Source organism: Pseudarthrobacter sp. NIBRBAC000502772 (assembly GCF_006517235.1).
Classification (GTDB): domain Bacteria; phylum Actinomycetota; class Actinomycetes; order Actinomycetales; family Micrococcaceae; genus Arthrobacter.
In genome coordinates, this window is sequence record NZ_CP041188.1 from 2674715 (window position 1) to 3136087 (window position 461373).

The 461373-nt window shown below is 65.0% G+C and carries 416 protein-coding genes, 1 tRNA gene and 15 pseudogenes (1 of these 432 running past the window's edge); 212 read left to right on the forward strand and 220 right to left on the reverse strand.

Annotation, left to right across the window (positions count from 1 at the left end):
• Window positions 1-217: 217 nt before the first annotated feature.
• The 13 genes from NIBR502772_RS22425 to NIBR502772_RS12355 all read right to left on the reverse strand — a co-directional run bounded on the left by NIBR502772_RS22425 (window position 218) and on the right by NIBR502772_RS12355 (window position 12834).
• A complete protein-coding gene (locus tag NIBR502772_RS22425; protein WP_168223537.1) occupies window positions 218-370 on the reverse strand; it encodes a hypothetical protein in 153 nt (50 codons plus the stop codon).
• Window positions 371-757: 387 nt separating this feature from the next.
• On the reverse strand, window positions 758-1450 hold the full coding sequence (locus NIBR502772_RS12300; RefSeq protein WP_141140408.1) for a GntR family transcriptional regulator: 693 nt from the start codon (window positions 1448-1450) through the stop codon (window positions 758-760).
• Window positions 1451-1572: 122 nt separating this feature from the next.
• Window positions 1573-2706 (reverse strand): N-methyl-L-tryptophan oxidase, encoded by a 1134-nt coding sequence (gene solA / locus NIBR502772_RS12305; protein ID WP_141140409.1) that lies wholly within the window; start codon window positions 2704-2706, stop codon window positions 1573-1575.
• 2 nt (window positions 2707-2708) lie between these two features.
• Entirely contained in the window at window positions 2709-3476 is a 768-nt protein-coding gene (locus NIBR502772_RS12310) for an amino acid ABC transporter ATP-binding protein (RefSeq protein ID WP_141140410.1), read from the reverse strand.
• A complete protein-coding gene (locus tag NIBR502772_RS12315) occupies window positions 3473-4369 on the reverse strand; it encodes an amino acid ABC transporter permease (RefSeq protein WP_141140411.1) in 897 nt (298 codons plus the stop codon). The genes NIBR502772_RS12310 and NIBR502772_RS12315 overlap by 4 nt, the downstream gene beginning before the upstream one ends.
• 45 nt (window positions 4370-4414) lie before the next feature.
• Window positions 4415-5332: an ABC transporter substrate-binding protein gene (locus NIBR502772_RS12320; RefSeq protein ID WP_141140412.1), complete on the reverse strand. Its 918-nt coding sequence runs from the start codon at window positions 5330-5332 to the stop codon at window positions 4415-4417.
• 179 nt (window positions 5333-5511) lie between these two features.
• Window positions 5512-6204: a GntR family transcriptional regulator gene (locus tag NIBR502772_RS12325; protein ID WP_141140413.1), complete on the reverse strand. Its 693-nt coding sequence runs from the start codon at window positions 6202-6204 to the stop codon at window positions 5512-5514.
• Between the two features lie 40 nt (window positions 6205-6244).
• Complete coding sequence (locus NIBR502772_RS12330; RefSeq protein ID WP_141140414.1) at window positions 6245-7699, reverse strand: NAD-dependent succinate-semialdehyde dehydrogenase; 1455 nt, start codon at window positions 7697-7699, stop codon at window positions 6245-6247.
• A gap of 32 nt (window positions 7700-7731) precedes the next feature.
• Window positions 7732-8985 (reverse strand): aspartate aminotransferase family protein, encoded by a 1254-nt coding sequence (locus tag NIBR502772_RS12335; protein ID WP_141140415.1) that lies wholly within the window; start codon window positions 8983-8985, stop codon window positions 7732-7734.
• A gap of 77 nt (window positions 8986-9062) precedes the next feature.
• Complete coding sequence (gene solA, locus NIBR502772_RS12340) at window positions 9063-10196, reverse strand: N-methyl-L-tryptophan oxidase (RefSeq protein WP_141140416.1); 1134 nt, start codon at window positions 10194-10196, stop codon at window positions 9063-9065.
• A 2-nt stretch (window positions 10197-10198) separates the two neighbouring features.
• Complete coding sequence (locus tag NIBR502772_RS12345; RefSeq protein ID WP_141140417.1) at window positions 10199-10966, reverse strand: amino acid ABC transporter ATP-binding protein; 768 nt, start codon at window positions 10964-10966, stop codon at window positions 10199-10201.
• Entirely contained in the window at window positions 10963-11859 is an 897-nt protein-coding gene (locus tag NIBR502772_RS12350; protein WP_141140418.1) for an amino acid ABC transporter permease, read from the reverse strand. The genes NIBR502772_RS12345 and NIBR502772_RS12350 overlap by 4 nt, the downstream gene beginning before the upstream one ends.
• Window positions 11860-11907: 48 nt before the next feature.
• Window positions 11908-12834, reverse strand: coding sequence for an ABC transporter substrate-binding protein (locus NIBR502772_RS12355; protein WP_141140419.1), 927 nt, complete (start codon window positions 12832-12834; stop codon window positions 11908-11910).
• A gap of 359 nt (window positions 12835-13193) precedes the next feature.
• Here NIBR502772_RS12355 and NIBR502772_RS12360 point away from each other — a divergent pair, with 359 nt between their 5' ends.
• From NIBR502772_RS12360 to NIBR502772_RS12395, 8 genes are all read left to right on the forward strand, one after another.
• Complete coding sequence (locus tag NIBR502772_RS12360; RefSeq protein ID WP_141140420.1) at window positions 13194-13865, forward strand: haloacid dehalogenase type II; 672 nt, start codon at window positions 13194-13196, stop codon at window positions 13863-13865.
• Between the two features lie 26 nt (window positions 13866-13891).
• Window positions 13892-15169 carry an FAD-binding oxidoreductase gene (locus NIBR502772_RS12365; protein ID WP_141140421.1) on the forward strand — a complete coding sequence of 426 codons (1278 nt, stop codon included), beginning with the start codon at window positions 13892-13894 and terminating at the stop codon, window positions 15167-15169.
• 89 nt (window positions 15170-15258) lie between these two features.
• Window positions 15259-16737 (forward strand): aldehyde dehydrogenase family protein, encoded by a 1479-nt coding sequence (locus NIBR502772_RS12370; protein WP_246848492.1) that lies wholly within the window; start codon window positions 15259-15261, stop codon window positions 16735-16737.
• Entirely contained in the window at window positions 16734-17843 is a 1110-nt protein-coding gene (locus NIBR502772_RS12375; protein ID WP_141140423.1) for a tartrate dehydrogenase, read from the forward strand. Before NIBR502772_RS12370 ends, NIBR502772_RS12375 begins: the two co-directional genes overlap by 4 nt.
• Entirely contained in the window at window positions 17840-18820 is a 981-nt protein-coding gene (locus NIBR502772_RS12380) for a D-2-hydroxyacid dehydrogenase (protein ID WP_141140424.1), read from the forward strand. Before NIBR502772_RS12375 ends, NIBR502772_RS12380 begins: the two co-directional genes overlap by 4 nt.
• 25 nt (window positions 18821-18845) lie before the next feature.
• Entirely contained in the window at window positions 18846-20306 is a 1461-nt protein-coding gene (locus NIBR502772_RS12385) for a CoA-acylating methylmalonate-semialdehyde dehydrogenase (RefSeq protein WP_141140425.1), read from the forward strand.
• Window positions 20307-20416: 110 nt separating this feature from the next.
• Entirely contained in the window at window positions 20417-21808 is a 1392-nt protein-coding gene (locus NIBR502772_RS12390; protein ID WP_246848493.1) for an aspartate ammonia-lyase, read from the forward strand.
• Between the two features lie 30 nt (window positions 21809-21838).
• The gene (locus NIBR502772_RS12395; RefSeq protein ID WP_141140427.1) at window positions 21839-22879 is read left to right on the forward strand and encodes an NAD(P)-dependent alcohol dehydrogenase; all 1041 of its coding nucleotides are present in this window, start codon (window positions 21839-21841) and stop codon (window positions 22877-22879) included.
• Between the two features lie 49 nt (window positions 22880-22928).
• Here the strand turns inward: NIBR502772_RS12395 and NIBR502772_RS12400 are convergent, their stop codons facing one another.
• Both NIBR502772_RS12400 and NIBR502772_RS12405 read right to left on the reverse strand, forming a co-directional pair.
• Window positions 22929-25088 (reverse strand): glycogen debranching N-terminal domain-containing protein, encoded by a 2160-nt coding sequence (locus NIBR502772_RS12400; RefSeq protein WP_141142052.1) that lies wholly within the window; start codon window positions 25086-25088, stop codon window positions 22929-22931.
• Between the two features lie 422 nt (window positions 25089-25510).
• Window positions 25511-25702 carry a hypothetical protein gene (locus NIBR502772_RS12405; RefSeq protein ID WP_141140428.1) on the reverse strand — a complete coding sequence of 64 codons (192 nt, stop codon included), beginning with the start codon at window positions 25700-25702 and terminating at the stop codon, window positions 25511-25513.
• Window positions 25703-25831: 129 nt separating this feature from the next.
• Here NIBR502772_RS12405 and NIBR502772_RS12410 point away from each other — a divergent pair, with 129 nt between their 5' ends.
• A complete protein-coding gene (locus NIBR502772_RS12410; protein WP_246848494.1) occupies window positions 25832-26059 on the forward strand; it encodes a cupin domain-containing protein in 228 nt (75 codons plus the stop codon).
• Window positions 26060-26450: 391 nt separating this feature from the next.
• Here NIBR502772_RS12410 and NIBR502772_RS12415 read toward each other — a convergent pair whose 3' ends face one another.
• The 7 genes from NIBR502772_RS12415 to NIBR502772_RS12445 form a co-directional block, all read right to left on the reverse strand.
• Window positions 26451-28115 (reverse strand): ABC transporter ATP-binding protein, encoded by a 1665-nt coding sequence (locus NIBR502772_RS12415; protein ID WP_246848495.1) that lies wholly within the window; start codon window positions 28113-28115, stop codon window positions 26451-26453.
• Window positions 28112-28942 carry an ABC transporter permease gene (locus NIBR502772_RS12420; protein ID WP_246848496.1) on the reverse strand — a complete coding sequence of 277 codons (831 nt, stop codon included), beginning with the start codon at window positions 28940-28942 and terminating at the stop codon, window positions 28112-28114. Before NIBR502772_RS12420 ends, NIBR502772_RS12415 begins: the two co-directional genes overlap by 4 nt.
• A complete protein-coding gene (locus NIBR502772_RS12425) occupies window positions 28935-29876 on the reverse strand; it encodes an ABC transporter permease (protein ID WP_141140430.1) in 942 nt (313 codons plus the stop codon). The genes NIBR502772_RS12420 and NIBR502772_RS12425 overlap by 8 nt, the downstream gene beginning before the upstream one ends.
• A 25-nt stretch (window positions 29877-29901) precedes the next feature.
• Window positions 29902-31458, reverse strand: coding sequence for an ABC transporter substrate-binding protein (locus NIBR502772_RS12430; protein WP_141140431.1), 1557 nt, complete (start codon window positions 31456-31458; stop codon window positions 29902-29904).
• A gap of 231 nt (window positions 31459-31689) precedes the next feature.
• Window positions 31690-32034, reverse strand: coding sequence for a hypothetical protein (locus NIBR502772_RS22630; protein ID WP_210412290.1), 345 nt, complete (start codon window positions 32032-32034; stop codon window positions 31690-31692).
• 564 nt (window positions 32035-32598) lie between these two features.
• On the reverse strand, window positions 32599-32937 hold the full coding sequence (locus NIBR502772_RS12440; protein WP_141140432.1) for a hypothetical protein: 339 nt from the start codon (window positions 32935-32937) through the stop codon (window positions 32599-32601).
• A gap of 1 nt (window position 32938) precedes the next feature.
• Window positions 32939-33406: an Hsp20/alpha crystallin family protein gene (locus NIBR502772_RS12445; protein ID WP_141140433.1), complete on the reverse strand. Its 468-nt coding sequence runs from the start codon at window positions 33404-33406 to the stop codon at window positions 32939-32941.
• A 354-nt stretch (window positions 33407-33760) separates the two neighbouring features.
• On the opposite strand from NIBR502772_RS12445, the gene NIBR502772_RS12450 reads away from it, so the two are divergent.
• Window positions 33761-34744, forward strand: coding sequence for a GAF and ANTAR domain-containing protein (locus NIBR502772_RS12450; RefSeq protein ID WP_168223538.1), 984 nt, complete (start codon window positions 33761-33763; stop codon window positions 34742-34744).
• A gap of 179 nt (window positions 34745-34923) precedes the next feature.
• Here the strand turns inward: NIBR502772_RS12450 and NIBR502772_RS12455 are convergent.
• Window positions 34924-35173, reverse strand: a pseudogene (locus NIBR502772_RS12455) (ATP-binding cassette domain-containing protein); the annotation flags it as partial.
• A 272-nt stretch (window positions 35174-35445) separates the two neighbouring features.
• Here NIBR502772_RS12455 and NIBR502772_RS12460 point away from each other — a divergent pair.
• From NIBR502772_RS12460 to NIBR502772_RS12475, 4 genes are all read left to right on the forward strand, one after another.
• Window positions 35446-36468 carry a hypothetical protein gene (locus tag NIBR502772_RS12460; protein ID WP_141140435.1) on the forward strand — a complete coding sequence of 341 codons (1023 nt, stop codon included), beginning with the start codon at window positions 35446-35448 and terminating at the stop codon, window positions 36466-36468.
• Window positions 36469-36522: 54 nt separating this feature from the next.
• Entirely contained in the window at window positions 36523-36792 is a 270-nt protein-coding gene (locus NIBR502772_RS12465; protein ID WP_141140436.1) for an SHOCT domain-containing protein, read from the forward strand.
• Window positions 36793-36885: 93 nt separating this feature from the next.
• Window positions 36886-37515: a hypothetical protein gene (locus tag NIBR502772_RS12470; RefSeq protein WP_141140437.1), complete on the forward strand. Its 630-nt coding sequence runs from the start codon at window positions 36886-36888 to the stop codon at window positions 37513-37515.
• Window positions 37512-40661, forward strand: a complete 3150-nt coding sequence (locus NIBR502772_RS12475) for a beta-phosphoglucomutase family hydrolase (RefSeq protein WP_141140438.1) — start codon at window positions 37512-37514, stop codon at window positions 40659-40661. Before NIBR502772_RS12470 ends, NIBR502772_RS12475 begins: the two co-directional genes overlap by 4 nt.
• A 27-nt stretch (window positions 40662-40688) precedes the next feature.
• Here the strand turns inward: NIBR502772_RS12475 and NIBR502772_RS12480 are convergent, their stop codons facing one another.
• Window positions 40689-41138 (reverse strand): universal stress protein, encoded by a 450-nt coding sequence (locus NIBR502772_RS12480; protein WP_141140439.1) that lies wholly within the window; start codon window positions 41136-41138, stop codon window positions 40689-40691.
• 230 nt (window positions 41139-41368) lie between these two features.
• Between NIBR502772_RS12480 and NIBR502772_RS12485 the strand changes: the two genes are divergently transcribed.
• From NIBR502772_RS12485 to NIBR502772_RS12495, 3 genes and pseudogenes are all read left to right on the forward strand, one after another.
• Window positions 41369-43927 (forward strand): cation-transporting P-type ATPase, encoded by a 2559-nt coding sequence (locus NIBR502772_RS12485; RefSeq protein ID WP_141142054.1) that lies wholly within the window; start codon window positions 41369-41371, stop codon window positions 43925-43927.
• Between the two features lie 71 nt (window positions 43928-43998).
• Window positions 43999-46398, forward strand: a complete 2400-nt coding sequence (gene ppsA / locus NIBR502772_RS12490; protein WP_141140440.1) for a phosphoenolpyruvate synthase — start codon at window positions 43999-44001, stop codon at window positions 46396-46398.
• Window positions 46395-47419, forward strand: a pseudogene (locus NIBR502772_RS12495) (6-phosphofructokinase). Before ppsA ends, NIBR502772_RS12495 begins: the two are co-directional and overlap by 4 nt.
• A 44-nt stretch (window positions 47420-47463) precedes the next feature.
• Here NIBR502772_RS12495 and NIBR502772_RS12500 read toward each other — a convergent pair.
• On the reverse strand, window positions 47464-47862 hold the full coding sequence (locus NIBR502772_RS12500; RefSeq protein ID WP_141140441.1) for an Hsp20/alpha crystallin family protein: 399 nt from the start codon (window positions 47860-47862) through the stop codon (window positions 47464-47466).
• A 169-nt stretch (window positions 47863-48031) separates the two neighbouring features.
• Here NIBR502772_RS12500 and NIBR502772_RS12505 point away from each other — a divergent pair, with 169 nt between their 5' ends.
• Window positions 48032-48496 carry a pyridoxamine 5'-phosphate oxidase family protein gene (locus NIBR502772_RS12505; protein WP_141140442.1) on the forward strand — a complete coding sequence of 155 codons (465 nt, stop codon included), beginning with the start codon at window positions 48032-48034 and terminating at the stop codon, window positions 48494-48496.
• Here NIBR502772_RS12505 and NIBR502772_RS12510 read toward each other — a convergent pair.
• From NIBR502772_RS12510 to NIBR502772_RS12545, 8 genes are all read right to left on the reverse strand, one after another.
• Window positions 48493-50874, reverse strand: a complete 2382-nt coding sequence (locus NIBR502772_RS12510; RefSeq protein WP_246848498.1) for an HAD-IC family P-type ATPase — start codon at window positions 50872-50874, stop codon at window positions 48493-48495. The genes NIBR502772_RS12505 and NIBR502772_RS12510 overlap by 4 nt on opposite strands.
• Before the next feature lie 81 nt (window positions 50875-50955).
• Entirely contained in the window at window positions 50956-51489 is a 534-nt protein-coding gene (locus tag NIBR502772_RS12515; RefSeq protein WP_141140444.1) for a flavodoxin domain-containing protein, read from the reverse strand.
• Window positions 51486-51944, reverse strand: a complete 459-nt coding sequence (locus NIBR502772_RS12520; RefSeq protein WP_141140445.1) for a flavodoxin domain-containing protein — start codon at window positions 51942-51944, stop codon at window positions 51486-51488. The genes NIBR502772_RS12515 and NIBR502772_RS12520 overlap by 4 nt, the downstream gene beginning before the upstream one ends.
• Complete coding sequence (locus NIBR502772_RS12525) at window positions 51941-52996, reverse strand: zinc-dependent alcohol dehydrogenase family protein (RefSeq protein ID WP_141140446.1); 1056 nt, start codon at window positions 52994-52996, stop codon at window positions 51941-51943. Before NIBR502772_RS12525 ends, NIBR502772_RS12520 begins: the two co-directional genes overlap by 4 nt.
• A gap of 123 nt (window positions 52997-53119) precedes the next feature.
• Entirely contained in the window at window positions 53120-53995 is an 876-nt protein-coding gene (locus NIBR502772_RS12530) for a universal stress protein (protein WP_141140447.1), read from the reverse strand.
• Entirely contained in the window at window positions 53992-54495 is a 504-nt protein-coding gene (locus NIBR502772_RS12535) for a universal stress protein (RefSeq protein ID WP_141142055.1), read from the reverse strand. The genes NIBR502772_RS12530 and NIBR502772_RS12535 overlap by 4 nt, the downstream gene beginning before the upstream one ends.
• Window positions 54479-54949: a universal stress protein gene (locus tag NIBR502772_RS12540; RefSeq protein WP_141140448.1), complete on the reverse strand. Its 471-nt coding sequence runs from the start codon at window positions 54947-54949 to the stop codon at window positions 54479-54481. The genes NIBR502772_RS12535 and NIBR502772_RS12540 overlap by 17 nt, the downstream gene beginning before the upstream one ends.
• A gap of 32 nt (window positions 54950-54981) precedes the next feature.
• Entirely contained in the window at window positions 54982-55566 is a 585-nt protein-coding gene (locus NIBR502772_RS12545) for an alcohol dehydrogenase catalytic domain-containing protein (protein ID WP_371706664.1), read from the reverse strand.
• A gap of 47 nt (window positions 55567-55613) precedes the next feature.
• Here NIBR502772_RS12545 and NIBR502772_RS12550 point away from each other — a divergent pair.
• Window positions 55614-55834: pseudogene (locus NIBR502772_RS12550) on the forward strand (MBL fold metallo-hydrolase); the annotation flags it as partial.
• A 50-nt stretch (window positions 55835-55884) separates the two neighbouring features.
• On the opposite strand, the gene NIBR502772_RS12555 reads toward NIBR502772_RS12550, so the two are convergent.
• Complete coding sequence (locus NIBR502772_RS12555) at window positions 55885-56526, reverse strand: NADPH-dependent F420 reductase (protein ID WP_141140450.1); 642 nt, start codon at window positions 56524-56526, stop codon at window positions 55885-55887.
• 408 nt (window positions 56527-56934) lie between these two features.
• On the opposite strand from NIBR502772_RS12555, the gene NIBR502772_RS12560 reads away from it, so the two are divergent.
• The gene (locus NIBR502772_RS12560; RefSeq protein WP_246848499.1) at window positions 56935-57180 is read left to right on the forward strand and encodes a hypothetical protein; all 246 of its coding nucleotides are present in this window, start codon (window positions 56935-56937) and stop codon (window positions 57178-57180) included.
• Between the two features lie 215 nt (window positions 57181-57395).
• On the opposite strand, the gene NIBR502772_RS12565 is transcribed toward NIBR502772_RS12560, so the two are convergent.
• From NIBR502772_RS12565 to NIBR502772_RS12595, 7 genes are all read right to left on the reverse strand, one after another.
• Window positions 57396-57998: a TetR/AcrR family transcriptional regulator gene (locus NIBR502772_RS12565; protein WP_141140451.1), complete on the reverse strand. Its 603-nt coding sequence runs from the start codon at window positions 57996-57998 to the stop codon at window positions 57396-57398.
• Between the two features lie 83 nt (window positions 57999-58081).
• Window positions 58082-58888: a strictosidine synthase gene (locus NIBR502772_RS12570; RefSeq protein WP_141140452.1), complete on the reverse strand. Its 807-nt coding sequence runs from the start codon at window positions 58886-58888 to the stop codon at window positions 58082-58084.
• 28 nt (window positions 58889-58916) lie between these two features.
• Complete coding sequence (locus NIBR502772_RS12575; RefSeq protein ID WP_141140453.1) at window positions 58917-59783, reverse strand: alpha/beta fold hydrolase; 867 nt, start codon at window positions 59781-59783, stop codon at window positions 58917-58919.
• A 49-nt stretch (window positions 59784-59832) separates the two neighbouring features.
• The gene (locus NIBR502772_RS12580; protein WP_141140454.1) at window positions 59833-60831 is read right to left on the reverse strand and encodes an NADP-dependent oxidoreductase; all 999 of its coding nucleotides are present in this window, start codon (window positions 60829-60831) and stop codon (window positions 59833-59835) included.
• Window positions 60832-60956: 125 nt separating this feature from the next.
• Complete coding sequence (locus tag NIBR502772_RS12585) at window positions 60957-61670, reverse strand: SDR family oxidoreductase (RefSeq protein WP_141140455.1); 714 nt, start codon at window positions 61668-61670, stop codon at window positions 60957-60959.
• A gap of 58 nt (window positions 61671-61728) precedes the next feature.
• The gene (locus tag NIBR502772_RS12590; RefSeq protein ID WP_141140456.1) at window positions 61729-62805 is read right to left on the reverse strand and encodes an alkene reductase; all 1077 of its coding nucleotides are present in this window, start codon (window positions 62803-62805) and stop codon (window positions 61729-61731) included.
• Between the two features lie 350 nt (window positions 62806-63155).
• Entirely contained in the window at window positions 63156-64172 is a 1017-nt protein-coding gene (locus NIBR502772_RS12595) for a LacI family DNA-binding transcriptional regulator (protein WP_141140457.1), read from the reverse strand.
• 254 nt (window positions 64173-64426) lie between these two features.
• On the opposite strand from NIBR502772_RS12595, the gene NIBR502772_RS12600 reads away from it, so the two are divergent.
• The 5 genes from NIBR502772_RS12600 (at window position 64427) to NIBR502772_RS12620 (ending at window position 70955) form a co-directional block, all read left to right on the forward strand.
• Window positions 64427-65755 (forward strand): extracellular solute-binding protein, encoded by a 1329-nt coding sequence (locus NIBR502772_RS12600; protein ID WP_246848500.1) that lies wholly within the window; start codon window positions 64427-64429, stop codon window positions 65753-65755.
• A gap of 77 nt (window positions 65756-65832) precedes the next feature.
• Window positions 65833-66801: a carbohydrate ABC transporter permease gene (locus NIBR502772_RS12605; RefSeq protein WP_246848501.1), complete on the forward strand. Its 969-nt coding sequence runs from the start codon at window positions 65833-65835 to the stop codon at window positions 66799-66801.
• On the forward strand, window positions 66801-67685 hold the full coding sequence (locus NIBR502772_RS12610; protein ID WP_141140459.1) for a carbohydrate ABC transporter permease: 885 nt from the start codon (window positions 66801-66803) through the stop codon (window positions 67683-67685). Before NIBR502772_RS12605 ends, NIBR502772_RS12610 begins: the two co-directional genes overlap by 1 nt.
• Window positions 67686-67740: 55 nt before the next feature.
• Window positions 67741-68709, forward strand: coding sequence for a glycosyl hydrolase family 32 (locus NIBR502772_RS12615; RefSeq protein ID WP_141140460.1), 969 nt, complete (start codon window positions 67741-67743; stop codon window positions 68707-68709).
• Window positions 68710-68717: 8 nt separating this feature from the next.
• The gene (locus NIBR502772_RS12620) at window positions 68718-70955 is read left to right on the forward strand and encodes an alpha-galactosidase (protein ID WP_141140461.1); all 2238 of its coding nucleotides are present in this window, start codon (window positions 68718-68720) and stop codon (window positions 70953-70955) included.
• A 9-nt stretch (window positions 70956-70964) separates the two neighbouring features.
• On the opposite strand, the gene NIBR502772_RS22430 is transcribed toward NIBR502772_RS12620, so the two are convergent.
• Entirely contained in the window at window positions 70965-71111 is a 147-nt protein-coding gene (locus NIBR502772_RS22430) for a hypothetical protein (RefSeq protein ID WP_168223539.1), read from the reverse strand.
• Between the two features lie 240 nt (window positions 71112-71351).
• Between NIBR502772_RS22430 and ppk2 the strand changes: the two genes are divergently transcribed.
• Window positions 71352-72287, forward strand: coding sequence for a polyphosphate kinase 2 (gene ppk2, locus NIBR502772_RS12625; RefSeq protein WP_141140462.1), 936 nt, complete (start codon window positions 71352-71354; stop codon window positions 72285-72287).
• Window positions 72288-73075: 788 nt separating this feature from the next.
• On the opposite strand, the gene NIBR502772_RS12630 is transcribed toward ppk2, so the two are convergent.
• From NIBR502772_RS12630 to NIBR502772_RS12690, 13 genes are all read right to left on the reverse strand, one after another.
• The gene (locus tag NIBR502772_RS12630) at window positions 73076-74296 is read right to left on the reverse strand and encodes a nitrate/nitrite transporter (protein WP_141140463.1); all 1221 of its coding nucleotides are present in this window, start codon (window positions 74294-74296) and stop codon (window positions 73076-73078) included.
• Between the two features lie 16 nt (window positions 74297-74312).
• Window positions 74313-75113, reverse strand: a complete 801-nt coding sequence (narI, locus tag NIBR502772_RS12635) for a respiratory nitrate reductase subunit gamma (protein WP_141140464.1) — start codon at window positions 75111-75113, stop codon at window positions 74313-74315.
• Between the two features lie 2 nt (window positions 75114-75115).
• Window positions 75116-75736, reverse strand: a complete 621-nt coding sequence (narJ, locus tag NIBR502772_RS12640; protein ID WP_141140465.1) for a nitrate reductase molybdenum cofactor assembly chaperone — start codon at window positions 75734-75736, stop codon at window positions 75116-75118.
• Complete coding sequence (gene narH, locus NIBR502772_RS12645) at window positions 75733-77445, reverse strand: nitrate reductase subunit beta (RefSeq protein WP_141140466.1); 1713 nt, start codon at window positions 77443-77445, stop codon at window positions 75733-75735. Before narH ends, narJ begins: the two co-directional genes overlap by 4 nt.
• Complete coding sequence (locus tag NIBR502772_RS12650) at window positions 77445-81155, reverse strand: nitrate reductase subunit alpha (protein ID WP_141140467.1); 3711 nt, start codon at window positions 81153-81155, stop codon at window positions 77445-77447. Before NIBR502772_RS12650 ends, narH begins: the two co-directional genes overlap by 1 nt.
• Before the next feature lie 253 nt (window positions 81156-81408).
• A complete protein-coding gene (locus NIBR502772_RS12655; protein ID WP_141140468.1) occupies window positions 81409-81834 on the reverse strand; it encodes a pyridoxamine 5'-phosphate oxidase family protein in 426 nt (141 codons plus the stop codon).
• A gap of 467 nt (window positions 81835-82301) precedes the next feature.
• A complete protein-coding gene (locus NIBR502772_RS12660) occupies window positions 82302-83321 on the reverse strand; it encodes a beta-ketoacyl-ACP synthase III (protein WP_246848502.1) in 1020 nt (339 codons plus the stop codon).
• Between the two features lie 43 nt (window positions 83322-83364).
• Window positions 83365-83640, reverse strand: a complete 276-nt coding sequence (locus NIBR502772_RS23110; protein ID WP_141140469.1) for an ion channel — start codon at window positions 83638-83640, stop codon at window positions 83365-83367.
• Between the two features lie 21 nt (window positions 83641-83661).
• Window positions 83662-83901: a hypothetical protein gene (locus NIBR502772_RS12670; RefSeq protein ID WP_141140470.1), complete on the reverse strand. Its 240-nt coding sequence runs from the start codon at window positions 83899-83901 to the stop codon at window positions 83662-83664.
• A gap of 54 nt (window positions 83902-83955) precedes the next feature.
• The gene (gene ctaD, locus NIBR502772_RS12675; protein WP_141140471.1) at window positions 83956-85695 is read right to left on the reverse strand and encodes a cytochrome c oxidase subunit I; all 1740 of its coding nucleotides are present in this window, start codon (window positions 85693-85695) and stop codon (window positions 83956-83958) included.
• Window positions 85692-86411, reverse strand: coding sequence for a bifunctional 2-polyprenyl-6-hydroxyphenol methylase/3-demethylubiquinol 3-O-methyltransferase UbiG (locus NIBR502772_RS12680; protein ID WP_168223540.1), 720 nt, complete (start codon window positions 86409-86411; stop codon window positions 85692-85694). Before NIBR502772_RS12680 ends, ctaD (NIBR502772_RS12675) begins: the two co-directional genes overlap by 4 nt.
• Window positions 86412-86687: 276 nt before the next feature.
• Complete coding sequence (locus NIBR502772_RS12685) at window positions 86688-88409, reverse strand: SulP family inorganic anion transporter (RefSeq protein WP_246848503.1); 1722 nt, start codon at window positions 88407-88409, stop codon at window positions 86688-86690.
• On the reverse strand, window positions 88406-88786 hold the full coding sequence (locus tag NIBR502772_RS12690) for a metalloregulator ArsR/SmtB family transcription factor (RefSeq protein ID WP_141140472.1): 381 nt from the start codon (window positions 88784-88786) through the stop codon (window positions 88406-88408). Before NIBR502772_RS12690 ends, NIBR502772_RS12685 begins: the two co-directional genes overlap by 4 nt.
• A 797-nt stretch (window positions 88787-89583) precedes the next feature.
• On the opposite strand from NIBR502772_RS12690, the gene NIBR502772_RS12695 reads away from it, so the two are divergent.
• The 3 genes from NIBR502772_RS12695 to NIBR502772_RS12705 all read left to right on the forward strand — a co-directional run bounded on the left by NIBR502772_RS12695 (window position 89584) and on the right by NIBR502772_RS12705 (window position 93473).
• The gene (locus tag NIBR502772_RS12695) at window positions 89584-91443 is read left to right on the forward strand and encodes a phosphoenolpyruvate carboxykinase (GTP) (RefSeq protein WP_141140473.1); all 1860 of its coding nucleotides are present in this window, start codon (window positions 89584-89586) and stop codon (window positions 91441-91443) included.
• A gap of 196 nt (window positions 91444-91639) precedes the next feature.
• The gene (locus NIBR502772_RS12700) at window positions 91640-92860 is read left to right on the forward strand and encodes an NADP-dependent isocitrate dehydrogenase (RefSeq protein WP_141140474.1); all 1221 of its coding nucleotides are present in this window, start codon (window positions 91640-91642) and stop codon (window positions 92858-92860) included.
• Between the two features lie 217 nt (window positions 92861-93077).
• Complete coding sequence (locus tag NIBR502772_RS12705; protein ID WP_141140475.1) at window positions 93078-93473, forward strand: response regulator transcription factor; 396 nt, start codon at window positions 93078-93080, stop codon at window positions 93471-93473.
• A gap of 467 nt (window positions 93474-93940) precedes the next feature.
• Here NIBR502772_RS12705 and NIBR502772_RS12710 read toward each other — a convergent pair whose 3' ends face one another.
• From NIBR502772_RS12710 to NIBR502772_RS12740, 7 genes are all read right to left on the reverse strand, one after another.
• Window positions 93941-95296: an MFS transporter gene (locus NIBR502772_RS12710; protein WP_141140476.1), complete on the reverse strand. Its 1356-nt coding sequence runs from the start codon at window positions 95294-95296 to the stop codon at window positions 93941-93943.
• Window positions 95297-95414: 118 nt separating this feature from the next.
• Window positions 95415-96272: a LuxR C-terminal-related transcriptional regulator gene (locus NIBR502772_RS12715; RefSeq protein ID WP_141140477.1), complete on the reverse strand. Its 858-nt coding sequence runs from the start codon at window positions 96270-96272 to the stop codon at window positions 95415-95417.
• A gap of 55 nt (window positions 96273-96327) precedes the next feature.
• Entirely contained in the window at window positions 96328-97011 is a 684-nt protein-coding gene (locus NIBR502772_RS12720) for a TetR/AcrR family transcriptional regulator (protein WP_141140478.1), read from the reverse strand.
• On the reverse strand, window positions 96995-98194 hold the full coding sequence (locus NIBR502772_RS12725) for an acetyl-CoA C-acyltransferase (protein ID WP_141140479.1): 1200 nt from the start codon (window positions 98192-98194) through the stop codon (window positions 96995-96997). Before NIBR502772_RS12725 ends, NIBR502772_RS12720 begins: the two co-directional genes overlap by 17 nt.
• On the reverse strand, window positions 98191-99825 hold the full coding sequence (locus tag NIBR502772_RS12730) for an AMP-binding protein (RefSeq protein ID WP_141140480.1): 1635 nt from the start codon (window positions 99823-99825) through the stop codon (window positions 98191-98193). The genes NIBR502772_RS12725 and NIBR502772_RS12730 overlap by 4 nt, the downstream gene beginning before the upstream one ends.
• 9 nt (window positions 99826-99834) lie before the next feature.
• Window positions 99835-101016 (reverse strand): acyl-CoA dehydrogenase family protein, encoded by a 1182-nt coding sequence (locus NIBR502772_RS12735; RefSeq protein WP_141140481.1) that lies wholly within the window; start codon window positions 101014-101016, stop codon window positions 99835-99837.
• Between the two features lie 86 nt (window positions 101017-101102).
• Window positions 101103-102371: a 3-hydroxyacyl-CoA dehydrogenase family protein gene (locus tag NIBR502772_RS12740; RefSeq protein WP_141140482.1), complete on the reverse strand. Its 1269-nt coding sequence runs from the start codon at window positions 102369-102371 to the stop codon at window positions 101103-101105.
• A 278-nt stretch (window positions 102372-102649) separates the two neighbouring features.
• Here NIBR502772_RS12740 and NIBR502772_RS12745 point away from each other — a divergent pair, with 278 nt between their 5' ends.
• On the forward strand, window positions 102650-103030 hold the full coding sequence (locus NIBR502772_RS12745) for a DUF485 domain-containing protein (protein ID WP_141140483.1): 381 nt from the start codon (window positions 102650-102652) through the stop codon (window positions 103028-103030).
• 75 nt (window positions 103031-103105) lie between these two features.
• Here the strand turns inward: NIBR502772_RS12745 and NIBR502772_RS12750 are convergent, their stop codons facing one another.
• From NIBR502772_RS12750 to NIBR502772_RS22785, 3 genes and pseudogenes are all read right to left on the reverse strand, one after another.
• Complete coding sequence (locus tag NIBR502772_RS12750; RefSeq protein WP_141140484.1) at window positions 103106-103576, reverse strand: universal stress protein; 471 nt, start codon at window positions 103574-103576, stop codon at window positions 103106-103108.
• 182 nt (window positions 103577-103758) lie between these two features.
• Window positions 103759-104214 carry a DUF5129 domain-containing protein gene (locus tag NIBR502772_RS22780; RefSeq protein ID WP_246848504.1) on the reverse strand — a complete coding sequence of 152 codons (456 nt, stop codon included), beginning with the start codon at window positions 104212-104214 and terminating at the stop codon, window positions 103759-103761.
• A 73-nt stretch (window positions 104215-104287) separates the two neighbouring features.
• A pseudogene (locus NIBR502772_RS22785) lies at window positions 104288-104581 on the reverse strand (DUF5129 domain-containing protein); the annotation flags it as partial.
• Between the two features lie 693 nt (window positions 104582-105274).
• Here NIBR502772_RS22785 and NIBR502772_RS12760 point away from each other — a divergent pair.
• Entirely contained in the window at window positions 105275-105478 is a 204-nt protein-coding gene (locus NIBR502772_RS12760; RefSeq protein ID WP_104061341.1) for a hypothetical protein, read from the forward strand.
• 227 nt (window positions 105479-105705) lie between these two features.
• Here NIBR502772_RS12760 and NIBR502772_RS12765 read toward each other — a convergent pair whose 3' ends face one another.
• The 5 genes from NIBR502772_RS12765 to bioB form a co-directional block, all read right to left on the reverse strand.
• The gene (locus tag NIBR502772_RS12765) at window positions 105706-106956 is read right to left on the reverse strand and encodes a cytochrome P450 (protein ID WP_246848505.1); all 1251 of its coding nucleotides are present in this window, start codon (window positions 106954-106956) and stop codon (window positions 105706-105708) included.
• Window positions 106953-107630, reverse strand: coding sequence for a dethiobiotin synthase (bioD, locus tag NIBR502772_RS12770; RefSeq protein ID WP_141140485.1), 678 nt, complete (start codon window positions 107628-107630; stop codon window positions 106953-106955). The genes NIBR502772_RS12765 and bioD overlap by 4 nt, the downstream gene beginning before the upstream one ends.
• Window positions 107627-108814, reverse strand: coding sequence for an 8-amino-7-oxononanoate synthase (locus tag NIBR502772_RS12775; RefSeq protein ID WP_141142060.1), 1188 nt, complete (start codon window positions 108812-108814; stop codon window positions 107627-107629). The genes bioD and NIBR502772_RS12775 overlap by 4 nt, the downstream gene beginning before the upstream one ends.
• Window positions 108815-108822: 8 nt before the next feature.
• Window positions 108823-110199 (reverse strand): adenosylmethionine--8-amino-7-oxononanoate transaminase, encoded by a 1377-nt coding sequence (locus tag NIBR502772_RS12780; RefSeq protein WP_141140486.1) that lies wholly within the window; start codon window positions 110197-110199, stop codon window positions 108823-108825.
• Window positions 110200-110443: 244 nt separating this feature from the next.
• Complete coding sequence (gene bioB / locus NIBR502772_RS12790; RefSeq protein ID WP_246848507.1) at window positions 110444-111469, reverse strand: biotin synthase BioB; 1026 nt, start codon at window positions 111467-111469, stop codon at window positions 110444-110446.
• Window positions 111470-111780: 311 nt separating this feature from the next.
• On the opposite strand from bioB, the gene NIBR502772_RS12800 reads away from it, so the two are divergent.
• The 5 genes from NIBR502772_RS12800 (at window position 111781) to NIBR502772_RS12820 (ending at window position 114948) form a co-directional block, all read left to right on the forward strand.
• Window positions 111781-112533 (forward strand): cyclopropane-fatty-acyl-phospholipid synthase family protein, encoded by a 753-nt coding sequence (locus tag NIBR502772_RS12800; RefSeq protein WP_141140488.1) that lies wholly within the window; start codon window positions 111781-111783, stop codon window positions 112531-112533.
• A 168-nt stretch (window positions 112534-112701) separates the two neighbouring features.
• A complete protein-coding gene (locus NIBR502772_RS12805; RefSeq protein ID WP_141142062.1) occupies window positions 112702-113757 on the forward strand; it encodes a DNA polymerase IV in 1056 nt (351 codons plus the stop codon).
• Between the two features lie 188 nt (window positions 113758-113945).
• Window positions 113946-114143 carry a carboxypeptidase regulatory-like domain-containing protein gene (locus NIBR502772_RS23115; protein ID WP_168223542.1) on the forward strand — a complete coding sequence of 66 codons (198 nt, stop codon included), beginning with the start codon at window positions 113946-113948 and terminating at the stop codon, window positions 114141-114143.
• Between the two features lie 89 nt (window positions 114144-114232).
• A complete protein-coding gene (locus tag NIBR502772_RS12815) occupies window positions 114233-114613 on the forward strand; it encodes a YidH family protein (protein WP_141140490.1) in 381 nt (126 codons plus the stop codon).
• A complete protein-coding gene (locus NIBR502772_RS12820; protein ID WP_141140491.1) occupies window positions 114613-114948 on the forward strand; it encodes a DUF202 domain-containing protein in 336 nt (111 codons plus the stop codon). Before NIBR502772_RS12815 ends, NIBR502772_RS12820 begins: the two co-directional genes overlap by 1 nt.
• A 9-nt stretch (window positions 114949-114957) precedes the next feature.
• Here the strand turns inward: NIBR502772_RS12820 and NIBR502772_RS12825 are convergent, their stop codons facing one another.
• From NIBR502772_RS12825 to NIBR502772_RS12840, 4 genes are all read right to left on the reverse strand, one after another.
• Entirely contained in the window at window positions 114958-115641 is a 684-nt protein-coding gene (locus tag NIBR502772_RS12825; protein WP_246848508.1) for a cation:proton antiporter, read from the reverse strand.
• A gap of 337 nt (window positions 115642-115978) precedes the next feature.
• Window positions 115979-116197 carry a three-helix bundle dimerization domain-containing protein gene (locus NIBR502772_RS12830; RefSeq protein WP_141140492.1) on the reverse strand — a complete coding sequence of 73 codons (219 nt, stop codon included), beginning with the start codon at window positions 116195-116197 and terminating at the stop codon, window positions 115979-115981.
• Window positions 116198-116304: 107 nt separating this feature from the next.
• A complete protein-coding gene (gene ligD, locus NIBR502772_RS12835) occupies window positions 116305-117549 on the reverse strand; it encodes a non-homologous end-joining DNA ligase (protein ID WP_141140493.1) in 1245 nt (414 codons plus the stop codon).
• Window positions 117550-117855: 306 nt separating this feature from the next.
• Window positions 117856-118257 carry a RidA family protein gene (locus tag NIBR502772_RS12840; protein ID WP_141140494.1) on the reverse strand — a complete coding sequence of 134 codons (402 nt, stop codon included), beginning with the start codon at window positions 118255-118257 and terminating at the stop codon, window positions 117856-117858.
• A gap of 177 nt (window positions 118258-118434) precedes the next feature.
• Here NIBR502772_RS12840 and NIBR502772_RS12845 point away from each other — a divergent pair, with 177 nt between their 5' ends.
• A complete protein-coding gene (locus tag NIBR502772_RS12845; RefSeq protein WP_141140495.1) occupies window positions 118435-118758 on the forward strand; it encodes a hypothetical protein in 324 nt (107 codons plus the stop codon).
• 25 nt (window positions 118759-118783) lie between these two features.
• Here the strand turns inward: NIBR502772_RS12845 and NIBR502772_RS22440 are convergent, their stop codons facing one another.
• Entirely contained in the window at window positions 118784-119137 is a 354-nt protein-coding gene (locus NIBR502772_RS22440) for a hypothetical protein (RefSeq protein WP_168223543.1), read from the reverse strand.
• A 239-nt stretch (window positions 119138-119376) separates the two neighbouring features.
• Between NIBR502772_RS22440 and NIBR502772_RS12855 the strand changes: the two genes are divergently transcribed.
• Entirely contained in the window at window positions 119377-120012 is a 636-nt protein-coding gene (locus tag NIBR502772_RS12855; RefSeq protein ID WP_141140497.1) for a dihydrofolate reductase family protein, read from the forward strand.
• A gap of 22 nt (window positions 120013-120034) precedes the next feature.
• Here the strand turns inward: NIBR502772_RS12855 and NIBR502772_RS12860 are convergent, their stop codons facing one another.
• From NIBR502772_RS12860 to xylA, 9 genes are all read right to left on the reverse strand, one after another.
• Complete coding sequence (locus tag NIBR502772_RS12860) at window positions 120035-120871, reverse strand: HpcH/HpaI aldolase/citrate lyase family protein (RefSeq protein ID WP_210412293.1); 837 nt, start codon at window positions 120869-120871, stop codon at window positions 120035-120037.
• Window positions 120856-121641, reverse strand: coding sequence for a 2-oxo-hept-4-ene-1,7-dioate hydratase (hpaH, locus tag NIBR502772_RS12865; protein ID WP_141140498.1), 786 nt, complete (start codon window positions 121639-121641; stop codon window positions 120856-120858). Before hpaH ends, NIBR502772_RS12860 begins: the two co-directional genes overlap by 16 nt.
• 2 nt (window positions 121642-121643) lie before the next feature.
• Window positions 121644-122729 (reverse strand): 3,4-dihydroxyphenylacetate 2,3-dioxygenase, encoded by a 1086-nt coding sequence (gene hpaD, locus NIBR502772_RS12870; RefSeq protein WP_141140499.1) that lies wholly within the window; start codon window positions 122727-122729, stop codon window positions 121644-121646.
• Window positions 122730-122761: 32 nt separating this feature from the next.
• Window positions 122762-124276, reverse strand: coding sequence for a 5-carboxymethyl-2-hydroxymuconate semialdehyde dehydrogenase (gene hpaE, locus NIBR502772_RS12875; protein ID WP_141140500.1), 1515 nt, complete (start codon window positions 124274-124276; stop codon window positions 122762-122764).
• Window positions 124277-124335: 59 nt separating this feature from the next.
• Complete coding sequence (locus NIBR502772_RS12880) at window positions 124336-125016, reverse strand: GntR family transcriptional regulator (protein WP_141140501.1); 681 nt, start codon at window positions 125014-125016, stop codon at window positions 124336-124338.
• Window positions 125013-126527: a fumarylacetoacetate hydrolase family protein gene (locus NIBR502772_RS12885; RefSeq protein WP_141140502.1), complete on the reverse strand. Its 1515-nt coding sequence runs from the start codon at window positions 126525-126527 to the stop codon at window positions 125013-125015. Before NIBR502772_RS12885 ends, NIBR502772_RS12880 begins: the two co-directional genes overlap by 4 nt.
• Before the next feature lie 305 nt (window positions 126528-126832).
• Entirely contained in the window at window positions 126833-127138 is a 306-nt protein-coding gene (locus NIBR502772_RS12890; protein ID WP_246848509.1) for a DUF4440 domain-containing protein, read from the reverse strand.
• A 16-nt stretch (window positions 127139-127154) separates the two neighbouring features.
• A complete protein-coding gene (locus NIBR502772_RS12895) occupies window positions 127155-128777 on the reverse strand; it encodes an FGGY family carbohydrate kinase (protein WP_141140503.1) in 1623 nt (540 codons plus the stop codon).
• Window positions 128778-128796: 19 nt separating this feature from the next.
• Window positions 128797-129987: a xylose isomerase gene (gene xylA, locus NIBR502772_RS12900; RefSeq protein WP_141140504.1), complete on the reverse strand. Its 1191-nt coding sequence runs from the start codon at window positions 129985-129987 to the stop codon at window positions 128797-128799.
• A 230-nt stretch (window positions 129988-130217) separates the two neighbouring features.
• Here xylA and NIBR502772_RS12905 point away from each other — a divergent pair, with 230 nt between their 5' ends.
• From NIBR502772_RS12905 to NIBR502772_RS12935, 7 genes are all read left to right on the forward strand, one after another.
• Window positions 130218-131492, forward strand: a complete 1275-nt coding sequence (locus tag NIBR502772_RS12905) for an FAD-binding protein (RefSeq protein ID WP_246848510.1) — start codon at window positions 130218-130220, stop codon at window positions 131490-131492.
• Between the two features lie 11 nt (window positions 131493-131503).
• Window positions 131504-132724: an ROK family transcriptional regulator gene (locus tag NIBR502772_RS12910; protein ID WP_141140505.1), complete on the forward strand. Its 1221-nt coding sequence runs from the start codon at window positions 131504-131506 to the stop codon at window positions 132722-132724.
• A gap of 132 nt (window positions 132725-132856) precedes the next feature.
• A complete protein-coding gene (locus NIBR502772_RS12915) occupies window positions 132857-133870 on the forward strand; it encodes a LacI family DNA-binding transcriptional regulator (RefSeq protein WP_141140506.1) in 1014 nt (337 codons plus the stop codon).
• A gap of 107 nt (window positions 133871-133977) precedes the next feature.
• On the forward strand, window positions 133978-135702 hold the full coding sequence (gene araB / locus NIBR502772_RS12920) for a ribulokinase (RefSeq protein WP_141140507.1): 1725 nt from the start codon (window positions 133978-133980) through the stop codon (window positions 135700-135702).
• Window positions 135699-136403 carry an L-ribulose-5-phosphate 4-epimerase gene (locus NIBR502772_RS12925; protein WP_141140508.1) on the forward strand — a complete coding sequence of 235 codons (705 nt, stop codon included), beginning with the start codon at window positions 135699-135701 and terminating at the stop codon, window positions 136401-136403. Before araB ends, NIBR502772_RS12925 begins: the two co-directional genes overlap by 4 nt.
• 43 nt (window positions 136404-136446) lie before the next feature.
• On the forward strand, window positions 136447-137967 hold the full coding sequence (araA, locus tag NIBR502772_RS12930; protein WP_141140509.1) for an L-arabinose isomerase: 1521 nt from the start codon (window positions 136447-136449) through the stop codon (window positions 137965-137967).
• Window positions 137964-138866, forward strand: coding sequence for an aldose 1-epimerase family protein (locus tag NIBR502772_RS12935; protein ID WP_141140510.1), 903 nt, complete (start codon window positions 137964-137966; stop codon window positions 138864-138866). The genes araA and NIBR502772_RS12935 overlap by 4 nt, the downstream gene beginning before the upstream one ends.
• 277 nt (window positions 138867-139143) lie before the next feature.
• Here NIBR502772_RS12935 and NIBR502772_RS22445 read toward each other — a convergent pair.
• The 3 genes and pseudogenes from NIBR502772_RS22445 to NIBR502772_RS12950 all read right to left on the reverse strand — a co-directional run.
• Window positions 139144-139308: pseudogene (locus NIBR502772_RS22445) on the reverse strand (MFS transporter); the annotation flags it as partial.
• A gap of 187 nt (window positions 139309-139495) precedes the next feature.
• Entirely contained in the window at window positions 139496-139849 is a 354-nt protein-coding gene (locus NIBR502772_RS12945) for a hypothetical protein (RefSeq protein ID WP_141140511.1), read from the reverse strand.
• A gap of 100 nt (window positions 139850-139949) precedes the next feature.
• Window positions 139950-140261, reverse strand: coding sequence for a hypothetical protein (locus NIBR502772_RS12950; protein WP_210412295.1), 312 nt, complete (start codon window positions 140259-140261; stop codon window positions 139950-139952).
• Between NIBR502772_RS12950 and NIBR502772_RS22795 the strand changes: the two are divergent.
• A pseudogene (locus NIBR502772_RS22795) lies at window positions 140181-140360 on the forward strand (Zn-dependent hydrolase); the annotation flags it as partial. The gene NIBR502772_RS12950 and the pseudogene NIBR502772_RS22795 sit on opposite strands and share 81 nt — an antisense overlap.
• A 37-nt stretch (window positions 140361-140397) precedes the next feature.
• On the opposite strand, the gene NIBR502772_RS12960 reads toward NIBR502772_RS22795, so the two are convergent.
• From NIBR502772_RS12960 to NIBR502772_RS12985, 6 genes are all read right to left on the reverse strand, one after another.
• Window positions 140398-141258, reverse strand: coding sequence for a phosphogluconate dehydrogenase C-terminal domain-containing protein (locus tag NIBR502772_RS12960; RefSeq protein ID WP_141140512.1), 861 nt, complete (start codon window positions 141256-141258; stop codon window positions 140398-140400).
• Between the two features lies 1 nt (window position 141259).
• On the reverse strand, window positions 141260-142075 hold the full coding sequence (locus NIBR502772_RS12965) for a sugar phosphate isomerase/epimerase (protein WP_141140513.1): 816 nt from the start codon (window positions 142073-142075) through the stop codon (window positions 141260-141262).
• Window positions 142072-142875, reverse strand: coding sequence for a triose-phosphate isomerase family protein (locus NIBR502772_RS12970; protein WP_246848511.1), 804 nt, complete (start codon window positions 142873-142875; stop codon window positions 142072-142074). Before NIBR502772_RS12970 ends, NIBR502772_RS12965 begins: the two co-directional genes overlap by 4 nt.
• Window positions 142859-143329, reverse strand: a complete 471-nt coding sequence (locus NIBR502772_RS12975) for a ribose-5-phosphate isomerase (protein ID WP_141140515.1) — start codon at window positions 143327-143329, stop codon at window positions 142859-142861. The genes NIBR502772_RS12970 and NIBR502772_RS12975 overlap by 17 nt, the downstream gene beginning before the upstream one ends.
• The gene (locus NIBR502772_RS12980; RefSeq protein WP_141140516.1) at window positions 143326-145110 is read right to left on the reverse strand and encodes a dihydroxyacetone kinase family protein; all 1785 of its coding nucleotides are present in this window, start codon (window positions 145108-145110) and stop codon (window positions 143326-143328) included. The genes NIBR502772_RS12975 and NIBR502772_RS12980 overlap by 4 nt, the downstream gene beginning before the upstream one ends.
• Before the next feature lie 98 nt (window positions 145111-145208).
• Window positions 145209-146573 (reverse strand): MFS transporter, encoded by a 1365-nt coding sequence (locus tag NIBR502772_RS12985; protein ID WP_141140517.1) that lies wholly within the window; start codon window positions 146571-146573, stop codon window positions 145209-145211.
• 208 nt (window positions 146574-146781) lie between these two features.
• Between NIBR502772_RS12985 and NIBR502772_RS12990 the strand changes: the two genes are divergently transcribed.
• On the forward strand, window positions 146782-147525 hold the full coding sequence (locus tag NIBR502772_RS12990) for a FadR/GntR family transcriptional regulator (RefSeq protein WP_141140518.1): 744 nt from the start codon (window positions 146782-146784) through the stop codon (window positions 147523-147525).
• A 57-nt stretch (window positions 147526-147582) separates the two neighbouring features.
• On the opposite strand, the gene NIBR502772_RS12995 is transcribed toward NIBR502772_RS12990, so the two are convergent.
• Window positions 147583-148575 carry a LacI family DNA-binding transcriptional regulator gene (locus NIBR502772_RS12995; RefSeq protein ID WP_168223544.1) on the reverse strand — a complete coding sequence of 331 codons (993 nt, stop codon included), beginning with the start codon at window positions 148573-148575 and terminating at the stop codon, window positions 147583-147585.
• A 511-nt stretch (window positions 148576-149086) separates the two neighbouring features.
• On the opposite strand from NIBR502772_RS12995, the gene NIBR502772_RS13000 reads away from it, so the two are divergent.
• The 6 genes from NIBR502772_RS13000 to NIBR502772_RS13025 all read left to right on the forward strand — a co-directional run bounded on the left by NIBR502772_RS13000 (window position 149087) and on the right by NIBR502772_RS13025 (window position 156884).
• Window positions 149087-150235 carry an ABC transporter substrate-binding protein gene (locus NIBR502772_RS13000; RefSeq protein WP_168223545.1) on the forward strand — a complete coding sequence of 383 codons (1149 nt, stop codon included), beginning with the start codon at window positions 149087-149089 and terminating at the stop codon, window positions 150233-150235.
• Window positions 150236-150322: 87 nt separating this feature from the next.
• On the forward strand, window positions 150323-151288 hold the full coding sequence (locus NIBR502772_RS13005) for a carbohydrate ABC transporter permease (protein ID WP_246848512.1): 966 nt from the start codon (window positions 150323-150325) through the stop codon (window positions 151286-151288).
• Window positions 151288-152172 carry a carbohydrate ABC transporter permease gene (locus tag NIBR502772_RS13010; protein WP_141140521.1) on the forward strand — a complete coding sequence of 295 codons (885 nt, stop codon included), beginning with the start codon at window positions 151288-151290 and terminating at the stop codon, window positions 152170-152172. The genes NIBR502772_RS13005 and NIBR502772_RS13010 overlap by 1 nt, the downstream gene beginning before the upstream one ends.
• A gap of 45 nt (window positions 152173-152217) precedes the next feature.
• A complete protein-coding gene (locus tag NIBR502772_RS13015; protein WP_141140522.1) occupies window positions 152218-153972 on the forward strand; it encodes a DUF5605 domain-containing protein in 1755 nt (584 codons plus the stop codon).
• Window positions 153973-154147: 175 nt separating this feature from the next.
• Window positions 154148-156043: a hypothetical protein gene (locus NIBR502772_RS13020; RefSeq protein ID WP_141140523.1), complete on the forward strand. Its 1896-nt coding sequence runs from the start codon at window positions 154148-154150 to the stop codon at window positions 156041-156043.
• An 85-nt stretch (window positions 156044-156128) separates the two neighbouring features.
• Window positions 156129-156884, forward strand: a complete 756-nt coding sequence (locus tag NIBR502772_RS13025) for an SDR family NAD(P)-dependent oxidoreductase (protein ID WP_141140524.1) — start codon at window positions 156129-156131, stop codon at window positions 156882-156884.
• A gap of 25 nt (window positions 156885-156909) precedes the next feature.
• Here the strand turns inward: NIBR502772_RS13025 and NIBR502772_RS13030 are convergent, their stop codons facing one another.
• The gene (locus NIBR502772_RS13030) at window positions 156910-157548 is read right to left on the reverse strand and encodes a TetR/AcrR family transcriptional regulator (protein WP_141140525.1); all 639 of its coding nucleotides are present in this window, start codon (window positions 157546-157548) and stop codon (window positions 156910-156912) included.
• 184 nt (window positions 157549-157732) lie between these two features.
• Between NIBR502772_RS13030 and NIBR502772_RS13035 the strand changes: the two genes are divergently transcribed.
• The 9 genes from NIBR502772_RS13035 to NIBR502772_RS13075 all read left to right on the forward strand — a co-directional run bounded on the left by NIBR502772_RS13035 (window position 157733) and on the right by NIBR502772_RS13075 (window position 173444).
• The gene (locus tag NIBR502772_RS13035; RefSeq protein ID WP_246848513.1) at window positions 157733-159256 is read left to right on the forward strand and encodes an ABC transporter substrate-binding protein; all 1524 of its coding nucleotides are present in this window, start codon (window positions 157733-157735) and stop codon (window positions 159254-159256) included.
• A 75-nt stretch (window positions 159257-159331) separates the two neighbouring features.
• Window positions 159332-160273: an ABC transporter permease gene (locus NIBR502772_RS13040; protein ID WP_141140526.1), complete on the forward strand. Its 942-nt coding sequence runs from the start codon at window positions 159332-159334 to the stop codon at window positions 160271-160273.
• Window positions 160270-162147, forward strand: a complete 1878-nt coding sequence (locus NIBR502772_RS13045; RefSeq protein WP_141140527.1) for a dipeptide/oligopeptide/nickel ABC transporter permease/ATP-binding protein — start codon at window positions 160270-160272, stop codon at window positions 162145-162147. Before NIBR502772_RS13040 ends, NIBR502772_RS13045 begins: the two co-directional genes overlap by 4 nt.
• Entirely contained in the window at window positions 162144-163004 is an 861-nt protein-coding gene (locus tag NIBR502772_RS13050) for an ATP-binding cassette domain-containing protein (protein WP_141140528.1), read from the forward strand. The genes NIBR502772_RS13045 and NIBR502772_RS13050 overlap by 4 nt, the downstream gene beginning before the upstream one ends.
• Before the next feature lie 42 nt (window positions 163005-163046).
• Window positions 163047-164513 carry a GH1 family beta-glucosidase gene (locus NIBR502772_RS13055; RefSeq protein WP_141140529.1) on the forward strand — a complete coding sequence of 489 codons (1467 nt, stop codon included), beginning with the start codon at window positions 163047-163049 and terminating at the stop codon, window positions 164511-164513.
• A complete protein-coding gene (locus NIBR502772_RS13060) occupies window positions 164510-167077 on the forward strand; it encodes a beta-glucosidase (RefSeq protein WP_371706665.1) in 2568 nt (855 codons plus the stop codon). Before NIBR502772_RS13055 ends, NIBR502772_RS13060 begins: the two co-directional genes overlap by 4 nt.
• Complete coding sequence (locus NIBR502772_RS13065; protein ID WP_141140530.1) at window positions 167074-168627, forward strand: glycoside hydrolase family 43 protein; 1554 nt, start codon at window positions 167074-167076, stop codon at window positions 168625-168627. The genes NIBR502772_RS13060 and NIBR502772_RS13065 overlap by 4 nt, the downstream gene beginning before the upstream one ends.
• Before the next feature lie 88 nt (window positions 168628-168715).
• Window positions 168716-171625, forward strand: coding sequence for an alpha-L-rhamnosidase (locus NIBR502772_RS13070; RefSeq protein ID WP_246848514.1), 2910 nt, complete (start codon window positions 168716-168718; stop codon window positions 171623-171625).
• A gap of 46 nt (window positions 171626-171671) precedes the next feature.
• A complete protein-coding gene (locus NIBR502772_RS13075) occupies window positions 171672-173444 on the forward strand; it encodes a DUF5605 domain-containing protein (protein WP_246848515.1) in 1773 nt (590 codons plus the stop codon).
• A 138-nt stretch (window positions 173445-173582) separates the two neighbouring features.
• Here the strand turns inward: NIBR502772_RS13075 and NIBR502772_RS22800 are convergent, their stop codons facing one another.
• The 3 genes from NIBR502772_RS22800 to NIBR502772_RS13095 all read right to left on the reverse strand — a co-directional run bounded on the left by NIBR502772_RS22800 (window position 173583) and on the right by NIBR502772_RS13095 (window position 176210).
• On the reverse strand, window positions 173583-174131 hold the full coding sequence (locus tag NIBR502772_RS22800) for a VWA domain-containing protein (protein ID WP_246848516.1): 549 nt from the start codon (window positions 174129-174131) through the stop codon (window positions 173583-173585).
• A gap of 80 nt (window positions 174132-174211) precedes the next feature.
• Window positions 174212-175402, reverse strand: a complete 1191-nt coding sequence (gene rsgA, locus NIBR502772_RS13090) for a ribosome small subunit-dependent GTPase A (protein WP_141140531.1) — start codon at window positions 175400-175402, stop codon at window positions 174212-174214.
• A gap of 289 nt (window positions 175403-175691) precedes the next feature.
• Entirely contained in the window at window positions 175692-176210 is a 519-nt protein-coding gene (locus NIBR502772_RS13095) for a dihydrofolate reductase family protein (RefSeq protein WP_141142070.1), read from the reverse strand.
• Between NIBR502772_RS13095 and NIBR502772_RS22450 the strand changes: the two genes are divergently transcribed.
• Window positions 176209-176385, forward strand: coding sequence for a hypothetical protein (locus NIBR502772_RS22450; protein WP_168223546.1), 177 nt, complete (start codon window positions 176209-176211; stop codon window positions 176383-176385). The two genes, NIBR502772_RS13095 and NIBR502772_RS22450, sit on opposite strands and share 2 nt — an antisense overlap.
• Window positions 176386-176390: 5 nt before the next feature.
• On the opposite strand, the gene NIBR502772_RS13100 is transcribed toward NIBR502772_RS22450, so the two are convergent.
• Together NIBR502772_RS13100 and NIBR502772_RS13105 are read right to left on the reverse strand one after the other, a co-directional pair.
• Entirely contained in the window at window positions 176391-176975 is a 585-nt protein-coding gene (locus tag NIBR502772_RS13100) for a histidine phosphatase family protein (protein ID WP_141140532.1), read from the reverse strand.
• Between the two features lie 62 nt (window positions 176976-177037).
• Window positions 177038-177853, reverse strand: a complete 816-nt coding sequence (locus NIBR502772_RS13105; RefSeq protein ID WP_141140533.1) for an alpha/beta fold hydrolase — start codon at window positions 177851-177853, stop codon at window positions 177038-177040.
• Window positions 177854-178225: 372 nt separating this feature from the next.
• Between NIBR502772_RS13105 and NIBR502772_RS13110 the strand changes: the two genes are divergently transcribed.
• On the forward strand, window positions 178226-179161 hold the full coding sequence (locus NIBR502772_RS13110) for a 5'-3' exonuclease (RefSeq protein ID WP_210412296.1): 936 nt from the start codon (window positions 178226-178228) through the stop codon (window positions 179159-179161).
• Window positions 179162-179184: 23 nt separating this feature from the next.
• On the opposite strand, the gene NIBR502772_RS13115 is transcribed toward NIBR502772_RS13110, so the two are convergent.
• On the reverse strand, window positions 179185-180705 hold the full coding sequence (locus NIBR502772_RS13115; protein ID WP_141140535.1) for an HNH endonuclease signature motif containing protein: 1521 nt from the start codon (window positions 180703-180705) through the stop codon (window positions 179185-179187).
• A gap of 438 nt (window positions 180706-181143) precedes the next feature.
• Here NIBR502772_RS13115 and NIBR502772_RS13120 point away from each other — a divergent pair, with 438 nt between their 5' ends.
• Window positions 181144-181380, forward strand: a complete 237-nt coding sequence (locus NIBR502772_RS13120) for a hypothetical protein (protein WP_141140536.1) — start codon at window positions 181144-181146, stop codon at window positions 181378-181380.
• A gap of 40 nt (window positions 181381-181420) precedes the next feature.
• Here the strand turns inward: NIBR502772_RS13120 and NIBR502772_RS13125 are convergent, their stop codons facing one another.
• Window positions 181421-181999 (reverse strand): hypothetical protein, encoded by a 579-nt coding sequence (locus tag NIBR502772_RS13125; protein ID WP_141140537.1) that lies wholly within the window; start codon window positions 181997-181999, stop codon window positions 181421-181423.
• Window positions 182000-182162: 163 nt separating this feature from the next.
• Between NIBR502772_RS13125 and NIBR502772_RS13130 the strand changes: the two genes are divergently transcribed.
• The 3 genes from NIBR502772_RS13130 to NIBR502772_RS13140 all read left to right on the forward strand — a co-directional run bounded on the left by NIBR502772_RS13130 (window position 182163) and on the right by NIBR502772_RS13140 (window position 187568).
• Window positions 182163-184322, forward strand: coding sequence for an elongation factor G-like protein EF-G2 (locus NIBR502772_RS13130; RefSeq protein WP_141140538.1), 2160 nt, complete (start codon window positions 182163-182165; stop codon window positions 184320-184322).
• Window positions 184323-184360: 38 nt separating this feature from the next.
• The gene (locus NIBR502772_RS13135) at window positions 184361-185617 is read left to right on the forward strand and encodes an MFS transporter (protein WP_141140539.1); all 1257 of its coding nucleotides are present in this window, start codon (window positions 184361-184363) and stop codon (window positions 185615-185617) included.
• Window positions 185618-185714: 97 nt separating this feature from the next.
• The gene (locus NIBR502772_RS13140) at window positions 185715-187568 is read left to right on the forward strand and encodes a gamma-glutamyltransferase family protein (protein WP_141140540.1); all 1854 of its coding nucleotides are present in this window, start codon (window positions 185715-185717) and stop codon (window positions 187566-187568) included.
• A gap of 48 nt (window positions 187569-187616) precedes the next feature.
• Here the strand turns inward: NIBR502772_RS13140 and NIBR502772_RS13145 are convergent, their stop codons facing one another.
• Complete coding sequence (locus NIBR502772_RS13145; RefSeq protein ID WP_141140541.1) at window positions 187617-187877, reverse strand: hypothetical protein; 261 nt, start codon at window positions 187875-187877, stop codon at window positions 187617-187619.
• A 95-nt stretch (window positions 187878-187972) separates the two neighbouring features.
• Between NIBR502772_RS13145 and NIBR502772_RS13150 the strand changes: the two genes are divergently transcribed.
• Together NIBR502772_RS13150 and NIBR502772_RS22455 are read left to right on the forward strand one after the other, a co-directional pair.
• Complete coding sequence (locus NIBR502772_RS13150; protein WP_246848517.1) at window positions 187973-190768, forward strand: ATP-dependent RNA helicase; 2796 nt, start codon at window positions 187973-187975, stop codon at window positions 190766-190768.
• 154 nt (window positions 190769-190922) lie between these two features.
• On the forward strand, window positions 190923-191078 hold the full coding sequence (locus NIBR502772_RS22455) for a hypothetical protein (RefSeq protein WP_168223459.1): 156 nt from the start codon (window positions 190923-190925) through the stop codon (window positions 191076-191078).
• Between the two features lie 38 nt (window positions 191079-191116).
• Here NIBR502772_RS22455 and NIBR502772_RS13155 read toward each other — a convergent pair whose 3' ends face one another.
• Complete coding sequence (locus NIBR502772_RS13155; protein WP_141140543.1) at window positions 191117-191794, reverse strand: alpha/beta family hydrolase; 678 nt, start codon at window positions 191792-191794, stop codon at window positions 191117-191119.
• Window positions 191795-191873: 79 nt separating this feature from the next.
• Here NIBR502772_RS13155 and ligD (NIBR502772_RS13160) point away from each other — a divergent pair, with 79 nt between their 5' ends.
• Window positions 191874-192896 carry a non-homologous end-joining DNA ligase gene (ligD, locus tag NIBR502772_RS13160; RefSeq protein WP_141140544.1) on the forward strand — a complete coding sequence of 341 codons (1023 nt, stop codon included), beginning with the start codon at window positions 191874-191876 and terminating at the stop codon, window positions 192894-192896.
• Window positions 192897-192932: 36 nt separating this feature from the next.
• Here ligD (NIBR502772_RS13160) and NIBR502772_RS13165 read toward each other — a convergent pair whose 3' ends face one another.
• Window positions 192933-193553 carry an L-threonylcarbamoyladenylate synthase gene (locus tag NIBR502772_RS13165; protein ID WP_058932553.1) on the reverse strand — a complete coding sequence of 207 codons (621 nt, stop codon included), beginning with the start codon at window positions 193551-193553 and terminating at the stop codon, window positions 192933-192935.
• Window positions 193554-193693: 140 nt separating this feature from the next.
• Between NIBR502772_RS13165 and NIBR502772_RS13170 the strand changes: the two genes are divergently transcribed.
• The gene (locus NIBR502772_RS13170) at window positions 193694-194449 is read left to right on the forward strand and encodes a ZIP family metal transporter (RefSeq protein ID WP_141140545.1); all 756 of its coding nucleotides are present in this window, start codon (window positions 193694-193696) and stop codon (window positions 194447-194449) included.
• Window positions 194450-194469: 20 nt separating this feature from the next.
• Here the strand turns inward: NIBR502772_RS13170 and NIBR502772_RS13175 are convergent.
• Window positions 194470-195282 (reverse strand): annotated as a pseudogene (locus tag NIBR502772_RS13175) (amino acid transporter); the annotation flags it as partial.
• Window positions 195273-195512: a hypothetical protein gene (locus NIBR502772_RS22805; protein WP_246848518.1), complete on the reverse strand. Its 240-nt coding sequence runs from the start codon at window positions 195510-195512 to the stop codon at window positions 195273-195275. The gene NIBR502772_RS22805 and the pseudogene NIBR502772_RS13175, both read right to left, overlap by 10 nt.
• 186 nt (window positions 195513-195698) lie before the next feature.
• On the opposite strand from NIBR502772_RS22805, the gene NIBR502772_RS13180 reads away from it, so the two are divergent.
• From NIBR502772_RS13180 to NIBR502772_RS13210, 7 genes are all read left to right on the forward strand, one after another.
• Window positions 195699-197651, forward strand: a complete 1953-nt coding sequence (locus NIBR502772_RS13180) for a DUF4118 domain-containing protein (protein WP_246848519.1) — start codon at window positions 195699-195701, stop codon at window positions 197649-197651.
• Window positions 197648-198367 (forward strand): response regulator, encoded by a 720-nt coding sequence (locus NIBR502772_RS13185; RefSeq protein ID WP_141140547.1) that lies wholly within the window; start codon window positions 197648-197650, stop codon window positions 198365-198367. The genes NIBR502772_RS13180 and NIBR502772_RS13185 overlap by 4 nt, the downstream gene beginning before the upstream one ends.
• A gap of 111 nt (window positions 198368-198478) precedes the next feature.
• Complete coding sequence (locus NIBR502772_RS13190) at window positions 198479-198910, forward strand: VOC family protein (RefSeq protein ID WP_141140548.1); 432 nt, start codon at window positions 198479-198481, stop codon at window positions 198908-198910.
• Window positions 198911-199085: 175 nt separating this feature from the next.
• The gene (locus NIBR502772_RS13195; protein ID WP_141140549.1) at window positions 199086-199601 is read left to right on the forward strand and encodes an HAD domain-containing protein; all 516 of its coding nucleotides are present in this window, start codon (window positions 199086-199088) and stop codon (window positions 199599-199601) included.
• Window positions 199602-199748: 147 nt separating this feature from the next.
• Window positions 199749-200966 carry an inorganic phosphate transporter gene (locus NIBR502772_RS13200; protein WP_141140550.1) on the forward strand — a complete coding sequence of 406 codons (1218 nt, stop codon included), beginning with the start codon at window positions 199749-199751 and terminating at the stop codon, window positions 200964-200966.
• Window positions 200963-201184: a hypothetical protein gene (locus tag NIBR502772_RS13205; protein ID WP_141140551.1), complete on the forward strand. Its 222-nt coding sequence runs from the start codon at window positions 200963-200965 to the stop codon at window positions 201182-201184. The genes NIBR502772_RS13200 and NIBR502772_RS13205 overlap by 4 nt, the downstream gene beginning before the upstream one ends.
• Window positions 201185-201223: 39 nt before the next feature.
• On the forward strand, window positions 201224-201781 hold the full coding sequence (locus NIBR502772_RS13210) for a dihydrofolate reductase family protein (protein ID WP_141140552.1): 558 nt from the start codon (window positions 201224-201226) through the stop codon (window positions 201779-201781).
• A gap of 20 nt (window positions 201782-201801) precedes the next feature.
• On the opposite strand, the gene NIBR502772_RS13215 is transcribed toward NIBR502772_RS13210, so the two are convergent.
• Complete coding sequence (locus tag NIBR502772_RS13215; protein WP_141140553.1) at window positions 201802-202275, reverse strand: hotdog fold thioesterase; 474 nt, start codon at window positions 202273-202275, stop codon at window positions 201802-201804.
• A 193-nt stretch (window positions 202276-202468) separates the two neighbouring features.
• Between NIBR502772_RS13215 and polA the strand changes: the two genes are divergently transcribed.
• From polA to rpsA, 4 genes are all read left to right on the forward strand, one after another.
• The gene (gene polA, locus NIBR502772_RS13220; protein WP_246848800.1) at window positions 202469-205111 is read left to right on the forward strand and encodes a DNA polymerase I; all 2643 of its coding nucleotides are present in this window, start codon (window positions 202469-202471) and stop codon (window positions 205109-205111) included.
• 60 nt (window positions 205112-205171) lie between these two features.
• Entirely contained in the window at window positions 205172-205783 is a 612-nt protein-coding gene (locus NIBR502772_RS13225; protein WP_141140555.1) for a GyrI-like domain-containing protein, read from the forward strand.
• 97 nt (window positions 205784-205880) lie between these two features.
• Window positions 205881-207170 carry a GNAT family N-acetyltransferase gene (locus NIBR502772_RS13230; RefSeq protein ID WP_141142071.1) on the forward strand — a complete coding sequence of 430 codons (1290 nt, stop codon included), beginning with the start codon at window positions 205881-205883 and terminating at the stop codon, window positions 207168-207170.
• Between the two features lie 235 nt (window positions 207171-207405).
• On the forward strand, window positions 207406-208884 hold the full coding sequence (gene rpsA, locus NIBR502772_RS13235) for a 30S ribosomal protein S1 (RefSeq protein ID WP_056339708.1): 1479 nt from the start codon (window positions 207406-207408) through the stop codon (window positions 208882-208884).
• Window positions 208885-209021: 137 nt separating this feature from the next.
• Here the strand turns inward: rpsA and NIBR502772_RS13240 are convergent, their stop codons facing one another.
• Genes NIBR502772_RS13240 through NIBR502772_RS13250 form a run of 3 tightly spaced genes read right to left on the reverse strand, consistent with a single transcriptional unit; the run spans window position 209022 to window position 211656 of the window.
• The gene (locus NIBR502772_RS13240) at window positions 209022-210428 is read right to left on the reverse strand and encodes an FAD-binding oxidoreductase (protein WP_141140556.1); all 1407 of its coding nucleotides are present in this window, start codon (window positions 210426-210428) and stop codon (window positions 209022-209024) included.
• A gap of 9 nt (window positions 210429-210437) precedes the next feature.
• Window positions 210438-210983 (reverse strand): GNAT family N-acetyltransferase, encoded by a 546-nt coding sequence (locus tag NIBR502772_RS13245; protein WP_141140557.1) that lies wholly within the window; start codon window positions 210981-210983, stop codon window positions 210438-210440.
• A complete protein-coding gene (locus tag NIBR502772_RS13250; RefSeq protein WP_141140558.1) occupies window positions 210967-211656 on the reverse strand; it encodes a YigZ family protein in 690 nt (229 codons plus the stop codon). The genes NIBR502772_RS13245 and NIBR502772_RS13250 overlap by 17 nt, the downstream gene beginning before the upstream one ends.
• Before the next feature lie 89 nt (window positions 211657-211745).
• Here NIBR502772_RS13250 and coaE point away from each other — a divergent pair, with 89 nt between their 5' ends.
• From coaE to NIBR502772_RS13270, 4 genes are all read left to right on the forward strand, one after another.
• Window positions 211746-212960 carry a dephospho-CoA kinase gene (coaE, locus tag NIBR502772_RS13255; protein ID WP_141140559.1) on the forward strand — a complete coding sequence of 405 codons (1215 nt, stop codon included), beginning with the start codon at window positions 211746-211748 and terminating at the stop codon, window positions 212958-212960.
• Window positions 212961-213039: 79 nt separating this feature from the next.
• The gene (gene uvrB / locus NIBR502772_RS13260; RefSeq protein ID WP_141140560.1) at window positions 213040-215139 is read left to right on the forward strand and encodes an excinuclease ABC subunit UvrB; all 2100 of its coding nucleotides are present in this window, start codon (window positions 213040-213042) and stop codon (window positions 215137-215139) included.
• A 228-nt stretch (window positions 215140-215367) separates the two neighbouring features.
• Window positions 215368-216396 carry a TerC family protein gene (locus NIBR502772_RS13265; RefSeq protein WP_104061414.1) on the forward strand — a complete coding sequence of 343 codons (1029 nt, stop codon included), beginning with the start codon at window positions 215368-215370 and terminating at the stop codon, window positions 216394-216396.
• Window positions 216397-216513: 117 nt separating this feature from the next.
• Window positions 216514-217935: an MFS transporter gene (locus NIBR502772_RS13270; protein ID WP_141140561.1), complete on the forward strand. Its 1422-nt coding sequence runs from the start codon at window positions 216514-216516 to the stop codon at window positions 217933-217935.
• Here NIBR502772_RS13270 and NIBR502772_RS13275 read toward each other — a convergent pair.
• From NIBR502772_RS13275 to NIBR502772_RS13290, 4 genes are all read right to left on the reverse strand, one after another.
• Window positions 217921-219210: an alpha/beta fold hydrolase gene (locus tag NIBR502772_RS13275; protein ID WP_141142072.1), complete on the reverse strand. Its 1290-nt coding sequence runs from the start codon at window positions 219208-219210 to the stop codon at window positions 217921-217923. The genes NIBR502772_RS13270 and NIBR502772_RS13275 overlap by 15 nt on opposite strands.
• A gap of 79 nt (window positions 219211-219289) precedes the next feature.
• Complete coding sequence (locus tag NIBR502772_RS13280; protein WP_141140562.1) at window positions 219290-219790, reverse strand: GNAT family N-acetyltransferase; 501 nt, start codon at window positions 219788-219790, stop codon at window positions 219290-219292.
• 45 nt (window positions 219791-219835) lie between these two features.
• Window positions 219836-221206 (reverse strand): CoA transferase, encoded by a 1371-nt coding sequence (locus tag NIBR502772_RS13285; protein ID WP_141140563.1) that lies wholly within the window; start codon window positions 221204-221206, stop codon window positions 219836-219838.
• Between the two features lie 11 nt (window positions 221207-221217).
• The gene (locus NIBR502772_RS13290) at window positions 221218-223764 is read right to left on the reverse strand and encodes an RNA helicase (RefSeq protein ID WP_141140564.1); all 2547 of its coding nucleotides are present in this window, start codon (window positions 223762-223764) and stop codon (window positions 221218-221220) included.
• A gap of 97 nt (window positions 223765-223861) precedes the next feature.
• Between NIBR502772_RS13290 and NIBR502772_RS13295 the strand changes: the two genes are divergently transcribed.
• The 17 genes from NIBR502772_RS13295 to NIBR502772_RS13375 all read left to right on the forward strand — a co-directional run bounded on the left by NIBR502772_RS13295 (window position 223862) and on the right by NIBR502772_RS13375 (window position 243134).
• On the forward strand, window positions 223862-224647 hold the full coding sequence (locus tag NIBR502772_RS13295; RefSeq protein WP_141140565.1) for a trans-aconitate 2-methyltransferase: 786 nt from the start codon (window positions 223862-223864) through the stop codon (window positions 224645-224647).
• Window positions 224648-224791: 144 nt separating this feature from the next.
• Window positions 224792-226537, forward strand: coding sequence for an ABC transporter ATP-binding protein (locus tag NIBR502772_RS13300; RefSeq protein ID WP_141140566.1), 1746 nt, complete (start codon window positions 224792-224794; stop codon window positions 226535-226537).
• Window positions 226534-228345, forward strand: coding sequence for an ABC transporter ATP-binding protein (locus tag NIBR502772_RS13305; RefSeq protein WP_246848520.1), 1812 nt, complete (start codon window positions 226534-226536; stop codon window positions 228343-228345). Before NIBR502772_RS13300 ends, NIBR502772_RS13305 begins: the two co-directional genes overlap by 4 nt.
• A complete protein-coding gene (locus NIBR502772_RS13310) occupies window positions 228342-228722 on the forward strand; it encodes a GntR family transcriptional regulator (protein ID WP_141140567.1) in 381 nt (126 codons plus the stop codon). The genes NIBR502772_RS13305 and NIBR502772_RS13310 overlap by 4 nt, the downstream gene beginning before the upstream one ends.
• 48 nt (window positions 228723-228770) lie before the next feature.
• Window positions 228771-231698, forward strand: a complete 2928-nt coding sequence (gene uvrA, locus NIBR502772_RS13315) for an excinuclease ABC subunit UvrA (RefSeq protein WP_141140568.1) — start codon at window positions 228771-228773, stop codon at window positions 231696-231698.
• A 78-nt stretch (window positions 231699-231776) separates the two neighbouring features.
• The gene (locus NIBR502772_RS13320; RefSeq protein ID WP_141140569.1) at window positions 231777-232490 is read left to right on the forward strand and encodes an HAD hydrolase-like protein; all 714 of its coding nucleotides are present in this window, start codon (window positions 231777-231779) and stop codon (window positions 232488-232490) included.
• Window positions 232477-233145, forward strand: a complete 669-nt coding sequence (locus NIBR502772_RS13325; RefSeq protein WP_104061423.1) for a 1-acyl-sn-glycerol-3-phosphate acyltransferase — start codon at window positions 232477-232479, stop codon at window positions 233143-233145. Before NIBR502772_RS13320 ends, NIBR502772_RS13325 begins: the two co-directional genes overlap by 14 nt.
• A 12-nt stretch (window positions 233146-233157) precedes the next feature.
• A complete protein-coding gene (uvrC, locus tag NIBR502772_RS13330) occupies window positions 233158-235161 on the forward strand; it encodes an excinuclease ABC subunit UvrC (protein ID WP_141140570.1) in 2004 nt (667 codons plus the stop codon).
• Window positions 235162-235233: 72 nt separating this feature from the next.
• Window positions 235234-236157: an RNase adapter RapZ gene (gene rapZ / locus NIBR502772_RS13335; protein ID WP_058932525.1), complete on the forward strand. Its 924-nt coding sequence runs from the start codon at window positions 235234-235236 to the stop codon at window positions 236155-236157.
• Entirely contained in the window at window positions 236157-237176 is a 1020-nt protein-coding gene (gene yvcK, locus NIBR502772_RS13340) for a uridine diphosphate-N-acetylglucosamine-binding protein YvcK (RefSeq protein ID WP_141140571.1), read from the forward strand. Before rapZ ends, yvcK begins: the two co-directional genes overlap by 1 nt.
• Before the next feature lie 9 nt (window positions 237177-237185).
• The gene (gene whiA / locus NIBR502772_RS13345) at window positions 237186-238166 is read left to right on the forward strand and encodes a DNA-binding protein WhiA (RefSeq protein WP_056339766.1); all 981 of its coding nucleotides are present in this window, start codon (window positions 237186-237188) and stop codon (window positions 238164-238166) included.
• A 111-nt stretch (window positions 238167-238277) separates the two neighbouring features.
• A complete protein-coding gene (locus NIBR502772_RS13350; RefSeq protein WP_141140572.1) occupies window positions 238278-238904 on the forward strand; it encodes a superoxide dismutase in 627 nt (208 codons plus the stop codon).
• A gap of 264 nt (window positions 238905-239168) precedes the next feature.
• The gene (gene gap, locus NIBR502772_RS13355; RefSeq protein ID WP_056339772.1) at window positions 239169-240179 is read left to right on the forward strand and encodes a type I glyceraldehyde-3-phosphate dehydrogenase; all 1011 of its coding nucleotides are present in this window, start codon (window positions 239169-239171) and stop codon (window positions 240177-240179) included.
• 10 nt (window positions 240180-240189) lie between these two features.
• Window positions 240190-241416 carry a phosphoglycerate kinase gene (pgk, locus tag NIBR502772_RS13360; RefSeq protein WP_141140573.1) on the forward strand — a complete coding sequence of 409 codons (1227 nt, stop codon included), beginning with the start codon at window positions 240190-240192 and terminating at the stop codon, window positions 241414-241416.
• A gap of 87 nt (window positions 241417-241503) precedes the next feature.
• Window positions 241504-242319, forward strand: a complete 816-nt coding sequence (gene tpiA / locus NIBR502772_RS13365; protein WP_141140574.1) for a triose-phosphate isomerase — start codon at window positions 241504-241506, stop codon at window positions 242317-242319.
• 51 nt (window positions 242320-242370) lie between these two features.
• Window positions 242371-242628: a preprotein translocase subunit SecG gene (gene secG, locus NIBR502772_RS13370; RefSeq protein ID WP_058932520.1), complete on the forward strand. Its 258-nt coding sequence runs from the start codon at window positions 242371-242373 to the stop codon at window positions 242626-242628.
• A gap of 110 nt (window positions 242629-242738) precedes the next feature.
• Window positions 242739-243134: an RNA polymerase-binding protein RbpA gene (locus NIBR502772_RS13375; protein ID WP_141140575.1), complete on the forward strand. Its 396-nt coding sequence runs from the start codon at window positions 242739-242741 to the stop codon at window positions 243132-243134.
• Here the strand turns inward: NIBR502772_RS13375 and pgl are convergent.
• The 6 genes from pgl to tkt are packed head-to-tail and all read right to left on the reverse strand — an operon-like array spanning window position 243087 to window position 251317.
• A complete protein-coding gene (gene pgl, locus NIBR502772_RS13380) occupies window positions 243087-243857 on the reverse strand; it encodes a 6-phosphogluconolactonase (RefSeq protein ID WP_246848801.1) in 771 nt (256 codons plus the stop codon). The genes NIBR502772_RS13375 and pgl overlap by 48 nt on opposite strands.
• Before the next feature lie 37 nt (window positions 243858-243894).
• Entirely contained in the window at window positions 243895-244836 is a 942-nt protein-coding gene (locus NIBR502772_RS13385; RefSeq protein ID WP_141140577.1) for a glucose-6-phosphate dehydrogenase assembly protein OpcA, read from the reverse strand.
• Complete coding sequence (gene zwf, locus NIBR502772_RS13390; RefSeq protein ID WP_141140578.1) at window positions 244833-246404, reverse strand: glucose-6-phosphate dehydrogenase; 1572 nt, start codon at window positions 246402-246404, stop codon at window positions 244833-244835. The genes NIBR502772_RS13385 and zwf overlap by 4 nt, the downstream gene beginning before the upstream one ends.
• A gap of 15 nt (window positions 246405-246419) precedes the next feature.
• On the reverse strand, window positions 246420-248054 hold the full coding sequence (locus tag NIBR502772_RS13395) for a glucose-6-phosphate isomerase (RefSeq protein ID WP_141140579.1): 1635 nt from the start codon (window positions 248052-248054) through the stop codon (window positions 246420-246422).
• A gap of 6 nt (window positions 248055-248060) precedes the next feature.
• A complete protein-coding gene (gene tal, locus NIBR502772_RS13400; RefSeq protein ID WP_141140580.1) occupies window positions 248061-249176 on the reverse strand; it encodes a transaldolase in 1116 nt (371 codons plus the stop codon).
• Between the two features lie 23 nt (window positions 249177-249199).
• Window positions 249200-251317, reverse strand: coding sequence for a transketolase (gene tkt, locus NIBR502772_RS13405; protein ID WP_058932515.1), 2118 nt, complete (start codon window positions 251315-251317; stop codon window positions 249200-249202).
• A 510-nt stretch (window positions 251318-251827) separates the two neighbouring features.
• On the opposite strand from tkt, the gene NIBR502772_RS13410 reads away from it, so the two are divergent.
• Window positions 251828-252787 carry a heme o synthase gene (locus tag NIBR502772_RS13410; RefSeq protein WP_056339805.1) on the forward strand — a complete coding sequence of 320 codons (960 nt, stop codon included), beginning with the start codon at window positions 251828-251830 and terminating at the stop codon, window positions 252785-252787.
• 278 nt (window positions 252788-253065) lie between these two features.
• On the opposite strand, the gene NIBR502772_RS13415 is transcribed toward NIBR502772_RS13410, so the two are convergent.
• The 3 genes from NIBR502772_RS13415 to NIBR502772_RS13425 are packed head-to-tail and all read right to left on the reverse strand — an operon-like array spanning window position 253066 to window position 255753.
• Window positions 253066-254010, reverse strand: a complete 945-nt coding sequence (locus NIBR502772_RS13415; RefSeq protein ID WP_141140581.1) for a heme A synthase — start codon at window positions 254008-254010, stop codon at window positions 253066-253068.
• A gap of 7 nt (window positions 254011-254017) precedes the next feature.
• Window positions 254018-254788, reverse strand: coding sequence for an ABC transporter permease (locus NIBR502772_RS13420; protein ID WP_141140582.1), 771 nt, complete (start codon window positions 254786-254788; stop codon window positions 254018-254020).
• Window positions 254785-255753, reverse strand: a complete 969-nt coding sequence (locus NIBR502772_RS13425) for an ABC transporter ATP-binding protein (protein WP_141140583.1) — start codon at window positions 255751-255753, stop codon at window positions 254785-254787. Before NIBR502772_RS13425 ends, NIBR502772_RS13420 begins: the two co-directional genes overlap by 4 nt.
• A 106-nt stretch (window positions 255754-255859) precedes the next feature.
• Between NIBR502772_RS13425 and NIBR502772_RS13430 the strand changes: the two genes are divergently transcribed.
• The 6 genes from NIBR502772_RS13430 (at window position 255860) to NIBR502772_RS13455 (ending at window position 261077) form a co-directional block, all read left to right on the forward strand.
• The gene (locus tag NIBR502772_RS13430) at window positions 255860-256702 is read left to right on the forward strand and encodes a metalloregulator ArsR/SmtB family transcription factor (RefSeq protein WP_246848521.1); all 843 of its coding nucleotides are present in this window, start codon (window positions 255860-255862) and stop codon (window positions 256700-256702) included.
• Window positions 256702-258165 carry a Fe-S cluster assembly protein SufB gene (gene sufB, locus NIBR502772_RS13435; RefSeq protein ID WP_141140584.1) on the forward strand — a complete coding sequence of 488 codons (1464 nt, stop codon included), beginning with the start codon at window positions 256702-256704 and terminating at the stop codon, window positions 258163-258165. The genes NIBR502772_RS13430 and sufB overlap by 1 nt, the downstream gene beginning before the upstream one ends.
• Before the next feature lie 2 nt (window positions 258166-258167).
• A complete protein-coding gene (sufD, locus tag NIBR502772_RS13440; protein ID WP_141140585.1) occupies window positions 258168-259454 on the forward strand; it encodes a Fe-S cluster assembly protein SufD in 1287 nt (428 codons plus the stop codon).
• A 16-nt stretch (window positions 259455-259470) separates the two neighbouring features.
• Window positions 259471-259830, forward strand: coding sequence for a non-heme iron oxygenase ferredoxin subunit (locus NIBR502772_RS13445; protein WP_141140586.1), 360 nt, complete (start codon window positions 259471-259473; stop codon window positions 259828-259830).
• Window positions 259831-259943: 113 nt separating this feature from the next.
• Window positions 259944-260732 carry a Fe-S cluster assembly ATPase SufC gene (gene sufC / locus NIBR502772_RS13450; RefSeq protein WP_141140587.1) on the forward strand — a complete coding sequence of 263 codons (789 nt, stop codon included), beginning with the start codon at window positions 259944-259946 and terminating at the stop codon, window positions 260730-260732.
• A gap of 12 nt (window positions 260733-260744) precedes the next feature.
• Window positions 260745-261077 carry a metal-sulfur cluster assembly factor gene (locus NIBR502772_RS13455; RefSeq protein WP_056339832.1) on the forward strand — a complete coding sequence of 111 codons (333 nt, stop codon included), beginning with the start codon at window positions 260745-260747 and terminating at the stop codon, window positions 261075-261077.
• A 105-nt stretch (window positions 261078-261182) separates the two neighbouring features.
• Here the strand turns inward: NIBR502772_RS13455 and NIBR502772_RS13460 are convergent, their stop codons facing one another.
• Window positions 261183-262064, reverse strand: coding sequence for a neutral zinc metallopeptidase (locus NIBR502772_RS13460; RefSeq protein WP_141140588.1), 882 nt, complete (start codon window positions 262062-262064; stop codon window positions 261183-261185).
• 61 nt (window positions 262065-262125) lie between these two features.
• On the opposite strand from NIBR502772_RS13460, the gene NIBR502772_RS13465 reads away from it, so the two are divergent.
• Together NIBR502772_RS13465 and NIBR502772_RS13470 are read left to right on the forward strand one after the other, a co-directional pair.
• The gene (locus NIBR502772_RS13465; protein WP_141140589.1) at window positions 262126-263532 is read left to right on the forward strand and encodes a class I adenylate-forming enzyme family protein; all 1407 of its coding nucleotides are present in this window, start codon (window positions 262126-262128) and stop codon (window positions 263530-263532) included.
• Between the two features lie 16 nt (window positions 263533-263548).
• Window positions 263549-264750, forward strand: a pseudogene (locus NIBR502772_RS13470) (thiolase family protein).
• Between the two features lie 21 nt (window positions 264751-264771).
• On the opposite strand, the gene NIBR502772_RS13475 reads toward NIBR502772_RS13470, so the two are convergent.
• Genes NIBR502772_RS13475 through NIBR502772_RS13485 form a run of 3 tightly spaced genes read right to left on the reverse strand, consistent with a single transcriptional unit; the run spans window position 264772 to window position 266745 of the window.
• The gene (locus NIBR502772_RS13475) at window positions 264772-265395 is read right to left on the reverse strand and encodes an energy-coupling factor transporter transmembrane protein EcfT (protein WP_141140590.1); all 624 of its coding nucleotides are present in this window, start codon (window positions 265393-265395) and stop codon (window positions 264772-264774) included.
• Window positions 265392-266108, reverse strand: coding sequence for an energy-coupling factor ABC transporter ATP-binding protein (locus NIBR502772_RS13480; RefSeq protein WP_141140591.1), 717 nt, complete (start codon window positions 266106-266108; stop codon window positions 265392-265394). The genes NIBR502772_RS13475 and NIBR502772_RS13480 overlap by 4 nt, the downstream gene beginning before the upstream one ends.
• A 7-nt stretch (window positions 266109-266115) precedes the next feature.
• Window positions 266116-266745 carry a biotin transporter BioY gene (locus NIBR502772_RS13485; protein WP_141140592.1) on the reverse strand — a complete coding sequence of 210 codons (630 nt, stop codon included), beginning with the start codon at window positions 266743-266745 and terminating at the stop codon, window positions 266116-266118.
• Window positions 266746-267026: 281 nt separating this feature from the next.
• Here NIBR502772_RS13485 and NIBR502772_RS13490 point away from each other — a divergent pair, with 281 nt between their 5' ends.
• A complete protein-coding gene (locus NIBR502772_RS13490) occupies window positions 267027-268625 on the forward strand; it encodes an ABC-F family ATP-binding cassette domain-containing protein (RefSeq protein ID WP_104061449.1) in 1599 nt (532 codons plus the stop codon).
• A 134-nt stretch (window positions 268626-268759) separates the two neighbouring features.
• Here NIBR502772_RS13490 and NIBR502772_RS13495 read toward each other — a convergent pair whose 3' ends face one another.
• From NIBR502772_RS13495 to NIBR502772_RS13510, 4 genes are read right to left on the reverse strand one after another with little or no spacing between them, the layout of a single operon-like run.
• Window positions 268760-269239 (reverse strand): YbaK/EbsC family protein, encoded by a 480-nt coding sequence (locus NIBR502772_RS13495; protein ID WP_141140593.1) that lies wholly within the window; start codon window positions 269237-269239, stop codon window positions 268760-268762.
• Between the two features lie 3 nt (window positions 269240-269242).
• A complete protein-coding gene (locus tag NIBR502772_RS13500) occupies window positions 269243-270136 on the reverse strand; it encodes an SURF1 family protein (RefSeq protein WP_141140594.1) in 894 nt (297 codons plus the stop codon).
• Window positions 270137-270412: a hypothetical protein gene (locus NIBR502772_RS13505; protein WP_058932504.1), complete on the reverse strand. Its 276-nt coding sequence runs from the start codon at window positions 270410-270412 to the stop codon at window positions 270137-270139.
• On the reverse strand, window positions 270409-270843 hold the full coding sequence (locus NIBR502772_RS13510; RefSeq protein ID WP_210412297.1) for a DUF3099 domain-containing protein: 435 nt from the start codon (window positions 270841-270843) through the stop codon (window positions 270409-270411). The genes NIBR502772_RS13505 and NIBR502772_RS13510 overlap by 4 nt, the downstream gene beginning before the upstream one ends.
• A gap of 143 nt (window positions 270844-270986) precedes the next feature.
• Between NIBR502772_RS13510 and fabG the strand changes: the two genes are divergently transcribed.
• Window positions 270987-271712, forward strand: coding sequence for a 3-oxoacyl-ACP reductase FabG (fabG, locus tag NIBR502772_RS13515; RefSeq protein ID WP_104061453.1), 726 nt, complete (start codon window positions 270987-270989; stop codon window positions 271710-271712).
• A gap of 26 nt (window positions 271713-271738) precedes the next feature.
• Here fabG and NIBR502772_RS13520 read toward each other — a convergent pair whose 3' ends face one another.
• Window positions 271739-272116, reverse strand: coding sequence for a DUF5655 domain-containing protein (locus NIBR502772_RS13520; RefSeq protein ID WP_141140596.1), 378 nt, complete (start codon window positions 272114-272116; stop codon window positions 271739-271741).
• A gap of 147 nt (window positions 272117-272263) precedes the next feature.
• Between NIBR502772_RS13520 and NIBR502772_RS13525 the strand changes: the two genes are divergently transcribed.
• Together NIBR502772_RS13525 and NIBR502772_RS13530 are read left to right on the forward strand one after the other, a co-directional pair.
• On the forward strand, window positions 272264-273016 hold the full coding sequence (locus NIBR502772_RS13525) for an SDR family oxidoreductase (RefSeq protein WP_141140597.1): 753 nt from the start codon (window positions 272264-272266) through the stop codon (window positions 273014-273016).
• 160 nt (window positions 273017-273176) lie between these two features.
• A complete protein-coding gene (locus NIBR502772_RS13530; RefSeq protein WP_246848522.1) occupies window positions 273177-274022 on the forward strand; it encodes a VOC family protein in 846 nt (281 codons plus the stop codon).
• A gap of 71 nt (window positions 274023-274093) precedes the next feature.
• On the opposite strand, the gene serB is transcribed toward NIBR502772_RS13530, so the two are convergent.
• The gene (serB, locus tag NIBR502772_RS13535) at window positions 274094-274987 is read right to left on the reverse strand and encodes a phosphoserine phosphatase SerB (RefSeq protein WP_141140598.1); all 894 of its coding nucleotides are present in this window, start codon (window positions 274985-274987) and stop codon (window positions 274094-274096) included.
• 168 nt (window positions 274988-275155) lie between these two features.
• Between serB and NIBR502772_RS13540 the strand changes: the two genes are divergently transcribed.
• From NIBR502772_RS13540 to NIBR502772_RS13560, 5 genes are all read left to right on the forward strand, one after another.
• Window positions 275156-275941, forward strand: a complete 786-nt coding sequence (locus NIBR502772_RS13540) for an ABC transporter ATP-binding protein (protein WP_141140599.1) — start codon at window positions 275156-275158, stop codon at window positions 275939-275941.
• A gap of 18 nt (window positions 275942-275959) precedes the next feature.
• Window positions 275960-276745: a sulfite exporter TauE/SafE family protein gene (locus NIBR502772_RS13545; RefSeq protein ID WP_141140600.1), complete on the forward strand. Its 786-nt coding sequence runs from the start codon at window positions 275960-275962 to the stop codon at window positions 276743-276745.
• A 7-nt stretch (window positions 276746-276752) separates the two neighbouring features.
• Window positions 276753-277577, forward strand: coding sequence for an RNA methyltransferase (locus tag NIBR502772_RS13550; RefSeq protein WP_141140601.1), 825 nt, complete (start codon window positions 276753-276755; stop codon window positions 277575-277577).
• Between the two features lie 122 nt (window positions 277578-277699).
• Complete coding sequence (locus NIBR502772_RS13555) at window positions 277700-277957, forward strand: type B 50S ribosomal protein L31 (protein WP_056339888.1); 258 nt, start codon at window positions 277700-277702, stop codon at window positions 277955-277957.
• 114 nt (window positions 277958-278071) lie between these two features.
• Window positions 278072-279163: a biotin/lipoate A/B protein ligase family protein gene (locus NIBR502772_RS13560; RefSeq protein ID WP_141140602.1), complete on the forward strand. Its 1092-nt coding sequence runs from the start codon at window positions 278072-278074 to the stop codon at window positions 279161-279163.
• A gap of 17 nt (window positions 279164-279180) precedes the next feature.
• Here NIBR502772_RS13560 and pepN read toward each other — a convergent pair whose 3' ends face one another.
• Both pepN and NIBR502772_RS13570 read right to left on the reverse strand, forming a co-directional pair.
• A complete protein-coding gene (gene pepN, locus NIBR502772_RS13565; protein ID WP_141140603.1) occupies window positions 279181-281796 on the reverse strand; it encodes an aminopeptidase N in 2616 nt (871 codons plus the stop codon).
• Window positions 281797-281858: 62 nt separating this feature from the next.
• A complete protein-coding gene (locus tag NIBR502772_RS13570; protein WP_210412298.1) occupies window positions 281859-282932 on the reverse strand; it encodes a YeiH family protein in 1074 nt (357 codons plus the stop codon).
• A gap of 115 nt (window positions 282933-283047) precedes the next feature.
• Here NIBR502772_RS13570 and NIBR502772_RS13575 point away from each other — a divergent pair, with 115 nt between their 5' ends.
• From NIBR502772_RS13575 to NIBR502772_RS13585, 3 genes are all read left to right on the forward strand, one after another.
• A complete protein-coding gene (locus tag NIBR502772_RS13575) occupies window positions 283048-284604 on the forward strand; it encodes a circularly permuted type 2 ATP-grasp protein (protein ID WP_141140604.1) in 1557 nt (518 codons plus the stop codon).
• 75 nt (window positions 284605-284679) lie between these two features.
• Window positions 284680-285606 carry an alpha-E domain-containing protein gene (locus NIBR502772_RS13580; protein WP_056339904.1) on the forward strand — a complete coding sequence of 309 codons (927 nt, stop codon included), beginning with the start codon at window positions 284680-284682 and terminating at the stop codon, window positions 285604-285606.
• Entirely contained in the window at window positions 285603-286454 is an 852-nt protein-coding gene (locus tag NIBR502772_RS13585) for a transglutaminase family protein (protein WP_141140605.1), read from the forward strand. Before NIBR502772_RS13580 ends, NIBR502772_RS13585 begins: the two co-directional genes overlap by 4 nt.
• A gap of 44 nt (window positions 286455-286498) precedes the next feature.
• Here NIBR502772_RS13585 and NIBR502772_RS13590 read toward each other — a convergent pair whose 3' ends face one another.
• The 3 genes from NIBR502772_RS13590 to glgC form a co-directional block, all read right to left on the reverse strand.
• The gene (locus tag NIBR502772_RS13590; protein WP_141142077.1) at window positions 286499-287011 is read right to left on the reverse strand and encodes a pyridoxamine 5'-phosphate oxidase family protein; all 513 of its coding nucleotides are present in this window, start codon (window positions 287009-287011) and stop codon (window positions 286499-286501) included.
• A 75-nt stretch (window positions 287012-287086) separates the two neighbouring features.
• A complete protein-coding gene (locus tag NIBR502772_RS13595; protein WP_141140606.1) occupies window positions 287087-288538 on the reverse strand; it encodes an SDR family oxidoreductase in 1452 nt (483 codons plus the stop codon).
• Between the two features lie 83 nt (window positions 288539-288621).
• Window positions 288622-290031, reverse strand: a complete 1410-nt coding sequence (gene glgC / locus NIBR502772_RS13600) for a glucose-1-phosphate adenylyltransferase (protein WP_141140607.1) — start codon at window positions 290029-290031, stop codon at window positions 288622-288624.
• A gap of 101 nt (window positions 290032-290132) precedes the next feature.
• Here glgC and glgA point away from each other — a divergent pair, with 101 nt between their 5' ends.
• Entirely contained in the window at window positions 290133-291356 is a 1224-nt protein-coding gene (gene glgA, locus NIBR502772_RS13605) for a glycogen synthase (RefSeq protein ID WP_141140608.1), read from the forward strand.
• A 135-nt stretch (window positions 291357-291491) separates the two neighbouring features.
• Here glgA and NIBR502772_RS13610 read toward each other — a convergent pair whose 3' ends face one another.
• Window positions 291492-293654 (reverse strand): acyl-CoA dehydrogenase, encoded by a 2163-nt coding sequence (locus NIBR502772_RS13610; RefSeq protein ID WP_246848524.1) that lies wholly within the window; start codon window positions 293652-293654, stop codon window positions 291492-291494.
• 53 nt (window positions 293655-293707) lie between these two features.
• Window positions 293708-294400, reverse strand: coding sequence for a TetR/AcrR family transcriptional regulator (locus NIBR502772_RS13615; protein WP_371706668.1), 693 nt, complete (start codon window positions 294398-294400; stop codon window positions 293708-293710).
• A 61-nt stretch (window positions 294401-294461) separates the two neighbouring features.
• Between NIBR502772_RS13615 and NIBR502772_RS13620 the strand changes: the two genes are divergently transcribed.
• From NIBR502772_RS13620 to NIBR502772_RS13630, 3 genes are read left to right on the forward strand one after another with little or no spacing between them, the layout of a single operon-like run.
• Window positions 294462-295829, forward strand: a complete 1368-nt coding sequence (locus NIBR502772_RS13620) for an acetyl-CoA C-acetyltransferase (RefSeq protein ID WP_141140610.1) — start codon at window positions 294462-294464, stop codon at window positions 295827-295829.
• Window positions 295830-295838: 9 nt separating this feature from the next.
• Entirely contained in the window at window positions 295839-297179 is a 1341-nt protein-coding gene (locus NIBR502772_RS13625) for a 3-oxoacyl-ACP reductase (protein WP_141140611.1), read from the forward strand.
• Window positions 297176-298102: a MaoC/PaaZ C-terminal domain-containing protein gene (locus tag NIBR502772_RS13630; RefSeq protein WP_141140612.1), complete on the forward strand. Its 927-nt coding sequence runs from the start codon at window positions 297176-297178 to the stop codon at window positions 298100-298102. Before NIBR502772_RS13625 ends, NIBR502772_RS13630 begins: the two co-directional genes overlap by 4 nt.
• Here NIBR502772_RS13630 and NIBR502772_RS13635 read toward each other — a convergent pair.
• The 4 genes and pseudogenes from NIBR502772_RS13635 to NIBR502772_RS13650 form a co-directional block, all read right to left on the reverse strand.
• Complete coding sequence (locus NIBR502772_RS13635; RefSeq protein WP_141140613.1) at window positions 298099-299217, reverse strand: aromatic acid exporter family protein; 1119 nt, start codon at window positions 299215-299217, stop codon at window positions 298099-298101. The two genes, NIBR502772_RS13630 and NIBR502772_RS13635, sit on opposite strands and share 4 nt — an antisense overlap.
• Window positions 299218-299244: 27 nt before the next feature.
• Complete coding sequence (locus NIBR502772_RS13640) at window positions 299245-300354, reverse strand: serine hydrolase domain-containing protein (RefSeq protein ID WP_141140614.1); 1110 nt, start codon at window positions 300352-300354, stop codon at window positions 299245-299247.
• A gap of 38 nt (window positions 300355-300392) precedes the next feature.
• A pseudogene (locus NIBR502772_RS13645) lies at window positions 300393-301405 on the reverse strand (glutathione S-transferase C-terminal domain-containing protein).
• 10 nt (window positions 301406-301415) lie between these two features.
• Window positions 301416-302153: a M50 family metallopeptidase gene (locus NIBR502772_RS13650; RefSeq protein ID WP_141140615.1), complete on the reverse strand. Its 738-nt coding sequence runs from the start codon at window positions 302151-302153 to the stop codon at window positions 301416-301418.
• A gap of 124 nt (window positions 302154-302277) precedes the next feature.
• On the opposite strand from NIBR502772_RS13650, the gene NIBR502772_RS13655 reads away from it, so the two are divergent.
• Window positions 302278-302742, forward strand: a complete 465-nt coding sequence (locus NIBR502772_RS13655) for a GatB/YqeY domain-containing protein (RefSeq protein WP_141140616.1) — start codon at window positions 302278-302280, stop codon at window positions 302740-302742.
• Window positions 302743-302841: 99 nt separating this feature from the next.
• Here NIBR502772_RS13655 and NIBR502772_RS13660 read toward each other — a convergent pair whose 3' ends face one another.
• From NIBR502772_RS13660 to NIBR502772_RS13675, 3 genes are all read right to left on the reverse strand, one after another.
• On the reverse strand, window positions 302842-303144 hold the full coding sequence (locus NIBR502772_RS13660) for a DUF4193 domain-containing protein (RefSeq protein WP_056339942.1): 303 nt from the start codon (window positions 303142-303144) through the stop codon (window positions 302842-302844).
• Between the two features lie 203 nt (window positions 303145-303347).
• Window positions 303348-303962 (reverse strand): hypothetical protein, encoded by a 615-nt coding sequence (locus tag NIBR502772_RS13670; protein ID WP_246848525.1) that lies wholly within the window; start codon window positions 303960-303962, stop codon window positions 303348-303350.
• A 74-nt stretch (window positions 303963-304036) separates the two neighbouring features.
• A tRNA-Leu gene (locus tag NIBR502772_RS13675) sits at window positions 304037-304119 on the reverse strand.
• A 171-nt stretch (window positions 304120-304290) separates the two neighbouring features.
• On the opposite strand from NIBR502772_RS13675, the gene NIBR502772_RS13680 reads away from it, so the two are divergent.
• Both NIBR502772_RS13680 and NIBR502772_RS13685 read left to right on the forward strand, forming a co-directional pair.
• Entirely contained in the window at window positions 304291-305595 is a 1305-nt protein-coding gene (locus tag NIBR502772_RS13680) for a M20/M25/M40 family metallo-hydrolase (protein ID WP_141140617.1), read from the forward strand.
• Between the two features lie 12 nt (window positions 305596-305607).
• Entirely contained in the window at window positions 305608-306768 is a 1161-nt protein-coding gene (locus NIBR502772_RS13685; protein ID WP_141140618.1) for an acyl-CoA dehydrogenase family protein, read from the forward strand.
• A 50-nt stretch (window positions 306769-306818) separates the two neighbouring features.
• Here NIBR502772_RS13685 and NIBR502772_RS13690 read toward each other — a convergent pair whose 3' ends face one another.
• Window positions 306819-307052: a DUF5703 family protein gene (locus NIBR502772_RS13690; RefSeq protein ID WP_056339951.1), complete on the reverse strand. Its 234-nt coding sequence runs from the start codon at window positions 307050-307052 to the stop codon at window positions 306819-306821.
• Between the two features lie 39 nt (window positions 307053-307091).
• On the opposite strand from NIBR502772_RS13690, the gene NIBR502772_RS13695 reads away from it, so the two are divergent.
• Window positions 307092-307358, forward strand: a complete 267-nt coding sequence (locus NIBR502772_RS13695) for a hypothetical protein (RefSeq protein ID WP_056339953.1) — start codon at window positions 307092-307094, stop codon at window positions 307356-307358.
• A gap of 56 nt (window positions 307359-307414) precedes the next feature.
• Here the strand turns inward: NIBR502772_RS13695 and NIBR502772_RS13700 are convergent, their stop codons facing one another.
• Window positions 307415-308350, reverse strand: a complete 936-nt coding sequence (locus NIBR502772_RS13700; protein WP_141140619.1) for an aldo/keto reductase — start codon at window positions 308348-308350, stop codon at window positions 307415-307417.
• 50 nt (window positions 308351-308400) lie between these two features.
• On the opposite strand from NIBR502772_RS13700, the gene NIBR502772_RS13705 reads away from it, so the two are divergent.
• Both NIBR502772_RS13705 and mshC read left to right on the forward strand, forming a co-directional pair.
• The gene (locus NIBR502772_RS13705; protein WP_104061480.1) at window positions 308401-309234 is read left to right on the forward strand and encodes an undecaprenyl-diphosphate phosphatase; all 834 of its coding nucleotides are present in this window, start codon (window positions 308401-308403) and stop codon (window positions 309232-309234) included.
• Window positions 309235-309249: 15 nt separating this feature from the next.
• On the forward strand, window positions 309250-310527 hold the full coding sequence (mshC, locus tag NIBR502772_RS13710; RefSeq protein ID WP_141140620.1) for a cysteine--1-D-myo-inosityl 2-amino-2-deoxy-alpha-D-glucopyranoside ligase: 1278 nt from the start codon (window positions 309250-309252) through the stop codon (window positions 310525-310527).
• On the opposite strand, the gene NIBR502772_RS13715 is transcribed toward mshC, so the two are convergent.
• Window positions 310524-311429: a PAC2 family protein gene (locus NIBR502772_RS13715; protein ID WP_141140621.1), complete on the reverse strand. Its 906-nt coding sequence runs from the start codon at window positions 311427-311429 to the stop codon at window positions 310524-310526. The two genes, mshC and NIBR502772_RS13715, sit on opposite strands and share 4 nt — an antisense overlap.
• 198 nt (window positions 311430-311627) lie before the next feature.
• Here NIBR502772_RS13715 and NIBR502772_RS13720 point away from each other — a divergent pair, with 198 nt between their 5' ends.
• The 18 genes from NIBR502772_RS13720 to NIBR502772_RS13805 all read left to right on the forward strand — a co-directional run bounded on the left by NIBR502772_RS13720 (window position 311628) and on the right by NIBR502772_RS13805 (window position 332061).
• Window positions 311628-312317, forward strand: coding sequence for an HAD family phosphatase (locus NIBR502772_RS13720; RefSeq protein WP_246848803.1), 690 nt, complete (start codon window positions 311628-311630; stop codon window positions 312315-312317).
• Entirely contained in the window at window positions 312314-313480 is a 1167-nt protein-coding gene (locus NIBR502772_RS13725; protein WP_141140623.1) for a site-2 protease family protein, read from the forward strand. Before NIBR502772_RS13720 ends, NIBR502772_RS13725 begins: the two co-directional genes overlap by 4 nt.
• A gap of 113 nt (window positions 313481-313593) precedes the next feature.
• Window positions 313594-314655, forward strand: coding sequence for a tRNA (adenine-N1)-methyltransferase (locus NIBR502772_RS13730; protein ID WP_104061484.1), 1062 nt, complete (start codon window positions 313594-313596; stop codon window positions 314653-314655).
• A gap of 83 nt (window positions 314656-314738) precedes the next feature.
• The gene (arc, locus tag NIBR502772_RS13735; protein ID WP_141140624.1) at window positions 314739-316490 is read left to right on the forward strand and encodes a proteasome ATPase; all 1752 of its coding nucleotides are present in this window, start codon (window positions 314739-314741) and stop codon (window positions 316488-316490) included.
• Complete coding sequence (gene dop, locus NIBR502772_RS13740; RefSeq protein ID WP_371706669.1) at window positions 316487-318160, forward strand: depupylase/deamidase Dop; 1674 nt, start codon at window positions 316487-316489, stop codon at window positions 318158-318160. Before arc ends, dop begins: the two co-directional genes overlap by 4 nt.
• A gap of 84 nt (window positions 318161-318244) precedes the next feature.
• Window positions 318245-318448 carry a ubiquitin-like protein Pup gene (locus NIBR502772_RS13745; protein WP_056339984.1) on the forward strand — a complete coding sequence of 68 codons (204 nt, stop codon included), beginning with the start codon at window positions 318245-318247 and terminating at the stop codon, window positions 318446-318448.
• Between the two features lie 82 nt (window positions 318449-318530).
• On the forward strand, window positions 318531-319352 hold the full coding sequence (gene prcB, locus NIBR502772_RS13750) for a proteasome subunit beta (RefSeq protein ID WP_104061486.1): 822 nt from the start codon (window positions 318531-318533) through the stop codon (window positions 319350-319352).
• Between the two features lies 1 nt (window position 319353).
• On the forward strand, window positions 319354-320085 hold the full coding sequence (prcA, locus tag NIBR502772_RS13755; protein ID WP_141140625.1) for a proteasome subunit alpha: 732 nt from the start codon (window positions 319354-319356) through the stop codon (window positions 320083-320085).
• A gap of 1 nt (window position 320086) precedes the next feature.
• Window positions 320087-321451, forward strand: coding sequence for a Pup--protein ligase (pafA, locus tag NIBR502772_RS13760; RefSeq protein ID WP_141140626.1), 1365 nt, complete (start codon window positions 320087-320089; stop codon window positions 321449-321451).
• Window positions 321452-321561: 110 nt separating this feature from the next.
• On the forward strand, window positions 321562-322503 hold the full coding sequence (locus NIBR502772_RS13765; RefSeq protein WP_141140627.1) for an FKBP-type peptidyl-prolyl cis-trans isomerase: 942 nt from the start codon (window positions 321562-321564) through the stop codon (window positions 322501-322503).
• Between the two features lie 41 nt (window positions 322504-322544).
• Window positions 322545-322940, forward strand: a complete 396-nt coding sequence (locus NIBR502772_RS13770; protein WP_056340002.1) for an FKBP-type peptidyl-prolyl cis-trans isomerase — start codon at window positions 322545-322547, stop codon at window positions 322938-322940.
• 106 nt (window positions 322941-323046) lie between these two features.
• Window positions 323047-325032 (forward strand): YafY family protein, encoded by a 1986-nt coding sequence (locus tag NIBR502772_RS13775; protein WP_141140628.1) that lies wholly within the window; start codon window positions 323047-323049, stop codon window positions 325030-325032.
• Between the two features lie 10 nt (window positions 325033-325042).
• A complete protein-coding gene (locus tag NIBR502772_RS13780) occupies window positions 325043-325396 on the forward strand; it encodes a hypothetical protein (protein ID WP_141140629.1) in 354 nt (117 codons plus the stop codon).
• A gap of 32 nt (window positions 325397-325428) precedes the next feature.
• Complete coding sequence (tatA, locus tag NIBR502772_RS13785) at window positions 325429-325704, forward strand: Sec-independent protein translocase subunit TatA (RefSeq protein ID WP_056340008.1); 276 nt, start codon at window positions 325429-325431, stop codon at window positions 325702-325704.
• Between the two features lie 48 nt (window positions 325705-325752).
• On the forward strand, window positions 325753-326547 hold the full coding sequence (gene tatC, locus NIBR502772_RS13790; RefSeq protein ID WP_141140630.1) for a twin-arginine translocase subunit TatC: 795 nt from the start codon (window positions 325753-325755) through the stop codon (window positions 326545-326547).
• A 24-nt stretch (window positions 326548-326571) separates the two neighbouring features.
• Entirely contained in the window at window positions 326572-329481 is a 2910-nt protein-coding gene (locus NIBR502772_RS13795) for an RNA helicase (RefSeq protein ID WP_141140631.1), read from the forward strand.
• A gap of 63 nt (window positions 329482-329544) precedes the next feature.
• On the forward strand, window positions 329545-331200 hold the full coding sequence (locus tag NIBR502772_RS13800) for an amidohydrolase (RefSeq protein WP_141140632.1): 1656 nt from the start codon (window positions 329545-329547) through the stop codon (window positions 331198-331200).
• Window positions 331201-331317: 117 nt separating this feature from the next.
• On the forward strand, window positions 331318-332061 hold the full coding sequence (locus tag NIBR502772_RS13805) for a polyprenol monophosphomannose synthase (RefSeq protein ID WP_104061495.1): 744 nt from the start codon (window positions 331318-331320) through the stop codon (window positions 332059-332061).
• 140 nt (window positions 332062-332201) lie between these two features.
• On the opposite strand, the gene NIBR502772_RS13810 is transcribed toward NIBR502772_RS13805, so the two are convergent.
• From NIBR502772_RS13810 to NIBR502772_RS13825, 4 genes are all read right to left on the reverse strand, one after another.
• Window positions 332202-332549, reverse strand: a complete 348-nt coding sequence (locus NIBR502772_RS13810) for an RNA polymerase-binding protein RbpA (protein WP_003802221.1) — start codon at window positions 332547-332549, stop codon at window positions 332202-332204.
• A 248-nt stretch (window positions 332550-332797) separates the two neighbouring features.
• Window positions 332798-333745 (reverse strand): SPFH domain-containing protein, encoded by a 948-nt coding sequence (locus NIBR502772_RS13815; RefSeq protein ID WP_141140633.1) that lies wholly within the window; start codon window positions 333743-333745, stop codon window positions 332798-332800.
• 38 nt (window positions 333746-333783) lie between these two features.
• The gene (locus NIBR502772_RS13820; RefSeq protein ID WP_141140634.1) at window positions 333784-334242 is read right to left on the reverse strand and encodes an NfeD family protein; all 459 of its coding nucleotides are present in this window, start codon (window positions 334240-334242) and stop codon (window positions 333784-333786) included.
• Between the two features lie 102 nt (window positions 334243-334344).
• Entirely contained in the window at window positions 334345-335232 is an 888-nt protein-coding gene (locus NIBR502772_RS13825) for a methyltransferase domain-containing protein (RefSeq protein WP_141140635.1), read from the reverse strand.
• Window positions 335233-335331: 99 nt separating this feature from the next.
• Between NIBR502772_RS13825 and NIBR502772_RS13830 the strand changes: the two genes are divergently transcribed.
• A complete protein-coding gene (locus tag NIBR502772_RS13830) occupies window positions 335332-337329 on the forward strand; it encodes a S9 family peptidase (RefSeq protein WP_141140636.1) in 1998 nt (665 codons plus the stop codon).
• A 20-nt stretch (window positions 337330-337349) separates the two neighbouring features.
• Here NIBR502772_RS13830 and NIBR502772_RS13835 read toward each other — a convergent pair whose 3' ends face one another.
• Window positions 337350-338015, reverse strand: coding sequence for a peptide deformylase (locus tag NIBR502772_RS13835; RefSeq protein WP_141140637.1), 666 nt, complete (start codon window positions 338013-338015; stop codon window positions 337350-337352).
• A 59-nt stretch (window positions 338016-338074) separates the two neighbouring features.
• Between NIBR502772_RS13835 and NIBR502772_RS13840 the strand changes: the two genes are divergently transcribed.
• Window positions 338075-338494, forward strand: a complete 420-nt coding sequence (locus tag NIBR502772_RS13840) for a nuclear transport factor 2 family protein (protein ID WP_210412299.1) — start codon at window positions 338075-338077, stop codon at window positions 338492-338494.
• 22 nt (window positions 338495-338516) lie between these two features.
• Here the strand turns inward: NIBR502772_RS13840 and NIBR502772_RS13845 are convergent, their stop codons facing one another.
• The 5 genes from NIBR502772_RS13845 to NIBR502772_RS13865 form a co-directional block, all read right to left on the reverse strand.
• On the reverse strand, window positions 338517-339659 hold the full coding sequence (locus NIBR502772_RS13845) for an NAD(P)/FAD-dependent oxidoreductase (protein ID WP_141140638.1): 1143 nt from the start codon (window positions 339657-339659) through the stop codon (window positions 338517-338519).
• Window positions 339652-340311: a methyltransferase domain-containing protein gene (locus NIBR502772_RS13850; protein WP_246848804.1), complete on the reverse strand. Its 660-nt coding sequence runs from the start codon at window positions 340309-340311 to the stop codon at window positions 339652-339654. The genes NIBR502772_RS13845 and NIBR502772_RS13850 overlap by 8 nt, the downstream gene beginning before the upstream one ends.
• Before the next feature lie 45 nt (window positions 340312-340356).
• On the reverse strand, window positions 340357-341538 hold the full coding sequence (locus NIBR502772_RS13855) for a type III polyketide synthase (RefSeq protein ID WP_141140640.1): 1182 nt from the start codon (window positions 341536-341538) through the stop codon (window positions 340357-340359).
• Window positions 341539-341916: 378 nt separating this feature from the next.
• On the reverse strand, window positions 341917-342387 hold the full coding sequence (locus tag NIBR502772_RS13860) for a VOC family protein (protein ID WP_141140641.1): 471 nt from the start codon (window positions 342385-342387) through the stop codon (window positions 341917-341919).
• A 16-nt stretch (window positions 342388-342403) separates the two neighbouring features.
• Entirely contained in the window at window positions 342404-342799 is a 396-nt protein-coding gene (locus tag NIBR502772_RS13865) for a VOC family protein (protein WP_141140642.1), read from the reverse strand.
• A 114-nt stretch (window positions 342800-342913) separates the two neighbouring features.
• Between NIBR502772_RS13865 and NIBR502772_RS13870 the strand changes: the two genes are divergently transcribed.
• Together NIBR502772_RS13870 and NIBR502772_RS13875 are read left to right on the forward strand one after the other, a co-directional pair.
• Entirely contained in the window at window positions 342914-343309 is a 396-nt protein-coding gene (locus NIBR502772_RS13870; RefSeq protein ID WP_141140643.1) for a DUF3054 domain-containing protein, read from the forward strand.
• 120 nt (window positions 343310-343429) lie between these two features.
• Complete coding sequence (locus tag NIBR502772_RS13875; protein WP_056340053.1) at window positions 343430-343711, forward strand: Lrp/AsnC family transcriptional regulator; 282 nt, start codon at window positions 343430-343432, stop codon at window positions 343709-343711.
• A 70-nt stretch (window positions 343712-343781) separates the two neighbouring features.
• On the opposite strand, the gene trpD is transcribed toward NIBR502772_RS13875, so the two are convergent.
• Window positions 343782-344840 carry an anthranilate phosphoribosyltransferase gene (gene trpD / locus NIBR502772_RS13880; RefSeq protein ID WP_141140644.1) on the reverse strand — a complete coding sequence of 353 codons (1059 nt, stop codon included), beginning with the start codon at window positions 344838-344840 and terminating at the stop codon, window positions 343782-343784.
• 111 nt (window positions 344841-344951) lie between these two features.
• Here trpD and NIBR502772_RS13885 point away from each other — a divergent pair, with 111 nt between their 5' ends.
• The 4 genes from NIBR502772_RS13885 (at window position 344952) to NIBR502772_RS13900 (ending at window position 349325) form a co-directional block, all read left to right on the forward strand.
• Window positions 344952-345626 (forward strand): heme-copper oxidase subunit III, encoded by a 675-nt coding sequence (locus tag NIBR502772_RS13885; RefSeq protein ID WP_371706671.1) that lies wholly within the window; start codon window positions 344952-344954, stop codon window positions 345624-345626.
• Window positions 345627-345713: 87 nt separating this feature from the next.
• Entirely contained in the window at window positions 345714-346502 is a 789-nt protein-coding gene (locus NIBR502772_RS13890) for a c-type cytochrome (protein ID WP_141140645.1), read from the forward strand.
• Between the two features lie 101 nt (window positions 346503-346603).
• Window positions 346604-347674, forward strand: coding sequence for a ubiquinol-cytochrome c reductase iron-sulfur subunit (locus tag NIBR502772_RS13895; protein ID WP_141140646.1), 1071 nt, complete (start codon window positions 346604-346606; stop codon window positions 347672-347674).
• Complete coding sequence (locus NIBR502772_RS13900; protein WP_141140647.1) at window positions 347652-349325, forward strand: ubiquinol-cytochrome c reductase cytochrome b subunit; 1674 nt, start codon at window positions 347652-347654, stop codon at window positions 349323-349325. The genes NIBR502772_RS13895 and NIBR502772_RS13900 overlap by 23 nt, the downstream gene beginning before the upstream one ends.
• A 97-nt stretch (window positions 349326-349422) precedes the next feature.
• Here NIBR502772_RS13900 and NIBR502772_RS13905 read toward each other — a convergent pair whose 3' ends face one another.
• Complete coding sequence (locus tag NIBR502772_RS13905) at window positions 349423-350214, reverse strand: GntR family transcriptional regulator (protein WP_141140648.1); 792 nt, start codon at window positions 350212-350214, stop codon at window positions 349423-349425.
• 185 nt (window positions 350215-350399) lie between these two features.
• Here NIBR502772_RS13905 and NIBR502772_RS13910 point away from each other — a divergent pair, with 185 nt between their 5' ends.
• A complete protein-coding gene (locus tag NIBR502772_RS13910; protein WP_210412300.1) occupies window positions 350400-350693 on the forward strand; it encodes an HPr family phosphocarrier protein in 294 nt (97 codons plus the stop codon).
• A gap of 142 nt (window positions 350694-350835) precedes the next feature.
• Here NIBR502772_RS13910 and NIBR502772_RS13915 read toward each other — a convergent pair whose 3' ends face one another.
• The 5 genes from NIBR502772_RS13915 to NIBR502772_RS13935 all read right to left on the reverse strand — a co-directional run bounded on the left by NIBR502772_RS13915 (window position 350836) and on the right by NIBR502772_RS13935 (window position 356052).
• Window positions 350836-351237 (reverse strand): cytochrome c oxidase subunit 4, encoded by a 402-nt coding sequence (locus NIBR502772_RS13915; RefSeq protein WP_056340077.1) that lies wholly within the window; start codon window positions 351235-351237, stop codon window positions 350836-350838.
• Window positions 351234-352961 (reverse strand): cytochrome c oxidase subunit I, encoded by a 1728-nt coding sequence (ctaD, locus tag NIBR502772_RS13920; RefSeq protein WP_141140650.1) that lies wholly within the window; start codon window positions 352959-352961, stop codon window positions 351234-351236. The genes NIBR502772_RS13915 and ctaD (NIBR502772_RS13920) overlap by 4 nt, the downstream gene beginning before the upstream one ends.
• A 10-nt stretch (window positions 352962-352971) precedes the next feature.
• Entirely contained in the window at window positions 352972-353844 is an 873-nt protein-coding gene (coxB, locus tag NIBR502772_RS13925; RefSeq protein WP_141140651.1) for a cytochrome c oxidase subunit II, read from the reverse strand.
• A 188-nt stretch (window positions 353845-354032) separates the two neighbouring features.
• Entirely contained in the window at window positions 354033-354422 is a 390-nt protein-coding gene (locus tag NIBR502772_RS13930; protein WP_104060685.1) for an iron-sulfur cluster assembly accessory protein, read from the reverse strand.
• A 184-nt stretch (window positions 354423-354606) separates the two neighbouring features.
• On the reverse strand, window positions 354607-356052 hold the full coding sequence (locus NIBR502772_RS13935) for a dipeptidase (RefSeq protein ID WP_141140652.1): 1446 nt from the start codon (window positions 356050-356052) through the stop codon (window positions 354607-354609).
• A gap of 54 nt (window positions 356053-356106) precedes the next feature.
• Here NIBR502772_RS13935 and NIBR502772_RS13940 point away from each other — a divergent pair, with 54 nt between their 5' ends.
• The gene (locus tag NIBR502772_RS13940) at window positions 356107-356709 is read left to right on the forward strand and encodes a DUF3043 domain-containing protein (RefSeq protein ID WP_058932432.1); all 603 of its coding nucleotides are present in this window, start codon (window positions 356107-356109) and stop codon (window positions 356707-356709) included.
• Window positions 356710-356796: 87 nt separating this feature from the next.
• Here NIBR502772_RS13940 and NIBR502772_RS13945 read toward each other — a convergent pair whose 3' ends face one another.
• Window positions 356797-357870, reverse strand: coding sequence for a quinone-dependent dihydroorotate dehydrogenase (locus NIBR502772_RS13945; protein WP_141140653.1), 1074 nt, complete (start codon window positions 357868-357870; stop codon window positions 356797-356799).
• Between the two features lie 75 nt (window positions 357871-357945).
• Between NIBR502772_RS13945 and NIBR502772_RS13950 the strand changes: the two genes are divergently transcribed.
• Window positions 357946-358956, forward strand: a complete 1011-nt coding sequence (locus NIBR502772_RS13950) for an alpha/beta hydrolase (protein ID WP_141140654.1) — start codon at window positions 357946-357948, stop codon at window positions 358954-358956.
• Here the strand turns inward: NIBR502772_RS13950 and NIBR502772_RS13955 are convergent.
• The 3 genes from NIBR502772_RS13955 to leuA all read right to left on the reverse strand — a co-directional run bounded on the left by NIBR502772_RS13955 (window position 358911) and on the right by leuA (window position 362320).
• Window positions 358911-359741, reverse strand: coding sequence for an isoprenyl transferase (locus NIBR502772_RS13955; protein WP_141140655.1), 831 nt, complete (start codon window positions 359739-359741; stop codon window positions 358911-358913). The genes NIBR502772_RS13950 and NIBR502772_RS13955 overlap by 46 nt on opposite strands.
• Before the next feature lie 2 nt (window positions 359742-359743).
• Window positions 359744-360496: a DNA repair protein RecO gene (gene recO, locus NIBR502772_RS13960; protein WP_104060689.1), complete on the reverse strand. Its 753-nt coding sequence runs from the start codon at window positions 360494-360496 to the stop codon at window positions 359744-359746.
• Between the two features lie 84 nt (window positions 360497-360580).
• Entirely contained in the window at window positions 360581-362320 is a 1740-nt protein-coding gene (gene leuA / locus NIBR502772_RS13965; protein ID WP_141140656.1) for a 2-isopropylmalate synthase, read from the reverse strand.
• Window positions 362321-362575: 255 nt separating this feature from the next.
• Between leuA and NIBR502772_RS13970 the strand changes: the two genes are divergently transcribed.
• Entirely contained in the window at window positions 362576-364528 is a 1953-nt protein-coding gene (locus NIBR502772_RS13970) for a M13 family metallopeptidase (protein ID WP_141140657.1), read from the forward strand.
• A gap of 71 nt (window positions 364529-364599) precedes the next feature.
• Here the strand turns inward: NIBR502772_RS13970 and NIBR502772_RS13975 are convergent, their stop codons facing one another.
• From NIBR502772_RS13975 to NIBR502772_RS13995, 5 genes are all read right to left on the reverse strand, one after another.
• Window positions 364600-366171, reverse strand: coding sequence for an LCP family protein (locus NIBR502772_RS13975; protein ID WP_141140658.1), 1572 nt, complete (start codon window positions 366169-366171; stop codon window positions 364600-364602).
• 99 nt (window positions 366172-366270) lie between these two features.
• On the reverse strand, window positions 366271-367245 hold the full coding sequence (gene era, locus NIBR502772_RS13980) for a GTPase Era (RefSeq protein ID WP_141140659.1): 975 nt from the start codon (window positions 367243-367245) through the stop codon (window positions 366271-366273).
• Window positions 367229-368560, reverse strand: coding sequence for a hemolysin family protein (locus tag NIBR502772_RS13985; RefSeq protein WP_141140660.1), 1332 nt, complete (start codon window positions 368558-368560; stop codon window positions 367229-367231). Before NIBR502772_RS13985 ends, era begins: the two co-directional genes overlap by 17 nt.
• Window positions 368557-369030 (reverse strand): rRNA maturation RNase YbeY, encoded by a 474-nt coding sequence (gene ybeY, locus NIBR502772_RS13990; protein ID WP_141140661.1) that lies wholly within the window; start codon window positions 369028-369030, stop codon window positions 368557-368559. The genes NIBR502772_RS13985 and ybeY overlap by 4 nt, the downstream gene beginning before the upstream one ends.
• Window positions 369027-370112, reverse strand: coding sequence for a PhoH family protein (locus tag NIBR502772_RS13995; RefSeq protein WP_141140662.1), 1086 nt, complete (start codon window positions 370110-370112; stop codon window positions 369027-369029). Before NIBR502772_RS13995 ends, ybeY begins: the two co-directional genes overlap by 4 nt.
• A gap of 371 nt (window positions 370113-370483) precedes the next feature.
• Between NIBR502772_RS13995 and NIBR502772_RS14000 the strand changes: the two genes are divergently transcribed.
• Window positions 370484-371440 carry a GerMN domain-containing protein gene (locus tag NIBR502772_RS14000; RefSeq protein WP_371706672.1) on the forward strand — a complete coding sequence of 319 codons (957 nt, stop codon included), beginning with the start codon at window positions 370484-370486 and terminating at the stop codon, window positions 371438-371440.
• Between the two features lie 21 nt (window positions 371441-371461).
• Here the strand turns inward: NIBR502772_RS14000 and NIBR502772_RS14005 are convergent, their stop codons facing one another.
• The 3 genes from NIBR502772_RS14005 to hrcA all read right to left on the reverse strand — a co-directional run bounded on the left by NIBR502772_RS14005 (window position 371462) and on the right by hrcA (window position 374465).
• Window positions 371462-372244 carry a 16S rRNA (uracil(1498)-N(3))-methyltransferase gene (locus NIBR502772_RS14005; protein WP_141140664.1) on the reverse strand — a complete coding sequence of 261 codons (783 nt, stop codon included), beginning with the start codon at window positions 372242-372244 and terminating at the stop codon, window positions 371462-371464.
• A gap of 2 nt (window positions 372245-372246) precedes the next feature.
• Window positions 372247-373374, reverse strand: coding sequence for a molecular chaperone DnaJ (dnaJ, locus tag NIBR502772_RS14010; protein WP_104060697.1), 1128 nt, complete (start codon window positions 373372-373374; stop codon window positions 372247-372249).
• 77 nt (window positions 373375-373451) lie between these two features.
• Window positions 373452-374465, reverse strand: coding sequence for a heat-inducible transcriptional repressor HrcA (gene hrcA, locus NIBR502772_RS14015; RefSeq protein WP_104060698.1), 1014 nt, complete (start codon window positions 374463-374465; stop codon window positions 373452-373454).
• A 147-nt stretch (window positions 374466-374612) separates the two neighbouring features.
• Between hrcA and NIBR502772_RS14020 the strand changes: the two genes are divergently transcribed.
• Complete coding sequence (locus tag NIBR502772_RS14020; protein ID WP_141140665.1) at window positions 374613-375461, forward strand: DUF3097 domain-containing protein; 849 nt, start codon at window positions 374613-374615, stop codon at window positions 375459-375461.
• 128 nt (window positions 375462-375589) lie between these two features.
• The gene (locus tag NIBR502772_RS14025; protein ID WP_104060700.1) at window positions 375590-376009 is read left to right on the forward strand and encodes a DUF4870 domain-containing protein; all 420 of its coding nucleotides are present in this window, start codon (window positions 375590-375592) and stop codon (window positions 376007-376009) included.
• Window positions 376010-376024: 15 nt separating this feature from the next.
• Here NIBR502772_RS14025 and hemW read toward each other — a convergent pair whose 3' ends face one another.
• Together hemW and lepA are read right to left on the reverse strand one after the other, a co-directional pair.
• Window positions 376025-377254 (reverse strand): radical SAM family heme chaperone HemW, encoded by a 1230-nt coding sequence (gene hemW / locus NIBR502772_RS14030; RefSeq protein WP_141140666.1) that lies wholly within the window; start codon window positions 377252-377254, stop codon window positions 376025-376027.
• A 36-nt stretch (window positions 377255-377290) separates the two neighbouring features.
• Complete coding sequence (lepA, locus tag NIBR502772_RS14035) at window positions 377291-379144, reverse strand: translation elongation factor 4 (protein WP_210412301.1); 1854 nt, start codon at window positions 379142-379144, stop codon at window positions 377291-377293.
• A 162-nt stretch (window positions 379145-379306) separates the two neighbouring features.
• Here lepA and NIBR502772_RS14040 point away from each other — a divergent pair, with 162 nt between their 5' ends.
• Together NIBR502772_RS14040 and rpsT are read left to right on the forward strand one after the other, a co-directional pair.
• A complete protein-coding gene (locus tag NIBR502772_RS14040) occupies window positions 379307-379855 on the forward strand; it encodes a type II toxin-antitoxin system PemK/MazF family toxin (RefSeq protein ID WP_141140667.1) in 549 nt (182 codons plus the stop codon).
• A gap of 168 nt (window positions 379856-380023) precedes the next feature.
• Entirely contained in the window at window positions 380024-380284 is a 261-nt protein-coding gene (gene rpsT, locus NIBR502772_RS14045) for a 30S ribosomal protein S20 (protein WP_056340153.1), read from the forward strand.
• Window positions 380285-380404: 120 nt separating this feature from the next.
• Here rpsT and holA read toward each other — a convergent pair whose 3' ends face one another.
• From holA to NIBR502772_RS22810, 4 genes and pseudogenes are all read right to left on the reverse strand, one after another.
• Window positions 380405-381421, reverse strand: coding sequence for a DNA polymerase III subunit delta (holA, locus tag NIBR502772_RS14050; protein WP_141140668.1), 1017 nt, complete (start codon window positions 381419-381421; stop codon window positions 380405-380407).
• The gene (locus NIBR502772_RS14055) at window positions 381355-381891 is read right to left on the reverse strand and encodes a hypothetical protein (protein WP_141140669.1); all 537 of its coding nucleotides are present in this window, start codon (window positions 381889-381891) and stop codon (window positions 381355-381357) included. The genes holA and NIBR502772_RS14055 overlap by 67 nt, the downstream gene beginning before the upstream one ends.
• 61 nt (window positions 381892-381952) lie before the next feature.
• Window positions 381953-382203, reverse strand: a pseudogene (locus NIBR502772_RS14060) (DUF302 domain-containing protein); the annotation flags it as partial.
• A gap of 39 nt (window positions 382204-382242) precedes the next feature.
• Window positions 382243-382356 (reverse strand): annotated as a pseudogene (locus tag NIBR502772_RS22810) (cytoplasmic protein); the annotation flags it as partial.
• On the opposite strand from NIBR502772_RS22810, the gene NIBR502772_RS14070 reads away from it, so the two are divergent.
• The 6 genes from NIBR502772_RS14070 (at window position 382331) to NIBR502772_RS14095 (ending at window position 387600) form a co-directional block, all read left to right on the forward strand.
• Window positions 382331-383482, forward strand: coding sequence for a rhodanese-like domain-containing protein (locus NIBR502772_RS14070; RefSeq protein ID WP_246848526.1), 1152 nt, complete (start codon window positions 382331-382333; stop codon window positions 383480-383482). The pseudogene NIBR502772_RS22810 and the gene NIBR502772_RS14070 overlap by 26 nt on opposite strands.
• Before the next feature lie 145 nt (window positions 383483-383627).
• Window positions 383628-383861: an SHOCT domain-containing protein gene (locus NIBR502772_RS14075; protein WP_141140670.1), complete on the forward strand. Its 234-nt coding sequence runs from the start codon at window positions 383628-383630 to the stop codon at window positions 383859-383861.
• The gene (locus tag NIBR502772_RS14080) at window positions 383861-385324 is read left to right on the forward strand and encodes a multicopper oxidase family protein (protein ID WP_141140671.1); all 1464 of its coding nucleotides are present in this window, start codon (window positions 383861-383863) and stop codon (window positions 385322-385324) included. Before NIBR502772_RS14075 ends, NIBR502772_RS14080 begins: the two co-directional genes overlap by 1 nt.
• 262 nt (window positions 385325-385586) lie before the next feature.
• A complete protein-coding gene (locus NIBR502772_RS14085) occupies window positions 385587-385913 on the forward strand; it encodes a PLDc N-terminal domain-containing protein (protein WP_141140672.1) in 327 nt (108 codons plus the stop codon).
• Window positions 385910-386839 (forward strand): ABC transporter ATP-binding protein, encoded by a 930-nt coding sequence (locus NIBR502772_RS14090; protein WP_141140673.1) that lies wholly within the window; start codon window positions 385910-385912, stop codon window positions 386837-386839. Before NIBR502772_RS14085 ends, NIBR502772_RS14090 begins: the two co-directional genes overlap by 4 nt.
• Window positions 386836-387600 carry an ABC transporter permease gene (locus tag NIBR502772_RS14095; protein ID WP_141140674.1) on the forward strand — a complete coding sequence of 255 codons (765 nt, stop codon included), beginning with the start codon at window positions 386836-386838 and terminating at the stop codon, window positions 387598-387600. The genes NIBR502772_RS14090 and NIBR502772_RS14095 overlap by 4 nt, the downstream gene beginning before the upstream one ends.
• A gap of 57 nt (window positions 387601-387657) precedes the next feature.
• Here NIBR502772_RS14095 and NIBR502772_RS14100 read toward each other — a convergent pair whose 3' ends face one another.
• Both NIBR502772_RS14100 and NIBR502772_RS14105 read right to left on the reverse strand, forming a co-directional pair.
• Complete coding sequence (locus tag NIBR502772_RS14100; protein WP_141140675.1) at window positions 387658-387981, reverse strand: DUF1003 domain-containing protein; 324 nt, start codon at window positions 387979-387981, stop codon at window positions 387658-387660.
• A gap of 57 nt (window positions 387982-388038) precedes the next feature.
• Window positions 388039-388326 (reverse strand): DUF4175 domain-containing protein, encoded by a 288-nt coding sequence (locus tag NIBR502772_RS14105; RefSeq protein WP_141140676.1) that lies wholly within the window; start codon window positions 388324-388326, stop codon window positions 388039-388041.
• A 158-nt stretch (window positions 388327-388484) separates the two neighbouring features.
• Between NIBR502772_RS14105 and NIBR502772_RS14110 the strand changes: the two genes are divergently transcribed.
• From NIBR502772_RS14110 to NIBR502772_RS14125, 4 genes are all read left to right on the forward strand, one after another.
• Window positions 388485-388814, forward strand: a complete 330-nt coding sequence (locus NIBR502772_RS14110; RefSeq protein ID WP_141140677.1) for a DUF3040 domain-containing protein — start codon at window positions 388485-388487, stop codon at window positions 388812-388814.
• Window positions 388815-391532 carry an HAD-IC family P-type ATPase gene (locus tag NIBR502772_RS14115; protein WP_141140678.1) on the forward strand — a complete coding sequence of 906 codons (2718 nt, stop codon included), beginning with the start codon at window positions 388815-388817 and terminating at the stop codon, window positions 391530-391532.
• A gap of 9 nt (window positions 391533-391541) precedes the next feature.
• The gene (locus NIBR502772_RS14120; protein WP_141140679.1) at window positions 391542-391967 is read left to right on the forward strand and encodes a hypothetical protein; all 426 of its coding nucleotides are present in this window, start codon (window positions 391542-391544) and stop codon (window positions 391965-391967) included.
• Between the two features lie 150 nt (window positions 391968-392117).
• On the forward strand, window positions 392118-392510 hold the full coding sequence (locus NIBR502772_RS14125) for a GyrI-like domain-containing protein (RefSeq protein WP_246848527.1): 393 nt from the start codon (window positions 392118-392120) through the stop codon (window positions 392508-392510).
• A 74-nt stretch (window positions 392511-392584) separates the two neighbouring features.
• On the opposite strand, the gene NIBR502772_RS14130 is transcribed toward NIBR502772_RS14125, so the two are convergent.
• The 3 genes from NIBR502772_RS14130 to NIBR502772_RS22940 form a co-directional block, all read right to left on the reverse strand.
• Window positions 392585-394174 (reverse strand): multicopper oxidase family protein, encoded by a 1590-nt coding sequence (locus NIBR502772_RS14130; RefSeq protein ID WP_246848528.1) that lies wholly within the window; start codon window positions 394172-394174, stop codon window positions 392585-392587.
• 233 nt (window positions 394175-394407) lie between these two features.
• Window positions 394408-395046 (reverse strand): SDR family NAD(P)-dependent oxidoreductase, encoded by a 639-nt coding sequence (locus NIBR502772_RS14135; protein ID WP_256370756.1) that lies wholly within the window; start codon window positions 395044-395046, stop codon window positions 394408-394410.
• Window positions 394976-395164 (reverse strand): SDR family NAD(P)-dependent oxidoreductase, encoded by a 189-nt coding sequence (locus NIBR502772_RS22940; protein WP_256370782.1) that lies wholly within the window; start codon window positions 395162-395164, stop codon window positions 394976-394978. The genes NIBR502772_RS14135 and NIBR502772_RS22940 overlap by 71 nt, the downstream gene beginning before the upstream one ends.
• 227 nt (window positions 395165-395391) lie before the next feature.
• On the opposite strand from NIBR502772_RS22940, the gene NIBR502772_RS14140 reads away from it, so the two are divergent.
• The 7 genes and pseudogenes from NIBR502772_RS14140 (at window position 395392) to NIBR502772_RS14170 (ending at window position 401452) form a co-directional block, all read left to right on the forward strand.
• A complete protein-coding gene (locus NIBR502772_RS14140) occupies window positions 395392-395856 on the forward strand; it encodes a hypothetical protein (RefSeq protein ID WP_141142084.1) in 465 nt (154 codons plus the stop codon).
• On the forward strand, window positions 395853-397619 hold the full coding sequence (locus NIBR502772_RS14145) for a DUF5671 domain-containing protein (RefSeq protein WP_246848529.1): 1767 nt from the start codon (window positions 395853-395855) through the stop codon (window positions 397617-397619). The genes NIBR502772_RS14140 and NIBR502772_RS14145 overlap by 4 nt, the downstream gene beginning before the upstream one ends.
• Window positions 397619-398005, forward strand: coding sequence for a VOC family protein (locus NIBR502772_RS14150; protein WP_371706676.1), 387 nt, complete (start codon window positions 397619-397621; stop codon window positions 398003-398005). The genes NIBR502772_RS14145 and NIBR502772_RS14150 overlap by 1 nt, the downstream gene beginning before the upstream one ends.
• A gap of 60 nt (window positions 398006-398065) precedes the next feature.
• A complete protein-coding gene (locus NIBR502772_RS14155; protein ID WP_141140683.1) occupies window positions 398066-399559 on the forward strand; it encodes a DUF5129 domain-containing protein in 1494 nt (497 codons plus the stop codon).
• A gap of 79 nt (window positions 399560-399638) precedes the next feature.
• A pseudogene (locus tag NIBR502772_RS14160) lies at window positions 399639-400112 on the forward strand (universal stress protein).
• Window positions 400099-400965 carry a universal stress protein gene (locus tag NIBR502772_RS14165; RefSeq protein WP_141140684.1) on the forward strand — a complete coding sequence of 289 codons (867 nt, stop codon included), beginning with the start codon at window positions 400099-400101 and terminating at the stop codon, window positions 400963-400965. Before NIBR502772_RS14160 ends, NIBR502772_RS14165 begins: the two are co-directional and overlap by 14 nt.
• 10 nt (window positions 400966-400975) lie before the next feature.
• Window positions 400976-401452 (forward strand): pyridoxamine 5'-phosphate oxidase family protein, encoded by a 477-nt coding sequence (locus NIBR502772_RS14170; RefSeq protein ID WP_141140685.1) that lies wholly within the window; start codon window positions 400976-400978, stop codon window positions 401450-401452.
• A gap of 17 nt (window positions 401453-401469) precedes the next feature.
• On the opposite strand, the gene NIBR502772_RS23120 is transcribed toward NIBR502772_RS14170, so the two are convergent.
• Complete coding sequence (locus NIBR502772_RS23120; protein ID WP_371706677.1) at window positions 401470-401859, reverse strand: hypothetical protein; 390 nt, start codon at window positions 401857-401859, stop codon at window positions 401470-401472.
• Window positions 401856-402458 carry an HAD family hydrolase gene (locus NIBR502772_RS23125; protein WP_371706678.1) on the reverse strand — a complete coding sequence of 201 codons (603 nt, stop codon included), beginning with the start codon at window positions 402456-402458 and terminating at the stop codon, window positions 401856-401858. Before NIBR502772_RS23125 ends, NIBR502772_RS23120 begins: the two co-directional genes overlap by 4 nt.
• Before the next feature lie 105 nt (window positions 402459-402563).
• On the opposite strand from NIBR502772_RS23125, the gene NIBR502772_RS14180 reads away from it, so the two are divergent.
• The 5 genes and pseudogenes from NIBR502772_RS14180 (at window position 402564) to NIBR502772_RS22945 (ending at window position 406199) form a co-directional block, all read left to right on the forward strand.
• A complete protein-coding gene (locus tag NIBR502772_RS14180) occupies window positions 402564-402920 on the forward strand; it encodes a response regulator transcription factor (protein ID WP_141140686.1) in 357 nt (118 codons plus the stop codon).
• Between the two features lie 518 nt (window positions 402921-403438).
• Window positions 403439-403795 carry an SPW repeat protein gene (locus NIBR502772_RS14185; RefSeq protein WP_141140687.1) on the forward strand — a complete coding sequence of 119 codons (357 nt, stop codon included), beginning with the start codon at window positions 403439-403441 and terminating at the stop codon, window positions 403793-403795.
• Window positions 403796-404200: 405 nt separating this feature from the next.
• Complete coding sequence (locus tag NIBR502772_RS14190; protein ID WP_141140688.1) at window positions 404201-404947, forward strand: glucose 1-dehydrogenase; 747 nt, start codon at window positions 404201-404203, stop codon at window positions 404945-404947.
• Between the two features lie 64 nt (window positions 404948-405011).
• Window positions 405012-405467 carry a universal stress protein gene (locus NIBR502772_RS14195; protein WP_141140689.1) on the forward strand — a complete coding sequence of 152 codons (456 nt, stop codon included), beginning with the start codon at window positions 405012-405014 and terminating at the stop codon, window positions 405465-405467.
• 429 nt (window positions 405468-405896) lie between these two features.
• Window positions 405897-406199: pseudogene (locus NIBR502772_RS22945) on the forward strand (DUF4193 domain-containing protein).
• Between the two features lie 442 nt (window positions 406200-406641).
• On the opposite strand, the gene NIBR502772_RS14205 reads toward NIBR502772_RS22945, so the two are convergent.
• From NIBR502772_RS14205 to NIBR502772_RS14220, 4 genes and pseudogenes are all read right to left on the reverse strand, one after another.
• A complete protein-coding gene (locus tag NIBR502772_RS14205) occupies window positions 406642-407514 on the reverse strand; it encodes a universal stress protein (protein ID WP_141140690.1) in 873 nt (290 codons plus the stop codon).
• A 368-nt stretch (window positions 407515-407882) separates the two neighbouring features.
• Entirely contained in the window at window positions 407883-408092 is a 210-nt protein-coding gene (locus NIBR502772_RS14210; RefSeq protein WP_141140691.1) for a hypothetical protein, read from the reverse strand.
• 727 nt (window positions 408093-408819) lie between these two features.
• Window positions 408820-408921 (reverse strand): annotated as a pseudogene (locus NIBR502772_RS22820) (VOC family protein); the annotation flags it as partial.
• Between the two features lie 129 nt (window positions 408922-409050).
• Entirely contained in the window at window positions 409051-410028 is a 978-nt protein-coding gene (locus NIBR502772_RS14220) for a LysR family transcriptional regulator (RefSeq protein WP_168223548.1), read from the reverse strand.
• Between the two features lie 119 nt (window positions 410029-410147).
• Between NIBR502772_RS14220 and NIBR502772_RS14225 the strand changes: the two genes are divergently transcribed.
• From NIBR502772_RS14225 to NIBR502772_RS14265, 9 genes are read left to right on the forward strand one after another with little or no spacing between them, the layout of a single operon-like run.
• Window positions 410148-411026, forward strand: coding sequence for a xanthine dehydrogenase family protein subunit M (locus NIBR502772_RS14225; protein ID WP_141140693.1), 879 nt, complete (start codon window positions 410148-410150; stop codon window positions 411024-411026).
• Window positions 411027-411031: 5 nt separating this feature from the next.
• Window positions 411032-411583 (forward strand): (2Fe-2S)-binding protein, encoded by a 552-nt coding sequence (locus NIBR502772_RS14230; RefSeq protein WP_141140694.1) that lies wholly within the window; start codon window positions 411032-411034, stop codon window positions 411581-411583.
• A complete protein-coding gene (locus NIBR502772_RS14235) occupies window positions 411580-413973 on the forward strand; it encodes an aerobic carbon-monoxide dehydrogenase large subunit (RefSeq protein ID WP_141140695.1) in 2394 nt (797 codons plus the stop codon). Before NIBR502772_RS14230 ends, NIBR502772_RS14235 begins: the two co-directional genes overlap by 4 nt.
• Before the next feature lie 10 nt (window positions 413974-413983).
• Window positions 413984-414880, forward strand: a complete 897-nt coding sequence (locus tag NIBR502772_RS14240; RefSeq protein WP_246848531.1) for an XdhC family protein — start codon at window positions 413984-413986, stop codon at window positions 414878-414880.
• Entirely contained in the window at window positions 414864-415532 is a 669-nt protein-coding gene (locus NIBR502772_RS14245; RefSeq protein ID WP_141140697.1) for an NTP transferase domain-containing protein, read from the forward strand. The genes NIBR502772_RS14240 and NIBR502772_RS14245 overlap by 17 nt, the downstream gene beginning before the upstream one ends.
• A complete protein-coding gene (locus tag NIBR502772_RS14250) occupies window positions 415529-416452 on the forward strand; it encodes a MoxR family ATPase (protein WP_210412303.1) in 924 nt (307 codons plus the stop codon). Before NIBR502772_RS14245 ends, NIBR502772_RS14250 begins: the two co-directional genes overlap by 4 nt.
• The gene (locus tag NIBR502772_RS14255) at window positions 416445-417656 is read left to right on the forward strand and encodes a VWA domain-containing protein (protein WP_141140698.1); all 1212 of its coding nucleotides are present in this window, start codon (window positions 416445-416447) and stop codon (window positions 417654-417656) included. The genes NIBR502772_RS14250 and NIBR502772_RS14255 overlap by 8 nt, the downstream gene beginning before the upstream one ends.
• Window positions 417657-417691: 35 nt before the next feature.
• A complete protein-coding gene (locus tag NIBR502772_RS14260) occupies window positions 417692-418423 on the forward strand; it encodes an SRPBCC family protein (protein ID WP_141140699.1) in 732 nt (243 codons plus the stop codon).
• A gap of 24 nt (window positions 418424-418447) precedes the next feature.
• Window positions 418448-419614, forward strand: coding sequence for an XdhC/CoxI family protein (locus NIBR502772_RS14265; protein WP_141140700.1), 1167 nt, complete (start codon window positions 418448-418450; stop codon window positions 419612-419614).
• A 46-nt stretch (window positions 419615-419660) separates the two neighbouring features.
• Here NIBR502772_RS14265 and NIBR502772_RS22460 read toward each other — a convergent pair whose 3' ends face one another.
• Window positions 419661-419846, reverse strand: coding sequence for a hypothetical protein (locus NIBR502772_RS22460; RefSeq protein WP_168223549.1), 186 nt, complete (start codon window positions 419844-419846; stop codon window positions 419661-419663).
• Window positions 419839-420537 carry an ATP-dependent endonuclease gene (locus NIBR502772_RS14270; protein WP_168223550.1) on the reverse strand — a complete coding sequence of 233 codons (699 nt, stop codon included), beginning with the start codon at window positions 420535-420537 and terminating at the stop codon, window positions 419839-419841. The genes NIBR502772_RS22460 and NIBR502772_RS14270 overlap by 8 nt, the downstream gene beginning before the upstream one ends.
• 472 nt (window positions 420538-421009) lie before the next feature.
• On the opposite strand from NIBR502772_RS14270, the gene NIBR502772_RS14275 reads away from it, so the two are divergent.
• Window positions 421010-421393: a universal stress protein gene (locus NIBR502772_RS14275; protein WP_246848806.1), complete on the forward strand. Its 384-nt coding sequence runs from the start codon at window positions 421010-421012 to the stop codon at window positions 421391-421393.
• On the opposite strand, the pseudogene NIBR502772_RS14280 reads toward NIBR502772_RS14275, so the two are convergent.
• The 3 genes and pseudogenes from NIBR502772_RS14280 to NIBR502772_RS14290 form a co-directional block, all read right to left on the reverse strand.
• Window positions 421384-421587 (reverse strand): annotated as a pseudogene (locus NIBR502772_RS14280) (DNA polymerase III subunit delta); the annotation flags it as partial. The gene NIBR502772_RS14275 and the pseudogene NIBR502772_RS14280 overlap by 10 nt on opposite strands.
• Entirely contained in the window at window positions 421521-423533 is a 2013-nt protein-coding gene (locus NIBR502772_RS14285) for a ComEC/Rec2 family competence protein (RefSeq protein WP_141140702.1), read from the reverse strand. The pseudogene NIBR502772_RS14280 and the gene NIBR502772_RS14285, both read right to left, overlap by 67 nt.
• Window position 423534: 1 nt before the next feature.
• Window positions 423535-424425, reverse strand: a complete 891-nt coding sequence (locus NIBR502772_RS14290; protein WP_141140703.1) for a ComEA family DNA-binding protein — start codon at window positions 424423-424425, stop codon at window positions 423535-423537.
• 206 nt (window positions 424426-424631) lie between these two features.
• Here NIBR502772_RS14290 and NIBR502772_RS14295 point away from each other — a divergent pair, with 206 nt between their 5' ends.
• The gene (locus tag NIBR502772_RS14295; RefSeq protein ID WP_141140704.1) at window positions 424632-425054 is read left to right on the forward strand and encodes a nuclear transport factor 2 family protein; all 423 of its coding nucleotides are present in this window, start codon (window positions 424632-424634) and stop codon (window positions 425052-425054) included.
• A gap of 30 nt (window positions 425055-425084) precedes the next feature.
• Here NIBR502772_RS14295 and NIBR502772_RS14300 read toward each other — a convergent pair whose 3' ends face one another.
• Both NIBR502772_RS14300 and leuS read right to left on the reverse strand, forming a co-directional pair.
• Complete coding sequence (locus NIBR502772_RS14300; RefSeq protein WP_141140705.1) at window positions 425085-426104, reverse strand: DegV family protein; 1020 nt, start codon at window positions 426102-426104, stop codon at window positions 425085-425087.
• Between the two features lie 57 nt (window positions 426105-426161).
• Window positions 426162-428687 (reverse strand): leucine--tRNA ligase, encoded by a 2526-nt coding sequence (gene leuS, locus NIBR502772_RS14305; protein WP_141140706.1) that lies wholly within the window; start codon window positions 428685-428687, stop codon window positions 426162-426164.
• Window positions 428688-429261: 574 nt separating this feature from the next.
• On the opposite strand from leuS, the gene NIBR502772_RS14310 reads away from it, so the two are divergent.
• From NIBR502772_RS14310 to NIBR502772_RS14325, 4 genes are all read left to right on the forward strand, one after another.
• Window positions 429262-432408, forward strand: coding sequence for an efflux RND transporter permease subunit (locus tag NIBR502772_RS14310; RefSeq protein ID WP_246848532.1), 3147 nt, complete (start codon window positions 429262-429264; stop codon window positions 432406-432408).
• 92 nt (window positions 432409-432500) lie between these two features.
• Window positions 432501-432860: a hypothetical protein gene (locus NIBR502772_RS14315; protein WP_168223551.1), complete on the forward strand. Its 360-nt coding sequence runs from the start codon at window positions 432501-432503 to the stop codon at window positions 432858-432860.
• Window positions 432861-432912: 52 nt separating this feature from the next.
• Window positions 432913-436005, forward strand: coding sequence for an efflux RND transporter permease subunit (locus NIBR502772_RS14320; protein WP_246848533.1), 3093 nt, complete (start codon window positions 432913-432915; stop codon window positions 436003-436005).
• 33 nt (window positions 436006-436038) lie between these two features.
• Complete coding sequence (locus tag NIBR502772_RS14325) at window positions 436039-436941, forward strand: hypothetical protein (protein ID WP_141140709.1); 903 nt, start codon at window positions 436039-436041, stop codon at window positions 436939-436941.
• 116 nt (window positions 436942-437057) lie between these two features.
• Here the strand turns inward: NIBR502772_RS14325 and glpK are convergent, their stop codons facing one another.
• The 3 genes from glpK to NIBR502772_RS14340 form a co-directional block, all read right to left on the reverse strand.
• The gene (glpK, locus tag NIBR502772_RS14330) at window positions 437058-438572 is read right to left on the reverse strand and encodes a glycerol kinase GlpK (RefSeq protein ID WP_141140710.1); all 1515 of its coding nucleotides are present in this window, start codon (window positions 438570-438572) and stop codon (window positions 437058-437060) included.
• A gap of 44 nt (window positions 438573-438616) precedes the next feature.
• Window positions 438617-439369: an MIP/aquaporin family protein gene (locus NIBR502772_RS14335; protein ID WP_056340190.1), complete on the reverse strand. Its 753-nt coding sequence runs from the start codon at window positions 439367-439369 to the stop codon at window positions 438617-438619.
• Between the two features lie 94 nt (window positions 439370-439463).
• A complete protein-coding gene (locus tag NIBR502772_RS14340) occupies window positions 439464-441290 on the reverse strand; it encodes a glycerol-3-phosphate dehydrogenase/oxidase (RefSeq protein ID WP_141140711.1) in 1827 nt (608 codons plus the stop codon).
• Window positions 441291-441413: 123 nt separating this feature from the next.
• Here NIBR502772_RS14340 and NIBR502772_RS14345 point away from each other — a divergent pair, with 123 nt between their 5' ends.
• The 4 genes from NIBR502772_RS14345 to NIBR502772_RS14360 are packed head-to-tail and all read left to right on the forward strand — an operon-like array spanning window position 441414 to window position 445282.
• Complete coding sequence (locus tag NIBR502772_RS14345; protein ID WP_058932384.1) at window positions 441414-442388, forward strand: sugar-binding transcriptional regulator; 975 nt, start codon at window positions 441414-441416, stop codon at window positions 442386-442388.
• Between the two features lie 10 nt (window positions 442389-442398).
• Entirely contained in the window at window positions 442399-443268 is an 870-nt protein-coding gene (locus NIBR502772_RS14350) for an aldo/keto reductase (RefSeq protein ID WP_141140712.1), read from the forward strand.
• A gap of 11 nt (window positions 443269-443279) precedes the next feature.
• The gene (locus NIBR502772_RS14355; protein ID WP_141140713.1) at window positions 443280-444209 is read left to right on the forward strand and encodes an alpha/beta fold hydrolase; all 930 of its coding nucleotides are present in this window, start codon (window positions 443280-443282) and stop codon (window positions 444207-444209) included.
• A complete protein-coding gene (locus NIBR502772_RS14360; RefSeq protein ID WP_141140714.1) occupies window positions 444206-445282 on the forward strand; it encodes a glycosyltransferase family 1 protein in 1077 nt (358 codons plus the stop codon). Before NIBR502772_RS14355 ends, NIBR502772_RS14360 begins: the two co-directional genes overlap by 4 nt.
• Window positions 445283-445304: 22 nt before the next feature.
• Here NIBR502772_RS14360 and NIBR502772_RS14365 read toward each other — a convergent pair whose 3' ends face one another.
• From NIBR502772_RS14365 to pyrR, 13 genes are all read right to left on the reverse strand, one after another.
• Window positions 445305-447458 carry a primosomal protein N' gene (locus NIBR502772_RS14365; protein ID WP_141140715.1) on the reverse strand — a complete coding sequence of 718 codons (2154 nt, stop codon included), beginning with the start codon at window positions 447456-447458 and terminating at the stop codon, window positions 445305-445307.
• Between the two features lie 11 nt (window positions 447459-447469).
• Window positions 447470-448705: a methionine adenosyltransferase gene (metK, locus tag NIBR502772_RS14370; RefSeq protein ID WP_141140716.1), complete on the reverse strand. Its 1236-nt coding sequence runs from the start codon at window positions 448703-448705 to the stop codon at window positions 447470-447472.
• A gap of 78 nt (window positions 448706-448783) precedes the next feature.
• The gene (coaBC, locus tag NIBR502772_RS14375; RefSeq protein ID WP_141140717.1) at window positions 448784-450034 is read right to left on the reverse strand and encodes a bifunctional phosphopantothenoylcysteine decarboxylase/phosphopantothenate--cysteine ligase CoaBC; all 1251 of its coding nucleotides are present in this window, start codon (window positions 450032-450034) and stop codon (window positions 448784-448786) included.
• A 29-nt stretch (window positions 450035-450063) separates the two neighbouring features.
• Entirely contained in the window at window positions 450064-450324 is a 261-nt protein-coding gene (gene rpoZ / locus NIBR502772_RS14380) for a DNA-directed RNA polymerase subunit omega (protein WP_056340218.1), read from the reverse strand.
• Window positions 450325-450363: 39 nt separating this feature from the next.
• Complete coding sequence (gene gmk / locus NIBR502772_RS14385; RefSeq protein ID WP_141140718.1) at window positions 450364-450936, reverse strand: guanylate kinase; 573 nt, start codon at window positions 450934-450936, stop codon at window positions 450364-450366.
• Between the two features lie 48 nt (window positions 450937-450984).
• A complete protein-coding gene (gene mihF / locus NIBR502772_RS14390) occupies window positions 450985-451302 on the reverse strand; it encodes an integration host factor, actinobacterial type (RefSeq protein ID WP_168223552.1) in 318 nt (105 codons plus the stop codon).
• Between the two features lie 109 nt (window positions 451303-451411).
• Complete coding sequence (pyrF, locus tag NIBR502772_RS14395; RefSeq protein WP_141140719.1) at window positions 451412-452281, reverse strand: orotidine-5'-phosphate decarboxylase; 870 nt, start codon at window positions 452279-452281, stop codon at window positions 451412-451414.
• A complete protein-coding gene (gene carB / locus NIBR502772_RS14400) occupies window positions 452274-455618 on the reverse strand; it encodes a carbamoyl-phosphate synthase large subunit (RefSeq protein WP_141140720.1) in 3345 nt (1114 codons plus the stop codon). The genes pyrF and carB overlap by 8 nt, the downstream gene beginning before the upstream one ends.
• A complete protein-coding gene (gene carA / locus NIBR502772_RS14405; protein ID WP_246848807.1) occupies window positions 455618-456766 on the reverse strand; it encodes a glutamine-hydrolyzing carbamoyl-phosphate synthase small subunit in 1149 nt (382 codons plus the stop codon). The genes carB and carA overlap by 1 nt, the downstream gene beginning before the upstream one ends.
• Before the next feature lie 103 nt (window positions 456767-456869).
• On the reverse strand, window positions 456870-457400 hold the full coding sequence (locus tag NIBR502772_RS14410; RefSeq protein WP_141140721.1) for a hypothetical protein: 531 nt from the start codon (window positions 457398-457400) through the stop codon (window positions 456870-456872).
• Window positions 457400-458746 (reverse strand): dihydroorotase, encoded by a 1347-nt coding sequence (locus NIBR502772_RS14415; RefSeq protein WP_141140722.1) that lies wholly within the window; start codon window positions 458744-458746, stop codon window positions 457400-457402. Before NIBR502772_RS14415 ends, NIBR502772_RS14410 begins: the two co-directional genes overlap by 1 nt.
• On the reverse strand, window positions 458746-459765 hold the full coding sequence (locus NIBR502772_RS14420) for an aspartate carbamoyltransferase catalytic subunit (protein WP_141140723.1): 1020 nt from the start codon (window positions 459763-459765) through the stop codon (window positions 458746-458748). The genes NIBR502772_RS14415 and NIBR502772_RS14420 overlap by 1 nt, the downstream gene beginning before the upstream one ends.
• The gene (gene pyrR, locus NIBR502772_RS14425) at window positions 459762-460349 is read right to left on the reverse strand and encodes a bifunctional pyr operon transcriptional regulator/uracil phosphoribosyltransferase PyrR (RefSeq protein WP_056340241.1); all 588 of its coding nucleotides are present in this window, start codon (window positions 460347-460349) and stop codon (window positions 459762-459764) included. The genes NIBR502772_RS14420 and pyrR overlap by 4 nt, the downstream gene beginning before the upstream one ends.
• Window positions 460350-460449: 100 nt before the next feature.
• Here pyrR and NIBR502772_RS14430 point away from each other — a divergent pair, with 100 nt between their 5' ends.
• On the forward strand, window positions 460450-461373 hold the 5' portion of the coding sequence (locus NIBR502772_RS14430) for a PrsW family intramembrane metalloprotease (protein WP_141140724.1). 339 nt of this gene lie beyond the right edge of the window; 924 of the gene's 1263 nt are visible here — the first part of the coding sequence; its start codon is at window positions 460450-460452; its stop codon lies off the right edge, out of view.

The following is a 461373-nucleotide window of genomic DNA, read 5'->3' on the forward strand; positions in this document are numbered from 1 at the left end:
CGGGCACCACTGCCCGAAAACCGGATGGTGGTCAGCCGCTGGGGATCCGAGTGATGCAAGGTTCCTCATCAGGGGAGAGGTAATGCCTGCCTTGAGCGGCACACCCGCGCTCTGGATATTGAGTGCGACAGCTGGCGGGTTCCAAGGCTTGGGACTCGAATCTGCGTTGCACCCAACTTCGTAGAAGCAGTCCTAGTCACTGCCAGCCGTCGTCCCGCTAAGTCTTCGCCGCGATGCTGGTCCGACGGCGAACTAACATCCGGCGCAGTGCCGTGCTCGCTATGGAATCGGCTGTGTCCACGAAGTTGGTGACGACGGCGGCAGTGCCGGCAACGTTATCCATCGCCGGGATGACGGGGCGTAGTGTCATGGATTAGGCGGTCGATCCCATGGCGGACATCTGCGCGTGGGCGCTGTCTAGTCTGGAGAAAGGGCTGCAGCTGAGCGTGGAAAGGTTCGATGCAGACAAATACAAGATGGCCGTTGTCTCCACCGTGATGCCACGCTCTTGCCGCGGTGGCGAGGTCCGTGTCTCTTTAGGAAAGCTCGCAGTGGCGGACGATCGGCGACTCGGAACCGGAAGGAGCCAGCGGGCACAGTTGCCAGGGGGCTCCTTCCGGTCTCCGAGGCTAAGTACGATGACGGCGACGGGTTGCAGTTCGACGACGACAGAGCCTAATGGCTTTGCGGGAAGCGAGTCGCGGGCAGCCCCCGCGAAGTCCTCAAGTCCTGCTCTACGCCGACGCTAATGGGGATATTAGGCGGTGATTTCGTTCTCTTCCCTTGGCGCGGTCAGATCCTCGACGGCCTTCTGCATGTGTTGTTTGATGGCTTTGTGGAGTGCTTCCCTGTCGCCTGCCTGCAGCAGATCCAGTAGGTTCTGGTGTTCCTGCACGAGGACGTCTATGCGGGGGTAGGCGACTGCCAGGTTGAGTATGCACATCCTTGATTCAGCCGCGAGGGTCTCGTAGATACGGATCAGGCGTGTGTTGCCCGCCCCGGCCACGAAGGAGCTGTGGAACTGCATATCCAGCCGAGCAATCGCCTGCCAGTCCGAGACAGCGACCTGCTTCGTCATGTCGGTGATGATGGCCTTCAAGGAGTGGCAGGTGTCCTTAACCTGTTCCGGGTCTGCATCCAGCAGTGCGTCTGCTGCGGTTGATTCCACAGCCTTGCGGACTGCATAGATCTCCCTCACGTCGTCGTCTGAAAGTTCCAGGACGAACACTCCGCGGTTGCGATGGCTGACCAGGATCCCCTCCTGGGACAGCCGCTGCAACGCCTCACGGACAGGGCCCCTGGATGTGCGTAGCTGACTTGCCAGGACGGATTCATTGATCTGCTCTCCAGGACGGAAGATCCCCTGGACAATTTGTTCGCGCAACTGATCGGCGATCAGCTGCGCCGTTGGTCTTCCCTCCAGTACAAACAGCCCTTTTGATGCCGTCATTGCTATTCCCTCACTTCACTATTGGCCTATTGCATTTCTTAGACAGTATTGGATTCGTGAACCCTTGGAGACCACATAGGGCACCAGGCTTTGTCGGAGTCACCTTTCTTGGGTTGGTCTCGTTAAATGCTCTTGAAGCGTTGGGGGCGCGCAAACTCGAGGCCGTCGAAAGTGCGTTTGCCCAAGGCTTCGTTCGCGGCGATTTCGCCGTAGCCGGTGGCCATTTTGAAGCCTTGGCCGGAGAAGCCTGTGGCGTAGTAGATTTTGCTCTCTTCGTTCACGTGGCCGATTACAGGTTTCCCATCCGAGGTGAAGAGTTCCGGAAAGGCATCCGAGCGGACAATATTGGGGAAGAGCCCTGGGAAGAACTCGGTGACCGTCTCCATGGTTTCCGAGATTTCCGCGGATGTCAGGTCCCGGGGGACTGAATCCGCCCGCGGTGTGGGACCCCCCCTGCCGTCCAATGTGGCTTTTACAGTTGCGCCGTCGACGGCGGGTGCGCCGTACATGGAGCGGTCCCCGGAGATCCGGATGAAGATGGGGAACCGCTCCGGGGAAAACTCTGCTGGATCCCGGGCTACAAACCAGGTGAGATAAATCCGGTACGGCTCCGTGGCCTTCTGCAGGAAGTCGGGCATAAGTTTCCGTGACCAGCCGCCGGAAGCCACAATGACGCTTTCAAAGGTCCAGGACTTCTCGCCGCAGGTTATGACGACGCCGTCGTCCGGTTCCTGGATTCCGTCGATCGTGGTGTTGATGTGGATTGTTGCGCCGTTGGCCTGGGCTGCCGCAACTGCCGCCGTGACGGCGCGGTCGGTGCGGAGTGCGCCGCCGTGGGGGTCGTAGACGGCGATGTCGTCAGGCCGGAGGTTGTGCTGGGGATAGCGTTCTGCCATCTCTTCGCGGCTCAGGACCTCGTAGGGTGCACCATTGAGCCGGGCGGTTTCGAGCAGGCTGGGAATATAGGGTCCGTCAGTGGTTCCGATGGACAGTCCGCCGCAGCGGGTCAGGATGTTCTGGCCGGTTTCGGCTTCGAGTTGGGCCCACAGGCTGTGGGATCGCTGCAGGATGGGGTAGTAGTCGGGTGTTCCGCGGTAGAGCATGCGGAACAGGCGCGTATCTCCACCCGCTGCGCTGCGGGAGTGGCCAGGAGAAGCTGCTTCGAACCCGACCACGGAGTCGGACAGGCGGGAAGCTTGCCACAAGGCCATGCTTCCGATGCTTCCGAGCCCTACGACGGCGAGCTTTCCGTCCATCGTCAGAGCACCTTCTCCAGGAATGACTGTGTGCGGGGTTCCTTGGGATTGGAAAGGATCTCCCTCGCGTCGCCGCGTTCGACAACGTAGCCGTCATCCATGAAGATCAGGGAGTCGGCCACTTCGCGGGCGAAGCCCATTTCGTGGGTGACCACCACCATGGTCATGCCCCTCTTGGCCAGGTCCTGCATCACGGCCAGAACTTCGCCTACCTTTTCGGGGTCCAGAGCACTGGTGGGCTCATCAAACAGCATGATCTGGGGATCCATCGCCAGGGAACGGGCGATGGCCACTCGTTGTTGCTGCCCGCCCGACAACTGGGCAGGGTAGTAGTCCCCGAATCCGCTCAAGCCGACGCTGGCCAGCAGTTGGTGGGCTTCCTTGCCGGCTACCTGTTTGTCAGCATGTTTCACCAATACGGGGCCGGACATGATGTTCTCGTGGGCGGTCATGTTGGGGAACAGGTTGAACGACTGGAAGACCATGCCAACCCTGGTGCGCTGTTCGGCGAGTTTCTTAGGCGGCAGGGCGTGGTAGGCGTGCTCTGTTTCGTAGTATCCAAAGTCTTCACCGTTCACCTTGAGAATGCCGGAGTCGACTGTCTCAAGACCATTGATACAGCGGAGCACGGTGGATTTACCGGAGCCGCTGGGGCCGATGATGCAGCAGATCTCTCCGCTGGCGATCTCCAGGTCGATGTCTTTGAGGACTGTTTTGGGTCCGAAGGACTTTCGGATTCTCTGGGCAAGAATGGTGCCGTCGTTACTCATCTGGCAGCGCCTTCCGGGTCAGTCAGCACAACGGGTTTCACTTTCCGGGGAAGTCGGGAGGTTGTGCGGGAGTATTTTTGCTCGAGCTTGGATTGCGGGTAGCTCAGCAGGAGGGTCATTACGAGGTACCAGAGGCTGGCAACGAGCAGCAGCGGGATGGTCTCGTAGGTCCGGGCGTAGATGAGCTGGGCGCTTTGGAGCAGTTCGGCAACGCCCAGGACGCTGACCAGGGAGGTTTCCTTGAACATTCCGATGACCTGGTTGCCCGTCGCGGGGATGATCGAGGGCATCGCCTGGGGGATGATAACCTTGCGCATTTTCGTGGCGGCGCTCATGCCGAGGGAGTCTGCGGCCTCGATCTGGCCCTTGCCGACCGACGAGAATCCGCCGCGGATGATTTCGGCCATGTAGGCGGCTTCGTTGAGGGTCAAACCGATCAAGGCTGCTGTGATGGGTGCCATCAGGGCGTTCACGTCGATGGCGGTGCTGATGTCCGTGAACGGAATTCCGATGGAGAGGTTGGGGTACAGCGCCGCGACATTGAACCAAAAGATAAGTTGCACCAGGACCGGGGTGCCCCGGAAAATGGTGATGTAGACGCCCGCCGTGGCCGCAATTGGTTTGATGCTGGAAGCCCTCATGATGGCCAACGCCAGCCCCAGGAGTGTTCCCAGGGCCATGCTGGCGACCGTGAGGAAGAGCGTGAGCATCAGCCCGCGCAGGATGGTCTCATGGGTGAAGTACCTGGCCACTACGCCCCACTTGAAGTTGGGGTTGGTGGAAACCGAGATGAGAATGCCCAGGGCCAAAAGGCTGCAGAGGATCCAGGCGACATACTCGAAGGTGCTGCGCCGCCGAAGCCTTGGTTTCAGCGCGGAGTCAATCCCCGTCATGGTGTCCTCACCTCTTGGACGAATGGATTTCAGCACGGCGCCTCTCTAGTTCAGCTTGGCTTCGGTGATGGCTCCGGAGTCCAGACCCCAGGTCTCCAGGGACTCCTTGTATTCCGGGGTCTCCAGGACGGACTGGAGCGCTTTCTGGAAGGCCGGGGTCAGTGGCGAGCCCTTCTTCAGGCCGACGGCGGTCAGGTCGCTTGAGCCGACGTTGACCCGGCCGAGCAGGGTAAAGGAGCCCGGCTGCTGCTTCTCTGCCCACCCGAGCGAGGTCGTGTCGTAGAGGATGCCGTCGATCCGCTTGGAGTGCAGCTGGACCAGGGCGTCCTGGATGTTGGGCAAGGTCACGGCGTTGATCGCCGGCTGTCCCTTGGAGGTGCAGGTCTGCTCGTTCAGGGCCGGAAGGCGCAACAGCTGACCGGTCGAGCCCTGGGTGACGGCGATGTTCTTGCCGCACAGGGTTTCAACGGTGAGGTTCAGCGGGTTCCCGGCGGCCGCGGCCACAGAATTGCCAGCCCTGAAGTAGTCAATCATGTCCAGGACCTTGAGCCGCTCCTCGGTCTTGGACATGGTCGTGGCGGTGAAGTCGAACCGGCCACCGTCCAGGCCCGGGACGATCGTGTCGAACTTCGTGTCCACGAACTTCAGCTTCAGGTCAAGCTTCTTCGCAATGAGCCGGGCGACGTCCGGGTTCAGGCCGATCGGGGTGGTGTTGTCCTCCGCGAGGAACGTCGTCGGCGGGTAGTGCAGGTCCATCGCCACCGTGATTTCGCCCTTGTCCTTGTACGACTGCGGCAACAACTTGACGGCGGCTTCATCGGGCTGGACGCCCTCCGAGATGTCAGCCGTGTTCGATGTCTTGGATCCTTCACTACCTGAACCTTCGCCGGGACTGGTCCCACACGCGGTTAAGGCCAGTAAAACCGCTAACCCTGCAGCGGCAGCCCGAACCCTGGTTTTCATTTTCGTCGCTGTCTCCTTCCACACTTTCCGGCCGGGTGTCTTCACCTACAATGCAACCACCCTTGTCGGGGATCGTCGACAATTTACAGCGAAAACTTTGCGGGAATGATGCACAAAGGAAAGGCCAGATCGGATGGATCTGGCCTTTCCCTTTCGGAAGTGTTGCATGAGGAGGAACTTCAGCCGGTGACGTCGCTCCCTCTGCTGGATGCTGTGAGATCGTCCACGGCCGTTTCCAGGTGGCGTTTGATGGCTTTGTGGAGTGCTTCCTTGTCCCCGCTTTCGAGCAGATCCAGCAGGATCTGGTGTTCCTGCACCAGGACGTCTATCCGCGGGTAGGCGACGGCCAGGTTCAGGATGCACATCCTGGATTCGGCTGCGAGGGTTTCGTAGATCCGGATCAGCCGGGAGTTGCCCGCACCGGCCACGAAGGAGGTGTGGAATTCCATATCGAGCCGGGCAATCGCCTGCCAGTCCGAAACAGCAACCTGCTTGGCCATGTCACTGATGATGGCCTGCAGTTCGCGGCATGTGTCGTTGACCTGCTGCTGGCCGGCATCGAGCAGCGCGTCAGCGGCAGTTGATTCCACCGCCTGGCGGACTGCGTAGATCTCCCTGATGTCATCGGTAGCGAGTTCAAGGACGAAGACGCCCCTGTTACGGCGGCTGACCAGGATTCCCTCCTGGCACAGCCGCTGCAACGCCTCACGGACCGGGCCCCTGGATGTGTGTAGCTGGCTTGCCAGGACAGATTCATTGATCTGGTCTCCCGGACGGAACGTACCCTGAACGATTTGTTCACGCAGCTGATCAGCGATCAGCTGCGCCGTAGGCCTTCCCTCCAGTGCAAAGAGCCCTTCCGGTGCCGCCATGGATGTCCCCCTCATTTCCTTCATTGCTTACTGCTATTTCCTAGATGGCTATTGCGGTGTATTTGTACTCAAGGAATTCTTCGATGCCGATCTTGCCGCCTTCGCGGCCCAGCCCCGACTGCTTGATGCCGCCGAATGGTGCCGCGGGATTGGAGACAACGCCGGTGTTAATGCCGACCATGCCTACTTCGAGTTCTTGGGAGAAGCGAAGGGCCTTGCCCATGTTTTCGGTGAAGACGTAGCCGACCAGGCCCCATTCGGTGTCGTTGGCGAGTCGGAGTACTTCGTCTTCGCTGTCGAAGGGGGTGATGGCTGCTACGGGTCCGAAGATTTCGGTGTTCATCAGTTCGGAGTCGATGGAGACGTCGGTCAGGACGGTAGGCGTGTAGAAGTAGCCCGGACCTTCCGGGCGGGTTCCGCCGGTGAGGATGCGTGCGCCCTTGGAGACGGCGTCGGCCACGAGGCTTTCGACCTTGTCCAGGCCTTTCTGTTCGATCAGGGGCCCGACTTCGGTTCCGGCCAGGGCGCCGTTGCCTACCTGCAGTTCGGAGATCTTTTTGGCGAACTTTTCGCTGAATTCACCGACGACTGTCCGGTGTACGTAGAAGCGGTTGGCCGCGGTGCAGGCTTCGCCCATGTTCCGCATTTTGGCTTTCATGGCGCCGTCGACGGCCTTTTCGATGTCTGCGTCAGCCAGGACGATGAAGGGGGCGTTTCCGCCCAGTTCCATCGAGGAGCGCATGACATTGTCTGCAGCCTGGCGCAGGAGGATCTTGCCCACCTGGGTGGAGCCGGTGAAGCTGATCTTCCGGGCTATGCCGCTGCCGGTCCAGGTTTCCACGACGGCGGAGGCGCTGGAGGTGGTGACGACGTTCAGGACGCCGTCGGGAAGGCCAGCCTCCCGGAAGATTTGCACCAGGGCGAGGGAGGTCAGCGGTGTCAGCTCGGCAGGCTTGAAGACCATGGTGCAGCCGGCTGCGATGGCGGGCGCAATCTTGCGGGCGCCCATGGCCAGCGGGAAGTTCCACGGGGTGACCAGCACGCAGGGGCCGATCGGTTCCTTGGTGATCATGATCCGGGTGTTGCCGTCGACCGAGGTGGTGTTGTCTCCGCCGATGCGGACGGCTTCTTCGGAGAACCAGCGGAGCATTTCGGCGCCGTAGGCCACCTCGCCTCTTGCTTCTGCCAGGGGTTTGCCCATTTCGGCGGTCATGATTGCCGCCAGGTGGTCGGTGTTGGCAATCACAAGCTCAAAGGCGCGGCGCAGGATGTCGGCCCGTTCGCGGGGTGTGGACTTGCCCCACGCCGCCTGGGCCCGACCGGCAGCCTCGATGGCTGCGCGGGCTTCTTCCGGTCCGCCATCGGCCACATGGGCGATGATCTCATGGGTGGCCGGATTTTCCACCGGGAAAGTGGCGCCGCTGGCGGCCTTCTGCCAGGCGCCATCGATGAACAGTTCCGTGTGAAGACCTGAGGGGTCGAATGAGGAGCTCATGTCACGCTTTCAAAAGAATGGTAGGAGAGAAATTAGGAGGTGGCCGTCTTCAGGGCCTGGGTGAACCTGGTCAGACCGGCCTGAATCTCGTCGCTGCTGACGTTGAGCGCCGGGATGATGCGGACGACGTTGCCGTGCGGGCCGCAGGTGAGGAGAAGGAGTTCTTCCTTGATGGCTGCTTGCTGGACAGCCGCAGCGGTAGTGGCGTCAGGGGTGTTGTCCGGGGATGTGAATTCGACGCCCTGCATGAGGCCGCGGCCGCGGACGTTTCCGATTACCGAAAATTCAGTCTTGAGCCTGTCAAGCCCTGCCCGCAGTTCATCGCCCCGCAGCAGTGCATTCTCGACCAGGTTCTCGCGCTCAATAACACCCAGGGTTGCGACGCCGGCCGCGGCCGCTACGGCGTTTCCGCCGTAAGTGCCGCCCTGGGAACCCGCCCAGGCCTTGCCCATCAGCTCTGCTGATGCAGCAATTGCTGAAATCGGGAAGCCGCTGGCGAGGCCTTTGGCGGTGATGACGACGTCGGGTCGGATTCCGGCCCAGTCGTGGCCCCAGAACTTGCCGGTGCGGCCAACCCCGGCCTGAACCTCATCGAGGATAAGCACAATGCCGTGCCGGTCTGCTCGTTCGCGGAGTCCTTGGAGGAAGGCTACGGGCGTGGGGATGTAGCCGCCGTCGCCCAGGACGGGTTCGATGATGAACCCGGCCGTGTCGCTCGGGGCGCTGATGGTGAGCAGGAGGTGGTCGAGTTCCTTCAGGGCGAATTCGACGGCGGTGGCTTCGTCCCAGCCGTACCGGTACCAGTGCGGGAACGGGGCAACGTGTACTCCACCCATGATGGGGGAGAACCCTGAACGGAACTTCGTGCCGGCGGTGGTCAGGGACGCCGCGGCGACGGTCCGGCCGTGAAAGCCTCCCTGGAAGGAGATGATGTTGGGCCGGCCCGTGGCCATCCGGGCCAGGCGTACCGAAGCCTCCACCGCCTCGGAGCCGGACGTCGCGTAGAAAACGCTGTCCAGCCCCGAGGGCAGGAATTCTCCCAGTTTTTCCGTCAGCGCAAGCAAGGGCTTGTGCATCACGGTGGTGTACTGGGCATGGACAATCTTGCCCACCTGTTCGCGGGCCGCCGCTACGACGTCGGGGTGGCAGTGACCTGTGCTGGTAACACCGATTCCAGTGGTGAAATCGAGGTACTTTTTGCCGTCGGTCGCGTGGATCCAGCTGCCGAGGGCATGGTCGACGACGACTGGAGTGGCCTGCTTGAGGAGGGGACTAAGAGTTGCCATGGCTTCATACTTTCTTAGGGACTGTAGATTGTCAACAATATGCGATGCTGAGGGATTCGCGAAGAGGGGCGCTTCTTTTAATTCGTTTTGAAGCGTTGGGGGCGTGCGAAGTCGAGGCCATCGAACGTGCGTTTGCCCAGGGTTTCGTGTGCCGCGATTTCGCCGTAGCCGGTGGCCATTTTGAAGCCGGCGCCGGAGAAGCCGGTGGCGCAGTAGATCCTGCTCCTTTCGCTGAACCGTCCAAGGAGGGGGTTGCCGTCTTTGGTGTAGAGGTCGGGGAAGGCATCAGAGCGGATGATGTTGGGGAACAGTCCGGGGAAGAACTCGGTGACCGTCTCCATGGTTTCCGAGATTTCCGCGGATGTTAGTTCCCTGAGGACGGAATCCGGACCGGACGCCCGTTGCGATCTGCCATCCAGGGTTGCCTTGACGGTGACCCCATCCACCGCGGGGGCCCCGTACATGGAGTGGTCCCCGGAGATCCGGATGAAGATGGGGAACTTTTCCGGCGAGAAGTCTGCTGCGTCCCGGGCGACGAACCAGGAAAGATAGTTCCGGCGTGCTTCAGTTGCTGCCTTGAGGTAGTCGGGCATCAGCCGTTGGGACCAGCCGCCGGAGGAGACGATGACGTTCTCGAAGGTCCAGGCTTTGTTGCCGGAGGTGATGAGGACGCCGTCGGCGGTTTCGGTGATGCTGTCGATCGGGGTCTTGGTGTGGATCGTTGCCCCGTTGGCTTCCGCCGCGGCGACCGCCGCCGTGACGGCGCGGTCGGTGCGCAGGGCGCCCGCGTGCGGATCGTAGACGGCGATGTCGTCAGGGCGGAGGTTGTGTTGCGGGTACCGTTCGGCCATCTCTTCGCGGCTGAGGATTTCGTGTTCCGCGCCGTTGGTCCTGGTGGTTTCCAGGAGCTTGGGGATGTAGGGGCCGTCGGCGGTTCCGATGGAGAGTCCGCCGCAGCGGGTCAGGATGTTCTGGCCGGTTTCGGCCTCGAGCTCGGCCCAGAGATCCCGTGAGCGCTCCAGAATGGGGTAGAAGTCAGGCAATCCGCGGTAGAGCATGCGGAAGAGCCGGGTGTCCCCGCCCACGGCGCTGCGGGCATGGGCGGGTGCCTGGGCCTCGAATCCGACGACGGAATCGGACAGGCGGGAGGCCTGCCAGAGTGCCATGCTTCCGATGCTGCCCAGGCCGATGACTGCGAGCTTCCCGTCCATGGTTAGAGCACCTGTTCCAGGAAGGCCTGCGTCCGGCGTTCCTGGGGGTTGGAAAGGACTTCCCGGGCGTCGCCGCGTTCGACGACGTAGCCGTCGTCCATGAAGATCAGCGAGTCGGCCACTTCGCGGGCGAAGCCCATTTCGTGGGTGACCACCACCATGGTCATGCCCTTCTTGGCGAGGTCCTTCATGACGGCGAGGACTTCACCGACTTTTTCCGGGTCCAGGGCGGAGGTGGGTTCGTCGAAGAGCATGATCTCGGGGTCCATCGCGAGGGACCGGGCGATGGCGACGCGCTGCTGCTGCCCGCCGGAAAGCTGAACCGGGTAGTAGTCCCCGAACCCGGCCAGGCCGACGCTGGCGAGCAGTTCGTGGGCGCGTTTGGCTGACTCTTTCTTATCTGCTCGCTTGACCAGGACGGGGCCGGACATGATGTTTTCGTGGGCGGTCATGTTCGGAAAGAGGTTGAACGACTGGAAGACCATGCCGACCCTGGTGCGCTGTTCGGCGAGTTTCTTGGGCGGCAGCGCGTGGTAGGCGTTGTCGGTTTCGTAGTAGCCGAAGTCCTCGCCGTTGACTTTCAGGACCCCTGAGTCGACTGTTTCCAGGCCGTTGATGCAGCGCAGGATAGTGGATTTGCCGGAGCCGCTGGGGCCAATGATGCAGCAGATCTCTCCGCTGGCAATGTCCAGGTCGATGTCTTTGAGGACTGTTTTGGGTCCGAAGGACTTACGGATTCTCTGGGCAAGAATGGTGCCGTCGTTACTCATCGGGCGATACCTTCCGGGTCTGTCAGCACAACGGGTTTCGCCTTCCGGGGGAGGCGGGAGGTTGTGCGGGAGTATTTCTGCTCGAGCTTGGACTGCGGGTAGCTCAGCAGCAGGGTCATCACGAGGTACCAGAGGCTGGCAACGAGCAGCAGCGGGATGGTCTCGTAGGTCCGGGCGTAGATGAGCTGGGCGCTTTGGAGCAGTTCGGCAACGCCGAGCACGCTGACCAGGGAGGTTCCCTTGAACATTCCGATCACCTGGTTGCCGGTCGCCGGGATGATCGAGGGCATCGCCTGCGGGATGATGACCTTGCGCATCCTCGTGCCGGAGCTCATGCCCAGGGAGTCGGCGGCCTCGATCTGGCCCTTGCCGACCGAGGAGAACCCGCCGCGGATGATCTCGGCCATATAAGCGGCCTCGTTCAGGGTCAGGCCAACCAGGGCTGCGGTGATAGGTGCCATCAAGGCGTTCATGTCGATCGCGGTGCCGATGTCGGTGAACGGGATACCGATGAACAGGTCCGGGTAGAGCGCGGAGATGTTGAACCAGAAGATCAGCTGAACCAGCACCGGGGTGCCACGGAACAAGGTGATGTAGATACCCGCGGCGATGGAAACCGGCTTCACGTGCGAGGAGCGCATGATTGCCAGGCCCAGCCCCAGCAGCGTTCCCAGGGTCATGCTCGCGACGGTGAGGAAGATTGTGAGCATCAGCCCACGAAGGATGGATTCATGCGTGAAGTACTGGGCAACCACATCCCACTTGAAGTTGGGGTTGGTCAGGACGGAGACGAGGATCCCGATGCCTGCGAGAATGCTGAGGACCCATCCCGCGTACTCGGATCGAGTCCGAAGCCGAAGCCGTGGCTTCAGGGCTGCATCAATGCTAGCCATCGTTGCCTCTCTTCCTTTGTTAGTTGCTGTGACCATGGAGGGCCCCCGCTAGTTCAGCTTGGCGTCGGTGATGGCCCCGGACTCCAGACCCCAGTTCTCCAGGGACTCCTTGTACTCCGGGGTCTCAAGGACGGACTGGATCGCTGCCTGCAGGGCCGGGGTCAGCGGCGAGTCTTTCTTCAGGCCTACGGCGGTCACGTCGCTGTTGCCTACGTTGACCCGGCCAAGCAGGGTGAAGGAACCCGGCTGCTGCTTCTCTGCCCACCCGAGAGCGGTCGTGTCGTAGAGGATGCCGTCGATCCGCTTGGAGTGCAGCTGGGTCAGGGCGTCCTGGACGTTGGGCAGCGTCACGGCGTTGATCGCCGGCTGTCCCTTGGAGGTGCAGGTCTGCTCGCTCAGGGCCGGAAGGCGCTTGAGCTGGCCGGTCGAGCCCTGGGTGACGGCGATGTTCTTCCCGCACAGGGTCTCGACGGTGAGGTTCAGCGGGTTCCCGGCGGCCGCGGCCACGGAGGTGCCGGCCTGGAAGTAATCGATCATGTCCAGGACCTTGAGCCGCTCTTCGGTCTTGGCCATGGTCGTGGCGGTGAAGTCGAACCGGCCACCGTCCAGGCCCGGGACGATCGTATCGAACTTGGTGTCCACGAACTTCAGCTTCAGGTCAAGCTTCTTCGCAACGAGCCGGGCGATGTCCGGGTTGAGCCCGATCGCGGTGGTGTTGTCCTCCGCGAGGAAGGTCGTGGGCGGGTAGTGCAGGTCCATGGCGACCGTGAGCTCGCCCTTGTCCTTGTAGGACTGTGGCAGCAGTGCCACGGCAGCCGCGTCAGCCTGGACGCCCTCGGAGATGTCGGTGGTGTTGTTGGTCTTTGACTTTTCCTCGGATGCCGGAGTGCCGGTGGCCGCGCCGCCACAGGCGCTCAGTGCCAATACGATTGCGAGCCCTGCGGCTGCGGTCTGAACTTTGTTGATGGTCTTCATGGTGCTTCCCTTCGAAATGGTTTCAGCTGTTGTTGATTTGCTGAGATGGGGGCAGTCTTGGTGTTGCTTCCATGCGGTTGTGATCAGGATCTCTTTCCGCATCTACAGCAATGCAACAGCCCAAATCGCCGATTGTCAACAATTGACGATAAATAAATCGAGTATATTTCGGCCCCGATCTTGTTGCGAAAGAATCTCACTAAGAACTGTTGACAATCTACAATCAGCGGATCTAGAGTCGAGGAAAGCGGGAACAGGAGCTCTGATGAACCCTCAGGAACCCGCTGGCGCAGACCAAAGGAAGGCGGCAGGCCACAGATCCGGGCCTCCCGTTCAAGACCCAACGAAACGGACGAATCATGGCAGACTCCAACCGGCCGAAGTACATCTCTTTTGATATCTACGGCACTCTCATCAACTTCGACATTGATCCCACCACGCGTCGCCTGCTCGATGGCCGCATCTCAGAGGAGCAGTGGCCTACCTTCAAGAAGCAGTTCCGCGGTTACCGGTTCGACGAGGTCTGCGGCGACTACAAGCCCTACGAGGCGATCCTCCAGGATTCCTTTGACCGCGTGTGCAAGCGCTGGGGCATTGGGCCGACCGAAGGCGCCGGCGCAGCGTTCGCCGAGGCTGTGCGCGGCTGGGTTGCCCACGAGGACGTGCCGGCTCCGCTGAAGCTCATGGGTGACAACTACAAGCTGGTGGCTCTGTCCAACGCGGACACCAGTTTCCTGGACATCAGCATTCCCAAGCTCGGCGCGGACTTCCACGCCGTTTACACTGCTGAGCAGGCCCAGGCCTACAAGCCGCGCTACCAGGCGTTTGAGTACATGCTGGACACGCTGAACGCCAAGCCGGAGGACTTCCTGCACGTCTCCTCGCACACCCGCTACGACATGCATCCGATGCACGACATGGGCTTCCGGAACCTCTGGATGCTGGACCGTGGCTATGACCCCATTGGCGAGGGCTACGACCTCAACACTGTTAAGTCCCTGGACGAGATCAACAAGCACCTCGGTCTCTAACCGACTTCGAGGCGAAAGGTCAACCCGTGAAACTCATTCCTTACTGGCTGGACACAGCCGAAGCATCCGGAGACTACCGGCAGACTCCGGTACCGGAGAACGTCGATGTGGCAATCATCGGCGCCGGATTTACGGGGCTGTCCGCAGCCCTTGAATTTGCCAAGCAGGGCGCCAGCGTTGCCGTCTTCGAACGCCACACCGTCGGGTGGGGCGCGTCGGGCCGTAACGGGGGAATGGCGACGACCGGGTTGGCCATCAGCTTCAGCACCGCGGTCAAGCGCTACGGCGCCACCCGCGCGGTGGAGATGTTCCAGGAATACAACGACGCTATCGACACCATCGAGAAGCTGGTGCATGAGAACGGCATCGACTGCGATTACAACCGGCACGGAAAGCTCTCGCTGGCGTTCCATAAGTCCCACTACGAGGGCTTCCTGAAGTCGCAGGAGAAGCTGGCCACCCTGGCCAACCACCATGTCACTGTTATCCCGAAGTCCGAGATCCATAGTGAAATCGGCACGGACTTCTACCAGGGCGCGATGGTTGATCCGCTCGGGGCCGGTCTGCACGTGGGCAAGTTCGTGCACGGCTTGGCGGGAGTGGCTGTTGCCGCCGGCGCTGATATCTGCGAGAACGCTGCGGTGACCGAGCTGAAGAAGGTCTCCGGTACCGTGCACGACGTGCACACCACCCGGGGCATCACCCGGGCCAAGCAGGTCCTGGTCGCTACCAGCGGCTACACCGGCAACGTCACGCCGTGGCTGCAGCGCCGTGTGATCCCGGTTGGCAGCTTCATCATTGTCACTGACCCGCTGCCCGAAGACGTGGTCAACCGGATCCTGCCCAACCGGCGCCAGGCCTCGGACAGCAAGATGCTGACCTACTACTTCCGGATCACCCCGGACAACAGGCTCCTCTTCGGCGGCCGGGCCCGTTTTGCCCTGTCCAGCCCGGACTCGGACGTCAAAAGCGCCGAGATCCTGCGCAAGGCCATGCTCGAGCTCTTCCCGTACCTGTCCAACGCCAAGGTGGACTACATCTGGGGCGGCCTGGTGGACCTTTCGATGGACCAGATGGTCCACGCCGGCGTCCACGACGGACTCTACTACTCCCTCTGCTACAGCGGACACGGTGTCCAGATGGCAGCGCACATGGGTAAGCGGATGGCCCACTACATGGCCGGCGACAAGAGCGCCAATGTCTGGGAAGACCTGAAGAACCCGCCCGTCCCGGGCCACTTCGGTCCGCCCTGGTTCCTGCCCTTCATCGGCGCAGCGGCAAAAATCATCGACCGCGTCAAATAGGCAGGATAAGGGTTCACATGCTTTCATCAACGACCGCGGCTCAAGCGCGCCCGAAAACAGCTGAGGAAACAGGATATGGCCGGACAAACGTGGCCAACCTTCCCGGCGGTGCCTTTTTCGAAGGCCAGTGGCAAACCACCGACATGACCCTGGAAATACGGGATCCTGAAGATGGCATCCTGCTGGGCCGAGTATGCACCTCTACACCGCAGGACGTGCGGCGCGCGATCGCGCACATTCATCGCCACCTCCAGACTGACAACTGGCCTCTGCGTTCACGCCGCATGGCGCTGGAGAATGCTGTGCAGCTTCTGGGCGAACAGTCTGAGCGGTTCTCGAAGATCATTGCCGCGGAAAGCAGCAAAACGATCGTCGAGGCGGAGCGTGAGGTGCGGCGTTGCATGGAAACCCTCAGGCTTTCTGCCGCCGCTTCCAGCGAGCTCACGGGGGAGACGCTGGGTTTTGATGACAGCATGGCCGGCGGTAACAAGATCGGCTGGTACAGCCGTAAGCCGGTGGGGATCGTCGCGGCGATCACGCCGTTCAATGATCCCCTGAACCTCGTGGCACACAAGCTTGGTCCGGCCATCATCGGAGGCAACGGCGTCGTGCTTAAGCCTTCCGGCCGGACCCCGCTGTCCGGGCTGGCACTGGTCCAGCTCCTGGTCGAAGCGGGTGTCCCGTCGGGACGTCTCGCCGCGATCGTGGCCGGTCCGGGCGTTTCCGAAGCGCTGGTGACGGATCCGCAGGTGGACCTGATCTCCTTCACCGGCGGTCCCCAGACGGCGGACCGTATTGCCGCCGCGGCAGGTGCCAAGAAGATCATCTCCGAACTCGGCGGCAATAACGCCACGATTGTCTGCCCGGACGCTGACGCTGTCCAGGCAGCCGAGGCGATTGTGGCCGGAGCGTTCGGTGTGGCAGGGCAGAACTGCCTGTCCGTGCAGCGCGTCTACGTCCACATCTCGCTCTTCGAGCAAGTCCTCGAACGCGTCACCGCCGGCACCAAGGCACTCAGGACCGGGTCGAAGCTCGACCGGAACACCGACGTCGGGCCTCTCATTTCGGAGGACGAGGCCCGGCGGGTCGAGGAATGGGTGGAGGAGGCGAAGGCTGCGGGCGCCGCCGTACACGCCGGAGGCAAGCGCAGAAACGCCTACTACGAACCCACGGTCCTGGCCGACGTGCCCTCGGAATGCCGGGTGATCCGGGAGGAAGTGTTCGGGCCCGTAGTCAGCATCCTGCCGTTCATTGAAGCCCAGGACGCCATTTTTGCGGCGAACAGCTCCGATTACGGTCTCCAGGCAGGTATCTTCACACAATCCATCGACCTTGCCTTGGCCATCGCTGACCGGTTGCACGTAGGCGCCGTTGTCATCAATGAAACCAGCGACGTGCGGATCGATTCCATGCCATTTGGTGGTTTCAAGAAATCCGGTGTGGGCAGGGAAGGCGTCAAGCACGCCGTCCGTGAGATGACCGAACCCAAGAGCACCATCATCAAACTGGTGGAGCCAGCTACGCGGTGGCACCAGCTGACGGGCACCATGGAAGGGAGTGCATCATGAGCACCCACAAAATCGCGGTCATCGCAGGTGACGGGATCGGGAAGGAAGTAGTCCCGGCAGCGATCGAATGCCTTGAGCGGATTGCGCTGATCCATGCCCTCAACCTGGAGTTCACCTATTTCGACTGGGGATCCGACTATTATGGCCGCCACGGACGGATGATGCCCGTTGACGGCCTTGAGCAGCTCGCCAAGCACGACGCCATCTTCCTGGGCGCCGTCGGCTCACCGGAAGTTCCGGACACGGAATCGCTCTGGGGGTTGCTGATCCCCATCCGCCGGGAGTTTCAGCAGTACATCAACCTCCGGCCCGTTAAGACGCTCGACGGCGTGACCTCGCCCCTTGCGGCCGGGCACCCGGTCGATCTGCTCATCGTCCGGGAAAACAATGAAGGGGAGTATTCCGAAATCGGCGGCCGGATGTACCGTGGCCTGCCCGAGGAAAGTGCCATGCAGACCACGGTCTTTACCCGTTTGGGCGTCCTGCGGGCAGCCCACTATGCGGCGCGACTGGCCGCAACGAGGCGCGGGCAGCTTACCTCGGCCACCAAGAGCAACGGCATCGTACACACCATGCCCTTCTGGGACGAGGTCGTTGCCGAGACGGTGCGGGAATATCCGGGCGTCACCCTGACGAGCGAACTGGTGGATGCACTCGCCGCGCACCTTGTCCTGAAGCCCTGGACCTTGGACGTTATTGTCGCCTCCAACCTGTTCGGCGACATCCTCTCGGACCTCGGCAGTGCCGTGACAGGCTCCATCGGACTGGCTCCCAGCGCAAACCTGAACCCGGAGGGCGACTACCCGTCCCTCTTCGAACCCGTTCACGGCTCAGCGCCCGACATCGCCGGAAAGGGCCTGGCAAACCCGGTAGGGCAGATCTGGTCCGGCGCGATGATGCTGGAGCACCTCGGACACCCCGAGGCAGCGGACCACCTCCAGGCCGCCTTCGAGTCGGCCCTCCGGGAGGGACTCGGCACCCGCGACGTCGGAGGCACTTCGTCGACGTCCGAATTCACTGCCGCAGTCCTGGCCGCGATCGACGTCATCGACGAGATTGGCGCAAGCACGGCAAGCAGGCCGGCGGCAGCACCGGCGTCGTCATGACTGTCCCGGAACGCAAGCGGCCGGTCGTCGCAGTCCTCTACCGGGAGGCTCTGCCGCCCCGCCTGGAAGAGATCGAACAGCTGGCCGAAGTACGCCTGACCAAAGCCGACGGACTGGCTGAGGCCATGGACGGCGCGGACGTTCTGTACCAGTGGCATTCGTTTTCCCCCGCTTTGAGGGAGAACTGGGATGCAGCCAGGTCGCTGCAGTGGGTTCATGTCTCGGCAGCGGGTGTGAGCCAGTTGCTTTTCGATGAGCTGATCCGCAGCAACATCACCTACACGAACTCCCGCGGGGTGCTCAGCCGTGCCATTGCCGAGTTTGCACTTGGCTTTGTCCTGGACATGGCCAAGGACGCCCACGGGTCGTTCCGGCTGCAGCAGCAACAGCGCTGGCAACACCGGGTGACCCGGAAGATCCAGGGCCAACGGGCACTTGTAGTGGGTACAGGTTCCATCGGACGGGAGACCGCGCGTTTGTTCCGAGCCGTGGGTATGGAGGTGAGCGGGGCCGGGCGCACAGGTCGATCGCGTGACGACGACTTTGATGTGGTCTATTCCTCCGCGGACCTGGCCAAAGTGGTGCCGGACTTCGACTATGTTGTGCTCGCGGCACCATTGACGGCAGCTACGAAGGGCCTGGTGAACGCGGACGTCCTTTCGGCGATGAAGCCGTCAGCGCGCCTGATCAATGTGGGGCGGGGGGAACTCGTTGAGACAGATGCGCTGGCCGAAGCGTTGGCCTCCGGCTCCATCGCCGGCGCTGCCCTTGATGTTGTCCACCCGGAGCCGCTGCCTGAAGGGCACGCGCTCTGGAACATGGAGAACGTGATAATCACACCTCACATGAGCGGCGACACCGTAGATTATCTTGACGATCTGGGCAAGTTGTTCGTGGACAACCTCCGTCTGTTCATCGAGGGCCAGCCATTTCAAAACGTTGTGGACAAGTCCCTCGGATTCGTCTCAGTTTCCTGACTCTCCATCCTTAGAGGACCCCGTTATGCCCACGTCAACTAAAACAACTACGATCAAACACTTCATCAATGGCGTTGAAACCACGGGCGAGGGCAACAGTGTCCTGCACGTGCACAATCCGGCAACGGGCCAGGTGACCGGTGAATTGCGCCTTGCCGACGAAGCAGACCTGAATACCGCCGTCGCTGCTGCCAAGAAGGCAGCCGAGACCTGGGGCGATATCTCCGTGGCCAAGCGCACCAACGTGCTGTTCAAGTTCCGCGAACTCGTCGCAGCGCACGTGGACGAGTTGGCCGAGCTGATCACCGCCGAGCACGGCAAGGTCCTCTCCGATGCCAAGGGCGAGATCGGCCGCGGCCTTGAGGTCATCGAGTTCGCCTGCGGCATCCCGACCCTGCTCAAGGGCGATTACTCGGACCAGGTCTCCACCGGCATCGACGTCTTCTCCTTCCGCGAACCCCTGGGCGTGGTGGCCGGCATTACCCCGTTCAACTTCCCTGTGATGGTGCCGCTGTGGATGGCCCCGATGGCCATTGCCACCGGCAACGCCTTCATCCTCAAGCCCTCGCACCGGGTTCCCTCAGCCGCCATGTTGCTGGCGAGGCTGTGGAAGGACGCAGGACTGCCGGACGGTGTCTTCCAGGTCCTCCACGGCGACCGCGAAGTTGTGTCCGGCCTGCTCACGCACCCCGATGTGGACGGCATCTCCTTTGTGGGATCGACACCGGTGGCCCGCCATATCACCGAACTCGCTACCAAACATGGCAAGCGTGTCCAGGCCCTGGGCGGCGCGAAGAACCACGCGATCATCATGCCCGACGCCGACCTCGACAACGCAGCAGACCACCTCGCCGCCGCCGCCTTCGGCTCCGCCGGACAGCGCTGCATGGCCATCTCCGTGGCCATCGCGGTCGGTGACGCCGCCGACCTTTTGGTCAAGAAGGTCCAAGAGCGAGCCCTGGCCGTGAAGGTCAACAACGGCACCGAGCCCGACGCCGATATGGGCCCCGTGATCACGCCCGCCTCCAAGGAACGCATCGTAAAGATCGTCACCGAGGCGGAAGCCGCCGGTGCCGCGATGGTGGTGGACGGCCGCGACCTCGTGGTCCCGGGCCACGAGGAAGGGTTCTGGGTTGGCCCCACGGTCATCGACCACGTCAAGACCGAAATGACCGCCTACACCGAGGAAATCTTCGGACCGGTCCTCGTGGTGGTCCGCGTCCAGGACCTGGACGCAGGCATCGCCCTGATCAACGCCAACCCCTACGGCAACGGCACCGCCATCTTCACCTCCTCCGGCGCCAACGCCCGCAAGTTCCAGCGCTCCGTTGACGTCGGCATGATCGGCATCAACGTGCCGCTGCCCGTGCCGGTGGCCTACCACTCCTTCGGCGGCTGGAAGGCTTCACTGTTCGGCGACAAGCACATCTACGGCCCGGAAGGCGTCTCCTTCTACACCCGTGGCAAAGTAGTCACGTCCCGCTGACCCGAGCCCACCCACGCCTCGGGTGCCTCCTACAACTTCCCGTCGAGCTAATGGCCGAGACCAAACTTTCCGTCCCGGCAACCAGCGACAGCAGAACGGAAACTGACTTCATGGGAAGGCGGGAAATACCGTCCACGGCCTACTGGGGCATTAATACGCTGCGCGCAGTGGAGAACTTCCCCATTACGGGCACGGCCGTCTCCTCGCATCCTCACCTTGTCAGGGCGCTGGCCCAGGTCAAGCACGCCGCGGTCCTTGCCAACTTTGATCTGGGCCTCATCGATGCCTCGAAGAAGGACGCCATCGCGCGCGCCTGCGATGACATCGAACGTGGTCTGTTGCAGGAACAGTTCGTGGTGGACGTCATCCAGGGCGGAGCCGGGACCTCGACGAATATGAATGCCAACGAGGTCATCGCCAATCGTGCCTTGGAACACCTGGGGCTTCGCAAGGGCAAGTACTCGGTCATCCACCCCAATGCGGACGTGAATCTCGGTCAATCCACGAACGATGTATACCCGACTGCGATCAAGATTGCCACCATCCAGGGTGCCGTCGAGTTGCTGGCCGCCATGGGGCATCTGCGTAAAGCCTTGGCCCGGAAAGCCGTGGAGTTTGATGACGTAGTCAAGGTCGGCAGGACTCAATTGCAGGATGCCGTGCCCATGACCCTTGGCCAGGAGTTCAGCACTTACGCAGTCATGGTCGACGAGGACGAACGACGCATTCGCGAGGCCCTGGTCCACCTGCACGAGATCAACCTCGGCGCTACGGCCATAGGCACAGGAATCAATACGCACCCTGACTATGCGGCCGTGGCATGTGGCCACCTTCAGGGCATCACAGGGCTGCCTCTGGTGACTGCAGGGAACCTCGTTGAAGCCACGCAGGATTGCGGCGCTTTTGTCCTGTTTTCCGGTACCCTCAAACGTGTCGCAGTGAAACTGTCGAAAGTCTGCAACGACCTGCGGCTGCTCTCCTCCGGGCCAAGGGCAGGCTTCGCCGAAATCAACCTTCCTCCCCGTCAAGCCGGATCCAGCATCATGCCGGGCAAGGTCAATCCGGTCATCCCAGAGGTGGTCAACCAGGTGGCCTTCGAGGTTATAGGCAATGACCTGACCATCACCATGGCCGCAGAAGCGGGGCAGCTGCAGCTGAACGCCTTTGAACCCATCATCGCGCACACTTTGTTCTCGAGCCTCAATCATCTCGCGGCGGCATGCACAACGCTGGCTGACTACTGCATTGACGGGATAAGCGCGAACAAGGAGTTCCTTCGTTCGCAGGTTGAGGCCAGCATCGGCGTCGTCACCATCCTCAATCCGCTCATCGGCTATGCCGAAGCGACTTCCGTTGCCCGACAGGCCCTGGCCACGGGCCGCAGTATCACCTCCCTCGTGCTTGAGCGAGGCCTGTTGACGCCCGACGAACTCGAGGCGATCCTTCAGCCCGAACATTTGGCAAACCCGCAGGCCCGCAGTTCGGAGTTCCTGCCGCTCTAGCGAGGCCGCCGTGAAGTTAGGAACCCAGGAATGACCACTGTTGCCAAAGCCTATGTCGCCACCTCGGCCACAGAATTGCAGCCCGGGCTCATTGAACGACGTGAGCCTGGCGAGTTCGAAGTACGGATTTCCATTAAGTTCACGGGTGTCTGCCATTCAGACATTCACACTGCGAGAGGCGAGTGGGCAGGAGTCAACTACCCGATCGTCGTCGGGCATGAGATTGCCGGCATCGTTGAGGCGATCGGGCCGAAGGTAACGCGCCATGTCGTTGGAGACCGTGTGGGCGTGGGGTGTTTCGTGGACTCCTGCCGGGAATGCGATAACTGTTTGGCCGGGGAGGAACAGTACTGCCTGTCCGGAGCGGTGAGCACGTATAACTCGACAGGGCGCGATGGCCTGCCAACCGCTGGCGGATACAGCACAAGCATCGTGGTGGATGAGAATTATGTTCTGCGGCTTCCTGAGGGTATTTCGATGGAAGCTGCCGCGCCGCTGCTGTGCGCCGGGATCACGATGTATTCGCCGCTGCGCACGTGGGGTGCCGGTCCCGGGAAGAGAGTGGCAGTCATTGGCTTTGGCGGGTTGGGCCACATGGGGGTCAAATTCGCGGCGGCCTTAGGTGCTGATGTCAGTGTGCTGAGCCAATCACTCAAGAAGCAGGAGGATGCGCTCCGTCTGGGGGCGAGAACGTACTTCGCCATGTCCGATCCCGACGCCTTCGATGTTCTGCGGGGACACTTCGACCTGATCATTAACACGGTGTCAGCCGATCTTGACATCGACCGCTACCTTTCCCTGCTCGCTGTTGATGGTGCCTTGATCATGGTGGGACTACCGTCGGAGCCGTTGACTTTACGCGTCTGGTCGCTGGCAGGGTCCAGGCGCACTCTCGCCGGGTCGAAGCTGGGCGGTATTGCACAGACGCAGGAAATGCTCGAATTCTGTGCGGCCCGCGGGTTAAGTGCCGAGGTGGAGGTCATTCCCGCGGACAAGATCAATGACGCATTCGATCGGGTGATCGCCAGTGACGTGCGGTATCGCTTTGTCATCGATGCAAGCACGTTCTAAGCCTCGTGTTGCTCCGAAGGAAGAACGACGGCGTCGCTCACCGTTCAGACTACGGTTTCCGACGAAATCCCGCCTGCTCCACAAGCTCGGTCAGCCACGGGCGGTGCCCCTGATGGAAGACCATCCCGTCAGGGAGACCCTGAACCGTAGGTGTGGAATTGACGATGTCGATTGTTATTCGGCCGCCGGCCATGGGCGCATTGCTGATGTGAAGATCGCCGTAGGACTCGGGCAGCACCGGATCCATCCAGAATCCGCCGCGCGAAACATGGGTGTCGTACCGCATCATGCTGGTCACCAACTGGATCGGTGTGGTGGCTGCCCAGGCCTGGGGGGAACAGGCGGTCGGATAGGGCACGGGTGCCGGAAGCTGCCGACGGTCAAAACCGCAGAACAGTTCCGGCAGCCGTCCATCCGAGAACTCTGCCGCTTCCAGGAGAGCGGTAGCGATCCGTTGCGCCTCCTCGACAAACCCGTATCGCATGAGTCCTGCTGCGATGACCGCATTGTCATGCGGCCAGACCGAGCCGTTGTGATAGCTGGCCGGGTTGTAGGCTCCCATGTCACTGGCCAGCGTCCTGACTCCCCAGCCGCTGAACATTTCCGGGGACATCAGCCGCTCTGCCACCAGTGGGGCTTTGTCCTCATCAACCAAGCCGACCCACAAACAATGCCCCATATTGGAGGCGCATGAGTCAACCTGACGCTTCTTACCGTCGAGGGCGACGGCGTAGTAGCCGCGATCAGGCATCCAGAATTGCTCGTTGAACTGTTCTTTCAACCGTGCCGCCCGATCGGCCAGCTCTGTGCCCAAAGCCTGGTCACCGGCGTCGTACGCTATCCACGCGCGGGCCATGTAAGCGTCGTAAACATAAGCTTGAACCTCGCACAAGGCAATGGGAGGTTCAGCCAGACGGCCGTCGGCAAAGTTGATGCCGTCCCAGGAGTCCTTCCAGCCCTGATTGATCAGACCCCGCGGGTTGAGACGCTCGTACTCTACGAAGCCGTCACCATCCTTGTCGCCGTAGTCGCGAATCCATTCCAAGGCTCGGTCGGCATGGGGGAGTAGGTTGGCGATGGTGTCCTTCGCGAAACCCCAGCGGCTCACGGACCCCAAGACGATAACAAACAACGGGGTGGCGTCAACGCTGCCGTAGTAGATGGATTTTCCGCCAAGTGCGAGATCGCTGGAAACATCGAGACGGACCTCATGCAGAATTTTTCCGGGCTCCTCCTCGCTCAGGGGATCCACCGCCCGGCCTTGGCGGTCTGCCAGGGTCTGCAGCGTGCCGAGGGCCAGTGATGGATCCACCGGCATGGCCATCTCCGATGCCCACAGTGAGTCACGGCCGAACAATGTCATGAACCACGGGGCTCCGGCCGCAACGACAACGCGATCAGGATGTACGGGGTCCTCGATGCGCAGGGCGCCCAAATCGTCGTAGCTTCTGCGAAGAGTCCGTTCAACGGACTTGTTGCCGATTTGGACAACGGGAATTTTTGCTACCCATTCCTGTCGACGCCGGTCCCGGGGCGACAAGTCGTCACCGTCCGGGTGGACGAACGACATAGTGGGAGAACTTGCTGCCTCGTTGCTCGGAACTGCGGTGAGAACCGTACTCCACTGGCTGTGCGGCGCGATCAATGCACGATATTTGAGGGTGCCTTCCGTGACGTCGGCTCCAGGCGCCTGGACCAGGATGCCCTTTCGGATGTCATGCCATACCGCCCGGATGGTTAGCGAATCTCCCTCCGCATGGCGCGTCTGATCCCAGCGCCGCTGGATCCTGGCTTCCTTCACTTCAAAGAGGTCGGCGAAGTCCGCTTCGAGGCTCACGGCAATGTCACATTGGACGGGATCCGGCGAGTAGTTACGAATAGTGATCTGTTCCTGGATGCCAGCACCGACTTCCCGAAGCCGCTCCACGATGACCGGGCTGTCGGCGTACCCGTCCGAGCGCGGAACGCGCCCCACAAAGAGTGCCCGGTAGGGTTCCTTGGGTTGCGCTGTCAGCGGCTCAAGCGACTGCCCATTAATGGTCAGATTCCAGCGGGAGAGGATCCGGGTGTCCTGGAAGAATGCCCCGTGCGGATACTCAGGGTGAATGTCTCCATTCGGCAGCGAAATGCAGAAATTGGATCCCTCGACCAGCGTCACTGTTCCGGCCCCAAGGGGACCGGCCGCCGTGTCCGCGTTCCACCCAGCCAATTCAGTCTCCCTCGACCCATTGGTCCGAAACGCCGGCGACAGGGTTCGGTATCGTCGGAGGCCTCGGATTCCATCTACATTTTCGAAGCTACGCCGCTCGGGTGAAAGGCGCCAGAGCAAAAGGGCGCCATCGAGGCAGGGCGTTTGGGCAAACGCTCAACGAGACTTTGGGAAGGATCGACAAAAGCAATTGCCGGGAACGCCATCTCGTAACAGTTAGCCGAAAGCGTCCAACTGCAGATGGACAGACAAGAGGATGACACCCAGGGCAAGGATCCCGGTGCATATGCGGGACAAGGAGCTGTAGACGGCGCTGGTACTGGTCAGGAGCCCCCCTGCAATAAGTATGACCAGGCTAATCATCGCGCCTCCACGTTACGGATGCAGGAAATCTGCGGTGTGTCGTCGGTCCCCAGGACCTCTCAGGAGGCGTAGGCATCGTCAGTGAGTAACTCGTAGCCGTCTTCGATGTGGAACAGACGGCGATCACCGATACCGTCAATCACCCAGATCATTTGGCCATCTTCTGTTCGTTCGTCGATGGTGCCTTTGTGGCACTGCACGCCCTCACGGTGAAGGGTGACGATGTCACCACGCTGGAGTGAAGTCCACATGGATACCTGCCTGGCTGTACGACCACTTTGTCGCATCATGTGCCTTTCTTATCGAACGGGGGCCCTGAGATGGCTTTGTGGGGCGAAGAGGAAAAACTCTACTTACACTCTATCGTCGATTGTTGACAATTGATAGGCTGTCATTGTGCCCCTTTCAAGAGCACCAGGCCCGGCTATGACGAGATCTGCCAGATTCTGAGTGGAACCGCGACCATCACGGAGGCAGACGGAAGTAGTTTTGAAGTCGGTCCGGGCTCCTTGTTCGTGACGCCCGCCGGGTGGGAGGGTACCTGGCTCATCCATGACACGCTTCGCAAGATGTGGGTGGTGGCGGACCTTCCTGCCGCTGCCAGCTGACACGGAACACCCCTGACGCTTTTGCTGGAGGAATGCCATGAAGAAAAGACACCTGGCAGCGCAGCCCACTCCTGACCTCGCCGGAAGCTCGCGCACTGGTCACCATTGCCCGAAATCCGGGTGGTGGCTGGCCCGTGAAAACCCGGGCGACGCAAGGTTTATCACCAGAGGCGACGTGATGCCTGCCTCTGGCGGCGGACCGGCGCTCTGGATGATGAAGGCGGCGGCGGACATGCGGAACCCCGGACCGGCAACAGCGTTGCAAGCCACCTCTTTGGCTTAGCGGCACGCTGTCCTGTCGACACGCGTGGCAAGCTCCTGGCCGCTGACAGTCAGAGTTGGAATTGGCATTCTTCGATGTGGGCCCTTGGTTGCCGCAGCGAAGATGCCATCAGTTGCGGCGCATCAGTGTTGGAGTCTGGCCGGCCGTAGGTTTCTGCAGGTCTCCTGCGTCCAGGGCGGTCCACAGCCCCTGTGTCCGGCAGGGGATCGAGGCTTCAACCAGCGCCTGGCTATGTGGGTGCCGGGGCGCCGCGAAGAAGTCCTTGGTTTCCGCCACCTCGATCACGCGCCCCTCCAGCAGTACGGCCACACGGTCGCACATGTACCGCACCACGTCCATATCGTGCGAGATGACGATCAGGGAAAGGTTGCGTTCACGCTGGAGCCGCAGCAGCAGGTTCAGGATGGTTCGCTGGGTGAGGGCGTCGAGTGCCGAGGTGGCTTCGTCACAGATCAGCACCTGGGGTTCCAGCAGCAGGGCGCGGGCGATGGTGGCGCGCTGGAGCTGGCCGCCGGAGCACTGGCCGGGGCGCTTGTCCAGCAAGGCTGCATCCAGCTCCACCTCCTCCATCACTGCGGCGATCCGCTCGTCGCGCTGTTCCGGTGGAAGGGCATGGTGTGAGCGCCGCGGCGCCTGCAGGCTGGCGCGGAGGGTCATCCGCGGGTCAAAGGCGCCGTGCGGTTCCTGGAACACCAGCTGGACCGCGGTGTCCCGACGCGGACCAGCGGCGTCCAGCTGCCGGGTAATGGATCCTGTGCTGGCTGCTTCCAGGCCCACGATGGCTTTGGCCAGGGTGCTCTTGCCGGATCCAGATTGGCCCAGGACACCCAGGATCTCCCCGAGCTTAAGGGTCAGCGAGACGTCCTGCAGCGCGGCATGGCCCAGTTTCCGCCGCGATCCGAAGTGCTTGCCCACGCCGTCCAGCACCAGGATTTCGCGTTCCGTGGAGGGCGGACGCCGGCGGGACTCCGGCGCCAGTCGCGCGGCGGCCAGCAGATCCCGGGCGTAGGTCGTCTTGGGCCGGGTCAGGAGGTCGCCGGCCGGACCGGACTCCACGATACTGCCGGAGTTCATAACCAGGACCCGGTCCGCGAAGGCGGCAACGGATGCGATGTTGTGGGTGATGTAGAGAATGCCCAGGCCGCGTTCGCGGCGTTCCCGGTCCAGCAGTTGCAGGATCTGGCGTTCCAGCATTTTGTCCAGCGCCGACGTCGGCTCGTCTGCCAGCAGCATCCCGGGCTGCCCGGCCAGCGCCAGGGCTGTCATGGCGCGCTGAGCCATGCCGCCGGAGAGCTGGTGCGGATAAGCCCGGATCCCCCTGGCGGGATCGGCAAAGCCCACTTCCTCGAGCAGGTTCAGCGCTTTGCTGCGCGCCTTTGAGCCCCGCAGGCCGGCATGGAGGCGCAGCGGCTCCTTGAGGTGCTGCCCGATGGTCCGGTTCGGGTTAAACATCCGTTTGGGCTGCTGGAACAGCATCCCCAGCCGGCCCCCGCGCACGGAGTTGAGCTCGTGTTCGGTGGCCCGGGTAAGGTCCAGGTTTCCCAGCCTGATGGAACCGCCCGTGATTCCCAGGCTAGGGGGCAGCAGCCGGAGGCAGGACATCGCGGTCAGCGTCTTGCCGGAACCGGAACTGCCGACCAGCGCAACGAACTCACCGGGATCCAGGGACAGGGAGACACCTGAGAGCAGGGGCTTGCAGTAACCGCCTCCGTCGGGTTCCTTGTGGCTCACCTCCAGGCCGTCCATGACCAGGCCGTTATTCACAGAGCTCATTTTTCCGCCGCCTGGGGCATCAGCAGCGGCGCCGCTGCCATGTGGGCTGCCCGCTGGCCGATCAGGGTCACGCAGAGGGCAACCGTGAAAATGATCAGGCCCGGGGCGAGGATTCCCAGCGGTGCGCGGTCCGCGAAGGGTTGTGCAGCTGCCAGCATGGAACCCCAGTCCGATTGTGGCGGCTGGACGCCGAGGCCCAGGTAGGAGAGGGCGCCCACGCTAATGAGCAGGTGCCCGAACCGCAGCGTCGCCTGGCCCAGGATCGGTGCGGCGAGGTGGGGCAGGATGTGCCGGCAGATAATGAACGACGGCGGGCAGCCCACCACACGGGCTGCGTCCACGAAGCCCCGGGCCGAGACGTCGTAAGCCAGGGTGCGGGCCAACCTGGCAAAAGGCGTCCACCCGGTGACCGTGAGCGCGAGCAGCAGCGGCCCGAAGCCCGTGCCCAGTGCAGCCACGATGAACAGCGCCACCACCATTTCCGGCAGCGCCAGCAGGACGTCGTTGGTGCGCGTCAGGAATTCGTCCACCCAGCCGCGGCGCCGCGCGCTGAGGATGCCGATGGCCACGCCCAGAAGACAGGTCAACAGCGTGGCCAGCGCGGCCACGGACATGGAGAATTGGCCACCTTCGAGGATCCGGCTCAGGGTGTCCCGGCCCAGGTTGTCCGTGCCCAGCCAGTGTGCGGGCGAGGGCGGGGCCAGGCGCTCTGCCAGGTTCTGCACCGCAGGCGGGTAGGGCGAGATCCACGGGGCCAGAAGCACTGCCAGCACAATAAGGGCAAGCACGGCCGTGGCCAGGCTAGTGACAGTCAGGCGGCTACGCAAGGGATCCTCCAACCGTGGGGCTGAGGAAGCGGTGGACGAAGTCCGCCAGGGTGGTCACGCCGACAGCGAGTGCCACCACTACCACCACTCCACCCTGGGCCAGCGGGATATCGCTGTTTACTACGGCGTCGAAAAGCAGCCTGCCCATGCCGGGCACGGCGAAGATGACCTCCACAATGACCGATCCGCCCAGCAGGCCCGCGAACCACACGGCGAACAGGGTAGACAGCGGCACCAGTCCGTTCGGCACCACGTGGCGGAGTACGGCCTGGCCCTGGCTCAGTCCCCTGGCGCGGGCTGCCGTCACGTGCTCCGCGGCTGCGGCGTCGATGATGCCGGCCCGTACGGCCGAGGTGAAGAAGCTGATGGGCCGCAGGGCAAGGGTCAGAGCGGGCAGTACGGCAGATGACATGTCGTTCCAGCCTGCGGTGGGCAGCACGGACAGCTTCAAGGCAAAGACCAGCACCAAGACGGGAGCAACCCAGTATTCCGGCATGGCGATAAGGGCCTGGGTGACGGCGGTGATGGCCTTGTCAGCGGTGCTTCCCGGCCGCAGTCCGGCAATGATTCCCAGGGGGAGCGATACCGCCGCGGCCAGGACCAGCGCCATGGTGACCAAGCTGAGCGTGACGGAGAGCGCCGGGAGCACCTGCTCCGCCACCGGCGTGCGGCTCACGAAGGACAGTCCCATATCGCCGCTAAAGAAATCCCCGAGCCAACGGAAGTACTGGACGGCCAGGGGGTCGTTCAGGCCAAGGCTCTCGCTGAGCCCCTTCACCGCGGACCCATCCACGGCGTCTCCTGCCACCCGTGACCGGATGATTTTCCGCACCGGATCCCCTGGCGTGAAGTACGGGATCAGGAAGACCGCGAAAGAGGACACCACAACGGCGGCCACCAGGGTGGCCGTCCGTTTGGTGATGAACTGCAGCATATGTGGCGGGTTTCGGGGAGCTGGTCTAGGACGCGGCCTTGCCTGTCCTGGCCGTCAGGACGTAGCGGGACAGCGGGTCCTGGACGTAGGAGAGGACGCTGGTGCGGATCGCGTCGGTTGCCTGTTCGTTCACGAGCCAGGCGTTGACCGCCTTGTCCTGGAGGATCTGGCCCGCCTTGGCGTACAGCTTGTAGCGCTCGTTCGTATCAACGGTTTTGGTTGCTTCGGCGATGATCCGGTCGTACTCCGGGTCGCAGAAGTGGCTCAGGTTGTAGGTGCCTTTGCAGGTGTAATCGGCGGTGAGGAACCCGATAGGGTCGGCGATGTCAATCAGCCGGTTGCGCTGACTGAGCAGCATGTCGTAGTTTCCTGCCAGGACGTCCGGCTCCGCCGAAGCATATTCCTTGGATTGGATCGTGACGGGGATGCCGATGTTCTTGAGATTTTCCTGGACGACGGCGGCAACGTCACCGAATTCGGCGCGCTCCACGATGGCGATGATTTCCAAGGGGCGGTCGGCGGTGTACCCGGCGCTGGCGAGCAGCTCGCGGGCTTCCTCAAGGTTCTGCTGCTGCTTTTCCTGCTTTTCGCCCGCCCAGGGCTCGGAGGGCGCGAACGGTCCGGTGGCCGGGATGGCGGCACCTTCGTAGACGCTGGCAGCCAAAGCGTCGAGGTCCAGCGCGTCTCGGACCGCCTTGCGGACGTCAACTTTGTCCAGAGGTGCGCGGCCGTTGTTCATGTAGAGCGTGGCAGTGCGGGGCGAATCGGCACCCAGCACCGTGACGCCGTCGTCCGCTTTCAGCGCGGCGATGCTGGCGACGGGGATGGACAATGAGATGTCCGCTTCACCGGTCTGCACCTGCGCGGCGCGCGTGGCGCCGTTGGTGATGAAGCGGATCTCGGCGCCGGCGAGCTGCACGTCACCGCCCCAGTAGTTCTCGTTGCGGTCCAGGGTCAGGGACTGCTTTGCCTTCTCCGAGACGGGAGTGAACGGCCCGGTGCAGTGCCCGAACGGGTCCACGCCTTCATCCTTGTACGCAGCTGGTGCCAGGATGCCGGTGTTGACGCTGGCCAGCCGGTACGGCACCAGCGGGTTCTCCGCCGGCGTGCTGACCCGGACGGTCTGTGCGTCCACGGCGGTGACACTGCTGATCATGGTGCGGTTGAAGGCCCGGGCGGGGACCTTTGCGTCCAGGACGTGGTTAAGCGCCGCCACCACGGACTCGGCGGTGAGCACTCCACCGTCCTGGAACTTGACGCCCTGGCGGAGGCTGAAGTCCCATTCCAGGGGCGAGGTCTGCTTCCACTCGGTGGCCAGCGAGGGCAGGACCTTGCCTTCGGCCTGGTTGTAGGTGGTCAAGGTCTCCAGACAGCCGGACAGGGACAGGATGTAGGCGGCATCGGACTCAATGGCCCAGTTGGCTACTGGAGCCCGGAAGTTGTCCACCACAATCCGCTGGCTCGTGTCAGCCGGGGCGGTGGTCCCGGCGGACTGGGTCTGGGTGCCGCTGAAGCCGCAGCCGGTGAGGGTCAGGGCAGCCGCCGCAGCCAGGATGGCGCGGGGACGGAGGAACGAACGCACAGGAGACCGCCTTGCAAGGCTGCCGTGGGGATCGGCAGGAATAAAAGAAGGGACTACTTAGGGTAGCCTTCCCTTCCGGCAAAGCAGCAATTTGATGACGTGCGCGCCCAGTAAGGAGAAAGGTGAGCGCCCTCCTGACGGGCGCCGCCGTCGTACTTTCCTGCCCAGTTGTCGCCGCCGGACTTTCCCGGGCGTACCGGGGAGGAGCGCACGCTCGCAGCTCTCTGAAACTTACGTGAGGCCGAGCTGCTTGGTAGCGACCATGAGCGTTTCCTTGGCGGTCAGCGCGGAAATGGCTGCCACTGCCCGGAACGGCTCAGAGGGAATGTGCGTGACCAGGGGTGGCAGCAGACCAGGGCCGTAGACCGGCGTCCGGCTCGGTCTTGGCCTGACGATCTTCAGGACGAGGGCCTCCCGCAGGGCGGTCCTGGCGTAATCGCGGTGCCAACCGGTCAGCTCTACCAGCTCGTTCAGGATCCGGGACTTCCCTGCACGATCCGCACTCTTGTAGGCGAGGGCTTTCTTCTTTGTCACAGCCTGCCGCTGGATCATCGTGAGCTCCATGAAAACGGGCATAACCTGCATCCGCTGCCACGATGTCGAGCCACGCCGCTACGCGGAGGTTTTCTATGAGTCAACGCGGGCCCTGTTGGAGGGACGGGTCCCGGCGTAAACTTAAAGCGCCTGCAGGTAACCATCAGATGACGCCGGGTTGTTCAGGACATGAGAATGTCCGAGCCTTCTCTTAGCGAGATCGCGAAGGTACTTGCAGGTTCTGCGTTTTCTGACCGTTGTGCGGCCGCGTGATGCGCCGGAGCCTTCGAAAACGCCCGCCGCCACAGGGAAATCAGGCTCTTGCGCCGCCTAAAATCTGGGCGTAACACTGTGAATACGTTCTTCAAAAGAAGGGCGGGAACGAACAACAGGGGGACCCTGGAACACGCGGTGGGGTCTGATCTGATCCATGGTGGTCTGCCGGTGACGAGGCAGGAAGCGCCGGAATTCCCGCAAGTTCGGGAGATGATGTTCGTCATAACGGAATCAAACAGTCGAAGCCCCTTCAGCATTGCTGGTGGGGCTTCCCCTTTTCGGCTTCCGAGGCCTTGGCGCTCTGCCCCAGAGCCACGCCTTTGGCAGTCGTCAGGTTCTGTGTGGAAGGTCTGTGTGCGGTGAATGATGGGCTTGGCTGGCGTCTTTGGGTTGGACTGCTTCGAAGAACCTCTCGGTGCCGTGCGCGGCAAAGGCGCTGTGGGCGCGGTTGCGGATGAAGACGATGTCGTCCCCGCTGAGCTGTAACTGGCCGTGGGAGTCGTGGGGAAGCGGCCGGCCAGCGACCTCGCAAAGCTCTGCGGTGATCTTACGGGGCACGATGGTGTTTCCGGTGTGATCCATGAACCACTGTCGGGTTGCCGGATCCAGGGCAGACCAGAGGGATCTCATGTCGATCCCGGACTCGGTGTTTTCTTGAGGCGTTGTCATGTCACCAGCGGGTGATGGGAAGCTTTTTCGGTTCCGTGGGCTGGGCTTCGTCCGGCAGCGGGGCCCGGACTTCCAGTACCCCATTGGTGTAGCTGGCTTTGATGTCTTCTTCTTTCACGCCGTCAGGGAGGGGAATGTTGCGGCTAAAGGATCCGTAGCGGAATTCGGACCGGTAGCGGCCGTTGTCCTTGTGTTCTTCTTTTTCCTGGCGCTCGGCGCGGATCCGCAGGAACCCGTCTTCTATGGTCACTTCAACGTCTTTGTCAGGATCGACGCCTGGCATCTCGGCACGCACCACCAGCGTCTTGCCATCGACAAACTCTTCCACCCGGATGGGGGCCGGGCCGTCTGTGGAAGCGAACATGCGTTCCATGGAATCCAACAGCTCCGAGGGGGACGTTAGGACGGTACTAAATGGTGAGACCCGCCGCGAGGATGCGAAGGGTGACCATTTCAGCAGATCAGGCATGACGGGTCCTCCAGACTCTTGGCAGGAGTGGGCCGGTACAAGGCCCGGTGTCCTTTCAGTAGAAACCTGGATCACGAGGGGACAACAGGGCCATAAGGACTGTCTTCGGGTCCGGGGGGAGGATCCCATACTGGTGTGGGATGAAGCGTGAAGTAGGGGTTTTTTCTCCTGCCGTTGTCGTGGGCCCGGGCGTAATCTGGACATAAAGGCTGATCATAAGAATGGCTGTTATCCGCGGATGCAGGGTGACCTGCTCTCTCACGTTAATCGCGCAGACTTTATGCCCGAATGGTCTCTAAAGGTTTGAAGCCGTCGCCAAATGAGGCCCCCGATGGGGCCTGGAAGATCTGCATTATGGCTGGTCACTTCGAGCTCTTCACCGATCATCGGTCCCATGTCCGTTTCCGGCTGCTCGCGCCTGACGGGACGGTTTTAGCCGTTTCAGGTCCGTTTGATGACAAGAAAGCCGTGGCGGCAGCGATGGCCGCTGTCCGGGAATGTGCCGGTATGGGCCTGGTCGAAGACCGTAGCCTTACCGCAGATACTCGTGCCCCGGGCTCTGCGGCTCGTTCGTTTCAACACCAGAACCAGCGTCGGGGGGAGGCGGCTGAGACAACAGCCGTGGCAGCACCAGGCTCCTGGGGAATGGATGGCTTCACTTTGGAAAGCGAAGCCGTAGGGGAGGTTCTTGCTGACATGGCAGCCCAAGCGGTGACTACCCTCTCGCTTGCATGTTCTGGTGTGTCGTGCGGGTTCAGTGTTTCCCGTCCCAAGAAGACTCCGGTATTCGGAGGCAGCGGGCTGGTGCGGGTGCTGGATGAGCTGCAGGGAAGTCTTGGTGAGGGACCTGGTCTGGCGGCCAGTACCGGACAGGGCACAGTCCTTGTGCGTGATTTGGCTTGTGATGGCCGGTGGCCGCAGTTAGCCGGTCCTGCTGCGGAGCAGGGCCTCAGGTCCGTCCTCGCCGTGCCTGTGCCTGCTGGAGGCAGGGCCAGCACCGTACTCACCGTGTGCGTTGACCGCCCGGACGCGTTCGACGGTGGTGACATCCTTGCCGCTGAGGAGTTCGCGATGGAGGCATCGAGGATCCTCCGGCCGGCACTGCGGATCGCCGAGCTCAAGGACACTTTGCAGAACCTTCACGCAGCACTTGAACACCGAAGCGTCATCGATACGGCTCTGGGCGTGGTGATGGCCCAAAACCACTGCGATCACGACGCCGCGTTCAAAATCCTCATGCGTGCAGCCAGCATCAAAAATCTGAAGCTTCGGGACGTCGCGGCAACCGTACTCGCCTCGGTCTCCGGGGAGCCCCTCCGAGTGCACTTTGACCCCTGACCGCTCCCTCAACCCCTCGGGCACCCACCAGATGCTGCAAATGAAGGACCAAAGCCTCTGCGCGCCAGCCCACCCCGGGGTTGAAGTTTGAACTATGAAGCCGGGGCCGCAGCCGGACTTAGTCCACAGCATGGCCGGTTTTTGTCAAGGACGCTAATCAGCAAACCAAACACATCAAGTTCCAGGATCAGCAATTCGGGCTCGTTCATGATGGTCACGCCGAGCTGGACCTTCTGTTGCTCGCCGCCGGAGAGTTTGTCCAGCTGCAAAACCTGCTTTGTCCCCCAAGGCGACCCGCTCAAGGTACTCCTGGGACCAGCGCTTGGCGGCGTACCGGTCCAAACCTTTAAGCCGGCCGAAGTAGATCATGATGTCCAGGACCTTTTCCTTCTTGTAGAGGCCTCGTTCCTCCGGCAGGCAGCCAAGTTGCATTGTCCCGGGTCATGATCCCGGGCGCCGCCGTGCTCGATGCCTCCATGTGTGGTCATCAGCGCTGTTCCCTTCACTTGCTGATCTCTTCAACATGCGCCCGGTTCTGTCCGCAGATCAGAGCCGAAAGTCACGGATCCAGCGGGCACCCGACCCATGACGCGCAGCCGCAGCCAGACATAAAGTGGAAGAGACAATATCGTCGAGTGTCCCTGCCGGCGGCCGTCGCAGGGGCCGGACACGGGAGAAGCCATGCATCCAGGACTGCGTTCATGATGGTTGCGCTGACGGGGCCCCTGGGATCTCACGCCTCGGGAGACACCCCTCAGGTCCGATCTGCGGCGCAGGATGTCATCGAGTGGTTGCTTGAGGGCGATCCGGCCCTTCGGTGGCAGGTCCTTCAGGACTTGGCGGGTGCGGCCCCGGGCGAGGTGTTCGTTGAGCGGCATCGTGTGGCATCGGAAGGTTGGGGTGCCAGGCTGCTTGCGTCCCAGGACGATGAGGGCACGTGGGCGAAGGGCCTCTACCTTCCCAAATGGACGTCCACTACCTACACGCTCCTCCTCCTCCGCTGGCTGGGCCTTCCCGCTCGGGACCCGCGGGCCATCCGCGGGTGTCAGTGCCTGTGGGAAGGCGCCACGTACACCGACGGGGGACTGACGCTCGGGTACCGCGCCCCGGAAACATGCATCACAGGCATGCTCGTCCTGCTGGCCTCCCATTTCCTGTATACGGACCCGCGCGTAGACGAAGCGGTGGCATGGTTGCTGCGGGACCAGCTCCCCGACGGCGGCTGGAACTGCCGGGCCGTGAGGACGGGTTCCCGCCATTCCTCCTTCCACACGAGCGTCACCGTCCTTGAGGCATTGCTCGCCTACCGGGCATCTGGTGGGGGAATCGATGTCCGGGAAGCATCTGCACGGGGGCGGGAGTTCTTCCTCCTCCACCACCTCTACCGCTCCCACACGACCGGCGGGATAGCCAGGCAGGAGTTCACCCGCTTTCCGTTTCCCCCGCAATGGCATTTTGATGTCCTCCGGGGCCTGGAGTACTTCAGGGATGCTGGATCCCCGCCGGATCCCCGACTGTCAGAGGCGGTGGAAAGCATACTCGCAGCGCGGAGTCCGGACGGCAGATGGAAGCGCTATCCCCCCTACCCCGGCAGGCAATGGTTCACCCTTGAGCCGCCCGGGCCGAGCCGGATAACTACCCTTCGGTGCCTGCGTGTCCTGGGCTGGTCCTCCGGACAGGGCGCCGGGACCAAAGCCTCTGGCAACGCTGCGCAGCCCGGGTGAGAGTGATGTCAGGCCGGTGCGATGGCAGCCCCGGCCGGCGCCGGAGGACTTGCGATGATGTTCTGGAACGGAAACATGGGCGGCTGGGGCTACGCCCTGATGGTGATCAGTTTTGTGCTGTTCTGGGGCGCCGTCATCGCCGCGATCGTGCTTTTGGCCCGGTACCTCGGCTCCGGTAATCGGGGCCGAGGCGCCGGTGGAAGCTCCGGCACGGGATCCGGGTACGCGGAGGACCTGCTCGCCGAGAGGTTTGCCCGCGGCGAAATCGACGAAACGGAGTACACCGCCAGGCTGAACGTGCTCCGACGCGGCCCCCAACGATGAGGATCATCCGGCCAGAACCCGCAACTGCGGGCTGGCCTGGACGCAACTGCCCACGCCCCCGGCGCTTGCCGGTCCCTGTTTGGTAGCTGTGCCATGGACCTTCGCCTCGTTCCCCGGGTGCTGCTCCTCCGCGCCGCATCGCACCCGCGCGACCATTGGGACGCTGCCAGGATCAGCAAACACCAGCAGCATGCTTTGAGGGAACTTCGGAATGCAGCCTATGCAGGATCGGCGTTCTACCGCCGCCATCATGCCGGACTGCTTGGCGCCCCGCTGGATCAATTGCCACCGGTAACCAAAGCGGAGCTCATGGCGAACTTCAACGATGCCCTTACCGTCCGCGGGCCCACCCTTGAACATCTGGAGCACCATCTGCGGGCCTTGGCGCAGGGTATTGAAGGGCGGCAGGAGGACATCCTGCACTTGCCGGGCAGGAATGGCACTGTCAGCATCCACCCGAATGTGTTCCACCATGTACTGGACGAGGCAGCCTCCTCTGGGTGGCAGGTCATCCAGGAAGCCGATGGTCTGCGGATACTCCTTGCCGGAATTACCCCCGGGATCACCGCTGCAGGCGCCCGGGCAGCAGTGGCCGGCGCTCTGACGGACGCAGGCGTTGCCAAGATTCCGGTGAACAGTCGGGTGGTAGAGCACCTGGAGCGCACACCGCTGGGCAAGGCGCCTTTCGTGCGCGTCCGGGCGGCCAGCAGGGACAGGCCATGACCGAATCACCTACCGCTTCCGCGGCGTTGTCACCCTTCGATGCTGTGATCTTTGACTTGGACGGTGTGGTGACGGACACGGCCTCCGTGCATGAAGCAGCGTGGAAAGAGCTCTTCGACGGGGTGCTGGAAGATCCGCGGATTCCGTCGGACGCCGGGAGGGGCCCGTTCACGTCAGGTGATTACCTGGACTATGTGGACGGCAGGACCCGGGAAGACGGCGTAGCATCCTTCCTCGCGTCCCGAGACGTCGCCCTGCCCGCCGGCGGCCGTGCTGACGCTGCCGGAGCCTGGTCTGTCCACGGCCTGGCAAAACTTAAGGACAGGCTATTTAAGGAGAGGCTGGCGCGCGACGGCGTGAAGACGTTTCCCGGCACGGTCGCATTGATAGAGAGGCTCCGCTCGGCCCGGGTCCCGGTGGCTGTTGCCACCTCCAGCCGCAATGCGTCCCGCGTCCTGGCCGCGGCGGGGCTCTCGAAGTCTTTTGACCTGGTCATGAACGGCGTCATCGCGGCCGAGTTGGGACTCCCGGGTAAACCCGATCCCGCCGTGTTCCTTGAAATCGTGCACCGACTCGGTGTCTCACCCGCCCGGGCAGTGGTGATTGAAGATGCCATAGCCGGCGTGGAGGCAGCACGCCGGGGCGGCTTCGGCCTGGTTGTGGGCATCGACAGGGCAAACAGGCGAGCCGAGCTGGAGGCCGCGGGCGCCGACGTCGTACTGACTGATGTAGCACAACTCGACCTCGGCCGTGTCCTCACTGACCCCTGGCGCCTCATCTACGAAGGCTACGATCCTGCGCATGAAGGCCACCGGGAGGCACTGACAACCCTTGGAAACGGCTACGTGGCTGTCCGCGGCGCTGAGCCCGAGAGCAGCAGGAGCGACGTCCACTACCCCGGTACCTATCTTGCCGGGGTCTACAACCGGCTGTTGAGCACCGTCCAGGGCCAGGACGTCGAAGACGAGCACATGGTCAATGCTCCCAACTGGCTGGTGCTCGATGTCCGGCTGGACGGAACGGACTGGTGCTCAAGGGGCGGCCTGAAGATCCTTCGCGAACGGCGGATACTGGACATGCGCCGGGCCACCCTTGAACGGGAAGCAGTGCTGGAGGCTCCTGATGGCCGCCGGCTGGCACTGGGCCAGCGCCGATTCGTGTCAATGGCCCAGCCGCACCTGATGGCGCTCAACGTAACGTTGACCGCGTTGGGCTGGAGCGGGTCCGCCGAGATCCGCAGCGGAGTGGATACCGGCGTCACCAACGAGAACGTGCCCGAAGATGCCCTCCTGGCACATCACCACCTCCTCGGACTGGGGGTCACTGAGCCAGCAGGGCCGATTCCGGTAATCGAAGTGGAAACCAGCCAAAGCCATGTCAGGATCGCTACCGCTTTGCGCACGGACGTCACCGGTCCGGCCAGCCCGGGTGATCCGGGAGAGCAGGACGGCCACCATTACCGCTCCTGGGACCTTCAACTGGAAAATGCAAAGCCAGTGGTGGTTACCCGGACCGCAGCCGTGGTCACCTCCCGTGACCGGGCAATTTCCTCGCCCGCGCTGGCCGCGGCGAACGTCCTAAGGACCGCTTCGCCAAGCTTTGACAGCTTGCTCGCTGAGCACGAGGCTGCCTGGGGGAAACTGCTGAGCCTGTTCGCCATCGACATCGGCGGCAGCCCCCAGGTGCAGTTGATCCTGAACCTCCACGTTTTCCATCTGCTGCAGACGCTCAGCCCGCACACGGCAGAACTGGACGCCGGTGTACCCGCACGCGGACTGCACGGTGAGGGCTACCGCGGCCACATCTTCTGGGACGAATTGTTTGTCCTTCCGCTACTCACCTCCAGAATGCCGTCCGTCGCGCGCTCCGTCATCAACTACCGGTGGCGCAGGCTTCCGGCAGCCCGTGAAGCCGCTAAAGAGTCGGGGCTCAAGGGAGCGCTCTTTCCCTGGCAGAGCGGCAGCGACGGCAGGGAGGAAACGCCGCGTTGGCTCTTCAACCGTCGCTCCGGCCGGTGGTTACCGGACTATTCGCACCTCCAGCGGCATGCGGGCCTCACCGTCGCCTACAACGCCTGGCAATACTTCATGGCCACGCAGGACCGGGAATGGCTGCTGCGCCAGGGTGCCGAACTGATTGTGGAAGTAGCCCGGCTCGTCGCCTCCATGGCCGAATACGACCGGGAAACGGACCGTTTCCATCTCCGGGGAATCATGGGCCCGGACGAGTATCACACCGGCTATCCGGACAACCCCGGCGCAGGCCTGGACGACAACGCCTACACAAACGTCATGGCCGCCTGGGTATGTGCCCAGGCCTGCGAAATTCTCTCCCTGGTCCACGGGCACGACCTGGCGGACCTCACGGCACGCCTGGCGATGGAACAGGCGGAGATTGAGCGGTGGCGGCACGTCAGCACACGGATGTACGTGCCGTTCCACGAGGGCATCATCAGCCAGTTCGCCGGATACGAGCAACTGCAGGAACTGGACTGGGACCATTACCGGAACGCCTACCGGAACATCGAACGCCTGGACCTGATCCTCGAGGCCGAAGGAGACAGCCCCAACCGGTATCGCTTGGCCAAGCAGGCTGACGTCCTGATGCTTCTATACGTCCTTGGCGGCCAGGAACTGATGCTCTTCCTGGCCAGGCTTGGCTATGACGTGACCGCCGCGCAGCTGGAAGCCACCGTAGATTACTACTTGGCCCGGACTGCACACGGCTCCACCCTCAGCCGGGTGGCACATGCTTCCGTTCTCGCGGCAAAAGACCCCGACCGGGCCTGGAACACGTTCCGTGAAGCCCTCAGCGCCGATCTCGACGACACCCAGGGAGGCACCACACGGACAGGGATACACCTAGGCGCAATGGCTGGAACCATCGACGTCGTGCAGCGAAGTTTCGCAGGCCTGAGAATCACCTCTAATGCCCTCCTATTCGCGCCAAAAATGCCGAAAGGCATCAAGAGCGTTTCCTTCCACGTCCGGTACCGGGACCACCTGCTTGGGGTCGTCCTTGAGCACGGGAAACTGACCGTTTCAGCGGCACCAGGCGACGCCGGCCCCATCTGGCTGCAGGTCGGCCCGGAACGCCACCAGCTGGCGGCGGGTGACCAACGGCAGTTCCTGCTGGGCGCCGGCTAACCAAAACGGGTACGACGGCGGACCCGCCTAGGCCACGGATACTTCCGACCCGGGCGTGTGCACTACCAGGACCGGGCAGTGGGCATGGGCGACGCAGGCGCCGCTGACCGATCCAAGCAGCATCCCGGCGAAACCACCGTGCCCGCGGCGCCCGACCACCAGCAGCGACGCCTGCCGGCTTCCATCAACCAGCTCCGTTCGCGGAGATCCATGAACAAGCCTGAGCACAACATCCCGGGGGCGCTCGGGGCCAAAAGCTTCCCTGATTGCACGTTCCAGCTTCTCCTCTGCCTCGTGCGCGAAACCCTCCACTCCCATGGCAAGGTAGCCTTCATAGCCCGCCGGATACTCCCAGCACCCCCAGGCCTCCAGGCGCGCGCCCGTAGCGCGGGCGAGCCGTTGCCCCTGGCGGAGGGCTTCGATGGACGCCTCGGAGCCGTCCACACCGACAATGATCTTCTCTGTGGCCTTGGCCATGATTCGTTCCCCAAGCTGTACGTAGACGGGTTTGATGACAGCATCGCCCCTGAGGCTGCCGCAGAACAGAGTCCAAGGTCATGACGCCGGCGTGCCTCGCGGGGCCATGTTGCCCGGCATGACCTTTGGCCCTAGACGCCGCCGCCCGCCGGGTGTTCCCTGTCAACGAACCGAACGTCGGCAACACGGGAGCAGAAGTGGCACAACGGGCGGGTCCGCCCCGATCCGGGCTGGACGCAACAGGCCTGACTTCCCAACGCGCCGCTGAACTGCTGAAGGAATCAGGCCCTAACGTTCTTCCCGCAGCGAAGACCGTCGCGCAGTGGCGCAAGCTCCTTGGGGAATTGACCCATTTCTTCGCCGTCATGCTGTGGTGTGCGGCCGCGCTGGCGTTCATTGGAGGGATGCCGCAGCTTGGCATCGCCATCATCGTGGTGGTCCTCGTCAACGGGGTCTTCGCCCACATCCAGCAGGAACGTGCCCAGCACGCGGCGGCAAAACTGCGGGGACTGCTGCCCGCCGACGTCTCGGTCCGCCGCGACGGCCACATCCTCAGGGTCCATACCAGCGAGCTGGTGCCGGGAGACGCCGTGGTCCTGTCTGCGGGCGACCGTGTACCCGCCGATGTCGTCTTCGCCTCCGCCTCCGGCTGTGCCGTGGATGAGTCCATGCTGACAGGGGAAAGTGAAGCGGTATCGAAGACCAGCGGTGACAGCGCCTGGGGCGGAACATTCCTTGTTAACGGCGAAGCGGATGCTGTGGTGTCCCGCACCGGCGGAAACACCAGGCTTGCCGGAATCGCCGCGCTGACCAGCGGAACGGTATCTCCGCCGACACCGCTGGCACTGGAGCTGCACCGTATCGTCCGTCTCATCGCGGCCGTCGCAATGGCCGTGTCCGGGTTTTTCTTCCTTGTGTCCTTGCTGGTGGGCATCCCGTGGCGCGACGCGTTCCTCTTTGCCATCGGCGTTGCCGTGGCCCTCGTCCCCGAAGGCCTGCTGCCCACCGTCACCCTTTCACTGGCGATGGGGGCACAACGGATGGCGGCGCGCAATGCCCTGGTCCGCAACCTGGAAGCCGTGGAAACCCTGGGGTCCACCACCTTCATCTGCACCGACAAGACAGGAACCCTGACGCAGAACCGGATGAACGCCGTCGAGGTTTTCACCGCCGCCGGGCGGGTGAAAGTGAGGGGCGAAGGATATCGGCCGGAAGCCGACATCGAGGGAGCCGCGATCTCCGCAGCCATCAGGACGGCGCTCGCGGCACGGGCAGCCTCCCAGGGCAGGGCCGTCCTCCACGGAAGTGAGTGGACGGCTGTGGGGGATCCGATGGAGGCAGCCATCGATGTGCTGGCCCGACGCCTGTCCGGACCCCTTCCCGGAGATGCGAAACCCGCACGGCGCTTCGCCTTCGATCCAAGCCGGCGCCGCGAATCGGTCATTGTGGGTACGACCCTCTACGTCAAGGGCGCGCCCGAGTCTGTCCTCCCGCTCTGCGGAAAGTCCACAGGCTCGGCCGCGGAGGAAGTTGAAACAATGGCTTCACGGGGGCTGAGGGTCATAGCCGTCGCCGTCCGCGAACTGCCCGGCCCGCAGGAGGGCTGGCTGGAACGTCCGCCGGAAGAAGTCGAGACCGGTCTTGCACTGCTGGGGCTGATCGCCCTGCACGACCCGCCCAGGCCGGACGTGGGCGACGTGATCCGGACCGCCCGCGGGGCCGGCATCCGCGTGGGGATGATCACGGGCGACCACCCCGCAACCGCCGCAGCCATAGCCCGGGAAATCGGACTGATGGGATCACCCGAACTGGTCCTTGAGGGGGCGCTTCTACCCGAGGACGAACAGGTCCTCGGCGCCTTGCTTGACCGGGACGGCATCGTGGTCAGCCGGGTCTCCCCGGAACAGAAACTGCGCGTGGCCAAGGCCCTGCAGGGCCGTGGCCACGTTGTGGCAATGACGGGCGACGGCGTCAACGACGGCCCAGCGCTGCAAGAGGCCGACATCGGGGTAGCCATGGGGCGCAGCGGGACCGATGTTGCCCGCGAAGCTGCCGACCTCGTCCTCCTGGACGACCATTTCGCCACGATCGTGGCAGCAATCGAACAAGGCCGCGCCACGTATTCGAACATCCACCGGTTCCTCACCTATCACCTGACAGACAATGTTGCCGAACTGACGCCGTTCGTCATCTGGGCACTGTCCGGCGGGCAGTTTCCGCTTGCCCTGGGCGTCCTGCAGATCCTCGCCCTCGACATTGGAACCGATCTGCTTCCCGCCCTCGCGTTGGGCGGTGAAAAGCCAGGAAAGGGAGTTCTGAAGCGGCCACCGGAGAGGCGGCACCTGATGGACCGCCAACTGATGTTCCGGGTGTTTTGCGTGCTGGGGCCTGTGGAGGCGGTGATGGAGATGACGGCGTTCTCCGTGGTACTTTTCGGCGGCGGGTGGATGCGCGGGGATCCCCAGGACACCGGCCTGGTGATGGCGGCGTCCGGAGCCGCCTTTTCCGCGGTCGTCCTTGGCCAGCTCGCGAATGCCTTTGCCTGCCGCAGCGCCAGCCTGCCGCCGTGGATGCTCGGCTGGTTCACCAACCGCCTGCTGTCCTGGGCCGTCCTCGCGGAAGTCGGGGCCCTGGCCGCGTGCCTTTACGCGGTTCCTGTTTCCGCGGTGCTCGGGCACCTGCCGCCGCCGCCGGCAGGGTTCGTTGTCGCTGCCCTGGCGGTACCGGCCGTGTTCGCCGCCGACTGGGCCTACAAAAGGCTCCGGCGGAGCGGCAGCAGCGGCGCGTAGCACTTCACCTCCGCCAGCCCGCAGGACCAAAGCCTCTGCTTCGTCCCCGGTTCAGCCGGGAGGATCAAGCCATGAATGCACGGAAGGCGCCAGACGTTCACGTGGTGTGGTTTGAAGACGTAGGGATGGACGATGTACCCGCCGTGGGCGGCAAGAACGCCTCGCTGGGTGAACTGAGCCGCTCGCTGATCAGTTCGGGTGTCCGGGTGCCGGAGGGCTTTGCCACCACAGCCTCCGCCTACCGGGCCTTCGTTGGCGCCAACGGCATCGAACCGGGGATCAGTGCCACGATTGAGGCGTACCGGGCAGGCAGCACAACCCTGCGGGAAGCCGGCGAAGCCATCAGGGAGCTTTTCCTTGGCGGGGAGTTTCCGCCGGACATCGCCGCCGGCATCCGGGACTACTACAGGGATTTATCCGAGCGGTCGGGGCAGGCCAGGGCATCGGTGGCCGTCCGGAGCAGCGCCACCGCCGAAGACCTTCCGGATGCGAGTTTCGCAGGCCAGCAGGAAACCTTCCTGAACATTTCAGGCGAGCGGGAGGTGCTGGAGGCCTGCAGGCGGTGCTACGCCTCCCTGTTTACGGACCGGGCCATCAGCTACCGGGAAATCAAAGGTTTCGACCATCTGGAGGTGGCCCTGTCCATAGGCGTGCAGAGAATGGTGCGTTCGGATATCGGTGCCTCCGGGGTGATGTTTTCCATTGACACAGAGTCGGGCTTTCCCCGCAGCGTCCTGATCAGCGCGGCATGGGGACTGGGCGAAACGGTAGTGCAGGGGACCATCAATCCCGATAAGTACCAGGTATTCAAGCCATTGCTGTCCGACCCGCGGTTCGCCCCCATCATCGAAAAGACCATCGGCGCCAAAGAACGGAAGATGATCTACCGGCGCGGCAGCCACGCGCGCACCCGGACGATCGACACCACAGACCGGGAACGGCGCTCGCTGGTGCTCAGCGATTCCGAGATCCTGACGCTGGCGCGCTGGGCGGTGGCGGTGGAGGTGCATTACGGACGGCCCATGGACATGGAGTGGGCCAAGGACGGTTCCAGCGGCGAACTCTTTATGGTCCAGGCCCGGCCGGAGACGGTACAGGCCCGGCGAAGCGCTTCAGTCTTCCGCATTTACCACCTTCGTGGATCAGGCCCGCTGCTGGTATCCGGCGCGGCGATCGGGGAGTCGATAGCGCATGGTGCGGTCTGTGTTGTGCGGGACGCCCGGGACATTGGGCAGTTCCGGGACGGCGCCATCCTGGTAGCCCAGATGACCGACCCTGACTGGGTTCCCATCATGCAGCGCGCCGCCGGTATCGTCACGGACCACGGCGGCCCGACGAGCCACGCCGCGATTGTGAGCAGGGAACTGGGTGTCCCGGCCATAGTGGGGACGGGGAATGCCACGTCAGTCCTCGCCGAGGGAACGTCCATCACGCTTTCCTGCGCCGGGGGTGAGGATGGCCGCGTCTACGACGGCACGCTGGCTTTCGACATCGAAGAGGTTGACCTTGGCACCCTGCCCACGACGCGTACTTCTGTCATGGTCAACATCGCCAGCCCGTCGGCTGCCTTCCAATGGTGGCGCCTGCCTGCAGCCGGCGTGGGCCTTGCACGGATGGAATTCATCATCAGCAACCTCATCCGGATCCATCCCATGGCGCTCGTGCATCCCGAGCGCGTCACGCATCCTGGCGACGCTGAACGCATTAAGGAGCTCACCTCCGGACGGGGGGACCTGCAGGAGTACTTTGTTGATGCACTGGCCACCGGGGTTGCCAAGATTGCCGCACCCTATTATCCGTTGCCCGTGATCGTCAGGCTCAGCGATTTTAAGAGCAACGAGTACGGACACCTGATCGGTGGGCGCGCTTTCGAAGCAGCCGAAGAGAATCCCATGCTGGGATTCCGCGGAGCCTCACGCTACTACGACAAGCGCTACCGGGAAGGCTTTGCCTTGGAATGCCGGGCGCTGAAACGGGTGCGCGGGAAGCTGGGTTTCTCCAACGTCATCATCATGGTTCCTTTCTGCCGCACCACCCGCGAGGCTGACCTGGTGATCAATGAGTTGGCACGAAACGGGTTGGTCCGTGGCGAGGAAGGGCTGCAAGTTTACATGATGTGTGAGATTCCTTCGAATGTCATCCTTGCCTCGGAATTCGCACGCCGCTTCGATGGATTCTCCATCGGGTCCAATGACCTGACCCAGCTTGTCCTTGGGGTGGACCGCGACTCCGAACAGCTGGCCGAACTTTTTGATGAACGGGACGAGGCAGTGAAGTCGATGATCGCCGAGGTCATCGCCAAGGCGCATGCGGCCGGGATCAAGATCGGCATCTGCGGCCAGGGCCCAAGCAACCACCCGGATTTCGCGGCGTTCCTGGTGAAGGAGGGTATCGACTCCATTTCGCTCAACCCCGACACGTACCTCAAGACTGTTCCGGTGATCGCAGCGGCCGAGAATCAGGAAAGATGACCAGGCTTGGCCTCCTGACCAGCGGCGGAGACTGCCCGGGGCTGAATGCCGTGATCCGCGGTGCCGTGCTGAGCGGCGTGGTGTCCCATGGGTATGACTTCGTGGGTTTCCGGGACGGCTGGAAAGGGGTGCTGGAAGGGGACGTGGTTCCACTGCCCAGGTATGCCGTGCGGGGAATTGCCAGGTTTGGCGGGACCATACTTGGCACATCGCGGACCAACCCGCTGAATTCAGGCGGAGCGGGGCGGTGCGCGAAAGCCTGCGCCGCCTTGCCGTCGATGGGCTGATCGCCATCGGCGGAGAGGGAACCCTGGCGGCAGCGCAGGAGCTGGCCAAACAGGGAATCAATGTTATCGGAGTCCCCAAGACCATCGACAACGACCTCGACGCCACGGATGTCACATTCGGCTTCGACACCGCAGTCCAGACCGCAACGGAGGCCATCGACCGGCTGCGCACCACGGGGGAGTCGCACCACCGCTGCATGATCGCCGAAGTCATGGGCCGGAACGCCGGCTGGATAGCGCTGCATGCCGGGATGGCTTCCGGCGCCCACGCCATCCTCATCCCGGAACACACGGTCCCTTTGCGCCAGGTTGCCGCCTGGGTGGAGTCCGCCCATGGCCGCGGGAGGGCACCGCTCGTGGTTGTGGCCGAGGCATTTGTCCTGGAGGGCCAGGATGCACCGTTTTCACCCAGGGGCCTGGACACTTTTGGCAGGCCCAGGCTGGGCGGAATCAGCGTACTGCTGGAGCACCAACTGCAGGAGCTGACGGGAATCGAAACGAGGGCCACCATTCTGGGCCACATCCAACGGGGCGGTGCCCCCACCGCCTTTGACAGGGTCCTGGCCACGCGGCTGGGCTTTGCAGCCGTCGATTCAGCCGCAAACGGCCGCTGGGGGACTATGGTGTCGCTGCGCGGGACCACCATCGTCAACGTCGGCTTCGAAGCTGCGCTGGGCCGGCTCAAGACTGTTCCCGATGACCGCTACCAGGAGGCAGCAATCCTGTTCGGCTGATCCCGGGCCGGACCCAGCTGTCAACCCCGGGTTATCTCAATCTTTCATTCAGGTGGCTGCTGGGCGGCCGCCGGCACTGGCGTCCGGACCTCAAGCACACCGTCCTTATAGGAGGCGGTGATGTCGTCCTGTTGGACGCCGTCGGGAAGGGCCAGCCTCCGGACGAATGAACCATAGCGGAACTCTGAACGGTAGCTGTTCTTGTCCCTCTGCTCGGACTTTCCCCTGCGCTCGGCCTTGATTTCAAGGGCACCGTCCACAACGGTGACGCTGACATCTTTGTCCGGATCGATCCCCGGGAGTTCGGCCCGGACCACAAGGGTGTTGCCTTCAACCGATTCTTCGACGCGGATCCCCGACGCGGCGGTGTCCCCTTCGAAAAGCCTCTCAATCATCTCGACGGGGGAGCGCCGGGTGTCAAACCATTTCATCAAATCAGCCATGTCTGCCGCCTGGCTTGGATGGCTATCGGTGCATCATTGCCCGACTCCTTAAGGGTCGGGGACAGGGCACCGAGGACCCAGAGGCTTTGGTCCTGTCACCGCTGCCGGCAAGCCCCACGCATTGCCGGAGCGCGGCGACCCGGCGGGACAGGGGGCTAGGATCAGTTCCATGAGCAGCTCCGCTTCGGAATCCCCCACGGAAGTCCTCGTCCCGGCTGACTGCTGGAAGTATCTGGAGTCCTCCTACATAGGCCGGCTGGCCGTGATCAACGGTTCAGTCCCCGAGATCTTTCCTGTGAACTTCATGGTTATCGGAGGAAAGGTGGTCTTTCGAACTGCCGCTGGCACGAAACTTCGTGCCCTCCTCAGTGGCACCGCCGTGGCCTTTGAAGCGGATGGGATGAACGCCTACGCCACCGAAGTCTGGAGCGTTGTGGTCAAGGGAACGCCAGGGCCGTTTGAGGGAGATCCAGCGACCCTTCAGGAAACCGGTCCGGACCGCGGGCCCTGGCAGCCCGGAACCAAAGACCACCTCGTCCAAATCGTCCCCTGGGAGGTCTCCGGGCGCAGGTTTGCGGTTTCACCGCGCACACGCTGGTGGCCCCCGCAGGACTTTGCAGCAGACTGGCTCTAAGGAGGCGTCATCTTCACAGGCGGATCAGCGGGGTACCGCCTTGCATGGGCCCGGCTCAGCGCCACGACCGCAACGATGGCGACGGCGGCAGCGGCGAGGGCGGCAGCCGTGAGTTCAGGAGGTGGCCATTCGAGCATAAAGAACTCCTGCAGGACGGGGACGGTCATCAGCAGTACCAGGCCCAGGAACATGGCTGCGATGATGGCCAGGCGCAGGGCGCTGACGGGGCGGCTGACGGCTGCCAGGACAGACAGGCCTACGAGGGACAACGTCAGCACGGAGGCGGTGCGGCTGGCTCCGACGCTGAAGCCCGCCGCACCAACGGAATACACCTGGACAGCCATGACCGCCGCGGTGACGACGATTCCAGCTGGAACTGCCATCGCCAGGGACCGTCGGAGAAAACCGGGCCGGTAGCGGCGGCTGTTACTCATCAGGGCCAGGAAGAACGCGGGAATGCCGATGGTCAGCCCATCGGTGGCGGACAGCTGCCGGGGCAGGAAGGGAAAGTTCCACATCAGTGCTCCGAAGAGCACGGACAAGGCAACAGCGTAGGTTGTTTTGCTCAGGAACAGCACCGAGACCCGCTCAATATTGGCGATAACCTGGCGGCCTTCGGCCAGGACCGCGGGTAGCCTGTCAAAGCGCCCGTCCAACAGGACCAGGCGGGCCACGGCCTTGGTAGCGGGTGCCGCCGTGTCCATGGCGATGCCGATGTCTGCCTCCTTTAACGCCAACGCGTCATTGACGCCATCGCCCGTCATGGCCACGGTGTGCCCCATCCGCCGCAGTGCCAGCACCATGTCTTTCTTCTGTTGGGGCGTCACGCGGCCGAACACAGAAAAACCTTCGAGCGTTTCCTCCAACCGTTTCGCTTCCTGGGGCAGGTGACGCGCGTCGTAGCCATCGCCGACGTCGAGCCCCACCTCACGCGCTACAGCCGAAACCGTCCGGTGATCATCGCCGGAGAGGATCTTTACGCCCACGCCCTGCCGGCGGAAGTAGGACAACGTCTGTGCGGCATCGGGGCGGACCATTTCGCGGAAAGTCACCAGTGCGGCCGCAGCCAGACCCCCGGGCAACCGGACGTCGTCGTCGGGACTCCCTTCGGGCACGGTTTCCTGTGTGTGGGCCAGTACCAGCGTGCGGAGACCCGCTGACGCGAGGCGGCGGGCCTGTGCCAGGACCACATCGGTGCTTCCGTTACTCCCTGGCAACGCCATCTCAGGGGCACCCAGCACCCAGGTCCCCGCAGCGGCGTGGGGCGGAAGGAAACTGGCAGCACTCCACTTTCTGGCGGAGGAGAAAGGAACGACGGCGGTCGGGGCCCGGCTGCCATCGAAGCCGAAGGTGCCAGCCAGGCTGCGGGCCGTGGCGTTGGCGTGGGGGTCGGAGCCGAACCAGCCCAGGGCCTCCTCCCAGCCCGGCGGAGGTGGCCCGCCTACGGCATGCACGCCGTCGAAAACCACCTTGCCCTCAGTCAGCGTGCCGGTCTTGTCGATGCAGAGAACGTCCACCCGGGCAAGGCCCTCCACAGCGGCCAGTTCCTGCACCAGCACGTTGTGGCGGGCAAGGCGGACGCCCCCGACGGCGAACGCAACGCTGGTCATCAGCACGAGTCCCAGGGGGATCATCGCGATGGCCCCGGCCACCGCTCCGACGAGCGCCTCTACCCACGCCCCGGTACGGAAAGCGGCGTCCCAGCCGCCTTTGGCCTGCATCTGGCCGTTGGTGATGACGACCACCACGGGGAACAGCGCCCAGCTGATCCACCCAAGGACGCGGTTGATCCCGTTGCGGATCTCTGAATTGACGAGGGAGAAACGTTTGGCTTCCGCAGTGAGCAGGCTGGCATACGAGCTGGCCCCCACCGCGACCACCCTCGCCTTTCCCTGGCCGGCTGTGATCGTGGAGCCGGACAGCACCGTTGAGCCCGGGTCCTTGTTCACGGGCTCTGACTCACCCGTGAGGAGGGATTCGTCAACTTCCAGGCCATTGTCGTCGACGATGACGGCGTCGGCTACGACCTGGTCGCCGGCCTGGAGGACGGTTATATCGTCCAGGACCACATCCGCGACCGCGATCTCCTGCACCTGGCCGTCGCGGAGCACCCTGGCCTGCGGGGCATCCATGACTGCCAGCCGGTCAAGCAGCCGCTTGGCCCGGAACTCCTGGACCACGCCGATCACGGCGTTGCTGAGCGCCGCGAACCCAAAGAGCGCATCCTGCCACTGCCCGAGGACGAGCAACAGCAGGAAGCAACCACCAACAATGCCGTTAAAGAGAGTCAGCACGTTGGCCCGGACAATCTGCCAAAGGGTGCGGCTCGAGTTGTCGGGGACTCCGTTGGCCAAGCCGGCGAGCGTGCGCTCCTTCACCTCCTCCGTGGAGAGGCCGGATCCCGCGGGAGCGTCAGCCCCGGGCGGAAAAGGAGCCGCTGCCGTGCCCACCGGCCAGCCTCAAGGTGCAGGCGTGAGGGCCGCCCCGAGGGTCCTTCCCCATTCGCGCGCCCGGTCGAGTTCACCCGGCAAAAGCTTGTTGGTGTCATCAACGAGGAAACTTGCAGGCTCAGCGACGAGCTCAAGGCCGTGCTGCTTGAGTCGTTTCGCGATCCCCTTGGACGCCTGTCCCGTCAGCAGTTTGTTGCCCTCCAGCCGGGTATCGAAAGCGGCAGCTTTCCCGGTTGCCTTGTCCAGGGCATCAAACCATGCCCGCAAACCCTGTCCGCCGGCCGCCGCGTCCGGGACCAGTCCCTTCTCAGGGTGTTCGAGGGCGTCCTTGACCGCCAGTTCCCACATGGGCTTCCTGCTCATGCCATGGATATGGGTGGGCCCTCCGACTACCAGGAGATCGGTGGCCGTGGGATCGGTCCCGGCCGCCTCGTCGACGGACATCACCAAGGGTTCGGCCAGCCCTTGCAGTCCTTGTGCTATCGCGTCCGCGACGGCGTGCGTGTTGCCGTAGAGGGATTCGTAAACAATGGCTGCCTTCATGGCGTTGCCTTCCGATCGAGTGCCGACGCCAGGTTCCTGGCCCAGCCGGCTGCCTTTTCGAGTTCCCCGGCGCGCAGGGGCCCTTCGGTGCCCCGGACGTAGAACGGGGTGGGATTGGAAATGATGTGCGCGCCGCCATCGGTCAGCAGCTTGGTCATTTTCCGGGCGGCGTCGCCATGGATGAAGAAGCGGACGCGGGTGTCGAATGCTGCTGCTCTGATGCCCTTGAGCCGTCCGTCGCCCAATCGCGTCAAGAGCTGCGTGATTTTGGGCGTGGGCCGCCACCCGTTGATGGGGGAACCGACGATGAGGAAATCGCCAGCTGCCAGGGTTCCGGGGTTGAACTCCGAGACGGAAACTGCTGCCGCGCGGAGAGGTTTGAGGCCCTGCGAGATGGCCTCGGCAACCGCCTGGGTGTTCCCGTATGCGGAGTCGTAAACGACGTAGCCTTTCATGCCGCAATCACAACCTTAAGTGCGTTCGTCTCCGCGGCCCGGGCGAATGTGTCGTAGGCCTCCATGAACTGGTCAAAGCGGAAGCGGTGTGTGGCGAACTTTTCCGCCGGCAGTTTGTTCTGGGCCACGAGCTTCAGCAGCATCGGTGTGGTGTTGGCGTTCACCAGTCCCATGCTGATATTGATGTTCTGGATCCAGAGGTTCTCCACATGGAGTTCCACTGACTTGCCGTGCACGCCGACGTTGGCGACGTTCCCGCCGGGCCGGACCACCTCCGTGCACATGGTGAACGTTGCGGGAACGCCCACTGCCTCGATCGCCACGTCCACGCCCTGGCCGTCTGTCAGGGCCATCACCTGCTCCTTCCAGTCGGCGTCGTCCGAGCGGACAACGTCAGTGGCGCCGAACTCCCGGGCCTTCGCAAGGCGGTTCGCGTCCAAGTCCACGGCGATAACGGTGGCCGCTCCGTAAAGCCCTGCGGTGGCGATTGCGGCCAGCCCGACCGGGCCTGCCCCGACTACCGCTACTGTGTCGCCGGGTTTGACCCGGCCGTACTGGACGCCGATTTCGAAGCCCGTGGGGAGGATGTCCGACAGCATGACGGCCTGCTCGTCGCTGACGCCGTCGGGCAGCAGGTGCAGGGAGTTTTCGGCGTAGGGGACGCGCACGTACTCGGCTTGCGTGCCGTCGATCAGGTGTCCGAAGACCCAGCCGATGCCCGAAGCGCCCTCGTCACCCATGCAGTGCGAATAGAGGCCTACCTTGCAGTTGGCACAATGGCCACAGGATTTGATGCAGGAGATGATCACCCGGTCACCCGGTTTCAGGCTGGTCACTGACGCGCCAACCTCAGTGATGGTCCCCACCCCCTCGTGACCGAGGATCCGCCCCTCGGCCACGGCCGGCACATCGCCTTTGAGGATATGCAAATCCGTCCCGCAGATGGTGGTGGTGTCAACTTTGACGATGGCATCGGAGGGATTCCGGATCACCGGAACGGGCACTTCTGTCCAGGATTTTTTGCCTGGGCCCCCGTAAACCATTGCTTTCATGAGTGTTCCTGCCTGTTGTTGATCTTGGGCTCAAAGCGCACGGAATGCCGCTCCACGTCAACGATGCCGCCCGCTCGGCCCGGTGGTAAGGGACAAAGGTCCCGGACGTTCGACGGCGGCAGTTCAGGTCCTCACGATGCCTGGGGTCCCATCCGGCTGCGGCTGCCGGGAAATCAGGACGGGTCCCGTGGCGTGGTGAAGGACTGCATGGGCATTTGATCCGATAGTTCCTCTGAGGATTCCCCGGCCCTTGCTGCCGACGACGATGAGGGCGGCACCGCGGGCGGCGTTGAGGAGTGCCCGCGGGACGGAAGCATCCTGGGCCAGGTGCTGGTTGACAGTCACGTCCGGAGCCAGGGCTCGGGCGTCGTGAGCCGCCATCTGGAGGAGGCGACTGGCCGATTTTTGGCCGGCTCCGCCAGCGTTGGCCATGCCGTCGTGGGGCCGGATGACGTGGATGATCATCAGGTCCGCTCCCGTAGTACTGGCCATGGCACAGGCAATACGCAGGGCGCCCGCCGAGCCGGAAGAGTCAATTCCCACCACGATGCGCCCCTCCGCGCTCTGATCGAACCGGATGACCGCCACGGGACAGGACGCCGTTGCCGCGAGTTCCAGACTTACTGATCCCACCAGAAGTCCCATAAAGCCACCGATCCCGCGGCTGCCAAGAACCAGCATCCGCGCATCATCCGCGATCCGGCGGAGATGGCCTGCAGGAAGCCCGTAGAGGAGGCTGCCCTGGATCCTGACCCGCGGCGCCATGGACAGCGCCTGGGCTTTGGCTTCATTAAGGATGGCCTGCGCCTGATGTTGCAGCCCGCTGCCGGCTATGCCTTTGACGGGTCCAAGGTCGTTGGTCAGTAACGGCCAGAGCGAGCAATGGACCACGTGCAGCTCACAGTCCATGAGCGCTGCGTGCCGTGCTGCCCAACGTACAGCGAGGGCCGCCTCGGTTGACCCGTCGTAGCCGACAACTACTCTGTCAGGAGAGGTCATGGCTGGACCCGGTCTGGCCGCCGCCTTTCGCGAGGCTGTCCGGAAGTATCCGAGAGCCCTGGCGGCAAGTCGGTACCGTGCGCCACCAGGACCGGGCATTTGGCGTGCTCAGCGACCGTTGCGCTGACCGCACCGAGGAGGAGCCCTTCAAATCCTCCGTGGCCGCGACTGCCCAGAACAACGATTTGGGCATTCCTGCTTTCTTCGATCAGTACCTTCGCCGCCTGACCCTGTAGGGCGACCACTTCGAGTCCGGCAGGGGGTGCGCCGTCGAAGGCCTGGTCCACGGCCGCAGCACAGATCCGCCTGGCCTCATCTTCAGGGTTCCACACAACCGGCATGAAGGTACCGACTGCGATCTGGAATTGCCAGCAGGCCACCGCCCGGATGTGGGCCTTGAGCAGCGGTGCCAAGGCCCCGGCCCACCGCAGGGCGAGTATGGACGGAGCGCTTCCGTCCACGCCCACGACTATTGCAGGCAGCTCAGGTGTTGGTTCCATGGTCATTCTCGGTGTCCTGGCTGACCACCAGTACTGGGCAATGTGCGTGTGCTGCGCAGGCGGCGCTTACTGAGCCCATGAGCTGGCCGAGCAAGCCGCCATGGCCCCGCCGGCCGACTACAAGCATTTGGGCGTTCCGGCTTTCCTCCACAAGAACCTTCGACGGCGACCCCACCTTGACAACGGCCGTGAGGTGTTCCGGGCGTTCCGGGCCGAAGGCCCGGTCAATAGCCTGTTCCATGAGCCGCCGTGCGATGGCCTCAAGCTCAGCGGCGCTGTCAAAGTACCCCGGTGGCAAGTGCGCCGGAAGGTAGAAGTCGGAAAGGCCGAGGCACGTGATGACATGCAATGGGGCGGCCAGGGCGGACGCCAACCGACCGGCAAGGCGCAGGGCTGCCGGGGAGTATTCAGAACCGTCGATTCCCACAACTATGGTCCGCCCGCTATCCGCCATGGCAGTACTTTCCCTGGGATCCGGCGGCGCGCCTAGGGCCGAAGGTCACCGTTGGGGCCCAGGTCTTTCTGATAGTCCAAGGCCGGTATGTCGCTCGAATGGATGTCGGCGACGGCGAGGGTCCCGCCCCGGTCCAGGGCGCGCAGCGCAACCGGGACCAGTCCGCCCGCAGGAGCGAAGAGAATGGCTGCGTCCAGCAGAGCGGGTGGCTCGGCCTCAGCGGATCTGGCGAATTCCGCCCCAAGCCTGAGGGCCAGGCTCTGCGCAGCTGAAGATCGGGTCATCACGTAGACGCGTGCACCTTCGAACAAAGCCATCTGCGCCGTCAGATGGGCGGACCCGCCAAAACCGTAGATTCCGAGCCTTCCTCCGGGTGGAAGACCTGAGCACCTCAGCGCCCGATATCCTATGATTCCTGCGCACAGCAAGGGCGCGGCCTGCTCATCGGTGAACACATCCGGTATGGGGTAAGCGTAGTCCTGGTGCACAGTCATCAGTTCCGCGTAGCCGCCGTCGATATCCCAGCCGTTGAATGTTGGGGTAAGGCAGAGGTTCTCCGATCCGCGCTGGCAGAATTTGCAGGCGCCGCAGGTGCGGGCCAGCCAGGCTGCTCCCACGCGCTCGCCAAGGCGGAACCGGGAGCTGCCGGCACCCAGCCCGATGACTGGTGGCCGAATCCACCTACGGCAACCGGACCCACCCGGAGAGGAATCCGGAGGACGAATTAGGCGACATCCTCGTGAGGCAGCCAAGCGGGGCGGGGTTGTCCTGGTCGCTGCCTTCGCGGTGGGAAGGGCCGAGACCCTGATGCTGCATCTCGCGCGCCTCCGGCGGCGCGGGGCGATCCCGGACATCCCCATTTACCTCAACAGCCCCATGGCCATCCGGACCGCCGGGCGCGCCGAGGAACGCCTGCGGGGGACCGCCGGCACCTCCTAAGGAAATATCCTGAGCGCGGTGTCCCAGTTGAAATGCTGATGCTCGGGGCTGACCTGCAGGCCCATGACAACCAGCATGAAGGACTCGAGTTCGCGCGACCGCCGCAGCGGCCCGACGTCAATGGGGCGCAAACCTGCCGCGGCTGCCACGGCGCTGACCTTCTCCTTGGCCTGTTCCGAGTCGCCGGCAATAAAAACGTCCAAGTGCTGCCCACCGACTTTTCCGGCTTCCAAGGTGGTGGGGAACGTCGTGTTGAACGCCTTGACCACCTCTGCGCGTCCGTTCAGCAGGCGGGCCGTTTCTTCGGCGGCAGACACGCCGGGCTCCGTGGTCAACTGGTCGAAATTGGAAACGTCCACGGTGTTGCTGATGTCCACCACGACGCGTCCGTCGAGGGAGTCACCGATCTCCAGGATGGCGTCATGCACTTCCTTGTGCGGGATGGCGAGGAAAACAATTGCTCCTGTGACGGCGGCCCCGGTTACGCCTCCGGTGGCGCCCGGGCCGAGGCTCTCCACCAGGTCCCGCGTCCTGGAGCCATCACGACCCAGAATCTGTACCGGGTTGTTCCCTCGCAGCATGACAGTGGCCAGCGCGCGGGCCATGTGTCCGCTGCCGATGATGCTGATGTTGGTCATGATCTTCCTTCGCTGGAACGCCTGGAACTGCGTGTCCATCCAGTAGACAGCCTTCCGCGGGCCGGGCAACAGGGACGAAAGCCCCGGGAACCATGGCAGGGGCTTAAGGCACTGGCAGTTCAGCGCCTCAGCGGGACACTGGGTGAGTGGCAGTGCGAGGAGGCAGGCTTTGAAAGGGCGTGAGGTCCTGTCCGGGCTTGATGGTTCCGAAACCGGCCGTGGGGGCGCCGAGTGGTGCGGTCGCCGAGGCGCAGGGTTCGGTTCGGTGAGCTTCCAGGCCGCTGTCCTCTGCCAAAGTCCCGTCGCTGTCATCCCGGGCCGCAGTACGGCGAACCAGGCAGGCGTTGTGGTTGGCATCGACGGATCGACCCACTCGGCAGACTCGAGCTCGCGCCCCATGGGGTACTCGTGACCGCAGTGCATGTCGGCTATGTCGACACCCCTATGGCCTCCCACACGAACGACCCAAAAATGCGGCCAGCCGACCTGGTCGCCAGGGTCTTCGACGCCGTCCAAAACGATGCCTTCGAGGTCGTCGCCGACGAACTCAGCGCACACGCCAAGGCCGGCCTATCGGCCCCACACGAAGCCCTCTACCCTCAACTGTCGGGCAAACAGCCGGAAGAGTTGCCGAGGACGCCTGTGCACTCTTAGCCGGTGCCCTCTTAGCCTGTGCACTCTTAGTGGACCACTATGAGATCGCGACAAGGACCGGGGTCTCAGAAATCGAGTTCGGCGGTGCTGTCCTGAAAGGGCGCCGCGACCCGAACTTGATCGTGCCAAGTCGCTATGGCCAGAGGCCGGAGGTTTGTCTCGTCGACCGCAACCGTAGTGAGTGACTGCCGTCCAGATCGTGTTTGCCGGCCGCGTCAGCGGGGTATCAGCAGGCTGATTTGTGTCCTGATGTCCTGCACCAGTGCCTCAATGTCCAACCCAGCGTTCACACTTGCTGCCATGCTGACAAACATGATCGCCGAGACGATGCGCGCCGTCGTCGCGGCGTCACCCGCGTCGACCAGTTTTTCCCGGTCCAGTATGGCGGCAATGGCCTCCTCGGTCTGCGCAACGATGGTCAGAGCTGCGCTGTGGTGTGGCTCCGTGGGGTCGCCGAAGACCATTTCCCGCAGATAGAAGCGTCCGTTGTCGATCTGGGTTCGGTTGCACTCCACGATCGGCCGCACCACGGCCATCACCGCAGCCAGGGCATCCTGGATGGTTTCAGCATCCGCCTGGCCCCGCTCGAGAGCTTCGGCGTAGTGGGCGTTCTGAACGAGGAGGAGGAGTTCTCCCTTGGTTTTGGCGTAGAGGAAAAGGGTTCCGGTGCCGATGTCGGCTTTGTCGGCGATCTGCTGGGTGGTGACGTCCTCGACCCCGTATTCGGCGAACAGCTCAGTGGCTGCGGCGGTGATGCGGTCCAGCTTCTCCTGCTTGTTCCGCTCGCGCCGTCCGAGCGGCTGGGTTGTGACAGGCATGTGGTTTCCTCTGGGCGTAAACTGACTGGACTCAATAATGAGTATATCGAAGCTGCGGAGACCGTGCCCTCCGGTCGGCGGCGCTACTCTTCGTAGTGGGGGAGGATCCGGCCACCCTTGACATACGTCAGTGCTGCGTCAACCTCATAGGCATGGATGGCGGAGGCAACCGGGTTCAGCTGATGGGAGAGGTTGCGTAAAGCTGTGCTGCTAAAGAAGGCGTCACGGGCTGCCGAGTCAGCAAATCCCAGGATGATTGATGCGTGGAAGCGTTGGTCCGCCGGGTTGTCGTGGGCGACGTTGGGTGTATCCCACGTCTTCTTAATCCATGGCATGAATGACTGAGTGCGCAATTCCTTCAGCATCCCAGTGTCAGCCAGGGCAGGAACAAGTTCCTTCTTCACGAGCCGCCGGAATTCGTGCGGGCGGACACCGGGGCGGCGGCGGAGGTAAATGATCGCGCGAGCCCCGACAGTCTCTGCCGGGGAGGCGACGTCATACCAGTGTGAAGTGTTCGGCGGACCGGCGTAGAGAAGCGTGCGGCGGAATACGTTGACCTCGTCCTTATAGGCCAAGGCGGTCTGCTTGCGCCCCTTGAGCGGCGAAAGCGCGGATTGGAAGGTGACTTCCGCTATGCCGTCGATCTTCCGGTCCGCAGGGATGGTGGTTTCCACCCCTGTGGTTGCGGGCCATAGGCCGGGGTTGTGTTCGGCGAGGTGAATCTGCCGGTACTCCTCCAGCCCAGGTGTGGCGGCGATGATGCCCGAGTGCGGGCCTTTCCAGTAGTCCATGTCGGTTTGGCGGGACTGCTCGCTGCGCACCCAGAGCAGGACTGAGGACGTAAAGTGCTTTTCCAGCTGCGGTCCGGTAGTTGGTGGTGAGATGCCCATTGGTGCCTTTTTATCGCGAGCGTGGTGGTCAGGGGGCGAGGAATTCGACGACGGCGGGTGCGAACCGGGTGTGGTACTGGAAGATACCACCGTGGCCGGAGTCGGGGTAGATGATCAGTTCGGATCCCTTGATGCGGTGATGCAGGTCCTTGGAGAGCGCGGAGGGCACCATGCGGTCATTGTCGCCATTGGCGATGAGGGTGGTCTGAGTGAGAGTGGACAGGTTCGACGGGGCCGAGCGGCCGAACTTCTGGATTGCCTTTAGCTGCGTCTGAAATGCGCGGGGGCTGATTGGCTTGTCACGGTTCTCGGTTCGCTCCTGCAGGCGTTTGATGAACGCTTTCGCAGCGGGTTTGCCGGTGGCGTTGCGGTTGAAGAACAGGAATTCCTTGGGGTCGGACCTGGTCAGGGTTGCCCGGAAGATGTCCCAGTAGGTGGTGCCGACGACCTTATCGATGTCTTTGCCTCCTCGCGGACCGGTTCCGGTCAGCACGAGCTTGCGGACAAGATCGGGATGTTTGAAGGTCAGGTCTTGGGCGACCATGCCGCCCAGTGAGAAGGAGAACACATCAATCTTGTCGAATCCGAGGGCCTTGATGAAGGTGTAGGCGTCGTCGGCCATTGCTTCGATACTGTTGGGAACTTGTCCCGTGGAAGCGCCAACGCCGGGCTGGTCGAAGGTAATGACGTGGCGGTTCTTGGCAATGGGGTCGATGATACGGGGGTCCCAGTTATCAAGGGTGGCTGCCAGGTGCACGAAAAACACGACGGGGATGCCGCCCTTCGGCCCAAGCTCGCGATAGGCGTAGCTGACGCCTCCGGCGGTGACAGTGCTGGCAGGTGCCTTCGCGTACGAGGTGACGACTGGTTCGTTTGGGGCGTCGGTGTTGTCCATGACGGTTGTCCTCCTGGATTCTCTTGCGTGAATAGTGGGTATCGGCGGGTCAGCTGGTGACGGTGAGCACTGCTTTGCCCCGGAAGCCCCCTGCGGCCAGGGATTGCAGTGCCTCTGGAGCCTGGCCGAAGGTGAAGACCTTCCCTACGATGGGGCGCAGTGCGCCGGCGTCAACTAGGGCGCTGATCTGACGTAGTTGGTTGCCGCTGGCACGCATGAAGAGAAACTCATAGCTAACGCCGAGCTTCCTGGCTTGCCTCCGAATCTTGCTGCTGAGCCCGGTGATCGCCAGGCGCAGCACGGGGTTGAGGCCTGCTTTGCGGGCGAATGCCGGATCGGGCGGGCCGGCGATCCCAATCGCCTTCCCACCGGGCTTGAGGATGCGCAGTGATTTCTGCAGGTTTTGCCCTCCGAGGCTATCGAGCACCAGATCGTATCCGCTCAGGAGCTGCTCGAAGTCCTGGGTGCGGTAGTCGATGACGATGTCAGCGCCGAGGTCCCGCACGAACCCGGCGTTGGAGCTGCTGGCGGTGGTTGCAACGGTCGCGCCGAGATGCTTGGCGAGCTGGATGGCGATAGAACCGACTCCGCCTGCGCCGGCATGAATGAGAACTTTCTGCCCTGGCTGCACATTGCCCTGCTCGACGAGGGCCTGCCATGCGGTAAGAGCTACCAGTGGCAGCGAGCCGGCCTCCTCCATGGTGGCCGACACGGGCTTGAGCGCAAGGTCTTCCTCCGCGACGGCAATACGTTCGGCAAATGTGCCGATGCGGTCCTCGTTGGGACGGGCGTAGACCTCATCGCCGGGCTTGAACCCCTTCACTTTTTCCCCGACGCGCAGGACGGTGCCGGCTACGTCGTTGCCGAGGACCAACTGGAGCTTGTAGGGAAGGATCTGCTTGAACTCGCCCATGCGGATCTTCTCGTCCAGCTGGTTCAGGCCGGCAGCTTGCACCTGCACGAGCACGTCACGTTCGCCGACGGTGGGTTCAGCAACCTCGGCTTCGCGCAGCGGTTCCTTGTACTTGTTGATAACGAATGCCCGCATGCCGCGATGCTCCTTCTGATTAAAGTGACTATCATCAATTATGACTAAACTCAGTTAAGTGTCAAGCGATATGGAAAGTGCCGTGGTGATGGGTTGGACTCATCACCACGGCGCGGCCGCTGTTTCTAGGACTTGCTGGGCGCAAGTTGGGGGTAGAGCGCCTCGATGGGGGCGCTGAGTCCGGCCTTGAGCTGCACGGACGTTTCGTCGGCGAGGACCTCGTACTCGCCGGCTTCGACGGCATCCAATACCGTGGTGACCAGTTCAGCCGGGTCCATTTTGGGGTCGCTGGTGTGCGCAGCCATTGCTGTGTCGACCCACCCGACGTGGACGCCCACCACGTGTACCCCTTCGGGGGCGAGTTCCAGGCGTAGCGAGTTGGTGGCCGACCAGAGGGCGGCCTTGGTGGCGCTGTAAATGCCACCGACGGCGTACCAGCTCATTGCGGAGTGGATGTCGATGATTACGGATTTGGCCTTCGCTGACAGGATCGGCGCGAAGGCGCGGGCGAGGAATAGTGGGCCGAGGAAGTTTGTCTCGACATTGGTCCGGATTTCCTCGTCGGTGTGGGTAAGGATGCCGGGGGTTGCAACGGACGCTCCAGCGTTGTTAATCAACACCGTGACGTCACCCGCAGCCTCGACTGCGGCCCGTATTGAGGCCGGGTCTGTGATGTCGAGGGTAAGGGGGACGATGCGCTCGTCCTCCCAGGTGCGGGGGGTGCGGGCGGTGGCGTAAACCTTGCTGGCGCCGCGTGCGAGGGCGCCGTGGACGAAGTGGGTTCCGATGCCGCCGTTTGCGCCGGTGACGAGGACGACTGCTCCATTGAGTGAGTGCATTTCACGAACTTTCTTGTGTTGATTTCCATCCGCGCCGGTCGGTGAGGATGGTACGGGATTAGGCGTGGGCAAGGGCCGGGTAGTCGGTGTATCCGGCTGCCCCGCCGCCGTAGAGAGTGCTGGGATCCACCTCGTTCAGGGGGGCGTTTGAGCGCAGGCGCTCAACGATGTCGGGATTGGCCAGCGCATAACGGCCCAGTGGGGCAACGTCCGCAAGGCCGGCCGCGACGTCGTCGGCTATCTGCTCACGGTTGCGTCCGTAGCGGACCACGAGCACCGCCGTCGGCCATATATCCCTGAGGGAGCGGAGCAGTTCGTCGTCGCCTACATGGTGAAGGTGCAGGTACGCCAGGTTCAGGGTCGCGAGCTCGCCTACCAGGTGCCGGTACTGGGCGCGCACACTCTCGGTGTCGCCCTCGTTGATTCCACCTAATGGCATGGCGGGGGAGAGGCGGATGCCAACCCTGTCTGCGCCGATTTCATCGGCCAGGGCCTGGGCGAGTTCGATCACGAACCTCGACCGGTTTTCTATTGATCCGCCGTATGCGTCGGTGCGGTGGTTTGCGTTGGGGGAGAGGAACTGGTGCAGGAGATAACCGTTCGCCCCATGGATTTCAACTCCGTCGGCGCCGGCTGCAATGGCCGAAGCTGCCGCGTGGCGGAAGTCAGCCACGGTGGCGTGGATATCCTCCGGGCTCAGCTCTCGCGGTGTCGGCGTCTTCTGGGGTCCGGTCGGCGTGAAAATATCCTGGTCTGCGGAGATCGCCGAGGGCGCCACGGGCTGGCGGTGGTGAGGAGTGTTGTCCGGGTGGGACATGCGGCCCGCATGCATGAGTTGGATGAACATCGCCCCGCCGCGGGCGTGAACTGCTTCGGTGACGCTTCGCCAGCCCTCGACATGCTCGGGGGTGTAGATCCCCGGGGTGTTGGCATAGCCCTGTCCGTCGGCCGACGGCTGCGTGCCCTCGGTGATGATCAATCCCAATGAGGCGCGCTGCCCGTAGTACTCGGCCGCCAAGTCGCCCGGCGTGCCATCCGGGTTGGAGCGGCTTCGGGTCATGGGTGCCAGCGCCAGCCGATGGGATAGGTCAAGGCGGCCAAGAGTCAGTGGTTGCCACAGTGCGGAAAGGGTCATGGGTTAGTCCTTTTTCTTTCGATGTATCAGAGCATCACCGCCGTCCAGCCGACGTTCGGCTGCCGTGGACGCTAGGCCTCGCAGCTGCGTCTACGCGATGGTGACTACACTCATAACTGAGTGTACTCAGGATATATTCCCATGAGAATCAGGAGGGCAAAAGCGAGCGGTCAGAAGGCCTTGTTCTCTCCGTCTTGGATGTCGTGTGTCCAAAGCCCCTTATGGCCGCAGCGGATGGTGCCTACCGAGGGCGAAGTCCGGCATCGCCGCCCCGCGGCGGCGGACCTGGCGTCGGGCTGGGGCTCTGTGGGCGGAGAGGTGGCTGCGGGTAAGCTGCCTGGACTCAAGGGTCAGCAGCCACAAGACTTGCGAACGATGAGTTCGGTGGTGAGGAGTTCGATCCCGCCGCCCGGCTCTTCCGGTGACAGGGCTGCTGCAAGAACCCTCTCTGCGATCCGATCGATGGGCTGACGCACTGTGGTCAGCTGGGGCCAGCTGAATTCCGATTCAGATGTTCCATCGAACGAAACGACGGCAACATCATCCGGTATGGACAGGTTGGCTTCGTGAATGGCGCGCAGTGCGCCCACGGCCAGCAGGTCGGAGCTGGCGAAGATCGCTGTCGGCGGCTTAGGCAATGCCAGCAGCCGGCGGGTCGCTTCGTATCCGCCCTGGCGGGTGAAGTCGGTGAGTTCGGCCGGCCCCTCAGGTAGGCCTGCCTCGTTGAGGGCCTTCTTCCAGCCATTGTGTCGCGGGTCTACGCGTGAAGGGTCAATGTCCCTACCCACCAATATGCCGATATCCCGATGCCCGTGTCCGATCAGGTGCTGGACGCCAAGGGCGGCGCCCTGTTCAAAGTCCGTACTGATGATGGGTATGCCGTGCACGATGCTGGACTGGTCGATAAGCACACGGCGAATGCCTTGGACCTGCATGGCGGCGACTTCACTGGGTGACAGAACTGTCGCGAGGATGATCGCGTCAACCTGACGGGAAACGAGATTGACTGTGTTTTGCCGCTCGGTCTCCGCGTCGGTGCGGGAGTTTGCGGTCAGGAGTGCGTAACCGCGGGTGGCCGCCGCTTGTGCGATAGTGTCCGTCAGCTCGGCGAAGTACGGGTTGGTGCTGTCCGGGACGATGATCCCCAGAAGCCGGGCGGAGCCCATGGTCAGGGCGCGGGCAGTTGCGTTCGGCTGGTACTGAAGCACCTTGATGGCTTCCCGCACGCGCTCTGCTGTTGCCGCCGCAACCGGCTTGGGGCCGCCGTTGATCACATAACTGACGACGGCGGTACTGACGCCCGCGTAGCGGGCGACGTCAGTTCGCGTGACTTTCCCGGAACCCGCCTGTGTCTGCACACTTGCCATCGAGAACACCTTTCACCTCATTGTTGAACTCAGTCTACCCGGGTGGACTCCCGTGAATGCGCATATTTGCCCCTATTTTCGCACCTAACTCAACTCTTGCACGAATCAGTCTACCCGCGTAGACTCGCATTGTGCCGTTGAGAAGTGACCCTCCTCACGCCCCCGCCTGACGATATCCAGGCATCGAAACGCTTCCATAAGTTCCACATTTCCAAGAGGAATCAATGATGATGACCATTCCAAAGTCCCGTCGCATGGCAGGGATCATTGCGGCCGCAGCTGCCGTTTCCGTAGCAGCCCTATCACTGACTGGCTGCGGCGGGCCGGACACCGGCAACCCTGGCCCTTCCGTCCAGGCAGGTTCGGGCGAAGGCACCATAAACGTCTGGGCCGTAGACGGTCAGGCAGCCGAGAATGACGCGTTGAAGAAGATCATTTCCAACTTCGAAACGTCCCAGAACAAGATCAAAGTGAACCTCAAACTTTTCCCTTCGGACCAGTACACCAAGGCAGTCAACTCGGCGGCCCCCGGCGACCTGCCGGATGTGCTCGACTTCGATGGACCCACACTGGCCAGCTTCGTCTACAACGGCAAGATGGCACCCCTGAAGGACTCCGTCTCCGAGGAAACGCTGTCCAACCAAACGGACTCCATCAAGGCGCAGAACACTGTGGACGACGCCGTGTATGGCGTGGGCATGATGAACGCGGGCCTGGCCCTATGGGGCAACAAGAAACTCCTGGATTCTGCGGGTGTCGAGTATCCGACCACACCGGAAGGAGCCTGGACGGCTGAGGAGTTCAGCGGGGTCCTGGATAAGCTCGCGGCCGTCGTCCCAGGGGGAAAACCGTTGGACCTGTCCGAACAGTACGGCTTCGCTGGAGAGTGGGGAACGTGTTGTTCTGCCGGGCCGGTCATCTGGTCCGGTGGTGGCACGATGCTCAAGGACAACAAGGCGTCCGGAGCTTTGGACTCCGAGGCCAACGTCAAGTCACTGACGACGCTCGCGTCCTGGAAGAAGTACACCGATCCGAACGCTGACGGCCTGGCATTCCCGAACGGCCGGGTTGCGCTGAGCTGGGTGGGGCACTGGACCTACCCGACCTACAAAGCGCTTGGCAGCGATTTGGTGTCCATTCCCTTGCCCAACTTCGGGAAAGGAACCAAAACTGCCTCCGGTACCTTCGCATGGGGAATGGGCGCCACCACCAAGAACGGCGCCGCGTCCGGGAAGTTCCTGGACTTCCTGATGTCCGACGAAAGCGTACGCATCTACACTGACGCAAACGGGGCCCCGCCGGCGACCAAAACGGCACTGTCAGTTTCAAACCTTTACGGCCCCGGCAAGCAGTTGCAGCTGCTTGGCGACCAGCTGAGCAAGGCGTGCGGACCCGAAGAGCAGATCACCGAGACGTGTGTCAGCGTCACACGGCCCGTGACCGCCGGTTACCCCATCGTGACGGATCAGGTCGGCAAAGCAGAGGCCGCCATCTACTCAGGCAAAGACGCCAAGGAAGCCTTGAGCGCCGCAGCCCGCGCCATCGACCAGAACTTCGCCGACAACGACGGATACAAGAAATAGACCTCCGCAGCAGTCCGTGCCGCCCCAGTGAGGGGCGGCACGGACCGCCGGACTCGCTCCCAGCGAAAGCCTTCATCATGACCACTCAAACGCAAAAGATCCCGGCTCCCGCAGTGGCCCCGGCCAAGCGACAGTCATCGGCCATTCTTACCGGCCACCGGTTCGCGGGCCCGCTGTTCGCCAGCCCGGCACTGATCGGCCTTGCCATCTTCCTGGTGGCACCGTTCGTGCTCGCAGTCGTACTGTCCTTCTACCGGGTGCAGCTCAACAGCCCACGGCCCGCACGGTTCATAGGATTCGAACAGTACACACGCCTGTTCACCGATCCTGACCTGTCCGCAGCCTTCGGCCAGGCACTGCTTAACAACTTCACCTTCGCCCTGATTGTTGTTCCCGTACAAACGGTTCTGGCCTTGGGCCTGGCTGTACTGGTCAACCGCAAGCTGCGCGGGATGGTGGTTTTCAGGACGTTCATCTTCATGCCCTTGGTCTTCCCGCTGGCCCTTACCGCGGTGATCTGGCGGCTTATCTACTCCCGCGGAGACGAAGGCCTCCTGAACGCCCTCCTGGGGCTCTTCAGCGGGGGCGCCTTGTCGAGCCACGATTGGCTCGGCAGTCCGTCCACGGCACTTGGTTCCATCATTGTCATGTCGATCTGGCAAAGCGTGAGTTTCCAAATGATCATTGTCCTGGCCGCCCTGCAGAGCGTTCCCACCGAACTTTACGAAGCCGCAGCGCTGGACCGGGCCAACAAATGGCAGCAGTTCATCAACGTCACTGTTCCCGGCATCCGGAACACCCTGATCTTCGTTGCGCTCATAACGACCATCTTTTCGTTCAGGCTGTTCGACCAGGTCTACCTGCTGAGCCGCTCCGGCAGCGTTGACCGTGGTTCCACCGAGACCGTCATGACGCAAATCATCAACACAGGGTTCGACAACAACAACGTGGGCCAAGCCGCTGCCATGACTGTCATTTTCATGCTGATCATCACCATGATCGCCATCATCCAACGCGCCGCCGTGCGCCAGCGAGGAGGGGTCTGATGACGATGTCCAAGACCATGGAGCCGACCCGGCGATCCAGCAGCATGAAACGCACCCGTCGCTGGCAAACAGCACTCCATTACCTGATCCTGACCGTTGTCGCGCTGTTCTTCTTCCTGCCCGTCTACTACCTGATTGTTGGCAGCTTCCGGCCATCCTCGGAGGTCCTGAGCGGCCTGAGCGGCTTCGTCCCAACCAACCTGTCCTTCGACAACTACGCCGGCGTTTTCGACCACCTCAGTTCAGATGCCACCGGCCACTTCGGCCAATTCGCCCTGGTATCGATCATCGTCACCACAGCCGTGGTTGCCGGCAGCCTGATCGTGAATTCCATGGCGGCCTACTCGTTCGCGAGGATGAAATGGCGCGGCAAGAAGGTGCTGTTTCTGCTGGTGATCATCCTGACGATCATCCCGTTCGAAGCCGTCGCTCTTCCCTTGTACTACATGTTTTCGGGGCAGCGGGACACTGTCGTCATCCAGGCGATCCCGTTCATAGCCAACGCGTTCTCGATCTTCCTCTTCTACACGTTCTTCCTGGACGTCCCAGGCGAAATCGAAGAGGCTGCGAGGCTGGATGGGGCCGGGCCGTTCAGGACGTTCTTCCAAGTCATCGTCCCCATCACCAAGCCGGCATTCGCCACAGTGGCCATCCTGACCTTCCTGGGTCAGTGGGGATCGTACCTGTGGCCAGTCCTGATGGTCTCAGACCCAACCGTCCGGCCACTGCCGCTGGCGATCAGCATCTTCCAGAACCAGCAGCCTCCCGAATGGGGCCAGGTGCTTGCCTTCGGCACGATGTTTATCGTCCCGGTCCTGGCGGTTTTCTTGATCTTCCAGCGCTGGTTCGTCGCCAGTATCAGCAGCTCCGCTATCAAGGGCTGACGCTCTGCGCCGACCCGACCGGCTCACCTCAACGAAAAGAAGTAGGTGCATTACTTTGGCCTTCAGCCTCAAAGACTCATGGGTGTGGGACTTCTGGATCGCCGACGGTGGCGACACGTTCCATATGTACTACCTCCACGCCCCCAAGAGCCTGGGTGACCCGGCTCTGCGGCACCGCAATGCCCGGATCGGCCACGCCACCTCACAGGACCTCATCGTGTGGGAACCCCAAGGCGTGGTCCTGCAGCCTGACGATCCGGCGGCGTTCGACGCAACCTCTACCTGGACGGGCAGCGTGGTCCAAGGCCCGGACGGGGTGTGGCGGATGTTCTACACCGGCGCCCGCTTTTATGACACCCACAACATCGAGGCCATCGGTGTTGCGACGTCCCCGGACCTTTACACCTGGACCAAGCAACCCGCCGTCGTGCTTGAACCTGACCGCCGCTGGTACGAACGATACGGTGATAGCAGTTGGCCGGAAGAAGCATGGCGGGACCCGTGGGTCTTCGCCGATCCGGACGGCGATGGCTGGCACATGCTGATCACCGCCCGCGCGAATGAGGGTGAGGACGACAACCGCGGCGTCATCGGCCACGCAGTCTCACCCGACCTCTCTTCGTGGGAAGTCAGGCCACCCCTCAGCAAGCCAGGCTCCGGATTTGGGCACCTCGAGGTTCCCCAAACCGTAGTGCTGGACGGCAGGACCCTCCTTTTGTTCTCGTGCGGCGTGGATACGCTTTCGGCCAAGAAAGCCGCAGGGTTCGACGGCGGCGGCATCTGGAGCCTCGAAACCCACCATCTCAGTGGTCCCTTCGACGTCGCATCCGCCGCCGTAGTCACCACGGCACCGCTCTATAGCGGAAAACTCGTCCAGGACAGGTCCGGCCAATGGCTCATGATGGCCTGCCATGACGCCAACAGCGATGGCACGTTCGACGGCTTGGTGTCCGACCCCGTGCCGGTCCACTGGGATCCCGCAAGCGGCAACCTGACCACCGCTCCATCACCCAAGAACTCATGAGGACTTCCATGCCGACCGACAACCCAGGGGCCATCCTGCACCTGACAGCAGGTGGAGTGTCGGTCGTACTCGACGCCACGAACGGGCAATTGCCGGCAATTGTGCACTGGGGAGAGCAACTGCCCGTGCTGACTGCCGAAGAAGCCAGGACAATGGTGGGAGCCAGTACTCCTGTCACGGGCTCCAGCACCGTCGACGTGCCACCCCGGCCTGGCCTCTTGCCTGGACAGGACTCAGGCTGGATGGGGCGCCCAGGACTGCGTGGGTCCTTCGACGGTATTGGGTGGTCACCGAAATTCCGGGTCCACACTGTGGCCCTAAATGGCGCACCAGTGACGGGGTTCGCATCAGCCGGAGCAGGTCGGGTGCTGGTCAGCGCAATCGACGACGCACAGCGGCTGCGCCTTGACCTGACATTGGACCTGCTTCCCGGCGGGCTGATGCGCAGCCGGGCGAATCTGTCCAACCTGCACGACAAGACGTACGCGCTCGAGGATGTCTCCTTGGCCTTCCCGATTCCTGCTGAGGCAACTGAATTGCTCGATTTCGCGGGAAATCACAACTTTGAACGGGTTCCGCAGCGCGGAACCCTGCGCACAGGGACGCACCTCCGTGAGAACCGAAAGGGCCGGACCGGCTCTGACAGCGCCTTCATTCTGCATGCTGGAACTCCTGGATTCGGATTCGGCAACGGCGAGGTCTGGGCCGTCCACACGGCATGGAGCGGAAACCACCATCATTTCGCGGAACGCTTTTTCGGCGATCAGCTGCTCGGCGGCGGAGAACTGCTTCTTCCCGGCGAAGTCCGGTTGGGCCTCGGTGATACCTATCAGAGCCCCTGGGTTTACGCCTCCTACGGGACGGGCCTTGACGCCGTCGCCAGGCGTTTCCATGCCCATGTCCGGAGCCGCATTTCTCCGGTCTCCGCCGATCGCCCCGTGACTCTGAACGTTTGGGAAGCCGTCTACTTCGACCACGAAGAAGAAAAACTCATCGACCTGGCGGAACGTGCCGCTGCCTCCGGCGTTGAGCGCTACGTGCTCGACGACGGCTGGTTCGGTTCGCGCCGCGATGACACCTCAGGATTGGGTGACTGGGTTGTCTCTCCGGATGTGTGGCCAGCCGGACTACACCCGCTGGTGGACCGCGTCCACGAACTGGGGATGCAGTTCGGACTATGGTTCGAACCCGAGATGGTCAACCCGGACAGCGATGTGGCCCGCGCCCATCCGGAATGGATCATGGCGGCCCGCAAGGATTGGCCCGTTGAATCGCGCAGCCAGCAGGTCCTGAACCTCGGCATCCCTGAGGCGTACGCGCACGTCAAGAAGCAGATCCTCGCGCTCCTGGCCGAGTACAAGCTGGACTACATCAAATGGGACCACAACCGCGACCTCATCGAAGCCGGAAACCAGCTGGAGGGTGGACGTCCAGGCGTCCACCGGCAGACACTGGCGTTCTACGCGCTCCTGGAGGAGATCCGTTCGGAACATGCCGGACTGGAGATTGAGTCGTGCTCGTCCGGGGGAGCCCGAGTGGACCTCGGCGTTCTGGAGCACACAGACAGGGTATGGGTGTCGGACAACATCGACCCCCACGACCGGCAAACAATGCTCCGCTGGACAACGCAGCTACTGCCACCCGAATACATGGGATCACACATTGCATCAGGCCGTTCCCACACCACTGGTCGCCAACACGACCTGGCGTTCCGCGCAGGCACCGCCGTCTTCGGACACCTTGGTGTCGAATGGGACCTTGCCACCGCCAGCGACAAGGAACTCGACAGTCTGCGCCGGTGGATCTCCTTCTACAAACAAGAACGCCGGCTCCTGCTCACCGGGGACGTGATCCGCATGGACGGTCCCGATTCCAAGGTGATGGTGCACGGAGTCGTCAGTCCGGATCGCTCCGAAGCGATCTTCGCGCAAGCGGCCCTGGACAGCCTTTACCCTGACCCTGCCGCGCGCCTCCGCTTCCGGGGACTCGACGCTGAGGCGAGGTACCAAGTGGCACCAGTCTTTATCGGACCAACACCATCCGGACTTGTGCCGCCGGAATGGTGGGGCCAGCCGACGTCAGCCGGAGTGCACATTGAACGGACGTCGCTGCGGGCAACCGTCCAGGACGACGTGAGTTTCCCGGGCGCTGTGTTCGCAGGCAGTTCGCTGGAAAAGGTTGGTGTCGCGTCTCCCAGAATTCACCCCGACCAGGTGGTCGTGTATCGGCTGACCAAAGTCGCCTAAGCCAGCCACTCACGAAAGTGCTACGGCGGCACCCACCTCAGTGCCGCCGTCGGGAGTTGTAGCCATCTCCCAGGCCATCTCGGGGAACCAGTTCATCGTGCGGGGCTGGCGCCTGCCGTTCCTGGTGAGTGTGCTGCTGGCCGCTGCGGCCTTCATATGCTCCGAGGAGCCGCAGCCAGACGGGGGTGAACAGGCTCGCGTAGGGCACCAATGCCGCCGGCATGAATGGAATCCAATCCGTCAAGAACAACGCCAACAGCGCCACCACGGTGGAATTGGCCAGGGCCCAAGCCGGAGATGTCAGGCAGGCCTGTCCGGGCGAAAATGACCTGCCTGGCACGCCTATTGTCCTGTTAGACTGCGGGCGACACTTCGCGGCGCCATAGGGAGGCCCGGATGGTGGAGGAAGGGCAACCGTGGACCCCCGAGGACCCGTGGTGGGTCAGGGATAATCTTCGCCACGCCATCGACCGCCTCGTCGAGCTGGGATACACAGTCCGCGGCGGGCAAGGCGAGGACCCGGAGCTCATCGACCCCGGCGGCTCGGCTGTTGAGACGTGGCGGGAGGACTACCCCTACGACGAGCGGATGACCCGCGAGGCCTACGAGGCGGAGAAATACCTCCTGCAGATCGAACTCCTCAAATTCCAGTACTGGGGCCAGGACCGCGGTCTCAAGAATGTGATCGTTTTCGAGGGCCGCGACGCGGCGGGCAAAGGAGGGACAATCAAGCGCTTCACCGAGCACCTCGATCCCCGCTCCGCCCGGACCGTCGCGCTGGGCAAACCGTCGGACCGTGAACAGGGCCAGTGGTACTTCCAGCGATACATCCAGCACCTGCCCACGGCAGGTGAAATCGTGATGTTCGATCGCTCCTGGTACAACCGTGCGAACGTCGAACGCGTCATGGGATTCTGCACCGACGCGGAATACCAGGCCTTCATGACGCAGGCGCCCGTCTTCGAGGAAATGCTCGTCAACTCCGGGATCCACCTGAATAAGTTTTGGTTTTCCGTGACCCGCCACGAGCAGCGCACCCGCTTCGCCATCCGCCAGATCGACCCCGTCCGGCGCTGGAAACTCTCGCCCGTGGACCTTGCCTCCCTGGACCGGTGGGAGGCCTACACCGAGGCCAAAGAGCAAACCTTTCTCCGCACCGACACAGATCACGCACCCTGGATCACCATCAAATCCAACGACAAGAAGCGCGGACGTATCAACGCCATGCGCTACTTCCTAAATCAGTTCGACTACGACGGCAAGAACACCGCAGTTGTCCACGACCCCGACCCGCTGATCGTGCGCCGAGGCCGGATAGCCGTCGGCGACTGAACTTCCGCCTTGGAATCCATTCGTTCGGGCCAGCTAGCAGGCGCATCCCAAAGTGCGCTGACCCATCTGCACGATATCTCGATCCACTCGGCCGGTGCACGAGGTGTGGCCTTGGCGGGTCGCTTTTGAGGGGCAGGCACCAATTTCGCCAATCACTCGGCCCGTTTTTCCAAGCGGGCCGCGGTATCGTGTGTCGCTCGGCTGTTCGGAATGGCCGAACGTCGAAGTTGTGGGCGAGCGCACGCGTACAGCCGGGCGATCAAGGCTGGGCTACGCGCAAGTAGGGCGCCGATTGCTGCACGGTGAATGCCATCAGCGTTCGTTGGCTGAATCAGGTCCTCGGCTATCTCAGTGGGAAGAGAACCATTTCGGCATCCTTTTCAACCACGTGCCAGCGGAAGGGCCCGGCCTCCTGCCAGTCAGTCTCCACAAGGCGATCCGCACTCTCAAGAACGGTACCGAACGTCCATTTGTTGAATACAGCATGACCTATTGAGAAGGTTCCACCCGGTCTGTCTCAATTTAGATGGCATTTTCGCGCGTCAACGTGGCCAACCAAATTGAGACAGGGCACCACCCGCATCTGCTCCCACTCGTTTTTCAAGATGGCTGTGGAAGACGCATTTTGAGACGACTGGAGGACACGCGCAGGCTTGAACTGTGACGCACGCAATACCCTGGACCTCGTGATGAGGACCAACGAGGATGTTCCGGACCAGCTGTTCACCGAAAATAACGGGAACAGCGACTCAGAACGGCAAGGGTTCGATATCGGCCGCTCATCTGACTTACGCCGAGACAGGCCGCTTCGAGGGACCACGCAACGCTAGCGGAGTAAAGAGCAAGGCCACCAGGGCGGTGGCCACGAGCAGCATAAGGCCGATTGAGTAGCTGTGGGTCGCGGCGTCGTACGTTGCCCCCATGACAAGGGGCGGAAAGTACCCGCCCAGGCCGCCCGCTGCGCTGACCACGCCGCTGATGCTGCCGACCTTGCCTTGCGGCGCAAGCACCCCCACCCAAGCGAAAACTCCTCCGGCGCCTAAGCCCAGGGCTGCTGCCATCGCCACGAAGGTCAGGCCTGCGGGGACTTCGCCGTCGGGCTGCAAGTTCACCACCCAGGCCAGCACCGCGACGCCGGCGAGCGAGGTGACCACGACGGGTTTGGGCCCCGTCTTGTCCGCGAGCACACCACCGATTGGCCTGGCCAAAACCGCGGCGAGGGCGAACCCGGCTGTGCGGGCGCCGGCCCCAGCGGGGTCAAAGCTGTAAACATCCCGCAGGTAAGTTGGCAGGTAGGTGGCGAAGGAGACGAAGCCGCCGAAGACGACAGCGTACAGGAAGCACATCTTCCACGTGACTGGTGTCCTGGCGGCCTCAATGAGCTTGGGGAGAACGGGGGCATTGTTGCTGGTCCAGTCCGGTGATTCCTTTATGAGGAACCAAACGAGGCCGGCCATGCCTGCCAGGACCGCGGCGATCAGCAGGTGTGTGGGGAAGTACCCGATCCAGGCCACCAACCGCGGATTCAGGAACGCGGCAAGGGCCGTTCCGCCCATTCCGGCGCCGAACACACCGGTGGCAAAGCCTCTCCGCGAAGGTTCGTACCAGCCGCTCACGAACGGAATCCCGACAGCGAATACGGTTCCCGCCACCCCGAGCAGCAGTCCGGCGCCGAGGACCAGGGCAAATGAGTTGATGGTTCCGCCTACAGCGACCAGCAGGATCGGCAGGATGGACGCCAGCAGCACGAAAGTGAACATGGTACGGCCCCCGTGCTTGTCCGTGAGGGCGCCGACGGCGATCCGTCCCAGCGAGCCGACGAACACGGGCATGGCCACGAGCACGCCGGTGGATGCCGGATTCAGGTGGAGGTTTTGTGTGTAGAACGAGCCCAACGTGGCGACGGAGTTCCAGGCCCAGAAGCACACCACCGAGGCTGAGGTGGCGAGCACCAGGTTGAGTGTCCGGCCAGCGGGGGCGGACTTGGGAAGCGACACTGATCCGGCCACGGTTTCCTCCTTCAGCTCAACGGCTGCGGGTATCTCTGTCCTTGGTTCCCACCGGCGACCAGCCTCGCCGCACCGGGGTGCTGGAAGTCCTGTGCTTGTCCCGGGAGCGGTAGACGATGTAGGGCCGGAAGAGGTAGTGCAGCGGCGCCGTAAACGCGTGCACCAGCCGGGTGAACGGCCAGATCACGAACAAGGCCATGCCTATCAGGGTGTGCAGATGGAAGGAGAACGGCGCTGCCGCCATGGCCCCGATGTCCGGCTGGAAGACAAAAAGGGAACGGAACCACGGAGCCACCGTTTCGCGGTAGTTGTGCCCGTGCTCGCCCTCAAACACACTGGCCAAGGTTGTCCAGAGCCCGAAAACGATGGCAGCCGTCAGCACGACGTACATCGTCTTGTCATTTTTCGTGGTGGCCATAAAAACCGGCCCCGTGGTGCGGCGGCGGTAAATCAGCAGGAGGATCCCACCAAGCGTTCCGAGTCCTGCGATGCCGCCCACCAGCAGGGCGTTGAAATGGTAGAACTCCTGACTCATCCCCACTGCCTGCGTCCAGGCCATAGGGATGACAAGTCCGAAAAAGTGCCCGGCGATCACGGCAAGCAGACCGAAGTGGAACAGCGGCGACGCAATGCGCAGCAGCCGGGATTCGTAGAGCTGGGAGGACCTCGTGGTCCAGCCGAACTGGTCGTATTTGTACCGCCAGATGAGGCCTCCCACCAGCACCACCACCATGACGAACGGCAAGACGCCCCACAGCACAATGTCCAGGGCGGAGAGTTCGGCGGCGGAGCTGGGCTCGGTTTCGAAAGTCAGCATGGTCAGGCCCCCTTCACGGGCAGCAGCCGCGGATCGTAGGGGTCCAGGCCCACGGCTTCGGTGGGCGGACCGTAACCGGCCATCCGCATGACGGCCTGCTCGTCGGCGGGGGATTTCCCGGGCAGGGTGGCGCAGATGGCCTGGAGGATGCACGCATGCGGGAGTTCGTCCCGCAGCAGGCCAAAGCGGAGCATCTCAAGGCTCGCGCGGTACCGGATCAGCAAGTCACGCCCCGCCGCTAAGTCCACCAGTGCGGCGTATTCCAGGACCATCGGCAGGTAGTCAGGCAGTTCTCCGTGGGTGTCCACCAGGATGTCGCTTTGACGGTAGGCCTGTTTGAAGGCGCCCAGGACTTCGCCGCGGCGCCGGGTATCCCCGTCGGTCCAGTAGGACAAGTGGAGGGCATGGCGCCGGCCGAGGTCGAACTCGCGAACATAGTGGGCCTGGATCTCCATGGGCGGCGTGGATTCCAGCCGGTGCAGGACCTCCTGGAAGTCCGCCACGGTGCCGGGAAACTCGGCCAGCGCGGCGCGCATCAGCGGGACCCGGCCGATGAGTTCCTCGTCCGGGTAGGACAGGCACCAAGCTGCCGCGAGGTAGAGGACCTGAAGACGTCGGGTCACGGCTGCTCCCCCGATGCCGGGGTTCCGGCCGCGCCGCCGGTTGCCCTGGGAAGCGGAGGCTTCTCCGGGAACAGCCCCGAAGGGGCGCCGGTACCGTCCCAGTTAAGCAGGTTTACCCTGCCGCGCAGGGTGGTTTCGCCGGGCGCGGAGCCGGAGGTCTGCCGGTCCCGAAGTGCGTTGAAAGTCTCCACCGCCACCGGGACGGGCCTTCCGCTGGCCTCACCGAACGGTGAGGAGTCCTGCATGCCCGGGCCCCCGTCGAAATCAAGTGAACAGCCCATCTCCTCAAGGTCATGGGCTTGTTCAACGTGCGCCTTCGGGATCACGTAGCGTTCCTCATACTTGGCGATCGCCATCAGCCGGTACATCTCGTACATGGTTTGGCTGTCCATGCCCACAGCCTCCGGGATGGAGTCGTCGGGGTCGTTGCCCATGCTGATGCCGCGCATGAAGGAGCGCATGGCCGCGAGCTTCTTCAGCACTGCTGTGACCCGGTCCGCGTCCCCGGCGGTGAAAAGTTCCGCGAGGTACTCCACCGGGATCCGCAGCGCGTCGATGGCGCCGAACAGATTTCCGTGATCCTCGCCGTCGTGCCCCTGGTCCCGCAGCAGGTCCACCACCGGCGAAAGCGGCGGCACGTACCAGACCATGGGCATGGTCCGGTATTCGGGGTGCAGCGGAAGTGCCACTTTGTAGACCTTGGCCAGGGCGTAGACCGGCGAGCGCCGGGCGGCATCGATCCAGTCCTCCGGGATGCCCTGGGCCCGGGCCTCAGCCTGGACCGCGGGATCGTTCGGATCCAGCAGTACGTCCATCTGGGCGTCGTAGAGCTCCTGGGGGTCAGTGACGGACGCCGCAGCGGTGACGGCATCGGCGTCGTACAGGAACAACCCCAGATACCGCAGCCTCCCCACGCAGGTCTCCGAGCAGACCGTCGGCAGCCCCACCTCCACCCGTGGGTAGCAGAAGGTGCACTTTTCGGCTTTGCCTGTCTTGTGGTTGAAGTAGATCTTCTTGTAGGGACACCCTGTGACGCACTGCCGCCAGCCGCGGCACTTGTCCTGGTCCACCAGGACAATCCCGTCCTCCACCCGTTTGTAGATGGCGCCGGAGGGGCAGGAGGCCATGCAGGACGGGTTCAGGCAATGCTCGCAGATCCGCGGGAGATAGAACATGAAGGTCTGCTCGTACGCGAACTTGATCTTGTCCTCGGACTCGCGGCGGACCTTTTCCACGATCGGGTCCAGGTGGCCGTATTCGGCGGAGCCGCCCAAATCATCGTCCCAGTTCGCCGACCACGTGATTTTGGTGTCCTCCCCGGTGATCAGGGACTTGGGCCGCGCCACCGGGAAGTCGTCGCCCAGCGGCGCGTCCACAAGGGTCTTGTAGTCGTAGGTCCAGGGCTCGTAGTAGTCCTTGAGCTCGGGCTGGATCGGGCTGGCGAAGATTCCCAGGAGCTTCTTCACCCGGCCGCCGGCCTTGAGCACCAGCTTGCCGCGCTTGTTCAGCTCCCAGCCGCCCTGCCATTTCTCCTGGTCCTCGTAGCGGCGCGGGTACCCCTGCCCGGGGCGCGTTTCGACGTTGTTGAACCAGACGTATTCGGTGCCCGCGCGGTTGGTCCAGGCCTGTTTGCAGGTCACGGAACAGGTGTGGCAGCCGATGCATTTGTCCAGGTTCATGACCATGCCCATTTGAGCCATAACACGCATCAGTACTGCACCTCCTGTGAACGACGGCGGACGGTGGCAACCATGTCGCGCTGGTTTCCGGTGGGGCCAAGGTAGTTGAACGCGTAGGCCAGCTGGGCGTAGCCGCCGATCAGGTGCGAGGGTTTGACCAGCAGCCTGGTTACGGAGTTGTGGATACCGCCGCGCCGGCCAGTCGCCTCGGACTTCGGCACGTCGATGGTGCGTTCCTGCGCGTGGTGGACGTAGACCACACCGGCGGGCATCCGGTGGCTGACGATCGCCCGGGCCACAAGGACGCCGTTGATGTTCACGCACTCCACCCAGTCGTTGTCCTTGACCTGGATGGCGGCCGCGTCGGAGGGGCTCATCCAGACCGTGGGCCCGCCGCGGGACAGTGAAAGCATCAGCAGGTTGTCCTGGTATTCGGAGTGGATGGACCACTTGGAGTGCGGTGTCAGGTAGCGGACCACCACCTCCATGGCCCCGTCCTGGCCGAGCTTCGGCTCACCGAAGAGGCGGTGCATGTCCAGCGGTGGCCGGTATATCGGCAGGGCCTCGCCGATATCGATCATCCAGTCGTGGTCCAGGAAGAAGTGCATCCGCCCGGTCAGGGTGTGCCAGGGCTTGAGTCGCTCGACGTTGATGGTGAACGGGGCGTAGCGGCGGCCCCCCGTTTCGGAACCGGACCATTCCGGCGAGGTGATCACCGGTACGGGACCGGCCTGGGTCTGGGCGAAGGTGATGAACTTTTCTTCGGAGCCTTCGGACAGGTCCGCCAGTTTCCGGCCGGTGCGGACTTCCAAGTCCTTGAAGCCCTGCACGGACAGGGCGCCGTTGGTGGTGCCGGAGAAGGCCAGAATGGCCTCGGCCATTTTCGCGTCGGTGTCGATCGCTGGGCGGCCGTCCGCGGCGCCGCCGAGCATCACACCGTTGGAGCGGCTGAGCCTCTCCAACGGGCCGGCGAGTTTGTAGGTGACGTTCTTGACCGTGAAGCCCAGTTTGTCGGCGAGCGGCCCGACGGCGGCGAGCTTGTCCGCGATGGCGGTGTAGTCGCGCTCGACCATGGAAAAGATGGGCATGTTCTGACCGGGAACCGCGGGGATAGACGTGTCCCGCCAGTCCCGGACTATCCCGCCGGGCTGGGCGAGCTGGCCGGGGGTGTCGTGCTGCAGCGGCACGCTGACCAGGTCCCGGCGGACGCCCAGGTGGGTTTTCGCCAGGCGGGAGAACTCCTGGGCCAGCAGGTGGAAAGTGTCGAAATCCGTCTTGGTTTCCCAGGGCGGGTCGATCGCGGGGCTGAAGGCGTGCACGAAAGGGTGCATGTCGGTGGACGACAGATCGTGCTTCTCGTACCAGGTGGCGGCCGGGAACACGACGTCGGACAGCAGTGTGGTGGAGGTCATCCGGAAGTCCGCGGAGACCAGCAGGTCCAGCTTTCCTTCCGGCGCCTGCTCATGCCATTTCACGTCCTTGGGCTTAAGCCCTTCGGCGTGGTCTTTCAGGACATTGTTATGGGTTCCCAGCAAGTTGCGGAGGAAGTACTCATTGCCCTTGGCGGAGGAGCCGAACAGGTTGGAGCGCCACAGCACCAGCGTCCGTGGCCAGTTCTCCGGGGCATCGACGTCTTCGATCGCTGGATTCAGTGTGCGGTTTTTCAGCGCGTCCGCTATGTAGCTGGGGGTGTCCTTCGCGGTGCCGGCAGCGACTGCGGCTTCCGCCTCGTCCGCAAGGTCCAGCGGGTTCCGGTCGAACTGAGGATAGAACGGCATCCAACCGAGCCGCGCGGACTGGGCCAGCGCGTCTGCGGTGTGCATCCCGTCCAGGGCTCCGGTGGAGAGCGGTGACTTCAGGGCGTCCGCGGAGTAGCCGTCCTGGCGCCACTGGTCCGTGTGCATGTACCAGTACCCGGTGCCGATCATGGTCCGCGGCGGCCGGGACCAGTCCAGGGCATTCGCCAGCGACACCCAGCCTGTGGCCGGCCGGGTCTTTTCCTGGCCCACGTAGTGCGCCCAGCCGCCGCCGTTGCGGCCCATGCAGCCGGTCAGCATCACGAGGGCCAGGACCGCCCGGTAGGTCGTGTCGCCGTGGAACCACTGGCAGATCCCGGCGCCCATGATGATCATGGAGCGGCCCTTGGACTGCTCTGCGTTCCGGGCAAACTCGCGGGCCACCCGGATGCAGGCCTGCGCCGGGACGGACGTGATCTCCTCCTGCCATGCCGGAGTGTAGGGCGTCGAGGCGTCCTCGTAACCCGTGGCCCAGTCACCCGGGAGCCCTTCGCGGCCGACGCCGTACTGGGCCAGCATGAGGTCGAACACGGTGGTGACCAGCCGGCCATCGACCTCGAGGACCGGCACTCCGCGCCTCAGCACGCTACCGGCCCCGCCGGCGTCTTCGAAGCAGGGCAGCAGGATCTCCGCGCTTTCCCCGGAGACCTCGCGCAGCGACAGTGCGGGCTCGATCCCCTCGAGGTCCAGGTTCCATTTGCCCTCGCCGCTGCCCGAGTAGCGGAAGCCCATCGAGCCGTTGGGCACGGCGGGGAGCCCGGTCTTCTTGTCGAACAGCACGGTGCGGAACGCCGCGTCCTCGGCCCCGGACTCCAGGGTGAGGTCCTTGGCGGTGAGGAATTTCGACGGCGTGAGGGAACCGTCGTCGCGCCTTTCCAGCCGGACCAGAAAGGGCAGGTCAGTGTACTGGCGAACGTAGTCGGAAAAGAAGGGCACATCACGGTCGATGAAGAATTCCTTGAGCATGACGTGCCCCATGGCCATCGCCAGCGCGGCGTCCGTTCCGGCTTGCGCGGGGAGCCATTCGTCGGCGAACTTCGTGTTGTCGGCGTAGTCCGGGCTGATGGTCACCACCTTGGTGCCGCGGTAGCGCACCTCGGCCATCCAGTGCGCGTCCGGGGTCCGGGTCACCGGGACGTTGGAGCCCCACATCATGAGGTAGCCCGCGTCCCACCAGTCGCCTGATTCCGGGACGTCGGTCTGGTCGCCGAAGACCTGCGGGCTGGCCACGGGTAGGTCGGCGTACCAGTCGTAGAAGGACGTCATCACCCCGCCGATCAGCTGAATGAAACGGGTCCCCACAGCGTGCGAGACCATGGACATCGCCGGGATAGGCGAGAAGCCGGCGCAGCGGTCCGGGCCGTAGGCCTTGATCGTGTTCACGTGCGCGGCGGCCGCGATTTCGATCGCTTCCTGCCAGGACACCCGCACCAGGCCGCCCTTGCCGCGGGCCTGCTGGTAGCGGCGCCGCTTTCCCGGGTCACCGGCAATCTCGGCGAAGGCCAACACCGGATCGCCCAGCCGGGCCTTCGCCTCGCGGTACATCTCCACCAGCACGCCGCGGGCGTACGGGAACCGAACGCGCGTGGGCGAGTAGGTGTACCAGGAAAATGCCGCCCCGCGCGGACAGCCCCTCGGCTCGTATTCCGGACTGTCCGGCCCCACCGAGGGGTAGTCCGTCTGCTGGGATTCCCACGTGATGATGCCGTCCTTGACATACACCTTCCAGGAACAGGAGCCTGTGCAGTTCACCCCGTGCGTGGAGCGGACCACCTTGTCGTGGCTCCACCGGTCGCGGTAGAAAATATCGCCCTTGCGGCCACCCTCCCGGAACACAGCCCTGCCATCGTCGGTCTGGTCCCATTTCGTAAAAAAACGGCCCAGCTTCAACATTGCATCCGAGGCGGGCCCATCGAGCCCCGCTACAAAAGGTCCGGCAGCCATGCGCACACACTAAGTGATAGGCTGCGTCCCGCGCTAGGGGGGATGCATGTCGCGTTGCTCCTGTTGATGGTCAACCGGCATACAAACGTTCTGTAGACAACATAGCTCGGAGCTTTAGCGGCACCTGATGATTTCGCGTTTGCTGAGGTCTGCCGACGGAGGGCCAAGATGACCACAGATTTGGCTAGCGTTTCCCCGCCTCTATTGGCCAGGTACGCCGAGGCCGGGTGCGATGCAGTCTAGTCGGAATGCGTTAGAACCGTTCCGGCTGCTCGCCAAAGTTGAAGTGCCGCCCGCTGATCCGCGACGGTTTGATTTCGACATAGAAGTCTTTGAACGTGGGCACCCACGTCTTCAGGTTCAGTGCCTCCGCATCGGCGATCTCCTGGCCCAGGGTAAGCGCGCGGGCCGTTCCCTTGACCACTACGCTCCAGGCTTCCTCGCTGGTGATGCCGTCGGCTTCGAGGAGCACGTTCTCATTGATAGTGAGTTCGGCGAGCTTAGTGCCCGGGGCAGTGCGCAGCAGCAGGACGCCGTCGTGGGCGCGGTAGTTGATCGGGAATATATCGGTCTCGCCTGCGGCGGTCAGAACAATGCGCCCATGCTGGGTGTGTTCGAGGAGCTTCCAGGACTGCTCTTCGTCAAGGATAAGGATCGGATCATCGTGTATGAACAACATGTCCCCCATCTTTCTACGGTTCGTAGAAAAATGTAAGGGATTTTCCTGGTTACATTCCCCAAGGCGCCGCGCGAGTCGGCCGTGCCATTCATTGCCCCGTCCGAGTGCAGGCGACTTCGGAAACTGACAGCGGCAGAATTCGACTTCGGTACGTCCTCCAGTCGGATGTCCACCACGGCACCGTCCGGCCGTAGGCTCAGGACCTGCGGCAGGGTTTCGCTGCGGAACCGGCCGTGTGCGTTGGCCTGAACCTTTCATTGTCCCGAAGTACCCGAGCCCCCTCGCGAACGGAAGGCAGGCGGGCCAGAATCATATGATGCCCGGTACGGGTGTTGTTGAAGGGCTGGCTTCGTTTCCTGATGATTCTGTTTCTTCCTCGTCCTGAATCGTCGCCGTGCCCATAAAAGTTTCGGTACTTCGTTTGGCCGTGAGTGCCGAAGGTCCTGCCCCGGCACTGTTCTCGGCGGTCAGGAGAGGTCCGGGTCGCCTGCCGGGGGAGCAGCTGCGGTGTTCCGAGGGGTGCGGATGACCTGGCCGGCGAAGGCGAAACCGCCGCCGAATCCGAAGAGCAGGGCCGGGCTGTCCGGGGGGACTTCCCCGGAGCGGACGAGTTTGGCAAGTGCGATCGGGATGCTGGCTGATGAGGTGTTTCCGGAGTGGATCACGTCGCGGGCGGTAATTGCCCGGGGGATGCCGAGCTGGTCAGCAAGGGGTTCGATGATCCGCAGATTCGCCTGGTGCGGAATGAACGCGGCGAGGTCCTGAGGGCGGATTCCTGCCAGTTCGCAGGTGCGGCGTGCCAGTTGCGCTGCCTGTGTGATGGCCCAGCGGTAGACAGTGAGGCCCTCCTGTTCCAGGTGCAGGGAGGGTTCTTCTATTCTGACTGCCTGTGCGAGGGCAGGTATTGAGCCCCAGTGGACCGGCCCTACCCCGGGTTCGTCGGTGGCAGTCAGGAGTGCCGCGCCGGCACCGTCTCCGACCAGGACGCAGGTGCTCCGGTCGGCCCAGTCAGTGAAGGCGCTGAGTTTTTCCGCTCCGATGACCAGCGCCGTGGTCGCGGACCCGGCCCTGATCGCCTGATCGGCGATGGCCATCGCATGGGTGAAACCGGAACAGGCGGCGTTGACGTCGAAAACGGCTGGCGAGCCGGCGCCGATGCTGGCTGAGACCCGGCCTGCGGTGCTGGGGGAGCGGTCCTTGGCCGTGACGGTGGCAACGATGATCAGGTCCAGGTTCCCGGCGTCCATCCCGGCGTGCTGAAGGGCGTCCTGTCCGGCCCGGATGGCCATGTCGGCCACGGATTCGGCATCGGCGATGCGGCGCGTTTCGATGCCCGTCCTGCTGCGGATCCAATCGTCACTGGTGTCCACCATCAGGCTCAGCTCACTGTTCGTCAGGATCCTGGCCGGTTGGTAGGATCCGACGCCGACGACACGGGATCCGCGGACAGGCGGGTCCGGCATACTGCGGGGCAGGGACGGGTTCATGGGTGGCTCCTGGGTCTGGGTGCGGTACGGCATGACGGGCCCGTCAGCGCCGGTGAGTGGGAACGTGTTCGGCGCCGGCATGCCCCAGGGAAGGGGCATTGAGCTGGTAGATGCAGGCTGTTAGTTCTTTGATGCGGGCGGTGAGCCGGGTGAGTTCTTCGTGAGGGGCTTCGGCGGCGGCGGTTTCAGCGGCGACAAACCGGCCAAGCTCCGTGACGAGGTAGAAATTGCTGTCGCCGACCGTCGTGATAGTGGCCACGGCCCACCAGAGGGCTTCGCCGAAAGTGGTGATGTTCGCTCCGGGGGTGTTTTGCTCCACGCCAGGCGCAGGGGACCGGGCTTACGAGTCGTGTACCGCATGGTTGTTCTCCGCGGAGGGAACGGTGCTGCGCCTGCGGAGCGTGTCGAACAGTTCGCTCAGGCTCATGTTGGCAGCCGCTGCGACGTCGGCGGGGGACATCCGTGCCGCCATCGCCTCGCACATGGCCTGGACGAGCCCGTCGTGGGCCTGGTCGGTCTGGAACTGGATCATTTCCAGCTCCGCCGAAGCGGACCAGATGTTCCTCAGGTATTTGTCCATGGCTGTCCTCCTGTGGGCGGGCGGGTCGGGGATATGGCAGAGGCCGGGAGAAGGTCAGACTTTGATGTCGGGGGAAGGGACATCCCGTTCTCCGATATCTGCGGCACCCAGGGCGGCCGCGGCCGGCGTCCGGGCGGTGTCGTGTGTCCGAGGGGCCAGTTCAGGGTGGTGCAGGTCAAGGGCCGGGCGTTCGGAGCGGATTCGCGGCAGGGACGTGAAGTTGTGGCGCGGCGGCGGGCAGGACGTGGCCCACTCCAGGGAGGCGCCGAAGCCCCACGGATCATCCACCTCCACGTTTTCCCCGCGGCGCCAGGTGATGTGGATATTCCAGAAGAACGGGATCAAGGACGCGCCAAGGAGGAAGGAAGAGGCGGTGGAGAACTGATTCATCACGGCGAAGTTGTCCTGCGGAAGGTAGTCTGCGTAGCGCCTGGGCATGCCCTCGACGCCGAGCCAGTGCTGGATGAGGAAGGTGCCGTGGAAGCCCAGGAAGAGCATCCAGAAGTGGATCTTTCCGAGGCGCTCGTTGAGCATCTTGCCGGTCCACTTGGGCCACCAGAAGTAGAAGCCGGCGAACATGGCGAAGACGACGGTGCCGAAGACGGTGTAGTGGAAGTGTGCCACCACGAAGTACGTGTCGGAGACATGGAAGTTCAGTGGCGGGGAGGCCAGGATGATGCCGGTCAGGCCGCCGAAGAGGAATGTGACGATGAAGCCCAGGCTCCAGAGCATGGGCGTTTCGAAGGTCAGCGAGCCGCCCCACATGGTGCCGATCCAGTTGAAGAACTTCACGCCCGTAGGTACGGCGATGAGCATGGTCATGAAGGCGAAAAACGGCAGCAGCACCGAGCCGGTCACGTACATGTGGTGTGCCCACACAGTCACGGACAGGGCTGCTATGGAGATGGTCGCGTAGACGATGCCCTTGTAGCCGAAGATCGGCTTACGGCTGAAGACCGGGAAGATCTCGGAGACGATGCCGAAGAACGGCAGCGCGATGATGTAGACCTCGGGATGGCCGAAGAACCAGAACAGGTGCTGCCACAGTACAGGTCCGCCGTTTTCGGGGTCGAAGATGTGCGCGCCGAAGCGGCGATCGGCGCCCAGCGCGAACAGGGCCGCGGCCAGGGGCGGGAAGGCCATCAGGATCAGGATGGCCGTGACCAGGGTGTTCCAGGTGAAGATTGGCATCCGCCACATGGTCATGCCCGGTGCGCGCATACAGATGATGGTAGTGATGAAGTTCACCGCACCAAGGATGGTGCCGAAGCCGGACAGGGCAAGGCCGAAGACCCATAGGTCACCACCGACCCCCGGGCTGAACGTGGTGTTGGACAGCGGCGCGTAAGCGAACCAGCCGAACGACGCTGCGCCCTGTGGTGTGATGAAGCCGGACACGGCGATGAGGGAACCGAAGAGGAAGAACCAGAAGGCCAGGGCGTTCAGCCGCGGGAACGCGACGTCGGGGGCGCCGATCTGCAGGGGCATCATGACGTTGGCGAACCCGGCGAAGAGGGGCGTGGCGAACATCAGGAGCATGATCGTGCCGTGCATGGTGAACAGCTGGTTGTACTGTTCCTTGGTCTGCAGGATCTGCATCCCGGGCTCGAAGAGCTCGGCCCGGATCAGCAGGGCCATTACACCGCCCAGGCAGAAGAACGTGAAGGACGCGATGAGGTACATGTACCCGATGGTCTTGTGATCTGTGGTCGTGATCCAGCTGACGACAATCTTGCCCTTGGACCTGGGAACCACAGAAACAGGGACCGTGGCGGTGCTGGTGCGTGCTGTCATGACGGGACCTCGCGGTGAGAGTGTTCGGTGGACGGAGACGGGTCTGGAGGGGGCGGGCAGCGGGCCAGAACGACGCAGTCCAGCGCGGGGCGGCGGGAACCGGGAACGGGCCGGGACCGGGTTCCGGCTGATTCAACGTACAGTCCGGCCCTCCGGGCCCAGGCGGCCACGCGGGCGCTGTCGTGCAGCACGGCTGCGGTCCGTGGCACGGAGGCGCTTTCGCGAAGGTCCGCCGGGGCGTGGCCGATGTACAGGAACAGACCCCCGGGGACCAGGCTCCGAGCGCTGCGGGCGATGGTTCCTTCGAGTTCCGGTCCGGGCAGGTGAAGGAAGGCAGCCAGGACCAGGTCCAGGCTCCCCGGGTCAGGGGTGTGGGCGGTGACGTCGGCCACCGACCAGGTGATCAGGCCGGTCACGCCCTCGGCGAAGGCACGTTCGCGTCCGATCGCCAGGGCCTCGGACGAAAAGTCCATGGCCTGCACGCGCCAGCCGCGGCCGGCCAGCCACACCGCGTGGCGCCCGTCCCCGGCCCCCAGGTCCAGCGCCCGTCCCGGGGCCAGTCCGTTGAGTTCTGAGCGCACCGACGAGCTGGCAGGGGCCCAGCCGTAGTCCGTTTCGGCGTACCAGCGGTTCCAGGCCGGGGCGTCGGCGGGGTAGCCGGGCCGGCCCCGCCCTGCGTGCTTCCACGCCGGCAACGGCATGCCGTCCACACTCATGGCCGGCTCCCATTCGGGCGCCGGGCGGCTGTTCCGTCTGAGCGGCGGCCCGCCCGGTTGTGGAGTCGGAAAACGGCGATCCCTGCGGGGATGCCGACGATCGGGCCGGTCAGTACCACCCCTGCCATCCAGGCCCGGCTCCCGGGCACTGTGACGAGTGCCGGGCCGTCGAGCAGAAGAAGGGCCGCCAGTCCGAAAACCATGAGGTACTGCGGCATGCGGTCCCGTTCCGGCCGGGATTGCCCGGGCGCTGTTGACGGCAATAGGTGCTCCATATCATTCATTGCGCGCCGTGGGCATGCCGGTGGCCTCCGCCGTGCCGGCGCCAGGTGCGGCGTCCTGTCCGGGGTTTTGTCCGGCGCGTTCGGCCTGGGCGCGGGCAACGTGGCTGCGGGCGTGTTCCACGGCCGGGGGCAGGTCCGCGAAGAGGTGTTTGTGGTGGCGCAGGGATTCCAGGACGCCGACCCGGGTGACCAAGGCCAGGTGGCGGTCCTGGATGCCTTTGATCAGCACGGTAATGCCGCGGCGTTCGAGGGCATTGACGATGTCGGTGATGACCCGGGCCCCGGTCGCGTCCAGGACTTGGAGCTGGGACATGCGGATGATGACGACATCGACGTTTCGGATCGTACTGACCCGGTCCAGGACGCGCTCGGCTGCGGCGAAAAACAGGGCCCCGTCGAGGCGGAAGACAGCGATGTGCTCATCCCCGTCCCGGGCGGGGCCGGGGATCTCTTCGCGATGCACGCCGCTGGACTTGACCAGGGCGCGCAGGGCGAAGAAGGAAGCGACGGCGATGCCGATTGCCACTGCCTCGATCAGGTCGAAGGACACGGTGATCAGGGCAGTGACGAAGAACACTACGGTGTCGGCCCGGGTTGAGCCGATCACGCTGCGCAGCGTGCCGAGGGAGACCATGCGGGTGGCGGTGACCATTAGAACCCCGGCCAGCGCCGCCAGCGGGATCCTCGAGACCGGACCAGTGGCCAGATAGACCACGGCCAGCAGCACCAGGGCGTGCGTGATGGCGGCCAGCCGGGTCCGTCCGCCGGAGCGGATGTTCACCGCGGTGCGGGCGATGGCCCCGGTGGCCGGCATGCCGCCGAAAAACCCGGATGCCACAGAGGCGAGGCCCTGGCCCAGGAGCTCACGGTCGGCGTCGTAGGGGCCGGTATCGGAGATCGACGCGGCAACCCGGGCCGAGAGCAGCGACTCGATCGCCGCCAGCGCCGCGATGGTCGCCGCCGGTGCGGCTAGGGCGGTCATGGTGCCCCAGTCCAGAGCGGGGATGACAGGGGCCGGCAGGGTGTCGGGCAGGGCTCCGATCCGGGCCACGGGCAGGTCGAGTACCTGGGCTGCGATGCTCGCCACGACTATGGCGACGAGGGAACCGGGGATCTGCGGGTGGATCCGGGGTGAAGCAATCATGATCACCGCGACCAGTGCCACCAGTGCCACTGGGGCCAGGAGTGCGGCTGGGGACGTTGTTGCGAGTCCCTGGACGGCCGAAACAGCGGCGTTGCTGCTCGGGCCGGCTTTGACGCCGAAAGCGGCCGGGACTTGCTGGAGGAAAATGATCATCGCAATCCCGAGGGTGAAGCCCTCGATGACAGGCCACGGCAGCAACGTCACGACTCTGCCGAGCTTCAGCACCCCGGCGGCGACGACGATGACCCCGGCGAGGACCGCCACGGCTGCCAGGGCCCCGCCGCCGTGCGTGGCGATGACCGGGCCCAGGACCACGACCATCGCCCCGGTGGGGCCGGAAACCTGGATGTTGGAACCGCCGAAGACGGCGGCAACTATGCCGGCGATGACGGCGGTGATCAGTCCGCTGGCCGCTCCGGCGCCGGAGCTGACCCCGAAGGCCAGTGCCAGCGGCAGGGCGACGATACCCACGGTGACCCCGGCGATGAGGTCGCCTTTCCAGGTGCGGGGCAGATCTGCATAGTCCTTCCACCCCGGCAGCAGCGCGCGCGCCGCCGTCAGTGCCTTCATTTTGAACTTCCGGCTGCCGCAGTCAGAGGGGACGTGGCGGCTGAATGTTCGAGCTGCTCACGGGTAGCGTGCAGGATGTCGTTGAGCAGCAACCTCGCCACGGACAGCAGGTCGGCGACCTGCGGGTACGCCAACGAATAGAACATCTGCAGCGCCCGCCGCTCCCCCCGGACCAGATGGTACCGGCGCAACACAGACAGGTGCTGGGACAGATGCGAGGCCTCCAGGCCCGTCGCCGCCAACAGCTCCGTCACCGACACCTCCGGAGCCTCACACAAGAGCTCCAGCACGCGGATCCGGACCGGGTGCGCCAAGCCCTTGAAAAGGTTGGCCTTCACCTCGTACAACGGTGCCCGGAAATCCGAGAATTCTTCCATGTCTGCCTCCCCGGCCGATCACAATAAACGCTTGCTTGACTACTTTATAGATCCATCATCCAATATAACAGGGGTCGGAGCATTTCGTCCCCGCCAGGTCCGGTTTCCACGGACCGGTCCGCTCCCGTTTCACACTGCGGAACGCGCCGGCCGGCGGGGGGAGCTGCCTGGTCGGGCTCCGCGCAGGCGACGCGGACCGGACCACGACCAGGCACCTCACGGTCAGTATCCGTAGGGCGCGGCACCGGCCTGACGACCTACGAATTTGGGACCGGCACCCCCGCACTCTGCACCGCCGCGGCGTCCCGTCCTGCGGGTGTGTTCGTCACGGCGCTCTTCCCGCGGGCCTCCCTGGCCGAGTTCGGGAGGACCGCGGTATCGCCGCCCCTGGTGACGCCGGGAAGCCTCGGGTGATGAGCGGACGCCCCGCGGATTTTTAACGGCACAACCCGGGCGCGGGCACCGTCCGAGACTATGCAATCTCTTTCATCAGGGTACCGACGGGAATTCGGTCCATCGGAACAGTCGCTTTCACTTGGCGATGCGTCACGGGGCGGCATGACGGCGCCCCGGAACGCCGGGTTCAGGAGAACCGGCGTCCCCATATGGACTATTATATAAAATGATGAAACCATCAAATAGTTAAGTGCCTGAATGCATGTGGCCAACCTTCGAAGGATTCGCAGCCGCTCCTGGACTCTCATCTGCCCCTGACTGCGGTGCTCCGATGAACTACTCCATCACCTTCTAGGATCGTCCCCGCCAACGGTACAAAGCGCGGGGGAAGGAAGAGAACCTTGCCAAATTCCACACAGACCACCGTCACGGATACCGCCCCGGCCGCCCTTGCCCGCCTCTCGGACTGGGTCAGCGAAGTTGCCGGCCTGACCCGGCCGGACAGCATCCACTGGGTCAACGGCTCAGATGCCGAATACCGCACGATCACCGACGGGCTCGTTGCGGCCGGAACCCTGGTCCGCCTGGACGAAGACAGGTTTCCCAGCTCGTTTGCCGCCTTCTCCGACCCCAAGGACGTCGCCCGGGTCGAGGAGCAGACCTACATTTGTTCCGAACACGAACGCGACGCGGGCTTCACCAACAACTGGATGGAGCCGGCACGGATGAAGGAGAACCTGCACGGGCTCTTCCGCGGGGCCATGCGGGGGCGCACCATGTACGTGATTCCTTTTGTGATGGGCCACCTGGACGCGGAGGACCCCAAATTCGGGGTGGAGATCACCGACAGCGCCTACGTCGTCGCGTCCATGCGCATCATGGCCCACACCGGTAACGATGTCCTGGCCAAAATGGTCGAACTGGACGCGGATTTTGTCCCAGCACTGCACTCCGTCGGCGCACCGCTGGAGCCAGGTCAACAGGATGTCAGCTGGCCCTCCAATGACGATAAATGGATCGTCCACTTTCCTGAGGAAAAGTCCATCTGGTCCTACGGTTCCGGATACGGGGGCAACGCGCTGCTGGGCAAGAAATGCTACTCGCTGCGCATCGCCTCCGCGATGTCCCGTCAGGAGGGCTGGCTCGCGGAACACATGCTCATCCTCAAACTCACCAGCCCGGCACGGAAGGTCTACTACATCTCCGCCGCCTTCCCCTCGGCCTGCGGTAAAACCAACCTCGCCTTGCTCAACCCCACCGTGGAGGGCTGGACGGTGGAAACCCTCGGGGATGACATCGCCTGGATACGTCCGGGCAAGGACGGGGAACTGCGCGCCACCAACCCGGAGGCGGGCCTCTTCGGCGTCGCACCGGGCACCGGCTGGCACACCAACCCCAACGCGATGGACGCCATCGCCAAGGGCAACACTATCTTCACCAACGTCGCCCTCACCGATGACGGCGGCGTCTGGTGGGAAGGCATGACCCGGGAGACCCCGGAGCACCTGACCGACTGGACCGGACAGGACTGGACCCCCGCCTCCGGCCGGCCCGCAGCGCACCCTAACTCACGGTTCTGCACCCCCATCAGCCAGGTCAGTATCCTGGCCGAGGAATACTACCAACCCGAGGGCGTGCCACTCTCTGCGATCTTCTTCGGCGGCCGACGTAAAACAACCATCCCCCTCGTCACCGAGTCCAGGGACTGGACGGGGGGCGTCTTCATGGGATCAACTCTCTCCTCCGAGACGACAGCGGCAGCAGCCGGTCAGGTCGGGGTAGTCCGCCGCGATCCGATGGCAATGCTCCCCTTCATCGGCTACGACGCCGGGGACTACCTCAAACACTGGCTGGAGATCGGCCGGACGGCCAATCCCGCCAGACTGCCCCGGATCTTCCTGGTCAACTGGTTCCGCCGCGACACCGACGGTAGTTTCCTCTGGCCTGGATTCGGAGACAACTCCCGTGTCCTGAAATGGGCCATTGAACGGCTCGAGGGGACAGCTGCCGCCATTGAAACCCCAATCGGTTTCGTCCCAGCGCTGGATTGCCTCGATATCGAAGGCCTCGACATCACACCCGGACACCTCCGGGCCGCGTCGGCGGTCGATTCGCAGGAATGGGCCCAGGAAATTGACAGCATCGACCAGTGGTATGCCCGGTTCGGCGACTCTTTGCCCCCCGAACTGCCGGTCGAGCTGCAACGCCTAAAAAACCGCTTCGCCGCCCGACGGGGGACGCCGCGCATCAGCTCCCGATAGGTGCCAGACGTGGTGCCCGGTGCCCTCCGCGCACCGGGCACCACTTCCGGCTTCGCCTGCCAGCGTGTACCCGGAAAGAACCAGGTGATCCGGCGTCATCCGCGCCGGCCCGCGACGTCAGACCCACCGCGAGGGCTTCAGATGTCAGAGACCACCATCGGTGTGGGTCAATATGTCCATGAATCAAGGAGACGGTATGAACGAAAAGATCAAGGTTGTTGGCTCCATTGTGGAGCTTGACGGCGACGAGATGACCCGCATCATCTGGCAGTTCATCAAGGACCGCCTCATCCTCCCGCACCTGGACGTGGACCTGAAGTACTTCGACTTGTCCATCCAGAACCGCGACGCCACCGATGACCAGGTCACGATCGACGCCGCAAACGCCATCAAGGAACACAATGTGGGCGTCAAGTGCGCCACTATCACCCCCGACGAGGCCCGGGTCGAGGAATTCGGCCTGAAGAAGATGTGGGCTTCCCCGAACGGAACCATCCGCAACATCCTGGGCGGGGTGGTCTTCCGCGAGCCGATCATCATCTCCAACATCCCCCGTCTGGTCCCGGGCTGGAACAAGCCGATCATCATTGGCCGCCATGCCTTCGGCGACCAGTACATGGCCACTAACTTCAAGGTCCCGGGTCCGGGCACGCTGACCATGACCTTCACACCCTCCGGCGGCGGCGAAGAGATCAAGCAGACGGTGGTCGTATACCCCGACGGCGGTGGCGTGGCCATGGGCATGTATAACTTCAACGACTCCATCCGCGACTTCGCCCGTGCCTCCTTCGCTTACGGGCTGCAGCGGAACTACCCGGTGTACCTCTCCACCAAGAACACGATCCTGAAGGCCTACGACGGCCAGTTCAAGGACGTGTTCCAGGAAGTGTTCGACGCCGAGTTCAAGGATCAGTTCGTAGCAGCCGGCATCAGCTACGAACACCGCCTGATCGATGACATGGTGGCATCGGCGATGAAGTGGGACGGCGGCTACGTCTGGGCCTGCAAGAACTACGACGGCGACGTCCAATCGGATACCATCGCCCAGGGCTACGGCTCGCTCGGTCTCATGACCTCCGTGCTGATGACCCCGGACGGCAAGACCGTAGAGGCCGAAGCCGCGCACGGCACCGTCACCCGCCACTACCGTCAGCACCAGCAAGGCAAGCCGACCTCGACCAACCCGATCGCCTCGATCTTCGCCTGGACCCGGGGCATCATAAACCGCGGCAAACTGGACGGCACCCCCGCCGTCATAGACTTTGCCGTCACCCTCGAAGACGTCGTCATTAAGACGGTCGAATCCGGCAAGATGACTAAGGACCTCGCGCTTCTGGTGGGCCCGCACCAGAAATGGCTTACCACCGAGGACTTCCTCGCAGCTCTAGACGACAACCTCAAAAAACGCCTGGGCTAGCCCCGGAGGAGTTTGCCCGTTCGGTGCTGCTGCTCCGTATCCGCCGGCTGCACGAAATAAGCTCCACAGGTCAAACCCGGCGCTAAACTGGGCCTACATCACCGGCGCAACAGCATTGAATCATTCCGAAGTTGTCTGTGAGTGTGGGCTTAGGCGGGCCTAGGACGTGCAGCGGCGGCTTCGGTCCTACACTTCGCAGACAGCACCGGGAGATGCCATGAAATCACGAGGAGTTGTCCTGGTCATCGAAGATGACCAGGACATTCGAAGTTTGATCTGCGTCATTCTGACCCAGATGGGGTTCGACGTCCATGCTGTCGCTTCGGGAGCAGAGGGCCTAGCCGCTGCCAGGACCCTGCACCCGGTGCTGGTGACGCTGGATCTCGGGCTGCCTGACATCGATGGCCACGAGGTGGCACACCGGATCCGGGACCTGTCAGAAGCCCCGATGCTCTTCATCACGGCCCGCGCCGAGCCCGACGACGAGATGGCCGGCATGGCCTCTGGCGCAGCCGCCTACCTGGCCAAACCGTTCCTGCCGAAACAGCTCAGAGAACTAGTCGACCTGCTCTGCCCGGCGGAAGGGACTGCCCCGGTTTTGTTGACTCCTTGACTGAGCGAGCTTGTGCTCGTGGAAGGATATTGGCCCCTCGGCGTACTCTTCGACGGCTTTGCAAAAAGGAGGCAGTGCCTGTTCGTAAAGCGCAAGGTCAGGGCTGCACGCACTGCGCACAGTCAACACCCAGCTGACTGAGCTGTATTGTGCACAATGCGCACACCCTGGGCGTCGGATCGGGTCGGACTGGCTTGGATTGGGGATGTTTCCTTGACTTCCCAGTGTTTGCAAGGGCTGGAGCCCGGTTCGAGTCCCACCTCGGGCACGTTTCCCTCTGAGACCGGCTGCGGAGCGTGTCTGGCGCCGCACGCGACTATGAAAACTGGGTGGGCCCTTTGCCCGTCAGAACACGGCAGCAACGGCTCGATCCGGGACCACTGATCATCACTCCAAACAGAAGTTCGCGACACCCCTTAGGCATTCAAGCCAGCACCCCACCGACTTGAAAAGGGCGCCCGCTGCGGTCACTTTGCGGCGGTGGTTCCGGAAGTTGCGAGGTCGATGCCACGGGTTTCCGCGAGGCCGAACGTGGCGAAGAGGCTCACCAGGCTCACGCCGGCCAGAAGCAGCCCGATGGCGGGACTTCCCAGGCTGGCGCCGAGCGATGCCGCCACCAGCGGTGTGATGCCGCCGCCGACGAGCGCTCCGAGGTTGTAGGCCATTCCGGCACCCGTGTAGCGGTAGCGGGTGGCGAAGAGCTCCGGCAGGAAGGCGCCCACCGGACCGTAGATGCCGGCGACGATCAGCAGCGTGCCGGACAGCCCGACTGCAAACGACCAGGTGGTGCCGATGTCGAGGATCGGGAAGAGCAGGAGCGACCAGGGGATCGCCACGACGCACGAGCCAACGATCACGGCTCGGCGGCCGATCCGGTCGGAGAGCATAGCGCTGCCAATAGTTCCTGCTGCGAAGAACATCGCGCCGACGATTCCCAGCGAGAGGATGGTGGGCCGGCTGTGGCCAAGGCCCTCGGCACTTGTGCCATAGCTGCTGAGAAAAGCTGTGCCGATGTAGAAGAAGGCGAAGAGCATCATGGTGGAGGCGCCGCCCAAGAGGATCTGGCGTGGCTGGTTTCGCACCGACTCCCACACGGGCAGCTTGCGGGGGCCGGCCGGGACGGCGCTCGAGTTGCTGGCCTCCTTGAAGACCGGAGTCTCTTCGATCTTGAGGCGGATGTAGAGACCGATCATAACGAGCACTGCACTTCCGATGAAAGGAATGCGCCAGCCGTACGTGAGGAATGCCTCTGACTTGTCGCCGAGTGACAGATTGATGATGAGGAAGGTTGCACTCGCGAGGGCGAAGCCAATCGACGGGCCCAGTTGGGGGAAGGCTGCGAAGAGGCCCCGGTGTTTGGGCGGGGCGTACTCGGCGGCCATCAGTGCCGCGCCGGCCCATTCGCCGCCGACAGCGAATCCCTGAAGAAAGCGGAGAACAACGAGGATGATCGGCGCGGCGATCCCGATTACGCTGGCGTCGGGCAGCAGCCCGATGGTGACGGTCGCGATGCCCATGATGAGCAGTGTGCTGACGAGCGTTTTCTTGCGCCCCAGCCTGTCACCGAAGTGGCCGAACAGGACGGCACCAAGGGGGCGCGAGACGAAGGCCACGGCAAAGGTTCCGAATGAGGCGAGGGTGCCGGCGGCCGGGCCGAGCGCCGGGAAGAAGACCTGGGGGAAGACGAGGGCCGCAGCCGTACCGTAGATGAGGAAGTCGTAGAACTCGATGATGCTGCCCATCGAGCTGGCGACGGCGACCCTGGCCATCGAGGTGGGGCGCGGACCGGACCGGTTCGCAACCGGTGCGAGGCTTTCGAGCATGCGATATCTCCTTTGACATCGGTCGTCGAAACGAGGTTTGTTTCGACGCGAAGATGTCATCGTGCCAGCGCCGTGCGTTCGCCACCACCTCCCGATGGAGGTGTTTTCGCGCCACCGGTCAGGGCAAAAGGCGGAGACGGCGTGCGGCCACTACGGCCTCCGCACGGCTGTGCCCGTCCAGTTTCGCCATGATCGTCTGCATGTAGCTCTTCACGGTGACTGCCTTGAGTGAGAGCCGTTTGCCGGTTTCGGCATAGGAACAGCCGAGCGCCACTTGGGCGAGCACATCCGTCTCCCGTCGGGTGAGGTGCGGGACGCCGGCCGGCGCCGCGTCGGAGCCCTCGAGCCGTGCGGTCACGGCGAGGATGCGCTGGGCGAGCTCGGGATCAGTCGTGGTGCTGGCCACCGAGAGGAGCTCGGCATGCGCGAGCCGGACGGTCTCGATGAGGTTCCGGTCCGGTGGCTCCGCGGCCAGGCTTTGGACGACCCGGAGAATCGCGACCCGGTGGTCCACCTCGTCCCGAATGGCCAGTTCCCGCGAGATCCTCGAGGCGCCGGCGCTGAGTTCCGTCACCACGCACTCGCCGATCGATGTGCGCTCCCGCGTTGCCGCGTAGAGGACACACCGGGCACGGCCGTCCACGAGGATGGGGAGCGCCACCATGGTCCGCAGCCCCTCGATGCGTACGGCGTCGTCGTGATGATGAGTAATGCTGTCGGAGTCGAAGTAATCGGCCACCCCGACCGTGCGCGCCTGGGAGAGGGCCCGCCCGCCCACGCCCTCGCCGGGCTGCACGCTGAGGTTCTTCAGACCGTGCGTCGTCGTGCCGAGGAACTCGGTGATGGTGAGCTCGGTGCGATTGACGAGGCCAGCGAAGAACACGGCCGAGCCAGTCCGGGCTGCGGTTTCCCGGATCGCCCGCTTCAGCAGGTCGCGGTCGCTCGGACGGTAGACGTCGTTGTCATGCCCTGTCATAGGGCCCTTCTCCGGTTAGATGGAGCAGTTGGACTGAGCAGCTGGGTGGAGCAGGCTAGACGGAGCGGCCGTCGAGCTTGTCCTGGATGCGACGCGCCAGCTCAGCAGTGGGTATCGAGCGGGGAAAAACGGCCACAACCAGGTCGTCCCCCGCCGGGACGGATGCGGGGTCGCCCTGCGGCAGTACCCCGAACATACGGCGCACCGCCAGCAGTTCGTGTTCCAGGTTCTGGAGGGAACCGCGGGCGGAGTCCAGCATCATTTCGCGCAGCACATAGTTATGGGTTGAGGTGACAGCCGCGGCGAACCGGATTGCATCAAGAGTTGATATGCCCGGCAGTGTCTGGCGAAGGTAGTCCGAGAAAAGCCGTTCATAGCGGGACACCATGATCGTTTCCCGGTCCCGCAGCGCGGGCACCGCCTGCACCACGTGGTAGCGCTTTTGGGACAGCTTCCGGCGTTCGGAAAATTTCACGAAGACCAGCTCTGCAGCCTGGCACACAGCCTCCCACGGATCGGGATGGCTGGCTGCCAGGTAGACCGTCAGCTCGGCGAGCAGGGCTTCGTGGTCCGCAAAGATCACGTCTTCCTTGGCGCGGAACTGACGGAAGAAGGTGCTGCGGGAGATTCCGGCAGCGAGGGCAATATCGTCCACGCTGGTCGGGTCGTAGCCATTGTCGGTGAACAGATCCAGCGCGGCCTCGGCCACGCCGGAACGGAAATTAGCCACTGATGCCATCCCGGTAGAGTAGCAGCGCGTCACCCTGTCCGCCGCCGCCACAAAGCGCGACGGCGGATTTGCCGCTCCCGCGCCGCATCAGCTCATGGACGGCCGAGACCACCAGCCGGGCTCCGGAGGCGCCGATCGGATGTCCGATCGCGATGGCTCCGCCGTTGACGTTCACCTTGTCCAAACCGACGCCCAGGGCTGCTGCGGAGTGGGCCACCACCGAGGCGAAGGCCTCGTTGATCTCCACAAAGTCAAGATCCCCGGCCGTCCAGCCGGCGCGGGCCAGGGCCGCGGTGATTGCCTGTGCCGGCTTGTCCGGCAGTGTTGTGTCGGGCCCGGCGATCTGCCCGGCGGGCCCGACGACGGCCAGCACCTCGAGCCCGTGGGCATCGGCGTACGCGCGGGTCACCAGCACGACGGCGGCGGCGCCGTCGCTCAGCGGTGAAGCATTTCCGGCCGTGACTGTTCCCTCCGCGGTGAAGGCCGGCTTCAGCGCGGCCAGCACCTCCTGCGTGGATTGCGGGCGGACGCCCTCGTCATCGCTTACCAGTACGGGCGCGCCGCGCTTCTGTGGCACCGAAATGGGGGCAATCTCGGCGCTGAACATTCCCCCTGCCCGGGCCGCGGCCGCCCGCTGGTGGGACAGCGCCGCGATGTTGTCCTGCGCCTCGCGGGAGAGTTGAAGGTCCGAGTTGGCGCGGTCCGTGGCAATGCCCATGAGCTCGTGGTCAAAGGCGTCCGTGAGCCCATCATGGCCGGCCGAGTCCACGGCCGTAATGCCGCCGTAGAGGTAGCCGGCGCGCGAGCCGGTGAGCACGTGCGGCGCCTGGCTCATGGACTCCTGGCCGCCGGCGACCACCACATCCGCCTCGCCCAGTTTGAGCAACCGGACGCCCTGGATGATGGCACTCAGCCCGGAGAGGCAGACCTTGTTCACCGTGACGGCGGGGGCGCTGAGCGGTATTCCTGCCGCGACGGCGCTTTGCCGCGCGGGGTTCTGGCCCGCGCCGGCCGTCAGGACCTGACCCACAATGACCGCGTCGACGGACGCCGGTCCGATCCCGGAGCGCTCCAGGGCCGCGGCGATGGCCGCGGCGCCCAGCTGCACAGCGCTTTGTGAAGCCAGCTGGCCCATCAGCTTTCCTTGAGGGGTGCGGGCCGCGCCCACAACAACTATGTCCTGGCTACTCATTTGGTGGGTTCCTTGCTGGGGGCGGGGGCACTGAGGTCCAGGGCACGTAGGCGCGACTTCAGGACTTTGCCGGTGGAGTTGTGGGGGAGCTCTTCGGGGAAAAGGATCCTGTCCGGAACCTTGAATCCTGAGAGCAGGCCCTTGACGTGCGAGCGGATCTCCTCGGCCGTGACCGAGCTGGAGCTGCTGCGGATGACAAAGGCCACCGGGCGTTCGCCCCATTTCTCGTGCGCGACGCCGATCACGGCCACGTTCAGCACTGCCGGGTGGCTCATTATGGCTTGCTCCACCTCAATTGTGGAGATGTTTTCTCCGCCGGAGATGATGATGTCCTTGGCCCGGTCCTTGAGCTGGATGTAGCCGTCGGGATGCATCACGCCGAGGTCGCCGGTATGGAACCAGCCGCCGCGGAAGGCGTCGGCCGTGGCCTCGGGATCCTTGAAGTAACCGAGCATCACGTTGTTGCCCCGAAGCACGATTTCGCCCAGCGTTGCGCCGTCGGCCGGGACATCGAGCATGTCCAGGTCCACGATGCGCGCCGTCTCGGCCTGCAGCATCCCCACCCCCTGGCGGGAGATCTTGACGGCCCTGTCCTGGGCGGAAAGATCATCCCACTCTGTTTGATGCTCACAGATCGTGTACGGGCCGTACACCTCGGTCAACCCATAAACGTGGACCACGCTGATCCCGATTGACTCCAGGGACGTGATGATCGCGGGCGACGGCGGTGCGCCCGCCGTCGTGATGCGCAGCGGCACCTTCAGCTCGTGGGCCTGGGGTGCGCCGGCAATGATGCTGCAAACCGTGGGGGCGCCACAGAGGTTGGTGACTCCGAGAGTGTCGATGGCGTCCCAGACGGCGTCGGCGCGCACTGCTCGCAGGCAGATGTGGACGCCTGCGGCCGCCGTCACGGCCCAAGTGGTGCACCAACCGTTGCAGTGGAACATCGGAAGGGTCCAGAGGTAGCGCGTGTCGCCGGTGAAGTGATTGTGGAAGGTTTCCCCGAGCGAGTTCAGGTAGGCACCGCGATGCGAATACAGCACGCCCTTGGGCTTGCCCGTGGTGCCGGAGGTGTAGTTGAGCGTGATCGGGGCGCGTTCGTCCTCTACGCTCCACGGAAGATCTGCGTCCTGGTGTCCGGACGCGGCGAGGAAGTCTGCGTACTGCGTAGTGCCGATGCCTGCCGGGACCTCCGGATACGGGATGGTGCTGTCAGGCACTTCGATCACCTCAGCCAGTTGTGTCAGGCCCAGGTCCATTCCCGCCACGGTGGCCAGCAGTTCCGAATCGGCAAACAGCAGCCTGGCTTCGGAATGCTCCAGGATGTATTGGAGTTCCCGGGCGGACATCCGCGAGTTCAGGGCCACCAGGACGCCGCCGGCCAGGGGGACGGCGTAATGGGCAATCAGCAGTTCCGGCACATTAGGACACAGGAAGGCCACCCGGTCACCGGGCTGGATCCTGCTCTTGATCGCTTTGGCCAGCCCCTGGGCTTCGGCAGCGAAGTCCAGGTAAGTATAGGAGCGGTCACCGTGGATGATCGCCGTCTTCTGTCCGAACACCTCGGCGGAGCGCTGCAGGAACCGCAGGGGGCTCAGTGGGGTTTCATTGGGAAGCTCAATTGTGGTCATGGCGAATCCTTAGGCGAAGGCGCTTTGTCCGGTGACATCGCGGCCGATCAATAGGGTCTGAATGCTCTGCGTGCCTTCGTAGGTATGGATGGATTCGATGTCGAGAAGGTGCCGGATCACGTGGTTTTCCAGCAGGATGCCGTTGCCGCCCAACATGTCGCGGGCAATGGACGCCAGCTCGCGGGCCTTGCGGGTGTTGTGGTACTTCGCCATCGAGGCCTGGGTGGGGCGCATCTCGCCGGCCGCATCAAGCCCCGCGAGGTGGAAACAGTGCAGCTGCATGCTGGTCAGCTCCGAGAGCATGTACGCCAGTCGCTCCTGGACAAGTTGGAACTTTGCCAGCGGCTTGCCGAACTGTGTCCGCTGCGTGGCATAGTTCAACGCGGCTTCGTAGACGGCGGTGGCGTGGCCGAGAGCGGACCAGGCCACCCCCAAACGCGTGGCAACAAGGATTTCGGACGTGTCCTTGAAAGTGCGGGCACCGGGGAGAAGATTGGCCTTTGGAATGCGGACGTTGTTGAGCTTGATCCGGGCCTGGTGGATTGCGCGCAGCGAAGCCTTTCCGGTGATGGTTTCGGCCTCGTAACCCTCCCGGTCCTGTTCCACCAGGAAACCGCGGACATCGCCGTCGTCATCGCGTGCCCAGACCACCGTGACATCGCCTACGGAGCCGTTGCCGATCCACTTCTTCTCGCCATTGAGGACGTAGACCTCCCCGTCGAGCGAGGCGGTGGTTTCCAGTGCCACGGAATCGGAGCCGTGGTCCGGTTCCGTCAGGGCGAAGGCACCGAGCTTTTCGCCGCGGGCCAGCGGACCGAGCCAGGTCCGGCGCTGGGTGTCGGAGCCAAAAAGGGCAATCGACCGCAGTACCAGGCCGCCCTGCACTGCGATGACAGTGCCCAGGGAACCGTCCCCGCGGGAGACCTCCATGTTGACCAGGCCGGCTGCCAGCGCGGACATGGACTCCAGGCCCTGTACGTCAATGCCATCGGCCAGGAGGTTCATGGTGCCCATCCGCTTCGCCAGGTGGGCGGGGAACTCGGCCCGTTCCCAGTAGTCGTTCATCTGCGGCAGGGCCTCCGCGGTGAAATCCCGGGCACGCCTCCACGCTTCGCGGTCGGGTGCAGAAATATTGGCGAATACGGAGTAGTAGTCCGTGTCCAGCGGTTCAGCGACGTCATAGTCGGGCATGGGCTTACATCCTTTTTTGGGGAGGAATTGAGAAATGGCGCGGAGGTGGCGGCGCTTGTTTGAGGCGGGCCGCGCGGCCCGGGCTATCAGGCGAAGCCGGACCCGGGGTGGAAATCCCTACCCCACACACGCCGGGAGGCGCCGCTTTGGTCTAGCAGCGGGGTGAGGCCCCCCAGACGCTGGGGGAAGTTGGCGCCCAGCAGCATGCACAAATCCACTTCCGCCGGACCGGCCACCACCTTTTCGGCGAGCATCAGGCCCACCTCCTCGGCCAGGGCTTCAAATATCCGTGCCCTGATGGCCTCCGCGTCCCGTGCCGGCACTGAACCTCCGGCATCGGCAGACGGCAGCAGGGCGGCCGCCTCGGGAAGCGCCGTGCCGGACTTAGCCAGGTAGCCGCGCAGCCGGGCATCCGCAATGGCTGCCAGGCTGCTGCTGACATAAAACCGGTCAGGGTAGGCAGCGTGCATGGTCTCGCAGATGTGCAGCTGAACGGCGGGTCCGATGAAACCCAGCAGCGTCAGCGGGGTCATAGGTAGCCCGAGCGGGTCCAGGGCATGGTCCGCCAGTTCGATATCCGTCCCGTCATCAATGACCTGCAGCAATTCGCAGAACAGCCGGGTCAGGATCCGGTTCACCACAAAGCCCGGCGTATCCGTAACCAGGACCGCAGTCTTGCCCAGAAGCCGGGCAAGCGAACAAGCGGTGGCGACGCTGACGTCGTCGTTGTTTTCAGTGCTGATGATTTCCACGAGCGGCAGCACAGCCACCGGATTGAAGAAATGCAGTCCCACCAGGCGTTCCGGATGGGCGAGGCCGTGGCCCATCGCCGCGACGGATAGGGACGACGTATTCGTCAGGAGCAGCGCATCAGTGCGCAGCAGTGGCTCGATCTCCGCGAAGACGGCGCGTTTGACGGCCAACTCCTCGAACACCGCCTCGATGACCACATCGCAGTCCCGGTACTCGCGCTTATCCACGGTGACGCGGACAAGACTGCCCAGGTCGCGGGCCGCCGTTTCGCTGAGTTGCCCCCGGCTCACCAGTTTCTCCAAGTGCCCGGCGATCCAGCCAAGCGCGCCATCCACCTTTGCCTGGGAAAGATCCGTGATCAGGACCGGAACGCCGAGCTGTTTGGCAAAAACAAGGGCAAGCTGGCTCGCCATGAGCCCGGCCCCGATTACGCCAACGCTTCGGACGGGGCGCGGATCGGCGCTGGGTGCGCCCGCCGGCCGCTGCCGTTGAGTGTCCAGTAGGGCCGCGGCATACGCCTGCGCCGATTTTCCGGGCGACTTGCCGGCGTCGACGGCAGCGCCCGTGAGTGAGGCAGTTTCTACGACATTGTCAGGAACCATGTCACCGTTCTACAGTGAGACTGAGTGTCAAGTCAACTGATACTCAGTTTCAAAGGCGGTGATTATGGCTTTGGAACGGCTGGGTTGGCGCGATGATCTCCGAGATAGTTCCCTTTTCTGTGCGCCTCAATTCGGCTGATGTCGCAGTAGGGGCGAGACTAAATCGGGGCTATGCGAGACAATGGGAACGGCGCCGCCACGCGCAACAGTGAGAGCGGTCACATTGGCCGGACGTCTGTTCAGCCGGTGTGGACTGTAAGTCTCAATGAGGAGGAACGATGGGTAACGAAGCCGAAACTCCGGAAGCAGCGGCGTCCGTGGACTTCGAACAGGTCCAGTCGACAGAGCGGTTCCAGGAACTGCGCAAACGTCACCGTAGCTTTGTCTTTCCCATGGCCATTGCATTCCTGCTCTGGTATTTCGCCTACGTCCTGCTGGCTGACTACGCCGTCGAGTTTATGTCCACCAAAGTGTGGGGCAACATCAACGTCGGCCTGATCCTGGGCCTGCTGCAGTTCGTCTCCACGTTCGCCATCACCGGCTGGTATGTCAGCTACTCCAACCGGAAACTGGACCCCATTGCCGCCGAAATCCGCCACGAAATCGAAGGCCACGAGTTCGACCAATCCGGTAACCGAGTGGATGGAGCGGCGCAGTGAGAGGGACCCGGTTCGCGTGTGAGAAGCCGTGTCTTACGGCTTGAGAGGCGGAATCCCGGCTTTTCCGGGAGGCTGTCATTTCGCCTTGGAGCCCCTCCATAGATGATGGGAGCGGTGGCTGCTTTCGGCATGCAGCACCAAGACGGGGCAGTCCGCGTGGGCAACACACGCAGAGCTCACGGAGCCGAGGTGCATGCCAAGGAAACCCCCGTGGCCCCGGCGTCCAACCACCAGCAATGAAGCGTCGGCCGCCGCTTCGACGAGCTTCGCCGCAGCCGGTCCGCGGACCAGTTGCGAGGTCAGTCTTTCCGGAGTCTCCTCACCGAACGCCTTTTCCAAGGCGTCCGCAAGAGTCTTCGCCGCAGCCGCTTCAAACCGGGCGAAATCGGGCGGAACATATCCGGCGTAGATCTCTGGAAAATCCCAACAGGCAATAGCGACAACGGTGGCGTTCAGGGCCGGCGCCAACTGCGCCCCGAGACGGAGCGCCTGAATGGACGATTCCGAACCGTCCACACCGACAAGAACCTTTGCTTCCGCATCCATGATCATTCTCCCTCGAAGGTGAATCCCCTGGTTGTTCCTAGTTTGCAGCTCGCATTAGCGGTAGCCGTGTGCCGAGCATATGCGCACTCGCAGGCGAACGGAACTGCCTACGGATGTTTCCCGGGTCTGTCCGGGAATCTGAGCTTTGGTAAAACCCTCGATCACGGTTTCTGCGTGGTTAATCAGGAGAACTGAAAGATGGCTCCGGCCGTCGCGCAACCGGTCCAAGGCAGTCTCCGGTGTGATCGTGCCGTCCGCGAGTTCTGCGGCCAGCGCTCGAGCTCGGGCAGGCTCGCGTCACGGAAGGATCTGAGGGCCGCGGCGGTGGCGGAGTCACCTTGCCCGTGACGGTTGCTGAGCAGTTGCTCCACGCCCGCCAGATCGCTGCGGAAGGGCGCCAGCTGCCGGTCCCAAGCTGTGGGCCAGGCAGTGAGCTTGTTGAGCAACGCGTTGCTGTCGGCAATGACGTCGTCCAGGGCGTCCAGTTCCGCCGCCGCATCTGCGTACTCCCGCACCAGCTTGAGGTTCGACCGGCGGCCCAACGCCTTCGGTGTCAGGGCATGGACCCGGTTCGAGCCCGGTGGTGGCGCTGTACCGGTTGAGGAAATTGCGGTGCTTCTCCAGAACACTGCTGCCATAGGAAGAGGACTCGGCGCCGGTCATCCACGCAGCGACCTGGAATGCCGTGGACCGGTACCAGGGCAGGTTGATCAGTTCGGCACCGCGCCGGACTCCTGCGATGGTCCCGTCCGTCCATTGGGCGTCCCGCAGGAGGTCCTTTGCGGCATTTTGGATGTCATCCCGTTGTTCCAGCGAGACCTTGCGGTCCTCGCCCATATAGGTGCCCACGTGCCGGCCGACCGGATCGAGCGCAAAGATGAAGAGCCCGTCGGCCCACTTCTGCCCGTCGGGACTGATCCAGTCCGGGTGTTCCGCGCGGGCGAACCTGAGAACCTCCTCGTTCAGGTTGTCCGCGGTGCTCCCGTTGTAGGTATACACAGCCACCTTGGTGGGCTCTGGAACTCGATCGCAGTGATGGCCGGGACGAGGGTGTTGCGGTCAAGAACTCCTGCCCGGTCGTCAACAACGACGACGTTGATCGGCGCGAGCCCGAGGGCTGCAGCGCAGCCGACAAGCAGCAGCGCAAACACTAAGAGCACAAGGAACTGGCCGCTTCCGTGAGGTAGGAATTGGCTGTAGCCGTGTATCGCCGTCGATGACCGCGGTGCTGTAACGCTGGACCACTCCCTGGGGTGTCGACCCGTCCAGTGCCTCTGGCTGGCCGCGTGTAAAAACGACTGCCAGCGCCACGATCACCAACAGCCCAATTGCGGAAAGGATTGCGATGAGAATCCGGTCGGGTTTTCTCGCCGCAGCGTTCATGCCGTCACTATGGCGCACCAGCAGCCCTTTGTATGTGTCTTCCGGCCCTGAGCGGGCATTCTCACAGAATTTCGACCTGCTGTGCGGGGCAGTGCGACCCAGCCGCAGTAGGAGGAAGCCAGGTTCAGCCATCCCCGGCGGCAAAGTAGGCGGCTTGGAGAATGCTGAAGGGCACGAACACCAGCTGGGTGAAATCCAGATCAGGATCGACGGATGAGCAGAATGAATTTGGCGATTCCTGTGCCTCGACTGTTCCTATGGGTCCTGCGAATACGTCTCAGGAGTAGGGTTGCCCTAGTCGACGAAGGGGTCAACATGAGCTACAAATATCGGACCGTCCGCGTTCGCGGTACCGGGCTGGTTGGAACAATCGCCCGGAAGCATGGAAGCGGACCTGACATCTACGAAACGTCCAAAGACCCGAACACGTCAGTGGTTCCGGTGTTCTTCGAGGCAACTGGCGAGGTCCGTTTTTTCGACAGGTCGATGCTTGAGGACGTCGTGGCGCCTGTCAGTTAACAGCGAAAGGACAGCAACGGTCCCGGGCCCTCTCCCTGGACAACGTCGGGTGGCCGCCAACCGCATACCCTAATAACCGACGGAAGTCACCTCCGGCTGTTCCACCGGCCCGACGCTCACACCACACTCCTGGACTCTACGGACTCGAGGGACGCATTCCGCCGGGTAACCTGCATCACCTGTCGCGTCAACAGTGCCGTCTAGAAGCAGCACGGGGCAGGAATATCTTACGAATAACGCGCAGAGTTACCTGGATTGTTCGCCACACTGACGGTCCGGGGTGCCTGGAAGGACAGGAGCTGGATCCAATCGGGCTGGTGGTCCTGCAGGTGTACGTCCGGCAGTGCAGTGGCGGTCTCCTGGACAACTATGGCGGCCTCCAGTTCGGCGAGCTTGGCGCCGAGGCAGCGGTGGATGCCTGATCCAAACACCAGGCCCGGGGACGCAGAGGACCCCGGCAGATCCGCCTGCGGAGCCGTCCCTGGAGCCGAGGACTGGAGTTCATGCCTGGCCGGTGAGGTGATGTGGTTGCCGCTCAGTTCGAGGAGGATTTCGGTGCCGGCAGGGATCAGAACTTCGCCGAGGTTAGTGTTGTGGGCTGCCACCCGGCGCCACGTGGGGACGGATGATTCCATGGCCAGCACGTGTCTGACCATGGCCCTGGAACCGGCGTCGGATGCCGCGTCCTTCCAGCCCGCGGGCGCGGACCCTTCCAGGAGCCGGAACAGCGTGGTGCTGATCAGTTGGGTGGTTGTTTCCTGTCCGGCGATCAGCAGGAAGTAGCCCAGCGAGCAGATTTCAGTCGTAGACAGGCCGTGGTCGGCCAGGGATTTGAACAGGTTCTGTCCGGGGGCCGCCCTGGATTCCGCAACGAGCTGCCGAAGCCAGACGTAGAAATCTGCGGCGCTGTGGGCCAGTTCGAGTTGGCGGTTCACGTCGGGCCAGCCCCAGAACAGCTCCATGGAGTCCAGGCCCCACCGCTTGAGGTCAGCAAGGTCCCGGACGGGCAGTCCGAGGAGTTCGAGCATGACGACTGCTGGGGGAAAAGCCGCGACCGCCTGAACGAGTTCCACGTGGCCGGAAGAGTCGAGTTGGTCCGCGGCGTTCCGTGCCGCTTCCCGGGCCAGTTCCCGGATCCGTGGTTCCATGGCGGCGACTGTGGCGGGGGTGAAATAGCCCGCCACGACCTTGCGGATCCCGGCGTGCGTGCCCGTGTCGTTGCTCGCCAGCACAGGCGGCAACGCAAAGCCCACGCGCTGCAGCACCCGCAGGGCCGGTCCTTCCAGGGGCGTGACCGCGACCAGCGCATTGCCGGGGCTGAAGTCGGCAGGACGGTGCAGCACCTCACGGACCGCGTCCGGGTCCCGCACCACGAGGTACGGGCAGCTGGCGCCGCCGGCCTGTCCTGGGCTCTCAGTCTGTCCCGGACCGGGCACCAGCGGCTCAACGGGGCGGGCGGTCATCATCGCCGGGTTCATGCGGGCAGGCCGTTCAGCCAGGCAGCTGCACCGGCGCGGAAATCCGCCGGGGACAGATCCGCCGCCTGCTCGGGAAGGGCGCCGAGCAAGGGCACCCCCAGCGATCCGAGCACGTGCCGGTTGCTGTGGTGCACAACGTCCGGGTTGCGTGGCCAGCTGCCGAGCACGACGCCGATGACCTGCAGGTCCCGCGCGTCCAGCGCTTCGAGGGTCAGGGCGGTGTGGTTCAGGGTACCGAGCCCCGGCCGGGCGACGAGGACAAATGCGGCCGCGAGGAGTGATCCAAGCTCCGCCAGGGTGCCGCCGTCGGAATCCAGCTCCACCAGCAGGCCGCCCGCGCCCTCAACCAGGACGTGGTCGTGGGACGCTGCGAGCTCGTGGACCTTCTTGGCGTGCGCAGCCAGCGTTGGGAGCGGCGTTCCGTCGACGGCGGCAGCGGCGACGGGCGCCAGCGGCTCCTGCAGGACAACTCCGGTTTCTGCTGTCACGGCGCCGGCGAGCCGGACAATCTCGGCAGCGTCGGAATCGCCGTCGGCTGCGCCTGACTGGCACGGTTTGTACACGGCGACGCTGCGCCCCGTTCCGTGGAGGACGGCGGCGAGGGCCGCCGTCGTCATTGTTTTGCCGACACCGGTGTCCGTACCAGTGACCAGGATGATGCCGGGCAGGTTCATAGAAGTTCCTCCAAAATGCCACGCAGCACTGCGCAGCTGTCGTCGATGTCCGCGCGGGTAAGGGTGGCACGGGCGGTGAGCCGCAGCCGTGAAATCCCGTCCGGAACGGACGGCGGGCGGAAGCAGCCGATCCGGACACCGGCGGTGCGAGCGGCCTCGGCAGCTGCCAGGGCTGATGCGGCGGACGGCATGGTGATGGACTGGACGGCCCCCGCCGTTTGCTCGACGGCGGGCCGGTCGGCCGCTGTCTGTTCGGCGGCGGCGCCGCGGGCTGTAAGGGCAGGGCCAAGCCCGGCGGCCAGGGCTGCAGCGTTGCTTCGGACGGATCCGGCCCGCCACGGCTCGTCCCGGATGATCCGCACCGCGGCGAGGGCTGCGGCGGCGGAGGCCGGCGCCAGCCCGGTGTCGAAGATGAAGCTCCGGGCCCGGTTGACGAGGTGTTCCCGCAGCAGGGCAGATCCCAGGACAGCTCCGCCTTGGCTGCCCAGGGCCTTGGACAGCGTCGCGGTCACGACCACATTCGGATGCCCGGCAAGGAAGGTTCCGGCCACCGCGCCGCGGCCCTGGAAGGTGCCGGTGCCGGTGACCCCGAGGCTGTGGGCCTCGTCGATGAGCAGCACGGCGTCGTGGTCCTCGGCCAGGGCCAGCAGGGCGGCGAGCGGGGCTTCGTCGCCAAGAACGCTGTAGAGGGATTCGACGGCGATCAGTGCGCGCGGTTCCGGCCGGCCGGCAAGCAGCCGGCCGACCTCCTCCACGCTGTTGTGGGTGAACGATTCGGTGCGGGAGCGGCTGAGCCTGAATCCGTCGATCATCGAGGCGTGGCAGTGTTCGTCCGCGACGATCAGGGTCCCGGGGCCCCCGAGCGCCGTGATCACGCCGATGTTGGCCAGATAGCCGGAGGAGAACACCAGCGCCGTCTCCATCCCGGCCAGCATGGCCAGTTCCTGCTCGAGGTCCAGATGCAGCCGCGTGGTTCCGGCCACCAGACGCGAGGACGTGGCGCCCGCACCCCACACCGAAGCGGCGGCCGCAGCGGCCCCGGCAACCCGAGGGTCCGCCGCGAGGCCCAGGTAGTCGTTGCTGGCCAGGTCGATGAACCGTTCGTCCGCGGCTCGGGGGAGCAGGCGGCGGACCAGGCCCCGGCGCTCCCGGACCGCGGTCTGCCGCTCGAGCCACTGTGTCATCGAGTTACTCATGCCTCGCCTCGGGACCGTGCGGGGACGCGCTCATGTACGACGCGCCCGTGCACTTCGGCGACGGCCGCCGTCATGCCTGCGGTGATCTGCTCAATGTCCGCTGCGGTGCTGACGTACGGGGGCATCGTGTAGACGAGGTTCCGGAACGGCCGGACCCAGACCCCGTGCCGGATGGCCGCGGTGGTGACCGCGGTGACGTCGACGGCGTTGTGCAGCTCAATGACTCCGACGGCGCCGATGGTCCGGACGTCCTGCACGGCCTCAAGTTCCAGGGCGGGGGCGAGCCCTGATTCGAGGCCGGTGCCGATCCGTGCGACGTCGGGCCGCCAGCCGCCGTCGCCGATGATGCCGAGGCTGGCGTTGGCAACCGCACATGCCAGCGGGTTGCCCATAAACGTGGGGCCGTGCAGCAGCGCACCGGCCCGGCCGCGGGACACAGCCGACGCAATCTCCGCCGTGCAGAGCATGGCGGCGAGAGTCAGGTACCCGCCGGTCAGGGCCTTGCCCACGCACATGATGTCCGGTACGACGCCGGCATGATCGGCCGCGAACAGCTCCCCGGTGCGCCCGAAGCCGGTGGCGATCTCATCGAGGATGAGCAGCAGCCCATGCCGGTCCGCCACGTGCCGCAGTACTGTCAGGCATTCGGCCGGGTAGGTGTGCATCCCGCCGGCACCCTGCAGGACCGGTTCGACGATGACCGCGGCCAGCTCCCCGGAATGCGCAGCCGCGATGCCCCCGAGTTCGGACGCCCACGCACGCAAGGTTTCCGGGGTCGCGGAGGCGGCCGCCGGGGGACGCGGCGCAAACACGTTGCCCGCCAGCAGGCCCGGGAACGCGGAGTGCATCCCGTCCACAGGATCACAGACCCCCATCGCCGCGAAAGTGTCGCCGTGGTACCCGCCGCGGAGGCTCAGGAACCGCTGCCTCCGCGGGTGCCCGGACGCGGTCTGGAACTGCACCGCCAGCTTCAGCGCAACCTCCACGGCCACCGAACCCGAATCCGCAAGGAACACCCGCTCCAAACCCGGCCTCCCTGGCACGGAAGGGGCCATGTCCACCAGCCGCTCGGCCAGTTCCACCGCCGGGGCGTGCGTGAGTCCGCCGAACATCACATGGCTGAAGCTCTCCAGCTGCCTCCGCGCAGCGGCGTCCAGCACCGGGTTGCGGTAGCCGTGGATCACCGACCACCACGAGGACATCGCATCAACCACCTCATGGCGGGTGCCGTCCTCGGCCCTAAGCCGCAGCCGCACGCCGTCGGCCGCCTCGACCTCCCACAGCGGAAGGTCCGGGGACGCCGGCGCGTAAGGGTGCCACAACCGTGCGCGGTCCCGCTGGATCAGGCCCGGCTGCGCCGAAGCTGTCGTCATGGTGCGAGCACGCCGTGGCGGGAGCATTCCGCGGTCCAGCCCAGCGGAGTCACCTGGACTTTCATGCGGCGCCGGCAGGCGGCGCAGTACCGCGGCGGCTCCATCGCGAGATGCTCGCCGCAATGGTGGTGAACGCCCGACGCCGGGCTGGCGCCGCCGTCGGACGGTTCACCGCAGTGCCCGCAGAACTCAGCGGTGCTTGAGCTCGCGGGAACAGCGATGGTTAAGCTCGTCGAAACCCCGTTCATAGTGTCTTCTGGAGTTCCTTGATGGGCATGTTCAGCTCGACGAGCAGGTTCAGGTCGGCGTCTGCCGGGCGGCCCAGGGTGGTCAAGTAGTTGCCGATGATGACGGCGTTGATGCCGCCCATGAGGCCTGCCTTGGTTCCGAGGTCGCCGAGGGTCAGCTCCCGTCCGCCGGCGTAGCGCAGCACGGTCCGGGGCATCGCCAGCCGGAACGCGGCGATCGCGCGGAGGGCGTCCTTGCCGTCCATGATGCCCTGGTTTTCCAGCGGGGTTCCAGGACGGGGGTTGAGGAAGTTCAACGGGACTTCGTGGGGTTCGAGGGCCGCGAGCTGGGCGGCGAGTTCGGCGCGCTGTTCAAGACTTTCGCCCATGCCGATCAAGGCGCCGCAGCACAGCTCCATGCCGGCGTCTTTAACCATGTTGCAGGTGTCGAGGCGCTCCTCGTAGCTGTGGGTGGTGACGACTTCGGGGAAGTAGCTGCGAGCGGTTTCGAGGTTGTGGTTGTAGCGGTGCACGCCCCAGCTGGCGAGCTGGTCCACCTGGCGCTGGGTGAGCATGCCCAGGGAGCAGGCGATGTTGATGTCCACGGCTTCGTTGATCCGGTCGATCGCGAACTTGATCTGGTTCATGAGCTTGATGTCGGGGCCGCGGACGGCGGCGACGATGCAGAACTCGGTGGCTCCCGTTGCGGCGGTTTCCTTCGCGGCTTTGACGAGTTCGGGGATGTCGAGCCAGACGCCGCGGACGGGGGTGTCGAACAGGCCGGACTGGCTGCAGAAGTGGCAGTCCTCGGGGCAGCCGCCGGTCTTGATGGAGATGATGCCTTCGACTTCGACGTCCTCGCCGCAGTGCTTGAGCCGCACCTCGTGGGCGAGCTGCAGGGCTGCGGGCAGATCCTGGTCCGGCAGCCTGAGGATTTCCACCAGTTGGCTTTCGGAGAGGCCGATGCCCTGCTCCAGAACCTGCTTCCGGGCGGTCTCGAGGATGGGGCCGGGGTTGGCCTGGAGCTCTGGCTGCATCGTCATCGATAGTCCTTTGGGGGTGCATAGCTGCGGATAATGCCTCGGAAGAAACGCTAGTTCCCAGTTACAAGCGAGATTTTGTTGGGTTTCGACAAAGTGGTGAGGCTGAAGTTAGAAGGACCAATACCCAAGAGAGGGGACGCTGGACGGAATGTCTTGACTACTTGCAGCCGGGCAATGTGGTGATGGTGGCAGATCGGTCCGGGCTGGGCCGTAGCAGGACGTGCACTCTGATTAGTCGCGATAGGGAAATTGGAGCCGGGTAGTGCGCGAGAGCGATTGATGTTTACCAGTCGGATGTTAGGTTGAGCGTCATGACTGATCCCAACACGCCACCTGCCCGTGGCGGAGCGTCCGTTCTCAGAACCAATTCGCCGATCGGACGGCAGTCCTTCGACCGCTTGATCAACGATCTCGCAACTAATCGACCACGAACGGTCTTGGATCATGGGTGCGGATGGGGTGGAATGCTCATGGACATTCTTGAGGCGATGCCGAATACCAGCGGCACGGGCATTGACATTAATGAGTCCTACATTGATCAGGCACGCATGGCAGCTGAGCAACGGGGGCTTGCTGACCGGGCCCTATTCCAGGCGGAATCGTCTGCCGACTGCGCGGAGAGCGCTGACCTCGTGCTCAACGTAGGTTCGTACCAAGCTTTTGGGACGATCAGCGAAGCCCTGTCCCGTCTTCGCAGCTCGACCACCCCTTTCGGACGTCTGGTTTTTGGTGCCGAGATCTGGTCTGTTGTCCCAACGGATAATCAGTTGGCTCACATGTGGCCAGGGACAACAGTGGATGATGCTTTACTCCTTCCCGACCTTGTCGACAAGGTCATCAGCGCTGGGTGGCGCGTTCTGGATCTGCGGACCTCAACCAGTCAAGAATGGGAAGAATTCGAGTGCGGCCATCTCCGAAATCGGGAGCAGTGGCTTGTGACTCACCCCGAGCACGAGGCGGCGTCAGAAATTCGGGACGAGTTAGATAAGGCAAGAATGATGTGGTTGCGAGGCCACCGGGACGTCATGGGCTTCGTCACCTTCGTTCTTGCCAAGGACGGGTGATCAGACGCCGAAAGACCCCTGTAATGCCGAGGTCAATCTTTGTTGTCGACGATTCCCTGGTTTAGCTGACTGCTTGTTTGGCGATGGCATCAGAGGCCACGCCCGGTGGTGGCCCATGCTTGGCAGGGATGTTTAGGGCAGACTGGTGGCGTGAGCGGAATCCGGTGGGTGCTGCATGTCGATCTCGACCAGTTCATCGCGGCGGTCGAAGTGCTCCGGCGGCCGGAGCTTGCGGGGAAGCCGATCATTGTCGGCGGTCGGGGGGACCCCACTGAACGAGCGGTGGTGTCGACCGCATCCTACGAGGCCAGGGCGTTCGGTGTGGGTTCCGGAATGCCCTTACGCATTGCGGCCCGAAAAGTGCCCGACGCTGTGATCCTGCCCGTCGATCAGGAGGCTTACCTCGCGGCGTCTGAAACGGTGATGGCCACCCTGCGAGCGCAGCCCGGCGCCACCGTGCAGGTGCTGGGTTGGGATGAAGCCTTTATGGGCACTGAGACAGAGAATCCGGAAGCCTACGCCCGGCAGGTGCAGGCCGCTGTCCTGGAGCGAACGCGGCTGCATTGCAGCGTGGGCATCGGTGACACGTTGGTCCGAGCCAAGGTCGCCACCGGTTTCGGCAAGCCGGCCGGCGTCTTCCGTCTCACTGCCGGGAACTGGCTCGACGTTATGGGCAGTCGGCCCACCAAGGACCTGTGGGGTGTCGGAACCAAGGTGTCGGGCCGGCTGGCCAAGCTCGGCATCAATACAGTGGCCGAGCTCGCCGCGTCCGACCCCCAGAACCTGGTTCCGGAGTTTGGCCCCAGGATGGGTCCTTGGTACGCGGAGCTCGGACGCGGGGACGGCGCCAGTGTTGTGGACGATACTCCGTGGGTTGCCCGCGGGCACAGCCGGGAGACCACCTTCCAGCGGGACCTGACCGAGCCCGCCCAGGTGTACGACGCCGTGAGGGAGCTGACAGCGCGCGTCCTTGAGGATGTTGTGGCTGAAGGACGCCCCGTGGTTGGGCTGACTCTGAAGGTTCGGTACGCGCCGTTCGAGACCAAGAACCACGGGCGGAAGATTCCCGATACATTCGACCGGGAGGAAATCCTCGCGAGGGCTTTGGACCTCGCAGCAGGAATCGAAGCGGGCCGTCCGATCCGACTCCTCGGCCTGCGGGCCGAAATGGCCATGCCGGACGATGCCCGAAAGGGACATACGCCTACGCGAGGCGGTTGGTGAGTGAGGTGAAGTGTTCCGTCTGGGTTTTGTTGGCCGCCGTCCTGTGGTTGTGCGGGTGCACCAGTCCAAGCGGTCCGGTCACGGGGCATTCCGGGGAAGTTGCCGGGGTGGTCCTGACCGCCCCCGTCTGTCCCGTCGAACGTGTTGGTCAGGAGTGTCCACCGCGCCCAGTATCAGGGGCCGCGGTTGTGGCCTTGGACGGGGACGCCGTCCGGGGCTCAACACAAACCGATAGCACCGGTGCCTTCCATCTGACGCTGCCTGACGGTCGTTATGTGATCAGGGCGACCAACGCCGGCGGTTACGCTTCGACGGCTACCGAGCTTGTGGTCATCTCGGACAGGCCCGTTCACATCACGCTGGTTGTGGACAGCGGGATTCGATAGGCCTGATCCGGCAGGGCCGGCAGCTGTCGGCACCGAAGCAAGCTATTCCGGCGGCATACGATGGGGAAACCCGCACCGTAAGGAGAACGATGACCGAGCCGGATCAAGGACGCGGCTGGTTGGCCCGCAGAGTGCTGCCCGGCGGCGAAGAGCCGGACCCGCGGTTCACTCTGGCCAACGAGCGGACCTTCCTGGCTTGGGTCCGCACGGCCCTGGCCTTCCTCGCCGGCGGGCTGGCGCTGGAAGCCTTCGCGATTGAGGCCTTCCCCGAACCCTTGCGCAAAGCACTGGCAATGTTCCTGGTGGCTACCGGGATGCTGATCAGTGCCGGCGCCGCAGTGCGGTGGGTCTCCATCGAGTCGAGCATGCGGCACGGAAAACCACTTCCCCTGCCGATTATTGTTCCCCTCCTCGGCCTGGGCGGCGCAGTCACTGCAGCCGTCGTGATCATCCTGATCGCGCTGAACTGATGCCAGGAGCTCCGGCTGCTCCCACGCACCAAGACCCCGGGCTCCAACCCGAGCGCACGGTGCTTTCCTGGGGCCGGACCAGCACGGCTCTTTTTGCCGCCGCGCTGGTTTTCCTGCGCTGGCTGCCTCATTACGGTTTCTGGATTCTGATTCTCATCGGGGTGGCGGGCACTATCGCGGTCAGCATTTACGCCACACAGCGCGGCCGCTATTCCGCGCGCGTGAGGGGCATCGCGGCGGAACGGGTTCACTCAGATGTGGCTGCCGTCTTCTGGACCAGCGGCTCCGTTGTGCTGATGGGGATCCTGGGCCTGATCATCCTGCTCAGGGGTTAGCGTCCAGAGTCAGGATCCTCGTCCCGGGGACTCAGCCGACAACTCTGGTGGGATCCGCGCCGTGGCGGCTGCCGCCGTCGTTCGCCATTTCCACCGACGCCGGCGGCGAATGCACCCAGCAGCATATCGAGTCCCAGGACCATGCTGAGCACAACGAGCACAGTGAGGATGAAGATGACGGACCGGACGGCGAACTGGCCGCTGGTGTGGAGGGTCCTGGTGACCTGGGAACCGTGCGCGCGACGCGAGATAGATCGCCAGGCCGGTCAGGAGGACAAACCCGAGAAGTACCGCTGTTGCCGGGCCCAGCTGCCGGCCGCTAAAGAACAGCGAGATCGCAACGAGGGGACCGAACTCCCCAACCGCACCGAGTGCGGTGACCGCGATACCGATCGGGGATTTCGATTCTCCGGCGTCGCGAAGGATCGGCAGCAGCGACCCAGGGCTGTGGAGCATAAGGCTACTCCGATGATCACGGCAGCCTCCGGTGTGGGGGCCAGGAGTAGGCCAGCGCCAATGCCTGCCGCCAGAATTGACCCAGCCAGCAGACGCACGGTTGGCGGGCCGGCCGCGGATGAGGGCGAAATCTATCTCGTTACCGGCAACGAAGAAGAGCATGGCCAGCCCGAAATCGGCGAGCGTATCCGTGAACTGGACGGGTTGGATCCACCCCAACAGGCTGGGGCCGAGCATGATTCCGAGGACAATTTCAAGGCGATCAGAACCATTGACGTCGACAAGCCATCCATCGGCGGTACCTCCGGTAGCTCGGCTGCTTCGAAGGAAAAGTACTCCAAAGCTGCCGCCACTGTTGGGGATGGCGCCATAACAGCCACATCCCACTGGGACACGATCAGGAAGTCGTACTGACGATCGCGGTGGGCGAAAGCGTTAGCCTGCGGGTCCACCCGGCTCGTCCCGCCATGGCATGTTGCGCGGCCGGTGGGATCATCGGTCAGCGGAGGCGATCAGGGACCTGCGAGTGAGATGGCGCGACCCTGACCAGCTGAGGACGAGGTTCGGCGGGACGTCAGGTTTCCCTGTTCCGGCGGGCGAACTCGCGGTGGAGTTTGTTCCTGGCGCCGTGTTCGACAAGGGTCGGGATGTAGGTCCGGATCCGGCCGGCATCCAGTGTTTCATACTCCTCTGTGACGACCCGGACAACCAGCGGCCGGGGTGCGTCGGGATAGCGTGCGGCGAGCAGGTCGCTGACTTTGGCGATGGTGTCGTGCTTCTCCGTATCTTCCATCCAACTAGTTTGATACCGGAGACGTGTGGCGTCTATCACATTTTGCTGGGATGGGGGGAGCGCTGAAGACCCGCTCGGCGCGCGCACGTCCGGTTTCCGTTGCGGTGTCAGGATCCCGGGCGCCCGGGCCACTCCTTGCCGGCCCACGGGTCGTAGTTGGCGATGAGCCCCTCCTGTGGCGGACGCTCCGAGTCGGGGACGTGCTGCAGGTTCACCCGCACCCGGTACCAGAGCGAGCTTGATCCGCGCATTCCGTCGACGAGCACGTCGGCGGGGTGCAGGGCCGGGACGAGGTCCACGTGCCGGGACTTCCACTCATCGAGTGCCGCGAGGGCCTCAGGCTTGGTCCTGGTGCGGGCAACCTCGATGAGCGGCATCAGCGACTGCCGGCGGCCGGAGCCGTCGCCGCTGCGCGGCGGCTTCTCGGCGGGGCCGAGCTCGGCCGCCAGTGCCAGAAGTCCATCGAGTGTGCCCACCGCGTCATCGATGCCGGCGTGCGGGTCGCCCAGATCGGCGAAGCGCCCGGGCACTGTGAGCACCGTGAATTGTTCCGGCCGGATGGAGCGGACCTCGTCCCAGGTGAGCGGCGTCGAGACCCGGGCGTCGGGCAGGGGCCGGATCGAGTACGCCGATGCCACGGTGCGGTCCTTCGCGTTCTGGTTGAAGTCGACGAACACACTTTCGCCGCGCTCCTCCTTCCACCACCGCGCGGTGGCGAGGCCGGGAGCGCGGTTTTCGACCTCGCGGGCGAGGGTCTCGGCGGCGAGCCGCACCTCGCGGAACGACCACTGCGGCGCGATGCGCACCAGGATGTGCAGTCCGCGCGATCCGCTCGTCTTCGGCCACCCCACCAGCCCCACGTCGTCCAGCACCTCCCGCGCGACATATGCGACATCAACGATCTGGGACCAGCCGACGCCCGGCATCGGATCGAGGTCCACCCGGAGCTCGTCCGGGTGTTCGAGGTCCTCAGCGCGCACGGGATGCGGGTTGAGGTCCAGGCAGCCAAGATTCACCACCCACGCCAGGCCCGCGGCATCCCGGATGACGGCCTCCTCGGCTGATGTCCCCGACGCGTAGTGCAGCGTTGCTGTGTCGATGAAGTCGGGGTGGTTTTCGGGCACCCGCTTTTGGAAGAACGGTTCAGCGTCGATGCCCTTCGGGAAGCGCTTGAGCACCATGGGCCGGCCGCCGGCGCCGCGCAGCGCACCATCCGCGACGGCGAGGTAGTAGCGGACCAGGTCGAGCTTCGTCAGCCCGGGCTCGGGGAAAACCACTTTGTCCGGACTTGAGATGCGTACCTCGGCGCCGGCAATGTCGAGGATTTCGGCCGGAGTCTTCGACGGGCTCATGGCGCCACGCTAGCAACGATCGGATGTCCCAGCCAGACCCGGTGCGGAATGGCTGCATCAGGAGGAACCGCGAAAGGGGGGAGCCTCCTATATGTCCGTTAGTTGAACGCCCGACGGCGGCGCTCACCAGGGGAGCGGACGGCCCGTTCCGACGCCGTGAACGCGGCGGAGGACAATGCCCGTAACGACAGTGGCCGCCACCGCGCCACTGGAGCCGAACGCGATGTAGCCGCGGTCGTCGTCGACGATTACATTGGCGGTGACCGTCCAGCCGGGGGCTTGGCCAACTCCTCGCCGGGATCTCCGTCACCGCATAACGGCGGCGACCGCGCTGATCTCGACCAGTGCCCCGGGCACGCCCAGCGCCGCGACACGCGCTCCGGTCACCAGGGCCGGTTCGTCGGACGCGAGTTCCGAAGCGATCGCCCCGTACGCCGCCGCGAGGTCCACCCCATCGACGAAGAGCACTGTCCATTGCACAACGTCGCCGAGGGTAGCGCCGCCGGCGGCGAGCGCGGTCCGCGCGTTCTCAAGGGCGCGGGCAGACTGGACGGCCACGTCGTCCTCCCCGACGAGTGCGCCGTCGGCGTCGACGGCGTTCTGGCCACCGACGTAGATGGTGGTCGCGCCGGGCGGCACGATGGCGACGTGGCTGAAGGCGGGGCTCGAGACGAGCCCCTGGGGGCGGATGCGCTGTATGGATGCCATGCCTGTATGTTCTCACCGACCCCAGGCCGAGGCGACCCTCGAAACATAGCGATGCTTCATCGGGACGGCTGCGTACTGCCTTCAAGCATTGCGGCACCGTTCATGCGCAGTTTGCACACGGGGATGCTTTGGCGGATAAGACTCAATCAGTCGCGCGGGAAACGCGAACGTCGCGCCGTGAAGAACACCGATCCATTACGCCTGGCGCAGATAACAACGGCCGGCATCCTGTGGGCCACGGGCGATGTGACTCCCTGGGTATCCTCCCGGGGCTGGTGGACCGTCCACGGCATGCTCACCGACGCGGGGTGCCTGCTCCTGCGGATGCTGCTGCTCCGCCAGGAAGGACTGCGCCTCCGGGACGTGTTCGGTCTCACGCGCACCAACTGGGGCACGCAACACCGGCTGCGGGCCGCCGGAGCACGGCACATCATCGCGGACTACGAAGGAATGGACGGGTTCAGCGCACGTATGCTCTTCGGCAGCTACGTGACGCCATAGCTGCCTAAACGTGTCGAAGCTCCGGTCAGTTGCTATTGACCGGAGCTTCGCCATTGAACGGCGGATGAGCCTGGACGAACCACTCATCGTCGATGCCAAGGCGACGTCTTTCTTCCGGCTTATCCTCGTAGACCCGCCATTCGGTTAGTCCCTCGTGCGCGGCGACAGCCGTCCACAGCGCAGGTCCCTCGAGAGCGGAGAATCCTGGACACACCGTGCGGCCGACGATGGTGACCCTGTCCTCTCGCGCCAAGACGGCTTCGAAGATGTTCCTGTAGCCGGGAAAGGAGTCGAAGAAGCTGCGCCAGGCTTCGATGCAGACCGTCTTGCCGATGAAGGCGTTGCCGCCGGTGTCGATAAAGGAATGGTCGTTGGCCATGAGCCGGGCAAGCCCCGTCAGGTCCCGCGCGTTGATGGAACGGGGTGTTGGCGGTGGGTGGGGAACGCGACGTCGGTCGCTTGGGGACGCGACATGCTGCGCCCAAGCTGGTCCCGAACCGTTGAGCCAACGCGGCCCCCTTGAACGTCTGAGCGCGGCAGGGCTAGCATTGCCGGCACGGGCGCCGATGCCACACCTGGACAACGCGGTGCCGACGTCGATCAAGCGAGGAAACTGCCATGGGCGAGACATCTGCAGAGGCGTCATCAGCGGACCTGATGGTCGACCTGATCATCTCGCTGGACGGGTATGCCTCGGCGGAGGGGTGGCCAGGCTGGTGGGGTCTGGAGGGGCCGGAATACCTGGCTTGGCTCGGGCAGGAGGGGGAGAAGGACTACACGTTCCTCCTCGGGGCGAACACCTACCGGCTGATGTCCAGCATGTCGGAGGAAGCCGCGGCCGACGCCTCCAGCTTCTCCGAGGAGGAGGGGGCCAGCCTGACCGGCCTTGCCGCCGTGCCCAAGGTCGTCTTCTCCTCCACCCTGCAGGAGCCCCTGACATGGCCGAACACGGAGCTGGTCACCGGGGACGCGGTCCAGGCCGTGGCGGAGCTGAAACGGACCAGGACCGGAACCCTGAGCACCCTGGGCAGCATCAGTCTCTGCCGGTCGCTGCTGACCGCCGGCCTCGTGGACAGGTTCCGGTTGGTCATCTTCCCGGTGATCACGGGCAGCACCGGCAGGGAACGGATCTACGACCGCTATCCGGACATCTCGCTCGAGATGGTGAACAGCAGGACCTTCGACGGCCGGCTCCAGCTGCTCGAGTACATCCCCACCGTCCTCAGCGGTCCGCTGGGTCGCGGTCCCACCTGAGCCAATCCGTGGAGTTCGCGCGTCAGTAGCTGGTGGGCGTTTCGCCGTCGGAGGGCTTAGTGAACGCGGCGGCAAGCGACTCGGAGCCGCGGGCGAGGATGGCGACGTCGGCGCCCACCAGGACAAAGGCGGCGCCGGCCGCCAGGTAGCTGCGGGCTGTGGCCGGGTTGAAGGCGTTGACGCCCGCTGGTTTCCCGGCCGCTTTTGCGGCGGTAAGGCAGTGTTCGACGGCGGCGCGCACGTTGGGGTGTTCCTGCTGTCCCAGCACGCCCATGGAAGCGGCGAGGTCGGAGGGTCCGAGGAAGATGGCGTCCACGCCGTCCACGGCCAGGATCTCCTCGACGGCTTCGACGGCCGCCGTCGATTCGATCTGCACCGTGACGCTGACGGTCTCTGACGCGCGGGCGAGGTAGTCAGGGACACGGTTCCAGCGTGAGGCGCGGGCCAGGGCGGATCCCACCCCGCGGACGCCCTGGGGTGGATACCGGGTGGCCGCAACCGCGGCTTCCGCTTCGGCCGCCGAGTTGACCATGGGGATCAGCAGGTTTTGCACGCCGAGGTCCAGGTACTGCTTGATGAGCACGGTGTCGTTGACCGGGGGCCGGACCAGGGCCTGGACCGGGTAGCCGTTGACGGCCTGGAGCTGGGCCAGGATGGATTCGAGGCCGTTGGGGCTGTGTTCGGCGTCGATGAGGAGCCAGTCCAGGCCGGATCCGGCGCAGAGCTCGGCGATCAGCGGGCTGCCGGAGCAGACCCACATTCCGGCGAGGGGGCGGCCTGCTTTACCGTTTTGACTGCGGAGGGCGTCGCGGAACGTGTTCGCGTCGTCAGGATTTCCGGGTTCTACTCGAAGCGGCATGTGATGGCCCCCAATGGTCCGTAGTCGGCGTGGACGGTGTCGCCCTTGTGCACCCAGAGCGGGCGGGTGAAGGAGCCGGCGAGGATGATGTCCCCGGCTTTCATCCCGTCGCCGTGGGCGGCGATTTTGTTGGCGAGCCAGTGCACGCCGTTGGCCGGGTGGTCCAGGACGCCGGCTGCAACCCCGGTTTCCTCCACTGTCTGGTTTTTGTAGAGGATTGCCGAGACCCAGCGGAGGTCCACGGCGTCGGGCTTTACCGGGTTGCCGCCGATCACCATGGCGCCCATCGCGGCGTTGTCCGCGATGGTGTCCACGATGGTCCGGCCCTCCATTTCGATCCGGGAGTCCAGGATCTCCAGGGCAGGAACCACGTAGTCAGTGGCGTCCAGGACGTCGAAGATGGTGCAGCCGGGTCCGGACAGGTCCTTCTTCAGCACAAACGCGAGCTCCACCTCCACCCGGGGATGGGTGTACTGGTCCCACTGCACCGAGCAGCCGGATCCGAGCACCATGTCATCGAAGATGGCGCCGTAGTCCGGCTCGGTGATGCCGGTGGCGGCCTGCATGGCCTTGGAGGTGAGGCCGATCTTGTGCCCCACCAGCTTGCGGCCGGCGTCCTCGTTGCGCCGCCGCCACAGCTGCTGGACGGCGTAGGAGTCCTCCACCGTCATCCCCGGGTAGCGGGCCGTGAGGCGGGGGACCGGGGTGCGGGTCCGGCCGGCTTCCAGGAGTTCGTCGGCGATGGCCTCGATCGTCTTTGCGTCCAGCATGGCTAGAGCTGCGCCCCGAGCTTGAAGCCCGTCCGGTCCCCTTCGGGGGCCCCGTCTTTTCGGGTGTAGGAGAAGCCGTCGGCACCCACGGTGACCGCCATTTCGCTCTTTTCCTCACGCACGATGACGGGCTGCGGGTTGCCGTCGAGGTCCAGGACCAGGGAGGCTTCGGTGTACCAGGATGGGACCACGGGGTTGCCCCACCAGTCGCGGCGCTGGTTGTCGTGGACGTCCCAGGTAACGACCGGGTTGTCGGGGTCGCCGGTGTAGTAGTCCTGCGTGTAGATCTCGATGCGGTGGCCGTCGGGGTCCAGGATGTAGAGGTAGAACGCGTTGGAGACGCCGTGCCGGCCGGGGCCGCGTTCGATCCGGTCGCTGATGCGCAGGGCGCCCATCTTGTCGCAGATCTGGATGATGTTGTGCTTTTCGTGGGTGGCGAACGCGATGTGGTGCATGCGGGGGCCGTTGCCGCCGGTCAGGGCGGTGTCGTGGACGGTCTGCTTGCGGTGCATCCAGACCGCGTACGTGACGCCGTCGGAGTCCTGGATGTCCTCGGAGACGCGGAAGCCGAGGTCCTCAAGGTACTTGCGGCCGCGGGGCACGTCCGGGGTGACCTGGTTAAAGTGGTCCAGGCGGACCAGCTCGCCGGCGGAATAGAGGTCATAGCGCTGGGTGAGGCGCTCGACGTGTTCCACATCGTAGAAGAACTCGTAGGGGAAGCCCAGCGGGTCCTCCACCCGGACGGAATCGCCGATGCCCTTGGTGAAGCCTTCCTTGCGGCGTTCGGTGCGGCAGCCGAGTTCCTTGTAATAGGCCTCTGCGGCGTCCACTTCGGCGGGGGACTTCACCCGGTAGGCGAACGCGGCGACGGCGGCGATGGGTCCCTTGCGGAGCACCAGGTTGTGGTGGATGAACTCCTCCAGGGACCGCAGGTAGATGTTGTTCTCGTCTTCCTCGGTCACGTGCAGGCCCAGGACGTCCACGTAGAACGCGCGGGACCTGGCGAGGTCGGTGACCACAATCTCCATGTAGGCGCAGCGGACGATGTCCGGAGCCGGGACGGTGGGGGTGGGGATGAAGTCAGTCATGGGAGTCTCTCTTCTTTGAAAGCGTGGGTGGCTCAGGCGCCGAATTTGGGGGTGTGAACGGTGCCGAGGCTGATGTGCACGGCCTGCTGGTCGGTGTAGAAGTCGATGGAGCGGTAGCCGCCTTCGTGGCCCAGGCCCGAGGCTTTGACGCCGCCGAACGGGGTGCGGAGGTCCCGGACGTTGTGGCTGTTCAGCCACACCATGCCGGCTTCGACGTTCTGCGAGAAGTTGTGGGCGCGGGTCAGGTTCTGCGTCCAGATGTAGGCCGCGAGCCCGTACTTGGTGTTGTTCGCCAAAGCCAGCGCCTCGTCGTCGTTCTCGAAGGGGGTGATGGCGACGACCGGGCCGAAGATTTCCTCCTGGAAGATCCGCGCGTCGGGCGCGACGTCGGCGAATACGGTGGGTGCGATGTAGTTGCCTTCGGGGAGGTGGTCGGGCCGTCCGCCACCGGCGAGGAGCCGGCCTTCGGATTTGCCGATTTCCACGTAGGAGGCCACCTTCGCATAGTGCTCAGGGTGGACCAGCGCACCCACCTCGGTCTTGGGATCGTGCGGGTCGCCCACCACGATCTTCTTCGCCCTGGCGGCGTACTTCTCGCAGAACTCGTCGTAGACGGCGCGTTCGACGAGGATCCGGGAGCCGGCGGTGCAGCGCTCACCGTTGAGGGAGAAGACCCCGAACAGGGCGGAATCGATCGCGGCGTCCAGGTCGGCGTCGGCAAACACCACACAGGGGGATTTGCCGCCGAGTTCCATCGACAGCCCCTTGAGGTTGGCGGCGGCGTTGCGGAAGATCGTCTGGCCCGTGGTGGTCTCACCGGTGAACGAGATCAGCGGGACGTCCGGGTGCTTGACCAGGGCATCGCCGGCTTCCTCGCCGAGGCCGTTGACCAGGTTGAACACACCGTCCGGGAGTCCGGCGTCCTTGAAGATCTGCGCCCACAGCGAGGCGGACAGCGGCGTGAACTCGGCAGGTTTGAGGACCACGGTATTGCCCGTGGCCAGGGCCGGGGCGAGCTTCCAGGACTCGAGCATGAACGGCGTATTCCACGGGGTGATGAGGCCTGCGACGCCGATCGGCTTGCGGTTCACGTAGTTGATCTGCGCGCCGGGGACTTTCATGGCGTCGTCGAACTGGGCCACGATCAGGTCCGCGAAGAACCTGAAGTTCTCCGCCGCGCGCAGCGCCTGACCCTTGGCCTGCGTGATGGGCAGGCCGGTGTCAAAGGTTTCCAGCTCGGCAAGCCGGGCTTCCTGGGCTTCGACGGCGTCGGCAATCCTGTTCAGGACGCGGGCACGTTCCCGCGGCTTCATCCGTGGCCACGGGCCGTTGGCGAAGGCTTCGCGGGCGGCGGCGACGGCGAGGTCAATGTCCTCCTTCTGGCCGGCTGAAGCGGTGGCGTAATTCCTGTTGGAGACAGGATCCAGGACGTCGAAAGTCGCTCCGTTCACGGAGTCAACGAACTCTCCGTTGATGTAGTGCTGGATGTGGGTGGGGAGGTCCTGCGGCACGTAATGCGTGCCGGCTTCTGCGGCGGTGAACGTCATTGTTGTCTTCCTTTGCTTCTAATGCAACGCGGGGTCACTTCTTGCCCACGCGGGGCCGTTTATCGGGCGTTTAGTGACCCCGCGTTGCTTTGGGCGAGGTACGCGTCCAGGGTGGCGGCGCGGTGTCGGCGGGCGGACTGCTCGATTTCTTCCGCGCCTGCGCCGGCTTCGATGAGCCGCAGCAGGGCTTCGTGTTCGTCCACCGATTCGTGGGCGCGGCCCGGCACGAAGCGGAACGTCGAGGATCGCAGTGAGGCGAGCCGGTTCCAGCCGCGGTGGACCAGGTCCAGGATGTGCGGGTTGGGGCAGTGCTCGAAGAGGATGCTGTGGAAGTCCTGGTTCAGGTGCGTGAAGCGGACGGGGTCGAAGTGCTGGAGGCATTCGCGCATGTCCTCGTTCACGGCCCGGGCGCGGGCGATCGCCACGGAATCGATCAGCGGCGCAGACAACGCGGTGGCGGCGCCCTCGACAATGCTCAGGGTCTGCATCGTGTAGAGGTACTCGGTGGGGTCGATCCCGGAGACCGTGGCGCCGACGTTCCGCTCGAACGTCACCAGTCCTTCGGCCTCGAGGCGCCGGATCGCTTCCCGGACCGGGACCACGCTGACGCCCAGATCCTTGGCGATCGCGGCCAGGACCAGCCGGTAACCGGGGGAGTAGGTCCCGTCCACGATCCGGGCCTTGACCGCGGCATAGGCCTGTTCGGATTTGCTGCCTGTCGCCATCAACGTCTCAGTCATTGGCTTTGCCTGCTTCCCATGGCTTCCCATTCCACGTACCTGGTCCGCCAGGTTGCGTTCAGCGGGTAGAGGCCGTCCACGCTGTGGCCCGCTGCCACCATTTCGGCGATAAACGTTTCCTCGCGCTCCTGGATGATGGAGTCGTCCGCGAGCTCTTCGGCGAGGGCCGGCGGGATGACCAGGATGCCGTCGGCGTCGGCCACGATGATGTCGCCGGGCTGGACGGTGGTGCCGCCGCAGGCGATGGTGATGTCGGTGTCCCAGGGGATGTGCCGGCGCCCCAGGACGGCGGGGTGCGGGTTGGCGTAGTAGGTAGGCATGTCCATGGCCGCGACGGCGGTGAAGTCGCGAACGCCGCCGTCGGTGATGATCGCCGCGGCTCCGCGGACCTGGGCGCGCAGGGCCAGGATGTCACCGATGGTGCCCGTGCCCTTTTCCCCGCGGGCTTCCATCACCAGGATCTCGCCCTCGTTGACGGAGTCGATGGCCTGCTTCTGGGCGTTGAAACCGCCGCCATGGGTTTTGAACAGGTCCTCGCGGTTGGGCACATACCGCAGGGTCCGGGCCAGGCCTACGATCCGCTTCTCCGGGCGGGTGGAGCTGAGCCCGTCGATGCTGACGTTGTTCAGGCCGCGCTTGCGCAGCTGGGAGGAGAGCGTGGCGGTGCAGACGCTTTCGAGCTTCGCCTTCAGCTCCGCGGTCAGGACAGGTCCGACGGCGGCGCTTTCGTCAGGTGAAAGGCCCGCCGCTGCGCGCGAACCGTACGCCTCCTCCCGCTGCACGTCATCGGCCTTGGGCCGGGCACCAAAGTCAGCGAACGCCGTCGTGCCTTCCTCCACCCGGGTGACCAGCCGCCCGGTGGTGAGTTCAGCACCGCCGGTGGCTCCCGTCGTCGTGCTCACTTCAACCTCGACGACGTCGCCCGGCTTGGCAACGGAGGCACCGGCGGGGGTGCCGGTCAGGATGATGTCGCCCTCCTCGAGCGTCAGCAGCTGGGAGAGGTCCGCGACGAGCCGGGCGAACGGGAAAAGCAGGTCCGCGGTGGTGTCGTCCTGGACGAGGTCGCCGTTGTGCCAGGTACGGATCCGTAGTTGGGCCGGATCCACGGCATCCGCGGGGATCAACCCGGGGCCGATCGGGGTAAAGCCGTCGCCGCCCTTGGACCGGAGGTTGGAGCCCTTATCTGCGTAGCGCAGATCGTAGACGCCGAGGTCGTTGCTGGCGGTCACCCATTCGACGTGGCTCCAGGCGTCCTCCACGCCTACCCGGCGGGCGGGCTTGCCGATGATCAGGGCGACCTCGCCCTCAAAACCGAGGAGTTCACAGCCTGCCGGACGCTCCACAACCGAAGGGGCTTCTGCCGAACCGAACGCCAGGGAGGACGGCGGCTTCAGGAAGTAGGAGGGCTGCTCCGGCGTGCGGCCGCGCTGGGCTGCCCGGCTGGGGTAATTGATGTGCACCGCGATGACCTTGCGGGCCGCGGCCAGGGTGTGGTCGGTGACCTGTTCCAAGAATTACTCCTCATCGAGTACGAAATCGTATACGAAGTAATATGGCAGAAATCCCTTGCGGCGTCAATGGGCGCGCGCCGGGTCCGTGGTGGTTCCCATCATGACGCGAGCAGGCGAGAGGCCCGGCCGGTTTTCCGGCCGAGCCTCTTGCCTGGGTCAAACCGCGGCGGCGGGCCTCACGGAGGGGGATGGCGACACGGTGATGCGGCTGATGGAGCGGATAGCGGAATTTGTCGGACTTTCCAGAACACCGCGAGGCCGGGTAGTCCGATGGCCGGGGTCCAAGGCCCATGACGGTAGGCCCGTTACGTTGCCGGCTTGGAAGGTGCACGTGACGAGTACGTCTCCGGGACAAGTCCGTCTTCCGAGGAAACGTGCGTTTGCATGCCGGGGACGATGTCGGTGTTTTGGGCGCTTACGGCGAGCCAATGGCCGTTCGATCGTCGGGTGGCCGTGAAACTGATGACGCCGCGCCTCGTTCCTGATTTCTCCCCAGCGGGGTCAATCTGCCCGGTCATGCTCCACCTCGCGTGAACCACGGCCACGTCAGTGCCGAGGTCGCGGACCCTGACGCGCTCCAGCACCATCACGGTGTGCGGGATACTGGGCATTGGACAGAACTTTTGGCTAACTGAACGTCGAAGACACATCAACGCGGCTGTCCTCATCAATATGCCCACAGGCCCGCGCGTACTGCTCGCCGATGACGGGCTGAAAGTCCGACGCCGGCGCCGCGGCAAGTGCCACCTGCCAGTCGGGACGGGCTCCCGTGAGTGCCCAGGCGGCCTGTGCTGCGGCACCGCGGGCCACGTATTCGTCGGGGCTTGGCACCACAACCGGCAGGTCAAACACCTGTGACGCGATCTTCTGTACCGCCGGGTTCTGCACGGCTCCGCCGATCAGCAGCAGCCGCCGCGCCGGGTAGCCCAAAGCCTGCAGGGCTGCCAGGCCGCCGGACAATCCGCACAGCATCCCTTCTATGGCCGCCCGGGCAATGTTGCTTCGGGTGGCGGACGCGATGCTGAGACCGTGCAGGCTGGCCTTGGCGTGCGGCAGGTTGGGGGTGCGTTCGCCCTCAAAATACGGCACGAGCACCACTCCATCTGCCCCGGGCGCAGCGTCCAATGCCAGCCTGGAGAGTTCATCAAAACCGACGTCCAGCAGCGTGGCCATGGAGCTCAGCACCCTGGCGGCGTTCAGCGTCACGGCGATGGGCAGATAGTCGCCGCCCGCGTCTGCAAAGCCGGCAACTGTTCCGCTGGGATCGTAACAAACCTCGGATGCGACGGCGAAGACTGTTCCGCTGGTGCCCACCGAGACCACCACATCCCCGGGCCTGGCGCCCAGACCCAGGGCCGCGGCTGCGTTATCCCCGGCGCCGGCGCCGAGCAGGATTTCAGCCCGCCCGCCGCCACCAGCGCCAGAAGCAGCGGCTGCGCCAGCGCCGGTAGCGGAAGCCGAATCGCTACGAGAACCAGCGCCGGCGTTGCTCCCGGCAAAACAGAGTGGATGAACACGGCCGGCGGCTTCGCCGGCAACCAGCACGCGCGGCAGGATGACAGCGCCCCCGGCCGCGGGGGCAGCCGAAACAGGTGCAGCTCCAGCCGCTTCCTGAGGAGAGGCTTCGCGTGCGTTCCTGCCGAAGGCCAGCCGGAACAGCTCCACGTCATAGCTGCCGGCAGTGGGGCTCCAGTAGCCGGTCCCGCTGGCATCCGAGCGGTCCGTGGTGAGCGCCTCCAGGTCCGGACCCAGCGGGCTGGCCCCGGCCGGACCGTATCCGCGCAGGCGCCAGCTCAGCCAGTCATGGGGGAGGGCGACGGCTGCCACCCTGGCCACACTTTCGGGCTCGTTGTCCCTGACCCAGCGGATCTTGGTGACCGTGAAGGATGCCACCGGCACCAGCCCGGTACGCCGGGCGAACTCCCCGGCCCCTACCTCATCGATCAGTGCCGCTGCAGCTGCCGCGGAGCGCGTGTCATTCCACAGGAGCGCGGGCCGCACCACGTTGCCGTCGCGGTCCAGCAGCACCATGCCGTGCTGCTGGCCCGCGACGGACAATGCGTCCACGTCCGCCAGCCCGCCGGCGTCCTCGATGGCTTCGGCCAGGGCCCGCCACCAATGGTCAGGATGGACTTCTGTCCCTTCCGGGTGGCTCGCCCGGCCCTCGCGGACCAGGACACCGCTTTGGGCGTCCAGGACCGCAACCTTGCAACTTTGGGTAGAGGAGTCAACCCCGGCAACGAGGTTCAAGGAAGCAGCCGCCACAGTATCAGCGCGCTCCGAGAAGGTGCTCGATGAAGAGCTGCTGCAGCCGCACGAAGCCGAAGCCCTTGCCGCCAAAGTAGGCATCGGCGTCGAAATCCTCGTAGGAAGCGCGGTCCGATCGCAGCTGCTCGTAGCCTTCACCGGGGTTGAGGGTGGGCTCATTGATTTGGGCAACGCGGGAAGCCAGCAGCGCTTCCTGCACTTCGGGGTCGGCACGGAAGGCCTTCGCGCGTTCCTTCAACAGCAGGTAGGTCTGCATGTTCGCGGCGGCGGAGTCCCACACGCCGTCGATGTCTTCGGTGCGGCTGGGCTTGTAGTCGAAGTGGCGGGGGCCGCTGTAGGCCGGTCCGCCGTCGGGGCCGCCGTTTTCGAGCAGGTCCACCAGGGAGAACGCGTTCTGCAGGTCGCCGTGGCCGAACACCAGGTCCTGGTCGAACTTGATGCTGCGCTGGCCGTTCAGGTCGATGTGGAACAGCTTGCCCTGGTACAAAGCCTGGGCAATGCCGTGGGTGAAGTTGAGACCGGCCATCTGCTCGTGGCCGGTCTCAGGGTTAACGCCCACGAGTTCCGGACGTTCCAGGGTCTCGATGAACGCAAGGGCGTGTCCCAGGGTGGGGAGCAGGATGTCGCCGCGGGGTTCGTTCGGCTTCGGTTCGATGGCGAAGCGGATGTTGTAGCCCTTGTCCGTGACGTAGTCGCCGAGCAGATTCACGGCCTCGCGGTAACGCTCCAGGGCGCCGCGGATGTCCTTGGCGGCGTCGTACTCGCTGCCCTCACGGCCTCCCCACATCACGAACGTTTCGGCGCCGAGTTCAGCTGCGAGGTCGATGTTGTCCAGCACTTTGCGCAAGGCGAAGCGGCGCACGCCCCGGTCATTGCTCGTGAAGCCGCCGTCCTTGAAGACCGGGTGGCTGAACAGATTCGTGGTGACCATGGGAACGATCATCCCCGTGGACTTGAGCGCACCGGTCAGCCGGTCGATCTCACGCTGGCGATCAGCTGCCGAGCAGCCAAAGGGAAAGAGATCGTTGTCGTGGAAGGTGATGCCGTAGGCACCCAGATCACTCAGCTTGTTGACGGCTTCGACGGTGTCCAGGGGCGGACGGGTGGCAGAACCGAACTGGTCCTGGGCCTCCCAGCCGACCGTCCAAAGGCCGAAGGAAAACTTGTCTTCGCGGGTGGGCTGAATCGTCATTGAATGCTCCGTTAGTAGGTATGAAGAGGAGTGCGTACGGCGTCCCTTTGATGAGTCGCAGCATTTTGTTCTGCACACAAACATATTAGGAATTTCCGTAATGTCAACCACTACGCACTGCTGGGTTCTGAATGCCCACTCCCTCGAAATCTCTGGTTTTGCGCACCCGCAGCTGTTATGTTGTATAGAACACCAAACCTGAAAACCAGACTCCATGGAGGACGCAGACCGTGACTGAACAACGTGTGCAGGAACGGAACTGGGCCGGAAACCTCGGCTACCGGGCGGAGCGGATCGCACACCCGCGCACCGTGGCGGAGCTGCAGGAACTCGTGGCCGGAGCCCGGACCATCCGCGCCCTGGGATCCCGTCATTCGTTCAACGACATCGCCGACACTTCCGGCACGCTGGCGGCCCTGGACCTGCTGGATCCGGCCATCACCGTCGATGCTGAGAACATGACCGTCACCGTGAGCGGAGGCGCGCGGTACGGGACGCTCGCCGCTGAGCTGCAGCGGCAAGGCTTCGCCCTGCACAACCTGGCCTCGCTGCCCCACATTTCGGTGGCCGGTGCGGTGGCCACGGCCACGCACGGCTCCGGTGACGGCAACGGGAATCTGGCCACCGCCGTCGCCGGTTTGGAACTGGTGACAGCCGACGGCGGCATCCTCACCGCCCGCCGCAGCGAGACCATGGACTTTGACGGCATGGTGGTGGGACTCGGCGCCCTGGGAATCGTCAGCAGCGTGACCCTGGACATCGAGCCGGCCTTCCATGTTGCCCAGCACGTTTTTAAGAACCTGGACTGGGAGCAGGTTCTGGAGAATTTCGACGGCGTCACCTCCTCCGCGTACAGCGTCAGCCTCTTCACCGACTGGAGCGGCAGTACCGTAGGGCAAGCCTGGCTGAAAAGCCGGTTGCCGGATCTGAAAGGGGATGCCGTCAGGCGGGACTTCTTCGGCGGCACCCCGGCCCTGTCGGCCCGGCATCCGCTCCCGGGCGTCTCCGGAAGCAACTGCACGGAACAACTCGGCGTGCCGGGGCCGTGGTCGGACCGGCTTGCCCACTTCAGGATGGAATTCACGCCCAGCAAGGGCGACGAACTCCAGTCCGAGTACGTGGTGCCCCGGGAACACGCTGTGGATGCCATCCGCACGCTGCGCAAACTCTCCGGGGTCCTGACTCCCTTGCTCCTGGTCTCCGAGATCCGCACGATTGCTGCCGACCGGCTCTGGCTGAGCCCAAATTATGGTCGCGACGGCATCGGCCTGCACTTCACCTGGCGGCAGGACCAGCCTGCGGTGGAGGCGGTACTGCCACTGCTTGAGGCGGAGCTGGCGCCCTTTGCCGCACGGCCTCACTGGGGCAAGCTGTTCGACGGCGGTGCTGCCGCCGTCGGGCCCCTGTACCCACACTTCGATGACTTCAGGGCCCTGGCCGGCCGGCTGGATCCGGCCGGAAAGTTCCGCAACCGGTTCCTGGACTACGCGGTCTTCGGCTCCTGATATTGTCACGGATGATGTCCTCAGCAACCCGCCTCCCCGCAACGGCCAGCGATCCCGATCCGTCGCGGCGGAACAACCTTGCCCTGATCGCGACCCTGGTGCACCACCATGGTGTCCTCAGCCGAGCGGAGCTGACCAGACGGACCGGGCTGAACAGGTCCACGGTGGGGACGCTGGTGGGCCAGCTGGTGGCCCTCGGACTCGTCTATGAAGCGGCGCCGTCCGGCGAGGCCCAGGTTGGCCGTCCGAGCCCGGACGTAAGGCCTGATCCGTCCACGGCGGCATTGGCCGTGAACCCGGAAGTGGACGCCGTCACCATCGGGCTGGTGAGCCTGGGCGGAAAAGTCCAGAAGAAAATCCGTTTCGCCACGGAGCGGATCCCCACCGCCAAGGAAGCAGTCAACATCGCTGCCGCAGTCATTGCAGGGATGCGGTCGGAGCTCGATGCGTCCTACCGGATCGTTGGCATCGGCTTGGCAGTGCCCGGCCTGGTCAACCGTGCCGACGGGGTGGTCCGCCACGCCCCCCATTTGGGTTGGCGCGACGAACCCGTGGCCCGGATGATGGGCGAGGCCACCGGCTACCCGTGCCTGGCGGACAACGATGCCTCCCTGGGTGCGGAAGCCGAGCTCATTTTCGGGGCCGGCGCCGGCCGCGGCAACCTGGTCTACCTCAACGGCGGCGCCAGCGGCATCGGCGGCGGCGTTATTGCCGACGGGGCGTTGCTGCGCGGGTCCGCCGGATATGCCGGCGAACTCGGACACACCTTCGTGCGCACCGACGGTAAGATCTGCCACTGCGGGGCCTCCGGCTGCCTCGAAACCGAGGTGTCCCAGTCCCGGCTCTTTGACCTGGCCGGGCTCGGCGGCGGCGACGCCAGCCAGCTGGAAGCGGCCCTCCGCTCGAAAGCCAGTGCGGAGCTGGCCGCGGAAGTGGCCCGCCAACTGGGCTATCTGGGCATCACCCTGCGCAACGCGGTCAACACGTTCAACCCGGACGCGATCGTCCTCGATGGGTTCCTGGGCATTCTGCACGCACTCTCGCCTGACACGCTGGACGGCCTGATCCGGACCCAGGCCCTGGACGAGGCGGCGGGCCGGGCCAGGATCTACCGTGCCGCGCTGGGCTCCGATCTTATGATGATCGGGGCTGCCGAACTGGCGTTTACCCGATTACTCGCGGACCCGGCAGGCATCACTGCCCTGCCCGCACCTCCTGCGAAGGTGCGCTGAGCGGCCTGAGGACGGCACCTCCCCGTGGGCGGGCGTGCCCGGGGCAGTGCTCACGGCGCACGCTGCTTTCCGCATCGATCACGGCCATAGAATATTTGACAGCACCTTGTCTTCCACCGAAGGGTCCCTCGCATGGGCAACACCATTGACCGACGCCAGCCACGCCTGGAGGACGTGGCAGCGCGGGCAAAAGTGTCCCACCAGACGGTCTCGCGGGTCATCAACAACCACCCCAATGTCAGCAGCGCCACCAGGGAGAAAGTGGAAGCGGCGATTGCGGAACTCGGCTACCGGCGCAACACCGCCGCCAGGAGCCTGGTCACCCGGCGTTCGCAAACCATAGGTGTCCTCGCGGCCGAAATGGGGCAGTACGGCCCGGCCAACACCCTTCTCGGGGTCCAGCAGGCTGCCAGGGAGGCCGGTTACTTTGTGAGCATCGAGGCCATCAAGGAGGCCGGAGCGGATGCCATCTCGGACGCCGTCCGCCATCTCACGGACCAGGGCGCGGACGGGATCATCGTCATTGTGCCCCACGACGGTACCGTTCAGGCGCTGGAGGGCCTCACCCTGGACGTTCCCGTGATCCTTGTGGGTGCCGCCGGTGGGGGCCTCTTCAGCGGAGCGTTGGTGGACCAGAAGCTCGGGGCGCGCCTGGCGGTCTCGCACTTGATCGACCTGGGGCACCGGCGGATCGGGCATGTTTCCGGGCCCCAGGACTGGGTTGATGGCAGGTCACGTGCCGAGGGGTGGGGTGAGCGGCTCCGCGAGGCCGGCCTGGCTGATGACCTGTTGATCGAAGGGGACTGGAGCGCCGGCAGCGGGTACCGGATCGGCCGGCAGCTTGCCGCTGAGCGCACGGCAACGGCCCTATTCGTGGGCAATGACCAGATGGCCCTGGGCCTGCTGCGCGCCTTCAGCGAAGCGGGGGTCCGCGTGCCCGACGACGTCTCCGTGGTGGGCTTCGACGACCAGCCTGAGTCGGGCTACTTCACGCCGCCCCTGACCACCGTGCGCCAGGACTTCGAGGAACTCGGCAGGCGCTGCATGGCCGTTATGCTGAACGCCCTTGAGGGCGGCGCGGGCGCAGGCACCATCATGGTGGAGCCGGAGCTGGTTGTCCGCAGCAGCACGTCCGCTCCCGCCTGAACCCTTCCTGATCTTCCCAGCCATAACCCCGACACTTGACGTGCCAATTGTTAGCGCTCACAATTGAATCAATCCGCGCTCACCGGACCAGCTATTTGGAGGACTTCATGGACGTCACAGTGGACGGCACAGACAACTACGTCATCGGCGTGGACTACGGAACGCTTTCGGGACGGGCCGTTGTGGTCCGGGTCCGTGACGGCAAGGAACTGGGCAGCGGTGTCTTCGACTATCCGCACGCCGTGGTCACCGATGCTTTGCCGGCGGATGTGGCGGGTGATGCGGGCGACGGCGCCGGCCGGCTTCCCGGGGAATGGGCACTTCAAGTGCCGAACGACTACCGCGACGTCCTCCGCCACGCCGTCCCCGCAGCGATCGTAGACGCCGGGATCAACCCGGCGGCCGTCATCGGAATTGCCACTGACTTCACGGCCTGCACCATGGTTCCGGTCAAGGCCAACGGCACCCCGCTCAACGAACTGCCCGGCTTTGCCAGCCGCCCGCACGCTTACGTGAAGCTGTGGCGGCACCACGCCGCGCAGCCGCAGGCGGACCGGATCAATGCCCTGGCCGCCGAGCGCGGCGAAGCCTGGCTGCCGCGCTACGGGGGACTGATTTCCTCCGAGTGGGAATTCGCCAAGGGCCTGCAGTTGCTGGAAGAGGACCCGGAAGCCTACGCCGCCATGGACCACTGGGTGGAGGCGGCCGACTGGATCGTCTGGCAGCTTTGCGGCCAATACGTTCGCAACGCCTGCACCGCCGGTTACAAGGGCATCTACCAGGACGGCCGGTACCCCTCCGAGGACTTCCTCGCCGCGCTGAACCCGGAATTCAAGGACTTCGTCAGCACCAAACTCGAACACACCATCGGGCGCCTCGGCGACGCCGCAGGCTACTTGACCGCCGAGGCCGCCGCTTGGACCGGACTGCCGGAAGGCATTGCCGTGGCCGTCGGCAACGTGGACGCCCATGTCACCGCCCCGGCCGCAAAAGCCGTGGAGCCGGGGCAGCTGGTGGCCATCATGGGCACCTCCACCTGCCACGTGATGAACGGCGCCGAACTGCGGGAAGTCCCGGGCATGTGCGGCGTGGTGGACGGCGGGATCGTGGACGGCCTCTGGGGTTACGAGGCCGGACAGTCCGGCGTAGGCGACATCTTCGGCTGGTTCACCAACAACGGTGTCCCGCCGGAATACCACCAGGCGGCGGCCGCGGCAGGTCTGGGCATCCACGAATACCTCACCGAACTCGCCGCACACCAGGCCATCGGTGAGCACGGCCTCATCGCCCTGGACTGGCACTCGGGGAACCGTTCGGTGCTGGTGGACCACGAGCTCTCCGGCGTGGTGGTGGGCCAGACGCTCGCCACCAAGCCCGAGGACACCTACCGCGCGCTGCTGGAGGCCACGGCCTTCGGCACCCGCACCATCGTGGATGCCTTCCGCGATTCCGGGGTGCCCGTCAAGGAGTTCATCGTGGCCGGCGGCCTGCTGAAGAACAAGCTGCTCATGCAGATCTACGCCGACATCACCGGCCTGCAGCTTTCGACCATTGGCTCAACCCAGGGTCCGGCGCTGGGAGCGGCCATCCATGCCGCCGTTGCGGCCGGGAAGTACGCCAATATCCGCGAAGCCGCGGCCGCCATGGGCTCAGAACCCGGCGACGTCTACACACCGATCCCGAAGAACGTGGCGGCCTACGAGGAACTGTTCCAGGAATACCGGACACTCCACGACTACTTCGGCCGGGGAGCCAATGACGTGATGCACCGGCTTAAGGCCATCCAGCGCAACGCCACCAAAGTACTCGTTGCTGCCGGAGCCTCCGCATGAGCACCGCGACCGTAAAGACACCGGACACCATCGCCCGGATCCGGCAGGAAGTCTGCACCCTGCACGCCGAACTGACCCGCTACGGGCTGGTGGTGTGGACGGCAGGCAATGTCTCCGCGCGCGTTCCAGGCCATAACCTGATGGTCATTAAGCCGTCCGGCGTTTCCTACGAAGACCTCACACCCGAACAGATGGTGGTCACCGACCTCTACGGCGTGCCCGTGGATGGCGATGCGGACGGTGAGTGGGGCAACCCGCCGCTGTCGCCGTCGTCGGACACCGCGGCGCACGCATATGTCTACCGGCACATGCCCGACGTCGGCGGTGTGGTGCACACGCACTCCACCTACGCCACGGCGTGGGCAGCCCGGGGCGAGTCGATCCCGTGCGTGCTGACCATGATGGGCGATGAATTCGGCGGCTCCATCCCGGTAGGCCCGTTCGCGCTGATCGGTGACGACTCGATCGGGCAGGGAATTGTGGAGACGCTGAAGAATTCCACCTCACCCGCGGTCCTGATGCAGAACCACGGCCCGTTCACCATCGGCAAGGACGCCCGTTCCGCAGTGAAGGCCGCCGTGATGTGCGAGGAAGTGGCGCGCACCGTCCATGTCGCACGCCAGCTCGGCGAACCTATCGCCATCGACCAGTCCCGGATCGACTCCCTCTACGCCCGCTACCAGAACGTCTACGGCCAGTAACTGCCGCCGTCGGCCCAGCCCCAAACTTTCACAGGAGAAAAACATGAACAACGCCAACAGCACGTCCCTCGGCCACTACGAGGTCTGGTTCCTCACCGGCAGCCAGCACCTCTACGGCGACGACGTCCTCAAGCAGGTCGCCGCCCAGTCGCAGGAGATTGCCGCCGCGCTGAACGCCTCCTCCGACGTCCCCGTCAAGGTGGTCTGGAAGCCGGTCCTCACTGATTCGGACGCCATCCGCCGCACCGCGCTGGACGCGAACGCGGACGATTCCGTGATCGGTGTGACGGCGTGGATGCACACGTTCTCCCCGGCCAAGATGTGGATCCAGGGCCTGGACCTGCTGCGCAAGCCGCTTCTGCACCTGCACACGCAGGCCAATGTTGAGCTGCCCTGGGCGGACATCGACTTCGACTTCATGAACCTGAACCAGGCCGCCCACGGCGACCGCGAGTTCGGCTACATCCAGTCCCGCCTCGGCATTCCCCGCAAGACCGTGGTGGGCCACGTGTCCAACCCGGAAGTCTCGCGCCAGGTGGGCGTGTGGCAGCGGGCGTCGGCCGGCTGGGCCGCGGTCCGGACCCTCAAGCTGACCCGCTTCGGTGACAACATGCGCAACGTCGCCGTCACCGAAGGCGACAAGACCGAAGCGGAGCTGCGCTTCGGCGTCTCCGTGAACACGTGGTCCGTCAACGAACTCGCCGACGCCGTGCACGGCGCCGCAGAGTCCGACGTCGACGCACTGGTTGCGGAATACGAGAGCCTCTACGAGGTGCTCCCGGAACTCCGCGCCGGGGGAGCGCGGCACGAGTCGCTGCGATACAGCGCCCGGATCGAACTGGGGCTGCGCAGCTTCCTGGAGGCCAACGGCTCCGCCGCGTTCACCACCTCGTTTGAGGATCTTGGCGAACTGCGCCAGCTGCCGGGCATGGCCGTGCAGCGGCTCATGGCCGACGGGTACGGCTTCGGCGCCGAGGGCGACTGGAAGACGGCCATTCTGGTCCGCGCCGCCAAGGTAATGGGCGCGGGCCTGCCCGGCGGCGCCTCCCTGATGGAGGACTACACGTACCACCTCGAGCCCGGCGCCGAGAAGATCCTGGGCGCGCACATGCTCGAGGTCTGCCCGTCGCTGACGGCCACAAAACCGCGCGTCGAGATCCACCCGCTCGGTATCGGCGGCAAGGAAGACCCGGTCCGGATGGTGTTTGACACCGACGCCGGCCCCGGTGTCGTGGTGGCGCTCTCGGACATGCGCGACCGCTTCCGGCTCGTGGCGAACGCCGTCGACGTCGTGGACCTGGACGAGCCGCTGCCCAACCTGCCGGTGGCCCGGGCTCTCTGGTCGCCGAAACCCGACTTCGCCACGTCGGCCGCCGCGTGGCTCACCGCAGGCGCCGCGCACCATACGGTACTGTCCACGCAGGTGGGTCTGGACGTGTTCGAGGACTTCGCCGAAATTGCCAAGACCGAGCTCCTCACCATCGATGAAGGCACCACCATCAAGCAGTTCAAGAAGGAACTCAACTGGAACGCCGCCTACTATAAGCTGGCTGGCGGCCTGTGAACGGCGCCGAACTTCAGCTCGTCTCGGGGGACTACACCGCCTCCGTCGTGCAGCGCGGCGGTGCCCTGAGGCGGCTGACGTTCCAGGGCCGGGACCTGGTGGTGCCGTTCGACGCCGATGCGCCCATCCCGTCCTACCGGGGGATCGTCGCTGCGCCGTGGCCCAACCGGATCGCCGACGGCACCTACCGTATTGCCGGCGTCGAGCATCAACTGCCCATCAACGAACCGGAGAGGGGCACGGCGCTGCACGGGCTCGCCTTCGACCGATTGTGGACCGTTGAACGCAGCGGTGCCGATGCGCTGAGCCTGTCCTGTGAGATCCCCGGCGCGCCTGGGTATCCGTTCCACCTTCGGCTCCGCCTCGAATACAAGTTGGACGACGCCGGGCTGCACACCACCGTCACGGCAAACAACGCCGGAGACGAGGCGGCCCCTTACGGGGTTTGCCCGCACCCGTATCTGCTGGCGGGCCCCGCGCCTCTGGATGAATGGACCGTCCGGATCCCCGCGGGGTCTTTCCTCGAGGTCACGCCGGACCGGCTCCTGCCGGTCGCCACCCGGACGGTGGAGGGCCACCACTTCGACTTCCGGGCGCCGCGGGCAATCGGCGGCACACAGATCGACCACGCCTTCACCGACCTTGAGTTCGACGACGGCGGCCACGCCCACCTGATCGCCAGGGACCCCGGCGGAACCGGGGTGGGCATGGCCTGGGACCGGACATGCCCCTGGCTGCAGATCCATACCGCCGACAAACCCGCCCCCGCAGCAAACAGGCTGGGCCTGGCGGTTGAGCCGATGACCTGTCCGCCGGACGCCTTCAACAGCGGCCAGGACCTGCTGCAGCTGGAACCGGGCAGCAGCCACCAGGCCGGCTGGAGTATCTTCGCCGCCTGATGCCGCGTGATGGTGGCGCTGATACGCACAGAAGCGGCCGGCCCCGGCAGTCTGCCGGGGCCGGCCGCTTCGGAGGCGGGCGCCTGCTCCAGGACAGCTGCCGCCTCCCGCAGGGACAACACAATCACGCCGTTATCGTCGCCCAGCACCCAGTCGCCGGGGCCACGTCCACGCCCCCGCATGTCACGGGAACGTTGATCGCAGACTCCGTGCCGTGTACACGCTTGGTGGTGAGGCACGACGTGCCGCGGGCGAAGACGGGCAGGCCGGTGCCAGGGTAGGCCGAGGCAAACGTGCCGAATGCGAGCATGGTGCCCACCAGCGGGTCGAAGCTGGGGAAGAAGATTTTGTTGAAGACGAGCGCGGAAGCTGTTCCGAAAACGAAGAGGTCGTACCACTCGACGGTGGTACCGATGACGCTGGCGAGGGCGATTTTGCGCATTTTTGCGAGGTCCAGCCGTGCCGTAGCAGCGGCGGTGGTGGTGGTATTTACCACGTTGGAGTTCAGTGGCTAAAAATCCACCAGAAAAGGCCGATAAATGTGAGTTCACACAACATGCCCCTCAGGTATTAACGGGCCGCTACGCGCAGACCATTACCAGTCGGGCGGCCTGCGCCGGATCAGTGCGTCACACCTGGGCAGAAAGTTCGTGCCGGGTCAGGTTCAGGTACACCTTTCCGTCTTCGACCCGGTTGATGGCATCCGCAGCAGCATACGAGTCGCTTGCCCAGAATCCGCGGGCATCGATTTTGATGTAGCCCGAATGGAACAACCGCCGGGCCATCAGCTCGGGTACTTTCGGTTCCCTGCCGAAGACAGCACTCAGCCCGAGGTTGATCAAATCCTGTTGGGAAGCCGTGGCGGCTTCTTCGAACACTTCTGCCTTAGTGTTGGGCGGAACGATGCGCTCAACCGCACCGATATCATCGCCCGACGCATCCACAACGCGCATTCCCTTGGACACGGATTCCAAGACGTCCACGATCGTCCTCCTCCACTCAACTTCATTACGGCACCGTTGCGCCCCACGGTCAAGGGGGTGTGGCTTGGGCGGGCGCCGCCACTGGTGACGCTCGCAGACGTCAGGCCCACGCCACTACCAGCCTGGCCACCTGGGCGGGAACGGCAAGGTCGATTCCGGTCAGGTCCTGGGTGGTGATGTTTCCTGTGGACAGGAAATGACGCACCGTCTCCTCGAGGCGTTCGCGTTCTCCGCCGCGGCGCGGCGAGAGTGCCGCGTCCAGGTCCGCCCACAAGTCCAGGCCGGCGTCCTGGAGCTGTTGCTTGGCCAGCCGGGCCCACGCCGCGGCGGCCGTCAGGGGTCCCTCCTGGGCGCCGCCATGCTGGTGGTGGCCGCCCGCGAACTGGCCGACAGGTTCCCCGGCGTGCTGCACACCTCCGTGGGTGAGCTGACCGTGTATCCCAATTCGCCGGTGGTGGTCCCGTCCCGGGTCAACCTCCTGCTTTACCTGCGCAACCCAAATAGCCCGGTGCGCGGCAACTGCCGCGCACCGGGCTATCACTTGAGGCTTAGCGCTTGACGGCGTCCAGCTTGAGCATTTTGGCGATGACGCCGTCGAGCTCGGAGTCGTCGAAGATCTTCTTCCAGTCGTCCTTGATGATGGTGTCCTTGCCGTACTGGATAGCGATTTCGCACGCCTCGGAGAACGGGTTGGAGCCACGGAGGGCGTTGGTCAGGGCGATCTGCACGTGGCCGAACAGCATGGCCTTGGCCGCTTCCTCGGGAACGCCGGCAGTGTGCACGGTCTCGTGCAGCGCCTCGTTGAGCAGGGTGCCGATCATGCAGGCCACGGTTTCCACCAGGGTGGGTTCGAGGATGGCGAGCTGCTTCACGGTGACCCAGTGGACGTCGATGACGGGGGCGTAGATGGTGCGGATGACTGCCTCGGCCGAATCGCGGGTCGCTGCCGGGGCGTCCTCGTCAATCGCGGCAACCACGTTCTGCGGGGCGCCCTCGCCGCCGAAGGTGTCGGCCCATTCTTCCTTGGTGGTGCGCTCCAGGAACACAGACGGGTGGCACGGGTGCGCAACTGCCTGGACGACGTCGTCGCGCTTGGCCAGCAGGCCGGCGTAGGCGGCGGCGGGGTCCAGGGTGAGCAGGATCGCGCCTGCCTTCATCTGGGGGACAACGCCCTCGGACACAACGCCCAGGACGGTGTCCGGGACGGCGAGGATAACCACGTCCGCGTTCTTGACGGCGTCCTCAGTGGAGGTGATGTCGCGGCCCTCGGCCTGGACGCGTTCCTGGCCGGCGGGGGAGTTCTCGGTGTAGAAGACGGTGTGGGCGCTCTTCTGGAGGTTCCGGGAAACGCGCATTCCCATTTTTCCACCGGCTCCGACGACGGCGACGGTCAATTTTTCTGCTGACATTTCACTTGCTCCTTAGGAATTCGATGCTGTGTTGGGTCCACTGGTTTTCTAGGCGGATGGTCTCCGCCTCGGAGTCCTGCCACGGCAGCCAGTGTTCGACGATCTGGTTGATACTTCTTTGGTGCGGCTGGAATTTGCTGACCATGTACTCGTAGTCGAGCAGGCCTTCGCCGAGCGGTGCGCCGGCATAGGTGAACCCGACCCAGCCGTCCTTGCGGCTGAACGCGAAGTCCTTGACGTGCATGTTCAGGACGTAAGGCGCGACGGCGTCAATCACCTCGCGCGGCATCTCCAGCGCAGCGACCGTGTTGGCCGGGTCGCTGCAGATGCCGAGGTACGGGCTGTCCACTCCGCGGATCACGTCCAGGATCCGGGAGGTGGGCACCTGCTCGTAGGTTTCCACCGCGATCTTGACGCCCGCGGCTTCGAACTCCGGCAGGACCTCCTTGAAGATCGCCACGGCTTCCTCCGCCGTCGGGGTGTGGCCCGGGACGTTGAACATGGTCCGCAGCAGGGGCGAGCCCAGGATGCCGGCGATGTGCAGGAATTTCCTTAGGTGCTCCGGGCGGATGCCCTTGGTGCCGAGCTCCAGGGTCATGCCCAGCCGGTCAGCTGTGGCCAGGACGGCATCCAGTTCGGAGTCCGTCATCGCTTCCAACGGGGCATAGTCGCAGACCTGGAAGAGGTCCACGCCGAGTTCCGCGGTCCGCTCCAGCGCCTGGTGGAGGCTGAGCGGTTCGGTCACCTTGTCCGAGAGCTGCCAGAAGAAGGCGTAGCTGCTCAGGCCGATCCGTGAGCCCGGGCCGGTGCGGCTCATACCGCCACCTCCGCTGCTGCCAGCCGTGCGGCCGTCTCGTCCAGGATGGTCTTCAGTGCCTTCGGGTCATGGGCGAAGCGGCCCAGGAACAGGCCCGCGACGGCGGAGTCCAGCTTGGTGATCAGGCCGGGTCCGGCGCTGCCGCCGTAGATCACGCGGCTGTCCGCCTGGCCGGGCAGGGCGCGCAGGTGCGCGTCCAGCCCGGTGATGACGGCGCTGATGTACTCCGGGCTTGCGGGATCCGGGGCGCCGATGGCCCACTGCGGCTCGTAGGCCACGATGGTCCGGCCGGCGGGTCCCAGCGACTGGGCGCGGTTGAGGGCGGCGTCGATCTCGGCGGTGCAATGCGTTATAGCCTCTTCCGGCGAACCGGCGTGAAGTTCCCCGACGCAAAGGACCGGGGTAAGGCCGTTGCGGTAGGCGGCGGCCGTCTTCAGCCCGATGACCGTGTCATCTTCGCCGAAGATCCGGCGGCGTTCGGCGTGGCCCACCACGGCGTAGCGTCCGCCGAGCTCGGCCACGGTCTTGCCGCCCACTTCACCGGTGAACGCGCCTTCGTCTTCCCAGAAGATGTCCTGGGCGCCCGCGGCGGCTCCTGCAGTGCCCAGGATGCGGGCAGCTTCGGGAAGGACGGGGAGAGTAGGCAGGACAAACAGCTCAATGTCGCCGCCCTGTACTGCCGGGTGCGCGAACGCGACGCCGGCAACGTCGCGGCAATAGTCCACCGAGCGCTGGTAGCCGAAGTACATCTTCAGGCTGACGCCGATGATGGCTTTCGGTTTCTTAGCAGGAAGTGACACCCTCATAGTCCTTAATCAGTGTGACCTTCTCTGCCGAGGCGGAGGTTTCGTCGAAGGTGTAGGTGAGCCATTCCTTGGCGAGGCGGCGGGCCAGTTCCAGGCCGACGACGCGCTGGCCGAAGGTGAGGACCTGGACGTCGTTGGAGAGGATGGAGCGTTCAACCGAGTAGCTGTCGTGCGCGGTGACGGCGCGGATGCCGGGAACCTTGTTCGCGGCGATGGCTACGCCGAGCCCGGTGCCGCAGACCAGCAGGGCACGGTCGGCCTTGCCGGCGGCGATAAGTTCGGCGGCGGCGATGGCCACGGACGGGTAGGGGGTGTGGCTGGTGGCATCCACCCCGACGTCGGTCACGGATTCGACCAGGTCGGAGGCCTCCAGGTCAGCCTTGAGGGCTTCCTTGTAGTCGAATCCGGCGTCGTCGGCTCCGATGACCAGGCGCAGTTTGGCGCTCATGCGTTCTCCTTGACTGAGTTGGTGCTGGGGGTGTTCCCGGCGGGTGATTTCTCGCCGAAGGTGTTGTGGATGGCCCGGACGATCAGGGCCATGGAGACCGCTCCGGCGTCGGGGGTTCCGAGGCTTTTCTCGGCGTGCGGGCGGGCGCGGCCCATGAGGGGCAGCAGCCCGGCGGTATCGTCGGCGGCCTGCTGCGCGACGGTGGCGGCGGCGCCCCACGCGTCGGTCAGGGAGTGCCCGGCGTGCACTCCGGCTGCCAAGGCGTCGCGGAACGGGACCAGGACGTCCACCAGGGTTTTGTCCCCGGGTTTGGCCTTGCCGAAGTCCATGATCGCGGCCGCGGCACCCGCGACTCCGGCGGCGACAGCTCCGGCGTCGGGGGCGTTGGCGTCCCCGACCGCGTCACCGACGGCCCGCAGGGCCATGCCCCAGAGCGCGCCGGACGTGCCGCCTGCCTTGTCGGACCAGGCGTCTGCGGCGAAGTGCAGCGTGGTGGCCGCGCCGGCGCCGCGGGCGACGGCGTCCGTTGCGGCTTCGACGGCGGCGCGGACGCCGCGTTCCATGCCGATGCCGTGATCACCGTCGCCGGCGATCGCGTCGATCCGGCCCAGTTCGTCAGCATTCGCTTCCACCACGGCCTTGGCGGCGCCGAGCGCGGCGAGGATGCGGACGGCACCGGCGCGGGACTCCGCCGTCGAGTCCGGGATGGAGAGTTCGACGTCGGCCACTTCGCCGCCGTCGGACGCGTCCAGTGCCGCCGCAGTGACGGCGCCGCGGCGGAAGGCCGGAGCGTCCGCCGGGGCGTTCCAGAGGGACTCGAGTGCGTCGTCGAGCCAGAACAGGGTGAGGGACGTGCCGGCCATGTCGAAGCTGGTCACGAGTTCGCCCACCTGCGGGTCCACCGCTTCCAGGCCGGCCTCGGCCAGGAGTTGGGCGACGCGGCGGTAAACCACGAAGAGTTCCTCGTACTTGACGCTGCCCAGGCCGTTGAGGATCGGCACCACGCGCCGTCGGGCAGAAGCGCCGGCGGCCTCGAGGCCGTCGGGGATTTCGGTGAGGAGCTTGGCGACCAGGAGCTCGGCGAGCTCATCCGCCGTCGGGATGGCCGTCTCGCCGATGCCGGGTTCGCCGTGGATGCCCATGCCCACGGCCATCCGGCCCTCGGGGACGGAGAACAGCGGGTGGTCCGCGCCCGGCAGGGTGCAGCCGGTGAAGGCAACGCCGAAGGAGCGGGTGCGGTCGTTGGCGCGCTCGGCGATGGCGACGACGTCGTCCATGGAGTAGCCGGCTTCCGCTGCGGCGGCGGCGACCTTGAAGACGGTCAGGTCCCCGGCGATGCCGCGGCGTTTGGCGCGTTCGGCCAGCGGGGCGGAAGAGACGTCGTCGGTGACGGCGATGCTGCGGCAGTCGATGCCTTCCTTGCGGAGGCGGTCCTGTGCCTGGTTGAAGTGCAGGACATCGCCGGCGTAGTTGCCGTAGCCCAGCAGCACGCCGGCGCCGTTGTTGGATGCTTTGGCCACGTTGTAGACCTGCTGCGCCGAGGGGGAGGCGAAGAGGTTGCCCATCGCTGCGCCGTGCGCCAGGCCCTGTCCCACCAGGCCGGCGAACGCCGGGTAGTGGCCGGAGCCGCCGCCGATCACCAGGGCCACCGTGTCCGGGGTGCTCTTGGTGTTGCGTACCACGCCGCCCGAAACACGCTTCACCCAGCGGCCGTGGGAGGCAACAAAGCCTTCGATCATCTCGTCAGCGAAGGCTGCTGGTTCATTGAAAAGGCGTGTCATGGGGAGCTCCTGGGCCTAGCTGCGGGAAGTCGTGATTCGGGGTGGGGGGTGGGTTGGTGCGGGGGCGTCCCCGGGTAAGGGGGACGCCCCCGGGCCTGTTACGGCTCGGCGTGGTGTCCGGCCCCTGCAGGGTCAAGGGCTTCCGCCGGGACTCCATCGCTGACCTTGCCGGAGCGGCTCAGCGCCACCATGAGGATGGAGGACAGGAGCATAAAGCCGCCGACGACGAACATCGGTACCGTGTAGCTGCCGGTCAGGTCCTTGAGCCAGCCGGTGATGTACCCGGCGCTGAATCCGGCGAGGTTGCCCACGGTGTTGATCAGGGCGATGCCGGCAGCGGCTGCCGCGCCGGTGAGGAACTGGGTGGGTACGGTCCAGAAGTTGGGCAGGGCCGCGAAGATCGACATGGCCGTGATGGTGATGACGGCGATCGTTGCGGCCGGCGAGCCGGCGAACAGTGCCAGCGGGATGCTCAGGCCGCCGAAAAGCGCCGGGAGGGCGATGTGCCAGGTCTTGACGCCGCGCTTTGTGGCGTCCTTGGACCAGAAGTACAGGGCGAACGCCGCCGGCAGGTAGGGAATGGCGGTGATGAGGCCCTTCTGAAGAACATCGAACTTGGCGCCGTAGAGGCCTTCGAAGCCGGCGATGATGGTGGGCAGGAAGAACCCGAGGGCATACAGGCCGTAGATGAAGCCGAAGTAGATGGCGGACAGCATCCAGACCCGGCCGTTGCCGAAGACGGTGCGGACACTGACGTGCTTGTTGCTGGCGGTGGTCGCCTTCTTTTCCGTCTCCAGGGCGCCGGTCAGCCAGGTCTTTTCCTCGGCGGTCAGCCACTTGGCCTTGGCGGGGGAGTCAGCGAGGTAGAACCAGGCAATGATGCCGACGATGATGGCCGGAATGGCGACGCCGAAGAACATTACGCGCCAGCCTTCAAGCCCGAAGAGGCCATGCTGCTGGATGAGGAGGCCAGCCAGCGGGGCACCGATCACGGTGGTCAGCGGCTGGGCCAAGTAGAAGAGGGCGAGGATCTTGCTGCGGTGGCGGGACGGAACCCAGAGGCTCAGGAAGAGGATGGCGCCGGGGAAGAACCCGGCCTCTGCTACGCCCAGGATGAAGCGCAGGATGTAGAGCTGCTCCACGTTGCCCACCCAGGTGAACAGGAGGGACACGATGCCCCAGCTGACCATGATGCGGGCGAGCCAGCGGCGCGCTCCGAACTTGTGCAGTGCCAGGTTGCTGGGAATCTCGAGCAGGATGTAGCCGATGAAGAAGACGCCGGAGGCGAAGCCAAACTGGGCGGCCGAGAGGGCCAGGTCCGTGTTCATGCCGTTCGGACCGGCAAAGGAAATTGCCGTGCGGTCCAGGTAATTGATGAAGAACATCAGGGCGACGAAGGGAACAAGCCGGATCGCCACTTTCCTGATTGCAGATTTTTCGACCACCGATTGTGTGGTGTCCACGTTGACTCCTAGATGTTGATGTCCCGGGCGGCTTCCTGCACTGGATGCGCCGGGGCTGACTCACTGCCCATGCCGGTGGGGCCGGCTCCGGCTAAAGCGTGTGATTTAAACCATAGAGCCGGAACTTAAATTGGTCAACCGGTTGACGTGTGCTTTTTCGCGCGGGTCCGTTCCGCCGAATTGGTCAGCCGGTTGTTAGGCTTGGACCGTGACCCTAAATTCCGCTGCCTCGGCGGCCAAGATCAGTGCCGCCCTCGGCTCCGTAGGGCAGGGTTCCGTTGTGTCGGAGGTTGCCGAGCGCCTTCTGGCCTATTTCACAAGCGGGGATATCGCCGTCGGAACCCGGCTTCCTGCGGAGCGCCAGCTCGCGGCGTCCCTCGGTGTCGGCAGGTCTGCCGTGCGCGAGGCGTTGGCAGCCCTGGAAATCCTGGGCATCGTGATTGTCCGCCCAGGTTCAGGGACCTACCTCCGGGACGGCATTTCCGAACTCCTGCCCCGCACGCTGAGCTGGGGCCTGATGCTTGGGGCGCCCCGGACCCGAGAGCTGGTGGAGCTGCGAAGCGGCCTGGAGGTCCAGGCGGCGCAGCTGGCTGCCGACCGGATTACCGACGAAGCGCTGGACCGCATGCGCGGCAACTTGGAAATTATGGCCCACACGCTCGATGACCTTGCCGCGTTCGTCGAGGCGGACGCTTTGTTTCACCGCGAAATTGCCGAGAGTTCGGGCAATCAGGTTCTGCAGGAGCTGCTGCAGAGCATCCGGTCCCTGCTGCGGATCTGGGTGGACCGTGCGCTGACCGACGAGGGGCATGCGGCGGCGGCCCTGAGGGAACACTCGCAGATCTTTGCGGCCCTTGAAGCGCGGGACCCCGACGCCGTCACACTGACTATGCGTTCACACATGCAGACGGCTTCCAGGCGACTGCTCGCTGGCTTCGACGCATCGCAGTAGCATCCGTCGATTTGGACGGACCGGGCTGCACGTAGAAAGTTGCGGGTGAGCCGGGCCCTAGAGCCGTTGCGCGCCTGAGGTCGAATCGCGAATCACAAGCTCGGGCTCGACGACGTAATGCTGGGCGCGTTCTCCTGTGAGGATCTGATGGTGGAGCATTTTGAAAGTCGCGATGCCCAGCGCCCGGAAGTCGAGTCGCATGGTGGTTAGCGGAGGTGAGAAGTAGGCTGCTGTAGGCATGTCGTCAACGCCAACGATTGAAAAGTCGTGAGGTGCTCGGGCCCCGCGCCTTTCCAGGGCGCTCATGAAGCCCAGGGCAATCTCGTCGTTGGCTGCGAAGACAGCCGTGAATGTGGCCGGATCCGCCAGTACCCCGGCGCGATACCCGGAAATCGAGGACCAGTCGTCTGCAACGTTGAGCACGTGTGGACTAAGTCTGGCGCCGAGCATGGCATCGCGGTAACCGCGCTCACGCTCCCGTGCTTCGTTGCGGGTCGCGGGGCCGGCGATGTGCAGGATGTCCCGGTGCCCGAGTCCAATGAGGTGCTGGGTCGCTTCCCAGCCGGCGGCGTGGGAGTGTGTGCCTGCGGAGCCTTCGTCCGTCCATGGAAGTTCGGAGACTGTGATCAGGGGTGTCGACTGGTCCCAATCTGCTAGGAGTTTGTCGACGTCCGGCAGCGGTGTCGACAAGACTATTCCGTCGACCTGTACGGACTTGAAGTGAGTTAGTGCGCGCCGCGCCTCGTTTTCCCAGTTCTTCGCTTCGAAGTCGAGATCAAGGGCGGCAATGGTGAGGGTGACGTCGGCCTCGCGGGCTGCAACTCCCAGTCCGGTGAGCACGCCGGCGCTGCCGTAGCTGAAAGCGCCCATGGTTAAGACGCCAACGGAGTTCGTCCTGCTCGTGCGGAGAGTGCGGGCGGATTGATTTGGTACGTACCCAAGTTCTTCGATGGCAGCGGCGATCCGGTCCCGCGTCTCGGTCCGCACATAACCAACACCGGTGAAATACCGGGACACCGTCTGGGTCGAGACGTTTGCCAGCCTCCCCACGTCCGCCATGCTTGGCCGCGTCGCCGTCCTTGCCTTTGCCAAATTCCCACCTCTCCATGCACGGTCTGCCACGCGGCCCAGCTTGTGCTGCCGGTTGCTGCTGCGAGGTTGGGGTGACGAAGCCCATTGGATAGGCCCCTGTTCAGACTAAGTTTACGATAACCTACGGTGCTTGCTTCCACCTGCGGAGGCGATTCTGCTTGGCCTCCGGCCAGTAGCCGTCAGGCCAATGCCGGGCGCTGTCCCCGTACGTAAATCAAAGATTAATTGGTCAACCGGTTGACTTGAGTTATCGTAAACCTACATACTCGTTTATGGGCCAGATCACATCCGCGCTTTTCCGAAGGGGCGGCCGAATTGACGAAGGCACCCTCACATAAACCTACGAAAGGACGCGACGATGCGTTTGCTTGCCAAAGGCGCTGTTGCTCTTACGGCCATTGCCGTGCTGGCCGGTTGCTCTGCCGGTGCAGGATCCGATGCATCTGGGAAAACTCAGCTGGACTGGTGGGTGATCAACCCGAGCTCCCCGTCAGCGGCGGCGGCGCAGGAAAAGGTCATCACGGATTTCCAGGCAGCCAACCCTGACATCACGATTAAGAAGACCAACCGGGCAGTCGATGCGCACAAGGATGCGCTGCGGACCTCTATCGGTACTGCCGCGGCCCCCGACATTTATGACTTCTGGGCGGGCCCGGGTCTTGGTGGCGAGTTGGTGAAGAACGGCGCCAGTGCTGACCTGAGTGCCCAGTACACCGAGTACAAGTGGCCCGAACGGTTCACGGAGGCAGCCCTCGGGCCCGTTACGCAGTACGGCGGCTACCACGGGGTTCCGTGGAAGCTCAACGGTGAAGCGATGTACTACAACAAGGCTTTGTTCGAACAGGCCGGCATCACTGAGGTGCCGAAGACCATGGACGAACTGAACGATGCAGCCGCGAAGCTCAAGGACGCCGGAATCACGCCGATCGAGTTCGGCGGTACCGTCAACTGGCACGTCATGCGCCTGCTCGACACTTTCCTCGAGGGCTACTGCGGTTCTGACACGTTCGACAAGCTGGTCACCAGGCAGGCAAATTGGGGCCAAGAAGAGTGCGTGACGAAGTCCTTCACGAACCTTCAGAAGTGGTCAAAGGACTACTTCAACTCCGGATTCATCGGCATCAACAATGACGAAGCCTCGTCGCTGTTCTTCAACGGCAAGGCCGCCATGGCCCTCGAAGGAGACTGGTTCAACGCCCAGATCAAAGACAAGGCCACCAAGGCCGAGGACTATGGCGTGTTCCCCCTGCCGACCGGCACCGGCCGCATGTACGGCTTCGAGCAGGCCATGTACATCACCAAGGACAGCAAGCACGCTGATGCTGCGGCCAAGTTCCTGGACTTCATGATGTCCACTCCGGTTCAGAAAGAAACGCTGGGCAAGTTCTCGACCCAGTCAGTGAACAAGGAAGTCAAACCCACAGGCACGGACGAACTCACCAAGTCCTGGGAAGGCATCTTCGCCGATGCAAAGGGCCTGTACATGAACAACGACCAGAACCTCACCCAGTCCCAGACCACTGAATACTGGCGCATCCAGAACCTGGTCGCCACCGGCAGCCTGGACCCGGCCAAGGCCGGGGCTGAGTTCCAGAAGTTCCTGGATTCGAGCAAATAGCTCCTCTGCTGAAGGGTGGGACTGGGCGTCCAGCGCAGTCCCACCCCTTTAGCCCCGTAACCGATAAAAGATCAAAGGCGACCTCTCTTGTCCAAGCTCACAGCCGCGCCCCTCCAGACGCAGGTGCCTGCGCCCCGGAAAATTCCGAAAAAGCCTCTCCTGAAACGCCTTACCAAAGGTGGTTTCATCGCGGCACTGCCGTTCCTCGCTCCTGCCCTGGCCGCATACGTTGTCTTCGTCATCGGGCCGATGGTCAGCGCCGTGCGCTTGAGCCTGTACGAGTGGTCGGGCTTCAACGCCGACCCGCAGGTGTTTGTCGGCTTCCAGAACTACGTCCGTCTCTTCACACAGGACCCGGTGTTCTGGACAGCCATGCAGAACACCATCATCTGGGTGCTGCTCTCCCTGGTAATTCCGACCACCCTGGGTCTGGCGATGGCCCTGGCCCTGAACCGTCCGATCTTTGGACGGAATCTCTTCCGCTCTGTCTTCTACATCCCCGGCGTCCTGGCCCCGATCGCCATCGCGAACATGTGGCGCTGGATGTACAACCCCAACTACGGGGTGTTTTCAGAGCTTGCCAAAGCCTGGCACCTCGGCGATGGCTCGGGTGTGACCTTCCTCAGCGACCCCAAATTGGCCATCTACGCTATCTTCGCCGCTTTCGTCTGGCAGATCGCCGGCCTGAACATGGTCCTCTTCCTTGCCGGCCTGCAAAGTGTGTCCAAGGAACTTGTTGAAGCGGCCCGTCTGGACGGAGCAACCAGCTGGAAGGTCTTCCGGCACGTGACCTTTCCCGCCCTCCGCCCCACGGTCGTGGTGGTCATGGTGCTGACCATCGTCCACTCCATCAAGGTCTTTGACCTCGTGGTCGGCATGACCGGCGGCGGTCCCGCGCAGTCCTCGCAGGTACTGGCTCTGTGGTCCTACTCCCAGTCCTTCCTGCAGCACGACTTCGGCATGGGCAACGCGATAGCCACGGTGCTGCTCGCCGTCACCCTTGTCCTTGTCATCCCCTACCTGATCTGGTCCACCAAAGGAAACGAAGACTGATGAGCACCCTGACTCTCGGGCGCGCCAAGCACGCCGACGGAACGTCCCGTCCACGCCGCAACGTCGACTATGTAAGGATCGGGCTCTGGCTGGCACTGGCCGTCACCATGGTCATCTGGGCCATGCCCTTGATCTTCGTGATGTTTACATCGCTGAAGTCAGAAGCCGCGATCTTCAGCACCTCGTCCTTCGCCCTTCCGCTCGCTGCTGAATGGGAGAACTACGCCGAGGCGCTGGAAACCGGCAACCTCCTCACTGCCGGCGGCAACAGCCTTCTCATTGCCGCGATCAAGGTGCCACTAGGCCTGCTGTTCTCGGCCGCCGCTGCCTTCGGCCTGTCCCGTATCCGTTTCAAGCACAGCAAGCTGCTGCTGGGGGCGTTCGCCCTTGGATCCATGGTTCCGATCCAGGTAGCCCTGGGACCGCTGTTCAAGACGATCCTGGACATGGGTCTGCTCAACAGCCCGATCGGCGTGATCCTCCCGTACATCGGTTTCGGCCTGCCCATTCAGATCTTCATCTTGCACGGGTTCTTCAGCGCCATCCCGAAGGAAATCGACGAAAGCGTCCGAGTGGACGGCGGCGGGAACTGGCGGCTGTTCTGGCAGATTATCCTTCCCCTGTCCAAGCCTGCCCTGGCTGCACTGTTCATCCTTGACTTCGTGGCCACATGGAATGAATACGCCATCGCCCTTGTGATCCTGCAGGACCAGGCCGCCCAGACCATTCCTCTGGCCATCCAAGGCTTCCAGTCCCAGTTCACCAGCTCCTACGGTCCGCTGAATGCCTTCACGGTCATGTCGATCCTCCCGGTCCTCATCGTGTACCTGCTCTTCCAGCGCTACTTCGTCGAGGGCATGTTCAGCGGCGCTGTCAAGGGCTGACCCCGCCCCCTTCGGTTACGAAACTTTCAACGCAGAAAGGCCATCATGGCGACCTACACCGCAACCACTCCGCTCTTCGAGGTCATGCGCGACCCCGTCGGACACGAGATCCTGGAGCACGACGTTCCTGAACTCGCGGCCAACCCGCTGCTCCACACGCTGTACCACTACCAGCTGGGCCTGATCCTCGGCACCGAGGAATCCCTGCGCAACGACCCGGCAAAGAAGGCCAAGATCCTCGCGAAAATCGAGGCCCTGCAGCCGTCACCCGCACCTGACCGGTCAGTCCGGCGCAACGCACCGGCAGCCGGCTATGAGCCGGAATCGGTCGAGCGAGGCAGCGCCCGGACCGATTTCCCCGCCGAGAGCACCAAATGGCAGCAGTACGAGATCGCGCTGCAGGGCCCCTCGCACGGAAACCCGTTCACGGACGTTGAACTGTCCGCTGACTTCACCATCAACGGTGACACTCTGACAGTTCCCGGTTTCTACGACGGCGACGGCACCTACCGGATCCGCCTGCTCGTCCCGGCTGAGGGGGAGTGGTCCTTCACCACCCGCAGCAACGCCACGTCCCTGGACGCCATCACGGGAAGCTTCACCGCGGCAGCGGCGTCGCCGGATTCCCGCGGGGTAGTCCAGGTGGCCGACACCTTCCACTTCGCCTACGAGGACGGAACGCCCTACCTCCCGATCGGCACGACATCCTATGTCTGGACCCACCAGGGCGAGGCCCTCGAAGAACAGACCCTCCAGTCCCTGAAGACCGGGCCCTTCAACAAAATGCGCATGTGCGTCTTCCCTAAGTCCTACCTGTTCAACGAAAACGAGCCTGAAATCTACCCCTACGAGGGGAACCTTCAGGACGGTTTCGACTACACCCGGCCCAACCCCGCCTACTACAGCCACCTGGAGAAGCGGATCAGCCAGCTCGACGAGCTCGGCATCGAAGCGGACCTGATCCTCTTCCACGCCTATGACCGGTGGGGCTTCTCCAAAATGAACCCTGCAGCCGATGATCTGTACGTCAAATACGTCACCGCGCGCCTAGCCTCACACCGCAATATCTGGTGGTCCCTAGCCAACGAGTTCGACCTCATGTTCGAAAAGACCATCGAGGATTGGGAACGCTTCGCCGCAATCGTTCAGGAGAACGACCCGACCCACCACCTGCTCTCCATCCACAACTGCCGCGAGATGTACGACCACTCACGCCCTTGGGTCACGCACTGCAGCATTCAACGGCTCGACATCTACAAGACCGCCGAAATGACCAGTCAATGGCGGCAGCAATGGCAGAAGCCTGTCGTCATCGACGAATGCGCCTACGAGGGGAACATCGACCAGGGCTGGGGAAACATCACCGGCGAGGAAATGACCCGGCGGTTCTGGGAAGGCGCGGTCCGGGGCGGTTACGTCGGACACGGCGAAACCTATGTCCATCCGGATGATGTTCTCTGGTGGGCCAAGGGTGGGAAGCTGCGTGGCACCAGCCCCGACCGCATCGGATTCCTGCGACGCATCATGCAGGAAGCCCCCGAAGGCCACCTCGAGCCGCTGCCTGGCCACTGGGATGCTCCCAGCGCCGGAATCAAGAACGAATATGAACTGATCTATTTCGGCTTTAACCAGCCCACCTACCGGCGATTTGTCATGCCCCCGGGGATAGAGTTCCAGATTGACGTCATCGACACCTGGAACATGACCGTTGAGACACTTCCCAGCACATTCGAAGGCCGCTTCCGCATCGAACTACCCGGCCGGCAGTACATTGCCGTACGCATGCGCGCTGTGGCTTGACGGCTATTCAACGGCCGGGGGTTGCGCTCCTTCCCCCGGCCGTTGACATCCCTCCCATCCCCCGTCTGTGATTCCATAATCGGAGGTGTCCTGACTCACAGGCCATCTTTGAGTTTGCACTAGACAAGCCGCTTACCCGGGGCATAGCAGCCCCTGGCCGGCAGAGAGTAGCGACGTGACTTTCCAGCCCTTTCAGTATGACGAACCCGGAGTATCCCGCCCCGCGCCCTCCCACCGCGCACCGTCACGCCTGGCACCCGCCCGCCGGGCACTGTCCGCGGGACCATGGTCTGCCGAGCTTGTCGGCGACGAATTGGCCAACATCAGCTACCTTGGGCGGCCCGTCCTGCGGGCTGTTAAGGCAGTGGTCCGGGACCAGGACTGGCGCACGCCGCAGCCGACGGTCCGCACGCTTGAGGTCACGCAGGATAACGAGCGCTTGCAGGCAGGTTGGACCGTCCGCTTTGCCGGCCACGGCGTGGAGTATGACGGCCACCTGACGGCTGACTTCAGCCCTGCCGCCGTGGAGATAGCGTTCGAGGGCACAGCCCTTCACGCGTTCCGCAGCAACAGGATCGGCCTGGTGGTGTTGCACCCGCCAGCTGACGCCGGTAGGCACGTCACCGTGTCACATCCCGACGGCGGCCGCACGCCTGCGCAGTTCCCAAGCGACATCAGCCCCCACCAGCCGTTTATGGACGTCGGAGCCCTTGAATGGGCCGACGACGGCGGCACCACCTTCCGCCTGTCGTTCACCGGCGATGTCTTCGAAACCGAGGACCAGCGCAACTGGACCGATGGTTCCTTCAAGACCTACAGCACGCCGCTGGCGCGGCCGTTCCCGGTGGACGTTGCTGCCGGAGACGCTGTGCGTCAATCGGTGCGCCTGGAGGCCATCACAGCGGACGCCGGCGCGCTGGAATCGCTGGAATCGCAAAAGGCCGGAAGGGTGGCCGCCAGTGTGGGGGGTGTGGCCGGCCACGTTCCCAAGCTGGCCGTTGTTGCAGCACCCCACGCCGGCGTGCTTCCCCCGCTTACCGGACTGGATGCAGTCCTGGTGGAACTCATTGAAGAGACTGGCGCCACGCCCTGGTCCGGCTGGGCTGCCCGGCTGCAGGCCGCCGCGGATGAGGCCGCCGTCCATGGCGCGGGCCTGGACATCCGGGCCGTTGCCGCGGACCCCGCGGCCGCGGCGGCGGAACTCGCCCCGTACCTTTCCCAGGCCAAGCGGCTGGCGGTATTCCACCCGTCCAGCCACCTCACCGAACCGGACACCTGGCCGGAACTCAAATCTGCACTTCATGCCGCCGGCTTCCGTGGAGAGCTCCTTGCCGGTGTCCGTTCGCACTTCACGGAACTCAACCGCAACAGCGGCCGCACGCCGTCGGACTCCGACGCCCTGACCTTCAGCATCACGCCGCAGATGCACAGCACCGAGACCGCGCACATCATCGACTCCGTTCCCATGCAACGGCTTGTGGCGCAGAACGCACTCCGTCTGGGCTGCGGAAGGCCCGTGCATGTGGGGCCGGTGACCCTGCTGCCGCGCTTCAATGCCGTATCCACGTCCGGCGCAGCCCCCGAGGCCGAAGCGGATGAACTCCAGGCGGAACCCTTTGCCGCGGCGTGGACCCTGGCGAGCATCGATGCACTCACGCTGGACGGAGTGGAATCCGTCGCCTACTTCGAGGCCTCCGGCCCGAGGGGGATTTCCGACTCCGGCGGCCGGCTCAATCCAGCCGGCGAACTCCTGAAAGAGCTCGCCGCCCTCCGGGGCAGCGACGTGCTGTCGGTCCACAACGAGGGGCAATCTTCATTGACGCTCTATCCCGTGGTGACATCCCGCGGGCTCGCCCTTTTTGCCGGGAATCTCTCCGCATCCGCCCTGGGCGTGGAGGTCCGGCTTCCGGACGGCACAGCCGCCGTGGACGGCGAATGCAGGGTTTTTGGGCAGGACCGGGGTTCGGCCATGGCCTTCACTGCCGACGACGACGACGGCGGCACGGCCGCTGGGCGGCTCACTCTGGGCCCCTGGTCGGCCGGCGTCGTCCGTTTTCCAGCCGTCCGCTGAACCACTGAACCGTTGAGCCGTTGCGCCGCGAACAATACTTTTGCGCCGCCCCGGGGGCGGTGTCACACCAACGAAAGGAGACCCCATGGGTCTGCGTCTTGAAGGAAAAACAGCCCTGGTCACTGGAGCCGGATCGGGCATCGGCCTGGCCGTGGCCCAGCGTTTCGTGGCCGAAGGGGCCACCGTCTACTTCGCCGACATCAACATGGCGGCCGCCGAACGGGCCGCCGAGGCCACAGCCTCCCCGCGGGCCCGGGCCTTGCGCATGGACATCTCGGACGAGGACAGCGTGACTGCCGCCTACGCCGCCGTGGCCGGAGGCGGGCAGCTGGATGTGGTGGTGGCGAACGCCGGAGTGCAGCTCTTCGGCCAGGATGCCAAGGTGGGTGAACTGGACCTTGCGGTCTGGGAAAGGACCGTCAGCATCAACCAGCGCGGCGCCTTCCTGACCCTCAAGCACGCCGTCCGGGCCATGGAAGGCCGCGGTGGCTCCATCATCTGCACCGGCAGCCCTACCGCCGTGGTGGGCTGCGGCCAGACCTTCACGGCATACACAAGCTCCAAGGCCGGGGTCCATGGCTTGGCCCGCGTGGTCGCGGCGGACTACGCGCAGGCCGGGATCCGCGTCAACACCGTGGTTCCGGGCTACACCGAGACGCCGCTGGTGCAGGCCATCGCGGACGACCCCGTCAGCCGCGCAGGCCTGGTAGATTCCACCATGCTGGGACGGCCCGGCACGGCCGCGGACGTGGAGGGGATCATGGTGTTCCTCGCCAGCGACGACTCCTCCTACGCAACCGGGGGAGTCTTCACAGTGGACGGCGGCCTGACAGCGCTGTAAGGGGGTGGCGCTGTGATGCTTCGGCTTAGAACTTTTCCGTGGTGATGGCTTCGAGGAACGCTGCCACTTCGGCCGGCATATCCACGGACCCGTTGTCCAGCAGCCATTGCACTTGCAGGCCATCCATCAGGGCCGCGAGCTGGCGGGCAGCGGCGGCGGGAACGATGCCCGGCCGGAGTTGGCTGAGCCGTTGCATCTCAGCGAAGGCCTCGGTCATGGTGCCGCGCACCCACGCGTAGCGCCGTTGGAAATAGCCGTGGGCCGGGTGGTCAGGGTCTGTGGCCTCAGCGGACAGGACGCAGTAGAGGGCGACGAGGCCGGGGATGGTGGTGTTGTAGTGCGTGAGCTCCACCAGGCCACGCAACATGTCGATCCCCTTGGCGGTCAGGGACCGTGTGCGGACCACCGAGTCCTCGTCCCGCAGGGTCAGGACTGCCTCCAGCAGGGCCTCCTTGCTCGGGAAGTGATGCAGCAGGCCGGCCTGGCTCAGGCCCACTTTGTCCGCCACGTCCCTCAGCGACCCCGCACGGTAGCCCGACGTCGAAAACACCTCAAAGGCGGCGGTCAGGATCTCCTGCCGGCGGGCCTCGGTCTTAGCGTAGCTGCCCCGCGGACGGCCCCGCCGTGGCGCTTCAGCCACTGCGCCGGCTGGTGTGTCAGTCATCACGTAACCCTAACAAGCTCGTTCCTGTGCGCTTGAAACCAATTGGTCAACCGCTGTGGGTGGCGTCACATTTCGTGACGATTCAAAATTGGGAAATAAAAACCTAGTACCCACTAGGTTTTCATGTTACGGTCTTTCCCAATGGCAGTCCATGGTGGACCGCCACTGACCGTGAAAGGGACCAATGATGTTCCGATCCAAGCGAATGGCCGCCGTTGTTGCCGCCGTAGCCCTGAGCCTCGCCGGCTGCTCCGCCGGTGGAGATGCCTCCGCAGAACAGTCCTCACAAACCCTCACCCTCGGCGCCATCCAGTCGCCCAAGACGTTCGATGCCAGCCAGTCCGAGTTCGCCAATCTCTCGCCGTTCTACCAGGCCGTGTACGACACCCTGCTCCGCATGGAACCGGACGGCACGCTGGTGCCCATGCTGGCGACGGAGTGGAAGTACAACGACGACAAGACTGTCCTGACCCTCAAGCTGCGCGACGACGTGAAGTTCACCGACGGGACCGCTTTCAATGCCGACGCCGCCAAACAGAACCTCGAGCGCTTCAAGGCCGGGACCTCCCCGGATGCCCAGTTCCTTGCGGCTCTGAAGTCGGCCACGGCCGTCGACGCCACTACTTTGGAACTGACCCTCTCCGCCCCGGACCCGGCGTTCCTGAACTACCTGTCCAAGGACGCGTCGTTTATGCAGAGCCCGGCCTCCTTCGCCAACGCGGACATCGCCACCAACCCCGTTGGTTCCGGACCGTACATCCTGGACACCGCGGCCACCGTCACCGGCACCTCCTACACGTACAAGAGCAACCCGGACTACTGGGCCAAGGACCTGGTCCACTACGACCAGCTGGTCCTGAACGTCTACCTCGACCAGACGTCCCTGCTGAACGCCATCAAGTCCGGCACCCTGAACGGCGCCAACACCATTGACAACAACACGCTCACGGAGATCGAGGCTGCAGGCTACAAGGTCAACCCGCTCCAGCTGAACTGGTCCGGCCTCCTGATCTTCGACCGCGCCGGAACCACCAACCCTGCACTCAAGGACGTCCGCGTCCGCCAGGCACTAAACTACGCGTTCGACACGAAAGCGCTGCTGGAGTCCATCGGCCAGGGCCACGGCGAGCAGACCGCCCAGGTGTTCCCGCCGTCGTCGGACGCTTATGACAAGTCGCTGGATTCCCGCTACGCCTACGACCCCGCCAAGGCCAAGGCACTGCTGGCCGAGGCCGGCTACGCCAGCGGCCTGACCCTGACGCTGCCGTCCTCGGCCCTCCTGGGCAACACCATTCCGGCGCTGATCACCCAGCAGCTCAAGGATGTTGGCATCACTGCGGAGTTCACCGATACCGGCAACAACTTCATCGCTGACCTCCTGGCACCGAAGTACGGCGTGAGCTACATGATCCTGGAGCAGCAGTCCGACTGGCAGCTGATCAATATGAAGCTCACCGCCAACGCCCCCTGGAACCCGTACAACTACGAGGATCCCAAGGTAGATGAGCTGGTCAACAAGATCCACGTTGGATCTGCGGACGAGCAGAAGGCCGCGGCCAAGGAACTGAACAAGTACATCGTGGAGCAGGCCTGGTTCGCCCCGTGGTTCCGCCCACAGTCCAGTTTCGTGACCGACGCCAAGACCAACGTCGAGGTCCAGACGGGCAACGCCTACCCGTTCCTCTGGTCCTTCACCCCCGCCTCCTAGCGGACAGCTTCCGGACCGGGCCGCACAACAGCGGTCCGGTCCGGCAGCCCAGGAACCTTCCCTAAGGATTTTCGAATGTACCGATTCGTGCTGCGGCGCCTGTTTTCCGGTGTCCTCCTGCTGTTCGTCATCACCACGGTCGCCTACCTGCTGCTGTATGCCGGCGGCGGCGACATCGCCCGCCGCATCGTGGGACCCACCGCCAGCGACGCCCAGGTTGCGCTGAAAGCCAGCCAGCTGGGCCTGGACCGCCCGCTCCTGGTCCAGTACTGGGACTGGCTCACCAGCGCCCTGACCGGCGATCTTGGCCGGTCCTGGTTCAACGGCCAGCTGGTGACCGCCGGCGTCACCGGCCGTGTCTCCGTGACCCTCTCCCTGGTCCTCGGCGCCACCATCATCGCGGCGGTTATCTCCGTGGTTCTCGGCGTCCTGGCCGCTGTCCGCCGCGGCACGGTGGATCGGGTGGCGCAGCTCGTCGGCGTCCTGGGCCACGCCATCCCGGGCTTCCTCATCGCCCTGGGGCTTGTGTCCCTCTTCGCCCTGAACCTCAAGTGGTTCAAGGCCACCGGCTACGTCCCCATTACGACGTCGTTCGGCGGCTGGGCAGCCACCGTCACCCTTCCGATCATCGCCCTTTCCATCGGCTGCATCGCGGCGATCGTCCAACAGGTCCGCGGTTCCCTCATTGACGCGCTCCGCCAGGACTACGTCCGGACGCTCCGCGCCCGCGGCCTGTCCTTCAACCGCGTTGTCTACAAGCACGTGCTGCGCAACGCCGGCGGTCCTGCCCTCGCTGTGCTGGCCGTGCAGTTCATCGGCCTGCTCGGCGGTGCCGTCATTGTGGAACAGATCTTCGCGCTGCCCGGTCTCGGGCAGATCACCGTCACCGCCACCGGCCAGGGCGACATCCCGGTCGTGATGGGAGTCGTCGTCGCGACTGCCGCCATCGTGGTGACCGTCAACCTCATCATCGACCTCGCGCAGGGCTGGCTCAATCCGAAAGTTCGGCTGTCATGATCGAAACTCCCATCGCACTGCCCGTCACGGCAGCCAAGGTTTCCCTGTTCCGCAAGCTCCTGACCAACCCCACCGGCGCGGCATCGCTGCTGGTCCTGCTGATCGTGGCACTTGCCTCCATCCTGGCGCCACTGCTCGCCACCCATGACCCCAGCACCGCCAGCCTGCAGGATGTGCTCGCCAAATCCGGATCCGAGCACCTGCTGGGTGCCGACAGTGCCGGCCGCGACGTCCTGAGCCGGCTGCTCTTCGCCGGCCAGTTCAGCCTCGCCGGGGCAGTCGTTGCCCTCGTGGTAGCGCTGGTGCTGGGCGTTACCGGCGGCCTGATCGCCGGCTACTACGGGGGCTGGTTCGACTCCGCAGCTTCCTGGCTCACCGGCCTGCTGATGGCCCTTCCCGGCATGGTGGTGCTGCTGGCCGCCCGTGCAGTCCTTGGCCCGTCCATGTGGCTGTCCATGATGATCTTCGGCATCATGCTCTCGCCCGCCTACTTCCGGCTGGTCTACGCCTCGGTGACCGCCGTCCGCAACGAACTGTATGTGGACGCGGCCCGAGTCTCCGGACTCAGCGATTTCCGGATCATCGGCCGCCATATCCTCACAGTGGTCCGGGCGCCCGTCATCATCCAGTCCGCCATGATCCTGGGCATTGCCATTGCCATCCAGGCAGGCCTCGAATTCCTGGGCCTGGGCGACCTCAACATCCCCACCTGGGGCAGCATGCTCAATGACGGCTTCATCAACATTTTCAAGTCGCCAACGCTGGTCCTGTGGCCCGCTCTGATCATCGGGCTCGTCTGCATCGCCCTGACACTCCTGGCCAACGCCATGCGCGATGAACTGGAACGCAGCCGCGGGCCCGTCAAGCGGCGCAAGGCCGCCACCACCAATGCCGCCACCGCGGTTGCCGAGGCAGCAGCGAAACGCGGCGAGGCCGCCGTCGTACATCCCGAAGAGCCGACCGGCGCAGCCACCAAAACAGTCGGCGAGCTGCTTCTGAAAGTCACTGACCTAGGCGTTGGCTACGACCAGCCCGACGGTTCCACCACCCACGTGGTGAACCACGTTGGCCTGGCCGTCCGCCGCGGCGAAGTCCACGGCCTGGTGGGCGAATCAGGTTCCGGCAAGACCCAGACAGCCTTCTCCATCCTCCGGCTCCTGCCGCAGGGCGGACGCATCACGGGCGGCTCCATCTTCTTCGAGGGCAAGGACCTGGCGCACCTTTCCGAGAAGGAGATGACCAAGGTCCGCGGAAAACGCATCGCGTACATCCCGCAGGAACCCATGTCCAACCTGGACGGCGCGTTCACCATCGGCAGCCAGCTGATGGAGCCCATGCGCGTCTGCCTGGGAATCTCCAAAGCCGAGGCCCGCAAACGCGCGCTCGCGCTGCTGGCCAAGGTGGGCATCCCCAACCCGGAACGCACGTTCAATTCCTACCCGCACCAGGTCTCGGGCGGCATGGCCCAGCGAGTCCTGATCGCCGGCGCCGTGTCCTGCGAACCGGACCTGCTGATCGCCGACGAGCCGACCACCGCCCTTGACGTGACCGTGCAGGCCGAAGTCCTGAACCTGCTCCGCGAGCTGCAGGCGGAGCTGAACATGGGCGTCATCCTGGTGACGCACAACTTCGGCGTAGTGGCCGATCTCTGCGACCGGGTCTCGGTGATGCAGTCCGGCCGTGTGGTGGAAACCGGCCCCGTCCGCGCCATCTTCAACGACGCCCAACACCCGTACACCCGGCAGCTGCTGGAAGCCATCCTCGAGGACACCGCTCCCCGCGGACCGCTCGGCGCCGGAGATCCCGCCGGCGGCCAGGCCGCCGGCGAAACTCCAGCCGCCCGGCCCAAGACATTGAATGGAGTGACGCCATGACCGAGTCACTGCTCGACATCAAGGACGTCGTGGTCGAATATCCCCTCAAGGGTTTCCGCCGCGTACCGTTCAAAGCGCTCAGGGGCGTCTCCCTGGACATCCGCCCGGGCGAGACCGTGGGCCTGGTGGGTGAGTCGGGTTCCGGCAAGACCACCTTGGGCCGCGCCGTGCTGGGCCTGGCGCCCGTCACCGGCGGCAGCATCAAGTACCGCGGCCAGGAGATCTCCAAAGCCAGCCGCGCCCAGCGCAAGGAACTCAGCCATGAGATTCAGGTGGTGTTCCAGGACCCCTATACGTCCCTGAACCCGTCCATGACCATCGAACAGATCCTCACCGAACCGCTCACCGTCCGGAAGGTGGACCGGCAGGCCGCCAACAAGCGCGTGGCCGAGCTGCTGGACCAGGTCCGGCTGCCGCACGGGGCGGCGCACCGGCTGCCGCGTGAGTTCTCGGGCGGCCAGCGCCAGCGCGTGGCCATCGCCCGCGCACTGGCCCTTGACCCGAAGCTGATCGTCTGCGACGAACCCGTCTCGGCCCTGGACCTGTCCACGCAGGCCCGCGTGATGGAGCTCTTCATCGAGATCCAGGAACGCACCGGCGTGGCCTACCTTTTCGTCTCCCACGATCTCGCCGTGGTGCGGCACCTCAGCCACCGCGTGGCCGTGATGTACCACGGAGAAATTGTCGAATGGGGCGACGGCGAGCAGGTCACCGGTGCACCCGAGCACCCCTACACGCAGCGGCTCTTTATGGCCGCCCCGATCCCGGATCCCGACCGGCAGGCAAAGCACCGCGAAGACAGGCTCCGGCTCCTGGAACTCCAGCAGGAGCAGGATCTCCAAGCCGGCGCCGCCTGACCACGTTCCCACCACAGTCCACACCATATGAAAGGCGCGCCCATGACGGAGCCAGCAGCCTCCCCACGCCCTCAGCTATCCTCCGGTGCAACCTTCCCCGCCGGCTTTGCCTGGGGCGTGGCCACCGCCGCGTACCAGATCGAAGGTGCGGTCAACGAAGGTGGCCGCGGCCCCAGCATCTGGGACACGTTCTCGCACCAGGCGGGCACCACCATCAACGGTGACAACGGCGATATTGCCTGCGATCACTACCACCGCTGGGAAACGGACCTGGACCTCATGGCCCAGCTCGGGATTCCGTCCTACCGCCTGTCGCTGTCCTGGTCCCGCCTGCAGCCCGCCGGCACAGGCCCGCTGAACGCCGAGGGAGTCCGCTTCTACCGGGACCTGCTGGCAGGCTGCATTGCCCGCGGCATCACCCCCTATGTCACGCTCTACCACTGGGACCTGCCGCAGGCACTGCAGGACGACGGCGGCTGGCCGGCCCGGCAGACGGCGTACCGCTTCGGCGACTACGCCGGACTGGTGGCCGACGCCCTGGGCGACCTCGCCGAACACTGGATCACCATCAACGAACCGATGTGCGCGGCGTTCCTGGGCCACTCGTGGGGCATGCAGGCCCCCGGCTTCAAGGACGACAGCCTGGCCGTGCCCGCCGCGCACCACCTCCTCCTGGCCCACGGCCTGGCCCTGGCCGAATTCCGCACCCGCCGGCCCGGCACCAAGCTGGGCATCACCAACATCATCGGCAACCTGAACCCGGCCACCGACTCCCAGGCGGACCGCGACGCCAACGACTACTGGGATGCCGTAAGCAACCGGATCTTCCTGGACCCGGTCTACCGGGGCCACTACGCCGATTCCACCATCGCCGCGTACGGCAAGTACGGCCTGACCGCCACGGGTGAAGGGGCCGGAGCCGGGGACCTGGTCCAGCCAGGCGATCTGGATATCATCTCCGCGCCGGGCGACTTCGCGGGCGTCAACCACTACACCAACATGCTGGTCTCCGCGGGTCCCGGCGCGGACGGCACGCCCAACTGGACGCACGTCCAGCCGGCGCCGTCCTCCTTCGGCTGGTCCAACACACCCGGAGCCCTCAAGGCAGTCCTCGCCCGGGTGGCCGCCGAATACACCAAGCTGCCGCTGTACGTCACCGAGAACGGCGTGACGTTCCACGACTATGTGGACCCGAACGGAGAAGTCCGGGACCCCCGGCGCATCGACTATCTGCGCGGTTACATCTCCGCGGTGGGCGAGGCGATCACCGCGGGCGTGGACGTCCGCGGCTACTTCGCCTGGTCCTTTATGGACAACTTCGAATGGGCCGAGGGCTACGACAAGCGCTTCGGGCTGGTCTACGTGGACTACGGCACGCAAACCCGCATCCCCAAGCAGAGCGCCTACTGGTACCGGGACACCATCGCCGCCCACAGCGCCGGGACGGGCAGCGCCGGGACCGACAGCGCCGCTACCGCAACACCCGTCACTGCCGGTGCCACAGCATGAGCATCGATACCTCCGCCACCGGAACAGCTAGGAAAGCCGTCATGGAAACCCTCACCTCAGACCACCGCGCCACGGACGTTCGCCTGGAGTCCCTGCTCGCCGAACTCACCCTCGAAGAGAAGGTCCGGCTCCTGACCGGCCGCGACTTCTGGACCACCTGGCCGCTGGAAAAGATCGGCCTGCGCCGCATGCTGTTCTCCGACGGCCCCACCGGGGTCCGGGGCGAGGTGTGGGATGAGCGCGAGCCGTCCATGAACTTCCCGTCCGCCGCTGCCATCAGCTCCAGCTGGGATCCGGCCATCGCAGACCGGCTGGGCGCCGCGTCCGCCGTCGAGGCCCGCCGCAAAGGCGTTGACGTTGTCCTGGGCCCCACCATTAACCTGCACCGCTCACCCTTGGGTGGCCGCCACTTCGAGGCGTTCAGCGAGGACCCCGTCCTGACGGCCGAACTCGCCGCCGCATACGTGTCCGGCGTGCAGCGCAACGGCGTCGGCGCCACACCGAAGCACTACATCGCCAACGATTCCGAAACCGACCGGTTCACGGTGGATGTGAACGTGGACGAGCGGCCGCTGCGCGAGCTGTACCTGCTCGCGTTTGAGAAGGCCATCGTCGAATCCAAGGCCTGGCTGGTGATGAGTGCCTATAACTCGATCAACGGCGCCACCGCCACCGAGAACGACCTGCTGGAAACCCCGCTGAATACCGAGTGGGGTTTCGACGGCGTGGTCATCAGCGACTGGACAGCCGTCCGCAGCATCAACAGCGCCAACGCATCCCAGGATCTCGCCATGCCGGGCCCCGCCGGGCCCTGGGGCGCGGCGCTGGTGGTGGCCGTCAAGTCCGGCCAGGTCGCCGAGGCGGCGATCGACCGCAAGGTGCTGAGGATCCTCCAGCTCGCCGCCCGGGTAGGTGCCCTGGAGGGCTTCGAGGCGGTCCAGGCTGAGCCTGCTGACCGGGAAGACCCCATCGCTTTCGCCCGCGAAGCGTCCGCCGCGGGCACCGTAATGGTGAAGAACGACGGCGTGCTGCCGCTGGATCCTGCCTCCCTCAAAACCGTCGCGGTGGGGAAGTCCGGCGTCAAGTCAGTCGCGGTGATCGGGCACAACGCCCGGTACGCCCGCACCCAGGGCGGCGGCTCCGCCACCGTGGTCCCGGAGAAGATCGTCACCCCGCTGGACGGGATCCGTGCCGCGTTCGGAACGGACAACGTCAGCTACAGCGTGGGCGCCGTAGTGCAGGAGGGCATCGCCGAACTCCCGCTGGAACAGATCACCAACCCGGTGACCGGCGCGCCCGGCGTGCGGGTGCGTTTCCTCGATGCCAACGGCGGAGAACTATTTGCCGAGGACCGCCGCTCCACCGCGCTGGTCTGGTTCGGTGGGGACGCTCCCATCGAAGCGTCCTCCATGGTCCAGTTCCACACGCTTTACACGCCGGACGAAACAGGTCCGGTCAAGCTGGGCTTCTCCACCGTGGGCCATGGCCGGATCTTCGTGGACGGTGTCCTCGCCCACGAGGCAACCATCGAGGCCACCGGGACCGACCTGGGTGCGGCGTTCCTGGCCCCACCGTCGGCGTCCGTGGAAATCACGGCAACGGCCGGGGTGCAGCTGCAGGTCCGGATTGAACTGGACACGGGGGACCGTGCCGGGGCCCTGTCCAACGCGCTGGCCATCACCATCGGCGTGGAAGCGGACTGCAGCAACCCCGACGCCCTGATCCGCGAGGCCGTGGAGGCTGCCCGCGCGGCCGCGATCGCCGTCGTTGTGGTGGGCACCAACTCCCGCGTCGAATCCGAAGGCTATGACCGGACCTCGCTGGAGCTTCCCGGCCTGCAGGACCGGCTCGTACACGCCGTTGCCGCCGCCAACCCGCGCACCGTGGTGATCGTGAACTCCGGCTCGCCGGTCCTCCTGCCGTGGCGGGACGAGGTGGCGGCAACCCTGATCGGTTACTTCGGCGGCCAGGAATTCGGTAACGCCCTCGCGGACATCCTCACCGGCGCCAGCGAACCCGGCGGCCGGCTGCCCACCACCTGGCCCGCCACCCAGGAAGACGTTCCCGTCATCAACGTCACGCCCGCAGCTGACGGGACGCTGACCTATGACGAAGGCATCCACATCGGCTACCGCGCCTGGCTCAAAACCGGCACCACCCCGGCGTACGAATTCGGCCACGGGCTCGGCTACACGGACTGGACCGTGGATTTGGTGGATGTCCCCGCCCAGGCCGCACCGGGCGCCGTCGTGCCCGTAACCGTCACCCTGACGAACACCGGCAGCCGGCCCGGCAAGAACGTGGTGCAGGTGTACGCCGAAAAGCCAGGCTCCGCCGTCGACCGTCCGGTCCGCTGGCTCATCGGCTCCACCCCTGTATGGGCCGGACCGGGCGAAACCGTCACCGCCCTGCTGGACGTCCCCACCCGACTCCTGGCCTACTGGGACAAAGACTGGACCTACGAACCCGGCGACTACACCCTCCGCATCGGCACCTCCGTGACCGACCTGCCGCTCGAAACTACCCTAACCCTGACCGATATCTCCCAGGAGGGAGCAGCATGAACTTGCCCAACCCGCTGATCCCCGGCTTCAACCCGGACCCCAGCATCGTCAAGGTGGGAGGGGACTACTACCTGGCCACCTCCACGTTCGAATACCTGCCCGGCATCCCCGTCTACCACAGCACCGACCTGGTCGACTGGACCCGGATCGGCCACGTAGTGGACCGCGAAGGCCAGCTGGATTCCCGCGAGGTGCCCACCCTGGGCGGTGCCTGGGCACCCACCATCCGCTTCCACAACGGCCTGTTCTACGTGGCCGTCACCGACGCCATGGCACGCGGCACGCTGGTGTTCACCGCCACGGACCCCACGGGACCGTGGAGTGACGGACTGGTCATCGAAGGCGCCATCGGCATCGACCAGGACCTCGCCTGGGACGAGGACGGCACCGCCTACATGACCTACTCCGGGCTGGACACCGTCACCGGAAACATCAACGAGCACGGCGGCATCCTCCAGGTCCGCGTGGACCTCGAGGCGGGCAAGGCCCTGGAGGAGCCCCGCAGCGTCTGGTCCGGCACCGGCCTGATGTTTCCCGAAGCGCCGCACCTCTACCGTCGCGGCGACTACTGGTACCTCATGATCGCCGAAGGCGGCACGGAGCGTGGGCACAGCGTCAGCATCGCCCGCGGAACCTCACCGGCCGGGCCCTTCGAGGGCAACCCGGCCAACCCCATCCTGAGCGCCCGCAGCACCGACCGCCCCATCCAGAACACCGGCCACGGCGACCTCGTGGAGACGCCCGACGGCGGCTGGGCCATGGTGCTCCTGGGCATGCGCCCCAAGGGCATGACCCGCGCGTTCTCCGCCCTCGGCCGCGAAACCTTTATCACCCCCGTCACCTGGGAGGACGGCTGGCCGGTGGTTGAACCTGTCCGCCTTAATCCCCGTCCCGGCGGCGGCGGGTTTGAGGATGACTTTGCGGACGCCGAGCTCGACGGCGGCTGGATCGCCGTGCGGCGTTTCCCCGGTGCGTTCGCCTCCACGGAGAAGGACCCCGGCCGCCTCACGCTGACCAGTGACGGCACCAGCCTGGACGACGCCCGCCCGGCATTCCTTGGCCGCCGCCAGCGGTACCAGGTGGAGACCATCTCCGCGCTGGTGGACGCGGGATCGTCGGAGTCAGGGACAGGGACAAGGACAGGGACAAGGACAGGGACCGAGTCCGGGAACGGCGCCGGAGGCCTGGCCGTGCGCTACGACGAGACCCACCACTACTCCATCGAGACGAACGGCACCACGGTCACCGCCAGAGCCAGGATCTCCTCGATCGAGCAGAGCTGGACCCGCGCCGCGCCCGCCGGGCCGCTGGAGCTCCGGATCGAGACCCGCCAGCCTGAAGGCGGCGCGGGCCTGAGCCACCTGAGCTCGGACACCATCGCGCTGCAGGCGGTCATCAACGGCGAAGCGGTGACCCTCGCCGAACTGGACGGGCGCTACCTCTCGGCCGAGACCGCCGCGTCCTTCACCGGCCGGGTGTCCGGCGTCTTCGCCAGCCGCGGCACCGTGGCCTTCGACTGGTTCCGCAGCTCCGGTCGCGAACCCAGCTAAGAACGCCAACCCAGCAAGGACCGCGTGCAGGCTGGCTCACCGCGGCCTGCCCAGCCTTCATCCACCTCTTTCCCGAAAGGCCTTCTTCGTGACATCCACGTCCCTGACACCGCAGTCAGCCATCCGCCAGCAGGCCGCCGTCAGCCGGTTGACGGCGGAGTACCGGGCTGACACCCCGTTCGTGGCTGAGCCGCGGCCCCGGCTCAGCTGGGTCACCGCCACGGACAGCATCGGCTGGCAGCAGTCGCAGGCCGAGCTGCGGATCACCCGCGGCGGCGCAGTGGAGTCCGTGGTGCAGGACGGCCCGGACTCGGTCCTCGTGGAGTGGCCTTTCGGGTCCATCGCCGCCGGGGACTGCGTGCAGGTGGAAGTCCGGGTCACCGGGAACGACGGCGGCACGACGGACTGGAGCGCGCCTCTGGCATTGGTGGGCGGTTTCGTTGACGGTCCCTGGCAGGCCGAAGCCATCGGCCTGCCGTCCCCGGCGGGGGAGGAACCGCCATTGGGCCAGCCCGGCCAGCTGCGGTACGAATTCACAGTGGGGGAGGGCCTCGCCAAAGCGACCCTCTTCGCCACCGCACACGGCGTCTACCAGGCCGAAATCAACGGCACGGAGGTGGATGACCATGTCCTCAAGCCGGGCTGGACGGCGTACGCGGACCGGCTCAACCACGAGACAACGGATGTCACCGCACTCCTGACGCCAGGCCCCAACGCCATTGGCATCTGGCTGGCCGGCGGCTGGTTTACCGAAAAGTACGGCTTCCACGGCTTCGCCAAGCCCGTCTACGGTGAGCAGCCTGCCGTGAAGGTGGAGCTGCAACTTGAATACACAGACGGCACACGGGAAACCGTGGCCAGCGGACCTGACTGGCGCTCCACCACCGCCGGTCCGCTGGTCTCCAGCGGCATCTACGCCGGCGAAGCCTTCGACGCCCGCCGCGCCGAAGCGGGCTGGTCCGAACCCGGCTTCGACGACGCCCACTGGCTCCCCGCGCCGCTCACGGAAGGGGACTGGGCTGAGGCCACGCCGGCCATCGCCCCGCCCGTACGCCGCATCGAGGAACTGCCCGTCAGGGAAGTCCTGACCACGCCCTCCGGCGCCACGGTGCTGGACTTCGGCCAGAACCTGGTGGGCCGCCTCCGGATCCGCGTGACCGGCGAGGCCGGCCGCACCATCATCCTCCGGCATGCCGAAGTACTTGAAGACGGCGAATTGTCACTCCGCCCGCTGCGCCAGGCGGCCGCCACCGATACCTACACGCTTGCCGGCGCCGGTGTTGCCGAAAACGGCGAAGGAGCAGACGGCGCGGAAGTGTGGGAACCGCGGTTCACGTTCCACGGCTTCCGCTACGCCCAGGTGGACAACTGGCCCGGCGACCTGGACCCGGCGGCGATCACCGCCGTCGTGATCCACAACGACATGCGCCGCACGGGCTGGTTCGAGTGTTCCGATCCGCTGTTGAACCGGCTGCACGAAAACGCCCTCTGGGGGATGCGCGGCAACTTCCTGGCCCTGCCCACCGACTGCCCGCAGCGTGATGAGCGGCTCGGCTGGACCGGGGACATCCAGGTCTTCAGCCCCACCGCCAGCTACCTGTACGACTCGCTGGGCTTCCTCGGGTCCTGGCTGCAGGACCTCGCGCTCGAGCAGGGCCATCGCGAGGGCGTGGTCCCCATCATCGTGCCGTCGGTGCTGGGCATGCTCGAATCGCCGGTGGCTGCATGGGGCGACGCCGCGACGGTGGTCCCGTGGGTGCTGTTCGAACGCTTCGGGGACACCGGCCTGCTCCGCCGGCAGTACACCAGCATGCGGGACTGGGCCGATGCGCTGCTGAAGGTCCGGGACAGCTCCGGGCTATGGCAGGGACAGATGCAGCTGGGCGACTGGCTCGACCCCGCCGCGCCGCCGGACAAGCCAGGTGCTGCCCGCACCCACGGCGACATCGTGGCCAGCGCCTACCTGTTCCGGTCCCTGGACCTGGTGGCCCAGGCGGCCGCCGTACTGGGGAACGACGCCGATCACGGCACCTACGCGACGCTCGCCGAGGAGACTCGGCAGGCATTCCTGGCCGAGTACGTCACGCCTGCCGGCAGGATGGTTTCGGACGCCCAGACCGCCTACTCCCTGGTTCTGATGTTCGGCATCAGCACCGACCCGTCCCAGCGTCAGGCGCTCGGTGACAGGCTCGCCGAGCTCGCGCGCCTGGGCGGCTACCGGATCGCCACCGGATTCGTCGGAACGCCCCTGATTGCCGACGCCCTGACCGTCACAGGACACCTGGACGCCGCCGAGCGGCTGCTGACCCAGACCGAATGCCCCTCCTGGCTGTACCCGGTGACGCAGGGCGCCACCACCATCTGGGAACGCTGGGACTCCATCCTGGAGGACGGCAGCGTCAACCCCGGCGAAATGACGTCCTTTAATCACTACGCGCTGGGCGCCATCGCCGACTGGATGCACCGCACCGTGGCCGGCCTGGCACTGGCCGCGCCCGGGTACCGGAAACTGCGCATCGCGCCCCGCCCGCTGAACAGCCTGACGCACGCTTCGACGTCGCACGAGACGCCCTACGGACTGGCCCGGGTCGCCTGGCGGCGTGCCGGGGACCGGATCCTGGTGGACGCCACCGTGCCGCCCGGCACCACCGCATTGGTCTCGCTCCCTGACCGCTCCGCGGAGTTTGTTGTGGGGTCAGGCCGGCACAGCTGGGACGTTCCCGACGCCGAGCCGGCAGCGGAACCCGGCGCCGTCTCGCTGCACTCCCCACTGGCGGACATCATGGACGATCCCGCAGCCTACGCCGCAGTATGGCAGGCCATCGATGCGCATGATCCGGCCGGGGCTGCCGCGTTCCGAAAGGACACCGTCTGGTACCGGCAGACCACCCTTGACCAGAGCTTGCTCTTCACCCAGCCCGCGGTCAAAGCGGACATCGCAGCCGCACTGGCTGCCCTCAGCGACGGCCGCTCCGCCCGAACCCCCGCAAACTCCTGAACTCCGAAGTCCAGAACTCCCGAGTCCCGAAATCAAGAAGGCCCCGATGACAACTTTCACCGCTGAAAGCCCCCTGTATTTTGTGATGCGGCACGCCGAAGGCAACCGCATCCTGAGCCAGCACGTCCCCACGCTGGCCGACAACCCCCTGCTGCACACCCTCTTCTTCCACGAGGTGGGCATGATCCTGGGCACCGAGGACGCCCTGCAAGGGAAACCTGAAGAGGTGGCGGAGATCCTCCGCCTGATCAGCGAGCTGGAGCCGGAGGACGCCGTGGCCCAGCGCACCGCGGCGGCCGCCGTCGACGGTCCCGCCCCGGCCGTCGGCTACGAGCCGGAAACCGTGGAGCAAGGCAGTGCCGCCGTTGCCCTGCCCACGACGGCGGCAGCGCGGGAACGTTTCGAAATCACCTTCGCCGGGCCCTCGCACGGCAACCCGTTCACCGACGTCGAACTCCGGGCCGTGTTCACTGCCCCCTCCGGCAAGGTGCTCAGCGTCCCCGGCTTCTACGACGGCGACGGGATGTACAGGGTCAGGCTCCTGGTCCCGGAAGCAGGGGGCTGGACCTTCAGCACGTCCAGCAACGCCCGCTCGCTGGACGGCGTCACCGGCTCGTTCACTGCAGCGGACGCCGCAGCCGGTGCCAGGGGCGTGGTTCGGGTGGCCAACACGTTCCATTTCGCGTACGACGACGGCACCCCCTACCTGCCGGTCGGCACCACGGCCTACGCCTGGACCCACCAGGGCGACGCCCTGGAAAAGCAGACTCTGGACACGCTCGCCGCAGGCCCGTTCAACAAGATGCGGATGTGCGTCTTTCCCAAGTCGTACCTGTTCAACGAGAACGAACCGGACCTGTACCCGTTCGAGGGCTCCCTGGCGGGCGGCTTCGACTACGAGCGGCCCAACCCGGCGTTCTACCGCCACCTCGAACAGCGCATCAGCCAGCTGGACGAACTCGGCATCGAAGCGGACCTCATCCTCTTCCACGCCTACGACCGCTGGGGCTTCTCCACCATGAGCCCGGGCCAGGATGACCGCTACCTCAAGTACGTGGTGGCCCGGCTGGCGTGGCACCGGAACATCTGGTGGTCCCTGGCCAACGAATACGACCTGCTGTTCCGCAAGACCACCGAGGACTGGGAGCGCTTCGCGGGCATCGTCCAGGCCAACGACCCCAGCGGCCACCTGCTCTCCATCCACAACTGCCACGACTTCTACGACTACAGCCGGCCGTGGATCACGCACAGCAGCATCCAGCGCCAGGACGTGCACAAGACCGCCGAGTTCACAGGGGAGTGGCGGGACCGCTGGCAGAAGCCGGTGGTCATCGACGAGTGCGCCTACGAGGGCAACATCGACCAGGGCTGGGGAAACATCACCGGCGAGGAAATGACCCGGCGGTTCTGGGAAGGTGCCATCCGCGGCGGCTATGTGGGCCATGGCGAAACATACATGCATGAACAGGACGTCTTGTGGTGGGCCAAGGGCGGGGAGTTTCACGGCAGCAGCCCCGAGCGCATCGCCTTCCTGCGGCGCATCCAGGAGGAGACCCCCGGCGGGTTCCTTGACCCACTGCCCAGCACTTGGGACGTACCCACCGCGGGCATCCGGCACGAGTACGAACTCAGCTACTTCGGCTTCAACCAGCCCACCTACCGGAACTTCGTGATGCCCGCCGGGCGAAAGTACCAGGTGGACATCATCGACACCTGGAACATGACGGTGGGCACCCTTCCCGGCACCGTGGACGGAAGGTTCCGGGTGGAGCTTCCGGGCCGCCAGTTCATCGCCGTCAGGATCCGCGCCGTCAGCTGATCGAGGTTCCCAAAGGAACGGAACTAGACCCTCTCGGGAATCCGACGCAAGCTGACTATCCGCTGGATCAGTGGCTCGTCGGAATATCCTGGGAGGCGGCCCACTCGCCCACATCCCGCCGTTCAATGGCCGCGGCCATCAAATCCGGGAACAGGTCCGGCGTGCAGGCGAAGGCCAGGACGCCGATTCCGGCCAGGGCAGCGCATGGTCTGAGTCGAATGACGGTTGGCCGCTGTTGCTTAAGGCCAGAAGCGCGATCATGGTCGTCCCCGACCCCACGATCGTGGCCGCGCGCCGTAGCATCTCCTCGGCAATGCCGCCTTCGTAGAGGTCGTTGATGAGCACCAGGATGGTCTCGGCGGGCCGGGCGATCTGGTCCTGGCAGTATGCCAGGGCACGGTTGATGTCCGTGCCGCCACCGAGTTGCACACCAAACAGCACATCAACCGTATGGTCCAGCTTGTCCGTCAGGTCGACCACAGCAGCGTTGCGTCGCCGGAGAGCAGGCCATCCAGCCAGGCGGCGGCTTTCCCGCGCAGGCGCCGCGATTGACAGCCGCCGGCTGAGCCTGGCCGCTACGTCGTTGCCGTCAACCAGGCCCGCGTCCAGGAGCAGCCTGGTGTCCCGGCCAGCCACTGAGCCATGGATCCGGTCAGGCCCCGCGACGGCGGCGAGCGCCCGGTGCAAGATCACAATTGTCCGACGAGCCCAAGGCCATGCCCCGTCTCTATGGCAATGACAAGGCTCTGTGGCCTTGAACCGTCGGCTCAGCGCCGCTTGCGTTTGGACCGTTGCTCCTCCCGCCGCTCGGAACTGTCACGCTCTGCGGAACGCTGCGATTTCCCTGCCACCACCACCCTTTGGTGCCACTCGCGCTGGTAGGCCCGGCGGGCGGCGGCATCTGTGCGGCGGGCCAGGGCGGCGAGTTCGCGCTGGAGTTTGCCGTAGCTGAGCCAGCGGCGTTCGTCCAGTGTCCCGTCCACCAACGCCGCCTGCACGGCGCAGCCGGGCTCCTGCTGGTGGGCGCAGTTGGAGAACCGGCACAGGCCGGCGAGTTCCTCCACGTCCCCGAACATCTCGCCTAGGCCTTCATCGGCGTCGAACAGGCCGAATCCCCGGACGCCCGGAGTGTCCATGAGGACGGCTCCGTTAGGCAGCGGCACGAGTTCCCGGGACGTGGTGGTGTGCTTGCCTTTGAAGTCGCCGGAGCGGACCTCGCGGGTGTGCTGGACCTCGCGTCCCGCCAGCGCGTTGATGAGGGTGGACTTGCCGGCGCCCGACGGGCCGAGGAGGACCAGCGTGCCGTGTGGCGGCAGGTGCTCCAGCAGCGCATCGATCCCGTCGCCGTTCTCGGCTGACGTGGTGACCACGTCCACGCCCGCCGCCTGCAGGATGACCTTCCCGACGACGTCGTCCGCTATGTCCGCAAGGTCGGCTTTGGTGATGATCACGAGCGGAACCGCCCCGGAATCCCAGGCTGCCACGAGTGTGCGTTCGAGGCGGTTGTGCGTGAGCGGCCGGTCCACCGGGACCACTACACCCACCACATCCATGTTGGCGGCCAGTACCTGGGCCTCCGAGGAATCTTCAAAGGCGCGCTTCCGGCTGAGCTCAGACCGGCGGGGGAGGATCCCGGTGATCTGGCGGCCGCCCGCGCGGTTGGGCCCGATCCAGACCCAGTCGCCGGTGACCGGAACGCCGGCGTCGAGCGGGTACGGCAGGTGGAGTAGTTCGCCGCCAACGGCTGTGAGCACGAGGTTGCGGTCCAGGCGCACCACCCGTCCGCGCTCGCTGTGTTGGTTCGCTGGGTGGTGGGTCCGGTGTTGGGTTTGGTGGGCGTCAAAATAGCCGGCGACGGCGGGGGAGTAGCCATACGTTGTGGGCCCTTCGGGCCCAGGGATCGAGTCGGAGGTTGATGGGGAGTAGCTGTCCAGGCTGGTGCCTGAGGAATTGTTCAAGGTGAGTCCTCGGGAGAGGTCTCCAGACTCCGGAATCAGCGCAGCCCTGCGGCCGTTAGGCCTGTCCGTTGGTGTGTTGGGCTCTTACGCCGTGCGGATGCTGGAGACGGTGGTGATGGGTTTGATGCGTGCGGGGCGCACTGGGCGCGTGGCTGTAGCAGTCATCAAAACCACCTCCGTTTCTCTCCAGATGTCCGGATGCTGTCACGGACTCTCGGCTCTGAGTGTAGCTGGCCGGGGTTGTGTTGAATAGGGCAGCTTCCGCTTGGTTCGGCTGCGCCGGTTCCCGTTAGCCGGTGGGGCCGGTCAGTTGGTAGTTCAGCAGCACGATGCCGGACGGAAAGGAGCGGCACTCCCGGAGCGCAAGCTTTTTCCATTCGCTCATCCTGCCGAAGAAGGGCACTCCGCCGCCGAGGATGACCGGCACGATGGCGACGCCCAGTTCGTCCAGCAGACCCAACTCGATGAATTCAGTGATGAGCTGACCGCCGCCGAACACGCAAATGTCCTTCTCCGCAGGGATGGCGGACTTTATCCGGACGACAAGATCGCGCAAATTTCCGGAGTACAGGTGCGTGTTCCGTCCCGCGGCCAGAGTTTCATGGTGGGAGAGGACATACGTGGGAACCGCGGAGCCCCGACTGCCCATTGCCGCCATTTCCCGGTAGGTATTGGCACCCATGACATAGGCCCCGGTTCTGCGCTCAGTTGCCTCGAATCCGTAATCTTCATTCTTGGCCATGGCATCGTTCAGCCATGACAGGTCCCCGCTCTCTGAACGGATGTAGCCATCGAGGCTGACCGCCATGCCCCCAAAGATGGTGCCCATAGTCGCGACGCTATCCAGCGCCGATGTCACGGTCAAGACCACCGCGGCGCCGGCCGGCAACTCTGAACACATCGAGCGGATCGGGGCTGCACAGCTCATTCCGCGGCTGGAGCGCAGGACCATCCAAACGTTCGAGGTTACGGCGGACGCCTAGGTTTATCAGCCCTGGGCTGCAGCCACTACGCGCTCGCCGTTGAAGTATTCGAGGTGCCAGCCCTCGGTGGCATGGTAATGGGCAAGGTTCAGCACCGCGTTGTCGATCCTGTGCAATGTGCGGCCAATAGCCCGGTTAAGGCTCACCCGGAGGAGTGTGCCGTGGGCGACCACAAGGACGCGGCGGGCGGGGAATTCTTCGGCCAGCGCTTCCAGTGCACCCAACCCGCGCGCGGCCGCGTCTTCCTCGCTTTCGGCGCCGCGGTAACCACCGGGTATGCGCAGGGCCTCCAGCTCGGGGCCGGCCTGCAACCCCTCTGCCGGTCCGAAGCTGCGTTCGGCCAGCGCCGGAATGTGCCGCGTAACGCTCAGCCCCAGCCCGTCCGCAATCACGCTGGCGGTTTCCGCGGCACGGCTAAGCGGCGAGGACACGATCGCATCCCACTCGTACTCTGACAGGACGTCGACGGCGTCACGCGCCTGCCCACGGCCGACGTCGTTCAGCGGAATATCGGTGGCTCCCTGGAGCCGACGCTGCGCATTCCAGTCTGTCTGGCCATGGCGGATCAGGGCGAAGGTCGTAAGGGTCATGCTGTCTATTCTCCCCGACGGCGGGGACGGTCCGGGCAGCCGCCGGGATCAAGGCAATCTTTCTAGGCCCAAGAGTCCGGTCCGGCGTTCCGGTCGATGAAGTCCACGACAGCCGGATGGGCAGGATTAATAAGGTGCCCGCCCGGGACCAGCACCGTATGGGTTAAGGGCAGTGCACCCGACAACCTGGCGTTCACGGACCGGCAGGCCTCGGGGGAGTCCTCGGCGGAGACAATCAGGGTGGGCCGGCGGATCCCGGCGAGTTGCTCCTCGTTCAGTTCCAGAGCATCGTCGCTGAGATCCAGGCCGTGGCCGTTGATTTCGGCCAGGACAGCGTGGCTCGTATCGGCAAACATCTGTTTGAGCCCTGCGGGAAGCGACTCCCACGTCGCATCCCCCAGGGCTTCCCGGATCACAATCTCGGCGGCAAGCCCGGGCTGAGCGTCCGTGCGCTCAAGCACACGGCGGCGCAGGCCGCGGGCCCAGGCGTCTGCATCCGGAGCGATGGTGAACAACGCCGGTTCCAATAGGACCAGCGCTTTGACTTTGTCCGGGAAACGGCGGGAAAGTTCGATGGCGATCAGGCCGCCTGTGCTGCGGCCGATCACGATTGCCGGCCCGGCACGGAGCGCCGCCAGGACTGCGGCTGCGTCGTCGACATGATCCACGAGGTCCAAGGTCGCGAACGGCCGCGGCGGGGCACTGCGGTGGAAACCCCTGCGGTCGTAGATGATGCAGCGGCCATGCCGGGCGAGTTCGGTTGCGGCGTCCGCCCACATCACAGCCGAACTGGGTGTTCCGTGCACGCCCAGTATTGGTGTCCCTTGGCCGCTCTCTTCGTAGTAGAGATCAACACCATTGACGGTGACGTGGGGCATGTCGTCAGCCTGGAGTTCGCGCGCTCATCGCAGGACCACCACCCGGGCTTACGGGCCCGGCCAGTGCTCTCGGTCGAAGCCATAGGGGTTGGGAGCAGCATCCCGGTCAGCCGCTGCGGCGGGGCCGTTCCGTTCGTCGTCGTGATGACGTGGCGGCGGGTGCGGGTCCGAAGCCTGCTTCATGGGCACTCGGGGCGCAGTCTTTACGGGTGCATCTTCCTTTACGGGTGCATCTTCGGCCACGGGGAAACCTCACAAACACAGAAGGTTGGCCCGCTGCTTGAACCGATAGAGGCATCGTAACCCCATGGGAGCGTTCTGTCGCCGGTAAATTCTCATAGCCCGGCAGCTGCTTCCGTGTCAGGATCAGGTATGCCACACCGCCTGATGCTGCTTGATACTGCGTCACTGTACTTTCGCGCCTTTTATGGCTTGCCGGACACGATCCGCCGTGCTGACGGAACGCCTGTGAACGCGGTTCGCGGCCTGATGGACATGATCGCCCGCCTCACCACGGATTACGGGGCAACGCATCTGATTGCCTGCTGGGACGACGACTGGCGTCCGCAGTGGCGCGTGGACCTCATCCCGACCTACAAGTCGCACCGGGTTGCCGAACTTGTGTCGAATGCCCCCGACGTCGAGGTCGTCCCGGACGCGCTCGAGGCGCAGCTTCCGATGATCCGCCGCGTGCTCGAACTCGCCGGCATCGCCATCGTGGGGGTCGCGGAACACGAGGCCGACGACGTCGTCGGTACTTATGCCAGCCACGCAGACCTCCCCGTGGATGTGGTCACCGGCGACCGTGATCTTTTCCAGACCGTCAACGATGACCGTCAGGTCCGGGTGATCTACACCGCGAGGGGGATGAGGAACCTCGAAGTCGTGACGGACGCCGTCGTCGTCGGGAAGTACCGCGTGCTGCCCGAACAGTATGCCGATTACGCGACCCTTCGCGGCGACGCCTCCGACGGGCTGCCAGGCGTTGCCGGCATCGGCGAGAAGACCGCTGCTTCGCTCCTTGGCGAGTACGGCACACTGGAGAACTTGCTCGCTGCAGCCGCCGACGGGGGAGGCAGGGTATCCGCCTCGGTTCGGTCAAAGCTGGCCGCGGCCGCCGACTACCTCACGGTCGCGCCAACGGTTGTAAAAATCGTGCGCGACCTCCCGCTTCCCACCCTCGAGGATGCGGGAGCACAGCTGCACCCCGTCGACGGCGAATCGCGCGCCGAGCTGGAGCGTCTCGCCGTCGAATGGAACCTTGGAGGCTCGGTCAAACGGCTGCTCGACGCGCTTGACCGGCAGTAGCGGTGATTGCTGCATAGGCCCAGCTAGACCGTTTGGGGGATGCTCCACTCCGGCCATGGCTCGTCGACCGGCGCCTGTTGCCAGCTCCACTCCAGGAAGGGATCTACCGGGCGCAGCTCCTTAGGCGCTTCGCCGGGCAAGATGTCTTCGGGCCGGATGTCTTCGGGCAGGGCAGGACCAACTTCCCGGTGCCATCGTTGGTTCAGGATTTCGGGTGGCCAATCGGGTGGTTCCCAGTCCTGCTGTTCCCTGGCGTACTGGCGGCCGGTGGGGGAGATCCAGCCGGGAGGCTTGCCGGCGCTCGCCCCGGCGGGTGTCCAAGCTGTGGCGTGTTTCAGCCTGTGGTGCCTGCGGCATGGCTGGCCCAGGTTACTGATGCCGGTGGTGCCGCCGTCGGCCCAGGCGAGGAGGTGGTCGGCCTCATTGTCCAGAGACTGGTTGCTGCAGCCGGGGAACGGGCATTTCCCGTCCCGCAGACGGAGCCATTGCCGCATGCTGACGGGGATGCGGTAGCTGGTCCGTCCGATCTCCAGCGGCGCCCCGTCGCGGGGATCAGTCAAGACACGGTGGAACGACGAGGAACTTTCGGCCATCAGCCGGCTGGCCATCGACGTCGGGATCGGCCCATATCCGTCGAGCATGGCGGGTTCGTCGGTGAGGCCCATCAGGGCGAACACCGGCACAGTCACCAGAACCTGCGCCGACGGTGACGGCACGTGCTCCGCAGTGCCGCCAAGGAGCCACCCGGCGGCCACGTCGGCGCGGATTTGGCTCAGGTTCCGGTCCTCATGGGGTCCTTGGAGGGCGCGGGCCGCCGTGGTGGTGCGGTCCCAGATCCCGGCCGCCTGGTCCGCGGGGAGGTACGCGCTCAGCCAGGCCATGCCGTCCCGGTCCGGGGCGAACTCCAGCCGGCGATCCAGGGCGCTTTTGGTGTGGCGTTTTTCGATGCTGTCCGGGTGGTGGCGTTCGCGCCAGGTCCGGGCTTTGTGCCGGAACCTGGACGGAACGAGTTCCCCCGCGGGACAGCATTGTGCCGGGTTGGGTGCGTCCGGGTCCAGGAAGTGGGCTTCCAGGGCGGCGGCGCCAGCCGGGTTCAGGCTGGCGGTTTCGTCGACCATGGCCCGGGCATGCTGCCACGAAATGTTCCCGTCTTGCAGGGCGGCCAGCGTCAACGGCAGGGTGGTGGTCAGTTCGTGGGCCTCGGACAGGAGCGCACCGGCCGTCCGCTCGCTGACCGCCAGGACGCACGCGACCTCAGCGACTACCGCCATCTCCTGAGCGATGCGGCCCTGCGGAAGCGCATTCGGGGAGGCCATCGTCCGGGTCGTGTTGGCGAACCCGGCTGCGGCGTGGACCACCAGGGCAGCCGTGGCAGCCTGCAGCCGGGCAGCCCCCGCGAGGGTGTCCAGCCAGCGGTCAGACTGCTGCCGCAGCGGATCCGGATCATCTTGACCGGTAGGGCCCGCGCCAGGAATCACCGCAGCAAGCGCAGCGACAGAGGCCTTGATGGCCTCCAACGCCTCCACTGCCGTGCTCTCTTTCATACTCACATCATCTTGCGAGGGTCTGACATTTAAAGTCCCTGCGGGCCCATTCGAGAAAGGACATGGGCGGCTCGTCTGGCACCAGCGAATTCGCCGACGCCGTCGCCGCCCGTATCGTGGGTGGCGTCCCGGGCTGAAGGCGCCGCCAGGGGCCACTACGTTTCGCCACGGAACCACAGAACGGGCCGCTCAGGCGTGAACTGAATTTCCTCAGTACCGGCAAGCTTGCGCTTCGGTGGTCGATTAGGTGGACACGAGCCAGCGGCGGCTGGAGGTCGCTGAGTCCCTCGGGGCCGCCTCGCACCCGCGATCCAAAAGGGCTCCGTCCCCGGAGCGGGGTACGACGTCGTCGTTGAGGCCTCCAGCAGCACCGGCGGGATCCGCAACGCCATCCGCGCCACCGCGCCCGGCGGGATCTGCACGGCCGTGGGTTACTACGTGGGCACGAACACCGGGGTTCCGCTGATGCATATGTACGCCAACGACATCACGCTGCATTTGGGCGTCTCGCATCCCCGCGCTGTCCTGCCCGAACTCCTGGACTGGGTCCACACCAATAACTTCCCGGCAGAGAAGGTCACCAGCCATCTGGCACACTTCGACGACGCCCCCACGGCGTATGCGGAGCACACCACCAAACTCGTCCTGGACCGCCCCGCCCTCATTCAGGGCTGAGCCGACAACGCCCGGGGCAATTGAGTAAGGCGCAAAGAGCTCAGTCAGCCGTGAGGAACCGGCCGTTCCTGATCCGCGACGGGCCAAAAACGACGTCCAGCGGGGCGATCGTCCGCGGCCGGTGATCCCGCGACAGGGGACGGCCGACGGCGACATGGGGCACCCAGTGCGGGTACCGGTAGCCCAGTGCCGGGGAGCTGAGGATGAAGTCGTCCACATTGTCCACGAGCAGCCGGTCCAGGAGATCATGCAGGCCCTGCACGAGGGACACCTGGTAGTCGTGTACGCGATCGGGCACATCCACTTCGAGCCCGGAGATGCCGCCGCCGCCCAGCACGATCAGTTGTTCCGAGGTGCCCGCAAACCCGTCGAGAACGGGCAGGCCCTGCAGCCAGCCCGCCGTGCGTCGTGCGGCTTCACCGGCCGAGGTCATCCCCCTGGTCCAGTCCGCGACGTCCTGCGCAAAATCCGCCAGGATGCCGATATGCAGCAGCGTCAGGTGCAGCCCCTGCGGCCTGCGCAGGGCATTGACATAACTGGCCAGCGCCTCGTAGTCGGACGGGCCCGCACCAACCGTGAGGACGGGAACCTCCACTGTGATGCGCGGAACCGGCTGCATGGGACCCCCTCACAGTGGCACGGACTCTTGGGCTCTGGCTGCCATTATCCTCCGCCGCGGCCACGTCGTCCCGGCGCGTGCTCTTGCCCTTGCGCCCGCCAGGGTGTCGAATCAGAGAAACACGATTCGGCCCGGTGCATGGCAAAGACGCCAGGAGGTTCCCATGTCAGTGAAAGCCGCAAAGGACGCAGCACGGACACCGGGGCGGGGAGGGCCGGAGGTGCGCCGGGCCGATGCGCCGCACGGCATCGCGGCAACAGATCCGGAACAGGTGCGCAACGTGGCGCTCGTGGGGCATTCGGGAGCCGGGAAGACCCTGCTGATCGAAGCAATGCTGGCCGCCCGCGGCATGATTTCACGCAAAGGCTCCATCGCGGAGGGCACCACCGTCAGCGATTCTGACCCTTCGGCAGTGCGACAGCAACGGTCGGTCACGCTGTCCCTGGTTCCGCTGCTCGTCGACGGGACCAAGGTGAACCTGCTGGATACTCCGGGATATCCGGACTTTATCGGCGAACTTAGGGCGGGGCTCCGGGCTGCGGACGCCGCCCTCTTTGTTGTCTCCGCCGTTGACGGCATCGACGCCACCACTACGGCGCTCTGGGGCGAATGCGAAAGCCTCGGGATGCCGCGGGCCGTGGTCATCACCCGCCTGGACCACCCTCGGGCAGATTACGACGGCGTCCTGGCCGCCTGCCAGCAGGCGTTCGGCGACGCGGTGCTGCCGTTGTACGTCCCGGTCAGGTCCGGCGGCGAAACCAGCGGACTGCTGGGACTGCTGACGGGCACAGTCTCTGACTATTCCGCCGGGGAGCCGGCCGCCGGTTCCCGGGGCGTTGACGCCGGCGAGCGCGCGGCGTCGGAAGCCGCCCGGGGCCGGCTCATCGAAGGGATCATCGCCGAGAGCGAGGACGAGACCCTGATGGACCGCTATCTGGGTGGTGAGGACATCGATACCGATGTCCTCATCGCGGACCTGGAAACCGCCGTCGCCCGCGGTTCCTTTTTCCCGGTACTGCCGGCCTCGGCTGTCACCGGCCTCGGCACGGCCGAACTGCTGGAAGTCCTGACCCGGGGCTTCCCGTCGCCGGTGGAGGGCGGCCTTCCTGGGGTGACTGACCTGGCGGGCGCTCCAGCGGCGGCCTTGGCCTGTGACCCGGACGGGCCGCTGGCGGCTGAGGTGGTCCGCACCACCATTGATCCGTTCCTGGGGAGGGTCTGCCTGACGCGTGTATTTTCAGGTACTTTGCGTGCTGACACTCCGGTGCACGTCGGCGGGCACGGGCTCGCGGACCGCGGCCATCAGGACCACGACACCGACGAGCGCGTTACGCACCTGTACTCTCCGCTGGGCCCCAACCTGCGTCCCGTTGCACACTGCGTGGCCGGTGACATCTGCGCGGTGGCGAAACTGGGAAGCGCCGAAACCGGGGACACCATTTCCGCGAAAGACCAGCCGCTCCTGCTGGCTACCTGGGAGATGCCGGAGCCGCTGATGCCGGTGGCCGTCGAGGCGGACTCGCGCAGTGACGAGGACGCGCTGGCCCGGAGCCTGGCGAAGGTGGCCGCCGGCGATCCCACGCTGCGGGTTGAGCGGAACGCGGAAACACACCAGCTGATCCTCTGGTGCATGGGGGAGGCCCATGCCGAGGTGGTGCTGGACAGGCTGCGCGACCAGGGCGTGAAGCTGCACACCATTGACGTAGTGACGCCATTGCGGGAAACGTTCGCCGCCCCGGCAACGGGCCACGGTCGGCACGTCAAACAGTCCGGCGGCCACGGGCAGTACGCCGTCTGCGACATCGACGTGGAGCCGCTGGACCGTGGCGGCGGGTTCGAATTCGTCGACAAAACGGTGGGCGGGGTGATCCCCGGAACGTTCATCTCCTCCGTGGAGAAAGGGGTGCGTGCGCAGATGCAGAAAGGGCTGGCTGCCGGGTTCCCCGTGGTGGACCTCCGCGTCACGCTGGTGGGCGGCAAGGCCCACAGCGTTGACTCTTCCGACGCCGCCTTCCAGGCGGCGGGGGCCCTGGCGCTCCGGGAGGCCGCCGCGGCCGGTCGTATCCAGCTGCTCGAGCCGGTTTCCGCGGTCAGCATCACCGTGTCCGAGGCGCACGTGGGGGCCGTGATGAGTGATCTCTCAGCACGCCGCGGACGGCTCACCGGCACGGCCACCTCCGGCAGTGAGCTGACCGAAATCAGCGCGGAAGTCCCGGACCAGGAACTGCTGAAGTACGCTGTGGAGCTGCGGGCGCTGACTGCCGGGACCGGCCGGTTCCGGCGCCGGTACCTCCGGCATGACCCGGTGCCCAGCGGCTCATGAACGGATCGTCATGAACGGATCGTCATGAACGGATCGTCATGAACGCCGCCGCGCGGAAGATCCAGCGCATTTACCTCACCCTGACGCTGGGCAACACCCTTGCGGCCTCCTTCATCTGGGGCATCAATACGCTCTTTCTGTTGGATGCCGGGCTGAGCAACCTGGAAGCATTCGCGGCCAACGCCTTTTTCACGGCCGGCATGGTCCTGTTCGAAGTACCTACCGGGGTCATCGCGGACGGTTGGGGACGCCGGGTCTCATTCCTGCTCGGCACGGTGACCCTGGCTGCCTCCACCTACCTGTACTACCTGCTCTGGCAGTTGTCCGCTCCCTTCTGGGCCTGGGCAGTGGTGTCGGTCCTTCTGGGCCTGGGCTTCACGTTCTTCTCCGGGGCCGTGGAGGCCTGGTTGGTGGATGCGTTGCGTTTCTCCGGCTACGACGGCGAGTTGGAGGCAGTGTTCGGGCGGGGATTGATGGTCTCTGGCATCGCGATGCTCGTCGGTTCGACGGCCGGCGGCGTGATTGCCCAGGCCACCGACCTCGGCGTACCGTTCCTGTTGCGCGTTGGAGTGCTCCTGGCGATGTTCGGGGTGGCCTTTTGGCTGATGCGCGATGTGGGCTTCACTCCGGAACGTTCTCCCCATCCGCTCAAGGCGAGCCGGGACGTGCTGTCCGCCTCCATCGACAACGGCCTGAAAAACCCGCCCGTACGGTACATCATGCTCGCAGCGCCTTTCAGCGCCGGCGTCGGGATCTATGTTTTCTATGCCCTGCAGCCCTACCTGCTGGAGCTTTTCGGTGACCCGCGCGCCTACTCTGTCGCCGGCCTCGCCGCGGGCATTGTGGCTGGGGCCCAGGTGGTGGGCGGCTGGCTGGCGCCCATGGTCCGGCGCCTGGTCCGCAAACGCACCACGGTCCTGGTAGCGAGCAGCAGCATGGGCGCCTTGATCCTGGTGGCCCTCGGCGTTACGCGTGTGTTCTGGGTGGCGTTGCTGCTGCTGGTGCTGTGGGCCCTGATCTCAGCGGCGGGCACCCCGGTGCGGCAGGCCTATCTGAACGACATGATTGCTTCAAAGCAGCGGGCAACGGTGCTCAGCTTCGATTCACTCATGGGATCCAGCGGCGGAATTGTCGTGCAGCCGCTGATGGGCCGGGCAGCGGACCTATACGGCTACCCCCTTTCGCTGGCCATCAGCGGTGTGATCGAGCTGTTCGCCGTGCCGTTCCTGCTGGCGAGCCGGCGGCGGCGCTCGCCGGCCGACACAGCCACCACCGAAGCCGGCACACCGGCCTGAAGCCGTGGCCCCGGCGAAAAAAGCCTTGAGAGTCCCAACAGGGCAGAGTATCGTGGCGCAAACCCACCCTGCGCAACACCCCGACTTGGGAGAGATCATGCCTAGTGTGCGACGTCAATTAGCTGCCGTAACGGCTGTTCTGGCCTTGAGCGTGACGGGTGGGGCGGTGACCAGTCCCGCGTTCGCAGATCCCCGCGCGACCGATAAGACACCGGTGGCTACAGGTTACGGCGGGGCGGTGAGCACCGTTGACCCGGAGGCGTCCGCTGCGGCTATCGAGGTCCTGCGCGACGGCGGCAATGCGGCGGATGCCGCCGTCGCCGCGGCCGCGACCCTGGGTGTGACCGAGCCGTACAGCGCCGGCGTCGGCGGAGGCGGATACTTCGTGTTCTACGACGCGAAGTCCGGCAAAGTGGGCACCATCGATGGCCGGGAAACGGCTCCGGCAACGATGCCGACCACTGCGTTCGTGAATCCGGCCACCGGCGTCGTATACACGTTCGCAGAGCTCGTCTCGAGCGGCGTCTCCGTGGGCGTCCCCGGAACGCCGGCGACGTGGGAACGGGCGTTGGAGCGTTGGGGCACGCTGGACCTTGACGAGGCCCTCGAACCTGCCATCAGGGTGGCCAACCGCGGCTTCGTGGTGGACGAAACATTCCGCCAGCAGACGCTCGACAACAAAGTACGGTTCTCGGCCTTCCCCGCCACGGCGAGTCTCTTCCTGCCCGGCGGTGACGCTCCCGCCGTCGGCAGTATTTTCCACAGCAAGGACCTCGCCACGACGTACCGGCTCCTCGCGAAGGAGGGAACGGATGCCTTCTACGGCGGACAGCTCGCCACGGAGATCGCGGCAACGGTCCAGGCTCCGCCGAAAGACCCCGCCTGGGTGCCTCCGGTGACGGAACCGCCCACCAGCATTCCAGCCCTTCCGGGACACCTGACGACGGCGGATCTCGCCGCTTACAGGACGCTGGACCAGGAGCCCACGCATGTGGAGTACCGCGGCTACGACGTCTACGGCATGGCGCCGTCCAGCAGCGGTGGAACAACAGTCGGCGAGGCGCTGAACATCCTGGAACCGTTTGACTTGTCGCCCACGGCAAAACCAGCTGCGTTGCACCACTACCTCGAAGCCAGTGCGCTCGCCTTCGCAGACCGCGCCAAGTACCTCGGGGACCCGGCATTTGTTCACGTCCCCACCGGAGCCCTCACTGACCCGGTGTTTGGCAAGGAGCGGGCGTGCGCCATTGACCCCGCGACGGCGGCAATCAAGCCGGTACCTGCCGGGGACGTGGCATCGTACGACGGTGCGTGCACGGTTTCGCCTGCAGCGGCCGCAAACGAGAAGGACACCGAAAACATCTCAACCACCAACCTCACGGTCGCTGACAAGTGGGGGAACGTTGTGGAGTACACCCTCACCATCGAACAGACCGGCGGTTCCGGCATCGTGGTGCCCGGCCGCGGGTTCCTGCTCAACAACGAGCTCACCGACTTCTCCTATACGTCGACCAATCCGGAGGACCCGAACCGGATCGAGCCGGGCAAGCGCCCACGGTCCTCGATGTCGCCCACCATCATCCTTAAGGACGAGAAGCCGTTCCTGGCGCTCGGTTCCCCCGGCGGATCGACCATCATCACCACGGTGCTGCAGACCATCCTGAACAGGGTGGACCTGGATATGAGTATTTTGGACTCGCTGGCGGCCCCGCGTGCGTCCCAGCGCAACACCCCCAACGTCACGGCAGAGCCGGACTTCATCAAGGCCTATGGAGACGCCCTGGCACCATACGGTCACAAGTTGGTGCCCGCAGGGGACGCTTTCACATCGGCTGCGGAGATCGGCGCCGCGACAGCCATCGAGTTTGGGCCTGGCAAGAGCATGACCGCGGTTGCCGAGCCCCTGCGGCGCGGTGGCGGTTCGGCGATGGTGGTCCAGCCGGCGCGGTGAGCATACGTGGTCCGCTGGCCCTGGAGCCGCCTGGCGCGGTGGCCCGGGTTACTGCCCCATCCCGGGCCGGACGGGGACAAACTCGATAGTGGTCTGCACCTTTTTCTGCGGACCACGGGAAAAACCCTTGGCGTCAAGCTGGTTCTGGGCGCGGAACACCGCGAGGGCGTCGTCGTAGAGCTCGTTGAGCCGGCGGCCGGAGAATGGCTCCTGGGAGCCGTCGCTGAACGTGACGGTCACGGTGGCAGTGGCGGGAAAGTGCCTCTTCATGCGGATGAAGCCTTCGGAGTCCTGCTGGAGGTTGATCAAGGGAAGTCCTGCTTTCGTGGTCGACGACCTCCAGTCTGACCCATCCCACCGCACCTGCGCTGACGGCGGCGCCGGTTAGCGGCGACAATGGACGGGTGACATCGCCCACCGACCCCGCCGCCGTCCCTGCTGGCACCTCTGGTGCCAGCACCTTTGATCTGGCGGTCATCGGCACCGGTCTGGCCTTCGCCGAATCGCTGGCCGAGTTGTCCTCTGTGCTGCGCGCCGGCGGTGCCGCGGGTACGGCTGTGGTGCAGGCGCCACCCGGCACCGGCAAAACAACGCTTGTCCCGCCGCTGCTCGCCAACCTTGCCGCACCTGCAGGAATGGCCAAGCGGGTGGTGGTCACCCAGCCGCGGCGGGTCGCAGCGCGTGCCGCCGCCCGGCGACTGGCCTCATTGGACGGCAGCCGGATCGGAGACCGCGTGGGGTACACCGTCCGCGGTGAACGCCAGGCCGGGCCCGCCACGCTGGTGGAGTTTGTCACACCAGGCATCCTGCTGCGGCGCCTGCTCGATGATCCCGGCCTGGAAAGCACTGGCGCGGTCATCCTGGACGAGGTCCACGAACGCGGCCTCGAAACCGACCTGCTGCTGGGGATGCTCGCCGAAGTTCGGCAGCTCCGCGGCGACCTCACGCTGGTGGCCATGTCCGCCACCCTGGACGCGCCCCGCTTCGCCGCCCTGATCGGGGGCGCAGCCGCGAATGCAGGGACAGGACAGGCGAGGACCGCGGACGACGACGGCGGGCCGGCTCCCGTCGTCGACTGCCCCTCAGCGCTGTACTCCCTGGCAGTGGAGTGGGTACCGGCCGCCGTGGCGCGGCTGGATGACCGTGGGGTCACACGCGCGTTCCTGGACCACGTGGCCGATACAGCCGCGCAGGCCCATACTGCGGCGGTGGGGCAGGACGCTGGCACCGATGCGCTGGTCTTTGTCCCGGGAGCCTGGGAGGTCTCCTATGTAGCGGCCCGCCTCCGCGGCCGGGCTGCCCCCGGAACCGACGTGCTGGAGCTCCACGGCCAGGTGAGCCCGGCCGAACAGGACCAGGCAGTTTCGGGGCGCCCGCCGGGCGGCCCGGCACGGATCATCGTGTCCACGGACCTGGCCGAGTCATCCCTGACCGTCCCTGGAGTGCGCCTCGTCATCGATTCCGGGCTGACCCGCGAACCCCGCCGTGATGCCAGCCGCGGGATGTCCGGGCTGGTCACTGTTTCCTGCTCCCGGGCATCAGCCGAACAGCGGGCCGGCCGGGCCGCACGGCAGGGCCCGGGCCGGGTGGTCCGGTGCTACGACCAGAGGACCTATGGTGCCGCGCCGGCACACGTGACGCCGGAAATCGCCGTCGCGGACCTGACCGGTGCTGCGCTGGTCCTGGCCTGCTGGGGATCACCGGGCGGCGCCGGGCTGGCGCTTCCGGATCCGCCTCCCGCAGCAGCCATGGGCGAGGCTATTGAAGTGCTGCGCGAACTCGGAGCCGTGGGGCGGGACGGGCACGCCACCGCACTGGGTCGGACGCTGGTACGGGTCCCGGCCGATCCGCGGCTGGCCCGCGCACTGCTCGACGGCGCAGCCGCCGTAGGTCACCGCGCCGCAGCGGAAGCGGTGGCGCTCGTAGCCGGGGACCAGCGGGCCCCGGGGGCCGACCTCACCCGGCTCCTGTCCGGCCTGCGCGCCGGAAAGGACCCCGCCGCCAGGCGCTGGGCAGAGGACGTCCGCCGGCTGGAGGGCATTGCGCGGACTGAAGGCACCGCCATCGGACAATCCGCCATTGCGTCCCTGGTGAGGTCCGCGCCGGTGACGGCCGCGGAGGCGGTGGGCGTCGTCGTCGCGCTGGCGTTCCCGGACCGCGTGGCCCGGCGCGTCCCGGGCGATGGCCCGGCGCGGTACCTGCTGTCGTCCGGCACGCGTGCGGGGTTGCCGGCGGGCAGTCCGCTCACCGGGCATGGGTGGCTGGCCGTGGCGGAAGTTTCACGCGCCGCCGGCCGGGACGCAGCCGGTACCGGCGCGGTCATCCGGTCCGCCGCGCCGCTGAGCGCCGGAACCGCCGAGGCCGCCGCCGGGCACCTCCTGACCGACGCCGTGGAAGCGCAGTTCAGCCAGGGCCGGGTGAAGGCCAGGCGGGAACGCCGGCTGGGTGCCATCAGCCTGTCCTCCACGCCCGTCCGCCCCTCCGCCGAGGAAGGCCGTGCCGCCGTGGCCCGTGCCCTCGCCAAAGAGGGGCTGGGAACCATCGGATGGTCGACGGCGGCCGACACCTTGCGCCGCCGCCTCGCCTTGCTGCGCCGCGAACTGGGCGAGCCGTGGCCCGACGTTTCCGAACCGGCCCTGCTGGCCCGGCTGGATTCCTGGCTGGGACCGGAGCTCGAGAAACTGGCGGGCGGCGCCGCCACCAACAGCATTGACCTCACCGACCCCCTGCGGCGGCTGCTGCCCTGGCCGGAGGCGGTCCGCCTGGCGGAGCTGGCACCGGAGGCACTGAAAGTACCCAGCGGATCGATGGTGCGGATCGACTACCCCGAGGTGTCGGACAGAGCGGCGCCAGGCGGTGCCGGGTCAGATGGTGCCGCGGCGGACCAGGCAGGACCCGGGCAGGAAGCACCGCGGCAGGCACGCGCGGACGACGGCGGCCGGCCGGTTGTCGCGGTCAAGCTGCAGGAGTGCTTTGGCTGGGCTGAGACCCCACGGCTGGTGGACGGCAGGGTTCCTGTCCTCTTCCACCTGCTGTCGCCTGCGCGGCGGCCGCTTGCCGTGACGGACGACCTGGCATCGTTCTGGTCCGGGCCGTACGCGCAGGTGCGGGCCGAGATGCGCGGCCGCTACCCCAGGCATCCCTGGCCGGAGGATCCCTGGACGGCACTGCCGACGGCCCGGACCAAAGCCCGCATGTAGCGCACGACCGCCGGCGGCCTTTCTTGCGTTGGTTGCACCCGGTGAGATGTCCGATACGTCGCCGAAACGTTACGTCGACCCGCTGAAACATGGCGCAGTTAGGCTCGTTCCTACTTGGACAACGTGGTCCAGACCACCACACGAAGGGACGCACATGATGTTGCTTTTGAGTAGCCTGAACCTCCTCTTTGACGCCGGCCGCGGAGAGGGCAGCCGCCCGCACAATGGCGGGATCGGTAAGACCGATTTCCCCACCGGTCTGCTGACCTCCACCGCCTGGGAAGGCTGGTGGCACGAGGACGCTGCGTAGCTGGTCGGGGCACGTGGCCGTTACGGTGGCCGGATCGGTCAGCCGCGGCTCCGCATAAACTCGGCCACCTTGGGCGCCAGCGACGCTCCGATCTCTGCAGCGTCGCGCTTCTTGCCGGCGACGGCGAAGGAGTGGTCACCACCGTCGATCCAGTCCAGGACAGCGGACGGACCGATCCGGGAGATCACACCCTCCAGCAGATCCGGCGTCGCGAAGGTGTCGCGCGTGCCCTGCAGGAACAACATGGGCAGCGTGAGCCCGTAGAGATGCTCGTCGCGGAGCTTTTCGGGCTTGCCGGGCGGGTGGAGGGGATAGCCGAGGTAGACGAGCCCGGCAGTGTCCATTCCCTCGGCAACTGCCATGGACGCCATCCGGCCACCGAACGATTTGCCGGCAGCCCACACCGGTCCCGTATCACCGTGGGCCTGCGCCTGGCGCGCGGCTTCGTCCATGGCGGCGCGCCAGGCGGCGATGGCTGCCGGCGGCCGGTCCGGGAACTTCCGGCCGGCCTCGCGGTAGGGGAAGTTGAAGCGCAGGGTGGCAACGCCGTCGTCGTTCAGTCCACGGGTGAAACCGCTCATGAACGGGTGCTCCATACCGGCGCCTGCCCCGTGCGCCAGCACCAGGGTGGCGAAGGGGCTGTCCGGGCGGGCGTAGACGCCGGAGACCTCGACGTCGCCGACGGGAAAGGTGACAGGGGATTCAGCTACGACCATAGGTCCATGATGCCGGATCACCGGCAGCGCTGGGTGCCGGGGTGCTGACGCCACGCATGGCGCAGGGTAGGTTGTCCCCATGGCGAGCGAACAGACCACCCTCACTGTCCCGGGACCGCACGGCGAGCGCGAGATGCGCGTTTCCAGCCCCAGCAGGGTGCTCTGGCCGGATCTCGGTCTGACCAAGCTAGACCTCGCACGCTACATGGTGGATGTGGGGGAGGCGTTCATCGCCGCGAACGGTGACCGGCCGGTGGCGCTGCAGAGGTACTCGGACAATGTCGAGGGGGACCAGTTCTTTTCGAAGAACCCGCCCAAGGGAGCACCTGACTTCATCCGCTCAGTGAACGTGACCTTTCCGAGCGCACGCTCGCACCCCATGCTGGTCCTGGACGAACCCGCCGCGGCTGTATGGGCGGTGCAGATGAATACGGTGGTGTTCCACCCGTGGCCGTCCCTTACAGCGAACACCGATAACCCGGACCAGCTGCGCATCGACCTTGACCCGCAGCCGGGCACAGACTTCGACGACGCCGTCCCGGCTGCCCTGGCGCTGAAGGAGGTGCTGGCGGAGGCCGGGCTGGACACGTTCGTCAAGACATCCGGGAACCGCGGCCTGCACGTCTATGCTCCCATCGAGCCCAACCACGAATTCCTGGACGTCCGCCACGCGGTGATCGCTGCGGCCCGCGAGCTGGAGCGGCGGATACCGGACAAGGTCACCACGGCCTGGTGGAAGGAGGAACGCGGCGTGAAGGTGTTCCTGGACTTCAACCAGGCGAACCGGGACCGGACCATCGCCGGCGCGTACAGCCCCCGCGCGCTGGCCCATGCGCCGGTCTCCTGCCCCATCAGCTGGGACGAACTGGGCAGCGCGGATCCCAAGGACTTCACCATCCTGACGATCCCCGAGCGGCTCAGGACCGTGGGCGATCCCTGGGCAGACATGAAGGCGCATCCGGGCACCATCGACGTGCTGTTGGAGTGGTGGGAGCGGGACCTCAAGGCCGGGCTCGGCGAACTGCCGTTCCCGCCGGACTACCCGAAGATGCCCGGCGAGCCCCCGCGGGTGCAGCCGAGCCGGGCCCGCAAACAGGACTGAGTCCGTTCCAGCCGGTCCTCGCGTACGAGGAAGGGCCTACTCGAACCGGGACGGGTCGCCGGTGCCGCGACGCACCACCTCGGCCACTCCGCTGGAATAGTCGATCACCGTGGTGGGCTCTGCCCCGCAGTCGCCGGAATCGATGACCGCGTCCACCTCGTGCTCAAGCCGTTCCTTGATTTCCCAGCCCTGGGTCAGCGGGTCTTCCTCGTCCGGGAGCAGCAGGGTGCTGGAGAGGAGGGGCTCGCCGAGTTCGGCCAGCAGCGCCTGGACCACCCGGTTGTCCGGGATACGCACGCCTACGGTCTTTTTCTTCGGGTGCAGCAGCCGGCGCGGCACCTCCTTGGTGGCCGGCAGGATAAACGTGTAGCTTCCCGGCGTGACGGCTTTAATGGCGCGGAAGACGTCGTTGCCGATGTTCACGAACTGGCCCAGCTGGGCGAAGTCCTTGCACACCAGCGTGAAGTGGTGCTTGTCGTCGAGCTTGCGGATATTCCGGATCCGGTCCAGCGCATCCTTGTTGCCCAGCTGGGCCCCGAGGGCGTAGCAGGAGTCCGTGGGGTAGGCGATCAGCCCGCCGTCGAGCACGATCTTCACGGCCTGCGTGATGGCGCGGGGCTGGGGATCCTGGGGATGAACATCAAAGTATCTGGCCATGCTCCTGAGCCTACGACAATTGGCGCCCCGGCCAGTAGACAGGCACGGCGTCGTGAGTAGACACCGATCGCGTATAGGTTCAGGGAGGATAGGTTCAGTCAGCCGGGTAAGCGCCGGGCGGACAAACGAAAGGTGGCAGCATGCCGGTGTGGCTTCAGGCGTTGATGTGGGGAGCCGTGGCCGGTGCCGCCCTGGTGCTGGGGGCCGCCGCGTCGTGGAAATGGGTCATTCCGTCCAAACTGGTCTCCTCGATCATGTCCTTTGGGGCGGGCGTGCTGATTTCGGCACTGGCGTTCGAGCTCGTCGCCGAAGCGGTTGATGGCGGGGGCCTGTGGCCCACCGTGACCGGATTCCTGGCCGGCTCCGTGGTCTACGTGGGTGCGAACACGCTCCTCACCCGGGCCGGCGCAAAACACCGCAAACGCTCAGGCGGCCAGCAACCGTCGGAGCAGGACAGCCCGGGCAGCGGCACGGCCATCGCCTTCGGCGCCCTCCTCGACGGGATCCCGGAGTCGATAGTGCTCGGCGTCGGACTCGTCACGGCGGGATCGGTCAGTCCGGCCATGCTTGCGGCTGTCTTCATTTCCAACGTTCCCGAGGGTCTTTCCGGAACTGCCGGGATGAAGAAGGCAGGACGCAGTACCGGCTACATTTTTGGAGTGTGGGGAGGCATAGCCGTCATGTGCGGGTTCGCCTCACTGCTCGGGTACGTGGCGCTGGAGAACGCTCCGGACGCCGTCATCGCCTTCATTACCGCGATCGCGGCGGGCGGGATCCTGGCGATGCTCGCCGACACCATGATCCCCGAGGCGTTCGAAGAGCACCACAACCTCACCGGACTGACCGCGTCCGTCGGGTTCCTGACGGCCTTCACAGTCCACCAGCTCGCGGGGTGACGTCCCGCCGTCGTCAACGGTCAGCCCACGTGCACCCACGGCCGCTTGGTGACATCCGGTTCGGCTTCGCGGAGGATCTCGCGCGTCACGGGGGCGATCTCGCCTTCGCCCAGCACCAGGAAGCGCAGGAGGTTCACGGCAGGATTTCCTTCGGTCCAGCGGAAGTAGACGTGCGGCATCAGCCCGGTCACATCGCGGATGTGCAGGAGCACCGAGGCGATGGTGTTGGGCACAACCGGTCCGTGGACTTCCAGGACGGCGAACCCGTGCCGCACCACACCCCGGACCTCCAGGGCCGTCTCGAAGTCGGAGGAATCGTCCACAGTGACTTCCAGGAACAGCGGCCGGTAATCAGACGGGAAATGGCTTGCTTCGGTGGATGAGGCCAGTTTCTGCCGGTAAGCGTCCGCCGACTGGCGGAGCGGCTCGTGGGCGATAATCCCGATCGGCCCGCTCAGGTTCTCCGCCATGAACTCCAGGGCCTGCGTGTCCAGCCGGACGTGCGTGGCGTGCAGTTCGAAGGACCGCAGCACCCTCGAGAGCAGCGAGATGCTGATGATCCCCAGGATGAAGAAGCCGGCAATCCGGATGCCTTCGGGACGTTCAAAGATATTGGCGACCGTTGTGTAGACAAACAGCATCGTGATGATGCCAAAGCCGATGGTCCGCTTGCGCTGCTGAAGCCGGCGGGCCGAGAGTGTCACGGCCACTGCAGCCGAGGTCATCAGTACCAGGACGCCGGTGGCGTACGCCCCGCCTTGGGCATCGACGTCGGCCTCAAACAGCCAGGTGATCAGGAACCCGATCAGCGTGAAGACAAGCACTAGCGGCCGGCACCGGCCGCGAGCGCCGCGATGGCCGGCTGGTAGCCCAGCGTGGAGAAGTAGTCCACGCCGGTCAGGCACATCACCTGCCACCAGTGGTGCTTCTTTTGTTTGTCCGCGAGCCCGCCCGGCCCCTGATGGGTGCCCTTGGCATCCTCCAATCCATGCAGCAGCCAACTGCCAAGGGCCGCCTTCCGCGTCGCACGGAGTGCCGAGGGATCGGCAGGGGGTCTGCTCATGGTGGTCATGGGAGCCTTTCAGCCCCGGCATAGCACCGCGGGCACAGCCGAATCTAGTACTGCCCACTCGCCCTGGAGCCGGATTCGGGCGGATCTTGACGCATCCTTAACGTCCGTATGACCAAAGCCACCAACCCCGGGAAAGGCCCGCACGGGACGCGGGGATCCGGGTGGGAGAATGGCGGCATGGCACGGGAACGGATAGTCATTGGCCTCAACGGCAGCGATGACGCAGAACTGCTCATCCGGCGCGCCGCCAGGATTCTCGAAAGGACCGACGGCGGCGAGCTGGTGGGCGTCCACGTCCGCACCACGGGGGGTACCGCGGGCGAGTCTCCCCAGGTTTTGGAGGCACAGCGGCGGCTGGTCAAAGACCTGGGCGGGACCTACCACACCGTTTCCGCGACGGATCCGGCCCGGGCCCTGCTCGATTACGCCCGCAAGTCCAGTGCCACCCATATTGTTGTGGGGCAGTCCCGCCGCGGACCGCTTGCCGGTGTGCTGGCAGGGTTGCTCGCCGGCGGCACCGTGGAAGCCCGGGTGGTCCGCGGTGCGGGCGACGTTGATGTCCAGGTAGTTCCCCGCGTCCCGCCCCAGCGGAACGCACCACGCCGGCGGCCTGACCTGGGCCGCACCAGGGTTGCCATTGGCTTTGCGCTCGCAGCAGCCCTGCCCGCCCTGCTGCAGCTGATGCTCGCAGCCTTCGACCACAGCGTTGCCACCGCCGTCCTGATCCAGCTTGCCGGCGCCGTTGCGGTGGCGCTGGTGGGCGGGTTATGGCCTGCCGTGGTCGGCGCGCTGTGGAGCAGCGTGCTGGTGAACTACTTTTCCACGCCGCCCCTGGGGGACCTGGCGATCAGTGATCCCCAGGACCTCCTCTCCCTGGCCGTTTTTGTGGGAGTGTCGGTGGCGGTCGCCGGGGTGGTGGACGGGTCTGCCCGCCGGTCCAAGGAGGCTGCCCGCGCGCAGGCGGAGGCGGCGACGCTGGGCGACCTCGCTCTGGGTGCCTCCCGTTCGGAGGACACCCTGGACGGGATCCTGGCGGAGGCCCTGGACGTTTTTGGTGCCACCGGTGCCGGCGTGTACAGCAGCCGGGAGGGCACAGCGCAAGGTTCGGGTCCGACGTCGAGACCCTCCGGAGTCCGCGGCGCAGACGGCGGGATCTGGTCGCTCGTGGCCGGCGCGGGGGATATCCCCGGGTGGGAGCATGGCATCACCGGACTGCCGGGCAGCACCGCGGAACCGGTCGACGCCGACACCCGGCTCGTGCTGTTCGGCCGGGAGGAGCCGGCAGTGGAAAGCCGGTTGCTGGGTGCGTTTGCGGTCCACGTGAAAGCCCAGCTGGAACGCCGCCAGCTGGCCGTCAGCCGGCGCGAGGTGCTGCGGCTGGCCGAAGGGAACTCCATGCGCACGGCGATCCTGCGGGCGGTGTCCCACGACCTGCGGACGCCCCTGGCGGGGATCAAGCTCGCCGCCGGTGGCTTGCTGCAGCGGACCGTCACCTATACGCCCGCGGAAGAACGGGAGCTGCTGGAAACCATTGACGAATGCACGGACCGGCTGGACCAGCTGGTGGGAAACCTCTTGGACATGTCAAGGATCACCGCCGATTCCGTCCGGCCGCTGCTGGGACCCGTGCGGTGGAGCGAGGTTGTTGCCCCGGCCCTGCGCGGGCTCCCGGACGGTACAGTCCGGGTGGAGCTGCCCGCCAACATGCCCACAGTGGAAGCCGACCCGGTGCTGCTGGACCGCGTGATCGCGAACATTGTGGAAAACGCCGTCAAATACGCGCCGGGTTCGGGGATCACCATCACCGGCACGTCCGACGGCATGGGGGCAGCCACGCTGGATGGCTATCCGTCCGGCGAACTGCGGATCATCGATCACGGCGCCGGTGTGCCCGCCGGGAAGGTGCTGGAGATGTTCCAGCCGTTCCAGCGGCTCCACGACCGGCCCCAGGCCACCGGAGTGGGACTTGGCCTGGCCGTCGCCGACGGGTTCGTCAGGGCCATGGGCGGCACGCTGACTGCACAGGAAACTCCCGGCGGCGGGCTGACCATGGTGATCAGGCTGGCCCTTTCCACCGGCTCGCCGGGTGCGCGCCACGCGGCCGGCCAGCCGCGGCAGGAGGCCATATGAACACGGACCAGGCTGATTCTTCCGGCACGCAGGGCGGCCGCCGTACCAGTGTGCTGGTTGTCGACGACGATCCCCACCTGTTGAAGGCACTCCGGATCACGCTCCAGGCCCACGGCTACGCCGTGGAGTCAGCGTCCGACGGCGGCACGGCCTTGCGTGCCGCTTCCCACCGTCCGCCGGACGTGATCATCCTGGACCTCGGACTGCCGGACCTGGATGGAGCGGAAGTCCTGCGGGAACTCCGTCGGTGGAGCAACCTGCCCGTACTGGTGCTGTCCGCACGCCACGGCTCATCGGACAAAGTCGACGCCCTGGATGCGGGTGCGGATGATTACATCACCAAGCCGTTCGGACTCGATGAGCTGTTGGCCCGACTGCGGGCGCTCCTGCGCCGCGTTCCGGATCCGGCGTCGGTACCCACGGTGGCCGCTACCTCCTTCACCGTGGACTTGGCCCAGCGGCAGGTCACGAGGGACGGGGACGTTGTCCGGCTGACGCCGACCGAATGGAACATCCTGGAACTGCTGGTCCGGAACCCTGCCCGGCTGGTGACCCAGCAGCAGCTGCTGTTGGACGTCTGGGGACCGGCCTACCAGACGGAAGCCAACTACCTGCGTGTGTACATGGCCCAGTTGCGGCGGAAGCTGGAGGTCGATCCCGGGAAACCCCGCCATCTCCTCACCGAACCTGGTGTGGGATACCGCTTTATGCCCTGAAAACTGCGGGGCATCAGGTTGCCGTGAACCCCTATGAAGGCGGCGGGAAGTGCGGCAGGATGTTGACTGTTCCGAATCCGAATCCGTTCTGTACTTCAAGGAGAACCGGCCATGCCAACGACGCTCAACCCCTACCTTGGCTTCCGCGAGAACGCCCGCGAGGCGATGACCTTCTACCAGTCCGTCTTCGGCGGCGACCTGGCCCTCAGCACGTTCGGGGAGTTTCACGCCAGCGAAGATCCGGCGGAAGCCGACAAAATCATGCACGGCATGCTGACCTCCAGCAACGGCCTGGTCCTGATGGGGGCGGACACGCCGAACGGTATGGACCTCGCGACCGGCAGCTCCATTTCGGTTTCGCTCAGCGGCGACGACGAAGCCGAACTGCGCGGCTATTGGGAAAAGCTGTCCGCCGACGGCGGCACGGTCACCGTTCCCCTGGAACCGGCGCCCTGGGGCGATATCTTCGGTATGTGCACCGACAAGTTCGGCACCGCCTGGCTGGTCAACGTCAACAACCCCCAGGCCGCTCCCGCGTCCTAGGCTCCCACGTCAAACCAGGGCATAGAACGACGGACCGAAGGCCTTCTCTGCCTAGGAGACACCGCTTATCCGCGAGTCCTTGAGCAAGGGCTGCACGCAATGCAACCATTGATGCGTGCAGCCCCGCAATCATTTAGGGGCCGCTCCGGGCTTGCCGGCCTGACCGGGAGCGGCAGTGCGGAACGTCACCCTGTACCTGGACGTCGACGGCGTCGTTTGCCCGTTCGGAGCAACGGGCAAGACGCCATGGGGTTCCGGCTGGATACTTGCGAACGCCGGCGTGCTCGAAGTGGCGTATGCGGGCCAGCTGGTTGACGGGCTGAACTGGCTTTCCCGGTTGCCTGGAGTCCGGTGCGTGTGGCTCACCAGCTGGGAGGAGATGGCCGCGGAATACTTGTGCCCCGCCATCGGACTTGCAGGCGGCCACTGGCCCTGCCTGACAGCGGATGGTGCCGGAACGGGGGAGGGGTGGTGGAAGCTTGCCGCCCTCCAGGAGGACCTGGTGGCCAACGCCCCGGATGGCATCGTGTGGATTGACGATCAGCTCCGCTATGAACAGGAAGCATTAGCGTGGGCCGGATTCCTGGGCCCACGCATCCTCACGGTGTCGCCCGATCCGCGCCGGGGAATCTCTCCCGCCGAACTGGCCGCCATCGGTGCGTTTGTCACGGAGCATCTGTTTTTGACCTGATGCCCGGGACGCGTACGATCGATAGGGTTTCGCGCCGGTTCTGTTAACTCCACAGGTCATTTCACATGAACTGCAGGTGAATAATGTGTTGCAGGGCACGGCGGGTAGCGGAACTGCTGAACGTCGACTCTGCAGATTGGGCAACAGGTGGATATCACCTTTATGGTGGCGCTGGTCATCGGACTGGCATTATTTTTCGACTTCACAAATGGATTCCATGACACCGCGAATGCGATGGCTACGCCCATCGCCACCGGTGCCATTAAACCGAAGACCGCTGTGACGCTCGCCGCAATCCTGAACCTGGTCGGTGCCTTCCTCTCGACGGAAGTGGCCAAAACAGTCTCCGGCGGCATCATCCGGGAAGGCTCCGACGGTGTCCAGATCACGCCGGACATTATTTTCGCCGGCCTTATGGGTGCCATCCTCTGGAACATGATCACCTGGCTCAAGGGACTGCCGTCGAGCTCATCCCATGCACTCTTCGGCGGGCTGATCGGCGCGGCCATCGCCGGCATCGGGTTCAATTCCGTGAACCTGGAAACCCTGCTGCAGAAGGTCATCCTGCCCGCCATTTTCGCCCCGCTCATTGCCGGCCTTGTGGCGTACCTCTGCACGCGGCTCGCGTATGCCTTGACGTCCCGGCACGATCCTGAAACCGGCAGCAAGCTGACGCAGAAGCGGGGCGGGTTCCGCACCGGCCAGATCTTCACGTCCAGCCTCGTGGCGCTGGCCCACGGAACCAACGATGCACAAAAGACCATGGGCATCATCACCCTGGTGCTGATTTCCGCCGGCACCCAGTCCCCGGGTTCGGGCCCGCAGTTCTGGGTCATCACGGCATGCGCCCTGGCCATCGCCGTCGGCACCTACGCAGGTGGCTGGCGCATCATCCGGACCATGGGTTCCGGGCTCACCGAGGTCAAGCCTGCCCAGGGATTCGCAGCCGAGACCAGCACCGCCTCTGCCATCCTTGCGTCTTCCCACCTGGGTTTCGCCCTGTCCACTACCCAGGTGGCGTCCGGGTCCGTCATCGGGTCCGGAATGGGCCGTAAGGGCACCACGGTGCGCTGGAACATGGTGGGCAAGATCGCCCTGGGCTGGCTGTTTACACTTCCCGCCGCCGGCGTTGTGGGCGCGCTGACCGCGCTGCTCGTGAAGACCGGCGTGGTGGGTGTGGTGATTGCCGCCGTCGCCGGCACCGCCGCGGTGCTGTTTATGTTCGCCTACTCCCGCAAGTCCGCGGTGGGCCACCACAACGCCGTGGAAGTCGAAGAAGCGGGCCAGGCCGTCCGCTTTGCTAAGAAGAAAGCCTTCGCCCGGGCCCGCGCCAAGGCGAACCAGCACAAGGATGTTCAGCGATGAAGTGGTTGGAACTCTTGACAGTGGCAGGTGCCACCCTGGTGTCCGCAGTAACGGTTGTGGTCCTGTATTCGCTGGGCGTGCGGCTGACGGCCATCGCCGGTGACGCCCGGCAGGCCTCACCCCGCGCCAAACGCTACTTCGCCTACGCCTGCTTTGGCCTCTGCGGCATGGCTGTGATGTTCGGGCTGTACCTGATCATTCCTTACTTCAGCAAGTAGCCCTTCAGCCCGTCCACACCGCAGGGCTACTCTGGTTCCATGTCCAGGATCCAGTATTTTGTCGCGGCCTCCATCGACGGGTTCATCGCCACAACGAAGGATGATCTCGCCTGGCTTCTTGAGTTCGACGGCTTCGAGGGCGGCAAGGAAAGCTACGAAACCTTCATGGCCGGCGTCGGCTGCATTGTTATGGGCGGCGAGACGTATGCATGGCTGATGGAGCACGAACCCGGCAACTGGCCGTACCCTTCCACACCCTGCTATGTGTTTACCCGGCACGAGCACGTTGCCCCGGCCGGCACGGACATCACGTTCGTCCGCGGACCCGTCGAGGAGTTCATCCAGGATTTCAGGGACCACGCCGGCGGCTTGAACGTCTGGGTGGTGGGCGGCGGCAACCTCGCTGCGCAGTTCGCCAACGCGGGACTGCTGGATGACCTCATCCTTTCTGTCATCCCCGTGGTCCTGGGCGACGGCAAACGGCTGCTGCCATTGGAGGGCCCGACGTCGCCACTTGAGTTGACGGCGTCCCGCACCTTGGGACGGGGCATAGTGGAGCTCCGCTACACCCTCACCTCCCCGGACCCGGCCGGTTAGGAGCTTCCCGCCTGAGGCGCTTAGGCCACCGCGGACCCGTTGTCCCGCAGCATGTTGGTGATGCGTGCGGTGGAGAGGCGGCGGCCTTGTTCGTCGGTCATCACGATTTCATGCGTTGTCAGTGTCCGGCCCAGGTGGATCGCGGTGCACGTACCTGTCACGGTGCCCGCGGCGATTGCACGGTGGTGGGTGGCGCTCACTTCGATGCCCAGGGCGTGCCTGCCTGCGCCTGCGTGCATCCCGGCGGCGAAGGATCCCAAGGTTTCGGCCAGCACCACATGGGCGCCGCCGTGCAGGATGCCTGCCACCTGGGTGTTCCCTTCCACCGGCATGGTGGCCACCGTTCGTTCCGGGCTCATCTCGAGGAAGTGGATCCCCATCTTCACCACCAGGGCACCGATGCCCAGGCTGCCGAGCCAGTCGTGGAGGTGCGCCGGGATGCCTGCTGTGACCAATTCCTCAGTGAAGGGCCCGGGCGTGAAATTGTCCATCATGGGAACTAGGCTGGCACTTGTGAGTGAAACTACCAAACCGGCCCCTTTCCCGTCCGAGACCGCAGTGCTTGACGCTGATGCTGCCCTGCAGGACATCAACGTCCTGCCGGCCGGAGGCCAGGTTTCCGCCACGGAAGCCCCCGTGGTTCCCATCACCGGACAGCCGCGGCTCCTGGTGCTGGATGGCCACTCGATGGCGTTCCGCGCGTTCTTCGCCTTGCCGGCGGACAAGTTCTCCACCGCCAACGGTCAGCACACGAACGCCATCCACGGCTTCACGTCCATGCTCATCAACCTGATCAAGGAACAGAAGCCCACCCACATTTGTGTCGCCTTCGACGTCTCGGATGACACCACGCACCGCAAAGCCGAGTACAGCGATTACAAGGGGGGACGCAACGAAACGCCCCGTGAGATGAGCGGCCAGATCGACCTCATCGACAAGGTCATGGGCGCCTGGGGCATCAAAACCATCAAACTGCCCGGCTATGAGGCCGACGACATCCTGGCCACCCTCGCCGCCATGGGGGAAAAGGCCGGTTTCGAGGTGCTGCTCGTCTCGGGCGACCGTGACGCCTTCCAGCTGATCACGGACAACGTTTTTGTGCTGTACCCGCGAAAGGGCGTCAGCGACATTCCCCGGATGGACGCGGCAGCCATCCAGGAAAAGTATTTTGTGACGCCCGCCCAGTATTCGGACCTGGCCGCTTTGGTGGGGGAGACCGCGGACAACCTCCCGGGTGTGCCGGGCGTCGGCCCGAAAACCGCGGCCAAGTGGATCAACCTTTACGGCGGTCTTGAGGGCGTCCTCGAGCACCTGGATGCGATCGGCGGCAAGGTGGGCGATGCCCTTCGGGAAAACGTGGAGGACGTCAAACGCAACCGACGCCTGAACAGGCTCCACACGGATCTCGAACTTCCGCTCACCCTGGACGATCTCGCGGAACCGCGGCCGGACGAAGCCGCGCTGGAGGCTTTGTTCGACGAACTTGAATTCAAGACCATCCGTACCCGGCTCTTTGCCCTGTACGGCAGTGAAGAGGTGGAATCTGCGGAGCGCGAAACCATCGCCGCGCCGGACTTCGTGACTCCCGCAGGGGCCGCCGAGCTGGGTGCCTTCCTGGCGGCCGGCGCTGGCAAGACGTCCGCAGTGGCCGTCGACCTGGTGCCCGGGCGGATCGGCGAGGACGCCGCCGCACTGGCCATCGTCCGCGACGATGCCGCCGTCTATATCGACCTCGCCACGCAGGACGCCGCAGCCGAAAACGTCCTGGCGGACTGGCTGCGCGATGAAAGCTCGCCAAAGGTCATGCACGGCTACAAGGCTGCGTTGAAGGCCCTGTCCAGCCGTGGCCTGGGACTGGAAGGCGTGGTGGATGACACCTCAATTTCCGGATACCTCATCCAGCCGGACCGCCGCACCTATGAACTCGCCGAGTTGGCCCAGCACCACCTCAACGTCAGTGTTCCGTCCGAGGCCTCCAAGGCGGGCCAGCTGGAGCTGGCGTTCGACGGCGACGACGCCGCCGCTGCCGGCGCGCTGGTCCAGGTGGCGGCCGTGGTCCAGGCCCTGAGCCGGCACTTCGCATCAGAACTCACCGAACGCAAGGCTGGGGACCTGCTGACCACCCTGGAACTGCCCGTCAGCCGCGTGCTGGCCGACATGGAAACCGCGGGCATCGCCATCGACCTGCCGCGCATGGACGAGCAGATCGCCGATCTGGCCAAGGTGATCGACAACGCACAGGAACTTGCCTTCGCCGCGATCGGCCACGAGGTTAATCTGGGATCGCCCAAGCAGCTGCAGACCGTGCTCTTCGACGAACTCGAATTGCCGAAAACGAAGAAGATCAAGTCCGGCTACACCACCGATGCCGCGTCGCTGAAGAACCTGCTGGAAAAGACCGGCCACGAATTCCTGGTCCAGCTGATGGCGCACCGGGAGTCCTCGAAGCTGCGCCAGATGCTGGAGTCGCTCAAGAAGTCCGTGACGGAAGATGGCCGGATCCACACCACCTACGCGCAGAACGTGGCAGCGACGGGCCGAATCTCCTCCAACAACCCCAACCTGCAGAACATCCCCATCCGCAGCGAGGAAGGCCGTCGCGTCCGCGGCATCTTTGTGGTCAGTGACGGCTACGAATGCCTGCTGTCCGCAGACTACTCACAGATCGAAATGCGGATCATGGCGCACCTATCGGGCGACGCAGGCCTGATCCAGGCCTACCAGGACGGCGAAGACCTCCACCGGTTTGTGGGCTCGAACATCTTCCACGTGCCCACCGAAGAAGTCACCAGTGCCATGCGCTCCAAGGTCAAGGCCATGTCCTACGGCCTCGCCTACGGCCTGACTTCGTTTGGCCTGTCCAAGCAGCTGGAAATTTCCGTGGACGAGGCCCGCACCCTGATGAAGGAGTACTTCGACCGGTTCGGCGCCGTCCGCGACTACCTCCGCGGAGTGGTGGACCAGGCCCGGGTGGACGGCTACACGGCCACCATCGAGGGGCGACGCCGCTACCTGCCGGACCTCACCAGCACGGACCGGCAGCTGCGCGAAAACGCGGAGCGCATCGCACTGAACTCACCCATCCAGGGATCGGCCGCGGACATCATCAAACGCGCCATGCTTGGCGTGCACGCTGAACTGGCGGCGCAGGGCCTGAAGTCGCGCATGCTCCTGCAGGTCCATGACGAACTGGTCCTTGAAGTCGCCGCCGGCGAACGTGTTGCGGTGGAGAAGCTCGTCACCGAGCAGATGGGCTCCGCCGCGGACCTCAGCGTCCCGCTGGATGTCCAGATCGGCGTGGGCCCCAGCTGGTACGACGCCGGCCACTAGGCTGCTGGAACGGGCTGCTCGGAAACGAATGAGTTGCCGGGAACGAATGGGCGGGGCGCGATGGACAAGTACGACGTCAAGAAACAGTTCAAGGATCTGTACGCGCCCCGGGCCCGGGACTTCGAGGTGGTTACCGTCCCTCCGCTGAGCTACCTGATGCTGGACGGGCAAGGTAATCCGGGGACGGCCCCCGCCTACGCCGCCGCCCTCGAGGCCCTGTATTCGGTGTCGTACGCCGTGAAGTTCGCCAGCAAGCACGCGGGCCGGGACTACGTCGTCGGGCCGCTGGAGGGCCTGTGGACAGCAGACGATCCGGACGCCTTCACCAGGGGTGAGAAGGACAGCTGGAAGTGGACCATGATGATCCATCAGCCAGGCTGGATCGGCGCCGCCGATGTGCAGGAGGGTATCGCGGAGGCGGCGGCGAAAAACGCTCCGGGACTGGACCTGCTCCGCCTTGAGACCCTCGATGAAGGCCTCTCGGTGCAGATCCTGCACATCGGCAGCTACGACGACGAGGCCCCCACGCTGCGCCGCCTGCACAGTGAGTACATGCCGGCCAACGGTTTCGGATTTGCCGGCCTGCACCACGAGATCTACCTCAGTGACGCGCGGAAGGTGGCACCGGAAGAGCTCAAAACCATCCTCCGGCAACCCGTGCGGCGGCTCTGAGGCATGTCCCTGCGGCTCTGCGGAACTTCCTGCCTGCGGGCGTGTTGCTGCTGGCCAGGCCCCGGATTCATTGGTTAGGCTCGGCGGTGTGGCTGAACTGAGTGATGACTACGAAATCCGGCGCTTCCCAGCGGCATCCAAGGGCGAGGCGGGTTATCCGGACGCCGAATCATGGGTGAAGGCGGTCGCATTTGGCTTCCATGAATCCACGCGGACACCGGAGCATGTTGCCAAGTCCTTGGAGACCTACGCAGCTGACCGGCGGATCTTCACCGGCGCCTACCAGACGCGGGAAGTTGCGCCTGGGTCGCTCCCCGCGAACGTACCGGTGGCAACCTTCGGCACCCTGCGCAAAACACTCAACATCGGCTTCGGCCGGCTGCTGGAAACGCAACTGGTCACAGCCGTGACGGTCCGGACCTCACATCGGCGGCGCGGCTTGCTGCGCCGGATGATGTCCGAGGACCTGGCCATGGCGAAAAACGATGGCCTGGCAATGGCCGCCCTGACAGCGTCAGAAGGCTCCATCTATGGGCGCTTTGGCTACGGCGTGGCCAGCTTCGAACGGACCGTGAAAGTGGACACCACCGCCCGGTTCCGGCTCAACCATCACGCCGTCGGTACCGTGGACGTCGCGGACCCGCGAGTGCTGCTGGATCTGGCGCCGGTGGTTTTCGACCGCGTGCACCGACTGACGCCGGGATCGATCGGCCGCCAGGACTGGTATCGCCAGCTTGCTTCAGGGTCCTTGGGCCGCGAGGGCAAGGAAGATCCTGCCGTCAAGGCGGCACTGCACTACGGCCCCGACGGCGCCGTGGACGGCTACGTCTCTTACAAATTCCTTGGCTGGGACACCGAGCCCTACACCATGCAGGTGGTGGACCTCGTGGCGGCCACGAACGAGGCGTACCTGGAGCTCTGGCAGTTCCTGGCCGCCATCGACCTGGTGGAACGCATCACGTGGGACGAAGCACCGCTGGATGACCCGCTCACGTGGGCACTGGCCGATCCCCGCTGCATCGACTCCTCAGACAGCCGGGACATGCTCTGGCTCCGCATCCTGGACGTGGCCCGGGCGCTGGAAGCCCGGCATTACCCGCTGGACGGCAGACTGCTGCTCGAGGTGCAGGACCCGCTTGGTCTCACGGCGGGAACGTTTGCCGTGGAGGTCAGCGGCGGCGAGGCCGCCGTCGTGCGTCTGGAAGCTGCGCAGGATCCGGACCTGACGCTGGATGTCTCCGCGCTGTCATCCATCTACCTCGGTGCTGTCAGCCCGGTGACGCTGACGGCGGCGGGCCGGATCCGTGAACACACCCGGGGCGCGGCGCTCCGGGCCCGAGGGATGTTCGCGGTGGAACGCGCCACGCACTGCCTCACGCACTTCTGAGCCCCGGCATTGCAGGCACGCTCGGCAAGGGCCGGTCGTTGCCATGCGCTTTGACCCTCGTTGGCCGCTGCGACTAGAATAAGTGGGCGCGTACTACGTGCGCGTTTCTAGAATCCACAAATCAGGAAGACCCGGAAGATCCCTGCGATCGCCCGAAGACCTGCGCCTGCGTTCCATAACGTGGGCGCGGCGGTCTGCCTGACCGACTAACTATCCACAACGGAGCCCCTACTACATGACCATCACCTCCACCGAGAAGCCCGGTACCCCCGTAGTCGCCATTAACGACATCGGTACCGCTGAGGACTTCCTCGCAGCAGTCGACGCCACCATCAAGTACTTCAACGACGGAGACCTCGTCGAAGGTACCGTCGTCAAGGTCGACCGCGATGAAGTTCTGCTCGACATCGGTTACAAGACCGAAGGTGTCATTCCCTCCCGCGAGCTGTCCATCAAGCACGACGTTGATCCCGGAGACGTTGTCTCCGTTGGCGATCTCGTCGAAGCCCTGGTGCTCACCAAGGAAGACAAAGAAGGCCGCCTGATCCTCTCCAAGAAGCGGGCTCAGTACGAGCGCGCCTGGGGCGACATCGAGAAGGTCAAGGAAGAAGACGGTGTTGTCACCGGTACCGTCATCGAGGTTGTCAAGGGTGGTCTTATCCTCGACATCGGTCTGCGCGGCTTCCTGCCCGCATCCCTCGTCGAGATGCGCCGTGTGCGCGACCTCGCTCCGTACATCGGTCAGAAGATCGAAGCCAAAATCATCGAGCTGGACAAGAACCGCAACAACGTTGTGCTGTCCCGCCGTGCCTGGCTCGAGCAGACCCAGTCCGAGGTCCGCTCCACGTTCCTCAACAAGCTGGAAAAGGGCCAGGTCCGTCCCGGCGTCGTTTCCTCCATCGTCAACTTCGGTGCCTTCGTGGACCTGGGCGGCGTAGACGGCCTCGTTCACGTTTCCGAGCTGTCCTGGAAGCACATCGACCACCCGTCCGAGGTTGTCGAAGTTGGCCAGGAAGTCACTGTCGAGGTTCTCGAAGTCGACCTGGACCGCGAGCGTGTTTCACTGTCGCTCAAGGCTACGCAGGAAGATCCGTGGCAGACCTTCGCCCGCACCCACGCCCTCGGGCAGGTTGTTCCGGGTAAGGTCACCAAGCTCGTTCCGTTCGGTGCGTTCGTACGCGTCGAAGACGGCATCGAAGGCCTCGTGCACATCTCCGAACTGGCAGTCCGCCACGTGGAGCTGGCTGAGCAGGTTGTCTCCGTTGGTGACGAGCTGTTCGTCAAGGTCATCGATATCGACCTCGAGCGCCGCCGCATCTCCCTCTCCCTCAAGCAGGCCAACGAGGGCGTTGACGCCGAGTCCACCGAATTCGATCCGGCTCTCTACGGCATGTCCGCTGAGTACGACGAAGAGGGCAACTACAAGTACCCGGAGGGCTTCGACCCGGAGTCCAACGAGTGGCTTGAAGGCTACGAGAACCAGCGCGCCGTTTGGGAGCAGCAGTACGCTGACGCCCAGACCCGCTGGGAAGCACACAAGAAGCAGGTTGCCCAGCACGCTGCCGATGACGCTGCAGCTGCAACGTCCGGTGACAGCGATTCCGGCACCACCAGCTACTCCTCCGAGCCTGCTGCCGAGTCCAACGCCGGGGCCGGTACCCTTGCTTCGGACGAGGCTCTTGCAGCTCTGCGCGAGAAGCTGACCGGCAACTAATTCCGCCTCTCCCTTCACCGGGAACAGCTGAATAGCCACGAAAGGACCCCCGCCGTTTGGCGGGGGTCCTTTTGCGCGTAGGCGGTGTCCGACAGCTTGGGGCCCAGCCAGCACCAAGAGACCAACCGGCGCCAGGGTCAGCCGCGGGCGGGGTCGATGTTCGGGTTGAGGTGGAAGAAGTTCGTGGGGTCGTACTGCCTCTTGACGGCGACGAGGCGCTGCCAGTTTTCCCCCCAGCCGCGCCGGCTCACCTCCGGCCCCGTGTCCGCTTCAACGTTGAGGTAGCTGCCACCCGGCACATAGGCGTCCAGCGCTTGTGCCGTTCGTTTCGTCCACTCGATCATGGACTGGTCGTCTACGGAGTTGTCCCACGACGTCGGCAAGTCGTACGCGAACTGGGCTGTTCGGTGGGCGAAGGCGGTAGCAGAACCGGCCACGTCGCCGATCGCTCCACCCAGATGGTGGAAATCGATCTCCAGGGCCGGGTGGGGTGCATTGGCGAAGGCCTCCACTGACAGGTCGACGGCGGCCCGTGGCAGTGCTTCCATCAGGCCGGTCTTCATGTAGTAGCGGCGGCCCCACGGATACTCCTCGTCAGACATCGACTGCATGAACAGGAACGGCCGCGGGCCGCTGAGATCAATGCTCGGTGGACCGTATTCGCGCAGGGGCAGCACGGCCGCCAAACCGTCAGGAATGTCCCCGCACCACATCCCGGCCACGCCGACGGCTGGCGCTCCATGCATCGCTTCCGGATACGGATCGCTCCGGGGGACGTTGAAGAGGAATATCAGGGATGTGAGTTCGCGAGGCGCGTCTGCAGCGAAGTCAAGGTAGCGCTCGAAAACCTCGTGGACCTGCTCAAGAGGCCAGGCAAGCAGCAGGGCAAGCACGTCCCGGCGTACCTCCTGGGCCTGGAACTCGAATCCCGTGACGATGCCGAAGTTGCCGCCGCCTCCGCGCAGTGCCCAGAACAGCTCGGTGTTGTCATCTGCCGAGGCGTGCAGGAGATTGCCGTCAGCGGTCACCACTTCCGCAGAGATCAAGTGGTCGATTGTCAGCCCGTACCTGCGCATAAGCAGTCCGACCCCGCCGCCGAGGGCAAGGCCTCCAATGCCGGTATGCGAGACGACTCCCGACGGAACCGCGAGACCGAATTCCTGCGTGTGCTGGTCGATCTCTCCGAGAAGGCAGCCGCCTCCCACCCGGACCCTCCGGGAGGCAGGGTCGACACTGATGTCCTTTAGCCCCGCCAAAGAAATCACCATCCCGCCGTCGCTGGTGCCGAAGCCGGGCAGGCTGTGACCGCCGCAACGTACGGCAGCATCAAGCTGGTGCTCGCGCGCGAAGCGGACCGCGGTCTGGACTTCCGCTGCGTCCGTGCAGGTGGCGATGAGTGAAGGCTGGCGGTTGATCATCGCGTTCCAGACCCTGCTTTGTCCGGCATAGTCCGCCTCCCCGGGCGTTGTGACGGGCAGCCTCAGGGCCGAACGAAGCCGGGAGACCTGTTGTTCGGTGACCGGGTGAGGAACAGCAGCGTCCATCCCCTGATGCTATTCCTGCGGAATGCCTGCGGGAAGACTGGCCTGATGACGTTCCGGAGGCTGGAGGAGCCCAAGGCGGGCGCGGACCGAACCACGTTCCTCGGAGAGGGTCGCGCCGGCCGAACGCAGCAGCGCCTGGGCCGCCCGGTTGGCGGGAGTCGTTGCCGCCTCGAGCACGGTGGCACCAGCGGCTGCGGCCGCGGCGGCCACGAGCTTGAGGGCCAGGCCGCCGAGGCCTTGGCCCCGGAAACTCCGGCCCAGCCAGATGCCGGTCTCCACGACGCCGGGTCTTGTGCGCTTCAGCCTGATGGAGCCGGCGATCCTGCCACCGTCCACGATGGCCCAGCTCTTCTCCTGGGACGCGCCGTCGAGGCCCGCCATGGCGTCACGGTGGTATTTCCGGAACCATTCGATCCGTTCGGCATTCCAGCCCGTCCCGTTGCCCAGCGGCGGGGTGACTTCGTCAGGGTCCGCGTCCAGCTGCGCCAGCTCCAGCAGCCGTTCCAGCATGGGGTCGTCGACGTCTGCCAGATGGACTTCAGGGCAGCGGGACATCGATCCACTCCGTTCCGGCCGCCGTGAGCACGGTTCTCCCGGCGGTGAGCGACAACACGCGATCGGTGGCGGCAGAAACTTCCGCGGCCTCGTCACGCACGGCCAGGCGAAGGACGGTGTCCTGCGCTCCGTAGGTGGTTTCCGCCATCACAAACCCCGCCGCGCGAAGGTCGTTCTCCAGCCGTCCCGCGGCGGAGTGCGGCACCGACGCGGAACAGATCCGCAGGCGGCTGCGGCGAACCAGTGGGGCCCGTTGCAGGGCCGCGGAAACCGACTCGGAATATGCACGCACCAACCCACCCGCCCCCAGCAGGATCCCGCCGAAATAGCGCACGACGACGGCACTGACGTCGCTGAGGTCCGTCACGCCCGGCGCCGTTTCCCTTTTGATGATGGCCTCCAGCATGGGGGTGCCGGCCGTGCCGGAGGGCTCTCCGTCGTCATTGGAGCGCTGGATGTCCCGGTCCGGCCCCAGGACGAACGCCGAGCAGTGGTGGCGGGCATCGTGGAACTCGCGGCGCAGGGCGGCCACCAGGTCCCGCGCGGTGTCCTCATTCTCGGCGCGGCGCAGCACGGTAATGAACCTGGAGCGTTTGATCTCGATCTCGTGCCGGAACTCCGGCCCCGACGCGAGGGTGGTGTAGGCGGTGGCCCGGCTGTCTTGCTCTTGCACCGCCCTAGTCTAGGCCCCACCGACTCCCTGACTTCGCTGCGCTCACCCAGGGAACCCTGGCGGAGTGGGCCCACTAGTAGGGTGGTTGGATGCTGAAGATCGGTTTGACGGGCGGCATCGCCTCGGGGAAGTCAGTGGTCGCCACACGCCTTTCCGAGCTCGGTGCGGTGCTGGTGGACGCGGACGCGCTGGCCCGGGACGTGGTCGAGCCGGGAACGCCCGGGCTGGCCAGCGTGGTGGAAGCGTTTGGAGCGGAAATGCTCGACGGCGACGGCCGGCTGGATCGGGCCAGGCTGGGTTCCGTGGTGTTCGGCAATCCCTCGCAACTGGCCGTGCTGAACGGCATTGTGCACCCGCTGGTCCGGGCCGCCGCGGCCAGGATCATCGCCACAGCCCCGGCCGGCGCCATTGTGGTCCAGGACATTCCACTGCTCGTGGAGACGGGCCAGGGGAGCGGCTTCCATCTTGTCCTTGTGGTGGACGCGCCCGATGACGTCAGGATCGCCCGGATGCTCGACCACCGCGGCATGACGGCCGAGGACGCCCGGTCACGGATGGCTGCCCAGGCCTCGCGCGAGGCGCGGCTGGCCGCTGCCGACGTCGTGCTGGACAACTCCGGATCACTGGCGGACGTGACGGCGCAGGTGGACCGGCTCTGGGCCGAACGACTGGTGCCGTTCGCGCGCAATCTCCGGCGCGGCGTCAGGGCGGTCAGGGCAGGCATGGCAGTCTTGTCGGTGCCGCAGCAGGACTGGGCGGTCCAGGCTGCACGGCTTAGCGCCCGAATCACGGCCGCAGCGCGGGACGACATCCTGGCTGTGGACCATATCGGCTCCACAGCCGTTCCTGGCCTGGCCGCCAAGGACGTCATCGACCTCCAGGTCACGGTGTCCGATCTCAACGCCGCGGACCGGATCGCACCGCTGCTGGCCGCTGCTGGCTTCCCGGCCGTGCCGGGGGTTGGCTTCGACACTCCGAAACCGACGGATCCGGATCCGGCGCAGTGGCAAAAACGCTTCCACGCCAACGCGGACCCCGGCCGCCCCGCCAACGTGCACGTACGGGCGGCCGGATCGTCCGGCTGGCGCTACGCGCTGCTCTTCCGCGACTGGCTCAGGAACGACCCGGAAGCCGCCGCCTTGTATGAAGACCATAAACGCGCGTTGACCGAACAGTTTGCCGGCAGTAAAGGTACCCACGCCTATGCGGAGGCGAAGGAGCCGTGGTTCACGGACGTCGCATGGCCGCGTATGGACGGTTGGGCCGCGCGCACGGGGTGGATGCCGCCGTCGTACATCACCTGAACTCCCGGCCGCTGTGGCTGGCTGTTCGCCGGTAACTTATCCGGCTTTCACTGTCGGTCCCCGGTTGTAGATTAGATGCATGAGCCTTGCCCAGGAGATCAACCGCGTCGTCGCTCCGTTTGAAGTCATCAGCGAGTTCCAGCCGGCCGGCGACCAGCCTGCCGCCATCATCGAACTCACGGAGCGGATCAGGAATGGCGAAAAGGACGTTGTCCTGCTTGGCGCCACCGGTACCGGCAAGAGTGCCACCACGGCTTGGCTCATCGAACAGGTCCAGCGGCCCACGTTGGTCATGGTGCAGAACAAGACCCTGGCCGCCCAGCTCGCCAACGAATTCCGTGAACTCCTGCCCAACAACGCGGTGGAGTACTTCGTTTCGTACTACGACTACTACCAGCCTGAGGCCTACGTAGCGCAGACGGACACCTTCATTGAGAAGGACTCGTCCATCAACGAGGAGGTGGAACGGCTCCGCCACTCCGCCACCAATGCGCTGCTGACCCGCCGGGACGTTATTGTGGTGGCCACGGTGTCCTGCATCTACGGCCTGGGCACGCCGGAAGAATACATTGCCGGCATGGTCACGCTCCGCAAGGGGGCGCAGATGAACCGCGACGACCTGCTCCGGAAATTCGTCTCCATGCAGTACGCGCGCAACGACATGGACTTCCACCGCGGCACGTTCCGGGTCCGCGGCGACACCGTGGAAATCATCCCTATGTACGAAGAACTCGCCATCCGCATCGAATTCTTCGGAGACGAGATTGAGAACATCCACACTCTCCATCCGCTGACTGGCGAACTGATCCGGGACGAGGAGGAAATGTACGTCTTCCCGGCCTCGCACTATGTGGCCGGGCCCGAGCGGATGGCCCGGGCCATCAAGCGGATCGAGGACGAACTCGCCGAACGCCTGGCCGTCCTGGAAAGCCAGAACAAGCTGGTGGAAGCGCAGCGGCTCCGGATGCGCACTACCTACGACCTCGAAATGATGCAGCAGATGGGCTTCTGCAACGGCATCGAAAATTACTCGTCGCACATCGACGGCCGTGCCCGCGGGACCGCTCCGCACTGCCTCATCGACTACTTCCCGGACGACTTCCTGCTGGTGATCGACGAATCCCATGTCACCGTGCCGCAGATCGGTGCCATGTACGAGGGCGACATGTCCCGCAAGCGGAACCTCGTGGACTTCGGCTTCCGCCTGCCGTCGGCCATGGACAACCGACCGCTGAAATGGGACGAGTTCCTCCAACGCGTGGGCCAGACGGTCTACCTGTCGGCCACACCCGGCAAGTACGAACTCGGCAAGGCTGACGGCTTTGTGCAGCAGATCATCCGGCCCACCGGACTGATCGACCCCGAGGTGGTGGTCAAGCCCACGAAGGGCCAGATCGATGACCTCCTCGGCGAGATCAAGACCCGCACGGCAAAGAACGAACGCGTCCTGGTCACCACCCTGACCAAGAGGATGGCTGAGGACCTCACCGACTACCTGCTGGGCCACGGCATCAAGGTCGAATACCTGCACTCGGACGTGGACACCCTCCGACGCGTTGAACTGCTCCGGGAACTCCGGATGGGTGTCTTCGACGTCCTGGTGGGCATCAACCTGCTTCGCGAAGGCCTGGACCTGCCCGAGGTCTCCCTCGTGAGCATCCTGGACGCGGACAAGGAAGGCTTCCTGCGCTCGGCGACTTCGCTGATCCAGACCATCGGCCGTGCTGCCCGCAACGTCTCCGGCGAGGTCCACATGTACGCGGACCGCATCACCGACTCCATGGCCAAGGCTATCGACGAGACCAACCGGCGCCGCGCCATCCAGGTTGCCTACAATACGGAACGGGGCATCGATCCGCAGCCGCTGCGGAAGAAGATTGCCGACATTACCGACCAACTTGCCAAGGAAGACGCCGACACCCAGGAGCTGCTCAACAACAACCGGCTGGCCAAGGGCGCCAAACGTGGCAAGTCTGCGGCCAAGGGCGCGGCACAAGTCCGCAAGGACGGCCTCGCCGCGGCACCGGCCGAAGACCTCGTGGGCCTCATCGAACAGCTGACCGAACAGATGCACGGCGCTGCCACCGAACTCCAGTTCGAGCTGGCGGCGCGGATCCGGGACGAGGTCAGTGACCTTAAGAAGGAACTCCGCCAGATGCAGGCGGCCGGCCACGCCTAGTCCACCCCCGGGCGTCGAAGGGACGTGGCAGTCGGGGCATGTTTCCGCTTGTCGGGACGCCTGCTGTACAGTTAACGTCACGTAGGGGAGTATCCCGAGCGCTACGATCGTCAACACGCCAGGCACAGTTGCCTGGCCGGGCGTAGCGGGCCGCCATTTCAGCACCAAGTGCACAGGCTGGCCGGAGAGACTTACACCATTTCTCTGTACCCTGCGAAAGGCTAACCTGTGCCCGAACTACCCGTGTGGTTCGAGGTCGGCTCACTTGTCGTCCTTGGCCTGATCCTCCTCATTGACCTACTGCTGGTCGTCCGACGCCCCCACGAGCCTTCCATGAAGGAAGCCGGCCTGTGGGTTGCGTTCTACGTCTCCCTGGCCCTGCTGTTCGCCGGGGCCATGTTCTTCTTTACTGGCGCCGAATTCGGCGGCCAGTTTGTGGCCGGCTGGGTCACTGAATACAGCCTCAGCATCGACAACCTGTTTGTCTTCATCATCATCATGGCCCGCTTCTCCGTGCCCCGTAAGTACCAGCAGGAAGTCCTGATGGTGGGCATCATCATCGCCCTGATCCTGCGCGGCATCTTCATCCTCCTCGGCGCCATCGTGATCGAGCAGTTCAGCTGGGTGTTCTACATCTTTGGCGCGTTCCTGCTCTGGACCGCCTGGAAGCAGGCCCAGGACGAAGGCGAGGACGAAGAGGACAAGGAAAACCCGCTCATCGCCCGGATCCGCAAGGTCATCCCCATGTCGGAGAAGTTCGACGGCGGCAAGCTGCGCACCACGGTGGACGGCAAGAAGGTCTTCACTCCCATGCTGATCGTGTTCATCACCATCGGCCTGACCGACCTCCTTTTCGCCGTCGACTCGATTCCGGCGATCTTCGGCCTGACCCAGAGCCCGTTCATCGTTTTCACCGCCAACCTGTTCGCCCTGATGGGCCTGCGCCAGCTGTACTTCCTGCTGGGTGGCCTGATGAACCGCCTGATCTACCTGAAGCACGCGCTGTCCTTCATCCTGGCGTTCATCGGTGTGAAGCTGGTGCTCCACGCCATGCACGTGAACGAACTGCCGTTCATCAACGGCGGCAACCACATCGAGTGGGCCCCGGAGATTCCGACATTCGTCTCCCTGGCCGTCATCGTGGGCACCATCATCGTTGCCGTGATTGCCAGCCTCATGAGCTCCAAGGCAAAGACGGCCCACCTGGACCCCCGCCTCGAGGAAGACGCCAAGAAGAGCCTCAGCGAAGCCGAGTAGGCTGTCGCGTTTCGTTGACGCACACTGCATTTCCACTGATCCCGGCCGCATTGCGGCCGGGATCAGTGGCTTAACTGCCCCCTGTAGGACCTGGCCGCCCAGGACTATGCTCGGACCATGGCCCGCACGCTGATGACGGAAAGAGGAGTGCGCCACGTGCAGCGGCGCACCGTGGCGCTGCTGAGCGCGGCCCAGGTTTTCGCCGGCATCGGCACGGGAGCAACGGTTTCCATCGGCTCAATCCTGGCCGTGGAACTTTCAGGTTCCAGCGTGTGGGCGGGTGCCGTTGCCACGGTTATGACATTGGGGGCCGCGCTGACAGCACTGCCCCTTGCTTCGCTGGCGGACCGGCGGGGCCGTCGGGCCGGGCAGGTCACGGGGCTTTCCGCCGCCCTGGCCGGCACAGTTCTGATAGTGCTGTCGGTGGTGTCCGGCTTGTTCGTCCTGCTGGTGCTGGGGGCGGTGGGCATCGGGGTGGGTACCGCGGCCAGCCTGCAGGCACGCTTCGCCGCCGTCGACCTTGCAGACGCTGAACACCGTGGCAGGGCGCTTTCCGCAGTGGTGTGGGCTGTGACGGTCGGTGCCGTGGCCGGACCCAACCTGATCCAGCCCGGCACCGTGGTTGGCCTGGCCCTCGGCCTGCCTCCCGTCGCCGGACCGTTCGTGATCTCCGCAGCCGGACTCCTGCTGGCCATTGTGCTGCTTTTCGCTGGCCTCAGGCCGGACCCGCTCCTGCTCGCGCGGGAAATCGCCGCCCAGGATGTTGCCACTCAGGAACATGCCGCGCTGGATCTCGACGCCCAGCCAGCTGGCGGGAAGATGCAGGGCACGCCACCACGTACGGCAAATCAGCAAGTCGCCACCGCGCGCAACGCAGTCGGGGGAGCCCTCGTCCGCGGGCTGCGGGCAATCCGTCAGTCCAGGGCTTCCTGGCTGGCGCTTGCCGCCGTCGTCGGAGCGCACGCCGTGATGGTGGGCGTGATGTCCATGACCCCGCTGCATTTGCAGGAACTCGTGGCCGGGCCTGGTGCCTCCCATGCCGGCCACGCCGCGTCCGGCGATGTCCTGGTGATCATCGGCTTCACCATCTCCCTGCATATCGCAGGCATGTTCGCGTTGTCGCCGGTTATGGGCTGGCTGACGGACAAGGCAGGCAGGACTGAGACCATCATGATCGGCTTCGCCACGCTGATCGCAGCCGTCGCCGTCGCCGGATTTGGCCAGACGTCCACTGTTGCGGTGGCCGTGGGGCTTGTGCTGCTGGGCATGGGCTGGTCTGCGGCCACCATTTCCGGGTCCACGCTGCTGGCGGAGAGCGTCCCCCAGGAGTCCCGCGTGGTGGTCCAGGGGGTGTCGGACATGCTGATGGGCGCCGCAGGTGCGGTGGGCGGGGCCACTTCCGGACTGATCCTTAGCTGGGCCGGCTACCTGGGGCTCAACATGGCAGGCGGACTGGTGGGGGCTGCCGTCCTGACCGCCGCCGTCGTTGCCCTGGTGGCGCGCCGCCGCAGCCCGGCGGCCGGCTCAGCTGCCGGCTGAGCCGGCACCCGAGCGCACCATACCCAGCAGCCGCCCGAAAATAGCCTCGCCGTCGTCCGCTATGCCGTCATGGTGGAAGTCGGCCGTCTCCCATACCCGGAGTCCGCGCACAGCGGCCGCCGTCTCCAGTGACAGGCTGCGGTCCACGTAAATGTCGTCCTGGTAAACCGCGGCGGCGACCGGCACGCTGTTCGCGGCCAACTGTGGGGGGTCATACAGCGGCTTCCAGTCAGCTTTGGTGGCCAGCAGATGGGCCACCTGCCGCAGCGGCACCAAGGCGGGATCCTGTTCGAAATACCACGGGTACACCATCTCGCCGGTCAGCAGTAGCGTCTCCGCATCCGGGTGGAAGGCCGGATGTTCCTGCAGCACACGCCAGGCAGCCCAGTCGGTCGCCTGTCCCTGCCCGTAGATGGATTCATGCAGCAGCGCATAGAGCGGGTTCGCCAGGCGGGACACGATGCCCTGGACCTGCTCCAGGAAGGCATCGGAGAGCCTGTTCCCGTGTGGCGTCTCGGTGAAGGCGTCTTCCAGCAGGTAGTGCAGGCCGTCCACCCGCGTGTTTCCGCCCAGGAAGGAGCCCACCATCTGGAACCGTTCAACCGTGAGCCGGCCGCCGTCGGGAAGGAACTCCTCTGTCTGCCGAAGGTGCGATGCGATCGCGTTCACTGTCCGGCGGTCCTCCGGATACCAGCTGAAGTACTCGGTGTTGCGCGCTGCAACGCGCGCGAACGTGGCGCGGTAGACGTCGTCGGCATGGCCGGCGAGCGGCGCAAGTCCGCCCGTGATGAGAGCCTCCTTCAGCCCGTCCGGGGCAAAAGACAGGTACGTCAGCGCGCAGAATCCGCCGTAGCTTTGGCCGTAGATGCTCCAGGGACCGGAGCCGAGCGCCGCGCGGATGAGCTCCGCGTCGGCCACGATGGAATCCGCACGGAAATGCTCAAGGTACGCAGCCTGTGCTTCGGCCGTTCCGCGCGCGGCCAGCGTGTTCCGGTCAAGGGGGGTCGACAGCCCGGTGCCGCGCTGGTCCAGCATCAGGATCCGGAAGTCCCGGGCAGCCGCCTTGCTCCAGCCGCCCAGCGAAGCCAGCCGGTTGCCGCGGCCGCCCGGCCCGCCCTGGAGGAACACCAGCCAGGGAAGCTCTTCGGCTTCAGCCTGGGTGTGGGCCGACGAGACGTACTCACGGGCGAAGACAGTGATGGTCCCGGGGTCGTCGCCGCTCCCTGGAGCGAAGTGGTCCAAGGGAACGGTGAAGTAGTGCTCGGCGGTGCGCATGCCACGGAATTCGTGCCGCGCCTTCACAAAATGCGGGACAGGGGTCCGCGTTTGCGTCGTTTGAAAGGAAGCGTCCTGCTCAGCCACGGATGGACGCTGCCGTTCTCGTGCCAAAGCTCTCCAGCGCGTCGCCGGTCAGCCGGAACGTGGACCAGCCATCCAGGGGGCGGGCGCCGAGACTGCGGTAGAAGGTGATGGACGGTTCGTTCCAGTCCAGGACGCTCCACTCAACCCGGGCGTAGCCCCTCTCGACGGCGGTGGCGGCCAGGTGCTGCAGGAGCGCCTTGCCGTGGCCCTCGCCGCGGGCGTGCGGGCTGACGTAGAGGTCTTCCAGGTAGATGCCGTGGACGCCTTCCCAGGTGGAGTAGTTCAGGAACCAGAGCGCGAAACCCCGGACCTCGCCTGCGCTGTTCTCAGCCATCGTGGCAAACACGCGCGGGTTCTTGCCGAACAGGACCTCAGCCAGCATTTCCGGTGTGTTGCGGACCGCGTCCGGTTCCTTCTCGTAGATGGCCAGTTCGTGGATCATCTGCAGAATGGCGGGGACGTCTTGCCGGGTGGCGGGGCGGATTACACTCATGGTCCGAGTTTACTAGCGGGGCCGTGATCCTTACTGCCAGGCTCCCTAGTGCCAGTGAAGCTGCGATGTCCCGTAGCGGACGGGTCCCTTGCTGTACTCCAGCGGCACGCCGTCCGCCATGATGGGCAGCCCAACGTATCGCAGGCGGCCGTAGGGGCTGTCCATCACGCGGAGTTCCGGGTCAGGCAGGGAACCGCCGTGACTGGCCACTGCGGGCAGCCGGAACAATTCTTCAGCGGTGCGGGCCAGGGAAAGCCGTGCAGTGCCGCCACGTCCGCTGCGGAGCCGTTCGGCCAGCAAGGCAATTGCTGCCGCCGCCAGGCCATAACCGGTGGCATGATCCAGTGCCTGCACTGGAAGCGCCCCCGGCTGCCACCCGTCATCAGTCGTGCGGCCATACCGTTCGGCAATGCCGCAAGCGGCCTGAACCAGGCTGTCGAAACCGCGCCGTCCGTTCCAAGGGCCGCCGCTGCCCCAGGCGCTGAGGGTGACGATCACGAGGTCGGGCCGGGCGAGCAACAGCGCTTCGGGCGCCAGCCCAAAAGGGTCCAGCCCGCCGTCGCGGTATCCGGTGACCACCACGTCGGCAGACTCAATGAGGAGCGTGACCGCTTCCATGGCGGCAGGATCCCGGAGGTCCGCCTCGGCGCTGCGCTTGTCAAAGCCCGAGTCAATGAACACATCTCTCAACTCCGGAAGCTGCGGCGGGTCGATGCGCAGGACGTCCGCGCCCAGGGCGCCCAGGAGGCGTGTGGCAGCGGGCCCCGCAATGACGCGCGTCAGGTCCAGCACCTTGAGGCCGGCCAAGGGGTGGCGTGGAACTGCCGATGGAACCCACCGGGAGAGCTGCGGACTTTCACCGGCTGACGTTGGCGGACGGGAGATTCTGATCCATGGACCGGAGCTGGCCGACGCATGCATGGGGGTCGCGACCCACTCGTCCCGTGTGCGCACGGCGGCAGCGACGCCGTTGTTTGCCGTGATGGCTTCCTCGGCGGCCACGGACGTCATTCCTAGCAGGGCGTGTCCCACGTCCTGTGGTGTGCTGACGGAGAGGGCCGCGGTCAGCCGGGCTGCGTGGTGGGGGTAGTTGGCGTGGAGGCGGATCCAGCCGTCCGACGTGCGCCGGAAGCCGGACGTCGGAGCGAACCCTTCGGGTTTGACGCCCGCGATCCGCAGGTGTCCCAGCGAATCGAACGCCGCCGCGGTGGCTCCGGATGTCAGGGAGTACCTGCCCGGAACGCCAACAAGGGCGTTCAGCGACGTCGCTGCTGCCTGGACCGCACCCAAAGCCAGTCCCTCGACGTCCAGCGGGCCCTTCCACCACTGCCGTGGACCGTTGGAAGGTGCCACGGGCTGGGCCTTCAGGGCTTCCACAACCCGAAGGCTGTCCGTCAGGTCGGGGACGGAGTCCATTCGGTCAGGGCCTAGAGCCGGTTGACGTCGGTGACACGGACCACTGCCGTACCGGTTTCATCCGAGGCCGCCAGGTCCACTTCCGCGGAGATGCCCCAGTCATGGTTGCTCGCCGGATCATCGAAAATCTGCCGGACCTTCCAAAGCCCTGGCTCTTCGGTGATCATGAGCAGTCCGGGACCGCGGGCATCCGGGCCGGTACCAATGTCGTTGTGTTCGTCGAAGTAGTCGTCCAGGATGTCTTCCCAGCGGGTGGCATCCCAGCCCGCGCCGCCGTCGAGCTCGCCCAGGGCTGCGGCGTTTTCGTCCGCGAACAGTTCCACGCGGCGGAACATCTCGTTGCGGACCATCACGCGGAAGGCACGGATGTTGGACGTCAGCGACGGCGGCGGGGGAGGGGGAGCGTCGTGCGGCGTGGGCATCGCGCCGGACGTCAGCTCCTCCCATTCGTCCAGGAGGCTGGAGTCCACCTGCCGCACCAGCTCGCCAAGCCAGGCGATGAGGTCTTCAAGGTCCTCCCGCAGCATGTCCTGCGGTACGGTCTGGCGCAGCGCCTTGAAGCAGTCGGCGAGGTAGCGCAGCACAATGCCCTCGGAGCGGGCCAGCCCGTAGAACTGGACAAATTCGCCGAAGTTCATGGCCCGCTCGTACATGTCGCGGACCACGGACTTGGGCGCCAGTTCAAAGTCGCCCACCCAGGGCGCTGCCTTGCGGTAGACCTCGAAGGCTTCGCCCAGGAGTTCGGCGAGCGGCTGCGGATAGGTGACTTCCTCCAGCATGGCCATGCGCTGGTCGTACTCGATGCCGTCGGCCTTCATCGCCGCAATCGCTTCCCCGCGGGCCTTCTTCTGCTGCGCGGAGAGGATCTGGCGGGGCTTTTCGAGCGTCGCCTCGATCACGGACACCACGTCCAGGGCGTACGACGGCGAATCCGGGTCAAGGAGCTCCAGCGCCGCCAGCGCAAACGGCGAGAGCGGCTGGTTCAGGGCAAAATTGGCCTGCAGATGGACGGTGAGCCGTACTGTCCTGCCGTCATGGCCCTGCTCTTCTACCGGGATGCGCTCCACCACCTCAGCGGCGAGTAGCTCACGATAGATCCCCAGGGCTTTTTTCATCAGCCGCAGCTGTGAGGACCGCGTCTCGTGGTTTTCGGTCAGCAGCCGGCGGGCCGCTGTGAACGGGTCGCCGGGCCGTTCCATCAGGTTCATCAGCATCGAATGCGTCACGCTGAAGCTGGACGTCAGAGGATCGGGCACGGATTCCACGAGGCGCTTGAAGGTGGGTTCCCCCCAGGAGACGAAGCCCTCCGGCGGCTTCTTTTTGACCACCTGGCGGAGCTTCTTCTGGTCGTCACCAAACTTGGCGGTGGCCTTGGCCATCGCCTTCACGTTTTCGATGACGTGCTCGGGTGCCTGGACCACCACTGTCCCCGCGGTGTCATACCCGGCGCGGCCGGCCCTTCCGGCAATCTGGTGGAACTCCCGGGAGTTAAGCGGGCGGGTGCGGACGCCGTCGTACTTGCTCAGTGCGGTGAGCAACACGGTGCGGATGGGCACGTTGATCCCCACGCCCAGTGTGTCCGTACCGCAGATCACCTTGAGCAGGCCCGCCTGGGCGAGCTGCTCCACGAGCCTGCGGTACTTCGGCAGCATGCCGGCGTGATGGACCCCGATACCGTGCCGGACCAGGCGGTTGAGCGTCTTGCCGAAGCCTGCGGCGAAACGGAAATTCGCGATCAGCTCCGCGATCCTGTCCTTCTCCTCGCGGGTGCACACGTTGATGCTCATCAGTGTCTGGGCCCGGTCAATGGCCTCGATCTGGCTGAAGTGCACCACATAGGCGGGCACCTGGCGCGTGGAGAGGAGTTCCTCGAGTGTCTCGTGGACGGGCGTCTGGTGGTAGTAGTAATGCAGCGGAATGGGGCGCTCGGCTGAACTGACGGTGGTGGTGGGGCGGCCCGTAAGTTCGGTGATGCCGGCCTCGAACCGGCTGACATCACCCAGGGTGGCGGACATCAGAAGGAACTGGGCCTGGGGGAGCTCCAGCAGCGGGACCTGCCAGGCCCACCCACGCTGGGGGTCGGAGTAGAAATGGAATTCGTCCATGATGACCGCACCGAGTTCGGCGTCGGCCCCTTCGCGGAGGGCGATGTTCGCGAGGATTTCTGCCGTGCAGCAGATGATCGGTGCGTTCTGGTTGACGCCGGAGTCACCCGTGATCATGCCGACGTTTTCTGCACCAAAGATGTCGCACAGGGCAAAGAACTTCTCCGAGACCAGCGCTTTTATGGGGGCGGTGTAGTAGCTGCGCTGGCCCCGCGCCATGGCCTGGAAGTGCGCCGCGATGGCCACCAGCGATTTGCCGGAGCCCGTCGGGGTGGCGAGGATGACGTTGGCCCCGGTGGCGAGCTCCATGATGGCCTCGTCCTGGGCAGCGTACAGTTCCAGGCCCCGGCTTTCGGTCCACTCAAGGAATTGGGTGTAGAGGGCGTCCGGGTCGATGCCTGCGCCGGAGGGGTCTGAGGCGGACAGGACAGGCAGCTGGTCAACGAGTTTCATTGATTTCCAGCTTAGTGCCCAGCCGGTGCCGGATATCCGGGCGGGCCCGGGTTAGGCTCGCGGTACTGCCAGACAGCACCCGGCGATGGAGGTAACTGTGAAGTGGGACCCCGTAAAGTACGTCCAGTTCGGCGATTACCGTGACCGGCCGTTTTTCGACCTGACGGGGCGGATCCAGGCCGATCGGCCACAGCACGTTGTGGACCTGGGATGTGGTCCGGGAAACCTCACGGCCACCCTTGCCCGGAGATGGCCGGAAGCGCAAGTGGCGGGGCTCGATTCGTCCAGGGAGATGCTGGACAAGGCCGCCGCGCACGCCGCCAGGCATGCGGGCCTCAGCTTCGGGCTGGCGGATATCGCAGCCTGGACGCCCCCGGCTGAAACGGACGTGGTGGTCACCAATGCCGCGCTTCAGTGGGTGCCGGGGCATCAGGAGATGCTGGCGGGCTGGCTGGCGGCGCTCAAGCCCGGTGCCTGGTTCGCCATGCAGGTGCCGGGGAACTTCAATGCCCCGTCCCATGCCCTGCTGCGGGAACTTGCAGGTTCGGCACGGTGGTCGCCCCAGCTCGACGGCGTACTTCGCGGTGGAGAGTCTGTGGGGGAGCCCGCAGACTACCTCAGCGTCATGCTGGACGCGGGCTGCACGGCAGACGCCTGGGAAACCACCTACCAGCAGGTCCTCACAGGGACGGATCCGGTGCTGGACTGGGTGCGCGGCACGGCGTTGCGCCCGGTCGCGGCGGCTCTTTCGGCCGAGGACGGGCACGTCTTTGAAGCGGAGTATGCTGCAGCCCTGCGGGCCGCATACCCGGCAACGGCACATGGCACGGTGTTTCCGTTCCGGCGGATCTTTGCCGTGGCGCAAAAGCAGCCACGCGCATAAACTCCATTCGTTTGAAGTTCTCTGGTCGGTAATGCCTTATGACTGAGAAGAGAATGTGATGCTGGTTACAATGACGACAGCGGCTTCTGGGGATGGCAAATGGCCGGACCCTCATCGGCCTCCCAAATCCGTCCTGGAGGTGCGATGCTTTTCGGCTTGATGACCCGGCTGCTGGCTGGCCACAAGGGCGCCGTAACCGCGATCGTTGCTCTCCAGCTTGTCCAGACCGCAGGCAACCTGCTGCTGCCCACCATCAACGCCGCCATCATCGACGACGGCATCGTTGCGGGGAACACGCCGGAAATCTTCCGCCTGGGCACTGTCATGGTTCTCATAGCTGCGGTCCAGGCTTCGGCGGCCATCGCCGCGGGCTACTTCGGGGCAGTGGTTGCCATGAAGCTCGGGCACCAGCTGCGCGGCGAGGTCTTCAGCAGGATCCAGTCGCTTTCTACGCAGGAAATCGCAGCCTTCGGCACGCAAAGCCTCGTTACCAGGGCCACCAACGACACCCAGCAGATCCAGTCGTTCGCCGTCCTGGTCTTCACCATGCTTGTGGCGGCCCCCGTGATGGCGGCCGGGGGCGTGTTACTGGCGTGGCAGCAGGACATGGTGCTTTCAAGCGTCGTGATGGTCATCATGCCAATACTTCTGCTCATCATGTATCTCATCGTCCGGCGCCTCGTTCCCCTGTACCGGCAGGGGCAGGAGCTGCTGGACCGAACGGGGGAGCTCTTTCGTGAGCAGATCATCGGCGCGAATGTGATCCGTGCCTTCGTCAGGCAGGGACACGAAACACGCCGGTTTGCGAAGACCAACAGCAGCCTCACGGGAAACAACCTTCAGTCGTCGCTGCTCGTGGCCGGCATGCTGCCGCTGATCATGATTGTGGTCAATCTGTCGTCGGTGGCCGTGGTGTGGTTCGGTGGTCACCGGGTTTACGACGGCGGGATGAAGATTGGTGCCCTCACGGCCTTTATCGCCTACATCCTGCAGATTCTCCTGGCAATCATGATGGCCATGTACGTGTTCATGACGGCTCCGCGTGCCGCTGCCTGCGCGGAACGGCTGGGTGCCGTGCTCAACGCGAAACCGTCAGTCCAGGACCACAAGGCGCCCCAGGAGACCCGCCCTGGGGGCTCCCTTGAGGGCGGCAGCGTCAGTTTCAGGAATGTCAGCTTCTCCTACCCCGGCGCCGAAAATCCGGTACTGGAAGACATCAGCTTCACAGCCCGGCCAGGAACCACTGTTGCCATCGTCGGCTCAACAGGGAGCGGAAAGTCGACACTCCTGAGCCTGGTGCCCCGGTTCCTGGACGCCACGGCCGGAACCATCAGCATCGGCGGCCGGAACATCTGCTCGATGCCCCTGGACCTCCTGCGCCGGACCATGGCTGTGGTGCCGCAACTGTCGCACCTCTTCTCCGGAACCATCGCCGACAACCTGCGCGTCGCAGCTCCGGAGGCAACCGAGGGCCAGCTTTGGGAAGCCATGGAGACAGCCCAGGCCGCCGGCTTCGTCCGTGCGCTGCCACGGGGGATTGACACGGAGGTCGGGCAAGGCGGAACGAATCTCTCCGGCGGCCAGCGGCAGCGTCTCTGCATAGCGCGGGCCCTCCTGCGGCGGGTCCCCGTCTATCTCTTTGACGACAGCTTTTCCGCGCTGGACTTCGCCACCGAGGCCCGGGTCCGGGATGCCCTGGAGATTGCCCTTGAGGGTGCAGTGGTCATTGTCGTGGCGGAACGGATCTCCACCGCTGCCGGGGCCGGCCAGATCCTGGTGCTTGACGACGGCCGGCTGGTTGCCCAGGGAACACACCTGCAACTGCTGGAGACGTCTGCCACCTACCGGGAAATCGCCGAGTCCCAACTGGCGCTGGACGACGCGCCATGACCGCTTCGCCCGGCGCCCGGGCATCCGAAGGATTCTGGCCCACAGCGCGCCGGGTCCTCGCGTTGCTGCGCCCGTCCAGGGGGCGGATGCTGGGTGCAATTGCGGCCACCTGCGCTTTTGTTGCCCTCAACGTCGCGGCGCCGCACTACCTTGGTGATGCCACCGATGTGGTGGTGGATGGGGTCTACAGCGGAGCGCTCGACGGGCAGCGCCTGGGACTCCTGCTGGCCGCCGTTGCCGCGATGTACATCGGCGCTTCGCTGTTCAACTGGATCCAGGGAGCGCTGACGGCCGGCGCGGTTCACGGGCTGATGTATCGCCTCCGGGCATCGGTTCAAGACAAGCTGCACCGGCTTCCTTCCACGTACTTCCAAGAGCAGTCCAGGGGTGATGTCCTGAGCCGCGTCACCAATGACATCGACAATATTTCGCAAGCGCTCAGCCAGGTCCTCACACAGCTGATCATGTCTGTCCTGATGCTGTGCGGCGCCTTGGCCATGATGCTGTGGATCTCGCCGCTCCTGGCCCTGATCGCGCTTGTTTCGGTGCCATTGTCCACCCTTATCACCGTTATGGTGGCCCGGAAGTCCCAAGCGCATTTTGCCCGCCAGTGGACCGAAACGGGTGAGTTGAACGCGCACGTGGAGGAGTTTGTCACCGGGCACGAAGTTATTAAGGCCTTCGGGTACCAGGACCAGGCAGCGGCAGTCTTCAAGGCAAGCAACGACCGCCTGGCCCGGGCATCCGCACGGGCCCAGTATTCCTCCGGCGTTGTCCAGCCGTTGATGGTCCTTATCGCCAATATCAACTACATCGCGGTGGCGGTGGTGGGGGCGCTCCAGGTCACCACGGGGGTCATGACCATCGGCGGGATCCAGGCATTCATCCAGTTCAGCCGGCTTTTCACCCAGCCTGTGGGCCAGATCGGCGGCATGCTCAACGTCATCCAGTCCTGCGTGGCTTCGGCGCGCCGTGTGTTCGACCTGCTCGACGCCGCGGAGATACCTGCAGAGCCCGAAAGTGACGGTCACAAACCCGGTCAGGAAGGGCGGATTGTGTTCAGTGATGTCACTTTCGGCTATGCCAGGGCTGACCCGGTGGTCCGTGGACTGTCGTTCACTGTGGAACCGGGCCGGACGGTCGCGATTGTCGGGCACACGGGCGCCGGCAAGACCACCGTTGTCAACCTGCTCATGCGGTTCTATGAGGTCGACGCCGGCAGGATCACCATCGGGGGTACTGACATTGCCGACATTCCGCGGGACGTCCTGCGGAAGGGATTCGGGGTTGTGCTGCAGGATGCCTGGCTGTTTTCCGGCACCATCAGGGAGAACATCGAATACGGCCGGCCGGGAGCCACGGACGCGGAGATCACTGCGGCAGCCGAGGCGAGCCACGTGGACCACCTCATCAGGTCGCTGCCGGCCGGCTACGAGACGATGCTGGGCAACGGGGGAGAGCCGCTCAGCCAGGGCCAGCGCCAGCTGATCTCCATCGCCCGGGCGCAGTTGGCGGACCGCACCGTGCTGGTCCTGGATGAGGCCACCAGTTCGGTGGATTCCCGGACCGAGGTCCTGATCCGCCAGGCCATGCAGAGGTTGCGCTGTGGAAAAACAAGTTTTGTGATCGCCCACCGTTTGTCCACGGTCCGGGACGCTGATCTAATTCTGGTCATGGACCACGGACGCATTGCAGAGCAGGGAACCCATCGAAGCCTCCTGGCGGCCAACGGCCGCTATGCACGGCTCTACAACGCCCAGTTCGCCGGACGCCCGGGCCGCGCCGGCACGTTGGAGGCCGGACGATGACAACAGCCGGTCCGTTCCCCGGAACCTGGAAGCCCAACCAGTCCAGCACGGTGGCACTGTTTGAACAGCTGCGCCTGCATGTGATCCGCCTCGCGGACAGCGGGGCCCTTCCGCCGGGAACCAAGCTGCCGGCGGTGCGGACCCTGGCGGGGCTGCTGGACGTCGCGCCCCACACGGTGGCGAGGGCGTACAAGGAGCTGGAGGCAGCCGGTGTCGTGGCCACGAAGGGCAGGAACGGCACTGTGGTGTGCGCGCGTGATGAGCGGGCGGATGCGCTCTCCCTGGCCGCCAACTCCTATGCGTCAGTGGCCAAGGCCCAAGGTGCCAGCTTTGCGGAAGCAGTCCAGCTGCTGGCTGCAGCCTACGACGCCGACTAGCCGGACCCCGCATGGATATTCGAAGAAGTTTTCGATTAGCATTAGTGGGTGCCCAAAGCCGTAGCTGAAGAAACAGCAGTCGAATCCGTCCCCGTCGCCGTTCCCCAGGCCCCAGCCACGCCTGCCCGGCCAGACCTCTCCCGCCTCGTGGTCAAGGGCGCGCGCGAGCATAACCTGCGCAACGTGGACCTGGATCTGCCCCGTGATGCCATGATCGTTTTCACCGGGCTGTCCGGTTCCGGGAAGTCGTCCCTGGCGTTCGACACAATCTTCGCCGAGGGCCAGCGGCGCTACGTTGAGTCCCTGTCGGCCTATGCCCGCCAGTTCCTCGGCCAGGTGGACAAGCCGGACGTCGATTTCATCGAGGGGCTCTCGCCGGCGGTATCGATTGACCAGAAGTCCACCAGCAAGAACCCCCGCTCCACGGTTGGCACCATCACCGAAATTTATGACTACATGCGATTGCTGTGGGCACGCGTGGGACGGCCGCATTGCCCGGTCTGTGGCGAGGTTGTGGCCCGGCAGACTCCGCAGCAGATCGTGGACCAGCTGCTTGAGCTTGACGAAGGCACGCGATTCCAGGTCCTGGCGCCGGTGGTGCGGGGGCGCAAGGGCGAGTTCGTGGACCTTTTCAAGGAGCTGACCGCCAAGGGCTATTCACGTGCCCGGGTGGACGGTGAGCTGATCCAGCTGAGCGAGCCGCCCAAACTCGGCAAGCAGTTCAAGCACACCATTGAGGTGGTGGTGGACCGCCTGGTGGTTAAGGAAGGCATCAGCCAGCGCCTCACGGACTCCGTTGAAACGGCGCTTGGCCTGGCCGAAGGCCGGGTGCTGGCCGAGTTCGTCGATCTGGAAGCAGACGCGCCGGGACGGCTGCGGGCATTTTCCGAGAACCTCGCCTGCCCCAACGAACATCCCCTGGCCATCGATGAAATCGAGCCGCGGTCCTTCTCCTTCAACAACCCATTCGGCGCCTGTTCCGCGTGCAGCGGCATCGGTACACGGCTCGAGGTTGACGAAGAACTGATCATTCCGAATCCTGAGCTGTCGTTGTCCGAGGGCGCCATCGCGCCATGGTCACTTGGCACCGCAACAACCGAGTATTGGAACCGCCTGCTCGAAGGGCTGTCCAAGGAGCTTGGCTTCTCCATGGACACACCCTGGGAGAAGCTGGGCACCGACGTCCGCCAGACCGTCCTGCACGGCAAAGACCACAAGGTGGTTGTGCAGTACAAGAACCGCTTCGGACGGGAACGTAAATACAGCACCGGCTTTGAAGGTGCCATCCAGTACGTCCACCGCAAGCACGGTGAGACGGACTCCGAGTGGGCGCGCGACCGCTACGAAGAGTACATGCGGCAGATCGCTTGCCCCGCGTGCAATGGCGCCCGGCTCAACCCCGCCTCGCTGTCCGTCCTGATTAACGGCAAGTCCATCGCCGATGTCGCGGCCATGCCCATGCGCGTGTGCGCGGACTTCCTGAACAACCTGGTCCTCACCGGCCGCGAGGCCCAGATCGCCCACCAGGTGCTCAAGGAAATACAGGCCCGGCTGACCTTCCTGCTCGACGTCGGGCTGGAATACCTGAATCTCGAGCGCCCCTCCGCCACCTTGTCCGGCGGCGAAGCGCAGCGAATCCGGCTCGCCACCCAGATCGGTTCCGGCCTCGTGGGCGTCCTTTACGTCCTGGACGAGCCCTCCATCGGCCTCCACCAGCGCGACAACCGCCGTCTTATTGAGACCCTGACCCGGCTCCGGGACATGGGCAACACGCTTATCGTTGTGGAGCACGATGAGGACACCATCCAGGTGGCGGACTGGATCGTGGACATCGGGCCCGGCGCAGGCGAGCACGGCGGCCAGGTGGTGCACTCGGGTTCGTACCAGGATCTCCTGGCCAACACCAACTCACTGACCGGCGATTACCTGTCCGGCCGCAAGAAGATCGACATCCCCAAGAAGCGGCGCAAATACGACAAAAAGCGTGAGCTGAAGGTCGTCGGGGCGCGTGAAAACAACCTGGTCAACGTTGATGCGGCCTTCCCCCTGGGCCTTTTCACCGCCGTGACCGGCGTCAGCGGCTCCGGCAAATCCACCCTGGTCAACGAGATCCTCTACAAGGTGCTGGCCAACAAGCTCAACGGCGCCAAACAGGTGGCCGGACGCCACAAGAGCATCATGGGCCTGGAGCACCTGGACAAGGTGGTGCACGTGGACCAGAGCCCTATCGGGCGGACCCCACGCTCCAACCCGGCCACGTACACCGGCGTCTTTGACAACATCCGCAAGCTCTTCGCCGAGACCACCGAGGCCAAGGTCCGTGGCTACCTGCCAGGCCGGTTCTCCTTCAACGTCAAGGGCGGGCGCTGCGAAGCCTGCGCAGGTGACGGCACGCTGAAGATCGAAATGAACTTCCTGCCGGACGTCTACGTGCCCTGCGAGGTGTGCCACGGCGCACGGTACAACCGCGAAACCCTCGAAGTCCACTACAAGGGCAAGACCATCGCGGATGTGCTCAACATGCCCATCGAAGAAGGTGCGGAGTTCTTCGCTGCCTTCTCCCCGATCGCCCGGCACCTGAACACGCTCGTGGACGTGGGCCTCGGCTACGTACGGCTGGGACAGCCGGCAACCACCCTCTCCGGCGGCGAGGCCCAGCGTGTCAAGCTCGCCGCGGAACTGCAGAAGCGCTCCAACGGACGCAGTGTGTATGTTCTCGACGAGCCCACCACGGGCCTGCACTTCGAGGACATCCGCAAGCTCCTGATGGTCCTTCAAAGTCTGGTGGACAAGGGCAACACGGTGATCACCATCGAACACAACCTGGACGTCATCAAGAGCGCCGACTGGATCGTGGATCTTGGCCCGGACGGCGGTTCGGGCGGGGGCCAGATCGTGGCCACCGGCACGCCCGAGCAGGTATCGAAATCCACCAAGGGCCACACGGCATCCTTCCTCGCGGAAATACTCGGCTAGGCGGTTGGCCTCCCATGACGTATGCCGTGTCGGGCATGCGAGTTTCAGGCATGCTCGGTGTCGTGAGAAACTAAGCCGGTGACTCAAACAACAGTGCCCGTGATCTTTGACCTGGACGGCACTCTTGTCGATCCGGCCGGCGGAATATCCGGCGGAATCGCAGCAGCCCTTGCCGCCGCAGGTCTGCCGGTTCCTGGCCAGGACGTCCTGAACTCGATGATCGGCCCCAAACTCAGCGACGCACTCCGGAGTGTCTGCAAGGTTCCGGCCGAGATGCTCGACGAGGTCATCCGGACGTACCGGCAGTACTACCTCGCCACTGGGATAGCCGAGAGCCGGCTGTACCCCGGGATCAGGGAAGCGCTGGAGACCTTCGCGGCCGAAGGCAGGCCAGTGGCCGTCGCCACGCAGAAGCCCGAAGGGCTGGCCCAGATCGTGCTGCGGCACCACGGCATCGCCAACCTGTTCCAGTCCATCAGGGGCTCGGCAGACAACGAATCCTCAACGGATGGTCCGGTGGGGAAGGCAGACATCATCGCCGCGGCCCTGGCTGACCTCTCCACCCAGCACGCCGTTATGGTGGGTGACCGCGCCCAGGATGTGGCGGGCGCCATCGGGAACGGGCTTGACTGCATCGGTGTGGGCTGGGGTTTCGCTCACGACGGCGAACTCGAAGAAGCCGGGGCCGTCACCGTGGTGGACACCACCGCGGGCATGGTCGCCGCCATCGGGCGCCTCGAAGCAATCCACGCTGCCGCGATGAGTGAGGTGCGCAACGATGGCGCTGTTTGAGGCGGTCCGCTGGACATTTCGCGGGCTCGTCGCGGGCACCTGCCGGCCCACCGTCGTCGGCCTGGAAAACGTCCCGAAAGAGGGGCCATTCATTGTGGCCCCGAACCATCTTTCCTTCTTTGACAGCGTCATTGTCCAGGCACTGATGCCGCGGCCCGTGGCCTTCTTCGCCAAAGCCGAGTACTTCACCACGGGTGGCGTCAAGGGCAGAGTCATGAAGTCCTTTTTTGAGTCCGTGGGTTCCATCCCGGTGGAGCGCGGCGAGCAGGCAGCAAGCGTCCAGGCACTCAAAACCCTCCTGGACATCCTCGAAGCGGGCAAAGGCATCGGCATCTACCCCGAGGGCACGCGCTCACGGGACGGCATCCTCTACCGCGGCCGCACCGGCGTGGGCTGGCTTGCACTGGCAACCGGAGCTCCCGTGATCCCGGTCGGACTGATCGGGACGGAGAACCTGCAGCCGGCCGGTGAGAAGGGCTTCAAGCCGCATCATTTCACCATGAAGGTGGGGGAGCCCCTGTATTTCGACAAAACCGGCCCGGATCATTCGCTGCCGGCGCGGCGGCAGGTAACGGACCGCATCATGGATGCGATCGCCGAACTCAGCGGCCAGGAACGCTCCACCAGCTACAACCAAAGTAAAAGCACGGATTAGTAGAATGAAGTAGTGGCAGATCCAGCAAGTTACAGGCCCCAGACGGGTGAAATTCCCACCAATCCCGGGGTGTACCGGTTCCGCGATCCCCACGGCCGGGTCATCTACGTAGGCAAAGCCAAAAGCCTTCGCTCCCGCCTGAACTCCTACTTCGCGAATCCGGCGGGCCTGCTGCCCAAAACCCACGCTATGGTTCACACGGCCAGCAGTGTCGAGTGGACAGTGGTGGGCAGCGAGCTGGAGTCGCTGCAGCTTGAATACACCTGGATCAAGGAATACAAGCCACGCTTCAACGTGGTCTTCCGCGACGACAAAACCTATCCGTACCTGGCCCTCACCATGAGCGAGAAGCTCCCCAGGGTCCAGGTCATGCGGGGGGACCGCCGCAAAGGCACACGGTACTTCGGCCCGTACACAGCCGGCGCGATCCGGGAAACCATGGACACTTTGCTGCGGGTTTTCCCCGTCCGCAGCTGCAGCGCCGGGGTCCTCAAACGGGCCCAGGCGAGCGGTCGGCCATGCCTGCTGGGCTACATCGACAAATGCTCGGCCCCCTGCGTTGGCCGGGTGACTCCCGAGGAACACCGGGCCCTGGCGGAGGACTTCTGCGCGTTTATGGGCGGCGAGGCCAAACGCTTCATCACCAAGCTCGAAAAGGAGATGGCCGACGCCGTCGGCACCCTCGACTACGAGCGTGCGGCGAGGCTCCGTGATGACATCGCCGCTCTTCGGAAGGTCTTTGAGCGCAACGCCGTGGTGCTCGCCGACGATACCGACGCCGATGTCTTCGCGCTGCACGAGGACGAGTTGGAGGCTGCCGTCCAGGTGTTCCACGTCAGGGGCGGCCGGATCCGCGGCCAGCGCGGCTGGGTGGTGGAAAAAGTGGAGGACGCCACCACCCCGGATCTCGTGGAACACCTGCTGCAGCAGGTCTACGGCGACGACGGCGACAGCCATGGCAGGCTTCCCCGCGAAGTCCTGGTGCCAGTCGAACCCAGCAACGCCGCGGAACTTACGGAATGGCTCGGCGGCCTGCGCGGAGCGAAGGTGGATGTCAGGGTGCCGCAGCGCGGCGACAAGGCCGCGCTCATGTCCACCGTCCGTGAAAACGCCGAGCACGCGCTCAAACTGCATAAGACCCGCCGCGCCGGGGACCTCACCGTGCGCTCCCAGGCACTGCAGGAGCTGCAGGAAGCCCTGGACCTTCCCGTGGCGCTCCTGCGGATCGAATGCTTCGACGTCTCCCACGTCCAGGGCACCAACGTCGTGGCGTCCATGGTGGTGGTCGAGGACGGGCTGCCCAAGAAGTCCGAATACCGGAAGTTCTCCGTCACCGGACCCGCCGCCGCAGACGACACCGCCGCCATGCACGACGTCCTGACCCGGCGCTTCCGGCATTACCTGCAGGACAAGTCGGCGCAGTCCGAGGCGTCCGCCCTGCCCGGGCACCAGGCCGCCTTGGAAGCAGCCGCTGCCGCGGTCCTGGACACCGCTACGGCCGCCCCGCGGGCAAAATTCGCGTACCCGCCCAACCTGGTGGTGGTCGACGGCGGCAAGCCCCAGGTGAACGCCGCAGCCCGGGCCTTGGCGGACCTTGGCATTGAGGATGTCTACGTGGTGGGCCTGGCCAAACGCCTTGAGGAAGTCTGGCTGCCGGACAGCGACTTCCCCGTGATCCTGCCCAGGACGTCCCAGGGACTCTATCTGCTGCAGCGGATCCGTGACGAAGCCCACCGCTTCGCCATCACCTTCCACCGGCAGAAGCGCGGCAAGGCCATGACCGTCTCGGCGCTGGACGGAGTGCCGGGCCTTGGCGAGTCCAAACGCAAGGCCCTGCTCACCCATTTCGGATCCGTCAAAGGCGTGAAAGCCGCCACCGCGGCTGAGCTCACGGCGGCCAAGGGCATTGGACCATCCCTTGCCAACGCCATCGTGGCCCACTTCAGCGGCGATGACACCGCCGGCGATGCGCTTCCGGCCGTGAATATGGCCACCGGCGAAATCATTGAAACCTAGGTAGGGTAAGGAACGCAGGTTTCCGCCATTGCGGGCGCCTGCCTTCATCTGGACAGAAACGGGGCGGAACGAATGGCAGACTCTACGGCGGAATCCGGGACGGAGCAGGACGGGCTGACGCCGGTCAAGCCCCTCGAAGCGGAACTGCTGGTGGTCACCGGTATGTCAGGGGCAGGACGCAGCACCGCCGCGGACGCACTTGAGGACCATGGCTGGTATGTCGTGGAAAACCTGCCGCCGCAGATGCTCGGCACCCTGGCCGAGATTGTCTCCCACGCTCCGCAGTCCATTCCGCGGCTGGCCGTGGTGATGGATGTCCGCAGCAAAGGCCTCTTTGTCGACGTCCGCGCGGCCCTGGGGGCCCTCGCCGCCAGTGGTGTCAAGTTCCGCGTCCTTTTCCTCGACGCCAAAGACGACGTCCTGGTCCGCCGGTTCGAGCAGGGCCGCAGGCCCCATCCGCTCCAGGAAGGCGGCCGCATCCTCGACGGCATTGCAGCCGAACGGGAGGTGCTCAAGGAACTGCGCGACAGCTCCGACGTCGTACTGGATACCTCGACCTACAACGTCCACGCCCTGGCTACCGCCATCACGGAACTCTTTAGCGAAACCGGCCCGGTGGCACTGCGGCTCAACGTCATGAGCTTTGGCTTCAAGTACGGCCTGCCGGTGGATTCCAACTACGTTGCCGACGTCCGGTTCATCCCGAATCCGCACTGGGTCCCGCAGCTGCGCCCGCATACGGGCCTGGACAAGGACGTCAGCGATTATGTCCTCGAGGCGGAAGGTGTAAAGAACTTCGTGGACCGCTATGTCCTGGCGCTCGAGCCCGTCCTGGACGGCTACCGGCGCGAAAACAAGCACTACGCCACCATCGCCGTCGGCTGTACCGGCGGCAAGCACCGGTCCGTGGCCGTCGCCGTCGAGCTTTCCAAGAAACTGGCACAGTATCCGCGCGTGACCGTGACCACCACGCATCGGGATCTGGGCCGCGAGTAATGGGGATGCTCACCGGGCCCCTCCCGCTCGTACCGGTTTCCAGCGGAACGGCAGCCGGCCAGCAGGACAAAGGCCCCAACGTCGTGGCGCTCGGCGGCGGGCACGGACTGTCCGCTTCGCTCTCGGCGCTGCGGCTGCTCACCTCAGAGCTGACCGCCATTGTTACGGTGGCGGACGACGGCGGGTCTTCAGGGCGTCTACGCGACGAGTACGGCGTCCTCCCGCCCGGAGACCTGCGCATGGCGCTCTCCGCCTTGTGCGATGACACGGACTGGGGACGCACCTGGCGCGACGTGATGCAGCACCGTTTCCGGCCCGGCCAGGGCAGCGGCGGATCGCTGGACGAGCATGCGATGGGCAACCTGCTCATCGTCACCCTTTGGGAGCTGCTGGGCGACACCGTGGCCGGACTGAAGTGGGCTGGCGCCCTGCTCGGTGCCCGTGGCCAGGTCCTGCCCATGTCCACTGTTCCGCTGACCATTGAAGGTGACATCCGCGTCACTGCACCTGACGGCACGTTCGCGCTCCAGACAGTCCGCGGGCAGGCGCGGTGCGCCGTTGCCGGCTCGCTGGAGCACGTCCGGCTCCTGCCCGAACAGGCGCCGGCCTGCGTTGAAGCCCTGACAGCCATCGAACTGGCTGACTGGGTAATCCTGGGGCCGGGGTCCTGGTACACGTCCGTGCTGCCGCACCTGCTGCTCCCGGAAATGCGTGAAGCCCTGAGTGCCACTGCCGCAAAACGCTGCCTCACCATGAACCTGGCCACGGACACCAAGGAAACCACCGGCATGTCGGCGGCGGACCACCTATACGCACTGCGCCGGTATGCGCCGGACTTCAGCGTCGACGTCGTCCTGGCTGATCCCGCGTCGGTGCCGGACCGGCAGGAGTTCGAGAAAGCCGCCGGGATGATCGGCGCCGAGGTTGTCTTGGGTAAAGTGGGGGCGTCGGGCCGCCGACCCGTCCATGACCCCCTGCGTCTGGCAGCGGCGTACCACGACATTTTCGGGAACAGTTAGGAAGGTGCCATGGCACTGACATCATCGGTCAAGGAAGAACTGTCCCGTCTGGACATCAAGAAATCTTCAGTCCGCAAGGCAGAGGTCTCGGCAATGCTGCGCTTCGCCGGCGGCCTGCACATCATCTCGGGCAGGATCGTGATCGAAGCCGAGGTTGACCTCGCATCGACGGCGCGCAGGCTCCGGGCGGCCATCGCCGAGGTTTACGGCCACCAGAGCGAGATCATCGTCGTCTCCGGCGGCGGACTGCGCCGCGGCAGCCGGTACGTGGTGCGGGTAGTCCGCGACGGCGAGTCCCTGGCCCGGCAGACAGGCCTCCTGGACGGCCGCGGCCGGCCGGTGCGGGGGCTTCCCTCGGCCGTCGTCAACGGCTCGGCCGCCGACGCCGAGGCCGTGTGGCGTGGTGCTTTCCTGGCCCACGGGTCCCTCACGGAACCGGGCCGTTCGTCATCGCTTGAGGTCACCTGCCCGGGTCCCGAGTCGGCGCTTGCCCTCGTTGGTGCCGCCCGCCGTCTTGGCATCCAAGCCAAAGCCCGCGAAGTCAGGGGAGTTGACCGTGTGGTGATCCGCGACGGCGACACCATCGCCGCCCTGCTCATCCGCATGGGCGCCCACGATGCCCTGATGGTCTGGGAAGAACGCAGGATGCGCAAGGAAGTCAGGGCCACGGCCAACCGGCTGGCCAACTTTGACGACGCCAACCTGCGGCGCTCCGCCCAGGCGGCCGTGGCCGCCGGAGCCAGGGTGGACCGGGCGCTGGAGATCCTGGGCGACGATGTCCCGGACCACCTCAAATACGCCGGCGAACTCCGGGTGGCCCACAAACAGGCGAGCCTGGACGAGCTGGGGCGCCTGGCAGATCCGGTAATGACCAAGGACGCCATCGCCGGCCGCATCCGCCGGCTCCTGGCCATGGCGGATAAGCGGGCCATCGATTTGGGGATCCCTGGCACTGATGCCAATGTGACGCCTGAGATGCTGGACGAGTAGCGGCGCCCCTAGAATCAGAGCGTTCACCCTGATCTTCCGGATGCCAGTCATCCGGATGCACAATCCGAGAGTTACAACCCGGACAGACCGTCCACGACATTGGAGGATTTTGTGACCGAGTACGTACTGCCAGAACTCAGCTACGACTACGCGGCGCTTGAGCCGCACATTTCGGCGCGCATCATGGAGCTGCACCACAGCAAGCACCACGCTGCCTACGTTGCAGGTGCCAACAACGCCCTTGCCCAGCTGGCAGAGGCGCGCGACAAGGGCGATTTCGCCAACATCAACCGCCTTTCGAAGGACCTCGCGTTCCACACCGGCGGCCACATCAACCACTCGGTGTTCTGGAACAACCTGTCCCCGGACGGCGGCGACAAGCCTGAGGGTGAGCTGGCGGCTGCCATCGATGACGCCTTCGGTTCCTTCGACGCCTTCCGTGCCCAGTTCTCTGCTGCGGCCCTTGGCTTGCAGGGATCGGGCTGGGGCTTCCTGGCCTACGAGCCGATCGGTGGCAACCTGGTCATCGAGCAGCTCTACGACCAGCAGGGCAACGTAGCACTCGGCACCACGCCGGTGCTGATGCTGGACATGTGGGAGCACGCCTTTTACCTGGACTACGTCAACGTCAAGGCTGACTACGTCAAGGCATTCTGGAACATCGTCAACTGGGCCGATGTCGCTAAGCGCTTCGAAGCTGCCCGCACCAACGCTACGGGCCTCATTACCCTGCCGTAGTGACTTGCAGTACATGCACGTGTAACAAACTTCACATTTCGGCGTGATTTCGGCCGGAATGTGGTTGGTCCGCCCCCGCACTTGCGGGGGCGGACCTACTTAAACGTAAGATGGATCACGGAAGGCGGTCTGCCTTCAGCAATGTGGCTGGTCGCCCTCCGATCTGTTAATCATCTCTGCCCAATGGCGTGCGGGATCTGTTAGTTGGCTTCAACGCCCGCTCAACTAATTTGTGCTTAATCAAGCACCAAGGAGACTGAACAAGTGACGACCCGTATTGGTATCAACGGCTTCGGCCGCATCGGCCGCAACTACTTCCGCGCAGCCCTCGCACAGGGCGCGGACCTGGAGATCGTTGCCGTCAACGACCTCACCAGCCCTGAGGCACTGGCCCACCTGCTTAAGTACGACTCCGTCGGCGGCCGCCTGAAGGAAACCGTTGAAGTCAAGGACGGCAACATTGTCGTCGATGGCAACATCATCAAGGTTCTCGCCGAACGCGATCCCGCCAACCTGCCCTGGGGCGAGCTGGGCGTAGACATCGTCATCGAGTCCACCGGCTTCTTCACCAAGGCCGCTGCCGCGCAGAAGCACATCGACGCAGGCGCCAAGAAGGTCCTGATCTCCGCACCTGCCTCCGACGAGGACATCACCATCGTGATGGGCGTCAACGAGGGCCTGTACGACAACGCGGCGCACAACATCATTTCCAACGCGTCCTGCACCACCAACTGCCTGGGCCCGCTGGCCAAGGTCCTCAACGACACCTTCGGCATCGAGCGTGGCCTGATGACCACCATCCACGCCTACACGGCTGACCAGAACCTGCAGGACGGCCCGCACAACGACCTCCGCCGTGCCCGTGCCGCCGCCATCAACATGGTTCCCACCTCCACGGGTGCGGCCAAGGCGATCGGCCTGGTCCTGCCCGAGCTCAAGGGCAAGCTGGACGGCTTCGCCATCCGCGTGCCCGTCCCCACCGGCTCGGCCACCGACCTCACCGTCACGGTCTCCCGCGAGACCACCGTCGAGGAAGTCAACGCGGCGCTGAAGAAGGCTTCGGAGTCCGACGAGTTCCAGGGCATCCTGACGTACACGGACGCTCCGATCGTGTCCTCGGACATCGTCGGGGACCCGGCGTCGTCGATCTTCGACTCCGGCCTGACCAAGGTCATCGGCAACCAGGTCAAGGTTGTTTCCTGGTATGACAACGAATGGGGCTACTCCAACCGCCTCGTGGACCTCACGGAGCTCGTCGCAGCCAAGCTGGGCTAGGGTTAGACACATGACATTCCACACCCTCAACGAACTGATCGCTGAAGGTGTCCGCGGGCGGTACATTCTTGTCAGAAGTGACCTGAATGTGCCGCTCGACGGCTCTACAGTGACTGACGACGGCCGCATCAAGGCCTCTCTGCCAGTACTGGGAAAGCTCACGGACGCCGGTGCCCGCGTGCTGGTAACAGCCCACCTCGGACGCCCCAAGGGCGCTCCGGAGGAAAAGTACTCCCTCCGGCCTGCCGTAGCGCGGCTCGCCGAACTTGCCGCCTTCAAGGTCTCGCTCGCGCAGGACACCGTGGGCAGCTCCGCTAAGGAACTCGCCGCCTCCCTTCAGGACGGTGAGGTCCTCGTCCTGGAAAACGTGCGCTTCGACGCCCGGGAGACCAGCAAGGACGACGCCGAACGCGGCGCCTTCGCGGACGAACTGGTGGCCCTGACCGGGGCCAACGGCGCCTACGTTGACGACGCCTTTGGTGCCGTGCACCGCAAGCACGCCAGTGTCTACGACGTCGCCACCCGGCTCCCGTCCTACCAGGGCGATCTTGTTCACGCCGAGGTGGAGGTCCTGCGGAAGCTGACAGCTGACACGCAGCGGCCCTACGTGGTGGTGCTCGGCGGCTCCAAGGTCTCCGACAAGCTGGCGGTCATCGACAACCTCATCGGCAAGGCCGACACCATCCTGGTGGGCGGCGGCATGCTCTTCACGTTCCTGGCAGCAGAGGGCCACAGCGTGGCCGGCAGCCTCCTGGAAGAAGACCAGATCCCGGTTGTCCAGGACTACCTGAAACGCGCTGCCGGTGCCGGCACTGAATTCATTGTGCCCACCGACGTTGTGGTGGCCGGTAAGTTCGCGGCCGACGCTGACTACGAGACTGTCCCCGCGGACAGCATCGAAGGCAGCAGCTTCGGTGCCCAGGGCATCGGCCTGGACATTGGACCGGACTCTGCAGCCGCTTTTGCGGACCGCATCAAGGGCGCCAAAACGGTGTTCTGGAACGGGCCCATGGGCGTCTTTGAATTCGAAGCATTCTCCGGCGGAACCCGCGCCGTGGCCCAGGCCCTCACCGAGGTCGACGCGTTCACCGTGGTCGGCGGCGGCGACTCCGCTGCCGCCGTGCGGACGCTCGGCTTCGCTGATGACCAGTTCGGTCACATTTCCACCGGCGGCGGCGCCAGCCTGGAATATCTCGAAGGCAAGGAACTCCCGGGACTCAGCGTCCTGGACCGTTAGGAACCTGGACTGCCAAGTCCTCCGGCCGGCAGGGTGCCCGCGGGCACCCTGCCGGCCGCACACATATCAAGTACTTTTGGAGAACACGTGACTACGTCAACGAACGGCGCTTTTGACCGCACGCCTCTCATTGCAGGCAACTGGAAGATGAACATGGACCATGTCCAGGGCATCACCCTCCTGCAAAAACTGGCCTGGACCCTGTCCGACGCCAAGCACGACTACAACCGGGTTGAGGTGGCCGTCTTCCCGCCATTCACCGACCTCCGCGGTGTGCAGACCCTCGTCCAGGGAGATGAACTGGACATAGCCTACGGCGGCCAGGACCTCTCCCAGTTCGACTCGGGCGCCTACACGGGCGACACCTCCGGCCAGTTCCTGAACAAGCTGGGCTGCCGCTACGTCCTGGTGGGGCACAGTGAACGCCGCACCATCCACCAGGAATCCGACGAAGTGCTCAACGCCAAGGTCAAGGCAGCGTTCAAGCACAGTGTCACTCCGGTCCTTTGCGTGGGGGAAGGCCTGGAAATCCGCCAGGCCGGCACGCATGTCGAGCACACGCTGACACAGCTCCGGGCGAACGTCGCCGGTTTGACGGCCGAGCAGGCGGCAGAGCTTGTGGTGGCCTACGAGCCCGTTTGGGCCATCGGCACCGGTGAAGTGGCCGGGCCGGAGGACGCCCAGGAAATGTGCGCCGCCATCCGCGCGGAACTGGCCACGCTCTTCGGCGATGACGTTGCGGCGAAGATCCGTCTGCTCTACGGCGGCTCGGTCAAGGCCAATAATGTCGCCGCGATCCTGAAGGAACGCGACGTCGACGGCGTGTTGGTCGGCGGGGCAAGCCTCGATCCCGCGGAGTTTGCTAATATTGTCAGGTTCGAGAGTCACCTGGTGACGGACTAGTCCGTCACTCAGCTCCAGGCTCCCGCAATTCCAATCTTCTGAAAGGCCGTCGTGGACGTTCTTCATGTCATTCTGCAGATTCTCCTGGGCATCACCAGCCTTCTGCTGACCTTGCTTATCCTCCTCCACAAGGGCCGGGGTGGCGGGCTGTCGGACATGTTCGGCGGCGGTATGAGTTCCGGCCTCAGCTCCTCCGGCGTGGCCGAGCGGAACCTGAACAGGTTCACGGTCATTCTGGGCGTTACCTGGGGCGTCGTGATCATCGCCCTTGGCCTGGTCATGCGCTTCAGCGGTGCAGGGGACTCATAGCTCCTGCAACTGATCGTCGCCCGGCACTGCCGCGATGGGGATCTCCGAACTAAACTGTGGCTGTTGGCTTCCAACAGCCACAGTTTTTGTTTAAGCAGCCAGGAGTCCCGATGGTACATAGTGCGTCAGCGTTCCGCGGCACCCGGGTGGGTGTCACAGAAGGATCCGGTCCCAAGAACCAGTCAGAAGCGGCCTCGGGCGAGAGGGTGCCCCGTATCAGGGTTTCCTTTTGGTGCGCCAAGGGGCATGAGACCCAGCTTGTTTTCCTGCGGTTGCCGGAGGAGCAGCTTCCCACGGTCTGGGACTGCCGGCGCTGCGGGGCTCCGGCATCACGGGACGGCAAGGAAGCCGACCTGCCGGACCCGCTGGACGAAGGCTTCAAGAGCCACCTTGAATACGTTAAAGAACGACGCTCCGACCAGGACGCCGAAGCTGTCCTGGCCGGAGCGCTGGAAAAGCTACGCGCCGGCGGCGTCCTTCCGGACGAGCTGCTGCGGGACACGTGACGCTGCGTTTTCGTCGATGAGCCACAGCGTGCGGGAGGTTCCCCGCGGGCCGGCCGCCGGTACCTGTACCGGGTTGGCGCCAGCCAGGGCCAGGCCCACCGCGCCGGCCTTGTCCTCGCCGGCCACTACCATCCAGACCTCGGCAGCAGTGTTTATGGCGGGAAGCGTGAGCGAAATCCGCTGGGGCGGCGGCTTGGGGGAATTGCGGACGCCCACCACTGTCCGCTCCTTCTCCCGGATTCCGCCCTGCTCCGGGAAGAGCGAGGCAATGTGGGCGTCCGGGCCAACGCCCAGCAGCACAACGTCCAGCCGCGGCAGTACTCCCGGTTCGTCCGGACGGTCATCGGACATGTCGGCAGCGTGTTCGGCCTGGGCTGCTTCCCGGAGCCTGCGCGCGTAGTCCGCGGCGGCTTCTTCGGGCGTGTCGAAGTCATCCGAGGAGGCAGGCTGGTTGATCCTTGCAGGATCAACCGGAATGCTCGACAGGAGTGCAGCAAACGCCTGCCTCGTGTTCCGGTCGGGATGGTCCGCGGCAACAAAGCGCTCGTCACCCCACCAAAAGTTCACCTTGGACCAGTCCACGGCCGGCGCTGCCGGAGAATCCGCAACAGCCTTCAGCGTTCCGATGCCGACTGTGCCGCCGGTCAGCACCACCGTGGCCTCACCGTGCTTGTCCTGCACATCCACCAGCTTGGTGATCAGGCGGGCCGCAATGGCGGCCATCAGGACGGACGAATCAGGATGGATGCTAACTCTTGGCTCAACGCTCACTGGGTCGGACGCTCCTTAGATTGGTACGTGGCAGTCCAATAGTAATCACTTCGCCGAACACTTCGTCGGGGTCGAGGCGGCGGAGTTCTTCGGCGAGGCAGTCTTTGAGGCTGCGGCGTGGCAGGGAGATGCGCTGGGCGGGCTGTCCGGGCTGGGTCAGTTCCGCGACGGAGAGTCCGGGGCGGAAGAGCTGCACGTCGCCGCTGTGGCGGGTGAGCCTGACGCGGCGGATGCCGGTGCCGGCGGGGTCCGCAACGATGGTCACGGGCGCGTCCAGGGCCAGGGTCAGCCAGGCCGCGAGCAGGATCGTGGACGGGGAGTCGGAGGCGCCTTCGACGGCCACGGCGGTGACGGGCGAGGAGTCCACCTGGTCCAGGACCGCCGCGAGCTGGATCCGCCAGTTGGTGAGCCGGGTCCAGGCGAGGTCGGTGTCCCCGGCCTTGTACGTGGCCCGGATGTTCTCCAGCGCCATTTGAGGGTCCGCTTCGTTCGCGGAGTCGGTGATCCGGCGGTGCGCGATCCGGCCCACGGAGGTTTCGCAGGCGTTCTCCGGTGCCCCGTGCGGCCACCAGGCCACGATCGGTGCGTCCGGCAGGAGCAGGGCCGCGACCAGGGATTCGCTTTCGTGGGCGAGCTCGCCGTAGCCGCGGAGCACGATGACCTCGGACGCGCCGGCGTCACCGCCGACCCTGATCTGCGCGTCGAGCCGGTTCGGGGCCTGGGCTCCGGCGTCGGCGAGGACGATGATCCGGCAGGGGTGTTCGCGGCTGGCCTCGTTCGCGGCCTCGATCGCTTCTTCCTCGAGACCGGAGCGGGTCACGACCACCAGGGTCAGGACCCGGCCCAGGGCAATCACGCCGCCCTGCTCACGCAGGGCGGTGATCTTCTTGGAGATCTTCGAGGTGGTGGTGTCCGGCAAATCTACAATCATGGCCTTCTCCAGGTTCGTCCGTCGCGGGCCAGCAGTTCATCCGCCGAGGCAGGGCCCCAGGACCCCGGGGCGTAGGGCTCCGGCTGCTCTTTCAGCCCGGCCCAGTAGTCTTCAAAGGGGTCCAGGATCTTCCAGGACAGCTCCACTTCCGCGTGCCGGGGGAACAGCGGCGGCTCGCCGAGCAGCACATCGAGGATGAGCCGTTCGTAGGCTTCGGGGCTGGACTCGGTGAAGGAGTGCCCGTAGCCGAAGTCCATGGTCACGTCGCGGACTTCCATCTGCGTTCCCGGGACCTTGGACCCGAACCGGATGGTCGCACCCTCGTCGGGCTGGACCCGGATCACCACGGCGTTCTGGCCGAAGTCATCTTCGCCATGGTCACGGAAGAGCAGGTTCGGGGCGCGTTTGAACACCACCGCGATCTCCGTCACCCGGCGGCCCAGGCGCTTGCCCGCCCGGAGGTAGAACGGCACACCGGACCAGCGCCGGGTGTGGATGTCCACCCGGATCGCCGCGAACGTCTCGGTGGTCGAATCCGCGGGGATGCCGTCTTCCTGCAGGTAGCCCTGGACCTGTTCCCCGCCCTGCCAGCCGCCCGCGAACTGCCCGCGCGCCGAATGGGTGGAGAGGTCATCCGGGAGCTTGACCGCGGCGAGGACCTTTTCCTTCTCCGCCCGCAGGTCATCGGCGTTGAAGGAAATGGGCTCCTCCATCGCAGTCAACGCCAGCAGCTGGAGCAGGTGGTTCTGGATGACGTCGCGGGCCGCGCCCACACCGTCGTAGTAGCCGGCCCGGCCCCCGGTGCCGATGTCCTCTGCCATCGTGATCTGGACGTGGTCCACATAGTTCGCGTTCCACAGCGGCTCAAACAGCTGGTTCGCGAAGCGCAGCGCCAGGATGTTCTGCACCGTCTCCTTGCCCAGGTAGTGGTCGATCCGGAACACCGCATCCGGCGGGAACACCGACTCCACAATCTCGTTCAGCGCCCGGGCCGACTCGAGGTCGTGCCCGAACGGCTTCTCGATGACCACCCGGCGCCACTTGTCGCCGTCGGCCTGCGCCAGGCCGTGCTTGGAGAGCTGCCGGCAGACCTGTTCGAACGCCTTCGGCGGGATCGAGAGGTAGAACGCATGATTGCCGCGTGTCCCGCGCTGCTCATCGAGCTCAGCGATCGTGTCACCCAACCGCTCAAACGAATCATCGTCGTCGAACTCGCCCTGGACAAAACGGATACCCTCGGCGAGCTGGTTCCAGACCGCCTCGTCAAACGGCGTCCGCGAGTACGCCTTCACCGAGGCCTTCACCTCGGCGGCGAATTCCTCGTGCTTCCACGGACGGCGGCCGAAACCCACCAACGCGAAACTCGGCGGCAGCAGCCCCCGGTTCGCGAGGTCATACACGGCCGGCATGAGCTTCTTACGGGCAAGGTCGCCGGTCACCCCGAAGAGCACCAACGACGACGGACCGGCAATCCGGTTCAGGCGGCGATCGCGGGGATCCCGGAGCGGATTACGCCCTGGTCGTCCGGAACGCGTCGCGGAATTCCTGCCGTTTTCAGTTTCTGGCATGTCTGCTGTTGAGCCTTAGTTTTCGGTGACGGAAGCTGACCGGGCTGCGAGTGCTGCAATGATCTCCTGCAGCTGTGCAACTCCGGCGGCGCGGTCGGTCAGGTGCAGTCGCAGGACAGGGCGGCCATGGCCGGCCAGGACCTGGGCGTCGCCCGCGGCCTGGGCGGAAATCAGTTCCCCGAACGTGAACGGACGGTCCGGGATGGCCAGGTCTTCCGCAGGCGCGGCCGTGACCTGGAGGAACACTCCGATGGCGGGTCCGCCCTTGTGGAACTGCCCGGTGGAGTGGAGGAACCGCGGGCCCCATCCAAACGTGACGGGACGGCCGCTGACGCCGGCAAGCGGGTCGCGGATGCCTTCCAGCTCTGCGAAGGCCAGCCGGTCAAAGTAGGCATGGACGCTGAGGTAGCTGTCGTCGTCGAGCGTACCAAGGAGGGCGCCGATGGCTTCCTCCGCCGTGGCTGCCCCACGGAGCCAGTCACCGCCGCGGACTTCGATGGCGCCGTCCACGAAGGCGGCAGGGGTCGGTTCGGGCTGGGCGTCCAGCAGGCCGCGGGCGGCAACCTTGGCTGCCTCCACGTCCGGCTGGTCATACGGGTTGATGCCCAGGAGGCGTCCGGCCACGGCAGTGGCGAACTCCCACACCATCATCTGGGTGGCCAGGCCACCCGCGATGGCTACCTCATTGTCACCGAGTTCGACGTCGGCATCCGCGGCTACCAGCCGCACCACCAGGACGTCGGCGGCGCCGGAGGTGACCTCCGGCGACGTGGGACCGGCAACAACCGGCAGGACACCGGTACCGAGCTTGCCCGTGGATTCGGCGATGAGCTGTTCGGCCCAGTCCGCGAAGCCCACAATGCCTGAGCCGTCCTCGGCGATGACAATCTTGTTGCGCAGCGGGTTGGTTCCGCCCAGGGCTGTCCCGAGGGCCAGGCCGATGTTCTCGGCGGCGTCCTCGTTCAGGATCTCGGCGGCTTCCTCGGCCTCATCCAGGAAGGCCTGGATATCCACACCGGCCAGGCCCGAGGGGACCAGCCCGAATGCGGTGAGGGCCGAGTAGCGGCCGCCAACATTCGGATCGGCGTTGAAGACGGCGCGGTAGCCGGCCTCACGCGATGCCTTATCCAGCGGGGAACCGGGATCGGTGACGATGATGATCCGGCTCTTCGCATCGATGCCGGCCTCGGTGAAGGCGTGCTCGAAGATCCGGCGCTGGGAGTCGGTCTCCAGGGTTGAACCGGACTTGGACGAAACCACAATCGCGGTTTCGGCCAGCCGGTCTGCGAGGGCAGCACGGACCTGGTCGGGGTCGGTGCTGTCCAGCACTGTCAGCTCGACGCCAGCGGTGCCGGCGATGACCTCGGGAGCCAGCGAAGATCCGCCCATGCCGCAAAGCACGATGCGGGTCACGCCGTCAGCCTTGAGGGCATCACGGAGCTCGAGGATGCCGGCCACAAGGGCCTGGGAGACGGTGGGCGCCTCCACCCAACCGAGGCGGACAGCGGACTCGGCCTCGGCGTCGGGACCCCACAGGGTGTGGTCCTTGGCGAAGATCCGGGTGGCGATGCGGTCCGCCACGAGGGCGGGCAGGTGCTGCTCGAGTGCCTGCTGCGCGGCACCGGTGGCGTCGTAGCTGAGAGTGCTCATAGTGGGTTAGGAGGCCTTCCGTGCAGCGGCAAGGGCACCTTCGACGTCGCCCAGGAGTTCCTTCCAGCTGGCCACGAACTTGTCCAGGCCTTCGGATTCGAGGAGGGCGACAACCTCGTTGTAGGAGATGCCCAGCGCGTCCAGCGCGTCCAGCGTGGCGTTGGCCTCGGTGTACGTGCCGGAGACGGTGTCGCCGGTGACGACGCCGTGGTCGAACGTGGCATCCAGGGTCTTCTCCGGCATGGTGTTCACGACGCCGTGCGCGGCCAGTTCGGTCACGTACAGGGTGTCCGGGTAGGCCGGGTCCTTGACGCCGGTGGAGGCCCACAGCGGACGCTGGGGGAGCGCGCCGGCTTCAGCCAGAAGTGCCCAGCGCTCGGTGGCGAAGAGCTCCTCGTAGACCTGGTACGCCAGGCGTGCGTTGGCCACGCCTGCCTTGCCCTTGAGTGCCTTGGCCTCGTCGGTGCCGATGGCGTCAAGGCGCTTGTCGATTTCGGAGTCCACGCGGGACACGAAGAACGACGCGACGGAGTGGATCTTGGACAGGTCGTGGCCGTTGTCCTTGGCCTGCTCAAGGCCGGACTGGAAGGCATTGATGACGGCGCGGTAGCGCTCGAGCGAGAAGATCAGGGTCACGTTGACGCTGATGCCCTCGGCCAGCGTCGCGGTGATCGCTTCGAGGCCTTCAAGGGTTGCCGGGATCTTGATGTGGACGTTGTCCTTGTTGACCTTCTTGTACAGGTGCTTGGCTTCGGCAATGGTGCCGGCCGTGTCCCAGGCAAGGCGCGGGTCAACTTCGATGGACACGCGGCCGTCAACACCGTTGGTGGCTGCTGCCACCGGTGCGAAGAGGTCGCAGGCGTCGGCGACGTCGGTGGTGGTGATTTCGAAGATGGTCTCCTCGACGCTGGCGCCGGCTGCTGCCTGCGCCGCGATGATGGCGTCGTAGTCCGTGCCGGCCGTGATGGCCGCGTGGAAGATCGACGGGTTGGTGGTCACACCAACAACGTTCTTCTCTTCGATCAGCTTCTGCAGCGTGCCGGTCTCAAGGCGGCTGCGGGAAAGGTCATCGAGCCAGATGGATACTCCGGCGTCGGAGAGCTGCTGTGTAGGGGTAGTCATGGTGATATCTCCTAAAATCTGGTTCAGGCCTGCAGGCCAGCGAGGGAGTCCTTGGCAGCGGCGGCGACAGCCACCGCGGTGATGCCGAACTCCTGGAAAAGGCGCTTGTAGTCCGCGGAAGCGCCATAGTGCTCGAGCGAGATGGAACGTCCGGCATCGCCGACGAATTCCCTCCAGCCCAGGGCCAGCCCGGCCTCGACGGAGACCCGGGCCTTGACGGCAGCGGGGAGCACGGACTCGCGGTAAGCGGCGTCCTGCTTGTTGAACCACTCCACGCACGGCATGGAGACAACGCGGGCAGCGATGCCTTCAGCCTGGAGGGCTTCGCGGGCCTGGACGGCCAGCTGGACCTCGGAGCCGGTGCCGATCAGGATCACGTCGGCGGGGACGGTGGCGCCGTCCTTGGAAGCTTCAGCCAGGACGTAGCCGCCCTTGGCGACGCCGGAAACGGAACCGAACGTGTCGCCGTCGGCTTCGCTTTCACCACGGGCATAGGTGGGGATGTTCTGGCGGGTCAGGACAATGCCGGCAGGGTTCTCGTGGTTCTCCAGCATGGTCTTCCATGCCACCGCGACCTCGTTGGCGTCGCCGGGGCGGACCACGTCCAGGCCCACGATGGCGCGTAGGGAAGCGAGCTGTTCCACCGGCTGGTGGGTGGGGCCGTCTTCGCCCAGGCCGATGGAGTCGTGCGTCCAGACATACAGGGACGGAACACCCATCAGGGCGCCGAGCCGGATGGCGGGCCGCTGGTAGTCGCTGAAGATCAGGAACGTGCCTGAGAACGCGCGGGTCCGCCCGTGCAGGGCGATGCCGTTCACGATCGATGCCGCGGCATGCTCGCGGATGCCGAAGTGCAGGACCCGGCCGTAGGGGTTGCCGGACCAGGTATCGGTCTGCTTCGAGGCGGGCACGAACGACGGCGAGCCTTCGATGGTGGTGTTGTTGGACTCGGCGAGGTCGGCGGAGCCGCCCCAGAGTTCCGGCATGACTGGTCCGAGTGCATTCAGGACCTTGCCGGAAGCGGCGCGGGTGGAGACGTCCTTGCCGGCCGGGAAGACCGGAAGCGCGGCGTCCAGGCCGTCGGGCAGTTCGCGGGCCTCGATACGCTGCAGGAGTGCAGAGCCTTCGGGGTTGGCGGCCTGCCAGGCGTTGAACGACTCTTCCCATTCCTTCTTGGCAGCGGCGCCGCGGTCCACGACGGAGCGGGCGTGGGCCAGGACTTCCTGGTCAACGTCGAAGGACTTGGCGGGGTCGAAGCCCAGGACAGACTTCAGGCCGGCGACTTCCTCTGCACCGAGAGCGGAACCGTGGATCTTGCCCGTGTTCTGCTTCTTGGGCGCCGGGTAGCCGATGATGGTGCGCAGCGAGATGATGGAGGGCTTGGACGTCTCGGCCTTGGCGGCGAGCAGTGCGGAGTAAAGCTCCTGGACGTCCTCTTTGTATTCGCCGGTCTTGGTCCAGTCGACGCGCTGCGTGTGCCAGCCGTACGCCTCGTAGCGCTTGAGGACATCCTCGGTGAACGAGATGTCGGTGTCGTCCTCGATGGAGATGTGGTTCTCATCGTAGACAACTACAAGGTTGCCCAGTTCCTGGTGGCCGGCCAGCGAGGACGCCTCGGAGGTGACGCCTTCCTGCAGGTCCCCGTCGGAGGCGATTACCCAGATGGTGTGGTCGAAGGGGCTTTCGCCGGCCGCAGCATCGGCGTCGAACAGGCCGCGCATCCGGCGCTGGGAGTAGGCGAACCCGACCGACGAGGCAAGGCCCTGGCCCAGCGGCCCGGTGGTGATCTCCACACCGGCGGTGTGCTTGTACTCCGGGTGGCCCGGGGTCAGGGAATCCCAGGTGCGAAGTGCCTCAAGGTCCTTCAGTTCCAGGCCGTAGCCCGACAGGAACAGCTGGATGTAAAGGGTCAGCGACGTGTGGCCGGGAGACAGGATGAACCGGTCGCGTCCCAGCCAGTCCGGGTTGCGCGGGTCGTGGCGCATCAGCTTCTGGAAGAGAAGGTAGGCGGCGGGCGCCAGGCTCATGGCCGTGCCCGGGTGGCCGTTACCGACCTTCTCGACGGCATCCGCAGCCAGAACGCGGATAGTGTCCACCGCGCGCTGGTCCAAGCTGGTCCATGACAGTTCTTGCTCTTCCAAATGTGGCACGAAAACCGGGCCCCTCTCTGTGCTGATGGTGGGCGGTACACGGGATCCGTTTCGGGGCACGCTATGGTGCCCGCTGCGGTGTGTACCAGCCGTTCACCATCGAAACGTTGATCTATCATTCAGCAGGGCTATGGGAACGCGTTATCCAACGCTTTTCTGCCGCTTGCTGATCTGGTGACAGCTTAGCTCGATTCCACTCTGCGGTCAGCGCAAATCTCACCTTTTGGACGCAATTTCCCCTTATGTGAATCGCCATTTCGTGAGGTTGAGTTAATCTGCTCGAATCACCCTGCGCGCAATCATCAGGGCCTAATCCGGGGGCATCTGTTACAAATGCGCACGGTATGATATTTGGAGGCCGACGCCGGTAGCCGAGCCCTTTCGGGGCGGCGGCAGACCCGGGGCGTTGCCGGGACCTCTTCTGATGACCATTGGCGGGCTGCCCGGCGAACGGCCGCAAGACACAGCTGCACCGCCAGACAGAACTGCCAACCAGAACGGGTGACTGCCACCGTGAGCACAACAGATACGCCGCTTAATGCTTCCCGCACCCGAGGGGGAGCCGGGTTCGCCCGTAAGGCCAAGGCGTATTTCGCCCTCACCAAGCCGCGTGTCATTGAGTTGCTGCTGGTCAGCACCTTGCCCACCATGATCTACGCCGAGCGCGGCTTCCCGCCGATCGGCCTGATCCTGGCCACGCTGGTCGGCGGCGCGTTTGCCGCCGGCAGTGCCGGTGCCTTCAACTGCTACCTTGACCGCGACATCGACAAACTGATGCACCGGACTGAGAACCGTCCGCTCGTCACCGGCGAGGTGACCCCGCGTGAGGCGCTGGTGTTCTCCTGGCTGCTCGGAGCAGCCGCCATCGTTATTCTCTGGTTCGGCGCCAACCCGCTGGCCGCGTGGCTCGGGTTGGCCGCAATTTTCTTCTATGTAGTCATCTACACCATCATCCTCAAGCGCCGCACCGCACAGAACATTGTGTGGGGTGGAGCTGCGGGCTGCTTCCCGGTGCTGATTGCATGGGCCGCCGTGACCAATACCGTCGAATGGCCGGCCGTCATCCTGTTTATGGTCATATTCCTCTGGACGCCGCCGCACTACTGGCCGCTTTCGATGCGTTACGGCGAGGACTACCGCAACGCCAACGTGCCCATGCTTGGGGCAATTGCCGGCGCCAAGGTGGTTTCCGTCCAAGTGGTCCTCTACGCCTGGGCCATGGTGGCCTGCTCGCTGCTGCTGGTCCCCGCCGGTGGCGCGGGCTGGGTCTACACGGCCACCGCAGTATTGGCGGGTGCATGGTTCCTTTACGAGTCGCACTCCCTCTACAACCGGGCGCAGCGCGAGGACATCTCGGACAAGCGCGCCATGAAGGTCTTCCACGGCTCCATCAGCTACCTGACGCTGCTGTTCATCGCATTGGCCGTGGATCCGTTCGTCGGATCAGCGATCATCGGTTAACAGCACCCCCACCCAACGCTCTCTCAATTCCGAATTGATGTGGTTTTTTTACCGACCCTCTATCAGTACCTGCAGCTCTCTTAGCGACCCTCTCTCACCAACGGTGAAGGAGGGTCGCTTTTGTGTCTCCAAGAGGTAAGGGAAGATCCTACGAACCACCGCAGGGAATGAGAGAGGGTCTGCCCACTTCCTGCATTAAGTGAGAGAGCGTCCTTAAATGCGGGGTGCCACGGTTCATCGGGAACCGTGGCACTCCTGTTGGGCAAAAACAGTGGAGGTTACGTGACCGGGCTCGAGCGGGCGAGGTCGGTGGAGTTTGTTGCCGCGCTCATCAGCAGCGCGGCGCCGAGCATGTGGGCGCCCACCAGCAACGCGGGGATACCGTTGTAGTACTGGGTGAAGCCGATGACGGCCTGCAGCAGGGTCACGGCAAGCAGCAACAGGACGGACGTGCGGAACGGGCCCTGGATGCGGCGGACAATGACCAGCACCAGTGCGAACAGTGTGCCGGCCGTGATTAGGTACGCCGGAACGGCATGGATGTGGGAGAACAGGTCCCAGTCGAGGCCGTTGCGGGGAGCATCGGCGTCACCGGCGTGGGGACCGGAGCCGGTCACCACTACGCCGAGCATTACGGCGAGGGCGGAGAAAAGCCCGACGGCGGCAGTCACCGGACGCATGACGCCCGGCAATGCGGGGAGCCGGACGCCGGCATGGCGGCCCGTCCTGCCGTAGGCCCGGTTGACGAGCAGCGTGGCAATCACCACAAGGGCCATGGACACGAGGAAGTGCAGGCCCACCACCCACGGATTGAGGTTGGTCAGCACGGTGATGCCACCGATCACCGCCTGTGCCGGAATGCTGGCCAGCAGGCCCAGCGCCAGCAGGAAGAGGTCCCGGCGCTCCTTGCGAAGGTTCCACAAGTACACAAGCATGGCCAGCGCAACCGCCGCCAGGGCAAACGTCAGGAGCCGGTTGCCGAATTCGATGAAGCCGTGGATCCCCATTTCGGCAGTGTTAACCAAAGAGGTCTCGGTGCAGCGCGGCCAAGTGGGGCAGCCGAGGCCGGATGCAGTCAGCCGCACCGCGCCGCCGGTCACCACCAGCAGCGTCTGGCCCACCAGGGACGCCACCGCGAGGCGGCGGACACTGGTGTCCACGGTTCGGGGCAGCCTCGCGATAAGGCGGCCGGCGATCTGGGGGAGGCGTGAAGCCGTGCTCACGGATATCTCAATTCCACTTGAACCAACGGATGGCTGCTGCTCCGGCAAGAACCGTCCAGAGCAACAGGATAAGCGCGGCGCCGCCGTTCAACGAGCCGTGCAGGAAAGCTTCGCGCATGGCCTCGCCGAGTGCGCCGGAGGGCAGGTAGTGGACCGCTCCCTGCGCCAGCGCGGGCAGCCGTTCCGCGGGAATGACTATCCCTCCCAAGGCGCCCAGCAGGATCCACAGCAGATTGGTGATGGCCAGGGTTGCCTCGGGCCGGACCGTGCCTGCCACCAGGAGCCCCAGCGCGGTGAACGCCACGGCGCCCAGGGCCAGCAGTGACAGCCCGGGGAGCCAGCCGGAGGCAGGCGGCTGCCAGCCTAACGGAAGCGCCACCAGCGTCACCACTGCCACCTGGAGGCAGAGCACCGCCAGGACCGCCAGCACCTTACCCGCGATGAGGCCTTCGCGGCCCAGGGGTGTGGTGGACAGGAACCGGAGAACCCCGTACCGCCGGTCGAAGCCGGTGGCGATGCCCTGCCCGGTGAAGGCCGTGGACATGGCGCACAATGCCAGGATGCCGGGGACGGCCACATTGATGCGGCTGGCTCCGAAACCGTCCAGGAAAGGAGTGACGGTGAGCCCCACCAGCGCCAGAAGCGGCAGGACGACTGCAAGGATCAGCTGCTCGCCGTTCCGGAGCATCGTCAGTGATTCGTATTTACCCTGCAGCAGGATACGGCGCAGCAGCGTGGCCGGTGCCCCTTGGTCGGGGGTGGCTGCGGGAGCCGTCATCGGATGTCCTTTCCCGAGATGTCCAGGAAGACATCTTCCAGGCTTCGTGCCGCCAGGCTCATGGAACCGGGCATCACGCCGTGGGCTGCCCACCAGGCGGTCAACGACGCGAGATCGCGGGGTGTCAGTGCACCCGAGGCCACGTAGCTTCCGGCCCGTGTTTCAGAGACGGTGATGCCATCGGGCAGCACGCCGGTGAAATCCAGCCCCGGGGGAGCCTCGAACACCAGGGTGCGGACGTGGTCGGTGCCGGCCTCCACAGCCGGGTCCCGCTGCAGCAGCTGGGAAACTGTTCCCTCGGCGACGTTCCTGCCGGCGTCGATGATGTACACGTAGTCCGCCAGCCGCTGGGCGTCGTCCATCAGGTGTGTTGTCAGGATGATGCCCATCCCGGCCGCCCGCAGTTCCGAGATCAGCTCGAAGACCAGTTGCCGGGACTGGGGATCCAGGCCGGCGCTGGGCTCGTCCAGGAAAAGGACTTCCGGATTGCCGATCAGTGCTGCGGCGAGGGCCAGGCGCTGCTTCTGCCCACCGGAGAGTCTGCGCACGCTGGTCCTGGCGAAAGTATCAATGCCGAGCCGTTCCACCAGTTCGTCAACTGAGCGGGGCCGCGCGTACATTCCAGCGATGTGCCGCAGGAGCGGGATGGGACGGGCCGACGGCGGGAGGCCGCCGTCCTGAAGCATCACGCCTACGCGGGACCGCAGGTCAGCGCCCGAACGGCCCGGATCCTGGCCGAGCAGCGAGATGCTGCCGCCGCTGCGCTTCTGCAGGCCCTGGGCGCATTCGATGGTGGTGGTCTTTCCGGCTCCATTGGCGCCCAGGAGGGCCGTGACCTGGCCGCGTTCGGCCATAAGGGATACGCCGTTGACCACCCGGAGCATTTTTCCGTCCAGGCTGGCCAGCGGACCAACATCCTTAATTAACCCGCTGATGGACAGAACCGGGGATTCGGGGGATCGCACCCCAGCATTCTACGCGATGTAGTACTGGCGGCCCCGCAGTGGACCCCGGCCGCAGGTCAGCCTGACCTTACTAGTACGGGGGAGTAAATTACGACATGATTGTGTTGTGTATTCCATGACCAATGCTGCTGCTGTGCCGTTTGCCGGGCACCGAGCGCCGCGTACCGCCGCTGACCGCGGCCACGTGGCCGCTGTGCCGGTGGCGGACTCGGACGAGCGTACACGGGACCGGGTTCTTGGTGCCGTGCTTGAGCACGGCCCCATCAGCGCGGCGGAACTCGGCGACATGCTCGGTTTCACACCAGCCGCGGTCCGGAGGCATCTTGATCATCTGGCCCGCAGCGGGGATATTGAGGTCAAGCGCGTGGCCAAGGCCGGCGCCGGCGCGGGACGTCCCGCTCGCCGCTACGTCCTGAGCTCGCAGGGCCAGTCCACGCTTGGCAACGATTACCTCGACATCGCCACCCTCGCGCTCAAGCAGCTCCAGGCAGTAGCGGGCGACGACGCCGTCCGCGCGTTCGCCGTCGAACGTTTTGCCGACATGGAACGCCGGTACGCACCCGAGGTCGAACAGGCCGGGCCGGACATCACCGCCAGGGCGCAGGCACTGTCCGCGGCGCTGAGCCGGGATGGCTTCGTGGCGTCGGCCGCCTCGATCGAGGCCAAGGCCCCGCTGCCGGCAGCACTCTCCAGCGTCCAGCTGTGCCAGGGGCATTGCCCCATCCAGCAGCTCGCCGCCCAGTTCCCTGTCTTCTGCGATGTGGAGACCGATGTGTTCTCCCGGCTGGTAGGCGTTGACGTGCGCCGCCTCTCCACGCTGGCTCGCGGTGGACACGTCTGCACCACCCATATACCCACAGGCCGGCTGGCTGCAGGGGGACCCCGCGTCCCGCAGGCAGCCCCCGCCAGCCTGGATGAAGTAACCAACCATCAGCAAGAAAGGCCGTGATGACGGACCAACTATCAGAGAAAGCGGTAGCCGAAGACACTGTGATCTCGGAGATTCTGCAAAAGAATCCCGAGCTCCACGGCATCGGCACGTACGAGTACGGCTGGTCCGACAAGAACGACGCCGGCGCCAACGCCCGCCGCGGCATTAATGAAGAAGTCGTCCGCGACATCTCGGCCAAGAAGAGCGAGCCCCAATGGATGCTCGATCTCCGGCTCAAGGGCCTGAAGTACTTCGACCGCAAGCCCATGCCTACCTGGGGTGCAGACCTCTCCGGCATCGACTTCGACAACATCAAGTACTTCGTGCGGTCCACCGAGAAGCAGGCCACCAGCTGGGAGGACCTGCCCGATGACATTAAGAACACGTACGACAAGCTCGGCATCCCCGAGGCCGAAAAGCAGCGCCTGGTTTCCGGCGTCGCCGCCCAGTACGAGTCCGAGGTTGTCTACCACCAGCTGCGTGAGGACCTTGAAAAGCAGGGCGTCATCTTCCTGGACACCGACACCGCGCTGCGCGAACACCCGGAGATCTTCCAGGAATACTTCGGCACCATCATTCCCGTGGGCGACAACAAGTTCGCGTCGCTGAACACGGCCGTCTGGTCCGGCGGTTCCTTTGTGTACGTCCCCAAGGGCGTCCACGTGGACATCCCGCTGCAGGCATACTTCCGCATCAACACGGAAAACATGGGCCAGTTCGAGCGCACCCTGATCATCGCCGACGAGGACTCCTACGTCCACTACATCGAAGGCTGCACCGCGCCGATCTACACCTCGGACTCGCTGCACTCCGCCGTGGTGGAAATCATCGTCAAAAAGGGCGCCCGCGTCCGCTACACCACCATCCAGAACTGGTCCACCAACGTGTACAACCTGGTGACCAAGCGTGCCATCTGCGAAGAAGGCGCCACCATGGAATGGGTTGACGGCAACATCGGCTCCAAGGTCACCATGAAGTACCCGGCTGTTTACCTGGTAGGCGAGCACGCCAAGGGCGAGACCCTGTCCATCGCCTTCGCCGGCGCCGGCCAGCACCAGGACACCGGCTCGAAGATGGTTCACATCGCGCCGAACACCAAGAGCTCCATCATCTCCAAGTCCGTGGCCCGTGGCGGCGGGCGTGCTGCGTACCGCGGCCTCGTCCAGGTCCGTGAAGGAGCCAAGCACTCGGCAAACACCGTCCGCTGCGACGCGCTGCTGGTGGACACCATCAGCCGCTCGGACACCTACCCGTACATCGACATCCGTGAGGATGACGTGGTGATGGGCCATGAAGCAACTGTTTCCCGGGTCAGCGAAGAGCAGCTCTTCTATCTGATGTCCCGCGGCATGCGCGAAGACGAGGCCATGGCGATGATCGTCCGTGGCTTCATCGAGCCCATCGCCCGCGAACTCCCGATGGAGTACGCACTTGAGCTGAACCGCCTGATTGAACTGCAGATGGAAGGGTCCGTCGGATAACGATGACTGAAATCACTACTGAAAAGGCCCGCATCGGCGCGCCCTCGGCCCAGCCGTTTATTAACGGTTTCACGGAAGAGGGCGAAAGCCTGTCTCCGATCAACGCGAACGGTTCCAAGGCCCCGCTGGCCGGCGAAGCGGTCAAGCGCCACTCACACGGCGGCGGCGTCGGCATTCCGGACAGCTCACGCGCCGGCCGGCTGACCTCGTACAACCTGGCGGACTTCAAGCCGCTCACCGGGCTTGAGGAAGACTGGCGCTTTACCCCCCTCAAGCGCCTGCGTGGGCTGCACAGCGAGGTCCTGGCGGGAGCGGCTCCCACCGTCACCGTCAGCGGCCCGGAGCAGGTCACGGTTGAGTCCGTGGCACGCGGCGACAAGCGCATCGGTTCCGCCGGCATCCCGGAGGACCGCGTGTCCGCCAACGCCTGGGAGAACTTCAGCGAAGCCACCGTCCTCACCATCCCGGCCGAGTTTGAAGCCGACACCGAGGTCACCGTCGTGATCGAAGGCACCTCCACGGAGGCAGCCGCCCAGCACCTGGTGATCGTGGCGGAGAGGTTCTCCAAGGCCACTGTGGTCCTGAACCACCAGGGCTCGGCCGTGGTGTCCGAAAACATCGAAATCGTTGTTGAAGACGGCGCCAACCTCACGGTTGTCTCGCTCCAGGAATGGAACGACGACGCCGTCCACGCCTCCTCCCAGCAGGCAAAGATCGGCCGCGACGCCAAGTTCAAGCACGTGGTGGTCAGCCTCGGCGGGGACCTGGTCCGCGTCACGCCGTCGACCCGTTTTACCGCCCCCGGCGGCGAAGCGGAAATGTTCGGCCTTTACTTCGCCGACGCCGGCCAGCACCTGGAGCAGCGGCTCTTTGTTGACCATGCGGTGGCGAACTGCACCTCCAACGTGCTCTACAAGGGCGCGCTGCAGGGCCGTAACGCCCACGCTGTGTGGGTAGGCGACGTCCTGATCCGCAAGGAAGCCGAAGGCACCGACAGCTACGAGGCCAACCGCAACCTGCTGCTCACGGACGGCGCCCGCGCCGACTCCGTGCCGAACCTCGAGATCGAGACCGGCCTGATCAAGGGTGCCGGCCACGCCAGCGCCACCGGCCGGCTGGACGACGAGCACCTGTTCTACCTCATGGCCCGCGGCATTCCCGAGGATGCTGCCCGCCGCCTGGTGGTCCGTGGCTTCCTGCACGAGATCATCCAGCAGATTAAGGTACCGGCCCTCGAAGAGCGGCTCACCGAGGCTGTTGAGCGCGAACTCGCCGTGACGAACAACTAGACGGCGCGGAAAACAGATGACTGACCAGCCAAAGGGCGAATTTGTCTGCAAGACGGATGAAATCCAGCTCAAGCAGGCGCTCCGGATCCTGATCGATGACTACCCCGTAGCCATCGTGAAGGACTCCATGGGAGACATCCACGCCATCGGGGACACCTGCTCGCACGCGGACATCTCACTGTCCGAGGGCGAAGTGGAGGGCTGCATGATCGAATGCTGGGGCCACGGCTCCCAGTTCGACCTGCGCAGCGGTGAGCCGCTCCAGCTCCCCGCCTACGATCCCGTCCCGGTGTTCGCCGTCGAGATCGTCGGCGACGAGGTCTACGTGGACTTCACGAACGTGCTCAACGGAGCGGAAGTCCCGAACTTCAGCTAGCAGCATCAACCGGACAGATCAGCCGCGAGCGGCAATACCAAGCAACAGAACCAAACTTCCAGATACAGACCGCACCACCGCCGGAGGGCGCGGTGCAGAGGAGAACAAGACCTATGTCTACTCTTGAGATCAAGGACCTGCACGTCAGCATTGACACGGAGCAGGGCACCAAGGAGATCCTGAAGGGCGTCAGCCTGACCATCAAGACCGGTCAGACCCACGCCATCATGGGCCCCAACGGTTCGGGCAAGTCCACCCTGGCCTCCACCATTGCCGGGCACCCGCGCTACAAGGTCACCAGCGGAACCATCACGCTCGACGGCGAAGATGTCCTCGCGATGACCGTTGACCAGCGGGCCCGCGCCGGCCTCTTCCTGGCCATGCAGTACCCCGTGGAGGTCCCCGGTGTCAGCATGACCAACTTCCTGCGCACCGCCAAGACCGCCATCGACGGCGAAGCACCCAAGCTGCGTACCTGGACCAAGGACGTCAAGGCGGCCATGGCCCAGCTGCGCATCGATGCAGACTTCGCCGAGCGCAACGTCAACGAAGGCTTCTCCGGCGGCGAGAAGAAGCGCGTCGAGATCCTCCAGCTGGAACTCTTCAAGCCGAAGTTCGCCATCCTGGACGAGACCGACTCCGGGCTGGACGTTGACGCCCTGAAGGTTGTCTCCGAAGGCGTCAACCGTGCACAGGAGGCGGGCAACATGGGCACGCTGCTCATCACGCACTACACCCGCATCCTGCGCTACATCAAGCCTGACTTCGTCCACGTCTTCGTCGACGGCCAGGTTGTCGAAGAAGGCGGCCCGGAACTGGCTGACCGTCTCGAAGACGAAGGCTACGACCGTTACGCCACGGGCGCCGGCGCAGCCACCATCGCCGCTGCCGCACAGGCCTAGATAGGACTTGCCATGACCGAAATCAATGCGGCCCGCACGGGCCTCGAAGATGTCGAAGAGGCACTCAAGGACGTCATCGACCCGGAACTCGGTGTCAACATCGTGGACCTCGGGCTGCTGTACGGCCTGAAGTACTCCGACGACGACGGCGCGCTGCTGATCGACATGACGCTCACCACGGCCGCCTGCCCGCTCACCGATGTTATCGAGGAGCAGGTAGGCAAGTCGCTTGACGGCGTCGTTGACGACTGGCGCCTGAACTGGGTGTGGATGCCGCCGTGGGGTCCGGAGCGGATCACCGATGACGGCAAGGACCAGATGCGGGCCCTCGGCTTCAACATCTAAGTTTTCACCGCTTAAAGCACGACGACGGCCGGTCACCTCCCCAGCGGAGGTAGCCGGCCGTCGTCGTACTTGTCTAATTGGTGCTGCCGCCGGCCGCGGATCCTGTCAGAGGGTGGCCGCCGAGAATGTGTCGCACTGGTTGATGTCGCCGGTCTGGTAGCCGGTGTAGAACCATTTCTGCCGCTGTTCGCTGGATCCGTGCGTCCAGGCCTCGGGCGAGACCTGTCCGGTGGCGGCTTCCTGGATCCGGTCATCGCCCACCGCTGACGCTGCGGACAGGGCATCGTTCAGGTCCTGCTGGGTGATCGGTTCCAGGAACGGCTGGCCGTCGGGTCCGGGCTGGGTTGAGGCGTGCTTTACCCAGAGGCCGGCATAGCAGTCGGCCTGTAGTTCCACGCGGACGGCACCGGACTCGGGCCCCTGCGGGTCCTGCTGCGCGCGGTCGATGTACCCCAGCACATTCTGGATGTGGTGGCCGAATTCGTGCGCCACCACGTACTCCTGCGCCAGGGGACCTCCCGAGGATCCGAAACGGTCCACGAGATCCTGGAAGAACCCGGGATCGAAGTAGGCGGTGCTGTCAGCCGGGCAGTAGAAGGGGCCCACCGCGCTGGAAGCCGTCCCGCACGCGCTGTTGACGGCCTGGTCGAAGATCACGGTCTCCGGCTGCGGGTACTGCACGTTGTATCGCTGGAGATACGCGGGCCAGAACGCGTTCAGGCTGTTCACCGTGCCGGTGATCCGGCAGTCCAGCCGCGCGTCGGCGTCGGCCCCTGTGGTGCAGGCCGGGGCCGTGCCCTGGTTCTGATCCGCCGTGCCCGACCCGCCGGTCAGGCCTTCGAGCAAGGCGGGGTTGACGCCGAGGAGCACGGCTATCAGCAGGACGATTCCGCCACCGATGCCGCCGCCGACTTTGGCCCCACGGCCCATGCCACGCCGGTCCTGGACCTGGGAAGGGTCCAGCTGCACGTTGTCATTGAAGCTCATGAAGTCACAATAGCCGTTAGCGGCACCACCGAAGCGGAGTCCGGCCGGTAAAGTTGGGTCGATGCCTTTTCTCGACAAAATCCAGCGCTGGGCCGAAGAACGCCCCCATGACACCGCCGTCGTGGTGGCGGGCCGGCGCCTGCGCTGGGCTGAACTCCGGGACGCCGCCGCCGCCGCCCTTCCCGAGACAGCAGCCGTCACCGTGCTTGCCGAGGCCAACTCCGTGGACTTCGCCGCAAGGTTCGCCGCAGCCGTTGCCGGCCAGCGGCAATGCGCTGTCCTGGACCCGACCTGGCCGGAGTCCCTGCACCAGGAGATCGTTCAACGGCTGGCGGAGTCGGCCAAGCCCGGGACGGTTTCCGCAGCGGATGCCTTGGCGGACGGGCCGCCGGACTCGACGTTCCTGATCGGACTCACCTCCGGCACCACGTCAGTGCCCAAGGCGTTTACCCGGTCCAGGCAGTCCTGGCGGCAGTCCTTTGACGCGTCCGTGGCGTTCTTCGGCCTCGCCCAGGACGACGTCACGCTCGCGCCCGGGCCCTTGGCCGCCAGCCTTAACCTCTATGCCCTGGCTGAGTGCCTCTACGCCGGCTCTGAATTCCAGACGCTGGAGAGTTTCGACGTCGGTGATGTCCACGCCGCCATCACGCACGACGGCGTGACCCGGCTCATCCTCGTGCCCACCATGCTGCGGCTGCTCAGTGAGCGCGGCCTGACCGGCGGCGTGGACGCCTCCGGCATCCGTACCATCATCTGCGCCGGCTCGAAGCTGGACGCACGCACCCTCGAAGCGGCACGGCGCTGGGCGCCGAACGCCACCATCTTCGAGTACTACGGCGCGTCCGAACTGAGCTTTGTCTCCGGTGTGGGGCTGGCGGCGGGGGAGCTCCTGGACGCCGGGGGAACAGGCATCGGACACCCGTTCCCTGGCGTGGACGTCAGAATCCTGGACGATGAGGGTTCCGAACTGCAGGACGGCGAAGCCGGCAATATCTGTGTCCGCAGCGGCATGGTCAGCAACGGCTACCTATGGGGCGACGACGGCCAGGCGCTGCGCTCCTTCAACGGCTGGTTCACGGTGGGGGACCAGGGCTACCTCGCCGACGGCGAACTGCACATCCTGGGCCGGCGCGCCGACATGATCCTGACCTCGGGAAAAAACGTCTATCCGCACGAAGTGGAACTCGCCCTGGCGGCCGTGCCGGGGGTGGCTGCTGCGGTGGCCGCCGGAATACCCGACGATCTCCGCGGCCAACGGGTGGTCGCCGGCGTCGTTCCTTCCCATGGCGGCGTCACGGCCACGCAGCTGAAGGCCGGACTCGAAAACATCCTGCCGCGGGACAAGCGGCCCCACCAGTACTTCGCACTCTCCGAACTCCCCACCACGGACCGTGGCAAGGTCAGCCGGAACACTCTCCTCGACTGGATCGGCTCCCAGGACCCCAGGGCGCGGCACCTTGACCGCTGACCTGCGGCCCCATGGCATGCCGCCCGGCGACGTGCTGCCGCCGGACCGGCAGCCCGTGATCATCGCGGCGCGGCGTACCGCGGTCCGGCGTGCCAACGGCGCGCTGAAGGAACTGCGTGCGCACCAGCTTCTCGCACCGGTCCTGGTCGACCTCCTGGCAGACGCCCACGTGCCGGCCGAAGAAGTCACGGATGTGGTGATCGGCAACGCCGTGGGCGGCGGCGGCAACGTGGCCCGCCTGGCCCTGCTCGAGGCGGGCCTGCCGGTCGGTGTGCCGGGACTGACCGTTGACCGCCAGTGCGGGTCAGGCCTGGATGCCATCGTTCTGGCCGCCCGGCTGGTTGCCGCCGGCGGCAACACCGTGTATCTGGCCGGGGGAGTGGAGAGCATCAGCACGGCACCGCTGCGGGCCCACCGGAACGACGGCGGCGAGCCTGACTTTTTTGCCCGGGCCCAGTTTGTGCCGCACAGCTTCGGCGACCCGGATATGGGGGTTGCCGCAGAGAATGTAGCGGCCCGGTTCGCGGTCAGCCGGGAGCGGCAGGATGCCTCCGCGCTGCGCAGCCACCAGCGGGCGCTGGCCGCGGCTAAAGCAGGCTTCTTTGCCGGCGAGATCACCACCCTGGAGACGTCCGCTGGACCCATCAGTGCCGACGACGGCCCCCGCACCGGCCTGTCCGCCGCCGTTCTCAAGCGGTTCCCGCCCGCCTTTGTGCCAGGGGCACTGTCACCGCCGGGAACTCATGCTTCGACGCGGACGCCGCTTCCGCCGTCGTCGTTACTTCATTGCAGCGGGCACGGGAACTCGGAGCCACAGACGGGCTCCTGGTGCTGGCCACGGACACTGCCGGCGTGGACCCCGAGCTGCTGGGGATCGGCGCAGCGGTTGCCGGTGAGCGGCTCCTGCAGGCGAGGGGGCTGTCGGCTGCCAGCGTGGATCTGGTGGAATTCAACGAAGCCTTCGCGTCCCAGACCCTGGCCTGCCTGGACCAGTTGGGCATTGATCCGGACCGGGTCAACCTCGACGGCGGGGCGCTGGCATTGGGCCACGCCTACGGGGCGTCCGGGGCGGTGCTGGTGACCCGGCTTCTCGCCCAGGCCCGCCGTACCGCGAATCATGGATCGTTGGCGCTGGCCCTGATCAGTATTGCCGGCGGCATGGGCACGGCGGCGCTGCTGCGTTATGAGTTGCTGGCCGGAAACCACCTAGACTCCTAAGCCGCACACGACGGACCAAAATCAGTCTTCCGCGTCGCCCAGCCCGCGGGCAGCCAGCGCTTCGCCGGTCTGGCGGGCGAAGGCCACGGTGGTGATGAAGACGGGCAGCACGAGGGCACGCGGGTTCCGCTCGAGCCCGCGGGCCCGGGCGGAATCCCTGACGTCTGCAAAGGCGCCGGCGATATACGGGATGCTGCGGAGCATGATGGCGATGGTCAGCGCAAAACGTTCAGGGTCCGCGCCGAAGCGGCGGAACGGCGTGGCCAGCGAAACCACGCCGTCCAGGATCCGCTGCATGGGCGTGGTGGCCGTCAGCAGGGATGCCGCCACCACGCAGACCAGAATGTTCAGGACAATCCGGGCGGCTGTTGGCGCACCCAGCTGCCACCACTGGAACAGGCCGATGACCACCAGCACCACGGCAACAGGACGGACAGCACTTACGAGCCGCCCGGCTCCGGCGCCGGTCAGGAGAAACAGCACGCCGAGGGCGGCCAGGACCGCGGCGGAGACCAGCCAGTCGACCACCAGGAAGGACACCAGGCCGCAGCCCACCACCAGCAGGAATTTCAGTGCCAGCGGCGTCCGGTGGATGACGGAATTCCCCGGGACGTAGTCGGCCAGCAGGAAGCCGTGCCCCCTCACGGCGCGGCCAGGCCGTTGGTGACCAGCGCCCGGTATGCGTCCACAGCCGCGGCAGGGCCGCCGTCGAACATCACGCGTCCGGCCTCCACCACGAGCACGCGGTCCATCTCCAGGGCGAGGTCGAGGTCGTGTGTGGACATCACGATCTGCTGGTCGAGGCCGGACAGGGTGCGGCGCAGGAGTTCCCGGTTCCGGAGGTCCAGGAGGGTTGACGGTTCGTCCAGCACCAGCACAGCTGGGTTCACGGCCAGTACAGCGGCGAGGGCCATCAGCTGGCGTTCGCCGCCGGAGAGTTCGTAGATGCTTTGGTCCGCGAGCGGCAGCAGGCCGAGGCGCTCCAGGGCCGCTTCGGCCAGCCGGCGCCGCTCAGCCCCGTGGCGGACCGGGCGGCGGAGCGAAAGCTCCACGTCTTCGCGCCCCGTGGGCATCACCAGCTGCGACAAGGGATCCGTGAAGACGAACCCCACCTGCCTGCGGACCGCACGCACGGCACGGACGGTGTCGGCGCCGTCCACCAACACGGTGCCGGAAGTTGGCTGGACCAGGCCGTTAATCATTCGCAGCAGCGTGGACTTGCCGGACCCGTTGGCCCCGATCACGCCGATGCGCTGTTCGGTCAGCTCAAGCGTGACGTCCTGGAGCAGGGACTTGGGTTCCGGGCGGTTGTCAACGGCGACGGCCACGGCGGCCTGCCGGAAAGAAATGGTTGCCATGGCGGGACTAGTTGTTGATCCGCTTCACCCGGCGGACCAGGACGTCGGGGAATGCCCGGTGCAGAGCCACGGCGATCACCGCGGCGAGGATGTTCTTAATCACGTCACCGGGGTAGAAGATCAGGTCTGCGAGGAAGGCTTCACCCAGTGACGCTTTGGTGTTCAGTGCGATCCCGGCAACTCCGAGAGTGTGCACGATAGCGATGCTGGTGACCATCGCCGACGCGAAGAACCACAGCGCCCGGGCACGTGTTGTCCGCCGGATCACCACGGTGGCGAGCCAGCCTACAACGGCTGCTGCGACGGGGAAAGCAATGATGTAGCCAGCCGACGGTCCGGCCAGGATGCCCAGGCCGCTGCGGCCCTGGCTGAAGATCGGCAGGCCGGCCAGGCCCAGGAGAGTGTACAGGCCGACGGCGGCGAAACCCCGGCCCGGGCCCAGCATCAGTCCGGTGAGCATCACCGCAAGAGTCTGGAAAGTGATGGGGATGCCGAACACGTTCGCCGCGATGCCGGGCACCATGGCGGAGCCGGCCACGAGTGCCGCAAAGACGGCGATCAGGCCGAGATCGGTAGCGTTCCAGCGGTTCCGGAGGCGGGAAGCGCTGCCTTTGACGGCAGTGTCAGTCTGGCTCATGGGGTGTTCCTGTCGTGGTTGTACAAGCGAAGCATGGGGTGATTCTGACGTTACCGGCCGCCGTCGGACGCCATTTTGTAGGGGACCTACTAAGCGGGCCGCCCGGGACTGACGGCAGGGCACAAACGCTGAGCCAACGCACGACGGCGGTGCAGCGGTTATGGGGTCAAGCTGTGGCCGGTAGACTTGGAAAGGCCGTTCTGTCGGCCATTCTGCCGGCTGCTTCCAGACATCACCCGTTGAGCTGCGGCGTTTCCCTGTTGTGAAAGGCCTTACCTGCTGTGATTACTGTCCAGGATCTTGAACTGCGCGCCGGCGCCCGGCTCCTCATGGACCAGGTGAGCTTCCGCATCGACAAGGGCGACAAGATCGGCCTCGTCGGCCGTAACGGCGCAGGCAAGACTACCCTGACCCGCGTGCTCGCGGGCGAAGGCCAGCCCGCCGGCGGCAAGGTGACCCGCAGCGGCGAGATCGGCTACCTGCCGCAGGATCCCCGGACCCCGGACATGGAACAGCTGGCCCGCGACCGCATCCTCTCCGCCCGCGGCCTGGACATCGCCGTCAACAACCTCAAGAAGACCCATGAGGACATGGCCAGCGAGGACACCGAGATCCAGCGCAAGGCGATGAACCGCTATGACCGGCTGGAATCCGAATTCCTGGCCGCCGGCGGATACGCGGCCGAGGCCGAGGCCGCCGCGATCTGCTCCAACCTGGCCCTCCCGGACCGGCTGCTGAACCAGCCGCTCAAGACCCTGTCCGGCGGCCAGCGCCGTCGTGTGGAACTCGCCCGGATCCTGTACTCGGACGCCGAAACCATGCTCCTCGATGAGCCCACCAACCACCTCGACGCGGATTCCATCACCTGGCTCCGCGAGTTCCTGAAGAACCACCAGGGCGGCCTGATCGTGATCAGCCACGACACCGAGCTGCTCGAAGCCACCGTCAACAAAGTGTTCCTGCTGGATCCCAACCGCGCCAAGATCGACTTCTACAACATGAACTGGAAGCGCTACCTCCAGCAGCGCGAAACGGACGAGCGCGCCCGCAAGCGTGAGCGCGCCAACGCCGAAAAGAAGGCCCAGGTCCTCATCGACCAGGCCAACAAGATGCGCGCCAAGGCCACCAAAGCTGTCGCAGCACAGAACATGGCCAAGCGTGCCGAACGTCTCCTGGGCGGCCTCGAAGCCGTCCGTGCGACCGACCGCGTGGCAGCCCTGCGCTTCCCGGATCCGTCACCCTGCGGCAAGACCCCGCTAACCGCGGACGGACTCAGCAAGTCCTACGGCTCACTGGAGATCTTCACCGATGTGGACCTGGCCATCGACCGCGGCTCCAAGGTGGTTATCCTGGGCCTCAACGGCGCCGGCAAGACCACGCTCCTGCGGATGCTTGCCGGCGTCGACAAGCCGGACACCGGCGAGGTCGTGGCGGGCCACGGCCTGAAGGTGGGCTACTACGCCCAGGAGCACGAGACGCTCGACGTGGACCGCACCGTCCTCCAGAACATGCGCTCCTCCGCCCCGGACATGAACGACGCCGAGGTCCGCAACATCCTGGGCTCGTTCCTGTTCTCCGGAGACGATGTCGACAAGCCCGCCGGTGTGCTCTCCGGCGGCGAGAAGACCCGGCTGGCCCTTGCCACCATCGTGGCCTCAAGCGCGAACGTGCTGCTCCTTGACGAGCCCACTAACAACCTCGACCCGGCCAGCCGCGCCGAAATCCTCGGGGCCCTGAGCAACTACACCGGCGCCGTCGTCCTCGTAAGCCACGATGAAGGTGCCGTCGAAGCGCTGAACCCCGAGCGCGTCGTTCTGCTGCCTGACGGCATCGAGGACCACTGGAACGAAGACTACCTGGACCTGATTACGCTGGCTTAGTCCTGTCGGCGTCGGCCTCACATATCGCTTAGCACCGCACTGGATTTGCCGCGTGCTCGCTCGTTCCTCGCTTAGACGCACGCTACACAAATCCACCGCGTGGCTGCGCTGACGGTCCACTCACCTTTGCGGAGCTAGCGGACTGTTAGTTCTTCGGCGTTGGTGATCCGCAGCAGGTCTTCGTAGGTGATGCTGAACATTGAGTTGTGGTCTCCGGCTCCGGCCCAGAGGAGTTTGTGGGCTTTGAGGGAGTTGTCCAGGAGTGTCCTGATCTTTTCGGGGTGGCCTATCGGGGCTACTCCGCCTACTTCCTGGCCTGTGTGGTGCAGGACGAAGGTGGCGGCGGCCCGGCGGATCTTTCCTGTTCCCAGCTGCACCGCCACGAGCTTCGTGTCCACCTTGGCGGCACCACTGGCCAGGATCAGGAGCGGGGCGCCGTCCACGTCGAAGATCAGGCTGTTGGTGATGGCCGCGACATCGCAGCCGAGCGCCTCAGCCGCGGCAGCCGCCGTCGGGACCTTGGTGTCGAAGATCCGCACTGTGTCCTGGACACCAGCCGCGGTCAGGGCGCTTTTCACATTCGCCACCGGGGCGGCAACTTCCACACTGCGCATGCGTCAGTAGCCCTGCGCGTCCAGGAGGGCGTCTTCCTCTTCCTCGGCGGTCGCCTTCTTACGCTTGCGGGCAACAGGCGGACGACGGCGGGCTGCCGCAGCGGCGGAGTGGACGGTACTGCCCGAATCCGTCCAGCCTTCTTCGCCCTCTGCGGCATCTTCGGCGTCGATCGCGGCGTTCCTGGCTTGCTGCCGCGCGGCGTACCCGAAGCCCACGAACATCAGCACGCCGAAGGCGAACCACTGCAACGAGTAGGAGAGGTGCGTACCTTCTTCGGTGGCCGGCTTCGGGAACGGGAACGGCATGTCAGCGGGGGCGGGAGATTCAGACGCCAGCTGCCCGTAAGCGCCGGTGAGTACGGGATAGCCCAGTTGCTCCGAGTAAGTGGGGAGATCGATGGATGCGAGCTGGCCGTCGGGGGCGCCGCGGTCCAACTGCGGCTCGCCGTGCTTGAGGCGGACGACGGCGGTCACGGGTCCGGCGGGAGGCGCCGGGATGGAATCGGGACTGCCCGGGTTCTTGTTGCCGATGGGCAGCCAGCCGCGGTCGATCACCACGGTTTCACCGGTCTCCAGCCTGAACGGGACAACCACCTCATACCCGGGCTGCCCGTTCAGTGGACGGTTGCGGACAATCCGCTGGCCGTCGGGATCATACGTGCCCTGGAGTTCCACTTGGGTCCATTCCTTCGACGGGTCCAGGGCGGAGAACTCGTCCCTCGCCTCGTCGAAGGAGATGGGTGTGGCGGAATAGTTGGTGACCACGCGGTTGATCTCCGCGAGGGTCTCTGCGCGACGGTCCATCTGCCAGCGGCCGAGGAAGACGCAGGCAGCGGCAAAGATGGCGGCAAGCAGGAGGTATCCCAGCCACTTGCTGGAAAAGAGGAAGCGGTACATTCAGCCGTCCTGCCCTACCGGCGCCCGGCCGGTGTCCTGCCCCGAATCCAGGACCAGGGTTTCCTTCCAGAGCCCGCGGGTCTGGAGGTAATCTTCCAGCCAGTCACGGTGGTCATCGCAGGCAAGCCAGGTCTTGCGGCGTTCCGGCGTATGGATTTTGGGGTTGTTCCAGAGCAATTGCCAGGAAGCTTCCGAGCGGCAGGCCTTGCGGGAGCACATGGCCGCCATAGCCGGCGGGGGACCAGCGGTCCCTGCAGCCAGGTCAAAAATGTTCATGAGGCGCGCCGTTCCTGTCCTTGCGTGGGTTCGTCGTCGTCATCAATGAGCTCGCCCTGGATGACCGCGGACGTGGAGTCGTCCTGTTCCAGCGGCCAATACGGGCGTTCGAGCTCGGCAAGCGGAGCCGAGTCCAGCAGCGAGTCGCTGTGGACCTCCGCCTTATCGCTCCCGTTCGCGATCACCACAGCGATCCAGGGGAGGAAGACGGCGCCGGCCACCATCACGAGCTTGAACCAGCCGTCCACCACAAAAATGAGGATGAGGCAGACCATGCGGATTCCCATGGCCAGCGCGTACTTGATCATGCGCTGGCGCATGTCCTCCGAGTGGGCGGCCGCCGCGTCCGTAATGCTGTGGACCCCTGAATCCCCAGAGAACCTTTCGGGATCTCCGGGCACAGACTGTCCAGCATGGTTTTCAAGGGTCACGGCTGATTGATCACGCTCCAAAGGCTTGCCTCAATTCTCTCACCATCGTCAGTGGCGCCCAAACGCGGGCTAAGATCGGAGGCAGCAAAATCACACCCCCTTACAACCGCGGCTGCACATGCCGCAGAATCCCGGAGCGTTTTATGTCTGAAGCAGCTACAGCGGCCCGCAGCGTCCTGATCACCGGTGGAAACCGCGGCATCGGCCTGGCCATCGCGCAGGCTTTTGTGGCCAACGGCGACAAGGTGGCCGTGACTTACCGGAGCGCGTCGGAGCTGCCGGCCGGGATTCTGGGCGTGAAGGCCGATGTGACTGACGAGGCCTCTGTGGATGCTGCCTTCGCCGAGGTGGAAGCTGCCCACGGTCCCGTTGAAGTCCTGGTGGCAAACGCGGGAATCACCAAGGACACCCTCCTGATGCGCATGAGTGAAGATGACTTCACGTCCGTGATCGACACCAACCTCACCGGCGCTTTCCGCGTCATCAAGCGCGCCTCGAAGGGCATGATCCGCATGCGCAAGGGCCGCGTGGTCCTCATTTCCTCGGTCTCCGGCCTTTATGGCGCGCCGGGACAGATCAACTACTCGGCCTCCAAGGCCGGTCTGGTGGGCATTGCCCGGTCCCTGACCCGAGAGCTCGGTTCACGCGGGATCACGGCAAACGTTGTGGCTCCCGGATTCATCAACACCGACATGACAGCAGAACTGCCCGAAGCCACGCAGAAGGGCTACCTTTCCAGCATTCCTGCCGGCCGGTTTGCCGAGGCAACGGAAGTGGCGAACGTGGTCCGTTGGATCTCCAGTGACGAGGCGGCCTACATTTCAGGTGCCGTCATTCCCGTTGACGGCGGCCTTGGCATGGGCCACTGACCACCGAACCCTGACCAAGCTTCCGCTCAGGCGGCGGCGTCGAAGGCTTCCCTGAGCCAGGCGGCGACCTCGGCGTCGACGTCCCCAGGCGCGCGCAGTTCCAGATGGTGCATCCACACGCCGTGGGACGGATGGACCACTTCCTTGAATCGGGGTGACTCATCCCGCCGGGAGAGTGCGATGGAGAGAACCGCCGGCACTCCGGTTGTGAGGTGCCGGCGTGGATTCCAGACGTATGCGAAGCCGCGCCTGTTCCGGAAGGCCACCTGGCTGGTAGTGGTGCGCACGGTCGCCGGCACGGCGTTCATGATGGCGTCGTGGACGGCCTGGCAGAGTTGAAGGCCGGCAGGGGAGTTGCTGAAGACCTCGCCCGGTGTGGACGCAGTGCCAGTGCTGCCCGTCATGGGGGGAGCATACGCCGCCGGGAGGCTTCGCGGAACTAGCGCGAACCGTCTTCTTTGTGGGGGTCACACAAGCGAATGCGGTGCAGGCGCTGGCATGATGGACTTCAGACTTCAAGCGATTTAGACGTTTCAAACAAAGGAGCCCATATGGGACTGCTGGACAACAAAACCGCCATTGTGACCGGATCCTCACGGGGAATCGGCGCTGAAGTGGCCAAGAACCTCGCTGCCGAGGGCGCCGCCGTCGTAGTTAATTACCGCCAGAAGGCGCCGCGCGCCAACAGGGTGGTCGCGGGAATTGAAGCTGCCGGCGGACGCGCCACCGCAGTGGGCGCGGACCTCACCACCCAGGAAGGCGTGCAGGCCCTGGCCAGCGCTGCCATGGAGAACTTCGGCTCGCTGGACGTCCTGGTGCTCAACGCTTCCGGCGGCATGGAGTCCGGCATGGCAGACGACTACGCCCTGAAGCTGAACCGCGACGCCCAGGTCAACATGCTCAACGCCGCCGTGCCCCTGATGAAGGAAGGCTCACGCGTGGTCTTCGTGACCAGCCACCAGGCCCACTTCATCAACTCCGTGCCCACCATGCCCGAATACGAGCCCGTGGCCCGCAGCAAGCGTGCCGGCGAAGACGCCCTGCGTGAGCTCCTTCCGAACCTGGCTGAGAAGGGCATCTCGCTGGTGGTGGTGTCCGGCGACATGATCGAAGGAACCGTCACAGCGACGCTTCTGGACCGCTCGAACCCGGGCGCCATCGAAGCCCGCCGCGCCGAGGCCGGAAAGCTCTATTCCGTGGAGGAGTTCGCTGAGGTTGTGGCCAGCATGGCGACCGCGGACGTCGAATCCGGCCACACGGAGTACGCCGGCGGCTCCGACTACTTCGGCAAGGGCGCCGAGTAGCGGTTCCGGGCATCCCGCGAGGGCCGTAGTTGCCCGCGCCAAAACCCCATCACCACGACGAGCTCCGGGCAGTACTCCTGCCCGGAGCTTTTGTCTGTCGCGAATCCTCCGGTACCTCGGCTGCGTTGTCTATGAGGGCAACGCCGCCTAGGGTTTATGGATGGCACAGCAACCAGAGGTGACAGGCCGTAGCTATCCGGCAGGTGTTCCGTGCTGGGTGGACACCGAGCAGCCCGACGTGGAGGCCGCCATGCACTTCTACGGCGGAATCTTCGGGTGGGAATTCAAGGATACGGCCCCGTCCGGCGGCACCGGCAGGTACGTCATAGCCACCCTTGACGGCCAGGATGCCGGCGCCATCACGGGCCCCGGAACCGGTGCCGCCACGTGGAACACCTACGTCTCCGTCGACGAAGCAGATGCTGCCGCGCGCCACTTGCTCTCCGTCGGCGCAACACTGAAATCGGCCCCTGCCGATGCGGGTTCGGGAGGCGTGCAGGCAGTACTGGCAGATCCCGAAGGCGCCGAGTTCCGCATATGGCAGGCCCGCGAGCGGCTCGGTGCCCAGGCCGTCAACCTTCCCGGCGGATGGAACTTCAGTGATCTCCACACCACAGACCCCGAGGCAGCAGTCGCTTTCTACACGAAGGCCTTCGGCTGGCAGTTCGACAACCTGGACTTCGGAATCATGATCCGCCGCCCCGGATACGGTGATCACCTTGAGGCCACCGTGGACCCCAACATCAGGGCTCGCCAGTCGGGCGACCTCGTGCCCCGCGGCTTCGAGGATGCTGTTGCCTGGCTTGCCTCCGCGGCGCCGGGTGAGCGTCCGCAGTGGCACGTGACGTTTACTGTCGCAGACCGGGACCGTACGGCCGAGGATGCGGAGCGCCTCGGCGCCGACATCCTGGGGCAGGACGATACCGAGTGGACGCGCACCGTCCTGATCCGGGATCCCGGCGGAGCCGTATTCACTGCGAGCCAGTACACGCCGCCCGCGGGCTGAGCGGACCAGGCTGAGCGGACCAGGTTGGTGGACCCGGTTGGTGGACCCGGCCGTGGGACGGAGCCTGCGGCTCAGACGCCGGCGATGTGGCGCACGGCGTCGAGGTACGGCATGTTGATCGCAGAGTCCGCAACTGCCCGGACCGCAGGCTTGGCATTGAACGCCACTCCCATCCCGGCGGCACCGAGCATGTCCAGGTCGTTGGCGCCGTCGCCCACGGCAATGGTGTGTTCCATCGCGATTCCTTCTGCGGCCGCCCACTCGCGCAGGTACTTTTCCTTCGCCGCACGGTCGATGACGGCACCGAGCACCTTGCCGGTCAGGGCCCCGTCCACAATCTCAAGTTCGTTCGCCAGCCAGTAGTCCAGGCCCAGATCCTCAGCGATGGGCCCCAGGATCTGGTTGAACCCGCCGGACACCACGGCCACCACGTGGCCTGCAGCCTTGAACGCCGCAACCAGCTCAGCCGCACCTTCGCTCAGCTTCACTTCCGCCCGGACGGAATCGACGACGGTGGCCGGCAGCCCTGCGAGCACGGCCACCCGCGCGTGGAGGCTCTGCGCGAAGTCCAGTTCACCGCGCATCGCCGCTTCGGTGACGGCCGCCACCTCCTCCCGCTTGCCCGCATAGGCCGCCAGGAGCTCGATGACTTCCTGCTGGATCAGCGTCGAATCAACGTCCATGATCAACAGCTTGCGCGGAGCCGCACGAAGGCCAGCGGGAACGATCGCGGTGTCCAGGCCATCCTGCGCCGCCTCGGCCACCGCCCGGCGGAGGGCCGAAATGCCGGCGTCCGTGCCATCCGCGACGGCGACCTCGGCAGTGTGGACCTCAAACCGGCTGTCCCCGCCCCTTGATTCGGACTGGAGCGTGGCGCCACTGCCCGTCAGGGCGGAGCGCAGCTTGTCGAGCCCGGAGGCAGTCAGTTTTGGGCCATAGCTGACCGCAGTCACGTTCGAAGTCATGGCTGCAATCTTAGCCAGCGGGGGAGAACCGCCCGAATTGATTGCGCCACGTTGATGGCGAACCTGTGGGCCAGCCAGCAGACGGGCCGTGCCCGGGACTGTGACGGGCGTCGCTGTCCACGTTTTCAGTTATCAGTCCGTCCCTGTTTTGTCCTAGTGTCTACTCCTATGAGTGATGTTCTTGAATTGGCCGCCGTCAGCGTTGTCCGTGGGTCTAAGACGCTCCTGAACAAGGTGGACTGGCAGGTCAAGGAGGGCGAGCGCTGGGTCATCCTGGGACCCAACGGCGCAGGCAAGACCACTCTCCTGCAGATTGCTGCGGCCCGTCTTCACCCCACTAGCGGCATAGCCGGCGTCCTGGAGGAAATCCTCGGCTCCGTGGACGTGTTTGAACTCCGGCCCCGCATCGGCCTGTCCTCCGCCGCACTGGCCAGCCAGATTCCCGGGCACGAAACGGTCCTCAACGTAGTCGTCACCGCGGCGTACGGCGTGACGGGGCGGTGGCGTGAGGGCTATGAGAGGGCTGACGAACGCCGGGCTTTCAGGCTGCTGAATGATTGGGGCATGGGGCCGTTCCTGAACAGGGCTTTCGCGTCCCTGTCCGAGGGTGAGCGCAAGCGCGTCCAGATTGCCCGTGCCCTGATGACCGATCCGGAACTCCTCCTGCTGGACGAACCTGCCGCCGGCCTGGACCTGGGTGGGCGCGAGGACCTGGTGCACCGCCTCACCGAACTGGCCCGTGATGACGCCGCTCCGGCCATCGTCCTGGTCACCCACCACCTCGAAGAAGTGCCGCCTGGCTTCACCCACGCGATGTTGCTCCGTGAGTCCAACGTGGTGGCGGCCGGACCCCTCGAGGGTGTGCTCACGGCGGAGCACCTCAGCAAGACCTTCGGCGTGGAACTCGACGTCACCGTCAACGCCGGCCGCTACACCGCCACCGCCCGCCGCTAGGCCGCGGCGCCGCCAACCTTGGATCTTCTCAGCAGCATCTTTGTGTTTTTTGCCGGCCTGTGGGCCGGCACCATCAACGCCGTTGTAGGCTCCGGCACACTGGTCACCTTCCCGGTCCTGATCGCCCTCGGCGTCACTCCGGTGGTCGCTTCCATGAGCAACGCGATGGGCCTTGTGGCCGGCACCGCAGCGGGCGCGTGGGGCTACCGCCGCGAGCTCAAGGGCCGCGGCCTGCAGCTGCTGAAGCTCCTCCCGGCGTCGCTGCTGGGCGGCATCACCGGAGCCTGGCTGCTGCTGCACCTGCCGGAGAAGGTCTTCCACTACGTCGCACCGGTCCTCCTGGTCCTTGCCCTCCTGATGGTGGTGTTCCAGCCGCGGCTGCAGGCCTGGGTCCGCAACCGCGAGGAAAACCCCGAGCACGCCATCAAGGACAAACGCCATGGCATCCTCCTGATCGTGCTGGTGTACCTCGCCGGCGTCTACGGGGGCTACTTCGTGGCCGCCCAAGGGATCCTCCTGGTCGGCATTCTGGGCGTGTTCCTCACCGGCACCATCCAGAACGCCAATGCCATGAAGAACATCCTGGTCCTCGGCGTGAACCTCGTGGCCGCAGTGTCCTACCTGCTCTTCGCGTTTGACCGGATCAACTGGCTGGTGGTGCTCCTGATTGCCGTGAGCTCCACGATCGGCGGCCTCCTGGGATCCAAGGTGGGACGGAAGCTGTCCCCGGCTCTGCTGCGGACTGTCATCTTTGCCCTCGGCCTGATGGCGCTGGGCTTTATGATCGCCAACCTGATGGAATAATCAGCCGGTGACAATCCACTACCTTCAATCTGCCGAGGATCCCCGTGTCTCCGACTACACGCAGCTGACGGACGTTCACCTGCGGAAGCTCCGTGAACCGGCTGAAGGAATGTACATCGCCGAATCCTCACGGGTCCTGCGCCGGGCGTTGGCGGCAGGCCACCGGCCAAGGTCGTTCTTTCTGGCGGAGAAATGGCTGGCTGACCTGCAGGATGTCCTCAGTGCCTACCCCGACGTTCCCGCCTTTATTGGCTGCGCTGCCCTGCTCGAAGAGATCACCGGGTTCCACCTCCACCGCGGCGCCATGGCAGCCATGCAACGGCCGGAACCGGTGCCCCTCCACGACTTGCTGGCAGGTGCGCGCCGGGTCGCGGTCCTGGAGGACATCGTGGACCACACCAACGTGGGTGCCATCTTCCGGTCGGCCGCGGCCCTGGACATCGATGCCGTGCTGATTTCGCCGCGCTGCGGCGATCCGCTCTACCGCCGCAGCGTCCGTGTCAGCATGGGAACGGTCTTCCAGGTGCCCTGGGCGCGGCTGGAGTCCTGGCCGCAGGACCTGTCGCTGCTCAAGGAAACCGGCTTCACCGTGGCCGCGTTGGAACTCACCGGGGACGCCGTGGACGTGGACGCGCTTGCCGCACGCCATCCGGACCGGCTGGCCCTGGTGCTCGGCACCGAGGGCGCCGGCATGAGCGCCGAGACGCTCGCCGCCGTCGACCTCGCCGTGAAAATCCCTATGCGCGCCGGCGTGGACTCCCTCAACGTGGCGGCGGCCTCGGCCGTGGCGTTCTGGGAACTCCGGCCACGCGGTTCGCAGGGTCCGCGCTGATCAGCTATTATTAACAGCTGGCTGTCCTGCGCTTTCTGTCTTGCGGCAGTGAAGCAGACACCAGCCATCCCATTCATACCTGGCAGCTGGCAAAATCCAGTTGTGCGAACAAAGGCCCCATTATGAAGTCTGATATCCACCCGAAGTACGAAGCTGTTGTTTTCAACGACCTGGCTTCCGGCGTCAAGTTCCTGACCAAGTCCACCGTGTCTTCCAAGAAGACCATCGAGTGGGAAGACGGAAACACCTACCCGGTCATTGACGTCGAAATCTCCTCCGAGTCCCACCCGTTCTACACGGGCAAGCAGCGCATCATGGACTCTGCAGGCCGCGTCGAGCGCTTCAACGCTCGCTTCAAGGGCTTCGGCGGCGCGAAGTAATTCACTTCACCCCCCAAGGTTCTTTGGAAAGCCCGCACCGGCAACGGTGCGGGCTTTTTGCGTCCGGCGTTTTGTCGTTTCGGGGAGCCTCTATCGTGGGGCAGGATGGATGTCATGACTGCCTCGCCGTTTGCCGCTGAAGACCGCCCCCGCAGCCACCACGGTGAGTACAAAGTCCCGGGCGGCAAACTTGTGGTGGTGGATTTCGACCTTGTGGACGGCGTCCTCGCAGACGTCTCCCTCAGCGGCGACTTTTTCCTCGAACCTGACGAGGCGCTGCCTGCCATCAACCGGGCGCTGACAGGACTTCCGGAAAGCACGACGGCGGCGGAGCTGTCCGAGGCCGTCACCGCTTCGCTGTCGCCCGGCGCTGTCCTGTTCGGCTTTTCTGCCGACGCCGTGGCCGTCACCGTTCGCCGCGCGCTGGCGAAGGCCACGTCCTGGACTGACCACCACTGGAACATCATCGCTCCCACAGTGCTGTCCACGCATATCAACGTCGCCTTGGACGAAGTGCTGACCGAAGAGGTGGGCGCCGGCCGTCGCCACCCCACCCTGCGGTTCTGGGACTGGGAAGAACCGTCCGTGGTGATCGGTAGCTTCCAGTCCGTCCGGAACGAGCTGGATCCCGACGGCGTCGCCCGGCACGGCATGACCGTGGTCCGCCGGATCAGCGGCGGCGGAGCCATGTTCATGGAGGCCGGCAACTGCATCACGTACTCCCTGTACCTGCCGCAGACGCTCGTGGACGGGATCAGCTTCGCGGACTCCTACACATTCCTCGACGCCTGGGTGATGGCCGCCCTCGAGAAGATCGGGGTGACCGCGTTTTACGTGCCCCTGAACGACATCGCCACGGACCAGGGCAAGATCGGCGGCGCCGCCCAGAAACGCCTGGCCAACGGCGGCATGCTGCACCACGTCACCATGAGCTACGATATCGACGCCGACAAGATGGTCGAGGTGCTGCGCATTGGTAAGGAGAAGCTCTCGGACAAGGGGACACGCAGCGCCAAGAAGCGGGTTGATCCGCTGCGCCGGCAGACCGGGCTGGCCCGCACGGAGATCATCGCGGCCATGATGGAAGTGTTCACCGAGAGGTACGCCGCCACCCCCTCCGAACTCACTGCCGCCGAGCTCACTGCCGCCCGGGACCGGGTGACCACCAAGTTCGGCGCCGAGGATTGGCTGCACCGGGTCCCGTAAGAGCCTTGCCCGGTGATCTACAGAGCCTGTGCGTTGAGCGCCCTCAGAAGGTGGCTCCGCTGCTCCACAATGATCCGGCGCAGCGCCCGCGGCGCGTCCGAGTTGGCCGTCAGCCAGGCATCTGTGCGGAGCACCACGGCGTGCTCCGCAGGCAAGGTCCCCGCCGGCAGATCCTGTGCCAGGGGATAGAGCCCCCGGACGATCCGGCTGGCGATTTCAATGCTCCTGTTGTCCCAGACACCGCGGAGGCACTCAAAGTACGGCTCCACATAGGGTTCCAGCAGGGCAGCGGAGGCGGTGGCAAATCCAACGATGGTGGCGCTGAGCAGCTGGTTCGACAGCTCGGTCCCCTCCACGGCAGAGTGCCAGGCGGCGGCCTTCACACCACGCTCCGGACGGGCGGCGAGGGCTGTGGCGTGGCCCGCCCGGCCCGAGGCGGTGGTGTCGCGTTCGAGTTCTGCGTCCAGGTCTTCGGGGGTTGCCTGCCCATTGGCCGCCAGAGCGTGCCAGAAGCTCCAGCGCAGCTCGGCGTCCACGGCCAGGCCGTCCACCACCACCGTGCCGTCCAGAAGGCACCTGAGCCGGGGGAGGAGGGCAGCGTCATGACGGCTGGCGGCGGCGAGCGTCCGCGCCCAGGCCAGCTGGTGGTCCGAGCCCGGCGCTGCCTTACCCAGCTGGGCGTCGGCAGCCGCCAGGAAGGCGCCGCGCACCGCGTCGCGTTGGGCCAAGGGGGTGTAGCGTTCGACGGCGGTGGCGGCGTTCTCCAGGATGTTCAGCAGCACGCCGACTCCCGTTTCGGACGGGCCGAACGACGTCACGGCCTCCACGTAGCGGGAGGCCGGGCTTTCCCCGTCGCGGGCGGAGTTCCACAGCGCGGTCCAGCAGAGGGCGCGGGCCATCGGATCGGTGATGCGGTCCAGGGATGCCAAAACTGTTTCCCCGGACACCGGGTCCAGCCGGACTTTTGCGTAGGTCAGGTCATCATCATTGACGAGCAGGAGGGCGGGCCGCGGCTGCCCGGCCAACTCCGGGACCTCTGTCCGCGCTCCGGCAACGTCCGTTTCGATACTTCTGGTGCGGACCAGGGCGCCGTCGGCATCGAAGTTGTACGAGCCCACGCGCAGACGGTGCGGCCGCAGTTCCTCCCGTCCGGTAACGGGGTCCACCGCAGCCTGGACGATCGTTACTGCACCGACGACGCCGTCGTGCGTGTCCGTCTCCAGCGACATCGTGGAGATGCCGGAGGTCTGCAGCCAGGCGGCAGCCCAGCCGGCAAGGTCGCGGCCGGAAGCAGCGCTGAGGGCCTCCAGCAGGTCCGCCAGGGTGGTGTTTCCGTAGGCGTGATCGCGGAAGTACTGCCGTGAGCCGGCGATGAAAGCATCGAACCCAACGTACGCCACAAGCTGCTTGAGTACGGACGCACCCTTGGCGTAGGTGATGCCGTCAAAATTCTGTTTGGCGGCCTCAAGGTCAGGAATGTCGGCAACGATCGGGTGGGTGGTGGGCAGCTGGTCCTGGACGTAGGCCCACGCTTTGCGCTTGTTGGCGAAGTTCACCCAGGCTGTCTCCCAGTCCGTGGCACGGTCCACACCGAGGGTACCCATGTAGTCCGCAAAGGACTCCTTCAGCCACAGGTCGTCCCACCACTGCATCGTGACCAGGTCGCCGAACCACATGTGCGCCATCTCGTGCATCAGCGTGTTCGCCCGGGCCTGGTACTGCGCGTCGGTGGCGCGGGACGTGAACACATAGCTTTCCGTGAACGTGACCAGCCCCGGGTTTTCCATCGCGCCCAGGTTGTATTCGGGCACAAAAGCCTGGTCGTATTTGCCCCAGGGGTACGGGTATTCGAACAGCCGGTTGAAGAAGTCCAGCCCGTTTTTGGTCAGCCGGAAGAGCTCCGCGGCATCGAACGATTCCGCCATGGAAGCCCGGCAGTACAGCGCCAGCGGAACCTCCAGCGGCGTGCCGTCGTCGAGCCTGGTGCTCCAGTGGTCCTCGGCTTTGAAGTAGGGCCCGGCAAGGACTGTGGTGATGTAGGTGGACATGGGGCGTGTGGTGGCGAAGTCCCAGCGACTGGTGTCCGGATCACTGGTCAGCTGACTGCGGGCCGCTTCCACCCCGTTGGAGGCCACCTCCCAGCCGGACGGTGCCATGACGTGGAATGTGTACTCGGCCTTGAGGTCAGGCTGCTCAAAGTTCGCGAACACTCGCCGGGCGTCGGCGGGCTCATACTGCGTGTAGAGGTAGCACTGGCCGTCAGCCGGATCCACAAAGCGGTGCATGCCCTCGCCGGACCGGCTGTACAGCGCAGTGCCGGTGACGGTGACCTCGTTCTCTGCCTGCAGGTTGTCCAGGCGGATCCGGGAACCCTCCACCACGTCGGCCACGGGCAGCGCTTTGCCGTTGAGGAACACGCTGTGGACTTCGCCGGCGATGAAATCCAGAAACGTGGACGCCACCTGCCCCTGGCGCGGCACAGCGGCGGAGAAGTGGATAACGCTGCGGCTCATGTAGCCCGCCACGTCCGGGTCCGCTGCCTGCCGCACATCCAGGGAGACGTCGTAACTGTGGGTGCTGATCAGGGCTGACCGTTGAGCGGCTTCATCGCGCTGCAGATTCTCATGTGACACTCAGCTATCTAATCACGGGATCCAGGCGTGCCGGTCACCATCCGGCCGCTCCGGCTGCCAGCCTAGGCCGTCATCAGCAGGGCCGCTGCCAGGCCCAGCAGCGCGATCAGCAGCCAGGCCGCCAGCGCCGCGAGCAGCGCCCTCGCTCCGGTGTGCAGGAGCGTACGGATCCGCACGGCCGACCCGAGCCCGAAGAGCGCCGCTCCCAGGAGAATGTCCTGCAGCCCCGCGCCGGCGTCGAGCCAGCCGTCCGAGAGCCAGTCCGTGGACCGAAGCGCCACCATGGCCACAAACCCCACCACGAACAGGGGCACCAGCGGCGGCAGCGCATGTTGTCCTGACGTACTTATGCGGTGGTGCACGCCCGCCACGGCCACCACCGGTGCCAGGAGCAGCACTCGGGTGAGCTTAACGACGACGGCGATGCCCAGTGCTGCGGTGCCGGCGGTCTGCGCCGTGGCCACCACCTGGCCGACGTCGTGCACCGACGCACCCGTCCAGGCGCCGAAAGCGAGGGGGCTCAACTGCAGGGGATGCATCAGCAGCGGCAGAATGCCGATCGCCAGCGTGCCGCACAGTGTCACCAGCGCCACCGGCAGGACAGTATCCGCATGCCGGATCCGCCGCACGGCCGCCATGGCACCGATGGCGGACGCCCCGCAGATCGAAAAGCCGGTTGCCACCAGCAGCGCGGTCTCACGCGGCAGCCGGAACAGCCGCATCAGCAGGTAGGTGCCGCCGAAACTCAGCAGCACCACGCCCGTTATCAGGACCATTGCCAGCCAGCCGAGGCCCAGGATGTCCATGATGCTCACCTTGAGGCCCAGCAGGACGATGCCGCCCCGCATCAGGTGCTTGCCCGCGAAGTCCAGGCCCGGACGCGCCCGTCCGGCGATCCACACCGCCGTGCCGGGCAGGTTCGCGGCGAGCAGGCCCAGCGCCACCGCGACGGTCATGGCGGGCAGTGCCGGCACAACAGCATGAACAGCGAAGGCCACGGCCAGCGCGGGGGTGGCCGTCAGGAGGCCGGGCAGGAGCCTGCCGGAACGAATCTTCAGTCCACGAAGCCTGGCGCGCAGTCCGCTGCGGCTGTTCCCGCCGTCTCCGAAGCTCCCGGAATTAGTTGTCTCTGGCACTCACTAACCTTGCCGGATAGGACACGGATTCAACGAACCGCCGTTGCCTCCCTGCAACACGCCACAATGGATGGCAGTAATGATTTCGAAACAAAAAGATGGTTGGCTAAAGGACATGTCAGACCTATTTCAGGATTACTCCGAGGCCGCCGAACGTACCGGCGCCTACGACGAGATGTTCGCCCCCGGCCAGGAAGCACGCGAGTCGTACGGCCAGGTGGCCGATGCCCTTAGCAAGCTATCCCTCGCTGACGTCAGCGCCCGGGCGGACTCCATGGCACGGACCTTCCTGGACCGCGGTGTGACGTTTGACTTCGCGGGGGAGGAGCGGCCTTTTCCGCTCGACATCGTCCCGCGCGTTATCCCCGCCGATGAGTGGACCGTGCTGGAAAAGGGCGTGGCGCAGCGCGTCCGGGCCTTGGAAGCCTTCCTCAACGATGTCTACGACAAAATGAATGTGGTGGCGGACGGCGTCATCCCGCGCCAGCTCGTCACCACCAGCGCCCACTTCCACCGCCAGGTGCACGGCTTCGAGCCGGCCGGCGGAGTCCGCGTGCACATCTCCGGCATCGATGTGGTGCGCGACGCCGCAGGCACCTTCCGCGTCCTGGAAGACAATGTGCGGGTGCCGTCCGGCGTCAGCTACGTCCTGGAAAACCGGCGGGCCATGGCCAAGGGCCTGCCCGAAGCGTTTGGCCAGCAGCTCATCCGGCCGGTCGAAGAGTACCCCCGCCGGCTGCTGTCCGCGCTGCGCAAAACGGCGCCCGCCGGCGTCGACGATCCCACGGTTGTGGTGCTGACCCCCGGCGTCTTTAACAGCGCCTACTTCGAACACACCCTGCTGGCCGGCCTGATGGGCGTGGAGCTCGTCGAAGGCCGCGACCTCATCTGCCGCGGCAACCGCGTCTACATGCGCACCACGGCCGGTGAGCAGCGCGTGGACGTGATCTACAAACGCATCGATGACGAGTTCCTGGACCCCCTGCAGTTCCGCTCGGATTCCATGCTCGGCTGCCCGGGGCTGGTCAACGCCGCCCGGGCCGGCGGCGTGACCATCGCCAACGCCGTGGGCAACGGCGTGGCCGACGACAAACTTGTCTACAGCTACGTTCCGGACCTCATCCGCTACTACCTCAGCGAGGAGCCCGTCATCGCGAACGTGGATACGTTCCGGCTGGAGGAGAAAGACTCCCGGGAGTATGTCCTGGACAACCTGGCTGAGCTTGTGGTGAAGCCCGTGGACGGCTCCGGCGGCAAAGGCCTGGTCATCGGGCCGGACGCCTCCAACGACGAACTTGAGGCCCTGCGCAAGCGGGTCGTCGCTGACCCTCGGGGCTGGATCGCGCAGCCCGTGCTGCAGCTTTCCACCGTGCCCACGCTCGGCGGGGACAAGTTCGGCCCGCGGCACGTGGACCTGCGCCCCTTCGCTGTCAACGACGGCGACGACGTCTGGGTACTCCCCGGCGGACTCACCAGGGTGGCGCTCAAGGAAGGCTCCCTCATTGTGAACTCCAGCCAGGGCGGCGGCTCCAAGGACACCTGGGTGCTGGCAGACTCACCCCAGGTGCCGGTGGAAACTGTTCCCCGGCCCACCATTTCCATCCGCGAGCGGGTATCCGTCTGGCCAGTGGAGAGCAACTGGCGCGACCGCCAGTCGGAGCAGCAGCAGTGAGCCGGGCCATCGAACCGGCACAATTGTTCACGGGGTCATCCCCACAGATTTCGGACGCGCAGGAGGTCACCGCGAATGCTTAGCCGTATTGCTGAGTCCCTATTTTGGATCGGACGCTATGTGGAGCGGGCCGACGGCACCGCCCGCATCCTGGACGTGCACCTGGAACGCCTGAACCACCTGCCCATGGACGAACGCCGCAGGGTGGCCCAGGAGCTGCTCGCAGTCATGGGTGCCCGGCCGCAGAGCGAAGACTTCGGCCTGCCCGAACTCCTCCACGCCCTGGCATACGACAAAACCAGCGCAACGTCCATCGCCGGGTCGCTGGGCGCGGCCCGCGAAAACGCACGGCGTGCCCGCGAGACCGTATCCTCGGGCCTCTGGGAAAGCCTCAACACCACCTACTACGGGCTGAGCCAGCACCGCAAGGACGTGGTGGGGACGTACCGCTTCTGCAACTGGACGCTGGAACGGACCGCCATGGTCAGCGGCCTGGCCGACACCACCGTGAGCCATGATGAAAGCTGGCTGTTCCTGGTGTTGGGCCGGTCCCTGGAGCGCGCCGACATGACCGCGCGGATGCTCTCCACCCGGGATGTCCTCTCTGCCGGCATGTCCTGGGTCAACATGCTGCGCTGCGCGGGGGCTTATGAGTCGTTCCTGCGGACCCGCCGGGCCGCCTTCGGGGACCAGCACGCCGCCGAGTTCCTCCTGCTCGACCGGCTGTTCCCGCGGTCCATCGTCTATGCCCTGCGGGACGCCGATGAGTGCCTCGCGAAGCTGGACCCATCGGCACAGCGCGTGGGCTTCATCAACGACGCCCGCAGGATCGTGGGCCAGGCCCGCACGTTCCTTGAGTTCCACCGGACGGACGATCTGATGTCCGAACTGCCCGAGCACATGGAACGCGTGCAGAAGGCCGTCTCGCAGGCCTCGGACGCCATTTCCCGTAAATACTTCAATCAGGCAGACGAACTCGCCTGGGTGGGAGAAGTTTCATGACCCGGCTGAGCATCATCCACACCACGGCCTACAAGTACAACAAGCGCGTCACGCTGTCCTACAACGAGGCACGCATGACGCCCCTGACCGATCCCCAGCAGGTTGTCCTTGAATCCGTGCTCAAGGTCTCGCCGTCGCAAGCGTCCGTGAGCAACTACCGGGACTACTGGGGAACACGAGTCACCGCCTTCGACATGCAGATGCCGCACGACCACCTTGAGGTCGTTTCCAACATCACCGTCGAAGTGCACCGGGCGGAAAAAATCCCCGCGGACGCTGACATCGCCGGCTGGGACGTCCTGTCATCGAAGGAGTCGCTGAACAATTTCAGCGACTGGCTGCCGCAGTCGCAGCTGAGCGGTCCCGGCGCCGAGGTACTGGGCATCATTCCACGTGTCGTGGAGGGCAAGAACTCGCACGAGGCCGCCATGGCCATATTCGATTGGATGCGCGGCGAGATGACCTACATGTCCGGTTCCACCGCGGTCACCACCAACGCAGAGGAAGCGTGGGGCCAGCGGCAGGGCGTCTGCCAGGACCTCGCGCACCTCGCCATAGGCGCGCTGCGCAGCTGCGGCATTCCCGCCCGCTACGTGTCCGGTTACCTGCACCCGCGGTCGACGGCGGCCATCGGCGAGACGGTCGCCGGCCAGTCACATGCGTGGCTGGAGTTCTGGGACGGCGAGTGGCGCAGCTGGGATCCTACGAACCACAAGCCGGCAGGGGACTACCATGTCACCGTCGCCAGGGGCCGGGACTACCGGGACGTACCACCGCTGAAGGGCATCCTGTCCGGCGGCGGCGGATCGGCGCTCAGCGTGAGCGTGGAAATCACCCGCCTCGCTTAGGCAGCCGGGGCGTTTCCTCGTCCTGCCCAGGGTCCGGCCCAGGACTACTCCGGGGCTGCCTTGGCCGCTCCGCTGAGCTGGGTCCACCAGGTCATGGGTGCGGTGACTTTAAACCGGCGCCCGGTCACTGTTCCCGGGCTCACCCGGACAAAGGTGTCTTTCTTCCCGGCCTGCCATGGGAAGAGGTACAGGGCTGCGGAGTCCAGGATGCCTTCGGTTCCTGTGATGACCTTTGCCGGTCCCTTGACCACCACGCTCCAGGCCAGGCCACTGACGGCATCCACACCGTCGGCCTCCAACGCCACAGCGGCACCTCCCGAGGCGGCGGCCAGCTTGGTTCCAGCGCCGGTGCGGAACACTAATGTTCCGCCGTCCACCGTGTAGTTGATGGGGAAGATGTCAGGCTGGCCGTCCACCAGGACGGCCAGCCTGCCTACCGAAACCGTCCGCAACAGGGACCAGCATTCGTGGTGTTCCAGGTTCTGGACCTGGGACGTTGACTCGCCGGAGTTGGACTCTCTGGACGTTGACTTGTTGGACGCTGGGTCGCCGGACATTGGTTCACCGGACATTGGCTCGCTGCTCATGCCGCCGAGCCTACGCCCAACACCCTGCTCAGGACAGTGCCCGTCCTACCAGGGGCTGGGCTTGTAGTCCTTGAGGAAGACCCCGTACTGGTCCTCGCCGTTTTCGCCCATCACGATCGGATCGTAGACGCGGGCGGCGCCGTCCACCAGGTCGAGGGGCGCGTGGAAGCCCTCCTCCATGAGGCGGACCTTGGTGAAGTGCGGCCGTTCGTCGGTGATCCAGCCGGTGTCCACCGCAGTCATCAGGATCCCGTCGGCATCCAGCATTTCCTGGGCGCTGGTGCGGGTCATCATGTTCAGGGCTGCCTTGGCCATGTTGGTGTGCGGATGCCCGGGGCCCTTGTAGGCGCGGGAGAACTGGCCTTCCATGGCGGAGACGTTGACGATGTACTTCCGGTGCGCCGTGGAGCGCTTCATGGCGTCCCGGAGCCTGCTGACCAGCAGGAACGGTGCCGTGACGTTGCAGAGCTGGACTTCCAGCATTTCCAGGGGGTCAACCTCGTCCACCACCTGGGTCCAGCTGTTGATGTCAGCCAAGTCCGGGACCAGCCCGCCGGCGTCGATCGCTGTTCCGGAGGCGATCCGCTCCAGCGAGGCGGAGCCGGTGGAGAGCGCCAGTGAGGTGATGGCGTCGCCGGCCAGCACGGGGTGATCGGTGACGGTGCTCGCCAGGGCGAGTGGGTGTTTGTCGTGGGCGTGGCCGAACGTCACCAGTTCCGGTCCGCCGTTGGCGGGTTCGAGCGCGGCGGGCAACGGCTCGTCCTCGGCGTCCACCAGTGGCTTGTAGGCGTTGCCGGACCGGCGCACGGTCTGGGCGGCGTTGTTGATGATGATGTCCAGGGGGCCCGCGGCGTTGAGCGAATCAGTCAGGGCCATCACCTGTGACGGGTCGCGCAGGTCGATGCCCACGATCCGGAGCCGGTGCAGCCACTCGCTGCTGTCTTCCATTGCCGCAAAACGGCGTGCGGCGTCTTTGGGGAACCTGGTGGTGATGGTGGTGTGCGCGCCATCCCGAAGCAGGCGCAGCGCGATGTACATGCCGATTTTGGCCCGCCCGCCCGTGAGCAGCGCACGCCGGCCTGTCAGGTCGGTGCGGGCATCCCGCTTGCTGTGGCTGAAGGCGGCGCATTCCGGGCAGAGCTGATGATAAAAAGCGTCCACCTGCGTGTAGTGCGTCTTGCAGATATAGCAGGGGCGGGAACGGATCAGGTGCCCCGCCACCTTGCCCGTCGCCGACGTCTCCAGCTTGTTGCCGCGGGTCTCGTCGTCGATCCGGTCCGGTGCTGCCGTAGCGGTCTGGGCGATGACCGCCCGGTCGGCTTCGGAGATCAGGTCCCGCTTGGTGACGCGGCGGTGACGCTTCACGGCCTTGAACATCTTCCCGGTGGCACGGCGCACCGAGACATAGTCGGGGTGTTCCTCGTCGTAGACGTGGATGGTGTTCAAAACCTTGAGGCAGGCCTGGATTTCCTCAGGCGTCAGATCGGGGGAGCTCATTGTACCGATTTTACAGCCTGGCGACGATCCAGCCTGACCGTGCCGCGGGGTTCGCAGCCCGGCCAGGCCTGGCTGTCCTTCGTTTAGGCGCGGCGGCCGCCCGGGGCGGCCTGGGCTGCTGTTTCCGCGTGGACCGCAGCGGCCTGTTCGACTGATTCGCGGAGTTCGGGGTAGTTGGCTGTGGCCGCCTTGACGGCATCCGGTACCTGGTGGAGGTTCTTCGCGGCGAGCGCACGTTCCGCGTCCCCGGGCTCGGGCACCTGCTGGCCTTTGGCGAGCACGGTGATGCCGGAGTCGGTCACCTTGAAACCGCGGGCGCGGTCCAGGTCATGGTCCAGGCCGATCGCGGCGCCGGCCGGAACCTTCACGTTTTTGTCCAGGATGGCCCGGTTGACCACGGCACCTTCGCCGATGTTCACCTTGTCCATCAGGACCGAGTCGATGACCCTGCTGCCGTTCCCCACAAAGACGTCGTTGGACAGGACGGAGCCCTCCACGACGCCGCCGGAGATGACCACGCCGCTGGACACGATGGAGTCCAGGGCGGTGCCCACGGTGTCGTTCTGACCGCGGACGAACTTGGCGGGCGGGGAGATGCTCTGGCGTGTGTAAATGGGCCATTCAGAGTTGTAGAGGTTGAACACAGGCAACGGCGAGATGAGGTCAATGTGGGCGTCGTAGAACGAATCAATGGTGCCGACGTCGCGCCAGTAGGTCCGGTCGCGTTCCGTGGAGCCGGGGATGTTGTTGAGGGTGAAGTCGTAGACTCCGGCCTCGCCCTGGCTGACGAAGTAGGGGATGATGTCCCCGCCCATGTCGTGCTTGGTGTCGAGCCGTTCGGCGTCCACGTGAAGGGCATCCACGAGCGCGTCGGCGTCGAAAACGTAGTTGCCCATGGAAGCCAGGAACTGGGTGGGATCAGCGGCCAGGCCAGGAGTTGTGGCGGGCTTTTCCACAAATGCGGCGATCTTCTGCGGGTCCTCCTGGTCCACCTCGATCACACCGAACTGGTTGGCCATGCTCAACGGCTGGCGCACGGCGGCCACAGTGGCCTTGGCGCCGCTCTGCACATGCTGCTCCACCATCTGGGCGAAGTCCATGCGGTACACGTGGTCCGCACCAACCACGACGACGATGTCGGGGTTGGCGTCATGGATCAGGTTCAGCGACTGGTAGATGGCGTTGGCGCTGCCGAGGAACCAGCTCTTGCCGACGCGCTGCTGCGCCGGCACGGACGCCACGTAATTGCCCAGCTGCGTGGACATCCGCCAGGTCTCGGAAATGTGGCGGTCAAGGCTGTGCGACTTGTACTGGGTCAGGACCACGATCTGCAGGTAGCGTGAATTCACCAGGTTGGACAGCGCAAAGTCGATCAGCCGGTAACTGCCGGCAAAGGGCACTGCAGGTTTCGCCCGGTCTGCCGTCAGTGGCATCAGCCTGTTTCCCTCGCCGCCCGCGAGGACAATGGCCAGGACTCTTTTATTCAACGGCATGGTAGTAGCTCCTGTACGCCTTCGTATCTCCCCAAACAGTCCGGCATGCCCGGACTCCTTCACACTAGAACAGATAGTGCGGAACGACTACCTTGGGTAACGTGCGAATAGACATTGTGACTAAAGAGTTCCCGCCCGAGATCTACGGAGGCGCCGGAGTCCACGTGGCCGAATTGAGCAGGGTGCTTAGTAAGCATGTTGACCTGCAGGTTCGCGCCTTCGGTGCACCCCGCGACGCCGATTACCACGGTGCCGGGGTGACCTCCTATTCCGTTCCCGAAGACCTGGGCTCGGCCAACGCCGCCGTCCAGACTCTCGGGGTGGACCTGCGGATCGTGCCGGACGTGGCAGGTGCCGATCTGGTCCATTCGCACACCTGGTATGCGAATATGGCCGGCCATCTGGCGTCACTGCTCCACGGCATCCCGCACGTATTGAGCGCCCACAGCCTGGAACCCTTGAGGCCCTGGAAGGCCGAGCAGCTTGGTGGCGGCTACGCGTTGTCCTCCTGGGTCGAGAAAACCGCCTACGAGGCGGCAGCAGCGATCATCGCCGTTTCGGAAGGCATGCGCCAGGACATCCTCCGCAGCTACCCCGACGTTGACCCTGCCAAAGTCAGGGTGGTCCACAACGGCATCGACGTCGAACTGTGGCAGCGCGACGAAAACCAGGACGCCGTCCGCGCCCTGGGCATTGATCCGGATAAGCCGAGCGTGGTGTTTGTCGGCCGCAACACGCGCCAGAAGGGCGTGCCGTACCTCCTGCGTGCCGCCGCGAAGCTTCCGGCCGATGTGCAGCTCGTGCTGTGCCTTGGCGCGGCGGATACCCCCGAGCTCGCGGCAGAAACTGCACGCCTGATCGAGGAGCTGCAGAACCAGCGGACCGGCGTCGTCCTGATCGAACGGATGCTGCCGCGGAACGAACTCATCCAGGTCCTCAGCCACGCCACAGCGTTCGCCTGCCCGTCCATCTATGAACCGCTGGGCATCGTCAACCTCGAGGCGATGGCCTGCGGTGCTGCCGTGGTGGCCAGCGCTACGGGCGGCATTCCCGAGGTGGTCCAGCATGGCGAGACGGGCCTGTTGGTGGACCTGGAACAGGTCACCGACGGTACCGGCACGCCGCTTGATCCGGAGAAGTTCGTGACGGAATTTGCCGCCGCTCTGACCGAGGTGGTGTCCGATCCCGATCGGGCACGTGCCATGGGCCAGGCCGGCCGCCGCCGCGCGGAGGAGCACTTCTCCTGGGACTCCATCACCGAGACCACCCTCGAGGTCTACCGCTCAGTGCTTCCTGACGGACGGCAGGAACAGCAGCACCAGTGACCAAACAGCGCACGACGGCGCCGTCCCCACCGAGGGGACCGGCGCCGTCGTTCGTCCATAACGCTTGATCCAACGCGGGGTTACATAGTGCCCATTCCGGGGCGTCGGAGGGGCTTGAAGTGACCTCGCGTTGCTTTATCGGGAGGTAGCCGTGCGCGCCAGCAGCACTTTTTCGTCGACGGGCGCGTTGCCGCTGGCCCGCTGGGCCCTGACGTAAGCGCGGGCCTCGTCCTGCCGGGACTTCTCGGCACCGGTGGCGATCGATGCGCGCACGTGCTCGTCGCCGTACCCGAAGGCGTCCACCAGGTCCAGGGCGTGGGGCCTGATCTTGACCAGGAGACGGTTGATGTAATCACCCACCGTGCGTGCCCGCTGCATGGAGAGCCTGCCGTTCATCAGGTACCAGGACAGGTTCTTTTCGATCAGCGACAGGCCGAACAGGTCGCGCAGCCAGGTCAGGACACGCTTGGTGCCGGGGTCCGTGACGTCTTCCAGGGCCGCCGTGAACGCCTCCCATTGCAGGAGCTCCGCGTGGGCCTGGGCAGCATCTATCAGCTCGTTCTGGTGCTGGTTGAAGAGGGCCGCCCCCTTTTCGACGGGCAGCTTGTTGGCGCCCTTCAGGGCCGCCCCGACGTCGGCCACCATGGTCTGGACGCGGTCGGCCAGGAGGGCGCGCTGGCCTTCCTCGTCCCGGAGCGCAATGGCAGCCTTCTGGACTGATCCGGTATCGGCGACAAACTGTGCCACCTGGCGCAGACCGGTGCGATGGATCGCCACGCCCGTTGCCTGAGCCACCACGTAGCGGGCCAGGACGCCAAAATCGACATTCCTGAACTCCTTGGCGTAGTCGGCCAGGAGGCGCTTGGCCACAAGCTGGAGCAGCACGGTGTTGTCGCCCTCAAACGTGACATAGACGTCCAGGTCCGCCCGGAGGGAGGCGAAGCGGTTTTCGATCAGGAAGCCGGCGCCGCCGCACGCCTCGCGGCATTCCTGCAGGGTGTCAAGGGCATGCCAGGTGCTCAGCGGCTTCAGGGCTGCGGCAAGGGTTTCCAAATCCTGCCGGTCCTCGTCAGTATCGTGGGCGCCGGAAAAGACGTCGTCGAATTTCTGGAGGAGCTGCTCGTGCGCGAAGCCCGCGGCATACGTCGTGGCCAGCCGGGTAAACAGGCGCCGCTGGTGGCGCTGGTAGTCCAGGAGGACCTCTTCGTCAGTGTGAGACGACGCGTTAAACTGGCGCCGTTCGGTGGCGTAGCGGATGGCTGCCGTCAGGGCGATCTTCGACGCCGCCACGGCCGCGCCGTCCAATGACACGCGGCCCTGGACGAGGGTTCCAAGCATGGTGAAAAAGCGGCGGCCGGGGCTGGCAATGGACGACGTGTAGGTCCCGTCAGGTGCCACATCGCCGTAGCGGTTCAGCAGGTTCGTGCGGGGGATGCGGACGTTGTCGAAATGAAGCCGTCCGTTGTCGATCCCGTTGAGGCCGCCCTTGACTCCGTCGTCCTCCCCACCAATCCCGGGCATGAACTCCTTGGTCTGGGGGTCCCGGAGGTCAACGTAGAAGGCGTGCACGCCATGGTTGACGCCATTTGTCACGAGCTGGGCGAAAACGACGGCGCCGAGGCCGTCGATGGCTGCATTGCCGATGTAGTCCTTCCACGCAGCGCGGAACGGTGTGTGGACCACAAATTCCTGGGTTTTGACGTCGTAGGTCGCGGTGGTGGCGATGCTGGCCACATCGGAACCGTGACCGGTCTCCGTCATGGCGAAGCAGCCGGGGATCTCCAGGCTCATGATGCCTGGAAGCCAGTTGGTGTGGTGCTGCTGCGTGCCCAGGTGCATCACGGCCGAGCCGAAGAGGCCCCACTGGACACCAGCCTTAATCTGCAGGGACGGGTCGGCGGTGACCAGTTCCTCGAACGCCGCGATGTTGCCGCCGTGGTCATCGGAACCGCCCAGCGCCGACGGGAAGGCCCGGTGTACGGCGCTGTTGTCCACGAGGTACTTCAACTGGCCGAAGGTTCGCGTCCGGTGTTCGGTGTGCGTCAGTCCTTCAATTTTATGCAGTGCAGGGTCACTGGCCAGCGCGCGGGATTGGCGACGGGAGTCCGCCCATTTGCCCAGGAGTTGCTCGCCGAGGGCGGCAACGTCGACGGCGGGCTGCACAGCCGAGCCATCGTTGGCGCTGGGGCTGGTGGCCGCTGGGCCCGCAGCGGCTGTGTTGGCTACAGCGGCATTAGCTGCGGCTGTATCCGTTACGGCGGCGTCCGGGCCGGTGGGGCGGTCCACTACTTCGGTCATGTCAATGTCCTTCGTTGGTTCTGACAGGAGGGTGTGAGGTTCTTGGGGCGGAATCATGTCGCGCTGGCGGGGCTAAGCTCGGGGGCGATCCCCACGCATAACCAGGCCGTGATCTGGCGGGCCATGGCTTCCTGGTCCGGCTTCGCCGCCGAAGCCGGCGTGCTGAGCCATTGCTCACCGGCATTTCGGACCAGGCCGATGGCCGCCGTGGGCCAGTAGCCGATCACCGATTCCTTGCCTTCGCCGAGGTGGGTCCGCATTGGCGCGGCGATCATCTCAGCGATGGAATCGAAGAAGTGGCCAAGGGCTCCCGAAATGGCCGCCGATCCCTGGTGGTTTTCCGCATCCACCGGCGCATAGCGGGTGACGAAACTGTAGACATTGGGGCTGGTTTCCGCCATCTGGAGATAGGCAGAAATCATGGCAAGCAGCCCTTCCCGAGGAGTCTGGGCACCCTGCGCCGCTTCGCGGATCTTGCGCTGCATCTGGCTCAGGACAACTTCCCCGACGGCGTGCTGAAGCCCTGCCTTATCGCCGAAATAGCGGTAGAAGACCGACTTTGAGGTGCCGGCGGCCGCTGCAATCTCCTCCATCGAGGCATCGCTGCCCAGCGCGTGGACCGCGCGGCGTGCGGACTTGATGAGCTCCCGGCGTCGTTCCTCCCGGTGGGTCTGCCAGCGGGCCGAACGGCCGTCGGCAATTGCGCCGGCAGCCGGCGTCGGGACTTCTGTGTGGAGGTTGTTCACGATACTCAGCGTATCAGGTACGCTGGGTATCGGTAACCGTCGCAGATCAGAGGAGTCACCCATGTCCGTCAATGGACCGTCCGGCACCGGACCCCACGAATTCGCCAGCCCCACGACTTCCGGCGCGGCGCGTCCAGTCCGCCGGGCCGTAATTGTGGGTGGTAACCGGATCCCGTTTGCCCGGTCCGGCGGGGCCTACACGAAGTCATCCAACCAGGACATGCTCACTGCCGCACTGGACGGTCTTATCGCCAGGTTTGGCCTCCAGGATGAGCGGATCGGCGAGGTTGCGGCGGGGGCCGTACTCAAGCACTCCCGCGACTTCAACCTCACCCGCGAGGCAGTCCTGGGTTCGGCGTTGTCGGCGGAAACTCCGGCCTACGACCTGCAACAGGCGTGCGCCACCGGCCTCGAAACGGTTCTGGGCCTGGCCAACAAGATCAAACTGGGCCAGATCGATTCCGCCATCGCCGGTGGTGTCGACTCGGCGTCAGATGCCCCCATTGCTGTCAGTGAAGGCCTCCGCGAGATACTCCTGGACCTCAACCGCGCCAAGACGCTGCCCCAGCGCCTGCAGGTACTCAGCCGCCTGCGGCCCAAGGACCTGGCCCCCGATGCTCCGAGTACGGGGGAGCCACGCACCGGCCTGTCCATGGGTGAGCACCAGGCGCTGACCACCGCGCAATGGAACATTTCGCGCGAGGCGCAGGATGAGTTGGCATTCAACAGCCACCGCAACCTTTCCGCCGCGTATGACGCAGGATTCTTCGATGACCTCCTGACGCCTTACCGAGGCCTCGCCAAGGACTCCAACCTGAGGGCGGACACCACTTTGGAGAAGCTGGCTACCCTCAAACCCGTCTTCGGGAAGAGCCTCGGCGCCGCGGCCACCATGACGGCGGGAAACTCCACACCGCTGACCGACGGGGCCTCCACGGTCCTGCTCGCATCCGATGACTGGGCTGATGCCCATGACCTTCCGAAGCTCGCCACCGTCGTGGATGGTGAAGCTGCCGCTGTGGACTTCGTCCACGGCAAGGACGGACTCCTTATGGCTCCCGCGTTTGCGGTCCCCAGGCTGCTGGCCCGCAACGGACTGACGCTGGATGACTTCGACTTCTTTGAGATCCACGAAGCCTTCGCCGGGACTGTCCTGAGCACCCTGGCCGCCTGGGAAGATGATGAGTTCGGCCGCACCCGGCTGGGACTTGAGGGTGCATTCGGCAGCATCGACCGCACCAAGCTGAACGTCAACGGCTCCTCCCTGGCCGCGGGCCACCCGTTCGCCGCCACCGGCGGACGCATTGTGGCCTCGCTGGCCAAGATGCTGCAGGCCAAAGGCACCGTCGAGGGAAGGCCTGCGCGCGGACTTATTTCCATCTGCGCTGCCGGCGGCCAGGGCGTCGTCGCGATACTCGAAGCACTCTAGGGGCACCGGATGACGGATAAATACACCACGCTCGTCAACCAGGGCGTAGGCAAGAACATCGCCAAACGGCTGGGCCTGCCCCAGCCTGCCCTGCTGCGCCGCTTCAAGCCGGGCCAGCCCCTGGTCACCGGCCCCGTCCTCGTCCAGGGCAACACCGCTGGTGCCGACGAACTGGCCGCCAAGCTGCTCTCCTGGGACCTGGACGTCCGGCGCCACGCCGTTCCCCGCGAAAGACTTGGCGCGATCATTCTGGTCCTGGATGAGCTGACCCGGCCCGAGGATCTTGAAAAGCCTGTGCTGTCCGCCGCGGCCTCACTGCGTGATCTCGGGCCCAGCGCCCGCGTCATCACCATCTCCCGGCCGGCCGCCGGAACCGCGTCCCCGGCACAGTCGGCTGCCCGGCAAGGCGTGGATGGCTTCCTGCGGTCGCTTGCCAAGGAACTCCGGGCCGGCGCAACAGCGAACGGCATCGTCCTGGCAGAAGGTGTCCAGAGCACCAGCCCCAGCGCCCTGGCCGCCCTGCGGTTCTTTCTGTCCGGCCGGTCGGCATTCGTGGATGGCCAGTTCCTGACGGTCTCAACCGAGCAGGGCCAGCTGCCCCCGGACTTCGAGAAGCCGCTCGCCGGCAAGGTTGCCGTGGTCACCGGCGCCGCCCGCGGCATCGGGGCAGCTATTGCCCGTACCCTCCACCGGGACGGGGCCACCCTGGTGCTCGTAGACATCCCGGCAGCCGGGGACCATTTGGCCGCCGTCGCCAACGAAGTCCGCGGCACGGCGCTTCAACTGGATATCAGCAGCGCAGACGCCGGCCAGCGGATCATCGACCACGCCGTGCAGCGTCACGGCCGTCTGGACATCGTCATCCACAACGCAGGAATTACCCGGGACAAGCTGCTCGCCAATATGGACCACGGCCGCTGGGCCTCCGTCCTGAACATCAACATCGCCGCCCAGCTGAGAATCAACGAAGCGCTCCTTGCTTCCGAACACTTCCGTAATTCACCACGGATTGTCTCGGTGGCATCCACCAGCGGCATCGCGGGCAACCGCGGCCAGACCAACTACGCGGCGTCCAAGGGCGGCGTGATGGGTATGGTGCGCGCTTCTGCGCCCCTTCTGGCGGCGAACGGCGGGACCATCAACGCGGTGGCGCCCGGATTCATCGAAACGGACATGACAGCACGGATCCCGTTTGCCGTCCGCGAAGTGGGGCGGCGGCTGAATTCGCTGCAGCAAGGTGGCCAACCGTCCGACGTCGCGGAGGCCATTGCCTTTCTGGCGAGCGACGCCGCCGGGGGCATCAACGGCGACGTGCTGCGGATCTGCGGACAGAACCTGGTGGGGGCATGAGTACTGTCCAGCCGGTCATCCTGGGGGAGATGCCGTCCCTGTCCAAGCTCTACGTCAATGCCGCAGCGCAGACCGCGCGGCGGCGCGTGTTGGGCACGCACAACGGATCAAACCTTCCGGTCACTAGCCACGAAGTGCGCGGGGTAAGGGCCGACGTCGGCAACCTCACCGCCTACCAGCACCTCATCGGGCTGGCTGCCAGGGACACCCTGCCGGCCGGATACCTCCACGCACTGGCGTTCCCGCTGGCCATGAGTGTCATGAACCGCGACGATTTCCCGCTGCCACTCCTGGGCATGGTCCATCTCAGCAACCATGTGGAGCAGAGGTCGCCGGTGACCTTCACGGAATCGCTGGACATCCAGGCCAGGGTTGAGAACCTCCGGGGCCACCGGTCCGGCACGCAACTTGACGTTGTGGCAGAGATCCGTGGAGCGGATACGCCGGACATCAAATGGACCGGGCGCTCCTCCTACCTGGCCAAGGGTGTGTTCCTCCCCGGCATCGACAAGCCAACGCCCCACAACGGACAGGCCGATTTCACGCCTCCGGACCCCACCGCGATTTGGCATTTGGGGGTCGACACGGGAAGGGCGTATGCCGCCGTTTCAGGCGACTTCAACCCCATCCACCTGAGCGTGCTTTCTGCCAAGGCCCTGGGCATGCGCCGCTCCATCGCGCACGGGATGTACCTTGCCTCGAGGGCCCTCGCGGATGTCGGGCCGGCCAAGGGCGAATCGTTCACGTGGGATGTCACGTTCGAGGCTCCAGTATTCCTTCCTGCCCGCGTTGCCTTGGCTATCACCGCCCTGGATATCACCACGGCACAGACGCCTGGCGAAGGCTGGCAGCGGGCCGAATTTGTGGCGTGGAACCCCCGCTCCGGCCGCCGCCACTTCAGCGGCGCCGTGGCACCGCTCTAGGACGCCGGCCGCACAGCCCTGACGATACGGTGCAGGCTCAGGAGGATGGACTCGGACGCTGTCACGGCCGAATCCTCCTGGGCCCGCTCCGCAACCGTTGCCATACCGGCCTCCACCGCCGACTTTGCGGCAGCGAACAGCCGCCGCTGCTCTGCTTCATCCTCACCGTCGAACGAGGCCAGGAGTTCGCCGGTGGCGGTCATGGCCGTGGCCAGGGGCGCACTGTCGTTGACAGGCACCGTATAAGGTGCGTCGTCTGTCCAGATGACATCGGACAGGACTTCTGTCATGTCCTGGATGTGGAACGTCACCCGCTCCAGCTCACGAAGATTGCGGTAATCGAGATCCACGTCGCGGGGATGGAGCCGCCGGCGCGGATTGGCCCGCCGGCTGGCGTCAGCCTCCTGCACGAGATGGCGGACCGTGCTGGCTGCTTCGGCCAGCTCGGTGGACCGGCGGGACCAGTCCTCATGCTCGGGAGGCCACTTTTCAGTCAGGGCCGTTCCCATGTCAGTCAGTTGCCGCCCGAGGGCCAGCCGGAGTTTGCCGAGGCTGGTGGCCGCCGCGTCGAAATGCAGGGGAGGAAAGACCAGGAAATTGACGGCAATGCCCACGGCGACGCCGACGCCCATCTGGATGAGGTAGCCGAAGGAAAAGTCGTCCCGGTTGCTTCCCCCCACCAGCAGGACCAGCAGCGCCGCCGTCGGAATCCAATCGCTGCCCGAGCCGATGCGGGGGAGACCGCCGAGCAGCACGCCGAGTCCCATAACTACCGCAACAGACAGCGGTGACGGATCACCGACACTGACCAGCGCAAAGGCGAGCCCGATACCCAGGGCGAGTCCGACAAGCGCCTGGAGACCCTGCCGGAAGGATCCGGCCACGTTGCGGTACATCGACACCAGGGCGCCGAGCGGCGCATAGTACGGATACTCGGCAGCAGATCCCGGCATCAGGGGAGCAATGGCGAAAGCGAGGCCGGCGGCCAGAGCTGCCTTCGCCGCCAGCTGCAGGCGCTGTACTGTGAATGCCGACGAGAGACCGGCCACCGAATTCCGCAGGATTCGGGTTCCACCGGAAGGCCCGCCCTCCGGCTGCGCTTGAGTATCACCCATCAGCCCCACACTAGGTGCAGCCGTGTACTAGGACAAGGCCGACGACGCCCGCCGGACCTCAGCAGCCAGCCGATGAGCTTTGCCCTGCGTGCGTCCGTCCTCGGCCCGCTGCGGGATGTATCCGAAGCCGAGCCCGTACGCAGGATCGGCAAACCCCAGGGCAGCGTTCGCACCCTCGTGGCCGAACGCGCGGTGGCTGCCGAAATTCCGCGACACGTGCGGCTTCATAAAGACCACGGCAAAGGCGTTGTCCAGTCCGGACAGGCGGTCCAGGCCCCACACCTGCTCCTGGGACATGGCACTGACGGTCTCAGGGGTCAACAAGGGGTCCCCGCCGTCCACACCGGTAATGGCCGCGGCGTAGAGCCTGGCCAGGCCCTCCGCCGTACCCACACCACCGGCGGCACTCATCCCCGCGGCGCGGACGGCCCGTTGATTGGGAAGTTCCATGATTGTGCTGACTGCCGCGTTGCTATTAAGCCCATCCAGGCTCAGCGGATCCAGCCATGGTTGAAGGGGATCGACGTCGTAGAGGACGTCACGGTAGCGCGGTTCCAGCTCTTCGGGCAGCCCCAAGAAGAAGTCGATGCCGAAGGCCGTGCGGATGCGCTCCTCATAGAGGCTCTGCAGGCTGGTTCCCGTGACCCGCCTGCAGAGTTCCTCCATAATGATTCCGATGGTGAGGGCGTGGTATCCGAAGCAACTGCCGGGACGCCATGCGGGGCTCGTCGCTGCCAACCTTGCCGCGGCCAGGGAGGTGGTGAATTCGTCCAGGGCGATGCCTCCCTCGACTCCCATCAGGCCGGCCTGATGGGACAGGGCTTCACGCACCAGCAAACGGTCCTTGCCATGGCAACCAAACTCGGGCCAGTAGTGCGCCACCGTCCGGTCAAGGTCCAGCAGCCCGTCCTGGACGAGCAGCGAAATCACCAGCGCCGCCACGCCCTTGGAGACTGAATACGCCCCCGTAACGGAATCGGCGGTGATGTGGGGCCCGCCGGACAGGTCCACGATCTTCACGCCGTCCCGGTAGGCCGCCACTTGGGCGCTGTACTGCGGATCCGCGGCGAGAAGGGCCTCAAACAGATCCAAAACGCCTTCATAACCGGGTGCTGCAAAGCCAAAAGATTTCTGCATGGGGCTAGCCTAACCGGTTAGCAAGCGCTTTCCCGATCCTAAGCCGCTCCATGGCCGGGGGAAACTTCTTCGCCGGGGCGCACCGGCCCCGGGGGAGTGCCGTCACCGAACGGCCGGCCACCCAGTGGTTCCCTGCCATGGGGCTCCAGCCAGCCCGCCGGATCAGGACCCTGCGGCACCATCCGGGTGGGATTGATGTCCTCGTGGACGATGTAATAGTGCTGTTTGATCTGGAAAAAATCGATCGTGTCTCCGAAACCGGGAGTCTGGAAAAGATCCCTCGCGTAGCCCCAAAGGGCCGGCAGCTCGGTCAGCTTCTGCCGGTTGCACTTGAAATGCCCGTGCTAGACGGCATCGAACCTGGCCAAGGTGGTGAACAGGCGGACATCCGCCACCGTGATGGTGTCACCCACGAGGTACCGCTGTCCGGTGAGGCGTTCCTCGAGCCAGTCGAGCGCGGCCCACAGCCTCGTGTAGGCCGAGTCGTAGGCCTCCTGGGAGCCCGCATAGCCGCAGCGGTAGACGCCGTTGTTGACCTCGGTGAAGACGCGCTTGTTGACGGAGTCAATTTCGGCGCAGAAGTGTTCCGCGTAAAGGTCAGGCGCTCCGACCCGGTGGAAACGGGTCCATTCGGTGGCAAAGTCCAGGGTGATCTGAGGGAAGTTGTTGGTGACCACCGCGCCGCTGGCAGTATCAACGACCGCTGGCACCGTGATGCCGCGCGGGTAATCCGGGTAGGGCCGGGCTGGCCAAGGGAGATGGAGTCCTCCAGGCCGAGGAGCCTACGCACAATCACGGCCCGGTTCGCCCACGGGCATGCCCGCGCCGCAATCAGCCGGTACCGACCAGCTTCCACTGGCCACCCCGGCTCGCCGTTGACCCCGGGGCGGCCGTCGTGGGTGATCCGGTCCTCAATGTAATTCGTGTCCCGGTTGAACTCGGCACCGTCTGTCACATATGCGCCCAGGGTGCTGTGTTCGGTGCTGGTGTCCGTGCTGTCGGCAGGGGTGGCGTTCGTGGCCTGTGGCCCGCTAGGAGACTCCGGGCTCATGCGGACCAGCCTAGGCTCCGGCGGTCAGGATTGCCGAGATGGGCTGCCAGGCGACCAGCCAGGAGCCGGCAATAACGGCGACAAAGAGCGCGATCCAGATGCCGGAGGGTATGGACGTTGCGCGGTAAAGGATATACGCGTCGGAACTGGCCAGCCTGTCACGGCGCCGCAGGTGCACATTGGTGAGCTTCGCGAGATCCCGGACGGCGGCCACAAGCAGGGCCACGCCAAGCACGACTGCAACATGGCCGGTGAAGCTGCTGGGCACAACCAGGACCAGCACGCCGCCGCCTGCGACGGCAAGGCCTGTGATCAGCAGTCCCGCGAAGTTCCTGATGAACACGAGCGAAACCAGGAGGATAAGGGTGCCTGTGGCCAAGGCGGCCGGACCCCAGCCGGTAAAACCGGAGGTGACCAGGGCAGCGCCGGTCAGGGCAGGTACAGGATAGCCCCAGAATCCGGACCAGACGGCGGCAGCCTTGCCCCGGCTGTAACTGGTGGTTGTGCCTGAGTGGTCCAACCGGAGCCGGATCCCGCTCAGTCTTTGGCCGCTCATGACGGCGGCGAAAGCATGGCCGAGTTCGTGCGTGGCGGTGGCCAGGAGCCCAAAGTACTTCCAGGTGGCACGGGGGATGGACAATGCAGTTGCCAGCGCCAGCACCACAGCCAGTTCGGCCACCGTGACTTGGGGGATGGCGGCGCGGCTGAAGGCTTCAACGGTCCGTTGCCACAATTGCTCGGGAATCAAGGTCGTTTCCCGCCGGGCCGGGAGTAGTGATTGTCAGCCATAGCCCTCTACGGTACTAGAGGGATGGTTCACCACTGTCCTGCCGCCCTGCCGCCCTGGGGCGCTCAACGAATCGAGGAATGCCGTGACCACTTTGAAGGAACGCCTGCACGCTGATGTTGTGGTGCACATGAAGGAGCGGAACAAAACCGCCCTGACAACGGTGCGTAATGTCCTGGGCGAGATCGAAACACGGGAGAAGTCGGGAAAGACGCCCATTGTCCTGGACGACGCCCAGGTGACCTCGTTGTTGCAGAAAGAGGCTGCAAAGCGACGTGACACCGCAAGGATCTATATGGAAGCCGGAGAATCCGAGCGGGCCGCGGCCGAGCTCGCCGAGGCGGAAATCATAGAAGCGTACTTGCCGCAGCCGCTGACAACAGCCGAAGTCGAGGCGATTGTTGACGAGACCATTGCCGGGCTGCGGAACGAAGGCGTGGAGCCCGGAATGCGTCAGCTGGGCGCCGTGATGAAGCCTGTCACGGCCAAAGTCGCCGGACGCTACGACGGCAAGGCGGTCAGCGAGATCGTCCGCAGCCGTCTCGCCTGAGCCAGTTAACAGGAAAGGCACGCCTACTAAACGTGGGCGTGCCTTAACTTCCTGCTGGCGGAACTCGGCCGCCACGGAAGAATTTCCGGGTTTCTTGAATCAGCCTTCGCAGTCAGTGCAGTAGCTGTGTCCGTCTTTCTGCCGCGCAATCTGGGAGCGGTGCCGGACCAGGAAGCAGGAGTAGCACGTGAACTCGTCCTCAGCCTGCGGGATAACCTGCACGACCAGTTCCTCGGCAACGAATTCGCCTCCCGGAACGCCGGCGCCATCCAGCCCGTCGGCCTCATCGAGCTCGAGGACGACGCTGCGGGCGTCCGGAGCATTGGCGGACTGCAGTGCCTCGAGTGAGTTGTCCTGCGACTCCTTGACGTCGGAGCGAAGTTCATCGTAATCGGTTGCCACTTAGGTGTATCTCTTTTCTTTGGTTCGTCTGTCGCGTATGCAACGTACAGCATCCGGCGGGTATTCCCCAATAGCCTGGCAAGAAAATTTCTTTGCGGCGCCAATATTTCCGTGCGGACACCCGCTGGGATCGGTGTCGGGTGACATTGGGCACCATGGCGCCCGGGGCTGAAAGTCAGCGCACGGCGGCCCAGCCGCGAGACCTAGTCAAGTTCCTCAGCCAGGGCCGTGGTCTGAGGCGGGGTAATCCGCCCCAGGCGCTCGTCGAGCGTCACGCGCAGCCGGGCGGCGGCCACCTGAACCCGGTGCTTGGCAGGGGTGACCTTCCTGTCCGGCACAGAGGCGGCATTCGGGCGTGCGTGGACGTCCCCGTGTTCAGGGGACCCTGCGCTCACGGTCCAGTCACTGTCGTCCCCGCCAGGCACGTACTCCCACGCCGCGTCGAACAGTTCAAGCTCCTCGGCACGGGCCAGCTCACTGCCTGCGAGGACGTTTAAGGTCGCAAGCCCCAAGGCCTTGGTTCCTTCATCCTGATCCAGGGCGCGGTCCAGGGCCCACTGGGTGCGTCGCCACCATTCCGCCCGGCTGTCCGCCTCGGTCTTCTGCCGGAGCGCCTGCTCGTCGGCTTCGCGTTTTTGGTCCAGCGCTGTCTTATCGGCTGACGTGCGCTGGGCCAGGGTGCGCCAGTTGATGTAGAAGGCCAGCAGGGCCGCGACCAGGACAGCCAAGGGGCCAAGCCCGGCAAGGATTACCCACCAGTCGGCCGGCCCGGAGTGGACGACGACGTCAAGCGGGCCAGGCGGCGGGGTTGGATTCACGGCTCCAGCTTAGGCCGTCGACGGAAACAGAAAAAACCCCTGAAATCCGTGGATTTCAGGGGTTTTCCCATTTGTGCGCGGAGGGGGACTTGAACCCCCACCCCCTTTCGAGGACTAGCACCTCAAGCTAGCGCGTCTGCCATTCCGCCACCCGCGCAGGTGGTAATTCGGAGATCGTTTCCGCCTTTCAGCGTTTCGCTTTTCTCCGAAGCAGCGAGAAAAACTCTAACACGAACTTTCCGGAAACATGGAATCGGGGCTGATGGGTAGGCTGAGGGCACACGAGAACGCAGGTTGTTTGCAGCCTTCCCACTGCCAAGGAGTTTCTATGTCTGACATCCGTGCCGAGGATGAAGTTGTCCGGATCTGCCGGGAACTCATCCGGATAGATACGTCGAACTACGGTGACGGCTCGGGTCCTGGGGAGCGGGTGGCCGCGGAATACACGGCCGGGCTCATCGAGGAAGTAGGACTCGCAGCCGAGATCTTCGAGTCGGCGCCCGGCCGCGCAAGTGTTGTGACCCGGATGGCCGGTGAGGATCCGTCCGCCAGCGCGTTGGTGGTGCACGGGCACCTCGATGTAGTGCCCGCCCTGCGTGAACAGTGGTCGGTGGATCCCTTTGGCGCGGAACTCAAAGACGGACTCATCTGGGGCCGCGGCGCCGTGGACATGAAGGACATGGACGCCATGATCCTTGCTGTGATGCGGGATTTGGCCAGATCCGGGCGCAAGCCCAAGCGCGACATTATCTTTGCCTTCTTCGCCGACGAGGAAGCCGGCGGTGAGTACGGCGCCCGCTACGCGGTCGACAAGCGGCCCGAGCTGTTCGAAGGCGCAACCGAAGCCATCTCGGAGGTAGGCGGCTTCTCGGCAACCATCGGCGGGCAGCGCACCTACCTCCTGCAGACGGCTGAGAAGGGCATCTCCTGGCTCCGGCTGGTGGCGCACGGCCGGGCTGGCCACGGCTCCCAGATCAATACGGACAACGCCGTCACCCGGCTGGCTGCGGCGGTAACCCGGATCGGCGAATACAAGTGGCCGATTGAGCTGACGCCCACTACGCGGCAGTTCCTGGACGGCGTGACCGAACTCACGGGCGTGGAATTCGATCCCGATAATCCGGACCGCCTGCTCGACCAGCTCGGCACCGTGGCGCGCTTTGTGGGGGCAACCCTGCAGAACACCACCAATCCCACGCTGCTCAAGGGCGGCTACAAGCACAACGTCATCCCCGAATCGGCTGAGGCCCTGGTGGACTGCCGGACGCTCCCGGGCCAGCAGGACCACGTGCTGGAGGTCGTGCGGGAGCTTGCCGGTTCGGGTGTCGACGTCAGCTACGTTCACAGCGACGTCTCGCTTGAGGTCCCGTTCGCCGGAAACCTGGTGGATTCCATGATCGACGCCCTGCACACCGAGGATCCGGGGGCGAAAGTGCTTCCCTATACGCTCTCCGGCGGCACGGACAACAAATCATTGAGCCGGCTCGGTATCACCGGCTACGGCTTCGCTCCCCTCCAGCTGCCCGATGATCTCGATTTCACCGGGATGTTCCACGGTGTGGACGAGCGGGTTCCGGTGGATTCGCTGAAGTTCGGCGCCAGGGTGCTCAACACGCTCCTCACCAATTACTGAGCCGGCCCGGACATGACTCCCGACGAAGTCCTGCCGGAGCCCTTGCTCCAGGCGATCCGCGGCCGTGCTGCGGGCTATGACCGGGACAACACCTTCTTCTTTGAAGACCTCGAAGAGCTGACCGCCGCCGGCTACCTCAGGCTCTTTGTGCCGGCGTCCGACGGCGGCCTGGGGCTTGGGCTGGAGGCGGCAGCACAGTGCCAGCGGCGGCTGGCAACGGCGGCCCCGGCCACCGCCCTGGCCATCAACATGCACCTGGTCTGGACCGGCGTCGCGCACGTCCTGGCCGCACGGGGCGACCCATCCCTGGACTTCGTCCTGCAGGAGGCCGCCCACGGCGAGGTCTTCGCCTTCGGCAATTCCGAAGCCGGCAACGATTCGGTACTTTTTGATTCAAAGACGGCAGCCGTTCCCCTGCCGGGCGGGGCGTACAGCTTCACCGGTACCAAGATCTTCACGAGTCTTTCGCCCGCCTGGACCCGGCTGGGAATCTTCGGCAAGGACGCCCAGGCCAGGGAAGGCGAAGGGGAGCTGGTGCACGGGTTCATCAGCCGGGAGGCCTCGGGCTACGCCATCCTGGATGACTGGAACACCCTGGGCATGCGGGCCAGCCAGTCAAACACCACCGTCCTGGACGGCGCCGAGGTCCCGCCGGAGAGGATCTTCCGCAAACTCCCGGTGGGACCTAACGCCGATCCGCTGATTTTCGCCATCTTCGCGTGCTTCGAGACATTGCTGGCTGCCGTGTACACCGGCATTGGCGAACGTGCCCTGGACCTGGGTGTTGAGGCCGTCAAGCGCCGCACGTCCTTCAAGCACTCCGGCCGCAGCTATGCGCAGGATCCGGATATCCGCTGGAAGGTCGCGGAGGCCGCCATGGCCATGGATAACCTCTACCCCCAGCTGCTGACCGTCAGCCGCGATGTGGATGCGCTCGTCGAGCACGGGCCGCAGTGGTTTCCCAAACTTGTGGGGCTGAAGGTCAATGCAACTGAAACGGCCCGCCGCGTTGTGGACCTGGCCATCAGGGTGGGTGGCGGCTCCAGCTACTTTCGTGGGTCGGAGCTTGAACGCCTGTACCGGGACGTGCTGGCGGGGATGTTCCACCCATCAGACGATGAGTCGGCGCACAACACCGTGGCGAACGCGTGGCTGGGTCCGCTGGCGGACTGAACAGGCCACTGGCCCCTTAATCCCTATACGGTCCGCTGGCCGGACAGTTCCTACACGGTCCGCTGGACCTGCATCACCCGGCGGCGGAGCCAGAAGCGCCTGCCGCCGCCCAAATACAGCTTGCTGCGTTCCAGCTCCCACTTGCCGTACTCGGAATGCTCCACAAGCCGGCGCCTGGCGTCAGGCAGCGAATCGTCAGGGCTGACCGTCAGGACGAGGTACTCGTACTGCCTAAGAATGTCCCGTTCGCGCTGGACCGAGCTGGTGAGAAAATGTTCCTTCATTGCTCTCCATTTTCGTCCTTTTCCGGCTAACGTGAAGGCATGAGCATCGATCCGCGTGTCGCGCTTCAGTCCTTGACAACCGCCTTGGAAGAACACCTTATAGCAGCATCCAACCGGCGTGGAGATGGCGATCCCGCGGTGGAAGCGGCTTTTTTTGCGGTCGCGGATGCTTTCGAGGTTTATGAAGACGCACTCTACGAGGCTTACAGCGAAGTTACACCCCTTCAGGTCTTCGATGATGAAGAAGACGAGGACGATGAAGCCGGCATCGATGACGACGAGGACCTGGAAATCCTCGAGGACTGAGAACTCCACGCCGCCATCGCGGGCAACGACCTAACGCCGCGGCCCTGAACGGCGCGTCAGCCGGGCAGGGAAACGTCCTCGAGAGCGCAGGCAATTTCGGGCGGCAACCTGGTCAGTTGGGCTGCCATGATTTCTTTCGCCTGCACGGGAGTCCTGGGCCCCACGATGGCCGTGGCCACGCCATGCTGGGACAACAGCCAGCTCAGCGAGACATCCAGCGGTGTCCGGCCCAGGCCCTTGGCCGCCATGGCCACGGCTTCCACCACGCTGGACGGCAGCGCCTCCAGATACGGCTCTACGTAGGGTGCGGAGTCTGTCCTTGCCGCCCGGGAACCGGCGGGAATGGTGCCGCGGTACTTGCCAGTCAGGACGCCGCGTCCCAGCGGAGCCCAGGCCATCAGTCCCAGGCCGGCATCTTCGACGGCGGGAACCAGTTCCGCTTCCGCCTTTCGCTGCAGGAGCGAATATTCAGCCTGCGCGGCTACAAGCGGAAATCCGGCCACCGCCGCTGCCTTGGCGCTTTGCCACCCGTTGAAGTTGGAGATCCCCGCATAGCGGGCGCGGCCGCTCCGGAGTGCGAATTCAAGCGCGGACAAGGTCTCGTCCAGCGGAACGTTGCCGTCCCATGCCTGGGCAAACCAGATATCCACGTAGTCAGTCCCCAGCCTGGCCAGGCTTGCGTCCAGGCCGGTGAGCATCGCGTTACGTGACGTGTCCACCGTGCGCCGGCCCTCCGACGTCGTCATCCCCGCCTTGGTGGAAATGCAGACTTCGGTGCGGGAGACGACGTCACCCAGGAGAGAGCCGATCATCGCCTCGGCGCGGCCTTCGGAGTAAGACGCCGCGGTATCTATGAGTTTTCCGCCACCATCGATAAATGTCCGCAATATCTCCGAGGCGTCCTGTTCGTCGGTATCGCCGGACCAGGACATGGTGCCGAGGGAAAGGGCGGAGACTCGCAATCCACTGTTGCCGACGTAACGCTGCTGCATAGCTGCAAGCTTACGGGGAATCAACAGTGTCCATGACGTAGGGTCTTAGCGTGAACTGGTTTGAGGCGGCCCTGCTGGGCCTAGTGCAGGGACTTACCGAATTTCTACCGATTTCATCGAGCGCGCACCTGCGGATTGTGGGGCAGTTCCTGCCCAACGCATCCGATCCCGGAGCCGCGTTTACCGCCATCACGCAGCTTGGCACCGAAACGGCGGTGGTGATCTACTTCTGGCGCGACATCGTGCGGATCGTCAAGGCTTGGGCGGGATCGCTGACCGGAAGAGTCTCCCGGCAGGACCCGGATGCCCGCATGGGCTGGCTGGTGATCCTGGGCAGCCTCCCCATCATCGTGCTGGGTCTGCTGTTCCAGGACCAGATCGAGTCGGTGCTGAGGAGCCTGTGGCTCGTCGCCACCATGCTGATCGTCTTCGGGCTCTTTCTGGCCGTGGCCGACGCGATCGGAAAGCAGGACCGGGACCTCACCCAGCTCACCTACAAACACGGCATTTTGTACGGCTTCGCCCAGGCCCTGGCTCTTATTCCCGGTGTGTCGCGATCCGGCGGCACCATCACCGCAGGTCTCCTGATGGGCTACACACGCGAAGCCGCCGCGCGGTATTCGTTCCTCCTGGCTATCCCGGCTGTGTTCGGCAGCGGCCTTTACCAGCTGTACAAAGTGGTCTCCAAGGAAGGCATCACCGGCCCCTACGGCCTCCCGGAGACGGCGCTGGCCACCGTCATCGCCCTGGTGGTGGGCTACGTGATCATCGGTTGGTTCCTCAAGTTCATTTCCACCCGAAGCTACCGGCTCTTCGTCTGGTACCGGATCTTCCTGGGCCTGGCCCTGTATCTCTTGCTCGGTTTCAATGTCATCAGCGCCTAGCCGTAGGCTTAGGCTGTGAAATCCTGGACCTCCCGCCCTGTCCCTGCGCTGCCCGGCGCCATGCCTGCCATCCGGCTGTTCGACACCGCTAAGGGGAGTGAGGTCACGCTGCGGTCCGGGGGAGAGCAATCCATGTACGTCTGCGGGATCACTCCCTACGACGCAACCCACATGGGCCATGCGGCCAGCTACGTCGCCTTTGACCTGCTGAACAGGGCCTGGCGTGACGCCGGCCAGCAGGTTTCCTACGTCCAGAACGTCACCGACGTCGACGACCCCCTGCTGGAGCGCGCGACTGCCACCGGTGTGGACTGGCGGGACCTGGCCGCGAGCCAGATTGAACTCTTCCAGACCGACATGGAGGCCCTGAACGTCCTCTCGCCGGACCACTACGTGGGTGCCGTTGAATCAGTTGACATCATTGTTCCGGCCATCGAACGGCTGGTCCGGCTGGGGCTGGCCTACCGCGTCCCTGGTACGGCAGGGGAGCCCGACGGCGACGTCTACTACGACGTCGAAGCTGCCGGCAAGCAGTCGGTCGCGCCGGACGCCTGGACCCTAGGCTCGATCTCGCGCCTCGGTGAAGCCGAAATGCTGGAACTGTTCGCCGAACGCGGCGGCGACCCGGGCCGGGCCGGCAAGCGGCAGGCCCTGGACCCCCTGCTCTGGCGGGTTGCCCGTGACGGCGAGCCCAGCTGGCCGGGTGGCGAGCTGGGCCAGGGCAGGCCTGGCTGGCACATCGAATGCACGGTCATCGCCCAGCGGTACCTGCCGGCTCCCTTCACTGTCCAGGGCGGCGGCTCTGACCTCATCTTCCCGCACCACGAGATGGGCGCCGGTCACGCCTATTCCCTCGCCGAAGTGCCGCTGGCCCACCACTATGCCCACGCCGGCATGGTGGGCCTGGACGGCGAAAAGATGAGCAAGTCCAAGGGCAACCTGGTCCTGGTGTCCAAACTTCGGGCCGAGGGAGAAGATCCGGCTGCCATCCGCCTGGCCATCCTGGCCCACCATTACCGTTCAGACTGGTCCTGGACCGGTGAAGGGTTTGAAGCCGCGAAGGACCGCCTGGCTGCGTGGCGCAGCGCCGTCGCCACCTCGCCGGAAGGATCGGCCCCCGGCCTGATCGCAGAAATGCGGTCCGCCCTTGCAGCTGACCTGAACGCACCGGCCACCCTGGAAGCTGTTGACCGCTGGGCTGCCTCGGCGGACTCCGCCGCGGCAGCGGGCAGCCAGCATGATCAGGCCCTGGTCAGGGACGCCCTGGACGCCTTGCTCGGCGTCGTACTTTAGGGCTTGTCCCGGCCCCGACGCTTGAGATAGCGCTCAAACTCCCGCGCAATGGATTCGCCGCTCGCCTCCGGAAGATCGGCCGTATCTTTTGCCTCTTCCAGCTGGCGGACGTACGCGGCGATCTCAGGATCCTCGGTAGCCAACTCATCGACGCCGCGCTCCCACGCAGCCGCCTCTTCCGCCAGTTCGTGCGTGTCCAGCGGGACCTGGATCAATTCCTCGACCCGGTGCAGGAGAGCCAGCTGCGCCTTGGGTGACGGGGCCTGGGCCACGTAATGCGGGACGGCTGCCCAGAGGGAAACAGTAGGAAGGCCCGCCAGGAGGGACACTTCGGACAGTACTCCGACGATGCCGACGGGCCCTTCATACTGGGATGCTTCAAGGTTGAGGCGTTCCCGCAACGCAGCGTCGTCAGAGGAGGTGCTGACCGGAATCGGCCTGCTGTGCGGAACGTCTGCCAGAAGGGCCCCCACCAGGACCACGTAGTCCACCTTCAGCGCTTCGGCGTGGACCAGCAGTTCCGCCGTATAGGCCCGCCACTTGTAGGACGGCTCAATGCCCTGGACGAAAATGACGTCCACGTTCGAATCCGGCGCACTGGCCTTGTAGATCCGCGTGGAGGGCCACTTGATCTTGCGTTCCCCCGAGGCGTTCCTTCGGACCGTGGGACGCGTGAACTGGAAATCGTAGTATTCGTCTGCGTCAATGGACGCGACCTTCTTGCCGCCCCAAACCCTGTTCAGGTAGCGCAAGGAATCACTGGCGGCTTCGCCGGCATCGTTCCAGCCTTCAAACGCGGCCAGCATCACAGTAATGCGCTCCCCGTCCGCCACTGGCAGCAGGAACTGCTCCGGTTCAGGTGCGGCACCCGGTTCCGCGGTGTCTCCGTCGAAGCTATTCATCTCATCACCCTACGTCCAAGAACCGGCGCGACGCATTGAATGAAGGGCCAAAAAGTGCGCCGGGGCGCGTGCGCGCCCGAAGGCAATGCTGATATTCGCCGAGGGCGTATCCACCGGCTGGCGTTCAGGTGCGCCCCGTAGACTGGGAACATGCGATCCCTACCCTCCGTTTCCCCGCTCAGAGCCGTTCTTTGGGATATGGACGGCACTATTGTGGACACTGAACGCTACTGGATTGCCGCGGAGCACGCCCTTGTGGAAGCGCATGGCGGCACCTGGTCACACGGGCAGGCCATGCAGCTCGTGGGTCAGTCGCTGACGTATTCGGCCGGAATCCTGCAGGCAGCCGGTGTCCGGCTGGAGCGCCGGGAGATCATCGACACCCTGACCTCTGAGGTCATCAGGAGCGTCCGGCACTCTGTTCCCTGGCGTCCCGGGGCGCGGGAACTGCTGGATGACCTGCACGTCGCCGGAGTACGATGCGCGCTGGTGACCATGTCGGAGGAGCCGTTGGCCCGCGAAATTGTCGCGAGCCTGCCCAAGCCTTACTTCGAATTCCTGGTCACGGGGGACACCGTCACCCAGGGCAAGCCGCACCCGGAAGCATACCTGAAGGCAGTGGAGCTGCTTCAGGAAGCGGACCCGGACCTGACCGTGGATCACTGCGTCGCCCTGGAGGACTCCGCGCCGGGAGTGGCTGCTGCTGTGGCCTCGGGCGTCGCCACCGTCGCCATTCCGCACATTGTCCCGATCCCCGACGATCCCAGGCACACCACCTGGGAATCCTTGGCCGGCCGCACCGTTTCCGAGCTGGAGGCCATCGCCGCGGGCAGCCTGGCCGCCGCGGCGGCTGGATCTGCAATGCTCGTGACGGGGAGCCCGTCATGAGTTCCGCGCCCGCCCCCGCCCGCCGCGAAGGAATACCGCTCGGCAGGATCGCCGGAATCCCGGTCATTCTGGCCTACTCGTGGTTTGTGATCGCCGCCTTTACCGTCATTGTCTACGGGCCCCTTCTCTTGGAGCAGAATCCGGTGTTGGGCATTTCCGCTTACTACATGGCGTTCGCGTACGCCCTGCTGCTCCTGATCTCAGTCCTGGTCCACGAACTGGCGCACGCCCTCACAGCCAAGATCTACGGCTGGCCCACGCAGAAGATCGTGCTGAATCTCTGGGGCGGCCACACCCAGTTTGAGAATTTCACGGCGACGCCGGCGCGCTCGGTCATCGTGGCTCTGGCAGGGCCGGCTGCCAACCTGGTCCTCGCCGGCGGCGCCTGGGTGGTCCTGTCCACCACCAGCATGGGCACCGTGGCCGAAATACTCACGAACATCTTTATGTGGGCCAACTTCGTCATCGGCATCTTCAATGTTCTGCCCGGACTCCCGCTGGACGGGGGCAGGATCGTTGAGTCGGCCGTCTGGAAAGCAACCGGGAGCCAGGCCAAAGGCACCGTCGCCGCCGGCTGGGCCGGCCGCGTCATCGTGGTGGCGCTGGGCTTCTGGTTCATTGCCCGGCCGCTGCTGGCCGGTGAGACACCAGATATCAGCCTCCTGATGATCACCGTCCTCGTTGGCGGCTTCCTCTGGATGGGTGCCAGCGCCGCAATCCAGCAGGGCACCCTGCGCGGAAGGATGCATCTGGTCAGCGCCGCTGCCCTGGCGGCTCCCGCCGTCGGAATTCCAGCCACCGCGGTGGTGGCGGACATCCGCAGGCTGTCACCGGGCGGTTCACGCGCCGTTGTGGTCTGCGGGCCGGATGGACGCCCGCAGGGTGTTGTGGATCCCGGTGCCCTCGCCGCGGTTCCTGACTACGCCGCCGGCTCCACGCCTGCCACGGCAGTGTCCTATGCCCTCGCGGCGGGAGCCTACGTACCTGAGTCGTCCCAGGGGCAGGAACTGATCCAGTACCTTTCCCAGCTGGACGGTCACGAATATGCCGTGGTGGACCATCACGGCACGGTCACCGGCCTTCTGGCGCAGAACGTGGTGGTGGCCGCCATCACCGGCAAGGCTGACCCGTCAAATAGGCATCCTCAGGGTCAAAGCCGGTAGAGTTACGTGCCGGCCGTGCATTGCCGCCGCGTGGCCGCCCGGAGGCCAGCGCCACACCCGGCGGACCTATTTCGATGCGTGGCCCCACAGTTTTACAGGAGCGAGGAAAATCCATGAGCAGTGAAACTGCCGCCGAAGCCGCAGCACCAACCACCACCGGTGTTGCCGCCAATGGCACCCAGCCGGTGGGAGCTGCCCGCCGCCGCGGGCCTTTCCGCGAAGGCGAACGGGTCCAGCTGACCGACGAGCGCGGCCGCATGAACACGATCTCTCTTGAAAGCGGCGGCGCCTTCCACACGCACCGCGGCTTCCTGAACCACGACGAGATCATCGGAAAAGCAGATGGCTCAGTCGTCGTGAACAACGTCGGCCAGCAGTACCAGACGCTGCGCCCGCTCCTCTCGGACTTTGTCCTTTCCATGCCGCGTGGCGCCGCAGTGGTCTACCCGAAGGACGCCGGCCAGATCGTCACCATGGCCGATATCTTCCCCGGCGCCAGGGTTGTTGAAGCCGGCGTTGGCTCCGGAGCGTTGTCCATCTCGCTGCTCCGGGCCGTTGGCGACAACGGCTACCTCCACTCCTTCGAGCGCCGTGAGGAATTTGCGGACATCGCCCGCGGGAATGTAGAAACCATCTTTGGCGGCCCGCACCCGGCGTGGAGGATCTCCCTTGGCGACTTCCAGGAGGAAGTAGTCCGCAGCGAGGCACCCGGATCCGTGGACCGTGTCGTGCTGGACATGCTGGCTCCCTGGGAGTGCCTTGATGCCGTCGCCACTGTCCTCGCTCCCGGCGGCGTCTGGATCAACTACGTTGCCACGGTCACCCAGCTCTCCCGGACCGCGGAGGCCATCAGGGCTGATGGCCGCTTCACCGAACCCGACGCCTGGGAGTCCATGGTCCGCGGGTGGCACCTTGAGGGCCTGGCTGTCCGCCCGGACCACCGCATGGTGGCCCACACCGGCTTCCTGCTGGTCACCCGCCGGCTTGCCGACGGCGTCACCGGCATCTCCGTCAAGCGCCGTCCCTCCAAGACTGGCTTCAACGAAGAAGACGTCAACGCCTGGACACCCGGTGCCGTCGGCGAACGCCTCGTCTCGGACAAGAAGCTGCGCCGGGCCGCGCGCGATGCCATTGCCGGAACCAACGTCAAGGACGAACCGGAGATCACGAACTAGTCCACATTTCGGGAGTCTCCAGCAGTACCTGCCAACTTGGGGCTAAGGTCTTAAGAAGAAGAGCAGGAAGGGGCTGATGCACCATGGAGACGCCGAATCAGGACTCCGGACGTACACCGGCGGAGCAGTCGGCCGCCAACGAACTGACGGCTGCGGAGCGGCAGGCCAATGTCCTCCGCGACAAGCTCAGGCACATTGACCGCCAGCTTGCGGCCGCCACGCAGAACAACGCGAAGCTGGTCAGCATGCTGGAAGCGGCCAAGGCCGAGATTCTGCGGCTGAAAAATGCCCTGGACCAGGAGGGCCAGCCCCCGTACAGCTTCGGCACCGTCCTGCAGCTCAATCCCAGGCGGCTGCCGTCAGCGGGCAATAGCGGCCAGGCTGCCACCGAAGAATCGGTGGACATTTTCAACGCCGGCCGGAAGATGCGGGTGGGCATCAGCCCCCTGGTCAACATCAGCCAACTGGCAGTCGGCCAGGAGGTCCTCCTCAACGAGGCATTGCTGGTTGTTGCCGGCCTCGGCTATGAACGCGCCGGTGAACTCGCCACCCTCAAGGAAATGCTCGGAACGGACCGCGCACTGGTGGTGGGGCGGGCGGACGAGGAGCGTGTCATCAGGCTCTCCGGAGCCCTGCTCACCGAAAAGCTCAGGGTGGGGGACGCACTGTCCATCGACTCGCGCACCGGTTACGCCCTCGAAAAAGTGCCCCGCTCCGAAGTGGAGAACCTGGTCCTCGAAGAAGTCCCCGACATCACCTACGAGGACATCGGCGGCCTCGGTCCGCAGATCGAGCAGATCCGCGACGCGGTGGAACTGCCGTTCCTGCACCCGGACCTCTACCGCGAGCACGGGCTGAAAGCCCCGAAGGGCATCCTGCTGTACGGTCCGCCAGGGTGCGGCAAGACCCTGATTGCGAAGGCTGTTGCCAACTCCCTCGCCGCCCGTGCCGCGGAACGGTCCGGCAATGTGGACCTGAAGAGCTATTTCCTCAACATCAAGGGTCCGGAGCTTCTGGACAAGTACGTGGGCGAGACAGAGCGCCACATCCGCCTGATTTTCTCCCGGGCCCGCGAGAAGGCCTCGGACGGCAGCCCCGTAGTGGTCTTCTTTGACGAAATGGATTCGCTGTTCCGTACACGTGGAACCGGGATCTCCTCCGACGTCGAGACCACCATCGTCCCGCAGCTGCTGAGTGAGATCGACGGCGTGGAGCGGCTGGACAACGTCATTGTGATCGGTGCATCCAACCGCGAGGACATGATCGACCCCGCCATCCTCCGCCCCGGTCGGCTGGACGTGAAAGTCAAAATCCAGCGCCCCGACGCAGAGGCCGCGGCCGATATCTTCAACAAATACATCACGACGGACCTGCCGTTCCACGAGTCCGACCTCGCCGAACACGACGGCGACGTCCAGGCGACAGTGGACGCCATGGTCCAGCGGACGGTTGAAGCCATGTACTCCACGGAGAAGTCCAACGAGTACCTGGAAGTCACCTACGCCAACGGCGATACGGAAATGCTCTATTTCAAGGACTTCAATTCAGGCGCCGTAGTCCAGAACGTTGTGGACCGGGCCAAGAAGTACGCCATCAAGGATCTGCTGACACTGCACCAGAAGGGTCTTCGGATCGAGCACCTGCTGCGTGCCGTGGTGGATGAATTCCGCGAGCACGAGGACATGCCCAACACCACCAACCCGGACGACTGGGCGCGGATCTCAGGCAAGAAGGGCGAACGGATCACCTACATCCGCACCATCGTGCAGGGTAAGGCAGGCCAGGAGCCCGGCAAGTCCATCGAAACGATGCCGAACACGGGACAGTACCTGTGACGGCAGCCCCGGAACGCGCCGGCGGGGGAGGGCTCCCGGCCGGCGGGGCCATGCGTGTCATGGGGGCGGAAACGGAATACGGCATCCACGCCCCGTCCGCGCCCGGAGCAAACGCCACCATGATGTCCGCCCGCGTTGTCCAGGCTTATGCCCAGGTGACGCGGCAAAGGGCGGCCGGAGGGGCAGAGACCCGGTGGGATTACACGGACGAGGAGCCCCTCCACGACGCCCGTGGCTGGACCCTCGAAAGGGCCTCGGCCCACCCCAGCCAGCTGACAGACCAGCCGCCGGTACTCGACGCCGAAGCGGTGGCGCTTGCCTACGGCCGCGAGGAATTGGAACTGGACGGCGAGGACGAGTCCGGCAGCCTCCTGATGAACATGGTCCTGGGCAACGGAGCCCGCCTGTACGTGGATCATGCCCATCCGGAGTACTCCAGTGCCGAGGTGACCAACCCCCGCGATGCGGTGATCTGGGATGCAGCCGGGGACCTCGTCGCGCTGGCGGCCGTCCGCCGCCTGGCCGCGGATCCCGAGCTCCCTCCGGTCAACCTGTACAAAAACAATACGGACAACAAATCCGTCTCCTACGGCTCCCACGAGAACTACCTCATGCCACGCTCGGTACCCTTCGGGGACATCGTGCGGGGGCTGACGCCGTTCTTCGTCACGCGGCAGATCATCTGCGGCGCCGGGCGGGTGGGCCTGGGGCAGGACAGCTCCACGCCCGGGTACCAGATCAGCCAGCGCGCAGACTTCTTCGAGGCGGAGGTGGGCCTGGAAACCACCATCCGGCGTCCCATCATCAACACCCGGGATGAGCCGCACGCCACCGCCGACAAATACCGGCGCCTGCATGTGATCATCGGGGACGCCAACCTGAGCCAATCCTCGAACTACCTCAAGTTCGGCACCACTGCCATGGTCCTGAGCCTGATCGAGGCCGGGCTGGCGCCCAAGGTGGAGGTCCACGAACCCGTCGCAGCCCTCCAGGCAGTCAGCCACGACACGTCGCTGACAGCCAAACTCAGGCTGCTGGACGGGCGCCGCGTGACGGCCCTCGACCTGCAATGGATCTACCACGAGGCGGCGGCCAAGCTGGCGCAGGACACCGGCGTAGCCGATGCCGTGGACGGGGACGGCCATACACATCAGGTGCTGGAGCGCTGGGCTGCCACGTTGACCCAGCTCGATTCCGACAGGAACGCGGCGGCCACCTCCGTGGAGTGGTTGGCCAAGCTCTCCCTCCTCGAGGGTTACCGGAACCGCGACAACCTTGCCTGGGGTGACGCGCGGCTCGGCCTCGTGGACCTCCAGTGGGCAGACATCAGGCCGGAGAAGGGACTGTACTACCGGTTCCTGGCACGGAACCGCATGCAGCGGATCGTCGACGACGGAGCCATCGCCGCAGCGATGACCGAACCGCCGTCGGACACGCGTGCCTTCTTCCGCGGACGGTGCATCAGCAGCTTTGGCAAAGACGTGGTGGGGGCCAGCTGGGACTCGGTCATCTTCGATGTTCCGGGCTACGGCCGGCTTCAGCGCGTGCCAACCAGGGAACCCCTGCGCGGCACCAAGGCCCTCACGGGAGGGCTCTTTGCCCGCCACCGGACGGCCGGTCCGTTCCTCGCCGAACTTTTGGGGCATAACACCGCTCCGCCTGCGGCGTAAACCGCGCCGTCGGGCGGACAGCGTGGCAATATGGGCGTATCAGCAGATCCGCCCGGATCCGAGGATTTCAGAGGAGAGATCACCATGGCAGGCCAGGAGCAGCAGAAGCCACAATCACACGACAGCCAGGTCGAGGACGAGATCCCGGAGGCGCCTCCGGCAGCCCCGGAAGCCCAGGCATCGGCCGCCACCCAGGGCGTCGACGACCTCCTGGATGAAATCGACGGCGTCCTGGAATCCAACGCCGAGGAGTTCGTCCGCGCCTTCGTCCAAAAGGGCGGCCAGTAACCCGGATCCGGATGGGTGGCGGAAGCCGCGTCCGGCCGGAATCTGTACCGCCGTTGAAGGACCACGTACAAGGAGTGCATCAGTGCAGGAAACAACCGCCAACCAGGTAGCCGGCAACGCGACATCCTCATTCACCGAGCATCTGCAGCGCGACCGGCCGGACCTGCTTCCGTACAACCGTGCCATGCCTGCTGCAGCGGCGGCGACAGCTCCGCTGCAGGTACCCCATGCCACCACGATCGTGGCGATGAGCTATGGCGGCGGTGTCCTGATGGCCGGGGACCGGCGGGCCACCATGGGCAACGTCATTGCCAGCCGGCACATCGAAAAGGTGTTCCCGGCCGACAGGTATTCGGTGCTGGGGATCGCCGGCACGGCCGGCATCGCGATTGACCTGACGCGGCTCTTCCAGGTGGAGCTGGAGCACTACGAAAAGATCGAGGGCACCCTGCTGAGCCTCGACGGCAAAGCCAACCGGTTGGGGGCCATGATCCGCGGGAACCTGCCGATGGCCCTGCAGGGACTCGCCGTCGTGCCGCTGTTCGCCGGCTTCGACACAACTGCCGGCGTGGGCCGGCTCTTCTCCTACGACGTCACCGGCGGCAGGTACGAGGAACGCGAGCACCACACGGTCGGCTCCGGTTCCGTTTTTGCCCGCGGCGCGCTGAAGAAGCTCTGGCGGCCCAACCTGGCCGAAGCCGAGGCAGTCTCCGTGGCGGTCGAGTCCCTTTACGACGCGGCCGACGACGACTCCGCCACAGGTGGTCCGGATCCGGTCCGTCAATTGTGGCCGGTGGTGTACACCGTGAACAGGGATGGCGCGCGGCGGATCCCCGAATCCGAGCTCGCCGCTGTGGCGGGCAGGATTATCGAAGCCAGGTCCGCCGAACGGCGGGAGGCCTAAGATGACGCAGCAGTTCTATGTCTCGCCTGAACAACTGATGAAGGACCGTGCGGACTTCGCACGGAAAGGCATCGCCCGCGGCAGGTCCGTGGTGGTCATCAGCTGCCAGGACGGTATTGCCTTGGTCGCTGAGAACCCCTCACCCTCACTGCATAAGATCGGCGAGATCTACGACAAAATCGCGTTTGCTGCCGTCGGCAAATACAACGAATTCGAAAGCCTGCGCCAGGCCGGAGTGCGGTACGCCGATGTCCGTGGTTACTCCTACGACCGCGAGGACGTCACCGCACGCGGGCTCGCGAGTGTCTACGCGCAGAGCCTCGGTGCCGTCTTCACCGCAGAACAGAAACCCTTCGAAGTGGAACTGGCCGTCGCCGAGGTTGGCCCCACGCCGGAACTGGACCACCTCTACCGGCTCACCTTCGACGGGTCCATCGCCGACGAGCACGGATTCATCGTGATGGGCGGCCAGGCGGAGCGTGTCTCGGCGGTCATCGCCGAGGGCTGGCGACCGTCGCTGCGTTTCGCAGGTGCTGTCCGCCTGGCTACCCGCGGCCTGTCCAGCGGCCCAGACCCGGCCGCTGAACAGGGCGAAGCGGGAGGAACCCTTCCCGCCAAGGCCGTGGAGGTTGCCGTGCTGGATAGGCAGTCGGAGACCTCCCGGGGTTTCCGCAGAGCCTTCCGGCGGCTCAACGATTCTGATATCACGGCGCTGCTTGCTGAGGAGGACTGAGATGGACAAGAGAATCTTCGGTATCGAGACTGAGTTCGGAATCTCGTATTCGAGCCCCGATTCCAGGCCGTTGGCCCCGGAAGAAGTGGCCCGGTACCTGTTCCGCAAGGTGGTCAGCTGGGGTCGGTCATCCAACGTGTTCCTGACCAACGGCTCCCGGTTGTACCTCGACGTCGGCTCACACCCTGAGTACGCCACGGCCGAATGTGACGACCTGGCCCAGCTCATCGCGCACGACCGCGCGGGTGAGCTGATTCTGGACGACCTCGTTGACGAGGCACAGGCAAGGCTGGCCGCGGAAGGATTCAACGGCACGGTCTACCTGTTCAAGAACAACACGGATTCGGCCGGTAACTCCTACGGCAGCCATGAAAACTACCTCATCCCGCGCCGCGGCGAATTCTCCCGGCTCGCGGAGATCCTGATCCCGTTCCTGGTGACCCGCCAGCTGATCGCCGGCGCAGGGAAAATCCTGAAGACTCCGCACGGGGCCACGTACGCGTTTTCCCAGCGGGCAGACCACATCTGGGAGGGCGTCTCGTCGGCAACCACGCGGTCACGGCCCATCATCAACACCCGCGATGAACCGCACGCCGACGCCGAATTCTTCCGCCGGCTCCATGTCATTGTGGGCGACTCCAACATGTCCGAAACCACGGCCCTGCTCAAGGTCGGCACCGTGGACCTCATCCTGCGCATGATTGAGGCGGGAGTGATCATGCGCGACATGAGGATGGAAAACCCCATCCGCAGCATCCGCGAGATTTCCCACGACCTCAGTGGAAGGGCGCTGGTCCGTCTGGCCAACGGCCGCCAGCTCACGGCCCTGGAGATCCAGCAGGAGTACCTCACCAAGGTCACGGCCTTTGTTCAGGAGCAAGGGGCCCACAATCCCCACGTACCGTTCATCCTTGATCTTTGGCAACGGACCCTGAACGCCATCGAGAGCGGTGACACCAGCACCATCGACACGGAAATCGACTGGGCCATCAAGAAAAAACTGATGGACAACTACCGGCGGCGGCACGGCCTGGGCCTGGACGCGCCCAGGATTGCCCAGCTGGATCTTACGTACCATGACATTTCGCGGAGCCGCGGGCTGTACTACATCCTGCAGTCCCGGGGTGCGGTTCGGCGGGTTGTGGACGATACCGTGATCAAAGACGCCGTGGACGTGCCGCCGCAATCCACGCGGGCCAAGCTGAGGGGCGATTTCGTCCGACGCGCCCAGGAACTGGGCAGGGATTACACGGTTGATTGGGTGCACCTGAAGCTGAACGACCGCGCGCACCAGACCATCCTGTGCAAGGATCCCTTCCGAAGCGTCGATGAGAGGGTGGATGCCCTGCTGGGCTCTATGGGCTGACGTTCAGGTTCACGGGCTATCCTTGATGGGGCCGTTCCTTGGCCTTGCAGCGGTGCCGGGCGCCTGATTCCGGTTCCGCGTCCACCCTGCCCCGACGAAAGTTCTCTTACGTGCGCCGACTCCTAGCAATCCTGATCCCCGGCCTGCTGCTGCTTACCGCTTGTGGCGGTTCGCCCGCAGCACCGGAACCCACCAGCCAGTCTGCCGGTGACACTGCCAAGTTCGACTCCCTGAAACTGACGGACCACGGGGACAAGAAGGCTCCCGGTGTCGAGTTCTCCAAGCCCCTCGAAGTCACCGAACCCACCATCAAGGTGGTCGCCGAAGGTGACGGTGACCGGGTCAAAGATAACCAGATCGCAAACATCTCCATCCTCGCGCTCAGTGGTGCGGACGGATCCACGCTGGAGGACACCTTCCCCGGCGAGCCCGAACCACTGCAGCTGAACGAGGAACTGAAGACCGGAAGCCCGGTTATCTACAGCGCGTTTGTTGGCTCCAAAGTCGGCTCGAGCCTTGCCCTGGCCATCCCGGGCCAGGCCGCAACCGCTGAAGGCGCCCCCGCCCAGCCAACGCAGCTTCTCCTGATCAAGGTGCTCTCCACCAAGGACGCACCGCAGACCGTCGCTCCGCTCGCAAAGCCCGAAGGCGAGACTGTCACCCCGCCGGCCGGCCTGCCGACCGTGAAGGACAACGACCAGGGCGTGCCGGAGATCTCCGTTGACGGAATCGCCGCGCCCACAGCACTCGTGTCCCAGGACCTGATCAAGGGCACCGGCGCGGAGGTTAAGGAAACCGACACGTTGACCGTCAACTATGTTGGCGTAAACCTCGTGGGCGGCACTAAATTTGATTCAAGCTTTGACCGCGGCGAGCCGGCCAGCTTCCCGTTGACCGGCGTCATTCCGGGCTGGACCCAGGGACTGGCGGGAAAGACGGTGGGCTCCCGGGTCCTCCTGGTGGTCCCCAAGGACCTCGCGTACGGTGATGCCGGCCAGGGCGAAGCCAAGGGTGACCTTGTCTTCGTTGTGGACATCCTCGGCGTCAAGTAAACAGCAACACATCACCCACCCAAATAATCAAAGGAGCAACCATGTCATTTGGTCAGCGCGATTTCGACCGCCAGAAGCCTGAAATTGACTTCCCGCAAGGCGATGTCCCCACCGAACTGGTTATCACCGACCTCATCGAGGGTGACGGTGCCGAGGCCAAAAAGGGCGACACCGTCTCCACCCACTACGTCGGTGTGGCCTGGTCCACCGGCGAAGAGTTCGACGCTTCCTGGGGCCGCGGCGCCCCGCTGGACTTCCGTGTGGGCGTGGGCCAGGTCATCCAGGGCTGGGACCAGGGCTTGCTGGGGATGAAGGTGGGCGGCCGCCGTCGCCTGGAGATTCCTTCCGAACTGGCGTACGGCTCCCGCGGGGCCGGCGGAGCCATTGGCCCCAACGAAGCGCTGATCTTCGTGGTGGACCTCGTGGGCGTCCGCTGACCGAAGCATCGTAACGCCGGAAGGCGCGGTAACAATCAGGGTTTTGTTTTCCTGTTGGTTGCCGCGCTTTCTGCTTTCCGCGGAGGAGTTTAGTAACGTAGCCAGCGTGTCCGTCTCCCGTACTGAACGCCTGCTGAACCTCCTGATAGCCCTGCTGAACACCAAATACGGCCTGCGCCGGGCAGAGTTGCGGGCGAAGGTCTACCATGACACGTCCGGCAACGACGTGGCCTTCGGCAGGATGTTTGAGCGGGACAAGAATGACCTCCGGCAGTTCGGCTTCGATGTGGAAACCGTCACGGACCTCGGCTGGAGCGAAGATGATCCGGCCACCACCCGCTACCGCATCGGCAAGGAATCGAACCGCCTGCCTGATGTCCAGCTCAGCCCGGGGGAGTGGACCGTCCTCCTCCTGGCGTCCCAGTTGTGGGAGCGTGCCGCCCTGGGAACCGCCGCTGCCAGCGCCCTCCGCAAGCTCCAGGCCTCCGGCACCGTGTCCGACGTCGAACTTCCGGTTGGTGTTCAGCCGCGGATCCGGCCGGCGGGCCAGGCCTTTGATGATGTGGTGGCTGCCATGCACGCCCAGCACCCCGTCAGCTTTCCCTACCTGGCAGGCACCACCGGCAAGGAAGAGCAACGGACGGTGGAGCCGTGGGGCCTCGGCAGCCGCTTCGGCCAGTGGTATCTGACCGGCTACGACCGCTCGCGCAAGGCACCGCGCCACTTCCGGCTCTCCCGGTTCACGGGCCCCGTCACGGTGCTGGAGAAGGAAACCTACCCGGCGCCGCCGAACTTCAATGTCCGCGCAGAACTGGACCGGCTTCCGGAGCTCCCGCTCCGGACCGCCGTCGTGGACGTCCGGGAGGGCCGCCTCCTTGGCCTGCGCCGGCGCGCCACGCCGGTTGCCGAGGGGAGTGCCGGAACGCCCGACGCCGGCTACGAACGGCTGCAGGTCAACTTCAGGGACGCTGAGGTGCTGGCCGAGGAGCTCGCATCCTATGGCCCGGACGCTGTGGCACATGCTCCCGACGAGCTGGTGGCAGCCGTGCGGCACCGGCTGCGCAACGCTGCCACCTTCTGCGCCGCTCCCAGCCCTGCCTATCTGTTTGCGGACGCACCGCGGGGCCGCACCGTCCGGAAACGCACGTCTGAGGACCAGCTCAAGCGCATGCTGCAGCTGGTGCCGTTCCTGGTCCACAACCAGGGCCTGCATATCCAGGACGTCGCAGCCCGCTTCGGTGTCACGCCCGCGGAGCTGGAAAGCGACCTGCGGATCCTCATCTGCTCCGGCCTTCCCGGGGGATACCCTGACGACCTCCTGGACATCCATTGGGAGGAAGGCCACGTTTACATCACCCAGGACCTGGATCTCAAGAGGCCGGTCCGGTTTACGGTGGACGAGGCCTGCGCGCTGCTGACCGGGCTCGAGACGCTCAACGGGCTTCCCGAACTTGCCGAAGGAGGTGCCCTGGAGTCGGTGACCCTCAAACTGATGGCAGCGGCCGGCGAAGAAGGGCTGCGGGCCGGTTCGCTTGCCGGTCCGGAGGTGGGCCCGTCGGATGCGGCCGTCCTTGACGTTGTCCGTGGTGCAATCCAGGAGCGGTCGCAGCTACGGCTCGTGTACTTCTCCGCCCAGCGCGACCAGGTCTCCGTACGGGACGTGGATCCGCTCCGCCTGTATTCCCTGGACAACACCTGGTACTTCGAGGCCTACTGCCATTCCGCCCAGGGGCTGCGGAACTTCAGGCTGGACCGGGTGCAGGAGGTCCACCCGAACGGAAATCCCGCCTCCACGGAGGTCCGGGCCGGGGAAAGCTTCCCGGCCAAGCTGTTCACGCCCAACGACGACGACACCACGGTCCTCGTACAGCTCACCAGGCAGGGCGCCGGCTTGGCGGACGATTATTACGCCGAACGTGTGGCACCCCTTGCCGACGGCGGCCTCGTAGCCGAGATCCGGTTCGGCAGCACTGCCTGGCTTCCCATGTTCGTGGCCCAGCACGGCGGGGCCGCCCGGATCCTCGAACCTTCCGAGCTGGGGGCGGCAGCGCTGGACTGGATCGAGGCGGCCCTGGCCGGGTACGGCGGTTAGACTCGTCAGCATGCCTTGGTGGTCCTGGATCCTGATCTGGATTGCGCTTATTGCGCTCTCCCTGCTCTTTTATGTCCTCCTGGGCATCCGGCTGTACCGCCAGTTCCTGGCGGTAATGAAGGACCTGGGCGCCGCCGGAGCTAAAGTGGCACACCTGGCGCCGGCAGCGGCCACCGTCGATGACGGCTCCCAGCCGGCAGGGTCAGCTCCGCCCGGTGCGGCTGTTTTTGCCTCACCGGCCCAGATGCGTCATGATTACGACGCATCCAAGTCATCCCGCCGGGAGGGCCGCCGCCAGAGGCGCGTCCAGCGTAAGCACGATCGGGGCCAGCCCCAGTCACTTCGCGATCTCAATCTCAGTTAGACGTAGGATGTTGTTAGAGGAAAGGATTTCCCGTGGGAAGACTCTTTGATGGCCCGTGGCCAATTGTCATTATCATCGTCGTTGCGCTGCTGCTTTTCGCCGCGCCCAAACTCCCTGCCATGGCCCGCAGCCTTGGCCAGTCCATGCGGATCATCAAGTCCGAGGTCAAGGAAATGAAGAACGACGGCAAAACCGACTCCACCGACACGGCTTCCGGCCCGGTGGAAGGCAAGATCGTTAACCACCCGCCGGCGAAGCCCGGTGAGCCGACCGACGGCACTGACGTTCCGCCGTCGACCCGCGCCTAACCCGAAGTGGCACTGACGCGGGGCCGTAAGTCCAACCCTGAGGGGCGGATGGCTCTTTGGGACCACCTCAAAGAGCTCAAGAACCGGCTGATCAAATCGGCGATTGCTGTGCTGGTTGCCGGCGTGGGCGGCTGGTTCCTTTACGATCCAGTCGTGGCCAGCCTGTCGGACCCGCTGATTTCCATTGCCCGGGATACGGGGCGCACCGCGGTCCTGAACTTTGCGACCATCGCAGATCCCTTTGCCTTCAAGATCCAGATTGCCATCCAGATAGGGCTGGTTATCTCCAGCCCTGTCTGGATCTATCAGGTGTGGGCTTTTATCACCCCGGGCCTGACCAAGAAGGAACGCGGCTACACGCTCGGCTTCATGGCGGCCGCTGTGCCCCTGTTCCTGGCCGGCGTGTTTGTAGCCTGGCTCGTGTTCCCCACCGTGGTCAGGGCGCTGCTACAGTTCACACCCGCCACCGGCGCCAACAACATCTCGGCCACCGACTACCTGACGTTTGCCACGCAGATGTTGCTTATCCTCGGGATTTCTTTCCTGGTCCCCGTGATCCTGGTCGGCATCAACATGGCCGGTGTGGTCAGGGGCCGGACCATCCTCAAAGCCTGGCGGATTATCGTCTTCCTGGTCTTTGTCCTGGCGGCACTGGCCGCACCAGGCACGGACGCGCTGTCCATGTTCCTGCTTGCTGCGCCGCTGCTGATTCTGTTCTTCGCGGCGATCGGGCTGTGTATCTTCAACGACAAGCGCCGTGACAAACGCGTGGCGAAACAGGCTGCTGAGACGGACGCGACAGCCGACATCGCGACGCCCGGCAACGAACTGAAGAACCTGTAGCGCGCGGCGCACTAGGCTTGAGGCATGTCCTCTATTTCCGGGCCACTCTCGCCCTCTGAAAGCTACCGGGCCAGCGCGGAACGCACGGCCGAAGCGGGCACCTACCTCGGCGGGTTTGTCCGCACCCTTGATTTTGAACTTGACGAATTCCAGCGCCTCGCCTGCCGGTCCCTCCAGGAGGGCAAGGGAGTGCTGGTGGCTGCCCCCACTGGCGCCGGTAAAACCATCGTGGGCGAATTTGCCATCTATCTCGCTTTGGAACGAAATCTCAAGGCCTTCTACACCACCCCGATCAAGGCCCTGAGCAACCAAAAATTCACGGAACTCTCGGAAAAGTACGGGGCGGCAAACGTCGGTCTACTTACCGGCGACACGAGCATCAATGGCGACGCCCCCGTGGTGGTCATGACCACGGAAGTCCTCCGGAACATGCTCTACGCGGACTCGGACACGCTGGATGACCTCGGCTTTGTGGTCATGGACGAAGTCCACTACCTCGCGGACCGCTTCCGTGGTGCCGTCTGGGAGGAAGTCATCATCCATCTCCCCAGCGAAGTCCAGGTAGCCTCCCTCAGCGCCACGGTTTCCAACGCAGAAGAATTCGGTGCCTGGCTGGATACCGTGCGCGGCGACACCGACATCATTGTCTCCGAGCACCGCCCGGTTCCCCTGTGGCAGCACGTTATGGTGGGCCGGGACATCGTGGACCTGTTCGCCGGAGAAACCACATTCGACGAAATCGCGCCGCCCGCGGATGCGGAGACCGGAGCTCCACTACCGGTCCAGGAGCGGCTCACCGCGGCCACCAAAGACGCGGACGGGCCGGGGTTCGAGGTCAATCCGGACCTGCTCAAAATGGCCCGCAGCGAAGGCCAACAAAGTTTCGCCGGACGCTTTGGCCACGGCGGACGGAGCCAGCGCCGGCAGCACCGGCAACGGACAGAGGACCGCCCCCGGCAGGGAGCCGAGCCCGGCGCCGTCCGGAAGGCCAGCCGGCCCCAAGTGATTGCCAGCCTGGACCGGCAGGACCTGCTGCCCGCCATCACGTTTATCTTCTCGCGGGCAGGCTGCGATGCCGCCGTTGCCCAATGTGTCTCGTCCGGACTCTGGCTGACCACGGAGAAGGAGCAGCAGATCATTGCGCAGCGCGTTGACGAGGCCGGGCAGGACATCCCGTCAGAGGATCTGGACGTTCTCGGCTTCTGGACGTGGCGGGATGGCCTGCTGCGTGGTTTCGCGGCCCACCATGCCGGCATGCTACCCACCTTCAAGGAGGTAGTGGAGAAGCTATTCGTCGAGGGCCTGGTCAAGGCTGTGTTCGCCACCGAAACGCTGGCCCTGGGCGTCAACATGCCGGCCCGCTCCGTGGTCCTGGAGAAGCTCGACAAGTTCAATGGCGAGGCCCACGTGGACATCACCGCGGGGGAGTACACGCAGCTGACCGGCCGCGCGGGCCGCCGCGGCATCGACATCGAAGGCCATGCCGTTGTCCTGTGGCAGCCGGGCACGGACCCTGCGGCTGTTGCCGGCCTCGCCTCGCGGCGTACGTATCCGTTGAACTCAAGCTTCCGGCCGACGTACAACATGAGCATCAACCTGTTGGCGCAGTTTGGCCGCGCCCGTGCGCGGGAAATCCTTGAATCCTCCTTCGCGCAGTTCCAGGCTGACCGGTCCGTTGTCGGACTTGCCAGGCAGGTGCGCAGCCGCGAAGAGTCCCTCGCGGGATACGCAAAATCCATGACCTGCCACCTCGGAGACTTCACCGAGTATGCGCGGTTGCGCCGTGAGCTCTCCGACGCCGAGAATGTCACCTCCCGCAGCAAGTCCCGGGCTCATAAGTCGCTGAATGAAGACTCCCTGGCACGGCTGATGCCCGGCGACGTGGTGGACGTCCCGGGCGGGCGGGCGCCCGGACCGGCGATTGTGCTCAGCTCGGACCACAGCGGCAGGGAGCCGCGGCCTGCCATCCTGACGCTCGACAACCAGCTCAGGCGAATCGGCACCGAGGACCTTGAGGGCCCCATCGCGCCCCTGACACGGATCCGCATTCCGAAGTCGTTCAACGCAAAGGTCCCGAAATCCCGGCGTGACCTCGCATCGTCGGCCAGGAATGCACTGCGCGAGAACCGCCCGCCTGCCCCCGGGCGCAGCACCGATTTTGGCATGGGGTCCGTTTTGCCCCATCAGGAGAAACGCATCACGGAGCTTCGCCGGGCGCTCCGGGCCCACCCCTGCCACGGCTGCAGCGAGCGTGAAGACCACGCGCGCTGGTCTGAGCGCTGGTGGAAGCTGCGCCGGGAGACGGATGCCCTGGTCCGGCAGATCCAGGGCCGGACCAACACCATTGCCAAGACCTTCGATCGCGTCTGCGATGTCCTTTCCGCCTACGGCTACCTGGAAGCGGGAGCTGACGGGCGCCTGGCCATCAGCCCGGACGGCCAGCGACTCCGCCGGATCTACGGGGAGAAGGACCTGCTGATTTCGCAAGCACTGCGGCTGGGCGCGCTCAACGACCTGGATGCCGTCGAAGTAGCAGCCCTGGCCAGCGTCTTGGTCTACCAGGCCAAACGCGAGGACAGGGGCCTCCGCCCCCGGATGCCCAGCGTGTCGCTTGAATCGTCCGTGGATGTGGTGGTCCGGGAATGGTCGGCCCTGGAGGACGTGGAAGAGGCGAACAAACTTCCGCTGACTGCCGAACCGGAACTCGGTCTTGTCTGGCCGATGTACAAATGGGCCAAGGGACGCCACCTCCAGGAAGTGCTCAACGGCACGGACCTGGCGGCGGGCGACTTCGTCCGTTGGGTCAAACAGGTCATCGACCTCCTGGACCAGCTCGCCAAGATTCCCGGCCTGGATCCGCGCGTCTCCAGGCTTTGCGCAGAAGCAATATCACTCATCCGCCGCGGCGTCGTGGCCTACTCTTCCGTACTTTGATGTCCCGGCTTTGATGCACCGGCAGCCTGCCTTCTTCCCCCTAGCCCCAGGAGCTTCGCCCGCATGACCACTGAACGTTCCACCACGCCCGCGCCGCACGAGCGGAAAGTGGTCCTGTACCGCAACGGTTCGGTCTACACAGCAGCAGACCCCTTTGCCACCGCCATGATCGTTGACGGCGACACGGTTGCCTGGGTCGGCTCCGAGCAGGCGGCATCCTCCATCGCCGACAGCTCCATGGAGATCATCGACCTCCATGGAGCCCTCGTAGCGCCGGGGTTTGTTGACTCCCACGTCCACCTCACGGAAACCGGCATCGCACTGGGGTCCCTCCAGCTGGGCGGGATCCGTTCCGCCCGGCAATTACTCGATGCCGTGGCCGCAGCCAAAGGCGACGGCCCCCTGCTGGGTCATGGCTGGGATGAATCCACGTGGGAGGACCCGTCCCTGCCGGCGCCCGAGGAGCTTGAGCAGGCGGCCGGTGGCAGGCCTGTGTTCCTCGCCAGGGTGGATGCGCATTCGGCGTTGGTCTCTTCCTCCTTGGCTGCCGCCGCCGGGCTTGGCGGGCTGGACGGCTACAGCGCGGGTGCACAAGTGAAGCGGGCCGCCCATACAGCGGCCCGCCAGGAAGCACGGCGGCTCCCGGAGGCCAGCCTCCTGGCCTACCAGCGGCGCGCCCTGATCGAAGCGGCCGAGAACGGTTATGTGGCACTGGCGGAGATGGCCGCGCCGCATATCGGCGGAGTTTCCGACCTTCGCCTTGCCGCCGCGTGGAACACGGCGGCCGGAGAGGCCATGCCGGAAATCCTGCCGTACTGGGGCGAACTGGCCACCTCCGAGGAGCAGGCCCGGGCGCTGCTGGGCGAACTGGGCGTATCCGTGCGCGGCCTGGCAGGCGACCTGAACATTGACGGTTCCCTCGGCTCCAGGACAGCGGCACTGAGGGCCGGCTACAGCGACGCGGCGGGGGAGCGGGGCAGCCTCTACCTCTCGGCAGAGCAGGCCGGCGCCCACCTGGCGGCCTGCTCGCTGCTAGGCATCCAGGGCGGCTTCCACGTCATCGGCGACGCGGGACTTGATGCCGCGCTGGAGGCACTGGAACTCGCGGCCGCCGAAGTGGGCGAGCAACGGATCCGTGCCGCCGGCCACCGCTTCGAACATGTGGAAGTCGCAGACCCCAAATCAGTGCAACGGCTGGCCCGCTACTCCGTCACCGTCAGCGCCCAGCCACGCTTCGACGCTGACTGGGGGGACGAAGGCGGCATGTATGAGCAGCGCCTTGGGAGCCGGAGCCGCTCCATGAACCCGTTTGCCTCGTTCTATGCTGCCGGTGTTCCCATCTGCTTCGGCAGCGACAGCCCGGTGACACCCTTGCGCCCGTGGTCCAGCGTGCGTGCCTGCCTGGAACACCACAACCACGCTGAACGGATCTCGGCCCGCGCAGCGTTCCTCGGCCACACCCGCGCGGGGTGGCGGGCAGCAAAGTACCACAACCCGATGGCCGGGCAACTGGTTCCCGGCGCACCCGCCAGTTTCGCTGTTTGGGATGTTGAGGAGCTCATGGTCCAGGTGGCGGACGGCCGCGTCCAGTCCTGGAGCACGGATCCGCGTGCCCGCACGCCCCTTCTCCCGGCACTTGATACCGGCGTGGACCCGGTGTGCCTGCAGACCGTGAAGGACGGCGTGGAGCTGCATTCGAGTCCGGCACTGCGATCCTGACCGGACACACCGGCCAACGCCCCCATAAAGCGCCCTATAATAGGTAGTTGCGCCTGACCGCCAGCTACTCCGCTACGGTTCAGCCGCTCCGACCGCTCCCGTCCAGGAAGGCCCTTTGTGCGCGTCCTCACCATCATTCCTACTTATAACGAGCTGGAATCGCTGCCCAAGACTCTTCAACGCCTCCGCGCAGCCGTACCGGCCTCGGACGTACTGGTGGTGGACGACAACAGCCCGGACGGCACCGGTCAGCTTGCGGACGGCTTTGCCGCCGAGGATGCACAGGTTCACGTCCTGCACCGCAAAGGCAAGGCTGGCCTGGGAGCCGCCTACATTGCCGGGTTCAAATGGGGACTCGAGGCAGGCTACGACGTCCTGGTGGAAATGGATGCGGACGGCTCACACCAGCCCGAACAGCTTCCCCAGCTGCTGGAAGCTGTTGAACAGGGCGCGGACCTTGCCATGGGATCCCGCTGGGTTCCCGGTGGCAGCGTGGTCAACTGGCCGCTGTACCGGCAGGCGATTTCACGCACTGGCAGCACGTACGCCCGGCTGATGCTGGGCCTGAAGATCAAGGACGTCACCGGCGGCTACCGCGCCTTCCGGCGGACCACGCTGGAAAAACTGAACCTCGACCTTGTCGATTCAGTGGGGTACGGCTTCCAGGTTGACTTGGCGTGGCGTGTAGCCAAGCTGGGCCTCAGGATCGAGGAACGCCCCATTACGTTCGTGGAGCGCGAGCTCGGAGCGTCAAAGATGAGCGGCAACATTGTTGTTGAGGCCATGGTCAACGTCACCAGGTGGGGCCTGCAGGCACGCTGGAACAAGCTCACAGGCAAGAAGGATCCGGCACAGGGCTGACCTGCAACGCCGTTAGGACAAAAGATAAGGGCCGGGCCGGCAACGTGATCACGTTGCTGGCCCGGCCCTTTCTTAAACGTTCAGATCGCGTCAATCGGTGACGCTATGACCTCGGTGGGAGGCCGTGACCGCCGCTGGGGTCAGGCGCTGCGCCGTTCGCCACGGCGTTCGCGCAGGATGGTCAGCCGGTCCTCGAGGATCTGCTCCAGCTCCGGAAGGGAACGGCGCTCCAGGAGCATGTCCCAGTGCGTACGGACAGCCTTTTCGTTGCTGGTGTCCGGACGTTCGCCATCAACGAGGAGCGCTTCCTTGCCGGTCTTGGAAACCCACACAGGAGGAATTTCAGCCTCTGAAGAGAACGTTACGAAGACCTGCTCGCCGTCCTCGCACCGGTATTCGACGCGCTGGCGCGGGGCCGGCTCAACGCCGGACTCGGTCTCCATGCTCTGCGCGCCAAGGCGCATACCCCGCAGGCTGCGATCGCTCATGTTTTCTCCCTCTGGTCGGTTCGCGGAGCAGGACTCCACGCAAGCCGGAACGGCATAACCGCCCCGGACTACTGTGTGCACTGTGCTGCATCATAAGATTCAACGCATTGCGAAGCTTTCTTGTTCCAGCGGATCTGGTCCGACCGGACAAATACCCAATTATACCGGCGTGGGGCCTAGCCGCAAAACGGGAGGGGACCCGCGACCAAGCGCGAATCCCCTCCCGCCCCGTATGGGGCAAATCCGTGTCAGGACCCAGGCTGTTTAGCGGGTTCCTCGTCGAACAGCCCGCCGCCGGCGGTCTGATCAGGATTGGTACCGCCGAGCGCCTGGCCGATGCCCTTGAGTGCCTCGCCAATTTCGCTGGGAATGATCCACAGCTTGTTTGATGATCCCTCTGCGATTTTCGGAAGCGTCTGCAGGTACTGGTAGGCCAGGAGCTTCTGGTCGGGGTTGCCCTTGTGGATTGCGTCAAAGACCTTCTGGATGGCCTGTGCCTCACCGTCAGCGCGGAGGATGGCCGCCTTGGCGTCGCCCTCAGCCGCAAGGATCGATGCTTGCCGCTGGCCCTCGGCCGTCAGGATGGCGGACTGCTTGGTGCCTTCGGCCGTGAGGATCGCAGCGCGGCGGTCTCGCTCGGCCCGCATCTGCTTCTCCATCGAGTCCTGGATCGAGTGGGGCGGGTCAATGGCCTTGAGCTCCACGCGCGAGACCCGGATGCCCCAGCGGCCGGTTGCCTCGTCCAAGACACCGCGCAGCTGGCCGTTGATCTGGTCGCGGGATGTGAGCGCCTCTTCCAGATTCAGGCCGCCCACAACGTTACGCAGGGTGGTAGTGGTGAGCTGCTCCACGGCCTGGATGTAATTGGCAATCTCATAGGTGGCTGCGCGCGGATCAGTGACCTGGAAGTACACCACAGTGTCGATGGACACCACCAGGTTGTCTTCGGTGATGACCGGCTGCGGTGGAAAGGACACCACCTGCTCCCTCAGATCAAGGAGCGGCAGGAGCCGGTCCACAAACGGGATCAGGATGGTGAGTCCCGGGTTAAGGGTCCGCTGGTACTTGCCGAGCCGTTCAACGACGCCGGCCCTCGCCTGCGGGATAATCCGCACCGAGCGGACCAAGACAATGATCACGAACACGATCAGGACCACCAGCACAATGGCCAGGGCGGCTCCTCCTGCGTTATCCATACGACTCCTATTCCCCAATTGTTAGGCTGTACTCAGGACTAAGTGGCCTGCTCCGGCTGGGCGGAAACAACAGCCGTGGCCCCGTCGATGGCGGAGACCACTGCCTTCTGGCCGGCAGGCAGGACGCCGCCGGAGGACCGGGCGCTCCAGACATCGCCCCCGATCTTGACGAGGCCGCCGGTGGAGCTGACTGCTTCCATCACCAGGGCCTGCTCGCCAATGAGCCGGTCAATGTTGGTGCGCTGGTCGGCGGGTCCCTTTTTCAGGTGGCTTAGTGCCACCGGGCGGACAAAGGCGATCATCAGCAGTGAGACGACGCAGAACACCACAATCTGCAGCCACAGGTCAGCGCCGGCAAAATCTGCGACGAGCGCGGCAACTGTTCCGCCGCCGAGCATAATGAAGAACAGGTCAAGGGTGATCATTTCGATCACTGCGAATGCGAGGAAGGCGGTGAGCCACAGGGCCCACCAGTTTTCGCCGAGCCATTCAAACATTCCGTCCCCCTTGACCATCCGGTAGCTGTCTATTTATCCTAGTCCGCCGGAAAGCAGGACGGCAGGTTGCGTGAAGGGCAGCGGTTGAACGTGGCCAAGTCGTTACGGTGCGGACCGCGCCGGACGGAAGACCGTGATCCGGAATCGGGCCTCCACCTGGGTTGACTCCCCGCCGCTCCCGATTTTGGCCGCAATGGCCGTGCGGTCCAGGTGGTGCCCGGCCGGACCCATGAAGGCCAGGTCAGCCAGCTCGCCGGGCGTTAGCGTCATCAGGATATCCAGGTCCCGGGTGGACTCGGCGGCGAAGTGCGGCGAGAGGGAATCTGCCAGCCGCGCGTCCTTGTCATCCTCGATGGACAGCATCCCGGCCTGGGCGGCAACGGCGGCCAGGTGTCCGGCGCGCGGCGTCACCACCACCAGCCTTCCGCCGGGGCGGAGTACCCTGGCGAATTCGGCGGCGTTGCGGGGAGCAAAGATCACCGTGATGGCGTCGACGGCGGCGTCGGCCACCGGGAGCGGCTGCCACACATCGCAGGCAAGGCTGACGGCCTCGGGGTTGAGGCGCGCGGCGCGGCGGAGCGCGAACTTGGAGATGTCGAGCGCGACGGCGGCGCAACTGGCGGTGCGCCGCTGCACCTCATCCAGCACCACCCTGAGATAGTGGCCGGTCCCCGTACCCGAATCGAGGAGCGTGAACGGTTCGCCCGGGGTTATCCCGGGCACGACGGCGGCCGCGACGGCGTCTGCCAGGGGGCGGTAGTGCCCGCCGTCGAGGAAAGCGAACCGGGCCGCCACCATCTCTGCGGTGTCGGCTTCAAAGACTGTCCCCTTGCCCACCAGCAGGTTGAAATAGCCCTGTTTCGCCGCGTCGAAGCCGTGCCCGGATCCGCAGACCAGGGCCTTGCGGGCCGCGTCACCCGGCCCGACCCGGACATTCAGTGCGGCGCCGCACACGGGGCAGCGCAGCGGAGGGCGAGGGCTTGATGGCATACGGACCATCTTAGGGCGGGGAGCGGGCCGGCGCGGAGCCCCGCGAGTGGTCCGGCCGCATGTTCGCGTAGGGGAAAGCCGCACGTTAGGCTCACGTGGGTGAAGCCAGAACACCTCCCGCTGCTCAATTCCGTCTCCGCGCCGGCCGTTCACCCGGACGGCAGCCGCGCTGTTGTGTCGGTGACCAGGCCGGATTTCACTGCTGATTCCTACGTGGGCCAGCTGTGGAACATCCCGTTGAACCAGGAGCAGCTGCCGCGGCGAATAACCAGGGGCTTCCGGGACACCGTCCCTGCCTTCTCTCCTGATGGGCTGGTCCTCGCCTTCCTCCGGACGGGCGGACCGTCGTCGAAAGCGCAGCTCGTCGTGGTGGAGGCCGGCGGCGGTGAACCCCAGGTCATTACCGACAGGCTGCTCGGAGTGGAATCCTTCGCCTGGTCTCCTGATTCGCGCCGGATAGTCTTCAGCTCCCGCGAGCCCGAGACCGGACGGTACGGCAGCAGCGAAGCCATCACCGCGGAGGCGGAGGCCCCACGGCTGATCTCCTCCTACCAGTACAGGCTGAACAGCGTTGGCTACACGCGCGACAAGCCGCAGCAGCTGTTCATCGTGGACGTCCCGGAACTCGGCGGCGAACCGCTGGCACCGCCTGCGGCTCCGTCGCTGCCGGAAGCCCGGCAGCTGACGTCGCTCGCCACGGACGCCAGCTCCGGAGTTTTCAGTGCAGACGGATCAGTCGTCTACTTTGTGGCAGCACCGCCGGAGAACGATGACGACTTGGCCACCTCGATCTACAGGGTGCCGGTCACCGGCGGCGACCCCCTCCTGGTGGATAAGGGAGTAGCCGCACCTCAAACCGTCTCGGAGGTCCGGCAGTCCCGGGACGGCAAATGGCTGTTCTACATTGCCCGGGACCTGGGCGGCTCGGGCCGGGACTTCGTGGCACGGAACGGCGTGCTGTACTGCGTAGCGGCCGACGGCGGAATGCCGGTTGCGCTGACCGACCCGGAGTTGATGGACGTCACGGCGCCGGGTGCCCGGATTGAGCTCCGCGGCCCGGACCACGCCCTCGTCCTGAACAACGCGCAAGGCTCGGTTGAGCTCCTCGAGCTGGGGGCGGCGGGCGGGCATGCCCTGCTGGTGCACGGCGACAAGGTGGTGACGGGGGCTGCCTGGGCGGGTGGTTCGCTGCTCGTCGTATTCGGCGATCCGTCCACCCAGGGGGACGTCGCAGTACTCGACGACGGACAGCTGCGGCTGCTGACAGACTTTTCGGCCGTTCTGCGGACACAGACGGACATTGTGGTTCCACAGGAGCTGACGTTTGAGGCGCCCGATGGCTATCCCGTCCATGGCTGGCTCGTCAGGCCTGCGGGCAAGGGGCCGCACCCGGTCCTACTGAACATCCATGGCGGGCCGTTTGCCCAGTTCACCGTTGCCCTGTTCGACGAAGCCCAGATGTACGCGGCTGCGGGCTATGCCGTGCTGATGTGCAATCCGCGCGGCTCCGCCGGCTACGGCCGGGAACACGGGCTGGCCATCAAGGGCCGCCTTGGCACGGACGACATGGAGGATGTCCTGGCGTTCCTGGACGGGGCGCTGGCCAAATTTCCGGCGCTGGACGCGGGCCGGCTGGGCATAATGGGCGGCTCGTACGGCGGATACCTGACCGCCTGGACCATCGCGCACCACCACAGGTTCCAGGGTGCCATTGTGGAGCGTGGATTCCTGGACCCGGTCAGTTTCGAGGGCTCGGCCGACATTGGCTGGTACTTCGGCAACGAATATCTCGGCAGCTCAACGGTGGGGGTCGCCGCGCAAAGCCCGTTCGAGCACGTGGGCAACGTGCAGACCCCGACGCTGGTCATCCACAGCGAAAACGATCTCAGGTGTCCGCTGGAGCAGGGCCAGCGGTATTTCACGGCCCTGAAGCGGCAGGGTGTGGAAACCCAGCTGCTGGTGTTCCCGGGCGAGGACCATGAACTTTCCCGGTCAGGCAGGCCGCAGCACCGGCGCCAGAGATTCGAGCACATCCTGCGCTGGTGGGCCCGGTTCCTCCCGACCGACGCAAATCCGGCAGACGCACCGCCGGAGTGACGAGGTGGCGTGCTGGCGCGTCAGGGGTTCCCGGGCAGGAATCCCAGGGCCGCACGGGCCTTTCCGATCCCCGGCTCGGCCCAGTTGGCGGCGTACTCGGCGTTGGAGCTCAAGGACCTCAACTCGGCGCGGTCAACGTAGAGGGTGCCATGGAGGTGATCGGTTTCGTGCTGCACAATTCTCGCCTGCCAGCCCTCGAATTCCTGTTCCGACGCCAGGCCTCCGGGGGTGTCGAACCGGAGCAGCACCCGTTCTGGCCGTACTACCACTGCCTGTAGGCCGGTCAGTGAGAGGCACCCCTCGAAGAACGCGGCGCTTTCCGTTCCGACGGCCGTGTAGTGCGGGTTGATGATGGTGAGGAACTCCAGCGGGCTGCGGTGCCGCAGTGCAGCAGCCTCGGGGTCGACGTCGTACTGGTCCTCAAGGACTGCCAGCTGCAGCGGGATTCCGAGTTGCGGGGCGGCCAGCCCCACACCAGGGGCTTCGTGCATCACGTCGCGCATGAGGGCAATCAACTGGTCCAGCTCGCCGGCGCTGATCTGGCCGTCGAAGGACGCGGCCCGCTGGCGGAGTACGGGATTCCCGGCCTGGACGATGGGCGGCAGCGATCCCGCAGACAGGATTTCCTGCACCCGTTCCCTCAGACGCGCAGGAGTGAATGAAGTGGGCGGTGATACAGCGGTCATGCGGAAAGCCTAGCGGCGGACGCCGCCGGGCGTCGGCCGGGTCGGCTAATGTCGATGCCATGGCTGAACTGATTGCGTCCGAACCCAACGCACTGGAACTTGTCCTGGACTTCATCCGGACCCTGGAAGCCGGCGGTGACGGCGGGGCCATCGGCCGTTTCCTCGCTGCGGACTTCGTATTGGTCGAGGCGCCGCATCTGCTCGCGGTTGAAGGCTCCACGCGGACGCGTGACCAGGCGATGGCTGGCCTTGATCAAAGCGGCGAAGTAGTGGCGGACCAGAAGTTCGAGATCCGCCGCACTACCTGCGAAGGCGGTCGGGTTGTGGTGGAGGCCGACTGGTCGGCGAGGACGCTGATGGACCTGCGGTACTGGGATGCCGGGGAGACCATCCGCGCCCGGACGTCGTCGGTCTTTGAAGTCCGGGGCGGCCTGATCATCAGCCAGGACAGTTACGACTGCTACTTCGCGAACTCCTGACCCGGCGCCCTCCGGCGCGGGTTTACTGCATGGTGAACCGGCGGGCCACCAGCCTGTTGGCCGCCGGAATGCCGGACACCGCGCTGACTGCGTGGTTCCTCAACGCCAGGAACGGCGGCGCCAGCGGGCGCCCCAGCATCATGTTCACTTCGGACTGCCATCGCGCCAGCGAGGCGGCCTTACGACGCCGGGCGGAATAGGCATGCAGGCGCTGGCCAACCGGTTTCCCCGCCAGGGCATCACAGATGATCGGCGCGAGTTCCGCCGCCTCCAGCCAGCCAAGGTTCATGCCCTGGCCGCCGATGGGGCTTATTTCATGGGCAGCATCGCCGATCAGGACCGCCCGCCCCGCGACAGATCGGCAAGCCACCGTGGAGCGCGGGCTGAAGCTGCTGAGCATACTGTTGGTGGCCGGGTCCGGCCGGAAACCCGTACGCTGGTGGACCATCCGCGCCAGTTCGATGGCGTCCGGGACTGCTGCGGGCCGGGGAATCCTCACTACCCACCGGCGGCGACCGCCCGGCAGCGGAAAGGATTCCACTATCCCTTCGGCTTCGAGGTACAGGACGGCTTCGTTCAGGTTTTCGCCGGTACCCTCGAAATCACCCATCACATAATGGTCGGGATAGGTTCGGGACGTGGCCGGGATGCCCAGCAGGCTGCGCATCAGGGACCGCGAGCCGTCGGCACCGACCAAAAGCCGTGAGGTGATCCGGGTGCCGGCACCGCCCGCGTTGGTCGCCTCAGCGACGACGGTGACCAGTCCGCCGTCGTCCGCTATTTCCGTCACCCTAGTGCCCCTGACCAACGCGGCGCCATCCAGTTCGTGTACACGCCGTTCCAGCAGGGTTTCCGTGGTGACCTGGGGGAGGGACAGGACAAACGGGAAGCACTCCGAGACGGATGCGAAGGACATTGACCCTACGGTCTTCGTGCCGCTGACTGCGATGCCGCCACGGATCTGCACGCCGGCATCAACCATGGCGCTGGCCACGGCTACCCTGTCCAGCGCCGCGAGGGCGGGGGGATGGATGCCGATGGCCCGCGAGTGAGGTTCCCGGCGGAGCCGCTGTTCAAGGATCTGGACCGCGACGCCGTCCTGAAGCAGCAGGGCAGCGAGATACAGACCCACGGGTCCGCCGCCGACGATCACCACGTCAGCCATTGGGATGCTCCGGGCGGTGCAGGAGGACCTGATGGAACGGGGAGTGGCGCGCCACCTGCCAGCCCGGGGGAGCAGCGGCGGCGAGTTCTGCCGGGGTGTAGCTGCGCCTGATCGAGGTCAGGCCGTCCGCGCGGATGAACGAGCCGCGGAAGGGGAGGGCCGCCAGGGAGAAAAGTGCGTAGGCTGCGATGTTCCGGCGGAGGTCGTTGTGCAGGGAAATCCGGCGCGCCAGGGCTTGCGAATCTGCCAGGAGCCGAGCCAGGTCTGCCGGTTGGAGGTGGTGGATGACGTGGTTCGAGATAACGACGTCGAACCGGCGGCCTTCGCGGACCAGGTCGGCACTGTCTGCCTGGCGGAACCGGACTGAGACGTGGTGGGGGCGGTGTGACGAGTAGCTGTATGCCCTGGCATCCGGATCAATGCCGGTGACCTCGAGCAGCAGTTTGTCCCGGGCGGACCAGAGGGCGAGCTGGCGTGCCAGGTCCCCACCGCCGCATCCTATGTCGAGGAGCGTGGTTTCAGAGTCGTGGGAGAGCAGAGGGCGAACCTCGCGGCGGTACAGCTGCCGCCAGCCGGAGAAGAGCCGGTTCACCAGTTCGAATTGCCGGTACGTGAGTTCCAGTTTGGTGGGATCACAGTCCGGCAGGTCCATCATTTCCACTGCGTCCGCAGCCCTTTGCCGCATCAGGGACACAGGTCAGACCAGTGACGAGGCTGCCTCGGGCTGCACCGCCCGTTTTCCGGTGGCTGCCTGGCGCAGTTTCGTGAAGAGCCCGGTTTCCACCGTGAGTCCGGGGCCGAACGCCATGGAGCAGATACGTTCCTCGCCCTCCACCGGCGGCTGCTCCAGGATGTGCCTGAGGACAAACAGCACGGTGGCGCTGCTCATGTTGCCGTAGTCCCGCAAAGTATCCCGTGCCGGAACGAGTTGCTCGTCGGTGAGTTCAAGGCGCGTCTGGACCTTGTCAAGGATGCTCCGGCCGCCGGGGTGGATGGCCCAATGGCGGATGTCGCGGTAGGGGAGTCCGCGCAGCGAGGGATCCCGGGCCAGCAGCGGTGCCAGGGCGCCGACGATGTGATCGTCGATGATGTGGGGGACGTAGTTGCCCAGCACCATTTCGAAGCCGTGGTCGCCGATGTTCCAGGCCATGGATTCCTCGCCCACCGGAGTAAGGACGGTTTCGAAGTGGTCCAGTTGCATCAGCGCAGGTGCATCCGGATCGTTCCGGGCCGTAATGATGGCTGCCGCCGCGCCGTCGGCGAACAGCGCCGAACCCATGATGGTGTCGGGATCGTTCGAGGTCCGCACGTGCAGGGAGCACAGCTCGGCACAGACCACCAGGACAACGGCCTGCGGATCTGCTTCGCAGAACGACTTGGCGGCCCGCAGCGCCGGAAAGGCGGCATAGCAGCCCATGAATCCGAGGTGATAACGCTGGACCGCCGGGTCCAGTCCCAGCGCGCGGACGATCTTATAGTCAGGACCCGGGTTGAAGAATCCGGTGCAGGAGACGGTAATGACGTGGGTTATGTCAAGCAAGGACAGATCCGGGCAGGCGTCCACGGCAGCCCGGGCGGACTCGATGAAAAGTTTGGTGACCTCCCGGGCGAAGATCTCGTTGCGCACCTTGGTAGTGGGGTTCAGGAGCAGGCCCGTGGCGGGATCAAAAAACTGCGGAGCGTCCGAACGGAACGCCATGGTCATTTCTTCGACGGCGGTATGGCGCGTATCGATGGCGGCTGAATCGAAGCAAGTACTCACCAGCCGCGAGCCCAGCCTGGTCAGGCCAGGCTGAGCTGCAAAAACGTCGCGGGCTTCGGTCTGGACCAGCACGGTGGGCGGAACAGCAGTTTCGAGTGAACGCACGTAGACCGTCATTGGTTCATTCTTGGCGAGCACAAGGGATTAGACAATGGCGACGTGCGGCAACATCAAACGGAAGCCCCGGAGTCGCCCGCTAAACGTCGGCCAAACGCAGGCCACTCTCCGCTCTCAGATGACGCCGATAATCTACATTATGTAAAGTAGTACTCTGCGGTGCCAGTAGAACTCTTTGTATTTCATCAAATAGATACGCGGCACCATCCCAAGCCCAGTAGTCCCATCCGGACCACGCCCCCGAATGCACAATCCGGAGATGTTAACTGAACGGGATCCTATTCCTTTCGGGGGAAGCGGTACAGAGCAGCTTTGGACCTTGCAACGAGCCCTTTGTAGAGCGCCCGGCGCGCGGTGGTGGCGGAGCGGGAACAGTTCCTAACCGTCGTAGGCCGTCTGAAGTGCGGCGATATCAAGCTTCTGCATCCCGAGCATGGCCTGCATTGCCCGCTGGGCATCCTCCGGATCCGGACCGCCAATCAGTGAGCCCAGGACCGACGGCACGATCTGCCAGGAGACGCCGAAACGGTCCTTCAACCACCCGCACTGGCTCTCCGCCCCACCGTCTGTCAGCGCCGACCAGTAGCGGTCCACTTCCGCCTGGTCGGAACAGTCGACCACAAGGGAGACGGCTTCCGTGAAATTGGCCGGCGCTCCCCCGTTGAGTGCCATGAGCTTTTGGCCTTCAATCTCAAACTCAACGGTGATGACCTGCCCGGCCTGACCGGGACCGCCCTCGCCGAACCGCGAGACGTCCAGAATCCTGTAGCCGCCGAAGACTGCCACATAGAACTCGGCGGCCTCTTCGGCCTGGTTCTCGAACCACAGGCATGTGGAAACCTTTTGCATGGTTGCTCCTTTCCGGTTAGTGCGGGGCCGCATCCGGCACAACGGCCGGTGGATGCCGGCTGACCAGCCCCACCGTGTTCCCTTCCGAGTCACGGATGAAGGCCATCCACTCATCGGTTCCTGCCGGACCCAGGGTGGCGTCGCCATGGTGGAAGATCACCTGCGGCAGCGCAACTACCTCCACTCCCCTGCCCTGCAGGGCGCCGATGCTGGTCCGGACGTCCTCCACCTCCAGATAGAGGACCGACGACGGTGCGCCGCGCTCCAGCAGGAGCCGGACGCCGTCCAGATCGAAAAACAGGAGTCCCGGCGGGTCGTAGACCGCCGCTGGCTGCATCCCGAGCAGCTGTGAATAGAACTCCGCGGCCCGCTGGAGGTCGTGTGCCTGCTGGGCCACCTGGATCAGGCGCACTGTGCCTCCCGCTTGATAAGCACCGCTGTTGTCCCACCCATCTTCCTTAATCCCCCCGTAGCAGGGCAAGCATCAGGACCGGGCCGCCGCCGTCGCCGGGTTAGGCTCGAAGCCATGACCTGGACCCAGCAGCAATCCGTAACCGGCGGCAGGCGCGCCATCACCGCCGCGGCACTGTCCGACGCCGTCCTCATCCTTGTTTTCGCAGCCATCGGCAGGGACGCCCACCAGCGCGGCGACATCGTCACCGGCGTGTTCCTCACTGCGTGGCCGTTCCTGGCCGGGGCCGCCATCGCCTGGCTTGCGTGGCGGGCGTGGCGGCGTCCGCTGTCCATGGCAACCGGCGTCGTGGTCTGGCTTGGCGCCGTGGCCGGCGGCATGATCCTGAGGGCGCTGACGGGACAGAGCGTAGTACTGGCCTTCGTGGTTGTTGCGCTCTTGAGCCTGGGGTTGTTCCTGGTGGGCTACCGGGCACTTCTTGCACTGGTACGCAGGCTTAGAAAGTCGTGAAGGCGCCGCCGGCCACGCGGCCGGGGCACGCCTGATGGACACGGCCCATGTAATAGGCTGGCATCACCAAAGAGTCTTGCCGGGCACAGCTACGGCCAACAGATCCGGAAGGATTGAACAGTGATCACCGCATTCGTTCTGATCAAGACCGACGCCGCGCGCATCCCGGAAACCGCCGAGGAAATTTCCGCGATCCCAGGCATCAGCGAGGTCTATTCCGTAACAGGCGAATGGGACCTCATCGCCGTTGCCCGCGTCGCCCGGCACGAGGACCTGGCTGACGTCATTGCCGACAAGCTGTCAAAGGTGCCCGCGGTGGTTCACACCACGACACACATTGCCTTCCGCGCCTACTCGCAACACGATCTCGACGCGGCGTTCGCTCTCGGCTTCGAACAGTAGGACCACTTCCCCTGAAAAGGACGCGGGCCCGGCTTTACAGCCGGGCCCGCGTCCTTTTCGTGTGTACGGGTCAAGGCCGCGTCAGCGAAACCCACTTATCGAGGACCGCAGCGGCAGCACCGCTATCAATCGACTCCGCGGCCCGGCCAAGCGCCGAACGCATACGCTCCAGGAACGGGTCCTCGGACGATTCATCAAAGGCCACCAGCCCAGCGGCCGCGTTCAGCAGCACAGCATCCCGGGCTGCACCGGTCTTGCCGGCCAGGACATCACGTACGACGGCGGCATTCGCCTGCGCGTCCCCGCCACGGAGGTCCTCCACAGTCGCGGGACGGATGCCAAGCCCGGCCGGCTCAAAATTCAGCTCCGAGACAGCGCCGTCGCGGATTTCCCAGACGGTGGAGGGACCCGTTGTAGTCAGTTCGTCCAGTCCGTCATTGCCGCGGAAAACCAGGCCGCGGCTGCCCCGCTTCGCCAGGACACCGGCAACCAGCGGGGCCATACGGGCATTCGCCACTCCCACGGCTGAGGCCTGGACAAGAGCCGGGTTGGTCAGAGGTCCAAGGAAATTAAAGGCTGTGGGGATGGCGAGCTCCCGGCGGGGCACGGCGGTGTGACGGAAAGACGGGTGGAACACCTGCGCGAAGCAGAAAGTGATTCCAGCCTCCCCCGCGTTGCGTGCCACCTGGGCCACCGGGAGGTCGAGCCTGACCCCCAGCGCTTCAAGCACGTCAGCCGAGCCGGAGGACGAAGACGCTGCACGGTTGCCGTGCTTGACGACCTTCGCTCCGGCGCCCGCAGCAACGAGGGCGGACATGGTGGAAATGTTGACGGTATTGAGCTGGTCCCCGCCGGTACCAACGATGTCCAGCTTCTGACCGGGGATATCGATGGGTGTTGCATGGCGCAGCATCGCGTCCACCAGACCCGAGATTTCGTCCACGGTTTCGCCCTTGGCACTGAGGGCAACCAGGAATCCGGCGATCTGCGCGGGGGTGGCCTCCCCGGACATGATTCTGTCCATAGCCCACGCGGTATTGTCCGCAGTGAGGTCAGTACCGTTGATAAGAGCCGAGATGAGCCGCGGCCAGGTGTTGCTGTCCGCCGGGGCGGTTGCCTGAGAAGTCACCTTCTGATGCTATCGAGCCACCTCGGACCTGACCAATGTGAACGTCGCCGGGAACTTTTCATAGTGATTTCGCGTCTTTGTAGAAAAAGTCCCCCGAAAAGGCGGTTCGCGTTGGGAACTACGGACTTTTATAGACATAATGTCTATGTGACATCTGCGACCCATGCCCCCAGTACCCCGGCGCACCCCACGCTGAACCGCCCCAATATGGTTTCTGTCGGAACCGTAGTTTGGCTGTCCAGTGAGTTGATGTTCTTCGCCGGTCTCTTCGCCATGTACTTCACGCTGCGCTCCACGAGCGGTCAGATGTGGGCGGAAGAGACAGCAAAGCTCAACTTCCCCTTTGCGCTCGTCAACACGATCGTCCTTGTGGCCAGTTCCTTTACTTGCCAGATGGGCGTCTTCGCCGCCGAACGGCTGCAGCCTCGCAAGACAGGCGGCCCGTTCCAGTTCTCCCGCTGGGGCATGAATGAATGGTTCACGCTGACCTTCATCATGGGTGCGTTCTTCGTCGCCGGCCAGGCAACTGAATACGCGATGCTTGTTTCCGAACACGTTTCGCTCTCATCCAACGCCTACGGCTCATCGTTCTATATCACCACCGGTTTCCATGGTCTGCACGTAATCGGCGGCCTCGTTGCCTTCCTCTTCATCATCGGACGCTCGTTCGCAGCAAAGAAGTTCGGCCACTTCGAAGCAACCTCCGCGATCGTCACGTCTTACTACTGGCACTTTGTGGACGTTGTCTGGATCGGCCTCTTCCTGGTCATCTACGTACTGAAGTAGTCAAGCTTTGATTCCTTTTCTACAAGAGGCAGAATTTCAAGAAGCGGCTCACGGAGCCGGCGCACGATCGAATAAAGGAACCACCACGTGAAGGCTCTCTCGCAAAAGCGGCGTCACCCACTCGCAGTAATCGCGCTGCTACTGATGGGACTCCTCGTCACTGGTGGGCTGTATGCCGTTGCCACCACCGTCAACGAGGCCAAGGCATCCACCACCAGCTTCAGCGCCAATGACACCGCCGAGGGCGAAAAGCTCTTTGAGGCTAACTGCGCCACCTGCCACGGCATGGGCGCGAGCGGCAGCCAGGATGGCCCCTCGCTGGTCGGCGTCGGTGCTGCGTCCGTTGATTTCCAGGTCGGTACCGGCCGGATGCCCATGCAGATGAACGGTCCCCAGGCGTACAAAAAGCCGGCCCAGTTCAACGATGCCCAGACTCATCAGCTTGCAGCCTACGTGGCTTCCCTGGGAGCCGGCCCGGCAATTCCTGAAGAACACCTGCTTGATGAGCAGGGTGACGCCGCCAAGGGTGGCGAGCTCTTCCGCGTGAACTGCGCGATGTGCCACAACGCAGCAGCAGCCGGCGGTGCACTCACCCGTGGCAAGTTCGCTCCCGCCCTTGCCGATGTCTCGGGCAAGCACATCTACGAAGCGATGGTCACCGGACCGCAGAACATGCCCGTCTTCAGTGACGCAAACGTCACCCCCGAGGGCAAGCGCGACATCGTCACGTTCCTGAAGCAGATCGAGGCCAACGGCTCCCCCGGTGGCGCTGACCTCGGGGCCCTGGGCCCGGTCGCCGAAGGACTCTTCGTCTGGGTTGCAGGCCTGGGCGTCATCATCGCGTTCACCATCTGGCTTACTTCCCGGACGTCTTAGGCGCAACGGGAAACTTAAGAACTTCTGCTGCCCAGTCAGCAGTTTGAAATTGAAAACTATAACCCGGCAGACGCCGGGACGAGAGAAGGATGAGGCGAATTATGGGCAACCATAGTGACGGCAGTCCGAACCCCTCGGGCACCGTAGCTACGGCTGGTCAGAATGAGGTGGAGAAGTTCCAGGATCCTGGAATTCCCCCGCACCGTTTGCGCCTGGCCGACACGGACCCGAAGGCCGCAAAGCGTGCAGAACGGCAGGTCGCCGTGCTTTTCGGCGCGTCAGTTGTCGGCACCCTGATCTTCCTGGTGGCGTACTTCGCCATTGACTTGGGCGAGGGCACGAGCATCGCCACGATCCGGCTGCAGAACGCCCTGCTGGGCGTTGGCACCGCGTTTGCGATGCTCGGCATCGGCACCGGTATTGTGCACTGGGCCAAGGCCCTGATGCCGGACCATGAAGTCTCCGAAGAACGCCATCCCATCCGCACGGAAGAAGACCGCCTGGCGGCAGTCCGGATCGTGGATGACATCGTGGAAGAGACCGGCATCAAGCGCCGCCCGCTCATCCGCAACACGCTGCTCGGTGCTATGGCCCTGGCCCCGCTTCCCGCGATTGCGGTTTTCGGTGACCTTGGCCCCCGCCCCGACCGGGCGCTGTCCCACACTATGTGGGCACCGCAGGAGGGCAAGCTCAAGCGCCTCACCCGCGACCCCGACGGCACACCTATCAAGGCCTCTGACGTCACCATCGGTTCGGCCTTCCACGTGATTCCTGAGGGCCTGAACGAACTGCATGAAGGCAAGCTCAACGAAAAGGCCAAGGCAGTTGTCCTGCTGATGCGCCTGGATCCGGCCTCGCTGAACCCGTCGGCGGGCCGCGAAGACTGGAGCTACAACGGAATCGTTGCCTACTCCAAGATCTGCACCCACGTCGGTTGCCCCGTTGCTCTGTACGAGCAGCAGACGCACCACCTGCTGTGCCCGTGCCACCAGTCCACCTTTGACCTCACGAACGAGTGCAAGGTGATCTTTGGCCCGGCCAGCCGGCCCCTCCCCCAGCTGCCGATTGCAGTGGACGCCGAGGGCTACCTGGTCGCAACCAGCGACTTCAATGAACCTGTAGGACCGAGTTACTGGGAGCGTGATGAGCATGAGCGCAGCATCAAGAGCTGAAGCCCCCGCCTTCGTCGCCAAGACTAAAGCCGGACGCATCACTGATTTTGTTGACGCCCGAGTTGGCGGATCAGGAATCCTGCGCGAATTCGGACGCAAGGTATTCCCCGATCACTGGTCATTCATGTTCGGTGAAGTCGCCCTCTACTCCTTCGTCATCCTGCTGCTCTCTGGCACCTTCCTGACGTTCTTCTTTGATCCGTCCATGGCGGAAACGCACTACGACGGGTCTTACCTGCCGTTGAAGAACGTCGAAATGTCCGTGGCGTACAGCTCCTCGCTGGACATTTCCTTCGACATCCGTGGCGGCCTGTTCATGCGCCAGGTACACCACTGGGCAGCACTGCTGTTCGTCGCCTCGATCGCCGTGCACATGCTGCGCGTTTTCTTCACGGGCGCGTTCCGCAAACCACGTGAAATGAACTGGGTTGTCGGCAGCGTCCTGCTGATCCTCGCCATGGCAGCCGGCTTCACTGGCTACTCCCTCCCCGATGACCTGCTGTCCGGCAACGGCCTCCGGATCATCGACGGCGTTATCAAGTCCATCCCGGTGGTTGGTACCTACACTTCCTTCTTCCTCTTCGGCGGAGAGTTCCCGGGATCGGCTGTTATTGGCCGCCTGTACATGCTGCACATCCTGCTGGTGCCCGCCCTCATCCTGTTGATGATCGTCCTGCACCTGTTCATGGTGGTTGTGCACAAGCACACCCAGTACCCCGGCCCCGGCCGCAACGACGGCAACGTTGTTGGCTACCCGCTCGGCCCTGTATACGCAGCCAAGGCGGGCGGCTTCTTCTTCATCGTCTTCGGTGTCGTTGCCCTGATGGCGGCTTTCTTCACGATCAACCCGATCTGGAACTACGGCCCCTACGACCCGTCGCCGGTTTCTGCCGGTACCCAGCCTGACTGGTACATCGGGTTCGTTGACGGTGCCCTGAGGCTTATGCCCGGTGTCATCGGTGATTTCCAGTTCGAGTACGTTGTCTTCGGCTACGTGCTGACGCTGAACGTTCTGCTGCCCGCACTGGTGCCCGCAGGCATTCTGTTCACGGTGATGTTCATGTACCCGTGGATTGAAAGCTGGATCACCAAGGACACCCGCGAACACCATGTCCTGGACCGTCCGAGGAATGCCCCCACCCGCACCGCCATCGGCGTCGCCGGTTTCGTCTGGTACTGCGTGATGTGGGCAGCCGCTGGTTCGGACCTCATAGCCACACACTTCCATGTGTCTCTGAACGATGTGACGTACTGGCTCCGCGCCTTGTTCTTCGTCGGCCCGGTCATCGCGTTTATGGTTGCCAAGCGAGTTGCCCTCGCCCTCCAGCGCAAGGACCGCGAAATCGCACTCCACGGCCGGGAAACGGGACGCATTGTCCGCCTTCCGCATGGCGAATTCATCGAGGTGCACGCGCCGCTGGATGAATACAAGCGCTACAAGCTCGTGGGCTTCGAATCCCCCTCACCGCTGCCGGCGGTCCCCAACGACCACGGGATTGTGACGCGCAAGGAAAAGCAGCGTGCGTTCCTCTCCAAGTGGTTCTTTGAAGACCGTGTGGCACCGGCCACGCCTGCAGAGCTGGAAGCCGCACACGGCCACCACGCCCCTGCGGTAGAGGCCGGCGAGGAAACCAAGAGCCTCAGCCACTAGCACTCATAGCAGTAACGGGAAAAGGCCCGGTCCATTTTGGACCGGGCCTTTTCCCGTTAATTGCGGCCGGCCGTTGTTGGCTACTGCCGGGCCGCTCCTAGTGGTTGCGGTAACCCAGCGACTGGTTCCGGGCAGGCCTCGCACCTGGCCGCTGGAGGGGTACCCATAGCTTGTAGCGGTCGGCCCGGTAGTACGAAACTGAGTAGTCCACCATCGCCCTGGCAACAAAGGCGTGCCTCTGAATCTTGAGCAAGGGGGCGCCGACGTCAACGTTGAGCAGTCGGGCCGTAGAGGGGGAAGCAGCTGTCGCCTCGATCATGTCCTCCCCCCACTCCATCACGAGGCCGAACTGCTCACTCAGCACGTTGTAGAGCGATGTTGGGGGCTCGCCGTCCAAAAGACCCGGGACGCGCTGCGCCGGGATGAAGTTCTCGTCCACGCTCATCGGCTCACCGTCCGCCAGCAGCAGCCGACGAAAACGCACCAGTGGCGTCCCCTCCTCCACCTGCAGTTCGCGGGCCAGAAAGGCGCTGGCGCCGATCTGTTCAAAGCTCAGGACCTTGGCGGCCGGAACCATGCCGCGGCGTTGCATCTCTTCGCTGTACGAGGTGAGCTTTACCTGAAGGTCGAGTTTGGGCTTTCGTACGAACGTGCCGAGGCCGACCACCCGCTCGAGGACTTCCTCGCCGACCAGGGCGTCGATGGCCTGCCGGACAGTCATCCGGGCCAGGCCGAACCGCAGGGCAAGATCCCGTTCCGAGGGCAGCGCAGAACCCGGCGGGCAGGAATCGCTGATGTAGGCCCGGAGGATCTCCCTGAGCTGGATATAGATGGCGGTCCCGCTGCTGCGGTCGATCTCGCCGGCAACGCCGCGGGCATCAGCAGCCACGGAAGAACGTCTTTTCTTCAGTTTTCACTGTCCAAGCCTAAGGCAGGCAGCGCCGCTGGACTAGACCAGTTCCAGCAATGGACCGGCCCGACTCCCCCGTTTGGTCGCACAGCCATCCAGCCGGATATATTGGACAGGAAATTCAGCGATATCGGTTTGGGGGCCGTCAAGAAATGGGAGACCCCTTGCCAGTGCATAAGGCCGTTGTGTCAGCGTCAGTCGGCTTGCATGCCCGCCCTGCCGCGATGTTCGTCAGGGCAGTGACCGAAACTGGACTTCCTGTCACCATCCGCAAGGCAGGCATCCAGGGTGTCGACGCCCGCTCCCTCCTGGAAGTCATGATTGCCGACTTCCCCTTCGGCTGCGAAGTAGAGCTTTCAGTCCCCGAGGGCGCCCTCAGCGGCTCTGTCAGTCACCGTGACGCCGAGGCGGCCCTGCAGAGTCTGGCCGAGCTCCTGGAGTCACAGGGCTCCAGCTAACCCCTCCCAGAGGCCTATATCCCGTGACGTCCCGCGCCACGGTCGACGCGCCAATCGAACGGACAAGAACGACGTCGGGCCCCACCAGAAGGTGGGGCCCGACGTCGTAATTCATAAAATGCCTGTTGAAGCCAAGGGGCTTCTAGTGGGCGTGGTCCCCACGGCTGTACTCGAAGACCCACCCCACGAGGGCGACAACTGCGAGGCCGGCTGCGATGAACAGGATCCACCAACCCACTGCCAGGCCCAGGAATCCGCCCGCGCAGGCGAGGCCCAGAACGAGCGGCCACCAGCTCCAGGGGCTGAAGTGCCCCTGTTCGCCGGCGCCCTCGTGGATCTCGGCATCGTTGCGGTCCTCGGGACGCATTCCGACGCGCTTGCCGGTGAACCCAAGGTAGCCGCCGATCATCCCGGAAAGCCCACCCACCAGGAGGATCCCGAGGGTTCCGACCCACTCATGCCAGTTGGTCAGGAAACCGTAGACCAGGGAAACCGGTACGAAGAAGAAGACTCCGGCTCCAAATATCCATGATTCGATTTTCACTTGGCGGTGTCCTTCTGGTCGGCGTTACCGAGCACCGCGGCTGCGGCTGCAGGCGATTCAACGGTGTGTACCTGCGAGAGCTCCGGGTGGTGGAGGTCCAGGGCGGGACGCTCCGAACGGATCCGGGGCAGCGAGGTGAAGTTGTGGCGCGGCGGCGGGCAGGAAGTGGCCCACTCAAGCGACGCTCCGAAGCCCCACGGGTCATCCACTTCAACGCGCTCGGAGCTGCGCCAGGTGATGTAAACGTTCCAGAAGAAGGGAATCAGGGATGCGCCCAGAACAAACGAGGAGATGGTGGAGAACTGGTTCATCCAGGTGAAGTTGTCCTCCACCAGGTAGTCCGCGTAACGGCGGGGCATGCCTTCAACGCCCAGCCAGTGCTGGATCAGGAACGTGCCGTGGAAGCCAAGGAACAGCAGCCAGAAGTGGATCTTTCCGAGGCGCTCGTTGAGCATCTTGCCGGTGAATTTTGGCCACCAGAAGTAGAAGCCTGCGAACATCGCGAACACCACAGTGCCGAACACCACGTAGTGGAAGTGCGCCACCACGAAGTAGGAATCAGACACGTGGAAGTCCAGCGGCGGCGAAGCCAGGATGATCCCGGTCAGGCCACCGAAGAGAAACGTGATCAGGAAGCCGAGGGCCCACAGCATGGGAGTCTCGAATGTAATGGACCCCCGCCACATGGTGCCGATCCAGTTGAAGAACTTCACGCCGGTCGGGACCGCGATCAGCATGGTCATAAAGGCGAAGAACGGCAGCAGCACCGAGCCGGTCACGTACATGTGGTGCGCCCACACGGTCACGGACAGGGCCGCAATGGCGATGGTGGCGTAGACAAGGCCCTTGTAGCCGAAGATCGGTTTGCGGCTGAAGACCGGGAAGATCTCGGACACAATGCCGAAGAACGGCAGCGCAATGATGTACACCTCGGGATGGCCGAAGAACCAGAACAGGTGCTGCCACAGGACCGCGCCGCCGTTCTCCGGATCGAAGATGTGGGCACCGAAGCGGCGATCCGCGCCGAGCGCGAACAGTGCCGCAGCCAGCGGCGGGAAGGCCATCAGCACGAGGATGGACGTCACCAGGGCGTTCCAGGTGAAGATTGGCATCCGCCACATCGTCATGCCCGGAGCACGCATGCAGATGATGGTGGTGATGAAGTTGACCGCGCCCAGGATGGTGCCGAAGCCGGACAGCGCCAGGCCGAAGACCCACAGGTCACCACCGACCCCCGGGCTGAACGTCGTGTTGGACAGCGGCGCGTAAGCGAACCAGCCGAACGACGCCGCACCCTGCGGGGTGATGAAGCCGGACACCGCGATGGTGGAGCCAAAGAGGAAGAACCAGAAGGCCAGGGCGTTCAGCCGCGGGAACGCGACGTCGGGGGCGCCGATCTGCAGGGGCATGATGACGTTCGTGAAGCCGGCGAACAGCGGCGTCGCGAACATCAGCAGCATGACGGTGCCGTGCATCGTGAACAGCTGGTTGTACTGCTCTTTGGTCTGCAGGATCTGCATGCCCGGTTCGAACAGTTCAGCCCGGATGAGCAGAGCCATGACGCCACCGAGGCAGAAGAACACAAACGACGCGATCAGGTACATGTACCCGATGGTCTTGTGGTCGGTGGAGGTGATCCAGTTGACGACGATGCGTCCCTTGGACCTAGGAACTACGGGAGCCTCAAGGGTTCCGGCAGGTGCGGTCTGGGTATAAGTAGCCACGTCGCTCCCCTTACTTAATTTCGTTCAGGTTCGGGTTGCGGTCATACTCTTCGCCGAGGAGTCCCGTGTTGCCATCTGCCTTGAGCTTGTCCATGTGAGCCTGGAATTCGGTCTCAGAGACAACCTTGACGCGGAACAGCATTTCGGAGTGGTACTCGCCGCAGAGCTCGGCGCACTTGCCGTCGTAGGTTCCCTCTTTAGTGGGCGTGAACCTGATGTAGTTGGTCTTGCCAGGGATCATGTCGCGCTTCTGCAGGAAGGCGGGAACCCAGAAAGAGTGAATGACATCGCGGGAGTTCAGTTCAAGGTCAACGGACTTTCCAACCGGCAGGTAGAGCGTCGGCAGCGCTTCCTTATTGATGGTGTTGCCCGTCAGGTGTGCCTGGACTCCAGCTTCGTGGACATCCTCGGTTACGACCTCGCCGGACTTGTAGTTGAAGTCCCAGGCCCACTGCTTGCCGCGGACGTCAACAACGACGTCGGCCGGCTTGGAGCGGTCATCGATCGCCTGCTGGTCGCGGTCGGTGAAGTAGAAAAACACCAGGACCATGAACAGCGGGATGGTCAGGTAAAAGACCTCCAGCGGGAGATTAAAGCTGGTCTGCCGCGGGAAACCGGTGGTGCCCTTGCGGCGGCGGTAGGCGACAAGGCACCAAACGATCAAACCCCACGTGATGATGCCCACAACCAGGGCTGCAATCCATGAGTTGACCCAGAGGTCCATGATCCGGTCAGTGTGATTGGTGGTGCCACGCTCGGTGGGCAGCCACCCCTTCTCTACCTCTGGCGAACATCCAGTCAAAACCAACGCGCCGGCAACTGCCAAGCCTGAGATCGAAGTGATCGTTTTGCGTTGGCTGCCGGTTCGGTTCTGCGAACTCACAGACGGCCCTTCCTACTTGTTGCTGTTGCCCGGCCACCCAAGGGGCCTTCCGGGCACACTAAAAGTTTTACTACTCGGTGTAGAGCTTACCGCTCTGCCGGGCGTTTCGCCCACATGTCGGCGCCGTGCCTCCGTGCCGTTTTTGGCGGACGGAAAGCACGGCGCCGACATCGGGCGAAAGAACCGGGTCAGTGGAACGAATCACCACAGGCGCAGGAGCCGCCGGCGTTGGGGTTGTCGATGGTGAAACCCTGCTTGGAGATGGTGTCCTCGAAGTCGATGCTGGCACCGCTGAGGTACGGCACGCTCATCTTGTCCACCACAACTTCGACGCCGTCATAGTCGCGGACGGCATCTCCATCGAGGAGGCGCTCGTCGAAGTACAGCTGGTAAATGAGGCCGGAGCAGCCGCCGGGCTGGACGGCAACGCGGAGGCGGAGATCGGTCCGGCCTTCCTGCTCCAGGAGGCTGCGCACCTTGCCTGCTGCGACGTCGGTCAATTTGACCTCGTGTGCGGCCAGTTCTTCGCTGGCAGCGCTGGTGGTCTCGGTGATGTTCTCGTTGGTTGCGGTGCTCATTTGGCCTACCTTAGGACGGTCCTGGCGGCCCCGCGTCAGCGGTGCCTGCCCCTACGGATACGGTACGGGCTATAGCTACATGCTACTTCGGTCAGCCCTGTAGCTCTAACTCCTGACGTAACCAAGCCTGCCCGCTGATTGTTCCCGACGGTGGAGGAATGCCGGCATCAGAGGGACACGGGATTCAGGCCAGGCCTTCTGCGTTCAGCCGGGCGAGCAGCAGCGCCTCGGCGACCACGGCGTTCCTGAAATCACCAATGTGAAGGGACTCGTTGGCACTGTGGGCACGGGAATCAGGATCCTCAACACCTGTCACGAGGATCTGGACGTCCGGATAGACGTCCATCAGGTCCGCAATAAAGGGAATCGATCCGCCGATCCCCATCTCCACTGCCGGAACACCCCAGGCTTCCCCCAGCGCCCACATGGCGAACGTCGCCGCCTTGGAGGATGTATCAGCGAGGAACGACTTTCCGCTTTCCCCGGGAGTGAACACCACCTTTGCCCCAAAGGGCGCATTGGCCTGGACGTGGCGTTGAACGGCTTCCATCGCTGCCGCCGGATCCTGGCCGGGCGCCAGGCGCAGGCTGAACTTGGCACGCGCCCGGGGCAGGAGCGTGTTCGAGGCCACGTCCACGGCGGGCGCATCGAAGCCGATGATGGACAGCGCGGGCTTAGTCCACAGCCGTGCGGCGATGCTTCCGGTGCCGGCGAGCCGGACGCCGTCGAGAACGGAGGAATCAGCACGGTACTCCGCTTCGGTGAGCTCCACGCCGACGTTGTCATTCGATACGAGGCCTTCGATGGCCACGTTGCCGTCAGCGTCGTGGAGGGTGGCAATCAAACGGGACAGCAGGGTTGGCGCGTCCAGCACGGGTCCGCCGAACATGCCCGAGTGGACAGCATGCTCCAGCACCTGGACTTCGATGGTTCCGTCCACCAGGCCGCGCAGGCTGGTGGTCAGTGCGGGAATGCCCACCTTCCAGTTGCTGGAGTCGGCCACCACGATCACATCGGCCCGCAGCAGCTCCCGGTGCGTTTCCAGGAAGGAACGGAAGGTGGGAGAACCAGCTTCCTCCTCACCTTCGCAGAAGAACGTCACACCAAGGCCGAATTCCGTGCCCAGAACCTCGGTCGCTGCGGCATAGGCGGCCACATGGGCCATGATCCCGGCCTTGTCGTCAGCAGCGCCACGGCCGTACAACCTGCCGTCCCGTTCGACGGCGGCGAAAGGCTCCGTTTCCCACAGCGCCGGATCCCCCGGCGGCTGGACGTCGTGGTGGGCGTACAGCAGAATGGTCGGCTTTCCTTCGGCCGCCCGTCGGCGTGCGACGACGGCAGGCCCGCCGGGGGTGCCGTCCTCCTTGTTACTGCGCAGGACCTGGACATCCTCAAGGCCGGCGGCGCGCAGCAGTTCCGCTACGGCCTGCGCGCTGGCTTCCAAGGGCGCAGGATCGAAACTCGGCCAGGCGATGCCGGGAATGGCCACAAGTTCCTTGAGCCGGTCGAGGGTTGTGTCGAAGGAAGCTGCCACGGAGAGCCTGAGTCCGTCCGCGTCGATGGCCGGTGCAGGGTGGCCGGGGCCGGGGGTGTTGGCGTCGGACGGACTGGCTGCTGGAGTGGGAGTCATGGCGAACACAATACCCGCGCCGAATCTCCTTGGGCCGCAAGGTATTCTGTTCACGTGTTCGGACGTAAAAAGGAAGCGCCAACGGCGCAGCAATCAATAGACCAGCAGGCCGCTGAAGCGGCAGCCCGGCAGGATGCCGCGTTGGGCAAGGGTGCGCCCACGCCCAAGCGCAAAGCCCAGGAGGCTGCCCGCAAACGGCCCCTGGTGCCGGAGGACCGCAAGGCGTCCAAGGCCGCTGAGCGCCAAGCTATCCAGGACCAGCGGACCAAAATGCGCCAGGCGCTTGACACAGGTGATGAAAAGTTCCTGCCCCTGCGCGACAAGGGTCCGCAGAAGCGTTATGCCCGCGACTACGTGGATGCGCGCTTCAGCCTGGGCGAATACCTCATGTTCGGCGCCCTGGTATTTGTCATCATTTCCCTCATTGTTCCGGCTTCCAGCGAGCAGATGGTTTATGTCCTGGGCGGTTTTTGGGTGATGTTCCTGGCCGTGTTTGTGGATGTGTTCATTCTGTCCAGGCAGCTCCGCAAGAAGCTGACCGAGAAGTTCGGCGGGGTTGAGCGTGGCACGGTTTGGTACGGCTCGATGCGGTCCCTGCAGTTCCGCAAGCTGCGCCTGCCCAAGCCGCTTGTGAAGCGCGGCCAATACCCGTCCTGACGTGTAGGCCGGACCAGACCCGGCAGCACTCCTCCCTTAAACAACGAAAACCCCGGTGGTCCAACCACCGGGGTTTTGTTGTGTGAGTCAGCGGTCGCGTCGCGCTTTCGCCAGGTCGCGGTTGATCCGCGCCGCCCAGAACGGCCCCTCGTACAGGAAGGCCGTGTAGCCCTGGACCAGCGTGGCCCCGGCATCCAGACGGTCCTGGACGTCTTTCGCCGTCTCGACGCCGCCGACGGCCACCAGCGTGATCGCGCCCCCGGTGGCCTCCTTGAGCCGGCGCAGGACTTCCAATGAACGCTGCTTCAGCGGTGCCCCGGACAGGCCCCCGGCGCCGCATTCGACCACTTTCTCAGCCGGCGACGCCAGCCCCTCACGCCCGATCGTGGTGTTGGTGGCGATAATACCGTCCAGCTTAAGGTCGAGGGCCAGCTTGGCGACGTCGTCGATGTCGTCATCGCTGAGGTCCGGTGCGATCTTGACCAGCAGCGGGACGTGCCGGCCTGCCGCCTTGTCCGCCTCGTCCCCCACCGCGGTCAGCAGCGGGCGGAGTGTCTGGACATCCTGGAGAAGGCGCAGCCCGGGCGTGTTGGGTGAGCTGACATTGACTACCAGGTAGTCCGCGGCCGGCGCCAGGCTCCGGGCGCTGATCAGGTAATCGGCCACGGCGTCGTCGAGTTCCACCACCTTGCTCTTGCCGATGTTCACCCCGATCACGGGGCGCACGTTAGGGTGCCTGCGCTGCAGGGCGGCGCGTGCCGCTTTGAGGCGCGGTTCGACGGCGGCCGCGCCATCGTTGTTGAAGCCCATCCGGTTAATGACAGCCCGGTCCTCGATCAGCCTGAAAAGGCGCGGCTTGTCGTTGCCCGGCTGCGCCTGCCCGGTGATGGTCCCTACTTCGACATGGCCAAAGCCAAGTTCGGTGAGGGCCTCGATGCCGAACCCCTCCTTGTCGAACCCGGCTGCGAGACCGAACGGGGACGGGAACGTCAGCCCAAAGGCAGAAGTCTGCAGTGAGGCCGCGGGCGCCGTGAACCGGTGCAGCAGCCGTCCCGCGCCGGAAGCATGGGCAAGTTTGATTCCCTTGAATCCGATCTTGTGGGCGCGTTCCGCGTCCATCCACGAAAAGGCCAGCCTGAAGAATGTCGGATATACGCGCATGGCTCTAGTTTTCCGTCTCGGACGGTCCAGACCAAACCGGGCCGCCATACATGCGGCTCCGGCTAGCATAAAGCCATGAGGTGGCAGCCAGATATCCTCGGTGCCGGCTTCGAAGCCTGCACGTTCAAGGCAGGGGGCGAAGACGGCGTCCAGCGCACCGCCACGCTGGTGCGCTTCCGCCCGGGAAAGGAACCGGCAGCCACCGGCCTGCGCCGGACAGTGCTGTTCCTCCATGGTTGGAGCGACTACTTCTTCAATGTGGACCTGGCGCAGTTTTGGACACACAGCGGCTACGAGTTCTACGCCCTCGACATGCACAACCACGGCCGCAGCCTGCGCCCGGAGACGCCGGGCGGCTACGTGGCGAACCTGGCGGACTATGACGCCGAGATCGAAGCCGCCATCGCCATCATCCGGGCCGACACGCACACGCCGGAACTGGAAGCCAAGGCCTCCCTCACGCTGATGGGCCACTCCACCGGCGGCCTGGTGGCCGCCCTCTGGGTCAGCAACCACCCCGGAGCGGCCTCCCAGCTGGTGTTAAACAGTCCCTGGCTGGAGATGCACGGCAGCTCGCTGGTCCGCCGGGCTGCGTCCACGATGGTGGGACCCGTGGCGCGGTTCCGGCCGGAGGCTGTCCTGCGGCTGCCCGAGCGGGGGTTCTATTGGCGGACCATCAGCAGTTCAGCCGACGGCGAGTGGCCGCTTGACGACAGGTTCCGTCCGCCGATGGCATTTCCGCTCCGCGCGGGCTGGCTCAGCGCCATCCTGGCCGGCCACACCAAGGTGGCCCGTGGCCTGGACATCGACGTACCCATCCTGGTGCTGCTGTCCAGGGGAAGCGCCACCGGGCCGTTCTGGTCCGAGGAAATGCGGCGCACCGACGCGGTACTGGACGTCAACATCATCGCCCTCCGCGCCCTGACACTGGGGCGCAGTGTCACGGTGGAACGGATCGACGGCGCGCTCCACGACGTCTTCCTCTCCCCTGCCAAAGTGCGGGCAGACGCCTATGCGCGGCTCGCCCGCTGGCTCCGGGGTTACGGTACGGCTGAACCCGGTGCTGTGTCGACGGCGCCGCCGTAGCGCCGGTCCCGCTGGGCGTAAATTTCGACGGCGTCCCACAGGGTCCGCCGGTCGACGTCGGGCCACAGCGTGTCCATAAAGACGAACTCGGCATACGCGGACTGCCAGAGTAGGAAATTGGAGAGCCGCTGCTCCCCCGAGCTCCGCAGGAACAGGTCCACGTCCGGCAGGTCCGGTTCGTCCAGGTACTTCTGGATGGTTTTCTCGGTAATGGCGCCAGGTTTGAGCCGGCCTGCGGCAACCTCGGCGGCAATAGCCGATACGGCGTCCGTGATTTCCGCCCGGCCGCCGTAATTAACACACATGTTCAACGTGCACGTGCTGTTGCCCGCGGTAAATTCCTCGGCATCTTCCAGTTCGCGGATCACCGAGCCCCACAGCCTGGGACGCCGGCCAGACCACCGTACGCGGACACCCCAGTCGTCCAGCTGGTTCCGCTGCCTTCGTAGCACGTCCTTGTTAAAACCCATCAGGAAGCGGACCTCTTCGGGTGACCGGCGCCAGTTTTCGGTGGAAAACGCATAGACGCTCACGTATTCGATGCCTAGTTCGATAGCGCCCGCCATCACGTCCAGCAGGGCGGGCTCGCCGGCTTTGTGTCCCTCGATCCGCGGCAGGCCCCGCTGGTTGGCCCAACGGCCGTTGCCGTCCATCACAATGGCAACATGGCGGGGGATGAATTCTGCGGGGATCGCCGGGGCAACCGCGCCGGACGGGTGCGGATACGGTGCCACCACAGGGGTGGTCCGCTGCCGCGAAGGACTCTTCTTTTTTCCCAAGGCCACTGTCAGCCACGCTCCACATGTTTGAGTGATTTCAGGACACGTTCAAGGTGCCATTGCAGGTATACGGCCACCAGCCCCGCAGCTTCCCGTCGGTGCGGCACGTCCGAGCCATCCGCCGTCGTCCAGTCCCCGGTCAGCAGGGCACCCAGGAGCACGACGGTCTCCGCGGCCGGCGCAGGCGAACCGGGTGGCCTGCAGTCAGCGCAGACCATACCGCCGAGCGGAGCCGAAAAGGCCGTATGCGGGCCGGGCCGGCCGCAGCGGGCGCAGTTGGTAAAACTCGGAGCCCAGCCGCCGGTGGAAAGGGCCCGCAGGAGATACGAATCCAGGATCAGTCCCGGCGCGTGCTCGGCCCGGGACAGAGAGGCCAGCGCCCCCACCAGCAGGTTGTACTGGGCGGTGCCGGCTTCGCCGTCGACGTCGGTCAGTTTTTCCGCAGTTTCGGTCATGGCAGCGGCAACGGTATACCGGCCATAGTCTGCGGCGATGTTGCTGCCATAGGCGCCCTTGGCAACAGCCTGCGTGACGATGTCCAGTGTCTTTCCGGAGACCAGCTGCAGGTCGGCAACCATAAACGGCTCCAGCCGCGCCCCAAACTTGCTGCTGGTCCGCCGCACGCCCTTGGCGACGGCGCGGATTTGGCCGTGGTGCTTGGTCAGCAGCGTGATGATGCGGTCAGCCTCGCCCAGCTTGTGCGTACGGAGCACCACGGCGTCATCCCGGTAGGACCGGGCAGCAAAGGATTGTTGGACCACGGTTAATCTTCGCACTGAGTTCCGGAATGCCGGCATTGCCGGTGCGTTGCGCGCCGGGAATTCCGGCGCGCAACGTGTTCCGAATCAGGCCCGGGAATCCCGGATGGCACGGTTGACTGCGGAAATGACGGCCTTGAGCGAGGACATGCTGGTGTTGGCATCGATACCGACGCCCCACAGGACCCGCTCCCCCACGGCACACTCGACGTAGGCTGCGGCCATGGCGCTGCCGCCTTCCGAAAGGGCATGCTCGCTGTAGTCCAGCACCCGGACATCCACGCCGTCCTCGCGCAGGATGCTCAACAGCGCGGCGATGGGCCCGTTTCCGGTGCCCGTGCGACGGGCCTGGACACCGTCAACGGTGAGCGAGGCGTGCAGGGTCATCCCGCCGTCGTCATCGGTTTCGGTGCTGACGGAACCGAGTGAGTAACGGCCCCACTGGCCCTCCGCCTTGCTGGAGGGCAGGTACTCGTCCTGGAAGTGCTGCCACAACTGGGCGCCGCTGACTTCGCCGCCCACGGTATCGGTCTTCTTCTGAATCACACCGGAGAATTCCATCTGGGCACGGCGCGGCAGGTCCAGGCTGTGTTCGTTCTTGAGCAGGTAGGCCACGCCACCCTTGCCGGACTGCGAGTTGACGCGGATGACGGCCTCGTAGCTGCGGCCCAGGTCCTTCGGGTCAACGGGCAGGTACGGGACCTGCCAGGTAAAGTCCGCGACGTCCTTGCCGGCGGCGGCAGCATCCTTCTCCAGCGCCTCGAAGCCCTTCTTGATGGCGTCCTGGTGCGAGCCTGAGAAAGCGGTGAAAACGAGGTCGCCGCCGTAGGGGGAACGCTCGGCGACGGGGAGCTGGTTGCAGTACTCCACGGTGCGCCGGATCTCGTCGATGTCGGAGAAGTCAATCATGGGATCGATGCCCTGGACGAACATGTTCAGGCCGAGGGTGATGAGGTCCACGTTGCCGGTTCGCTCGCCGTTGCCGAACAGGCAGCCCTCAATCCGGTCCGCGCCGGCCAGGTACCCCAGTTCGGCGGCGGCCACGCCGGTACCCCGGTCATTGTGCGGGTGCAGGGACAGGATGATGCCTTCACGCGGGTGCAGGTTCCGGCTCATCCACTCAATGGAATCGGCGTACACGTTCGGGGTGGCCATTTCCACAGTGGCAGGCAGGTTGATAATGACCTGGCTGTCGGCGGATGCCTCGAAAACGTCGGCGATGGCGTTGCAGACCCGGACGGCATAGTCCAGTTCAGTTCCGGTGAACGACTCCGGCGAGTATTCGTAGGTGATGTGCGTGTCAACGAGGGTTTCCTCGTACTTCTTGCACAGTCTGGCGCCCTGGAGCGCGATGTCGAGGATGCCGTCCTGGTCCTGGTTGAACACCACACGGCGCTGCAGGACGGACGTTGAGTTGTACAGGTGGACAATCGCCTGCTTGGCGCCGACGAGGGACTCGTACGTCCGCTCGATCAGGTGCTCGCGGGCCTGGGTCAGGACCTGGATGGTGACATCGTCCGGAATGTGGTTACCGACGATGAGCTGGCGGACGAAGTCGAAATCGGTCTGCGAGGCGGAGGGGAAGCCGACTTCAATTTCCTTATAACCCATGCGGACCAGCAGATCGAACATCTTCATCTTGCGGGCCGGGCTCATCGGGTCGATCAGCGCCTGGTTGCCGTCACGCAGGTCTACAGCGCACCAGCGCGGGGCCTTGGTGATGACCTTGTCCGGCCACGTGCGGTCCGGCAGTTCAACGGTGATCTGGTCCTGGAACGGCATGTAGCGGTGGACGGGCATTCCGGAGGGCTTCTGTGCGTTTTGCATTACTATCGGGGCCTTTTCTGTGGTTCAAATCTGAAAGGGTGGCCGGGCAACACAAACTCCGCGACGAGGATGGGCCTTGCGCTAAATCGCGTCTGAGGCCTCGCCGCGGCAGCTAAGAAGAAGGAGCTCTGCGCGCACCATTTGAGGGTAGCACGCGTGCGTAAGATGAGAGGGCACCACCGTCCTTATCGTCCAACATGCAGACGCCGCCCCGGTGCCAGCGCCGGCCGCGGCACGTCACACGAAGGAGCACCTGTGCCCATCTCGGGGATCGACCTGTCCAACATTGACCACACTGTCAGGCCGCAGGATGACCTGTACCAGCACGTGAACGGGTCCTGGCTCAAGGCCACGGAAATTCCGGATGACCGGCCACTCGAGGGAACATTCACCGCGCTGCGCGACGGGGCAGAGATCGCGGTCCGGGACATCATCGAAGAAGCAGCCGCCAAGGGTGAGGCCGCCAGCGGGATAGAACGGAAGGTGGGCGAGCTCTACAACAGCTTCATGGACGAAGCGACAGTGGAGGCCAAAGGCATGGAGCCCATCCGGGGGCGGCTTGCCGAGGTATTTGCCACCACCACGGTTGCTGATCTCGTGGCCCTGGCCGGGCGGCTGTTCCGGTCAGACGTGTCCGGGCTCTTCTACATCTACCCGGCTCCGGACGCTGGCAACCCGGACCGCATCCTGCTCTACACCGGCCAGGGCGGCCTGGGACTGCCGGACGAGTCCTACTACCGGGAAGAGAAGTTCGCCCCCATGGTCAAGGCCTACGGCGAGCATGTCAGGACCATGTTCACGCTGGCCGGCGTGGACGATCCGGAGCCTGCGGCCGCACGCGTCGTTGCCCTCGAAACCAGCCTCGCATCCCACCACTGGGACAACGTCACCCTGCGCGACCCGCAGAAGACCTATAACCTCAAGTCCGCTGAAGAAGCGGCCACCCTGTTCCCGCTCCTTAACACCTGGTTCGAAGCTGCCGGGATCGACGCCGACAAGCGCAACGAGATCGTAGTCAGCACACCGGACTTCTTCAGTGGGGCCGCTGGCCTGCTGGAGTCCGAACCGCTCTCCGTGTGGCAGGAGTGGCTGGCCCTGCGGGTCATCAACGGCGCCGCGCCGTACCTGTCCTCCGAGTTCGTGGATGCCAATTTTGCCTTCTACGGAACAACCATCAGCGGCACGCCGCGGAACAAGGACCGCTGGAAGCGCGCCGTCGCCGTCGTCGAAGCTGCACTCGGTGAGGCCGTTGGGCAGATCTACGTCTCGAAGCACTTCCCCGAAACCCACAAGGCCCGCATGCAGACCCTGGTGGCCAACCTGATCGAGGCCTACCGGCAGTCCATCACCGGTCTTGCCTGGATGGGTGAGGAAACAAAAGCCGAGGCGCTGCGGAAACTGGGGGCTTTCCGCGCCAAGATCGGCTACCCCGACAAGTGGATCGATTACTCCGCGGTGGAAATCGACCCGCTGGACCTTCTGGGGAACGTGGAGCGGGCCCACAATGCCGACGTCGACCGCCACCTGGATGAGGTGGGCAAACCGGTAGACCTTAACAAGTGGCTCATGACACCGCAGACGGTCAACGCGTACTACCACCCGATGCTCAACGAGATCGTCTTCCCGGCCGCTATCCTGCAGCCACCGTTCTTCACAGCCGACGCCGACGACGCCGTCAATTACGGTGGCATTGGAGCGGTGATCGGCCACGAGATCGGCCACGGTTTTGATGACCAGGGGTCGCAGTTCGACGGCGGCGGCGCGCTGCGGAACTGGTGGACCGAGGATGACCGGACCGCCTTTGAGAAGCTCACAGCCAAACTGGTGGCACAGTACGACGAGTTGTCCCCCTATGCGGCGCCGGGGCACAACGTCAACGGCAAGCTGACGCTGGGGGAGAACATCGGCGACCTTGGTGGCCTGACCATCGCCTACAAGGCTTACCTGCTCAGCCTTGACGGCAAGGAACCGGAAGTGCTGGACGGACTGACGGGGCAGCAGCGGTTCTTCGCGTCCTGGGCAGCCGGCTGGCGGCAGGTGATCCGGTCGGAAGAGGCCATCAGGAGGCTCGCCACGGATCCCCACTCCCCCAACGAGTTCAGGACCAACGCCATCGCCAAGAACCTGGACGCCTTCCACCAGGCCTTTGGCGTGACCGACCAGGATGGCATGTGGATGCCGCAGGACGCTCGCGTCAGCATCTGGTAAGCACCCTCCAGACATACAGAGAGGCGGGGCCGCCTGGCCCCGCCTCTCTGTATGTCTACTGGGTGCTGCCGTCAGTCCTGGACGATCAGCACGGGGTTGGCCTGCTGGCACACCGTATCGCCGGCCGTCTGGTTGACGATGTCCTCGGGCAAGGCCACGCCCGCGCCGGCGCCGTAGGTTGCCCCGGTGGTGAAGTCCGTTCCAAGGTAGACCTGCACTCCGGCGACGCGGGGTGCCAGCTGGACCTGCGCGGCCGGAATACCCAGCAGCGCAGCCACGTCGGCTGCGACGTCGGCGAACTCAGTACCGTAGTAGACAACGCTCTGAGCCACCGGCGCGGCTTCCAACGGCCCGGATTGGGTGAAGCCTCCGGTGATCAAGGCCTGCACGATTTCCTGTGAGCGTCCCGGGACGCCGCTGCCGTTGGCCACGGTGACCGGTTGCAGCGCCTTGTCATACGGCGGCACCGCCGGTGTTGTTTCTGTTGGAGTGGCTGTTGTTTCCGTGGGCGCCGGGGACGGCGTTGTGGGCGCTGTTGGATCCGTGAGGTCCACGTCCTCGCGGAGGGCCGCAAACAGCTGGGACCCTGCGGGCTCCGCAATCTGCAGGCGGTTGATGTCCGTGACTGCCGGCGTGGTGGGCACGGCCACAAACGCCACCTTGCTGATGTCGATGTCCTTAAGCCGGCTACCGATACTCACGAGCGACGGCACGGAGGCCAGCCCCTCATCCACCGTGAGGTTCTTGGTCACTACATCGGCAATGGTCAGCATTTTAGAGGGGTCGGACAGTGTGCCGTCGTCCTTGATCTTGCGCGTGAGGGAGGACAGGAATCCCTGCTGTGCCCGGATCCGGCCCAGGTCGCCGCCGTCGGCAAAGGCATGGCGGGTCCGCAGGAAGGCAAGGGCCATTTCGCCCTTAACGGCGGACGTACCCTTCGGCAGGCGCAGCCGGGAGTCAGGATCGTAGACGGCGTCACTGATGCACACGTCAACGCCGCCCACCGTGTTGGAGAGTTCCTTCACGGCGGTGAAGTCCGCCATCATGAAGTGATCGATCTCCAGTCCAGTCAGTTTGTTGACCGTGTCCACGGCGCAGCCGATGCCGGCTTCGTTCATGGCCTCGTTGATCATGACACCGTTGCGGGCAGGAAAAGTCCGTTTGGTCTTCTGGTCGGTGCACTCCGGAATATCGACCAGTAGGTCCCGGGGGAAGCTGATGACGCTGACGCGCTTATTGTCGGCCGATACGTCCATCAGCATCATGACGTCGGACTTGCCGTAACCTGTCGAGTCGTCCACGGCGCCGTACTCCGCGTTGGCGCCGTCCCTGGTATCGGAGCCAAGGATCAGGATCTGCATCCGATCCGATTTGTCGTCCGATGGGTTCGCGCCACCGGCGTTCAGCGGCGCCGTAGTGATGTTCGACTGGAACCGTAGATACCAGTAGCCCGCGAAGCCAAGACCGCCGACCACCAGGATAGTGACCACCGCAGTGGTCACCTTCAGCCAGGCCGGCATCCGGCTCCGGGATCCGAGATGCCGGGCAACGCCGACGGCGGTAGCGTCAGCGTGGCGGGACACCGGACCGGTCCCGGCTGACGCGTCAGCTCCGTACTCGCGATTGTCGCGGCCTCGCCCCATGTGTGGTGTACCTTCCTCGAAAAAATTGAATCCGGCCTATTTTAGTTGCCCAGTCTGGGAACTTCCCGACGACCGGCCGGGTAAAGCGAAAAGGCAGCGTCAGAAGCCGAGCTTGACCAACTGCTTCGGGTCGCGCTGCCAGTCCTTGGCCACCTTCACATGCAGGTCAAGGTAGATGCGGGCACCGAGCAGCGCCTCGATCCCCTTGCGTGCATTGGTGCCGACTTCGCGGAGCCGTGCACCGCCCTTGCCGATGATGATGGCCTTCTGGGACGAACGTTCCACATAGAGATTAACGCGGACGTCGAGGAAGGGCCTGTCTTCGGGCCGGCCCTCACGCGGAACAATTTCATCGACGACGACGGCCAGGGAGTGGGGCAGTTCGTCGCGGACGCCTTCGAGGGCAGCTTCCCGAATGAGCTCGGCGATCATCACGGCTTCGGGTTCGTCCGTCAGGTGACCGTCCGGATAAAGGGGCGGCGACGCCGGCATGTGGCTGATCAGGACGTCTGCGAGCGTGTCCACCTGGAAGCCGTCGGTGGCGGAGACGGGGACGATGTCCTTCCAGCCGTCCTCGCCGATGACATCCCGGCCCAGTGCTGCGACGGCGAGCAACTGCTCGGTGAGCGCCTGCCGGTCCACTGTGTCCGCCTTGGTGACGATCGCGATGACCGGCTTGTTGCCGATGGCGGCGAGCTGGGCGGCGATGTACTTGTCGCCCGGGCCGATTTTCTCGTTGGCGGGCAGGCAGAAGCCGATCGCGTCGACCTCGGCGAGGGTGTCGGCGACGAGTTCGTTCAGCCGCTTTCCCAACAGGGTGCGGGGGCGGTGCAGGCCCGGGGTATCCACCAGGATCAGCTGGGCGTCATCGCGGTGCACGATCCCCCGGATGGTGTGGCGCGTGGTCTGCGGCTTGGCGGAGGTGATCGCCACCTTCTGGCCGACCAGTGCGTTCGTCAGGGTTGATTTTCCCGCGTTAGGCCGCCCCACGAGGACCGCAAAGCCTGCCCTATAGCCGTCGAAGTCTTTGGCGGCCGAATCCGGGTTGGCCGGACGATTACTTTTCTTGCTCACGTGGAACTCCCTGCTGGGTTGCTTTCGCCTCGTCGAGGAGGTCTTCAAGGTCAGTGTCTGCTTTTGGTACTGCTGAGGCAATGATGTGGCTGACGCGGTTGCGGCGGCCCTCGAGCCGTTCGGCGAGCAGCGAGATGCCGCCCACCTCCACGCGGCTGCCCACAATGGGAACGCGGCCCAGGGCCTTGGCGAGCAGCCCGCCCACAGTGTCAACCTCGTCGTCGTCGAGCTCTATGTCGAACAGTTCTCCGAGGTCGTCGATGCTCATCCGGGCGCTCACCCGGTAGGAACCGCCGCCCAGGGCCACGGCCTCGGCGCTTTCCGTGTCATACTCGTCCACGATTTCGCCGACAATTTCCTCGATGAGGTCCTCCAGGGTGACAAGGCCGGCCGTGCCGCCGTATTCGTCGATCACGATGGCAACGTGTGTTGACTCCTTCTGCAGTTCCCGCAGCAGATCGCTCACCGGCTTGGACTCCGGGACGTACCGGACCTCGCGGGCCAAGGCTTCGACCGGGGGCGGTTCGTCGTCGGGTCCGAGCTCATGGAGCGTCGCCGCAACGTCCTTGAGGTACACGATTCCGAGGATCTGGTCCGTGTTGTCGCGGATCACCGGGATCCGTGAATAGCCCGACCGCAGGAACATTGACATGGCCCGCCTGAGGCTGGAGCCGGCGTCGATGCTGAGGATATCCGTCCGGGGCACCATCACGGCGCGCACCAGGGTGTCGCCGAAGTCAAAGACTGATTGGATCATTTCAGCTTCGGTGTCTTCGATCATGTCCGATTCGGATGCGCGGTCCACAAGTTCGCGGAATTCCTGTTCGCTGAAGAACGCGTCATCACCTGCCGGAGCGCCGGGAGCGGCGGCACTGCCCAGCGCCACGAGCCACCCCGGGATGGGTCCAAGGACCCACGTCAGTGACCTGATCAGCGGCGCTGTGGAGCGGACGACTGCGGCCGAATGGAGCCTGCCGAGCTGCCGCGGGGAAACGCCGACGATGACGAAGCCAAGCAGGGCCATGATCCCAGTGGCGGCCAGCCCGGCCAGCCAGACGTTGTCCAGCAGGCTGTGGAGCAGGACGGCCACCGCTACGGCTGAAGCCATCTCGAACCAGACCCGCCAGAACCGTAGGGCCCGGATATGCGCCACCGGCTGGGCCAGGATGCGCTTCATGGCGTTTCCGCGGCTTTTCAGCAGGGCGTCTTCGGCGTCATGCCGGGAAAGGAACGTGAACGCGGCTTCGGCTGCGGTCAGGAGTGCTGCGGTACCGAGGAACGCCAGGGCCATGCCGACAAGGAGCAGGGGCGTCACTGCGTGGTCTCGGCAGGTGCTTCTTTGCCGGTGAAGCCGGAAAGCAGCTGGCGCTGGAGGCCGAACATTTCTTCCTTTTCCTCGGGCTCTGCGTGGTCATAGCCGAGCAGGTGGAGGATCCCATGCGTGGTCAGCAGCAGCATCTCATCCTGCAGGGAGTGCCCGGCAGTGACGGCCTGCACCTGAGCCACCTGGGGGCAGACGGCGATGTCACCCAGCATCCCCTGGGGAGTGGGCCGGTCCGGCGTGCCGGGGGTCAGCTCGTCCATGGGGACCGAGAGCACATCGGTGGATCCCGGCTCGTCCATAAGCTCGATGTGGAGCTTTTCCATGGCGGGTTCATCCACCAGGAGAATGGAGAGTTCAGCCTGCGGGTGGATGTACAGCTGCTCAAAAACGTACCGGGACAGCGCTACGAGCTCCGCTTCATCAACCTGGATGCCGGATTCGTTGTTTACTTCAATGCTCACGCGCTTTCCCCCCGCTTTACCCGGCTTACCGAGTGTTTTACTTTGTTCCGCTGGACATCGTCCCAGAGACTGTAGGCACGCACGATGTCGCCCACAAGCCGGTGGCGGACCACGTCCGTGTCGTCCAGGAGGGTGAAGTTTACGTCCTCGATCCCCTGCAGGATCTCCTCCACGATCCGCAGCCCCGAGCGTGTGCCGAAGGGCAGGTCCACCTGGGTGACGTCTCCGGTGACCACCATTTTGGACCCGAAACCCAAACGCGTGAGGAACATCTTCATCTGTTCAGGTGTGGTGTTCTGCGCTTCGTCCAGGATGATGAAGGCGTCGTTGAGCGTGCGTCCTCGCATGTAAGCCAGCGGCGCCACTTCGATGGTCCCGGCGGCCATCAGGCGCGGGATGGACTCGGGGTCCATCATGTCGTGCAGCGCGTCGTACAGCGGGCGCAGATAGGGATCGATCTTGTCGCTCAGGGTACCCGGCAGGAACCCCAGCCGCTCGCCGGCCTCGACTGCGGGCCGGGTCAGGATAATACGGCTGACTTCTTTCTGCTGCAGCGCCTGGACGGCCTTGGCCATCGCGAGGTACGTCTTACCCGTGCCTGCAGGGCCAATCCCGAAGATCACCGTGTTCGCATCAATCGCGTCCACGTAGTTCTTCTGGTTCAGCGTCTTGGGCCGTATGGTCTTCCCCCTGCTGGAGAGGATGTCATGGGTGAGGACGTCCACAGGGTTCTGCAATGACTGGCTGCGGAGCAAGGCGACGAGCTGGTGCAACACCGCGGGGCTGATGACTGTGCCACGGGCCACGAGGCCGCGCACTTCATGCAGCAGCCGCATGATGCGGGGAACTTCGTTGGCAGGGCCGCTGAGGGACAGTTCGTTTCCGCGGACGTGGAAGTTAACGGACGGGAACTGCTCTTCGATGTAACGCAGGGCCTCGTCATGGCTGCCGAGCGATTGGACCATCTGATCGGAGTTGTCAAAGAGAACCACCTCCGTCCGGACACCGGGAAGTGAATGGGGGAATTCTCCGGCGGCGCGGTCAGTATTGAGCCGGCGCTTTCCGTTCGCTGATTCAGTCATGGTGCTGGCCCGCAGGCCCGTGGTCCCCTCCAGTTCGAAAAATTAAGTGCGCCGGCTGCTGCGTGGGGGCTGTTGCCGAGCATGCAGGAGCCAGCGGAGTCCTTCCATCTTACGCCAGGAGGCACCTCCCGGCAGCGTCAGGCGGTCCCCGGCGAGGGTGCCCGTCACCGGCATACTGCGGGACGGTTGGCGTCATTAGGTATCAACTTCATATCGGGCTCATATCGTTCCCGTTGCAGTTGGGCCGGCAGCCCGGATTCGGTCCTTTTGGCGGAGCTGGCTATGCGATGCTGGAAATCACAGCCGTCCGGGGACCGGCTCACGGGGCCCAGGCCTCGCCATTTCACAGCCGGAAAGGACAGGCCACGAGAGTGCCGGAAACAGCGACCCCCCTCAGTGCCAGGCGCGTCGCGCCGCGTTTTCGTCCGCAACGTTTCCTGGGCCTGCTGCCAGCATTCCTCCTTCTCAGCGGTTGTATCGCGGACCCCAGCCCTGAGCCCAACCTGACGGCAAACTCCAGTGCTGCCGCCACCGGCTCCCCGGGGGCACCTTCCACCAGCGCGCCCCTGGAAACCACACAGTCCTCGAATAAGGCCCCGGTCTACTGGATTGGCCGAAGCAACAGCAACGTGTTCCTATACCGGGAGTTCCGGGACGTGCCGGAGCAGGAGAATCCAGTGACCCGCGCCCTGCGGGCCATGATGTCCGAGAAGCCGCTGGACCCGGATTTCTTCACGCCCTGGCAGGATCCCGAAAAACTCGCCTCGTCCATCTCCGGCAAGAACGTCATTACCGTCGACGTCTCGGAGGATGCCTTTAACAGCAATCTCGACGCCGACATGGCCGGCCGCGCCATTCAGCAGCTGGTCTTTACCGCTACGGCAGCGGCCGCGAGTTCCGGCCTGATCGATTCCGGCCAGCAGATCCAGGTCAGGATCCTGGTGGATAGCCACACCGATTACGTTGCCTTCGACCACGTCCAGCTTGGCGACCCCATGTCCCGAGCCGCCGGAATGGTGGCGCCCGTGTGGATCATCGATCCGCAGGAAGGGACTGATTTGGCCGGCGGAAGCGTCAAGATCACGGGCCGCAGCACGGTTCCGGGCGGTAAACTCCGCTGGCAGATCCTGCGGGCCGAAGCGAACGGGAACAAGGCGCCCTACCTGACCGGGGAGACCACTGCAGCTGCCGAAGCCGCCCAGTCCGGAGTCTTTACCCTTGCCCTTAGCCTGTCCTCGGGGAGTTACGAGCTCCGCGTTTCGCAGGTGGATGCGGCCGGCACCAGCCAGGAGCTGAATGTGGATACGCGGAACTTCAACGTCCGGTAACAGCCCGCGCAGCAGTCGGCCTCAGGATACCGGTGCTGTCCAGCGTCCCAGTACATCACTCGCCAGAACAACCGCTGCCGGTCCGGCCGTGGATGACCTCAGGACGTGGTGTCCCAAGAGCGCCGTCACGGCGCCGGCGTCGCAAAGCCGGGTGACTTCGCGGGGACTGATTCCGCCCTCCGGACCAACGATGAGCAGAATTTCCCGGGGTCCGCCGTCAGCCTGGGTGCCCTGCCATGATTCCAGGACAGACCGGAGCGGCCGGACCGCGTCTTCGTGCAGGATTACGGCCAGATCCGCTGCCGCCACGGCCGCCGCAAGGCCTGGCGTTTCGACGGCGGCGCGCACCTCGGGGATCCAGGCGCGGCGTGCCTGCTTGGCGGCGGCAGTGACCACGGACTGCCATTTTGCGTGGGCCTTGGCCGCGCGCTCACCCTTCCAGCGGACAATTGATCGCTCGGACTGCCAGGGAACTACGGCATCAATCCCGAGTTCGGTTGCCGTTTCCACGGCCAGTTCATCGCGGTCCCCCTTGGCCAGGGCCTGCACCAGCACAAGCCGGATGTCGGGCCGGTCCTCCACAACGAGGGCGGAGCATTCCACGGTGAGCTCCGCGGGCGACGCCGACACAACAGTTCCCGTCAGCCGCCTTCCGGCGCCATCGGCAATGTCCACCGCCTCTCCGGGAGATAGCCGTTTTACGGTCACGGCGTGGCGTGCCTCCGGCCCTTGAAGGACAAAACGGGCACCGGGCACCAGACCGTCCAGCGACCCGGCACCGCTGAAGAAAACGGGATTGCTCACCGCTACAGGTTACCGAACCGGTCCCGCAGCTTGGCAAAGACGCCGCCGCTGGCAGCCAGTTTGCCTTCCGTGAACTGCTCGCCCCGGAGCTTCGCCAGCTGCCGCAGGAGATCCTCCTGCGCGGCATCCAGCTTGGCCGGCGTCTCCACCTGCAGATGGACCATCAGGTCCCCGCGGCCGTAACCGCGCAGGTGCGTCACGCCGAGTCCACGGAGCGTGATGATCTCCCCTGACTGCGTCCCTGCCTTGACGTCGATTTCCTGCAGCCCGTCAAAGGTTTCCAGTGACAGCTCGGTGCCTAGGGCGGCGGCAGTCATCGGGATGTGCAGCGTTGCGTGCAGGTCGTCACCGTCGCGTGCGTACGTGGCGTCGTTGTTGACCCGGAGTTCCACGTACAGGTCCCCGGACGGTCCGCCGGCCGGGCCTGCTTCGCCCTGCCCGGAGAGCTGGATCCGGGTGCCCGTGGCAACACCGGCCGGCACCTTGATGGTGAGCGACCGCCGGCTGCGGATGCGGCCCTGGCCGCTGCATTCGTTGCAGGGGTCCTTGATGACCGTCCCGAAGCCTTCGCAACTGCCACAGGGGGCCGCCGTCATGACCTGGCCCAGGATGGAGCGCACCGCGCGCTGGACCTGGCCGCTGCCGCCGCAGATATCACAGCGCACAGGGTGGCTGCCGTCGCGGCAGCATGACCCGTTGCAGGTGGGGCAGGTGACGGCTGTGTCCACTTCGAGTTTCCGGTTGACGCCGAACACGGCATCGCGGAGTTCGATCCGTACACTGATCAGCGCGTCCTGGCCGCGGCGGACCCGGGAAGCGGGGCCGGAGGTGCCGCCGGCCCCGAAGAACGTGTCGAAGATGTCCTGGAACGCGAAGCCCTGGCCGGAGTATCCACCGCCGCCGAACCCGTTGTCGGTGCCGTTCTCATTGCCGGTGGTGTCATAGATCCGGCGCTTTTGCGGGTCCGAAAGTACCTCGTAGGCATGGGTCACGGCCTTGAAGCGGTCCGATGCATCGTCCCCGGGGTTTACGTCCGGGTGGAGAGTTCGGGCCAGCTTGCGGTAGGCCTTCTTGATCTCTTCCCCGGTGGCTTCCGGCGAGACTCCGAGGACGTCGTAGTGGCTGCTCAAAGTTCGTATCTCTTCCTTGTTGTACTGACGGCAGGCGTGCTGCCGGCACTGCTCTTCGTGCCTGGACCGTGATGCTGTTACGGACCCAGAATTCTTGAAAGGTAACGGGCTACTGCCCTGACGGCGGCCATGGTGGTGGGGTAGTCCATCCGGGTAGGGCCGAGCACACCGATCTTGGCAGTGCTGTCTGGTCCGTAGCCCGTGGCCACCACGGAGGCTTCCGCTAGTCCGTCGTACGGGTTTTCACGCCCGATGCTGACTGCCACGCCCCTCGGATCCTGCGCCATGTCGCTCAGGAGGCGCAGCAGGACAACCTGCTCCTCGAGCGCTTCCAGGACCGGTCCGATACTGAGCGGAAAATCCACATTGGAGCGGGCGAGGTTCGCCGTTCCGGCCATGACCATGCGTTCCTCGCGACTGCTGTGGGCGAGCGTTTCCAGCCCGTGGGCCAGGGCCTGGGCCGCCGCGCGCTGGCCTGGGCTGACGGACGAAACGACTCCGGGCAGCGAGGGGGTCAGCCGGCTCAGCGAGATGCCCGCGAGTGATCCGAGGAAGTGTGTCCGCAGCGCGGCGATAGCGTCGTCGCCGAGGTCCTGGCCGATGTCGATCACGCGCTGTTCGACCTTGCCGGTGGTGGCGATGAGGACCACCAGGACCTGCCGGGGCGCGAGCAGGACGAATTCGATGTGGCGGATGGTGGCGCGGCTCAGATGCGGATACTGCACCACGGCGACCTGGTTGGTCAGCTGCGACAGCATCCTGACGGTCCTGTCCAGGACGTCGTCCAGATCGTCGGCGCCCTCCAGCAGCGACTGGATGGCACGCCGTTCCGCGTGGGAAAGCGGCTTTACCGCTGAAATCTGGTCCACAAACAGCCGATAGCCTTTGTCTGTGGGGATCCGTCCGGCGCTGGTGTGCGGGGCCGTGATCAGGCCGTCGTCTTCCAAGGCCGCCATGTCGTTGCGGATGGTGGCACTGGACACGCCGAGGTGGTGGCGTTCCACGAGCGCTTTTGAACCTACTGGCTCGCGGGAGTGCACATAGTCCTCCACGATGGCGCGCAGTACTTCGAGTTTGCGCGGCTCGCTCATACTCCACCTCCATCCGTGGTCACTGCAGGGTTAGCACTCGACATGCCCAAGTGCTAACAGTCTAATATGAGTCACCCCGTTGTTAGCATTGGTACCGCTCCGGGCGAAATTCCGGGCCAGGATCTAGCGGCAAGGCGGAATCAATCCATGCAGTACCAGAACTGGGGTCCGCAGGAGATCACCGCGCCCGTCAAGAGCGAACTGCCTGAGGTTCCCGTGGAACGCGGCATGGTTCTTGAAGACGCCCAGTCCGGCTGGGTGGGAGCGGTGACCCGGGTGGAGAAGTCCGGCGGCATGCATGTAGTGGCCCTCGAAGACCGGCGCGGCAAGTCCCGGTCCTTCCGGCTGGGCTTCGGGTTCCTCCTGGAGGGTCAGCCCATCCGGCTCGTTCCCCCGGCGCCCCGGCAGGCCGCCCCCGTGGCCGCCGGCCGGACGGCGTCCGGCTCGGTCCGCGTTGCCGGCCAGCGTGCCCAGGTGGCCAAAGCCAGCAGAATCTGGGTGGAGGGAAAACACGACGCCGAACTCGTGGAAAAAGTCTGGGGTGACGATCTCCGCGTAGAGGGCATCGTCGTCGAGCCTTTGCATGGCATTGATGACCTGGCGGGGGCGGTGGCCGCATTCGGTCCCGGTCCGGGACGGCGGCTGGGGGTCCTGGTGGACCACCTGGTGCCCGACTCGAAGGAGTGGCGCATCGCGGCTGCCGTGATGGCCTCCCCCGGTGCGGCCGGGAACGTCCTGATCGTCGGGCACCCTTACGTTGACGTGTGGCAGGCCATCCGGCCTGCTGTCCTGGGCATCGAACAGTGGCCGGTGGTGCCCCGCGGGCAGGACTGGAAGACCGGCATCCTGGCAGCGTTCGGCTGGCCGCACTCCACCAAGGAAGACATCGGGCTTGGCTGGCAAAAGCTGCTGGGCGCTGTCCGCAGTTACGCGGACCTGGAAGCGTCACTGCTCGGGAGAGTGGAGGAAGTCATCGACTTTCTGACGGTGCCCTGACACCGGATCCAGGTCTTGGCGGCGGCATTTGGTGGCTGAACCAGTATTCTTGGTACTGCGGAGGCTGCAGTTGCTTCAGTCCGGCATTCTCCAACCCAGCACCATTGCACTTTCGAAGGAAGAAAACCGTGGCACAAAACGCACGCGAGCACCGGGACGACCACGGCGGCCAGGGCCGTTCCGAGTACCAGGGCGTTCCGGCTAATGCGCTGCCCCTGACGGCCAGCGAAGACCGCCAGTGGGCCACGCTGGCACACTTCGGCGGGATCCTCGGCTGCGTTCCGTCACTGCTGATCTACCTGATTTTCCGTGAGCGCGGGCCGTTCACCGCCCAGGAATCCAAGGAAGCGCTGAACTTCAGCCTGCCGCCCACCATCGCGGCGCTGGTGGCCAATCTCCTGGTGTTCATTCCGGTGATCGGAAACATCTTCGCCGTCATCGCCACCCTGATCTGGATTGCCCTGACCTGCTTCTCCGTGGCCGCAGGTATCCATGTCAACAAGGGCCAGCCCCACCGTTACCAGTACAACCTGCGCTGGATCAAGTAGTCCCCACCCGCACCCTCAGTCCGGCAGGATCCTGCGGACCACGGCGTCGGCCAGCAGGCGGCCCTTCAGGGTCAGTACCAGCGTGCCGTGGAAGGCAGCCGGCGGCTCCACCAGGCCGTCGGCAATGAGCCCGGCCATGGCGTGACGGCCGTGCTCGCCCAGCGTTGACGTGGCCAGTCCCGACACGAGCCGGGCCTCAAGCATCACGCGCTCCACGTCGCGGGTTTCGGCGTCGAGCGTTTCCCGCCCGGCCGCCGGTGACAGGCCCTGAGCGAGCCGTCCGGCGTAGGCCGTGGGGTGCTTGACGTTCCACCACCGCACCCCGCCCACGTGTGAATGTGCACCAGGCCCGATGCCCCACCAGTCGTCCCCGCGCCAGTACGCGAGGTTGTGCCGGCATGCCTGCTCCGGCGTCCGGGACCAGTTGCTGACCTCGTACCAGCTGAGGCCTGCAGCGCCGATCAGCTGGTCGGCGAGTTCGTATTTGTCGGCGTGGTCGTCGTCGTCGATTCCCGGGACTTCACCACGGCGGATCTGGGCTGCCAGCTTGGTGCCGTCTTCCACGATCAGCGCGTAGGCACTGATGTGGTCAGGCTGGTAGGAGAGGGCCGTCTCCAGGGAGAACCGCCAGTCCTCCAGGGACTCCCCCGGTGTCCCGTAGATCAGGTCCAGGCTCACGGCCAGTCCGGCATCGCGCGCCCACTGCACCACCTGCGGCACGCGGCTGGGCGTGTGCGTGCGGTCCAGGACCTTCAGGACATGGGGAACGGCAGACTGCATGCCGAAGGAAACCCGGGTGAAGCCGGCATCGGCCAGAACCTGAAGGGATGCCGGGGTGACCGAGTCCGGGTTTGCTTCGGTGGTCACTTCGGCGCCGGGTTCCAGGCCCCAGTGCCCGACGGCGGCCGTCAGGATCCGTGCGAGGTCTTCCGCCGGGAGCAGCGTGGGAGTGCCGCCGCCGAAGAAGACTGTGCTCAGCGGACGGTCCGGGAGACTCGAGTGCCGCAGGACTGTGGCGGCAAAGTCGACTTCGGACACGGCCGTGGTGGCGTACGCGTCCTGTGACGCTCCGCCGCCCAGTTCGGTGGCCGTGTAGGTGTTGAAGTCGCAGTATCCGCAACGAACAGCGCAGAACGGGATGTGCACGTACAGCCCGAAAGCCCGGTCCGCGGAACCGGCCACTGCCTGGGCGGGCAGCAGACCGTCCGACGGCGCGGGGTCGCCGAGTGGAAGAATGCTAGGCATTGCAGGGGCCTCCGGTGTTGCCGGCCACTGTCATCACTACTTCTTGGCCTTGTCCTTGGACTCGTCGGTGGTCAGCGCAGCGATGAAGGCTTCCTGGGGGACCTCAACGCGGCCCACCATCTTCATGCGCTTTTTGCCTTCCTTCTGCTTCTCCAGCAGCTTGCGCTTCCGGGAAATGTCGCCGCCGTAGCACTTGGCCAAAACGTCCTTGCGGATGGCGCGGATGCTTTCCCTGGCGATGATCCTGGAGCCGATGGCAGCCTGGATGGGCACTTCGAACTGCTGGCGGGGAATGAGCTCGCGCAGTTTGCCGGTCATCATCACACCGTAGGCATAGGCCTTCTCGCGGTGCGTGATGGCGGAGAAGGCATCCACCTGTTCGCCCTGGAGCATGATGTCCACCTTGACCAGGTCGGCCACCTGCTCGCCGTCGGCTTTCCAGTCCAGCGAACCGTAGCCCCGGGTCTTGGATTTGAGGATGTCAAAGAAATCGAACACGATCTCAGCGAGCGGCAGCCGGTAGCGGATTTCGACCCTGTCCTCGGACAGGTAGTCCATGCCGCCTATAACACCGCGGCGGCTCTGGCAGAGCTCCATGATGGCGCCCACAAACTCATTCGGCGCCAAGATGGTGGCAGCCACCATCGGCTCGCGGACCTCTGCGATCTTGCCGGAAGGGTATTCGCTGGGGTTGGTCACATGGACCACCTTCTTGTCCTCCAGCGTCACTTCATACTCCACGTTGGGGGCGGTGGAGATCAGGTCAAGATTGTATTCGCGTTCGAGCCGCTCCCTGGTGATTTCAAGGTGGAGCAGGCCGAGGAAGCCGACGCGGAAGCCGAAGCCGAGCGCGGCCGACGTTTCGGGCTCGTACACCAGGGCGGCGTCGTTGAGCATCAGCTTCTCCAGCGCATCGCGGAGCACCGGGTAGTCCGTGCCGTCCAGCGGGTACAGGCCGGAGAAGACCATCGGCTTGGCATCGGCGTAGCCGGGAAGGGAGGCCGTGGCAGGCTTGGCGAGGTTGGTGACGGTGTCGCCGACCTTGGACAGGCGGACGTCCTTCACACCGGTGATGAGGTAGCCCACTTCGCCAACCCCGAGACCCTGGGAGGGGGTGGGCTCCGGGGAGCTCACCCCGATCTCGAGGAGTTCGTGGGTGGCCCGGGTGGACATCATCTGGATGCGTTCACGGGGGTGGAGCATGCCGTCAACCACACGGACGTAGGTAACCACACCGCGGTACGTGTCGTAGACCGAGTCGAAGATCATGGCGCGCGCGGGGGCGTTCGGGTCCCCTACGGGGGCCGGCAGATCGCGGACGATCTTGTCCAGCAGGACCTCGACGCCCATGCCGGTCTTGCCAGAGACGCGGAGCACGTCGTCGGGGTCGCCGCCGATCAGGCTGGCCAGTTCGGCCGCGTACTTCTCAGGCTGGGCTGCCGGGAGGTCGATCTTGTTCAGTACCGGGATGATGGTGAGGTTGTTTTCCATCGCCAGGTACAGGTTCGCGAGGGTCTGGGCCTCAATGCCCTGCGCCGCGTCAACGAGCAGCACTGCGCCTTCGCAGGCCGCCAGCGAACGGGACACTTCGTAGGTGAAGTCCACGTGGCCGGGGGTGTCAATCATGTTCAGCGCGTAGCTGGTCCCGTCGAGTTCCCAGGGCATGCGGACCGCCTGGGACTTAATGGTGATACCGCGTTCGCGCTCGATGTCCATGCGATCCAGGTACTGGGCCTTCATATCGCGGGACTTAACCACCCCGGTGAACTGCAGCATGCGGTCAGCCAGGGTTGATTTACCGTGGTCAATGTGCGCGATGATGCAGAAATTCCGAATGATGGCCGGATCAGTCGCGGCGGGCACCGGGGCGGTGCGGGCCATGGGAGACACGCAGGGTCCTTACTGTTGACATTCGTGCGACCCCCGCCAGGACGCACCGGAGGCACCCTGCGGCTGGACCGCACATTTGGAACCTCCAGTCTCCCACGTCCGGGCGCATCGTATTGCATTCAGGTCAAACCCGGCACGGTGGCCCGGCGATAGTCTTGGCCCATGCCTATCAACCTCCGCTCCTTGGCCAACGCTGTCCGGACGTCCGTCAGGGTCCTGCAGAAGTTCCGTACCGGTGCAACCCGATCTGCCGGACCGTACACGCCTGCACCGGCCCGCCAGGCGGCGCCGGTGAGGCCGGCCCCGCACGGCGTCTATCCTGGCGACTTTGCCGGCGCGGCGTCCATCCGGTACGCGCCGCAGCCCGACGGCAGTCCCGACCCCGGCGAGATTGTGTGGACTTGGGTGCCGTATGAGGAGGACCACACCCGGGGCAAAGACCGTCCGGTTCTGCTGGTGGGCAAGAGCGGACGGTACCTGCTGGGGGTAATGCTCACCAGCAGGGACCATGACCATGCCGGCAACGGATCCGGAGACTACCTGGACATCGGAACTGGCAGTTGGGACCGCCAGCAGCGGCCCAGCGAGGCAAACCTTGGACGGATCCTGCAGATCAGCCCGGACGCCATCCGGCGCGAAGGTGCAGTTCTGGACCGGAAACGCTTCGATCTGGTGGCTGCAGGCATACGGCGCCGACACGGCTGGAAATAGCCCGCCAAATGGCCAGCTTCCGGGGGGTCTGCTATTCTGTATAGCTGTGTGTCCGTGCAGGTCGACGGCCACTGATGGTTGGCCGCCATAGGTATCCCCACGCCGCTCAGTCAATGGCCAATCTGAAAGCCCTCTAGACCATTTCCGCATTAAAAAGAGAGTTCACACGTGGCTAATATCAAGTCCCAGAAGAAGCGCATCCTTACCAACGAGAAGGCTCGCCTGCGCAACAACGCAGTCAAGTCTGAGCTGAAGACGGCCATCCGCGCCGTCAACACCGCCGTTGAGTCCACCGACAAGGATGCAGCTGCCGCTGCCCTGCTTGTTGCCGGCCGCAAGCTGGACAAGGCTGTCAGCAAGGGTGTTCTGCACAAGAACAACGCAGCAAACCGCAAGTCGGCCATCTCCAAGAAGGTCAACGCGCTGTAAGGTTTCCAGTTCACCTGAACTGATGATTGTGGCCGGCACCCGATGGGTGCCGGCCACACATCTTTAAGCCGCCAGCGTCTCTGCGCCAGAGCCACCTACCGCAGGCGCGGTCAGCTGACGTCAGTGCCCGCGCACAGAGGTTGCGATGACAGTCACCGCATGTTCAACGGCATAGACGGGATCACGCGAAAGGCCCTTGACCTGGGCATCGGCCTCGGCGGTGGCCTGGATGGAGCGGACCAGACCCTCCGGGGTCCAGCGGCGCACATCGCGCTGGGCCTGCTCCACGAGCCAGGGCTGCATGCCCAGTTCCCGAGCGATCTGCGCCGGGGATCCCTGGGCGCCGGCTACTTTGGCCACCGTCCGCAGCTTGGCTGCCAGCGCGGCAACCAGCGGAACCGGATCAGCCCCGGTGGCCAGCGCGTGGCGAAGGGTGGACAGCGCCACTGGACCGTTTCCGGCCATGGCAGCGTCCGCGACCTTGAAGGCCGTGGCCTCGATCCGGCCACCGTAGTAGCGGTCCACCAACTCCGGGGTCACTGCTCTCGTGGCATCCGCGATCAGCTGGCTGCACGCCGCCGCGAGCTCCGAAAGGTTGGCGCCGACGGCATTAACCAGCGTCTGCACGGCGTCCGAGCTGATCTTGCGTCCGGCGGCCCTGAATTCCGTTGCCACGAAAGTGGCCTTATCCGCATCCTTCTTCAGGGGCTGGCAGTCAACTACCGGCCAACCGCCGGCCTTGACGGCATCGAGGAGCTTCTTGCCGCGGACTCCCCCGGCGTGGCGCAGGACGAGTACCGCATCCGGCTCCGGGCGGGCCAGATAGGTCAGTGCGTCGGCCAGGAAGGCATCGTTCATGGCTTCAACGCCTTCGACTTCGATCAGTTTGCGTTCACCGAAGAGTGAGGGGCTGACTTGCATGGCGAGGGTCCCGGCTTCGTACGTTCCGGCCGTGAGGCGGCTGACTTCCACGTCGGGAAACGCCGTCCGCACTTGGGCGCGGACATGGTCCATGGCACGGATGCCTAGGTATTCCTCCGGTCCGCCCACCAGGACGATTTCGGCAGGCGTCACGTCCCGCCAGGTGGCCGTGTTCGACGCCGGAGTCCTGGTACGTGTGGTCTGGGCTGCGGCCATGGTGGATTCCTCCCGGAAATTCTGGTGCAGTGTCTAAGCCTGCCACGGTGGGCCGCCGCCACCAAGCCGGGGCCACGCTGGCCTGGCCCGCGCCGGTCCGGCCAGCACCGCGCCGGACCGCACCGGGCCAACGTGGCCCCCAGCTGCCGTTCCAGGAGGTCCAACACCTTTTCCGTCCGGGCGTGCAATGCCAGGACCCCCCGGAACACCTGGCGCGGCCGGACGGCAAGCCACACCCCGGCAAAGGTCAGCACCGAGAGCAGCACCATGGTCAGGAGGCCCAACGGGCCCTCGGGCCAGGGCAGCGCAGCCCCCGGCAATCCGGCCGTGATCCTCGCGGTTCCCGCGACTCCGGCGCTGAAGGTGCCTGCCACGGCGATCAGGACGGTGGCAAGCCACGGCGCAGCAACCATCAGCGGGACGGCTGCCGTTCCCAGCAATGTCACCGGTGCTACCAGCGGGGCTGCCATCAGGTTTGCAAGCAGCGAGTACAGGCGACCGCTGCGTTCTGCACGTCCGATACTTGTTTCGTTAGTTGTTCAGGGCGGCAAGTGCCTTGCGCAGCGGCTGCCGGCGTCGTCTGCGACCTCTTTGACAGCCGGCGAAGCGCTGAGCTGGACCATGGTTTGCGGGTCAATGGCCTCGATGGTGGTGACTCCTGCGCCTTTGCTGCGGCGGACGACGACGTTACAGGGCAGGAGCGCGCCGATTTCAGGCTCTGCGGCGAGGGCGCGGCTGGCTAGGACGGGGTTGCAGGCACCAAGGATGACGTAGTCGCCGACGTCATGGTTCTCCTTGGTGCAGCTCGAATGTCGGACTAATCAGGCGAGGGAGAGGAGGAGCTTTTCCAAGTCTTTCCTGTCCATCGATGTGTCCTTCTGGACAATGCACTGCTCCAGGCCCGTGGCGATGATGGCGAACCCGGCCCGTGACACCATCACCATTGGCAACATCAGCATCCAGGCCCTCCACACCCCCGGGCACACCCCCGAGCACCTGTCGTTCCTGGTGACCGACGGCGCATTCAGCGACCAGCCCGGCTACCTGCTCTCCGGCGACTTCGTCTTCTCCGGTGACCTGGGCCGTCCGGACCTGCTCGACGAGGCAGCCGGCGGCATCGACACCCGCTTCGAGGGCGCCAAGCAGCTGTTCGCCAGCCTGCGGGACAAGTTCCTGACCCTGCCGGACTACGTCCAGGTCCACCCTGCCCACGGCGCGGCCAGCGCCTGCGGCAAGGCCCTGGGCGCCATCCCCTCCTCCACCGTCGGCTACGAGCGCCTCTACGCCTGGTGGGGCCCGTACCTGGCCGCCAACGAGGAACAGGGCTTCATCGACGAACTCCTCGACGGCCAGCCCGACGCGCACGCTTACTTCGGCCGCATGAAGCGCGAAAACCGTGAAGACCCGGCCATCATGGGCGAACGCGCCCCGCTTCAGGAACTGGACCCGGCCGACGTCGCGAAGGACCTCGCCGAGGACACCGTCACCTTCATCGACACCCGCCACCACACCGAAGTCCACGAAGGCGCGGTCACTCGCTCACTGAACGTTCCCGCCGGCAAGTCCGTGGCCAGCTACGGCTCCTGGGTGGTCAACCCGGAAACCGACAAGAACCCTCTGGTGCTCCTGGCTTCCGACCAGGAAACCGCGCAGGACATGTGGGACCACCTCGTCCGGGTCGGCATCGACAACGTCGCCGGCTACGTCACCACCCTTGAAGGACTCCCCACGTTCACCCCGAAGCTGATCCAACCCGCGGCCCTCGCCGGCTTCGATGCGGCCATGGTGCTGGACGTCCGCAACCGCACCGAGCACACCGCCGGGCACATCCCCGGCTCCCACCAGCTCAGCGGCGGCCGCGTCATGTGGCACCTCGATGAGCTGCCCACCGACGGCACCATCGTGACCTACTGCCAGTCCGGGGTCCGGAACTCCGTGGCTGCCAGCGCCCTGCGCCGCGCCGGGTACGACGTCGTCGAGCTCGACGGCAGCTACGCCGCCTGGGACGCCTGGCAGCAGATGCGGGAATCCGTTTCCAGCAACTACGCAAACCAGCCCTGAAGGCCAGCGGAACGGGCGGTTGGGAACGGTACCGGCTGAGCGGTCATTCCGTAGAACCTGCTCCAAGGACTACTGACCCTACTGGTCCGCAGACACAGGAACCAGAATCGAACTAAGACAGGTCGAGAGGCGAAAGGTACCAGCCATGATGTGGGGATACGGACAAGGCATGGGCTGGACGTGGCTCTGGGGCCTCCTCCTGCTGATAGGGATCGCCGTGCTGGTAATACTCGCGGTTCGCCTGTTTGGCGGCGGTGTGGGCCGCGGACACGACAACTCCGCGATGGCAAAGAGCCGGGCACGGCAGATCCTCGACGAACGCTTCGCGGCCGGTGAGCTGACGGCGGATCAGCTCCGAGTCCTCGGGGATGGCCCGTAGTGCGGCCCATGAGTCGCAGGAACGCGCTCTTGCTCGCTGGTCTTGGCGTCGCAGGAACAGCGGCGGGAGGGACGGGCCTGGTGTGGACGCTGACGGCCCGGCCTTCCCCCATCGCCGGAGGCGAACTGACGGAACCGCCTGAGCATCGGAGCATCGGCGGCCGGCTCCGGGTTCGGCTCGAAGCCGCCCCTGGACAGATTCGGCTCGGCGGCCAGTTGGCGGCGGCCCTCGGCTATAACGGGACGGTTCCTGGCCCAACCCTGCGTCTCAGGGCTGGGGACGTCGTCAACCTTGAACTCGTCAACAATTTGGATCAGGTCACGAACCTGCATGTGCACGGCCTCCATGTGTCCCCCCAGGGCAATGGGGACAATGTCTTTGTCTCCGTCGATCCTGGCTCGTCCTTCGAGTACGAGTACCGGATTCCAGCGGACCATCCCCCTGGTGTGTATTGGTACCACCCCCACCATCACGGCCGGGTCGGTGATCAGATTTTTTCCGGTCTCTTCGGGGCGATTGTCATCGAGGATCCGGAGCCGATGGCGGCAACGCGGGAGCGGGTGTTGGTAGTTTCTGATACCGCGTTGGATGGGTTCGGGAACATCCTGCCGGCCAGGGACATGGACCGGATGATGGGCCGCGAAGGGGAACTCCTCCTGGTGAACGGCCAAAGCAATCCGCAGTTCAGCGCCCACCCTGGGGAACGGGAAAGATGGCGCATCATCAACGCGTGCGTCTCCCGTTACTTACGGCTGCGGCTCGAAGGGCAGCAAATGCAGCTCCTCGGCATGGACCTCGGCCGCTTCCGGAACCCGGAAAAAATGGACGAAATCGTTCTGACTCCGGGGAACCGGGCAGACCTCCTTGTTACCACAGCAACCGGGGATTCTGTCCTGCGCTCTGTTTACCAGGATCGCGGAAGCATGCCAGCGATGATGGGTCCGCAGTTCGGACCGGCGGACCCGGGAAACGGGCCGGACGGCGCCGCACTGGCCACTCTCCACGTCTCAGGCGAACCTGCGCCATCCTTGGCGGACATGACTGCCCCTGCGGAAATGGGAGATCTGCGCTCATCCGCCGTCGCTGCACGCCGGCAGCTGGTACTGGCCACTGGCATGGGCATGGGTGGGGCAGGCATGATGCGCTTCACCGTCAACGGCAGGAAATTCAACGACGCGAGGACGGACACCACGGTTGCTGCCGGGACTGTAGAGGAATGGACCCTGACCAACCGCAGTCCAATGGACCACCCCTTCCACCTGCACGTATGGCCCATGCAGATCATCGAGGAAAACGGCCAGGCCGTGGATTCCCTTCTCTGGCAGGACGTAGTGAACGTACCGGCGAATGGGCGGGTGACGGTACGGATTGCGTTCGAGGACTTCCGCGGGCGCTCGGTCTACCACTGCCACATTCTGGACCACGAGGACCTTGGAATGATGGGCGTCATCGAAGTACGGTGACAGTCCGCCAGGACTTCAGCCCGCATCTAACAAAGACGTTCACCGGTGGGAGGCGCGGATACGGTGATGCTTTTCCGAGCCGGTTTCCTATAGATGCCGAAGGCCCACGCTGCTGCTGTCCGCAGATGCCGCTTTCAGGCGGGGGACCAAGGGCTCTGTCGCCAGAATGCCCCGCGGATGACGCTTTGAAGAGGATGGGATATCGGTGAAGGGGAAGAACCCATGATTGCCAACACTGCAACGAGACCGGGACCGGCGGGAAATGATCAATGATTTGTCGGCTCTCCCCACCGGTGTGCTGGTGGCCGTGGGGATCCTGGTATCCGCCGCGCTGGTGCTGGACGCAATTGCCCTGATCGACCTTTACCGGCGGCCTGCCGAACTGGTTGCCTTCGCGAATAAGTGGATTTGGCTAGTGCTGATGCTCGTTTTGAACGTACTTGGCCCGGTTCTGTACCTCCTGATTGGCCGCAAGGCCGCCTCCCCGCCGGAGGGCCCGGCCACGACAGGCAGCGCTTCGAAGCAAACCGGTGCCGTTGACGTGGCCGGCAAGCTCTACGGTCCCCCGGACCAACCCTTCCGACGTTGAACGCGGCCATCGAAGCCGTCGGGCTCACCAAGTCCTTCGGACAAAAGCGGGCCCTCGACGCGGTCAGTCTAAGCGTCGAGGAGGGCTCCATTTTTGGCTTCCTGGGCCCGAACGGTGCCGGAAAGACCACCATGCTTCGTCTCCTGAGCGGCCTGGCCAGGCCTACTTCTGGATCGCTCCTGGTGCTGGGACACGCCATGGACTCAGCCGACAACGCAGTCCGGGCCAGGGTCGGCTTCCTCCCGGACGTTCCCGCGTTCTACAACTGGATGACCGCCGGTGAAACCATGCGGTTTGCGGGAAGGCTGCATGGAATGAACGGCAGGCAGCTGAACGATCGGGTGGACTTGCTGCTGGACATGGCGGGACTCGGACAGGTGGGCACGCACGTAGGGGAATACTCGCGCGGAATGCGGCAGCGCCTGGGCGTCGCCCAGGCCCTCATCAACGCTCCGGAGCTGCTGTTGCTGGACGAACCGACGGGCGCACTTGATCCCATAGGACGCAAAGACGTCCTGGAACTGATCGCATCGTTGCGTGGCCGCACCACAGTTTTTTTCTCCACCCACATCCTCGGCGATGCCGAGCGAATCTGCGACTCGATCGCCATCCTCGATCGGGGCCAGGTGGTGGCACAGGCGCCAATCGAGGAGATGAAGGAACGCTACTCGAAGCAGAAGATCGTCGTCGAAGTCACCCGCGGCGCCGACATACTCGCTGCGGCTATCTCCCACTGCGGCTGGGCGATATCGGTCACGCACGGAGCGCACGACGTCCTGGAAGTCGCCGTCAGTGACCTTGGAGCCGCCCAGCACGCGATCCCTGCCATGATCAGCCGCCAAGGGACAGGCCTGGCACGTCTGGAGGTCAAGGAGATGGATCTCGAAGAGGTCTTCGTGCAACTCGTCGGGGGTGGCCGGACTTGAACGGATACCTCGTGTTCGCCCGCAAGGAGGCTCTTGAAATAGTCCGCACCTGGCGCATCTGGGTGTTGCCGTCGATCCTGCTCTTCTTCGCACTCACCGGGCCGCCGCTCGCGCGTTTCACTCCCGAGCTCATCAACGCCCTGGCCGGCGAGCAGCTTGGCCAGTTCAGGATACCGCCACCCACCTACCTCGACGCCTACGGGCAATGGATCAAGAACCTGTCGCAAATCGTGCTGTTCGCACTCATCATCATCTACGGCGGACTCATCTCATCCGAAATCCGGAGCGGCACCGCTGCCTTCGTCCTCACCAAACCTCTGTCCCGGGCGGCGTTTGTCATCATCAAGGCCATCGTTCATACCGCGTTCCTGGCGTTCACCCTGACGGCAGGGACGCTCATCACCTGGGGAGTGACACTTGCCGTATTCAGGGATGCGCCCGCTTCCGCACTGTGGAAGTCCGCGCTTCTCTGGCTGGTGCTCGGCGTCTTTTTCATCATGCTCATGACGGCGTTGTCCGTGATGATCCCCGCCCCCGCGGGGGCAGCCGGTGCCGGGCTCGGTGCCTATGCGTTGTTATCGGCCGTAGCCATCTGGGAACCCCTCCGCACTTACTCCCCGGCGGGCATCACCGGCCAGGCAACGTCCCTGGCCGCCGGCACCGAAACTGCCTCACCACTGTGGACGGTGACGACGTCGGTCCTGCTTTCCATAGCTTTGGTCTTGCTGGCGGCGGCACTCTTCCGCCGCAAGGAACTGTAAGGAACGCCCAACCGCACTGACCGCTGACTGCCGCTGCCCGAAGTCCGGGCGAACGGGCTAAGCATCCCAGGCGGGCCGGGACGTCCCGCCGTCGTCCGTCCCTGTCACTGGGCGTTGAACCAGCAAAGACCGGAGTTCTTTCAGCAGTTCAAGCTGCCGGCTGTTGACGGCCATGAGCCGGTCTATCTCGGCCTTGGCCTGCACATCCGTCTCATAGTCGTGCTGGGCCATCGCAGCCGCAATAGCATCCTGCCGTTTTGCGGCAATCAGCAGTATGGCACCTTGGAGACCCGCGACCATGGACAGGAAATCCGCCGCCCGCTCGCCCCTGGTGAGACCGGCCTTGTGCTGCACATGCCATGTGGTGTGTCCCGGATTCATGAGCCCAGCGTAAAGGCAACACCTTCCGGCGGACATCCGACACCTTCCGATAGGGCATCAGTGCGGGAGTAACAACTCCCCGAGCGCAAAAATGCCTGCCGCGATCACCATCAGCACCAAGGCTGTCACCAAAAGCACGCTGCGGTCCCTCAAGCGGAACACTGCAAGACTGCCGGTGACAATCGCGGCCACCGCCACGATGAGCAACCCAACTACGACGAACTGCCTCACCTCGATGGGAAAAAGCAGAAAAACGCTCCAATAGAACGGGTACAGGACGACGGCAGCGGCCAGCCAGAGAGCCCACCAGCCGACCATAGTGGATGGGAGTGGTTTCGCCGCCATTTGCTCATACCTCCGCTTTCCCCTGCCTGCCGGCCACCTCCGGGGTCGAGAGCCAAACCCCCTTCGGGACGTTCGCCCCTACCCGCGCATGGCGGCCGGCATGACACTGGATAGTGACATCAGAGGCACACGTCCAATGTACGTTCAGGAGGGTACAGATGTCGCTTTCCCGGCACGAGCGTGGCCTGCTCGACGAAATTGGGCGCCAGTTGATCGAGGACGACCCGAGGCTCGCCGCGCGTTTGGGTCAACCGCCGCGGCCGGCGTCCAATGGCTGGAGCCTGGCAGGCGGGGTGCTGCTTACTTTGACCGGCTTTGTCGTCCTGATGTCGGGAGCTGTGCTGATGTCCACGGCACTCGGGGCCGCTGGCTTCATCACCATGGCAGCCGGTGGAACACTGGCATCGCGCTGGATCGGCGTTTCCCGATTCCGGTGGGTAACGCGGCCGCCCAATCCTGAGGTGCGACACAACACCCCGGTCGAATAGATGCCGGAGATACCCCATCATGGCCTTCCGGCCCACGAAGTCGTACTCCTCCTGGAGGCCCATCCCTTCGAGGGCCTGGACCCTGACACAGTGTCCCGAAGGCGTCAGCTCTACGGACCGAACGTACTCCCGCGCTCCAAAAGGGGCGAACTGCTCCGCAAAACAGCGCGGCAGTTCAACAACCCTCTGATCTACGTGCTGCTCGCGGCCGCAGGGGTGACAACCTACCTCGGTGAACAACTCGACACCTTTGTCATCCTTGCCGTGGTGCTGGTCAATACAGTGGTCGGGCTCGTGCAGGAGGTCCGCGCCGAGGGGGCACTGGATGCGCTGCGTCACCTAGTCCAGACCCACGCAGCCGTGATAAGGGGCGGCGTGCGGCTGGAAGTTCCCTCCGAAAAGTTGGTCCCGGGAGACCTCGTCCTGCTCGAAGCTGGTGACAAGGTACCCGCGGACATTCGCCTCGTCCGCCTTTGGGGCCTCAAAGTTGACGAATCGACGTTGACCGGGGAATCCGAAGCAGTGTCCAAGGATGAAGTGGTCCTGCCCGCCGCCACACCAGTCGCGGATCGCCGAAACATGGTTTACGGAGGAACCCTCGTGACGGCCGGAAGTGGTGCCGGAATCGTGGTGGCCACCGGTGGGGAAACGGAGCTCGGCGAGATCCATCGGCTCATGGGCACCGTCCAGCCCATGGCGACTCCCCTCACCCAAAAGCTTTCACGGTTCAGTATGACGCTCACTGTTGGCATCCTGGCCCTTGCCGCCTTTGCCTTCATCGTTGGGGTGGCACGCGGCCAGCAGCCGGCGGAAATGTTCACTGCCGCCGTAGCCTTGGCGGTTGGAGCCATACCCGAGGGCCTTCCAGCCGCCGTGACGGTCACGCTCGCCATTGGGGTTCGGCGCATGGCAAGACGGCGCGCGGTGGTCCGTCGTCTTCCGGTAGTCGAAACCTTGGGCAGCACAACGGTCATCTGCTCGGACAAGACTGGAACCTTCACAGAAAACCAGATGACGGTGCGGGCCCTCTGGACTCCCTCGGCGCAGTATGAGGTATCCGGCTCCGGCTACGGCCCGGAGGGAACAATCCGCAGGCGTGCGCCCGGCCGGGAGGATGTTCAAGCTGGCAGGTCTGAGGCCCTCGATGACGCAGCGCTCCGCTGGTGCCTGCTGGCGGGCGGGGCCTGCAACGACGCCACGGTCCACTTTGAAGGGGACGTCTGGGGCGCCCGGGGTGACCCGACCGAGGCCGCGATGCTGGTGGTGGCGGGAAAAGGCGGAGTGGATATCAAGGAATTCCTGGAACGAACACCGCGGCTGGACTCCATTCCTTTCACTTCGGAGCTGCAATATATGGCCACGCTGCACGCGGCAGAACCATGGGCGCCGGGTTCCATTGTGCTGGTCAAGGGCGGTGTCGAACGGCTGCTTGAGCTTTGCTACGGGCAGATGGACCGCGGCGGTGAAACGGTACCGGTTGAGCCCAAAACCGTGCTGCGGGCCGCCCACGCGCTAGCTGCCACTGGGCTGAGGGTACTAGCCACGGCATTGGTGCGGTTACCACCGGAGTCCGGAGTACTCGCCGGGGCACCCATCGAACGGAACCTGGTTTTGACGGGCCTGCAGGCCATGCTCGATCCCCCGCGAAAAGCCGCCGCGGCAGCCGTTGAAGCCTGCCACGAGGCTGGCATAGCGGTGAAAATGATCACCGGGGACCATGTGGGTACGGCGGTTTCCATCGCCGCGTCGGTGGGCCTGGACGGCAATCCTGAAGACGGCACCGCCCTGCTCGGCATCGACCTGGACAACATCCCCGGCGTCGAGCTCACTGCTGCCGTGGAGAGGGCAACCGTTTTCGCTCGGGTCTCCCCGGAGCAGAAGCTCCGGCTTATAAATGCGCTGCAGGCTGGCGGACATGTCGTTGCAATGACAGGCGACGGGGTCAACGATGCGCCCGCACTTCGCCAGGCGAACGTGGGGATCGCCATGGGCCGTTCGGGAACCGAAGTGGCCAAAGAGGCCTCGGACATTGTGCTGACCGATGACAACTTCGCCACCATCGAAGCGGCCGTCGAAGAGGGCCGCAACGTCTTCGACAACCTGACCAAATTCATCGTCTGGACATTGCCGACGAACATGGGGGAAGGCCTGGTCATCCTGGTGGCGATCCTCATTGGCGGGACACTCCCCATCCTGCCGACCCAGATCCTGTGGATCAATATGACAACCGCAGTAGCCCTCGGCCTGATGCTTGCCTTCGAGCCGGGGGAACCGGGACTGATGTCCCGCCCGCCCCGGAACCCGGCCCTCCCATTGCTGACCTGGGCGCTGACGCTGCGGGTACTGCTGGTCTCGGCCCTCCTGGTCGGAGGCACATGGTGGATCTTCGAATGGGAACTCGCAGGCGGTGCCTCCCTCCCTGAAGCGAGGACGTCGGCAGTCAACCTCTTCGTCACCGTGGAGTTGTTCTACCTATTCAGCTGCCGTTCACTGACGCGGCCGGCTTGGCGGATGGGCCCGTTCAGCAACCCCTGGGTAGTGGTTGGGGTCCTCATCCAGGCTGTCGGCCAAATCGCCATCACATACTCCCCCGTAATGAACGGGCTCTTCCACACGGCCCCCATAGGCCCGGAGGCATGGCTGCGGATCTTCGGCCTCGCACTGCTCGCGTCAATGGTGGTCGCGGTGGACAAACGATTCCGGCGTCACATCCTTTAGGAGGAAATCATGACAAGAGCCTCACTCCTGGCCCTGCTCGCCTTTGTTGCCCTGACGTCGATCGCGGGAGGGGCAGTCATGGTGGCGTCCGCATCGCTGGGGACGGACCGGATGGGTCTTCCTCCCGAAATTTTGCTGCCACCGGAACTCCTTCAGGGGTCTCCGTTCAACTCGTACCTCGTCCCAGGGCTCCTGCTCGCTCTCGTCGTCGGCGGCTTCCACGTGGCCGGGTTCATCCTGCTCATGAAGCACCGCCGCCGGGCGCCCTTAGCCGCGGCAGTGGCCGGCTACTCTATCCTGATCTGGATTTTCGTCCAGATGGTGTTTGTCCCCTTCAACGTCCTCCAGGCAGTGTATTTCGCCGCCGGACTGGCTGAACTGGGCTTGCTGCTACTGCTGCTGGGGCTCGGTGGATCCGTGGCGGGGAGCCGCTGAACCCAGGCACGGGCGCAACTCCAGAGACGTTCGGCCCTGTCCGCGGAAGCGCCCATAGCGGACGCTGGAGTTATGAATGCGAGAAACCCAGAACTCAGAATCGTCCACACTGTTGAACAGCCCACCGCGGTGGTCCACGAAAGAATCCCGATGGCTGACCTGACGGAATTCTTCGGCCGGGCATTCGGCACCGTGATGGCGGCGGCCCAGGCGCAGGGCGTCCAGTTGGCCGGCCCGCCTTTTGCCCTCTACCGGGGAATGCCTACTGAAACCGTCGACGTCGAAGCCGGTTTTCCCGTCAACGCCGGCTTCAGCGGGACCGAAGGCGTGGCAAACGGCAGCCTGCCTGAAGCCGAGGCCTTTGAAGCCATCCACCTCGGACCATACGACACCTTGGGTACGACGTACGGGGCCATCCAGGAGCGCATGCGGGCGGAAGGACTGACTCCCTCCGACACAATGTGGGAGTACTACCTCAGTGACCCCGAAACGGAGCCGGACCCAGCCAAGTGGCAGACGCGCGTGGTGTGGCCCGTTGCCTGACGTTCCCTGACAGGAATTCGTTCCCGCACTGCTGTCAGAGACACCTGGACCTCAGCGCGCTTTGGCTGCGACCTCTACTGGATCACGTACCGCTGCATCATGTCGTTGTCCTCGTGTTCGAGGATGTGGCAATGCCACACGTACTCTCCCTTGAACGATGATCCGATGGCCAGTGCAGCTCCCCCTGCTGCGCCCGCTCCGAAAGGTACGCGGATTCTTGTTACCTCACCGGGCAAGGCTACGACAGTGTCCTTCCAGCCCTGCTCGTTGGCAGGGGGCGGCAGTGGGCGTCCCCTCAGGAATGGTCCGACCGGCACGGAGTTGCCGTGGCCGGGCGTCACCAGGCCGGTGGCAGGATCCACAAAGCCCGTGGCCGCGAGGTAATTGTCGACATCGAAGCGCTGGCGGTTCAGCACCTGGAACTGGGTGAAGTGAAGATGGATCGGATGAGCGTCCACCGTGGTGTTGATCAGTTCCCACTGTTCGAGGGTGTCGCCCTGTACCGCTGTAATGTCGGGGCTGTGGAACGCCCGGTTGTTGAGCAGGGCCATGATGGGGACGCCACCGGAGTTTAGGACTTCAACAAGGGTCATGCTGCGGGTGGCTGCGGTGGGAAGGCCGGCGAGCCTCGTCATGGGTTGCGTCCGCAACTGCGCCGGTAACGGCGCGGTGTAGCCGGCTTCGCCTTGCACGCTGAACTGCATAATCTCGCGCAGGGGCACCCCGCCACGCCGGACAGCGACGGGCCCGTCAGGGAACGGCGTGCGTGCGTCGTTTGTCAGGACCACCTTGGTCCCGGCAGGGAGCGCCGCGAAGTCCACGACGATGTCGGCGCGTTCGCCGGGGCCAAGGCCCAGCTTGTTGAGTCTTGCCGGAACGTCGAGGAGTCCGCCGTCTGTCCCTATCTGAGCGAAGCCGAGTGCGTTTCCGCCGGCTACCAACTTGAAGTTGTAGAACCTGGCGTTTGACCCGTTGAAGACACGGAACCGGTATTTCCCACGGTCAACATCCAGGTTCGGCCAGCATTTCCCGTTGACGGTTGCCATGTCTCCGAAGAATTCAGGCGCCCAGGGCCGGGGGCTGCCGTCGCTCAGCGTCAGCTCCGGATTTGGCGGATAGGCGAAGGAGCCATCGGTGTTGAACATTCGGTCCTGGATGACCAGTGGCACCTCGTACGGCGGTGGCGGGAGGTGCGTTCCGTCTCCGGTGTCAATACCGGTTCCGGCTGGTCCTGGTGTGTCCCGGAGGAGGTAGCCTCCGGCCAGTCCGGCGTAGACGTTCAGGCGGGTGATGCCCAGTGCGTGGTCGTGGTACCAAAGTCCGGCCGGATCCTGGTTGTTGTCGTAACTGTAGGTAAACGAGCTTCCGGGCACGAACACTTGTTCCGGACCGCCGTCGGAACCCGGCCTGGTGTTGCCGCCGTGCAGGTGGGTCGACGTCCGCGGAAAGTCCGCGTCGTTGGTACCGGGTGGAACCAGTTGCGCATCAATGGCGAACGCCAGCGGATGCCGCCCCAGCCCGTTGTGCACCGTAAGCGCAAAAGGGGTACCCCTCTCAGCGACGATGACTGGCCCAAGGTAGGTCTGCGATCCACCGGCGTCCTGGTAGGCGAAAGTGTCGGTCAGGCCCATCTGGGAATGGAAACTGTGACGTGCATTGCGCATCCACAACTCCGCATTACCGCCGGCCCTCATATCCATGACTCCGAAGTCGGCCAAGGTGGGAAGCTGCTCGGAGAACATCGGCGGTGAACCCAGCATTGGTGCAGATGTCCGGGCTGCAAAGGCGGCATGCGGTTGCACCAGGATGCCTGCCCCGGCTGCAGCCCCGGCCTGCAGGAGTTGTCGTCTCGTGAAGAGCATCTCAGGCTCGTTTCTCTCGGTGGTGGGACGCTGACTCAGTCCTCGGGCCCGACGACTGGATGATGAGCCAGGCCAGCCGTCTCTCCCCCGTCAATGACGAATTGAGCGCCGGTGACGAAGCTTGATTCCGGGCCGGACAGATAGAGCACCAGCTCTGCGATTTCTTCCGGCCGGCCCACCCGGTTCAGGGCGACATGCGAGGTGGTGAGCGCGAGGCCTTCGGTCATGGGCGTCAGCACGGCGCCAGGGTGCACCGAATTAACGCGGATGCCATAGTGGGCCAGGTCCAATGCCGCACTTTTTGTCAGGCCGGTGACGCCGAATTTCGATGCCGTGTAGCCAGGCAGTGCCTCGTAGCCTCTGATGCCGGCAATGGATGAGATGTTGACCACCGAAACGTTGCCTGAGGCCTTCAATGCGGGTATGGCCGCCTTGATCCCGTTAAAGACGCCGTTGAGATTCACGTTGATGATGTGGTCCCACTGCTCGTAGGAATACTCTTCAATACTTCCGAAATTGACGATGCCGGCATTGTTCACCAGGATGTCGAGTCCCCCGGAAGGCGCGGATGCCTTGGCGACTGCCTCGGCCCGCTGAGCGCGGTCAGTCACATCGAGGTGGACATGGGAGGCCCCCGTCGCCCAGACGCCCGGCCAGTGCAGTGCCATCCTCATCGAGGACATCGGCGAGGACGACTCTGGCCCCCTCGGACGTGAGCCGTTCTGCAATTGCAGCGCCTATCCCCCGCGCCGCACCAGTCACGAGCGCCGTCCTGCCGCTGGCACGTGCCATGATCTCCTCCTGCTGTTCGAGTGAAGCTTTTTCCCAGGCATCCGAAGTTGACCTGCTGCCCACGGAAAGTCTTCTCCCACCTGATCCGGCGGTGAAGGGGCTTTGGACCCTCCCTTCAGGATCCCGACAGAACAACAGCCCGGGCCAAAGGAGCCGGATCCCGTCGTCGGCCGGACTAGGGCCAGAAGACACATACGAGGAGGCTGTTTGTGGGCCATACTGACGGCATGAACGTTGCGGCGGGAAAGCCGGACCGGGTCCTCCTTGTCATTGTGTCCGTGATAGCGCTGTTGGTGATCGTCGCTCTGTCAGTTGTTTTCACCCGCGGGGAGCCGGAGGTGCTGGATGAGGCAACGCCGCCGGGCGTTGTCCAGCGGTACAGCACGGCGGTCATTGACGGCGATACGGCCACCGCCAATTCCTACCTCACGCAGGTGGCACGCTCCTCCTGCAGCGGTTACCGGGAAAGCGGCCCGTTGCCTGCCCGGGTCGTCCTGATTTCCACAACCGAGAGGGAGAATACGGCTTTGGTGAACGTCTCGGTTGTCACGTCAAGCCCGGGTGGCCCCTTCGGACCATCCGAGTACGACGCCGAAGGCCGCTTCTCCCTGGTGAAGGTCGATGGCAAGTGGCTGATCGACCAGGCACCGTACCAGCTCATGTCATGCCCCGGAACAAGCCTGAAGCCATGAACGCAACAGTCCGGACAGCTGTACCAGCGGCGGGTTCTGCCCTACTCACTCTGCGCCGCTTGATCCTGTACGTGTTGCTGTTTGCCCTGGTGGTGATCGCCTCTATCGGGTTGAGCGGCCTCCTGGAGCGCCTGTTCAGCACGGGCGCCGTGTTGGCGTCCACAGATGTGGCCGGGCTTGCCCGTTCCCTCGCCTTCACATTGATTGGAGGTCCGCTGGCCGGGCTCCTGTGGTGGGTAGTTTGGCGCAGGCTCGACGACGCCGCGGAATGCGCGGCAGCAGGGTGGGGCCTGTACGTGACCGCGATTTATGCGGTGTCTCTCATCGTAGCCACGACTTCCCTCCTGGGAATGGCGGCGTCCTTCATCGGTCCCCAGGAACCCCGGTGGTATTCGCCGTTGTCAAACGGACTTGTCTGGGCCGCAGTATGGTTCTGGCATCGCTGGATGTGGCGGCACCCCGTCAAACATCCCGTCAATCTTGACGACGTCCCGGCTGTTGTCGGCACAGTCTTCGGACTGCTCACGGGCGCGTTTTCCGCCATCACCGCCCTGGGTGGCTTGCTTGACGTCGCCATCCGGGGCTTCACCAGCCTTACCCCAGAGGCGGAAGCGTGGTGGCAGTCTGTGCTGCGGGCGCTCGTCTGGGCCATTGGCGGAAGTATCGTGTGGTGGTGGCACTGGTTCAAGGGTGGCGGGCGCAAACTGGAAACCGCCCTGGTGGATGTTGCACTGCTCAGCGTTGGGATCTTCGCAGCCGGAATCACGGCGCTCGGCGGGGCCGCCGTCGTGGTTTTTGTACTCCTCAGAACTGTATTCGACCGGGGCGAGTCGATGAATGAACTGCTGGCTCCCCTCGGCTCTGCTGTCGCCGCTGCAGCCGTCGGAGCATTGGTGTGGCGCTATCATCGCGTCAGCGGAACCCACCGTTCGGTGGCCACCCGCAGTGCAGGCCGGCTGGTGACGTCAGGAATTGCCCTGGCGGCAGCTGCCTCCGGCATCGGCGTCGTCATCAACGCAGCCCTTGCCATGGCCGTTTCACCCCTGGCCGGAAGCGGCACGCGCACCCTGCTGCTGGGTGGCATCAGTTCCCTCCTTGTGGGAGGCCCCGTCTGGTGGCGGGCGTGGAAGCCGGGCCTGCAACCGCACAGCATGGATGTCATTCCTCCGGGCAGGCGGGTTTACCTCGTGGTGGTCTTCGGCATCAGTGCCGTGGTGGCGCTCGTTGCCCTGCTGGTGATTGGATACCGGCTCTTCGAGTTCATCTTGGGCGACGTGTCCGGAGGCAGCCTGCTGGACCGCATCCGGGCACCACTCGGCCTCCTAGTAGCAGCCGGCCTCGTTGCCGCCTACCACTTTGCCCTTTGGCGGCGTGATCGCGCCCACCTGGCGGCCGCGGCCCCGTCCGGCGCGCACACCATTGAGAGGGTCACCTTGGTGACGGCATCGGATCCGGAGGCGTTGTCCACCGCAATCACCGCCGCGACCGGCGCCAAAGTCACTGTGTGGCGACGGGCCGATGCCGGCAACAGACCACTGCCGGCGGAAGCGGCCCTCCCCTCGGAACCAGGGCTCATGGAGCTGGCAGTAAGTGCCCTTTCCGGCGTCACTGCCGCCAGCGTCCTGCTGGTAATCGGTCCGGCCGCCGGCCAGGCAGCCCGGATCGAGGCAATTCCCCTGGAAACAGACAAACCCTCACGGAATTGGCGCCGGGAAGCGGCGGCGTCCCCACCAGAAATCAGGCGAACGCAATGGGTGGAGTAGTGCATTTTGAAATCCCCGCAGACGATGAAGACCGCGCGAGAAAGTTCTACGAATCAGTGTTTGGCTGGACCTTCCAAGTCTTGCCGGAAATGGAGTACAGCCTGGCAATGACCACGCCGCTCGATGATCAGGGCATCCCGGCGGAGCCAGGGGCAATCAACGGCGGAATCTTCCGCCGCGGCGACATGTTGCAGGCACCGGTGGTCACGATTGATGTCGACGACATCGATGCCGCGTTGGAACAGATTGGGCGCACGGGAGGCGAGACGGTAAGGGGCCGGATGGAGGTTCCCGGTTCGGGCTGGAACGCCTACTTCCGGGACAGCGAAGGAAACGTGATCGGACTCTGGCAGAACGCCGGCCCGGCAGCCCGGCTTGAAGGATGACGGATCCCTCCGTGCCTTTTGGCCCTGTCAAAGTCCACGTGCCCAGTGGATCCTTTCTCTATGAACGCCGTAATCATCCGTGGCGGCGGAACCCCTTCGGACAGCGGGATCCGGTGGAGAAAAATCTGGCTGCTGCTGGTGTTTGGCCTGCTGCTTGGCGGCGGCCCGGCAGCCCACGCTGTCACGCCCACCGACGTCGTTGTTGAGGACCGGGCGGGAGTACTGGACCGCAACACCCTTCTCCCGGCCATCACTGCGATCGAGTTCTACGAGCCCACCAAGGTAGCTGTGTACACCTACAACGGGAATGTCGCAGACAACCTGAACGAGGAGGTTCTCAGGTTCGCCCGTGCCGAACACCCGGACTGGATTAGTCCCGACGGCCAGAAATGGGCAGACGGGCTCTTCATCTTCGCCCTCGATCCTGTGGGCCGGCATGTGGGCACCTACATGGGCGAGGACCGCAAGGTTTCCCTGGAACAACGCGATGACATCCAAAACGCCGCCAAGGATCTCCTGCAGGATGCCCAATGGACGGACGGGACCATCGCAGGAGTCCGGCGTGGCGCCGAACTGATCAACCAGCCGTGGTATCGGTCAGCCGCCTTCGTGATCACCGCCTGGGTGACCGGCGCGGCCGCGGCCCTGGGGGCTGCGGCGTTGCTGATAGTGCGGGCGGTGACCAGGGCCGCCTGCCGAAAGGAGCTGCAGCGGGGAGACCGGAGCTACGCCAGTGTCAGCACGGACCTGGACGTCACGGAACTTAACGCCGGCACCATCCCCGAGGACTCCTCCTACGGCAGCAGCGTTCTGGAGAAGCACCGCACCTTCCTGAACCGGTACAACGCCACCACCGGGCTCTCCAACCGGGTCCATGCGCTCCCACAGAAGGCGTTGAGCCGCAGATCGAATCTAAAGCTGGTAAGGGAGTATGCAGACGCGGCCGCCGAACTGGATGCCCTGGACGACGTCATAGCCGACAGCAATGCGTTCTTGAACCGGTCGAGCACCTGGCCCACTGCATGGGACCGCCAACTTTCGCCTTTCCGGAGCGACCTCGCCGGACTTGAACAGCTGCTCAGCAAACGCCACGGAGAAGGAGACTCCGCCACTGCAGCGGCCCTGAGGTCCTTCCGCGACCACAGCCTGCACGAAATAGAGCGATGGACAGCCCAGCTCGTTGACGGGTCGATCACCCCGGAAACGGCTTTGGACCACCTTCGTGACGCCCGCACCCGCCTATCGACGCTTTTGAAGAACCATGCGGAAACCGTGATCGACGGCTTCGCCAAAAACGAGCGTGAAGCAAAGCTCATGCGCAGGGAGATGAATAATGCGCAGGATGGCCTGGACCACCGCCCGAGGCGGAGCTACGAACCCAGCATCCTCGGAACGGTCTACCCGTCCTACTACTTCTTCTCGGTTCCTGCCTTCAACTCCGGCCTGAACACCGGCGTCGGAAGCGTCAGCTCTGCCAGGGGCGGGGGCGGCACCACAGGCTATGGCAGCAGCGGCGGAAGCTTCTCCGGTTCAGGCAGTTCGTCGAGTTTCTAGGTGACTTTCGGCCCTACAGCTCCGCTGCTGTACGCCGCAGGCTGGAGAGGCAGCCAGCGCGTACTGAAGGTAATCGGTCATGGAGGAGTCAGCGTCAGATAGTGCCATGTTCGTGGTGGGGGTGGACGGGTCGGAGGCCTCGGTGGAAGCGCTCCGGCAGGCCCAGCGGCTGGCTGTCCCGCTTGGGGCAAAGGTGCTGGCCACCGCCTACTGGGAGGATCCGCAGGTTTACGCCGGATAAGTGGCGATGGGCATTGACCGCTTCGATGAACGCGTCATGATCATCCTCAAGGAAGCCCTGGAACAGGCCTTCGGGCAGGTGATTCCGCCGAACGTCATTCCACGCGTCGTCCGGGGGCATCCCAGGGACTCACTGATAGACGCCAGCCGCCACGCGGACATGATCGTTGTTGGCAGGCGCGGCCACGGAGGATTCGGAGGCCTGCTGCTGGGGTCCGTCAGCTCAGCCTGTGTGGCCCATGCGCACTGCCCAGTCCTAGTTGTTCATAGCCCGACACAGACAAAAAGGGAGACCAGCCGTGAGAACGTCTAAACCGATCGCCGTCGCCACCAACGACTCTCCGCAAAGCCAGGCAGCCGTGAAATGGGCTGCACGCCGGGCTTCCCGCGCTGGCCTGCCGCTGATCATTCTGCACGTTGTTGACGACCGCTGGGTGGCCGAACCCATCCCGTGGACCGCGATCCTGGAGGAGAAGGGCTACGAACTGCTGGAAGCCGCTGCCGGGCGCGTGAGGGGTACCGTCCCGATTGAGATCACCACGAAACTTCTGGAAGGCAGCGTCGCGGGCTCCCTGGGTAAGTACTCCACCAAGGCGTCCATGCTTGTGGTGGGCTCCGGAGACACCCATTTGGGTGGTTCGCTCACCGACCGGGCCCTGCAGGTCGCCGCCACGGCGAAGTGTCCTGTTGCCGTCATCGGCATGCATGACCTCGAAGGCCGCAGCGGAGTCCTGGTGGGCGTGGACGGTTCGGAAGAGTCCACGCAGGCCGTCGCCTTCGCAGCTGCCGAGGCGGACAGGGAGGGCCAGGAGCTTACAGTGCTGTTCGCCTTCAGCGGCCCCAACCGCTGGGTCAGGGCAGGCCTGCCGACCAGCAGCCTTGCCGCCCTGATTGAAGAAGAGGAGCAGATCGTTCTGTCGGAGGCAGTGGCCGGTCTCCGCGAGGATTACCCGGACCTCGTGGTGCGCAAGATTCTGGAAAGCGAAAAAGAACCGGCGGAGGCGCTGGTGAAGGCAGCTGCTGATGCTCAGATGCTCGTGGTGGGAAGCCGCGGCCGGGGCGGCTTCAAACGGCTGCTGCTCGGTTCCACGGCCCACGCGGTTCTGACGCACCTGCCCTGCCCAACGGTGATCACCCCTATCCAACGCAGGAAGCACAAGAAGTAGGAGCCCCAGCATGCAAGGCAACGGCTCAGGACCGGAAACGGAAGTCCTCGACATTCATGACTGCTGGAAGTATCTCCGATCGGCTTCGGTCTGCCGGATCGCTATCACTGCGGGCGGGGGGCCTGAGGTTTTCCCGGTGAATTATGTCCCCGACTACGGGACCGTGGTGTTCCGCACCGGTCCGCGTACCAAACTGGATGCGGTTCGCGGCGGCGAACCGGTGGCCTTGGAAGCCGACGGCCTGAACACCTACGACACCATTGCATGGAGTGTCATCGTCAAGGGGACTGCCGACGTTGTGGACACCCAGGAAGCCTTCCAGGAGGCAGCAGACGCCGGGCTCTCGCCCTGGGAGACGGGCAGCAAGGACCACCTGGTGCGTGTAACGCCTACGGAGGTCAGTGGGAGGCGTTTTGTCATCAATCCCCCGTCCCGCTGGTGGCCTCCGCTGGACTCCGCCGGGCATGAACCTCCGGGCGGCGGGTGAGGTGACGACGCCGGCCCTCACCTCGTGCGGGCGGCGCTGACCGGTGCGCCGCCCACCGCAGCCGTGTTGGGTCGGCGTCGATCGTGCAGGGCGCGCAGCGCGTTCAGGATTGTGGCCAGGTCGACCAGTTCCTGGAGGAGGGCACCGGCCACAGCGGGAATGTAGCCGAATACCGCTGCAATCATCAGGCCGATGCTCAGCAGGATGCCGGTCCAGATGCTCGCCAGCGCAATCCGGACCGTGCGCTGTCCGATGTCGACGGCCAGCGCAGCTTTGGATAAGTCGTCGAGCATAATGACGACGTCGGCTGACTCGCTCGCTGCCGTTGACCCCTTGGCGCCCATGGCGATTCCGACGTCGGCGGCGGCCAGGACCGGGGCGTCGTTCACACCGTCACCCACCATCATGACCGGGCGTTTCCGCAACCCTGCGACGATGGAGACTTTGTCACCTTGCCTGAATCCGGGAGATCCCGGCCTGTGCAGCAATTTCTTGGGCGGTGGCCCGCGAGTCGCCGGTGACAAGCAGTGTTTCCTGGACGCAGTGTTTCCTGGACGCCCAGCCGGCGCAGTGCGGCCAGTGTGTCAACCGCATTTTCCCGGAGTGGGTCGCTCATGATCAGGGCTCCCGCAAAGCGTCCGTCAACGCCAACATAGACGGCCAGTTGTCCGCCGGTCACCTCGGCCTCCTCAAACCCCGAGGCAACGGAACGCACAAAGTCAGGCTTGCCGACCACCACCGTTTGGTTGCCGCAGGTGGCCGTGACCCCCTCGGTGGCGTGCTCAAACGCATTGCTTCCCGACAGCAGCCGGAGCCCATGGCGCCGTGCAGCCTCAACGACAGAGGAGGCAAGGACATGGGAGGAGTACTGCTCCGCCGAGGCGGCGAGCTGCAGCAGCCGGTCCTCGGTCATCAGCCCGGACGCTGCAGGGGAAACCCTGATCCCGTGCAAGGTGGGCCCGCCGTGGGTGAGCGTGCCTGTCTTGTCGAACACGGCCGTCCGCACCCGGGCAAGCTGTTCCAGTGTTCCGCCATTTTTGATGAGAATTCCTGCCCTCCGCCCCCCACTTGCCATCCTCGATGAGAACCTCCGGACGGCACCGGCACTGCCGTGTGCCGGGCCCTCCGGGCTGCCGACCCGTCCATCCGGTGCCTCATCCTCTCGGACACACCGCAGGAGAGCACCCTGATCGACGCAATCCTCTCCGATGCATGGGGATGCCTGTCCAAGCAGGACGACATTACCGAACAGCTGCGCTTGATCCGGCGGGTGCTGAACGGTTGCACAGCCTTCAGCGAGAAGTTCCAGCCCCTCCTCAAGCAGGGCACGCTTTCCCTGCCGGAACCACCGCCGAGTACCGAATTGTCCATTCTGACCGGTCAGGAAATGAACGTTGTCATCGGCCTCGGCAGAGGCCTGGTGAACCGCCAAATAGCCCAGAGCCTGGGCCTGAAGGAAAAACAGTAAAAAACCTTGTCTCCAGCGCACTTGGCAAGCTCGGATTGGCCCGCAGGACCCAGGCCGCAGTTCTCGTCACCACCGTCACGACCCCGGAGCAACGGGTCACGACGGCACCCTACGGGCACAACCGGACACCGGAAGCGCTCTCCAGGGTCACCGCGAAACTGCTCGACTGCACCAAAGAAAGCACCACACCGGTTGATGACGCCGCACGTGCCAAGGCCGCCAGCGCCTCGTCCTCCGCCCTCACCAGAACCCGGGCCACGCGGAAGCCCCACCTAAAACCAGCAGTAAACACCCGGGGTACGGCCGCCACAGTGGGCAGCTTACCTATCACCAGCGAGGGGCAGTATCCGCTGATTTCTCCTGGCCAGCCGTACCACGGGACAGCCAGCCGGAGGGTCTTTGTCCCCTAGAGGTGCCTGACGGCAGAGCGTTGACTGGGAGTGCGGGAGAGGCCACCGGCCCGCCGGACGGCCCCCTCCCGCTCCTTCCGGAACAACTAATTATGGAGAGTGGTACTCGTGAAAAAATGGAATCGATGGCAGGACTGGGTAACCGTCGCTGCCGGAATCTTCGCCGCCGTCTCCGTCCTGTGGACGGGGCAGGAAGGCATGTCCACGACACTAATGGTCATCTTCGGCGCACTCCTGGTCGCCAGCGGACTCGTAAACCTCGCCATGCCCGGCACACCGGTCATGGAATGGGTGCAGGCAGCCCTCGCCGCCGGGCTCATCCTCTCCCCATGGATAGGGTCCTACGCTGCTACTACCGGAGCCGCCTGGATCTCCTGGATAACCGGAGCAGTGGCGCTCATCGTCACCGCAGCCGCCATCAAGCCCAGCACCGAAGGCCATCACCGCATCCGCATCTCGCACTAGCCGAACGCGTCCGTCGCAGGAAACAGATCCGCCCGGCCGCCAAGGCACCGGGGCGGAGGCCATAAGAAATCCCGCTCCCCGCAGACGGACACTGACATCTACACAGGGACTCTGTGATTTCGAGGTGGACATCGGTTAGCCCAGGCACGCTGCGCCGCTGCTCTGGCAATACCTCCCGTCGCTGCCGGAGCAGCAGAGCGAGAGGGTACACCAGCTGCCGTACAACCTGTCGCGGCCAACGAAGGCCTCCGCGCCGGGTGAGCTCCTCCGGCCCGTACACCACCAGACCAAATGCGACTTCCCGCCCCCCGGACGGCTCGCCCGCAGGTCACGAAGCACCCTCTATCTTGAGAACTGTTCCAACCAGCTCGCCAGTATCCGCCGACATCACCGAAGGAGCATCACATGGAACGAGTCATCGACAAAGTAGCGCTGGTCAGCGGGGGTGCACGCGGAATTGGAGCCGCGGTCGCATCGCGGCTCCATGGCGAAGGGGCGAAGGTCGTCCTAGGCGACATCCTGGACGAAGAGGGAAAAGAAACCGCGGAGCGCATCGGCTCTGGCGCGCTCTATGTTCACCTCGACGTGACCAGCCCGCAGGACTGGGAGAGTGCGGTGAGCGCCGCCGTCGAGACGTTCGGAGGTCTGAACATCCTGGTGAACAATGCCGGCATTGTGAACTTCGCCTCAATCGAGGACTACACCTTGGAGCAATGGAATACCGTGATTGCCGTGAACCTGACCGGCACCTTCAACGGGATCAAGGCTGCAATCCCTGCCCTGAAGCAGTCCAAAGGCGGGTCGATAGTCAATATTTCCTCGATTGCCGGCATCCGCGGCTATGAGCAGATCCCCGGATACACGGCCTCGAAGTTCGGAGTGCGTGGACTTACCAAGAGCGCCGCGCTGGACCTGGGACACTATGGCATCAGGGTCAACTCCGTCCATCCCGGAGTCATCTCCACCCCGATGACGGCCGACACACCGATGGACATGAGCCACGTGACACTCGGCCGCATAGGCCATCCCGGAGAAGTGGCGGACCTCGTCCTATACCTGTCTTCCAACGAAGCTTCGTTCGTTACCGGAGCCGAGTTCGTCATCGACGGTGGTGACACCGCGGGGACGGTAACCCCGCACGAGGAGACGTAGCGGGCGTTCACCGGCGACGTGTGAGGCCAAGGATGCTCAGTGAGGCTAGTGAAAGGAAAGACAAATGACCAGCACCGCTTCGTTCTTGATTGTGGTTGGTTTTGACGGTTCCAAACATTCTCAGACCGCACTGAAATGGGCCGTGGACGAGGCCCGCCAGCGCGACGGCCAGCTCCGCCTGATCACGGCCTGGAACAAGCCGCCGATGGCGTGGTATCCGGCCGTGCTGGAAACGGCGGCAGGTGAAATCGCCGCCGAAGAGTCCCCGGAGCAAGTCGCACGGACGCTCCAGGCTGAGGCACTGAAGTCCGCTGCAGATGGAGGTGTGGCTGCCACAGGGCAGCTCGTTAACGGTGGTTCACCTGCTTCGGCCATACTCGACGCTGCCAAGGACGCGGATCTTATCGTCGTCGGCTCCAGGGGTCATGGGGGATTTCCGGGGTTGCACCTGGGCTCGGTCTCCACCCAGGTCGTCAACCACGCACAATGTCCTGTCCTGGTGGTCCGCTCCAAGGCGTGATTTCGCTAAAGCTTCACTTTACGGGGCCTGATAACCATGACCCTTCCAGCCGCCACGACAGGCCACCACCAGCCACGAGGCGGCGACTACCTCCAGACGACACAACCAGGAGGGAATGCAGCGGCGCGCTGCCTTGCCACGGCAAAGCCGGATTTGGTCTGCCTGTCCTGGTCTCGGGCCCCAAAGACAGCGAAACATTGCACTGGTAAGCGAAACACTGTCCTGGTAGATGGGACGGTGGTACGTCCGGTCCCGATCACTCCTTCTGAACAATGTGCTGGGCGATCTGGGAGGCTCCCGGTTCAAAGGAAGTGGAACGTGCCGGGCACTGCACGCAAGTGTCTGCCCGAACCTACTGGCTGGGAAATTAGGTCGGCACGGCGTACGTTGCATGTCGGACAACCTCTATAAGGAAAGGGATGCATCTTAGTGGCAACTGATTACGACGAGCTCCGCAGCGAAGTCAAGGAATCGCAGAACGACTCCCTCGAGGCCCTCACGTCAGCCAGCGCACCTGATGCCAACAGCGTGGTGCGTGAGCTGGACGCAGCGGTTGACATGGACAATGTCGGGATCCCCGGCGGAGAGTTTGTCGCCGATGAATTTGATCGTCCAGGTCGTTCCCCAACGTAACGACGAGTTCACCTGCTACTCCTGCTTCCTGGCCGCCACCGCTCCCAAATGGCGCGGGAGAAAGACGGTCACGCCTACTGCATCGAGTGCGAGGGCTGAATTCAAGAACCGCAAACCGGCAACTCCGTGGGAGAAGCTGGTGGGGACCGGTTCTGCCCCGGCAGGAGCCTCACACGTCAGGTCGCCGGTGAGCGGGAGGGCGCAACGCTTCGGGGTAGGTGCGTACTATGGGCGTGAGTCCGGCAGCTTCCATCGCTTCGGTGGCGGATAGAGGTACCAGGCGATGGTTGCCGCCCGCGAACTTTGCATGGTCCTGCGGTTGTGCACCCGGCAAGAGAGCGCCCGCCGGCCGGAAGGGCTTTGTACTCTATTGCGCGCAGCCGCGGCGGATGATGTTCCTCCATAGTGCTCCTTCGGTCCGGCTTTTCCGGGGAGCCAGGGATACGGCTTTCCCGACCGGTGGGCACATGCTGACAGCCTGCGCGGGGACGTGCCCAGGAAGTCCGCATGCTTGGGTGACCCTCACCGTCCTACGGAGGCGTCAGTCCTCGTCGTGCTTGATGTCGCGCAGCCGGGTGACGATGGTCGGGCAGGGCGCGTGCAGCAGGACGGCGTGGGCCGTGGAGCCCAGTACCAGCCGGGAAAATGCTCCGCGTCCGCGGCTGCCGATCACCAGCAGCCGGGCCTCCCGTGCGGCGTCGACCAGGGCCTGGGCAGGTTCGGTATCGGTTTCGAGCCGCTGATGGATCACCAGATCCGGGTACCTGTCCCGTAGACCCGCCACCGATTCGGCGAGGACCACCCTGTCCTCCTCGACGATGGTCTCGGCCAGCCCGCTGCCCGGCAGTTCGTTCTCGACCCACCTGGCCGGGCCATGGACGGCCAGGACCGCCGTCAGCTCATCGCCTGCACTGTCAGCCTCGGCGGCGGCGAAGGACACGGCTTGCAGTGACTCCTCGGATCCGTCCACCCCGACCAGCACCCCGTGGCGGCCCGTGTCCGGCGTTGGCGGGACGACGGCGACCGGGCTGTCCGAGGCGGAGACAACCTGCAAGGCGCGGTCGGTCAGTGGCCCGCCGTCCAGCCAGTGCCGGTCATGCGCACCGACCACCAGCATGGAGGCTTCCTTGGATGCTTCCCTGAGGGCCGCCCCCGCGCTCCCGTGCCGCAGCTGGATCTCCACTTCAACGCCGGGGGCCTGGGCACGGGCGCTGGCCTGCACCTTCTGCAGCAGTTTCATCCCCGCATCCCGGACGAGGTCCTGGTACTGGAACTCTGGGGACACCCAGCGGTCATCCACGGCATAAACGGCGATGACCGGCAGCCTGGACCGCGACGCGCGCCGGAGCGCCCACGCCAGGGCGGTCTCGCTTCGCTCCGACCCGTTGATACCGACGACGATTGGCTTGTTCATTCTGGATCCCGATCTTCTCCCGTGTGTGCGGTGCCTTCCGTGTGCACCACCGTGCAGCAGCGTTACCCACGGTCTGCTGACGCTTCAGTGTGCGCTGGCAGTAAAGCCGCCGTCAGGGCCTTAAGCCCCTCATTCCCGGGTGGTGGCCGGTACCCGGCTGCCCCTTGAAAACCGGGGGTCAGTCTCAAACCCGGACCCAAGAGACGCCGTCTATCTCTCTTGCCTGCCTCCCAAGGAAACAGCGGCTCGCCGGACTAGCCGCCGCACGGGCCCGCGGCCGGAACGGCGGCCGACGGCTGCTACTGGTCCCTGGCAGATACTCGCAACGCCATCGTTCACGACACAGAATCGCCCGTCATGCTCAGCGCTCAAACTGCAGGCTGAGCCTCACGGCCGAATGCCAGAGCCTCGTCCCGCAGACCATTCAAGATTTCGACGTTGCGCAAAACGATGTCAGCCTCGTAGTTGAAAGCAACTCCCAGCCGTCTCACCCGCTCCATTACCTCGTCGTCGGCCAACTGCTCCAGCCACGCCACAATCTGCCGCCTTTGCGGGGAACCGTCGATCTTGCTGATCATGTCAGCCAAATCTATCCGTACTGACGCCGCCCCGAGACGCAGTTGATAGCACGGGCCCAGGTCGCATCGTGCTCACTCAACCAACAAGCGTCCGTCTGACGGACGAGCAATCGGGCGCATGGATGATCCTCGCGTGAGACGCGGGCTCAAGTTCGGTCACGATTACCCGTGTCCGGCGGAGGCCGCCGTCAACAAGTGCGCCGCCAATTGTCTCCCGAAATGTAGTCGCCCGGGAGTCCGAGTGGACAGACTCGAATGGTCACCGCGGCGTCGTCTCGATCGGGCGAAATTCGCCGCCCCACCGAACGTGCATCGTCTTGCCGACTCCCGGGGAGTCAGTATGAAACTGAGCCTCAAGAAGATCACCACGGACCGCTCGCTGCAGCGACGCTGGGCACTCTCCGACGCCGAACCGGTCATCTCCTACCTCCCGCCCGACACCGAATTCTCACCCGCCGATCTGCGCATCTGGTGGAACGAAGGGGCTGGGGATCCGGCAAAAGACCACACGCTCCATATCTACGCGTGGCCGTTTGAGCGGGACAACCACATCTCGGCCCATTGGATCAACGGCTACAACCAACACCCCATACCGCATTGGATCCAAGAACTCTCTGACGTCGTCCACGAAGATCTGATCGCCAACGCCACGAGCGCCAACACCGGAGCCGAGGACGCTCCCCCACTTCCCTCACAACGCTATTCTCACGAGCCTTTCGCGCCGGCAAGTACTCAGTGCCAGTTCGCCTCCAAATACGGACTGGTAAAAGTCCATGGCCTCCCGCGCATTGTCCTCGAAACCCAGGTAGGGATTGAGTCTGGTGGTCATCTTCAGTGTGTCCTCTCGTGCCTGTCGATACCCGGACTTCCCGTGGATCCGGTGGGCGCCCGGCTTGGAACACTTCATATGTTGCCCGAGTCCTGCGGGACTGCATAGGGGCGGGGATGGCCTTCGGCCTCAGCTCCAGAGCGCAACGTGAACTTTGGATCCCCGTCGTTCAAGTCCCCGCGAGCCGCCCGGTGCGACCATAGCGGCTGTTGCATCCGATGTGGTGACAAAGCGCTGCAGCGCCGTTGCCTTGGAGGTTGTCCTGCCGTGGTCCAGCGTGCTCGCCCACCACAGGCCGGACACCGGAGTTCCGACCACGGGTACGCGCACCAGGACTCCGGTTTGGAGTTCCGCCCGCACAATATGCCCCAACGCGACCGTCAGGCCCTCTCCCGCCCTGACGGCGGCGAGCGCGTCGGTTTCGCTGCTTAGCCGGATCACGTCGGGCGCTACGCCCATCGAAGACAGCCACCGCCCTTCATCCGTCTCCGCCTGGATGCCGGAGGGGCCCGCGAACCACGGGCAGTCCAGCAACCGTGCCAGTGGCACCGGCCCGTGCAGCCCTGCCAGGGGATGCGATCCCGCCACCACAAAGACCCGCTGATACCTCAGGAAGGGGACCATCTCCAGTCCGACGTCGGCACCTGCGCCTGCTTGTTGCGCGGGCCTGGCCCCGAGGGCTATGTCGTAGGCGCGGTCACGGAGCAGCGACGCTATGTCTGCGGCGGATTCGACGACGACATCGACAAAGGCTCCGGGGACGCGTCTGGTGAATAGGTCAAGCAGCCGTCCGGCCGCATGTTCAGCGAACGGAGCTGTTGCTACGATTCTCAGTAACCCGGCGTCGGTGGTTGCGTGGGCGACTTCCCACCGGGCCTGGTCAGCCAGGCCGACGATTTCCTGGGCGTAGTCCGCCAGCGCGCGGCCACCAGGCGTCAGGGCAATGCCTCCTGCGGCGCGGACGAAGAGGGGATCGCCGAGGTCCCGCCGGAGCGCAGCCAGGGCCGAGGAGACTGCCGGCTCGCTGACGGCCAGAGCCGCCGCGGCAGCGTGAAGAGACCCCAGTCTGGCCACGAGCGCAAAGGCCCGCAGCTGGCTCAAAGTCATCGACACAGCTTCATAACCCTTCCCTTATGACGATATTGACACTCCCCTCGGGCCGGGGCAAGACTGACCTCAAAACGGCGCCTCGCAGCTTTCCGGCGCCATGGAGTGAGGTAGGGAAAATGCAGATTCCGGCTCCTTTTGACTACGTGCGGGCCAGCACGGTGGACGATGCGCTTGAACTTCTTGCACGGCACGGACCCGAGTCGCGGGTGGTCGCCGGTGGCCACAGCCTGCTGCCCATGATGAAACTCCGCCTGGCCCGGCCGGAATGGCTGATCGACATCAATGACCTGTTCGAACTCGACTTCATCCTCCTCGACGGGGAGTACCTGCGGGTGGGCGCGCTGACGCGCCATACGGCCCTCCTCGAATCAGCCGAAGTGGCCCGCCTGTTCCCGATCATTTCGGACGCCGAAGCGGTCATCGCGGATCCTGTGGTGCGCAACCGCGGGACCATTGGCGGTTCGCTGTGCCAGGCGGACCCGGCCGAAGACCTTTCCACGGTCTGCGACGTCCTGCGCGCCGTGGCGGTTGTCCGCGGACCCGGCGGCGAGCGCCTCGTCGACATGACGGACTTCCACCGCGGCCCCTATGAAACGGCGGTGGCCCCGGACGAGTTGCTGTGCGAAGTCCGGTTCGCGGTTCGTCCGAGCTCGGGAAGCGCCTACGAAAAGGTGGAACGCAGGGTTGGCGACTGGGCCGTCGCCGCAGCCGGGGCGGCCATCTCGCTGGCGGACGACGGTACCGTCGATGCCGCCGCCATCGGTCTCACGGCGTTGGGCCTCGACGGAACCGTCGCGGAAGCCGAGGCCGTGCTCCTGGGGCAGCAACCCCGCGAGGAGCTATTCGTCGAGGCCGGCCGGCTGGCAGCCCTTGCATGTGATCCCGTCGCGGACCAGCGCGGACAGATTGACTACAAGCGGCACCTGGCCGACGAGCTCACCCGCAGAGTCCTGCGGCAGGCATGCGCCCGGGCTGCCGGAACACAGGAAGGTTGAGCTCCATGCAAATCAGCATGACCGTGAACGGAAACGAAGTAGTCACCGACATCGAACCGCGCGTGCTGCTGGTTCATTACATCCGCGAAGTCCTGGGCCTTACGGGCACGCACTGGGGGTGCGACACCACCAACTGCGGAACGTGCGTGGTCCTGATGGACGGCCAGCCAGTGAAGTCGTGCACCGTGCTCGCGGCGATGGCGGCAGGGCACGACATCCGCACCGTCGAAGGACTCGCCACTGCGGGCACTCTCGATCCCGTTCAGCAGGGGTTCATGGAGGAGCACGGGCTGCAGTGCGGCTTCTGCACCCCCGGCATGATGCTCACGGCCCGCGCCCTGCTGGACAAGAACCCGCATCCGGATGACAGCGAAATCCGGAAGGCCATTTCCGGGCAGATCTGCCGCTGCACCGGATATGCCACGATTGTCCGCTCAGTGCAATGGGCTGCCGCCCACCCTGCAGGGGCGGCTCCTGACACGGTAGCAACAGACGAAGTCATCGACGGCACGGACACGGTGATCCCGGACATCGCAGACACAGAGGTGAAGGCATGACTGTCATCCACGATCGGCCCGGCAATCCGGCAGCGGGCGACGCCGATCGCCCGATCGGGTACGGACGCATCCAGCGTAAGGAAGACCCGCGGTTCGTAGGCGGGAAGGGCCGCTACGTCGACGACATCGTGTTGCCCGGCATGCTGCACGGCGCCATCCTGCGCGCCCCGGTGGCCCATGCCCGGCTGGTCTCCATAGACACAACCAATGCGCTGGCCCACCCCAAGGTGCACGCCGTGATCACGGGCAAGGACCTGCTGGCCCTCAACCTCGCCTGGGCGCCCACGCTTTCCGCGGACGTGCAGGCAGTGCTCGTCACCGACAAAGTGCGCTTCCAGGGGCAGGAAGTCGCTTTCGTCGTCGCGGAGGACCGTTACGCCGCCCGCGACGCCCTGGAGCTGATCGACGTCGAGTATGACATGCTGCCCCCGGTCATCGACGCGCGCAAAGCCCTGGACTCGGACGCCCCCGTGATCCGGGATGACCTCACGGGCCGGACGGACAACCGGATTTTCGACTGGGAGATAGGAGATGAGGCGGAAACCGAGGCGGTCTTCGCCGCAGCCGACGTCGTAGTGACACAGGAGATCGTTTACCCCCGTGTCCATCCGGCACCCATGGAGACGTGCGGCGCCGTCGCAGATTTTGAGGCCGTCTCCGGAAAACTGACGCTCTATGAGACAACCCAGGCCCCGCACGCGCACCGCACGCTGTTCGCGATCGTCGCAGGCATCCCCGAACACAAGATTCGCATCGTCTCCCCTGATATCGGCGGCGGGTTCGGCAACAAGGTGGGCATCTATCCCGGCTACATCCTCGCCGTCGTGGGTTCGATCGTGACCGGAAAGCCGGTGAAGTGGGTGGAGGACCGCTCCGAGAACCTGATGTCGACGTCGTTCGCCCGGGACTACATCATGCAGGGCGAAATCGCCGCCACCAAAGAAGGCAAGATCCTTGCCGTGCGGACGTCCGTGCTAGCGGACCACGGCGCGTTCAACGCAACTGCGCAGCCCACCAAGACCCCCGCCGGCTTCTTCTCGATCTTCACCGGTAGTTACGACCTGAAGGCCGCGTACTGCAAGGTCACGGGCGTCTACACTAACAAGGCTCCGGGCGGCGTTGCGTATGCATGCTCATTCCGGGTTACGGAGGCCGTTTACCTGGTGGAACGCATGGTGGACATCCTGGCCCGGAAACTGGCCATGGACCCGGCGGAACTCCGGCTGAAGAACTTCATCAAACCGGAACAGTTCCCCTACGCGAACAAGACCGGCTGGGTCTATGACTCCGGCAACTACGAACCCGCCATGCGACTGTCCATGAAGATGGCAGGTTACGAGGAGCTTCGGCGGGAACAAGCCCAAAAACGCGAACGCGGCGAACTGATGGGCATCGGAGTCGCTTTCTTCACCGAAACCGTCGGCGCGGGCCCCCGCAAGCACTTCGACATCGTGGGCCTGGGCATGGCTGACGGCGCCGAACTGCGTGTCCACCCGACCGGCAAGGCCGTGGTGCGGCTCTCCGTGCAGAGCCAGGGTCAGGGCCACGAGACTACGTTCGCGCAGATCGTTGCGGAAGAGCTCGGCATTCCGCCGGAGGACATCGACGTCGTACACGGCGACACGGACCAGACACCGTTCGGCCTCGGCACCTACGGCAGCAGGTCGACGCCGGTAAGCGGCGGCGCCGTCGCCCTCGTCGCACGCAAGGTGCGGGAAAAGGCGAAATTCATTGCCGCCGCCATGCTCGAAACCCGCCCGGAGGACCTGGAATGGGAGAAGGGACGCTGGTTCGTCAAGGGCGATCCCAGCGTGGGGAAAACCATCTCCGAGATTGCCATGGGCGCCCACGGCACGATAGCGCTGCCCGAAGGAATCGACGGCAACCTCGACGCCGAGATCACCTACGATCCTCCCAACCTGACGTTCCCCTTCGGCGCCTACATCTGTGTGGTGGACATCGATCCGGGAACGGGCCACGTCAAGGTGCGGCGCTTCATCGCGGTGGATGACTGCGGAACCCGGATCAACCCGATGATCATCGAAGGCCAGGTGCACGGAGGCCTGGCTGACGGCGTCGGCATGGCGCTCATGGAAATCATCGAGTTCGACGAGGCAGGCAACTGCCTCGGCGGGTCGTTCATGGACTACCTGATCCCGACGGCAATGGAAGTCCCCGACTGGGAGACCGGCTTCACTGTAACGCCATCGCCGCACCACCCCATCGGCGCCAAGGGTATTGGAGAGTCCGCCACGGTCGGCTCGCCCCCGGCCATCGTGAACGCCATCGTCGACGCCCTGGCACCATACGGGGTGGTCCACATGGACATGCCGTGCACGCCGGCCCGGGTCTGGGAGGCCATGCAGGGCCGGCCCAGGCCTCCGATCTGACATGCAAGCCATGGGAGAATCCCTCACGGCGAGGGCAACGGAACTCACCAGCCTGCGGGAGCCGTTCGTCCGCGCCACTGTGGTTCGGGCACAGCGGCCCACGAGTGCCCACGCCGGCGACACCGCCCTGATCCTTTCCAACGGTGAAATGGACGGCTTCGTGGGCGGCAATTGCGTCGAAGCCTCGGTGCGGGAATACAGCCTAAAGGCACTCACGGCCCAGGAGCCGCTGCTGCTTCGCGTTGTGCCTGGCGTGCCGTCCCACCGGAGCGAGGAAGGTGCCGTCGAGGTCTCGAATCCCTGTCTCAGCGGGGGCGCGGTCGAGATCTTCCTGGAACCGCATATCCCGGCACCGCGGGTCCTGGTGGTCGGCACCACCCCGGTTGCCCAGGCCCTGGCATCCCTCGGCGCCGGAGTGGGCCTGCAGATGGAACTGACGGACGGGCAGGCCGCGGACCCGCGGCCCGACGACGCCGCCCTGATTGTCGCCTCGCACGGCAGGGAGGAAGAAAGCGCCCTCGAAGGTGCCCTGCGTGCCGGAGTGCCGTATGTCGCGCTTGTTGCAAGCGAGGTGCGGGGCACGGCCGTTCTGGCCTCCCTGGATGTGGACGACGCACAGCGCTCCCGTGTCTTCAGCCCCGCGGGCCTGAACTTGGGAGCGCGCACGCCCGGCGAGATCGCGTTGTCCATCCTCGCCCAGCTCATTGCCGAACGGGCCAAGGGTCGACACGCAGTTCCGGCCGACGCCCAACCTGCGGCTGCCATTGACCCGGTGTGCGGCATGACAGTGGCAGCCGTTGAGTCGACGCTTCACTTGGAGCACGGCGGCACCACTATCTACTTTTGTTCCCGGGGATGCTACGAGGCGTTCCGTAAAGATCCGGAGCGTTATGCCGGCACCCGCTGAGTCCCAGACTCGTCAAGCCCTCAGCCCTGACCCGCTAACGTCTGGCCCCCGAACCAACAAGCCCCGGATCGCCGGGCTGGTCCTCGCCGCGGGCGGGTCCCGCCGCCTGGGGCGCCCCAAGCAACTCCTCCCCTACGGAGACGGAGTGCTGCTCGACGCCGTACTGGCCACCGCACGGGCCTGCGGCTTCGCCCAACTGGTGTTGGCGGTGGGCGGATCGAGCGAAGAGGTGCTGAAAAGTGTGAACACCGCCGGCTGCGATGTCGCCGTCAACCCGGACTTCGGCACCGGTTGCGGATCGTCAATAGCCGCCGCCCTGCCGGCGCTTCATTCCGACACAGATGTCGTGGTCCTGTTGCTCGGGGACCAGCCAGGGGTCATGGCCGAGAACGTGCACCGCCTGCTGGCGGGACGCGGCCAGGCCGGAATCGCCGTTTGCCGCTACGACGACGGCATCGGCCATCCGTTTGCGTTCGCCCGGTCCGCCCTGCCCGCGCTCGCCGCACTCCACGGCGACAAGGCGGTGTGGAAGTTGCTCGAGGAGCGCGCGTCGGAGGTGACCGAGGTGGCCGTGCCCGGCGGCATTCCCCTGGACATCAACACCGATGACGACTACGAACGGGTGCTCGACACGCTTCGGGGCGCACCATGAGCAGCGCTGCGCGCAGCGGCGCGGAAGAAGATGTGCAGCAGCTGGTTCCGGACGTTCCCTCACTAATGGCTGCACTGGACGACGGCGACTACCTCGCCGACGTCGGACTGGCGACGGCGCTGTTCCTGGCTGTGCGTTTGCCCCAGCCCATCCTGCTGGAAGGCGAAGCGGGGGTAGGCAAGACGGAGGCTGCGAAGGCGCTGGCCCGTGTGCTCAACACTCCGCTGTTCCGGCTGCAGTGCTACGAGGGGATTGACGCAGGTGAAGCGCTCTACGAATGGAACCACCAGCGCCAGATGCTTGGTATCCGGCTGGCAGAGGTCCGCGATGCAGCCCTGAACGAGTCGGACCTTTTCGGGCCGCAGTACCTGCTGCGCCGGCCGCTGCTCCAGGCGATCGAGCATCCGGGACCGCGCCCGGCCGTGCTGCTGCTGGACGAGATCGACAGGGCTGACGCCGAATTCGAGGCGTTCACCTTCGAATTGCTGGCAGAGGCCGCAGTGACCATCCCGGAACTGGGCACCATCCGGGCCACGCATCCGCCCGTTGTGGTTCTGACGTCCAACCGGACAAGGGACCTGCACGACGCGCTCACGCGCCGCTGCCTGTACCACTGGATCGACTATCCCGCGCCGGCGCGGATTGCCGAGATCGTGCGGCGCCGTGTCCCAGGAAGCGCCGGTCCCCTGGCACAGGAGGCAGCGTCCGCCATCACGAAGATGCGGTCACTGGACATGGCCAAGCCGCCCGGAATCGCCGAAGCCATCGACTGGGTGTCCGCGTTGTCCGTGCTCGGCATCACGCACATCGATGCGCCCACCGTGGAGAAGACCTGGGGCTCGATCGTCAAGAACCGGGACGACCTGGAGCTCGTGGGAGCTCGTGGCGCGGCCTGGCTGGTCGGGGACGGCCGTGGCTGATTTCAGCGCCCCTATGAGCCCGCCCGGAGTGGAGGCGGCTTCCCTGGCCGCCGGACTTGTCACGGCACTGCGACGTGCCGGCCTTTCGACTTCCCCGGACCGCGCCGTCCGGCTGGCTGAAGCCCTCCGCCTTGTCCCGCCTATCGCCCGCGAACCGCTGTACTGGACGTGCCGCGTGGTGCTGGTGTCCTCCCGGGAACAGTTGCCGGTCTTCGACGCGGTGTTCGCCGCCGTGTTTGACGGCCGGATTGATCCTGCCGACAGCCGGGGCGAATCCAACGCACCGCCGGCCATCGGCTCCGAGGCCCGGCTCCGCCCGTCCCCGCCGACCCGCCTGCCGGGTGCGCCGGACACTCTCCACAAAGCCCCGCCGCCCGCTCCGCTTCCCGGCAAGGAAGACTCCGGCGACCGCACCGGTCCCGAGCGCGACGCCATCCTTGCCATGGCATCGGCCGAGGAACGGCTACACGAGACGTCCTTTGCGGATCTCTCGCCTGACGAGGTGGTCCAGGTTCGCCGGCTCGTGCGGGAAATAGTACTCTCGACGCCGGCCCGCCGGAGCCGCAGGACCCGGAAGTCTGCGCACAGCAGTGCACGGCTGGACATCCGGCGCACCGTACGCGCAGCACAGCGGACCGGCTCCGAAGCCACGAAGCTCGTGTATGCCCATCGCCAGCCACGTCCGCGGAAACTGGTACTGCTGTGCGACGTTTCCGGGTCCATGGAGCCCTACACGAGGGTATTCCTGGAGCTGCTGCAGACTGCTGTGGCCGGAGCCCGGGCTGAGGCATTCGTGTTCTCCACCCGCCTGACGCGGCTGACGCGGCAACTGGCAGGGCGGAATCCCGACCAGGCGCTGGCCCGGGCCGCCGCAAGCGCACCGGACTGGGCGGGAGGGACAAGGATCGCCGAGAGCCTGCGTAGGTTCGTTGACGCGCACGGACGCCGCGGCCTCGCCAGGGGTGCGGTGGTGGTTGTGTTCTCCGACGGCTGGGCACAGGACGATCCGGACCTGGTGGCCGCGCAAATGGCGCGCCTGAAGCGGCTGGCCTACAGGATTGTCTGGGTGAATCCGAGGAAGGCAGCCGTGAACTACCAGCCGCTGGTGGGCGGCATGGCAGCGGCGCTCCCCTACTGCGATGCCTTTGTCAGCGGCCACAGCTATGCGGCCCTGGCGAAAGTGGCGGACGCGGTCAGGGCCTGACGCGGGACAATACAAGAGAGGCAGAGGAACAGCTCATGAAAATAGACAGCGCTTTCTCCGTAGTGGCACCGATCGACACGGTCTGGGATACCCTGATGGACTTCCAGCGCGTGGCTGGCTGTGTTCCGGGGGCGCAGATCCTGAACAAGCATTCCGACGACGCCTACCAGGTGGGGATGAAGGTGAAGCTGGGACCGGTTTCCATGCAGTACAAGGGGCAGATGACCGTCGTTGAACGGAACGCCGAGGAGCACCGCGCCGTGTTCCAGGGCCGGGCTCAGGAAACCCGCGGCCAAGGTACGGCCGAAGCCACTGTGACCTTGCGCCTGGCTGAGGCGGAGGGTTCTACGCGCGGAACCGTCAGTGCCGATCTGGCACTGTCCGGCAAGGCAGCCGCAATGGGGAAGGGTGTCATTGGCGGCGTCACCGAGCAAATGATGGCGCTGTTCGCCGCTAACCTGCAGACACTGTTGGCGGAACCTGCTGGGGAAGCAGCGCCCGAGGCTGTACAGGAGGTGCCGCCGGCAGAACAGCCGCCGGTACCTGGTCCAGGGACACCTGTTCCGGCGGTATCCGCACCGTTGTCGCCGTCTGCGCGGTCGTCAGCTTCGTTGCCCGACAACAGCCTCAATGCACTTTCCCTGGCTAAGGGAATGGTCACCGATCAACTCAGCAGCCCCGGCAAACTCGTTGTGCTGGTGGCCGCCGTGGCCTTTTGTGCCTATCGGCTGGGCCGACGGGCCGGGCTGCGCTCGGGCCGGCCCTGAGCCGGCGTTGGAGGATAGAGGAAAATGCGTGACGTTCTCGCCGCTATGAAGCCGGGTTGGCTGCAGGGCGACACGGCCGGTCTGGCCACCGTTGTGCGGACATTCCGGTCCGCGCCGAGGCCCCCGGGCGCATCCATGCTGGTCACAGCCACCGGCGAAGTCTTCGGCTCGGTCTCGGGCGGCTGCGTCGAGGGTGCCGTGTACGAACTCGCCACACAGGTGAAGGCTGGCCAGCGGCCAGTCTTGGTGAGCTACGGCATCAGCGACGACGACGCCTTCTCCGTCGGTTTAACCTGCGGCGGCACTATTGAGGTGTTTGTAGAACCAATTTCGCAGCAGACCTTCGCGGAACTGAACCGGGTCCGCGAGGACATCGAGGCATCCCGCCCGGTGGGAGTTGCCACCGTGATAGAGCATCCGGACCCCGACTGGCTGGGTCGCCACCTCGTTGTCCGGCCCGACGGATTCAAGGGCGGGCTGGGCTCGGACCGGGCCGATCACGCCGTCGGCGACGACACGCAAGGCCTGCTGGCAGCCGGCCGCAACTCCGTCCTGACGTACGGCCCGGACGGCGAGCGCCTCGATACCGGCATGTCTGTTTTCTTCGCCAGCTATGCGCCGCCGCCGCGGATGCTGGTCTTCGGGGCCATCGACTTCGCCGCAGCACTGGCCCGGTTGGGTACCTTCCTGGGCTATCGGGTGACAGTTTGTGACGCCCGCGCCGTATTTGCCACCCAGGCGAGGTTCCCCGACGCTGCAGAAGTGGTCCGTGCCTGGCCGCACCATTATCTCTCCGAGCAGCTCGCCCGGGGGCTCGTGGACGAACGGACCGTGATTTGTGTCCTGACCCACGACCCTAAGTTCGATGTCCCGGTCCTTGAGGCGGCCCTTCGAGGCCGTCCGGTCGCCTACATTGGCGCGATGGGCTCCCGGCGCACACACAACGACCGGATGGCAAGGCTTCGCGCCGCGGGCCTGAGCGAAGAGCAACTGCTGAAACTGCACAGCCCCGTCGGCCTGGACCTGGGGGCACGCACTCCCGAAGAAACGGCCGTCTCGATCGGCGCCGAGATCATCGCACTGCAGTGGGGTGGCAGCGGTGAGCCGCTGGGGTCCCGCGCGGAGCGGATCCATCACGAAGAGATGCCCGAGCGGGCCCCGGACGCGGCCGCCAAGTGCTCTCGTGCCTAGGCAACCCGGCAACCAGCTGCGTAACCCGCATCGCATGGGTTAGGCCTCACGCGTGCGTCTCGTTGATCCTCCGAGCCAGGTTCTCGAAGTTGCTCAGCGTGGTCTGCGCGAGCTTCTCGACCTTGGCGGGGTTGCGGCGCAGGATCTCCGCCGGACGCCAGTGATCGAACTTGCCATCCAACGCCTCCAACCTCAGGATCAGCCGGTCCGGATGTTTAGGCAGGTCACCCACCTTGTGCGAGGTGCCAAAGGCCTCGTTGTACAGATCGAGGTAGCCGCCCGCGGTGAACAGGTCTTCGATGTCGCTGTGCTTCTGCTCCAGCACGGATCCGACGAACACGACCCGCTTGCCGGCGATCTTGTTCACCTTGATCACGGAGATAACGACCGATCACGTCGAGGTACGCCAGGTCCGACGGGCCCTCGACCAGCAGATTCCGCTCCCCGATGAAGAGGTTCTGCGAGAGATCGTAGCCGAGGGCGGCCTGCAGGGGGAACGCGCTGTCCTCGCCGCGGTCCTCCACCACGCGCTCGATCTCCTCGACCATGAACGGCGAATGCGTTGTGTAGACGACCTGCCCGACCGGGGCGAGTCGCTTGTTGATGAAGCGCAGGAAGTCACACTGCGCCTTCGCGTGGAGCGTCAGCGCGGGCTCATCGAGCAGGATCACCACGTCGTCGCGGTCCTCGAACTCGCTGAAGGCCGCGAGGAAGGAGAAGAACCACTGGTACCCCGAAGACCGGAGTGAGAAGTTGTTCGTGAAATCGTGCTTGCGATCCTCGACGCGGAAGTTGAGGTAGCGCACGATGCTCGTCTGGCCGTTCGAAGCTGCAACGGTCTCCGGTTCGATCTCCACCTTGATCCGCAGTTCGGGATTCGTGCTCCAGTACTCGGCCATCTCGCGGGATAGGTCACTGGACACGGCCTCGAGTTCCGCGGTGCGCGACTCGAACTCTGCCCAGCCACGGTGCATATGATTCCCAAGGGGTCAAGATCCAGCCCACGATCCTATGGTTCCTGGTTGAGCTGCAGGACAGCCTTGGTAGGGCCCGACCCTGACGGCCATCACGGAACACTGTCCCGTCACTGCGCCGGATCTGTCCGGAGATGACCACTGGCCCCGTCTCGCAGCGATTGCCCCACGGCGCGGCAGCCGGTCCGCCCTGGGGTCCAGCCGGCTATGGAAGGTCAGGGCAGGGCGGGGCTGAACCTGACCTCCAGCCGGACGCACCACTTCTCTCACGAAGGGATCCGTACCGCCGAAGTCTTCGCCGCCCGGGTGTCTAGGGTACTTGGGCCCGCGGTGCGTACGCTTCGCCCGGCTGAATGACACCGTCCAGGACCTGCACGGCGCCCTCAAACACAGGACAGTCATCGACACAGCCCTGGGCGTGGTGATTCGCGATCCTGCGTCGCGCTGCCAGGACCAGAAACGTCAAACTGCGGGATGTCGCATCATCGATCGTCGCTTCAGTCTCCGGAGAAGCCACCGCCAGGGTCCACTTCGATCCCTGCGATTCACTCACACTCAAAGGACTAAAGCCTCTGAAAGCCAGCCACCGCGGCTCGAAGCTGGAGCCACAAAACCCGACCAGCTCGTCAACACTCATTCGCCGGCGTCGGTAATACTCGACGCTGCCAGGGACGCGGATCTTATTGTCGTCGGCTCCCGGGGTCACGGGGGGGTTCCCGGTTTGCACCTAGGCTCGGTCTCGACCCGGCCGTCAACCACGCACAATGTCCTGTCTTTGTGGTCCACTCCATGGCTGGCCTCGTAGCTTCCGGCGGTGAGGCGGGTGATTTCCACGTCAGGCGACGTTGCCCGGACTTGTGCCCTGACACGGTCCATCGCCCGGATCCCGAGATACTCCTCCGGTCCGCCCACCAGGACGATTTCGGCAGGCGTCACGTCCCGCCAGGTGGCCGTGTTCGACGCCGGAGTCCTGGTACGTGTGGTCTGGGCTGCGGCCATGGTGGATTCCTCCCGGAAATTCTGGTGCAGTGTCTAAGCCTGCCACGGTGGGCCGCCGCCACCAAGCCGGGGCCACGCTGGCCTGGCCCGCGCCGGTCCGGCCAGCACCGCGCCGGACCGCACCGGGCCAACGTGGCCCCCAGCTGCCGTTCCAGGAGGTCCAACACCTTTTCCGTCCGGGCGTGCAATGCCAGGACCCCCCGGAACACCTGGCGCGGCCGGACGGCAAGCCACACCCCGGCAAAGGTCAGCACCGAGAGCAGCACCATGGTCAGGAGGCCCAACGGGCCCTCGGGCCAGGGCAGCGCAGCCCCCGGCAATCCGGCCGTGATCCTCGCGGTTCCCGCGACTCCGGCGCTGAAGGTGCCTGCCACGGCGATCAGGACGGTGGCAAGCCACGGCGCAGCAACCACCAGCGGGACGGCTGCCGTTCCCAGCAATGTCACCGGTGCTACCAGCGGGGCTGCCATCAGGTTTGCAAGCAGCGAGTACGTGGAGAACTGGGGCTGCAGGAGCACAATCACCGGGCCGCAGAGCAGCTGCGCGGAGAGCGGGACGGCCCAGGCAGCGGCTGCCCAGCGTGGAATCACTGCCGGGGTCCAGTCGATCATCCGGCGGCCCAGGACGATGATGCCCAGGGTCGCGAGTACCGACAAGAGGAACCCAAAGCTGGTACCGAGGCCGGGGTCGATCAGGAGCAGGCCCATCACCGCGAGGCAGAGGAAACTGAGTCCACGGCCTGTCCGGCCACCTGCCAGCGATGCCACGGCGATTGAACCCATCAGCGCGGCGCGCAGGACGCTGGCGTCCGGGCCCACCAGCACCACAAACATTGCCAGGCCGGTCAAAGCCAGTCCTGCCGCAGGGAGCCGGGGCAGGCGCAGGCTGCGGGCAGCGATCAGCAGGGCACCCAGGACCAGGCTGCAGTTGGCCCCGCTGACTGCCGTCAGGTGGGTCATGCCCACCGTTTTCATCGCCGCATTGAGCCCTTCATCCAAGGCGCTGGTGTCTCCGGTGACCATGCCCGGGAGCAGACCGGCTGGATCGGCGGCAAGGAAAGACGAAGCGGAGACATACCGGACACGCAGGTCCTTCGCTACGAGCTGCCAGGCCGGGGCGTCGGCATCATCCATTCCGGCGCTGCTGCCGGTCCCGGAGCCGGCACGGGGTGGCAGGGAGGCTGACAGGACAGCCGTTTCCTGCTGGCCTGCGTCCGGCGGCTTCAGCTTGCCGGCGGTCCGGACCACCTGGCCGGGCACCAGGTCTCCCCAGCCCTTGCCGCCCATGACCACCACCGGGGCACGGGTACGGATGACCCGGCTGCTGACGGTGACCTGCTCCGTCTGCGCCGTGACCGACCAGCGTTCGGGCGGCCCCGAAGTTCCCGGGACGGTCATGGCGCGCGGGGATCCGGTGACCTCCAGAATGGCCACCACAGAGTGGCCCGCGGCGACAGCTTCGGCAAACGGCCCGTCGTGGCGTTGGGACGACGAGACAGCCGAATGGGCAGCAGCGGTGGCGGCCAGCAGCAAGGCAACCGCGAGCGTCATCGGAAAGCTCCGCCGGCCTGCCACCAACGCCCTGCCCTTCGAGGCCCGGATCAACAGGCAGGTGGCCAAAAGTACCAAGCCGCAGCAGAGCCCCACCAGCGCCACAGGGGCAAGCCAGACGCCAGCGACGGCGGCACCCCAGACGAGGAGGGCGGGCAGTGCCAGCCTGACGTCGGTGCGCCGGCGCGGCGCATCCGCTGGTGAACTCGATGGCTCCTGGCCCCGGAGTTTCGTCCCGACGCGTGCACCCAGCCTGCGGACACTCAGCCCCGCGGCCTGGACTGCGGCGGGCGTATCCACGGCGGGCGTATCCACGGAAGCCGGGAATGCTGCTGGAGCCCTCTGGCCCTGCACGGCTGAGTCAACAAAGCGGCTCCACTGGCTGCGCCTGGCCACCTCAGATGCCTACCAGGGGAAGGAGTGTTTCGAGCATCTTGGGACCCACGCCATCCACGGCGTCGAGCTCCTCGACCGTTGCGAAGGGGCCGTGTTCCTTGCGCCACTCCACAATCCGCTGAGCCAGCACGGGCCCAACCTTCGGCAGGGCGTCCAGCTCTTCGACGCTGGCTGTATTGAGGTTGACCTTTTCTCCTGCTGAAGCGGTCCCACCACCGCCGGTCCCCTCCCCCGCTTCCCCGGGCATGCCGGACGAACCGGCGGGGACTTCTTCGCCGGCCTGGGGAACGTAGAGCTTCTGACCGTCCGCCAGCATGGCAGCAAGGTTGAGGCGGTTCAGGTCTGCTGTGGGCGTGCCTCCGCCTGCCGCCGCGACTGCTTCGTGAACCCGGCTGCCAGCGGGCAACTGCACAACCCCGGGCACGGCGACAGCCCCGGCAACGTGAATGATAACGGTGCCGGCCTGTGGACTTTCCGACGCCAGCCCAGGCGGCCCGGCGCCGTGCGGCTCCGGGCCTTCGGTTCCTTCCCGAGCAGGCATGCTGCCTTGAGCGGAGACGTCACTGAGTGGCCTGACTTCTGGCTGACCGGCGGCCACCTGTGACCAGAACCAGGCGCCGCCCAGCACCGCGACTACGGCGATGAGCAGGGCGACCCGCAGGCCCACCCGCCATCTCAGCGCCGGTCCTGTCCGGCCTGTTCCGGCAGCGGACTCATCCGCAGCCCCCGGAGCGGCGTCGTCACCGGATAGGTGGGTACCGCCGTCGTACTCAAAGACCTTTTCGCCTCTGCCGGTGAGCAGAAGCCCCGGGCCGGCTCCGAGCGTGGACTGCAGCCGGTCCCGGGCATGCCGGGCCCCCTGGCGTGCTGCTCCAGCGTCCCGGCGTGACATGCTCCCAACGCTAGGGAAGCAGGGCCGCGGGTGACAGTCCCGGCTACACCTATGTGGAAACTGCTAGGCGTAAAACCGCGGGGAAGGTCCAGCTTCGGGACTCGAGCCACCGCCCCGCTGGAAGATTCAGGAGGCCAGTGACCGGCGGGCATGAAGCCGCTAGGATTCGCTTACCGTAGAAGCCCTATGAGTTAGTTGGTGGGACAATGCAGCTTGACGAGGTCATCGACCAGTTTCATCAGGCGCTAAATCAGTTTGCTAAAGGCAACCCGGAACCCGTCAAGGCCATTTTCTCCCACAGCAGAGATGTCTCCCTTGCTAATCCCTGGGGCCCTCCGGTGGTCGGCTGGGAGCGAGTATCAGGGGCCCTCGATTCAGCGGCGGCACGATTCAAATCTGGACGCGTCACGGCTTTTGATGCCCTCACCAAGCACGTCACAACCGATCTCGCCTGCTTCCTGGACATAGAACACTGGCAGGCCAAGGTGGGAGGAGCCGACAAAATATCAGCATTTGAGCTACGGGTTACGAGCATCTATCGCCTCGAAGGCGACACCTGGGCACTCGTGCACCGGCACGCAGACCCGATCACCACACCGCAGCCCCCGGACGCCGTCTTGAGAAAATGACAGCGGGGAAACGCACCTATGTGGAAACCACTAGGCGGAAACTGCGGGGGGCTCCGGCTCCGAGTTCCGCACAGTTGGGCCGCTCTCCCCCACGATCACCGCGAGCACGCCGAGCCCGGCGTGAGCTGCCAGGACGGCGGGCAGGGAGCTGATCTGGGCCGGCGGACAGCTTGGCAAGGCGGCGGACAGCCTGGCTGCCAGCGCTTCTGCCTCGACCGGATTCCCGAAGTGGTGGACGGCGAGGCGGGCCTGGCCGTGGGGGCGCGATGCGGCGTCCGCGGCGGCCAGTTCCTCGAGGCGGGCAACAGCTTTGGCTGCTGATCTGACCTTTTCCAGCGGCACGATCTTGCCGTCGTCGACGGCCAGGATGGGTTTGATGGCGAACATGGTCCCCAGCAGCGAGGCGGCCGCGCCGATCCGCCCGCCCCTGCGGAGCTGTTCCAGGCTGGGCACGTAGAAATAGACCTTGGTCCGCGCGAACTGCGCCGCCGCCGCGGCGGCTACGGCTGTGGTGTCGCTGCCTGCCGCGGCTGCTGCCACCGCGGCCTGCACGCCCATGCCCAGTGCCATGCCCACGGTGCCAGAGTCGAGGACTTCCACGGGGATGCTCACCCGGGTGGCCGCGAGCCGCGCCGCGTCCGCCGTTCCGGACAAACCGCCGGAAATGTGGATGGAGACCACGCCCTCGTAGCCCAGCCGTTCGGCGGCCAGGAAGGCTTGTTCAAACTGTCCCGGTGACGGGCGGGACGTCTTGACCGACGTGCCGCTGGCGAGTGCCAGGGCAATGGTTTCGGTGATATCGTCTTCGCCCTCGCCGTAAATTTCCGCGCCAACCATAACGGGCATCGGGATGACAGTCAGGCGCGCGTCCCCTGCACAGGCATGCACCCAGTCGGCCGGCAGTGCAGAGGCAGAATCGGTCACCACCGCGGTACGGACGACGACGGCGGGCGGGGTGGAGGGTACTGACACACCGGCGCGCGGTGCGGGACGGAGGGCAGCCAAACGCTCCCGGAGCCAGAGCCACGCAGCGGCGTCACGGTCGGGCAAGGGTGCCTCCTGGTTTAGGGCCGGCCGCCGGTTGGGCCCGGCGGCCGGTGCCCCGGACTAGGCCGGGACGATGTTGACCAGTTTAGGCGCTCGCACGATCACCGTGCGGATGCCGCGGCCGTCGAGCGCGCGCTGGACGTTTTCGCTGGCCAGCGCCAGTTCCCGCAGTTCGTCCTCGCCGATCCCCGGCGAGACTTCAAGGCGGTCACGGACCTTGCCCTGGACCTGGACCACCGCGGTGACGGTCTCCTGGACCAGCAGCGCTTCGTCGTGCATCGGCCAGCCGGCGTTCGCCACGGACGCCGGGTGACCCAGGACGTTCCACATGTCCTCCGCGGTGTACGGCGCGAAGAGGCTCAGGATGACGGCAACGGCTTCCGCCGCCTCGCGGACGGCGGGATCGGCCCCGCCGGCGCCGGCATCTATAGCCTTGCGGGTCGCGTTGACCAGCTCCATCAGCTTGGCCACCACCACGTTGAACTTGTTGGTGTCCAACAGCGCGGCGGCGTCGGCGATGGTGCGGTGCGTGACGGAACGCAACGCGCGGTTACCGGCGGTGACGTCGGCACCGGGCTCGCTGGTGACGTCCTGCGCCAGGCGCCAGGCACGGGCCAGGAACTTTGCGGAGCCCGACGGCGAAACGTCCGCCCAGTCGACGTCGTCCTCCGGCGGGGACGCGAAGATCATGGTCAGGCGCACGGCGTCCACGCCGAACTTGTCCAGCTGCTCGCTGAGGTCAACGCCGTTGCCCAGCGACTTGCTCATGGCCTTGCCCCCGTTGAGGACCTGGCCCTGGTTCAGGAGCGCGCTGAAGGGTTCGTCGGCGTCGATCATGCCGAGGTCGTGGATGACCTTGGTGAAGAAGCGGGCGTACAGCAGGTGCAGGATGGCGTGCTCCACGCCGCCCACGTACTGGCCGACCGGCATCCACTCATTGATCTTCGCCGGGTCGAACGGGCCCTCGGTGTACTGCGGGGAAACAAACCGCAGGAAGTACCAGGACGAATCCACGAAGGTGTCCATGGTGTCGGTATCGCGCTTTGCCGGCCCGTGGCAGTTGGGGCAGTCAACGTTGACCCAGCCCTCGGCGGCGGCCAGGGGGGACGTACCCTTCGGGGACAGGTCCTCGCCGCGCAGGTCCGCAGGCAGCCTGACAGGCAGCTGCTCGTCCGGAACCGGAACCTCGCCGCAGGCAGGGCAGTGGATGATTGGGATGGGCGTGCCCCAGAAACGCTGGCGGCTCAGCAGCCAGTCGCGGAGGCGGAAGTTGACGAATTTCTCGCCGGTGCCCTGCTGTTCCAGGATGTCGATGGCAGCCGGGATGGCTTCGGCCTTCGGCAGCCCATCGAGGACGCCCGAGTTGATCAGGGTGCCCTCGCCCGAGGTGGCCTTGCCGGACACAGTGGGATCCTCTTCACCGGTATCCAGCACGGCGCGGACGGGCAGGTCGAACGTCTTGGCGAAGTCGAGGTCGCGCTGGTCGTGTGCCGGGACGGCCATGATGGCGCCGGTGCCGTAGTCGGCCAGGACGTAGTCAGCGGCCCAGACCGGAAGTTTTTCGCCGTTCAGCGGGTTGACGGCGTAGCGGCCGGTGAAGACACCGGTCTTTTCGCGTTCGGTGGACTGGCGTTCGATCTCGGTGAGTGCCTTGACCTGTTCGCGGTAGGCGTCCAAGGCGGCGGCGTGCTCCTCGGTGACGAGTTCGACGGCGATCGGCGCGTCGGCTGCGACAACAAAGAACGTGGCGCCGTACAGCGTGTCCGGGCGGGTGGTGAAGACGGTGACGTCCTTGGCGGGCTTGCCGCCGACGGCCTCGATCACAAAGTTGACGTGGGCACCTTCGGAGCGGCCGATCCAGTTCTTCTGCATCGCCAGAACCCGCTCGGGCCAGTGGCCGCGCAGCTCGTCCATGTCATCGAGCAGCCGGTCAGCATAATCGGTGATCTTGAAGTACCACTGGTTCAGGGACTTCTTGGTGACGGGGGTACCGCAGCGTTCGCAGGCACCGTTGACCACCTGTTCATTGGCCAGGACGGTCTGGTCCTTGGGGCACCAGTTGACCGGGGAGTCCTTGCGGTACGCCAGCCCCCGCTCGTAGAAGCGCTTGAACAGCCACTGGGTCCAGCGGTAGTACTCGGGGTCCGAGGTGTGCACCCGCCGGGACCAGTCCGCGGAGATCGCGTAACGCTTGAACGACGCCGCCTGAGTGTCGATGTTCGCGTAGGTCCACTCACTGGGGTGGGCATTGCGCTTGATGGCGGCGTTTTCCGCCGGCAGGCCGAAGGAGTCCCAGCCGATCGGGTGCAGGACGTCGAAGCCCTTTTGCCGCAGGTACCGGGCCACAACATCGCCCATGGCAAAAGCCTCGGCGTGGCCCATGTGCAGGTCCCCCGAGGGGTACGGGAACATGTCCAGCACGTAGCGGCGTTCGCGGGAACCATCATCCACAGGCGTGAAAACCTTAAGGTCTTCCCACACCTGCGGCCACTTGGCCTCCATTGCCGCGAAGCTGTAGGCACCCTCTTCGGGTGTTTCCGCCGCCACTGCTGCTGTTCCGGTCTCTGTCTCCGGCTGAACGCTCACTGCTGCCCTCTTCTGTTCTGTTGTGGCATCGGTGCTGCCACAACGGTCTGATCCCCTCTGCTGCCGGCCCGGAAACATGCCCGGACACACAAAAGCCCCTCTCATGGAGGGGCAGCCGCACGGCAATCCGGTTGTTTCCGGGCACCGGGCGGCTAGCTAAGCAGAAGGATCGCACGCATAGGACTACTTTAGCCTACCCACTGCAGGTGGGCAGGCCCAGGCTCAGGGAACGCGACAGTCCGGGCCGGGCGCAGGGGCGCGTGGCCCGTGCCGGCACCGTCGAAGTGGACAGTGCCGCCTGGCCCATTAGGTAGCCCCGATCTCTTCGCCAACGAGAACCCTGTACCAGGGTGGCTCAAGGGGGGTAGATTCCACCCTTGCCAAAGCGGCGCAATCGGTCCACAGTATTGTCAAGTCTGTGGGGAAACTAGACGGTCTCAGGTCGAGGAGCCTGACATGTACTCTTGGCGTCAATGTCCAGCACAAAGATGTGACGGGCTGAAAATTCCGCCCTTCACCCCTGCGAAGAATTAGCGAGGGACTAGTCGTGTTTGGCTGGGTTACCCGGTTCAGCATGCAGTTCCGAATCTTGGTTCTCGCCCTCGCGGCGGGCCTTATTACTTTTGGCATCGTGAACGTTCCACATATGGCCGTGGACACCATGCCGGAGTTCGCCCCCGCACAGGTAGAGATCCAAACTGAGGCCCTAGGGCTCTCCGCGGTTGAAGTTGAGCAGCTTATTACCGCACCGATGGAAGCAGACCTCCTCAACGGCGTGGCCTGGCTGGACGAGATCCGCTCGAAATCTGTCCCGGGGCTGTCGTCCATCGAACTCGTCTTCGAGCCCGGCACGGACCTCCTGCGCGCACGCCAGTTGGTCGCGGAAAGAATGACGCAGGCGCACGCGCTGCCTAACGTCTCATCGCCGCCGCTGATCATGCAGCCCATGTCCTCCACCAGCCGCGTGCTGATGGTCAGGATGAATTCCAAGGAGCTCTCCGGCATTGAGATGTCGGTCCTGGCCAGATGGAAAATCAAGCCGCGGCTGATCGGTATCCCGGGCGTGGCGAACGTGTCCATCTGGGGCCAGCGCGAACAGCAGCTGCAGGTTGAGGTCACTCCGACGCAGCTCCGCGACAAAGGCATTACCCTTGAGCAGCTAATTAAGACCACAGGCAACGCGGTCTGGGTTTCGCCGTTGAGCTTCCTGGAGGCTTCGACGCCCGGGACCGGCGGTTTCGTGGAGTCGCCCAACCAGCGCCTTGGCATCCAGCACGTCCTTCCCATCCGCACTCCGGCCGACCTGGCCAAGGTCAGCGTGGAGGACACGGACCCGCAGTTGCTCCTGGGCGACATTGCCCAGGTCAAGGAAGACCACCAGCCGCTGATCGGGGACGCCGTTGGGGCAGACGCCGGCCTGATGCTGGTGATCGAAAAGTTCCCCGGCATCAGCGCCCTGGAGGTCACCCGTAATGTTGAGGCGGCCCTCAAGGACATGGAGCCGGGCCTCACGGGCGTCCAGATCGACACCTCCGTATTCAGGCCTGCGACCGGCGTTCAGGACTCCGTCAACAGCCTCGGCCTGGCGCTCCTGATCAGCCTGCTGATTGCGGTAGCACTGTTTTGGCTGCTGTTCCGGTCCTGGCGGGTCGCCGTGATCGCACTCGTGGCCATCTCCACTACCGTCACGACGGCGGCGGTGGTGCTGTTCGCCCAAAATGCAACACTTAACGTCACCGTCCTGATGGGAATTCTGCTCGGCACGTCCGTGATCGTGGGCGACATCGTGGAAGACGTTCAGGCCCACCGACGACAGCGCGCCGTCCGCGAGTCGACGGACGCCGAGGCTACCCCGAGGTCGCGGATCAGCCACATCGTCCGCGGGGTCCGCACACCGCTGTTCCACGCATCGCTGATGATGGTGGTTGTCCTTGTTCCGACCCTCTTCGTGACCGGAGTAGGCGGCTCGTTTCTTTCGCCGCTTTTCTGGTCGTTGGCGCTGACGCTGGCCGCCGCCCTGATCGTGGGCTTGTCCGTCACACCGGTACTGGCGTTTTTCCTCCTTCCGTCCAAGCCCGCCACCGACAGGGAACTTCCCGTCGTCGGACGTGGAAAGGCGTACTACGACCGCGCACTGGCCGGGGTTAACTCCCGGAAGCCTCTGGCGATTGTGGCCATCGTGGTCGTGGGGATCCTTGGCGTCGCCGCCGGCTCGCAACTGGCAGGAAACCGGCCGCTCGTTCCCACCATGCCCGACCGGACCCTGTTGGTGCAGTGGGACACCATGGCCGGGACGTCCAATGACGAAGTCCGGCGGATCGCTGCCCTGGCATCCGATGAACTCAGGGCCCTCCCGGGGGTTTCGGGCGTCGGCGGTCACGTGGGACGCGCCATCTCTGCAGATCAGGTGGTTGGCAACAGCTCTGCTGAGCTGTGGGTGTCGATCGCACGGGACGCCAACTTTGGCGAAACGGAGAAGGCGGTACGGGACGTGGTCCAGGGCTACCCGGGCATCGCGCACAACGTACTGAACTACTCCCAGCAGACCGTCGGCGACATGCGCTCCAGCCTGGAGCCGGGATTCGCGGTCCGCGTCTACGGAACTGAAATGCCGGTGCTCCGTGAAAAGGCAGAAGAGGTCCGCCAGGCCCTCCAGAAGATTGACGGTGTGAACAACCCGACGATCGACGCTGCTGCCATGACCGCGATCGTAGAGGTCCAGGTCAATCTCGAGGCTGCCCAAAAGTTCGGCATCAAGCCCGGTGACGCGAGGCGCGCCGCTGCGACACTGATGCAGGGCATCGTCGTCGGGAACCTCTTTGAGGAGCAGAAGGTGTTCGAAGTGGTTGTCCGCGGCGCGGTTGGCGTCCGGGATGACCTGACCAGCATCCGTGAGCTGCTCCTTGACGCTCCTAATGGCGGCCACGTCCAACTGGGCCAGGTCGCCGACGTTCGCATGGTCCCCAGCGAAGTTGTTATCCAGCACGATGCCACCTCGCGGCGGATCGACGTCGTGGCTGACGTCAGCGGACGCCCGCTGGCAGATATCCAGCGGGATATCGAGGCGGCCATCCAACAAATCCAGTTCCCGCTCGAACACCACGCCGAGATCCCCACGAAATACAGCCAGCTGCAGGCCGCAGACACCCTGGTTCATGGACTCGGAATCGCGGCCATCCTGGCTGTACTGCTTCTGCTTCAGACTGCAGTGCGGAGCTGGAAGCTTGCCCTCGCCGTCTTCCTGACGCTTCCCGCCGCGATGGCGGGAGCAGCGGTCGCCGCATGGATCGGGGCGGAGTCCCTGTCCTGGCTGTCGCTGACGGCGTTTGCGGCCGTGGTGGCCATCGCTGCACGTAATGCGGCGCTCCTGTCCGCGCGTGTTGACGAACTCTGGCGGGAGTCCGAACAGATGTCACGCACTGACCTGGTCATGGCGGCGGCCCGGGACCGGATATCGCCGATCCTGAAATCCGCCCTCATTACGTTCCTCGTGCTGATACCGCCCGCCTTCCTCGGCGGCGCGGTAGGCCAGACCCTGATCGTGCCTATGCTGCTGATCATAGCCGGCGGGCTCGTGACCACAACGCTCGTGGGGATCTTTGTGCTCCCCCTGCTCGCACTCTGGTTCGGTCCCCGCACCGAGCCGGAAGAATGGTCAGAGGTCTACGAATCGGAAGTTCCAGTCACCCCTGTTATGCCGGAAAAGGTGGAAGTATCATGACCAGCAAAAGGACCCTGCGGCGCCTGCCAGTGGCGGCCGCTGTCTGCGCAGCACTGCTGTTTTCACTGCCCGCCTGTGCTCAACCCTCGGCCATGGCAGAAACAGCATCTGAAGCGGCTGCCAAGGTGGAAAAGAATGCCACCACCGGCATAGCACGCATCACGCTAAGCCAGCGGGCCATTGAACGGCTGGAGCTGGCCACCGACACGGTCAAGCCGGGTGCGGGGGGCGCAGGCGTCCTGTTCCCATACGCAGCGCTGCTGTACGACGCGCAGGGGAAGACCTGGGTCTACATCAACGCCGAGCCACGGGTGTACGAGCGCCAGTCCGTCACGGTGACCAAAATCGAAGCGGGCGCGGTCACAGCCAGTGTCGGCCCAGCTGTTGGAACGCCTGTGGTAACAGTAGCCGCGGCTGAGTTGTTCGGCGCAGAGTTCGTTACGGGCAAATGACATGCGCCGGATAGTCGCGGCAAGCCTAAGGTTCAGATCGATCATCATTGCGATGGCGGCGGCGCTGTTGATGGTAGGCGGCGCCCAGCTCAGCAGTGCCTCGGTGGACGTGTTCCCTGAATTCGCGCCGCCGAAAGTGGAGGTCCAGACAGCCTGCCTGGGACTTACCGCCGCTGAGGTGGAAGAACTCGTTTCGGTTCCCATGGAAGAAGCCTTCAACGGCATCGACGGCCTCGACCACATGCGGTCCAAGTCGGTACCGCAGCTGTCCTCGATTGTGATGGAATTCGAGAACGGAACGGATCTGCTCACGGCCCGACAGCTTGTGTCCGAGCGGATGGCGACGGTCATTCCGACGCTGCCCACCTGGGCGGCGCCGCCGGTCATGCTGCAGCCCCTGTCCTCCACCAGCCGGGTCATGAAGATCGGGCTGTCCTCGGACACCCGGTCCCTGATCGAGATGTCAATGATTTCCTACTGGAACATCAGGGCCCATCTGCTCCGCGTTCCCGGCGTGGCAAACGTGGCAATCTGGGGTGAACGTCTCCAGATGCTTCAGGTCCAGGCTGACCCGGCCAAGCTGGCAGCAAACAAGGTCAGCCTGGAAACCGTCATGAGCACCACCGCCAATGCCCTCGACGCCGGCCTGCTCCAGTATTCCTCCGGTGCCCTGATCGGCACCGGCGGTTCCCTGGACACACCCAGCCAGACAATTGGGATCAGGCATATCCAGCCCATCACCACGCCTGCGGACCTCGCGAAGGTGGCACTGGAGGATCGTGAGGGACAGCCCCCGCTCCAGCTGGGCGACGTGGCCAATGTGGTGGAGGACCACCAGCAGCTGATCGGTGACGCCGTCATCAACGGCGGACCGGGCCTGATGCTGATCGTGGAAAAACTGCCCTGGGGCAACACCCTCGAAGTGACTCGGGGGGTGGAAGAGGCCATGAAGCAACTCGAGCCCGGCTTGACCGGAATCGCTGTGGACACTGCCATTTTCCGGCCCGCGACCTTCATTGAGGAATCCCTCGACAACCTGAGCGTAGCCCTGCTGCTGGGATGCCTGCTGGTGATCCTGGTATTGAGTGTCTTCCTCTTCCAGTGGCGGACGGCCCTGGTCAGCGTGCTGGCCATCCCCTTGTCACTGGTGGCGGCGGCCCTCGTGTTGTATTGGACCGGCGGCACGGTCAACACCATGGTGCTTGCGGGGTTGGTGATTGCCGTCGGAGTGGTGGTGGACGATGCCATCATCGACGTCGAAAATATCGTCAGGCGGCTCCGGCACCACCGGGCCAGCGGAGCGCCCGGAAGCACCGCCAGGGTGGTGGTCAACGCGTCGCTTGAGGTCCGCGGACCAATCGTTTACGCCACGCTGATCATCGTCGCCGCAACGGTTCCGATCTTCTTCCTGGACGGGCTCACGGGCGCGTTCTTCCGGCCGCTGGCCACGTCCTACACTCTCGCGGTGATCGCATCCATGCTTGTGGCGCTGACGGTCACTCCCGCAATGGCATACATCTTCCTGCGAAATGCCAAGCTGGAGGACCGGGATCCGCCCGTGGTCAGGGTCCTGAAGCGCTGGTACGCCAACGCGCTACGGCCCATCGTCCGCCGGCCTGTTCCCGGCTACCTGACCCTGGCCGCCGTCGGCGTCATCGGCATCGTAGCGGCGCCGCTGCTGGGCCAGTCGTTGCTCCCGTCTTTCAAGGAGCGCGATTTCCTGATGCACTGGCTCACGCAGCCCGGCACATCCAACGCCGAGGAAGTCCGCGTCAGCCAGCTCGCCTGCGCTGAACTCATTGCCATTCCGGGTGTAAACAATTGCGGGTCCCACACGGGACAGGCGTTCAACGCCGATGAGGTGGTGGGCGTCTACTTCGGCGAGAACTGGATCAGCGTCGACCCCGGGGTGGATTATGACCAAACCCTGGCAGCAGTCTCGCAGGTAGTGGACGGTTACCCCGGAATCACACGGGATGTGCAGACGTACCTCAAGGAACGCATCCGTGAGGTGCTCACCGGAACCGGCTATGCCGTCGTCGTCCGCGTATACGGAGACGACCTGGCAACGCTGCGCCAGGAAGCCGACAAGATCAAGACCATCCTGGGCGGCATTGATGGAGCCATCGGCGCGAAGGTTGCCCTCCAGGCCAGCGTGCCGCAGATCAATGTGGAGGTGAACCTGGAGGCGGCCAACCGCTTCGGACTGAAGCCGGGCGATGTGCGGCGGGCCGCGGCAACCTTTGTTGCCGGCGAAGAGGTCGGCGATATTTATCGGGACGGGAAGGCCTACGACGTCCAGGTGTGGAGCCCACCGGAGTCCCGGACGAGTGTCACGAACATTGAGAACCTTCCCCTCGATACGCCGAGCGGGGTCAAGATCCGGATGGCTGATGTCGCCACGATTTCGGTGAAGCCCACGCCCAACGTCATTGAGCGTTCGGAGGGATCCAGGCGCATCGATGTCAGTGCCAACGTCAAAGAAGGAGATCTGGCGAAGGTCGTGGAGAAGCTCAAGACCGATATGGAATCTGTTCAGTTCCCGGTCGGCTACAGCGCGGTTGTCCTCGGCGAATACGCCGAACGCCAGGCCGCATCCCAACGGCTGCTGCTCTACTCCATTGGCGCGGTCATCGTCGTCTTCCTTCTCCTGCAGGCTGCTTTCAAGAGTTGGCGGCTGGCCACCCTGGCCATCCTGACCCTGCCGGTGGCACTCGTGGGCGGGGTGATCGCCGCCCACCTCAGCGGCGGAATCCTGTCCCTCGGTTCGCTGGTTGGCTTCCTGACCCTCATGGGGATCGCGGCACGCAATGGCATCCTGCTCATCAACCACTGCCAGCACCTGGAGCAGTACGAGGGCATGCCCTTCGGACCTGCGTTGGTGCTTCGGGGGGCTGCAGAGCGCTTGTCGCCGATCCTCATGACCACACTGGCCACGGCTTTGGCTCTGGTACCGCTGGTGGTGATGGGGAACATCCCCGGCCACGAGATCGAGCATCCCATGGCCGTGGTGATCCTGGGCGGCCTCGTCACATCGACGCTGGTCAACCTTTTCATCGTCCCATCGCTGTACCTGCGATTCGCCAAAGGTGGCCGCGCTCACCGGCACAGGGCACATGAGCTGGAACCCGCGCCTTCGGTTTAGCTGGATCCCCCACGAATGTGAAAGGCACGTGAGATGGCTTTTCGAGCCCATCGTTTTACGGCATACGGGTCCGCATTACTGCTGGCCTTCGGATCGCTGACGGTGGTGTCGGCACCCACAGCGGGTGCCGCGCCGCCGGCCCCGGAACTCTGCGGGCCCGGCTCCGCGATCAACTTTGACCGTTCGGATTTCCAGGCTTCCCCGCGGATCGATAACACATGGTTCCCGCTCAAGCCCGGCATGCAGTACACGACGACGGGGACCGTGACCTCTGCCGAAGGGACCAGCAAACGCACCGTCGTGCATACAGTCACCGGGCTGACCAAGGTAATTGACGGCGTCAAGACCCGTGTCCTGTGGGACCGCGACTACTCGGACGGCGAACTGGTGGAATCCGAACTGGCCTTCTTTGCGCAGACTGGAAAGGGAACGGTCTGGCTCTTCGGCGAATATCCGGAGGAATACGAAAACGGCGAGTTCGTTGGTGCGCCCAGCACTTTCATCAGCGGGCTTGCCAGGGCCCAGGCCGGCATCGCCATGCAGGCCAGGCCCCGGACCGGCACGCCGGACTATGTCCAGGCCTATGCACCCAAGGTTGACTTCCTTGACTGCGGGACAGTGTTCAAGAACAACCAGCACGTCTGCGTCCCGACTGGCTGCTACGACGATGTACTGGTGATCGATGAATACAACCCGCTGGAACCGCCTGAGGCAGGCCACCAGCGGAAGTTCTACTCAGCCGGAACAGGGCTGGTGAAAGTCACCGCCGTCGGCGGTCCCGACCAGGAATTCATGGACCTCGTGAAAGTGAAGAAGCTGGGCGCCGCGCAGTTCGCGGCCGTCAACACCCAAGCGCTGGAACTGGATGAGCGGGCATACTCGGTCAGCAGAAGCGTCTATGCGAAGACACCGCCTGCTGAACTCGACGGACCCTGACCACCGTGCTGGCGAGGGTTGGTGACCGGGGGTCCTGACCCGCACAAGACCAGGGAGGGCGGCACTCCTCGGGCCACCCTCCCTGTTCGTTGCTGTCCGGAGACGGTTCGGAGTGCCTAGCGGACGTCCTCGTCGACCCAATCCATGGACTTCGTCACGGCCTTCCTCCACAGGCGCAGCTGCCGGTCCTGCTCGGCCTGGTCCAGTTTCGGTTCCCACCTCTTGTCCTCGGACCAGTTGGACGAGAGTTCGCCGAGGTCCTTCCAGAAGCCGACGGCGAGGCCGGCTGCGTAGGCGGCGCCCAGTGCGGTGGTTTCCACTACCTTCGGCCGGATCACCGGAACGCCCAGGATGTCCGCTTGGAACTGCATCAGCGCGTCGTTGGCAACCATGCCGCCGTCGACCTTCAGTTCAGTGAGCGGAACGCCGGAATCCGCGTTGACCGCGTCCAGCACCTCGCGGGTCTGGAATGCTGTGGCCTCCAGCGCCGCCCGGGCGATGTGGTTCTTGTTGACGAACCGGGTCAGGCCCACGATGGCGCCGCGGGCATCCGAACGCCAGTACGGGGCGAAGAGCCCCGAGAAGGCCGGAACGATGTAGACGCCGCCGTTGTCCTCAACGGCCGCCGCCAGCGTTTCTACCTCCGGCGCGCTGCTGATCATGCCCAAATTGTCCCGGAGCCACTGAATCAGGGAACCGGTGACCGCGATGGAGCCTTCCAGCGCATAGTGCGCTGGGGCATCGCCGAGCTTGTACCCGACGGTGGTGAGCAGACCGTTCTTCGAGTGAACAATCTCCTCGCCGGTATTGAAAATCAGGAAGCAGCCGGTGCCGTACGTGTTTTTGGCTTCACCGGCCTCGAACGCCGCCTGCCCGAACGTGGCGGCCTGCTGGTCACCGAGGATGCCTGACACGGGAACTTCGCGCAGCAGCTGGGACGTGTGCACGGCGCCGTAGACTTCCGAGGAGGACTTGATGGCCGGCATCATGCTCAGCGGCACTCCGAAGATGCCCAGGATCTCCTCGTCCCAGGTCAGGGTCTCCAGGTCCATGAACAACGTGCGGGAGGCGTTGGTGACGTCCGTGACGTGCACGCCGCCGTCCACCCCGCCCGTCAGGTTCCAGAGGACCCAGGCGTCGGTGTTGCCGAAGATCAGGTCGCCGGCTTCCGCTTTGGCCCGGGCGCCGTCAACGTTGTCCAGGATCCATTTGATCTTTGTCCCTGAGAAATACGTGGCCAGCGGCAGCCCCACCTTCTGCTTGAACCGCTCCGGGCCGCCGTCCTTGGACAGCTCATCCACGATGTCCTGGGTCCGTGTGTCCTGCCAGACAATCGCGTTATAGACGGCCTCGCCGGTGGTCTTGTCCCAGACGACGGATGTCTCGCGCTGATTGGTAATTCCGACGGCGGCGATATCGTGCCGGGTCAGGTTCGCCTTGGAGAGGGCGGACGCGATCACTTCGCGGGTGTTGTTCCAGATCTCGGCAGGGTTGTGCTCTACCCAGCCCGCCTGCGGGAAGATCTGCTCGTGCTCCATCTGGCCCGAGGAAACGATGTTGCCGCTGTGGTCAAAGATGATGGCGCGGGAGCTGGTGGTGCCCTGGTCAATGGCGATGACGTATTGGTTCATGGTGACGTCCTTGTCTGTATTTTTGTGTGAGTTTGAAATGGTTACTAGCCGGCGACGGCAGGCATGATCGCGGGAACCCAGAACGCCACCAGGCCGGCAAGGCTACCGCCGACCAGCGGCCCTACGACGGGGATCCAGGAGTAGGCCCAGTCACTGGAGCCCTTGCCCTTGATGGGCAGGATTGCGTGGGCGATTCGGGGCCCGAGGTCACGGGCCGGATTGATGGCATAACCCGTGGGTCCACCCAGGGATACGCCGATGCCCACCACGAGCAGTGCCACCGCCAGAGGCCCCAGGCCCGAGGGCGTCCCGCCAAATGTCAGGATGACGAAGACCAGGACAAACGTGCCGATGATCTCCGTGAGCAGGTTCCAGGGCGTGGAGCGGATGGCCGGACCGGTGGAAAACGTCGCCAGCTTGTTGGCTTCCACGGGTTCGGCATCGAAGTGCTGCTTGTATGCGACCCAGCAAAGGACAGCGCCCAGGAAAGCGCCGAGCATTTCACCGCCGAAGTAGGTGAAAGTTGAGGCCACATCTACCGGGACGCCGGGGGCATACTCTTTGCTCTGCTTGGCGAGTAGGCCCAGCGTGACGGCGGGATTGAGGTGGGCGCCGGATTTGGCGGCAACAAAAACACCCGCGAAGACGGCGATCCCCCACCCCCAGGTCACCATCAGGAACCCGCCGCTGTTGCCTTTTGTGCCCTTCAGGGCAACGTTGGCCACGACGCCGCAACCCAGCAGGGTGAGCATCGCCGTTCCGAAGACTTCGGAAAGAAAAACAATTCCAAGAGACATCATTGACTCCTCTATTTTCTATTGTGCGGTCCTTCGCGGGTTGAAGGACCGTTGAGCCGGAGCGCTTTGACGCCCCGGATGCAGCCTGGCCTGCCTAGGCCACCAGGCTGTGGATCTGCACGCCGTGGAAGCGCTCCAGCACCTCCCGTGCACGTTGGATCTCGCCAGCCTTGGCTGCCGCGTCCCAGCCGAGCGGTGCGGAAAGGACATCGGCCACTTCGACGAGGAGTTCACCGGTCACCAGGCCCCGGAAGGCAAGCGAGGTTCGCCGGACCAGGACATCGATGAGGTGCCCGATCTGCTCATTCCGGGCCATGAACTCCAGCTCACGGACGCTGAGTTCACGCGTGGAACGGAGCATCCTGTCCGGGCCGGCATCAAGGTACCGGATCACGTCGTCAGCCCTCGTGCCGTAGCGGGTCAGCAGGACGGCGGTGCGGTCCGCATCCCGGCCGGCACCCATGTGCGCCTTGATCCATTTCTGGATTCCGGCGTCATCCTCGGGGAAGCCGGCGCCGCCTCCGATGGCGAGTTTCGCCGTCGAGACCTTCCGTTCCATCCCCAGCTCGGCAAGGACATCATTTGCCATGTGCTCGGCCAGGGCCCGGAAAGTGGTCCACTTGCCGCCCACCAGGCTGAGTACGACGGCGGTTCCTGCGCCGGGTGCCCCGGCAGCCGGCGTACGCCGTTCAATCCGGTAGTCACGCGAGACAAACCCCGGCTGCGTGGCGTCGTGGCGTGGCAGCGGGCGGACACCCGAGAACGTGTAGACGATCTGGTCACGATGCACGGTGATGTCCGGGAAGACGTGTCCGATCAGGTCAAAGAAGTACTCGATCTCCTCCTCCGTGCACACAGCGTCCTTCGACATGTCGGCAAGGACATCAGTGGTTCCCACCAGAACCCGGTCGCCCATGGGATAGATCAAAACGATCCGGCCGTCCGTGTGCTCAAAGAAGATCTCCCGGCCTTTGCAGGCCTCGAGCAGGACCGGGTGGTCCAGAACTACGTGCGATCCCTTAGTGCCGCCCATAAAGGCCGACGCCGCCCCCATGGCTTCGTTGGTCAGGTCCACCCAGGCGCCGGTGGTGTTGACAATGACGTCCGCGGTGAAATCAAACAGCTCGCCAGTCAGTTCGTCGCGGAGCTGGACCGTGGTGCCTGACCCTGTTGTGCCGGACTGGGTGGCAGCCCCGCCGAGCGAATGGAGTGCAAGGTAGTTGCTCGCCCGTGCTGTTGAGCTTTCCGGTCCGCCGCTGACTTGCCCGGCTTTCTCGCCGTCCTGGAGCACATCGAGCGTAAGGCGCTCGGGGTTGTGGACCGACGCGTCGAAGTAGGTGGCTGCGTATTTGATGCCGGGGTGCAGCTGCGGCAGCTCGGCGAGGGCACGCTTGCGTCCGCGGAACTGGTGGCGCGGCACGGAGCCGCCGTCCCGGGAGAACGAGTCATACATGCTCAGCCCCAGTTTGATCAGGAAGGCGCCGCGCTCCTTGGGCTTGCCCTGCTGTTTGTGCGTGAGGAACCGCAACGGTGCGGACAGGACGCCGGAAAAGGTGCTGAAGATCGGGATGGTGGTCTGGAGGGGCTTCACGTAGTGCGGTGCGATCCGCAGGAGGCGGTTGCGTTCCACCACGGATTCGCGGACGAGGCGGAATTCCCCGTTTTCCAGGTAACGGATGCCGCCATGAATCATGTGGGAGGACGCTCCGCTGGCACCCTGGCAGTAGTCGCCACGCTCCACCAGGGCCACGTCCACTCCCTGCAGGGCGAGGTCGCGGAAGGTTCCCACGCCGTTGATGCCACCGCCGATGATCAATACCTTGGCGTGCGGACGGTTCCGCAGACCCTGCACCGATGCGCGCGGCTCGGTGCTGTGGGCGGGCGTGGCTCCGCTGTGGCCGAATGAATCTTTGAGTCCCAACACTGCTCCTTGGGTTATTGGCGTGCCGGCATCCGCCGGACGCACCGTCGTTCTTCAACTATTGTTTGGACTAATGGAAAATGTAGTCAAGCACTATGCACAAACGTGCAGAATGGAATCAGAATGACACCTTCCCGGCACTCAGATGCGCTGCGGGCTGCACAGATGTATTACCTCCAGGACCTGACGATGGACGCGATCGCCCGCGAATTGCGGACATCCCGGTCCACTGTTTCGAGGCTTCTGTCGGCGGCCAGGGACACCGGACTGGTCCAGATCCAGATCCGCAACCCGCTTGATACGGGCCCCGAACTCGAAAGCATGATCCGGCGCGAGTACAACGTGGACGTGCACGTAGTTCCGGTGCTGGAGTCGTTGAACGAAGCCGAAACCCTGGACCGCGTGGCCATTCAGGCAGCCCGCACCATCGGCCCTTTGGTGGACTCCAATGCGATTATCGGCGTCGCGTGGGGTTCAACGATCAGTGCGGTCAGCAGGCACCTCACGCGCAAGATCACACACGATACCGTTGTGGTCCAGTTGAACGGCGCTGGCAACATGCACACCACCGGTATCACCTACGCGAGTGACATCATGCGCCGCTTCGGAAGTGCCTACGGCGCACGCGTGGAGCAATTCCCTGTTCCCGCGTTTTTTGACCATGCGGCCACCAAAACCGCCATGTGGAATGAGCGCAGTGTGCAGCGCATCCTGGACCTGCAGGCCCGGATGAGCATCGCGATCTTCGGCGTTGGATCCGTGCACGCCGACTACCCGAGCCACGTCTATGCGGGTGGATACCTGGACGAGAGCGATCTCAAGATGCTGGCCCATTCAGATGTGGTGGGTGACGTTGCCACGGTCTTTTTCCGGCGTGACGGATCCTCTGACGGCATCGTCCTGAACGAACGCTCCACGGGTCCGGCGCTCGCCCAGCTGCGCCAGGTCCGGCGGCGGATCTGCGTGATTTCCGGGGCATCCAAGATCAACGGCCTGCGGGGCGCCCTCTCCGCTGGCCTTGCCACCGACCTGATCGTGGATGAAGCCACCGCGCGCCGCCTGGTGGGCTTTGGCGGTGTCGCCTGGCCCAATGGGTAAAGTCAATGCTATGAAAACCTCACCCCGGCTCAGCCTCAACAACGGTGTGCTGATCGACCAGTTGGGATTCGGGCTGTACAAAGTTCCGGCAGCGGAAGCATCCGGCCTGGTGGCCACGGCCCTCGGCACCGGATACCGCCACTTTGACACGGCAGCGATGTACGGCAACGAAACCGGCGTGGCGCGGGGGCTCGGCCCCGCCATGGACTCCGAAGGCAGAAGCGGCGGCTCCGGAGAGTCCTCGCCCGGCCTGCGGCGCGAGGACGTATTTATCACCACGAAGGTCTGGAACGATGACCAGGGGTACGACTCAACCCTCCGTGCCTTCGACACCTCCATGGTCAACCTCGGCCTGGACTACGTGGACATGTACCTGATCCACTGGCCCTGCGCCAAGCGGGATCTGTTCACCGACACATACCGCGCCCTCGAAACGTTGTACCGCGAAGGCAAAGTCCGCGCCATCGGTGTCTGCAACTTCCAGCCCGTGCACCTGGACCGGCTGCTTGAGAGCGCCGAAGTGGTGCCCGCCGTGAACCAGATTGAACTGCACCCGTGGCTGCAGCAGGCGGAGTTGAGGGACAAGCACCACGCCCTGGGCATCCGGACGGAAGCCTGGAGTCCCCTGGCGCGCGGACACGTTCTGTTGGATCCCGTGGTCCTGGCCCTGGCTGCCGAGCACGGCAGGACAGCAGCCCAGATCATTCTTCGGTGGCACATCCAGCTGGGGAACATCGCCATTCCGAAGGCAAGCTCCGAATCCCGGATCCGGGAAAACCTGGACGTCTTCGGCTTTGAACTTTCAGACCGCGACATGGCAGCCCTTGCCGAGCTTGACCGCGGTCAGCGCACCGGGTCCCACCCCGACAACGTCAACTAGGACCGAGGGTCATGAAAACCGCCGATCAACAGCCACCCCCTGCGCCCTCCTTCTTCAGCGCCGGGCTGGCCGCCCGCACCCGGGCCGCCGAGATCGTGATTGGCGGCAGCACCGTGGCGTACTGGACTTACGAACCGATCCAGGCCACACCGGACACCCGCACTATCCTGGTCATCCATGGTTTCCGCGGCGATCACCACGGCCTGCTCCGGGTTGCAGACCAGTTGCCGGAAATGCGCATCATCATGCCGGACCTGCCGGGGTTCGGCAGCTCCGCCGCGTTCGTGTCCGGGAAACATTCGGTGGAGCAGTACGGCACCTTTGTCACCGACTTTATGGCGGCGCTCGGCCTCGGCCCGGACACCGTGCTGGTGGGGCACTCCTTCGGCTCGATCGTCGCCGCCCATTTTGTCGCCACCCACCCCGGTACCGTCACACCGCTGATCCTGATCAACCCCATCGCCGCGCCTGCCCTGGAAGGCCCCAAGGGCATCATGACCCAGCTGGCCGTCCTCTACTACCGGCTGGCGGCCCGGCTCCCCCGCCCGCTGGGACTGGCACTGCTGCGCAGTCCGCTGATTGTCAGGGTCATGAGCGAGGCCATGGCCAAGACGGCCGACACAGACCTGCGCCGCTTCATCCACGGCCAGCACCATGCCTACTTCAGCGCCTTCGCGAACCGGGAAAGCCTCCTCGAATCGTTCACGGCCTCGGTCAGCGGCCATGTGGCCGAGGTGGCCGGGAAGCTGAGCCTGCCGGTGCTCCTGGTCGCTGGCGAAAAAGACGAGATTGCCACTCTGCCGGACCAGCACCGTCTCGCCTCGCTCCTCCCCGACGGCGTCCTCAAAGTCATTCCCGGCGTCGGCCACCTGATTCACTACGAAACGCCCGGCCCCGCCGCCGGCTTCATCCGCAGCTTCCTTAAGGACCACCCCGCGTGAAGATAGTCATCGATGCACGATTCACCCGGACCGATCATCACGACGGCATCAGCCGTTACGGGGCCAGCCTCATCGCCGCCACGGCAAAGGTGGCCGACGTCTCCATGCTTATCAGCGACACGCGCCAACTGGCGCTGCTCCCGGATGTTCCGTACACGCTGATCAACAGTCCGCTGTCCCCGCTGGAGCTGTTCGTGGCCCGCAGGATCAACCCGCTCGGCGCCGATGTTGTGGTGTGCCCCATGCAGACCATGGGCAGCTGGGGGCGCAAGTACGGCCTGGTCCTGACCCTGCACGACCTCATCTACTACGAGCACCCCGCTCCCCCGGGATTCCTGCCGGCGCCCGTCCGCGTGCTCTGGCGGCTCTACCACAAGGCATTCTGGCCGCAGCGCGTCCTCCTCAACCGGGCGGACACCGTTGCCACCATCAGCCGGACCACGGAAGCGCTGATGGCCAAGTACCGGCTCACCAAGAGGCCCGTGCGGATCATCAGCAACGCCCCGCAGCCCGCCCAGGAATCGCGTGATCCCGCCGCCGGGGCGGACCATTCGCTGGTGTACATGGGCTCGTTTATGCCCTACAAAAACGTTGAAACAATGGTGGCTGGCATGTCCGAGCTGCCAGATTTCACCCTGCACCTGCTGAGCAGGATCACCGCCGAGCGCCGGGCCGAGCTGGAGATCATGGTGCCGCCGGGTGCCACAGTGGTCTTCCACAACGGGGTCACCGATGACGAATATGCCGTCCTGCTCAAGCGCGCCACCGCACTGGTGAGCCTCTCCCGCGCCGAAGGCTACGGTCTTCCGCTGGTGGAGGCCATGGCCCTCGGCACGCCGGTCATCGCCAGCGACATCCCGATTTTCCGCGAGGTGGGCGGCGACGCGGCAACCTACGTTGATCCCGCATCCCCGGCAGAGTTCGCCGCGGCCGTGCAGAAACTGCGGGACGACGCCCACTGGCAACAGGTGTCCCGGCGTTCCGTGGCACGTGCGCAGGGGTTCAGCTGGGACGAATCCGCGCAGCAGCTGGTGGACGTGGCCCACGACATCATGGCGCGGCGCAGCCGCTGACTGATGCCGGCAGAGGAAGCCGCTAGAGGACGTCCACGCCGTCCAGCCTGACCTGGACCGGTTCCGTGGTCCTCTTGGCGGCGGCCGCAGCCTTCGTTGCACGTAACACCCGGGTGACAGTGGCTGCCTGCCCGTATGCGAAGAACAGCAGGGTCCGGGCGTCCTCCCCGGCCCCCTGGGCACCTCCGGCTCCCCCGGCGGCCGCTGGACCGGTGAGGACCAGCGGAGCCGGTCCTGCGGTCCGCAGCGTCACGCCGGCGGCGGCCAGCTCCTTCTCCACGGTCCCGGAAAAATGTACGACGGCGGCCCGGGGGCCGGTGACCGAGGCAATCCTGACCGCCGGCGGCAGCTGGAGTTCCATCCGGAGTTCCAGCTCGCGCCGGGCGTACCCGGCCGGATCCCACCGCAGCAGCGCGCCAACAGCAACACTTTCCGTCGCGGTGATGACCACCAGTCCGCCGTCGGACGCCGGGCGCACCAAAGCCGCGGCGTTGAACCAACGGCGCACAGTGTCTTCCCCGGCGCGGAGGTTCTCCCGGCGGAGCAGGGAGTCGCCGTCGAGGAGCAGCGCCGCTGCGTAACCGCCTTCCGCCACGGGCTCGGCCCCGACGGTGGCCACCACCAAGGCCTTGGCGCTGCCAACGCCGGCCTTGATGTTGCCGCCCGAGGACGTAATGACGGTTTTTCCGGGAAATGCCCTGCCCAGCTCTTCGGCTGTGCGCAGGACGCCTGTGGCGCCCTTACGGAGCTTGTGCCCCGCGCAATGGGCACACTGCCACTCCGGTGCCGGCGTGGAGCACCAGCGGCACTGCGGGACCGCGGAGCTGCCGCTGGCTCCGGCCAGGGCAAGGGGACCCTGGCAGGCCTGGCAGCGGGCGGGTTCGCGGCACGTCTCACAGACGAGCGACGGCGCGTAGCCGGCGCGGGCCACCTGCACCAGGACGGGCCCACGTTCCAGCCCGTCCTTGGCAGCCCGCCACGCGGCACCGGGAAGCCGCGCAACCAGCGCTAGGGGGTCGCGTTCCTGTTCGAAGCTGTCCGCAGTGTTCAGCACCCGGGGCACGGTCCGTCGTGCGAACGCCCGATCGGCCTCAACGGGCATGGCCCAGCCGGCCTCCACCAGCCGCTGGAGTTCCGTGCTCCTGGAATGACCGGCCATGAGGCACGCTGTGCCTTCCTGGTCCGCGCGCAGCAGCAGCACGTCGCGGGCATGGGCGTACGGTGCACGCTGTTCGATGTGGAGGTCGTCGCCGTCGTCCCAGCAGGCAACCAGGCCCAGATCCCGGACCGGGGCAAACGCTGCCGAGCGCGTGCCGATGGCTACGCGCGCGGACCCGGCAAGGAGGCGCAGGAAGTTCCGGTAGCGGGGGGTGGGGCCGTCGTCGGACGTCAGCCGGGCGATATCGTCGGCGGGCAGCACCGCCAGGAGCGCCTTTTCCAGCTGGTCCAGGTCCCGGTAGTCCGGCACCACCACCACGGCGCCGCGGCCGGAGGCACGGACTGCTGCCACGGCCGTTGCCAGCAGATGCGGCCAAGCTGCCGGGCCGAATCCCTGGAGCGGGTTGAAGACCGCCCGTGGGGATCCGCCGTCCCTCAGGTGGCGGACAAATGCCGGGCCGTTGCGGTAACCGGCCCAGTCTGCTTCTATCCCGTCAGGGACGTCCTGGCCGGTCAAAGCCCCGGCGTCGGCCGGCGGTTCCGGTGACGCAGGCTCTGCTGCCGGCACCGAGAGGAAGTCCTTCTCGAGCCTCGCCATGCGCGGAGGCACCGCGACGCGAAGGACGTCACTGACCGTGCCCGCATACCGGGCCGCGACGGCGGACACCAGGTCCCGGACAGCCGGCGTCAGGACGACGACGGGAGAGACCACCTTCTGCAGGGGCACCAGGGTGTGGCCGGCGTCGGATTCTTCAGTCCGTTCAATGATGATCCCGGACAGGTCCTGGCCGTTGAAGCTGACCTTTACCCGGACGCCGGCCTGTGCGGCCCCGTCCAGTTCGGCCGGCACGCTGTAGTCGAAAGGCCGGTCCAGATGCGGCAGCGGCGTCTCCACGAGGACCCTGGCCACCGGAAGGTGCGCGGCCAGCGGGGGCCCGGACGGCCTGGCCTTCGCCGGGAAGCCCTGCAGCAGCGACAACTGGACGGCGCCGGGAGGGACAGACTCATCAGAGGCCATGGCGGACTGGCCTACGCGTTGAAGAAGGCCTTCAGGTCCTCCACCCGGTCCAGGCGCTCCCAGGTGAAGTCGGGATCGTCACGGCCGAAGTGTCCGTGCGCGGCGGTCTTGGCGTAGATGGGACGCTTGAGGTCCAGGGCGTCGATGATGGCACGCGGGCGGAGGTCGAAGATCTCCGCGATGGCGGCGCTGATCCTGGCCGGGTCCACTGTCTCGGTGCCGAAGGTCTCGACGTACGTACCCACGGGGCGGGCCTGGCCGATGGCGTAGGCAATCTGGATCTCGGCGCGCTTTGCCAGTCCGGCCGCCACGACGTTCTTGGCAACCCAGCGCATGGCGTAGGCAGCGGAACGGTCCACCTTGGAGGGGTCCTTGCCCGAGAAGGCGCCGCCGCCGTGGCGGGCCATGCCACCGTAGGTGTCCACGATGATCTTGCGTCCGGTCAGGCCGGCGTCACCGACGGGCCCGCCGATGACAAACTCACCGGCCGGGTTCAGGATGTTGGCAGCCCGGGAAATGTCCAGGTTGGCTGCAGCCAAGACGGGCTTAATAACAAAGGCGGCGAGGTCCGCGCGCAGCCGGTCCAGGCTGGTGCCTGCGGCGTGCTGGCTGGAGATGACGACGGTTTCGACGGAAACCGGGACGTCCTTGTCGTAGCCGATGGTGACCTGGGTCTTGCCGTCGGGGCGGAGGTAGGACAGTTCGCCGGACTTGCGCACCTCGGTGAGGCGTTCGGACAGGCGGTGCGCGATCCAGATCGGCACCGGCATGTAGGACGGGGTTTCGTCGCTCGCGTACCCGAACATCAGGCCTTGGTCGCCGGCGCCCTGGAGGTCGTAGTCGTCCTCCTGGCGGCCTTCGCGGGCTTCGAGGGAGTTGAAGACACCCCCGGCGATGTCGTTGGACTGCTGTCCGATGGAGACGGAGACGCCGCAGCGGGCACCGTCAAAGCCGTTGGCCGAGGAGTCGTAGCCGATGCCGAGGATGGTTTCGCGGACGATCTGCGGGATTTCGACGTAGGCGTCGGTAGTGACCTCACCGGCAACGTGGACCAGGCCGGTGGTGGCCATGGTCTCCACGGCGACGCGGGACTCGGGGTCCGCGGCGAGCAGTGCATCCAGGATGGCGTCACTGATCTGGTCGCAGATCTTGTCCGGGTGGCCTTCAGTGACCGACTCGGACGTGAAGAGCCGGAGGGCGGAGGGCGTGGCCCCGTGGGTGTGGGGAATGTGCAGCGGTAAAGTCACTCAACTACCTTACTGGTTGGGAATCGGACGTCCGGCGGCGTGTGTCCCCGTGCTAAGGAAACGGTGCGTGGCTTTCGGTCAGGCGCGTGGCGAAACGTGGTTCAGCTCATAGCCGACCCGCGTGATGACGGCGGCCGAAACCTCTGTTTTGGTACCGGCGGCCAGTTGTGGTTCGGCGCCGGAGCGGGCAAGGATGACTACCGAGTTGCTGTCCTGGCCAAAAACCTTGTCCGATCCCACATGATTGACCACCAGGAGATCGCAGCCCTTGCGCTTGAGCTTTGCCTCCGCGTAGGTCAGGACGTCGCCCTGGCCGTCACCGGTCTCTGCTGCGAAGCCCACAATCAGCTGGCTCCGGCGGCTGGCTTGGTTTTCGGGAGCGTGGTCCCGGACCTCGACCAGTTCGTGGAGGATGTCCGGGTTTCGGACCAGGGAAATGACGGGGTCCGCGGTGTCATCACGTTTCTTGATCTTGGTGCCGGAGATCTCGGCGGGGCGGAAGTCCGCCACGGCCGCAGCCATGATCACGACGTCGGAATCCGCCGCGGCTGCCAGCATGGCCTCGCGCAACTCCAGCGCGGTCTCAACGGTCACGACGGCCACCCCTGCCGGCGCCGGGACCTCCATATGGGCGGCGATGAGGCGGACCGTGGCACCCGCGTTGCGGGCGGCGACGGCCAGCGCCACGCCCTGCTTACCGGAGGACCGGTTGCCCAGGAAACGGACGGGGTCCAGCGGTTCCCGCGTTCCGCCTGCACTGACTGTGACGGTCCGCCCGGCCAGCGGAAGCTGGTAATCGGACTGGCCTTGGGCGAGTGCCATGGCGGCGTCGAAGATGGCTTCGGGCTCAGGCAGGCGGCCCGGACCGGAGTCGGTGCCGGTGAGCCGGCCGCTGGCCGGTTCCAGGACGGCCACGCCCCTGCTCCGCAGCGTTTCAACGTTGGCGCGGGTGGCGGCGTGCTGCCACATCTCCGTGTGCATGGCGGGGGCAAAGAGTACCGGGCCGCTGGCCATAAGCAGCGTGTTGGTGAGGAGGTCATTGGCTTGTCCGGTGGCCGCCCGAGCCAAAAGATCGGCCGTCGCGGGCGCCACCACAATGAGGTCGGCCTCATGGCCGAGCCTGACGTGGTTGACCTGGTGCACGTCGTCGAAGACGCTGTTGCTGACCGGGTTCCCGGACAGGGCCTCCCACGTGGCGACACCCACAAAGCGGGTGGCTGCCTCGGTGGGAATCACCGTGACATTGTGGCCGGCTTCAGTAAAAAGCCGGAGGAGCGATGCGACCTTGTAGGCCGCAATCCCTCCCCCGACTCCGAGGACTATGCGCACGTGACCTCCGTCAACAGGGCAGTCTGAACTTACTCTGCGGCTTCGATCGGCGTGGAAACGAGCTTGCCTTCGTTGATTTCGCGCAGGGCGATGGACAGCGACTTCTCGTTCAGCTTGGTGTCGACCAGGGGGCCGACGTACTCGAACAGGCCCTCGTGCAGCTGGGCGTAGTAAGCGTTGATCTGACGTGCACGCTTGGCACCGAAGATCACCAGGCCGTACTTGGAATCAGCTGCCTTAAGCAGTGAGTCGATCGGCGGGTTGATGATGCCTTCAAGGTTCGTGGACACGAATTCTCCAAATTCTAACGGGCTGGCTGCTACCGGCTACTAGTGCGGGTGCGGGGTCAGCCCCATGAGTGAAACAAGCTCGTCCGCTGCCCGGCGAACGTCATCATTGATGACGGTGTGGTTAAACTCCGGTTCAGCGGCAAGTTCCAGTTTAGCTGTTTCCAGCCGCTGCTGCTGCTCCTGCTCGGTTTCCGTGCCGCGACCCACCAGTCGGCGGACCATTTCGTCCCAGCTGGGCGGCGCCAGGAACACAAACTGGGCGTCAGGAACGGCCTGCTTGACCTGGCGCGCACCCTGCAGATCGATCTCCAGCAGGACGGACCTGCCGGCCGCGATGGCCTGGTCCACGGAACTCCGCAGCGTGCCGTAGGTGTTCTGGCCGTGGACTACGGCCCATTCCAGGAACTCGCCGGCCGCAACGAGCGACTCGAACTCTTCCTTGGACTTGAAGAAGTAGTGGACGCCATCCTGCTCACCGGGCCGCGGAGCACGGGTGGTGGCCGATACGGAAAGCCAGACTTCGGGGTAGTTATCCCGGATGTAGGTGGACACGGTGCCTTTGCCAACAGCCGTCGGACCTGCGAGGACTGTCAGTCCCGGTTTCTTGCTCACGTATTCCTTTGCGGCGGAGTTTGGGTTCGGGCGCCTCTAGGAAACGCCCTATTTCTCGTCTATAAAATCTACCAGCGCCTGGCGCTGGTGAATGCCCAGCCCGCGGAGACGGCGGGAGGCCGCTATGCCCAACTGCTCCATAATGGCTGCAGCCCTGACTTTTCCGATGCCCGGCAGGGCCTCCAACAGCTCCACCACCCGCATCCGGGCCAGGGCGTCATCCGCGGCGGCGGCACCGATAAGGTCCGCTGCCGACGTCTTGCCGTTTTTGAGGCGCTCTTTGGCGGCCGCCCTGGCGGCCCGCGCGGCGGCCGCCTTGTTCAGGGCCGCCGCGCGTTCCGAAGGAGATAAGGGTCGCAGGCTCATGGAGGACACCCCCGGATTCATCGGCTGAGTCCAAGGCGACCGCCAGTGGACTTGTCCTGAAACCTACCCCTTGGTGGGCGGTGAATCAATGGATGCCAGCTTCGGGCCGCTATTCGCCGCGGAGGCCCTCCAGCGTGCGCAACGCAGCATCACGGAGACCCCGGGTCCCTGGACCGGCAGCCAGGATATCCCGGCTGGACGTCCCCAGGACCTGCGGGTACGCCGCCCCGAAGGTCCGGCGCAGGTCTGCCGGTGTGGCACCCTGGGCGCCCAGTCCCGGGGCCAGGATAGGTCCGCGGACCGCCGGGAGGTCCAGGTGCAGGTCAGTCAACGCTGACCCCACAGTGGCGCCGACAACGAGTCCAACGGACCCCAGGCCGCCGGCATAACGGCTGTTCTCGGCCGCTGCCGCCTCGACGATCCGCCGGGCCACGGAGTCTGCTCCGCCCACATGCTGCACGGAAGCCCCCTCCGGGTTGGAGGTCAACGCCAGGACAAATACGCCCCGGCCGTAGTCCGCCGCCAGGTCAAGGGCAGGGCGGAGCGACTCAAACCCCAGGTACGGGCTGAGGGTCACGGAGTCGGCTGCCAGGGACGAGCCGTCCCGCAGCCAGGCGTCCGCGTAGGCAGCCATCGTGGAGCCGATATCGCCCCGCTTGGCGTCAGCAATGGTGAGGACCTGCGCCTGCGTTGCCGCGGCCAGCACTTCCTCAAGGACTGCCATCCCGGCCGAACCGTGGCGCTCGTAGAGCGCCACCTGCGGCTTCACCGCGGCAGCGAGCGAACCGACGGCCTCCAGGACCGTCAGCGAAAACCGCCTCAGCCCTGCGGCGTCGTCGGCCAGTCCCCAGTCCTTCAGGAGTGCCGGGTGCGGGTCAATGCCCACGCACAGCGGCCCGCGGGCCGCCATGGCCGCCCCGAGCCGGGAGCCGAAGGACTCCCGGGCGGGGCCTGATGATGTGGAGGCGGCCTCAGGCATGCTGCGAAACCGCAGACTCGGCCGCCGCATTCTCCGCAGCTGCCTCCTGGGACGCCACCAGGGCGGCGGCGTGCTCCTGCAGGCTGGTCACCGACCATTCGTAGGTGCGCATCGCCTCGATGGCCTGCACCGCCGCGTTGAACTCGGCCACCGTGGTGATGCAGGGGATGCCGATGGAGGTCGCTGCAGCACGCAGGGCGTAGCCGTCGCTGCGGGCCTCGCCGCCGGAGGGGGTGTTGAAGACCATGTCGATCTCGCCGGCGATGACGAGGTCTGCGATGGTGCCCTCGCCTTCGGCACTGCTGCCCTCGGCGACCTTACGGACCGTACTGGCCTGGATGCCGTTGCGGCGCAGGACGTCGGCGGTGCCGCCGGTGGAGACGATCTCAAAGCCGAGGTCCGAGAGGCGCTTCACGGCCATGATGACCGCCCGCTTGTCCCGGTTGGCCACGGAGACGAAGATCTTGCCTTCGGTGGGCAGGGCATTGTTGGCGGCTGCCTGGCTCTTGGCGAAGGCGGTGTCGAAGTGCTTATCGATGCCCATGACTTCGCCGGTGGACCGCATTTCCGGGCCGAGCAGCGAGTCCACCACCTTGCCTTCCGGGGTGCGGAAGCGGCTGAACGGAAGCACGGCTTCCTTGACCGATACCGGGGCGTCGAGCGGCAGTGTGGAGCCGTCGCCGGTTTCCGGCAGCATCTTGTAGGCGGTCCGGAGCTGGTGGATGGTGACGCCGGTGCCGATCAGCGCGGCGGCCTTCGCCATCTGCACGCCGGTGGCCTTGGAGACGAACGGCACGGTGCGGGACGCGCGCGGGTTCGCTTCGAGCACGTAGAGAACGTCGGAGGCCAGCGCGAACTGGATGTTGATCAGGCCGCGGACGCCCACGCCCTCGGCGATGGCGCGGGTTGCCGTGCGGACACGCTCGATCACATTGTTGCCCAGGGTGATGGGAGGCAGGACACACGCGGAGTCGCCGGAGTGGATGCCGGCCTCCTCGATGTGTTCCATGATGCCGCCGAGGTACATGTCGGTGCCGTCGAAGAGGGCGTCGACGTCGATTTCGACGGCGTCCTCCAGGAAGCGGTCGATCAGCACCGGGTGGTCCGGCGTGATTTCCGTGGCGTTGGCGATGTACCGGGAGAGGTTCGGCTCGTCGTAGACGATTTCCATGCCGCGGCCGCCAAGCACGTAGGACGGACGGACCAGGACGGGGTATCCGATCTCGTCGGCGATCTTCTTGGCGTCGTCGAAGGACACCGCGGTGCCGTTCTTCGGGGAAATCAGCCCGGCGTTGTCGAGCACGCGGGAGAACTCGCCGCGGTGTTCGGCGAGGTCGATCGCTTCCGGGGATGTGCCCAGGATGGGGACACCGGCGTCGGCCAGCTGCTGTGCCAGCTTCAGCGGGGTCTGGCCACCGAGCTGCACAAAGACACCCATCACGCCGCCGGTGCGTTCCTCGGCAGCGATGACCTCGAGGACGTCCTCCAGGGTCAGCGGCTCGAAGTACAGGCGGGTGGAGACGTCGTAGTCCGTGGAGACGGTTTCCGGGTTGCAGTTGACCATCACGGTCTCGTAGCCGGCCTTGCGCAGCGCCATGGAGGCGTGGACGCAGGAGTAGTCGAACTCGATGCCCTGGCCGATGCGGTTGGGGCCGGAGCCGAGGATCAGGATGGACGGCTTGGAGTGCAGCGCAATCTCGTCCTCCTCGTCATAGGACGAGTAGTGGTACGGGGTGTAGGCGGCGAACTCGGCGGCGCAGGTGTCCACGGTCTTGTAGACCGGGCGGATCCCGAGGGCCTGCCGGACGCCGCGGACCACGGCCTCGGAGTTGTGCGTGAGGGAACCGATCTGCTCGTCCGAGAAGCCGTGGCGCTTGGCGCGCTTGAGCATCTCCACGGTCAGGGCTCCGGCCTTGCGGATCTCGTGGGAGATCTCGTTGAGCAGCTGGAGCTGGTCCAGGTACCAGGGGTCGATCTTGGTGGCTTCGAACAGCTGTTCCACGGTGGCGCCGCCGAGCAGGGCACGCTGGACCTGGTGCAGGCGTTCCGTGGTGGGCCGCTTGGCCTTCTCGATCAGCTCCGGGACTTCCCATTCGGGGACGGAGCTGAAGTCCAGCTGCGAGCCCTTCTGCTCCAGGGAGCGCAGGGCCTTCTGCAGGGCCTCGGTGAAGTTGCGGCCCATGGCCATGGCTTCGCCCACGGACTTCATGGTGGTGGTGAGGGTGTCGTCAGCGGCCGGGAACTTCTCGAAGGCGAAGCGCGGAACCTTGACCACCACGTAGTCCAGGGTGGGTTCGAACGACGCCGGGGTCTTCTGCGTGATGTCGTTCGGGATCTCGTCCAGTGTGTAGCCGAGGGAGAGCTTGGTGGCGATCTTGGCGATGGCGAAGCCCGTGGCCTTGGACGCCAGGGCGGAGGACCGGGAGACGCGCGGGTTCATTTCGATGACCACTACCCGGCCGGTGTCCGGCTCGATGGCGAACTGGATGTTGCAGCCGCCGGTGTCCACGCCCACCTCACGGATGACGGCGATGGAGATGTCGCGGAGCCGCTGGTATTCGCGGTCCGTCAGGGTCAGCGCCGGTGCCACGGTGATGGAGTCGCCGGTGTGGACGCCCACGGGGTCGAAGTTCTCGATGGAGCAGACCACCACGACGTTGTCGTTTTTGTCGCGCATCATTTCGAGCTCGTATTCCTTCCAGCCGAGGATGCTCTCTTCGAGGAGCACCTCGCTGGTGGGGCTGTACTGCAGGCCCTGGCCGACAATGCGGCGCAGGTCGTTTTCGTTGTACGCCAGGCCGGAGCCCAGCCCGCCCATGGTGAAGGAGGGCCGGACCACCATCGGGTAGCCGAGGTCCTCGGCGGCGGTGAACGCCTCGTCCATGGTGTGGATGATGTGGCTGCGGGCAGATTCGGCGCCGCAGCGTTCCACCACGCCCTTGAACTTTTCGCGGTCCTCGCCAAGCTCGATGGCCGCGATGTTCGCGCCGATGAGCTCCACGTTGTACTTTGCCAGCACGCCGTTCTTGTCCAGCGCGATGGCCGTGTTCAGTGCGGTCTGCCCGCCGAGGGTGGGCAGGATCGCGTCCGGGCGCTCCTTGGCGATGATCTTCTCCACCACCTCGGGGGTGATGGGCTCGATGTAGGTGGCATCGGCGAACTCGGGGTCCGTCATGATGGTGGCCGGGTTCGAGTTCACCAGGATGACCCGCAGGCCCTCCTCCTTGAGGACACGCAGTGCCTGGGTACCGGAGTAGTCGAACTCCGCGGCCTGGCCGATCACGATCGGGCCGGAACCGATGACCAGGACGCTCTTAAGGTCAGTTCTCTTGGGCATTACTTCTTGTCCTCAGTCTTGGAATCGGTGGTGTTCTCGGCGCCGGTTTTGGTGACGGCCATCAGGTCGATGAAACGGTCGAACAGGTAGGCGGCGTCGTGCGGGCCGGCTGCGGCTTCCGGGTGGTACTGCACCGAGAAGGCCGGGATGTCCAGGCACGCGAGGCCTTCAACGACGTCGTCGTTGAGGCTGATGTGGCTGACCTCAACGCGGCCGTAGCGCGCCTCGGGAGCCTGCGTGGCGCCGTCGAGCGGTGCGTCGACAGCGAAGCCGTGGTTCTGCGAGGTGATCTCCACCTTGCCGGTGCGGCGGTCCAGGACGGGCTGGTTGATGCCGCGGTGGCCGTAGCGGAGCTTGTAGGTGCCGAAGCCCAGGGCGCGTCCCAGGATCTGGTTGCCGAAGCAGATGCCGAAGTACGGCAGCTTCTCATCCAGGACGGAGCGCAGCAGCTTGACCTGGGCGTCTGCCGTGGCAGGGTCGCCGGGGCCGTTGGACATAAAGAAGCCGTCCGGGTTGACGGCCTTGACGTCCTCGAGGGTGGAGGTTGCCGGCAGGACATGGACGCGGACGCCGCGCTCGGCGAAGCGGATGGGGGTCATGGCCTTGATGCCGAGGTCGATCGCGGCAATGCTGAAGCGCGGTTCGCCGTCCCAGCCGTGGTCCTTGGGGTCCACCACATAGGCTTCGCTGACGCTGACTTCCTCGGCCAGGCGGGCGCCTTCCATCGGGGCGCTGGCCAGGACCGCGTCAAGGAGTTCCTTGTCCGTGGCCTTGGCGGCCTCACCCGAGAAGATGCCGGCGCGCATGGTCTTGTGCTCGCGCAGGTGGCGGGTAATGGCGCGGGTGTCCACGCCCTGGATGCCAACAATCCCCTGCTCGATGAGTTCCTCGTCCAGGGAGCGTTCAGAGCGCCAGTTGGACGGGCGGCGGGCGGCATCGCGGACGATGTAGCCGGCCACCCAGATGCGGCGGGACTCGGCGTCCTCGCTGTTCACACCGGTGTTGCCGATGTGCGGCGCGGTCTGCACCACCAGCTGGCGGGCGTAAGAGGGATCGGTGATGGTTTCCTGGTAGCCGGTCATGCCGGTGGCGAACACTGCCTCGCCCAGGGCAGTGCCCTGCGCGCCGTAGCTGCTGCCGCGGAACATGCGGCCGTCCTCCAGGACGAATACCGCCGGGGTGGTAACTGTGGTGGAAAGGGCTGCTGGTGCCGCAGCCTCTGCTTTTGCTGTCGCTGTTTCTGTCACTGTCTTACTTTCCACTCTGGGGATCCTGGGAATGTTCCTGGGGGGCGGCGGCGATCAATTGCTGAAGGGAGTCATAGAGGGCGTCCTTGTCGGCGGCCCGGCGGGTCCGGAAGCCCGTGTCGAGTTCGTGGGTCCCGAGGTCCCAGGTGAGGACCAGGAGGCCGTCCTTTTCAACGAACTTGCCGGCCATTCCGCTTTCCTGCCGGACGGCGGTGAGGCTTCCTGCCGGGATGTAGAGCGCCGGGGCACCGGTTCTGTCGAAGAGGACGCCGTGCGGGTACACGCTGAGGACGGCATTGGTCCGGATGCCAAGCCTGTGTACCGCGATGCGGTCCAGCCAGTCTCCGGCGGTGGTGGACGCAACGTACTGGCCGTCCGCCCCGGCGAGCGGCACCCCGGGCGCCTCTGGCACGTCGGGCAACCGGCCGACGTCGGCCTGCCGCCTGAGTCGGTTGCGCCAGCCTGCCCAGATCATCACCAGGACGACGGCGATGAGCGCGGCCGTGATGAGGCCGGTGAGTAGTTTGGTGTCCATCAGGAGGCGCCTGCCGCGGACGGTTCCCGGTACGGCGTGTTGAGCTGGCCGTCCAGGACGGTGGGGTGGCCCTTGTAGAAGGTGGCCACCACCTTGCCCGGCAGCTCCAAGCCGGCGAACGGGGAGTTGCGGCCCATGGTTGCCATCTTGGCAGGGTCAACGGTCCACCGGGCAGCGGGGTCAACCAGGATGACGTTGGCGGGTTCGCCAGCGTCCAGTGGACGGCCCTGGTCCGTCATTCGGCCGATCTGCGCCGCGGCGGTGGAGGTCACTCGAGCGAAATCGGCCCAGGTCATGAGGCCGGTTTCGATCATGGTGTGCTGGACCACGGACAGGGCGGTTTCCAGCCCGGTCATGCCCATCGCGGCCTGCGCCCACTCGCATTCCTTGTGCTCGCTCGGGTGCGGGGCGTGGTCGGTGCCCACCACGTCGATGGTGCCGTCAGCCAGGCCTGCGCGCAGTGCCTGCACATCTGCATCCGTCCGCAACGGCGGATTGACCTTGTACACCGGGTTGTAGCTGCGGACCAGGTCGTCGGTGAGCAGGAGGTGGTGGGGGGTGACTTCGGCGGTGACGTTGATGCCGCGTTCCTTGGCCCAGCGGATGATCTCCACGGATCCGGCGGTGGAGACGTGGCAAACGTGCAGGCGGGAGTCCACGTGCTGCGCCAGCAGGACGTCACGGGCGATGATGCTCTCCTCGGCCACCGCCGGCCAGCCGGTGAGTCCCAGGACGGCGGAGACGGCACCCTCGTTCATCTGGGCTCCGGCGGTAAGGCGGGGTTCCTGCGCGTGCTGGGCCACCACACCGTCGAAGGCTTTGACGTACTCCAGGGCGCGGCGCATCAGCACCGGATCGTGGACGCAGATGCCGTCGTCGGAGAACATGCGGACCTGGGCGCGGGAATCGGCCATGGCGCCGAGTTCGGCGAGCTGCTCGCCGGCCAGGCCGACGGTCACGGCGCCGACGGGACGCACGTCCACCCAGCCGGCCGCGCGGCCCAGGCTGTGGACCTGTTCCACCACACCGGCGGTATCCGCCACCGGGTTGCTGTTGGCCATGGCGTGGACCGCGGTGAAGCCCCCCAGGGCGGCGGCGCGGGTGCCGGTCTCTACGGTTTCGGCATCTTCGCGGCCGGGTTCGCGCAGGTGCGTGTGCACGTCCACCATGCCGGGCAGTGCCACCAGGCCGGCGGCTTTGATGAGCGTGGCGCCGTCCGCGTCTGGATGGGTGGCAGCGGCTGCGCCCCGGGCGGCGATGACGCCGTCACTGATGAGCAGGTCCTCGGCCCCGGCGCCCAGGATCGATGCACCGCGGATCAGGTAGGTTCCGTTGTTCTCTGCCATCAGTTGCTCTCCTTGGTGGAATGGTTGCGGGCCGCGCCCGCTGTGGCGGCTGGTTCGCGGGTGTCCCCGGAGAGCAGCAGATAGAGGGTGGCCATCCGGACCGAGACGCCGTTGCGCACCTGTGCAAGCACGGTGGAGCGGGGCGAGTCGGCGGCGGCGGAAGAAATCTCCAGGCCACGGTTCATGGGGCCGGGATGCATGATGATGGTGTCCTTCAGTCCCAGGCTGTCCAGGGCCCGGAGCCGGTTGTCATCGAAGCCCCAGCGGCGCGAGTATTCGCGGGTGGAGGGGAAGAACGAGGCGTTCATCCGCTCGCCCTGCACGCGCAGCATCATCACGGCGTCCACACCCTGCGCCAGGGTGTCATCCATGTCGTAGCTGACCTTGCAAGGCCAGTGTTCGACGCCGATGGGCAGCAGGGTGGGTGGCGCCACGAGGGTGACTTCGGCGCCGAGCGTGCGGAGCAGCCAGACGTTGGAGCGGGCAACGCGGGAGTGCAGGACGTCCCCGGCGATGGCTACGCGCATGCCTGTGAGGTCTGCGCCGGTCGAGGCGGAGCCGGCCAGCTTTGACCAGTGCCGGCGCATGGTGAAGGCGTCCAGGAGGGCCTGCGTGGGGTGTTCGTGGGTGCCGTCACCGGCGTTGATGACGGCGGCGTCGATCCAGTCCGTCGCGGCGAGCCGGTGCGGCGCGCCCGAGGCCCAGTGGCGGATCACGACGGCGTCCGCGCCCATGGCTGCCAGCGTCTGGGCCGTGTCCTTGAGGGATTCGCCCTTGGAGACGGAGGAGCCCTTCGCGGCGAAGTTGATGACATCGGCGGACAGCCTCTTGGCGGCCGCTTCGAAGGAGATCCGCGTGCGGGTTGAGTCTTCGAAGAAGAGGTTCACCACGGTGCGGCCGCGGAGGGCCGGGAGCTTTTTGACTTCGCGGTCCCCGACGGCAGCCATTTCCTCGGCGGTGTCCAGGATGCGGATGGCGTTGGCCAGGCTGAGGTCTTCAGTGGAGAGGAGGTGTTTCACGCGCCGCCCTCGATAACCACTTCGTTGACTACGGAACCGTCGGCTGCGGTGTCGGTTTCCTCCAGGCGGACCCGGACCTTCTCGGCGGATGAGGTGGGCAGGTTCTTGCCCACGTGGTCGGCGCGGATGGGCAGCTCACGGTGGCCGCGGTCGATCAGCACAGCGAGCCGGACGATCCGGGGACGGCCGAGGTCGATGATGGCGTCAAGGGCAGCACGGATAGTGCGGCCGGAGTACAGGACATCATCGATGAGCACCACAACCTTGTTATCGATTCCCGTGCGCGGGAGCTGTGTGGGGTACGGCGGCCTGGTGGGCTGGTGGGAAAGGTCATCGCGGAACATGGTGACGTCCAGCTGCCCGACAATGGCGGTGGCGTCCACGGTGGGGTCCGCGGCCGCAATCTTGTGTGCCAGGCGGACGGCCAGCGGATAGCCGCGGCGCGGGATGCCCAGCAGGACCAGGTCCTTGGACCCTTTGTTGGCCTCAAGGATCTCGTGGGCGATTCGAGTGAGTGCACGGTCAATGTCCGCCTGGTTGAGGACAACCCTGGCTGGAACCGGTGCGTTTGTGACAGAAGTCAAACTCTCGTCTCCCCTTTCCCCGCCTCACGGGACGGAATTAAAAAAGGATCATTTGCGTTTCAAAATTACCACATCGGCAGGGGCATCATAGGCTTCCGGTATGTCCATGCACCCTCATCAGCCGGGTTCCGGCCAGGCCGGTGGGCCGGCCGGCCCACCGGATCCTTTCCCCACGCAGGCGAACCCCAGCTGGATGGGCCGGGTTGAACCGGAGTACTACCGGCCCGCGCCCGGAACCAATGCGGCCCGGCTGCCGCCGCTGGGGCCTCCGCAGGAAACCCTGGCTGGCCGCCGGCCCGCAGGCCTTCTGGCACTGACGGTGGGCGGCGCCGCCCTCGTCTTCCTCAGCCTGTTCCTGGTGGTGCCGTTCTTAGTGGCCAACACCGGCGTGGGCGGGTTCCTGGCAGGGTTTGTGCTGTCACTTATCCCGCTGTCCGCGGTGCTCCTTGCGGTCTATCTGATCGACCGGTGGGAACCGGAACCCAAGCGGCTCCTGGTCTTCGCGTTCACCTGGGGCGCTGCGGTGTCCATCGCGGTCACGCTGCTCATCCAGCCGTTCTTCGCCCTGACTTTCCAGTTCAGCGAGGTGGCTGACTTCCAGACGTTTATGGCCACCGTCCAGGCGCCCGTGGTGGAGGAGTTCGCGAAGTCCCTGGGCCTGCTGATGATCCTGCTGCTGGCGCGCAAACACTTCGACGGTCCGGTGGACGGCATAGTCTTCGCCTTCACCATCGCCGGCGGCTTCGCGTTCACCGAAAACATCCTCTACTTTGGCAGGGCCATCGCCGAATCCGCCAACCCGGGAACGGATCTGGCCCAGATCTTCCTCCTCCGCGGCGTGATGTCACCCTTCGCCCATGCCATCTTCACGGGAACCACCGGCCTCATCATGGGTTTCGCCGCCCGCCGCTGGCACTCCGGAGCCTCGGTGCTGGCCTTTGTCATCGGGCTGATCCCTGCGATGCTGCTGCATAACCGGTGGAACAGCATGGGCGCGGGTTTCCTGTCGGAATACATCCTGGTC

Coding starts and splice junctions, on each gene's coding strand:
- NIBR502772_RS13455 (WP_056339832.1), top strand. CDS start 260,745: ATGACCGAAATCAATGCGGCCCGCACGGGCCTCGAAGATGTCGAAGAG.
- NIBR502772_RS13745 (WP_056339984.1), top strand. CDS start 318,245: ATGGCAGGCCAGGAGCAGCAGAAGCCACAATCACACGACAGCCAGGTC.
- NIBR502772_RS14210 (WP_141140691.1), bottom strand. CDS start 408,092: ATGATCAGCAAGATCGACGGTTCCCCGCAAAGGCGGCAGATTGTGGCG.
- NIBR502772_RS12925 (WP_141140508.1), top strand. CDS start 135,699: ATGAGCACCGCGACCGTAAAGACACCGGACACCATCGCCCGGATCCGG.
- NIBR502772_RS12475 (WP_141140438.1), top strand. CDS start 37,512: ATGACCGAATCACCTACCGCTTCCGCGGCGTTGTCACCCTTCGATGCT.
- NIBR502772_RS22440 (WP_168223543.1), bottom strand. CDS start 119,137: ATGGCCAACGACCATTCCTTTATCGACACCGGCGGCAACGCCTTCATC.
- NIBR502772_RS12680 (WP_168223540.1), bottom strand. CDS start 86,411: ATGAGTGTGGACGGCATGCCGTTGCCGGCGTGGAAGCACGCAGGGCGG.
- NIBR502772_RS13560 (WP_141140602.1), top strand. CDS start 278,072: ATGACTGCCTCGCCGTTTGCCGCTGAAGACCGCCCCCGCAGCCACCAC.
- NIBR502772_RS12385 (WP_141140425.1), top strand. CDS start 18,846: ATGCCCACGTCAACTAAAACAACTACGATCAAACACTTCATCAATGGC.
- NIBR502772_RS12445 (WP_141140433.1), bottom strand. CDS start 33,406: ATGCCTGATCTGCTGAAATGGTCACCCTTCGCATCCTCGCGGCGGGTC.
- NIBR502772_RS13025 (WP_141140524.1), top strand. CDS start 156,129: ATGGGTCTGCGTCTTGAAGGAAAAACAGCCCTGGTCACTGGAGCCGGA.
- NIBR502772_RS13485 (WP_141140592.1), bottom strand. CDS start 266,745: ATGAGCCAGACTGACACTGCCGTCAAAGGCAGCGCTTCCCGCCTCCGG.
- NIBR502772_RS14410 (WP_141140721.1), bottom strand. CDS start 457,400: ATGGACACCAAACTACTCACCGGCCTCATCACGGCCGCGCTCATCGCC.
- NIBR502772_RS12585 (WP_141140455.1), bottom strand. CDS start 61,670: ATGCACTCACTCAATGGAGCAGTCGTCCTCGTCACCGGCGCAAACGGC.
- NIBR502772_RS13215 (WP_141140553.1), bottom strand. CDS start 202,275: ATGATGGACAATTTCACGCCCGGGCCCTTCACTGAGGAATTGGTCACA.
- NIBR502772_RS13285 (WP_141140563.1), bottom strand. CDS start 221,206: ATGGACTCCGTCCCCGACCTGACGGACAGCCTTCGGGTTGTGGAAGCC.
- NIBR502772_RS14235 (WP_141140695.1), top strand. CDS start 411,580: ATGACTGTCATCCACGATCGGCCCGGCAATCCGGCAGCGGGCGACGCC.
- rpsA (WP_056339708.1), top strand. CDS start 207,406: ATGACCATCACCTCCACCGAGAAGCCCGGTACCCCCGTAGTCGCCATT.
- NIBR502772_RS13860 (WP_141140641.1), bottom strand. CDS start 342,387: ATGCAAAAGGTTTCCACATGCCTGTGGTTCGAGAACCAGGCCGAAGAG.
- whiA (WP_056339766.1), top strand. CDS start 237,186: ATGGCACTGACATCATCGGTCAAGGAAGAACTGTCCCGTCTGGACATC.
- NIBR502772_RS12320 (WP_141140412.1), bottom strand. CDS start 5,332: ATGAAAACCAGGGTTCGGGCTGCCGCTGCAGGGTTAGCGGTTTTACTG.
- NIBR502772_RS22780 (WP_246848504.1), bottom strand. CDS start 104,214: ATGGCAGCAGTGTTCTGGAGAAGCACCGCAATTTCCTCAACCGGTACA.
- NIBR502772_RS12705 (WP_141140475.1), top strand. CDS start 93,078: ATGAAATCACGAGGAGTTGTCCTGGTCATCGAAGATGACCAGGACATT.
- NIBR502772_RS13480 (WP_141140591.1), bottom strand. CDS start 266,108: ATGGCAACCATTTCTTTCCGGCAGGCCGCCGTGGCCGTCGCCGTTGAC.
- NIBR502772_RS12505 (WP_141140442.1), top strand. CDS start 48,032: ATGAGCAGCTCCGCTTCGGAATCCCCCACGGAAGTCCTCGTCCCGGCT.
- NIBR502772_RS14355 (WP_141140713.1), top strand. CDS start 443,280: ATGAAAACCGCCGATCAACAGCCACCCCCTGCGCCCTCCTTCTTCAGC.
- NIBR502772_RS13825 (WP_141140635.1), bottom strand. CDS start 335,232: ATGCCATCAAGCCCTCGCCCTCCGCTGCGCTGCCCCGTGTGCGGCGCC.
- prcA (WP_141140625.1), top strand. CDS start 319,354: ATGACGCAGCAGTTCTATGTCTCGCCTGAACAACTGATGAAGGACCGT.
- NIBR502772_RS14105 (WP_141140676.1), bottom strand. CDS start 388,326: ATGGCGGCGAAACCACTCCCATCCACTATGGTCGGCTGGTGGGCTCTC.
- NIBR502772_RS13135 (WP_141140539.1), top strand. CDS start 184,361: ATGAACGCCGCCGCGCGGAAGATCCAGCGCATTTACCTCACCCTGACG.
- NIBR502772_RS13460 (WP_141140588.1), bottom strand. CDS start 262,064: ATGAGCTTCAATGACAACGTGCAGCTGGACCCTTCCCAGGTCCAGGAC.
- NIBR502772_RS14225 (WP_141140693.1), top strand. CDS start 410,148: ATGCAGATTCCGGCTCCTTTTGACTACGTGCGGGCCAGCACGGTGGAC.
- NIBR502772_RS13310 (WP_141140567.1), top strand. CDS start 228,342: ATGACAACAGCCGGTCCGTTCCCCGGAACCTGGAAGCCCAACCAGTCC.
- NIBR502772_RS13620 (WP_141140610.1), top strand. CDS start 294,462: ATGTCCGTCAATGGACCGTCCGGCACCGGACCCCACGAATTCGCCAGC.
- NIBR502772_RS12975 (WP_141140515.1), bottom strand. CDS start 143,329: ATGAGCGCCAAACTGCGCCTGGTCATCGGAGCCGACGACGCCGGATTC.
- NIBR502772_RS12720 (WP_141140478.1), bottom strand. CDS start 97,011: ATGGCATCAGTGGCTAATTTCCGTTCCGGCGTGGCCGAGGCCGCGCTG.
- NIBR502772_RS12650 (WP_141140467.1), bottom strand. CDS start 81,155: ATGGCTGCCGGACCTTTTGTAGCGGGGCTCGATGGGCCCGCCTCGGAT.
- NIBR502772_RS12745 (WP_141140483.1), top strand. CDS start 102,650: ATGGGTAACGAAGCCGAAACTCCGGAAGCAGCGGCGTCCGTGGACTTC.
- NIBR502772_RS13530 (WP_246848522.1), top strand. CDS start 273,177: ATGGCACAGCAACCAGAGGTGACAGGCCGTAGCTATCCGGCAGGTGTT.
- NIBR502772_RS12605 (WP_246848501.1), top strand. CDS start 65,833: ATGACCACTCAAACGCAAAAGATCCCGGCTCCCGCAGTGGCCCCGGCC.
- NIBR502772_RS12815 (WP_141140490.1), top strand. CDS start 114,233: ATGACCGAGCCGGATCAAGGACGCGGCTGGTTGGCCCGCAGAGTGCTG.
- NIBR502772_RS12440 (WP_141140432.1), bottom strand. CDS start 32,937: ATGACAACGCCTCAAGAAAACACCGAGTCCGGGATCGACATGAGATCC.
- NIBR502772_RS12330 (WP_141140414.1), bottom strand. CDS start 7,699: ATGAGCTCCTCATTCGACCCCTCAGGTCTTCACACGGAACTGTTCATC.
- narI (WP_141140464.1), bottom strand. CDS start 75,113: ATGCTGACTTTCGAAACCGAGCCCAGCTCCGCCGCCGAACTCTCCGCC.
- NIBR502772_RS13525 (WP_141140597.1), top strand. CDS start 272,264: ATGGGACTGCTGGACAACAAAACCGCCATTGTGACCGGATCCTCACGG.
- NIBR502772_RS13690 (WP_056339951.1), bottom strand. CDS start 307,052: ATGAAGGAACATTTTCTCACCAGCTCGGTCCAGCGCGAACGGGACATT.
- NIBR502772_RS12715 (WP_141140477.1), bottom strand. CDS start 96,272: ATGACAGGGCATGACAACGACGTCTACCGTCCGAGCGACCGCGACCTG.
- NIBR502772_RS14140 (WP_141142084.1), top strand. CDS start 395,392: ATGAACGTTGCGGCGGGAAAGCCGGACCGGGTCCTCCTTGTCATTGTG.
- NIBR502772_RS22455 (WP_168223459.1), top strand. CDS start 190,923: ATGATGTTGCTTTTGAGTAGCCTGAACCTCCTCTTTGACGCCGGCCGC.
- NIBR502772_RS13585 (WP_141140605.1), top strand. CDS start 285,603: ATGACCCGGCTGAGCATCATCCACACCACGGCCTACAAGTACAACAAG.
- NIBR502772_RS12450 (WP_168223538.1), top strand. CDS start 33,761: ATGGCTGGTCACTTCGAGCTCTTCACCGATCATCGGTCCCATGTCCGT.
- NIBR502772_RS12710 (WP_141140476.1), bottom strand. CDS start 95,296: ATGCTCGAAAGCCTCGCACCGGTTGCGAACCGGTCCGGTCCGCGCCCC.
- NIBR502772_RS13040 (WP_141140526.1), top strand. CDS start 159,332: ATGTACCGATTCGTGCTGCGGCGCCTGTTTTCCGGTGTCCTCCTGCTG.
- carB (WP_141140720.1), bottom strand. CDS start 455,618: ATGCCCAAGAGAACTGACCTTAAGAGCGTCCTGGTCATCGGTTCCGGC.
- leuA (WP_141140656.1), bottom strand. CDS start 362,320: ATGCAAAACGCACAGAAGCCCTCCGGAATGCCCGTCCACCGCTACATG.
- NIBR502772_RS14415 (WP_141140722.1), bottom strand. CDS start 458,746: ATGGCAGAGAACAACGGAACCTACCTGATCCGCGGTGCATCGATCCTG.
- NIBR502772_RS14250 (WP_210412303.1), top strand. CDS start 415,529: ATGAGCAGCGCTGCGCGCAGCGGCGCGGAAGAAGATGTGCAGCAGCTG.
- NIBR502772_RS12610 (WP_141140459.1), top strand. CDS start 66,801: ATGACGATGTCCAAGACCATGGAGCCGACCCGGCGATCCAGCAGCATG.
- NIBR502772_RS13115 (WP_141140535.1), bottom strand. CDS start 180,705: ATGAAAGAGAGCACGGCAGTGGAGGCGTTGGAGGCCATCAAGGCCTCT.
- NIBR502772_RS13895 (WP_141140646.1), top strand. CDS start 346,604: ATGGGCAACCATAGTGACGGCAGTCCGAACCCCTCGGGCACCGTAGCT.
- NIBR502772_RS13845 (WP_141140638.1), bottom strand. CDS start 339,659: ATGGCTGACGTGGTGATCGTCGGCGGCGGACCCGTGGGTCTGTATCTC.
- NIBR502772_RS13640 (WP_141140614.1), bottom strand. CDS start 300,354: ATGCAGAAATCTTTTGGCTTTGCAGCACCCGGTTATGAAGGCGTTTTG.
- NIBR502772_RS13030 (WP_141140525.1), bottom strand. CDS start 157,548: ATGACTGACACACCAGCCGGCGCAGTGGCTGAAGCGCCACGGCGGGGC.
- NIBR502772_RS13635 (WP_141140613.1), bottom strand. CDS start 299,217: ATGGGTGATACTCAAGCGCAGCCGGAGGGCGGGCCTTCCGGTGGAACC.
- tal (WP_141140580.1), bottom strand. CDS start 249,176: ATGACTACCCCTACACAGCAGCTCTCCGACGCCGGAGTATCCATCTGG.
- NIBR502772_RS12750 (WP_141140484.1), bottom strand. CDS start 103,576: ATGGATGCGGAAGCAAAGGTTCTTGTCGGTGTGGACGGTTCGGAATCG.
- NIBR502772_RS13105 (WP_141140533.1), bottom strand. CDS start 177,853: ATGCCCCACGTCACCGTCAATGGTGTTGATCTCTACTACGAAGAGAGC.
- NIBR502772_RS13495 (WP_141140593.1), bottom strand. CDS start 269,239: ATGCGCAGTGTGGAAGTTGCCGCCCCGGTGGCGAATGTGAAAAGCGCC.
- NIBR502772_RS13010 (WP_141140521.1), top strand. CDS start 151,288: ATGAGCACCCTGACTCTCGGGCGCGCCAAGCACGCCGACGGAACGTCC.
- NIBR502772_RS13730 (WP_104061484.1), top strand. CDS start 313,594: ATGAGCAGTGAAACTGCCGCCGAAGCCGCAGCACCAACCACCACCGGT.
- NIBR502772_RS12775 (WP_141142060.1), bottom strand. CDS start 108,814: ATGACACAGTGGCTCGAGCGGCAGACCGCGGTCCGGGAGCGCCGGGGC.
- bioD (WP_141140485.1), bottom strand. CDS start 107,630: ATGAACCTGCCCGGCATCATCCTGGTCACTGGTACGGACACCGGTGTC.
- NIBR502772_RS12600 (WP_246848500.1), top strand. CDS start 64,427: ATGGCAGGGATCATTGCGGCCGCAGCTGCCGTTTCCGTAGCAGCCCTA.
- NIBR502772_RS13395 (WP_141140579.1), bottom strand. CDS start 248,054: ATGAGCACTCTCAGCTACGACGCCACCGGTGCCGCGCAGCAGGCACTC.
- NIBR502772_RS13580 (WP_056339904.1), top strand. CDS start 284,680: ATGCTTAGCCGTATTGCTGAGTCCCTATTTTGGATCGGACGCTATGTG.
- NIBR502772_RS13015 (WP_141140522.1), top strand. CDS start 152,218: ATGGCGACCTACACCGCAACCACTCCGCTCTTCGAGGTCATGCGCGAC.
- NIBR502772_RS12530 (WP_141140447.1), bottom strand. CDS start 53,995: ATGACCTCTCCTGACAGAGTAGTTGTCGGCTACGACGGGTCAACCGAG.
- NIBR502772_RS13590 (WP_141142077.1), bottom strand. CDS start 287,011: ATGTCCGGCGACCCAGCGTCCAACAAGTCAACGTCCAGAGAGTCCAAC.
- NIBR502772_RS12685 (WP_246848503.1), bottom strand. CDS start 88,409: ATGAAGGCACTGACGGCGGCGCGCGCGCTGCTGCCGGGGTGGAAGGAC.
- NIBR502772_RS13060 (WP_371706665.1), top strand. CDS start 164,510: ATGAGCATCGATACCTCCGCCACCGGAACAGCTAGGAAAGCCGTCATG.
- sufB (WP_141140584.1), top strand. CDS start 256,702: ATGACGGACCAACTATCAGAGAAAGCGGTAGCCGAAGACACTGTGATC.
- NIBR502772_RS13555 (WP_056339888.1), top strand. CDS start 277,700: ATGAAGTCTGATATCCACCCGAAGTACGAAGCTGTTGTTTTCAACGAC.
- NIBR502772_RS14130 (WP_246848528.1), bottom strand. CDS start 394,174: ATGCGCAATGCACGTCACAGTTTCCATTCCCAGATGGGCCTGACCGAC.
- NIBR502772_RS12310 (WP_141140410.1), bottom strand. CDS start 3,476: ATGAGTAACGACGGCACCATTCTTGCCCAGAGAATCCGAAAGTCCTTC.
- NIBR502772_RS13300 (WP_141140566.1), top strand. CDS start 224,792: ATGCTTTTCGGCTTGATGACCCGGCTGCTGGCTGGCCACAAGGGCGCC.
- NIBR502772_RS13100 (WP_141140532.1), bottom strand. CDS start 176,975: ATGACCCTTACGACCTTCGCCCTGATCCGCCATGGCCAGACAGACTGG.
- NIBR502772_RS12580 (WP_141140454.1), bottom strand. CDS start 60,831: ATGCGGGCATTCGTTATCAACAAGTACAAGGAACCGCTGCGCGAAGCC.
- NIBR502772_RS13275 (WP_141142072.1), bottom strand. CDS start 219,210: ATGCGCACCGCCGAGCACTACTTCACCGTTCCCTTGGACCACTTCGCT.
- NIBR502772_RS13075 (WP_246848515.1), top strand. CDS start 171,672: ATGACAACTTTCACCGCTGAAAGCCCCCTGTATTTTGTGATGCGGCAC.
- NIBR502772_RS13210 (WP_141140552.1), top strand. CDS start 201,224: ATGTCCAGGATCCAGTATTTTGTCGCGGCCTCCATCGACGGGTTCATC.
- NIBR502772_RS13170 (WP_141140545.1), top strand. CDS start 193,694: ATGCCGGTGTGGCTTCAGGCGTTGATGTGGGGAGCCGTGGCCGGTGCC.
- NIBR502772_RS14195 (WP_141140689.1), top strand. CDS start 405,012: ATGACCAGCACCGCTTCGTTCTTGATTGTGGTTGGTTTTGACGGTTCC.
- NIBR502772_RS14290 (WP_141140703.1), bottom strand. CDS start 424,425: ATGTCACGCCGGGACGCTGGAGCAGCACGCCAGGGGGCCCGGCATGCC.
- ppsA (WP_141140440.1), top strand. CDS start 43,999: ATGAATGCACGGAAGGCGCCAGACGTTCACGTGGTGTGGTTTGAAGAC.
- NIBR502772_RS12300 (WP_141140408.1), bottom strand. CDS start 1,450: ATGACGGCATCAAAAGGGCTGTTTGTACTGGAGGGAAGACCAACGGCG.
- NIBR502772_RS12740 (WP_141140482.1), bottom strand. CDS start 102,371: ATGGTTCCTGACAATGTCGTAGAAACTGCCTCACTCACGGGCGCTGCC.
- NIBR502772_RS13305 (WP_246848520.1), top strand. CDS start 226,534: ATGACCGCTTCGCCCGGCGCCCGGGCATCCGAAGGATTCTGGCCCACA.
- NIBR502772_RS14055 (WP_141140669.1), bottom strand. CDS start 381,891: ATGGCAGCCCCGCTGGTAGCACCGGTGACATTGCTGGGAACGGCAGCC.
- NIBR502772_RS22450 (WP_168223546.1), top strand. CDS start 176,209: ATGCCCCCAAAGATGGTGCCCATAGTCGCGACGCTATCCAGCGCCGAT.
- NIBR502772_RS14315 (WP_168223551.1), top strand. CDS start 432,501: ATGGCAGAAACAGCATCTGAAGCGGCTGCCAAGGTGGAAAAGAATGCC.
- NIBR502772_RS13180 (WP_246848519.1), top strand. CDS start 195,699: ATGGCACGGGAACGGATAGTCATTGGCCTCAACGGCAGCGATGACGCA.
- NIBR502772_RS14320 (WP_246848533.1), top strand. CDS start 432,913: ATGGCGGCGGCGCTGTTGATGGTAGGCGGCGCCCAGCTCAGCAGTGCC.
- NIBR502772_RS13800 (WP_141140632.1), top strand. CDS start 329,545: ATGACCACTGAACGTTCCACCACGCCCGCGCCGCACGAGCGGAAAGTG.
- NIBR502772_RS12415 (WP_246848495.1), bottom strand. CDS start 28,115: ATGAGCTCTGTGAATAACGGCCTGGTCATGGACGGCCTGGAGGTGAGC.
- NIBR502772_RS13900 (WP_141140647.1), top strand. CDS start 347,652: ATGAGCGCAGCATCAAGAGCTGAAGCCCCCGCCTTCGTCGCCAAGACT.
- glgC (WP_141140607.1), bottom strand. CDS start 290,031: ATGCCGTTGAATAAAAGAGTCCTGGCCATTGTCCTCGCGGGCGGCGAG.
- NIBR502772_RS13155 (WP_141140543.1), bottom strand. CDS start 191,794: ATGGTCGTAGCTGAATCCCCTGTCACCTTTCCCGTCGGCGACGTCGAG.
- NIBR502772_RS13140 (WP_141140540.1), top strand. CDS start 185,715: ATGCCTAGTGTGCGACGTCAATTAGCTGCCGTAACGGCTGTTCTGGCC.
- pafA (WP_141140626.1), top strand. CDS start 320,087: ATGGACAAGAGAATCTTCGGTATCGAGACTGAGTTCGGAATCTCGTAT.
- NIBR502772_RS14350 (WP_141140712.1), top strand. CDS start 442,399: ATGAAAACCTCACCCCGGCTCAGCCTCAACAACGGTGTGCTGATCGAC.
- NIBR502772_RS13500 (WP_141140594.1), bottom strand. CDS start 270,136: ATGTACCGCTTCCTCTTTTCCAGCAAGTGGCTGGGATACCTCCTGCTT.
- NIBR502772_RS22940 (WP_256370782.1), bottom strand. CDS start 395,164: ATGGCACGTGCCAGCGGCAGGACGGCGCTCGTGACTGGTGCGGCGCGG.
- NIBR502772_RS12395 (WP_141140427.1), top strand. CDS start 21,839: ATGACCACTGTTGCCAAAGCCTATGTCGCCACCTCGGCCACAGAATTG.
- NIBR502772_RS14135 (WP_256370756.1), bottom strand. CDS start 395,046: ATGAGGATGGCACTGCACTGGCCGGGCGTCTGGGCGACGGGGGCCTCC.
- pgk (WP_141140573.1), top strand. CDS start 240,190: ATGACATTCCACACCCTCAACGAACTGATCGCTGAAGGTGTCCGCGGG.
- NIBR502772_RS13950 (WP_141140654.1), top strand. CDS start 357,946: ATGAGGTGGCAGCCAGATATCCTCGGTGCCGGCTTCGAAGCCTGCACG.
- narH (WP_141140466.1), bottom strand. CDS start 77,445: ATGCGTGTTATGGCTCAAATGGGCATGGTCATGAACCTGGACAAATGC.
- NIBR502772_RS13820 (WP_141140634.1), bottom strand. CDS start 334,242: ATGTTTGAATGGCTCGGCGAAAACTGGTGGGCCCTGTGGCTCACCGCC.
- NIBR502772_RS14220 (WP_168223548.1), bottom strand. CDS start 410,028: ATGACTTTGAGCCAGCTGCGGGCCTTTGCGCTCGTGGCCAGACTGGGG.
- polA (WP_246848800.1), top strand. CDS start 202,469: ATGGCGTTCCGCGCGTTCTTCGCCTTGCCGGCGGACAAGTTCTCCACC.
- NIBR502772_RS13680 (WP_141140617.1), top strand. CDS start 304,291: ATGTCTGACATCCGTGCCGAGGATGAAGTTGTCCGGATCTGCCGGGAA.
- NIBR502772_RS13810 (WP_003802221.1), bottom strand. CDS start 332,549: ATGAGCGATCGCAGCCTGCGGGGTATGCGCCTTGGCGCGCAGAGCATG.
- ligD (WP_141140544.1), top strand. CDS start 191,874: ATGGCGAGCGAACAGACCACCCTCACTGTCCCGGGACCGCACGGCGAG.
- NIBR502772_RS12965 (WP_141140513.1), bottom strand. CDS start 142,075: ATGAGCCGCACCGGCCCGGGCTCACGGATCGGCCTGAGCAGCTACGCC.
- NIBR502772_RS12655 (WP_141140468.1), bottom strand. CDS start 81,834: ATGTTGTTCATACACGATGATCCGATCCTTATCCTTGACGAAGAGCAG.
- NIBR502772_RS12660 (WP_246848502.1), bottom strand. CDS start 83,321: ATGAACCCGTCCCTGCCCCGCAGTATGCCGGACCCGCCTGTCCGCGGA.
- sufD (WP_141140585.1), top strand. CDS start 258,168: ATGACTGAAATCACTACTGAAAAGGCCCGCATCGGCGCGCCCTCGGCC.
- NIBR502772_RS23120 (WP_371706677.1), bottom strand. CDS start 401,859: ATGATGGTGGGTGACGGTGTGAACGACGCCCCGGTCCTGGCCGCCGCC.
- NIBR502772_RS12520 (WP_141140445.1), bottom strand. CDS start 51,944: ATGAAAGGCTACGTCGTTTACGACTCCGCATACGGGAACACCCAGGCG.
- zwf (WP_141140578.1), bottom strand. CDS start 246,404: ATGCCAGAAACTGAAAACGGCAGGAATTCCGCGACGCGTTCCGGACGA.
- bioB (WP_246848507.1), bottom strand. CDS start 111,469: ATGACGATGCAGCCAGAGCTCCAGGCCAACCCCGGCCCCATCCTCGAG.
- NIBR502772_RS12405 (WP_141140428.1), bottom strand. CDS start 25,702: ATGTGGACTTCACTCCAGCGTGGTGACATCGTCACCCTTCACCGTGAG.
- NIBR502772_RS12425 (WP_141140430.1), bottom strand. CDS start 29,876: ATGCTGCAGTTCATCACCAAACGGACGGCCACCCTGGTGGCCGCCGTT.
- NIBR502772_RS13225 (WP_141140555.1), top strand. CDS start 205,172: ATGGACAAGTACGACGTCAAGAAACAGTTCAAGGATCTGTACGCGCCC.
- NIBR502772_RS12565 (WP_141140451.1), bottom strand. CDS start 57,998: ATGCCTGTCACAACCCAGCCGCTCGGACGGCGCGAGCGGAACAAGCAG.
- NIBR502772_RS12570 (WP_141140452.1), bottom strand. CDS start 58,888: ATGGGCATCTCACCACCAACTACCGGACCGCAGCTGGAAAAGCACTTT.
- NIBR502772_RS12470 (WP_141140437.1), top strand. CDS start 36,886: ATGGACCTTCGCCTCGTTCCCCGGGTGCTGCTCCTCCGCGCCGCATCG.
- NIBR502772_RS12465 (WP_141140436.1), top strand. CDS start 36,523: ATGATGTTCTGGAACGGAAACATGGGCGGCTGGGGCTACGCCCTGATG.
- NIBR502772_RS12315 (WP_141140411.1), bottom strand. CDS start 4,369: ATGACGGGGATTGACTCCGCGCTGAAACCAAGGCTTCGGCGGCGCAGC.
- serB (WP_141140598.1), bottom strand. CDS start 274,987: ATGACTTCGAACGTGACTGCGGTCAGCTATGGCCCAAAACTGACTGCC.
- NIBR502772_RS13720 (WP_246848803.1), top strand. CDS start 311,628: ATGGACGGCACTATTGTGGACACTGAACGCTACTGGATTGCCGCGGAG.
- NIBR502772_RS14310 (WP_246848532.1), top strand. CDS start 429,262: ATGCAGTTCCGAATCTTGGTTCTCGCCCTCGCGGCGGGCCTTATTACT.
- NIBR502772_RS13850 (WP_246848804.1), bottom strand. CDS start 340,311: ATGGACCTGCCGGACTGTGATCCCACCAAACTGGAACTCACGTACCGG.
- NIBR502772_RS13445 (WP_141140586.1), top strand. CDS start 259,471: ATGACTGACCAGCCAAAGGGCGAATTTGTCTGCAAGACGGATGAAATC.
- NIBR502772_RS14145 (WP_246848529.1), top strand. CDS start 395,853: ATGAACGCAACAGTCCGGACAGCTGTACCAGCGGCGGGTTCTGCCCTA.
- NIBR502772_RS13835 (WP_141140637.1), bottom strand. CDS start 338,015: ATGACCGCTGTATCACCGCCCACTTCATTCACTCCTGCGCGTCTGAGG.
- NIBR502772_RS13420 (WP_141140582.1), bottom strand. CDS start 254,788: ATGACGGCTCCCGCAGCCACCCCCGACCAAGGGGCACCGGCCACGCTG.
- NIBR502772_RS12535 (WP_141142055.1), bottom strand. CDS start 54,495: ATGGAACCAACACCTGAGCTGCCTGCAATAGTCGTGGGCGTGGACGGA.
- NIBR502772_RS13125 (WP_141140537.1), bottom strand. CDS start 181,999: ATGCAGCCGGTTCCGCGCATCACAGTGGAGGTTCCCGTCCTCACGGTT.
- NIBR502772_RS12830 (WP_141140492.1), bottom strand. CDS start 116,197: ATGGAAGATACGGAGAAGCACGACACCATCGCCAAAGTCAGCGACCTG.
- NIBR502772_RS12480 (WP_141140439.1), bottom strand. CDS start 41,138: ATGGCCAAGGCCACAGAGAAGATCATTGTCGGTGTGGACGGCTCCGAG.
- NIBR502772_RS13870 (WP_141140643.1), top strand. CDS start 342,914: ATGACCTGGACCCAGCAGCAATCCGTAACCGGCGGCAGGCGCGCCATC.
- NIBR502772_RS14075 (WP_141140670.1), top strand. CDS start 383,628: ATGATGTGGGGATACGGACAAGGCATGGGCTGGACGTGGCTCTGGGGC.
- NIBR502772_RS14190 (WP_141140688.1), top strand. CDS start 404,201: ATGGAACGAGTCATCGACAAAGTAGCGCTGGTCAGCGGGGGTGCACGC.
- NIBR502772_RS12355 (WP_141140419.1), bottom strand. CDS start 12,834: ATGAAGACCATCAACAAAGTTCAGACCGCAGCCGCAGGGCTCGCAATC.
- ligD (WP_141140493.1), bottom strand. CDS start 117,549: ATGAGCCCGTCGAAGACTCCGGCCGAAATCCTCGACATTGCCGGCGCC.
- NIBR502772_RS13065 (WP_141140530.1), top strand. CDS start 167,074: ATGAACTTGCCCAACCCGCTGATCCCCGGCTTCAACCCGGACCCCAGC.
- NIBR502772_RS13165 (WP_058932553.1), bottom strand. CDS start 193,553: ATGGCCAGATACTTTGATGTTCATCCCCAGGATCCCCAGCCCCGCGCC.
- yvcK (WP_141140571.1), top strand. CDS start 236,157: ATGGGGATGCTCACCGGGCCCCTCCCGCTCGTACCGGTTTCCAGCGGA.
- NIBR502772_RS12725 (WP_141140479.1), bottom strand. CDS start 98,194: ATGAGTAGCCAGGACATAGTTGTTGTGGGCGCGGCCCGCACCCCTCAA.
- glpK (WP_141140710.1), bottom strand. CDS start 438,572: ATGAACCAATACGTCATCGCCATTGACCAGGGCACCACCAGCTCCCGC.
- NIBR502772_RS14295 (WP_141140704.1), top strand. CDS start 424,632: ATGCAGCTTGACGAGGTCATCGACCAGTTTCATCAGGCGCTAAATCAG.
- NIBR502772_RS14085 (WP_141140672.1), top strand. CDS start 385,587: ATGATCAATGATTTGTCGGCTCTCCCCACCGGTGTGCTGGTGGCCGTG.
- NIBR502772_RS12540 (WP_141140448.1), bottom strand. CDS start 54,949: ATGGCGGATAGCGGGCGGACCATAGTTGTGGGAATCGACGGTTCTGAA.
- hpaD (WP_141140499.1), bottom strand. CDS start 122,729: ATGACTGACTTCATCCCCACCCCCACCGTCCCGGCTCCGGACATCGTC.
- NIBR502772_RS14100 (WP_141140675.1), bottom strand. CDS start 387,981: ATGAATCCGGGACACACCACATGGCATGTGCAGCACAAGGCCGGTCTC.
- NIBR502772_RS13325 (WP_104061423.1), top strand. CDS start 232,477: ATGGCGCTGTTTGAGGCGGTCCGCTGGACATTTCGCGGGCTCGTCGCG.
- NIBR502772_RS13930 (WP_104060685.1), bottom strand. CDS start 354,422: ATGAGCACCGCAACCAACGAGAACATCACCGAGACCACCAGCGCTGCC.
- NIBR502772_RS12590 (WP_141140456.1), bottom strand. CDS start 62,805: ATGACCCTTTCCGCACTGTGGCAACCACTGACTCTTGGCCGCCTTGAC.
- carA (WP_246848807.1), bottom strand. CDS start 456,766: ATGTTCCGCGGCAGCAGCTACGGCGCGCAGGGCACTGCCCTGGGCGAG.
- NIBR502772_RS12375 (WP_141140423.1), top strand. CDS start 16,734: ATGAGCACCCACAAAATCGCGGTCATCGCAGGTGACGGGATCGGGAAG.
- NIBR502772_RS22630 (WP_210412290.1), bottom strand. CDS start 32,034: ATGCCCGTTTTCATGGAGCTCACGATGATCCAGCGGCAGGCTGTGACA.
- NIBR502772_RS13095 (WP_141142070.1), bottom strand. CDS start 176,210: ATGGCGGTCAGCCTCGATGGCTACATCCGTTCAGAGAGCGGGGACCTG.
- NIBR502772_RS12595 (WP_141140457.1), bottom strand. CDS start 64,172: ATGGCAAGTGTGCAGACACAGGCGGGTTCCGGGAAAGTCACGCGAACT.
- NIBR502772_RS14125 (WP_246848527.1), top strand. CDS start 392,118: ATGGCTGACCTGACGGAATTCTTCGGCCGGGCATTCGGCACCGTGATG.
- NIBR502772_RS12460 (WP_141140435.1), top strand. CDS start 35,446: ATGATGGTTGCGCTGACGGGGCCCCTGGGATCTCACGCCTCGGGAGAC.
- NIBR502772_RS13290 (WP_141140564.1), bottom strand. CDS start 223,764: ATGAAACTCGTTGACCAGCTGCCTGTCCTGTCCGCCTCAGACCCCTCC.
- pgl (WP_246848801.1), bottom strand. CDS start 243,857: ATGGCCGCCATTGCGGCCCGCCTGATCACCAAGCTGGTGGATGTGCAG.
- NIBR502772_RS14020 (WP_141140665.1), top strand. CDS start 374,613: ATGCAGTACCAGAACTGGGGTCCGCAGGAGATCACCGCGCCCGTCAAG.
- NIBR502772_RS13625 (WP_141140611.1), top strand. CDS start 295,839: ATGACGGATAAATACACCACGCTCGTCAACCAGGGCGTAGGCAAGAAC.
- NIBR502772_RS13205 (WP_141140551.1), top strand. CDS start 200,963: ATGAAGTGGTTGGAACTCTTGACAGTGGCAGGTGCCACCCTGGTGTCC.
- ctaD (WP_141140471.1), bottom strand. CDS start 85,695: ATGACAGCACGCACCAGCACCGCCACGGTCCCTGTTTCTGTGGTTCCC.
- NIBR502772_RS13385 (WP_141140577.1), bottom strand. CDS start 244,836: ATGATTGTAGATTTGCCGGACACCACCACCTCGAAGATCTCCAAGAAG.
- NIBR502772_RS12880 (WP_141140501.1), bottom strand. CDS start 125,016: ATGACTGAGACGTTGATGGCGACAGGCAGCAAATCCGAACAGGCCTAT.
- NIBR502772_RS13035 (WP_246848513.1), top strand. CDS start 157,733: ATGATGTTCCGATCCAAGCGAATGGCCGCCGTTGTTGCCGCCGTAGCC.
- NIBR502772_RS12765 (WP_246848505.1), bottom strand. CDS start 106,956: ATGAACCCGGCGATGATGACCGCCCGCCCCGTTGAGCCGCTGGTGCCC.
- NIBR502772_RS13715 (WP_141140621.1), bottom strand. CDS start 311,429: ATGAATAGCTTCGACGGAGACACCGCGGAACCGGGTGCCGCACCTGAA.
- coaE (WP_141140559.1), top strand. CDS start 211,746: ATGCTGAAGATCGGTTTGACGGGCGGCATCGCCTCGGGGAAGTCAGTG.
- NIBR502772_RS12575 (WP_141140453.1), bottom strand. CDS start 59,783: ATGGACAACACCGACGCCCCAAACGAACCAGTCGTCACCTCGTACGCG.
- uvrB (WP_141140560.1), top strand. CDS start 213,040: ATGAGCCTTGCCCAGGAGATCAACCGCGTCGTCGCTCCGTTTGAAGTC.
- NIBR502772_RS13975 (WP_141140658.1), bottom strand. CDS start 366,171: ATGGGGCGAGGCCGCGACAATCGCGAGTACGGAGCTGACGCGTCAGCC.
- arc (WP_141140624.1), top strand. CDS start 314,739: ATGGAGACGCCGAATCAGGACTCCGGACGTACACCGGCGGAGCAGTCG.
- NIBR502772_RS13280 (WP_141140562.1), bottom strand. CDS start 219,790: ATGAGTGTAATCCGCCCCGCCACCCGGCAAGACGTCCCCGCCATTCTG.
- fabG (WP_104061453.1), top strand. CDS start 270,987: ATGTCTGAAGCAGCTACAGCGGCCCGCAGCGTCCTGATCACCGGTGGA.
- NIBR502772_RS13795 (WP_141140631.1), top strand. CDS start 326,572: ATGTCCTCTATTTCCGGGCCACTCTCGCCCTCTGAAAGCTACCGGGCC.
- NIBR502772_RS14325 (WP_141140709.1), top strand. CDS start 436,039: ATGGCTTTTCGAGCCCATCGTTTTACGGCATACGGGTCCGCATTACTG.
- NIBR502772_RS14040 (WP_141140667.1), top strand. CDS start 379,307: ATGCCTATCAACCTCCGCTCCTTGGCCAACGCTGTCCGGACGTCCGTC.
- NIBR502772_RS12525 (WP_141140446.1), bottom strand. CDS start 52,996: ATGAAAGCAATGGTTTACGGGGGCCCAGGCAAAAAATCCTGGACAGAA.
- NIBR502772_RS13725 (WP_141140623.1), top strand. CDS start 312,314: ATGAGTTCCGCGCCCGCCCCCGCCCGCCGCGAAGGAATACCGCTCGGC.
- solA (WP_141140409.1), bottom strand. CDS start 2,706: ATGGACGGAAAGCTCGCCGTCGTAGGGCTCGGAAGCATCGGAAGCATG.
- NIBR502772_RS14120 (WP_141140679.1), top strand. CDS start 391,542: ATGACAAGAGCCTCACTCCTGGCCCTGCTCGCCTTTGTTGCCCTGACG.
- NIBR502772_RS12960 (WP_141140512.1), bottom strand. CDS start 141,258: ATGTCAGCAGAAAAATTGACCGTCGCCGTCGTCGGAGCCGGTGGAAAA.
- NIBR502772_RS12915 (WP_141140506.1), top strand. CDS start 132,857: ATGGGCAACACCATTGACCGACGCCAGCCACGCCTGGAGGACGTGGCA.
- NIBR502772_RS13770 (WP_056340002.1), top strand. CDS start 322,545: ATGTCATTTGGTCAGCGCGATTTCGACCGCCAGAAGCCTGAAATTGAC.
- NIBR502772_RS13780 (WP_141140629.1), top strand. CDS start 325,043: ATGCCTTGGTGGTCCTGGATCCTGATCTGGATTGCGCTTATTGCGCTC.
- NIBR502772_RS12325 (WP_141140413.1), bottom strand. CDS start 6,204: ATGGCGGCACCGGAAGGGCTCTTTGCACTGGAGGGAAGGCCTACGGCG.
- NIBR502772_RS14240 (WP_246848531.1), top strand. CDS start 413,984: ATGGGAGAATCCCTCACGGCGAGGGCAACGGAACTCACCAGCCTGCGG.
- NIBR502772_RS13270 (WP_141140561.1), top strand. CDS start 216,514: ATGGCCCGCACGCTGATGACGGAAAGAGGAGTGCGCCACGTGCAGCGG.
- NIBR502772_RS13840 (WP_210412299.1), top strand. CDS start 338,075: ATGGCTGAACTGATTGCGTCCGAACCCAACGCACTGGAACTTGTCCTG.
- NIBR502772_RS13945 (WP_141140653.1), bottom strand. CDS start 357,870: ATGCGCGTATATCCGACATTCTTCAGGCTGGCCTTTTCGTGGATGGAC.
- NIBR502772_RS14115 (WP_141140678.1), top strand. CDS start 388,815: ATGCCGGAGATACCCCATCATGGCCTTCCGGCCCACGAAGTCGTACTC.
- NIBR502772_RS12825 (WP_246848508.1), bottom strand. CDS start 115,641: ATGCTCGGCCCCAGCCTGTTGGGGTGGATCCAACCCGTCCAGTTCACG.
- xylA (WP_141140504.1), bottom strand. CDS start 129,987: ATGACGATTCAGCCCACCCGCGAAGACAAGTTTTCCTTCGGCCTTTGG.
- NIBR502772_RS13050 (WP_141140528.1), top strand. CDS start 162,144: ATGACCGAGTCACTGCTCGACATCAAGGACGTCGTGGTCGAATATCCC.
- NIBR502772_RS13505 (WP_058932504.1), bottom strand. CDS start 270,412: ATGAACATTTTTGACCTGGCTGCAGGGACCGCTGGTCCCCCGCCGGCT.
- NIBR502772_RS12500 (WP_141140441.1), bottom strand. CDS start 47,862: ATGGCTGATTTGATGAAATGGTTTGACACCCGGCGCTCCCCCGTCGAG.
- NIBR502772_RS13575 (WP_141140604.1), top strand. CDS start 283,048: ATGTCAGACCTATTTCAGGATTACTCCGAGGCCGCCGAACGTACCGGC.
- NIBR502772_RS12860 (WP_210412293.1), bottom strand. CDS start 120,871: ATGCCGCTTCGAGTAGAACCCGGAAATCCTGACGACGCGAACACGTTC.
- NIBR502772_RS13190 (WP_141140548.1), top strand. CDS start 198,479: ATGCCAACGACGCTCAACCCCTACCTTGGCTTCCGCGAGAACGCCCGC.
- NIBR502772_RS13695 (WP_056339953.1), top strand. CDS start 307,092: ATGAGCATCGATCCGCGTGTCGCGCTTCAGTCCTTGACAACCGCCTTG.
- rapZ (WP_058932525.1), top strand. CDS start 235,234: ATGGCAGACTCTACGGCGGAATCCGGGACGGAGCAGGACGGGCTGACG.
- solA (WP_141140416.1), bottom strand. CDS start 10,196: ATGGACGGGAAGCTCGCAGTCATCGGCCTGGGCAGCATCGGAAGCATG.
- hpaE (WP_141140500.1), bottom strand. CDS start 124,276: ATGACGTTCACCGCCGCAGAAGCCGGCACGCATTACGTGCCGCAGGAC.
- hpaH (WP_141140498.1), bottom strand. CDS start 121,641: ATGCTGGACGCAAAGACGATCGAGGCCATCGCCGACGAACTCCTGGAA.
- NIBR502772_RS12730 (WP_141140480.1), bottom strand. CDS start 99,825: ATGACCACAATTGAGCTTCCCAATGAAACCCCACTGAGCCCCCTGCGG.
- NIBR502772_RS13240 (WP_141140556.1), bottom strand. CDS start 210,428: ATGGACGCTGCTGTTCCTCACCCGGTCACCGAACAACAGGTCTCCCGG.
- NIBR502772_RS13595 (WP_141140606.1), bottom strand. CDS start 288,538: ATGAGCTCCCCCGATCTGACGCCTGAGGAAATCCAGGCCTGCCTCAAG.
- NIBR502772_RS12735 (WP_141140481.1), bottom strand. CDS start 101,016: ATGCCCGACTATGACGTCGCTGAACCGCTGGACACGGACTACTACTCC.
- NIBR502772_RS12800 (WP_141140488.1), top strand. CDS start 111,781: ATGACTGATCCCAACACGCCACCTGCCCGTGGCGGAGCGTCCGTTCTC.
- sufC (WP_141140587.1), top strand. CDS start 259,944: ATGTCTACTCTTGAGATCAAGGACCTGCACGTCAGCATTGACACGGAG.
- NIBR502772_RS13185 (WP_141140547.1), top strand. CDS start 197,648: ATGAACACGGACCAGGCTGATTCTTCCGGCACGCAGGGCGGCCGCCGT.
- NIBR502772_RS13055 (WP_141140529.1), top strand. CDS start 163,047: ATGACGGAGCCAGCAGCCTCCCCACGCCCTCAGCTATCCTCCGGTGCA.
- holA (WP_141140668.1), bottom strand. CDS start 381,421: ATGGCCGCAGCCCAGACCACACGTACCAGGACTCCGGCGTCGAACACG.
- ppk2 (WP_141140462.1), top strand. CDS start 71,352: ATGGTGGAGGAAGGGCAACCGTGGACCCCCGAGGACCCGTGGTGGGTC.
- NIBR502772_RS12555 (WP_141140450.1), bottom strand. CDS start 56,526: ATGACCAACATCAGCATCATCGGCAGCGGACACATGGCCCGCGCGCTG.
- NIBR502772_RS13855 (WP_141140640.1), bottom strand. CDS start 341,538: ATGACGGTCTACGTGCGTTCACTCGAAACTGCTGTTCCGCCCACCGTG.
- NIBR502772_RS12380 (WP_141140424.1), top strand. CDS start 17,840: ATGACTGTCCCGGAACGCAAGCGGCCGGTCGTCGCAGTCCTCTACCGG.
- NIBR502772_RS12670 (WP_141140470.1), bottom strand. CDS start 83,901: ATGGACAAATACCTGAGGAACATCTGGTCCGCTTCGGCGGAGCTGGAA.
- NIBR502772_RS14070 (WP_246848526.1), top strand. CDS start 382,331: ATGATGGCGAACCCGGCCCGTGACACCATCACCATTGGCAACATCAGC.
- NIBR502772_RS12780 (WP_141140486.1), bottom strand. CDS start 110,199: ATGACGACAGCTTCGGCGCAGCCGGGCCTGATCCAGCGGGACCGCGCA.
- NIBR502772_RS13610 (WP_246848524.1), bottom strand. CDS start 293,654: ATGACCGAAGTAGTGGACCGCCCCACCGGCCCGGACGCCGCCGTAACG.
- NIBR502772_RS13995 (WP_141140662.1), bottom strand. CDS start 370,112: ATGACTGAATCAGCGAACGGAAAGCGCCGGCTCAATACTGACCGCGCC.
- NIBR502772_RS13245 (WP_141140557.1), bottom strand. CDS start 210,983: ATGTCCCGCTGCCCTGAAGTCCATCTGGCAGACGTCGACGACCCCATG.
- pyrF (WP_141140719.1), bottom strand. CDS start 452,281: ATGCCTGAGGCCGCCTCCACATCATCAGGCCCCGCCCGGGAGTCCTTC.
- NIBR502772_RS12515 (WP_141140444.1), bottom strand. CDS start 51,489: ATGAAGGCAGCCATTGTTTACGAATCCCTCTACGGCAACACGCACGCC.
- NIBR502772_RS13685 (WP_141140618.1), top strand. CDS start 305,608: ATGACTCCCGACGAAGTCCTGCCGGAGCCCTTGCTCCAGGCGATCCGC.
- NIBR502772_RS14205 (WP_141140690.1), bottom strand. CDS start 407,514: ATGAACAAGCCAATCGTCGTCGGTATCAACGGGTCGGAGCGAAGCGAG.
- NIBR502772_RS12980 (WP_141140516.1), bottom strand. CDS start 145,110: ATGACACGCCTTTTCAATGAACCAGCAGCCTTCGCTGACGAGATGATC.
- araA (WP_141140509.1), top strand. CDS start 136,447: ATGAACAACGCCAACAGCACGTCCCTCGGCCACTACGAGGTCTGGTTC.
- NIBR502772_RS12690 (WP_141140472.1), bottom strand. CDS start 88,786: ATGGAAGAATTCTCGGATTTCCGGGCACCGTTGTACGAGGTGAAGGCC.
- NIBR502772_RS14110 (WP_141140677.1), top strand. CDS start 388,485: ATGTCGCTTTCCCGGCACGAGCGTGGCCTGCTCGACGAAATTGGGCGC.
- NIBR502772_RS13815 (WP_141140633.1), bottom strand. CDS start 333,745: ATGGATAACGCAGGAGGAGCCGCCCTGGCCATTGTGCTGGTGGTCCTG.
- NIBR502772_RS12820 (WP_141140491.1), top strand. CDS start 114,613: ATGCCAGGAGCTCCGGCTGCTCCCACGCACCAAGACCCCGGGCTCCAA.
- NIBR502772_RS22430 (WP_168223539.1), bottom strand. CDS start 71,111: ATGAAGGCCGCAGCGGCCAGCAGCACACTCACCAGGAACGGCAGGCGC.
- NIBR502772_RS12910 (WP_141140505.1), top strand. CDS start 131,504: ATGATGTCCTCAGCAACCCGCCTCCCCGCAACGGCCAGCGATCCCGAT.
- NIBR502772_RS13465 (WP_141140589.1), top strand. CDS start 262,126: ATGCCTTTTCTCGACAAAATCCAGCGCTGGGCCGAAGAACGCCCCCAT.
- NIBR502772_RS14345 (WP_058932384.1), top strand. CDS start 441,414: ATGACACCTTCCCGGCACTCAGATGCGCTGCGGGCTGCACAGATGTAT.
- NIBR502772_RS12335 (WP_141140415.1), bottom strand. CDS start 8,985: ATGGCAACTCTTAGTCCCCTCCTCAAGCAGGCCACTCCAGTCGTCGTC.
- NIBR502772_RS22805 (WP_246848518.1), bottom strand. CDS start 195,512: ATGAGCAGACCCCCTGCCGATCCCTCGGCACTCCGTGCGACGCGGAAG.
- NIBR502772_RS14265 (WP_141140700.1), top strand. CDS start 418,448: ATGCGTGACGTTCTCGCCGCTATGAAGCCGGGTTGGCTGCAGGGCGAC.
- NIBR502772_RS22425 (WP_168223537.1), bottom strand. CDS start 370: ATGACACTACGCCCCGTCATCCCGGCGATGGATAACGTTGCCGGCACT.
- NIBR502772_RS12700 (WP_141140474.1), top strand. CDS start 91,640: ATGAACGAAAAGATCAAGGTTGTTGGCTCCATTGTGGAGCTTGACGGC.
- NIBR502772_RS13935 (WP_141140652.1), bottom strand. CDS start 356,052: ATGACTCCCACTCCAGCAGCCAGTCCGTCCGACGCCAACACCCCCGGC.
- NIBR502772_RS13520 (WP_141140596.1), bottom strand. CDS start 272,116: ATGACGGGCAGCACTGGCACTGCGTCCACACCGGGCGAGGTCTTCAGC.
- NIBR502772_RS14170 (WP_141140685.1), top strand. CDS start 400,976: ATGCAAGGCAACGGCTCAGGACCGGAAACGGAAGTCCTCGACATTCAT.
- NIBR502772_RS12840 (WP_141140494.1), bottom strand. CDS start 118,257: ATGGCATCCATACAGCGCATCCGCCCCCAGGGGCTCGTCTCGAGCCCC.
- NIBR502772_RS13130 (WP_141140538.1), top strand. CDS start 182,163: ATGTCAGTGAAAGCCGCAAAGGACGCAGCACGGACACCGGGGCGGGGA.
- NIBR502772_RS13045 (WP_141140527.1), top strand. CDS start 160,270: ATGATCGAAACTCCCATCGCACTGCCCGTCACGGCAGCCAAGGTTTCC.
- NIBR502772_RS12390 (WP_246848493.1), top strand. CDS start 20,417: ATGGGAAGGCGGGAAATACCGTCCACGGCCTACTGGGGCATTAATACG.
- mihF (WP_168223552.1), bottom strand. CDS start 451,302: ATGAGCCTGCGACCCTTATCTCCTTCGGAACGCGCGGCGGCCCTGAAC.
- NIBR502772_RS14365 (WP_141140715.1), bottom strand. CDS start 447,458: ATGGCCTCTGATGAGTCTGTCCCTCCCGGCGCCGTCCAGTTGTCGCTG.
- NIBR502772_RS12855 (WP_141140497.1), top strand. CDS start 119,377: ATGGGCGAGACATCTGCAGAGGCGTCATCAGCGGACCTGATGGTCGAC.
- NIBR502772_RS12345 (WP_141140417.1), bottom strand. CDS start 10,966: ATGAGTAACGACGGCACCATTCTTGCCCAGAGAATCCGTAAGTCCTTC.
- NIBR502772_RS12620 (WP_141140461.1), top strand. CDS start 68,718: ATGCCGACCGACAACCCAGGGGCCATCCTGCACCTGACAGCAGGTGGA.
- NIBR502772_RS14230 (WP_141140694.1), top strand. CDS start 411,032: ATGCAAATCAGCATGACCGTGAACGGAAACGAAGTAGTCACCGACATC.
- NIBR502772_RS13540 (WP_141140599.1), top strand. CDS start 275,156: ATGAGTGATGTTCTTGAATTGGCCGCCGTCAGCGTTGTCCGTGGGTCT.
- NIBR502772_RS14260 (WP_141140699.1), top strand. CDS start 417,692: ATGAAAATAGACAGCGCTTTCTCCGTAGTGGCACCGATCGACACGGTC.
- NIBR502772_RS14155 (WP_141140683.1), top strand. CDS start 398,066: ATGAACGCCGTAATCATCCGTGGCGGCGGAACCCCTTCGGACAGCGGG.
- NIBR502772_RS14335 (WP_056340190.1), bottom strand. CDS start 439,369: ATGTCTCTTGGAATTGTTTTTCTTTCCGAAGTCTTCGGAACGGCGATG.
- araB (WP_141140507.1), top strand. CDS start 133,978: ATGGACGTCACAGTGGACGGCACAGACAACTACGTCATCGGCGTGGAC.
- hemW (WP_141140666.1), bottom strand. CDS start 377,254: ATGCCTAGCATTCTTCCACTCGGCGACCCCGCGCCGTCGGACGGTCTG.
- NIBR502772_RS13630 (WP_141140612.1), top strand. CDS start 297,176: ATGAGTACTGTCCAGCCGGTCATCCTGGGGGAGATGCCGTCCCTGTCC.
- NIBR502772_RS12360 (WP_141140420.1), top strand. CDS start 13,194: ATGGCAGACTCCAACCGGCCGAAGTACATCTCTTTTGATATCTACGGC.
- NIBR502772_RS12350 (WP_141140418.1), bottom strand. CDS start 11,859: ATGGCTAGCATTGATGCAGCCCTGAAGCCACGGCTTCGGCTTCGGACT.
- NIBR502772_RS12760 (WP_104061341.1), top strand. CDS start 105,275: ATGAGCTACAAATATCGGACCGTCCGCGTTCGCGGTACCGGGCTGGTT.
- NIBR502772_RS13700 (WP_141140619.1), bottom strand. CDS start 308,350: ATGCAGCAGCGTTACGTCGGCAACAGTGGATTGCGAGTCTCCGCCCTT.
- tatC (WP_141140630.1), top strand. CDS start 325,753: ATGGCTCTTTGGGACCACCTCAAAGAGCTCAAGAACCGGCTGATCAAA.
- NIBR502772_RS13110 (WP_210412296.1), top strand. CDS start 178,226: ATGCCACACCGCCTGATGCTGCTTGATACTGCGTCACTGTACTTTCGC.
- hrcA (WP_104060698.1), bottom strand. CDS start 374,465: ATGAGCGAGCCGCGCAAACTCGAAGTACTGCGCGCCATCGTGGAGGAC.
- NIBR502772_RS14245 (WP_141140697.1), top strand. CDS start 414,864: ATGCCGGCACCCGCTGAGTCCCAGACTCGTCAAGCCCTCAGCCCTGAC.
- NIBR502772_RS12890 (WP_246848509.1), bottom strand. CDS start 127,138: ATGCCCAGTATCCCGCACACCGTGATGGTGCTGGAGCGCGTCAGGGTC.
- NIBR502772_RS13375 (WP_141140575.1), top strand. CDS start 242,739: ATGGTACATAGTGCGTCAGCGTTCCGCGGCACCCGGGTGGGTGTCACA.